The sequence below is a fragment of the Klebsiella sp. G-Nf4 genome, from assembly GCF_002810615.1.
GTDB classification, from domain to species: Bacteria; Pseudomonadota; Gammaproteobacteria; order Enterobacterales; family Enterobacteriaceae; genus Klebsiella; species Klebsiella variicola.
Genome location: NZ_PION01000005.1, coordinates 1 through 358,490 on the forward strand (window position 1 = coordinate 1; position 358,490 = coordinate 358,490).

A 358,490-nucleotide genomic window follows, 5' to 3' on the forward strand; every position below is an offset into this window, starting at 1 on the left:
CAGCCCAGGCCGGATTGTTCGGGTTATGGTTCAGGAAATCACGCCACAGCACTTCGGCAATGTCAGCCATACCCATCGGGGCCCCCGGGTGGCCGGATTTGGCTTTCTGTACAGCGTCCATGCTCAGGGCGCGCAGCGCGTTGGCGCATTGGCAGCGAATGGTTTTTGTCGTCTTCATCAGTCTTTATCCCTGCGGCTTACAGCATCTGCTGAATCTGTTGTTCCAGTTTCACCTGATCGACAGCAAACAGTCGGATCCCTTCCGCTAGTTTTTCCACTGCCATGGGATCCTGATGATGCTGCCAGAGAAACTCCGCCTGCGTCATCGGGCTGGGACGGGTTTCCGTCACGCAGCCGGGGGCCAACTGGCGGGTCAGCGCCCCTTCGCTGGCCGCCAGCTCGTCCAGCAGTGCCGGAGAGATGGTCAGGCGATCGCAGCCCGCCAGCGCCTGGATCTGCTCAATACGACGGAAGCTGGCGCCCATTACCACCGTGTCATAGCCATGGGATTTGTAATACTGATAAATCTGGCGCACGGAGACCACGCCCGGATCGCTGTCCACCTGATAGGCTGACTGCGGCTGGTGCTTCTGATACCAGTCGTAGATGCGGCCCACAAAGGGCGAGATGAGAAAGACGCCCGCTTCGGCGCATGCCCGGGCCTGAGCGAAAGAGAACAGCAGCGTCAGGTTGCAGTTTATACCGCTCTGCTCCAGCTCTTCGGCAGCGCGAATGCCCTCCCAGGTGGCGGCGAGCTTAATTAGAATCCGCTCGGGACCAATGCCATTTTTTTCATATAACTGGATGAGCTTGCGCGCCTTCGCGACGCACATCCCGCGATCCCAGGCAAAGCGGGCATCCACTTCGGTGGAGATACGCCCGGGCACATGGCGCAGCACCTCGCTGCCGATATCCACTGCCACCTGATCGCAGGCGTTAATCAATTGTGTTTCTACGCTGCCTCCCTGGCGGCGTGCCTTGCCAATCGCATCGGCAATCAGCGGCTGATACTGCGGCAGCTGCGCGGCCTTCAGCACCAGCGAGGGGTTGGTGGTCGCATCCTGGGGTGCAAACTTTTTAATCGATTCAATATCGCCGGTATCAGCAACAACCGTGGTGTATTTTTTCAGTTCGTCTAACTGGCTCATCATCTGTTCCTTATTTTACGACTGCGTAGGTTAATCTCTGGCATGCTGGTGTTCGTAATAATCAATACGTTCCACTTTGGGCGCGGATCCGCCGCCTTCATATTCGAATTCAAGCCACGCCTGAATGATTTTTTTACCCAGCTCGGTGCCAATCACGCGCGCGCCGAGGGTAATAATCTGCGCGTTGTTACTTTTACGCGCTCGCTCAGCGGAGAAGGTATCGTGACACTGGGCGGCACGGACCCCGGGGACTTTATTGGCCACAATACTCATCCCAATGCCGGTACCGCAGATCAGAATGCCGCGCTCGTGTTCGCCCTGTTTAATCGACATCGCCACCGCATGGGCAACATCCGGATAAACGGTACTCCCCTGGCGTTTATCGCTGCTGTAATCCGCGACGTTAATTCCCAGCCCATTCAAATAAGCGACGATAGTATCGCGAAAAGCATAGGCGGCATCATCCGCACCAATAGCGATTGTTTTCATGGTTATTTCCTTAATTTAACAGTACGTCTTAATGACAATTCGGGTAAAACGAAATTTGGTCGCCGGGCTGAATAATTTGTGGTGGTTCGCCGTAAAGGTGTACCGTCCCGGGTAATTCAGCGATATCTGCGCCATCAAAATTTAGCGTGATATGGCCAAGCTGTCGTAAATTTGCCGTTGCCACACTACCTACCGCGGTCACCCGATAATTTTTATCATTTAATTTCATTCGCTGACCTGGCGCTAACTCGGCGGTCAGTTCGCTAGCCTGGTGTACGGCGCAATAACTCGCAATATCGTCGGGAACGGCATCGGAGAATAAAATAAGCCGCTGCTCCCGCAAAGAGCACTCAACGTATTCCCCGACGGCGGTAATTCGTAATGAATACAACGGCACGCTCATGCTATTTGTGTCCTTTGGCGGCAGGGGAAGATAATGTCACGCTCTCTTCACTTTTCGCGTCTTTCAAAGGCTCAGCGGCTGGCGCCCGCTTTTTCAGCCGTTTATCAAACCAGGCGACCAGTATCGGCGCGGTGATCATGGTGATAATGCTCGCCGTCGCCAGCTGCGCGGTGGCGGCATCCACATACATCGCCAGAGAAGGATCCGCCTGGGCAACCATCGCCGGCGTCAGCGCTGAGCTGGCGGCGGTGGTTCCCAGCGCAGCGCCCAGCGCGCTTTTCTTCTTCAAAAACAGGTTGTAGATAAAGTAGAACACAATCCCGGTTAGCGCGGAGATAATCCCCAACAGGATCCCGGACAACCCGGCGGTGAACACCGTATTGATACTGGAATTGGCGCCGATGGCGAACGACATAATAATGATCACCAGCGGCTGCGCCGCGGCGCATAACTGTTTAAAACGTTCGTCCAGATTGCCCCACAGCATGCCAATCAGCAGTGGAATCAGCATCGACAGCAGCGCGGCGAAGGGAATATTGGCCAGGCCGCTGACGCCCAGCACCATCATGGTAACAAACGGACCATCCTTGATGCAGAACACGGAGATCGCCCCGGCATCACTGGCATCGCCATAGTTGCTGCACAATGCGATATAGAGGGAGCTGTTCGAGCTGGTCAGGCAGGCAATCAGCGCCAGGGTCGATATACCGAGAAAACCACTCGGGCCAAACAACGTTCCCGCAGCCCATACCGCCAGGGCCCCGGCCAAACATTTGAGAAACAGCAGCACGGCGCCTTTATAGAGCGGCAACCCGGCCTGACGGATATTGATCGAGGTTCCGCAAATGAGCAAAAATATGCCCATCATGGCACTGGATCCGACTTTAAATAAGGCGGTGGTCGGGCCGCCAATGCTGAGCACCTGGGGCGCGAAAGTATTAATCAATATGGCTACCAACAGTGGAATAATAATTAACCCACCCGGCACCTTGTTCATTTTCTCAAGTATATTAATATTCATAGGGTAACTCTTAAATTAAGATTTAACAGAGACAACGACGCAATACTACCCTGACGACCATTACGTCGCTTATTATTTATTAGATGACTGGGTTATTGCTGTGCTTTTTGATAAATTCGGTCAACAATGATGCTAATAATATCTTCCGGTCCGGTTAACCCTCCTTTTCCGACACAAATTAAGCCGGCATAATCACCACCAATAATCCGCACCATATCGGTTTGTGGGATGACATAGTCAATCATTTCTATTCCGGTCGCGCCCAGCTCTTTTAGTACATTGACCATGGTGTCACCGCCGGTCATATACAATCCTTTAATTTCACCCGACGCACAGTTAAGCACCTCGCGTACAATACTGCCCAATCCGTGGTTAATATTTTGCGCAGCCTCACCGTGGGCCAGACCAAATCTCTGCTCCTCTTCCTGAAGGTTTAGCAACCGCCCGGTCAACGCGGATTCAAAAACAAAGAGCGCGTTGTGCTGCGCCGGAACGCACTGTCGGGCATGCTGTACCACGCGATTGACTTCAATCTCAGCAGCGTTTTTCCTGTCAACCAACAGCTCGGCATCAACCGGGATATGGCAGACCCGGTCATCCCTGGCGATCAAATACTGGAGCTGCTTTTTGGTTACTGGCGTTGCGCTGCCGGCGACGATCAGAACCGAGCCGCGCTGACTGTCCGCGGTCAGGCTCGTGGGCGCGCTGCTCCGCGCTTCGCGCATCAAGCCGCGACGAACCGCCAGCCGTTCGGTAAAGGGCCCCGGATCGACGGCCAGCACGTTCCAGTTCAGGGCCACTACTGCCCCGGCGATGGCATCAACATCGTCGACGGTAATCGCATCGACCACTATCACCCGCACGCCGCGCTGCTGTTGCTCCTGCAAATCCTGCTGGATTTGCCCTTCGCCTTTCATCACCGACGTCAGCGCGATATGCCCGACCTGATGATGGGTCTGCGCCGCCAACAGTCCCGGCACCCACGACTCGGTGACCGGGGTACGTACATCGCGAGCCACATCGGTCCGCGACAGGGCTACCGAATCAATCACCGAATAACCGCCAACGAGAATACGCCGTGACTGCGGCATCGCCGGCACCACAACCGCCACCGTCTCCTGCGGCAGTTGTTCCAGCATGGCATCGATTTCAAATCCGATGCCGCCGCGCAGCGTGGTATCAATCCGCTTGGTGAAGTAGTGCGCGCCGCGAGCCTGCAGCTGTTTCACCGCAGCGCTCACTTTATGCTGGGCCTCCGCTTTCGGCAACGGGCGGCTGTCGCTGCTGACGACCATCGCCGGATACTCGACCTCATTGCGGGAGAAGGATTCGGTATCGAAAAACGCGGCGGTTTTTAAACCGCTGCGCGCCAGCAGCACCCCGACGGTGGTCGCCCCGGTCAAATCGTCAGCCACGATCCCAAGCTTTCCGCCTTCCCCTTGTGGCCAGACCATCTCAATGCAGGCAGGCGTCACCCCGGAGACGTAGATCCCTTCGTGTATAAATTCCGCCAGCGGGCCGCTTTTGCCGGTGGGATGCAGGTTAATGGTGGGAATTCCCCGCTTCGGATAGAGTCCGCAGCGCAACGTGCCGCCGCAGTCGATGACCATTAAACCAATCTCTTCTGCCGGCGGTTCGCCATTTTTGAATACATCAATGGAGGGCCAGCCGGTCAGTTCGCTCAGGCGGTCGACGACGGGGGGACGGATCCCCCCGGTAATGTACGCAATCTTTTTCCCCTGACCCAGCGTGATAGTCAGAGGCCCACCCCAGCCCTTACAGCCCTTGCTAATCAACAGATGTTTTTCCATTTCTCTGTCCTCGTGATTCGCATGAACCTCAGCGATTATTGATGCTTCATTTTCCAGTAACGGGCCGCCACCAGCGTCGACTCCAGCATACTGACGGTACCCGCCTTACCGGTACCGGCGATATCAAACGCCGTCCCATGGTCAACGGAGCTGCGCATAAACGGCAAGCCGAAGGTAATAGTGATCGAACGTTCAAAGTCGAGGGTTTTGCAGGCGATATGCCCCTGATCGTGATACAGCGAGAGAATGGCGTCGTAGCGCCCCTGTTTGCCGAGATGGAACACGGAATCGGCCGGTACCGGCCCGATAGCGTTGATCCCCATCTCCTGGGCCGCTTTCACCGCCGGGATCAGATTGTCTGCCTCTTCGTGACCAAAAAGACCGTTGTCGGAACCATGCGGGTTCAGGGCGGCCACGGCAATGCGCGGATTGTTGATGTTAAGGGCAGTAAATTCATGATGGATCTGCTGAACGCAGGCCAGCACCCGCGCTTTATTGGCATAGTCACAGGCAGCTTTTAGCGCCATATGGCGGCTCACGAAGAAGACGCGCAGGTTGTGGACGTGGAACATGGTCAGACCGTAATCAGATTGGGTTTCCACCTGATAGATTTCGGTATGGCCCGGGAGCTTACATCCTGCCAGCTTGATGGCTTCCTTATGAATTGGTGCAGTAGAGACCACGTCGATCAGCCCCGCTTTGCCCAGTTCAATCGACTTCATCACATAATCCAGCGACATTTGCCCCGCCAGCTTCTGCACCTTGCCCCATTCGATGCTGTCGCAGTCGTAGTCGCCGGTTTCCAGGACATCCAGCGTCCCCCAGCTGAAACGGGCCTCCTGCGGATGGGCAATCTTATGGATAGCAAAATCGCAGCCCATGATTTTCATCGCCCGGCTGATAATCGGTACCGAGCCGATCAGGAACGGTTTGCACTCGTCATACACGCTTTTGTCCATCATGGTGGCCACGGTGATCTCTGGGCCGATCCCTGCCGGATCGCCAATGGTAATCGCCACAACGGGTTTTTTATCTGCTGACATCATGCGCCTCTCTTGTCTCAGTTGATTGTTCATATGTTCATAGTCAAATCATATGCTCAAAACATTACCTGATGAATGAGCCGCCATTAGTGATGAGGATCACATAAAAAAATTCATAGATTTTTTTCATCGAAAAATGTGATCTAACATATGTTCATGTACTGATAAAAAGTTCAATCTCAATACAGGGTATAACACCCACATTTGGCAAGTGTTTGATTTTATTAAGAGGAGAAGCAAAGATGACCCCGATATGGTTAGGAACCAGCTGGAAAATGAATAAGCCGCTGTCGCAGGCCATGGCCTGGTGCGAAACGCTGGCAGCGCGGATGCCAGAGGGCTGTCACCCTGCTATTCAGCCCTTCGTCATTCCCCCCTTCACCGCTATCCAACCCGTCAGCCATTTTCTGCAAATGCATCAGTTACCACTTTTGACCGGCGCGCAGAATATGCATGAAGCGGATCAGGGCGCCTGGACCGGGGAAATCTCGGCGGCCATGTTGGCAGAAACCGGCGCCACGCTTGTTGAGCTGGGACATTCAGAACGACGCGCCGCCTTTAATGAAAGCGATGCCGCGATTAATCGAAAAGTACATAGCGCCTTAGGTCATGGCCTGCGCCCACTGATCTGTATTGGCGATAGCGCCGAGGAGAAACGCTGGCAGGTGTCGCGTGAAAGCGTGGTGCGGCAGATGAAGATCGCCCTGTATGGCCTGAGCCACCAGCAAGCGCTGCAGACCCTGATTGCGTATGAACCGGTGTGGGCCATTGGCGAACATGGTACGTCCGCTTCACCGCAGGAGGCGGGCGTCATTCATCAGGCGTTGCGTGAGGCGCTTTGCGAGCGGTTTGGTCATGAGACGGGGATCCGTATCCCACTGCTCTATGGCGGCAGCGTTACGCTGCAAAACGCGGTGGAACTGCTGCGCCAGCAGGAGATCAATGGCTTGTTTATCGGCCGCGCGGCCTGGGACGCACAAGGCTATTGCGACATTGTTCAACGCGTTACACAGGAATTTATTTTGCAGGCGCAGTAATATAAGAGGGACACCAGAGATGGAAATTCCAGGCCATGATTGAACAAGACTCAGATTACGCCCTGCTCACTGAAATTGCGGTGGCTTATTACGATCAGGAACAAACGCAGGAAGAGATCGCCAAACGATTCGGCATTTCGCGTATCAAAGTCGGGCGCCTGCTGAAAAAAGCGCGCCAGGAAGGGATTGTTGAGATCAGCGTCAAATACCATCCGGTCTTCAGCTCCCAGATTGAGCAGCAGTTTATTTCGCACTTTGGCATTAAGCGCGCGCTGATTGCCCTGGATCACCATGATGAAGATGAACAGCGCCAGCAGGTGGCGGCCCTGGTCAGTAACTACCTGGCTGGGGTGTTAAAAAACGATATGACCGTCACCGTTGGTCAGGGGCGCAATGTGGCCGCGGTGGCGAATCACGTCGGCGTGTTTCCTGAGCGCCACTGCCGCTTTATCTGCGGCATCGGCGGAACCAAGCGCGACAATCAGCTGATCGACGCCGACCACATCAGCCGGAATCTGGCGCGCAAATTTAACGGCTTCAGCGAAACGCTTTACGCCCCGGCCTATGTGGAAACCCCGGAGCTGCGCGCCGCCTTTATGCAAAACCGCCTGATTAAGGCCACGCTCGAACAGGCCAGCAAAGCTGACGTGGCGATCATTGGCCTCGGCGATATGAATGAAAACAGTTTTATGGTCCAGCTCGGCTGGTTTACGCCGCAGGAAATTGCCACCGCGCGTCAGGAACAGGGGGTGGTGGGCGATCTGGCGGGGTACAGCTTTTTCAATATTCAGGGCAAACCCGTCGATACGGTGATGAATGACCGGGTCATTGGCTTAAGTCTCGAACAGCTGCGGGCCATTCCCTGCGTCATCGCTATCGCCTCCGAAAGCACGAAAGCGACGGCGATCCTGGGGGCATTACGCACCGGGGTTATCGATGTGCTGGCTACCAGCGCCTCGAACGCCCGTTCGGTCATTAATATGCAAAAGGCGCTATAAATAAGCCACAGCGCAGGCGGCGGATCAGCGTCGTCCACCGTCACGCTGGCCTTTGCCCTTCCCTTTTTCGGCTCGCCGCTGCACAAAATCTTCAATGATGCCGACAACCCAGTTGAGAGGTTTCCACAACACCACCAGCAGCAGCATGGGGCCGTATATCCGCACACTACCTGTCGCGACCTGACCAGTGAACAGCAGGGCTAAGATATCCAGCAGCAGGCACAACGCGCTGCCAGTGCCGACGAACAGACACAGCAGGAAGAGGATCGGTCGGCTATCGGCGTGTAGTGGTAAAGCACGCTGGCTCCAGACGCCAACGAGAATGGCCGCGATCAACATGATTGCTTCGATAACCAGCGGATTGTGCATGGTCTGACTCCTGTCATGACGTTTCATCCTTGTCAGCAGCGCTGCCGGAATCAGTGGCCAGGGCCCTGGCTACCGGCAGGCGGCTTCAGTTTATAGCGGGTTTTCCTGCAGCAGCTTATCGATAAAGGCCGGCACCACTTCGCTTGCCAGCCCGTAGTGCTTCTCGGCAAACTCGCTGCCCACCTGGCTGGGCTCCAGGTTCAGCTCTACCGTATGGGCGCCGTGCAGCCGCGCCTCGTGCACAAAGCCAGCCGCCGGATAGACATGGCCGGAGGTACCGATGGCGATAAAAATATCCGCGTCGGCCAGCGCGCTGTAGATCTCGTCCATCCCCAGCGGCATTTCGCCAAACCAGACTACGTGCGGACGCAGCGCCGCCGGGAACTGGCAACAGTGGCATTTGTCCTCAGCGGTGACGTCGCCGGTCCACTCCAGTACCTGGCCGCTCCACGAACAGCGCACCTTCAACAGCTCGCCGTGCATATGGATCACCCGGCGGTTGCCGGCGCGCTCGTGCAGATTATCGATATTCTGGGTGACCAGCAGGAAATGGTCGCCCAGTAGATCTTCCAGACGCGCCAGCGCCAGATGCGCCGCGTTCGGCGCGATTTCCGGACTCTGCAGCTGACGACGACGGGCGTTGTAGAACGCCTGCACCAGCGCCGGATCGCGGGCGAAGCCTTCCGGCGTCGCCACATCTTCCACCCGATGCTCTTCCCACAGGCCATCGGCCGCGCGGAAGGTTTTGATCCCCGACTCCGCCGATATGCCCGCGCCGGTTAACACCACCACTCTCGGTTTTGCCATCGCTTCAGGTTTCATCCTGTCCTCCCTAAAGAAAATCCGCTGACGCAGACGGTCACGCAACCGACGTTTATTGCGACGAAAACGGCTCAATCGATGTAAACGGCGCGACTGCATAGCTACCTCTGTGATTAATGGGTCAGATGAAGGAAGGCCGCACCGCGCATTCCCCCGGCATCGCCGTGGCGCGCGCGCTCAATGCGCGGAACCCTGGCGACCGGCAGAAGATGGCGCGGCAATCGTTGCGCCAGCCCTTCGCTAATGGCCGTAAAGTTAGATAATCCACCGCCGAGCACCAGTAAATCCGGGTCGACAATGGTCAGTATATTCCCCAGACACACCGCCAGCAGATCGAGATAGCGCTCAACGTGCGCCTGGGCGCGCGGATCGTGCTGCTGCCACTGCGCCACAATCTCCGGCGAGGAGAGCGGGTGTTGGTAAAAATGTTCGTACAGCCAGGCGAAACCGCGGCCGGAGAGATAATTTTCAATGCAGCCCAGCTGGCCGCAGCCGCAGCGCAGCAGCGGAAAATCGCGCCCGACCACCTCCAGGGCATCCACCGGCAGGCGAATATGGCCGAACTCGCCGGTGATATAGCTATGTCCGGTAATCGATTTACCGTTCAATACCAGGCCGCCGCCCACGCCGGTGCCGAGGATCAGCCCCATCACCAGCGGGTATTGCGTAAACTCATCGTCCCACGCTTCAGACAGCGCAAAACAGTTAGCGTCATTATCGAGGCGCACATCGCGCCCCAGCCGCGCGCTAAGGTCGGCGCGCAGCGGCCGGCCGCTGGCGGCTGGCACGTTAGCGGCATACAGCGTGCCGTCTGCCGTTTCCGGCATCCCCGGGATACCAATCCCGACCGACCCCTGCTGGTCGAAGCGCTCATCGGCCTCGCGGACCAGCGCCTCCACCGCCTGGAGAAAATCCTCATAACTGCTTTTCGGCGTGGCGACGCGTTTTTCCCACTGCAGTCGCCGCTCCTGATTAAATACGCCCAGCGCTATCTTGCTGCCGCCAATGTCAAATCCATAATACATTTCAGCAATTCCTCTTGTGTCGTCAGCAAAGCCGACGATGACGATAAATTACTGGCCACTCAGCACCCTCGCCGGGTCGATGCGGCTGGCGCGGCGGGCGGGATACCAGCTGGCCAGCAAACTCAGCAACAGTGCTGTCACCAGCACATAAAAGACGTCCAGCCAGTGCAGTTCTGACGGCAGGAAGTCAATAAAATAGATGTCGCCGGAGAGGAATTTATGCCCAATCAGGTATTCGATGCCGTTGATGATTGACGTCAGGTTCAACGCGCAGATCACGCCGATCACTACCCCGAACAGGCTGCCTACCGATCCGGCTAATAAACCATACCACACGAAAATCGCGCGAATTAAGCCGTCTTTTGCGCCAAGCGTGCGCAGCACCGCAATATCGCCGCTTTTGTCTTTGACCGCCATCACCAGCGTCGAGACGATGTTAAAGCAGGCCACGCCGATCACCAGCACCATCGCCAGGTACATAATGGCGCGGATCATCTGGATATCGCGATACATATAGCCATAGGTGCCGATCCAGCTCTTGATGTAGACGTAGCTGTTGGTCACTTCTCCCGCATCGCGTACCAGCTTGTTCGCGTGGAAAACGTCGGTGACCTTGATGGCGATGCCGGTCACGCTGCTGCCCATCTCCAGATACTGCTGCGCATCCTGCATCGGGATCATGGCAAAACTATGATCGAGCTGGCCGCTCAGCTGTAAAATTCCGGTCACATGCAGCCTGACGCGTTTTGGCTGCAGCAGTTGATGGTCGGCGTCGGCATTAGGGATCATGATCGACACCCAGTCCCCCTGCTTCACGTGCAGCGCATCGGCGACCCCTTTACCCAGAATCACCTGCTGTTCACCAGCCTTGAATCCGGCCCAGGCGTTATTCTGCACGAAGGTAGGCAGCGCGCTGAGCCGGGTTTCCTGCTGCGGATCAACGCCTTTCACCTGGATGGCGCGCATATTACTGCCGCTCTCCACCAGGCCGGTGAAGTTAATATAGGGCGCCGCCGCGACAATTCCCTTCACCTTCTGCACCTTCGCCAGCGCCTCCTGCCAGTTATTCCACGGCTGGTTCACGGGTTCGATTTCACCGTGCGGCACCACCGCCAGCACGCGGTTATTCAGCTCGCGTTCAAAACCGTTCATCGCGCTGAGGCCGACGATCAGCACCGCCACCCCCAGCGCAATGCCGATGGTGGAGATCACCGAGATCAGCGACACCATGCCGCCGCGCCGCCGTCCGCGGCTGAAACGTAACGCAATCAGTAACGATAACGGAGACGCCATTACTCGGCCCCCATCAGGGTCAGGTCGGCGGTCAGACGGCCATCGCGCATCTCCAGCTGGCGGCTCATCCGTTTCGCCAGCTGCAGGTCGTGGGTCACCACCAGAAACGCGGTGCGCTGCGCGACGTTCAGTTCGCCCAGCAACTGGAAGATGCTGTCGGCGTTGCGAGCGTCGAGGTTACCGGTCGGTTCATCCGCCAGCACCAACCGCGGTTTATTCACCAGCGCGCGGGCAATCGCCACCCGCTGGCGTTCGCCGCCGGAGAGCTCCGACGGACGGTGATGGCTGCGGTGTTCAAGCCCGACCGCCTGCAGCATCGCTTTCGCCTGGCGTTCAATGTCCGCCGGCTTCTTTTTACCAATCAGCAGCGGCATCGCCACGTTTTCCAGCGCGCTAAAATCCGGCAGCAGATGGTGAAACTGATAGATGAAGCCCAGCTCGCGGTTACGCAGGTCGGCGCGCGCGGCGGTAGAAAGCTTACTCATCGGCTGGCCAGAGAAAATCACGTCGCCAGAGGTGGGCGTATCCAGGCCGCCGAGCAGATGCAGCAACGTACTTTTGCCAGAGCCGGAGGTGCCGACAATGGCCATCATCTCGCCTTCACCAATGCTGAAGCTGACATTGTGCAGGACATCGGTTTGCACATTGCCTTCCTGATAGCGTTTGCACAGGTTGTCGCATTGCAGCAGGATCTTATTCATAACGTAAAGCCTCAGCGGGTTGAGTGGCGGCAGCGCGCCAGGAAGGGTACAACGTAGACAACAAGGCCAGCACCATCGCCACCAGGGCGATAACAATAACCTGCAGCGGCTCAATCGCCACCGGCAGCGCTGCGCCGTCAAGGAAGGCGCCGATGATTGGCATTAAATTATTCAACTGGCTGGCGAGCAGCGCGCCAAGCGCGGCTCCCAACAGCGCGCCGACGATCCCGGCGCTGGCGCCCTGCACCATAAAGACGGCCATAATCTGCCGCGGCGTCAGCCCCTGGGTCTGCAGGATCGCCACTTCGCCCTGCTTCTCCATCACCATCATCCCCAGCGAGGTAATAATGTTGAAGGCCGCGACGGCGACGATCAGGCTCAGCAGCAGGCCCATCATGTTTTTCTCCATGCGCACCGCCTGGAACAGTTCGCCCTTGCGCTCGCGCCAGTCCTGCCACTGGGTACCTGGCGGCAGCGTCTGCTGACTCAGGGTATCCACTTGCAGCGGTTTATCCAGCCACAGGCGCCAGCCGGTGATATTCCCCAGCGGATAACGCATTAAACGAGAGGCGTCGTCGATGTTGGTCAGCATCTGATAACCATCGACTTCGCTGTTGGCGGCGAAGGTGCCGATAACCGTGAACAGACGCTGGCTCGGCACGCGGCCCATTGGCGTAAACTGACTGGCGGAAGGAACCATCACACGAATTTGATCGCCACGATTAACCCCCAGTTGGCCCGCCAGCTGTTCGCCGAGAATAACGTTATATTTGCCCGCCTGCAGATCGCTCTGTTTGACGTTCACCAGGTACGGAGTCAGGGGATCGTTCTGCGCCGGATCAATGCCCAGCATGACCCCGACCGCCACGCTGCGCGCGCTCTGCAGGACGACGTCACCGGTGGTGATCGGCGCCACGCGGGTCACCCCCTGGAGTTTCGCCTCGCGCTCCGGCAGTTGCTGAGGGTTCACCGAGCCCTGTTTGGCGCTAAGAATGGCCTGCGGCATCAGCCCCAGGATATTGTTTTGCAGCTCGCGTTCAAAGCCGTTCATCACCGACAGGACCGTCACCAGCGCCATTACGCCAAGCGTAATGCCGATGGTTGAGAGCCAGGAGACGAATCGACCGAAGCGGTCGGCTGCGCGCCCGCGCATATAGCGCAGGCCGATAAAGAGTGCGGCAGGTTGGTACATGTCATCCATCTGGTTGCTGATAGCCGATGCCCGAGTATATAAGCGAATACGAGCAGCGTAAATGACTGATACCTGACGACTTTATTAGCAATAATCCTAAAAACCAAGCAAATACAAACGGATAGATAAGTACTTACTTATTTATCTTTACGCTTATCCACGGCGCTGACGTTTCTTCACCCAATACCTGATGGCAATTCGGGTTGGCGAATCCAGGCCAATCGCGGATAATCTCACTATTGAATATCAGCGAGTTGCCCTCCATATCGGCAGAGCGAATCCCCAAGAGATCATGAAACCGTCTATGCCTGAACAATATCGATACTCATTGCCGGTCAAAGCCGGCGATCAGCGCCAGCTTGGCGAGTTGACCGGCGCAGCCTGCGCCACCCTGGTGGCGGAGATGGCCGAACGCCACAACGGCCCGGTGGTGCTGGTGGCGCCTGACATGCAAAACGCGCTGCGTCTGAACGACGAAATCAGGCAGTTCACCGACAGCATGGTGATGGGGCTGGCGGACTGGGAAACGCTCCCTTACGACAGCTTCTCGCCGCATCAGGACATCATCTCCTCCCGTCTTGCCACCCTTTACCAGTTACCCACTATGCAGCGCGGCGTGCTGATCGTCCCGGTCAGCACCCTGATGCAGCGCGTCTGTCCGCACAGTTTCCTTCACGGCCACGCGCTGGTGATGAAAAAGGGCCAGCGCCTGTCGCGCGATGCGCTGCGCGCTCAGCTGGAGGGCGCCGGCTACCGCCATGTCGATCAGGTGATGGAGCACGGCGAATATGCCACTCGCGGCGCGCTGCTCGACCTGTTCCCGATGGGCAGCGATCAGCCCTACCGCCTCGATTTCTTTGACGATGAAATCGACAGCCTGCGCCTGTTCGACGTCGACAGCCAGCGTACACTGGAGGAAGTGGCGGCCATTAACCTGCTGCCGGCACACGAATTTCCCACCGACCAGACCGCCATCGAGCTGTTCCGCAGCCAGTGGCGCGATCGCTTTGAGGTGAAGCGCGATGCCGAACATATCTATCAGCAGGTCAGTAAAGGGACGCTGCCTGCCGGTATCGAATACTGGCAGCCGCTGTTCTTCAGCGAGCCGCTGCCGCCGTTATTTAGCTATTTCCCGGCCAGCACGCTGATCGTCAACACTGGCGATCTGGAAGCCAGCGCGGAGCGCTTCCAGAATGAAGCCCGGGCCCGTTTTGAAAACCGCGGCGTCGACCCGATGCGCCCGCTCCTGCCGCCTGAGCTGCTGTGGCTGCGCAGCGATGAGCTGTTTAGCGAACTGAAAAAATGGCCGCGCGTGCAGCTGAAAACCGAGCGTCTGGCGGACAAAGCGGCGAACACCAATCTGGGCTACCAGACGCTGCCGGACCTCGCGGTGCAGGCACAAAACAAAGCGCCGCTGGATAATCTGCGTCGCTTCCTCGAAGCGTTTACCGGCCCGGTGATCTTCTCGGTGGAAAGCGAGGGTCGCCGTGAAGCGCTGAGCGAAATGCTGGCGCGGATCAAAGTTGCGCCAAAACACGTGCGGCGGCTGGAGGAAGCCACCGGCAGCGGCCGCTATCTGATGATTGGCGCCGCCGAGCACGGGTTTATCGACAGCCAGCGCGATCTGGCGCTGATTTGCGAGAGCGACCTGCTCGGCGAGCGGGTGGCGCGCCGTCGTCAGGATTCCCGTCGCACCATCAACCCTGACACCCTGATTCGCAACCTCGCCGAACTGCATATCGGCCAGCCGGTTGTCCATCTGGAGCACGGCGTGGGCCGCTATGCGGGAATGACCACCCTGGAAGCCGGCGGCATCACCGGCGAATACCTGATGCTGACCTACGCCAACGATGCCAAGCTATACGTTCCGGTATCCTCCCTGCATCTTATCAGCCGTTACGCCGGCGGGGCGGAAGAGAACGCGCCCCTGCACAAGCTGGGCGGCGATGCCTGGACCCGGGCGCGACAAAAAGCGGCTGAGAAAGTACGCGACGTAGCGGCAGAGCTGCTGGATATCTACGCCCAGCGCGCGGCGAAGGCAGGCTTTGCCTTTAAACACGACCGCGAACAGTATCAGCTGTTCTGCGACGGCTTCCCGTTTGAAACCACGCCGGATCAGGCGCAGGCGATTAACGCCGTCCTCAGCGATATGTGCCAGCCGCTGGCCATGGACCGCCTGGTGTGCGGCGATGTGGGCTTCGGTAAGACCGAAGTGGCTATGCGCGCCGCCTTCCTCGCCGTGGAAAACCACAAGCAGGTGGCGGTGCTGGTGCCGACCACCCTGCTGGCTCAGCAGCACTATGATAACTTCCGCGATCGCTTCGCCAACTGGCCGATACGCATCGAAATGCTCTCCCGCTTCCGCAGCGCTAAAGAGCAGGCGCAGATCCTCGAACAGGCCGCGGAAGGCAAAATCGATATCTTAATCGGCACCCACAAACTGTTGCAGAGCGAAGTGAAGCTACGCGATCTGGGGCTGCTGATCGTCGACGAAGAGCACCGCTTTGGCGTTCGTCACAAAGAACGCATCAAAGCGATGCGCGCCGATGTCGATATCCTGACCCTCACCGCCACGCCGATCCCGCGGACGCTGAACATGGCGATGAGCGGGATGCGGGATCTGTCGATCATCGCCACGCCGCCGGCCCGTCGTCTGGCGGTGAAGACCTTCGTTCGCGAATACGACGCCCTGGTCGTGCGCGAGGCGATCCTGCGCGAAACGCTGCGCGGCGGCCAGGTCTACTATCTGTTTAATGACGTCGAAAACATCCAGAAAGCCGCCGACAAGCTGGCGGAGCTGGTGCCTGAGGCGCGGATCGCCATCGGTCACGGTCAGATGCGGGAGCGCGAACTGGAGCGGGTGATGAATGATTTCCATCACCAGCGCTTCAATGTGCTGGTGTGCACCACCATCATCGAAACCGGGATCGACATTCCCACCGCCAACACCATCATCATCGAACGCGCCGACCATTTTGGCCTCGCCCAGCTGCACCAGCTGCGCGGCCGCGTTGGCCGTTCGCATCATCAGGCCTATGCCTGGCTGCTGACGCCGCATCCGAAAGCAATGACCACCGATGCGCAAAAGCGCCTTGAAGCCATTGCGTCGCTGGAAGATCTTGGCGCCGGCTTTGCGCTGGCGACCCACGATCTGGAGATTCGCGGGGCCGGGGAACTGCTCGGCGAAGATCAGAGCGGCCAGATGGAAACCATCGGTTTCTCTCTGTATATGGAGCTGCTGGAGAACGCAGTCGATGCGCTGAAAGCCGGACGCGAGCCCTCGCTGGAAGATCTCACCAGCCAGCAAACGGAAGTTGAACTGCGCATGCCTTCCCTGCTGCCTGACGATTTCATCCCCGACGTCAATACGCGCCTGTCGTTCTATAAGCGCATTGCCAGCGCCAAAAACGAACTCGATCTGGAGGAGATCAAAGTCGAGCTGATCGATCGTTTTGGCCGCCTGCCCGATGCCGCCCGCAACCTGCTGGATATTGCCCGGCTGCGTCAGCAGGCGCAGAAACTGGGGATCCGCAAACTGGAAAGCAACGAAAAAGGCGGCGTGGTCGAGTTCAACGAGAAAAACAACGTCAATCCGGTGTGGTTGATCGGCCTGCTGCAGAAGCAGCCGCAGCACTTCCGGCTGGACGGGCCGACGCGCCTGAAATTCATGCAGGATCTGGAAGAGCGTAAAACGCGGATGGACTGGGTTCGCCAGTTTATGCGTCAGCTGGAAGAGAACGCCGTCGCCTGACTGGCAGGAGATACGGCCCCCGAGCCGTATCTCCCTTCCTACATACCTGGCAATCTTTACAAACATTTTGCAATCCGCCTGGATTTCCCCACACAGACTCACGCCATAATCTCATCTGCTTTTCATATAAAAATAACCAATTATATATTTTGGAGTTATGGTAATGAGAAACCGTTTCCCCGTTACGCTCTGGCTGGCGCTGGTCGCGCTGGTCGCCGCGCTGGCACTGCCCGCGCGCGCCAACACCTGGCCCCTTCCCCCGCCGGGTAGCCGGCTGGTAGGTCAGAATGCGTTCCATGTGGTGCAGGATAACGGCGGTTCGCTGGAGGCGATTGCCAAAAAGTACAATGTCGGCTTTCTGGCCCTGCTGCAGGCCAATCCCGGGGTGGACCCCTATGTTCCCCGCGCCGGCAGCGTGCTGACCATCCCCCTGCAGACGCTGCTGCCCGATGCGCCGCGCGAAGGGCTGGTGATTAACCTCGCCGAACTGCGTCTTTACTATTACCCGCCGGGCAAGAATGAAGTGACCGTCTACCCGATCGGCATCGGCCAGCTGGGTGGAACCACCATCACACCGACGATGGTCACGACCGTGTCCGACAAGCGGGCCAATCCGACCTGGACGCCTACCGCTAACATTCGCGCCCGCTACAAGGCAATGGGAATTGAGCTGCCGGCGGTGGTGCCTGCCGGTCCTGACAACCCGATGGGCCATCACGCCATCCGCCTCGCCGCCTATGGCGGAGTCTATCTCCTGCACGGCACCAATGCCGATTTCGGCATCGGCATGCGCGTCAGCTCCGGCTGCATTCGTCTGCGCGACAATGATATTAAGGCGCTGTACAACGCCATCTCGCCAGGCACTAAGGTGAATATCATCAACACGCCAATCAAGGCGTCGGTAGAGCCGGATGGTCGCCGTCTGGTTGAGGTCCATCAGCCGCTGTCTGAGCATATCGATGACGACCCGCAGACCCTGCCCATTACGCTTAACGCGGCCATGACGGAGTTCAAACAGGCGCCGCAGACCGACGGGACGGTGATGGAGCGTGCGATGAATTACCGCTCGGGCATGCCCATTGACGTCACCCGTCATTTCGCGCCAGGCCCGCAGTCGATGTAGTCTCATGTTGCAGAAAACAAAAAACCCGCCTGATGGCGGGTTTTTTGTTGGCAAGGGTCAAACAGGGGTACAACAGGGTCTTACTCATCGCTGTCCGGTGAAGGGGGCCGGGCAGCGACGCATCGGGCTTACTTGTAGATAACGGCGGTACCGTGAAGGGTGTTCGGACCGGTTACCGAAGTAATACGGAATGAGGTGGCGCCCATCTCTTCTGCTTTCTGCGCCAGCTGGTCTTCCAGCGAACCCAGGTTGGTCCCGGCAGAAGCAGAGATGGTGCCTACTTTATGCTGACCCGCTGGGGTGGACTGCACCTCAACAGCGGCAAAGCTGGCGAAAGAGAGTGAGCTAAGAACGGCGGCAATAGCCAGAGTATTAACGGTTTTCATGATTATTATACCTGTGCAGATGAATTTTTTAGTAGGGTCGTAAGTATTAACTTAACGATCGATAGGTAAATAGTAATGTGATCTACATCACACGTCAACGCATTTTTATAACGATCGTTTAACTATTTATAAAATGCTTAAATTTCATACTCATATGAATTATTTATTTTTAAACCAACAGCGCTGGCCCCGGCGATCGTTTATTTTTATAATGACCTTTCACCAAACCAACATAGGTACAACGGCATCATGACAACTGACGTTCAAAGTTGCGCCAAAAAAAGCCGTGGCCGACCGAAGGTGTTCGACAGGGATGCGGCGCTGGACAAAGCCATGACACTCTTCTGGCAGCACGGCTATGAGGCGACCTCGCTCGCCGATCTGGTCGAGGCGACAGGAGCAAAAGCCCCCACCCTGTATGCGGAATTTGTGAATAAAGAAGGACTGTTCCGCGCAGTGTTGGATCGTTACATTTCGCGCTTTGCCGCGAAGCATGAAGCGGTGCTTTTTGCCGAGGGGAAACCCGTCGACGGTGCGTTGCGGGATTACTTCACGGCGGTCGCCACCTGCTTTACCAGCAAAGAGACGCCGGCTGGCTGTTTTATCATTAATACCTCCGCCGCGCTGGCCGCCTCCTCGACGGATATCGCCAATACCATCAAGTCACGCCATGCGATGCAGGAGCAGGCGCTGACCCAGTTTCTGCAGCAGCGGCAAGCGCAGGGCGAACTGCCCGCTGGCCGCGATGTCGCGCAGCTGGCGCAGTTTTTAAACTGTGTACTGCAGGGCATGTCGATTAGCGCGCGGGAAGGCGCGGATTTCGATAAGCTGATGCAAATCACCAATACCACCTTCCGTCTCTGGCCGCAGCTCCTCGAGTCCTGATGCGCCCCGCTTCCGGCGGAATTCTGCCGCCGGATCCGCTCTCCAGTTCGCTTTACCCACACAAAACAGATTGATTTCTATTGTCTTTCCCCGCAAAAGATAAACGCAAATGATATTGATTGCGATATTCATTATGTGCAAAATCCTTTTTTGAGTTTTTCCAGATGTTTCGCATTGTAACTAATGCCGACCCGCGTCGGCCTATAACAACGACAAAGCAACTTGCTCATAAAAGGAATGGATATGAAAAAGCGCCTCTGGGTGCTCCACCCTCTGCTGCTGGTCAGCACGCTGCCTGCGCTGGCGGCTCAGTCTGATGAAGACAGCATCATCGTTAGCGCAAACCGCACCCATCGCACCGTGGCCGAAATGGCCCAAACCACCTGGGTCATTGAGGGCCAGGAGATTGAGCAGCAGGTCCAGGGCGGGAAAGAGTTCAAAGACGTTCTGGCGCAGTTGATCCCAGGCATCGATGTGAGCAGCCAGGGGCGCACCAATTACGGGATGAACATGCGCGGGCGCGCCATCGTCGTGCTGATCGATGGCGTCCGGCTCAATTCCTCACGCACCGACAGTCGCCAGCTCGACGCCATCGACCCATTCAACATCGAACATATCGAAGTAATCTCCGGGGCGACCTCGCTGTATGGCGGAGGCAGTACCGGCGGGCTTATCAACATCGTCACCAAGAAAGGGCAACAGGATCGCCAGGTCGATCTCGAGGTGGGCAGCAAGAGCGGGTTTGCGAACAGTAACGATCATGATGAGCGCATCGCGGCAGCCGTCAGCGGCGGGACAGACCATGCATCCGGGCGCTTATCGGTGGCCTATCAGCGTTTCGGCGGCTGGTACGATGGCAATAATGATGCGCTGATCCTCGATAACACGCAAACGGGGCTCCAGCACTCTGACCGCCTCGACGTCATGGGGACGGGGACGATTGAGATCGATGACAACCGCCAGCTACAGCTTGTCACCCAGTATTATAAAAGCCAGGGCGATGATGACTACGGCCTGTGGCTCGGGAAGAACATGTCCGCGGTCACCAGCGGCGGCAAAGCGTACACCACCGACGGGCTCAACTCCGACCGTATCCCCGGCACCGAACGCCACCTGATCAGCCTCCAGTACTCCGATGCCGACTTCTTCGGCCAGAATCTGGTGAGTCAGGTGTACTATCGCGATGAGTCCCTCACCTTCTATCCGTTCCCGACGCTCACGAAAGGCCAGGTCAGTAGCTTCTCCTCGTCGCAGCAGGATACCGATCAGTATGGGGCAAAGCTGACCCTCAACAGTCAGCCGCTGGCAGGATGGGATCTGACCTGGGGTCTCGACGCCGATCATGAGACCTTCAATGCCAACCAGATGTTCTTCGATCTGCAGCAATCGCTGGCGTCCGGCGGGCTGCACAACGAATCGATCTACACCACCGGCCGCTACCCGGGATACAGCATCTCCAACGTCGCGCCGTTCCTGCAGTCTAGCTACGATCTGAACGATATCTTTACCCTCAGCGGCGGGGTTCGCTACCAGTGGACCGAAAATCGGGTTGACGACTTTGTCGGCTACGCCCAGCAACAGGATATCGCCAACGGGAAAGCGCGCTCCGCCGACGCCATCAAAGGCGGCAAAACCGACTACGATAACTTCCTGTTCAACGCCGGGATCGTGGCGCATCTGACCGAGCGTCAGCAGACCTGGTTTAACTTCTCGCAGGGCGTCGAGCTACCGGATCCTGGCAAATACTACGGTATCGGTAAATACGGCGCGGCGGTCAATGGCCATCTGCCGCTGATTTCCAGCGTCAATGTCGGTGACTCGCCGCTGCAGGGGATCAAAGTTAATTCGTATGAGCTGGGCTGGCGCTACACCGGCGATAACCTGCGCACCCAGCTGGCGGCGTATTACTCGACGTCAGATAAGACCATCGTCGTCAACCGCACCGACATGACCATTGACGTTCAGTCCGACAAACGGCGTATTTATGGCGTTGAGGGGGCGGTCGATTACTTTATTCCGGACAGCGACTGGAGCGTCGGCGGCAACTTCAACGTGCTGAAATCACAGGTGCAAACCGACGGCCGCTGGCAAAAATGGGACGTCACCCTCGCCTCGCCGTCCAAAGCCACCGCCTGGGTGGGCTGGGCACCGGATCCGTGGAGCCTGCGCCTGCAGAGCCAGCAGGTGTTTGACCTCAGCGACGCCGCCGGCAACAAGCTGGAAGGCTATAACACCGTTGATTTTATTGGCAGTTACGCGCTGCCGGTAGGGAAACTGACCTTCAGTATCGAAAACCTGCTTAATGAGGACTATGTCACCATCTGGGGCCAGCGGGCACCGCTGCTCTACAGCCCGACCTACGGCAGTTCATCGCTGTACGAATACAAAGGCCGTGGCCGTACCTTCGGTCTGAATTACGCGTTAACCTTCTGATAAAAAAAGCCCCTCAGCCTGAGCGATTGAGGGGCTAATCAATAAACAAATCTGTTTTTAGATTTTGTTGTTCAGGACCAGCTGGCCGTTGTTGTCCAGCGGGATCTGGCTGCCAGGATTGTGATCCATACGGATTTTCCCCTGCTGATCGCCTATCTTATAGGTCACATCGTAGCCCAGCATTTTATCGGATTTGTCATACACCGTTTTACAGCGCTGCTGGGTGGTGGTGTAGGTATCGTTGTCCTGCATCGCCCCCTGCAGCTGGTTGCCGGCATAGCCGCCGCCCAGCGCACCCACGACCGTCGCTACACTACGTCCGCGACCGCCGCCAAACTGGTGGCCAATCACCCCACCCGCCACCGCGCCCAGTACCGAACCGGCGATGCGGTTTTCATCCTGGACCGGACGACGATGGGTCACCGTGACATTGCGGCATTCCTGACGCGGCGTTTTCACGGTTTCTTTAATCGGTGTACTGGAGACCACTTGCGCATACTGCGGGCCGCGATCTAACACGTTGAGACCAGCGACAGCTGCAACGCCCAGCGCGGCAGCCACGCCTATCCCTATACCCGCCAACATAGATTTATTCACGGGAGATCCTCCTTTGTTGCTGTTGATACAATTTTGCAACCGGAGCCGGGAAGGCGCAAATCAGATAGCGGATGAAAAGTGCGAGAATTCGCAGCAAATCAAAGGGATTCAGAGGATTCTGAGCGGGATCGCCGCCGTTTCAGCAGACGAGCCCGGAGGCACCGCCAGGGTGCGCTCCGGGTAGAGACAACAATTAGTGCAGCTTAAGGCGCGGGCGAATGATGCGGTTGATGCGCCCGACCAGCATCATCAGGCCGGTCTTAAAGTAGCCGTGCAGGGCGATCTGGTGCATACGGTACAGGGAAATGTACACGAAGCGCGCAATGCGCCCTTCCACCATCATCGAGCCGCGCATCAGGTTACCCATCAGGCTGCCGACGGTGGAGTAATTAGACAGCGACACCAGCGAGCCATGGTCTTTATAGGTGTAAGCCTTCAGCGGTTTGCCTTTCATCTGCGCGAGGATGTTGTTCAGCGCGCAGGTAGCCATCTGGTGCGCTGCCTGGGCACGCGGAGGGACAAAGCCGCCTTCCGGACGCGCACAGGAGGCGCAGTCGCCGATGGCGAAAATATCCGCGTCGCGGGTGGTCTGCAGCGTCGGTTCGACCACCAGCTGATTGATACGGTTGGTTTCCAGGCCGCCGATCTCTTTCATGAAATCTGGCGCTTTGATCCCGGCCGCCCAGACCATCAGATCCGCCTCAATATATTCGCCATCTTTGGTGTGCAGGCCGCCCGCATCCGCGCTGGTGACCATGGTCTGCGTCAGCACCCGTACGCCCAGCTTGGTCAGCTCATTATGCGCCGCCCCGGAAATGCGCGGCGGCAGTGCCGGCAGAATACGCTCGCCCGCCTCGACCAGCGTGACGTTCAGCGCTTCGTTAGTCAGCCCTTTGTAGCCGTAGCTGTGCAGCTGTTTCACCGCATTATGCAGTTCAGCGGAGAGCTCCACGCCGGTAGCACCGCCGCCGACAATGGCGATGTTCACTTTACCGTTGGCACCCAGATTGGCGGAGTATTTGAGGAACAGGTTGAGCATTTCCTGATGGAAACGACGCGCCTGATGCGGGTTGTCGAGGAAAATGCAGTTCTCTTTCACGCCAGGGGTATTGAAGTCATTCGAGGTACTGCCCAGCGCCATCACCAGCGTGTCGTACGGCAGTTTACGCTCAGCCACCAACAGCTCGCCTTTTTCATTGCGCAGCTCGCCGAGGGTGATGGTCTTCCCTTCGCGGTTGATATCGACCACCGAACCCAGCTGGAACTGGAAACCGTGGTTGCGGGCATGGGCCAGATAGCTCAGCGCATCGACACCTTCATCCAGAGAACCAGTCGCCACTTCATGCAGCAGCGGCTTCCACAGATGGCTGTGGTTACGGTCCACCAGGGTGATTTTCGCTTTTTTATGGCGCCCTAACTTTTTCCCCAGCTGAGTTGCCAGTTCCAGTCCGCCAGCGCCGCCACCCACAATTACGATTTTTTTCAATGGCGTAGTCATGTGTACCCCTAAAATTATTAACCAATTGTTAAATAAAAGTTATGATAATAGCCTTTATTTAACAACAAGTTACGTCAATGAAACCATTCAGCACCGTCGAGAATACCATGAACGGTGCATTGGTCATACCAAAATTGATATGCATCAAGTTTTGTCGCGTATTTTTTCAGCGAAACCAATAAGTGTAGACATGAAAAAAACCCGCGCGGTGAACACGGCGCGGGTTTGATGACAGGGGAAAAGGCTTAACCGAGGGTTTTAAACGCTTTCAGCCGCTGCAGGTGCGGCGAGATGTTTTTAAACTTATGAGTCTGCTCTTCATCCCAGATAATTTCATAATAATGGTGCAGGAGGTCGGCGGAACGCTGGCTGTCCAGCGCTTCGTCCTGCCGGGAGAGCACCACCAGGCAGCGATCGCGATTCTTCTCACGGAAGTTGGTCACACACTTGGTCGCGATGTCAGCATACTCTTCCGGGCGGTCGATTTTGCCTTCCATGTTCTCATGCGGAAACAGGTTTGGATTGAACACCGCCTGGCGGATATCGCACAGAAAACCAATCCGCTCCGCCCAGTATCCGCCAAGGCCGACGCCGCAGATCAGCGGCCGGTCATCGGCGGTAAGCTGCAGCATTTTATCGACCTCTTTCAGCAAATGCTGCATGTCGTGCTTGGGGTGACGCGTGCTGTAGCTAATCAACCGCACGTCCGGGTCGATAAACTGCAGCTGCATCACCTTCTCATGGTTACCGGGGCTGTTCGAGTCAAAACCGTGTAAATAGATAATCATCGCATCCTCACCTGACAACAACGCCCCACAGAGCGTTACGCGGACTTCGCCTCTTGCCAGCGCGCATGAAGCTGCTCCAGCTGGGCACTCACCGTTTTCCAACGGGCTGAATCCCTTAACTCCTGACGGGAAAAGGAACCTTTATGATACAATTTCGTAACACGCTCTGCTTTGATCGGCGACAGGTTATCCAGCACACTGACCGCGCCTTTACGATTATTGCAGACCAGTATCATATCGCAACCGGCGTCGAGCGACGCCTGACCGCGTTCGGCATAGCTGCCCATGATCGCCGCCCCTTCCATCGACAGATCGTCTGAGAAAATCACTCCGTCGAAGCCCAGCTCGCCGCGCAGCACCGTTTTTAACCAGTACGCTGAGCCGCTGGCCGGGCGCGGGTCGAGCTCCGGGTAAATCACATGCGCAGGCATAATGGCATCCAGACGCTGTTCGCCGATGAGGCTTTTGAACACCGCCATATCGTGGTCGCGAATCACCGACGCCGGCCGCGGATCGAACGGAGTCTCTTTATGTGAATCGGCGGTCACCGCCCCGTGTCCCGGGAAATGTTTGCCGGTGGTTTTCATGCCTGCGGCGTGCATGCCGTCAATGAAGTGACGCGCTATCGCCAGCGCTTTTTGCGGATCTGCATGATAGGAACGTTCACCTATCGCGGCGCTGATATGGCCCACGTCCAGCACTGGCGCAAAGCTGATATCAATATCCATGGCGATCATTTCGCTGGCCATCAGCCAGCCGGCCTCAACGGCCAGTTTGCCCCCCTCTTCCATCCCCAACAGGGCGGCAAAAGACTGGGCTGCCGGTAAACAGGTAAAGCCTTCACGGAAACGCTGAACACGCCCCCCTTCCTGATCGACCGCCACCACCAGATGGTTCCGGGAGGCCTCGCGGATCTGGCGCACCAGCTCCCGCAGCTGCGCCGGATCGTGATAATTACGGGTAAAGAGGATCAATCCTCCCACCAGCGGATGCGCCAGAATCTCTCGCTCTTCCGCATCCAGTTCATACCCTTCGACATCCAACATGACTGGGCCCACACTGACCTCTCTTATTCTTTACGTTCGTTGTCTAACTGACACCATATTTCATCTGCCAGCGTGATAAATTGCCGATCGCCGCTCTGCCGCCAGCGCATTTCATACCACCCCGCCATCAGCAGCAAGACCCACGGGCGCCAGCGTGCAACCTGCCGCCAAAGCTGCTGCGCGTCGATAGCCGCCCGCCGGGCATAGGCCGCCACCAGCTGGCGGCGCTGGTGAGGGGAAATCCACACCGCGGCCAGCTCCAGCGCGATATCGCCATCGCCGGCATATTCCCAGTCGATCAGCCTCAAGCCGGATGCGCTGTGGATAATATTGCCGGCATGGACGTCCATATGCAGCGGCGCCAGCCGCAGAGGACGGGGCTCGCCCTGGCGGCGCAGCCGCTGATGCCAGCGCAGCCAGCGCGGCGTGCGTCGTGCCGGATCGCACGTCTGCCAGTACTGGGCCAGCAGCGGTGCGAGGGTAACACGCCAGCCGAATCGCGGTTGCTGATGCACGTCATACAATAAGTCTGACAGCATCGCGCAGGCCGGTAACTCGCTTTTCACCTCCCCCGCGCAATATTCCACCACCATCCAGCAGGGTGAGTAAAACAGCGGGGCTGGCGCCAGCCTGGCAGGCAGTTGGCGGAGCGCGCGATACTGACGGCGAAAATAACAGGAAGCGGCTGACGGGTCGTGCGGCTGACGCAGCACGTGCCGCCGGTCGCCGTCGCTGATAATCACACTGCCGCCGCTGAGGCCATTCTGGCTCAGCGAGGCGACAGGATGATAACGGGGGAAGAAGCGCGACAAGAGCTCATCGCGCGTCAGCTTATTGTTGCTGAACAGCACCTTTACCTGACCAGATAATCTCGCCGGTTTGCACCAGCATCAACTGCATCTTCAGTTCAGGCGCGTTGACGTTGCCGGTGGCATTGGAGTAAAGCACATACTGCGCGCCCACGTTGCGGGCGATACCCATGGCTTTGCTGCGGCTGCCGAGGCTGTCCTGCGGCGACAGGCCCAGCTGCTGTTTGGCGACCCCCAGCTGCTGCGCCGAGACCAGCGTAAACTTGCCGTTGCCGGCCAGCGCATTACGCAGCGCGGTAGTGGCTTCTCCCGCATTCAGCGTACCGTTGGTGCGGTTGTTCACGCTGTCAACCAGCAGAATGCTGCCCGCATTGACGCCGCTGGCCTGCAGCATCTGCCCCACCAGCGGCTGGACCGCGCCGTTCCAGTCATAATGACGCACGCGCGGCGCCGGCTGGCCCGACTGCTGATCCTGATGCTCAATGGGCCCCGGCTGCGACGGTACGGCAGGAACCGCCGGCACAGTCGGCACCGTTGGCTGCGGCTGCGCAGGCTGCTGCGGCTGCGGTTTGGCCTCTTCGACCGGCGCAGGCTTCTCACGTAACCCCGCACAACCTGCGAGGAATATCGCCAGTGCTGTGATTAACGCATAGCGACACATTTTCATCATTATAATTACCCCTTACAGATAAAGATAAAGGCGGGCCTTATGCGCCCCCAGGATATTGGCGCTACCATACAATGTCACCGAAGAGCGTGCCGGGACCACGATGGTGCGCGGTGCGTCCAGCGGGTGCATCTCCAGACCTCGGGCGTCATACCAGAAAAAACGATAATGCACGGTGACGGGCTGCTGGCGCTCGTTATACAGCGTCGAGGAGGCAGTGGCCTGGATCTCCGTCGCCACCACGGCAGGCTCGCTGGCGCTGATCCCGGCCGCCAGCACGCTCGATTCCATCACCAGCGCCTGCTGGTCAGAAACCGGGATCTCCGGATGTGAACTACATCCGGCCAGCAGTCCCGCCGCCAGGCAGGCGCCCAAAAGGGTCCTGAGCATGGCCTTAGCCTTTATGCGCCAGCATCGGGCCCAGCGGACGACCGCCCAGCAGATGCATGTGGATATGGTAAACTTCCTGGCCGCCGTGGCGGTTGCAATTAACGATCAAACGGTAGCCATCGTCGGCAAGACCTTCATCGCGGGCGATCTTCGCCGCGACGGTCATCATCCGGCCCAGCGCCAGCTCATGTTCGGTGGTGACGTCATTCACGGTAGGAATCAGAACATTCGGGACAATCAGAATGTGGGTGGGCGCCTGCGGGGAGATGTCGCGAAAAGCGGTCACAAGCTCATCCTGATAGACAATATCCGACGGGATCTCCCGGCGAATGATTTTGCTGAAAATCGTTTCTTCTGCCATGACTGATTCCTTATTAGTTTTATCCCATACGCTGGCCTGCTTCTGCAGATAAACGCGGACGCACAGGTTCAGATAAGAGTATGAGCGACATCCTCCCTCTCTTTCAACCTGAAAGCCGTTTTTCTTATTCAACTATAGACTTAGCTGCTGAGGGATTAAGCATTTGCCGGACAATCTCCAGGGTTATCGCCACAGAAAACCTCACCTCGTAACGTAAAAAAGGCAGCCAATTGGCTGCCTTAGTCTCCCCGATACTACGTCTTAACTGTTACGGATGTACTCATCCATTTCAGTTTTCAGGTTATCGGACTTGGTACCGAAGATGGCCTGTACGCCAGAACCTGCCACTACCACGCCAGCGGCGCCCAGTTTTTTCAGGCCAGCCTGGTCAACTTTCGCTACATCCGCCACGCTAACACGCAGACGAGTAATACATGCGTCGAGGTTGGTGATGTTCTCTTTACCGCCGAAAGCGGCGATCAGAGCCGGAGCCATCTCGCTGGTTGCGCCAGCTTTGCTCTCTTCGGTGGTATCTTCACGACCCGGTGTTTTCAGATCCAGGGCTTTAATCAGCACGCGGAAAATGACGTAGTACACGATCGCATAGCAGATACCGACAATCGGGAACAGCCACAGCTTGCTGCTGTTACCGGACAGGACGATAAAGTCGATCAGGCCGTGGGAGAACGAGGTACCGTCACGCATACCCAGCAGGATACAGATCGGGAACGCCAGACCCGCCAGAATGGCATGGATAACGTACAGGATCGGCGCCACGAACATGAAGGAGAACTCGATCGGCTCGGTGATACCGGTCAGGAACGAGGTCAGCGCGGCGGAGATCATGATACCGCCCACTTTGGCGCGGTTTTCCGGTTTAGCAGAGTGCCAAATCGCGATAGCCGCTGCCGGCAGACCGTACATTTTGAACAGGAAGCCGCCAGACAGTTTGCCCGCGGTCGGGTCGCCTGCCATGTAGCGCGGGATATCGCCGTGGAACACCTGACCAGCCGCGTTGGTGTATTCGCCGATCTGCATCTGGAAAGGAACGTTCCAGATGTGGTGCAGACCAAACGGCACCAGGCAACGCTCGATGAAACCGTAGATGCCAAACGCTACCACTGGGTTCTGATAAGCAGCCCACTGGGAGAAGGTCTGGATCGCGGAACCGATCGGCGGCCAAATGAAGGAGAGGATCACGCCGGTGAAGATAGCGGCCAGACCAGAGATAATCGGTACAAAGCGCTTGCCCGCAAAGAAGCCCAAGTATTCTGGCAGCTTGATGCGATAGAAGCGGTTGAACATGTACGCGGCGATAGCACCGGAGATAATACCGCCAAGCACGCCGGTATCAGCCAGGTGTTTTGCCGCAATCTCTTCAGCAGGTAAATGCAGCACCAGCGGCGCAACAACCGCCATGGTTTTCACCATGATGCCGTAAGCCACGACTGCAGCCAGTGCGGATACACCGTCGTTATTAGTGAAGCCGAGGGCCACACCGATAGCGAAGATCAGCGGCATGTTGGCGAAAACTGAACCGCCTGCTTCTGCCATAACGTGGGAGACCACGGCTGGCAGCCAGCTGAAGTTTGCGGAACCGACGCCCAGCAGGATACCTGCGATAGGCAGTACGGATACCGGCAGCATCAGCGATTTACCGACCTTCTGCAGGTTAGCAAATGCATTCTTAAACATAATTGAGAGTGCTCCTGAGTATTTGGTACTTTTTTACGTTTTCACGCATTGGCCCGGGGGGAGAACCGTGCCGTGGACAGGACATCTAAGCGCCCTTTATTTATTACACAGAGTAAAATAATTAACAGGATGATTGTTTGACGGCTATCACGTTTCAATCAGCCTTCCGGTAAAAATTTACATCACCTTACATAAGTTGTATCTGGATGTTGCCAAAAAACCTTCACCGCCACTTTTGTGGCGGTGAACTTTACTCGCTTTGGTTATTAATTACGAGCCTTAAAATAATAGGCAGATCAAGCAGGTTGCAAGCGGGCGGGGTCAATGTGGAACAGGGTGGCAAAATTGTCAGTGGTCTGCTGGGCCAGTTGCTCCAGCGACACACCTTTCAGCACCGCCATGTATTCCGCAACGTCACGGACCAGCGCCGGCTGGTTCTCTTTGCCGCGATGGGGGACTGGCGCCAGGTACGGCGAATCGGTCTCCACCAGCAGACGATCCAGCGGAACATAGCGCGCCGCATCGCGCAGCTGCTCGGCGTTACGAAAAGTGACGATGCCGGAAAACGAGATATAGAACCCCATGTCGAGCAATTTACCCGCTGTCTCCCTGTCCTCAGTGAAACAGTGTAGTACGCCACCGCAATCCGTCACCTTTTCTTCGCGTAAAATGGCCAGGGTATCGGCGCGCGCGTCGCGAGTGTGGACGATCACCGGCTTATTCAGCTCGCGGCCAATGCGAATGTGGTCGCGAAATGAGGTTTGCTGCTGGGCTTTGGTTTCCGGGGTATAAAAATAATCCAGACCGGTCTCCCCCATCGCCACAACGCCCTCTTCCGCCGCCAGCGTGCGCAGCGTCTCCACATCGTAGGGTTCGTCCTGGTTTAACGGGTGCACGCCGCAGGAGAAGACGACGTTATCACGCGTCCCCACCAGCTCACGCATACTGCGGTAGCCGGGCAACGTCGTGGCGACCGCCAGACAGAATTTCACATCACGCGCGGCCGCTTTTGCCAGAACGTCGTCGACGTTTTTGTGCAGAGTTTGATAATCCAGACCATCAAGATGGCAGTGGGAGTCGACTAAAAACATAATGTCTCACTCAGAGGTGGGATACGGGTAAAACCGTCCCGGGTTGCAGGTAATGTTCCCAGCGCAGCAAGCGCTCGGTGAGCAGCAGTTCGCGGTTGACGCCGACGACGTTCAGCAATTGCTCGCGGCAGGTACAGACGTCATGGGCGATCGCCTGCAGCCGGGCGGCCGGCAGGCTGTGCGCCAGTTGCTCCAGCAGCGGCCAGACGTCCGGGTTACTTACCAGGGCAATCCCCTGCTGTCGTTTTTGCGCATCGACCAGCAGCGATGCCAGCCAGTGCAGGCGAACCGCCGCCTGTTCATGGTTGAGTATCGGCAGCAACGCCAGCCAGTCACCGCTCGCCAGGGTGCTTGCCAGCGCCTGACACAGCTGCTGACGCGCCGTCCACTGCGGCTCCTGTAACAGTTCGAGCGCCGCGGCTGGCGCGCTGGCGCACAGACGCAACGCCGTCAGTAGCGCCTCCTGCGGCAGGCTCACCTCACGCTCCAGCCAGGCCAGAGCATAAGATTCCGTCGGCGGCGACAGGTGGTGCAGACGACAGCGGCTGCGCAGGGTCGTCAGCAGACGCGCCGGCTCCTGGCACGCGAGGAAGAACCAGGTATTTTCCGGCGGCTCTTCCAGCGTCTTCAGCAACGCGTTGGCGGCGGCATCTGTCAGTAAAGCGGCATCGCTAATCCACACCACTTTCGCCCCGCCAAGGCGCGCGCGCTCATAGAGCTTTTCGTTGACATCGCGCACCGCATCAATGCCCAGCGCACTCTTACCCTTTTCAGGGGCCAGCGGATAGTAATCAGGATGCGTGCCGGCCTGCATGAGCTGGCAGCTGTGGCAGTGGCCGCAGCTTTTATGCCCTTCGGGCTGGCGGCACATCAGGAAGCGGCACAGCGCGTAAATCAACGCCTCACCGCCCATTCCGCTCAGAGACTGTAACAGTAAGGCGTGGTGGCCTCGTCCGGCCTGATAGCTACCGACCAGTTGCTCGAACGACGGACGCAACCACGGATACCATTTCATGCCGGTTGCTCCGCCATCCACTGGGCGATCGTGGCGCGAATGTCGCGAGCGACGGCGTCGAGCGGCTGGGTCGCGTCAACCGTGCGGATCGACGGGTCTGCAGCGGCCAGCTCAAGGTAGCGCGCGCGGGTGCGATTGAAGAAGTTCATGGACTCCTGCTCAATGCGATCAAGCTCGCCGCGGGCCCGGGCGCGCTGCAGCCCCACCTCCGGCGTGACGTCGAGGTACAACGTCAGATTGGGGCGGAAATCGCCGAGTACCGCATCGCGCAGCGTCGCCAGCATCGTACGGTCGATTCCCCGGCCGCCGCCCTGATAAGCCTGAGTCGACAGATCGTGACGATCGCCGATCACCCACTGGCCGCGGGCCAGCGCAGGCTTAATCACGGTCTCCACCAGCTGGACGCGCGCCGCGTAAAACATCAGCACTTCCGCTTTATCATTAATGACTTCATCACCCGTGGACTGGATATCCAGCACCAGGCTACGCAGTTTTTCGGCAAGGACAGTGCCCCCCGGCTCGCGGGTAAACACCATATCGTGAATACCTGCCGACTGCAGCGTCTCCACCACCAGTTGACGTGCGGTGGTCTTCCCGGCGCCCTCCAGCCCCTCGATGACGATATAGTTACTGCGCATTTTTTTCCTTAAGTACTTTCAAATAGTCCTGCACCGCACGGTTATGACTGACCAGGTTTGTGGTAAACGTATGGCCCCCTTTCCCGTCGGCGACAAAATAGAGATATGACGTTTTCGCCGGATGGGCGGCCGCCTTCAGCGATGCCTCGCCCGGCACCGCGATAGGACCAGGCGGCAGGCCGCTGATGGTATAGGTATTGTATGCGGTCGGCGTCTCGAGATCCTTACGCGTTAGTTTACCAGTATACCCCTCGCCCATCCCGTAGATCACGGTCGGATCGGTCTGTAAGCGCATACCGATGCGCAGACGGTTGATAAATACCGACGCGACGCGGTCGCGCTCTTCCGCCACCGCGGTCTCTTTCTCAATAATCGAGGCCATGGTCAACAGCTGGTTCTGATCGGCATAGGGCAGATTCTCCATCCGTCCTTCCCAGATCTTCGCCACTTCCGCGACCATTTTCTGATGCGCACGCTTGAGGATGGCGATATCGCTGGTATTGGCGGTGTACATCCAGGTATCCGGCCAGAACCAGCCCTCCACCCAGTCGGCATGCTCAAGACCTAACGCCTTAGCCACCGTCGCGTAGCTATCATCATCAAGAGTGTGCTTCACGTACGGGGCATCGCGCAGCTGGCGCAGGTAGTCGCTGACGCGCATGCCTTCGACAAAGCGCAGCGGAAACTGCGCCTCTTTACCGCTGGCCAGCAGCTGCAGCATCTCGCGTACCGTCATCTGCGGCGTGAAGCGATAGGTCCCGGCTTTGAAGTGAGACAGCTCAGGTTCCACCCGCAGCAGCCACTGGAAAACGCGGGGGCGATTGATTACCTTTTCGCGATAAAGAGCCTGACCCAACGCCTGACGGCCGGTACCGGTCTCCAGGGTGAAGACGGTCTCTTCTTTAATCAGCAGCTTGCTGTCCGCCAGCTGGCGTACCTTCCACATGCCTGCCGCTGCAGCGATGCCCAGCACCACCACCAACAGCAGAATAAAACGTAACATTTTCTTCATACTAACCAGACAGCTCACACAAAGGGGCTAAAAAATGGTAAAGCTCGCGCGAGGACCAGACGGTCTCCTCCCAGCGACGAACCGGCACCAGCGGCATCAGCGCATTGCAGATAAGCACTTCATCGGCTTCCCGCAATGCCTCAGGACGCGCTGTCACTTCGACAACACGAAATGTCGATGGTGCCAGCTGCGCGATACAGCGCTGCCGCATAATGCCGTTGACCCCGGCGTAATCGAGTCGCGGAGTAAATACATCCCGTCCCTGACGCCAGAATAAATTCGCGGCACAGCATTCCGTAAGCCACCCGTCACTGTCAAGGACCAGCGCCTCATCAGCGTCCGTCTGCTCAAGATGAGAGCGGATCAGCACCTGCTCAAGACGATTAAGATGCTTCAGGCCGGCAAGCCAGGGGTTGCGACCCAGGGGCACCGGGCTCTGGGTCAGGGTAATGCCCTCCTCCCGCCAGCGCGCATAATGCTCCGGGAATGGAGAGACACTGAGAATGCGGGTGGGCGACACGCAGCCCGCCGTACTGTATCCCCTTCCGCCAACACCGCGGGTGAGGATCACCTTCAACACGCCCTGCGCGTGCGGCCGCGCCAGACGCTGCATCTCTTCGCTCAGCGTCAACCAGTCGTGAAACGGGATACGTAATTTTTCACAGGTTGTCTGCAAACGCGCCAGATGAGCCGTCAGCAGCGCAACCTGCCCCTGCTGAATGCGGGCGGTAGTAAAACAGCCGTCGCCAAACTGGGTGGCGCGATCGTTCGCCGCCAGCGTGTCCTGTGCAACGCCATTTATCAAGAACATAAAGGACTCCTTTTCACTGGTCGGTCAGTGTCTCAGGACCCAGAGCAGAGGACAAGCGGAGAAAACTGAATAAAAAAAGGCCCGACAAACGGGCCTTTTGTTAAAGCAGTACCGGGGCAAGCCCTGTCACACTTTTTTGAAGATCAACGAACCGTTAGTGCCGCCAAAGCCGAAGGAGTTGCACAGGGTGTACTCCAAACCGGAAACCTGACGCGCTTCGTGCGGAACGAAGTCGAGGTCGCAGCCGTCATCCGGGTTATCGAGGTTGATCGTCGGCGGAACCGCCTGATCGCGCAGCGCCAGGATAGAGTAGATCGACTCTACCGCCCCTGCCGCGCCCAGAAGATGCCCGGTCATGGATTTGGTGGAGCTCACCATGACGCGGCTCGACGCATCGCCGAAGACAGACTTAACCGCCTGCGCTTCCGCTTTATCGCCAGCCGGCGTCGAGGTGCCGTGGGCGTTGACGTAGCCAATCTGACCAGGTTCGATGCCCGCATCGCGAATGGCATTCACCATCGCCAGCGCGGCACCCGCGCCATCTTCCGGCGGTGACGTCATATGATAAGCATCGCTGCTCATCCCAAAGCCAACGATCTCGGCATAGATTTTCGCGCCGCGTTTTTTGGCATGCTCGTACTCTTCCAGCACCACCATGCCCGCGCCGTCGCCCAGCACAAAGCCGTCGCGATCTTTATCCCACGGACGGCTCGCCGCCTGCGGGTTGTCATTGCGCGTGGAGAGCGCACGCGCCGCGCCGAAGCCACCCACGCCAAGCGGGGTACTGGCTTTTTCCGCACCGCCTGCCACCATCGCATCGGCATCGCCATAGGCGATAATGCGCGCGGCCTGGCCAATGTTGTGCACGCCTGAAGTACACGCGGTCGCGATAGAGATACTTGGTCCACGCAGACCAAACATGATGGTCAGATGCCCGGCCACCATGTTAACAATTGTGGAAGGAACGAAGAATGGGCTGATCTTACGCGGTCCGCCGTTGACCAGCGAACTGTGGTTTTCTTCGATCAAGCCGAGACCGCCAATACCGGAGCCGATAGCGGCGCCAATACGGGTTGCATTCTCTTCCGTCACTTCAAGGCCAGAATCCTGCATGGCCTGAACGCCAGCGACAATTCCATATTGAATGAAGGCATCCATCTTGCGCTGTTCTTTGCGCGAGATGATGTCCTCACAGTTAAAATCCTTTACTAAGCCAGCAAATTTCGTTGCATAGGCGCTAGTATCGAAATGGTCGATCAGGCTGATGCCACTCTGACCGGCAAGGAGAGCTTTCCAGGTAGACTCTACGGTATTGCCGACAGGAGACAACATGCCCAGTCCGGTCACAACTACACGACGCTTAGACACGTTTGTCCTCCAGGGAGGGAAAATAGATTCTTGTGGGACAAAAAAAAGATAAAACTCAGGCGGTCGAATGACCGCCTGGAGATGTTCACTTACGCCTGGTGGCCGTTGATGTAATCAATGGCAGCCTGAACGGTGGTGATTTTCTCAGCTTCTTCGTCCGGAATCTCAGTATCAAACTCTTCTTCCAGAGCCATTACCAGCTCAACGGTGTCAAGAGAATCAGCGCCCAGGTCTTCAACGAAGGAAGCATTGTTGGTAACTTCTTCCTGCTTAACGCCCAGCTGCTCGCCGATAATTTTCTTAACGCGTTCTTCGATAGTGCTCATACTCTTAAATTTCCTATCAAAACTCGCTTTCGCGATGGTTTTCGTAGTGTATAAAATGTTGAAAAATTTGCAACTAAATCCCGGCAGGTCTTACCACGATTTTGCGCTATTTTGAGGCCGTTTGCCCTAAGAACGCAAATCTTTTCGCACAAAACCGCACAGGGAACCGTGCGAAGTGCGCGGTTCCTGAACGTTTTGCACAAATCTCGGTCAGACCATGTACATTCCGCCGTTAACGTGCAGCGTTTCACCAGTGATGTAACTTGCTTCGTCAGAGGCTAAAAATGCAACCGCGCTGGCGATTTCATTTGGGGTGCCAAGGCGCCCCGCAGGAACTGCCGCCAGCGTACCCGCACGCTGCTCATCGGTCAGCGCACGCGTCATGTCCGTTTCAATAAAGCCCGGAGCAACAACGTTTACAGTAATACCGCGTGACGCAACTTCACGCGCCAGTGATTTACTGAAGCCAATCAGACCCGCTTTCGCCGCAGCGTAGTTGGCCTGACCCGCATTTCCCATGGTACCAACCACAGAACCGATAGTGATAATACGTCCATGACGCTTTTTCATCATAGCGCGCATTACCGCTTTTGACAGACGGAAAACCGATGACAGGTTGGTTTCGATAATATCGTTCCACTCATCATCTTTCATGCGCATTAACAGGTTGTCGCGAGTGATTCCGGCATTATTCACCAGGATATCCACTTCGCCAAACTCTGCGCGCACATTTTCCAGAACAGATTCAATAGATGCCGGGTCGGTCACATTCAACATCAGACCTTTACCGTTGGCGCCTAAATAGTCGCTGATGGCCTGCGCGCCGCTTTCGCTGGTCGCAGTACCGATAACTTTCGCGCCACGAGCGACAAGCGTTTCAGCGATTGCACGGCCAATACCGCGGCTTGCACCGGTAACCAGCGCGATTTTTCCTTCAAAACTCATGGTTTTCCTCTTTTATTGCTCAAGCGCCGCAGACATCGCCGCCGGCTCGTTAAGCGCGGAAGCGGTCAGGGTGTCAACAATACGTTTGGTCAGACCGGTGAGGACTTTACCCGGGCCAACCTCATACAGATGCGTTACGCCCTGAGCAGCCATATACTCAACGGTTTTGGTCCACTGAACCGGGCTGTACAGCTGGCGCACCAGCGCGTCGCGAATGGCGTCTGGCGTGGTTTCGCATTTCACGTCGACGTTATTCACCACCGGAATCGTCGGCGCGTTGAAGGTGATTTTCTGCAGCTCCAGCGCCAGTTTTTCTGCAGCTGGCTTCATCAGCGCGCAGTGGGAAGGCACGCTCACCGGCAGCGGCAGCGCACGTTTGGCGCCTGCAGCTTTACATGCAGCGCCCGCACGTTCAACGGCCTCTTTGTGCCCGGCGATAACCACCTGGCCCGGCGAATTGTAGTTCACCGGCGAAACCACCTGCCCTTCGGTGGACTCTTCACACGCTTTGGCGATAGAAGCGTCATCGAGACCGATAATCGCAGACATCGCGCCGGTACCTGCCGGTACGGCTTCCTGCATGAATTTCCCGCGCAGTTCAACCAAACGAACGGCATCCGCGAAATCAATAACGCCGGCACAAACCAGCGCGGAGTATTCGCCGAGGCTGTGACCCGCCAGCAGCGTCGGCGCTTTGCCACCCTGCTGCTGCCAGACGCGGTACAGCGCCACGGAGGCGGTCAGCAGCGCCGGCTGAGTCTGCCAGGTTTTATTCAGTTCTTCTGCCGGGCCCTGTTGAGCCAGCGCCCACAGATCGTAACCCAACGCTGCGGAAGCTTCACCGAAGGTCTCTTCAATCACCGGCCAGGTGGCAGCCATATCGGCCAGCATACCTACGGCCTGAGAACCCTGTCCCGGGAACACAAAAGCAAATTGCGTCATGTTTAAATCCTTATACTAAAAACGAACCAGCGCGGAACCCCAGGTGAAACCGCCACCAAAGGCTTCCAGCAAAATCAGCTGACCGCGTTGAATGCGGCCATCGCGGACAGCCTCATCCAGCGCACAAGGAACTGACGCCGCGGAGGTGTTGCCATGGCGGTCAAGCGTCACGACGACGTTATCCATCGACATGCCCAGTTTCTTCGCCGTCGCGCTGATGATACGCAGGTTAGCCTGATGCGGCACCAGCCAGTCCAGCGCCGAGCGCTCAAGATTGTTGGCTGCCAGCGTCTCGTCAACGATATGCGCCAGTTCGGTGACCGCTACTTTAAAGACTTCATTGCCGGCCATCGTCAGATAGATCGGGTTTTCCGGATCGACGCGATCGGCGTTCGGCAGGGTCAGCAGTTCACCATAGCTCCCGTCGGCATGCAGGTGCGTCGAGATAATGCCTGGCTCTTCAGACGCGCCCAGCACCACGGCGCCGGCGCCGTCGCCGAAAATAATAATCGTTCCGCGATCGGCCGGGTCACAGGTGCGCGCCAGCACATCGGCCCCCACCACCAGCGCATAATCCACCGCGCCGTTTTTCACGTACTGATCGGCGACGCTCAGCGCATAGGTGAAACCGGCGCAGGCGGCGGCGACGTCAAACGCCGGACAGCCCTTGACGCCCAGCATAGACTGAATCTGGCATGCCGAACTCGGAAACGCATGCGTGCCGGAGGTGGTCGCAACGATAATCAGACCAATTTGCTCCGCGGACACGCCCGCCATCGCCAGCGCCTGCTTTGCGGCTTCAAAGCCCATCGTAGCAACTGTTTCATGCGCTGCGGCAATACGACGCTCACGGATACCTGTGCGGGTGACAATCCACTCGTCAGAGGTCTCTACCATTTTTTCCAGGTCGGCGTTTGTACGCACTTGCTCGGGCAGATAGCTGCCGGTACCAATAATCTTCGTATACATGTACGCTCAGTCACTCTTGGGTAATATACCCGCCTCTTTCAACCTGCCGCGGCGTCAATCGTGGCCATTCGTCCCGCTTTGCTGTCGGGAGTTCACGTCACTGTCGCTTTCCGGCAGCGCGAAACCAGCTGGGTATAAAGATTCCAGGCGCGCGGCGATCCGTTGAGGAATTTGCCGCTGCACCGCCTGCACTGCCTGCTCTATCGCGACGCTAAAGGCGCGTTGATTGGCAGCACCATGACTCTTGATCACGGAACCGCGCAATCCTAACAGACAGGCGCCATTATACTGGTCGGGGTTGAGGTGACTGAATCGCCTCGCCAGGCTTTTTTGTAACCAACGTTTTAATAACAGCAGCCACCACGACCGTTTTTTGCCCTCTCCCTGAGATTTCAGCAGCGAAAGGAACATTCTGACAACACCTTCCATGGTTTTTAATGTGACGTTGCCCGTGAATCCATCACAAACCAGCACATCGGTTTTTCCGGTCAACAATTCATTGGCTTCAAGATAGCCGATGTAGTTGAGGGAAGGCAGCGTTTTCAGCACTGCGGCAGCATCGCGAATGCTGCTGAGGCCTTTCATCTCTTCTTCGCCGATATTCAGCAAGGCGACGCGCGGGTTGGTAATGCCAACCACTTCCTCCGCCAGCACCGCGCCCATGACGGCGAACTGCACCAGCATCGTGCTGTCGCAATCGACGTTGGCGCCGAGATCCAGCACCACGGTTTTGCCCTTCTGCTGGTGCGGCAGAACCGTCACCAGCGCCGGCCGCTCAATACCTTCGATCGGTTTGAGCAGCAGTTTCGCCAGCCCCATCAGCGCGCCGGTGTTGCCGGCGCTGACGCAGGCTTCCGCCCGCCCTTCTTTCACAAGCTCCAGCGCCACGCGCATTGAGCTTCCGCGACTGCTGCGGATAGCCTGTGCGGGTCGCGCATCACTGGCAATAACTGACTGCGCAGGAATAACCTGCAGACGCGAACGTTGTTCAAAGTCAGCTTTGGCGAGTAATGGCGTGATGGCGTCGGGGTCGCCGACTAAAAGAAGTGTGAGTTGCGAATTAGAGTTCAGTGCCTGCAGTGCTGCAGGCACCGTCACGGATGGGCCAAAATCGCCCCCCATGACATCTAACGCCAGGGTTAGACGTGTCAAGGTATCGTCGCTGCCCGGTTCGGTGATTCCCCAGTTGCCCGGGGAGTCCTCACTAAGCTTCATCACGCTGGCACTCGCGAATATTCACGCTGCAGACGCAACAATTCGGGCATTGATGCCCCTGGTGACCGGGTTAACCGAGTTTCCAGGGACGCACACGCCCGCCATGGCCTGCAACGGGAAATCCTGCGAGTATCGCGTGATTACTTAGCGATAACCTTGCGACCGCGGTAGAAACCGTCGGCAGTGATGTGGTGACGCAGGTGTTTCTCACCAGAAGTTTTGTCTACAGACAGGCTGGTGACTGCGGTCAGCGCGTCATGGGAACGACGCATGCCACGTTTGGAACGGGTTGGTTTATTCTGTTGTACGGCCATGGACCTTACTCCTCAATTACTTACGCTTTAAGCTGGCTAATACGGCAAATGGATTTGGTTTTTGTGCCTCTTCAGGCAATTCGCCAAAGACCATGTCCGCGTCGGACACTTCACAGTGTTCAGAATCATGCACCGGAACTACGGGCAGGGAGAGGATAATTTCATCCTCGACCATTGCCTGCAGGTCGATTTCACCGAATTCGTTAACCTCAATCGGCTCATACGCTTCCGGTAGTGCTTCGGCCTGTTCGTCATTTCTGACGGGGCTAAAACAATACGTGGTGTGGACGTGATGAGGGAACGGTTTCCCGCAACGCTGGCATTCGAGGGTTACCGTCACCTTTGCATCGCCAGTGATGACGGCGAGACGCTGGTTATCGATAGCGAACGACATGCTGCATTCCACATCGCTGTCCACGCTGACTACAGAATCGGCTACACGTTCAACCTGATCGCGGGCATAGATGCCTTCGTAATCAAGGCGTTTTTGAGCCGTGCGGACCGGATCAAGAGTCAGGGGTAATTTTACCTTTTGCATAGGGCGCGCATATTAACTTTGTAATGTCATAGAGTCAAAGAAAAAGGCAGCCTCAGGTTGCCTTTTGCCATTTATTCGCACACATTGCGGCGCATAGTTTAAGATGATGCTCTGCGAAGCGCTATATGTGGATGAAAAAATATGTCTGAACTTATCCTCGCGTCAACCTCTCCCTGGCGGCGCATGCTGCTGGAAAAACTGGGCTTACCGTTTGAATGTGCCGCGCCTGACGTTGACGAAACGCCGCTGCCGGAAGAATCCGCGCGTCAGCTTGTCACCCGGCTGGCACAAGCCAAAGCGCAAAGCCTGGCCACCCGCTACCCGCACCACCTTATTATAGGCTCCGATCAGGTTTGCGTATTAGATGGTGAGATCACCGGCAAACCGCACACCGAGGAAAAAGCCCGCCAGCAGTTGAGAAAGGCCAGCGGGACCATCGTCACCTTTTATACCGGTCTGGCGCTATACAACTCCGCCAGCGGCCATCTGCAAACCGAATGCGAGCCCTTTGACGTTCACTTTCGCCATCTCAGCGATAAAGAGATTGAAGGCTACGTCCGCAAAGAGAACCCGCTGCAATGCGCCGGGAGTTTCAAGAGTGAGGGGTTAGGAATTACGCTATTTGAAAGGCTGGAAGGCCGCGACCCGAATACCCTGGTCGGTTTACCCTTAATTGCGCTGTGTCAGATGCTGCGCCGAGAGAATAACAATCCGCTGTTAGACTAAAGGAAAAAACGGCGGAACTGATTCCGCCGTTATGCTTATTTGCTTTTACGTAGCACCTGTAAACAGTGCTTCAGCTGGTTATCCAGCGGCGCTTCAACGCGCATCACCTCCCCGCTGCCCGGGTGGGTAAACTTCAGCGCCGCCGCGTGCAGGAACAGACGGTTTAAGCCGGTAGCGGACAGCTGCTTGTCGAACTCGCGGTCGCCATAGCGATCGTCAAAAGCGATAGGATGGCCGGCATACTGGGTATGAACGCGGATCTGATGCGTGCGCCCGGTGACCGGGCTGCAGCGCACCAGCGTGGCGAATTCGTAACGCTCTTCCACTTTAAAGCGCGTCTCCGACGGTTTGCCTTCCTGACTCACGCGAACGATACGCTCTCCGCTCTGCAGAATGTTCTTCAACAGCGGGGCCTGCACCACTTTGGTATGCGACTGCCACTGACCGCGCACCAGCGCCAGGTAATCTTTCTGCATGCCTTTATCGCGCAGTTGCTCGTGCAGCGAACGCAGCGCTGAGCGTTTTTTTGCCACCAGCAGCACGCCGGAGGTATCGCGGTCGAGACGATGCACCAGCTCAAGGAAACGAGCCTCCGGGCGCAGGGCGCGCAGCCCTTCAATCACGCCAAAGCTCAGGCCGCTGCCGCCATGTACCGCAGTACCGGAAGGTTTGTTGAGCACCAGAATATGGTCGTCTTCATAGAGGATCACTTCAGAGAGCGCCGCTACTTTCTGCAGATGTGGCGATACCGCCTCTTCTTCACGCTCTGCCACGCGCACCGGCGGGATACGGACTTCATCGCCCGCTTCCAGCTTATACTCCGGCTTCACACGCTTTTTGTTTACCCGCACCTCGCCTTTACGCAGGATGCGATAAATCATGCTCTTCGGTACGCCTTTCAATTGGGTACGCAAAAAGTTGTCGATACGTTGCCCCGCTTCATCAGCAGCGATGGCAATCATTTTTACGGTTGGGGTCTCAGTTTTCATGGTGCGCGATTCTAAATAGCCGGACGCATTAGCGCCACTCATTTTTATATGCTTATATTTATCATTATCCTGTTTTCACGGTTTACCTGTCCGCCATTTTGTTTGTTATTAGAACAATCTGTATGGGCAGGTGATAAAACTGTGAGTAACCGGGTGATAAAAGGTGAAAGTCAACTTGCTATAACAAGGTTAGCAATGGAATAATGAGACCGTTTTCCGTATTGCATCTTGTTAGAACAAGACATTAGCGGAATGACCAATTTTGTCTGACCGATCGCCCACGCAGCAATGGCGTAAGACGTTGTGATCTTTCAGACAGTTAGCGGGCTGCGGGTTGCAGTCCTTACCGGTACAGGCTCTATGGATTTCAAGTCGCAGGAAGGCGTCAACTCCGGGACTCCCGGGAGCTCATCTGGATCCTTTGATCGAGGTGAGCAGGTTAAGCCACCATGCCTGCAACGCGAAAGACGACGAGTATAAATGGAATATTCTCTGGTGATACATCCCAGGCTGTTCCCCTGAATAATTGCGCTGTGTTTCCGTTTGAAACACAGGCGACCGACACTCTGCGCCTCTTAAGCGCGCGACAACCGTGAGGTTGGCGACGTGAACCAGACACGAGGCCATCGGTTTTCCCCCGGAAAGGCATTACTCTGCCCGCAGCTTAGTCGTCAATGTAAGAATAATGAGTAAGTTACGATGAAAAGAATGTTAATCAACGCAACTCAGCAGGAAGAGTTGCGCGTCGCCCTTGTTGATGGGCAGCGCCTGTACGACCTGGATATCGAAAGCCCCGGGCACGAACAGAAAAAAGCGAACATCTACAAAGGCAAAATCACCCGCATTGAACCTAGCCTTGAAGCCGCGTTTGTCGATTACGGCGCTGAGCGTCATGGTTTCCTCCCCCTCAAAGAAATCGCCCGCGAATACTTCCCCGCTAACTACAATGCGCACGGTCGTCCTAATATCAAAGACGTGCTGCGTGAAGGTCAGGAAGTTATCGTGCAGATTGATAAAGAGGAACGCGGCAACAAAGGCGCTGCGCTCACCACCTTTATCAGCCTGGCAGGCAGCTATCTGGTCCTGATGCCGAACAACCCGCGCGCGGGGGGAATTTCCCGCCGTATCGAGGGTGACGATCGTACCGAACTGAAAGAAGCGCTGGCGAGCCTGGAGCTTCCGGATGGCATGGGCCTTATCGTTCGCACCGCTGGCGTCGGCAAATCTGCCGAAGCCCTGCAGTGGGACCTGAGCTTCCGTCTGAAACACTGGGAAGCGATTCAGAAAGCCGCGGAAAGCCGTCCGGCGCCGTTCCTGATCCACCAGGAAAGCAACGTGATTGTCCGCGCCTTCCGCGACTATCTGCGCCAGGACATCGGCGAAATCCTGATCGATAACCCGAAAGTGCTCGAGCTGGCGCGCCAGCATATCGCCGCGCTGGGTCGCCCGGATTTCAGCAGCAAAATCAAACTGTACACCGGTGAAATCCCGCTGTTCAGCCATTACCAGATCGAATCGCAAATTGAGTCCGCCTTCCAGCGTGAAGTGCGCCTGCCTTCCGGCGGGTCAATCGTTATCGATAGCACCGAAGCGCTGACCGCGATCGATATCAACTCCGCCCGCGCCACCCGCGGCGGCGATATCGAAGAGACGGCCTTCAATACCAACCTCGAAGCGGCTGACGAGATTGCCCGCCAGCTCCGTCTGCGCGACCTTGGCGGCTTGATCGTTATCGACTTCATCGATATGACCCCGGTTCGCCACCAGCGCGCAGTGGAAAACCGTCTGCGTGAAGCCGTCCGTCAGGACCGCGCGCGCATTCAGATCAGCCATATTTCGCGCTTCGGCCTGCTGGAGATGTCTCGCCAGCGCCTGAGCCCGTCGCTGGGCGAGTCCAGCCATCACGTCTGCCCGCGCTGCTCCGGCACCGGTACCGTGCGTGATAACGAATCGCTGTCGCTCTCTATTCTGCGTCTGATTGAAGAAGAAGCGCTGAAAGAGAACACCAAAGAAGTCCACGCTATCGTTCCGGTACCGATCGCCTCTTATCTGCTGAACGAGAAACGTGCCGCAGTGAGCGCTATCGAATCCCGTCAGGGTGATGTCCGCGTCATTATCGTGCCAAACGACGAAATGCAAACGCCGCACTACTCCGTCCTGCGCGTGCGCAAAGGTGAAGAGACCTCAACGCTGAGCTATCTGCTGCCGAAGCTGCATGAAGAAGAGATGGCGCTGCCTGGTGACGAAGAGCCGGCAGAGCGTAAACGCCCTGAACAGCCTGCGCTGGCCACCTTTGTGATGCCTGACGCACCGCCAGCACCGATGCTGGAAGAGCCTGTTGCCGCCCCTGTCGTCGTCGCAGCGACACCGGCCGTGGCCGCTGCACCGGCGCAGCCAGGACTGCTCTCGCGCTTCTTCAGCGCACTGAAAAATATCTTCTCTGGCACCGAAGAAGAAGCCAAACCTGCTGAAGTTCAGGTCGAGAAGAAAGCGGAAGAAAAACCGGAGCGTCAGCAGGAGCGCCGTAAACCGCGGAGCAACAACCGCCGCGATCGCAACGACCGCAACGACCGCAACGATCGCCGTGATAACCGCGACAATCGTGATAACCGCGACAATCGTGACAACCGCGATAACCGTGACAATCGCGACGCCCGTGCGGACAATGCCGAGGGCCGCGAGCCGCGTGAATCGCGTGAAGAAAACCGTCGCAACCGTCGCGAGAAGCAGCCGCAAAACGCAGAAGCGCGTGACGTTCGTCAGACCGTCGGCGATGATGCGGACAAGACCAAATCCCGTGACGAGCAGCAGCCGCGCCGTGAACGCTCCCGCCGCCGCAATGACGACAAACGTCAGGCGCAGCAGGAAACCAAAGCGCAAACGCGTGAAGAGCCGGAAGTGCAGGAGACTGAGCAGGAAGAGCGTGTGCAAACTCTGCCGCGTCGTAAACCGCGTCAGCTTTCCCAGAAAGTGCGCTTTGAGTCTACCGTCGCTGAGCAAACTGCCGAGATCGCGCCTGAGGCCGTTGTGGCTGAAGTCGCCGCCCCGCGCAGCGAGCCGGTGAACGCCGAACTGCCAGCGGTAGTGGAAAGCGTGGTGGACCACGACGAAAACGGCGAATCCCGTGAAGCTAACGGCATGCCGCGCCGCTCACGTCGTTCCCCGCGTCATCTGCGCGTCAGTGGGCAGCGTCGTCGTCGCTATCGTGATGAACGCTATCCGACCCAGTCGCCAATGCCGCTGACCGTCGCCTGCGCCTCGCCGGAGATGGCTTCCGGTAAAGTCTGGATCCGCTACCCGGTCGTTCGTCCGCAGGACCAACTGCCGGAAGAGGTTCAGGTTCCGGTTCAGGACACCAGCGCCATTGAAGCCGTCGAAGCTGTAGCGGCGCCGGTTGCCGTGGTTGAACCCGTCACTGCCGCGCCGGTTACCGTCGAACCAGCTACCATGGAGCCGGTTACCGCTGAGCCGGTGGTCGTCGAACCCGTCGTCGCCGCCGAGCCGGTGATCGTTGATACTCCGGAAGTTGTCGAGCCAGCAGCTGTCGAGCCAGTCCCGGCCGAAGCGCCAGCTGTCGAAGCGCCTCAGGCCATTGCGTCAGTGACGATCGACGCCGAGCCGGTCACGGTTGAACCTGAAGTGGTGGAAACGGCGTCTGTCGTTGAAGCGCCAGTAGAAACCATTGCGCCGGCTGCAGAAACCGAGGTGGAAGCACCGGTGACCGAAGCCGCCCCTACGGCCCCTGTCGAACCGGTCAAAGCTGAAACGCCGGTAAGTCAACCTTTGGTTGTGGCTGGCGATCGCCATGCTACCGCGCCGATGACCCGTGCGCCTGCTCCGGACTATGTCCCGGAAGCGCCGCGCCACAGCACCTGGGTGCGCCCGCCGTTCGCTTTTGAAGGTAAAGGCGCCGCCGGTGGTCATAGTGCGACCCATAAAGCCACCGCAGAACCGACCCGCCCACAGCCCGTCGAGTAAGCGTGCTTAATAAAAAAACCGGCCTCTGGCCGGTTTTTTTATGCGCTTTGCGGACGCTGCATCCCGGCCAGATCCGGCATGATCTCCCGCATCAGGTCAAGGAACTTACGCAAGCGTGTCGGATAATAGCGCGCCCAGGGATAAACCAGATGAACCGGCAGCGAGGCGGGGCGCCACTGCGGGAACAGCTCAATCAGCCGTCCGGCGGCAATATCCTCCACGACCGTCCAGCTGGACACCATCGCCACCCCCAGCCCCGCCAGCGCGGTATTTCGCGCGACGTACAGGCTGTCAGTGCTCAGGCAGGGGGTGATGGCCGTCGAGACGATTTGCCCACTTTCCAGATGCCGGAGCCGTACCTCATGCTGATAAAAGGTATTAATGGCGATCCACGGCAGGCCGGATAGCGCCTCCAGCGAGGTTAACGGCGGGTACTTCGCCAGGAGTTCAGGGGAGGCCACCACACAGCGCGGCACTTCCGCCAGCAGCACGGATACCGTGGCCGGATCCACCTCCGCGCCAACGCGGATGGCGCAGTCGATATTATCGCTGAGAAAGTCGACGGTATTATCATTCAGCATCCACTCGACCGACAGTTGCGGATGACGCTGCAGAAATGCGACCAGCGGCGCCAGCAGCTGTTGCTGGCCAAAAGCATGGGGCGCCCGTACCCGCAGCACCCCCACGGGCTGATCGTCGGCAATACGCAGGTCATCCTCCAGCGCCAGCCAGGCGTCCACGACCTGACGGGCATGGCGATAACAGCGTTCGCCATCGTCAGTGAGCTTCATCGCATGGGTCGTGCGCAGGATCAACTTCACCCCCAGCAGTCCTTCAAGGGACTGCAGGCGGCGGCTGACGGTCGCCTGGGTGGTATCCATCTGCCCCGCGGCGGCGGAGAGTGAGCCGGCCTCTATAATACGAATATAGGTGCGCATCAGCTCAATGCGGTCTATACGCTCCTGTCTTTTCATTTTTCTTTTGCCTATACGTGCTACGTATAACCGTTTTACCACCAGCCCGGCTACCGCGCCAGCTGCATTCAGGGAAAAATAGCGCCATCGCATCTATGAGGTACTGATCATGACACCGACTTCCCTTTCCACCCGCGACGCAGGTTGGATTATCTTCATTCTCGCGCTCGGCGCCGGCTTTAGCGTTGCCTCTATCTATTATGCGCAGCCGCTGCTGCCGCTGATGGGCGCTAATCTCCACCTGTCGGTAGAAGGAATGGGGCTGGTCCCTACCCTGACGCAGGCTGGCTACGCGCTCGGCATTCTGTTCCTGCTCCCGCTCGGCGACCGTCACGATCGCCGCCGGCTGATCCTGCTGAAGAGCGCAATGCTGGCGATCCTGCTGTTCCTGTGCAGCCTTACCGGCCAGCTCACCTCACTGCTGGTGGCCAGTCTGCTGATCGGCATGGCGGCCACCATGGCGCAGGATATCGTTCCTGCGGCGGCGATCCTCGCCCCGGCAGGTAAGCAGGGAAAAATGGTGGGCACGGTGATGACCGGACTGCTGCTGGGGATCCTGCTCTCCAGGACAGTCAGCGGCGTAGTGGGCGCCGTATTCGGCTGGCGGGTGATGTATCAGGCGGCTGCAGTCAGCGTTGCGCTGATTGGCCTGGTGATGTGGCGGGTCCTGCCACGCTTCGCCATTCACTCGACGCTGAGCTATCCGCAGCTGATGGCCTCAATGGCCCATCTGTGGCAGCGCTATCCGGCGTTACGCCGCGCCGCGCTGGCTCAGGGGGCGCTCTCTGTCGCCTTCAGCGCTTTCTGGTCGACGCTGGCGGTGATGCTCTCAGAACACTATCACATGGGGAGCGCAGTAGCGGGTGGCTTTGGTATCGCCGGTGCCGCCGGGGCGCTGGCGGCACCGCTGGCGGGCGGACTGGCCGATAAGTTTGGCGCCGGCAAAGTGACTCAGATGGGCGCAGCGCTGGTCACCCTCTCCTTCGCCCTGATGTTTATGCTGCCGCTGCTCCCTCTGCACGGCCAGCTGGCGCTGATTGCTCTCTCGGCTATTGGCTTCGATCTCGGCCTGCAGTCAAGTCTGGTGGCGCATCAGAACCTGGTTTACAGCCTGGAGCCGCAGGCCCGTGGCCGCCTTAACGCCCTGCTGTTCACCGTCGTTTTTATTGGGATGTCGCTGGGGTCAGTGCTGGGCAGCAAGCTGTACGTGCTGGCCGGCTGGAACGGAGTGGTCACGCTGGCCGTCGTCAGCGGGGCAATCGCCCTGGCGATCCGCCTGCTGGAGAATGCGCGCATCATCGCAGCCGAACGCCGCACATCATAAAAAAAACCCGCTTCGCCTGAGGCGAAGCGGGTTTCCTCTTTCCCTCGCAATGGCTTACGCTGTGCGACGGGCAAACTCTTTTACGCGGAAACCCAACACCAGCAGCGTGGCGAAATAAGCCACCACTCCGGCGACCACCACCACCAGCAGGCGCATCAGACGGAACGGCATCGTCCCCTGAGACCACTCCGGCATGAGATGCATGACGCCCAGCAGCGCGGCGGCCATCACCACCACCGCCGCGATCAAGCGCAACAGGAAGGCTAGCCAGCCGGGCTGTGGAGTGAAAATTTTCTGTTTACGCAGTTGCCAGTACAGCAGCGCGGCATTGAGACAAGCCGCCAGGCCGATGGACAGCGACAAACCCGCATGCTTGAGTGGGCCGATAAACGCCAGGTTCATCACCTGGGTCATCATCAGGGTGACAATGGCAATCTTGACCGGCGTTTTGATGTTCTGACGGGAATAGAAGCCAGGCGCCAGTACTTTCACCACGATAAGACCCATCAACCCCACGGAATAGGCCACCAGCGCACGCTGGGTCATCGCCGCATCAAAGGCGCTGAATTTACCGTACTGGAACAGGGCCACGGTCAGCGGCTTGGCGAGGATCCCCAGCGCCACCGCGCTCGGCAACGCCAGCAGGAAGCAAAGTCGCAGCCCCCAGTCCATCAGGCGGCAATACTCGTCATGGTTACCGCTGGCGAAGCTTTTCGACAATGACGGCAGCAGAATGGTGCCGAGCGCCACGCCCAGGACACCTGACGGAAACTCCATCAGACGGTCGGCATAGTACATCCACGACACCGACCCCGACACGAGAAACGAAGCGAAGATGGTATTGATGATAAGGGAGATCTGGCTCACCGACACGCCAAGGATTGCCGGCCCCATCTGCTTCACAACCCGCATTGCACCAGCATCTTTCAAATTAATTCTGGGCAGAACCAGCATGCCAATCTTCTTCAGATGCGGCAGCTGATAGGCCAGCTGCAGCACGCCGCCGACCGTCACCGCCCAGGCCAGCGCCAGCACCGGCGGATGGAAGTACGGCGCGGCAAACAGCGCAAAGCCAATCATGCTGACGTTGAGGAATGTCGGAGCAAAGGCCGGCACCGAGAAGCGGTTCCAGGTATTGAGGATAGCGCCCACCAGTGAAGCCAGGGAGATCAGCAAAATATAGGGGAAGGTAATGCGCAGCAGCTGGGTGGTCAGCGCAAATTTATCGGCGGTATCGGCAAATCCGGGCGCTGTAATGGTGATCACCCACGGTGCCGCCAGCATCCCGATAACGGTGACGATCGCCAGGGCCAGGGTCAGCAATCCGGAGACGTAAGAGACAAATACCCGGGTGGCATCTTCGCCCTGTTTGCTTTTATATTCGGCAAGGATCGGTACAAATGCTTGCGAGAAGGCGCCTTCGGCAAAAATACGCCGCAGCAGATTAGGCAGCTTGAAGGCGACAAAAAAGGCATCGGTCGCCATCCCGGCGCCAAAAATGCGCGCGACAATCGCATCGCGGGCAAAGCCCAGCACGCGCGAAAACATGGTCATCGAACTGACGGCCGCCAGTGATTTTAAAAGATTCATTACGTTATTATTCCAAACCCTGGAGTAAAACGCCCGCAAATGCGGGCGCTGGAAAGTGGCGATAGTCTACCGGGTTCAATATGAATTACTACAGTCAGTTGTTACAACGGATTATTCGCTGATGGCGTCACGCCAGAGCTTATCGACCACCCGCTGAGCCAGCAGCGCCTGTTCGCCTGCGGTTTCCGGAACCGTCTGATTTTGCACGCATTCGATGAAATGACGCGCACAGCCGACAAAACCGCGCTGCTCGAGGGTGGTTTGCCAGCCCGCCACCGGGCGCTGGACCACGCCAAGACCACACTCCTCCTGCCACTCGCGCATCTCGCTCACCGCATATAACCCGCCATCGGTGACCGCCTGCACCCACTCACGCTGGCTTCCGGCACGGCGGTGCATGCTGGTGGTGACCTGCAGCCTGGATGAACTGAACTGGTGTTCGGCATAGAGCATTTCGCCCTGCGGGGTGATCTGCAGCGCGCCGCCGCGCAGGCGCGCCTGGCCGTCAGCCAGCCACAACGCGGTATCTACCACGTGCAGATAATCATCGAGAAGGGTAAAGCGCAGATCGTTGCCTACGCTATCGCTACGGTGCTTATCCATTCGCAGCGAGGCCGCCTCGCCCAGCCGCCCCTTCAGTTCGCGATAGAGTGGCGCAAAGCGGCGATTGAAACCGACCATCAGCGTCAGATGACGCCGGACAGCCAGCTCGACCAGCGCTTCCGCCTCGCTCAGTTTGTCCGCCAGCGGTTTATCCACACAAACATGAACCCCGGCATTCAGCAAGTGATTCACCACTTCATAATGTGAAGCCGTCGACGTATGGACAAAGACCGCATCACACTGCGCCGCCAGGGCATCCAGCGAATCAGCATACGGGATCCGCCAGGTTTCGCAGATGCGCAACGCCTTCTCTTTTCCTGGCGACCAGGCCGCCTGCAGCGTCCAGCTTTCCGCAGCGCCTAACACCGGCAACCACGCTTTCTGCGCAATGCCCCCTAAGCCAACCACCCCAATGCGCAGTCTTGTCCCCACGTTTAGTCCCCCAGATGGTGTAACAGCGAGTCAAGGCGCGCTTTCAACTCTGCCACCTCGCCTTCCAGTGCTTCAACCCGGGCGCGCAGATCGTCATCGTCTTCCAGCGGCGAGAGTGCTTCCACCGTGGTGATCAGCGTGTCCATGTCATCGCAAAACAGATGCATATAGCGGCTTTCCCGTTTCCCCGGCTCCCGGGGCAGACGAGCGACAAAGGGGCCATCTTCGCGTGTGGCCAGCCCTTCCAGTACGCTTTCCACTTCCGCCATATCGCTGAACTCATGCATCCGCTGCGCCCGGCTGCGTAATTCACCCGGCGTCTGGGCGCCGCGCAGCAGCAGCGTCGTCACCACCGCCACCTCGCCGGCGTTGAGTTTCAGATCGCCAAATTCGGAGTTGCAAAAACGCTGCTCATATTTGGTGACCCGATTGCCAAACCCGCTGACCGTGCGCAGATAGTGGCGCTTCACCAGGGTATCCAGCAGCGTCTGGACCTCGCCTTCGCTCAGCGACATCACAGGCTCGCGGTTGGTTTTCTGATTGCAGGCGGTCACCACGGCGTTCACCGACAGCGGGTACTGCTCGGGCGTGGTGACCTGCTTTTCCAGCAGACAGCCAATGACGCGCGCTTCGTGCGCGGTTAACTGATATTTCATCCTCTCTCCTTAGCGCCCTGCTGACCAGTCCGGCGTCGTTAGCGCCGTCAGTACATGGTCACGCCACTGCCCGTCAATCAGCAGATAATCTTTGGCGTAACCCTCTTTTTCGAACCCCAACCGTGCCAGCAATGCGCCGCTGCGCTGATTATGCGGCATATAGTTGGCCATAATGCGATGAATATGCTGCGTGCGCTGCATATAGCGAATCGCGGCGGTCAGCGCTTCAAACATCAGCCCCTGCCCTTGCCACTTTTCGCCAATGGAGTAGCCGAGATAACAGGCATGGAATGATCCGCGAACCACGTTGGAGAAATTCGCCACGCCAACGATCTCTTTTTCCTCCGCATCGAGCAGCGCGAAATAAAAGGCTGACCCCTGCTTATGAAACTCGCCGATCATCGACAGGCGCGCCTGCCACCCGGAGGGGTAGCAGTGGCTGTCGTCACGTACCGGCTCCCAGGGTTTTAAGAATACTTTATTCTCGGCGTAATAATCGGCCAGACGCCAGGCGTCACGATCGTGGACCAGGCGCACCACCAGCCGGTCCGTCGTCAAACGCACCTTCGGCACGTTACTGCGATAGCCAAACATTTCCTTTTCAGTCCCCCTGACTTCAATCTTGCTCTCATCACTATACCTGTCCTGCACGATAGTGTGAAAACAGCAACATACCATTTTCTGCGCCATCTCCTCTTTTCGATGAATAGGCTCAATCGATCTTGCTTTTTGATAAAAAAATATTGTCGCAAGGGTGCTGGGAAAAGCAGCAGATTGCCCGCAGAATATCCTCGCTTATCTCTATTTTTCCCTGGAGGGGAAATGTCCCGCGTCTCGCAGGCAAGGAGCCTGGGTAAATATTTCCTGTTAGTCGATAACATGCTGGTCGTGCTGGGCTTTTTTGTCGTCTTTCCGCTGATCTCCATCCGCTTTGTCGATCAGATGGGCTGGGCAGCGCTGATGGTCGGCATTGCGCTCGGCCTGCGCCAGCTGGTGCAGCAGGGATTAGGTATTTTTGGCGGCGCCATCGCCGACCGCTTCGGCGCCAAACCCATGATTGTCACCGGCATGCTGATGCGCGCCGGCGGTTTCGCGGCGATGGCCGTCGCCCATGAGCCGTGGGTGTTGTGGTTATCGTGCATTCTCTCCGGGCTCGGCGGGACGCTGTTCGATCCGCCGCGGGCCGCGCTGGTGGTCAAACTAGTGCGCCCGCATCAGCGCGGCCGCTTTTTCTCCCTCCTGATGATGCAGGACAGCGCCGGCGCGGTGATTGGCGCCTTGCTGGGCAGTTGGCTGCTACAGTATGACTTCCGCCTGGTGTGCAGCGCCGGGGCTGCGCTGTTTATCGCTTGCGCGGCGTTTAACGCCTGGTATCTGCCAGCATGGAAACTGTCGACGGTGAAAACGCCAGTCCGTGAGGGGCTGGGCAGGGTGCTGCGGGACAAACGCTTCGTCACCTATGTCCTGACGCTGACGGGCTATTACATGCTGGCGGTGCAGGTGATGCTGATGCTGCCGATCATGGTAAACGACATCGCCGGTTCGCCGGCCGCCGTGAAGTGGATGTACGCTATCGAAGCCACCATTTCGCTGACCCTGCTCTATCCCATTGCCCGCTGGAGCGAGAAACGCTACCGCCTTGAGCACCGGCTGATGGCTGGTCTGCTGGTGATGACGCTGGCGATGCTGCCGATTGGCATGACCAGCAGTTTGCAGCAGTTATTTACCCTGATCTGCCTGTTTTACATCGGTTCAATCATCGCGGAACCGGCCAGGGAGACGCTGGGCGCCTCGCTGGCAGATGCCCGGGCACGCGGCAGCTATATGGGGTTCAGCCGCCTGGGACTCGCCTTCGGCGGCGCACTGGGTTACGCGGGCGGCGGCTGGCTGTTTGATGCCGGGAAAGCCGCGGGCCAACCCGAACTGCCGTGGCTGATGCTCGGCGCCATCGGCTTTATCACCTTCCTTGCCCTGTGGTGGCAATTCAGTCCGAAACGCTCTGCCTCCGGCATGCTGGAGCCGCGTACCTAGACCGTACGTCCGTGGTTTCTCCTGCCTTTCAGCCTATTCTGCTGGCATGAAGGGTGCTGACAGGTCATGATGCTTTGTGTCAGGATGAATGATGGTACGAGCTTGAGGAACCCCATGAAAAAGATATTGATCGCCGCGGCGCTGATTGTCAGCGGTCTGCTGAGCGGCTGTAACCAGTTGACCCAATACACGGTAAGCGAGCAGGAGATAAACCAGGCGCTGCAGAAGCGTAACCATTTCACCAAAGATATTGGTCTGAAAGGCGTTGCCGACGCTCATATTGAACTGCAGAACCTGACCAGCGCTATTGGCCGTGAAGAGCCGGGCAAAGTCACGCTGACCGGGGTCGCCAACGTCGATCTGAACTCCCTGTTCGGGACGCAGAAAGCGACGATCGATCTGAAGCTCAAAGCGCTACCAACCTTTGACAGAGACAAAGGCGCTATCTTCCTGCAGGAAATGGAGGTGGTCGATGCCAAAGTGGCACCTGAGAAACTGCAGTCGGTGATTCAGGCTCTGCTCCCCTATCTGAATCAGTCGCTGCGCAGCTACTTCAGCCAGCAACCGGCCTATGTCCTGCGTGAAGACGCCAGCACCGGCGAAGCGCTGGCGAAGAAATATGCCAAGGGCATAGAGGTGAAACCGGGCGAAATTGTCATCCCCTTTACCAATTAATCTCCAGGGCGCTACGGCGCCCTGAATTTTTTACGGAAATGAGTGCAAAGGAAAACGTTTACGCTTATCCTTAGTGCCCGGCAAAAAACAGCCCTGATGACTGAACCTATTAGCCGGAGCCTTCCATGACAGCACAATCCCAGGTATTGAAAATCCGCCGCCCAGACGACTGGCATATCCATCTGCGTGATGACGATATGCTGAAAACCGTCGTGCCTTACACCAGTGAGTTTTATGGCCGGGCGATCGTGATGCCGAATCTGGTGCCGCCTGTCACCACCGTCGCGGCGGCTATCGCCTATCGCCAGCGCATTATGGACGCCGTCCCGGCCGGGCACGATTTTACCCCGTTGATGACCTGCTATCTGACAGACTCTCTCGACCCGGCGGAGCTGGAGCGCGGCTTTAACGAAGGCGTGTTCACCGCCGCCAAACTCTACCCGGCCAACGCCACCACCAACTCCAGCCACGGTGTCACCAGCACCGATGCCATTATGCCGGTGCTGGAGCGGATGGAAAAACTGGGCATGCCGCTGCTGGTTCACGGCGAAGTGACCCACGCCGAGATTGATATTTTCGATCGTGAAGCGCGCTTTATTGAGACGGTAATGGAACCCCTGCGTCAGCGCCTGCCCGGCCTGAAGGTGGTTTTTGAACATATCACCACTAAAGATGCCGCCGAGTATGTACGTGACGGCAATGAGTTATTAGCGGCCACCATCACCCCGCAGCATCTGATGTTTAACCGCAACCATATGCTGGTGGGCGGTATTCGTCCTCACCTGTACTGCCTGCCGGTGCTCAAGCGCAATATTCATCAGCAGGCGCTGCGCGAACTGGTCGCCAGCGGCTTTAGCCGCGCCTTCCTTGGCACCGACTCCGCGCCGCACGCCCGCCATCGTAAGGAAGCCAGCTGCGGCTGCGCCGGCTGCTTCAACGCCCCGACCGCCCTCGGCAGCTACGCCACCGTTTTTGAAGAAATGAACGCTCTGCAGCACTTTGAAGCCTTCTGCTCGCTGAACGGCCCGCGCTTCTACGGTCTGCCGGTCAATGAAAGCTATGTTGAGCTGGTGCGTGAAGAGACCACCGTCGTTGACAGCATTGCGCTGCCCAATGATAGCCTGGTCCCGTTCCTGGCGGGTGAAACCGTTCGCTGGACGATGAAGCGATAAAAAACGTAGCCCCCTGTTGTCAATGCTCACCAGATACTGTATAAATAACCAGTATCAAACACAGGGGGCAATTATGCGCATCGAAGTGTCTATCGCCAAAACGACCGCCTTACCCAACGGCGCGCTGGAAGCGCTGAATAACGAACTCTCCCGGCGTATCGCCGAGCAATTCCCGGCCATCGACAGTCAGGTGAGCGTGCGCTACGCGACCGGCAACCAGCTCTCGGTGTTCGGCGCCCTGAAAGAAGACAAAGACCGGATAAGCGAAATCCTGCAGGAAACCTGGGAAAGCGCGGACGACTGGTTTGTCCACGATCTCTCCTGAAGCATGGCGGGATCCAGTTACTCTGGTTTGCTCCCTCATTGTGCTTTTCTTTGCCGGGTCGCCCCGGCTTTTTTATCCCCGCCTCATGTTCAGAATATTCCTGATTATTCTGCTTAATATCGACTAAAATGGCCATTTCTCACGCTTATCTTGCGTAAAAAAGCGGCGAAAACAAGAAAATCATGCTGCCTTTCATTTAATTTCTCGAGTTTATTCTTGATCCCTGATATAATTAACTTGCTTCAAAAAACATGCATTAAACCTCGAGAATTGTTGTCTTTTAACATATGAATAAGGGGTTATGATGGAAAAAAATAATGAAGTCATTCAGACCCATCCCCTCGTTGGATGGGACATCAGCACCGTTGATAGCTACGATGCGCTGATGTTGCGCCTGCACTACCAGAACCCCACTCAAGAAAACAGTCATGATGCTGAAATTGGCCAGACGCTATGGCTAACGACGGACGTCGCACGTCAATTTATTTCAATCCTGGAAGCAGGCATTGCGAAGATTGAATCTGGCGAATACCAGGAAAACGAGTACCGCAGACATTAACGCGATACATGGAATGACTTAACAATAGTCTTAACAGGCACCTGCGGGTGCCTGAATTATTTTCGGGCTTGTATAAGCGAAGGGAGTTAATTACCCTGCTAATAAGGCAATTACCCGGAACTCACCATGCAATACGATCTTATCATTATCGGCAGCGGATCGGTCGGCGCCGCCGCTGGCTATTATGCGCGTCGTGCCGGACTCAATGTTCTGATGACCGATGCCCACCAGCCTCCCCATCAGGAGGGCAGCCATCATGGCAGTAGCCGTCTTATCCGTCACGCTTATGGCGAAGGTGAAAAATATGTTCCGCTAGTGCTGCGCGCCCAGCAGCTGTGGGATGAACTGGCTGAAATCAGTGGCGAAGCGGTTTTTGAACGCACCGGCGTCATTAACCTCGGCCCCGCCAGCTCTCCTTTCCTGGCCAACGTCGCCGCCAGCGCCAGGGCGTTCAAACTTGAGGTTGAAGAGTTAGATGCTCAGGCCGTCATGCAGCGCTGGCCGGAGATACGCCTTCCCGACGACTATCGGGCGATTTTCGAACCGGCTTCCGGCGTACTGCGCAGTGAGCTGGCTGTCGAGACCTGGATCCGTCTGGCACGGGAAGCAGGCTGCGCGCAGCTATTCAACTGCCCGGTCTCGGCCATTCATCACCATGCAGACGGAGTCACCATTGATACCCTTGACGGTGAATATCACGGAAAGAAATTGCTGATCAGCGCCGGCACCTGGGTCACCCGCCTGCTTCCGGAGCTTCCTGTTCAGCCGGTACGCAAGGTCTTCGCCTGGTTCCAGGCCGATGGTCGTTACAGCAGCAAGAATCATTTTCCGGCGTTCACCGGCGAGTTGCCCAACGGCGATCAATACTACGGTTTCCCGGCGGAAGATAATGAGCTAAAGATCGGCAAGCATAACGGCGGCCAGCCTATCACCACGCCGCAGGAACGATCGGCGTTTGGCGCCGTCGGCAGCGATGGTTCCGAATCCTTTCCGTTTTTACGTAACGTCCTGCCCGGGATCGGCGGCTGTCTGCACGGCGCCTCCTGCACCTATGACAACACGGTCGATGAGGATTTTATCATCGATACGCTCCCAGGCAGACCTGACACACTGCTGATCACCGGTCTGAGCGGCCACGGCTTTAAGTTTGCGCCGGTGCTGGGAGAAATTGCCAGTCAGTTTGCTCAGGGACAGACGTCGACCTTTAACCTGACGCCCTTCTCGCTGGCGCGCTTTAGCTCATAATGGAATGCGGCACGCTTGCCGCCGGGGAAAAAAACGGCCTCTGTCGAGGCCGTTAGTCATTGAGAATGGTTATGCGTCGCCTGTTTAATATGCTGGTCAACAACGTGCGCGAGCACTTTATGATCTACCTTGCGCTCTGGCTGCTGCTGGCGATCATCGATCTCGTCTGGTTATGGTTTTTCTGACGACTCAGGCTCGGGGATCCCGAGTTTGGTATTCAGTCGGCCACGCGATTTGTTAAAGATTTTATTGCCGTTTTCGCGTCCGGCGCGCAGCTGGCGCTGCTCTTCTTCCGGCAGCTTATGCTCTTCCATGCAGGCTTCGCTACAGCAACCGGCAAACTTCTCAGCGCAGCTCGGGCACTGAATAAACAGCAGATGGCAGCCATCATTCAGACAATTGGTATGGGTGTCGCACGGCACGCCACACTGGTGACAGTGCGCGATGACGTCATCGGAGATCCGCTCGCCCATCCGCTCATCAAAGACAAAGTTTTTGCCAATAAAACGGACCGGCAGCCCCTGCTCACGGGCGCGGCGGGCGTACTCAATAATCCCACCCTCGATGTGCCAGACCTGATTGAAACCGTTATGCTTCATCCAGGCGCTGGCTTTTTCACAGCGAATACCGCCGGTGCAATACATGACAATTTTCTTGTCTTTGTGGTCCTGCATCATGTCGACGGCTTTCGGCAACTGATCGCGGAAGGTGTCCGCCGGGATCTCCAGCGCGTTTTCGAAATGGCCCACTTCATATTCATAGTGGTTACGCATATCGATAAATACCGCATCCGGATCGTCAAGCATGGCATTGACGTCCGCCGCCTTGAGATAATCCCCCACATTGGAAGCATCGAAAGAAGGATCGTCGATACCATCGGCAACAATACGGTCGCGCACTTTCAGGCGCAGCACCCAGAACGATTTCCCATCGTCCTCCAGGGCGATATTGAAACGCAGCCCCGCCAGCGCCGGATCGAAGCCATACAGAAACTCACGCAGCGCTTCAACATTGCTTTCCGGCACGCTGATTTGCGCGTTGATCCCTTCCCGGGCCAGATAAATACGACCAAAGACCTTCAGCTGCGTTAAGGCAACCCATAACGCATCGCGAGTGGCCTGCGGGTCGACAATGGTGAAATATTTATAGAATGAGATCGTCGTGCGCGGCTCGGTCTCAGCCAGCATTTGCGCTTTTAACGTCTCATTTGAAATGCGGTTGTGTAACACTGGCATGGTGTACCTGCTCGACATAGAAATGAGGGAATAAACGGCGGGCATGATATAGCAAAGCTTATTAATTTACATCCCTACATTTTACGCTACATTTTTCTCACCCGGTCGCGCCCCGTTTAACAAAACGAGCTGACTGTCGCCGCCTTTGGCTGGCCGGTAAAAAAATGCGATAATATAAGACGTTGCTCACTGATACGGGTATGAAATGACTCATTTGCCTAAATTTTCTCCGGCGCTGTTGCATCCGCGCTATTGGCTGCTGTGGCTGGGTATTGGCCTGCTGTGGCTGGTTGTCCAACTGCCCTATCCGCTGATTTACCGCCTGGGAAATGCCATCGGCCGACTGGCCATGCGCTTTATGAAGCGTCGGGCGAAGATAGCCTACCGCAACCTTGAACTCTGCTTCCCAGAGAAAAGCGAGCAGGAACGTCACCGAATGGTGGTGATGAATTTTGAATCAGTGGGTATGGGACTGATGGAGACGGGGATGGCCTGGTTCTGGCCGGTTCGTCGTATCGCCCACTGGACCGACACCATCGGCTTTGAGCATATCCGCGATGTGCAGGCGCAGCAGCGCGGCATTCTGCTGATCGGTATTCACTTCCTGACCCTCGAGATGGGCGCGCGAATGTTCGGTATGAACGAGCCGGGAATTGGCGTCTACCGTCCCAACGACAACCCGGTGATCGACTGGCTGCAGACCTGGGGCCGCTTGCGCTCAAATAAGGACATGATTGACCGTAAGGATCTGAAAGGGATGATCCGGGCGCTGAAAAAAGGTGAAGTGGTGTGGTACGCGCCGGATCACGATTACGGCCCGACCGCCAGCGTCTTTGCCCCGCTGTTTGCCGTCGACCAGGCGGCGACCACCTCCGGCACCTGGATGCTGGCGAAAATGTCCAAAGCCTGCATCGTCCCCTTCGTCCCGCGTCGCAAACCGGATGGTAAAGGTTATGAACTGATTATCCTGCCGCCAGAGTGTTCCCCGCCGCTGGACGACGCGGAAACCACGGCCGCCTGGATGAACAAGATCGTTGAGCAGTGCATCATGATGGCCCCGGAACAATATATGTGGCTCCACCGCCGCTTCAAAACCCGCCCCGAGGGCATGCCCTCCCGCTACTGATCCCTTTTCCCGGCCGCGCATGTGGCCGGGAATGCGCTTCTCGCTCATGCTTTAGGCTCTGCTTTAGCTTTAAAAGCTCTCCTCCATTGCGGCATTTATTTCCCAGGCGCATAATTAGCAGGCTCATATTTTCTCTTAATTTGACCTGCCGCGCAGGCCAGTGGAACCCTATGTCCTCTGCTGATACCCCCATTAACTGGAAACAAAATCTGACCGTGACCTGGCTCGGCTGCTTTTTAACTGGCGCCGCCTTCAGTCTGGTCATGCCCTTTCTGCCACTCTATGTCGAACAGCTCGGGGTCACCGGGCATAGCGCGCTGAACATGTGGTCCGGGCTGGTCTTTAGTATCACCTTCCTCTTCTCCGCCATTGCCTCACCGTTCTGGGGCGGTCTTGCTGACCGCAAAGGACGAAAAATTATGCTGCTGCGTTCCGCCCTCGGAATGTCCGTAGTCATGATGCTGATGGGGATGGCACAGAATATCTGGCAGTTTTTGCTATTGCGTGCGCTGCTCGGCCTGCTGGGCGGCTTTATTCCTAACGCCAACGCCCTGATTGCGACGCAGATCCCGCGCCATAAAAGCGGCTGGGCGCTGGGTACGTTGTCAACCGGCGCGGTGAGCGGCGCCCTGCTCGGCCCACTGGCGGGCGGCTTTCTGGCCGACCACTGGGGCTTGCGTACCGTCTTCTTTATGACCGCGGCGGTGCTGTTCATTTGTTTTCTGTTTACCCTGTTTTTAATCCGCGAAAATTTTGTGCCGATCGCCAAAAAAGAGATGCTCAGTGCCAGAGAGGTTTTCTCCTCGCTACAGAATCCCAAACTGGTGCTCAGCCTGTTTGTGACCTCGCTGATAATTCAGGTAGCCACCGGCTCGATTGCGCCGATTCTGACGCTTTACGTGCGCGACCTGGCCGGCAACGTCAGTAACATCGCCTTTATTAGCGGGATGATCGCCTCGGTGCCGGGAATAGCCGCGCTGATGAGCGCCCCTCGTCTGGGCAGGCTCGGGGATCGTATCGGACCGGAAAAGATCCTCATCGTCGCGCTGATTATCTCGGTGCTGCTGCTGATCCCGATGTCGTTTGTTCAGACTCCACTGCAGCTGGGTATCCTGCGTTTCCTGCTCGGCGCCGCAGACGGGGCACTGCTGCCGGCGGTGCAAACCCTGCTGGTGTATAACTCCACCAGCCAGATCTCCGGGCGTATCTTTAGCTATAACCAGTCGTTCCGCGATATTGGCAACGTTACCGGCCCCCTGATAGGCGCCTCGGTGTCCGCCAACTACGGCTTCCGCGCGGTATTCCTGGTCACCGCTGGCGTGGTGTTGTTTAACGCCATTTACTCGACCCTCAGCTTGCGCCGACCTGCAGCGGAAGCGTCGCAGCCTGACCGCCATTCAGTAAATTAATGTCCAGAGGGGCCCTGCCCCTTGACGCCATGGCTACCGCCTTCTATAGATTGAATCGTGTTCAATTCATATTCTTCTCAGGAGATTCGCTATGCCAAAGGATTCGATGTTCTATGCCACGCTCGAAGAAGCTATTGATGCAGCACGCGAAGAATTTCTCGCCAATAATCCTGACAGCGATGAAGAGAGCGCTAACGTTGAGCAGCTCAATATTCAAAAGTATGTGCTGCAGGATGGTGATATCGCATGGCAGGCCGAATTTTTTGCTGACGAAGACGAACAAGGTGAATGTTTACCGATGCTCAGCGGCGAAGCTGCGCAGAGCGTCTTCGACGGGGATTATGATGAGATAGAGCTACGCCAGGAGTGGCTGGAAGAAAATACGCTTCATGAGTGGGATGAAGGCGAATTCCAGCTCGAACCCTCGCTGGATACCGAAGAGGGACAGACGGCAGCAGACGAGTGGGACGAGCGTTAATCAGTTATAGGGCCCGTGGCTGGCGTCCAGCGGCAACAGCAGCGTATCGAACACCAGCGAGAACGGCAGGTCCAGAACGGTGAGATAGCGCCATGCCGAGTCGCGAACGTCCCACTGCACGCCCGGGTAATATTGATTGCCATGCCCCTGCCCGGGCACCGTCCGGCTGATAATGCTGCCGCAGCCGCTCAGCAGCAGCACCATGGCAATGATCGGTAGTATTCGCATCCACAACCTCGTGTTTCAGATAAAAAAATACCGGCATCGCTGCCGGTATTTTCCTTTACGTACGGCTTATTTCGTTTTCAGCGCCAGCGGGTTAAGCGCTAACTGCTGATAGGCGTTGACCCACGATGAATATTTCTCCGGCGTGGCCCAGACGCGATAGTGCAGACGCGACATGGTCACCGGGTCGCTCAACAGCACCAGTCGACGATCGCGGTTCAGCTTATCCGGCGTTTCATTCAGCGCCTGCTCAACGTGGCGCTCGCGAGCGATCTCAAGGATATGACCATGACGATGGCGCGCGGTGGCCATCGCCGTGGCGAGGGCGTTAAACGACGGATTGAATACCGCGTGCATAAAGCCATCGTCCAGTGAACGCTGACGGTTCAGCGTCAGGTACGCGTCGGTATCCTTGAGCACCTGCGGCGGCGAATACTCTTCCGGGATCAGGAACAGCTTCCAGCGCTTGCTGCGCAGGCCCACGGTCGCCCGGCTGGAGATCGCCGACACGAACGGCGACAGGATCAGCGAGACGACGATCGGCGCCAGCCAGAACAGGAAGCGCAGATCCAGCCATGCCATTCCGACTGCCCATACCAGCCCCAGCAGCAGCTGCGAGCCGTGACGCATAAAGGCTTCTCCCCACGGTGTGGAGTCATCATCACGCTGCGGCGAATTCCACACCACTTCCCAGCCGAGGAAGGCGCTGACCACGAAGACGGTGTGAAACAGCATGCGAACCGGCGCCAGCAGGACCGAGAACAGGACCTCCAGCAGCAGAGAGAGCGTGACGCGGATAAACCCGCCGTACTCTTTCGGCCCTTTACACCACACCAGAATAATACTCAGCAGCTTCGGCAGGAACAGCAGCACCATGGTCGAAGCGAACAGCGCGATGGCCAGCTCCGGACGCCACTGCGGCCACACCGGGAACAGCTGACGCGGCTGCAGGAAGTACTGCGGCTCGGTCAGGGCATGCACCACCTGCAGCGCCGTCGACAGGGCAAGGAACATAAACCACAGCGGCGCCGACAGGTACGACATCACGCCGGTGAGGAACACTGCCCGGTGAACCGGGTGCATCCCTCTGACGAGGAACAGGCGGAAGTTCATCAGGTTGCCCTGACACCAGCGACGGTCGCGTTTCAGCTCGTCCAGCAGGTTCGGCGGCAGCTCCTCATAGGAGCCCGGCAGATCGTAGGCAATCCACACCCCCCAGCCGGCACGGCGCATTAGCGCGGCTTCGACGAAGTCGTGCGACAGGATCGACCCGGCAAAGTTACCCTCGCCCGGCAGCGGCGCCAGCGCGCAGTGCTCAATGAACGGCTTCACGCGGATAATGGCATTGTGTCCCCAGTAGTGGGACTCCCCCAGCTGCCAGAAGTGCAGACCCGCCGTAAACAGCGGACCGTACACCCGGGTGGCAAACTGCTGGCAACGCGCATACAGCGTGTCCATGCCCGAGGCGCGCGGGGATGACTGGATGATCCCGGCGTTCGGGTTCGCTTCCATCAGGCGCACCAGGCTGCTCAGACACTCGCCGGTCATCACGGAGTCTGCGTCCAGCACCACCATATAGCTATACTGGCTGCCCCAGCGGCGGCAGAAATCATCGATGTTGCCGCTCTTACGCTTCACGCGACGACGACGACGACGGTAGAAAATCTGCCCTTCGCCCTGCACTTCAGCAATCAGCTCCATCCACGCCTTTTGCTCAGCAACACAGATATCGGGGTTATAGCTGTCGCTGAGAATATAGACGTCGAAATGAGCAGCGTTACCGGTCGCTTTCACCGACTCCCACGTCGCCCGCAGCCCGGCGAAAACGCGATCAACGTCTTCGTTACAGATCGGCATAATAAGCGCCGTACGGTGCGCCGGGTTCAACGGTTCGTCACCGACCGTCGAGGCGGAAATACTGTACTTGTCGCGGCCAATCAATAGTTGCAGAAAGCCCATTAACGCGGTCCAGAAGCCGGCGGAAACCCAGCAGAACAGTACCGCGAAGAGGATCAGGATGCCGCTCTGCAACACATACGGCAGCAGCTGCATGAAAGAGATCCACAGGTTCTGCCCCACCATGTCGGCCGGGTTGATCAACGCCCAGCCCTGATAAGGCAGAATGGTTTTCATATACCAGGTGGCCACCACGGTCTGCGACAGCGTCAACAACAGCAGGATGTAGCGACGAATGCTCCCGACGGTACGCCATTTTTGCTCGCTCTCACGCTCTTCTTGCGTCAGGCGGGAGAGATAGCGTGGCGTGACATCGCGTCCGCGCAGACGGTCCCAGAAGCGGCCGACCGGGTTAGTACGCCACGGGTCCGGGATCATCGAGGAGCGCCTGGCTTTCGGCATAGCATGCAGTTGGGTACGACCTTCGTCATCTTTCACCAGCTGATCGCCAGAAAGAGAATCCGGCCAGCTGTGCGCCAGTCGCGCCTTCACTGACCCTAACGGGGCGTCGTCTTCGCGGGCGAAATGCCGATGTTCGTCATCCAGGGCCTGGTGAACGGCCTGCAGACTGGTGTCCGGCAGCGCCGATTTCTCGGCGTCCGACAGCGGCAATGCGTCAATGTACTTCGTTATCTTATTCATTGGCAGGCAGCTGATAGCTCCAGGTTTCGCTCAACGTGTCATCACCGTTAACCAGTGCGGCACGCATTTCCGTCGTTTTCTTCGGATCTTTGACCTTCAAACGCAGGATCATCCGCCAGCCTTTGGTCACTGGATTGTAACGCACGGTATTTTCAACGATTTCCGCGTTATCGCCGGTGCTCGCCTGAGCAGCGACCGGGGTATCCGCTGGCAGTTTCTTCATATCGGCGCCGGTGAAGTCGACAATGAAGGCAACCGTGCCGTCCGGCTGGCGGATCAGGTTCGACTGCTTCACGTCGCCGGTAGAGCGGCGGGTCTGCATAACGTAGGCGTTATCTGGCGCATGCAGCTTGTCTTCATCGCGGCTGAAGGTGATGGTGTATTTGAAATTCATCTCCTTGCCCGGCTCCGGCAGCTGATCCGGCGTCCAGTAAGTCACGATATTATCGTTCGTTTCATCGTTGGTCGGGATTTCAACCAGCTCGATTTTCCCTTTGCCCCAGTCCCCTTTCGGGGTGATCCAGGCGCTTGGACGCAGGTCATAACGATCGTCGAGATCCTCGAAGCGCGAGAACTGACGGCCGCGCTGCAGCAGGCCGAACCCTTGCGGGTTTTCCATCGCATAGCTGCTGACAGCCAGGTGTTTCGGATTGTTCAGCGGACGCCAGATCCACTCGCCGTTACCGGCCAGGATCGACAGACCATTGGAGTCGTGCAGCGCCGGACGATAGTTGAGCGTCGGAGAAGGCTGGTTGGAACCGAACAGGAACATGCTGGTCAGCGGCGCCACACCCAGTTTGCCGACTTTGTCACGCAGGTAAACTTTGGACTGCACGTCCACGACGGTGTCGCGTCCCGGCATGATGACAAAGCGATAGGCGCCGGTTGCCCGTGGGGAATCCAGCAGCGCATAGATAGTCAGACGCTTGTCAGTGGCTTTTGGACGTTCGATCCAGAACTCACGAAAACGCGGGAACTCTTCGCCGGACGGCAGCGCGGTATCGATAGCCAGGCCACGCGCGGACAGACCGTAAACCTGACCCTGACCCAGCACGCGGAAGTAGCTGGCACCGAGCATGCTGACGATTTCATCGTTCTTATCTTTGCTGTTGATCGGATACAGTACTTTGAAGCCAGCGAAACCGAGGTCTTTCACTGTGTCTTTATCGTGCTGGACGTTACCAAAGTTAAAATAGTCCGGACTATATTTAATTTTGCGCACGCTGGTCGCCGTCACTTCATTGATGGTGACCGGCGTGTCGAAGTACATCCCCTGATGGTAAAATTCAAGCTTGAATGGGGTTTTCTGGTTATTCCAGTAAGCTTTATCGTGATTAAATTGAATTTGCTGGTAGTCCGCGTATTTCATGTCGCGGAAAGCGGAGGGCAGGTTACTCTTCGGCGCTTCATAGCCTTTCCCGGCTAACGTTTTGGCCTCTTTTGCAACGTCATCAATGCTAAACGCCCATGCAGATGAAGTACACAGGGACAACATTACGGCTGCGCTTAACCAACGCATTTTCATCATCTGTGGTTTATGTTTCATATAAGTAAGCACTTCCCCCTTTGTGTGCTTAAATCGATCCGATCTATTTTAATGGAAACTCAGGCAATCCGACAACATAATCCCTGCTTTGTTCAGCCTGGCGGCACAGGGAATAAACAGTTCGCTGTCCCGTTTGCACTTTGAGTGCTTATCCTGGAGACAGTTACCCCGAGTTCATGTAGGGTTGCTGATAATGTAAGCGTTATCACCTTGAGTGATAAGACGAATTATCTGAGATTGTCGTGAATCGTATGAATAATACTCCGGTACAGCGTGAATATTTCTTCGACAGCATCCGCGCCTGGTTGATGCTGCTGGGGATCCCTTTCCACATTTCGCTGATTTATTCCAGCCACAGCTGGCATGTCAACAGCGCCGAACCCTCGTGGTGGTTGACGCTGTTTAATGACTTCATCCATGCCTTTCGCATGCAGGTCTTCTTCGTCATCTCCGGCTATTTCTCCTACATGCTATTTCTGCGCTACCCGCTGAAAAAATGGTGGAAAGTGCGCGTCGAACGAGTCGGTATTCCGATGCTGACCGCCATCCCGCTGCTGACGCTGCCACAGTTTATTATGCTGCAGTACGTCAACGGCAAGGCGGAAAACTGGCATACCCTTTCCATATACGACAAATTTAACACCCTGGCCTGGGAGCTCATTTCCCACCTGTGGTTTTTACTGGTTCTGGTGGTACTGACCTCGCTGGGGGTGGTGCTGTTTAAATGGCTGACACGCCGCCCGGCTGGCCACGGCCTCGCCTTCAGTGACACTGTCACTATGGGCCAGTTGACGATGATTTTCCTTGCGCTGGGGGTCTTTTACGCGCTGATCCGTCGGTCCTTGTTCCTGATCTACCCGCCCCTGCTGAGCAATGGTCTGTTTAATTTCGTTGTGATGCAGACGCTGTTCTATCTGCCCTTCTTTGTGCTGGGCGCACAGACTTTCATTAACCCGCGCTTAAAGACCATGTTCACCACTCCGTCGCCGTGGTGCTGCGCCGCAGCGCTGCTCGGGTTTATCGCCTATAGACTGAATCAGCAGTACGGGTCCGGCGACAGCTGGATGTACGAAACCGAATCGGTGATCACTATGGTGTTGGGGCTGTGGATGGTCAATGTGGTCTTTTCGCTCGGCCATCGACTGCTGAACTTCCAGTCGGCGCGCGTAACCTATTTCGTCAATGCTTCGCTGTTTATTTACCTGGTGCACCACCCGCTGACGCTGCTCTACGGGGCGTGGATCACCCCGGCCATCAAGTCCAATACCTTAGGCTTTATTGTCGGGCTGGTTTTTGTGGTGGGTATCGCGCTGATCCTGTATGAAATTCACCTGCGCATTCCGCTGCTGCGTTTCCTGTTCTCCGGTAAACCGATGAACAAACCGGCCAAAACCCCGGCTTCGGCCAGCTAATTTGCCGCGGGTGCGGCACGCCAGGCGTGTCGCATTACCCTTGCTCGTCAAAGAGCCGGTCGAAAATCATATTATACAGGGCTTCTAAATCCGCCTTATCGACCGGGGTGGAGGCGTTCAGCTCACAGCGGTAGGCTGCCCCCTCCGTCAGAACAGCGATGAGCTCTGATGCGGCATTGCGCCGCGCATCGCTGAGCCCGGGATGGTAGCGCTGCGACAGACGCCCTCCCTCCTCTTTCAACCGTAGATCGGCCTGCACCATGATCTCACGCAAGCGTGGATTACGCGAGGATTCGGCGTTGATTTCCATCAGCAGATAATTATCGCTTTTGGTGGCTGCCGACGTCGGGATCCTGCCGGCCAGCACCGCCGCTTTGCGCGCCAGATTGTGGTTCTCATCGATCATCTCCCCGACCCTGGCGTTGACGATTTCGCTGACAATCGCTTCGATGATCGCCTCTTTGCTGGCAAAAATACGATACAGCTGACCGACGCTCAGGCCCGCCTCGCGGGCAATATCGGCGACGGAGGCGCCGTGCAGCCCCTTTTCAGCAAAACACCTTTGCGCAGCGGCGACGATCTCCGCGCGGCGCGCCTGCTGCTTCTGCTGTACTTTTCCTTCTGACACCCTGCTCCCTCCTGCTACCCATCATTCCCGTCAATACTGGCGGTTATCATAGCCTATTCTGTTGAATCAGGGGTATGACGCCAGCAGGCGACGATAGACAGCCGCCGTTTCCTCGTCAAAACAGACGAACAGGACGCGCTCAAGCGGGTTATAGCGAGTGAGAAACGCGGTGACGGTACGTACGGCGATCTCCGCCGCTTCCTCTTTTGGATAGCCATACACGCCGGTGCTGATCGCCGGAAACGCAATGGAGCGATAGTTGTTTGCCGAGGCCAGCTGCAGACTGTTTTTGTAAGCATCGGCCAGGGTTTGCGCTTCCATGCGGTCGCCGCCGTGCCAGACCGGGCCCACGGTGTGGATCACCGCGCTGGCGGGAAGATCGCCCGCAATAGTGATCACCGCGTGACCGGGGGGACATTCGCCCTGCTGCTGCAACACCTGTTTGCAAGCCGCCAGCAGCGCCGGACCGGCCGCCCGGTGGATCGCGCCATCCACCCCGCCACCGCCCAGCAGCGAGGGGTTTGCCGCATTAACAATCACATCGACATCAAGCGTCGTAATATCGCCGAGAATTACCTCAGGTTGAACAGCCATTTCTCCTCCTGTCGGCATAGCGCGTGGATACGGCTTTCTGCCGATACTAGGGCATTCCCGCCCCCGGGAGCAAGATTATCCCTCAGCCCTGGCGACGGGAAGCTAAAAAAAACAGGACCCTAAGGGTCCTGTTGAGCTTGTTGTTTCGCCGGTCAGGCGTTGTCATTAGCGAACGATTTATGTTTGCCCGCGCGGGCCGCCAGCCACAGGCCACTATTCTTCATGGCATAGCCAAAAACCAGACCCAACGCCAGGGAAGGCACCACCAGGCGCCAGTCGCCGTCTGCCGCGAAGGTGGCGCAGGCGCCGATAAAGGTGCCCGGTACAAACGACAGCAATGTCTGTCGCGCCTGAATGCACATCAGGAAGGCGACGATACCGGTCATCATATAGCTGAGGATCTGCAGCTGCGGGGCCAGTGCGCTACCGTGGATAATCACTAATGCCCAGACCACGCCGCTCATTACTGTGCATGAGGAGATAGCCAGACCTTTCAGACCGCCCTGCGGGCAGGCGAAATAGGCCGTACAGCCGAGGAAACCGGCCCAGCTCAGCAGGCCGAGAGCGACCGCCACCCATCCCCAAATCCCGGAGAGAATGCCCGTCGTTAATGCGATTGCGAAGAGTATGTTCATGGCGCGTATCCTAGCAGATACGCGCCGGAAGAATGAGATCTAAAACACAGTATATGAATGAACCTAATTTCAGTTGCATTCAAATAGTGATTTACATCACATATTATTGCTCATCTTCTTCCTGAAGCTCGTCCCACATCGCGGCGATGGCGTCGCGGGTCAAAGGTGCCATGGTGCGCCAGAACGGCGTGTGGGCATGGGCTTCGACTTTGCCCAGCATCGTCCCGCACCATGGCAGGATATAGTCGGCAAACAGGAGCTCCAGCGTCTCGCTCTGGTCTTCTGTGGCATGATCTTCCAGCCAGGAGGCGGCCAGCAGCAGCGATCCGAGATGATCCGCCGGACCTTCCCCTGTCGGGATGCCGTGTTCGCTCATAAAAGCCCGAACGTCTGCTTCCGAGGAACCCTCCACCCACGCACTACGGTACGGCGGCACGCTGCAGGCTTCACCGACGAACAGCGCATTATAGTCCGTCGCCAGGGACTGCATCTCACAACTTTTCTGCAGACGCGCCAGCAGTTCATCCTGCTCAAGCGGCCAGCTGCCAGCCAGTTTGCCCTCACGGATCAGGGTAAACAGCGGCACCAGCAGCGGGTCCTGCGGTTGACGGTAATACAGCGAACCCAGCACGCGGCAGAGGATTGAAAACTCGTTCATTCAGTTATTCCAGTTATACAAATTAAAGGTCAGCAAATTCCGGGATCGCCGGCATGCCCCGCGACTCGAGGAAGTTGAGCAGGCGACGCGGAGAAACGTTGAGGATCCTCTCCTCCGGGAAATCGACCGCATCAAGGATCTTGCGGCATTCGGTAAATTCCCCGAGGGTAAAGGCAGTGTGAGAGTCCGAGCCCAGCGCCACCCATCCCCCGGCATCACGCACCGCCGCAGCGATAGCTCGGCAGTTATCATCACTGCCCACGCGCGATGAAATAAAAGAGGAGTTATTAATCTCCAGCGCCACCTGATAGCGGGCCGCCGCTTCGGCAATAGCCGGGATATCCACCGGGAATTTCGGATTACCCGGATGGCTAATCATATGCACCTTACCGCTGGCCATCGCGGCGATCATCGCCTGCGTATGGGTGTCACGATCCTGCGGAGGGAACACCGGCTCATGGAATCCGGCGATGATCAGATCAAGCGAGGTTAACATCGGCCCGGAGCAGTCGATCTCACCTTCGATATTTTTAATATTCGACTCAATACCGCGCAGGATCCCCACCCCGTCTACCAGGCGAGGCCAGATGCGCATATTAACGAAGTGCCAGTAGTGCGGGGCATCCGCCATATCCGGGCCATGGTCGGTGATGGCGAAGAGTTTGATCCCTTTACGCTTTGCTTCCGCAATATAATCGTGCAGGGTGCTGTAGGCGTGGGTGCTGGCGACGGTATGCATGTGCAGGTCAACGGGATACATCACATTCTCCTCTTCTGTTTGCCGCAAGAATAGCAGGAAACCGGGCTATTGATTAGCAAAAACCCCGCCGTAGCGGGGTTCTCTCGTCTTAATAACCGCGCTGGCGGTCAACCTGACCGCTTACCGGTTCCCCTCGCTCAAGCCGGTTAATGGTCCCCGCAATGTAGGTGATAGCTTCCATTGGACGGGTCACTGCCGCCACATGGGGGGTCATGGCCACCCGCGGATGCGCCCATAGCGGGCTCTCCTGCGGCAGCGGTTCGCGACTGAAGACATCGAGCATCGCCCCTTTGAGCTTACCGCTGTTCAGCGCCGCCAGCAGATCCTCTTCAACGACATGCACGCCGCGAGCAAGGTTAAGGACATAGCTCTCATCCGGCAGCTGCGCCAGCAGCGTTTGGTTAATAATACCGGCGGTTTCAGCGGTATTCGGCAGCAGGTTGATCAGCACGCGTGTGCCCTGCAGGAATTCGCCCAGCTCGGCCTGACCGGCGAAGCTCTGCACCTGTGGCCAGGATTTGCGGCTACGGCTCCAGACGCGAAGCGGGAACCCCCAGGGTTGCAAGCTTTCCGCGACCTTCGCCCCCAGCACGCCGGCGCCCATAATACCGACAGTAAATTCGTCGGCGCGATACTCGGGCAGCGGCTGCCAGCGGGAAGCCAGCTTCAGCGCCTGATAGTCATCAAAGCGGCGGAACCAGTGCAACACCTGGCTCACGGCATACTCCTGCATCTGCCGTCCCATACCGGTATCTTCGAGGCGAAACAGCGGAATCGACAGCGGCAGCATAGCCGGATGGTCGCGCAGCTTACTCAGGATTGAGTCCACGCCCGCCCCGAGGGCAAACACGGCCTTCAGCGCCCGGTCCTGCAGCATCTCTACCGGCGGATGCCAGACCAGGGCATAGTCAGCCGGCTGGTTGTCACCCGCTTTCCACTCGCGCACCCGCGCACCGGGTAACTGTTTTTCCAGCTCACGGATCCAGAATGGGGTATCAAAGGTCTGATGGTAAAAAATAATCTCCATAGGGGCTCCTGATAGCAGACGCCTTTGGCCGATTGACGCTGGCGTCTTATTTTACTCATTGTTTTCTATTGGTTTGCCAGCATAACAAAATTCTCCCGAGCGAAAAGGGAAAAGGCACTGGCGACAAAAAAAACGGATTTCGCGCGTTTAAGGAGCAAGTTGCTCGAAGTTTGTCTAAACGCGCTTTTTTTGCAAAAAGTTGATTGACGGGCGATACGTATTTCCCTACATTAGCGCCCGTTCCCGACAACAACGGGAAAGACAATATGGTGAGGTGTCCGAGTGGCTGAAGGAGCACGCCTGGAAAGTGTGTATACGGCAACGTATCGGGGGTTCGAATCCCCCCCTCACCGCCATATTTTAAGAAGAGCTCGTACGCAAGTACGGGCTTTTTTCTTTTATATTCTCCGCCGGGGGGATGAGAATCCCCGACCGGGGTTCGACAACTGGCAACGCCAGTTGGACAGACCGCGAGCCTGCGAGCGGGCTGCCCCGCAGGGGCGAGCGAAGCGAGTCAATCCCCCCCTCACCGCCATATTTTAAGAAGAGCTCGTACGCAAGTACGGGCTTTTTTCTTTTATATTCTCCGCTGGGGGGGGATGAGAATCCCCGATCGGGGTTCGACAACTGGCAACGCCAGTTGGACAGACCGCGAGCCTGCGAGCGGGCTGCCCCGCAGGGGCGAGCGAAGCGAGTCAATCCCCCCTCACTGCCATATTCGAGATGAGAACCTGTACGTAAGTACGGGCTCTTTTCTTTTATATTCTCCGCTGGGGGGGATGAGAATCCCCGACCGGGGTTCGACAACTGGCTTTGACATTACGCAGTATTGTCAAAGCCAGCCTTTGGTTCGCACGATTAACAGCGCAGCGAAGATGTTCGCCAACACTATCCCCTCTTCCGCTTTGAGCCACCCGGCATAACGAAAATCATCTAGCTCCGGATGGTGTACGTTATGCATTAACGAAAGTGCTTTGTTACTTGCGTATCGACCGTAACTCAATGTAAAAATGAATGAACGTTCATTCATTTTAGCGCATGACAATACAGAAGGTACCAATGACTAGCAAAACACTGCGACTTATATTTCCTCAATGGCAAGGCGGTAACAATCCTCCCTACTATCTTGGCTCACAGCTCCTCTCGTTTCTCTCTCCTGAAGCAAAAGGGCCCGTTGAGACTGTTCCTGTTGAGTTGCCAACAACAGAGCCATTGCCAGGGATTAATGGCATCACGGCTAAGCCATCCCTCATCAGGCAGCTCAGTAATGCTGCCACACTGATTGAAAAACATGATCCCAATAGCATTGTCATTTTAGGCGGAGACTGCCTGGTTTCGCTGGCGCCTTTCGCCCACCTGCTCGATAAGTACGGAGACAAACTCGGTGTGCTCTGGATTGACTCGCATCCTGACGTACAGACTGCTGAACAATATCCAAACGCGCATGCCCATGTACTTGGTGCGCTAATGGGTACGGGTGATAACGATTTAGTTGCCCATGTAAGAACCAAACTTAACCCGTCAAAAATAATGATTGCCGGTATCCACGATCTACTTCCTTATGAAGCTGAATACCTCACTCGCCATAACATTACGACGCTAACACCTGAACAGGTTAAAAGCGGCGAAGATGAAGTCCTGGAGTGGATATCGAAAGAAAAGATTGCGTATCTGGCGATCCATATCGATCTGGACGTTCTCGACCCGTCTCTGTTCCGCTCCGTTCTTTTTGCAAAACCGGGGCGCGGAAAACACGATTTTGGCGACGTTGCTGAAGGCAAACTGACGATTGAGGATGTACTCAATCTGATTGCGGCAACGACGACAAAAGCAGTCCCCGTTGGCCTGACAATTGCTGAACATTTGCCCTGGGACATGCTGAATCTCAAGCACATGCTCAGTGAATTACCCCTGCTAAAGTAAGACGAAATCCAGGAGCCAGACGACAGAGTTTAGCTCTGGCTCCTTGCATAAAAGCGCGTTAAAGTCTGGGCACCGAATTAACCAAGATGCCGATATGTTAAAAAAAACCGAAACCTACCATAAGTTGATTACGGCTGCAGCTGCCTGCTTTGCGGAAAAAGGCTTTAGTGCGACAAGCGTACGTGAAATCGCTACCCGGGCAGGAATCAGTCAAGGAGCAATGTATACGTATTTCAAAAGTAAGGATGAACTTGTTAAGGCTATTGTACTGGAAGAACAGAACTCCGCGTTGACTGCCCATAATGCGACCTATGCAGGCTCTTATTTTGATCGCCTTTGTGCACAAGTCACGTCCTGTATTAGTGAGATCGGTTACCCTATCACGCATCAACTTTGGGTTGAAATCATGGCTGAGTCTGCGCGCAATCCAGAACTGCGAAAAACGTATATCTCCAGCGATGACATCATGCGGAAAAGCTTCGCGCGGCTCATCCAGGAGGGTATCGCTGCCGGAGAATTTCGTCGCGATATTAATCTTGAAGAAGTCACGATCATTATTTTTGCCCTTATTGACGGTTTAATCGCTCGTCAGGCAATAAACACGACCTTCTCATTCAGGGATGATCTGCCAATGTTTTTTGACGTTATGGCAAAATTGCTTAAATAATACCAGACGGTCATAGTAAAACGATGTATCGAAAAAACCAGAGGTTGCTTAAAACAGCCAACGCTCTCAAGCGGCAAACGACTCACACAGTGAGCAATCTTTCACGCCCCTACGCGATTGCGAAGAGTGCGTGAAAAAGTACGGACGCTTTTCACATATGAGTTCCGACAAAAAACCTCTGCCTACCCATCAATCCTCCTCCATCCGCTGATACTCTTCGCTGAGGTAGTCCACCAGCGCCCTGACGGAGGGCAGCAGCCCGCGCCGTGAGGCAAATACCGCATGGATCACTTCCCGCCGCGGCTGCCACTCATCCAGTACCACCTCTAATTCTCCTGACGCCAGCTGATCGCGCACCATTAATAAAGGAAGCTGCACCACGCCGACGCCCGCCATCGCCGCCTCGCGCAGCGCCAGCATATCGGTGGTCACCATTCGCGGCGTGAAATACACTTCCGCTCTCGCTCCCTCAGGCCCGGTGAGCTGCCATTTATGCTGATGCTTGTTCGCCCCCAGGCTGAGCCCCGGCCAGGCACTCAGTTCAGAGGGCGCCTGCGGGCGCCCGAGTCGGGAAATCAGCTCCGGACTGGCCACCAGCCGGTGCCCGCGGTCCGCCAGCACGCGCATCACCAGATCGCTGTCCTCGATGGGCCGGGGACGGACGCGGATCGCCACATCAATCCCCTCCCCGACCACATCCACCCGGCGGTTGGTCGCTTCAAGATGCAGCGTTACCCCGGGATAGCGCGCCATAAATCGCGCCAGCATCGGTCCAATATGGACATGCAGCAAGGTGACCGGACAGGTGATCCTGACGCTACCGCGCGGCTCGGCGCGCAGCGTCTCGACCGCCTGCTGCGCCGCCTCGGCCTCTATCAGCATCGCTTTGCAATGCTGATAAAAGGTCTGCCCGACCTCGGTGACCGCGAACTGACGGGTGGTTCGCTGAATCAAACGCACGCCCAGCCGCTCCTCGAGTTGCGCAATGCGGCGGCTGAGCTTGGATTTCGGCTGGTCAAGCGCTCGCCCCGCCGCGGCGAAACCGCCATGGTCTACCACCTGGACAAACCAGGCGAAGTCATTGAGATCCTGCATCCTTCCTACATTGTTCCATTTTTGGAACAGTATAGGTCATTTATGCTCACTACCGCACACGTCGTCCCGGATATAAGCTTATTCATATCAGATACCGATACACAGGAGAAAGCCATGAAACAGATTACAGGAGTCTACACCGCGCCTGCGCAGCATTGGGTAGGTGACGGCTTCCCGGTTCGTTCGATGTTTTCTTATCAGACGCACGGCCAGCAGCTGAGCCCCTTCTTACTGCTCGACTATGCCGGGCCGTACACCTTTCCGGCAGGCAGCGATAAACGCGGCGTCGGTGAGCATCCGCATCGTGGATTCGAAACCGTCACCATCGTCTACGCCGGTGAAGTAGAGCATCGTGACTCCACCGGACGCGGCGGAGTGATTGGCCCGGGCGACGTGCAGTGGATGACGGCGGGCGCCGGGATCCTGCACGAAGAGTTCCACTCGGAAGCCTTCACCCGCAGCGGCGGCGAGCTGAAGATGATCCAGCTGTGGGTCAACCTGCCCGCCAAAGACAAAATGACGGCCCCCGGCTATCAGAGCATTACCGCCGGGACGATCCCCAGCGTCGCGCTGGCGAATGGCGCCGGACAAGTTCGGGTTATTGCCGGCCAGTATGACGACGTCAGCGGCCCGGCCCATACCTTCTCACCGCTTAATGTATGGGATCTGCAGCTGAATCAGGGGCACGACCTCACGCTGCGCCAGCCGGAAGGCTGGAGTACCGCGCTGGTGGTGCTGGAAGGGGAAGTGATCATCAACGGTTCCGAGTCCGCCCGCGAAGGTCAGTTGGCCGTCCTGAGCCAGACAGGAGACGCCCTGCATCTGGAGGCGACCGCCCAGGCAAAAGTTCTGCTGATGGCTGGTGAACCGTTGCAGGAGCCGATTGTGGGTTATGGCCCCTTTGTCATGAATAACAAAACGCAGATCGCAGAAGCCGTTCGCGATTTTAACAGCGGCCGCTTTGGCCAAATCTAACTGATTGAGGTGAATACTATGTCTACTCCCGCTAACTTTAACGGCGCTCGTCCGGTGATTGATGTTAACGATACCGCAATGCTGTTGATTGACCACCAGAGCGGCCTGTTCCAGACCGTCGGCGATATGCCAATGCCAGAGCTGCGCGCTCGTGCCGCCGCGCTGGCCAAGATGGCGTCGCTTGCCGGGATCCCGGTGATCACGACCGCCTCCGTGCCGCAGGGGCCGAACGGTCCGCTGATCCCGGAGATTCATGAAAATGCGCCGCATGCGAAATACATCGCCCGTAAAGGCGAGATTAACGCCTGGGATAACCCGGAATTCGTCGCCGCGGTGAAAGCGACAGGTCGTAAGACGCTGATTATCGCCGGAACCATTACCAGCGTTTGCATGGCCTTCCCGGCTATCGCCGCTGTCGCCGACGGTTATAAAGTGTTTGCCGTGATTGACGCTTCCGGCACCTACAGCAAAATGGCGCAGGAAATCACCCTGGCTCGCGTGGTACAGGCTGGCGTAGTGCCGATGGATACCGCTGCCGTCGCCTCTGAGCTGCAGCGCACCTGGAATCGCCCGGACGCCGCAGAATGGGCGGAGGTGTACACCAAAGTCTTCCCGGCCTACCAGCTGCTGATCGAAAGCTACAGCAAAGCGCAGGACGTGGTGAAGAATAACGAACAGCTGGATTCTCAGCGCTAAAAACCCCGCCCCGCTGTACCGCAGCGGGGTGTTGTTCATTGCGTGAGCGAACGGTAGAGAAAGAAGAAAATATGCTTGACCGTTTTAACGCAACTCCCTATAGTAGCGCCCCGTTGCCCACCCAAGGTGAGCAGCAAGACAATATGGTGAGGTGTCCGAGTGGCTGAAGGAGCACGCCTGGAAAGTGTGTATACGGCAACGTATCGGGGGTTCGAATCCCCCCCTCACCGCCATATTCGAGATGAGAGCCTGTACGCAAGTACGGGCTCTTTTCGCATGTGGCACCGCAGACATCCCCGGGGTCGGCAGCAATGCCTCTCCCGGGCTACCAGATCGTACCCGCCAGGTAGTCCGGCCACGCGCAGTACCGCCGGGAAGCGAGTCAATCCCCCCCTCACCGCCATATTCAAGATGAGAGCCTGTACGCAAGTACGGGCTTTTTTTTCGCATGTGGCACCGCAGACATCCCCGGGGTCGGCAGCAATGCCTCTCCCGGGCTACCAGATCGTACCCGCCAGGTAGCCCGTCCAGGCGCAGCGCCGCCAGGAGGATGCCCAAAAACAACAAAGCCCGGGCTAGCCCGGGCCTTGCTCACAGTATGACGATTAATAATAGGCTTTCAGCGTCCGCTGGCAGAGGGCCGAGCGCACGCAGTCATCGGTGGTGAAACGCACGATGCCGATCATCTCGTCTTCCTCAAAACGCGCCAGCGCATCGCTCAGGCCAGATCTCACACCAGAGGGCAAGTCGCACTGGGTGATATCGCCATTGACGATGACCGTCACGTTCTCCCCGAGGCGGGTCAAAAACATCTTCATTTGCGCTGCGGTCACGTTCTGGGCCTCGTCCAGAATCACCACCGCATTTTCAAAGGTACGTCCGCGCATATAGGCGAACGGCGCGATTTCCACCTTGCCGATTTCCGGACGCAGGCAGTACTGCATAAAGGAAGCCCCCAACCTTTTCACCAGCACGTCGTAAACCGGTCGGAAATAGGGCGCGAACTTCTCGGCGATATCTCCCGGTAAGAAGCCGAGATCTTCGTCGGCCTGCAGAACGGGACGGGTAACAATAATTCTGTCCACATCCTTATGGATCAGAGCTTCAGCTGCCTTCGCCGCACTGATCCAGGTCTTGCCGCATCCGGCTTCACCGGTGGCGAAAATCAGCTGTTTATTGTCGATGGCATTCAAATAATGCGCCTGAGCTTCATTGCGCGCCTCAATTGGGGAAGTATCACGGCTGTCCCGCGCCATGCCAATTGCTTCTACGCCACTCATTTGCACAAGCGATGTGACCGATTCTTCTTCACGTTGTTTATGGCTACGTGAATCCCGTCTCAGCACACGTTTTGCTTCACGACGAGCTTTGATCACTGCTTTTTGTCTTCCCATGGATAGCACCTTGCGTTGTAGGTTTACATCACACGCGTCAACATCGACGCGACTATGCGCACGAACGATTGAGGTTTGGCTTCCTTGTAAGCCATTGCTTGCCGGTAGAACTGACAACGAGTCGCGGCTACGCGCACCGCGTACCCTGCCAAGGTTGTAATAATTTGAAGCGGAAGGAGAAAGGGTAAGAAAATCGCTGCCGGAAGCGGGGCTTCCGTGCTGAAGAGTACGGTCTGTGGTTTTACGTTGTCCGGTACGGGACCTTACCATTCGCGATCTCCATAGTGAAACGTCACACTGCCGGGAACTACCGCGTATGTAATAAGTACATCAAAAAAGATTCTTAATGCAACTTATTTTTCACAATGACGCAACAAATAGTTCTTAAGCAAGTGTAGGAAACTATCGGTCATTTGTATTACAGAAATATAACACATGGCAGGAAATATAATAAAAAAGAGAAAAACAGCAGAAAACGCCCTGCCCTCACGGACAGGGTCGGTATCAGGCCTGCAGCAGCGACTGTGCCAGATAGTGCTTATCATCCACCACGCCGGGTAAAACAAAGAAGTAGCCCCCGCCGATGGGTTTGACGTACTCCTCCAGCGCCTCGCCGTTAAGCCGTTTCTGCACCGTCAGAAAACCCTTTTCCAGATCGTGCTGATAGCAAACGAACAACAGTCCCATATCCAGTTGCCCGGCGTTAGTGACGCCCAGCGAATAGCTGTAGCCACGGCGCATCATCAGGCTGGACTGGGTTTCCGGCGTGCGAGGATTGGCCAGACGAATATGACTATCCAGCGCGATCGTCTCCCCGCCAGGATCGTTGCTGTAATCCGGGGTATCGTGTTCGTTTTTCATCCCCAGCGGCGCACCGCTGTGCTTGTCGCGGCCAAAGATCGTCTGCTGCTCTTTCAGCGGCGTCCGGTCCCAAAACTCGACGTGAAACTGGATGATGCGCGCCGCCTGATAGCTGCCGCCCACGGTCCAGGCCGGCTCGTCCTGATCGGCTGTCACCCACACGACTTTATCCATCAGCGCGCTGTCATGGCTCGGCGGGTTAGCAGTACCATCTTTAAAACCCAACAGATTGATGGGAGTCTCTTTGCCTTTACTGCGCGCCGCGCTGTCGGAGATAAACCCTTCCCGCTTCCAGCGCACGCTCAGCAGATCCGGCGTATGTTTGATGACATCGCGCAGGGCGTGGATCACCGTATCCTGAGTATTGGCGCAGATCTGCAGCAGCAGGTCGCCATGACACAGGGCGGCATCCAGCGAATCGTTGGGGAAGCGGGTCATCGGCTGCAGTTTTTTCGGCGCTTTATCCGCCAGGCCAAAACGCTCATCAAACAGCGAATGGCCAACCGAGACGGTCATGGTCAGGTTATCCGGTGCAATCCACGCCCCTAAGATGCCGGAATCCATCGGCGGCAGCCGCGGATTAGGCGTGTCCGGCGCCGGGCCGCCCTGGGTTAAAAAGGCGATACGCTGGGTCAGCAGTCGAAACAGGCGCTCGAGGTCGGCTTTATCGGCCGCCAGCACATCGAACGCCACCAGCATCATCGAGGCCTGCTGCGGCGTGAGAATGCCCGCCTGATGCGGGCCGTAGAAGGGCTGCTTTTCCTGACGGGCGTCGGGTGCCAGTGTCCCGGGGGAACTTTCCGCTTTTGCCGCATGCGCCACCGGGCAGCCGCCGGTGATGGCCAGCGCGCCGCCAAGCGCGCCGATCCCTTTCAGTAAGCGACGACGTGACGGCTCGTTCACGTCGTGGGGTTTCTGTTGTGCCATCGACTTAGTCCAGACCCAGGATCCCGCGCAGCTGAGCCAGATCTTCCGCCAGGGTGGTGATCGGCCCTTTTAGCGCATTACGGTCAGCAGTGGTCAGTTTATCGTAGGTCTCGAAACCGTCTTTGGTGCGATATTTGCTGAGGATGCTGTCCACTTTCTTAAAGTTGGCGTCCACTTTCGCCAGCAGCGCGCTGTTCTCTTTTTGCAGCTGCGGACGCAGCAGGTCGACAATTTTCTGTGCGCCATCAATGTTGGCCTGGAAGTCCCACAGGTCGGTGTGGCTGTAACGATCTTCTTCGCCGCTGATCTTGCTGGCCGCGACTTCCTCAATTAATCCGGCCGCCCCGCCCACCACTTTTGACGGCGGGAATGCCAGCTCGCTGATACGCTTTTGCAGCTCCAGCACATCGCTGTTCAGCTGATCGGCATATTTTTCCATCCCCTTGACGCTGTTATCGCCAAACAGCGCTTTTTCCAGACGGTGGAAACCGGTGAATTTCGGATCTTCCGCTTTTTTCTCGAAGTCGTCTTCGCGGGCGTCGATGCTGCCGTCAAGGTCAGAGAACAGCTCGGCAATCGGCTCGATGCGCTCGTAATGCTGGCGCGTCGGGGCGTACAGCGCTTTCGCTTTTTCGATGTCGCCCGCTTTCACCGCGTCGGTAAAGGCTTTGGTACCGCTGACCAGCTGCGCGGTTTCCGCCGTCACATAGGCCTTGTAAGCGGTGATCGCGTCGCCGAGGCTCAGCACCGCATCCGCTTTCGCCGCGTCTTTGGTTGCTTCGCCGGTGACAATCAGTTTCCCTTTCGGGTTGGTGAGCAGGCCGCAGGTCATATCATATTCGCCTGGCTGCAGGTTAGCGGTGAGCTTCTGGGTAAAGCCCGGCGCGATGTTCTCACGCTCTTCCACCACCATGACCCCTTTCAGAATTTCCCACTCCAGCGCTTTCTGGCTATGGTTCTGAATAATAAACTGGGTTTTACCCGCTTTAACGGTCACCTGCATCGGCTCGCACTGCTTGTCGTTGACGGTGACTTTGACCTGCGGGATATCCGCAGCCTGAGCACCCAATGCAGAGCTGAGCAGCGCGGCCACGGTCGCCCGCAGCGCATTACGGCGAAAATGAATCATCATGATCATCCCTTTCGGTAAGTAGAGTGTCGCTTATACGCTCGCAGCGCCCGGTCAGGCAGCCCGCGAGGCAGTGGTATTATTCCGCGGCGGCAGGGCAAACAGCACCAGCGCCGGGATCAGATAAAGCAGATAGACCGCCACTTCGCTAACGCTCGGGGTCTCCTGGTAGCCGAAGATCCCTTCAAGCAGCGTGCCGAACAGCGTATGCGTCGACAGCACGTTGCTCAGATCGAAGGCGGTATCCTGGAACAGGTTCCACAGGCCAGCCTCGTGGAAGGCGCGGATCGCCCCCGCGGCCAGGCCAGCGGCCACCAGCAGAATAAACAGGCTGGTCCATTTGAAGAACACGCCGAGGTTAAGGCGGATACCGCCCCAGTAGAGCAGGAAGCCCAGCACGATTGCCGTGGCCAGGCCCAGCAGCGCCCCCAGCGGCGGCCAGATGCCGACATCCTGCTGGAATGCCGCCAGCAGAAAGAAGACCGACTCCAGCCCCTCACGGGCAACGGCGAAAAAGACCATCATCACCAGCGCCCAGCCGTGGTGATTGCCGCGCTGCAGCGCCTTGTCCACGGCCTGCTCCAGTTGCTGTTTAACGTTGCGCGAGACATTGCGCATCCAGAAAACCATCCACGTCAGGATCACCACCGCGATGACCGCGACGATCCCCTCGAACAACTCCTGTTCGCGCTGAGGAAATTCCCCGGTGGTTTCGTTGATAAAAATGCCTAAGCCAAGACACAGCGCCGCCGCGAGGATCACGCCAATCCACATCACGCCAATCCAGTTGCCGCGCTGGGTGCGTTTCAGATAGCTGGCGATCAGGCTGACAATCAGCGCCGCCTCAAGGCCTTCGCGTAACATAATGAGAAATGGGACAAACATGCCAATACCCTTAAATGTAAAGCACCGTCAACGAATGCAAAAACAGGTAATATTTATGATAGTGATTATCATTACAATACTCAGAAACACAAGCGAAATGTTTAGAGAATGATGACTATCTGTAAATAAATCGCTGGCAAATAATGACTTACGAAAATATTCGCCTGTTATGAGGGAAAAGAATAAGCAAAGGATTTTTTACGCCAGATATTTACCCGTGGCAGCGGCTATGGCTAAATGGCGGCCTTATTGACCTGCGAAAAGAACAACATGACTGCATTTTTTCATTTCCTGCTGGCGCTGGTGGTGATCCTCGCCCTGGCCTGGCTTGTCAGCTACGACAGACAAAAAATTCGTATTCGTTACATTCTCCAGTTGATTATTATCGAAATAGCGCTCGCCTTCTTTTTCCTGCACGCAGAAAGCGGCCTGTGGCTGGTGAAAAATATCTCCGGCTTTTTTGCTTCACTGTTAGGCTTTGCCGCTGAAGGGACCAATTTCGTCTTTGGCGGCATGAGCGAAAAAGGGTTAGCCTTTATTTTCCTTGGCGTCCTGTGTCCGATTGTGTTTATTTCCGCGCTGATTGGTATTCTTCAGCACTGGCGGATCCTGCCGATTTTCATTCGTGTCATCGGTACCCTGCTGTCGAAGGTAAACGGCATGGGTAAGCTGGAATCTTTCAACGCCGTCAGCTCGCTGATCCTCGGCCAGTCGGAGAACTTCATCGCCTATAAAGGCGTGCTGGGCGACCTCTCCTCACGCCGACTGTTCACCATGGCGGCGACGGCCATGTCGACCGTGTCACTGTCGATCGTCGGCGCCTATATGACCATGCTGGACGCCAAATATGTCGTCGCAGCGCTGATCCTGAATATGTTCAGTACCTTTATCGTGCTGTCGGTGATTAACCCGACGCGGCCGGGCAGCGAGCAGGAAATAAAACTCGAGAAGCTACACGAATCGCAGAGTTTCTTTGAAATGCTCGGGGAATATATTCTGGCCGGCTTTAAAGTGGCGATGATTATTCTGGCGATGCTGATCGGCTTTATCGCCCTGATCAGCGCCATTAACGCGCTGTTCGCTACCCTGTTTGGTCTCAGCTTCCAGCAGATCCTCGGCTATGTCTTTTATCCGCTGGCCTGGCTTATCGGCATCCCGCTGAGCGATGCGCTGAACGCCGGCAGCATCATGGCCACCAAACTGGTCGCTAACGAATTTGTGGCGATGATTGAGCTGCAAAAGATTGCCGCCAGCATGACGCCGCGCGGGCTCGGCATTCTCTCGGTCTTCCTGGTGTCGTTTGCCAACTTTGCCTCGATCGGCATTATCGCCGGGGCGATCAAAGGCCTGAATGAACCGCAGGGCAATATCGTCTCCCGCTTCGGCCTGCGGCTGGTGTATAGCGCCACGCTGGTGAGCCTGCTTTCCGCCAGCTTTGCCGGGCTGGTCCTGTAAGACAAACGGCGGGGCTGCCCCCGCCGTTTACTCAGAACTGCACGCAGACCGGCTGGTCGACACGCATCACCGACTCCTGCGCGAAGCGTGATTTATAGCCCTGGCGCAGGGCTTCAATGCCTGCCTCGCTCTGCGCATCGTTGCCATGGATCACCATCAGCGCCTTACTCTGCTCCCGCACCACCTGACCATTCTGGCCCAGCCACTGGCCGCGGGCATCAAACACCGTCAGCCCATCGCGAAAGCGCGGCGTGACGTCGCGGTCGACAAACTGTTGCCACTCTTCAGCGGTGATGTCTTTCCCCGCCGGGCGGCTCAGGCCGAAGTAAAGCGTGGTTTGCACCATGGACCGATCCGCCGGGCAGGCGCCGGGCTTCGCCGCGCGGGTCGACGAACTTCCACCCGCCACGCAGCCGCTGAGTAACCCTGCCAGCACCAGCGCCATTGCACCCTGTCTGAACGTCATCTTTGCTATCCTCATTGTTATTAGTCAGGAAATATCAGCGGATTTTCAAATAATTAGCAAGGGTTATAATATTCGGACCCGGCAACAGGCAAAAAAAAGCCCGCCAGCGGCGGGCTCGTGAGCGTCAGATGACCTTACTCAGCCGTGGCGCGTACCGGCGGCGGCGTATGGTAGTGGGCATCCGCTTCGGCGAAGCGCTGCTGCATGCTGGCCGACGGCGCTTTATCCAGCAGGCTAAAGACCACAATCCCCAGGCTACCGAAGATAAAGCCCGGAATAATTTCATACAGGCCCAGCCAGCCAAACTGCTTCCAGACGATCACGGTCAGGGCGCCAATCACCATCCCCGCCAGCGCGCCGTTACGGGTCATGCGTGACCACATCACCGAGAACAGCACCACCGGACCAAAGGCGGCGCCGAAGCCAGCCCAGGCGTAGCTCACCAGTCCCAGTACGCGGTTTTCCGGATTGGCCGCCAGGGCAATCGCCACCAGGGCAACCACCAACACCATCATACGCCCCACCCACACCAGCTCTTTCTGGCCGGCGTTTTTGCGCAGGAACGCTTTATACAGATCTTCAGTAATCGCGCTGGAGCAGACCAGCAGCTGACAGCTCAGGGTGGACATCACCGCCGCCAGAATCGCCGACAGCAGGATCCCGGCAATCCACGGATTAAACAGGATTTGCGCCAGTTCGATAAACACGCGCTCAGCGTTCTGGTTAACCGCGCCCGCCAGGCTCGGGTTGTTATTGAAGTAGGCAATCCCAAAGAAGCCAACGGCCACTGCGCCCGCCAGGCACAGGATCATCCAGGTCATACTGATGCGACGTGCGTGAACGATACTGTGGTGCGAATCCGCCGCCATAAAGCGCGCCAGAATATGCGGCTGGCCGAAATAGCCCAGCCCCCAGCCCATCAGCGAAATAATCGCCACGAAGTTCAGCCCCTTGAGCATGTCGATATTTTCGATGCTCTTTTGTTTAATGACTTCCAGCGAATCACCAAAGCCGCCGACGGAAATAATCACGATCACCGGGGTGAGGATCAGGGCAAAAATCATCAGGCTGGCCTGCACGGTATCGGTCCAGCTGACGGCGAGGAAGCCGCCGACGAAGGTATAGATAATCGTCGCCGCCGCCCCGGCCCACAGTGCGGTTTCATAACTCATACCGAAGGTGCTTTCAAACAGACGCGCCCCCGCCACAATTCCCGAGGCGCAATAGATGGTAAAGAACAGCAGAATAACCAACGCCGAAATAATTCTCAGCACCCGGCTTTTATCTTCAAAACGGCCGGTAAAATAATCGGGCAGCGTCAGGGCGTTATTATTCACCTCGGTATGCACGCGCAGGCGACCGGCCACCAGCTTCCAGTTAATCCACGCCCCCAGCGTTAAACCAATGGCGATCCAGCTTTCGGAAATCCCGGAGAGGAAAATCGCTCCCGGCAGTCCCATCAGCAGCCAGCCGCTCATATCCGACGCCCCCGCGGAAAGCGCGGTCACAAATGGCCCCAGACTCCGCCCGCCGAGAATATAATCATCGAAGTTTTTGGTCGAACGCCAGGCAATAAACCCGATTAAAACCATACCAAAAATATAAACAATAAATGTCACCAGCATCGGTGTGCTAATAGCCATGCAAAGTCTCCAGAATTTTTTATCGACAGCGTCCCGCTTTGTCGTTTTTTCCACTACCGGAACGGGGTAATGGTGCGTTGTTTAATTGGGCGACCGTATCCTGACGGAAGCTTCGGTTTTTCACAAATGATTTAACACAGCATTTACACGAAAACCCGGCAGCGCAAAACGTCATTTTTTTAGAGGTTGCACTCTCTCACGTTTTTAAAGGTTGCACCAAAAAAAAGTGTTAACTCACGCATACAAATACCCTATGAGGCCGGGGTTAAAATTCTGCTATTTTGAGTATTATTTTTAACAAATCCGCCATTTCACGGCTTGCGTCACAAGCCACAATTAACAAGGTTGCACAAAGTTGCAACATGGTGGATATTTCCATGCAACCGCATAAGCCTAACGATAAATGACAGGAGTTCTGAGCATGGGCACCACCACCATGGGTGTTAAGCTTGACGACGCCACCCGCGAGCGCATTAAGTCCGCCGCGAGCCGTATTGACCGCACGCCGCACTGGCTGATTAAACAGGCCATCTTCAATTATCTGGAAAAACTGGAGAACGACGAGACGCTGCCTGAGCTGCCGGCCCTGCTCTCCGGCGCCGCCAATGAAAGCGATGAAGCAGGTTCCCCGGCGGAAGAACCGTATCAGCCGTTCCTCGAATTTGCCGAGCAGATCCTGCCGCAGTCGGTGAGCCGCGCAGCGATCACCGCCGCCTGGCGACGTCCGGAAACCGACGCGGTACCGATGCTGCTGGAGCAGGCCCGTCTGCCGCAGCCGCTGGGCGAACAGGCACACAAGCTGGCGTATCAGTTGGCGGAAAAACTGCGCAACCAGAAAACCGCCAGCGGCCGCGCCGGCATGGTGCAGAGTCTGCTGCAGGAGTTCTCCCTTTCTTCACAGGAAGGGGTGGCGCTGATGTGCCTGGCGGAAGCCCTGCTGCGTATTCCGGATAAAGCCACCCGCGATGCGCTGATCCGCGACAAAATCAGCAATGGCAACTGGCAGTCGCATATCGGCCGCAGCCCGTCGCTGTTCGTCAACGCCGCCACCTGGGGGCTGCTGTTTACCGGCAAACTGGTGTCGACCCATAACGAGACCAGCCTCTCCCGCTCGCTGAACCGCATCATCGGCAAGAGCGGCGAACCCCTGATCCGCAAAGGCGTCGATATGGCGATGCGCCTGATGGGCGAGCAGTTCGTTACTGGCGAAACCATCGCCGAAGCGCTGGCTAACGCCCGCAATCTGGAAGAAAAAGGGTTCCGCTATTCCTACGATATGCTCGGCGAAGCGGCGCTCACCGCCGCCGATGCCCAGGCCTATATGGTCTCTTATCAGCAGGCGATCCACGCCATCGGCAAAGCCTCCAACGGCCGCGGCATTTATGAAGGCCCGGGCATCTCGATTAAACTCTCCGCGCTGCATCCGCGCTACAGCCGCGCGCAGTATGACCGGGTGATGGAAGAGCTTTACCCGCGTCTGAAATCGCTGACCCTGCTGGCGCGCCAGTACGATATCGGCATCAATATCGACGCCGAAGAGGCCGATCGCCTGGAGATCTCCCTCGATCTGCTGGAAAAACTCTGTTTCGAACCGGAGCTGGCCGGCTGGAACGGCATCGGCTTCGTGATCCAGGCCTACCAGAAGCGCTGTCCGTTCGTCATCGATGCCCTGATCGACCTCGCGACCCGCAGCCGTCGTCGCCTGATGATCCGTCTGGTGAAAGGCGCCTACTGGGATAGCGAAATCAAACGCGCGCAGATGGAAGGCCTCGAAGGCTATCCGGTTTACACCCGCAAGGTTTATACCGACGTCTCCTACCTCGCCTGCGCGAAAAAACTGCTGGCGGTGCCGAACCTGATTTACCCGCAGTTCGCCACCCACAACGCCCATACCCTGGCGGCTATCTACCAGCTGGCGGGCCAGAACTACTACCCGGGTCAGTATGAATTCCAGTGCCTGCACGGTATGGGCGAACCGCTGTACGAGCAGGTGGTAGGCAAAGTCGCCGACGGCAAACTGAACCGTCCGTGCCGGATCTACGCCCCGGTGGGCACCCACGAAACGCTGCTGGCGTATCTGGTGCGCCGTCTGCTGGAAAACGGCGCCAATACCTCCTTCGTCAACCGTATCGCGGACAATACCCTGCCGCTGGACGAGCTGGTGGCCGACCCGGTCAGCGCGGTAGAAAAACTGGCGCAGCAGGAAGGCCAGGCCGGCCTGCCGCATCCGAAAATCCCGCTGCCGCGCGATCTCTACGGCAGCGGCCGGAGCAACTCCGCCGGTCTCGATCTGGCGAACGAGCACCGTCTGGCCTCCCTCTCCTCTTCCCTGCTCAACAGCGCGCTGCATAAATGGCAGGCATTGCCGATGCTGGAGCAGCCGGTGGCCGAAGGCGAAATGCAGCCGGTGGTTAATCCGGCAGAACCGAAAGATATCGTCGGCTACGTCCGCGAAGCCAGCGACGCCGAAGTCCAGCAGGCGCTGACCAGCGCTATCAACAATGCGCCGATCTGGTTCGCCACCCCGCCGCAGGAGCGCGCCGCCATTCTTGAGCGCGCCGCGGTGCTGATGGAAAGCCAGATGCCGACCCTGATGGGGATCCTGGTGCGCGAAGCGGGTAAAACCTTCAGCAACGCCATCGCTGAAGTGCGCGAAGCCGTCGACTTCCTGCACTATTACGCCGGCCAGGTGCGCGACGATTTCGATAATGAAACCCACCGCCCGCTGGGCCCGGTGGTCTGTATCAGCCCGTGGAACTTCCCGCTGGCGATCTTCACCGGCCAGATTGCCGCCGCGCTGGCGGCCGGCAATAGCGTGCTGGCGAAACCGGCAGAGCAGACGCCGCTTATCGCCGCCCAGGGCGTGGCGATTCTGCTGGAGGCCGGCGTGCCGCCAGGCGTTATTCAACTGCTGCCGGGCCGCGGGGAGACCGTGGGCGCCGCGCTAACCTCCGATGAGCGCGTACGCGGCGTGATGTTCACCGGCTCCACCGAAGTGGCGACGCTGCTGCAGCGCAATATTGCCAGCCGCCTCGATCCCCAGGGTCGCCCGACACCGCTGATCGCCGAAACCGGCGGGATGAACGCGATGATCGTCGACTCGTCGGCGCTGACCGAGCAGGTGGTGATCGACGTCCTGGCTTCCGCGTTCGACAGCGCCGGCCAGCGCTGCTCCGCCTTGCGCGTCCTCTGCCTGCAGGAAGAGGTCGCCGACCATACCTTGACCATGCTGCGCGGCGCCATGAGCGAGTGCCGGATGGGTAACCCGGGCCGGCTGACCACCGACATCGGCCCGGTTATCGATGCGGAAGCGAAAGAGAATATTGAACGCCATATTCAGGCGATGCGCGCCAAAGGACGCACCGTCTACCAGGCGGTGCGCGAGAATAGCGAAGACGCAAGCGAATGGCGCCACGGGACCTTCGTGCCGCCGACGCTTATCGAACTCGATAGCTTCGACGAGCTGAAAAAAGAGGTCTTCGGCCCGGTACTGCACGTGGTGCGCTATAACCGTAACGAGCTGGACAAACTGGTCGAGCAGATTAACGCCTCTGGCTATGGCCTGACCCTCGGCGTGCATACCCGCATCGACGAGACCATCGCCCAGGTCACCGGCAGTGCGAAGGTGGGCAACCTGTACGTCAACCGCAATATGGTTGGCGCCGTGGTCGGCGTGCAGCCGTTCGGCGGCGAAGGGTTGTCCGGTACCGGTCCGAAAGCCGGCGGTCCGCTGTACCTGTACCGTCTGCTCTCCAGCCGTCCACAAGGCGCGGTTGGCGTGACCTTCTCCCGCCAGGATGCGGAGCGCCCGCTGGACGCCCAGCTGAAAACGCTGCTGGAAAAACCACTCCTGGCGCTGCAGCAGTGGGCGGCGGGCCGTCCTGAGCTACAGGCGCTGTGCCAGCAGTACAGCGAGCAGGCGCAAAGCGGTACCCAACGCCTGCTGCCTGGGCCAACCGGCGAGCGCAATACCCTGACGCTGATGCCGCGCGACCGTGTGCTGTGCGTCGCGGATAACGAGCAGGATGCGCTGATCCAGCTGGCGGCCGCGTTGGCGGTGGGTTGTGAAGTACTGTGGCCGGACAGCGCCCTGCAGCGCGATTTGGCGAAGAAGCTGCCGCGGGACGTCAGCGAGCGAATTCGCTTTGCCAAAGCGGAGCAGTTACCTGGCCAGGCCTTCGACGCGGTTATCTACCACGGCGATTCCGACCAGCTGCGCGAGCTGTGCGAGCAGGTGGCGGCACGCGACGGGGCGATAGTCTCGGTGCAGGGCTTCGCCCGCGGCGAAACCAACCTGCTGCTGGAGCGGCTGTATATCGAGCGTTCGCTGAGCGTTAACACCGCGGCGGCAGGCGGTAACGCCAGCCTGATGACCATCGGCTAAAACAGGCTCCCCGGTGGCGCTACGCTTACCGGGGCTACCTACCACCGCCAAAGGGTAGCCCGGATAAGGCGCTGTGATCATCCCCGGTGGCGCTGCGCTTACCGGGGCTACCTGTCTCATGGCACGGGGGGCGGCCAGTATTGTAGGTCGGGTAAGCGTAGCGCCACCCGACAACATAACAATACAACGAGGTAGCCCGGATAAGGCGCTGTGCGCCGCCATCCGGGAAATCGGCGCAGTGATCAGCTAATGACAGCCGACGTCAGCTGTGTTTAATTAAGGCTCCCGGACGGGAGCCTTTTTTATGGGAGCAGAACAATGAAACGCACGTTATTTGCCGTGATGGCCCTGCTGGCCAGCGGCGCGGCGCTGGCAGACGAGTGCAGCAACGCCAATACCCAAACCGAAATGAATCAGTGCGCGGCCGCGCAGTTTCAGGCGGCCGACAAAAAACTGAATGACACCTGGCAGCAGGCCCTGCAGCGCGCGGTGGGTAAACAACAGACATTACTGAAGCAGGCGCAGCAGGCATGGATCGCCCTGCGCGACGCCGATTGCGCCTTCCTCGCGTCCGGCGCCGAAGGCGGCAGCATGCAGCCGATGCTGGTAAGCCAGTGCATGACCGATAAGAGCGTGGAGCGGGAGTCATTCCTCTCCTCGCTACTGCAGTGCGAGGATGGCGATCAAAGCTGCCCACTGCCACCGGCCAATTAACGGACGCGAATGCCTTCGATAATCATCCGCTGGACATTATCGACCGTTTGTTCAAAAAAGGCCGCGTCCTGCAGCGTGGCGCCGGTGACTGCCTCCACCTGGGTAGCGAAGTCGGCGTAATGCTGGGTGGTGGCCCAGATCATAAAGATTAAATGCTGCGGATCGACCGGCGCCAGCTTGCCGCGGTCGATCCAGCCGGAGACAATCGCCGATTTCTCATCGACCAGCGCTTTCAGGTCCCCGGTCAGTTCGCCCATCAGCAGCGGCGCCCCCTGCAGCATCTCGAGGCAGAACAGCTTCGAGGCCTGGGGATGATCGCGGGACACCTCCAGCTTCAGGCGAATATATTCGCGGATCGCCACCAGCGGGCTGATATCCTCGCGAAACGCCTTCAGCGGCGCCAGCCAGATGGCGAGGATCTGCTGCAGGACAGCCACATACAGCGCCTCTTTCGAAGGGTAGTAATAGAGCAGATTGGTTTTCGATACCCCGGCGCGCTCAGCCACTTGCTCCAGTCGCGTACCGTGAATACCAAATTGCGAAAATGCCTCCAGCGCGGCGGCCAGGATGGCCTCCTTTTTGGCGCTTACCGCTTGTGAACGTTTGCCGTTTTTCTTCACCGCGCCCTGTGTCATACATCCTCTCCTTCAGTTGACGCCACCAGCATAGCAAAAGCCCTGCGCCGACACGACCCCGTGCACCCTGATTGCGCATGACTGCCGTTTTTTCGTGCACTGATTTTGACCATCCAGTCCACTTTTTTATCGTCCTTTTTAGCAACTCAAAAGTAACACATTAATAACATTGGCATTTATAAAACTGGCATCGCGTTTGCTTTAGCTCTTCTGCAAGGTGGTCCAGGGAGAGGCAGGATGCCGCACCACCGCAATTCCATCTTCCATGACTGCAGAGAGGTAGGTATGAAAATTGGTGTTTTCGTTCCCATTGGCAACAACGGCTGGCTGATCTCTACTCATGCCCCGCAGTATATGCCGACCTTCGAACTGAATAAGGCTATCGTGCAGAAAGCCGAGCACTACCATTTCGACTTCGCGCTCTCCATGATCAAGCTGCGCGGCTTCGGCGGGAAAACCGAGTTCTGGGATCACAACCTGGAGTCCTTCACCCTGATGGCCGGCCTGGCGGCGGTGACCTCGAAGATCCAGATCTACGCCACCGCCGCCACCCTGACGCTGCCGCCGGCGATTGTCGCCCGGATGGCCTCCACTATCGACTCCATCTCCGGCGGTCGGTTTGGCGTCAATCTGGTGACCGGCTGGCAAAAACCGGAATATGACCAGATGGGCATGTGGCCGGGAGATGACTATTTCGCCAGCCGCTATGACTATCTCACCGAATACGTTCAGGTGCTCCGTGACCTGTGGGGCACCGGGCGCAGCGATTTCAAAGGTGACTACTTCACCATGAACGACTGCCGGGTCAGCCCGCGCCCTTCGCAGCCGATGAAGGTGATCTGCGCCGGGCAGAGCGATGCCGGTATGGCCTTCTCCGCTCAGCACGCGGACTACAACTTCTGCTTTGGCAAAGGAGTCAACACGCCAACGGCCTTTGCCCCAACCGCCGCGCGCATGATGCAGGCGGCGGAAAAAACCGGCCGCGACGTAGGGTCCTATGTGCTGTTTATGGTGATCGCCGACGAAACCGACGAGGCGGCGCGCGCCAAATGGGAACATTACAAAGCGGGCGCCGATGAAGAAGCGCTGGCGTGGCTCACCGAGCAGAGTCAGAAAGACACCCGCTCCGGCAGCGATACCAACGTGCGCCAGATGGCCGACCCCACCTCGGCGGTCAACATTAACATGGGCACCCTTGTCGGATCGTATGCCAGCGTCGCGCGGATGCTCGATGAAGTGGCGAGCGTGCCCGGTACCGACGGCGTGCTGCTGACCTTTGATGATTTTCTTGCCGGCATCGACGCCTTTGGCGAACGCATTCAGCCGCTGATGCGCTGCCGGGACCACATTGCTCCTGTTACTCGTGAGGTGGCCTGATGATTACCCTTCCCGCTCGCCCGGAATCCCTGACCTTCACGCCGCAGCAGAGCGCGCTGATTGTGGTCGATATGCAGAACGCCTACGCCAGCCAGGGCGGTTATCTAGATCTCGCCGGCTTTGACGTCTCCGCCACCCGGCCGGTTATCGACAATATTAATACCGCCGTCGCCGCCGCCCGCGCCGCGGGTATGCTGATTATCTGGTTCCAGAATGGCTGGGATGACCAGTATGTTGAAGCTGGCGGCCCGGGCTCGCCGAACTATCACAAGTCCAACGCGCTGAAAACGATGCGTCAGCGTCCGGAATTGCAGGGCAAGCTGCTGGCGAAAGGCGGCTGGGATTATCAGCTGGTGGACGAGCTGAAGCCGCAGGAAGGCGACATCGTGTTGCCGAAACCGCGTTACAGCGGCTTCTTTAACACCCCGCTCGACAGCATTTTGCGCAGCCGCGGCATACGCCACCTGGTGTTCACCGGGATCGCCACCAACGTCTGCGTCGAATCGACGCTGCGCGATGGCTTCTTTCTCGAATACTTCGGCATCGTGCTGGAGGATGCCACCCATCAGGCCGGGCCGGCCTTCGCCCAGCAGGCGGCGCTGTTCAATATTGAAACCTTTTTCGGCTGGGTCAGCGACGTCGAGAGTTTCTGCCACGCGCTGTCCCCCGCCACCCCGCTGTCTTTAGCCAAGGAGAAACGTTATGCCTAAACAGGTGATTATTCCGCCAGGCACCACCACGCCGATTGCCCCCTTTGTTCCGGGGACGCTCGCCGACGGGGTGGTCTACGTCTCGGGCACCCTGCCGTTTGATAAGCAAAACAATGTGGTGCACATCGGCGACCCAAAGGCGCAAACCCGCCACGTGCTGGAGACCATCAAGAGCGTTATCGAAACGGCGGGCGGGAGTATGGCGGATGTGACTTTCAACAGCATCTTTATCACCGACTGGACAAATTACGCCGCGATTAACGAGGTCTACGCCGAGTTCTTCCCCGGCGATAAACCGGCGCGCTTCTGCATTCAGTGCGGGCTGGTGAAGCCTGATGCGCTGGTGGAAATCGCCAGCGTCGCCCATATCGGCACCCCGACATGCTGAGGCTCAATATTGCTCCAGCCCCATGGCCCGGCGCGCCGGTGGTGGTCCTCAGCGCCGGCCTTGGCGGGGGCGGCGGCTACTGGCTGGCGCAGCGCGCGGCGCTGGAGGCACAGTATCAGTTGGTGAGTTATGACCATAACGGGACCGGGGAAAACGCCGGCCCGCTGCCCGCCGACTACAGCATGGCGACGATGGCCGGGGAGCTGTTCAGCGCCCTGCAGGCGGCGGGGATCACCCGCTTTGCGCTGGTGGGCCACGCCCTGGGGGCGTTGATTGGCCTGCAGCTGGCGCTCGATCGCCCCGAGGCGGTGAGCGCCCTGGTGCTGGTCAACGGCTGGCTGACGCTGTCGCCGCATACCCGCCGCTGCTTCCTGGTGCGCGAGCGTCTGCTGCATGCCGGCGGCGCGCAGGCGTGGGTTGAAGCGCAACCGCTGTTTCTCTACCCGGCGGAATGGATGGCCGCGCGCCTGCCGCGCCTCGAAGCGGAAGATGCGCTTGCCATCAGTCATTTTCAGGGCAAGGATAATCTGCTGAAGCGACTGCAGGCCCTGAAGCAGGCTGATTTTTCACGCCGTGCGGCGGCCATTGCCTGTCCGACGCTGATTGTCAGCGCCGCTGACGACCTGCTGGTCCCGGCCTCCTGCTCCCGCGTGCTGCAGGCGGCGATCCCCGGCAGCCAGCATGTGGAGATGCCGTGGGGCGGCCATGCCTGTAACGTCACCGACGCCGATACGTTTAATACCATTTTATGCGACGGGCTGGCCGCTATGCTGCCGGTCGCCAGGGAGATCTAATGAACGACGCGATAAACCACACGGCCTGCGAGACGCTGTTTACCCAGGCCCGGACCCACAACGGCTGGCTGGATAAGCCGGTGAGCGACGCGCAACTGCAGGCCGTCTGGGACCTGATGAAAATGGGGCCTACCTCCGCCAACTGTTCGCCGGCGCGCATCGTGTTCGTCCGTAGCGCGGAAGGCAAAGAGAAGCTCCGCCCAACGCTCTCCAGCGGCAATCTGCAGAAAACCATGCAGGCGCCGGTGACCGCCATCGTGGCATGGGATAGCGCCTTCTACGACCGGCTGCCGACCCTGTTTCCCCACGGTGACGCCCGCAGCTGGTTTACCTCCAGCCCGCAGCTGGCGGAAGAGACCGCGTTTCGCAACAGCTCGCTGCAGGCGGCGTACCTGATTTTCGCCTGCCGCGCGCTGGGCCTCGACACCGGGCCGATGTCCGGTTTTGACCGGGAAAAAGTCGACGCGGCGTTTTTCGCCGACAACGGCTGGAAAAGCAACCTGCTGGTAAATATCGGCTATGGCGACCCCGGCAAGCTGTATGGTCGCCTGCCGCGTCTGTCCTTTGATGAAGCCTGCCTACTGGCATAAGGAGTTGGCGATGGAGTTAGCGGACAAAGCGAGTTTTCGTGACGCCATGGCCCACGTCGGCGCCGCGGTTAACATTATTACCACCGATGGCCCGGCGGGCCGGGCGGGGTTCACCGCCAGCGCGGTCTGCAGCGTTACCGACACGCCGCCGACCCTGCTGGTCTGCCTGAACCGCTCAGCCTCGGTGTGGCCGGTGTTCAGCGAACACCACACGCTGTGCGTCAATACCCTGGCGGCCGGACAGGAGGCCCTGTCGACGCTGTTTGGCGGTAAAACGGCAATGGACGAGCGTTTTGCCGCCGCCGACTGGCAGACTGGCGCCACCGGCTGTCCGCGGCTGGAGGCGGCGCTGGTCAGCTTTGACTGCCGTATCGACCAGCGCGTCAGCGTCGGCACGCACGACATCCTGTTTTGTCACGTCGTGGCCATTACCCGTCACCCGGAACCCCGGGGACTGATGTGGTTTGACCGCGGTTATCACACGCTTATGCGACCCGCTTGTTAACCTTTAACCCGGGATATCATCATGGCACTCTTCGATTTTCCTCGCTGGAAGTTGACCTCCCCCGCCGCTGAGTCCGGCGTTGTCGCCCCCGATGAACGCTTGTCGGCCGGACAAACGCTGGTGATGGGCGTGCAGCACGCCGTTGCGATGTTCGGCGCGACGGTGCTGATGCCGTTGTTGATGGGGCTCGACCCCAACCTGTCGATTCTGATGTCGGGCGTCGGCACCCTGCTGTTCTTTGTCGTCACCGGCGGACGGGTGCCGAGCTATCTCGGCTCCAGCGCCGCTTTTGTCGGGGTGGTGATCGCCATTACCGGCTTTAACGGCCAGGGGCTGAACCCTCATCTGAGCGTCGCCCTTGGCGGGATCATCGCCTGCGGGCTGGTTTACACCCTGATTGGTCTGGTAGTGATGAAGATCGGCACCCGCTGGATCGAGCGCCTGATGCCGCCGGTGGTGACCGGCGCGGTGGTGATGGCAATCGGCCTGAACCTGGCGCCGATTGCCGTGCGCAGCGTGTCCGCCAGCGCCTTCGACAGCTGGATGGCGGTGTTAACCGTGCTCTGCATCGGCATAGTCGCGGTATTTACCCGCGGGATGCTGCAGCGTCTGCTGATCCTGGTCGGCCTGATCGTCGCCTGCGCACTGTACGCCCTGCTGGCGAACGGTTTTGGCCTTGGCAAACCGCTGGACTTTTCCTCCCTCGCCCAGGCGGAGTGGTTCGGGCTGCCGCACTTTACCACCCCATCCTTTAACGGTCAGGCGATGATGTTGATTGCGCCCGTCGCCGTGATCCTGGTGGCTGAGAACCTGGGGCACCTGAAGGCCGTCGCCGGGATGACCGGGCGCAATATGGACCCGTACATGGGGCGCGCCTTCGTCGGCGACGGGCTGGCGACCATGCTCTCCGGCTCGGTGGGCGGCAGCGGGGTCACGACCTATGCGGAGAACATTGGCGTCATGGCGGTGACCAAGGTCTATTCGACGTTGGTCTTTGTCGCCGCGGCGCTGATCGCGATGCTGCTGGGCTTCTCACCGAAGTTTGGCGCATTAATCCACACCATTCCCGGGCCGGTGATCGGCGGCGCCTCGATCGTGGTGTTTGGCTTAATTGCCGTCGCCGGGGCGCGGATCTGGGTGCAAAACCGCGTCGACCTCAGCCAGAACAGCAATCTGATCATGGTGTCGGTGACCCTGGTGCTGGGCGCAGGGGATTTCGCGCTGTCGGTGGGCGGCTTTACGCTGGGCGGGATTGGCACGGCCACCTTCGGGGCGATCCTGCTGCACGCGCTGCTTCATCGCGGAACGCGGGAAGCGAAGGAGGCCAGGGTAACGCCGGTGTAAGCCACATTAGCGCGGCGTTGGCGCAGGGAGCGGTATGGGCCTGGGTGGTGTGAGCCTGTAGGCCGGATAAGGCATTTATGCCGCCATCCGGCACCGCCGCAGGTACGGAGCCTGACCGCCCGGCGGCGCTGCGCTTGTACGGGCCGACTGACGGCCGGAGCTGGATAATTCGATAGGGTTATCGGTTAGCAATGATTTCGCCCCGGAAAAACGGTTGTTCTGTGTTATGTCCGGGCAGATGGCGCTCCCGACAGGTCTTCTGCGTTATGCCTCTCATGGCGCAGGGAGCGCACAGGGGGCGGCCAGTCGCCGCCACCCCCTGTACCCCCGGGCTCCGGCCAGCAACGGCAGTTTCAGCAAGAAAGGTGAATAAATTAACGGCAGGTCGCACGAACGTAGGCCGGGCAAGGCGTGAGCCGCCGCCCGGCATAAAAGGCAGCGCTGTGCCTGATGCCATCGCCCGGCGGCGCTGCGCTTGCGCGGGCCTGGAGACAGTCAGAGCCGGGCCAGGATAAGCGCCGCTGTCGGATCAGAAGCGTAAAATTATGGCTCGCGGCGATCGGCCAGGTCCGGGAGCGGCTGCGCATCGTCGTCTGTGGAAACCTGCGGCGGCGACTTGCGCTTCCACTTCAGCTCGCTCACCAGCACCCCTGCGAGGATCAAGACGCAGCCGAGCAGAGCCAGCAGCGGCAGACGCTCACCGGCCAGCCGGCCAAAAATACCGGCCCATACCGGTTCACCAGTATAGATAAGGGTGGCCCGCGTCGGCGAGACGCTGCGCTGCGCCCAGTTCATGGTCACCTGAATGATCGCGCTGAAAATCCCCAGCCCCAGCGCGACGCCGAGCAGGGCCGGCGTCAACGGCGGAACCGCCTCACCCGCCGGCTTCATGGCGGCGAAAGCCACCAGCGACGCGGTCGCCAGCTGCACGACCGTCACCCGGCGGACATCGACTTTCCCGGCCCAGGCGCTGATAAGGATAATCTCCGCGGCGATCGCCAGCGCGCTCGCCAGAGTAATCATCTCCCCCACGCCAAGCGCCAGCAGATTATTTTCCGGCCCGGCCAGCAGGATCAAACCGATAAAGGCCAGCACAATTCCCACGCAGGACATCACCCCCGGCATACGGCCCAGGCACAGCCACTGCAACAGCGGCACCAGCGGCACATACATCGCCGTGATGAAGGCAGACTTACTGCTGGAGATCGACTGCAGTCCCCAGGTCTGCAGGCCATACCCCAGCGCAATCGCCACGCCAATCGCCACCCCCGCTTTCACCTCCAGCCACGTCAGACCGCGCAGGGTGCGCAGCGAGAGCAGGCCCACCGCCAGCGCGGCAGTCGCGAAACGCAGACCGACAAAAAACAGCGGCCCGCTGAGGCTTACCGCATACTGCACGGCAAGGAACGTCCCTCCCCAGAACATGGTGATCATGATAAGGAGCGCTTCCTGGCGGGTAATGGAGAATTTTAACGAAGACATAAGACAGCCATGACGATTAACGGGCGACCAGTGTGCAATCCGCCCGGCGGGAGCGCAACCACCGACAGATAAAAAAACCGCCGGCAGATGCCGGCGGCGAGGGCGATGCGGTTGGGTGGGGGAGATTAACACCGCATCAAAGAGAACAGTGCGAGTCGCGCGTTAACTGTCACGACTACCATGACTGTTTTTACCCCCTTTTTTGCCAGCCTCTGAGGCGCGCTGAGGGTCATTTTTAAAATTCCCCCCGCTATGCTGGCCACCTTTACGTCCTGCTTCTGATGCTCTTTCACGGTCTTCAGCAAAGTTGCCAGAACCGCCACGATGGTTTGCCATTACTGACCTCCATTAGGTTAGACATCATAGTGCATTACGCGGGAGCGGCGATGCCGCTGTCTTACCGCGTATCTATAAGGTTAGTGAATGACAGCTGCTGACGGCGACAAATGAAATATCCAGAAACAAACCCGGGCGAAAAAAGTCCCCTCGCGGCGTGAACGGGCCCTAACCGACTCTGCTGGCGGAGAAAAAATAGTCGGCAAAAATGTATCCTGATGCTACACCCTTGCCGCACCGGCCAAAATGGCAGGCGCAACGCCCCCTCTTCTCTCCTGTTCAGGCCGCGCTGTGCAAGGAAAAGTAAATAACGCTTTGTCATTTTGTTATAAATCAAATAAATGCCCGTTGGATTTGCACTCTCCGGCGGAGGCTTTATCTTTAAAGGTAACCAGTCATTTGGCTGGCTTATAACGCAACCGAGGAGTGATGGAAATGGCTAAAATTCTGGTGCTTTATTATTCCATGTATGGACACATTGAAACCATGGCTCACGCCGTCGCCGATGGGGCGAACCGGGTGGATGGCGTTGAGGTGGTTGTGAAGCGCGTGCCGGAAACCATGCAGGCTGAAGCATTTGCCAAAGCAGGCGGGAAAACTCAAAACGCGCCCGTCGCCACGCCGCAGGAGCTGGCAGAGTATGACGCCATCATCTTTGGTACCCCAACTCGTTTCGGCAACATGTCCGGTCAGATGCGCACCTTCCTCGATCAAACCGGCGGCCTGTGGGCGTCCGGCGCCCTGTATGGCAAAATCGCCAGCGTATTCAGCTCAACCGGCACCGGCGGCGGCCAGGAGCAAACGATCACCTCGACCTGGACGACGCTGGCCCACCACGGCATGATCATCGTCCCGATCGGCTATGGCGCCCAGGAGCTGTTTGATATCTCCCAGGTCCGCGGCGGAACCCCTTATGGCGCGACCACCATCGCCGGCGGAGACGGTTCGCGTCAGCCGAGCGAGGAAGAGTTAGCCATCGCCCGCTATCAGGGCGAACATGTCGCTAAACTGGCCGTTAAAGTACACGGCTAATCTTCTGCAGGAGGAGCAACATGCCAACTCAAGAAGCAAAAGCACATCACGTCGGCGAATGGGCAAGTTTACGTAACACCTCGCCGGAGATCGCCGAGGCGATTTTTGAAGTCGCCCATTACGATGAAAAACGGGCGGAGCAAATCTGGGAGGAAGGCAGCGACGAAGTGCTGGCGCTGGCCTTTGCCAAAACCGATAAAGATGCGCTGTTCTGGGGTGAACAGACGATTGAGCGTAAAAACGTCTAGGACGTTTATTCCCGTCAGGGCTCACCCTAACCTGCTAAAAAACCCGGATTGCTCCGGGTTTTTTACATTACTTCGCCGCCTCGTTGATCACCTTTTTAAAGGTCTCCAGCGGGCAGAATCCCTGATCGTCAACCGGGCAGCCGTTAAGCGCCAGGGTGACCCGCTGCGGCGGGGCCTGCAGGGTTAACGCGTCGGCGTTACGCAGCTGTTCAGTACTTTGATAGACATACTCAATCTTCATCAAATCGCGATTGCCGGCGCTGTCATGCCAGCGCTGAAACAGCAGTTTGCCGCCAATGGGCGTGCGCTCGTACTGGCCAGGTAGTTGATAAGGCTTAAAGTCCAGGGCCGTCAGCAGCGAGGCGATATTCGAGTCGTGCCCCACCAGCAGCGTGACTTTCGCCTTGCTGGCCTCCTCGCCCACCAGCGCGTTATCGATATATTTAACCAGTGGTTTGGCGACGTTTTGCGCCACTGCCGTCGAGGTAAACAGACTATCCTGGTAGCCGTTTTTCAGCTTCGACAGCACCTGCCATTGCTTATCGCTGGTGATTTCCCCCCACGCCACCTGGTCTTTCGGGAAACCTTCATAGTATTGCAGGGTGAAGGCGTCCACCAGCGAGTTGCCCACCTTCAGCGGGCCGGAAACCCCCGGCTCCTGCTGATAACCGGCGCTAAAGGTATCCTTACCCTCGCTCAGCGAGCAAACCTGCTTCTCTTTGCAGGAGGGCGAGTTGCGGTAATCGATCATCGTCTCCAGCAGCTTATAGCTCTCGGTCAGTTGCATCCCCTGACGCTCTTTTTCCATCGCCTGCAGCGCTTTCTCGCGAAACGCGGGGGAGTCGTCGGTAATAACCGGGTTGAAGGTCGGGTCCATAGTGCCCATCTGCGGCTGATGGTGCACCGTGATACCGCAGCCCGGGAACGCGCCGGTGATAAAGAACTGCGCGGTGGCGACGGTGCGCTGCAGGCTGTTGGCATAGGCGTAAACCGCGTTTTCCGGCGGGCACTCACCGCTGGTCACCAGCTTCTGCTGCGCCAGCCATTCGCGCATATAGTGGCCCATATACACCTCCAGCACGCCGCCTTTGGTGGTCAGCTGACCGCCCGGCACATCCCACTGCGGCCAGGCTTTCGCTGTCGACTGCTCCAGTACGCTGCCGTTATTGGCCAGCGGCGCACGCAGATTGTGACGGCTCATGATCAGCACCTGTTGCAGCTGATACCCCTCCGGGGCGGCCGTGTCCTGCGCCTGAGCGCTAGCGGATAACATCACCGCGCCGGCGACGGCGGCGGCAAGTAGACGTTTTTTCATCCCTTCATCCTTAGTCATTTATTATCATCGCGTTAATTGTGACGGATTGATGACATTTTTCCTGGTAATCGCTCGCAAACTTAGACCGTAGTCGAAAATTTCCCCTGCCGGGCAAAGAGTTTTATAATGAAACAATTAACCTGGAGGCCTTCGTGAAACGTACCCGTCTGGAAAACAGCTGTTGCCCTATCGCCCGTTCCCTCGATGTAATCGGTGACTGGTGGTCGCTGCTGATCGTCCGTGATGCCCTGCGCGGGGTGCGCCGGTTTAGCGAATTCCAGAAAAACCTCGGTATTGCCAAAAACATGCTCGCCGGGCGGCTGAAAATGCTGGTGGATGAAGGCATCCTGCGCCTGCAGCCGGCCTCCGACGGCAGCGCCTGGCAGGAGTATGTCCTGACCGACAAGGGCCGTGCCCTGCAGACGGTGCTGGTCGCCCTCTCCCAGTGGGCAGACGATTATCTTTTTGACCCGAACGAACCGGCGACCCGGCTCATTGACCGCCAGCAGCGTCAGCCCCTGCGTAAACTGGTGCTGCAGGCGGCCGATGGCCGTGAGCTCTCCCCAGCGGATATCACCATCGCCCTCCCGCTGAACGACTAATCGCTCCCTGCGGCAGGCAGAAATAAAAAAAGCCAGGTAAAATAGTTGCATTATTAAACCAGATATCTCATGCTGAACTTGGTTTAATAATGCAACCTTTTACGAGGCAATTCTCATGACCCAGTCATCGCACACTGCTTTTATCACTGGCGCGTCCTCAGGTATCGGCGCGATCTATGCCGAACGACTCGCCGCCCGCGGCTACAACCTGATCCTCGCCGCCCGTCGTGAAGACCGGCTGCTGGCGCTCGCCGACCAGCTGCAGGCACGCTACGCCATCCAGGCCAGCATCCTCAAAGCCGATCTTAGCGAAGAGCACGGGATTGCCGCCGTAGAGCAGCGTCTGCAGCAGGATCCCGCCATCGACCTGTTCATTAACAACGCCGGCACCGCGAAAATGGCGGGTTTTCTCGCCAGTACGCCGCGCGAGCACCAGGCGATTCATACGCTCAACACCACGGCGCTGCTGCGCCTGAGCTATGCCGCGCTGGCCGCTTTCACCCCACGACGCCGGGGAACGCTCATTAATATTGCCTCCATCCTCGCGCTACATACGCTGCCGGGCAGCGCGGTCTACAGCGCCAGTAAGGCCTGGGTGTTGAGCTTCACCCGCGGTCTGCAGGATGAGTTTGCCGACAGCGGCGTGCGTATTCAGGCGGTATTGCCGGCGGCGACCGCCACCGATCTCTGGCCGACCTCCGGCGTGGCGCTGGACGCCCTGCCCACCGGCACGGTGATGACCACAGAAGATCTGGTGGACGCCGCCCTCAGGGGGCTGGAGATGGGGGAACAGGTCACCTTACCGCCGGTTCATGACCTGGGACTGTGGGAGGCTTTCGAGCAGACCAGACTGGCGCTGTTTACCAGCGCGCGAACCGGGCAACCGGCGCCGCGGTATCGCTAACCCCCTTGCGGCGGGCGTTACTCCGGTAGCGGAACCGCCGTCAGGGTACAAATGGCCTCGTGCTCGCCGCCGCGGCGATCGGTAATCACCACCTTATCGCCCGCTTTTTTACCTTCACATGGCTTGAGGATCTGCTCCACGATCCGTTCGCGGCTCGCCTGAGGTTCACTTTCAGCCTGGCTGGCGAAGGCAGACAGCGCCAGCACCACACCCAGCAGGCTGAGGGTTTTCTTATACATGACTTACTCTCAGATCATTCTTATTCGCGGTCAGCGTAACCTGCTGTAGACCGCACTTCTGTAAAATCACTTAACGGAGTGTTACGCCATTTCAGATGAAACCCTGGCTGTCACATTCCTGCGGGAAATATTTTATCACAACCCCATCGCCGAAGATTCCCGGTATGAGGCGTCATCTTTCAGACATATCCCGATGTTATCTTCAAACAGAGCCCTGTATCTTTTTCCCTTTCTAAACAGAATATTAGGTTGGTCTATGTCGGGTCTTATTCTCTTTATCGTCGCGGTGGCGCTGCTGGGCGTCACCATTTACAGCCTGGTGTCGTACCTCAAAGAGCGGCGCGCCAGTCAGTTACCTGTCCATAAAAAGAAGAAATAACACCTTCCGTTCCCCGCCGTTTTCTGCTGATTTCTTTACCATCCTGTACTGTCCCTTACCGAACCAAAAACGAAGGCAGGCCAGTGGGCCTGCCTTCGTTCAACAGCAGCATCAAACGTTTATGATTCCCAGGCCTGCTCCGCTTTGGTGGCATCGAACTGCGGCGGGGGTTTACGGAAACGCCGGGTCAGATAAGTCAGGTACAGCAGGCCAAGCGCCGCCCACACCAGACCAAGCGTTAGCGAGGTGGCCTCGAGGTTGATCCACAGCACGCCCACGGTCAACGCCCCGACCATTGGCAGCAGCAGATAGTGCAGACGATCCTTCCAGGTTTTGTTATACCCCTTGCGCCGCCAGAAGTGGTTGAACACCGACAGGTTAACGAAGGTAAACGCCACCAGTGCGCCGAAGTTGATCAACGCCGTGGCGGTCACCAGGTCGAAGAACAGCGCCGACAACGCAACGATGCCCACCATAATCACGTTCAGCGCCGGGGTACGCCATTTCGGATGCACATAGCCAAAAATACGCTCCGGGAAGACGTTGTCGCGGCCCATCACGTAAAGCAGACGGGAGACGCTGGCATGCGACGCCAGGCCCGACGCCAGGGTGTTAACAAAGGTCGTGCACAGGAAAATCGACTGGAATAACTTGCCGCCCACATACAGCGCAATCTCCGGCAGCGCGGCATCAGGGTCTTTAAAGCGATGAATATCCGGGAAGAACAGCTGCATAAAGAACGACGCGGCGATAAAGATAATGCCGCCATACATTGCGGTGAGAAAAATCGCCTTCGGGATCACCCGCGCGGCATCAGGGGTCTCTTCCGACAGCGTGGTCACCGCATCGAAGCCGAGAAACGAGAAGCAGACAATGGTCGCGCCGGTAATAATCGGGATCAGATGGGCATTCTGGCTGATAAATGGCTGCAGCGACCAGACGGTACCCACCCCCTCGCCTTTGTGCAGCCCCTGCACCACCAGAATGACAAATACCACCATGATCGAGATCTGCACCAACACGAACAAGGTATTGAAGTTAGCCACCAGGTTAACGCTTTTCAGGTTCGCGGCGATGAGGATGGCAACAAAGGTCACCACCCACACCCACGGCGGTACTTCCGGGAACAGCGCCGAGAGATAGATCTTCGCCAGCAGGACGTTGATCATGGGCAGGAACAGATAATCCAGCAGCGACGACCAGCCAACCATAAAGCCGACGTGCGGACTGATGGATTTTTGCGCGTAGGTGTAAGCGGAGCCAGCTTCCGGAAACTGGCGCACCAGTTTGCCGTAGCTGATAGCGGTAAACAGCACGCCCGCCAGCGCCAGCAAATAAGACGCCGGTACGTGGCCATTGCTGATGCCGGAGACAATGCCGAAGGTATCAAACACCGTCATCGGCGTGAGATAGGCCAGCCCCATCATCACCACTTGCCAGAGTTTGAGTGATTTCCGCAGACCAGGTCTGCCCGCCTGAGCGGCATCTTGCGCAGGAAGATTAATAGCCATCGCTCATTCCCCCTTTGCTGATAACAGTCTGCGGGTACAACGTCCGCGTGACAAACCTGCTTAGCAAAGGGGTAAGGCGTAAATAAAAGGGTAAGACGGACCGGTGAGCGGTAGCTGGTTGGCATCCAATGCGGCCAGAGCGGCCTCCCTCTCCCTGCGGATATTTGAACATCTGCATCATCTCATTTCCTCGTCACACACTGTGTCGTTAACTGAAGCCCCGTTGCCGCCTGCGCTCCTTAACGCGACATCCGGGAAATGGCTGGGCTCCCAGCAAAAAGGACGACCAGGCTCCGCTCAGGCCGTATGATGCTACTGATTACCAAACTCATGGGCCCCTCGCGGGGCGACCATCAGGCGTTTTTCAACATCCACTCAATTTCGGTTTCTGTGATAAGACGCTCAAACTGCAGTAATTCATCATGCTTACAGGCATGAAAAACGTGGCAGAAACGCTCACCGAGGCGCTCGCGCAGATGATCGTTCTGCATAAACTCCCACAGCGCATCGCTCTGGCGGATCGGGAACGGCAGGCCCTCTTGTTCCAGACCGTTACCTTCCACCTCTTCCTGCAAAGGCAGCTGGGGGTTATCCAGCCCGTGCAGAATGCCGGCAAAAATCGCCGCCATCACCAGATATGGGTTGGCGTCCGCCCCCGCCACGCGATACTCGACGCGGTGGTTCTGCCGCTCGCCGCACGGAATACGCAAGGCCACGGTACGGTTGTTATGCCCCCACGAAGCCTGCGTCGGGACGTACATCCCCGGCTGAAAGCGGCGATACGAGTTCACGTTCGGCGCCAGCAGCGCCATCGAGGCCGGCATCAGATCGATCATCCCGGCCAGCGCGCGTTTGAGCAGCGCGGAGTCTTCCCCGTCGCCGTCCACCAGCACGTTTTCCCCTTTATTGTTCAGCATGCTGATGTGGATGTGCATCCCGCTGCCCGCATGGTCTTCATAAGGCTTCGCCATAAAAGTGGCGTGCATCTTATGCTTCTCCGCCATTAAACGCACGAGACGTTTTAACGCCAGCGCATCATCGCAGGCATCCAGCACGTTATCGGTATGGTGAAGGTTGATTTCAAACTGGCCCGGCGAGGCTTCCGCCACCGCGCCGTCGGCGGGGATCAGCTGCAGTTTGGCCAGCTCGTCGATGTCATAAAGCACGTCGGCAAAGTGGTTAAGGTTATCGACGGAGTAGACCTGGCTTTGGGTGTTGCGATCGTCGGTGCCCGGCGCGCACGGCGGCTGGAGGTAGCCTTCGGCATCGCGTTTGCGGTCCAGTAAATAGAACTCCAGCTCTACCGCTACCACGGGGAACAGCCCGCGCTGGCGCAACTGCTGCCAGAGGCGGTTGAGTACGTTCCGCGGCTCAACGTCAAAGGGAGCGCCATCTTCATCAACCATGGTCAGCTGTACCTGGGCTATCGATTGTGGGTCAGCCGCCGAAGGCGTTAAGGTGCCAGGTACCGGGATGCAGCTACGATCCGGCTCGCCCATATCCTGACCCAGACCGGCCTCTTCCACCACATTGCCAAGAATATCCATCGCAAACACCGAGGCCGGGAAATAACAGCCTTTCTCCAGTTTACTCAGGCCGGCAACCGGGATCCGTTTGCCGCGGAAGCAACCGTTCAGGTCGGTGAGGAGGACATCGACATACTGGGTATCGGGGTAGGTTTCGAGGTAGCGCTTCACTTCTTTCGCGAATGCGCTGACCCGTCTCTCTTCCGTATGCTGAACAAAATTCTCAACTTCTACGATATTGGTTTCCATGATTCACCGCCGTTGGTTGGGTTTCGGTCCTGTGCTCAGACCGTTAAATATAATGTCCACCCCATCGACTTTGTATGCAAACAAATTGTTTGTCAAATGTTAAATTAAGTTTGCAAAGGGCTATTTCCACTGCTAGATTGAGAAAATATTGAACGATATGGCCGTTAAACCCGCTATAGCGGTCATAATTTAGTCCACTTTGTGAGGGCGATCATGGAAAATATAATGTACAAGCCAGTTATTGGCGTCGTGATGTGTAGAAACAGGCTTAAGGGTCACCAGACCCAGACTCTGCAAGAAAAGTACCTGAATGCCATTGTTAACGCCGGCGGACTGCCGATCGCCCTGCCGCATGCGCTGGCGGAGCCGGAGCTGCTGAACGCGTTAGTCGATAAACTGGACGGGATTTACCTGCCAGGCAGTCCCAGTAATGTGCAGCCGCACCTTTATGGTGAAAACGGCGATGAGCCTGACGCCGACCCCGGGCGTGATCTTCTGAGCATGGCGCTGATTAACGCCGCACTCGAAAGGCGCATCCCCATTTTCGCCATCTGTCGTGGACTGCAGGAACTGGTTGTCGCCACCGGCGGGACTCTGTATCGTCGTCTGTTCGAGCAGCCTGAGCTCCTTGAACATCGTGAAGATCCTGAACTGCCCGTCGAGCAGCAGTATGCGCCGTCCCATCAGGTTGAGGTTCAGGAAGGAGGATTGCTGTCGCAATTGATACCGGGCTGCAACACGTTTTGGGTAAACTCGCTACATGGGCAAGGGGCGAAAACTCTGAGTCCGCAGCTGCGCGTGGAGGCACGAGCGCCGGATGGACTGGTGGAGGCGGTCAGCGTGAACGATCATCCTTTCGCGTTGGGCGTACAGTGGCATCCTGAATGGAACAGTAGCGAATACGCCCTGTCGCGTATGTTGTTTGATGGTTTTATCACCGCCTGTCAGGGCCATCATGCTGAAAAGCGGCGGCGCTGACCACTACCGTTAAGGAAATGCAAATATGAGCGATGACGGACTGGCGCCAGGGAAACGTCTGTCAGAGATCCGCCAACAGCTGGGTCTCTCACAGCGTCGTGCCGCCGAACTGTCTGGGTTAACACATAGTGCCATCAGCACCATAGAGCAGGACAAAGTCAGTCCTGCCATCAGTACGCTGCAAAAGCTGCTGAAAGTCTATGGGCTGTCGCTCTCGGAATTCTTTTCTGAACCCGAAAAGCCGGACGAACCCCAGGTGGTCATTAATCAGGATGACCTGATTGAGATGGGGAGTCAGGGTGTTTCCATGAAACTGGTTCATAACGGAAATCCGAACCGTACGCTGGCGATGATTTTTGAAACTTACCAGCCTGGAACCACGACCGGGGAGAGAATTAAGCATCAGGGTGAGGAGATAGGCACCATACTGGAAGGTGAGATCGTGCTGACCATTAACGGTCAGTCGTACCACCTGGTGGCTGGACAGAGCTATGCCATTAATACCGGCATCCCGCACAGCTTCAGCAACACCTCGGCAGGCATCTGCCGCATCATCAGTGCCCACACCCCCACCACATTCTGATTATTTAGCCTGAACGAGGTTCAGGCTTTCTTCAGGCCTGTCGCGACGGAAAAGCTATTTTCGTCGCGGCGAAGAACTCGCAGTAATAACGCCTGTGCCGTACGGAATATTATTTCCTGTTGGCCCTGAAATAATTAACGCCAGTGAATGGCGGCTACCCCCTGAATAATTCGGGTTGCAAACAACCTGTCGAAATCCAGGGAAATAAACGGTATTCAACTCCGGGGATACACTATGCCCTGCGCCTGGCGCAGCGCCCCCGTGCAGCCTGAAAACGCCGAACTGATTAATTTGCCGATAATGTTTTTAAGGAGTCATGATGAATTTTCAGCACCTGGCTTACTGGCAGGAAAAAGCGAAAAACCTGGCCATTGAAACGCGCTTATTTATTAACGGCGAATATTGCGCCGCGGCCGATAATACCACCTTTGAGACCATTGACCCTGCCGCGCAGCAGACATTAGCGCAGGTCGCCCGCGGTAAAAAAGCCGACGTCGACCTGGCGGTGAAAGCCGCGCGTCAGGTTTTTGATAACGGCGACTGGTCGCAGGCCTCTCCGGCCTGGCGTAAAGCGGTTCTCACGAAATTTGCCGACCTGATGGAAGCCCATCGTGAAGAGCTGGCGCTGCTGGAAACGCTGGATACCGGCAAACCGATCCGCCACAGCCTGCGCGACGATATTCCCGGCGCCGCCCGCGCCATCCGCTGGTACGCCGAGGCGCTGGATAAAGTCTATGGCGAAGTCGCGCCCACCGGCAGCAATGAGCTGGCGATGATCGTCCGCGAACCGATTGGCGTGATTGCCGCGGTGGTGCCGTGGAACTTCCCGCTGCTGCTGGCCTGCTGGAAACTCGGCCCGGCGCTGGCGGCAGGCAACAGCGTGATCCTCAAACCCTCGGAAAAATCGCCGCTCACCGCCCTGCGTCTGGCCGGGCTGGCGAAAGAGGCCGGCCTGCCGGACGGCGTGTTGAACGTGGTTAGCGGTTTTGGCCACGAGGCCGGGCAGGCGCTGGCCCTTCATCCTGACGTTGAAGTCATCACCTTCACCGGATCCACCCGTACCGGCAAGCAGCTACTGAAAGACGCCGGCGACAGCAATATGAAGCGCGTATGGCTGGAAGCGGGCGGCAAGAGCGCCAACATCGTCTTCGCCGACTGCCCGGATCTGCAAAAAGCGGTCAACGCCACCGCCGGCGGCATCTTCTATAACCAGGGCCAGGTCTGTATCGCTGGCACCCGCCTGCTGCTGGAGGAGAACATCGCCGACGAATTTCTGACATTGCTGAAAGCGCAGGCGCAACACTGGCAACCGGGTCACCCGCTCGATCCGGACACCACCATGGGCATGTTGATTGATAACGCCCATGCCGACAACGTGCACAGTTTTATCCGCGGCGGCGAAGCCAAAAGCACGCTGTTCCTCGACGGGCGGAAAAACCCGTGGCCTGCCGCCGTCGGCCCGACCATTTTCGTTGACGTCGACCCGGCATCGACCCTCAGCCGGGAAGAAATCTTCGGCCCGGTACTGGTGGTCACGCGCTTCAAAAGCGAAGAAGAGGCGCTGCAGCTTGCCAACGACAGCGACTACGGTCTCGGCGCCGCGGTGTGGACCCGCGATCTGTCGCGCGCCCACCGCATGAGCCGTCGCCTGAAGGCTGGCTCGGTCTTCGTCAACAACTATAACGATGGTGATATGACCGTTCCGTTCGGCGGCTACAAGCAGAGCGGCAACGGGCGCGATAAATCGCTACACGCGCTGGAAAAATTCACCGAACTGAAAACCATCTGGATTGCCCTGGAGTCTTGATCATGACTGAACATACCACTAGCTACTACGCCGCCAGCGCCAACAAGTATGAACCGTTCCCAACGCTGGACGAATCGATAAGCTGCGACGTCTGCGTCGTCGGCGGCGGCTACACCGGCCTCTCCTCGGCCCTGCATCTGGCCGAAATGGGCTACGACGTGGTGGTGCTGGAAGGCGCGCGCATCGGCTTCGGCGCCAGCGGCCGCAACGGCGGTCAGTTGGTCAACTCCTATAGCCGCGATATCGACGTCATTGAGAAGAACTACGGCCCGGATGCGGCCAAAATGCTCGGCAGCATGATGTTCGAAGGCGGCGATATTATTCGCGAGCGCATCCAGCGCTACCAGATCCAGTGTGATTACCGCCCGGGCGGCCTGTTTGTGGCGATGAACCATAAACAGCTGGAAACCCTGGAAGAGCAGAAAGCCAACTGGGAGCGCTACGGCAACACCCAGCTGGAACTGCTGGACAGCCACGCAATCCGTCGCGAAGTGGATAGCGACCGCTACGTCGGCGCCCTGCTCGACCACAGCGGCGGCCATATTCACCCGCTGAACCTCGCCATCGGCGAAGCGGACGCCATTCGCCTGAACGGCGGCCGGGTGTATGAGCAGTCGCCGGTCACCCGCATCCAGCACACCAGCCCGGCGGTGGTCAGTACCGCGCGCGGCCAGGTGACCGCACGCTACGTCATCGTCGCCGGTAATGCGTATCTCGGTGACAAGCTGGAGCCGGAGCTGGCGAAACGCAGCATGCCGTGCGGCACCCAGGTGGTGACGACCGCCCCGCTGTCGGAAGAGGTCGCCCGCTCGCTGATCCCGAAAAACTACTGTGTGGAAGATTGTAACTACCTGCTGGACTACTACCGTCTGACCGGCGACAACCGCCTGCTGTACGGCGGCGGCGTGGTCTACGGCGCGCGCGATCCGGACGACGTTGAGCGCCTGATTATGCCCAAGCTGCTGAAAACCTTCCCGCGGTTGCAGGGGGTGAAAATTGACTACCGCTGGACCGGTAACTTCCTGCTGACCCTGTCGCGGATGCCGCAGTTCGGGCGTCTCGATAACAATATTTACTACATGCAGGGCTACAGCGGCCATGGCGTGACCTGTACCCACCTCGCCGGACGCTTGATTTCAGAGCTGCTGCGCGGCGACGCCGAGCGTTTCGACGCCTTCGCCAGGCTGCCGCACTACCCGTTCCCGGGCGGCCGCAGCCTGCGCATTCCCTTTACCGCCATGGGCGCCGCCTACTACAGTCTGCGCGACCGCCTTGGGGTTTAATCGCCTCCGCCGACGGCCCTGGCCGTCGGCTCATGCTGCGGATAGTGCAGTCGAAAGTAGTGGCGCAGAAACTCCACGGTGGTGCGAATTTTGGCGGACGTCGCCAGCCGGGAGACGTAGACCGCCCAGACATTGGCAGGCTGAAAGAATTCCGGCAGCACATGCACCAGATGGCCGCTGGCGATATTCTCCCTGACGTCCCACCATGAACGTAACGCAATTCCCTGCCCGTCCAGACACCACTGATGCACAATTTCACCATGGTTGGACGACAGCGGCCCGGTCACCTTGATCGCGTGCTGCCCCTCTTTGCTGTGCAACTGCCAGACGCCAAACGGATGATCGCGCTCTTTAATCACCAGGCAGGGTAAAGCGGCCAGATCGCTCAGCTGCTTCAGTGGTGGATGGCGGTCAAGGAACTGCGGCGAGGCGCAGAGCACGCGGTGGTTGGACGCCAGCTGGCGGGCAATCAGATTCGGCGCGATATCGTCGCCGACGCGAATATCGAGATCCACCCCTTCATTGACTAAATCCACCAGCCGGTCCTGGACATCGAAACGCAGTTCCAGCTGCGGGTACTGAAGGGCCAGCGCCGACAGCGCCGGGGCCACCACCCGGCGGCCAAAGCCGAAGCTGCTGATAATACGCAGCGTTCCCTGCGGCACCTGACGCACGTCGGAAAGCTCGTCCATCATCTCATCGACATCCTGCAAAATGCGCTGCGCCCACTCGTAGATCCGCTCCCCCTCCTCGGTAATGGTGACCCGGCGGGTAGTACGGTGCAGCAACACCACATTCAGGGTGTGTTCCAGCAGCGAAACCCGCTTGCTGACGAACGCCGGTGATACGCCAAGCTCCTCGGCGGCGGCGGCAAACCCGGCCCGGCGAGCGACCAGCATAAAGACGCGTAAATCATTTAGCAGCGGCAGATTATTCATGATCTGTGTTTTATGTTTCACCAGTTAGCGTGATTAATTATGAACCAGTCAATTATAGGATAGGCAGGTGGTCAAACATCATCGCTAAAAAGTGAGAACCGGAATGAAAAAAACCTGTCGTATTGCCGCCATCCCGGGTGACGGAATTGGCAAAGAAGTTCTGCCTGAAGGGATTCGCGTGCTGCAAGCCGCCGCACAGCGTTGGGATCTGTCGTTGAGCTTCGAGCAGATGGAGTGGGCAAGCTGCGAATATTATGCTCATCACGGCAAGATGATGCCGGACGACTGGCGCGAGCAGCTGCAGGGCTTCGATGCTATCTACTTTGGCGCCGTCGGCTGGCCGGATACCGTTCCCGACCACATTTCTCTGTGGGGGTCGCTGCTGAAGTTCCGCCGCGAGTTCGACCAGTATGTCAACCTGCGTCCGGTGCGCCTGTTCCCCGGCGTCCCCTGCCCGCTGGCGGGTAAAAAGGCCGGTGATATTGATTTTTATGTGGTGCGCGAAAATACCGAAGGCGAATATTCCGCCCTTGGCGGGCGCGCCAATGAAGGCACTGAGCATGAAGTGGTGATTCAGGAGTCGGTCTTTACCCGCCGTGGCGTGGACCGGATCCTGCGCTACGCCTTCGAACTGGCGCAAAGCCGCCCGCGTAAAACGCTGACCTCCGCCACCAAATCCAACGGTCTGGCGATCAGCATGCCCTACTGGGATGAGCGAGTGGAAGAGATGGCCAAAAACTATCCGGATATTCGCTGGGACAAGCAGCATATCGATATCCTGTGCGCCCGCTTCGTGCTGCAGCCGGAGCGTTTCGACGTGGTGGTCGGTTCCAATCTGTTCGGCGATATTCTCTCCGATCTTGGCCCGGCCTGTACCGGCACTATCGGTATTGCGCCATCGGCCAATCTCAACCCGGAGCGCACCTTCCCATCGCTGTTCGAGCCGGTTCACGGCTCCGCGCCGGATATCTACGGTAAAAATATCGCCAACCCGATCGCCACCGTGTGGGCCGGGGCGATGATGCTCGATTTCCTCGGTAACGACGACGAGCGCTATCACGCCGCCCACAACGGCATTCTGGCGGCGATTGAGCAGGTGATTGCCAGCGGGCCGAAAACCCCGGATATGAAAGGCAGCGCGTCAACGCAACAGGTCAGCGACGCTATCTGCAAAGCCATTTTGGCGTAATTACCCCGCCCGCTCCCCGGTCGCGCTGCGCTTACCGGGGCTACAAAAGGCACGAGAATATCGTCCGGGTAAGGCGCTACCCGCCACCCGGCAAAAAACGGCACCGCGAGTAGCCCGGGTAAGGCGTAGCCGCTACCCGGGAAAACCCGCGCGCCTGGCCCGCCAACTTCCCTCTCTTTTCGCTATGCAGAATCCCCCACGATTGACAAGTGAACCGCATCACAGCGGTGAACTTTATTCATTCCTGAAAGGAAAGAACCTGCGCCAATTCACCTTTTATTATTTCCGTTCCGTGTTTTATTGCTTCACGAATCGGCCAATTGTTTAATTCATGTAACGAAGAAATAATCCGATTGTTAATAGCTTTTTGCTACGAACCCTGACCCTACAGCGTGATAACAACGACAGGCTAAAGCCACCGACGGGCAATCATGCCCAGGAGATCACCCATGTTGAGCAACGTAAAGAAAAAAGATGTGCCGCTGATTGCCATCAGCCTGGCGGCCATTGTTTTCATCGCCGCTACATTAAGTCTCTTCCCCCACCAAACCGCGCAGGCGGCTGATTCGATTTTTAACGGCGTGACCCGGCTGCTGGGTTCCACGGTACAGGTACTGGTGCTGCTGGCACTGGGACTGGTGCTCTATCTGGCAACCAGCAAATACGGCAATATCCGTCTCGGCGAAGGCAAAGTCGAATACAGTACCCTCTCATGGCTGTTTATGTTTATCTGCGCCGGGCTCGGCTCCTCCACACTGTACTGGGGCGTTGCCGAATGGGCTTATTACTACCAGACCCCGGGCCTGAACATTGCGCCGCAATCGCCGAAAGCGCTGGAATACAGCATCCCTTATTCTTTCTTCCACTGGGGGGTTAGCGCCTGGGCGACCTACACTCTCGCCTCGCTGATCATGGCCTATCACTTCCACGTGCGGAAAAATAAAGGCCTCAGCCTCTCCGGGATCATTTCAGCGATCACCGGAGTGAGTCCGCAAGGCTTCTGGGGCCGTCTGGTTGATCTGATGTTCCTGATCGCCACCGTCGGCGCGTTAACCATTTCGCTGGTGGTCACTGCCGCCACCTTCACCCGCGGCCTGTCAGCGCTGACCGGACTGCCGGATAACTTCACCGTGCAGGCGTTTGTGATCCTGCTCTCCGGCGGCATTTTCTGCATGAGTTCGTGGATTGGCATCAACAACGGCCTGCAGCGCCTGAGCAAAATGGTTGGCTGGGGCGCGTTCCTGCTGCCGTTGGTGGTATTACTGGTTGGCCCGACCGAATTCATCACCAATAACGTTATCAACGCCATTGGCCTCACCACCCAAAACTTCCTGCAGATGAGCCTGTTTACCGACCCCCTCGGCGACGGCGCCTTTACCCGCAACTGGACCGTCTTCTACTGGCTGTGGTGGATCTCCTATACCCCAGGCGTGGCGATGTTCGTCACTCGCGTCTCCCGCGGGCGCAAAATCAAAGAGGTCATTTGGGGACTGCTCCTCGGTAGCACCGCCGGCTGCTGGTTCTTCTTCGGGGTGATGGAAAGCTACGCCATGCACCAGTTCGTTAACGGCGTGATTAACGTACCGCAGGTGATGCAGACTCTCGGCGGCGAAACCGCCGTCCAGCAGGTGCTGATGTCGCTGCCGGCAGGTAAACTGTTCCTCGCCGCCTATCTGTTCGTGATGATTGTTTTCCTCGCCTCGCACATGGATGCGGTGGCCTACACCATGGCGGCAACCAGCACCCGCAACCTGCGCGAAGGCGAAGATCCGGATCGCGGCATGCGCCTGTTCTGGTGCGTGGTGATCACCCTCATCCCGCTATCGATTCTGTTTACCGGGGCTTCGCTTGAGACCATGAAAACCACCGTGGTACTGACCGCCCTACCGTTCCTTGCCATTTTGCTGATTAAGACTGGCGGCTTCGTGCGCTGGTTAAAACAGGACTACGCCCACGTGCCGGTCAATCAGATAGAAACCCATACGCCCGAGCCAATGATTAAAGCCGAGACGCTACCGGTTGGCACGGTACTCAAAGGCGACGGCCAGTCGCTGTAAAACCTCTTACTGACAATAATCACAAGGTGACCTTACATGAGCAATTTGAGCCCTGACTTTACGCTGCCGATTAATTTTTGCGCCAATCCGCAGGATGCCTGGACCATTCCGGCCCGTTTTTATACCGACAGCCAGGCGTTTGAGCACGAGAAAGAGCGCATCTTCGCCAATAGCTGGATTTGCGTCGCCCACGGCAGCGAGGTCGCCCGGCCGAACGACTACATCACCCGGGAGATCATTGGCGAAAATATCGTTATCGTCCGCGGTCGCGACAACATTCTGCGCGCTTTCTATAACGTTTGCCCGCACCGCGGCCACCAGTTGCTGAGCGGTGAAGGTAAAGCCAAAAACGTGATTACCTGCCCCTATCACGCCTGGGCCTTCAAGCTTGACGGCAATCTCGCCCATGCCCGCAACTGCGAAAACGTGGCGAATTTCGATAGCGAAAAGGCGCAGCTGGTGCCGGTTCGCCTGGAAGAGTATGCCGGCTTTGTGTTTATCAATTTGAACCCGGAAGCCGAGAGTGTGGAATCACAGCTGCCGGGCCTGCAGGACAAAGTGCTGGAAGCCTGCCCGGACGTGCATGATCTGAAACTGGCGGCGCGCTTTACCACTCTCACCCCGGCGAACTGGAAAAATATCGTCGATAACTATCTGGAATGTTACCACTGCGGCCCGGCGCACCCGGGCTTCTCGGATTCCGTACAGGTTGACCGTTACTGGCACACCATGCACGGCAAATGGACGCTGCAGTATGGCTTCGCCAAGCCGTCCGAGCAGTCGTTTAAATTCGAAGAAGGTACCGAAGCCGCGTTCCACGGTTTCTGGCTATGGCCGTGCACCATGTTCAACGTCACGCCGATCAAGGGCATGATGACCGTGATCTATGAATTCCCGGTGGATGAAGAGACCACTCTGCAGAATTACGACATCTATTTCACCAACGAAGAGCTGACCAACGATCAGAAAGCGCTGATTGAGTGGTATCGCGACGTGTTCCGCCCGGAAGATTTACGCCTGGTGGAAAGCGTGCAGAAGGGGCTGAAGTCCCGCGGCTATCGCGGCCAGGGACGCATTATGGCCGATAACAGCGGCAGCGGTATCTCCGAGCACGGTATCGCCCATTTCCACAATCTGGTGGCCCAGGTGTTCCAGCCGTAATCGTTGAAGGAGTTTGCTATGTCCGTGTTTCACTCAGATCTGTTTCGCCAGCAGGCGCTGATTGCCGGAAGCTGGCGCGACGCCGCCGACGGCACGACGCTTGCCGTCAGCAATCCTTCCACCGGCGCGGCGCTCGGCCAGATCCCTAATATGGGTCGGGCGGAAGCGCAGCAGGCGGTGGATGCCGCCGCGGCCGCGCTGCCGGCCTGGCGCGCATTAACCGCCGCTCAGCGCGCCACGCTATTGAAAAACTGGCACCGCCTGATCATCGAAAACAAAACCGCGCTGGCGCAGATCATGACCGCCGAGCAGGGCAAGCCACTGGCGGAAGCGGAAGGCGAAATCGCCTATGCCGCCTCGTTTATCGAGTGGTTTGCCGAACAGGGCAAACGCACCAACGGCGAAATAATCCCCTCCCCTGGCGCGGATAAACGCCTGATGGTGATCCGCCAGGGCGTGGGCGTCTGCGCGGCGATCACCCCGTGGAACTTCCCGGCGGCGATGATCACCCGTAAGGCCGGCCCGGCGCTGGCTGCGGGTTGTACGATGGTGATAAAGCCGGCTAACGAAACGCCGTTTACCGCGCTGGCGATGGCGGAACTGGCGAATCAGGCCGGGATCCCGCAGGGCGTCATTAACGTCGTTACCGGCCAGTCGCGCGAAATTGGCGCGGTGTTCACCGGCGATGAGCGGGTGCGTAAACTCTCCTTTACCGGCTCGACCGAAGTTGGCCGCGTACTGATGCGCCAGTGCGCGGAATCCATCAAAAAGCTCTCTTTAGAGCTCGGCGGTAACGCGCCGTTTATCGTCTTTGACGATGCCGATATCGATAAAGCGGTCGAGGGAGCGCTGATCGCCAAGTTCCGCAACGCCGGGCAAACCTGCGTCTGCGTCAACCGCTTCTATATTCATCGCGCCATCTACGACCAATTCTGCGATAAGTTCGTGGCCCGCGTCGCCGCCCTGAAAGTTGGCGATGGCAGCGAGTCCGATGTACAGATTGGCCCGTTGATCAACGCCGACGCCGGGCGCAAAGTCCAGTCCCTGCTCGACGACGCCCTGACCCGCGGCGCAACGTTGTTAATCGGCGGTAAAGCGCACCCACTGGGCGGTAATTTCTTCACCCCTACGGTGATCGGCGACGTACAGCCGGGGTCACTGCTGCTGCAGGAAGAGATTTTCGGCCCGGTGGCGGCACTGGTGAAATTTGACGATGAGCAGCAGGTCATCGAACAGGCAAATGACACTATCTACGGCCTCGCCTCCTATTTTTACAGCAACGATGCCGCCCGTATCTGGCGCGTCTCCGAGCAGCTGGAATACGGGATGGTCGGCATCAATACCGGACTGATTTCCAACGAAGTCGCGCCATTTGGCGGAGTGAAGCAGTCCGGCCTTGGCCGCGAAGGGTCGGAACACGGAATCGAAGATTACCTGGAGATGAAGTATCTCTGCCAGGGGTTGTAAATGTCCTCTCCCGGCGGCGGCGCTGGCCACGCCGGGATTTTTTGATGGAGTTCAGCGATGTCTGATTATCAAATGTTTGAGGCGATCGTTCGCGATGTTGAACAGATCACCCCCCTTGTGAAGCGTTTTACGCTGGTATCGCCGACCGGCGCTCCGCTGCCGGCATTCAGCGGCGGCAGCCATATTATCGTCCAGATGCAGGATGGCGAGCAGCGCTACAGTAACGCCTACTCGCTGATGAGCTCGCCGCTGGATACCACCAGCTGGCAGATTGCGGTGCGTCTTGAGTCGCCTTCCAAAGGCGGCTCGCGTTTTATGCACCAGCAGGTACGCCCGGGCGATACCCTGACGGTGTCCACCCCCAACAACCTGTTCGCCATCGAACCACAGGCGCGAAAACATCTGCTGATCGCCGGCGGCATCGGCATCACGCCGTTTTTAGCGCATATTCCTGAACTGGAACAACGGCAGGCCGACTGGCAGCTGCACTACTGTTTCCACGACGCCGACAATAATGCTTTCGTCGATGCGCTCAGCGCCGCGCCGTGGCGCGATCGGGTCAATGTTCATGTATCCGCGCTCGGCAGCCGTCTCGACCTGCCGCGCCTGTTCGCCGACCTCGAGCCCGGGACCCACGTGTATACCTGCGGCCCGGCGGCGCTTAACGAGGCGGTGAAAGCCGCCGCCGAACGCCATCAGGTGCCCGCCAGTCAGCTGCACTTTGAGCAGTTTATCGTTGAGGATAAAGGCGGAGAGGCGTTTATCCTGGTGCTGGCGCGTTCCGGACGCGAATTTACCGTACCGCAGGACATGACCATTTTGCAGGTTATTGAGAATAACAAAGCGGCGAAGGTGGAATGCCTGTGCCGCGAAGGGGTGTGCGGCACCTGCGAAACGATGATTCTGGAGGGGGAAGCCGACCACCGCGATCAGTATTACAGCGAGGAAGAGAAAGCCAGCCAGCAGAGTATGCTGATCTGCTGCTCGCGCGCCAAAGGCGGTCGGTTAGTGCTGGATTTGTAAAGCGCATTCCGGCCAGCACCGCTGGCCGGTGTGCAGATCACAGTTCCAGCTCGCGGCGCAGCAGGCCAGCGATATCCTCGCGACTCTCCGCGGAGACCAGAGATTGACGGAACTCCGCGTGCATAATGCGCCGCGCCAGCCGCGAGAAAATCCGCATATGCTGATCGCCCGCCGAGTGCTTGTTCAGCGTCAGCATAATCACAAACTGCGCCTCTTCATCGCCCCACATCACGGGCTGCGCCAGGCGGGCGACGCTGATGGTCGACTGCTCGATATGCTCGGATTTACTGTGCGGAATGGCGAAGCTAAAGCCCAGACCGGTGGAGAACACCGCCTCGCGGGCCCACAGGTCAGCCTCCAGCTTACGTGGATAGCGGCAGCGTCCGGCCAGCAGCAGGTTATCCGTCATCCCTTTCAGCACCTCCTCCTTGCTGCGCCAGTCGCTATTCAGCGTAATGCACTCGGCGCTCACCAGCGGCACATCCTGCTGACGCATGCGGAACTGGGCCAGCAGATGCTCCACTTCCAGTGAGGTACGGCACTGCATGGCCTGATTCAGCAGCTGGCGGCAGGCGCGGCTGTCCAGCTGGGCCAGGCGCGATTTGGTCGCCGGGATCGCCGGCGCGCTCATGCTCAATTCATCTAAACCGAGGCCTACCAGTAGCGGTAGCACCGATCCTTTGGCCCCCAGTTCGCCACACAGACCGATCCATTTCCCCTGCCGATGCACCGCCTGTACCGCATAGTCCAGCGCGCGCAGGAAGGCGGGATTCAGGCTGTTGTAATGGCGCGTCACTTTCGCATTATCACGATCGACCGCCAGCAGATACTGCGTTAAGTCGTTGCTGCCGATGCTAAAGAAATCCACCTCTTCACAGCACTGATCGATGATAAACATCACCGATGGCACCTCCAGCATGATGCCGAGCGGGATCTTTTCATCAAACGGGATCTGCTCGGCGCGCAGCGACTGTTTGGCCTCCGCCAGTCGCTCTTTCACCCACAGGATCTCTTCCATTGATGAAATCATGGGGATCATAATCTTCAGCGAGCCGTGTGCCGAGGCGCGTAAAATCGCCCGTAGCTGAGTGTGAAACAGCGCCTGATACTCTTCATAGATGCGCACCGCACGGTACCCGAGGAACGGATTGTTTTCCGCAGGGATGTTGAGATAGGCCACCGGCTTATCACCGCCGATATCCATAGTCCGCACGATAATGCTGCGCCCGGCAGCGGGTTCCAGTGCCTGGCAGAAGATGTTGTAGAGCTCATCTTCCGACGGCGCGCTCGGGCGATCCATATACAGCATTTCAGTGCGGAACAACCCTACCGACTGCGCGCCCTGGTTGAATGCCGCCACCGCTTCCACCGAATGGGCGATATTGGCGGCGATCTCCACGCGGATACCGTCTTGCGTCTGCCCGGCTTTATCCAGCCATACCTGCTGCTGTTGCTGGATTTGCGTCTGTAGCCAGGCCTCCTGCTGATAGTAGCGCGCTACCGCCGGACTCGGATCCACCACCAGCAGCCCGGCGTTGCCGTCAATCTGCACCTGCGTATCCACCCACGGCAGCAGCGCGGCTAAATCCACGCCCACCAGAGTAGGGATATTGAATGAGCGTGCCAGAATCACGGTATGCGAGGTGGTGCCGCCGCTGCGCAGCAGCAGCCCTTTGAGATGCGTTTTATCCAGTTCCAGAAACTGGCTGGGGGTCAGCTCGTCGGCAAGGCAAATGGCCGCTTCCCGCAGCTGGCCCGGCGCCGGGAAACGGGCTTCGCCGTAGATATGCTGCAACAGCTGGAAGCAAACGTCGCGGACATCCAGTACCCGTTCCTGCAGATAGCGGTTACCGGAGTCGCGGAACTGGGCGCAGAAGTGGTCGCCGGTGGCGACAATCGCCTGGGCGCAGCTCAGCCCGGTGAGAATACCGCCAAGCAGGTGCTGGCGCAGCGAGGCATCCGTCGCCAACGAACGGTGAGCTTCCAGGATCGCGCTGGCGGTGCCGTCGTTGTCCAGCAACCGCAGCGCAATATCTTTCACCAGTAGCCGCAGGCCATTATCCAGTGCCGCCTGCTCCTGTTCGGGACTGGCGGCGACGGGCAGTTCACCCAGCTCGTGCAGATCGCGTGATTTGAGATGAACCAGCGTTCCCCCAGCGCTGCCGGCGCACACCGGACGGGCATGAAACAGCGTCGGGTTCAGCCGCGAAAGCGACTCTGGCACCGGCTGGACATCCAGCGTTGGCGCAGCGGGCAGCGGCGCGTCACAGTGGGGAAATTCATCGCGCATAAAAGCCGTTAACGCGGCGAATGCCTCAGCTTCATCTTCGCCGCTGATAAGCAGCTGGCAGGCGTCGCCCTTCAGGGTATTGCTGCCGATAATCGCCAGCGCGCTCTTGGCATTTCCACCGCTCTCGCGGCGCAAGTTCCGCCACTCAATCGCTGATGAAAAACGATTACACAGCGTTTCGACCAGACTGGCCGGACGCGCATGCACGCCGTTGGGCAAATCACATGTAAATTCAATGACCAGAGCCATCGCCTTCCTCCTGAGCAATCCATTATTTCCCCAAAAGGTAATAAAAGACGGCCCCCGGGACTAGGTGATAAAACTGGCAATTACTGGACTATTGTACACACGATACTTTTTTATGCCCGCCATCACAATTCCACCCTGTTAGCGCTCATCTTTCTTGTCACCACTAAGATTTGAGGTGGATCGCAATTCTTTTCTCACCTTACAAATATCCAGTAAATGCACTTTTTCTCTACTGTTTAATACCCCGCCCTTTTTCTAATGTTGAGGCATCAATACTGTCACGGGCCCTACAGCGCTCAGGAGCAAGCAATGAACGAACTGGTGCAAATACTAAAAAATACCCGCCAGCATCTGATGACCGGCGTCTCGCACATGATCCCCTTCGTGGTTTCCGGCGGGATCCTGCTGGCGGTCTCCGTCATGTTGTATGGCAAAGGCGCGGTGCCCGATGCCGCCACCGATCCTAATCTGAAGAAACTCTTTGATATTGGCGTCGCCGGGCTGACGCTGATGGTGCCCTTTCTCGCCGCCTACATCGGCTACTCCATTTCTGACCGCGCCGCGCTGGCCCCCTGCGCCATCGGCGCATGGGTGGGCAACAGCTTTGGCGCCGGCTTCTTCGGCGCGCTGATCGCCGGCATGATTGGCGGCCTGGTGGTCTATTACCTGAAAAAAATCCCCGTACATAAAGTTCTGCGCTCGGTGATGCCGATTTTCATCATTCCCATCGTCGGCACCTTTATCACCGCCGGGATCATGATGTGGGGGCTTGGCGAGCCGGTTGGCGCGCTGACCGCTAATCTGACCGGCTGGCTGCAGGGGATGCGTGAAGGCAGCATCGTGGTGCTGGCCATCATTATGGGCCTGATGCTGGCCTTTGATATGGGCGGCCCGGTGAACAAAGTGGCCTACGCCTTCATGCTGATCTGCGTTTCGCAGGGCGTCTACAGCGTGGTGGCCATCGCCGCCGTCGGTATCGCCGTACCGCCGCTGGGCATGGGGCTGGCGACGCTGATTGGCCGCAAATATTTCACCGCCGAAGAGCGGGAAACCGGCAAAGCGGCGCTGGTGATGGGCTGTGTCGGCGTGACCGAAGGGGCGATTCCCTTTGCCGCCGCGGATCCGCTGCGCGTCATTCCGGCCAATATGATTGGCGCCGCCAGCGGCTGCGTCACCGCCGCGCTGATGGGCGTCCAGTGTTACGCCGGCTGGGGCGGGCTCATCGTGTTGCCGGTGGTCCAGGGCAAGCTGGGCTTTGTCGCCGCGCTGCTGGTCGGCGCCTGCGTCAGCGCCGCCTGCGTCATCCTGCTGAAAGCCTTTGCCAAAAAGAAACCCACTGACGTCAACGCTGACGATGAACTAGACCTTGATTTCGAAATTAACTAACAGACTGGAAGGAACAGATTATGACCCACATTATCGCTGTCACCGCCTGCCCGTCGGGCGTGGCTCACACCTACATGGCCGCCGAATCGCTGGAAAGCGCTGCCAAAGCCAAAGGCTGGCAGGTCAAGGTAGAAACGCAGGGTTCTATCGGTATTGAAAATGAACTGACGGCGGAAGAGATTGCCGCCGCCGATATGGTCATTCTGACCAAAGATATCGGCATCAAATTCGAAGAGCGTTTTGCCGGGAAAACTATCGTGCGCGTCAACATCAGCGATGCGGTAAAACGCGCCGACGCCATCATGAACAAGATAGACAGCCACCTTTCCCAGAGCGCCTGAAGCCTTAAAAAGGGCGCCCTCGCGCCCTTCGCCACAACATGGAGTTTATCATGACGAATCGTACCCAACGCCTGAAAGCCAGCCTGTTCGCCCAGCCGCGCGAAATCTCCCTTGAACGCGCATTACTCTACACTGCCAGCCATCGGCAGACGGAGGGCGAACCGGTCATTATCCGCCGGGCAAAAGCCACAGCGTGGATCCTCGATAAGGTGATGATTTCGATTCGTGAGGATGAACTGATCGCTGGCAACCGCACCGTCAAACCACGCGCGGGGATCATGTCGCCAGAGATGGACCCCTACTGGCTGCTCAACGAGCTCGACGCCTTCCCGACCCGCCCGCAGGATCGCTTCGAAATAAGCGAAGAAGATAAACAAATCTACCGCGAAACGCTGTTCCCCTACTGGGAAAAGCGCTCAATGAAAGATTTCATCAACGGTCAGATGACTGAAGAGGTCAAGGCTGCTGTCAGCACCCAGATATTTAGCGTTAACCAGACCGATAAAGGCCAGGGCCATATCATCATCGACTATCCACGACTGCTGAATCATGGCCTTGGCGCGCTGGTCACCGAACTCAAAACGCACTGCGCCCAGCAACCGGAGAACCCCTTTTATCAGGCGGTACTGATTCTGCTGGAAGCTTCCCAGCGCCATATTCTGCGCTACGCCGCGCTGGCCGAAGCGATGGCCGCGAACTGCACGAACGCGCAGCGTCAGCAAGAGCTGTTAACCATCGCCGCTATTTCGCGCCACAATGCGCAGCATCGGCCAACGGACTTCCCCCAGGCCTGCCAGCTGTTCTGGTATATGAATATCATTCTGCAGTACGAATCCAATGCCAGCTCGATTTCGCTGGGGCGTTTTGACCAGTATATGCTGCCGTTTTATCAGGCATCGCTAAATCAGGGTCAGGATCCCGCGTATCTCAAGGCGCTGCTGGAGTCGCTGTGGGTGAAATGCAACGATATCGTCCTGCTACGCTCCTCCAGCAGCGCGCGCTATTTCGCGGGTTTTCCCACTGGCTATACCGCCCTGCTCGGCGGGCTGACGGACACCGGGCGCAGCGCGGTCAACGTGCTGTCATTTTTATGCCTCGACGCCTATCAAAACGTTCAGCTACCGCAGCCGAATCTGGGCGTGCGGGTCAACGAGCTGATTGATCGCCCGTTCCTGCGCAAAACTGCCGAAACCATCCGCCTGGGCACCGGCATCCCGCAGATTTTCAATGACGAGGTGGTGGTCCCTGCTTTCCTCAATCGCGGCGTGTCGCTGGAAGATGCCCGTGATTACGCGGTGGTTGGCTGCGTGGAGCTCTCCATTCCCGGCCGCACTTACGGCCTGCACGATATCGCCATGTTTAATCTGTTGAAGGTGATGGAAATTGTGCTGCAGGAGAATGAAGGGCAACCTGAAGTCAGCTGGGACGGGCTTATCAGCCAGATCCGCGACAAAATCCGCCATTACATCAAGCTGATGGTCGAGGGCAGCAACATTTGCGATATCGGCCACCGCGACTGGGCACCGGTCCCACTGCTCTCCTCGTTCATTGAAGATTGCGTGCAGCACGGCAAAGATATCACCGCTGGCGGCGCGCGCTATAACTTCTCCGGCGTCCAGGGTATCGGGATCGCTAACCTTAGCGATTCGTTGCACGCCCTGAAAGGTATGGTCTTCGACCAGCAGCGTCTCAGCTTTGACCAACTGATGGCCGTGCTGAAAGCCAATTTCCAGACGCCGGAAGGGGAAAAAATCCGCGCCCGGCTGATTAACCGTTTTGACAAGTACGGCAACGATATCGACGATGTCGACAATATTAGCGCCGATCTGCTGCGTTTTTACTGCAAAGAGGTTGAGCAGTATCTGAACCCACGTGGCGGTCATTTTACCCCCGGCTCCTACACCGTCTCCGCGCACGTGCCGCTGGGTTCGGTGGTGGGCGCCACCCCGGACGGGCGGCTGGCCGGTGAGCAACTGGCAGACGGCGGCCTGTCGCCGATGGTCGGTCAGGATTCCCAGGGGCCAACGGCAGTGCTGAAATCGGTCAGCAAGCTGGATAACTATCTGCTGTCGAACGGTACGTTGCTAAACGTCAAATTCACCCCGGCAACGCTGGCCGGCGACGGCGGCCTGAACAAACTGGCAGACTTTTTACAGGCCTTTTGCAAGCTCAAGCTGCAGCATATTCAGTTCAACGTGGTCAACGCCGACACCCTGCGTGAAGCGCAGCAGCGGCCGCAGGACTTTGCCGGCCTGGTGGTACGCGTCGCGGGCTACAGCGCCTTCTTTGTTGAGCTGTCAAAGGAGATTCAGGATGACATTATCCGCCGCACCGCGCATCAGCTGTGAGGTCATCGACACGCGCGCCGACCGGGCGCGCATTTTTAACCTCCAGCGCTACTCGCTCAATGACGGACAAGGGATCCGCACGGTGGTCTTTTTTAAAGGCTGCCCTCATACCTGCCCGTGGTGCGCCAATCCCGAATCAATTTCACCCAGGATTCAGACCCTGCGCCGGGAGAGCAAATGCCTGCGCTGCACCCGCTGCCTGCAGGACGTCGCCGAATGTCCGTCCGGTGCGTGGGAACAGATTGGCCGCGATGTGACGCTGGATAACCTGTTGCAGGAGGTGCTGAAGGATGAGGTCTTCTTTCGCGCCTCCGGCGGCGGCGTCACCCTCTCCGGGGGCGAAGTGCTCATGCAGGCCGGGTTTGCCGCCCGCTTTCTCCAGCGCCTGCGCCAGTGGGGGATCCGCACCGCCATCGAAACCGCGGGCGACTGCGCTTTCGACCGCTTCCTGCCGGTGGCCGAAGCCTGCAATGAAGTCCTGTTTGATTTTAAAATCATGGAACCTGAGCGGGCGCGGTCGCTGCTGCGAATGAATCAGCCACGGGTGCTGGACAATTTTCGCCAGCTGGCGGCGAGAAAAATCAACCTGATCCCGCGGGTGCCGCTGATCCCAGGCTACACCCTGAACGTCGATAATTTTCGCCAGATTCTGGCGTTTCTCGCGCCGTTCGCGCTAAAAGAAATACACCTGCTGCCGTTTCATCAATATGGCGAGCCCAAATACCGTCTGCTGGGCAAACGCTGGCCGCTCGCCGGCGTGAAAGCACCTGACGAAGCGGAAATTCAACCTTACCGGACGCTGGCCGAAGCGGCCGGATTCCACGTCACTATCGGCGGATAACGCCAGGAGGATATTATGGACTTTACGATCGTTGCCGTAACCGCCTGCGTCAGCGGGGTGGCGCATACCTACATGGCCGCCGAACGACTGGAAAAGGTCGGTCATCATGAAAAATGGCACCTGAAAGTCGAAACCCAGGGCGCGCTCGGTGTTGAAAACCGGATCACCGCCGAAGATATCGCCCGCGCCGAAGTGGTGCTGCTGGTGACGGATATCGAAATCGATGACGCCCAGCGCTTTAGCGGCCTGCGGACGATTAAAACCAGCATCAAGAGCTTCCTGCTGCAGCCGCAGCAGATCGTCGAGGCCGTGAAAAGCATCATGAAAAAGCCGGTCGTCTATGTAGAACTTCCCTGACCGGCGACAGACCTTATTCTACATCCAGCAGCCACTTTTGCGCCGGCGTCAGCCGGCTTGCCGTCTCCGGCGTCAGCCAGCGCCGCTGGTCCTGCTGCGGCGTATCCGCGCGATCGATATATAACCCATGCAGTACGCGTCGTCTGCTGCCTTCACGATTACGAGTACCACCGTGCCAGGCGTGCGCGTTATAAATCATCACACTGCCGGCCGGTGCGGCAAACACAATCTCATCGGGATGGGTCAGTTCCGGGTCGGCCAGCACCTCCTCCGGCAACGCCGGGCGCAGGTGGGTACCGGGAATGATCCGCGGTGCACCGTTGGCGGCGCTCAGATCATCTATCGCCCAGATAGTATTCACCAGGTGGACTTTGGGAAAATCCGGGCGCGGCTTTTTCCAGTCGGCGTGCAGCGGCTGATGACCACCGTTATACAGCGCCTCGCGCGCGTTCAGGCTGGAGACTTTAAAATCGCCGCCGAAGATATAGCGACAAGCGGAGAGGATCAGCGGATGCGACCAGACTTTCTCCCAGATAACTCCCTTATTAATCAGGTTAGCGATCCGCGTCGCCGTCGCCTCCTGATGATGTTCCATCGCCAGATTGTCGCCTTCGCGTTCAACCAGGGTGTCAATGAGCAGGCGCATTTCGCTCAGCCACTGGGCGTCAACGACGTTATGCACGACGGTGTAGCCGAGGGTGTCGAGCTCGTGTTTCATTTGCGCGCTGAGCGCCAGGCTGGCGCCTAACGCATCGAGAAAGCTAGCCGATGATGAGTTCATTTTGCGTTCCTTTTAACGTTCCGATAACACAAATAAACTCTACTGGCCCCGCCGCGGTATAACAGGAGGCGAGCGCTACGAAAAACTGGACATACGTATGCGAGCTCACAAAGTGTGATGGGCATCAATAATCTTATTTCCGACGATGGATGCGCTGCAGTTGGTCATGAATTCGCAGCGCAAAATCGCTAAACAAACGCTGTCGAGCCGAAAAAATTAGATTACCATCAACAGGATAATGCGCATGCTGAGGCCATAGAATGATTGAAGAACTGCCGGATATTCTGCATCGGTTAATCGGTCAAAAAGATCACTTACAGGTGAGATTTCCTGAGCCGGATATCTCCGTGCCTGCCCTCGCCTTCAACGTGCCGTTTCCGCGTCTGGAAATTGTGCTGGAGGGCCAGCTGAGTGAACAGGGACTGCCGCTGGCCGCCTCGACGTTAACCACGCTGCAGGTACTGTACGTGCAGGCGGGGAAGTGGACGCTGCCGCAGTGGACCGGCCAGGCCACTACCCTGAGCATCCTGTTTGGTCGGCAGAAACTGGGATTCAGTATTCAGCGCTGGGACGGGAAATGCCTGCATACGGAAAAGCAGAGCGTTTCCCGCCTCGGACCGCGCGTGGGCTCTTACCTGTTGCTGAGCCTGAATGAAGTCAGCCTGCAACCCGACCCGCTGACCGCACGGCTGGTGGTCGCCGCGCTGTTGAGTCATTGTCGTGAACAGCTGGTCGGTCTGGAAATGCGCGTCAGCCGCAGTCGGGATCTGTTTCTCGCCGTCCAGGACTACCTCGAGGAAAATCTTAGCCTGCCGCTGACACGGGAATCGGTAGCCAAACGTTTTCACATCACACCCAACTATCTATCGCATATTTTTCAGAAATCAGGCTCGGTGGGATTTAATGAGTATCTGACCCGGGTTCGCCTGGAAAAGGCGAAGCAGCTACTGCGCGGCTATGACCTGAAGGTGAAAGAGATCGCCCATAATTGCGGTTTCGTCGACAGCAACTATTTTTGCCGGGTATTCAAACGCTACACCGAACGCTCACCGTCGGAGTATCGGCGACACTGCCGTAGCGCGCAGCAGGCCTAACCTGCCGCGCCGGAATCTTACGCCCACTCCACGCGTCCGCGTCCGTTGTGCTTGGCCTTGTACAGCGCCTCGTCGACTTTACGGATAAATGTCTCCTGCGCTTCGCCTGGCCGCCACATTCCGACGCCAATGCTGATCGACAACGGCGTCTGATGATTGATCAGGATGGTGCCGGCATTGTCGAGGATCGCCTGCGCCAGGGCGTGCAGCTCGGGCTCCGACAGGCCATCGACGATAATGGCAAACTCTTCCCCACCGATACGCGCCGGCTGGATGCGATCGCTGGTCAAGTTTGCCAGCTGTTTACCCAGCGAAAATAACACTTCATCGCCCACCAGATGGCCCAAGGTATCGTTAATTTTCTTAAAAAAATCGATATCCAGAATCATGAGTCCCAGCGCATGCCCGGACTTCTCGCGGATGGTATTGATGAAAAAACGCCGGTTGGGCAACTGGGTGAGCTCATCCTTCAGGGATTGCGATCGCGCGTCAACGTACAGCAGGTTAATCCGCTCAATAATTTTGTAGACACCCACCACGGTCAGCAGCATCCCGGAGAGGCGCAGCAGATCTTCGCAGTAATAGCCCATCCAGCGCGGCTGAACCACGATCTCATCCATCACGTCAAAGGTGCCACCGGCAATCCACAGCAGCAGCCCATAACGCACCCAGTTGACGGCAATGTGGCTCATCCGCACCTTTGCCGAGCTCCACAGCATAAACACCAGAAACAACAACGCCAGTAGATCGATATAGAGGCCGGGGTTAGTCAGGATCTCGTGTCGTGTGCCGACCGGAGGCGACACCAGGACACAGCCGACAGCGATGGCGACGATAACCAGCAGCGCTGGCAGGAGCGTCACCCGGGCCGCAGCGGCCGGGCCGGGGCGATTCGCAGGAGTATGGAGTTCAGGCATAGCGATGTCTCATGGTAACAACAGGGCCGATCGCGAGACAGGATAGCAGTTAAGCGTAGCGGGACGAATGAAAAAGCGACGGATCGGTAAAATGGTGGGCGCTGGACTGACCCCGCGGAATTGTTCCAACGTACTACCACTCCATGGCGACGAGGTCAGTGGCGCGGATACTAGCGGCTTCATCCGCCATCTGATTAGCTTTCCGTGCGGCGCCGTCGATAGCCGACGGCGCCTGCTCAGGGATTAGCCGCTAAACACCCGCGCCTTGCCGCTGACCGTCAGTCGTACCGTCGCGCCGGGCTGCCACGCCGGCTGGCTCACGGTTCGCAGGACAATCGGCCGCTCGTGCCCGGCCATCGACAGCGTCAACGTGGAAAGCTGGCCTGAGAAATCGACATCGCGGATGATGGCGGTACTTTCCTGCGGCCCGCTCACACTGACGCTCAGTTGTTCCGGACGCAGCATCACCCTGCCTTCGCCAGCAGGATGCAGTGCGTCCGTCGCCAGGTCCCCCAGCACGCAGCTTGCCCGGCCGGGGCTCAGGCGCGCAGGAAGGATCAGGGCATCGCCAAGAAACAACGCCGTCTCTTCATCCACTGGCTGCGAGTAAACTGTCAGCGGCGTTCCGACCTGGGCAAAGCGCCCCTGGCGCATCACCGCCACCTGAGTGGCAAACGACAGCGCTTCGTTCTGATCATGGGTCACCAGAATCGAGGCGATTCCCGTCTCGGCCAGCAGGTCCGCCGTCGCTTTACGTGTGCTGGCGCGCAGCCCGGTATCCAGTGCAGAAAACGGCTCATCCAGCAGCATCAGCGCCGGCTGCTGAGCCAGTGCACGGGCCAGGGCAACGCGCTGCTGCTGACCACCGGAAATTTCATGTGGCCAGTGGCTCGCCAGGGCAGGGTCGAGGGCGACCATCTCCATCAACGCCCCCACCCGGCGACGCTTCTCCTCACGGCTGGCGTCCAGCCCCCAGGCGATATTGTCCGCAACATTGAGATGAGGAAACAGCGCCCCTTCCTGCGGAACATAACCGATCCGCCGCTGGTGGGCGGGGACAAACACGCCGTCGGCAAACAGAGGAGTACCGTGCATGACGATCCGCCCGCGATCAGGCGTTTCGAAACCGGCGAGAATGCGCAGCAGCGTGGTTTTTCCCGAGCCCGACGGACCAACAATGGCCGTCCGGCTCCCCGGCGCCACGGTCAGATTGAGATTATCGAGAACCAGCGCATCGGCGAAGGATTTCGAAATAGAAGACAATTCCAGCATGTTACAACCCTGCCATTTTTTTCGACTGCATATAAAGAACCGCGGTCAGCGGCAGCGAAATGACGATCATCAGCAGCGCGTACGGCGCCGCCGCCACGTAGTCGATCTCGCTGGTTAACGCCCAAAAACCGGTCGACAAGGTGCGGGTGCCTAACGGCGAGAGCAGTAGCGTGGCGGTGAGCTCATTGCTGACGCCAAGGAACACCAGCGCGGCCCCTGCGGCCGCACCCGGCGCGGCAAGCCGCATGGTAATACTCCACAGGGCGCGGGCCGGACTGCGTCCGAGGCTACGGGCAACGTTTTCCAGTTCTACCGGCGCCTGCGCGATACCGGCACGCAGGTTAATGAGCGCACGCGGCATAAACATCAACAGATAGGCCAGAAACAACGTCACTTCGGTCTGGTACACCGGGCGGGCGTAGTGGATGGTGACCGTCACCAGCGCCAGCGCGGTAACAATGCCGGGCAGCGAGCTGGTGATGTAATTACACCCCTCCAGCAGGCGGAACAGCGGGCGCGGATAGCGCACGCCGAGCCACGCAATGGGGATCGCGCAGGTTGTCGTCAGCAGCGCCCCGCCCACGCCCAGTAGCAGGGTCTGGCGCAGCGAATGCCACAGATCGGCATGCAGCCAGTTGTCGATGCCGCCCAGCCACAGCCAGCGGCACAGGACCAGTAAGGGAACCCCCATCGCCAGCATCACCAGCAGCAGAAGCAGTAGCTGCGCGCCAACAGCCGCCCCTTTACCCAGCACAAGCCGCTTCTGCTCGCGGGCCGCCCCGGCGCCGATACGCGCGTAACGCGCTTTACCGCGTGAGGCGCTCTCCAGCAGCAGGATCGCCAGGCAGCACAAGGCCAGCACGCCTGCCAGCATATTGGCGGCCGGACCGCTGAAGGTCGACTGGAACTGATCGTAAATAGCAGTCGTGAAGGTATCGAAGCGGATCATCACATACAGGCCATATTCCGCCAGCAGATGCAGGGCCACCAGCAGCGCACCGCCGCAGATTGCCAGACGCAGCTGCGGGAGCACCACCCGGAAGAACACTTTCCACGGCGGCGTGCCCAGCGATGCGGCGACATCTTCAAGGGTGGGATCGAGGCGGCGCAGCACGGCCGCCACCGGCATATAAATAAACGGATAGTAGGCCAACACCGAGAGAAACACCCCGGCGGAGAGGCCATGCAGCGAAGGCACGGCGCTGACCCAGGCGTAGCTCTGGACAAAGGCTGGAATCGCCAGCGGGGCCACCGCCAGCGCCGACCACAGCTGCCGACCGGCAAGGGCGGTACGTTCCGTCAGCCAGGCCAGCGTCACGCCGAGCACAATGCTGATGGGGACCGCCAGCACCGTCAGCCACAGGGTATTGCTGAGCAGCTCCCCTACCCGCGGACGAAAGACCAGCGCTTTGATCGTCGGCCAGCCGGTGTCGAGTCCGACCGCCACCACAAACCCTAACGGCAACAGCGCCAGCAATGAAAACAGCAGCGCTAACGCAACCATCGGAAATGCAGGACGCCTGCGCTCGGGCAGGCGTCCTGTTTTCTTTCCGAGCGACAGACTCAGAACAGACATAGCAACATCACTTCCTCAGGATCAGAGCAGGCCAGCCTGCATCATCAGCTCAATGACCTTTTTACTGTTCAGCGAGGAAGGTTCTACCTTCGGTGCATCCAGATCTTTCAGCGGGGTCAGTTTCGGGTTAGAGGCCGCATCTACCCCCACGGCATATTCGAAGGCGTTATTGGTGCGCAGCGCATCCTGCCCCTGTTTGCCGGTGATCCATTTAATAAAGGCCTGCGCCTGCGCTTTATGTTTGCTGGAGGCCAGCACACCGCCGCCGGAAATGCTGACGAAGGCGCCCGGATCCTGGTGTTTGAAGTAATACAGTTGGGTGTTTTTGCTGTTCTCGCCGGTTTTTGACTGGTCGACGAAGCGATAGTAGTGGTAGATCACCCCGCCGTCGATCTGCCCGGCGTTGACAGCTTTCATCACCGTGCTGTTGCCTTTATAGGCGACAAAGTTGGTTTTCATCGCCTTCAGCCAGTCGAGAGTCGCCTGCTCACCCTTCAGCGCCAGCATTGCGCTGACGATAGCCTGGAAATCAGCCCCCGATGGCGAAGCCGCCCAGCGCCCTTTCCACTCCGGTTTTGCCAGATCCATCAGCGAGTGCGGCAGCTGCGCCTCGCTGATTTTCGCCGGGTTGTAGACGAAAACGGTGCTGCGCGCGGCGATGCCGATCCAGCGACCATGCTGCGGACGGTACTGCGCCGGAACCTGCTGCAGGGTGGCAGCATCCAGCGGGGCGAAAAGTTTGGCATTATCGACCAGCACCATCGACGGCGAGTTCTCGGTCAGAAACACATCGGCCGGCGACGCGGAGCCTTCCTGAACCAGCTGGTTACCCAGCTCACTGTCATCGCCATTGCGCAGCGTGACCTTAATACCGGTCTCTTTGGTAAATCCATCCACCCACGACTTCACCAGATTTTCGTGCTGGGCGTTGTAGACCACAATCCCGTCCTGAGCGTCAGCCGCCATCCCCTGCGGCGCCAGAAACAGAGAAGCGGCAACCAACGCTGCCGTACGGAGGGGCGATAAGCGAGATTTCATGAACGCATCCTTAATGAAATAGGGCAATAAACGGTAAATAGCCTGAGCGGAAAGGATTAAATCACAGCAAAAAAAGAATGATAATGAAAACAATTATCATAAACTTAAAAAAGCAAAAAATAGCGCCGGGCTGTTATTAGGGATTAGAAAATGCTTAAAACCATCCATTGCCGGAATTTATATTAAGAAAACATTAAGATCGTTTTTTTATTCCTGTCGTGACGGAGTCGTAGCCGCATTCGGACGTGAGCGGTTTTTATCTGCAGGTATTGTGATAATGATCATGTTTTTACATGCTCCGTCGTCACGGAGGATATCCCCCTTCTACGATCATTGGATAACGCCTTTTCAGCGGGATGGATGGTTCATTTTATGCTCGCTCCACATAGCACGCGTAAAAAATGAAAAAGATAACGGTGCGAAACGCATGGATTGCCTTTTCCCTGGCGCTGGTGGTATTTCTGGCTGGGGTGTTCGTCATTAACTGGCAGCTGTGGCATTCAGACCAGGCCACCCATGTCGCCTCCGCCCGTCAGGCGGCGAAGAAAATCGCCGTTATTATTGATGAGGCTCGAGCCGCGACGGTCACAGCCCTGAACGTCAGCCGCAGCGGTTGCTCCGTGCAGGGCCAGTTTCAGCTCGGAACCGAGACCGCTCTGCAGCCACATTTGCGTACCATTTTGCTGATAAAAGATGGCCAGGTGTGGTGCTCGTCGCTGCCAGGAAATCGCGTACTGACGCTTCATCCTGAGTCTTTGTCTGTTGAGCCACTGCTGCTATTGCCAGCCAGAATGATGGTTAATAAGCGACCGGTGCTCATTTATCAGACGCACTCAGCGCAGATCCGGGTGATTGTCACTATCAGCGACGTGCATCTCCGTGATGCTCTGTATAGCGATACGGATAACGACGGACTGGTACTATGGGTCAACCATCAGATGATCGCCAGGTATGGCGATGTGGAATCGCTAAACGCAGGTCCACATCAGGGTATATTTAGCTCACCGGACTACCCGTTTCGCATTATCTATCCCGAGTCGCCTTTTTTTAGCCCCGGCCGCTTATTTCATAATGGTTTCGGTCTGCTGATTTTTATTTTTTCTGTCTCACTGCTGTTTTATTTCCTGCTGCGCAAATACCTCAATGTCTATACCTCTGAAGAAGAGAATTTGCGCTACGCTATCGCCCAGGGGGATATCGTTCCCTACTACCAGCCCGTCGTGAATGGGAAAACGGGAGAGATATACGGCGTGGAAATTCTCGCCCGCTGGAAAAATACCACCGCGCAGTGGCGTTCGCCCGCTGAATTTATTCCACTGGCCGAACGTACCGGCTTAATTATCCCACTGACCCGCAGCCTGATGGCGCAGGTCGCCGCCCAGATGAGACCCATCTTCAGTAAGCTGCCGGATGGGTTTCATATTGGCCTGAATATCAGCGCGTCACACATTAACGCTCCGACGTTTATCGACGATTGCCTGCACTATCAGCGCGGCTTTGAGGGCAAAGCGGTGAAGCTGATGCTGGAGATCACGGAGCAGGAGCCGCTGTTGCTCAACGGCGCGGTTGTGGACAAGCTCAAAACGCTACACTCCCGCGGGTTTTCCATCGCGCTGGACGACTTTGGCACCGGCTATTCCGGGCTTTCCTATCTCCACGAGCTGGTTTTCGACTATATCAAAATCGATCAGAGCTTTGTCGGCAGGGTGACCGGGGAGACACCGTCAAGCAAACTGCTGGACTGCGTGATAGAGATGGCCCGGACGCTGTCACTGCGCATCATTGCCGAGGGCGTCGAAACCCAGGCCCAGCTGGATTATCTCAATCGCCAGAATATTCATCTGTTACAGGGCTACTATTTCTGGAAGCCAATGCCCTACGTCGCCCTGGTCATGCTTCTGCTGAGCAAACCGAAGGCGCGAATTGTCGAAGAATAAGCGGGCGACCCATCACCCGCTGGCCTGCACCAACGTCATCACTGAGTGAACGTGTTCAGCGCATCCTGTCGAGTCTCCTTAATGGAAAAGATGCGATCCATACGGGTGAGCTTAAACAGGCTTTTAATCGTATCATTGAGCGAACACAGCACCAGCTCGCCCTGACCGTTGACGCTTTTCAGAATGGATACCAGCGCGCCAAGACAACTACTGTCGATGAAATCGACGTGGCTCAGATCCAGCAGCACGTTTTTGGTATCCGGGTCGATAGCCTCCAGAACCTGCTGCTTAAACGCCTGTACGACGGAAGCGTCCAGTCGGCGCACCAGTGGCATAATAATTTTTACGCCCTGCTCGGTATGTAATTCAACGTTCATGCTCATCCTCAATAGTGACTGATATCCGTCGACGAGTCCCTTTTCCGCTCGGCGTGTTCTCTCTTTAGCAGGTGATACCCCAAATATCCCGGGCGTAGCCACGTATGGTTCTGTCGCTGGAAAATTCTCCCATCCGACAAATATTGAGTAAGGCCCGACGGTGCCATTGTTCCGGCAGTTCAAAATCGGCCATCGCCTGCCGCTGGACCTGACAATAACTGTCGAAATCCAGTAAATGACAGTAATGATCGCCCTCCGTCAACATGTGGTGAAGTGGTGCAAACAGCTCACGATCGCTGGTGAACAACCCAGACACGAGGGTATCGACAACACGCGCAATAGCCGGGTTCTGATGATAGAAAGCATGGTGATGCCCGAGTCGCCGGCTCTCTTCAATCTCTTCCGCTACGGCGCCAAACAGATAAAAATTATCGATTCCCACGGCCTCGCGGATTTCGATATTCGCCCCATCATAGGTGCCGATAGTTAATGCGCCGTTCATGGCAAACTTCATATTGCTGGTGCCGGACGCCTCGGTGCCGGCGGTGGAGATCTGCTCAGAGAGATCCGTGGCCGGAATGATTTTTTCCGCCAGCGAGACTTTATAATCTTCGAGGAAAACCACTTTAAGCTGCCCGGCAACCTGCGGGTCGCTGTTAATTTTCCGGGCGACGGTATTAATCAACTGAATAATCAGCTTCGCCATCCGATAGCCCGGCGCCGCTTTACCCGCAAACAAATGCACCTTAGGCGCGATAGTTTTCCCTGTCTCTTTGATATCCAGGTAAAGCGCGATCACGTGAAGAATATTGAGCAACTGACGCTTATATTCATGAATACGTTTGACCTGACAATCAAACATCGCCAGCGGATCCAGGGCAATGCCATAGCGTTGAGCAACCAGCTGGCTGAGCGCGGTTTTGTTGGCAAATTTAATGGCCCGGATGTTATCAATAACAGCAGTATCATCGGCCAGTCTTTCCAGACTGGACAGCAAGGGTAAATCGGTTGGCCACCCTTCCCCCAGCTGTTGGTGCAAAAATGCTGCCAGGCCGGGGTTAGCCTGCTGCACCCAGCGTCGCGGCGTGACGCCGTTGGTCTGATTAATGAATTTCTCCGGGGTCATAAAATAGAAGTCCGGCACCAGTTGTTTCTTGACCAGTTCCGAATGCAGCCATGCTACCCCGTTCACGCGATGGCTACCAACAATGGCCAGATTGGCCATGCGGATTTGCTTATCGTGATGTTCGTCAATTAAAGACAGCGAAGATAACAGATGATGTTTATCCGGCCAGCGCCGGGCCACCTCTTCAAGGAAACGATGGTTGATCTCAAATATAATTTGCAAATGACGCGGCAGCAGTTTTTCAAACAGCGTCACCGGCCAGGTCTCCAGCGCTTCCGGCATCAACGTATGATTCGTGTAGGCACAGGTGTTTTGCGTTATCTCCCACGCCTGCTCCCAGGGCAACCGGTATTCATCGACCAGGATGCGCATCAGCTCCACCACCGCTAATGCCGGATGGGTGTCATTAAGCTGAATCGCCACATGCTGCGGCAGAAAAGTAATATCGTCATTAACCTCGGCATAGTCACGGAATATATCCCGCAGCGTACAGGCCACCAGAAAATACTCTTGCGTCAACCGCAGCTCTTTTCCGGTCAGCACCTCATCGGATGGATAGAGTATTTTTGAAATATTCTCCGAAGCAATTTTATCACTCACCGCCTTGATATAATCACCACGATTGAAAATATGGATATTAAAGGAGTCAGAGGCGACCGCGCTATAGAGCCGCAGCTTATTGGTCGTCGTATCCCGGTAGCCGGAAACGAAATAGTCATGGGGAATACCGATAATCGTTTTCCAACCCAGCCACATTGGGTTGTAATTACCATCAACATCTTCGCTGTGTTCAATATAGCCTCCCAGCGGGATCAGGATTTGCTGAGCATGGTGTTCGACCAGCCACGGGGAGTGCATGGAATGCCAGTCATCCGGATGCTCCATCTGCTGGTCATTTTGAAAGGATTGGCGAAAAAGACCATATTCGTATTTGATGCCATGCCCGGATGCGGCAATATCAAGGGTGGCCATCGAATCGATAAAACAGGCGGCTAAGCGCCCTAACCCCCCGTTGCCCAGCGCGGCGTCGGGCTCTTCGTCAAGAAGGTGGTCAAGATCAAACCCCAGGTCATTCACCACCTGGCGCATCTCCGCCAGTAAATTCATATTCAAAAGGTTATTACGCAGCGACTGTCCCAGTAAAAACTCCATCGACAGATAGTAAACGCGCTTTTTATGTTCTTCACGTTGCCGCGTCTGGCTCAACAGAAAATGGTCCTGTTGAAAATGACGAATGGCCAGCGCCACCGCGTTAAAAATATCGCCATGCGTAGCTTTATTTAAGCTAACACACAATGTGTACTTTAATTGCTGTTCTACCAAAACCCGTAGTTCTTTGATTTCTGGACGATTAGTGACAGGCATTCTGACCTCACTGGTCTCTGTATCTGCGTAAAACCATGGCAGGTAAATCATCATTTTTCCAAGTATAGACGAAGATATTTTGCCGAATGGTTTTTATTCCTCAGCACCATTGCCGTTTATAACGAGAGGCTGAATAATTAAAATAACAACCATTTGCAATGGATTGATCGTCACCTTTTCGCCAGCGATAACGCTACAGACATGGCGGGTTTGCGGAGTCGGGAGGTGAAGGTGAAGTGCAGTCAGGACGGCTAGAGGGAAAAGCAAAAAGGGGTTACCTTTCGGTAACCCCTTCTTTTATATGGCGGAAGCGCAGAGATTCGAACTCTGGAACCCTTTCGGGTCGCCGGTTTTCAAGACCGGTGCCTTCAACCGCTCGGCCACACTTCCGGTGTGAGGCGCACTATAAACACCTCGGCGGATGCTGTAAAGCACCATTTTGTTCAACTGCCTTAAAAACAAACAATTTTGTGTTATTCGTCTGAATTTCAGGCAGTTCGCACATAAAATCAGCGCTCCTCACCACTATCAGATGACTATTTTTTAATGTACATGTCTTTGGTGTAGTAATACCCCAGCTTATCCGGCGTGAAACCGCCCACCCTGGGTTTCACTAAATGGGTACGCACATAGTGATAGACCGGAATGGCGGGAACATCCTGCGCCAGCAGATCTTCCGCCTGCTGATAGTATTTGCCCCGTGTCGCTACGTCGGAGGCTTTCGCCGCATTGCGCAGGGCCTCATCGTAAGCCGGGTTGCTGTACTGACTGGTGTTCTCGCTATCACCGGTACGGAACGTATTGAGGAAAGTGGTGGCATCGTCGTAGTCGGCGATCCAGGCATAGCGGACGGCGTCAAAGTTATGCGTATGCATGGTATCCAGCATCGTCTTCCATTCCTGGTTCTGCAGCTTCACCTCGACGCCGAGGTTTTTCTTCCACATAGAGCTGGCGGCGATGGCGATACGCTGGTGCGACTCATAGGTGTTATACAGCAGGGTAAAGACCAATGGGTGACTGTCATCATACCCCGCCTGCGCCAGCAGTTTTTTCGCCTCAGCAATCCGCTTCTCGCGCGGCCAGCTGGCGTAGTCCGGGTTGTGCAGCGTCACGCCGCCGATATCCGGCTGGCTGATCACCCAGGCCGGTCGCTGCCCCTGGCCAAGCACTTTTCCGGCAATGATATCTTTATCAAGCGCCATATTCAGCGCGCGCCGCACGCGGGCGTCGTTAAACGGCGGGCGGGTAGTATTGAATTCGTAGTAATAGGTCGCCAGCTGCGGCGAAACGTCCAGCTGATCGCCCATGGTTTTCTGCAACTGCGCAAACTGATTGATCGGCACCGTATAAACAATATCGATCTCCCCCGCTTTGTAGCGGTTGACATCGGCAGCCTCCGAAGAGATGGGCAGGTAAGTCACTTTATTAATAACGGTGTGCGCATTATCCCAGTACTTCGCATTACGTTCAGCCACCAGCCGCTCATTCACCACCCATTGGGTCAGCTTATACGGGCCGCTGGTGACGATATGCTCTGGTCGGGTCCATTTATCGGCAAAACGCTCCACCAGCACTTTGTCGATCGGTACCAGCGAAGGGTGCGCCAGCATCGCCAGGAAAGCGGCATTCGGCTGGTTCAGAGTGACCTGCAGCGTGGAGTCGTTCAGCGCTTTTACCCCCAGCGTCTCGGGTCCCTTTTGCCCCAGGGCAATTTCGCGGGCGTTGGCGATATGCATATTGCCGGGATAGCTCGCATAGGGCGAGGCGGTGGCCGGCGAGACCAGCCGTTGCCAGCTCCAGACGATATCCTGCGCCGTGATGGCCGTGCCGTCGGACCAGGTCAGACCGGGGCGTAAATGGAAGGTCCATAACAGGTTGTCCTTGTTTTCCCAGCGCTCCGCTAGCCGGGGTTGGATCGCCCCCGCAGGCGTCACGCTGACCAGCCCTTCAAAGAGATCGCTAATGATGTTGAATTCAATGTCGCTCTCGACTTTATGCGGATCGAGTGAGGCAGGTTCACTGCCGTTATTTCTGACCAGCTCCTGCTTTTCCGCCAGCTGGGTGCCAGGCGGCACCTGTGCCGCCAGCGCCCCGCCGGTTATGACCATCAGACTCATTGCCAGGAACGTTCGCGTGATGTGATTGTTTTTGTGTAATGTCATTTCCCTTTGCCTTTAACGTACGGAGTGATTCCCCCTTCCACACTTAGTCGCAGAATTTAAATAAAGCAATATATTTCAGCAACCTATAAGATTTCGATCGGCTCACCGAAGCGAAACGCGAAAACATATCGCTTTTCCCAATCCATGTAGAATTTTATGCTGGACAAAAGCGGCAAAAGCTAAGTAAAGATGGGTAAAAGCATTAGGGCTTCACGCTTGTTTTTCTTATTCTTTATCCCTAATTACATCTGTCATAAGAGAGTGACTCATGGATCGCATAATTACATCATCGCGTGACCGTTCCTCGCTGCTCAGCACGCACAAGGTTCTGCGTAATACCTATTTCCTGCTCAGCCTGACGCTGGCGTTTTCCGCTATCACCGCCACCGCCAGCACGGTGCTGATGCTTCCTTCCCCGGGGCTGATTTTGACTCTTGTGGGGATGTACGGTCTGATGTTCCTGACCTATAAAACGGCGAATAAACCCACCGGGATTATTTCCGCCTTCGCTTTCACCGGGTTCCTCGGCTATATCCTTGGGCCGATGCTGAACGCGTACCTTTCTGCCGGCATGGGCGATTTAATCGGCCTGGCGCTGGGCGGCACCGCACTGGTCTTCTTCTGCTGCTCGGCCTACGTGCTGACGACGCGCAAAGACATGTCATTCCTCGGCGGGATGCTGATGGCGGGCGTGGTGGTGGTCCTGATTGGTATGGTCGCTAACCTGTTCCTGCAGCTGCCGGCGCTTCATCTGGCGATTAGCGCGGTGTTCATCCTGATCTCTTCGGGTGCCATCCTGTTCGAGACCAGCAACATCATCCGCGGCGGTGAAACCAACTACATCCGCGCAACAGTTAGCCTGTATGTCTCGCTGTACAACATCTTTGTCAGCCTGCTGAGCATCCTGGGCTTCGCCAGCCGGGACTAACCGCTCTCCTGCTCATCCTGAGGCCTCGCTTATGCGGGGCCTTTTTTTTTGCTACACTGCGGCCAGTTTCAGGCGGTATGTGAAAAATCATGTTTATTTTTGAAGGCAACGAAATTGAAACGGATAGCGAAGGCTATCTGAAAGATACCACCCAGTGGAGCGAGGCGATGGCGGAAGTCATTGCCGCGCAGGAAGGGATAACGCTCGCCGTTGAACACTGGGAAGTGGTGCGCTTTGTGCGCGAGTTTTACCTTGAGTTCAATACCTCTCCGGCGATCCGCATGCTGGTGAAGGCGATGGCCAACAAGTTTGGCGAAGAGAAAGGCAACAGCCGCTATCTCTATCGCCTGTTCCCGAAAGGCCCCGCCAAACAGGCGACCAAAATCGCCGGGCTGCCGAAGCCGGTGAAGTGCATCTAATAGAGAATCGCGAATTTTTCCCAGCTGCGGGTGGGTTGATGGGGTTCGGTTAACACTCGGTCAACCCGCGCGCTGCGCGGCCCCCCGGCTTTCAGCCAGGCGATGAGTTTCTCCACCTGCTCTGCCTCGCCGCAGGCAAGCACTTCCACCCCGCCGTCGTCCAGATTACGGGCATAGCCGGTCAACCCCAGCTGCAGCGCTTCCCGCTGTGTTGAATAGCGAAACCCTACGCCCTGAACCGAACCGTAAACCCATGCCATCGTGCAGATACTGGCCATTATCATCTCCTTTTCGCTCACACTTTACGCTGAGGATAGCAAATTCGCTCAGCGTACGTGCTTCGGCAGTAAACCATAATGCTGACGGAAGCGCGCGGTAAAGCGCGATCCCGACTGATATCCGCTGTTCTGCGCGATTTCGCCTATTGGCCGCGAGGTGGTCTGCAGCTGCCCCAGGGCGTGAGCCATCCGCACCTCCTCAACAATCTGGCGAAAACTCTGCGATTCCTGCTGCAGCCGACGGCGCAGCGTGGACTCGCCGAGAAAGAGCATTTTCGCCACCCGCGACACGCTCCATGCCTGCGCCGGCGACAGCATGACCAGTTGTCGAACCTGCGCCGACAGATCCTGCTGCCGCTCGACGAGCAGCGGGCCTGCATAGCCCGCCTCGTGCAAGGCCAGCAGCAGGCCCATGGTCTGGTGGTGCTGTAGTGAAGAGGATAAGCCTTCCCGCACCGCCTGCAGGACGCTTTGCCACATAAACGCCAGCTCTGTCGTCACCGGGGCACAGAGCGAGGTCAGACGCCCTGGCGGTGGTTCCCTGAGATAACGGGTCTTAAACATCGTCAGCAGCTCGGGGGTCAGCGACAGCAGATCGGAACAAAACAGGCCGTTATCCGGCTGGTTAATCACCTCCAGCTCAACGTCAGCCGGCAACACAATCAGCTGTTGCGGCGTCGCCAGCACCCGGCTCTCCCCTTGCACAATCACTTTGCTGCCGCGTTTAACCCGACAGAGCGCCGGGGAGAACAGGCGCACCCGATGCAATCTACACAGCCGTCGGGTGGTGACCTCTGCCGCGGTTAAGGCGTTATGCTGGAAGTGGATACTCTCCATCGGATCGACCCTTTATTTTAGCGCCCGGCCATCGCTGTCAACTGTGCGCTGGCGAGAGCATGGCTGTGTAACAGATAGCCGACCAGCGCCCCGCTGGCCCCGGCATCCACCGGCAGCGTAGGGACATCCAGCGCCCATACTGTAAAACGGTAGCGGTGCGGTTTATCTCCCGCTGGCGGACAGGCGCCGCCGAAGCCGGCATAGCCAAAATCGTTGCGGCCCTGTACCGCTCCGCCCGGCAGTGTAGCGCTGTTTTTATCTCCCGCGCCAGCGGGCAGCGAAAAGACGCTGCTGGCGATATTGACCACCGTCCAGTGCCACCAGCCGCTGCCGGTAGGCGCATCGGGATCTCTGACAGTGACCGCGAAGCTTCGCGTCCCCGCCGGGGCATTTTTCCATGCCAGCTGCGGGGAGACATTGCCTCCGGTACAGCCGAAACCGGCAAACCAGTGCTTCCGGGTCAGCGCCTGCCCGTCATGCATATCATCGCTGCTCACGCTAAACGGCGCAGCCATCGCGCCACTGCTCACAATCGCGACCATCGCCACGACCATGCGGATACCTGTTTTCATCATCTGATCCTCGTTGGGGTGAGAAAACAGGGTATGAGAGTCCGCACAAGCTGAATGTGCCGAAGCGCCTGCATTTTGTGCCGAAACGCTCACCTGTGCCTGCCGGGCGAAAGATGCTTGCGTGCGCCAGGTGTGCTACTCTACGCGCCATTTTTCGGTGCCGACATTCCCGTTGCTTAAAGGTAGCTCCATGACAGATTCCCTATTCCCCCGCTTAGTGTTAGCCAAAGGACGCGAGAAATCCCTGCTGCGTCGCCATCCGTGGATTTTCTCCGGCGGCGTCGCCCGCATGGAGGGTAAAGCCCGCAGCGGTGAAACCATCGATATCGTTGACCATCAGGGAAAATGGCTGGCCCGCGGCGCTTACTCGCCGTCGTCGCAGATCCGCGCCCGCGTGTGGACCTTCGACCGCAATGAAACCATCGATAGCGCCTTCTTTGAACGCCGCCTGCAGCAAGCGCAAACCTGGCGGGCATGGCTGGCAGAGCGCGATGGCCTCGACAGCTACCGTCTGATCGCCGGCGAGTCCGATGGGCTGCCGGGCGTGACGATTGATCGCTTTGGCAACTTTTTCGTGCTGCAGTTGCTCAGCGCAGGCGCGGAATACCAGCGGGCCGCCATCATCAGCGCCCTGCAGAACCTGTTCCCGGACTGTGCCATTTACGATCGCAGCGATGTCGCCGTGCGTAAAAAAGAGGGACTGGAGCTGGCCCAGGGGCCGGTGGTGGGCGAGCTGCCCCCGGCGCTGCTGCCAATCACCGAGCACGGCATGAAGCTGTTGGTTGATATCCAGGGCGGGCACAAAACCGGCTACTACCTCGACCAGCGCGACAGTCGCCTGGCTACTCGCCGCTATGTCGCCGATAAGCGAGTGCTGAACTGCTTCTCTTATACCGGCGGCTTTGCGGTGTCAGCGCTGATGGGCGGCTGCCGCCAGGTCACCAGCGTGGATACCTCTCAGGAAGCGCTGGACGTTGCCCGACAGAACGTAGAGCTCAACGGACTGGATCTGTCCAAAGCGGAATTTGTGCGCGACGACGTGTTCAAACTGCTGCGTAAATACCGCGATCAGGGAGAGAAATTCGACGTGATCGTGATGGATCCGCCGAAGTTCGTGGAAAACAAAAGCCAGCTGATGGGCGCCTGCCGCGGTTATAAAGATATCAATATGCTGGCGATCCAGCTGCTGAACCCCGGCGGCGTGCTGCTGACTTTCTCCTGCTCCGGCCTGATGACCACCGATTTATTTCAGAAAATCATCGCGGATGCCGCAATTGATGCCGGGCGTGATGTACAATTTATAGAACAGTTCCGTCAGGCTGCCGACCACCCGGTGATCGCAACCTACCCGGAAGGGCTGTATCTGAAGGGGTTTGCCTGTCGCGTCATGTAACTTGAAAAACGAAACATGAGCCTCATATAGGGAGTATTCATGTTTCCCAGGAGGTGCCTATGATAGCCAGCAAATTCGGTATCGGCCAACAGGTCCGCCATACGCTCTTGGGCTACCTGGGCGTCATCGTCGATGTCGATCCCGAGTATTCACTCGCGGAACCGGAAGAGGATGAGATTGCCGCCAATGACGAACTGCGTGCGGCGCCCTGGTACCATGTGGTGATGGAAGATGATGATGGTCAGCCGATCCACACCTATCTGGCAGAAGCGCAGCTGAGCAGCGAAACCCGCGACGAACACCCGGAACAGCCGTCCCTCGACGAACTGGCCAAAACGATTCGTCAGCAGCTGCAGGCTCCGCGCCTTCGCAACTAAAACAAAACCCCGCCTGGCGGGGTTTTTTGTTATTTTGCTAATCCCAGTCGCGGCAGCTCAATGGCCGGACAACGATCCATCACCACGTTTAACCCGGCTTCTCTGGCCAGCACTGCGGCCTGCTCATTGATCACCCCCAGCTGCAGCCACAGCGTTTTCGCGCCGATGGCTATCGCCTCCTGCGCCACGCCCCACGCCGCTTCTGAATTACGGAAGACATCAACCATGTCGACCTTTTCCGGAACGTCGGCGAGCGTCGCATACCCTTGCTGTCCCAGCAGCGTCTTGCCCGCCACCTTCGGCGAAACCGGGATAACGTGATACCCCTGATCCAACAGATACTTCATGACCCGGTAGCTCGGGCGGTCAGGTTTGTCGCTGGCGCCAACCAGCGCAATCGTCCGTGTCGACGTCAGGATGCCGGCAATATCGTTCTCTTTCATGGGTTCCTCCTGCTATTTCACCTAAGTGTATGCTAATCCGCAGCAGGCGGCCATCCAGGCTAACCCACAGATTCGACAAAATTTTCACCCCGATGCTTGCAGCAGCAGCCACATTCAGTAATCTGTCTGCAGGTCAAAATGTGGAATGAAAATATGGAACTGACAACTCGTACCCTGTCCGCGCAAAAACATATCGCGCTGGTGGCTCACGATCACTGTAAAGATATGCTGATGAAATGGGTCGCTCGCCATCAGGCGTTGCTGGCGCAACACGTTTTGTATGCCACCGGCACCACCGGTAACCTGGTCTCGCGGGCTACCGGACTGGAGGTCAATGCCATGCTGAGCGGCCCGATGGGCGGTGACCAGCAGGTTGGCGCGCTCATTTCAGAAGGGAAAATCGACGTGCTGATCTTCTTCTGGGATCCGCTGAACGCCGTGCCTCACGACCCGGACGTCAAAGCGTTGCTGCGCCTGGCCACCGTCTGGAACATTCCGGTCGCGACTAACGTCTCCACCGCTGACTTTATCATCCAGTCACCGCACTTTAATCAGCCGCTCGATATTCTAATCCCGGATTATCCGCGTTATCTTGCCGAGCGCCTGAAATAACCCAGCCGTGATCAGGGTTTCCTGGCAACCGGCACATCCAGGGCCTGCAGGATGTCGACAAACGGCGAAGGTTGCGCTTTGTTAAACAACAACCACACCCGATGACGTGCGCGGGTTATCGCCACGTACAGTAGTCGACGCTCCTCCGCATCAGGAAAATCTTCCGGTTGCGGCAGGAGCGCCTGCTCCATGATCGACTCGCGCGCCGGCGCGGGAAACGCATCCTCTCCCTCCTGCAGTCCCAGCACAATCACATAGTCCGCCTGCTGGCCTTTGCTGGCATGAATAGTCATAAAATCAAGCTGCAGATGCGGCCAGCGCGTCGCCGCCTTGTTGAGCGCGTCGGGTTTCAGATGATGATAGCGGGCGAGCAGCAGGATCCGCTGCTCGGGCTTAACGTAGCCGCTCAGTTTATCCAGTAAATCATCCAGCTTATCGTCGGCTAACAGCGTGACGGCCTTTTTATCGCCCGCCGTCAGGCTGTTCAGCGGTTTACTTAACTGATGTGGATTCTGCTGGATAAAGCCATTGGCGATTTCGCCAATGCGGCCGTTAAAGCGATAGGTGGTATCCAGCGCACAGCTATCCCCTTCGCCAAAGTAATGATTAAACGCGGTGGTCAGGGAAAGCTGGGCCCCGCTGAACCGGTAAATCGCCTGCCAGTCATCCCCGACGGCAAATAGCGTGGTTTGGGTATTCTGCCGGCGTAATGCGGCCAACAGCGAGGCCCGCTGCGGCGAGATATCCTGAAATTCATCCACCAGAATGTGTTTCCATGGGCTGACGAAGCGGCCTTTATCGAGAATATTGACCGCCTGATGGATCAGGCCGGAAAAATCGACCGCATTCTCGGCCTTCAGTGCCGCTTTCCAGTCTTTCATCAGAGGCGACATCAGCTTCACCCGTTTACTGAACTGATCGCGTACCGCCTCCGGCGCCCCGGCAATCATCTCTGCCTGGGAGCCACCGTGCATACGCATCAGGCTAACCCAGCGGTCGAGCCGACTGGCCATACGCCGCTGCACCTTCTTGTCCTGCCAGAAATCGCCCTCCGGCAGTTGCCAGCCCATCTCCTCTTCCAGCCACAGGCGCCAGCCTTTCGCCTGCGCTTTTTTCTCCTGACACTGCTGCTGCCAGCTTTTCACGAGCAGCGCCTGACGAGCTGCGCTATCGCTTTCCAGTTTGCTGATGGTGGGGACTTTTTTGCTGCCCTGCTGAATAATATGTAGCGCCAGCGAGTGGAAGGTACGCGCGGTGATATCGTCGGATGCAAGACGCTCGCGGATCCGCGCATCCATCTCCTGCGCCGCCTGGCGGCCGAATGCCAGTAACAAAATTTGCTCTGCTGCCGCTTCTCCCCTCGCCAGCAGCCAGCCTGCCCGCGCCACCAGCACCGAGGTTTTGCCGCTGCCCGCGCCCGCCAGCACCAGCAGGGAACGTTCGCCGTTCACCACCGCCCGTGCCTGTGAGGCATTAAGAGGGGACGACTCAACGCCGTCAAAAAAGCCGCGATACTGCTCCAGCATCGCCTCGGTGAAGGCCTGGTTATGGGCCAGGCGTGTCGCTTCAATATCCCCTAACCAGCGCTGACACTCCCGCCACAGCTCCCGACAGTTGTCAAAGGCTTCAAGCCGGCTGGTGGGCATCGGCAAGCCAGTCAACGCCTGGCGAATGTTATCCTGCACATCCGCCACCTGCTGACGCGTCAACCATTTGCCTTCCGCACGGGTGTGCTCGATCGTCGCCAGCTGCGCCTTCAGCACGCCTGCGGCGATGTCGCTCATTTCCGCGCTCCACTGCTCCCAGAGTGCTTGTAAATGGTGATAGAAGCGCTGCGTTTCGCTCCACTCGGTACCGTGCAAACGCACGACTTTGCTGTCAGGCAGCACAAACTCTAGTTCGCCCCAGACCAGACCGCGCTTACAATGCACTGACAATAACTGATTGAAAGGGATAAGATACTCATGACGGTCGCCGGAAACCTTTACGCCGGCATTCAGTAACTGCACCCGATCATAAGGGTGCTGAGCCATGCGTTTGCCCAATGTTGTCGCTTTAAGTTCCATATAATGTCGATTTTCAATCAGGGTGGATTGTTTTTCAGTTTAACCGCCCGGGACCAGGTGCTCCAGCGCAAAAAAACGTTACAATTGTCAGGTCTTATTATCCACAGGGCAAAACCGAGGGTTTATGCGTACCATTCTGAATATTTTGAACTTTATCCTTGGTGGTTTCGCCACCACTTTAGGCTGGCTGCTCGCCACGCTGGTTAGCATCATTCTGGTCGTCACGCTGCCGCTGACCCGCTCCTGCTGGGAAATAACCCGACTCTCGTTATTTCCTTACGGTAACGAGGCGATTCATGTCGATGAGCTGGAGCCGGGCCGTAAAAACGGTCTTCTCAACGCCGGCGGCACCGTGCTGAATATTCTGTGGTTCATTTTTTTCGGCTGGTGGTTGTGCCTGATGCATATTTTCAGCGGCATAGCTCAATGTCTGACCATTATTGGCATCCCGGTGGGGATCGCGAATTTTAAAATTGCTGCCATTGCCCTTTGGCCGGTAGGGCGCAGGGTCGTCTCTGTGGAAACCGCGCGTGCCGCACGTGAAGCCAATGCGCGTCGTCGCTTTCAGTAACCGAACGGAACACGGACATGATTAGCCCCCTGCTACGCCGCTATACCTGGAACAGTGCCTGGCTTTATAACGTACGGATCTTTATCGCGCTCTGCGGCACAACGCTGTTTCCCTGGTGGATCGGCGAAGTCAAACTGACCATCCCTCTCACCCTTGGCGTTGTTGCCGCGGCCCTGACCGACCTCGACGACCGGCTGACCGGTCGTCTGCGCAACCTCGCCATTACCCTGGTCTGTTTTTTCATCGCCTCCGCCTCTGTGGAGCTACTGTTTCCGTGGCCGCCGCTGTTTGCTCTTGGCCTGACCGTGTCTACCATTGGCTTTATTTTGCTCGGCGGCCTCGGTCAGCGCTATGCCACTATCGCCTTCGGCGCCCTGCTCATCGCCATTTACACGATGCTCGGCGTCACGCTGTACGATCACTGGTATCTGCAGCCGTTGTTTCTGCTGGCGGGCGCCGTGTGGTACAACCTGCTGACATTGTCCGGGCACCTGATATTTCCGATTCGACCGCTACAGGACAACCTTGCGCGCAGCTATGAGCAACTGGCCCGCTATCTTGAGCTCAAATCCCGACTGTTTGATCCTGACCTGGAGGATGAGAGCCAGGCGCCGTTGTACGATCTGGCCCTCGCCAACGGCCAGTTGGTGGCCACGCTCAATCAAACTAAGGTCTCATTGTTGACCAGGCTGCGAGGCGATCGGGGCCAGCGCGGCACCCGCCGCACGCTGCAGTACTATTTTGTGGCCCAGGATATCCACGAACGCGCCAGCTCATCGCATATTCAGTACCAGACCTTACGCGATCAATTCCGCTACAGCGATGTGATGTTCCGTTTCCAGCGCATGCTCTCGATGCAGGCCCAGGCCTGTCAGAAACTTTCACGGGCGATTTTGCTGCGCGAACCCTACCAGCATGACGCCCAATTTGAACGCGCGTTTATGCATCTCGACGCGGCGCTCGACCGCGTGCGCGCCAGCGGCGCGTCCGACGAGCAGATCAATGCCCTTGGATTTTTACTCAATAACCTGCGCGCTATCGATGCGCAGTTGGCCACGATTGAATCTGTGCAAACGACCGCGCCTGCCGGGAGCAACACCGAGACGCTGTTGGCCGACGACAGACTCGGCGGGTTGAACGACATCTGGCTGCGTCTGCGGCGCAACATGTCACCGGAGTCCGCTCTCTTTCGCCACGCGGTACGTATGTCGCTGGTCCTCTGCGCCGGCTATGCCTTTATCCAGTTTACCGGGCTCCAGCATGGCTACTGGATCCTGCTGACCAGCCTGTTTGTCTGTCAGCCGAACTATAACGCCACCCGACACCGACTGGCGCTGAGGATCATCGGCACGCTGGTGGGGGTGGCGATCGGCCTGCCCGTCCTGCTGCTGGTGCCTTCTGTTGAAGGGCAACTGGTGTTGATCGTGCTCACCGGCGTGCTGTTCTTTGCCTTTCGTAACGTGCAGTACGCCCATGCCACCATGTTTATTACGCTGCTGGTGCTGCTGTGCTTTAACCTGCTTGGCGAAGGCTTTGAGGTCGCGCTGCCGCGCATCATTGATACCCTGATCGGCTGCGCCATCGCCTGGGCGGCGGTCAGCTTCATCTGGCCGGACTGGAAATTTCGCAATCTGCCGCGCGTCCTGGACCGGGCGATGAACGCGAACTGCCGTTATCTGGATGCCATTCTGGAGCAGTATCACCAGGGCCGCGACAACCGTCTGGCCTATCGTGTCGCCCGCCGTGATGCCTACAACCGTGATGCCGAACTGGCCTCCGTGGTCTCGAATTTGTCGACTGAACCGCGCGCGGATGGCGCCCAGCGCGAGACCGCTTTTCGCTTGCTGTGTCTCAACCATACCTTCACCAGCTACATCTCCGCTCTCGGCGCGCATCGGGAAAAACTGTCCACCCCTGATATCCTTGCCCTGTTGGATGATGCCGTTTGTTATGTTGATGACGCCCTGCACCATACCCCCGCCGATGAACATCGGGTGCAGAAGGCTTTGAGCAGCCTGCAAAGCCGGATCCAGCATCTGGAACCGCGCGCGGACAGTAAAGAGCCGCTGGTATTGCAGCAGATTGGCTTGTTGCTCGCGCTGCTGCCTGAAATTTGCCGCCTGCAACAGCGCGTCCACGCTCAAACCGAATAACGGTGGTCGTCCGCTAGCGGGCTCCAGCCCATTCGAGCAGCTCCTGACGCCGCAGCGTCGGGAGTGCAGCGGTGTGAACGCCGACAATCGCCCCCTCCAGCGCCAGCAAGACGTTGACCGACAGGGAGGCGTTGTTTTCTCGCAGCCGTTGCCAGGCCTGCTGAGCGCCTACCTCCCGAAGCGTCCTGACATCCGGTATGCCCGCGTGGATCAGCTGCAATTCCATATGAAAGCTGATATTGGGTAAATCCTTCAGGCGGCCAGACTCCCGGCGGTGGTACTTTTCACGCTGGGCGCTTTGCCACGACAGCAGCGACAGCCGAAAAAGCTGTGTTTCATCGCGCCACAATGCCTCGTCAATTTGATAATACTTCATCGGCACGATGCGCCCGTGTCGGCGTAGCGTTAATAAAGGATTACGATGTTCAACCCGATACGCGGCGCTCTGCTCGCAGGCTCTCAGGTAAATATCCCCCTCTGCCACCATCGCAAACACCGTATCATCAATGGCCAGGCTATAGCCGCCAAAAAGCGGACGAGAATATAACTGACCCAGCGGCGAGACGCAGGCCTGAAATTGCGGGAACCGCGGACATACTAGTTTTCTCATGATCATTCCTTTGTTAATCATGTAATTAAACTTAAGTTGTTAACGGATCTGCTAAGAGAAAACATAAGGGACTTCCCGAACAGCAGCAAGATGATTTTCGCCGACTTTTCCACCAGAACGCGGTTTTGCGAGACGCTTTCAGAAAATCGCTGACGTTGCTGCAATCAACAGGGTGGAAAGAAATGATTAGCCCGCGTGAAGGATATCGTTGAGAAGAGGTGCGCATCTCTATAGATAAGACGCGCCTGGAAATGATTAAATTTCAGCCAGCAAAATGGCAAATTGCGGTTGATCTTTTCCCCAGGTAGATATACTGTATATGCATACAGTAACTACAGGCGGGATAGACTATGTTTACTTCAGCTCACGCAAATCGTTCAGCACAGGCTTCTGCTTCTGCAGGCCACTACGCTCATCGTTCTGGCGAACAGACCGCCAATGGGCTGATCAGTGAAATTGTCTATCGTGAAGATCAACCCATGATGACACAGTTACTGCTGCTACCTTTATTACAACAGCTGGGTCAACAGTCTCGCTGGCAGCTGTGGCTCACGCCGCAACAAAAGCTTAGCCGAGAGTGGGTCCAGTCTGCCGGTCTACCGCTGTCTAAAGTCATGCAAATTAGCCAGCTGTCACCCTGCCATACCGTAGACTCGATGATCCGCGCGCTGCGCACTGGTAATTATAGTGTGGTTATCTGCTGGCTAACGGAGGAGCTAACCGCGGAAGAGCATGAGCGTCTGGTCAATGCAGCCCAGGAAGGTTGCGCGATGGGATTCATCATGCGCCCGGTGAGAAATCAAGGCACGCTCGGCAGACAACTCAACGGGCTAAAAATTCACTCAAATTTGTATCATTGAGTGAAATTAGGATTATTCCTGGAATTTTTTTTACCGATGGTAAAGCCACAGCGTTTTTCAGGGTCTTTTTCGCGGAATGCCTGTCACACGGGCATTTCTGTCTTTTTTCTGCGTACGAAAATCAACCATATTTGTTAAATATTGTGTACACAACCCTTTTTTTTCATATGCCTGACAGAGTTCACACTTGTAAGTTTCGAACTAAGTTGTAGACTTTACATCGCCAGGGGTGATCGGCTTACGCTGCATGTATCAGCATAGTTAACAACAAGTCACGCCCCGGGTGAAGGATTTAACCGTGAGGTCTTTTGTAACTTCATGGCGAATTTTGGATGATAATGAGGCGCAAAAAATGAAAAAGACAGCTATCGCGATTGCAGTGGCACTGGCTGGCTTCGCTACCGTAGCGCAGGCCGCTCCGAAAGATAACACCTGGTATGCAGGTGGTAAACTGGGTTGGTCCCAGTTCCATGACACTGGCTGGTACAACAGCTCTCTGAACAACAATGGTCCGACCCACGAAAGCCAGCTGGGCGCTGGTGCGTTCGGTGGTTACCAGGTTAACCCGTACCTCGGTTTCGAAATGGGTTACGACTGGCTGGGCCGTATGCCGTACAAAGGCGACCAGGTTAATGGCGCATTCAAAGCTCAGGGCGTTCAGCTGACCGCTAAACTGGGTTACCCGATCACTGACGATCTGGACATCTACACCCGTCTGGGCGGCATGGTATGGCGCGCAGACTCCAGCAACAGCATCGCTGGCGACAACCACGACACTGGCGTTTCCCCGGTATTTGCTGGCGGCGTAGAGTGGGCTGTGACTCGTGACATCGCTACCCGTCTGGAATACCAGTGGGTTAACAACATTGGCGACGCGGGCACCGTTGGCGTTCGTCCGGACAACGGCATGCTGAGCGTGGGTGTTTCCTACCGTTTCGGTCAGGAAGATGCTGCACCGGTTGTAGCTCCGGCTCCGGCTCCGGCTCCGGAAGTGACTACCAAGCACTTCACCCTGAAGTCTGACGTTCTGTTCAACTTCAACAAAGCAACCCTGAAACCGGAAGGTCAGCAGGCTCTGGATCAGCTGTACACCCAGCTGAGCAACATGGATCCGAAAGACGGTTCTGCAGTTGTTATGGGCTTCACCGACCGTATCGGTTCCGAAGCTTACAACCAGCAGCTGTCTGAGAAACGTGCTCAGTCCGTTGTTGACTACCTGGTTGCTAAAGGCATCCCGGCTGGCAAAATCTCCGCACGCGGTATGGGTAAATCCAACCCGGTTACTGGCAACACCTGTGACAACGTGAAAGCTCGCGCTGCACTGATCGACTGCCTGGCCCCGGATCGTCGTGTAGAGATCGAAGTTAAAGGCTACAAAGAAGTTGTAACTCAGCCAGCGGCTTAAGTTAGAACTGATGAAAAAACCCGCCTCGGCGGGTTTTTTTATGTCTTCTCGCTCGCTTTCGCGGTGGAAGCCTCCATATCAGGGTAACCCCTGACTGGCCGTACAGGCTACTCTTTGCCTAACAGTTCCTGCAGATCGTGCTTCAGGCTCGACATTTTGCTGGCATACTTCTCTTTATGCTCAGCATCCTCAATCAGCTGCACAATGGTTTCAGACAAGGTTTTACCCCGCCGCTGCGCCAGGCCGGCAAGACGCTGCCAGACGACAAACTCAAGATCGATAGACTTCTTGCGCGTGTGCTGATGCTCCGCATTAAAATGCCGTTTCCGTCGCGCACGGATGGTCTGCTTCATGCGGTTCATCAGCGCCGGATTCATATGCTGCTCAATCCAGGCATGCACCAGCACAGGTTCATTCTCGAGCGTCAGCAAGTCATCTACCGCAGCTTGCGCAGCGCTGGCCTCAATGTAGCGGGTAATCAGCTCACCTTCCCGGTGCTTCTTTACCAGATATTTCCATTTCCAGCCGCTTTCAAGATTTTCCAGTTGTTGATATTTCATTGCGATCTCAATGTGACCGTGTAACTCATTTCAGGATATCAGTTTTTTCCTGATGTGCTGAATATAAATCATTATTCGTGATGTGTATGGCCGGGGAATCATCGGGGTAATCATAATCCTCCGTGTGCTCAGTCGCGGCATCAGGTATAATTGCGCGCTTTACATCTAACTAAAAAACAGCGACTTTGACCATTACGAAACTGACCCGAACCGACCTTGCGCCCGATATGGAACCTTATCAGGCGCTGTTTGCCCAAGCTGATCTCTCTCAACCGGCCCCCTCCCTCTCGGGCGATCTGCAGCCGCGTTTGTTCTACGCGCTTGAGCAATTGCTGTGCACGCCGGCAGTCTCCTCCTTCATGCTGGTGAAAGCCCCCGAAGAACCGGAGTATCTGCAATGGCTGACGGCAGAAACCCGCACGCTGCATGAACCTGCCGCCCCGCTCTACGGGGTCCGCTATGACATTGACGGCGCTCGCGTGACGCTCTCCCCGGCACAACGTGCTGAGGATAATTTTGCCAGCACCGCGCCGGTCGTCGCGGCCGATTGGGTAGAGGCGGAACAGCTATTTGGCTGCGTACGCCAGTTTAACGGTGGCATCACCCTCCAGCCAGGCCTGGTTCATCAGGCCAATGGTGGCGTGCTGGTAATCTCGCTTCGTACACTGCTGGCGCAACCGCTGCTGTGGGTGCGCCTGAAAAATATGGTGACCCGTCAGCGGTTTGACTGGCTCTCCATCGATGAGTCACGCCCGCTGCCGGTCAGCATTCCCTCCATGCCGTTGAGCCTGAAAGTCATGCTGGTCGGCGAACGCGAATCGCTGGCGGATTTCCAGGAAATGGAACCAGAGCTTTGTGCTCAGGCGATCTACAGTGAGTATGAAGACACTTTGCAGTTTGCTGACGCCGAGACGCTGAAAGCCTGGTGCCAGTGGGTATGGCAAAATGCCCAGCAGCTGACGCTGCCAGGTCCGGCGGCCGACGCCTGGCCACTGCTGATCGATGAGGGGACGCGCTACACCGGCGATCAGGAGACCCTGCCGCTCAGTCCGCTATGGATAGCCCGCCAGCTGCGGGAGGCCGCCGCATTCTGCGAGGGCGAGGAGATTACTGGCGAAGAAATGCAGACGATGCTGGCACGCCGGGAGTGGCGTGAAGGCTACCTCGCAGAACGAATGCAGGATGAAATCCTGCAGGAACAGATCCTGATTGAAACCGAAGGCGAATGCGTCGGGCAGATCAACGCCCTGTCGGTGATTGAATTTCCCGGCCATCCGCGCGCGTTCGGTGAACCTTCGCGCATCAGTTGCGTCGTGCACATTGGTGATGGCGAGTTTATTGACGTCGAACGCAAAGCCGAGCTCGGCGGCAATATTCATGCGAAAGGTATGATGATCATGCAGGCTTTTCTGATGTCCGAGCTGGAGCTGGAGCAGCAGCTTCCCTTCTCCGCTTCGCTGACCTTCGAACAGTCGTACAGTGAAGTGGACGGCGACAGCGCCTCCATGGCCGAACTCTGCGCCTTAATCAGCGCGCTGGCCAATGTGCCGATTAATCAGAGCATCGCAATTACCGGTTCCGTCGACCAGTTTGGTCGCGTGCAGCCGGTCGGCGGTCTGAATGAAAAAATTGAAGGATTCTTCACTATCTGTCAGCAGCGCGGGCTAACCGGTAAACAGGGCGTCATTATCCCTGCGGCCAACGTTCGTCATCTCAGTCTTAGCCATGAGCTCCGTCAGGCCGTTGCCGAAAACCAGTTTGCCATCTGGGCCATTGACGATATCACCGAAGCGCTGCCGATGCTGACCCAACTGATGTGGGACGGTGAAGGGCAGACGCTGCGACAAACCATTCAGGAGCGGATAGCGCAGGCGACCCAGCAAGAGACTCGCCATCGTTTTCCGTGGCCGCTACGCTGGTTAGGTGGGACAAGTTCTAACTGATCGGACTTGTTCAGCTTACACGTGTTAGCTATCCTGCGTCCCGAACTTAAAATAAGGCTTACTGAAAACATGGTAGATAAACGCGAATCCTATACAAAAGAAGATCTTCTTGCCTCTGGTCGTGGTGAACTGTTCGGCGCGAAAGGCCCGCAGTTGCCAGCACCAAACATGCTGATGATGGACCGCGTCATCAAAATGAGCGAAACCGGTGGTAACTATGACAAAGGTTATGTTGAGGCAGAACTCGACATCAACCCGGACCTGTGGTTCTTCGGTTGCCACTTCATCGGCGATCCGGTGATGCCGGGCTGCCTGGGCCTGGATGCGATGTGGCAGCTGGTCGGGTTCTATCTTGGCTGGCTCGGCGGCGAAGGCAAAGGCCGTGCGCTGGGCGTTGGCGAAGTGAAATTCACCGGTCAGGTTCTGCCGACCGCGAAAAAAGTCACCTACCGCATCCACTTCAAGCGCATTGTTAACCGTCGTCTGATTATGGGCCTGGCGGATGGCGAAGTGCTGGTTGACGATCGTCTGATCTATACCGCGAACGATCTGAAAGTAGGCCTGTTCCAGGATACTTCCGCTTTCTGATAATCATCGGCAGCGATTAAAAGGCGAAGCCCCCGCTATGCGGAGGCTTCTTTTTTAAAGAGACAGTGTCAGGCCGTTAGTACCCTGTCCTCCATGGCTTCTCGCCAGCCTCCCAGCCACCATGAGCGTTGATTCAAGCTCTGGTATGGACACATTTCTTTCGATCTTCCCGCGATACCCGCTTGATATCCACGTTGATGTGCCCGTTCCAGGCGATCTCGTTTTTGTCTCTTCATGCCTCGTTTCCCTCATTCTTTGATCTGGTGGAAAAGAAAACAGTGGTCGCAAATTGTGCAGCCACGGGTTACGAATACCGCGAAATGAAGGCAACGTCAATGCGCAAAATTCACGCCAGTGTCATATTTGTGACCTATATAAGAGTTCATTTTTTGTTCATTCCGCGCCGCGGTTGCTAACGAACTGACCTGGCAAAAAAAATGCCGCGCGGCTCAGATGAACCGCGCGGCATATCACTTTTATGAATTTTACTTATGGCAGACGGTTAAGCTCGCCGGCAATGGCCGCCGCCTCCTGGCTCCACGCCTGCGCCAGGGTCTTCACCATCGCGTCATAGCCATCCTGCTGCTGCTTGAGCACGATGTTAAACGGGCGCTTAATCAGCTGTCCCTGATGCTTCAATAACCACTCGCCGCTGACGATAACCCGCCCGTCGTAGCGCCCGTGAAAGCCATTTACCGCCACATTGAGCGTATCCTGCTCGCTGCCCAACGGTTGGGACGACACTACCCAGCCCGGCAACTGCTGGCTGAGGTTTGCCACCAGCGTAGTACGCAGCTGCTGGTCCAGCGGGCTGGCCCACAGATTATTACTGGCGATCACATACTGCACATCGGTGGTCTGATAGACCACTCCATTGCCCGCCAGATAATCCGGGATGCTGATCTGCTCCACCCACAGCAGGCGAGCCCCCTGGCTGGCGGCGCTCTGTGCGCCGCCCTGCACCACCGGCAGCTGGTAGTATGTTTTGCTCTCGCCGCCGCTACTGCACGCTGTCAGCGCGCAAACGGCTGCTGCCAGTAACCATTTTTTCATTATTTCGCTCCCTTCGGCTGTGGGTCTTTTTTATCCTTCGCCTCAAATACCAGCGCATTGCTCTTATCATTGAGCGTTTTCAGGACCGGCTGCAGTTCACGCAGCACCTGATCCAGACGCTGCATATCGGCCACCATCTTATTGTAGGCCGCGGAGCCCGGCTGGAAGCCCTGCATACTGCGGTTCAGTTCGCGCAGCGTCGTCTGCATATCAGCAGGCAGCTGCTGCATCGACTGACTGGAGGTGATCTTATTCAGACTATCCAGCGTGGCCTGCACGTGCTGCATGGTCTTCTCGCTTTGCGCCAGCGTACTGGTTGCCTGTTCCAGTAGTGGATTGAGCGGCAGGTTATTGATTTTATCCAGCGCATCCATCAGACGCTGCTGGATCTGCGCCAGGCCACCGCTGATGGTCGGGATAATCGGATAGCCGTTAAACTCCTGAATTTTCCCGCGCGGCGGCGCTTTCGGATAGAAGTCGAGATCGATATACAGCGCACCCGTCACCAGGTTACCGGTTTTCAGCGAGCCGCGCAGTCCGCGGTTGATCAGATCGTCAATGTGGGCGCGAATATTCGGATCGCCGCCGAGCTGGTTGACCAGACGTTGCGGTTCGACCCGCACTTCTACCGGAATGCGATAGTCATCGTTCAAACGCTGCTTCAGCCCAGGAATAAAGAACGGCACTTTGCCGACGGTTCCCAGACGGATGCCGCGGAACTCCACCGGCGCGCCGGGCTGCAGGCCGCGAACCGAGTCCTTGAAGAACATGACATAGTCGATATGTTCGGTAAAGACCGAATCCTGGATGCTCTTCTGATCGTCAAACAGGTGGTATTCCGTTTTGTTCGCCACCGGCTCGCCGAGATCCAGTCCTTCCGGAATATCGAAGCTCACGCCGCCGCCAAACAATGTCGACAACGAGCCCATCTCGACGCGCATCCCCGCCGCGGTCAAATCAACGGCGATCCCGCTGTCCTTCCAGAAGCGAACGTTGCTGGTCACCAGGCGGTCGTTTGGCGCATTGATGAACAGCTGATAAGTGATATGCCTTTTTTGCGCATCAAAAGTGCTGGTTTCCACCGACCCCACGCGATAGCCGCGGAACAGCACCGGATCGCCTGGCGAAAGCTGGCCCGCTTTGCTGCTTTCCAGCAAAATACGGATCCCCTTGGCATCCGGCGAGGCCAGCGGCGGAGAATCCAGTAGCGGATACTGCGCCGGCACCGAACCTTTCGACCCCGGCTGCAGTTCAATATAGGCCCCGGACAATAATGTCCCGAGACCACTGATCCCCTCGCGCCCTACCTGTGGTTTCACCACCCAGAAGACGGAATCGTTATGCAGTAATTTCTGCATCCCGGAATTGAGGCGAGCTTTGATTTCCACATGGGTTAAATCGTCAGTCAGCGTCGCGCTCTCTACCACCCCAACATCCACGCTGCGGCTCTTGATCCGGGTTTTTCCCCCTTCGATGCCTTCCGCGTTGGTGGTGATCAGCGTGACCTCAGGCCCCTGATGGCTGTAATGATAAAACAGGATCCACGCCCCGATCAGCGCAGTGACGATAGGGAAGATCCACACCGGTGACCAGTTCTTCACCTTCTGCACTTTCGCTTCTCCGCTCTTATTTTCCATGTTGTTGTATTTCCTCATGGCTTGAATCTGGCTCACGATCCCACAGTAAACGGGGATCAAACGTCATCGCTGAAAACATGGTCATCACCACCACCAGCGCAAACATGACCGCGCCGATGGCGGGATAGATATTCATCAACCCTCCCATGCGCACCAGCGCAGAGAGCACGGCGATGACAAAAACGTCAATCATTGACCAGCGGCCAACAAATTCCACCACTTCATAAATCAGATGCATGCGTTCCGAATCGCGCGCACCGTTTCCGTTGGCATTCCAGCACAGCCAGGCGATGGCGATCATCTTCAGCGTCGGCACCATAATACTGGCGATAAAAATCACCAGCGCCACCGGATAAGAGCCTTCGCTCCACAGCAAAACCACCCCGGCCATAATGGTCGACGGCATTTTATCGCCCAGCAGATCGGTGATCATGATGGGCATAATATTGGCGGGAAGATAGAGAATAAATGAGGTCACCAGTAGCGCCAGCGTCCACTGCAGGCTATTTTTACGCCGCGCCGTTCCTTTGCTGTGACAGCGCGGACAGACCGTTTGGTCGACCGGTAACACCGCCGTACAACAGGCGCAGGAGCGCAGCCCCTGGCGGATCCCGGCAACCCCAATTTTCAGCGGTTGGGTAATCGCCGGCATGGGGGCAATATCATCCCACAACCAGCGGCGGTCGACGCACTGGAAGGTACGTAACTGCAGCAGGCAAAACATGCACCAGGGAATAAAGCTTAGGCCGATACCGATATCGCCGTAGGCCATCAGTTTGACAAAGCTGACCAGCACGCCGGCAAGAAAGATTTCCGCCATGCCCCAGGTCTTGAGGTGAAACAGAATACGCGCCAGGAATGCCTTCAGGCCGAGGGGCATCCTGACCCGATTGACCAGCAACAAAATGGTGACCAGGCAAAACGCCGGTACCAGTTGCACAAAGAGTAAAAAGAAGGTGCCGAGGCTGGCGTAATCCTCGGTAAATAGCACGTTGGGAATTTCCAGCAGCTCTATTTCGCTGCTGATGCCACCCACTTTCATATAGATAAAAGGAAACAGGTTGGCCAGCAACAGCATAAATAGCGCGACCAGCGCGTAAGCCGTGGGACGCTGGCGAGGCGCGTCCCACGTGGTGGTTAACGTTGTACCGCAGCGCGGGCAGGCGGCTTTCTGGCGATGCTCAAGCTGCGGCAAAGCCACCAGCAAATCACATTGGGGACATAAAATATGTCGCGCAGCATGATGGTGATCGCACATGACAACTCCTCGGCTCAGGCGCCGTTCTTTAATCCTTCGAGATATTCCCAGCGTTCAAAGGCGGCTTCCAGCGCCTGCTCCGCCTCGGCCAGCTGCGCCAGCACCTGCTGCGTACGATCGTGCGATTGGCCAAAAAAGTCGGGATCGGCTACCTGCTCCTGCAGCGTCTGCAGTTCAGCCTCAAGGGTTTCCAGCTTCTGCGGCAGTTGCTCCAGCTCGCGCTGCAGGTTATAGCTTAGTTTGTTCCCGCCGCGTTTGACAGTTTCTGCTTTTGGCTGAGCAACTTCCATCGTTTTTTTCGCTGCCGGCTGCTTCTGCGCCAGCGACTGGGCCTGCTGACCGCGGGCGTCGTGATAACCGCCAACGTACTGACCAATATGGCCGCCGCCCTCGAAGATCCAGCACTCGGTCACGGTATTGTCAACAAACTGACGATCGTGGCTGACCAGCATCACGGTACCCTGATAGCCGTCGATCAGCTCTTCCAGCAGCTCCAGCGTTTCGACATCAAGGTCGTTTGTCGGTTCATCGAGAATCAATAAGTTACTGGGTTTCAGGAACAGTCGCGCCAGCAGCAGGCGGTTACGCTCCCCGCCGGACAGCGCGCGGACTGGCGTCATCGCCCGTTTCGGATGGAACAGGAAGTCCTGCAGATAGCCCAGCACGTGCCGCGGCTTACCGTTAACCATCACCTCTTGCTTACCTTCGGCGAGGTTATCCATCACCGTCCGGTCCGGATCCAGCTCCGCGCGGTGCTGGTCGAAGTAGGCGACTTCCAGCTTGGTGCCGACGTGGATCCGCCCGCTGTCGGCCTGCAGCTGGCCAAGCATCAGCTTCAGCAGCGTGGTTTTGCCACAGCCGTTCGGGCCGATCAGGGCAATCTTATCGCCGCGCTGAATTTGCGCGGAGAAATCTTTCACCAGCACTTTGCCGTCAACCTGATAGTTGACGTTCTCCATTTCGAAAACGATTTTGCCGGAGCGCGAAGCCTCTTCAACCTGCATCTTCGCACTGCCCATCACTTCCCGGCGCTCGCCGCGCTCGCGACGCATCGCCTTCAGGGCGCGAACGCGACCTTCGTTACGGGTGCGGCGCGCTTTGATCCCCTGACGGATCCATACTTCTTCCTGTGCCAGCTTGCGGTCAAATTCGGCATTCTGCAGATCTTCAACCCGCAGAGCCTCTTCTTTATCCAGCAGATACTGATCGTAATTGCCCGGATAGGTCACCAGCTTGCCGCGATCGAGATCGACGATGCGCGTCGCCATATTGCGAATAAAGGAGCGGTCATGCGAAATAAAGATAATGGTGCCTTTAAAGCTTTTCAGGAACCCTTCCAGCCAGTCGATAGTTTCGATATCGAGGTGGTTCGTCGGTTCATCCAGCAACAGCACGCGCGGCCCGCTGACCAGCGCGCGGCCCAGCGCCGCTTTACGCAGCCAGCCGCCGGAAAGCGAAGCCAGCTGTGCGTCGGCGTTAAGACCAAGCTGCTCGATCACTTCATTGATGCGGCTATCCAGCTGCCACAGCCCCAGGTTATCCAGCTGTTCCTGCAGACGGGCCAGTTCATTTAAATTTTTGTCGCTCGGGTCGGTCATCACCTGATGCGACACGTCATGGTAGGCCTTCAGGTAAGCGGCCTGTTCGGCGATCCCTTCGGCGACGAAATCGTACACCGTACCGGCAACGTTGCGCGGCGGATCCTGCTGCAGACGCGCGACGATCAGATCCTGTTCATAAATAATGCGCCCGTCATCCAGCCCCTGTTCACGGTTGAGGATCTTCATCAGGGTCGATTTACCGGCGCCATTGCGCCCAACCAGACAGACGCGTTCGTTATCTTCGATATGCAGTTCAGCATTATCCAGCAGCGGCGCATCGCTGAATGAAAGCCAGGCGCCGTGCATACTAATCAGTGACATTCTTTATTCCTTTCAGGCTGCAGTAATCAGCCAGCAGTTGTGGATCTGACGGTTGCGGGCAAAATCCTGCGACAGCGTTTTTTGCGAAATCTCTTGCGCCTTCAGGCCAAGCGCCGCCAGCCCGTCATGATCCATACGGAAACCGCGTTTGTTATTCGAGAACATAATGGTGCCGCCTTTACGCAGCAGACGTTTTAGATCGGTCATCAGACGAATATGATCGCGCTGCACGTCAAAAGCATCTTCCATCCGTTTGGAGTTAGAGAAAGTCGGCGGATCGATAAAGATCAGATCGAACTGCTCGGTGCTTTCCCGCAGCCAGCCCAGCACGTCAGCCTGCATCAGGCGATGCGCACGACCGGTCAGGCCATTGAGACGCAGGTTGCGTTCCGCCCATTCCAGATAGGTACGCGACATATCCACCGTGGTCGTAGAGCGCGCCCCGCCGAGGCCGGCGTGGACGCTGGCGCTGCCGGTATAGGAGAACAGGTTGAGGAAATCCTTACCTTTGCTCATCTGGCCCAGCATGCGACGGGCGATACGGTGGTCGAGGAACAGACCGGTATCCAGGTAGTCGGTGAGGTTAACCCACAGGCGCGCGTTGTACTCCTGCACCTCGATAAAGTCGCCCTTCTCCGCCATCTTCTGATACTGGTTTTTGCCCTTTTGCCGCTCGCGGGTCTTCAGCACCAGCTTGTTGGGGGCAATTTCCAGCACGGCGATGGTCGCCGCGATAATATCAAACAGACGCTGGCGCGCTTTGTGCGCATCGACGGTTTTCGGCGGCGCATACTCCTGCACCACCACCCAGTCACCGTAGCGATCGATCGCCACGTTATATTCCGGCAGATCGGCATCGTACAGGCGATAGCATTCAATGCCTTCCTGACGGGCCCACTTTTCAAATTTCTTCAGATTCTTACGCAGACGGTTGGCAAAATCTTCCGCCAGCATCGCCGGCTTGCCGCCTTCGCTCTCCGCCAGGTGATAGTTCTTCTGTACGCAGTCCAGCGGGCCGTTCTTGGCTTTGAACTGTTTATCGGCACGCAGCTGCAGGCAGCTCAGCAGTTCCGGCGAGGCGCTGAACACCGACAGGTTCCAGCCGCCAAACTGACTTTTCATGATCCGGCCCAGCAGGCTGTGCAGGGCGATCAGCGCCGGTTCGCTTTCCAAGCGCTCACCATACGGCGGGTTACTGATCACCGTACCGTACGGGCCTTTCGGCAGCGGGTTATTCAGTTGGGCGACGTCTTTTACTGCAAAATCGATCAGTTCGCCGATGCCAGCCCGGCGGGCGTTGCGGCGCGCGCGCTCAATGACACGCTCGTCGACGTCAGATCCATAGAAGCGCGACCCATAGGCCGCCAGCCCCTGGCGGGCGCGGGTTTGCGCTTCTGCCTTCACCTCTTTCCAGATGGCGTCATCGTGCTGTGCCCAGCCGCCAAAGCCCCAGTGGCCGCGGTGCAGACCCGGCGCGCGATCGGTCGCCAGCATCGCCGCTTCAATCAGCAAGGTACCGGAGCCGCACATCGGATCGAGCAGCGGCGTACCCGGAGCCCAACCAGAGCGCATGACGATCGCCGCCGCGAGGTTTTCTTTGATCGGCGCCATACCGGTACCATCGCGGTAGCCGCGCAGATGCAACCCTTCCCCGCTCAGATCCAGAGAGATATGCGCCGTCTCTTTGTTCAGCCAGACATTGATCCGCAGATCGGGATTTTCACGATCGACATTCGGGCGCGGCAGGTTTTTACGCGTGAAGCTGTCGACGATAGCGTCTTTGACTTTTAATGCGCCATACTGACTGTTGCGGATCTCGTCATTGAGGCCGCTAAAATGCACCGCGAAGGTCGCGTCAGTGGTAAAGATCTCCGTCCACGGAATCGATTGAACCCCCAGATAGAGATCCAGATCGCTATACACGCTGCACTCACCCAGTGGCAGCATGATGCGCGAAGCCAGCCGGCTCCACATCAGGCTTTGATACAGCAGGCGCGTATCCCCCTGAAAATGGACCCCGCCCTGGACGACCTGGCAGTCCGTCGCGCCAAGTCCTTCCAGTTCAGTTTTTAACAGCTCTTCCAGCCCACGAGCCGTACTGGCAAACAGAGAATTCATATCGTCACTTTTACTTAAAGAAAATTGGTGCGCATTATAGCCAATATGTGCCCTATGTCATAAAGTTATAGGCTTATTTTTGGAACCCGGAGGCAGCGTATGGTAACGCTCTCGCGACTTTTTATTCATCCCGTTAAATCCATGCGCGGCATGGGCCTGACCCATGCCTTTGCTGATATCAGCGGCCTGGCCTTCGATCGCCTGTTTATGGTCACCGAAACCGACGGGACCTTTATTACCGCCCGCCAGTTTCCGCAAATGGTGAAATTTATTCCGGCGCCGCTTCATGATGGCCTTCACCTGACCGCACCGGACGGCAGCAGCGCCGTGGTGCGTTTTAGCGATTTCGCCCCGCAGGCCGAGCCGACCGAAGTCTGGGGCAACCATTTCACCGCCCTCATCGCCCCCGCTGCCGTTAACCAGTGGCTCAGCGGCTTTTTCAAGCGCGATGTCCAGCTGCGCTGGCTGGGGCCGCAGTTAACCCGCCGGGTGAAGCGCCACGATGCGGTACCGCTCTCCTTCGCCGACGGCTACCCGTACCTGCTGGCTAACGAGGCCTCGCTGCGCGATCTGCAGCAACGGTGTCCTGCCAGCGTAAGCATAGAACAGTTTCGTCCTAATCTCGTGGTCACCGGCGCGGCGGCCTGGGATGAAGATAGCTGGAAAGTGATCCGCGTCGGCGAGGTGGTGTTTGACGTCGCCAAGCCCTGTAGCCGCTGCATTTTTACCACCGTCAGTCCGGCGCGCGGACAGAAGCATCCCACCGGGGAGCCGCTGGAAACCTTAAAACGTTTTCGTACTGCGCTGGACAATGGCGATGTCGATTTTGGCCAGAACCTGATTGCCCGCAACAGCGGGGTGATCCGGGTAGGTGATGAAGTCGAAATCCTCGCCCGCGGCCCGGCGAAAGCCTACGGCGCAGGCGAGAGCGACGATACTCCAGCCCCGGAAGCGCAGCAGCAGGCTACGGTTGCCATCGAATGGCAGGGTCAACAGTTTACCGGGAATAACCAGCAGGTGCTGCTTGAGCAACTGGAGCAACAGGGCATTCGCGTACCCTATTCGTGTCGGGCGGGGATCTGCGGCAGCTGCCGCATTCGGCTGGAAGAGGGTGAAGTCAGCGCGTTAAAGAAAAATGCGGTCGCCGGGGATGGCACCATTCTCGCCTGCAGCTGCGTACCAAAAACGGCGCTGCGCCTGGCGCCTTAAACCGCCTGTCCCAGGCTGTAGCTGACCGCGCTCTGCGCCGGCTGCAGCCTGTCGTTCATGATTTTAATGACGTCGCCTAACTGCATCACGCGCCCGGCAAGGGTGAGACCCGGCTGGGCCAGCAGACAAAGCGCGGCGTTATCTCCCGGCTCCACCACCAGCAAATTCACCTGCTCGCCGGTATCGCTCAGCCAGACGCAGGCGGCGTCGCCGCTGCTGGGTTGCCAGTGATGAGTGTGGGCGGTAAAGTGCCAGCTTTTCGGCATCTGCGGTTTGAGAAAACGGATGGCAGTGAGCGCGTTGAGGACTAATTCTGCCCGCTGTTCTTTCGATAGCCCGAGATCGCGGCATTTTTCTTCAAAGGAGAAATAGAGCGCGGCGTCATCGACGCAGAATCCCGACGGCGCAAAGGCATCCGGGGTCAGCATTCGCCGGGCGAAGCGCGAGCGAAATAACATGCCATTGGCCAAATCGAGCATCATACGGTCGTGCTCTTCATCGTAATACCAACGCCAGTTATCGTCAGGTTTAATGCGCATTTTTCCCCCTGTCCCCTTTCATACGCCTCTGCAAAGTTGTTGCGACTTGCCGCAGAATATTTTCTAAAATTAAGAAAAGTCTAAAATGTTTAAATAAGCAACAGTGAGGGAATATAAAACAACCAGGGCCGGAAATAAAGCCCTGGGTGGGATTCAGCGGAGGAAAAGATTAGATGTGGGTAACAATTTCTTTAATCAGCGGCGGACCTTTAAAAATAAATCCGGAATAAATCTGCACCAGCGATGCTCCGGCGGCCATCTTTTCCCGCGCAGCAATCACCGAATCAATACCGCCCACGCCGATGATAGGCAAACGACCATTCAGCTCAGCGGAGAGCATACGGATAATTTCGGTGCTCTTTAATTGTAATGGACGACCGCTAAGCCCGCCGGTCTCATCGCAATGTTTCATTCCCTGAACCAGAGAACGATCGAGGGTGGTATTGGTTGCAATCACCCCGTCAATATTATGACGCACGAGGCTATCGGCAACCTGGATCAATTCCTCTGGTAAAAGATCCGGTGCGATCTTAACGGCGACCGGAACATATTTTTGATGCTTTTGCTGCAGCTCAAGCTGCTTATTTTTAATACCGGAGAGTAAATCATCGAGCGCTTCACCGTATTGCAGCGTACGCAGCCCCGGGGTATTCGGTGAGGAGATATTAATGGCGATATACCCGGCGTAAGGATAGACTTTTTCCATACAAATCAGGTAATCATCTTTCCCGTGCTCCACCGGCGTATCTTTATTTTTGCCGATATTGATGCCCAGCACGCCGTCAAAATGCGCCTTTTTCACGTTCTCAACCAGGTTATCGACGCCATGGTTATTAAAGCCCATGCGGTTGATCAACCCCTCGGCATCCACCAGACGGAAGATCCTCGGCTTATCGTTACCCGGCTGCGGACGCGGGGTCACGGTGCCGATCTCAATCGAACCAAAACCCATCGCGCCCAGCGCGTCAATGCATTCCCCATTTTTATCCAGCCCGGCCGCCAGACCCAGCGGATTTTTAAAGGTCAGCCCCATACAGGTAACGGGCCTGGCCGGTACCTTCTGGCGAACCAGCATTTCCAGCGGCGTCCCGGTGACACGACGTAATTGTTGAAAGGTAACTTCATGAGCGCGCTCAGGATCGAGCTGAAAAAGGGCTTTACGAACGAAGGGGTAGTACATGAACTCTCCTGGATTCCCGGTGTGCAAACCGGGGGCGTATTATGTGCGATCCGCAGCTGAAAGGGAATTGACCTGCGACAAAAAATCACCCATCAGCGCAAACGATTACCTCTCCCCGCGCCGTTATGCGCTTTTCGGCTATCTAACGGTGGATAAATCATTTAGGGAAATAATGGTGCTCTGTCACACTCACTGCAAATGTTATCAATTATAGATAAATGCAAACATTTAGTTATAAGGAGAGAGAGATGCGCGTCATTACGCTTGCGGGCAGCCCGCGTTACCCTTCCCGTTCCAGCGCCCTGCTGGAATATGCCAGAGAGACGCTCACCGCCGCCGATATCGAAGTCTGCCACTGGCATCTGCAGAACTTTGCCCCGGAAGACCTCCTGTACGCTCGCTTTGACAACCCGGCGCTACAAACGCTCAATGAGCAACTGGCGGGGGCCGACGGCCTGATTATCGCCACGCCAGTGTATAAAGCTTCGTTTTCCGGCGCCCTGAAAACCCTGCTCGATCTGCTTCCTGAGCGGGCCCTGGAGGGCAAAATCGTGCTACCGCTGGCCACTGGCGGCACCATCGCCCACATGCTGGCGGTGGACTACGCTCTGAAACCCGTCCTGAATGCCCTGAAGGCCCAGGAGATCCTCCATGGCGTCTTCGCCGATGACAGCCAGGTCACGGATTACCAGCATAAGCCGCAGTTCACCCCTAACCTGCAGCGGCGCCTGGATGAGTCCCTGGAGACCTTCTGGCAGGCGCTGCATCGTCCCAGCAGCCGCGCCCCGTCGTTAACGTCTCTGCGTGGGGTGGAACATGTTTAATCCTCTCCGCGCGCTGACCCTCGGCGGACTGCTGCTGTTCTCTGCGCTGAGCCACGCCGCCCCGGCGGCGCCCGATGCCCTGCGCATTGGTTATCAGAAAGGCAGCGTCAGCATGGTGCTGGCGAAGAGCCATCAGCTGCTGGAGCAGCGCTATCCGGGCACCCATATCTCGTGGATTGAATTCCCGGCCGGCCCCCAGATGCTGGAGGCGCTGAACGTCGGCAGCATTGATATCGGCAGTACCGGCGATATTCCGCCTATCTTTGCCCAGGCGGCGGGCGCCGATCTGGTCTATATCGGTTCGGAGCCGCCCAAGCCCAAAGCGGAAGTCATCCTCGTGGCGCAAGGCAGTCCTATTCACAACGTTGCCGAATTAAAAGGGAAAAAGGTCGCTTTCCAGAAAGGTTCCAGCTCCCACAATCTGCTGCTGCGCGCCCTGCAGCTGGCGGGTCTGAAATTTAGCGATATTCAGCCGGTTTACCTTGCCCCTGCCGATGCGCGCGCCGCCTTCCAGCAGGGCAATGTCGACGCCTGGGCCATCTGGGATCCGTACTACTCCGCCGCGCTGCTGCAGGGCGGCGCCCGGGTGCTGACTGACGGAACCGATCTGAAACAGACGGGATCGTTCTATCTTGCTTCCCGGCCCTACGCTGAACGCAATGGCGCTTTCATTGAAGGCGTACTCGACACCTTTACTCAGGCCGATGCCCTGACCCATAGTCAGCGCGCGCAAAGCATTACGCTGCTGGCGAAAACGATGGGATTACCGGAAGCGGTGATCGCCAGCTATCTGGACCATCGTCCCCCCACCTCAGTGACCCCGGTGAGCGCCGAAACCGCCGCTCGCCAGCAGCAGACGGCCGACCTGTTCTACGAGAACAAGCTGGTGCCGAAAAAAGTTGATATCCGGGCCCGTATCTGGCAGCCCGCCGCCGCACAAGGAGCGAAATCATGAGTCTGAATATGTTCTGGTTTTTACCGACCCATGGTGATGGTCGTTATCTGGGCACCGAAGAGGGCGCCCGTCCGGTCGATTACGGCTATCTGCAGCAAATCGCGCAGACGGCGGATCGGCTGGGGTTCACCGGCGTGCTGATCCCGACCGGACGCTCATGTGAAGATGCCTGGCTGGTTGCGGCCTCGATGATCCCGGTGACGCAGCGGCTGAAATTTCTTGTCGCCCTCAGGCCTAGCGTGGTGTCGCCGACGGTAGCCGCCCGCCAGGCGGCGACCCTGGACCGACTGTCAAACGGCCGGGCGCTGTTCAATCTGGTCACCGGCAGCGATCCCGCCGAGCTGGCCGGCGACGGCGTCTTCCTCGATCACACCGAGCGCTATGAGGCCTCGGCTGAATTTACCCACATCTGGCGCAAGCTGATGGAGGGAGAAACCGTCACCTTTAACGGCAAGCATCAGCGCGTTCGCGATGCCAAACTGCTGTTCCCGCCGCTCCAGCAGCCCCGTCCACCGCTCTATTTCGGCGGTTCGTCTGAGGTGGCGCAGGATCTGGCCGCTGAGCAGGTCGATCTCTATCTCACCTGGGGTGAACCGCCGAAGCAGGTGGCAGAGAAGATTGCTCAGGTCCGGGAGAAAGCGGCCCGGCATGGACGCCGGGTGCGTTTTGGCATCCGTCTGCACGTGATCGTGCGGGAAACCAACGAGGAAGCCTGGCAGGCCGCGGACAGCCTTATCTCCCACCTTGATGATGAAACTATCGCCCGCGCCCAGGCGGCCTTCGCCAGAACCGACTCGGTCGGTCAACAGCGAATGGCGGCGCTGCACAACGGTCGACGCGATCAGCTCGAGATCAGCCCTAACCTGTGGGCCGGTGTCGGTTTAGCGCGCGGCGGCGCCGGTACTGCGCTGGTGGGCGATGCCGCCACCGTTGCCGAACGAATCAATGAATACGCTGCGCTGGGGATCGATAGCTTTATCTTCTCCGGCTATCCGCATCTGGAAGAGGCGTATCGGGTCGGCGAGCTGTTGTTCCCCCTGCTCGACGTCGCCGTGCCGTCTATCCCGCAACCGCAAAACCTGCGCCTGCAGGGGGAAGCGGTCGCCAACGAGTTTATCCCGCGTAAAGTGGCGCAAAGCTGAGGAGGCACTGATGGCAAAATCAACCCATCCCCTGTTGTTACGCCTCGCCCCCTGGCTGCTGCCGGTAGGGACGGTCATTGTCTGGCAGTTGGCCTCGTCCGTTGGCTGGCTGTCGACACGGGTACTGCCCTCGCCGGAGGGGGTATTGAAAGCGTTCTGGACGCTCTCGGCCAGCGGTGAGCTGTGGCAGCATCTGGCCATCAGCTCGTGGCGGGCGCTGGTCGGCTTCGCCATCGGAGGCTCCATCGGGCTGGTACTCGGCCTGATCAGCGGCCTGTCACGCTGGGGCGAGCGCCTGCTGGACACCTCGATCCAGATGCTGCGCAATGTGCCGCATCTGGCGCTGATCCCGCTGGTGATTTTGTGGTTCGGCATCGACGAGACCGCCAAGATCTTCCTTGTGTCGCTGGGCACCCTGTTCCCGATCTATATCAACACCTGGCACGGGATCCGTAATATCGACCGTGGGCTGGTGGAGATGGCGCGCAGCTATGGTTTATCCGGCTTCGCGCTGTTCCGTCACGTGATTTTACCCGGCGCCCTGCCCTCAATTATGGTCGGCGTGCGTTTCGCTCTTGGCCTGATGTGGCTGACGCTTATTGTCGCCGAAACCATTTCGGCGAATGCCGGCATCGGTTATCTGGCGATGAACGCGCGTGAATTTCTGCAAACCGACGTGGTGGTGGTCGCCATCATTCTTTACGCCATCCTTGGCAAACTGGCCGACGTCTGCGCCCAGCTGCTGGAACGGCTCTGGCTGCGCTGGAACCCGGCGTATCATCTTCAGGAGGCTAACGCATGAACACTGCCCGTCTGAACCCAGGTATCCCGTTGCTGCTGAACGGGGTGACGAAACGCTATGGCGATAACACTATTCTTAACGAGCTGGATCTGCATATTCCCAGCGGCCAGTTTGTGGCGGTGGTGGGCCGCAGCGGCGGCGGCAAGAGTACCCTGCTGCGCCTGTTGGCGGGTCTGGAAAAACCAAACGCCGGCGAGCTGCTGGCGGGCGCGACGCCGCTGGCGGCGATCCAGGACGACACCCGGATGATGTTTCAGGATGCGCGCCTGCTACCGTGGAAAACAGTGATTGATAACGTGGGGCTGGGGTTAAAAGGCGCCTGGCGCGACGCCGCCCTACAGGCATTGGCCAGCGTCGGACTCGAGAACCGCGCGCAGGAGTGGCCGGCGGCGCTGTCAGGTGGGCAAAAGCAGCGCGTTGCGCTGGCCCGCGCGCTGATCCATCGCCCGCGCCTGCTGCTGCTGGACGAGCCGCTGGGGGCGCTGGATGCCCTCACCCGTCTGGAGATGCAGGAGCTGATCGTCTCCCTGTGGCAGGAGCATGGTTTTACGGTCCTGCTGGTCACGCACGACGTCAGTGAAGCGGTGGCCATGGCCGACCGGGTACTGTTAATTGAAGAGAAGAAAATTGGCCTCGATTTGAACGTGGATATTCCACGACCGCGGCGCACCGGGTCGGCGAAGCTGGCCGAGCTGGAGGCAGAGGTGCTGGATCGGGTGATGAAACGCGGCAAGAGCGAGAGCGCACCGCGTTTGTTTAGTCATGGCTAACTAACGTCCCCGGCCCGCGCTTCGCTCGGCCGGGCTACCAAATCGCACAGCGCGGTAGCCCCGGTAAGCGAGAGCGCAACCGGGGATTTTGCGGCCGTTACGCCAGCGCCTTACTGATTTTCTCGAACAGATCGCCGGAGAGATTCTCCAGCCCCTTCAACTGCTCCAGCGCGGCGCGCATCAGCGCCTGGCGTTTCTCATCATAACGCTTCAGACGAATCAACGGCTCAATCAGACGCGACGCCACCTGCGGGTTGCGCTGGTTAAGCTCGGTCAGCATCTCCACCAGGAACTGGTAGCCGCTACCGTCTTCAGCATGGAACGCCGCCGGGTTGCTGCTGGCGAAAGCGCCGATTAACGACCGCACGCGGTTCGGGTTGCTGATGCTGAACGAACGGTGATTCAGCAGACCGCGTACCGTTGTAACCACATTGGCTGCCGGGCTGGTGGACTGCAGGATAAACCACTTATCCATCACCAGACCGTCCTGATGCCATTTGTCATCGTACTCCTGCATCAGCGCATCGCGGCACGGCAGTTCAGCCGCAACCGCCGCCGACAGCGCGGCCAGCGCATCGGTCATATTATCCGCCTGGTGATACTGCGCCGCCACCAGCTTATCGCCCAGCGTCGGTTCCGCAAACGCCAGATAGCGCAGGCAGGTATTACGCAGGGCACGCTGACCGATATCGGCGTGCTCCACCCGGTAGCTGTCGAGCTTATTGGCGTTATAAACTGCGAGGAACTCGTCCGCCAGCTCATTTGCCAGGGTGCGGGTAAGCGCTTCGCGTACGGTGGCGATGGCGATCGGATCGATAATGGCGAACATCTCGGCGATTTCGTTAGCCGACGGCAGGGTTAAGATCTCGGCGGCCAGCGCCGGGTCAATCTTCTCGTCCAGCAGGATGGCACGGAAGGCGTCCGCCACATGCACCGGCAGCGACAGCGGCTGTCCCTGCTGATGACGGTTGACGTTCAGCTTGATGTAGGTCGCGAGCAGGCTCTGCGCCGCATCCCAGCGCGAGAAATCATTCCGCGCATGACGCATCAGGAAGGTGAGCTGCTGATCGCTCCACTTATATTCCAGTTTCACTGGTGCTGAAAATTCGCACAGCAGCGCCGGCACAGGCTGGAAATAGACGTTATCGAAGACGAAAGTCTGCTCGGCCTGAGTCACATTGAGCACCGGGTGTACCGGATGGCCGCCCTTCTGCAGGGGGATCACTTTGCCTTCGTTATCGTACAGCTCAATGGCAAACGGGATATGCAACGGCTGCTTTTCGGCCTGCTCGGCGGTCGGCGGCGTACGCTGGCTGATGGTCAGCGTGTACTGCTCGGTTTCCGGGTTGTAGTCGTCATGCACGGTGACGATTGGCGTACCGGACTGGCTGTACCAGCGGCGGAAGTGTGACAGGTCGACGTTAGAGGCATCCTCCATCGCCTGGACGAAATCATCGCAGGTCGCCGCGCTGCCGTCATGGCGTTCAAAGTACAGCTGCATCCCTTTCTGGAAGTTTTCTTCACCCAGCAGGGTATGCAGCATGCGGATCACTTCGGCACCCTTTTCATAAACCGTCAGGGTGTAGAAGTTGTTCATCTCGATAACCATATCCGGGCGGATCGGGTGCGCCATCGGGCTGGCGTCTTCGGCAAACTGCAACCCGCGCATGGTGCGCACATTGTTGATGCGGTTAACCGCCCGCGAGCCGAGGTCAGAGCTGAACTCCTGATCGCGGAACACGGTTAGCCCTTCTTTCAGACTGAGCTGGAACCAGTCGCGGCAGGTGACGCGGTTGCCGGTCCAGTTATGGAAATACTCATGACCAATCACCCGCTCGATATCAAGATAGTCTTTATCGGTGGCGGTATCGGTACGGGCCAGGACATATTTGGAGTTAAAGACGTTGAGGCCTTTGTTCTCCATCGCGCCCATATTAAAGAAGTCGACGGCGACAATCATATAGATGTCGAGGTCGTACTCGAGGCCAAAGCGCTCCTCATCCCATTTCATGGAATTTTTCAGCGAGGTCATTGCCCACGGCGCGCGGTCGAGATTGCCGCGATCGACGTACAGCTCCAGCGCCACTTCACGACCGGAGCGGGTGGTAAAGGTGTCACGCAGGACGTCAAAATCACCGGCCACCAGCGCAAACAGGTAGCACGGTTTCGGGAACGGATCCTGCCACTGTACCCAGTGGCGGCCATTCTCCAGCTCTCCCTGCGCCATGCGGTTGCCGTTGGAGAGTAGGAACGGGTATTTCGCTTTGTCGGCGATGATTTTGGTGGTAAACCGCGCCAGCACGTCCGGGCGGTCCAGATACCAGGTAATATGGCGGAAGCCTTCCGCTTCGCACTGCGTACACAGCGCTTCGCCTGACTGATACAGGCCTTCCAGCGCGGTGTTCGCCGCCGGGCTGATCTCATTGACGATGGTCAGGGTGAAATGCTCCGGCAGGCCGCCGATCACCAGCTGATTGTTTTCTTCTTTATAGTTACTCCACGGCTGGCCGTTCACTTGCAGCGCGATCAGGGTCAGATCTTCGCCGTCCAGGCGCAATGGCACATCAGACGCAGCCGCGTGGAGGGAGACCTTGCTCTCGGCCGTAACGACGGTTTTTGCGGCATCCAGGTCAAAGGTCAAATCGATATCGCTAATCAGATACTCCGGCGCACGATAGTCGTGGCGGTATTTGGCTTGGGGCTGTTGTGTCATAAAAAACCTTTCGCATCTTGGGTAAAGTGTCGTCCCAGTCTATTCCCGTTGTGTCAATCGCGCTATGCAGAATCTTCATCTTTTCAATGTGAAACACGAAAACCGCTACATTTTGTTAACACGTGCGGCACGAAATGCCCTCGACCCGACGCAAAGCTTGTGGTGTGATCCATGTTCAATATATTAAACTAGGCCTCGCAAATGACCGTCAGCGTCGCCATCGCTCGCCATCGCGGGACAGAGTCGGGTAATAAAGGTATACTCCGCCTCCTTTTTTCGCGTTGGTTTGGATGGAACGCTCCAGTGAGAGGATGCTACTGCGCACCATGACACAATTCACTTCTCCTGTACTGCACTCGCTGCTTGATACGGATGCCTACAAGCTGCACATGCAGCAGGCTGTCTTCCATCGCTACGGCGATGTGCATGTGGCGGCGGAGTTTCGCTGCCGCGGAGACGACCTGCTCGGCATTTATGCCGACGCGATCCGCGAGCAGGTGGAGTCCATGCGCGACCTGAGGCTGCGGGACGATGAATATCACTGGCTGTCCACCCTTCCCTTTTTCCGCCAGGATTATCTCGACTGGCTGCGCGATTTTCGCTATGACCCGCGCCAGGTCACGGTCAGCAATGACAACGGCAAGCTGAACATTCGCCTTACCGGCCCGTGGCGTGAAGCCATCATGTGGGAAGTCCCGCTGCTGGCGGTGATAAGCGAGCTGGTCCATCGCTATCGTTCACCCGAGACGGGCGTCGCTCAGGCACTGAACACGCTGGAACATAAACTAGGCGACTTCGCCAGCATGACCGCTGGCCTCGATATGCGCGCCTTCCGCCTGATGGACTTCGGTACCCGCCGTCGTTTTTCACGCGAAGTGCAAGAGGCCATTGTGCAACGTCTGCAGCAGGAGCCGTGGTTTGTCGGCACCAGCAATTACGATCTGGCTCGTCGTTTACATTTAACCCCGATGGGCACCCAGGCGCATGAATGGTTCCAGGCCCACCAGCAGATCAGCCCGAACCTCGCCAGCAGCCAGCGGGCGGCCCTTGCCGCCTGGCTGGAAGAATATCCCGACCAGCTTGGTATTGCGCTGACCGACTGCATCACCATGGATGCGTTCCTGCGCGATTTTGGTCCGGAATTCGCTACCCGCTATCAGGGTTTGCGCCATGACTCCGGCGACCCGGTGGAATGGGGTGAAAAAGCCATCGCCCATTATCAAAAGCTGGGCATCGATCCGCTGAGCAAAGTGCTGGTCTTCTCCGATAACCTCGATCTGGCGAAAGCCGTCGACCTGTATCGCCACTTCGCTGCGCGGGTGAAATTGAGCTTTGGTATCGGCACCCGTTTAACCTGCGATCTGCCGCAGGTTAAACCGCTCAATATCGTGATTAAGCTGGTGGAATGTAACGGCAAGCCGGTGGCGAAACTCTCCGACAGCCCGGGGAAAACCATCTGCCACGATAAGGCGTTCGTCCGCGCCCTGCGCGAGGCGTTCGACCTGCCGCCGATTAAAAAGGCGAGTTAAAAAAACGGCCCGGCGGCGTTACGCTGCCGGGCCGACTAACATCTCTACTGCGGTAATCTTGTCCTGATCACCTCGGCAAAATACTCCGCGCCGGTCAGTAAAATTTCATCATTAAAGTCGTAGCAAGCGTTATGCAACGGCGTATTGCCCTGAGTATCAGACGCATCGCCGTTACCTAAAAAGATGAAGCAGCCGGGGATCTCCTGCAGGAAGGCGCCGAAGTCCTCCGAAATCATCATCTGCGCGACGTTGCCGTCGACATTTTCCGCCCCCATGACGTTCACCGCCGCATTGACCGCGACATCAACGCATTGCTGCCAGTTCACCGTCGGGGCGAATTCATGGGTATAGCTAAACTCGCACTGCGCGCCGTGCATCGCGCAAATCGCTTCGCTGATGGTCCGCATGCGCGCTTCCAGCAGCGCCTGTACGTCAGCCGAGTAGCTGCGGGTATCCCCTTTAATTTCCACATGCGTGGGGATCGCATTGCGGATACCGTCAGTATGAAGCTCCGTACAGGAGATCACCGCCGGCACGTTCGGGTCGATATTGCGTGAAACGATGGTCTGCAGCGCCAGAATAATTTCTGCCGCAATCACCAGCGGATCCTTCGCCATATGCGGCCGGGCGGCATGCGCCCCCTGCCCCTTAATACGGATAATAAAGTTATCTTCGCTGGCCATAATACCGCCGACACGGGTGGCGATGGTCCCGGCCTTCATACCCGGCATATTGTGCAGGCCGTAAATCTCCTCGATGCCGAAACGCTCGATAACGCCGTCCGTCATCATCGCATTGGCGCCATAACCGGGTTCTTCCGCAGGTTGAAAAACAAAACAGACGGTGCCGTTAAAGTTTTGCCGCTGCAATAGCAACTGCGCCGCGCCCAGCGCAATGCAGGTATGGCCATCATGCCCGCAGCCGTGCATCCGTTCGGCGGTCGTGGAGCGGTAAGGCCGTTCACCCTGTTCGTTCAATTGAATAGCATCGATATCGGCGCGGATGGCGATAACACCGTTACCGTCGCCGCATTTCAACACGCCCACCAGCCCGGTTTTACCTATATTACGATGAACCTCAATGCCCATCGCTTCGAGTTTCTCGGCGATAAACTGCGAGGTTTTGACTTCTTCAAAGGCGCTTTCCGGATTGGCATGCAGGTGATGGCGCCAGGCAATAAGCTGCTGCTTTAGCTGTTGTTGATTCATTCTTCACTCCTGTAAAAATTATGCCGCACGCTGCGCGCGCTGTAATACCACCTGCAGCAGCACATTGGCGCCGGCAATGAGATCTTTGGCTTCGCTATGTTCATTGACGTTGTGGCTAATGCCGTCAACACAGGGGACAAAAATCATCCCTGCGGGGCATACCGAAGCCATAAATTGCGCGTCGTGGCCGGCGCCGCTCGGCAGGCGCCGATAACTGAGGGCTTGACGTTTCGCCTCCGCTTCAACGGCATTGACGATTTCATCGGCAAAAATGACCGGGTTAAAACGCACCAGTGAACGGCTGGCTATCTCCACCCCCTCTTCCTGCGCCGTTGTGGCGACAAACTCGGCTAAGCGCCGTTCCGCTTCAATTAAGATAGCGTTATCGGTATTGCGTAAATCCACCGACATCACGACGTGATTTGGAATGACGTTAATCAGGTTGGGTTTAACGCTGATATGCCCGACGGTAGACACCTGATTGCCGCCGAGGCTCATCGCCAGTTCACGGGCAAAAACGGCGATTTTCGCCGCCGCCAGGCCGGCATCGCGGCGCATGGACATCGGTGTCGTACCGGCGTGATTCGACACGCCTGTTAGCGTAAATTCTTGCCATGAAATACCCTGCACGCCGGTGACGACGCCGATATCAATCCGTTCCTTATCGAGGATAGGTCCCTGTTCGATATGTAGTTCGACGTAGCTATCTACCGGCAGATTGCCCGGCTGATGTTCGCCTTTATAGCCAATCTCCCGCAGCGCCTCGTCAAGAGTAATGCCATTGTGGTCTTTTGCCGCCAGGGCCTGCGCCAGTGGATACTCCCCGGCAAACACCACGCTTCCCATCATATCGGGCTGGAAGCGCACCCCCTCCTCATTAGTAAAGAAGGTTACGGCTAACGGACGCCGCGGACGAATCCCGGCATCCTGAAGGGTGGCAATCACCTCGAGACCGGCCATCACGCCGTAGTTGCCATCGTACAGGCCGCCAGTACCCACGGTGTCGATATGCGACCCCATCATCACCATCGGTAGCGCCTCTTCTCCGCGATAAACACCGGTAACGTTGCCGATAGCATCGATATAGATAGTCAGCCCCAGCGCGTTCATCCGGGCAACAACAAAGTCCCTACCGGCTTTATCTTCCGCGGTCGCCGCAAGGCGGCAGACGCCGCCGCCTTCCAACGCGCCGCATTCACCAAGCGCAAACAGGGAATCGATCAGCCGCTGGCCGTTTATCTGTAGATCATGACTCATAAAACATCTCGCTATTGTTCGGGGTTACTGGAACATGCCGTAAAAAATGGCGGATACGGTAATTAACCCAATCAGGGTGACGAAAACGTTGCTGGCTTTGCCGCGATACGGCGCCAGCACCGGTAACTTATGAATGGCATACATCGGCAACAGCAGTAGAATCGCAGCCCCGGTCGGGCCGCTGATGCACTCGATAATACCGAGGATGCTTGGGTTCTTATAGGCGGCGAACCAGCAGGTGAGGACCATAAAAACCAGAATAACGGCGTCAACTGCGCGGATAGTCGGTTTTTTCCCCCGCGCGGCGGCGGCCTCGATAATCAGATCGCGCAGCGATTCATAAGCGCCGATATAGTGGCCAAGAAACGATTTCGTAATCGCGACAAACGCAATGATTGGCGATAGCCAGGCAATAATCGGCGTCTCAAACTGGTTGGCAAGGTACGACAGGATCGACAAATTCTGCGCTTTTGCTTCCGCTAACTGCTGTGGTGACAGGCTCAACACGCAGCTGAGAACGAAAAATAGCACCACCACGGTCATTAAGAGGATGCCATAGCGCTGGATCTGTGCGCATTTGCGCTCGGCAAGCGCGAGTCCGTAGCGCTGCTTCTGGCGTACGACCATCGGCGAGACGATCGGATAGTGGTTAAACGACATAACCAGCACCGGAAAAGTCATCCACAGCGTCAGTAAAATGCCGCGCCCATCGCCCATTGCGCTGAAGCTCACGGTGTGCAAAATCGCGCCGTTCCAGTGCGGGATCAAAAACAGCGCCATAAAAATAAGTGAAATAATGAAGGGATAAACCAGGGTGCTCATCACGCGCATAATCAAACGCTGCCCGAGGCGGACAATAAACATCAGCCCGAGGATCAGCACAATCGACACCACTGCCCGCGGCGGCTCCGCCAGCCCCAGTTGATGGCTGATAAAACTTTGCGCAGTATTCGTAATGGCTACCGCATACATAATCAAAATGGTGTACACAGCGAAGAAATAGATAACGGTAAACACCTTCCCCGCTAGCGCGCCAAAATGCTCGCCAATGACATCGGTGATCGTGCTTTCCGGCGTGTTGGAAGAATAAATAAATCGTGCCAGCCCGCGATGCGCCAGATAAGTAATGGGAAAAGCGAGAGCAAAAACGATAAGCAGCGGCCAAAAACCGCCAATTCCGGCGTTAATCGGCAGAAACAACACCCCGGCGCCAATTGCCGTGCCGAACAGGCCAAGCACCCACACGGTATCTTCGCTATGCCACTTTGCGGCATCGCAACATCCTCTTTCTGTCACAGCATTTTCAGTATTCATCGGTCAGGTTCTCTCTATGCATTACACGAATCCGCGTATGTTTTCGTTATTAGTCAGAACGCATGTCATACCGAGGGCTCGTAGGGTAGGTAAGATGGCCCTCTTCTTATTGCCGATGGCGATTAGCCATTACGGCCAAACCAGACGATGTCTTCATAGACATCCGGGGACGTATCTCCTTCAGTGCTGATTAACAGGACCTGCGCATCAGCATTCAGCCGCAGCGCTTCGGCAAGTTCGCGGTATTCCGGCTGGGTCATCAGCGCATAAAGCACTCCCGCGCCGATGGCGCCGGATTCGCCGGAGATAAAGGGTTCATCGGTACCTGGCCGCGGCGCGGCCAGCAGGCGCATGCCGTTAGCGGCAAGACAATCATCGGCAGAGATAAAACAACGGGCATGGTCACGCAGCATCGGCCAACTGGTGATATTGGGTTCGCCGCAAGCAAGGCCGGCCATTAACGTCGCCATGTCGCCGCCGACGCTGTGCGGTTGCCCGTCATTGATGGTTGCCGAACGGTACAGGCAGTTCGCTTTATGCGGTTCAAGGATCACTATCGTCGGCGCATTCTGCTGCATCTTCTCAACGAAATACCCCATAATGCTGCCGGCAAAAGAGCCGACGCCGGCTTGTAAAAACAGATGCGTAGGCATCCTGGCGCCGCTTTGCGCCAACTGCTGCCAGGTTTCAACGGCGAGCGTCATATAACCTTGCATGATCCAGGTAGGGATCTGTTCATAGCCCTGCCAGGCGGTATCCTGCAGCAGTACCCACCCCTGCTCTTTGGCGGTTTTATCCGCCAGACGGACGGTATCGTCATAATTGAGTTCGGTTATTGTGCACTCAGCGCCATGCTGGCGAATATTCTGTGCGCGGACCGGCGAGGAACCTTTAGGCATATAAACAACCGCCCGTAGCCCAAGCTGCTCCGCCGCCCACGCCACGCCGCGGCCGTGGTTGCCATCGGTGGCGGTGACAAACACAATATCTTTAATACGGGCTTTAATTTCTGGTGAATTAAGATCGCTAAAGCTCAAAGTATTAATATCGCGCCCAAGCTGTTCAGCGAGATATTTTCCCATCGCATAAGAACCGCCTAATCCTTTAAAGGCGTTAAGGCCGAAACGCTGCGCTTCATCCTTTATATGCAACGATCCCAGCCCGAGACGCTGGCTTAAATAATCCAACTTGCGCAGCGGCGTTACCCGATAGGCGGGGAATTTTTGATGGAATGCCAGCACTTCGTCGCCAACGCTTTCATTGAGCAGACTGAGGTCCGCCCCCTGTTCATACGGCAGATGCCGGGCGTTGAGTTGATATTTAATCGTGTCCGTCATAAATAAACCTTTTATCCATATCGTCGTACGACGATGAATTAATCAACGACCAGCCCGGCCAAATAAAGGGCGCAGGGATCCGCGCGGCCAATAAAGAGATGGTCGAATAAATCGATGTATACCCGTCATACTTCAAGTTGCATGTGTGTTGGCTTTCTGCAACTCGAATTATTTAGGCTATAGAAATAACGTCAGTGGTTTTCTGTAGCGATTTCACGCTTTACCACTGTCTGAGATGGTACACTGCCGCCGATGGTTAAATGGCGCAAAATTGCCCATAACTTCGCAATTTTCACTCTGATTCACCTCTTTCACGCAACAAAGTTGCATGCGTGAGGCCGATCACAGGTATTTAGGGCGACAAAGATAATGAAACTGGATAGTTGGGATAAAAAAATTCTCACCCTGCTACAGCGCAACAATCGCCTGTCGCAGCGGGAAATCGCCGATCGCGTCAGTCTTTCCGCCTCGGCGGTCAACCGGCGAATTGCCACGCTGGAAGAAGCTGGCATCATTAAAGGCAGCGTGAGCGTGGTTGATGCCAGTAAAGTGGGCCGTCCAACCACTATCATGGTGCAGGTTACGATCGAGAATGAACGCCTTGACCTACTTGAAGAGGATAAACAGCGGTTTGTCAGTTGCCCGCAGGTGCAGCAGGTTTATTACGTCACCGGCGACTTCGATTTTCTGTTGGTGATCAACGTCCGCGATATGGCGGAATACGAAGCCCTGACCCGTGAGCTCTTCTTTGCCTCGGGGAATATCAAATCCTTCCGCACCATCGTATCGATGCAAAACGCGAAGCAGGAAATGACGGTCATTATCGAATAATTCGCGTAAAAGAGGTAAACGGAAGGTAAAGAACGGCCCCGCGGCTAATTTATTTCCGAAATCCTCCCTCCCATGTGCGAATTCTGCTTGTCTGATGGAAGATGACAGGTAACATAGATATCCCCCCGCTGAAGGGGGAAACAGAATTTTTTATTGGACTACAAAGAGAGACTATTATGAGCGTTGTGCCTGTAGCCGACGTACTCCAGGGCCGCGTTGCCGTTGACAGCGAAGTCACGGTCCGCGGATGGGTGCGTACCCGCCGAGATTCTAAAGCTGGCTTTTCATTCCTCGCCGTCTATGACGGTTCCTGCTTTGATCCTGTACAGGCCGTTATTAATAATTCTCTGCCCAATTACAATCAGGAAGTGCTGCGTCTGACCACCGGTTGCTCGGTGATTGTCACCGGTAAAGTCGTGGCTTCCCAGGGTCAGGGTCAAAGCTTTGAGATCCAGGCGACCAGCGTGGAAGTGACCGGCTGGGTGGAAGACCCGGACACCTACCCGATGGCGGCCAAGCGCCACAGCATCGAGTATCTGCGTGAAGTGGCGCACCTGCGTCCGCGCACCAACCTGATTGGTGCGGTAGCTCGCGTGCGTCATACCCTGGCGCAGGCGCTGCACCGTTTCTTCGACGAACAGGGCTTCTTCTGGGTTTCCACCCCGCTGATCACCGCTTCCGATACCGAAGGCGCCGGCGAAATGTTCCGCGTGTCGACGCTGGATCTGGAAAACCTGCCGCGTAACGACCAGGGCAAAGTCGACTTCGATAAAGACTTCTTCGGTAAGGAGTCGTTCCTGACCGTATCCGGCCAGCTGAACGGCGAGACCTACGCCTGTGCGCTGTCGAAAATTTACACCTTCGGCCCGACCTTCCGTGCCGAAAACTCCAACACCAGCCGTCACCTGGCGGAGTTCTGGATGCTGGAGCCGGAAGTCGCCTTCGCCAACCTGAATGATGTTGCAGGTCTGGCAGAAGCGATGCTCAAGTACGTCTTCAAGGCAGTACTGGAAGAGCGTGCGGATGATATGCAGTTCTTCGCCGAGCGCGTAGACAAAGACGCTATCGACCGTCTGCAGCGTTTCGTCTCCGCTGACTTTGCCCAGGTGGATTACACCGATGCCGTCACTATTCTGGAAAACTGCGGCAAGCAGTTTGAGAACCCGGTTTACTGGGGCGTGGATCTCTCCTCCGAGCACGAACGTTATCTGGCCGAAGAGCACTTCAAAGCACCGGTCGTGGTGAAAAACTACCCGAAAGACATTAAGGCGTTCTACATGCGCCTTAACGAAGACGGTAAAACCGTCGCGGCAATGGATGTCCTGGCGCCGGGCATCGGTGAGATCATCGGTGGTTCCCAGCGTGAAGAACGTCTCGACGTGCTGGACGCACGTATGGCAGAGATGGGGCTCAACAAAGAAGACTACTGGTGGTATCGCGACCTGCGCCGCTACGGCACCGTGCCACACTCCGGCTTTGGTCTGGGCTTCGAACGTCTGATTGCCTACGTAACCGGCGTGCAGAACGTCCGCGATGTCATTCCGTTCCCGCGAACCCCGCGCAACGCGACATTCTAAATTTTTCGGTTATAAACCTCAGAGGCCAGCGCAAGCTGGCCTTTTTTTATGTCAATTACTGTTAGCAAAATTCAACAAACTTAAACATCAAGGCCTGGAAATCACATTTATGTTACGCACTGTTTCGGTGCATGCCAGTGACGCAGATCGCACTTTATGTTCATAAGAACGCAAAACCACTGATAAATCTGCTCATTTTTTAACCACTCGCCGCACGTCTTGCAAAGACAGGAGCTGAATAAAAAGAAGGCGAATTCAACACACAAAATGAACGAATTACCGCTTATCCAAATTAATCATAAATAATTCATATAGATAGATAAGCAATGGCGTTTTGCCTTATCAGGTGGAACGGAATTTTGATTAAGTTCACAAAGTTCCCTAAAATACACATTTAGTTACATGATTTTTCGTTTTGTTACTCATATGAGATATTAGTAGCATTTTCCGGCTAGCGAAACGTTGTCGCGGATGGAAAGATGCCTTCAGACACCAAACTCTCATCAATGGTTCTGTAAGTTTTTATTGACAGAACTTATTGACGGCAGTGGCACGTGTTCATATAAAAAATATTAATGAGGGTAATAAATAATGATGAAGCGCAATATTCTGGCAGTGGTGATCCCTGCCCTGCTGGTAGCCGGTGCAGCCAACGCTGCAGAAATCTATAACAAAAACGGCAACAAACTGGACTTCTACGGGAAAATGGTCGGCGAGCACGTCTGGACCACCAATGGTAACACCAGCAGCGACGATACCACCTATGCCCGTATCGGCCTGAAAGGCGAAACTCAGATCAACGATCAGCTGACCGGTTACGGCCAGTGGGAATACAACATGGATGCGTCCAACGTTGAAGGTTCCCAGCCGACGAAAACCCGTCTGGCGTTCGCGGGTCTGAAAGCGGGCGAATACGGTTCATTCGACTACGGCCGTAACTACGGCGCGATCTACGATGTCGAAGCAGCAACCGATATGCTGGTTGAATGGGGCGGCGACGGCTGGAACTACACCGACAACTACATGACCGGCCGTACCAACGGCGTGGCAACCTACCGTAACTCTGACTTCTTCGGTCTGGTTGACGGCCTGAGCTTCGCGCTGCAGTACCAGGGTAAAAACGACCACGACCGTGCGGTTCGCAAGCAGAATGGCGACGGCTTCAGCACCGCGGCCACCTACGCGTTCGACAACGGTATCGCGCTGTCTGCAGGCTACTCCGGCTCCAACCGTAGCGTCGATCAGAAAGCTGACGGCAATGGCGACAAAGCCGAAGCCTGGGCAACCTCTGCAAAATATGACGCCAACAACGTCTACGCGGCAGTCATGTACTCCCAGACCTACAACATGACTCCGGAAGAAGATAACCACTTCGCGGGCAAAACTCAGAACTTTGAAGCTGTCGTACAGTATCAGTTCGACTTCGGCCTGCGTCCGTCCATCGGCTACGTGCAGACCAAAGGTAAAGACCTGCAGTCGCGTGCTGGCTTCTCCGGCGGCGATGCGGATCTGGTTAAATACATCGAAGTGGGTACCTGGTACTACTTCAACAAGAACATGAACGTTTATGCTGCGTATAAATTCAACCAGCTGAGCGACAACGATTACACCAAAGCGGCTGGCGTAGCGACCGACGACCAGGCGGCCGTGGGTATCGTTTACCAGTTCTAATCTGCAGTACACCCCTTCGTGATATGCCTTCAAAGCAGGACTTCGGTCCTGCTTTTCTGTATTCGTGAGGCAAAGATCGTATCTTTCGAAAACCTTCTCGCTTTTTGTCGCAAACGGTTGGCAATTCGTTATTCTCCCGTTAACCTGATAGCGGATTTCCCTTCAGTAATCACAATGGAACCTCGTCATGTTTGAGAACATTACCGCCGCCCCAGCCGACCCGATTTTAGGTCTGGCCGATCTGTTTCGTGCCGATGACCGCCCTGAAAAAATTAACCTCGGAATTGGTGTTTACAAGGATGAAACCGGTAAAACACCCGTTCTGACCAGCGTCAAAAAAGCTGAGCAGTACCTGCTGGAAAATGAAACGACTAAAAACTATCTGGGCATCGATGGTATTCCTGAATTTGGTCGCTGCACCCAGGAGCTGCTGTTCGGTAAAGGCAATGCGATTATCGCTGATAAACGCGCCCGTACTGCGCAGACCCCAGGCGGTACTGGCGCTCTGCGTGTCGCGGCTGACTTCCTCGCCAAAAACACCGACGTAAAACGCGTTTGGGTGAGCAACCCAAGCTGGCCGAACCATAAAAGCGTGTTTAACTCTGCCGGCCTGGAAGTGCGCGAATATACCTACTACGACGCCGCTAACCATGCGCTGGACTTTGATGGTTTGCTGGCCAGCCTGAACGAAGCGCAGGCAGGCGACGTGGTGCTGTTCCACGGCTGCTGCCACAACCCGACCGGTATCGATCCGACGCTCGACCAGTGGCAGCAGCTGGCGCAGCTGTCAGTGGAAAAAGGCTGGCTCCCGCTGTTTGATTTCGCCTACCAGGGCTTCGCCCGCGGTCTGGAAGAAGATGCTGAAGGGCTGCGCGCCTTTGCTGCGCTGCACAAAGAGTTGCTGGTCGCCAGCTCCTACTCGAAAAACTTTGGCCTGTACAACGAGCGCGTCGGCGCCTGCACGCTGGTCGCCGCCGATCAGGAGACCGTGGACCGCGCGTTCAGTCAGATGAAATCGGTGATCCGCGCCAACTACTCCAACCCGCCTGCGCATGGCGCCTCTGTGGTCGCCACTATTCTGAGCAACGATGCGCTGCGAGCGATCTGGGAGCAGGAGCTGACCGATATGCGCCAGCGCATCCAGCGTATGCGCCTGCTGTTCGTCAACACCCTGCAGGAGAAAGGCGCGAGTCGCGACTTCAGCTTTATCAGCAAGCAGAACGGCATGTTCTCGTTCAGCGGGCTGAGCAAAGAGCAGGTGCTGCGTCTGCGCGAAGAGTTCGCCATTTATGCGGTTGCTTCCGGACGTATCAACGTGGCCGGGATGACGCCCGACAATATGGCGCCGCTGTGCGAAGCCATCGTCGCGGTACTGTAAGCGACAGAGTGCGCTAAGCGAGATAAAAGAAAAAGGCCGCGAATGCGGCCTTTTTTATGTGTTCGCGTCATGTCTGTCACCAGACCGGCATCTCATCCTGCAGGAACGGGTTGTTACGGCGTTCCTCACCCAGCGTCGACAGTGGACCATGGCCGGGAATAAAGGTCACGTCATCGCCCAGCGGCAACAGCTTATCTTTAATGGCCGCAATCAGCTGTCCATGGTCGCCGCGTGGAAAATCGCTGCGCCCCACCCCGCCTTTAAAAATCACGTCCCCGGAAATGAGCAATCGGGAGGCGTCATCAAAGAAGACCACGTGACCCGGCGTATGGCCCGGACAGTGGAACACCTGCAGCGCCACATTCCCTACATTGACCACATCGCCTTCATTGAGCCAGCGATCCGGACGCAGCGGCTGGCAATCCTCCAGGCCGAACATCCGGCTTTGCGCCGGTAATCCTTCCAGCCAGAACTCATCTTCTTTTTCCGGACCAATAACCGGTACGCCATAATGCTGCGCCAGTTCCGCAGCGGCGCCGACGTGATCGAGATGGCCATGCGTCAGCAGGATCTGCATCAGCGTGACGCCCGCCTCCGCCACCACCGCTTTGATACGTTCAGCATCGCCGCCAGGATCGACCAGCGCTGCCAGCCGGGTTTGTTCGCACCAGATAAGAGAACAGTTCTGCGCGAACGCGGTAACCGGAATAATACGATAGTTCATGACGCTCCTTTCGTTACCAGTGCCTTACCGGACCGGTATCAATATGCACAAAGTTACTACGTGGGTAATATCCTACACCACCTGCGCGCATAGATAACGCCGCTTTGCGTATATTGCTTAACGAAATGCCTTCAATATGGAAATCCATTGCCTGCCCCTTGGTGTGATAGCTGTGTTTCGCTACACCACGGCTTCGTGCGCGAAGCTCATCGTTGGTATCGAGGGAACGATAACCAGAAATAAGCTGGACAGGTTTGTTGGTGCCAAGCAATCCCTGCAACCGATAAAGATGATCGAACAGACTTGGATCGATGGACTTAATTTTATTCGCGCGGTAATCACGGAAAAAATGATTAAGTCTTGCTAATTCATCCTGAATATAGCCTCTGCCATCGAAAAACTCCGCCTTGAGCGATTCACCGGTATGCAGGTTATTCAGCGTCAAAATACGCGGACGGGGGGTCGAGAGGGTGGCAAATGCCGGCGCAGGGAGAATGGCGGCAGCACCCAGCGCAGCACCACCCAACGCCAGCAATCTGCGGCGATTAGCGTCAAATTTGTCCATGATAATCAGGTCTACAGTCAATGAATCGTTATATACTTTTTCCGCATCGCACGAGGCTAACCGCCAGCTCGCCATCGCTCGCCACAACCGTGATACAGCCCGGCAAAGGAGAGCGTTCGCGCTGGCCGCGCTACGCATTGAGCGGAATTATATGTATATGCACTTCTGGCGCACGAAAGGCACCTTACCGGGCATTATTGCCAACGTCAAGGCAGCCTCACCCCAGGAAAATCGGGCGCTGCAGAGGAGCAGCGCCCTTTTTTACCCAGTGCTAGGACAACAAAATCCATTGAACTACTTCATTTACCTGATTAATTGTTCAGCTTTCGTCAGAATTTGTGCACTGGATCGCGCGGTAAGATCATAATTGTAAATATCTGTTCGATATTGTGTACGTCCATCAGCGTCCACAAAAGCCGTTAAGTAATATAAATTCACCGGTATATTTTGCCGAATATTGACATAGCGCGTATCCCCTTGCTTCAGGGCATCGGAAATACGCGTGTCGTTCCAGCCCGCATCCTGCAGCAGCATATTGGCCAGCTCCGAGGCCTTATTGACGCGTACGCAGCCGGAGCTGAGCGCACGAACATCTTTCTGGAACAGATTATGGTTTGGCGTATCGTGCAGATAGATAGCATCCGAACTCGGCATATTAAACTTGTAGCGGCCCAGTGAGTTACGCGCCCCCGGCGCCTGCTGAAAACGGAACGGTAAATTATTCTCGGTGATGGTCGACCAGTCGACCCGGTAAGGATCAATCGACTCTTTACTGTTCCAGCCGCGCATCATGGTGTAGCCATGTTGTTCCAGATAGCCTGGGTTATTCCGCACCTTCGGCAGGATATCTTTGCGCGCCAGCGTCGGCGGCACATTCCACGGCGGATTGACCACCACGTTATTCAACGCGCTGCTCATCATCGGCGTTTTGCGGTCCGGACGCCCCACGATCACCCGCGAGGCCAGCACCTGGCTGCCATCCTGGTAATAGACCAGCGAGAAAGCGGGAATATTCACCATAATGCCGGTCGAGAGTTTGCCCGGCAGCAGGCGTAAACGCTGAATATTCAGGGCCAGCACCCCCGCACGCTGCGCGGAGGAGACGTTGAGCCAGTCGCGGGTGGACTGGCCAATGACGCCATCCGCCCCCAGCCCCTGCATGGCCTGGAAGCGCTTCACGCCCTCCACCAGCTGGCGATCGTACACGCCGCGGGCCGCAGCCGATTTGCTCTTTTTCTTCGCCGACGGGCTGACCACATCGCCGGGCAGAACGATATCGGCCGTATTTTCCAGCATCCCGGTACGCTGGAGGATCTCACGCAGGGCACCGATATCATTGCTCCATTCACCGGGGCGCAGCGAGCCGCTGCCGGTTAGCTGCGGCCACGGGCGAGAATCAGCCACCAGCGCCAGCAGCGACTGGTGCATGGTTTCATACTGTGGATGATGCGGTGCCAGGCCGGCGATAAACGCCGGCAGGGAACCATTGTCCAGCGCCAGCTGCCACTGGTTAATTACCGACAGCGGTGGGGTCGCCATTTTGTACGGTGTCGAACCGTACAACCAGCGAGTGCCCTGGGTGGGGATACCACTGATAAAATGCAGGTAGCCCATCATGGCATCCGACAACACCACATCGCGCGCCATGCCGCTGACAGCGGGATCGGTCAGCAGGCTGACCCAGGTGGTAAACTGCGGCTGAAAACCGGCGATGGCGATTTCCGCCAGCTGCTGCTGGAACGCCTGCACCGCCTCGCGGTTTTCCCACATCGGTTTCATATCCCTGGCGGCGTACAGCGATACCAGCGGATTCATAAAGACAGGTTTGTACCCTGCCGGCAACAGCGCTTCGATCTGGGCGCGACTGTTCGCCGCGGCCTCCATCGACAACGGCTGCTCACCGGCTAGCTTCGCGACCGCCGGCGATTGCCCATCGCTTTGCGTCAGCGCGACGGAAAGCTCTCCAGGTGTAGCGGAGCTATCACCGGGTACGACTTCAGGCTCTGCGGCCTGGACATTGAACAGCGGAGCAAATGCCAGTGCCAGGCTCAGGCTGAGCGCTGACAATGGACGACCATACCGTTTCTTTAGCAACATCCCTTGCCCCCTGTTGTCACACATTGCCGCCCACAAATTGGTGGGCTTTATCACAGTATATAAAGACGAAAAGGCTTTTGCCTTACCTAATGTAAAGAAGCTTAAAGATTATACCACCCTGGCATACCGGGCTGGATAGCAAAAAGGGCAACTTAACGTTGCCCTTTTCACCGCTTACGCACCAGGATTTAGCCGCAGCCTCAGGAGGCGTCGGCAGTCCCCGGCAGGGCTTCCGGCACCGGCGCGGCAAAACCGCGCAACCCGACCACGTGCACATGTTCATGATTATTGAACACTTTACGCACCAGTTTATAGGTGGTGCCTTTTTCCGGACTGATGTTCTCTGGCGCCGCGATAATCAGCTGCATCTCCAGACGTTCGCACAGTTCGAACAGTGTGGCGATGGAGCGGGCATCGAGACGCGCCGCTTCATCGAGGAACAGCAGACGACATGGCGAGATGTCCTTGCCGCGCAGACGACGGGATTCATCTTCCCAGCTCTGCACCACCATCACCAGAATCGACATCCCGGTACCGATCGCTTCCCCGGTTGACAGCGCGCCGGACTCCGCGCGCAGCCAGCCGTCGGAGCCACGGTTAACTTCCACTTCCATCTCCAGATAGTTGCGGTAGTCGAGCAGCTCCTCGCCGATGGTTTGCGGCGTACGTTGCCCCATATCAATCTGCGGATTCAGGCGCTGATACAGTTTCGCCAGCGCTTCCGAGAAGGTCAGGCGATTACTGTTAAACAGATCCTGATGCTGCTCATGCTGTTCGGAGAGTACATCAAGCAGCGTCGAGTGGGTTTCGCGCACGTTGACGTTCAGACGCACGCTGTTAACCTGGCCGAACGAGACGCTCTGCAGCCCCTGGTTGAGCATCCGGATACGGTTCTGCTCACGCTGAATGGTTTTGCGAATAATGTTCGCCACGCTGCGGGAACTGATCGCCAGCTTCTGTTCGCGGTTGGTCAGCTCTTCGGTCAGACGACTGAGCTCGATCTCCATCTGCTCGATCGCTTCCACCGGGTCATCGGTACGAATAATATCCTGACGGATACGCTCGCGCAGATGCTGATAGACGGCGACGAAAAACTGGATTTTGCGCTCCGGACGTTTCGGATCTTCCGAAATACGCAGCACGTCACGCAGGTGCTCGTTATCGGAAACCGCCAGACGCAGCGCGCCCAGCGCCTTATCCGACATCGAACGCAGTTCGTCGGCAGAGAGATAAGCCAGCTCGCGGCGGTGCAGACGACGTTCCACGCCGTTGTCTTTCACCAGACGCATCACCGCACACCAGCCCGCCTTGGCGCTGACGACCTGCTCACGCATTTCGCAGTAATCACGCTCCAGCTTGCGCAGTTTACGGGTCAGGTTGTCCATTTCCGCTTCGCAGAAGGTCAACGCTTTCTCCAGCTGATTGCGGCGGGAGCGGTTGTTGCTCAGCTGCATGTGCAGCTCGTCACGACGCGCACGCGCACGCTCTTCCGCCCCGGCGTCGGCGCGCACGCCGATATCCTGCAGCTCTTTATACAGATCGTTGAGCAGCTCTTTTTTGGTGTCATACGAGCTCTTCAACGACGCCAGCACCTGGTTGTACTGGTTCAACTGCGCAACATGGCTTCGCATCGCTTCGCGCGCGCGGCTACGCTCGGACTCCGCGTGTTGCAGACGCTGGCGCAGCTTCTCGTTGAGATCGCTGTTGCCACTGAGCATCTCCGCCGAATCGGAGTAGCTGAAGTGGGCCCGGCGCTGCACGACTTCCGCCAGCGCGAAGGCCTGCTGACGCGCATCGCGCTGGGTTTGCTGCGCATAGGCGTAATCTTCTTTCAGCTGCTCAAACTGCTCCGGATCGCTCTGCAACACCGAGACGATCGGCTCCAGCTTCGCCAGCTGATTGCCATGCTGCTGAATAAAGCGCGCCGCCTCCTGCGCTTCATCCAGACGTTCCTGGATCTCGTCCACACGGTCGGCCAGCGTATCATCCGCCAGCAGGTTCAGGCGCGGCAGCAGGCGGTTGAGCGCAGAAACGCCCTCTTTCGCCTGCTCATACTGCACGCGGTTCTGTTGGTTATCGCTCTCATGGGCGTTCAGCGCACGCTCCAGCTCGCCGCGGCGGCTGTTCAGTTTGCGGATCTCTTCTTCCGGATCGTCCTCGAAAGCGACCGCCAGATGGCTGCCAATGAAGCGGCTGAAAGCCTGGTGCAGACGCTGGGTTTTCTGCACGTCGAACGACAGGGTTGCGAAACGCTCGGAGAGGCTCTCACGCTCAGCATGCAGCGTTTCGATGCGGTTTTCGCGCGCCGCGCGACCAAACAGCGGCAGCGTTGGGAAACGTGAATAACGCCACTGGCGGTCGGCAATCTTCACCACCACCGCTTTTTCCAGCTCGTCGACGCTAAATACGCTGTCGTCGAAGGACTGCGGATCGCCTTCGATCAGATACAGATCTTCCGGACAATCTTCCAACCCTTCGAGCTGCTCCGCCACCTGCGACAGATCCGGCACCACGATCGCATGGCGCGACGGGCCATACAGCGCGGAGAAGTACGGCGCATCTTCGAGGCTAACGTCGTCATAAATTTCCGACAACAGGACGCCGCCAAAGCGCTCCGCCAGCGCGTTCAGACGCGGGTCTTCAGAGCCGCCCGGCTGACTGAGACGCTCGATTTCTTCGTCGATGGCCCGCTTGCGGGCGCCGACCTCGTCACGTTCAACGATAGCCTCACGCTCACGCTCCAGCAGCTGCTGCAGGTACTCGGTGACCTCCTGGCCGGACTCAAACTGTTCGCCGCTCTGCTCGCACAGCTGGTTGAGGCTGTTCTGCGCCGCCAGCCAGATCGGCGCCCGACGCATCAGCGTCTGGGTGCGCGACTGCAATTGCTCCAGCTCCTGACGCAGGGTCATGCGCTGTTCCTGAGCGTCAGAGACGCTGTCGGCCAGCGACGCGATGCGCGCTTCCAGCTCCTGATGCAGCGTTTCCAGATCGTCGATATCGTAGCGTTTGCCCTGGCGTTTGCAGAACTCAGCCAGCTGACGCTCGGCGTCCTGCTGCTCGCGCAGACGCTGCTCCAGCTCGTTGAGACGGCTGCGCAGCCCCTGCGCCTGCTCGGCCTGATGGCGCTGGTTAACGCCGTCGCGCAGCAATTCGCGCGCCACGTCCCAGGCTTCATTACGCGCCAGCGGGCCGTTAATCGCCGCCACCAGTTGGTACGCCTGTTCGAACTGGCTGTGCGCGGTTTGCGCCACGCTCATTTTCTGTTCCAGCGACAGCATTTTCTCCGTCGCTTCCTGCTCTTTCGCCTGGAAGGTTTCCAGCCACTCGTCGGCGCTCTCTGGCGTCAGATCCGGCAGATGGCACAGCGCCTTCGCGCGCTCCAGCGCCTGCAGCGCCTGGTTATACTGAATGGCACGGGTCTGCTGGACGTCGAGCGCCTGCTGATAGTCGGCGAGCTGGTTTTTCAGCTCATCCACTTCCAGCTCGGCGGCTTCGGCGCGGGCTTCGTTCTCTTCCTGCTGGTCGGCGGCTTCCGCCACCACTTCATTCTGCTCTTCCAGACGGATCTGCAGCTCGTCGAGATCCGCTTCGTAGCGCTCAATTTTTTCCTGCTGACGCAGAGCGGTCTGCACCAGGTTCAGGTGATCGCTGGCGGCCTGGTAATCGGCTTCCAGATCGCCTTCCGCGCCGTTGTGCTCCTGCAGCTCACGCGCCATCTCGACGTGCTTATACTGCTCGGCCGCCAGTTGCGAACGCGAGGTAAAGAGATCGCGACGATACTCCAGCGCCTTATCCAGGTGAATGCGCCGCTCGTTGGCGTGACGCATATAGTCCGCCGCCACGTAGTTGGTGGCTTCGCTGATCAGGTGTTTAAACAGATCGCGGTCGGACTGGGTAACGCGAATGGCTTCCAGCGTCATGCGGTTTTCCCGCAGCGCCGCTTCCATATCCTGGAACGCTTTACGCACGCCACTGTTTTCCGGCAGCAGGTAATCGCGCAGCGAGCGGGTAATGGTGCTGGAGATCCCGCCGTACAGCGAGGCCTCAATCAGGCGGTAGTATTTGCTACGATCGGAGGCGGAACGCAGACGACGCGCCACCACGCCCAGATCGAACATCAACGAGTGATATTCGGTGATCGAGTTGAACTGCTTGAACTGAACCCCTTCCATCGCCTCGAGCTTGTCTTTCAGCTCATTGAGGCTTACCACGCGCGCCTGACGATCGTTGAGCGTCTCGGTCAACAGCTGGGTCGGTTGGATCGAGGTGGGCAGCCCCTGGATGGCAAATGGCTTAATATCGACTTTACGGTCGCGCCCGGCGACCTGCTGCAGACGTACGCCAACCACCACGCGCTGGTGGCGCGAGTTGATCACGTCGAGCACCGAGTAACAGACGCCGGCGCGCAGTTTACCGTGCAGGCCTTTATCGCGCGAACCGCTGGTGGCGCCCGCTTCGGTGGTGTTACGGAAGTGCAACAGGGTTAAATCCGGGATCAGCGCCGTGACGAAAGCCGCCATGGTCGTGGACTTACCCGCGCCGTTCCCCCCGGAGAGGGTGGTCACCAGTTCATCAAGATCAAAGGTCCGGGCAAAGAAACCGTTCCAGTTAACCAGCGTTAGCGAGCGAAACTTACCGCGTTCAATCATTACTCTTCCTCCCCGCTATCCGGCTGGTTTTCTTCATTCTCATCATTGAGCTGCAGGTGATTTTCCAGAGCCATCGCTTCCCCGTCGCGGATCAGGCGGCGCTGCGCCTCGCGCGGGTCGTCGCCGGCGCGCACATCGGCGCCAAAGCGGAATACCGATTCGGTAATGCGAAACTTGCTGCTGTCATGGCCCATAAACCACACCATCCCCAGGCGGCGCAGGCGGTTAAGCGACGCGCGCATTTTTTCCTGCAGCTTCTGGCGGTCCAGATCCGAACCGGTGGAACGGTTGTTCACCAGCTTCAGCAGCTTGGCTTCATCCGCCAGGGTCAGCAGTTCGTCATAGAGTTCCTGCTGGGTGAAAATCCCTTCGTTTGCCAGGCGCTCCGGGCTGAGGTAGAGATAGCAAAGAATTTTGCCCACCATCATATCCAGCTCCGACAGCACCGAGCGCGAAATCAGCGTGGTGGACCGCGGGCGCAGGTAGAAGAACCCTTCCGGCGCGCGGATCAACTCGACGTTATAGCGAGCGTAAAACTCTTCCAGATAATCCTGGAAATCCATCAAAAATGCGTGATTATCCAGCTCGTCGAGACCGATATGACGGCCCGCGCGCAGGGCGCTGTCCAGCGCCGGAAATAACGGATTGGCCAACGCCTGCGCCAGCTTAACCGGCATCACTTGTTCAATATTTGTCAATGACATGCGCCTGTACCTTGGCTCCGTAATCATTAATCGGCTGCCATTTTGCCGGCAGTCCGGTGAAATCTGCCTGGGCGACGCCCAGCTGTACCGCCTGATCCACGACGATCCGCGCCACGTCGAAGTGACGCCCGCGCGGATACTGCGCCAGGAACTCCCGCGCCACCAGGCCGAGGTCCAGCGGTATTCCCTTCTCTTTATAGACCGCCAGTTGCGCTTCAATTAGCGCCGCCAGCTGCTCGCGAATTTCGTTAAACTCTTCAAATTCGAGATCCGCCGGCAGTTCGCCGGTGACCTCTTCATCGCGCAGCGCCATCTCTTCATCGCGCATATCCAGCAGACGGTCGGCGTTGGCGTAAGTCAGCGCCCACGGCTCATCAAAATAGGTCTGTACCGACTGGCGCAGACGCTGGGCGAAGACGCGGTTCTTATCCATATCGATAGCGGTACGGATAAACTTGTGCACGTGGCGGTCGTAGCCGATCCACAGGTCAATCGCCTGTTGACCCCAGCTGACGATGCGATCGAGCTTGCTTTGCAGGTCGAATACCAGCCGGTCGACAAAATGCAAATCGTCGCGCGCCATGGTCGAATCCTGGATGCGCAGCAGATTCGCCTGCAGTTTATCCCCCGCCGCATCCAGCGTATCCTGCAGTTCACGCAGCGTGCCAGAGGTTTCCGACAGCAGCAGTTCACAGCTGGAAATCGCCGCGCGCCAGTCTTTATTTAACAGCTGCGCGATATCGTCTTTCACCAGCTGCTGCTGCTCATCCATAATGCGCTGCGTCAGGTCGATGCTGTCGAAAATTTCCGCCACGGAATATTTCAGCGGAGCGAAAACGTTGCGATGCCAGTGGAACTCATCCCCGCCCTCTTCTGCGGCATCCGCCGCGCGCTTCAGCTCGCCGGCGACGATCGACAGTTGCATCGAGAGACGCAGCGTCGAGAATTCACGCTGACGGATATAGTAATCGGTGATCCCGATCCCCAACGGCGTCAGGCGATAGATCGCATTGCCTTCGGTAATTTCGCTGGTAAAGCGGTTCAGCAGACGCTGGCGCACCAAATCGTTGATCGCATTATTGGCGCGCTGGCTGATGGTTTCGCTGGTCTGCTCAAACGCATCACTGACGTGGCGGAACGCATCCACCAGTTCTCCCTCGCTCATTTCCCCTTCCAGCCGTTCGCCGTTCAGCGTGGCGACCGCCAGCAGAAAAGAGAGTCTGTCGACCGGCAGCGAGATAGAAAAATCATTTTTCCTGGCCCAGGCAACCAGTTCGGGGACTGTCTGGGAAAATTCACTCATACTTTATCCTTGCATCTGCGGCTATGAGCCTGGCTCTTAAGCGCGGTGACATGAATATAACGGCCCAGGCTGAGATACGGCTCCTGACGACAGTAGCGCGTTTCCAGCTCCAGCAGTGCCGCATAGCTGTCATGCTGTTGGCGTTTTTCACGCAGATAATCATGAAACACCCGCACGCCGGTTTTGCTGACAATCTGCCAGCCAATCTCTTCCAGCCAGTGATAAACCTGCTGCGGCTCACGCGGATAATCCGGCGACAGCGTGCGTTTTTTCTTTTTTGGCATGCCCAATTGTACGTAATCGAAATTACCGGCCACCATATTGTGCATCAGCAGGCCGTTAGCATTGTAGAACATCAACGACAGCCCACCGCCAGGACGCAGCGTCGACCACAGCGTACGCAGCACCTCCTGGGGCTCCGCCACCCACTCCAGTACCGCATGAAACAGTACCAGATCGACCGGGCTTTCCAAATGCTGCGCAATATCCTGAGCCGCGCATTGTACAAAATGCATGTTGTCGATCACACCTTTATCGACGGCCGCCTGGCGGGCGCGCGCCACCATTTCAGCAGAGAGATCGCACAGCGTCACGTGATGGCCCAGTTGCGCCACTTTGATGGCCGTTTGCCCTTCGCCGCCGCCGGCATCCAGCACCCTCAGCGGTCCCGGCCCCAGCTGCGCCAGCAGCGGTTCCAGATCCTGCCAAAGGATCGCCTGGCGCAGCTGACCTTTTGTGGTGCCGTAAATATTGCGCGAAAACTTTTCAGCAATGTCATCGAAATTGCGATCCTGCACGGGCGACTCCACAAGCCAACACAAAACCGCTATTTTGTCATACCCACGCCGAGAATGAAGCGATCTGTTATAAGATCCGAACATAACTTTGGTTATATGGTTAAAAAAGGAACCATCTGGCATGCTTTTCACGCTAAAAAAGATCGTCGGCGGTCTGCTGTTGCCGCTTCCCGCCCTGCTGTTGCTGATCGGGATCGGGATCGCGCTGTTATGGTTCAGCCGCTTTCAACGTACCGGAAAGCTATGCGTGAGCCTCGGCTGGTTGCTGCTGGCGCTGCTGAGCCTGCAGCCCGTGGCCGACAGCCTGTTGAAACCGATTGAAGATAGCTACCCCACCTGGCGCGGCGAGCAGCCGGTGAGCTACGTGGTGGTGTTGGGCGGCGGCTATACCTGGAATCCAGAGTGGGCACCAAGCTCTAATCTTATCAATAACAGCCTGCCGCGCCTGACGGAGGGTATCCGCCTTTGGCATGAGCATCCCGGGTCGAAAATGATCTTCACCGGCGCGGCGGCAAAAACGAATCCCGTCAGCACGGCAGAAGCTGGGGCGAGAGTGGCCGAGAGCCTCGGCGTACCGCGCAGCGATATCATTGTGCTCGATCGACCGAAAGATACGGAAGAGGAAGCGCAGGCGGTGAAGCACGCCATCGGCGATGCCCCCTTCCTGCTGGTCACTTCGGCGTCACACCTGCCACGGGCGATGATTTTCTTTCGTCATGCCGGTCTGGATCCCCTGCCCGCGCCAGCAAATCAGTTAGCGGTGACCTCGCCGCTTAATCCGTGGGAGCGAGCCATCCCCTCCCCGGTATGGCTGATGCACAGCGACCGGGTCGGCTATGAAACCCTCGGTCGCGTCTGGCAATGGCTGAAAGGTAGCTCAGGCGAGCCAGGGCAGGAGTGATTTTTTTGCGAGGTCGAAACGGGTGCGATCAAAGCGCCCGGTATTGACCAGGCTATCCACCTCATCCCACAGCAGATAGAGCCAGCGCCGCCAGACAAAGGCCTCTGAAACCGGCGCCTGCTGCAGGTAGCGCCACAGCAGCTGCTCGGCCTGACCGCCTTCTGCAAGGCGGAACAGTTCATACTCGCGTGGCGCCCATAGCATCATCCCCGGCCCCACCATCGCCAGCAGCTGATCGCTGCGTGGGTCTTTCAGCATACTGCGCAGGGTAAAATTGCCGTGTACCAGCACGGCATTGTCATTGAAATCGCGGAACAGCTCCGGAAGGCACTCGCGGGAGCGAAACAAAATGCGCTTATCCTGCATCGTGAGACCGGTATCCTGATACAGGTTCAGAGTGCTCCATAGCATCTCTACCCGCTGGCGGTACCAGTTCGACCACAGATTGTCCTGGGTATTGTCGACCATCCCTACGCAACCGCCGCTGTCCTGACGATGCCAGGCGAGCAGCGCCTCGACGATTTGCTCCTGCAGTTGCTCCCAGCGGGCCGGCGTACGCGTGGGGGCCTCCACCGGAACACCGCGCAGGCGCTCAAGCAGCAGCACATCCGGCCCAGGATGCTCTTCATGCGTCATCACGCCGTAAACCACCGGCATGCGCACTGTACCACTGCGCGCGAGAGTGGAGATCTTCCATGCCAGTTGCCGCGCCACACCGGGCGTGGTGAAACTGCGCGCCAGCAGCGGCATCGGGTTTCCCTGCGCATCATACAGGGACCACAGCGCCGTAGCGGCTTTTTCACTGATACACTCCACCCGGCTCAACTTTTCGCCAAGCAGGTGACTGAGTTCGGTTCGCAACTGTTCCATTGTCGATTACCCCTATGAACACTACTGGTTTCATAATGAGCGCCCGCACCAGGGTTGTCATCGAATAAGATCAAAAAGGGGCAAAAAAAGCGAAAAACCGGCGGGGATATCCCCCCCTGTAAGGAGGGGACAGGGGGTTAACGCAGCTCAGCGCGGACGCGCTCCAGATCTTCCGGGGTATCGACGCCGGTGCCTGGTACTTCTGCTGCTACGGCAACATGGATTTTCTCGCCATACCACAGGACCCGCAGCTGCTCGAGCATTTCAATCTGCTCCAGCGGGCTCGGCGCCCAGCTGACATAGCGGCGAATAAAGCCGGCGCGGTAGCCATAAATGCCGATATGACGCAGCAGGGAATCACCGATAGCGTCCCGGGAGTGGGCAAAGCGATCGCGATCCCACGGAATGGTGGCGCGTGAAAAATAGAGCGCATAGCCCTGGGCATCCATCACCACTTTGACCGCATTCGGATTAAACGCCTCTTCCGCGTCGTGGATCGGCACCGCCAGCGTCGCCATTCCGCAGGCGCTGGACGCCAGATTTTCGGCCACCTGGCGGACGATTGCCGGGGGGATCATCGGCTCATCGCCCTGAATATTGACGATGATAGTGTCATCGCTGAATGCGCACTTCTCCACCACTTCCGCCAGCCGTTCGGTGCCGGACTGGTGATCGGCGCGGGTCATGCACACTTCACCACCCGCCGCTTCAACGGCGCTGGCCACGTCCGGATGATCGGTGGCGACAATGATCCGATCCGCCCCGGACTCGCGCGCGCGCTCCAGCACATGAACAATCATCGGCTTGCCATTAATGTCCTGCAGTGGTTTTCCCGGCAGGCGCGTGGAGGCGAAACGCGCAGGAATAATAACCACGAAACTCATGAGTGACTCTCTTCTACTGCCAGCGGACGCGCCTCTGTCTCCAGCAGCACAGGGATACCATCGCGCAGCGGAAACGCCAGACTATCAAGTTTGCAAATAAGTTCTTGCTTATCCTGACTGTAATACAGCTTACCGTTACAGACCGGGCAGGCGATGATTTCAAGTAAACGGTGATCCATGTTTCCTCCTGATGGACCGGATAGATTTCTCAGCAGCATATCACAGGAAGGTCGGCGCCGGGATCAATCGGCGTCGATTTCCCACCCCTGCTCATGACCGACAAACAGCCCTTCCGGCAGGCGCCGGCACAAGATCCGTTCCGCCGATTGCCAGCGCGCGAAGTCATTAATCGCCCGGCGCAGCCCCTGCTCAAGGCCACGGGTGATCTTCACCCCCTCCTCCAGCCACAGGGAGAAGATCTCCAGCTCCTGGCTTTTGCGATGTATTTTACTGTCCATCCGCCCAACCAGCTTGCCCTGGTGCAGCAGGGGCAGTACGAAGTAGCCATACTGCCGCTTCGGTGCCGGGGTATAGCACTCCAGGCGATAGCTGAAGTTGAAGAGTTGCTCAGCGCGTTTCCGATCCCAGACCACTGGGTCAAAAGGAGAAAGCACGGCGCTATGGCTGGCGATCAGCTTACCGCCAGGCGCTGACTCAAGCTGCGCCAGCGCGTCGCGATGCAACCACATCTCGCCGAGTGCTTCCACGTTAACCGGCACCACCAGGCCCTCTTCCTGCCAGGCAGCCAGCAGACCCGGTAGCGACGGCTGGCGCAAGCGATAGTAATCAGCCAGCCACTGGGGGCGAAAGATACCGAGGCTGCGGGCGCTGTTGCGCAGCATAATGGCTTCAGCCGCGTCGCGGGAAAGCGCGTCACGTTCGTCGTCCCAGTCAGGCATCACCCGCTGGGTTAAATCATACACGCGGTGAAAATTGCGCCGTTCCACCACCATCACTTCGCCGGCGGTAAACAGCCCTTCCAGATGGCGTTTATGCGGTTTCCATTCCCACCAGCCGCTGGCGCCTTTGCGTGGGTGGGAAAAATCCGCCGAGCGGACCGGGCCATTTTGCCCGATGTGCGCCAGCAGCTCTGCAATACTCCCGGCATGCTCGTGCATCCACGCTCGATGATATTTCCAGCCCATATTGTCGGGATTCAACATGCGATGGCGCACCAGGGCGAAATCGCTGCGCGGCAGAAAGCAGGCTTCATGCGCCCAGTATTCTATCAGCTCGCCGCTGCGCAACGACTCATCCAGCCAGTGTTGCGGATAGCTGCCGAGGCGGCTGAACAGCACCAGGTAGGGACTACGGGCCACCACGTTGATGGTATCGATTTGCAGCAGCGACATCTGCTGGATGGTGGAAAGGATGTCATTCTGGCGAGCGCGACGCCGGGGCTTTTTTAACAACCCCTGCGCCGCGAGATGGAGGTGGCGCGCCTCGTTAAGCGAAAATTGCAATACCGACATGCAGGTTCTCCGTCAGGAATTCCAGCACAGCGGCGAGCAAAGCCGGCGCGATGGTTAACGTTGCGCCAACGTCGCCAGGTCCGCAAGCAACCGCTGTGCACGTTCATCGGCCATTATGGCGTCGACCGGTAAATACCACCAGTTCGCGGCGGCGAAATCGCGACATTTCACGGCATCTTTCTCGGTCATCAGCAGCGTCTGATCGGCGGTCGCCAGGGCGGCGACATCGGACTGGCTCAACGCCTGATGGTCCGCCAGTGCCACGGTTTTGACCGGCTGGATACCGCAGCTTTCGAGGGTGGCGAAAAAGCGCGGCGGATGGCCGATGCCGGCCATCGCCACCACGTTCGTGAAGGTGGAGACATCGCGACGTTCGCCGGTGAGCAGGTTAACCGCCCTTCCGGGACGCAGCTGCATCGGGATCTCCCCCGGACGCGCCACACCGCCGTTAACGATAACCGCGTCAACGCTTTGCAAGCGCGAGGCCCGCTCGCGCATCGGCCCGGCAGGCAACCACCAGCCGTTGCCAAAGCGACGCACACCGTCGATGACGACAATTTCTCTGTCCCGCGCGAGCTTATAGTGCTGCAACCCGTCGTCGGTCACGATAATCTGCAGATCGTGCGCGCTGAGCAGCGCTTTCACCGCGTCGCTGCGCAGCGGAGAAACCGCCACCGGCGCGCCAGTGCGCTGATGAATTAACACCGGCTCATCACCCGCCTGCGCCGTACTGGTCCGGTCAGTTAATACCAGCGGGTAGCGGTCGGCTTTACCGCCGTAGCCGCGAGAGACCACCCCCACGCGAATACCGCGCTGCTGCAGTTGCTCCACCAGCCAGATCACCACCGGGGTTTTACCATTGCCGCCGGCCGTGAGATTACCGACCACCACCACCGGCACCGGCGCGCGCCAGGCTTTTTGCCACCCCAGCTGATAGCTGAGGCGAATCACCGCGCTCACCAGGCCATACAGCCAGGAGAGCGGCAGCAGCAGGCGCCACAGCGGCGATTCCCCGGACCAGATGCGCGCGATCATTCGCCGAATTGCATCTTATGCAGCTGGGCGTACACGCCTTTATGCTCCAGCAGATCGTGGTGAGTTCCGCGCTCCACAATCCGCCCGTCTTCAACCACCACGATTTCATCAGCCTGTTCAATGGTCGACAGACGGTGGGCGATAACCAGCGAGGTGCGGTTCTTTTGCAGCTCATCCAGCGCCGCCTGAATGGCACGCTCGGACTCGGTATCCAGCGCCGAGGTAGCTTCATCAAGGATCAGAATCGGGCTGTTACGCAGCAGCGCACGGGCGATAGCAATACGCTGGCGCTGACCACCGGACAGCATTACGCCATTCTCGCCGATGATAGTATCCAGACCATTGTCCATCTTGTTGATGAAATCCATGGCGTAGGCCATTCGCGCGGCCTCTTCAATCTGCTCGCGGCTGTACTCTTCGGTACGCGCATAGGCAATGTTGTTGGCGACGGTATCGTTGAACAGATGCACGTTCTGTGACACCAGCGCCACCTGGTCGCGCAGCGAGCTCAGCTTGTACTCGCGCAGGTCGTGACCATCCAGCAGGATCTGGCCGTCGTCAACATCGTAGAAGCGGGTGATCAGGCTGGCGATGGTCGATTTACCCGACCCGGAGCGCCCCACCAGCGCGACCGTTTTCCCTTCCGGGATATCGAGATTGATATTGCGCAGCGCGGCCACTTCGCGCCCCGGATAGGTGAATGTGACGTTTTCAAACTTGAGATTGCCTTTCGCCCGCTCAATGACCCGCGTACCTTCGTCTTTCTCCTGCTCGGAATCGAGGATCGCAAACAGCGTCTGGCACGCGGCCATCCCACGCTGGAACTGGGCATTGACGTTGGTCAGCGACTTCAGCGGGCGCATCAGCGCAATCATCGAGGAGAAGACCACGGTAATGGTCCCGGCGGTCAGGGTGTCCATCACGCTCGGGAAGCTGGCGGCATACAGGACAAAGGCCAGCGCCAGCGATGCGATAAGCTGAATGATCGGGTCAGAGATAGACGAGGCTGACACCATCTTCATCCCCTGCAGGCGCATTTTATTGCTGACCTTATCAAAACGTTTGGTTTCCACTTCCTGGCCACCAAACATCAGCACCTCTTTGTGCCCTTTCAGCATCTGCTCAGCGCTGGTGGTGACCTGCCCCATTGTGTTCTGCATATTCTTACTGATATTGCGAAAACGCTTGGAGACCACGCGGATTGCTACCGACACAATCGGCGCCAGTACGATCAGGATAAGCGACAGCTGCCAGCTGTAATAGAACATCATCACGAACAGGCCGATAATCGATGCCCCTTCGCGGACAACGGTGATCAGCGCGCTGGAGGAAGATGAGGCGACCTGCTCAGAATCATAGGTAATGCGCGACAGCAGCGTCCCGGTAGACTGTTTGTCAAAGAAGGACACCGGCATGCCCATCATGTGGCCGAACAGGCGACGACGCATGGTCATCACGACTTTGCCGGAAACCCAGGAGATACAATAGCTCGAGATGTAGCTGGTGATCCCACGCAGCACCATCAGCCCGATAACCACCAGCGGCATCCATAGCAGCACTGAGCGATCCGTTTTACCAAAACCATCATCCAATAACGGTTTAAGAAGCGATAACATGAAGGTGTCACTGCCCGCGTTAAGCACTAACGCCACCGCCGCCACGATTAGCCCGGTTTTAAACGGCGCGATAATCGGCCAAAGTCGGCGGAAGGTCTGCCACGTGGAGAGATCTTTATCGTTCTGCATTCAATAAACCAGCTTGTGTTGAAATAGCCGCATATTCTACCCGTTATCGGCGGGCGCGCCAAACCACTGATGATACCAACGAGGTAAAACTTGATCCCGTAAGCTGTGGATTTGCCACCCTTCTGCGGAAAAAACCACCGTTATCTGTCCCTGCTGCGGCGTGGCTAACCAGCGATACCCCTGCTGGCGGTAGCGCTGAACCACCTTGTGCGAAGGCATCCGCCATGCATTGTAGCGCGAAGCAGAAGCCAGCGCGGCCGCGCCATCTACCCGGCGGACCAGCAGCTCGCTGGACGAGGTGTTGCTACCGTGGTGCGGAACCTGGATAAGTGTAGACGTCAGATGCTGCCAGTAACGGCTGATCATCGCCTGCTCTGCCTGACGTTCTATATCGCCGGTGAGCAGGATGCTGGAGCGACCATCATCCACCTTCACCACGCAGGAGTGATTATTACCCTTTGCCGTGCTGCCCGGCAGCGGCCACAGGGCCTGGAAATTGAGTCCCTGCCATTGCCAGCGCTCGCCGCGATGACACGGCAGATGACGCGCCCAGCGTAAAGGGCTGCGCACCCACGCCTGCGGCCATGCCTGCAGCACTGAATCAAGGCCGCCGCGATGATCGAGATGTTCGTGGCTTAGCACAATGCCCTGCAGCTGCAGATGATGCCAGCGCAGCCACGGGATAATCACCTGCTGACCGCTGTCGCCCTGCGGCCATGCAGGCCCGGTATCATACAGGAGCGCCTTGCCGTGACGCTCGATCACCATCGCCAGCCCCTGCCCGACATCCAGCATCGTCACCCGCCATTCGTCTGCGGGAATTTGCCTCCAGAAGGGCCGCATCAGCAAAAGCAGTACACTCAGACACAGGGCCGGGAAATGCCGCCAGCTCTGAAAACGCCAGCCCATCACCAGCAGCCACGGCAGGCTACTGAACCAGAGCCAGCGGGCGTCAAGAGGCAGCCAGCCGTCCGGTAAATGTCGTAATCCCCAGAACAGCAGCGCCAGCACGCGATCGGCCGCCAGCCAGAGCAGCGACTCCACCATCCCCGGACCCGTGAGATGCAGCAGCATCGCGCCGAGAATAAGCGGCACCGCCAGCAGGGTCACCAGGGGTACCGCCAGCAAATTGGCGGCCATGGACGTCAGGCTAACTCCATGGAAAAGCAGGAGCTGGAGCGGCGCCAGCAGCAGCGTCACGCCAGCCTGCAAATGAACGAGGGCGAACAGTGCTTTCCACGGCCAGCGCCAGCGGCCGACAGGAAGCGGTACCCACTGAAACCAGAAGATCAGCCCCGCCACGGCGAAGGCGGATAGCCACAAGCTTTGCGACAGCACCGCCAGCGGGTCGGCAACGAGTATCGCCCCCAGACAGCAGAGCCACACCTGCCACGCCGTCCAGCGCTGCCCCGACAAGCGTAAGGCGCAGCACACGCCCAACCCTACGCAAGTCCGCAGCGCCGGCGGCTGCATGCCGGTCAGCCAGCCGTAACCGACGGCGCCGGCCAGCCCGGCCAGCAGCGGCAACCGCCAGCCGATCCAGCGGCCCGGGAGAATATACTGCACGCCGCGCAGCAGGAGCACGATAAGGGAAGCTGCGAGGGCAATATGGAGACCGGAGATGGCCATCAGATGAGAGGTGCCCGTGTTCTGCATCAGGACTTTAATCGCCGTCGGCAGGGCCAGCCGCTCCCCCATCCCCAGTCCCAGCATCACCGGATGCCAGGGATAAGTCTGCAGCCGTCGGGTCAGCGACGCCAGATAGCGGGCGCGCAGGCTGCAGCGGGGATCCAGCGCGGAAGCCGCGACAATTCCCCCGCTCAGCGGCCGGTGCTGCGCCAGCGCATAACGCTGGCTGTCGAAGCCCCCATCATTGAGCTGCCCGTGCACCGGGCGCAGGCGCAGCGTCATCAGCCAGTGCTGACCCGCACAGGCGGGCGCAGGTGCAAGTTCACCGTACAGCGTCACGCCAACCGGGGGAAACAGGTAGCGACCCGCCAGCCGCACAATCTGACCACGGTGCTGAGCCTGGCCATCCGTCTCGCTGAGGATCACTTCCGCCTGCCGGGTGGCGCCGGAGAGGTGCTGCGCAGGCCACAGCGCCTGATGTCCGCTCAATACTCCCCAGACCATCAGCAGAAGCGTCATCGCCACACAAGCCATGGCTGTTCCATGCAGGCGGGTCAACAGCAACGCCATGAAGCACGCGCCTGCCAAAATACGCGGACCCGGCAAGGCGGGTAACCAGAGTAGCGGCAGCATACCGATGATGGCGCATCCGGCAAGCCATGGTAGACGCATAAACACCTCCCTGTGAGCAGGCAGTGTTACGCAAAGCAACGGGGGCGTCCTGCCGCCGAGTTCAGGCTTGCGCAGCGCGTTCCAGACATTCACATCTGTTGCAGTCAGGCACAGTTTTTTTGCGAAGGAGGAGGTAAATCGCGGGCACAAAAAAAGCACCCGAAGGTGCTTTTTTTATCGTCAGGCAGGTTGCACGTCGTGCAACTTACTCTTCATAAATATTGGCGCGGTCACGTAATTCTTTCCCGGGCTTAAAGTGCGGAACGTACTTACCTTCCAGTTCGACTTTATCACCAGTTTTCGGGTTACGTCCGGTGCGAGGTGCTCGATAGTGCAGAGAGAAGCTGCCGAAACCGCGGATTTCAATGCGCTCACCTTGAGCAAGCGTTGAGGCCATATGTTCCAGCATTTCTTTAACAGCATCTTCCACCGCTTTCGCCGGAATGTGAGATTGCTGGCTGGCAAGTCTTTCAATCAATTCTGACTTGGTCATTATTCCTCCGGTTTCCTTCAAGGCAAAAATTAGCTAACAGCTTAAACAAGGGCGGCCGTAGCCGCCCTTTGTGCTTGATTACAGGACGAATCCTGCAATCTGTCAAGTAAACTCGTCACTATTCAGGTTGTTATTACCTGAATGACAAAGATTACTCGCCTTTCGCTGCTTTGAACGCTTCAGCCATGGCGTTGTTGGAGAAGTTCGCGTCTTCCTGCTTGTTCACGGTAGCGATAGCGTCTTTTTCATCCGCTTCGTCTTTCGCACGTACAGACAGGCTCACTACGCGGTTCTTACGATCCACGCCGGTGAATTTCGCTTCAACTTCGTCGCCAACGCTCAGAACCAGAGTTGCGTCTTCAACGCGGTCACGGGATGCTTCAGAAGCACGCAGGTAACCTTCTACGCCGTCAGCCAGTTCTACGGTTGCGCCTTTAGCGTCAACTGCAGTCACTTTACCAACAACGATAGCGCCTTTCTTGTTCAGAGCAACGTAGTTGTTGAACGGATCTTCCGCGAGCTGTTTCACGCCCAGGGAGATACGCTCACGCTCTGCGTCAACCTGCAGAACAACTGCTGCGATTTCGTCGCCTTTCTTGTATTCACGAACTGCTTCTTCGCCTGCAACGTTCCAGGAGATGTCAGACAGGTGAACCAGGCCGTCGATGCCGCCGTCCAGGCCGATGAAGATACCGAAGTCAGTGATAGACTTGATTTTACCTTCAACACGGTCGCCCTTGTTGTGGGTTTCCGCGAACTGCTGCCATGGGTTAGATTTGCACTGCTTCAGACCCAGGGAGATACGACGACGCTCTTCGTCGATATCCAGAACCATCACTTCCACTACGTCGCCAACGTTAACAACTTTGGACGGGTGGATGTTTTTGTTGGTCCAATCCATTTCGGAAACGTGAACCAGGCCTTCAACGCCTTCTTCGATTTCAACGAAGCAGCCGTAGTCGGTCAGGTTGGTCACGCGACCGGTAAGTTTGGTACCTTCCGGATAACGTTTAGCGATAGCTACCCACGGATCTTCGCCCAGCTGTTTCAGGCCCAGGGATACACGGGTACGCTCGCGGTCGAACTTCAGCACTTTAACAGTGATTTCGTCGCCAACGTTTACGATTTCGCTCGGATGCTTAACGCGTTTCCAGGCCATATCGGTGATGTGCAGCAGGCCGTCAACGCCGCCCAGATCAACGAATGCACCGTAGTCAGTGAGGTTCTTAACGATACCTTTGACTTCCATGCCTTCCTGCAGGTTTTCCAGCAGCTGATCGCGCTCTGCGCTGTTTTCGGATTCGATAACGGCACGACGAGAAACAACAACGTTGTTACGCTTCTGGTCCAGCTTGATGACTTTGAACTCAAGCTCTTTGCCTTCCAGGTGCAGCGTGTCGCGCACCGGACGAACGTCTACCAGGGAACCCGGCAGGAACGCACGAATACCGTTCAGCTCAACAGTGAAGCCACCTTTAACTTTGCCGTTGATAACACCGGTAACAGTTTCAGCGTCTTCGTAAGCTTTTTCCAGCGTGATCCAAGCTTCGTGACGTTTAGCTTTCTCACGGGACAGCAGAGTTTCACCGAAGCCGTCTTCTACTGCATCCAGAGCAACGTCAACTTCGTCACCAACCTGGATTTCCAGCTCGCCCTGGGCGTTTTTGAACTGCTCAGCCGGGATGGCGGACTCAGATTTCAGACCGGCGTCAACCAGTACTACGTCTTTGTCGATAGCAACAACAACACCACGAACGATGGAACCCGGGCGGGTTTCGATTTCTTTTAAGGATTCTTCAAACAGTTGAGCAAAAGATTCAGTCATGTTTAATCTTCAGGTTAATATTAACGTCCACCTGGCTCCGTGCCGGATGGGGTTGTTTCACATACCCGCTGACCATCCATTGCCGCGGGGTACTGCTATAATTCGGAGGCTTCGGCGCGTTACCGGCTAAGGCTTACGCAACGGCCAATTTTTCGCGCGCATATTGTAGCGCTTTTTCAATCACTTGCTCAATGTTTAGTTCTGTTGAATCGAGAACTAATGCATCGGCAGCCGGGACAAGCGGCGCCACGGCACGATTTCTGTCGCGATCGTCACGCTCTTTTATCTCGGACAAAAGACGTTCAAAGTTAACATCAAAGCCCTTTTCCTGCAACTGCCGCATACGGCGATGCGCCCGTTCATCGGCAGAGGCATCAAGGAAAATTTTGACCGGTGCGTCCGGGAAAACCACCGTGCCCATATCGCGCCCGTCGGCGATGAGCCCGGGCAGTTCACGGAAAGCACGCTGGCGGCGCAGCAGCGCTTCGCGAACGCGTGGGAAAGCGGCCACTTTCGAGGCGGCATTGGCGACCTCCTGAGTGCGAATTTCGCCGCTGACATCTTCCCCTTCCAGCACCACTTCCAGGGTGCCGTCAGTAGAAATAAAGCGCACGTCAAGATGGGCCGCCAGGGGCACCAGCGCCTCTTCGGACTCTACGTCAACATGATGATGCAGCGCCGCCAGCGCCAGAACGCGGTAGATCGCGCCTGAATCTAACAGATGCCAGCCCAGCGCTTCCGCCATTGCCTTGCACAACGTACCTTTACCCGCACCGCCAGGCCCATCAATGGTGATTACCGGAATATTCGCCGTCATCTTTTTCTCCTTCAGCAAGGCGCATGGAATATAAACGCCGCGCATTATACGCATCAATACGCCGGAAAGTGAGCATTGCTTGTAAATTACGGACTACAGGAAATGAAAAGCAGAAGTTTTGCGCAATTATAGCGGGCTGACAGGACATCAGCCCGCGGGATGACAAAGTTTTACTCAGGCGAGGGTACTGATCCGCGCCAATTGCTCAAAATAGTCCGGGAACGTTTTGGCCGTACATTTGGGATCAAGGATGGTCACCGGCGTATCGGACAGCGCCACCAGCGAGAAGCACATCGCCATCCGGTGGTCGTTATAGGTGCCGATTTCAGCATACTTCAACTTCGCCGGCGGGGTGATGCGAATATAATCTTCCCCCTCTTCCACCTCGGCGCCCACTTTACGCAACTCGGTCGCCATGGCGAACAGACGGTCCGTCTCTTTGACACGCCAGTTGTAGATATTACGCAGCGTAGTGGTCCCTTGCGCGAACAGCGCGGCGGTGGCGATGGTCATCGCCGCGTCCGGGATATGGTTCATATCCATATCGATAGCCTTGAGCTCGCCGTGGGTGCAGGCGATGAAATCGTCGCCCCAGGTCACGGTGGCGCCCATTTTTTCCAGTACGTCGGCGAAACGAATATCGCCCTGTACGCTGCCGCGGCCGATACCGGTGACTTTTACCGTGCCGCCCTTAATGGCGCCAGCGGCGAGGAAATACGAGGCCGAGGAAGCATCGCCTTCCACCAGGTAATCCCCTGGTGACTGATACTGTTGCTTGCCGCGCACCACAAAACGCTGATAAGACTGATTGTCCACCTCAACACCGAAGGTTTTCATCAGGTGCAGTGTAATGTCGATGTAGGGTTTCGACACCAGATCGCCCTTAATGGCGATCACGGTATCCTGCGGTGCCAGCGGCGCGGTCATCAGCAGCGCGGTCAGGAACTGACTGGAGACGCTGCCGTCAACCTCGACATTGCCCCCCTGAAAACCGCCGCGCAGGCGCAGCGGTGGATAATTTTCCTGCTCAAGATAGTCGATCTGAGCTCCGCCCTGACGCAGGGCATCCACCAGATGGCCGATCGGGCGCTCTTTCATCCGCGGCTCGCCGGTCAGCACAATATCGTTGCTGCCAAGGCACAGGGCCGCAGCCAGTGGGCGCATCGCGGTACCGGCGTTGCCGAGGAACAGTTCCAGCGCCGCAGTAGAGCGCAGCGGACCACCGTTGCCAGTCACTTCGCAGCGGGTGCGGTCAGCAGACAGGGTGTAATGAACTCCCAGCGCACTCAGGGCATTCAGCATATGGCGCACATCGTCGCTGTCCAGCAGGTTGGTCAGCACCGTCGTGCCGCGGGCCAGGGCGGCCAGCAGCAGCGCGCGGTTGGAGACGCTTTTCGAACCTGGCAGGTTCACGGTGCCCTCTACGCGAGCGATGGGTTGTAACGTCAGGGATTCCATCAAACTTCACTCTCAAACAAACAGAATAAAAACCCCGCAGACTGGCCGCGGGGAGGAAGAAAGAAACAGGCGATTAACCGTGGCGGCGTTCGAAGTCCAGCATAAAGTCGGTTAACGCCTTCACGCCGTCCAGCGGCATCGCGTTGTAGATGGAGGCACGCATGCCGCCCACCACGCGGTGGCCCTTCAGCGCGTGCAACCCGGCGGCAAACGACTCTTCGAGGAACAGTTTGTCCAGCGCGCTGTCCGCCAGCTGGAACGGCACGTTCATGCGTGAACGGTTGGCTTGCGCCACATCGTTACGGTAGAACCCGCTGTTATCGATCACGCCATACAGCAGTTCGGCTTTCTGCTGGTTGATTTTATCCATCGCAGCGACGCCGCCCTGCTGTTTCAGCCACTTAAACACCAGACCAGCCAGATACCAGGCGAACGTCGGCGGCGTGTTAAACATTGAGTCGTTCTCGCTTAACACGGTGTAGTCGAGGATCGACGGACAGGCCACGCTGGCTTTACCCAGCAGATCTTCACGCACGATAACCAGCGTCAGCCCTGCCGGGCCAATATTTTTCTGCGCGCCGGCATAAATCACACCGTAGCGGTTGACGTCAATTTCACGGGACAGAATGGTGGAGGAGAAATCGGCCGCGACGATGACGTCGTCGCCAAAGTTCGGCGTATCATCAATCGCGATACCGTCAATGGTTTCGTTCGGGCAGTAATGCAGATAGGCCGCGCCCGGCGTCAGCTGCCACTCGCTCATCGGCGTAACAGCCCGCTTGCCATCGACGGTGATTTTCGCGTCGATAACGTTCGGCGTGCAGTATTTCTTCGCCTCTTTGACCGCGCTGGCTGCCCAGTAGCCGGCGTCCACATAGTCAGCGACGTTTTTATCGCCGAGGATGTTCAGCGGGATCCCCGCGAACTGGCCGCGGCCGCCGCCGTGGCAGAACAAAACTTTATAGTTGGAAGGGATATTCAGCAGGGAGCGGAAGTCCTGTTCTGCCTCTTCTGCCACCTGGATAAACTCCTTACCACGGTGACTGATCTCCATGACCGACGTACCCAGACCGTGCCAGTCGCACAGTTCTTGCTGAGCCAGTTTGAGTACTTCCGCCGGCAGCATTGCCGGGCCCGAACTAAAGTTATAGACCTGAGCCATTTCCCCTCACCACGTTGCTATGTTGTTTTGCCCGCGAACCGCCGCGGGCATAAGTTATTCCTGTGGCTATCGGTTTTATCATTCAGTGACACGGTCCGCAATGGCTAAAACTCGCCAACGGTAAAACGCGGCCTCCGTCACACAACAGAATCTATCGGCTTGACGTAATAAAACCGACATATTTGCTGTCAGGTGAGCCGTTTCGCCCGGCTGGCCTTCGACCATTCTGCATTTGCGCAGCGCGGACATATTCGCTTTTCTCCCGCCTGCATCGCCATCACGATGCTGCAGCGTACGCAGGCATAGATCCCCTCCTGCGGAATGGTGGTGTAACGCGCGGTACAGTGGGTAGGCAGGATAGACAACCCCGCTCTGACCTCTTCATCGGGATAATAAAACACGCTGATCTGCCCGTTGGTTTCGAGGATCGCCAGCCGGACCTGGCCAAGCTGCTCGACGCTGTTGACCCGCAGCTCCATGAAAAATTCGAATTCGGTCATGTTTTCCGCATGCAGCTTCTCCCATGCCAGCTGCCCCTCCTCGACCACCACAATAGGTTTGCCTTCCAGCAGATCCTCCAGCTTTTCGCTGTGCCCCATCAGCCACATGATACCGCGATACAACAGCGCCAGGGTGATGAAGACCACCAGCACCGGCAGTAGCGGTACATCGTCATAAAACGCCACGTCCCCTGCCGCCGAGCCGAGGGTCAGAATTATCAGCACCTCAAATAGTGACATCTGCCGCACGCCACGCCGTCCGGTGATTTTGAGGAAAATAAAGACCAGAACGAAGGTGTAGAGGCAACGCAGCGCCACCTCGGCAAGAAACTCCACCGGCACTTTATCGAGCGCCATCCGCTGCCAGTCAAAGGCTTTCATCTATCATCTCCCTGTGGGTCATAAGTTGCCTCTAAGCATAGCCAGATGATGGAGATAGCACCTGTCAGATAAAAGCCGTATCATTGCGCGCTTTCCGTACGACAAAAGTGATCGCCATGACCCAAACGTTTATTCCCGGCAAAGATGCCGCCCTGGAAGATTCCATCGCTCGCTTCCAGCAGAAATTGCTCGACCTCGGATTTGATATCGAAGAGGCCTCGTGGCTGAACCCGGTGCCGCACGTGTGGTCCGTTCACATTCGCGATAAAGCGTGCGCGCTGTGCTTTACCAATGGTAAAGGCGCCACCAAAAAGGCAGCCCTGGCCTCCGCGCTGGGCGAATATTTCGAGCGTCTGTCCACCAACTATTTCTTCGCCGACTTCTGGTTAGGCGACACCATCGCTAACGGCCCATTTGTTCATTACCCGAACGAAAAATGGTTCCCACTGACCGAAGACGATGAAGTACCGGAAGGTCTGCTGGATGCCCGCCTGCGGGCGTTCTACGATCCTGACGATCAACTGACCGCCGGTATGCTGGTGGATCTGCAGTCGGGGAACGATGAGCGCGGCGTGTGCGGCCTGCCCTTTACCCGCCAGTCCGACGGCGAAACCGTCTATATTCCGATGAATATCGTTGGTAACTTGTACGTATCCAACGGTATGTCAGCGGGTAACACCCCGAATGAAGCGCGCGTGCAGGGTTTGTCCGAAGTCTTTGAGCGTCACATCAAAAACCGCATCATCGCAGAGAGCATCAGCCTGCCGGAGATCCCGGCGGAAGTCATGGCGCGCTATCCTGGCGTCGTGGAGTCGATCGCTAAACTTGAAGCCGAAGGTTTCCCGATTTTTGCCTACGATGGATCACTGGGCGGCAAATACCCGGTTATCTGCGTCGTGCTGTTTAACCCGGCTAACGGCACCTGCTTCGCCTCCTTTGGCGCCCACCCGGACTTCGGCGTGGCGCTGGAGCGTACCGTCACAGAACTGCTGCAGGGCCGCAGCCTGAAAGACCTCGACGTCTTTACACCGCCGACCTTTGATGACGAAGAAGTCGCCGAGCACGCTAACCTCGAAACCCACTTCATCGACTCCAGCGGTCTGATCTCCTGGGATATGTTCAAGCAGGATGCCGACTATCCGTTCGTTGACTGGAGTTTCTCCGGTACCACCGAAGAAGAGTTCGCCACCCTGATGGCCATCTTCAAGGCCGAAGATAAAGAAGTGTACATTGCCGACTACGAGCATCTGGGCGTTTACGCCTGCCGTATCATCGTTCCGGGAATGTCGGATATTTATCCGGCAGAAGACCTGTGGCTGGCAAACAACAGCATGGGCGCCCATCTGCGGGACACCATTCTGTCTCTGCCGGGCAGCGAGTGGGAAAAAGAAGATTATCTGGCGCTCATCGAACAAATGGATGACGAAGGCCTGGATGATTTCACCCGCGTTCGCGAACTGCTGGGCCTTGCCACCGGGAAAGACAACGGCTGGTATACCCTGCGCATCGGCGAGCTGAAAGCGATGCTGGCCCTGGCTGGCGGCGATCTGGAACAGGCGCTGATCTGGACCGAATGGACCATGGAATTCAATGCCTCTATCTTCAGCCCTGAGCGCGCAAACTACTATCGTTGCCTGCAGACCCTGCTGCTGCTGAGCCAGGAAGAGGATCGTCAGCCGCTACAGTATCTGAACGCCTTCCTCCGTATGTACGGCACTGATGCGGTCGAGGCCGCCAGCGCTGCGCTGAGCGGGGAAGCCCCGTTCTATGGCCTTCAGGCTGTCGACAGCGATCTGCAAGCCTTCCCGGCTCATCAGTCGCTGCTGAAAGCGTATGAAAAGCTGCAGCGGGCGAAAGCGGCATTCTGGGCAAAATAAGCCCTCATTGCGCCAACATGCTTGCCAACAACGGAGCCCGATGCGGCTCCGTTATTTAAACCTGGCGAGGTATCCACTATAGTTTGTAGTTGCAAAGTTAATTAATAGTAAATATCGAACTTATATCATTTACCAATTGTTAATTTTAAATAAAATACTCCATTTTAATTAACTCAAAAACTGGGGCGAAAACGAAAAAATTCAACATAAGTTATAAATTTTAAAATTTATTTTCCATAAAAAATTCAAATAGTTAAACATCAAATAGACAAAAACCACACACTAAAAAGGCATATAGTTCCGGTGAGATATGATCTATATCAATTTCCCTTCTATAATGCTTTGTTAGTATCTCACCGCCAACTTATATAAAGAGAGAGTTAGTGTGAAAGCTGACAACCCTTTTGATCTTTTGCTCCCTGCCGCGATGGCGAAAGTCGCCGAAGAAGCAGGTGTCTATAAAGCAACGAAGCATCCGATGAAGACCTTTTATCTGGCGATCACCGCTGGCGTTTTCATCTCCATCGCTTTCGTATTCTATATCACCGCGACCACCGGCACTGCCGCGATGCCTTTTGGGATTGCCAAGCTTATCGGTGGGGTCTGTTTTTCCCTGGGTCTGATTCTGTGCATCATCTGCGGCGCTGACCTCTTTACCTCTACCGTATTGATCGTGGTGGCGAAAGCCAGCGGTCGAATTACATGGGGGCAACTGGCAAAAAACTGGCTCAACGTCTATTTTGGTAACCTGGTGGGCGCACTGCTGTTTGTGCTGCTGATGTGGTTATCAGGCGAATATATGACTGCCAACGGCGGTTGGGGGCTAAACGTCCTGCAGACCGCTGACCACAAAATGCACCATACTTTTGTGGAGGCCGTGAGCCTGGGTATCCTCGCTAACCTGATGGTTTGTCTCGCCGTATGGATGAGCTATTCCGGTCGTAGCCTGATGGATAAAGCGATGATCATGGTCCTGCCGGTAGCGATGTTCGTTGCCAGCGGCTTTGAGCACAGCATCGCCAACATGTTTATGATCCCAATGGGTATCGTAATCCGCAATTTTGCGAGCCCGGAATTCTGGACCGCGGTCGGTTCAACTCCGGAAAGTTTCTCACACTTGACCGTTATGAACTTCATCACTGATAACCTGATTCCGGTGACTATCGGGAACATTATCGGCGGAGGTCTGCTGGTCGGGTTGACATACTGGGTCATTTACCTGCGTGGCAACGACCATCACTAAGGGTTGTTTCAGGCAGTAAATAAAAAATCCACTTAAGAAGGTAGGTGTTACATGTCCGAGCTTAATGAAAAGTTAGCCACAGCCTGGGAAGGTTTTGCGAAAGGTGACTGGCAGAATGAAGTCAACGTCCGTGACTTCATTCAGAAAAACTACACCCCATATGAAGGCGACGAATCCTTCCTGGCTGGCGCAACTGAAGCGACCACCAAGCTGTGGGACAGCGTAATGGAAGGTGTAAAACAGGAAAACCGCACTCACGCGCCTGTTGATTTTGACACTGCCCTGGCTTCCACCATCACCTCTCACGACGCAGGCTATATCGAGAAAGGTCTGGAAAAAATTGTTGGTCTGCAGACCGAAGCGCCGCTGAAACGTGCAATCATCCCGTTCGGTGGTATCAAAATGGTTGAAGGTTCCTGCAAAGCGTACAATCGCGAGCTGGACCCGATGCTGAAAAAAATCTTCACCGAGTACCGTAAAACCCACAACCAGGGCGTATTTGATGTTTACACCAAAGACATCCTGAACTGCCGTAAATCCGGCGTGCTGACCGGTCTGCCGGATGCTTATGGCCGTGGCCGTATCATCGGTGACTATCGTCGCGTTGCGCTGTACGGTATCGACTTCCTGATGAAAGACAAATACGCTCAGTTCCAGTCTCTGCAAGCGAAACTGGAAAGCGGCGAAGATCTGGAAGCAACTATCCGTCTGCGTGAAGAAATCGCTGAACAGCATCGCGCTCTGGGTCAGATCAAAGAAATGGCAGCGAAATACGGCTGCGATATCTCTGCTCCGGCAAAAACTGCTCAGGAAGCAATCCAGTGGACCTACTTCGGTTACCTGGCTGCCGTTAAATCTCAGAACGGCGCGGCAATGTCCTTCGGTCGTACCTCCAGCTTCCTGGATATCTACATCGAACGTGACCTGAAAGCGGGTAAAATCACCGAGCAAGACGCGCAGGAAATGGTTGACCACTTGGTCATGAAACTGCGTATGGTTCGCTTCCTGCGTACCCCGGAATATGATGAACTGTTCTCCGGTGACCCGATTTGGGCAACGGAATCCATCGGTGGTATGGGCGTTGACGGTCGTACTCTGGTGACCAAAAACAGCTTCCGCTTCCTGAACACCCTGTACACCATGGGGCCGTCTCCGGAGCCGAACATCACTATCCTGTGGTCTGAAAAACTGCCGCTGAGCTTCAAGAAATTCGCTGCTAAAGTGTCTATCGATACCTCTTCTCTGCAGTACGAGAACGATGACCTGATGCGTCCGGACTTCAACAACGACGACTACGCTATCGCATGCTGCGTAAGCCCGATGGTTGTTGGTAAGCAAATGCAGTTCTTCGGCGCTCGTGCCAACCTCGCGAAAACCATGCTGTACGCTATCAACGGCGGCGTGGATGAAAAACTGAAAATGCAGGTGGGTCCGAAATCTGAACCGATCAAAGGCGACGTCCTGAAATTCGACGAAGTCATGGATCGCATGGATCACTTCATGGACTGGCTGGCTAAACAGTACGTCACCGCGCTGAACATCATCCACTACATGCACGACAAGTACAGCTACGAAGCCTCTCTGATGGCGCTGCACGACCGTGACGTTATCCGCACCATGGCGTGTGGTATCGCTGGTCTGTCCGTTGCTGCTGACTCCCTGTCTGCTATCAAATATGCGAAAGTTAAACCGATTCGTGACGAAGACGGTCTGGCTATCGACTTCGAAATCGAAGGCGAATACCCGCAGTTTGGTAACAACGATGCTCGCGTCGATGATATGGCCGTTGACCTGGTTGAACGTTTCATGAAGAAAATTCAGAAACTGCACACCTACCGCAACGCTATCCCGACTCAGTCTGTTCTGACCATCACCTCTAACGTGGTATATGGTAAGAAAACCGGTAACACCCCAGACGGTCGTCGCGCTGGCGCGCCGTTCGGACCAGGTGCTAACCCGATGCACGGTCGTGACCAGAAAGGTGCTGTTGCCTCTCTGACCTCCGTAGCTAAACTGCCGTTTGCTTACGCGAAAGATGGTATCTCTTACACCTTCTCTATCGTGCCGAACGCACTGGGTAAAGATGACGAAGTTCGTAAGACCAACCTGGCGGGCCTGATGGATGGTTACTTCCATCACGAAGCGTCCATCGAAGGTGGTCAGCACCTGAACGTGAACGTCATGAACCGCGAAATGCTGCTCGACGCGATGGAAAACCCGGAAAAATATCCGCAGCTGACCATCCGCGTATCTGGCTACGCCGTACGTTTTAACTCCCTGACGAAAGAACAGCAGCAGGATGTTATTACCCGTACCTTCACTCAGACCATGTAATTCCCAGTCTGACTGAAAAAGCGTACAATAAAGGCCCCACGTCAGTGGGGCCTTTTTAACAAGTGCTTCCCCGCCCCAGCCTGCTTTGCCAGTTATCTATACTTTGGGTACCTGTCAAAACAGACTCGACACAGCCGCTGAGCTGTGCACCAACACGGCCCCGGATGGGCCACATCTGGAGAAAACACCGCAATGTCAGTTATTGGTCGCATCCACTCCTTTGAATCCTGTGGCACCGTTGATGGCCCGGGCATCCGCTTTATTACCTTTTTCCAGGGCTGCCTGATGCGCTGCCTGTACTGCCATAACCGTGACACCTGGGATACCCACGGCGGCAAAGAAATCACTGTTGAAGAGTTAATGAAAGAGGTAGTGACCTATCGTCACTTTATGAATGCCTCAGGCGGCGGCGTCACGGCGTCGGGCGGCGAAGCGATCCTGCAGGCGGAGTTTGTTCGCGACTGGTTCCGCGCCTGTAAGAAGGAAGGTATTCATACCTGCCTCGATACCAACGGCTTTGTCCGTCGCTACGATCCGGTTATCGACGAACTGCTGGAGGTGACTGACCTGGTCATGCTGGATCTCAAACAGATGAACGATGAAATTCACCAGAACCTGGTCGGCGTGTCCAACCACCGCACCCTCGAGTTTGCCCAGTACCTGGCGAAAAAGAATATCAATGTCTGGATCCGCTATGTGGTGGTTCCGGGTTGGTCAGACGATGATGACTCCGCACACCGCCTGGGCGAATTTACCCGCGATATGGGCAACGTCGAGAAAATTGAGCTGCTGCCCTACCATGAGCTGGGCAAACACAAATGGGTAGCGATGGGTGAAGAATACAAACTGGACGGTGTCCACCCGCCGAAGAAAGAGACCATGGAGCGGGTGAAAGGCATTCTTGAGCAGTATGGTCACAAGGTGATGTACTAATAGCCTCATCAGGGTCGGTGGTGCGCTTACGCCGGCCCGAAGCGACACGGGAAATCGTTCCAGCCCCGCCGTTGATCCTCATGAAAAGCGCAATGCCGTCTCTCTGCAGTGGAAAACACGATCGATTGAAGCAGATGACGCGCAGCCTTCGCTGCACGTCACAATGGTTATGCGTGCGCCACCGGCGTCGGATGATGCCCGGCTTTACGCAGCAGGGTCAGCAGATAGATAAACGACACGCTGGCGATCATGATAAACAGCAAGTTGTCTGAGAAGTTCTGCATCAGCATCGCCGTCAGGGTCGGGCCCAGCAGGCTGCCGATGGTATAGCTCATCAGCAGCGCCTGATTCATCGCCACCAGCTGATGGTGCTCCACTTTTTCACAGGCCCAGGCCATTGCCACCGGATACAGCGTGAAACCGGATGCCCCAAGCACAAACAGCGCCGGGGCCATTGCCGCCTGACTCAGCATCGCCAGACAGCCGATGATCACCACAAAGACCTGCACCCGCAGCACCAGCAGGCGGCCATAACGATCAGCCAGGCGCCCTACCGGCCACTGCCCCAGGATGCCCGCGCTAACCATCACCGCCATCCAGAAACCAATGCCGGAGTCGCTGACGCCCTGATGGTTCAGCCATAGCGGCATCAGGCCGTACAGCGAGCCGAGGACAATCCCCGAGATAATGCAGCCATTGACACCGTGGCGCGCCTGGCGCAGCTTCAGCATCGGCCAGATACGTACTGTTTCATGCGGCTCTTCAGCCTGTCCCATAATACGGGTAAACAGCAGCGGCAGGATCCCCGCCAGCGCCAGCCCTGTCACCCACGGCAGGACGCTCATTAAATCGGTGGGTAATTTACTGACCATCAGCTGGCCCAGTACGGTACCGACATAATAGACCATCATGTACGCCGCCAGCAAACGGCCGCGGCTGCGGGAAGTCCCGCTGCAGACCAGCGCGCTTTCCACCACCACCCAAATCATCGCGCAGCCTACGCCGGCGATAAAACGCCAGCTCAGCCACGTCCAGAAGCCAACGGTGATCCCCAGCCCTACGCAGCCGACGGCGAAAATTAACGACGCGAGATAATAGCTGCGGTTAAAGCCAAGGCGCTTAATCACCCAACCGGCCAGTAGCGTACCGGCCAGGTTGCCGGTAAAATAAGATGACCCCACCATGCCGACCTGCCAGGTTGGCATATTTTCATGGGCGAGCCAGAGCGGGACGAGCGTATTCAGCACCGCTATCGCCAGGGTCAGTAAAAGCAGGCCACAGAGCAGCATTTGCACTGGCCGGGTATAGATGGTCATGGGTAAAAACCGTGAGGAATGTTCAGATCGCGAGCGCATCATGCCACCGCTAAAAACAATGTCAATCCACCTGAAATCAGGCGTGACGCGGTTTTGCAGGCTACGATAGAAGTTTTTTATCCACAGAATGGGTAAAGGTGAGGCAACAGATAATACGCTGTTGTTTTTCTTAATTTATTAATAAATGTCGATGTTAATTTCAGTTGAAAAATTTCATCTATCGACAGCACGTTTTCATCATGCCGGCGGTCGCACGCCGGCATGATGACGCGGATTAACTGGCGACGGCCATTCCCACGGTCATATGCAGACCATAGAATACGCCGCGGCCAATCATCTCTCCCGCCAGCACCAGAACAAACGCCAGGCTGAGCAGAGAGACCGCCGGCTTGCGGCCGCGGATCTGCGGCACACACCAGCAGGCCAGGGCCAGCGCCAGCAGCACCACCCGCCAGGCCATAAGCACCCCGTAATCAGGCACCAGGGCCGAGGCCTGCTGGATTGAACTGCGGATAGTAGTGAGTTCACTCCCCTGCATCAGGATCACGACAATACTCACCAGCAGTGCCAGCAAAGAGACCACCGGCAGCAGGCGCAGCGCCCAACCGTCAACGCCTGCCACGCGCAGCAACAGATATCCCAGCAGCGGACCACCGATAAACAGCGTCAGAAAGAAGCTCAGCGGCGTCCAGACGGTATACCAGGTCGGCACCGTGTCGATGGTGTTGTACACCCGCACCATCATCCAGACGAAGATCACGCCCAACACCATGGTGACTATCAGCCACAGGCTACGCAGGCTGGCAGGCAGCTTTTTGCACACGGCCAGCAGCCAGCCAATTCCGCCGACGGCGAAGAAGATCGCCCCGCTGGCTATCTCATTACTCAGCGACGAGGCCCCCACGCGATTCAGCGAATTAAAGGCCCGTAGCGGTGAGCCAAGGTGCATCGTCGAGGCAATAAAACCGATCCCCATCAATACCCACAGGCCAAACATGCTCCCCACCACGCGCCGCTCCTGCTCACGGGAGAGATTGCCCGTCATCAACGCCAGCGCCATGACGATAAACCCGCCTGCGACGCACTGGCCGAAGACCGTAAAGATCATCAGCGGCCATTCATGCCATCCGTTTCCCATCTCACACCTCCTTCGGGTTCGCCAGATAACCGGTGGTATCGCCACACGGCCGGGCATTGGCGTTAGGTTTGATAACGATACTCGGCCTGGTAAAGTGCGCCGACGGCAGCGGGGCCACCGCGGCCAGCTGGCCGTGCTTAGCGCGCAGCTCGGCAATCGGCCCGAAATCGAGCGCCCGCAGCGGGCAGGACTCGACGCAGATCGGCTTTTTCCCCTCGGCGACGCGCTCATGGCAGCCGTCGCACTTGGTCATATGGCCTTTGTCGGCGTTGTACTGCGGGGCGCCGTACGGACAGGCCATATGGCAGTAGCGGCAGCCAATGCACACCTCTTCGTTGACCACGACAAAACCATCTTCACGCTTGTGCATTGCCCCGCTCGGACAGACCTTGGTGCAGGCCGGATCTTCGCAGTGGTTACAGGCGATGGAGAGGTAATAAGCAAAAACGTTCTGATTCCAGACGCCGTTATCCTCCTGCCAGTCGCCACCGGCATACTCATAGATGCGGCGGAAGCTGACCTCCGGGGTCAGGTTCTTGTAATCCTTACAGGCCAGTTCGCAGGTCTTGCAACCGGTGCAACGGGCGGAATCAATAAAAAATCCATACTGAGTTGTCATCGGTTACTCCTTACAGCTTTTCAACCTGGACGAGGTTGGTATGCGACGGGTTCCCCTTCGCCAGCGGCGACGGACGCTGGGTGGTCAGCACGTTGATGCTGCCCGCCTGATCCACCCGCGAAGCGTCCGGGTTATACCAGGCCCCTTCCCCCAGCGCGACAACGCCCGGCATCATGCGCGGCGTCACCTTCGCTTCGATATGCACTTCACCGCGGTCGTTGAAGATGCGAATGCGATCGCCGTTGGCAATACCGCGCTTGCGGGCGTCGATCGGGTTAATCCACATCTCCTGCCGACAGGCGGCCTTCAGCACATCGACGTTGCCGTAAGTTGAGTGAACGCGCGATTTATAGTGGAAGCCGGTCAGCTGTAGCGGGTATTTCGCTGTCAATGGATCGTTGTAGTTTTCGAAGCCCGGGGTATAGATAGGTAGCGGATCGATAACATCCCCTTCCGGGAGTTCCCAGGTAGCCGCGATTTTCGCCAGCGCCTGCGAGTAAATTTCGATCTTGCCCGACGGCGTGGTCAGCGGATTGGCCTGCGGATCCTCGCGGAAGGCTTTGTAGGCCACATGGTGTCCTTGCGGATCGCGCTGCTTATAAATGCCTTGCTGGCGGAAGGTGTCGAAATCTGGCAGATCGGGAATCGCTTTCTGCGACTTCTCATACAGATAGCGCATCCAGCCTTCCTGGGTACGGCCTTCGGTAAACTGCTGCTCCACGCCGAGGCGTTTTGCCAGCTCGGTGGTCATCTCATAGATGGTTTTGCATTCGAAACGCGGCTTGATGGCCTGATCGGCAAAGATGACGTAGGACATGTTGCCGCAGGAGGCATCCAGCGCGAAATCCATCTGCTCGGAGGCGGTGCAGTCCGGCAGCAGAATATCGGCGTATTTCGCTGACGAGGTCATATGGCAGTCGATGACTACGATCATCTCGCACTTCTTGTCGTCCTGCAGGATCTCATGGGTACGGTTGATCTCAGAATGCTGGTTAATCAGGCAATTGCCCGCATAGTTCCAGATCATTTTGATCGGCACGTCGAGCTTATCTTTGCCACGAACGCCGTCGCGCAGCGCGGTCATTTCCGGACCACGCTCGATAGCGTCGGTCCACATAAACATCGAGATACTGGTCTGAACCGGATTCTCCAGCGTCGGCATGCGCTCAAACGGCAGGCTGTAGGAGCCCTCGCGCGCGCCGCTGTTGCCGCCGTTGATCCCGACGTTACCCGTCAGGATAGCGAGCATCGAGATAGCCCGGGTGGCGATTTCGCCGTTGGCGTGACGCTGCGGCCCCCAACCCTGGCTGATATAGGCCGGTTTGGCGGTGGCAATTTCGCGCGCCAGTTTAACAATGCGTTCGCGCGGAATACCGGTAATCGTCGAGGCCCACTCCGGCGTTTTGGCGATACCATCAGCGCCCTGGCCAAGAATGTAAGCTTTGTAGTGACCATTGGCTGGCGCACCGGCGGGCAGCGTTTTCTCGTCGTATCCCACACAGTATTTATCGAGGAACGGCTGATCGACCAGGTTTTCGGTGATCATCACCCACGCCAGACCTGATACCAGCGCCGCATCGGTCCCGGGGCGAATCGGGATCCATTCATCTTCGCGTCCGGCGCCGGTGTCGGTATAACGTGGATCGATAATGATCATCCGGGCATTGGATTTCTGCCGCGCCTGCTCAAGGTAGTACGTCACCCCGCCGCCGCTCATCCGTGTTTCGCCTGGGTTATTGCCGAACAGCACCACCAGCTGGCTGTTTTCAATATCCGACGGGCTATTGCCGTCGGCCCAGCCGCCGTAGGTATAATTGAGGCCCTCGGCAATCTGCGCCGAAGAGTAATCGCCGTAGTGGTTGAGATAGCCGCCGCAGCAGTTCATCAGGCGAGCAATCAGCGTTTTCCCCGGCGGCCAGGAGCGTGTCAGCGTGCCGCCGAGCGTGCCGGTGCCATAGTTCAGGTAGATGGATTCGTTGCCGTACTCTTTAATCAGCCGCTGCATATTGCTGGCGATGGTATCGAACGCCTCTTGCCAGCTGATTTGCTCGAACTTGCCCTCGCCGCGTTTACCGACGCGCTTCATCGGGTACTTCAGGCGATCCGGGTTATAGACCCGGCGACGCATCGAGCGACCACGCAGGCAGGCGCGAACCTGATGCAGGCCATCATAGTTATCGTCACCGGTATTATCGGTTTCAACGTATTTAATCGCGCCATCCACCACGTGCATGCGCAGCGGGCAGCGGCTGCCGCAGTTGACGGTACAGGCGCTCCAGACCACCTTCTCGCTGGCGGGAGCCGGTGTATCGGCGGCATGCGCCATACGGGTAAAGGGTAATGTTAGTGCGTTGCTGGCCAGCGCCAGGCCGCCTATTGCCGTGGTTTTCATTAAACCACGGCGGCTTACCTCAGCAGCCAGTAAAGCATCGGGGGCTTTAATTTTCATGGATACTCGCTTTGGTTGCTCACAATAAACTGACAAGCGCTATATAGTCATATATATATTGCTTTGAAATATTATTGGTTTTTTATGCTGATTTAATCCAAAGGGAGTATCACTGCATTCGTAGAATGGATTATTGCCCGGTATCAATAAGGGCGTAAAAAAAGCGCCCGCAGGCGCTTTTAAAAGAGAGGAAGAAAAAATTACCCGATATATTCGAGGCCACGCATATACGGGCGCAGAATTTCCGGGATTTCAATACGGCCATCGGCCTGCTGATAGTTTTCCATCAGCGCCACCAAGGTACGACCTACCGCCAGACCAGAACCATTCAGAGTATGAACGAGACGAGTCTTCTTGTCGGACTTACTGCGGCAGCGAGCCTGCATACGACGCGCCTGGAAATCCCAGACGTTAGAGCAGGAAGAAATTTCACGATAGGTGTTCTGCGCCGGAACCCACACTTCCAGGTCGTAGGTTTTGCAGGCACTGAAGCCCATATCGCCGGTGCACAGCGCGACCTTACGGTACGGCAGACCCAGCAACTGCAGCACTTTCTCGGCATGGCCGGTCATCTCTTCCAGCGCCGCCATGGAGTCTTCCGGGCGCACGATCTGCACCATTTCAACTTTGTCGAACTGGTGCATACGGATCAGACCGCGGGTGTCGCGACCATAGGAACCGGCTTCAGAGCGGAAGCACGGCGTATGGGCGGTCATTTTGATCGGCAGATCGTCTTCGTCGATGATTTCATCGCGCACCAGGTTGGTCAGCGGCACTTCCGCCGTCGGGATCAACGCGTAGTTGCTGCTGTCGGCTTCTTCTTCCAGCGGACGAGTATGGAACAGGTCGCCTGCAAATTTCGGCAACTGGCCGGTGCCATACAGCGTGTCCTGGTTCACCAGGTACGGGACATAGTTTTCGCTATAGCCATGCTGTTCGGTGTGCAGATCCAGCATGAACTGGGCCAGAGCGCGGTGCAGACGGGCCAGTTGGCCTTTCATCACTACAAAACGCGAACCAGTGAGCTTAACGGCGGCGGCAAAATCCAGCCCCCCGTGCATTTCACCCAGCGTCACGTGATCGCGCACTTCGAAATCGAACTGGCGCGGCGTACCCCAGCGGCTAACTTCAACGTTGTCGTTTTCGTCACGGCCAACCGGCACATCATCATGGGGAATGTTCGGGATCGCCAGGGCAATATCGCGAATTTCCGCCAGCAGCGCTTCCAGTTCGGATTTTGCGGCATCCAGCTGTTCGCCAAGCTTGTTCACTTCCAGGCGTAATGGCTCGATATCTTCCCCGCGCGCTTTCGCCTGGCCAATGGATTTCGATCGGGAGTTGCGCTCCGCCTGCAGGTTTTCCGTTTGCACCTGCAGAACTTTACGACGCTCTTCAAGCGCGCGAAGTTTATCTACATCCAGCTTAAAGCCCCGGCGTGCCAGTTTTTCTGCGACTGCGTCTGGCTCGGTACGCAGCAGATTGGGATCGAGCATGCTTATCCTGTGCTTATCGAATTAAATAAAGAAAAGTGGCCGCAGACTACGACCACGGAAATAGTGTAATAACCTTACCGCAACGCCTCAATTAGCGGTAGCGTTTTATCGGGCTATTTTGATCCTGTTCAGCGAGCCAGGCGAGCTTTTCGCCAATTTTGCCCTCAAGCCCCCGGTTTGTCGGGTGATAATAGCGCGTTTGCGCCATTTCCTGCGGGAAGTACTGCTCGCCAGCGGCGTAGGCGTTGGGTTCGTCATGAGCGTAACGATACTCCTGCCCGTAACCCATTTCTTTCATGAGTTTGGTCGGCGCATTGCGCAGATGCACCGGAACGTCATAGTCAGGACGATCGCGGGCGTCGGCCAGCGCCGCTTTAAAGGCGGTGTAGACGGCGTTGCTCTTCGGCGCACAGGCCAGATAGACAATGGCCTGGGCAATTGCTCGTTCACCCTCTGCTGGCCCGACGCGGGTAAAGCAGTCCCACGCCGAAATAGCAACCTGCATCGCCCGTGGGTCGGCGTTGCCGACATCTTCCGAGGCAATCGCCAGGCAGCGGCGGGCAACGTACAGCGGGTCGCCACCGGCAGTGATGATCCGCGCGTACCAGTAAAGTGCCGCATCCGGCGCGCTACCGCGCACCGACTTATGCAGGGCGGAAATCAAATCGTAGAACCGGTCGCCTTTGTTATCAAAGCGCGCGCTGCGCTCGCCGGCGATCTCGGTCAGCAGTTCCGCCTTCAGCACCCGCTTGCCCGAGTCATCGCTCTCGGCCATATCGGCCATCATTTCCAGGGTATTCAGCGCCCGACGCGCGTCGCCGTTCACCAGTTCGCCGATGGCCTTGCGGGTCTCATCCGGCAGAATAATATCCTGCCCACCGTAGCCGCGGGACTTATCGTTCATCGCCTGGTCAAGCACCCGCTCGATATCGTCGGCGGTCAGCGATTTCAGTAAGTAGACGCGCGCACGGGAGAGCAGCGCTGAGTTAAGCTCAAAGGAGGGGTTTTCGGTGGTCGCGCCAATAAAAGTGATGGTGCCGTCTTCAATATGGGGCAGAAAGGCATCCTGCTGGCTTTTGTTGAAACGATGCACTTCGTCAACAAACAGGATGGTCCGTCGGCCAGCGTTGCGGTTTTGCCGCGCGCGCTCAATGGCTTCGCGGATCTCTTTGACCCCTGAGGTCACCGCCGAGATCCGTTCGACATCGGCGCTGGCGTAGCGGGCAATCACTTCCGCGAGGGTGGTCTTGCCGGTGCCCGGCGGCCCCCAGAGGATCATTGAATGCAGGTGCCCGGCTTCAATCGCCCGCGGCAGGGGTTTACCCGGCGCCAGCAGGTGCTGCTGGCCAATATACTGCGCTAAATTTTCTGGCCGCATACGAGCGGCCAGAGGTTGAAACGCGTTGTCGGAAAAATCGAGCGACAGATTGCTCACTTTCGCCTCTACTTACGTTGATCGTCCACCGTCACCCCTTTCGGCGGCGTAAAGGTGAACTTAGATGCGTCGATTGCGCCATTCTGCTGCGACTTCAGCTGATAACTGCTGCGCTGATCATCCTGCTCGACGGCGCTGAACTGGTGGATGGTGCCATCCCGACCGACGTTGATCGTGAACTGCTTCAGGTTACCGCTGCCACTTTTCGGCGTCAGCACAAAATCATCACCGTTTTGTTTGATATTGTACTGCTGCCAGTCGCTGGACTGGTTGCGGGCAATCAGCATAAACGGCGTGTTGCTGGTAGCATCTTTCAGCCAGGTCGCCGTGGCCTGCTCAACAAACGGGTTGTAAAACCACAGTGTTTTACCGTCAGAGACGAGGACGCTCTCGTCCGGCTGGGTCATATGCCAGTTAAACAGGTTCGGACGTTTTACCCACAGGTCGCCCTGACCGTCCTGGACGGCGTTACCGCTGCCGTCAGTGACTTTCTGCGTGAAGCTGGCATGGAAACTGCTCACTTTATCAAGACGGCTTTTTAAGTCACTGGCCGCATCTGCCCAGACCTGGCTGACGACCATACCAGACAGTAATGCACAGGTGATTGCGAGTTTTTTCATTGTTATTCCTTAATGTGCGTCACTCCCGACGCGGGAGCCTCTTCTGTCCCTAATGTAGGACCGCTGAAGGCGGCGGAACAGAAGAATTGGCTGATTTTGCGCTTATTTACCCAACTTTGCACTCATTCAAAGGGCGGCGGTGCCAGCACTTCGCGGTTACCGTTATGGCCCTGCTCGCTGACGATCCCCTGCGCTTCCATCTGTTCAATAATGCGCGCTGCACGGTTATACCCAATGCGGAATTGACGCTGTACGCCGGAAATCGATGCTTTGCGCTTCTCAGTCACAAAGTTGACCGCCTGATCGAACAGCGGATCCAGCTCTTCACCGCCGTCTAAGCCACCACCGCCACCTTCACTTTCGCTGTCGGAGGTAATGCCATCGACGTACTGCGGACGACCGCGGGCTTTCCAGTCCTGAACCACGGCGTGGACTTCCTGGTCGCGCACAAACGCCCCGTGGACACGCACCGGCGTGGTAGAGTTCGGCCCGGAGTAGAGCATATCCCCCATACCCAGCAGCGATTCCGCGCCGCCCTGATCGAGAATGGTACGCGAGTCGATTTTACTCGATACGGTAAAGGCGATGCGCGTCGGGATGTTGGCCTTAATCAGGCCGGTAATGACATCCACTGACGGACGCTGCGTCGCCAGCACCAGATGGATCCCCGCCGCACGCGCTTTTTGCGCCAGACGGGCAATCAGCTCTTCCACCTTCTTGCCGACAGTCATCATCAGGTCGGCGAATTCGTCCACCAGCACCACAATGTACGGCAGTTTTTCCAGCACCGGATGCACAGCATCCATGCTGTCGCCCGGCTTCCAGTACGGATCCGGGATCGGCCGCCCCATGCGTGCAGCTTCAGCGATCTTCTCGTTATAGCCCGCCAGGTTACGCACGCCCAGCGCTGACATCAGCTTGTAGCGGCGCTCCATCTCGTTGACGCTCCAGCGCAGCGCATTGGCGGCGTCTTTCATGTCAGTGACCACTTCCGTCAGCAGATGTGGAATACCTTCGTAGACCGACAGCTCGAGCATTTTCGGGTCGATCATAATGAAACGCACATCTTCCGGCTGCGCTTTGTAGAGCATGCTGAGGATCATGGCGTTCACACCGACTGACTTACCGGAACCGGTAGTACCGGCAACCAGCAGGTGCGGCATTTTCGCCAGGTCGGCCACCACCGGGTCGCCAGCGATGTCTTTACCCAGCACCACGGTCAGCGGCGACGGATTATCGCGGAACTTGGTATTGTCGAGCACTTCACGCAGATAGACGGTCTGACGCTTTTTGTTCGGTAATTCCAGGCCGACATACGGTTTGCCCGGGATCACTTCCACCACGCGCACAGCAACCGTTGACAGCGAACGCGCCAGGTCCCGTGACAGATTCGAGATCCGCGCCGCTTTAACACCTGGCGCCAGATTGAGCTCAAAGCGGGTGATCACCGGGCCTGGTGAGTAGTTGACGACATCCGCTTTGATACGGAAATCGGCCAGACGTGCTTCTACCAGCCGCGCCATCTGCTCTAAAGCAAAGGTGTCCACCGGTTCGACTTCACTGGGCGGTGGCGTTAACAGATCCAGCGACGGCAGCGGCGTGGTCGGTCTTTGCAGCGGACGGCTATCGCCATTACGCATCAGCAGCGGGTGGATCAAGCTCTCCTGCGGCGCAGGCGCAGCAGGCTGATACCCCTGCGGGGCAACCGGTTGTTGCTGCTGCACTGGCTGCGGCGCAGTCTGGTAAGACTGCGGCTGCGGCGGCACTGGCTGATGGTGTACAGGCTGATGCTGCGCAGCTTGATAACCCTGCTGCGGAGCGGCTGCCGGTTGTTGATAGTGCGGGGCCGGTTGCTGCGGCTGGACTTCCGGTGTCGGCGTAAACAGCGGCTCGCTCGGTCCGTCATTGACCAGCGTCTTCATTGGTGAAAATTCATAATCCGCCGGCGAGAACGGGTTCGCCCCCGGCGGCTGCTCAGCGGCGTAGCGCTGCTGCTGGGTGGCAGCAAACTGACGCGCCAGCTCCGCTTCCGCCGCAGTGTCGGCGTCATCGTCATCAGTCGCGTTATCGTCTTCCCAGCGATGACCATAGCGCTGCTGCTGGGTGGCGGCGAACTGGCGGGCCAGTTCATCCTGCTCCAGAACGTCGGCTTCTTCATCAGAGAGCAGCTCATCGTCATAATGAGGATCGCGTTCCGCCTGCCGCGCACGCTGTTCAGCCTCCCGTTGCGACGGTAGCTTGATGCCGTATGAGGCCAGCTCCCGACGCGTCGGCACACGAACGCGATTTGGTCGTGGTAATTTCGGACCGATGCCTTCTTTCACCTGAACCCGCGGTCCGCCGGACGCCGGGCTGAACAATGGCGCAGCCGCAGCGGATGCGGCAGTCGCCGACGTTGCTGCCGCCGCGCCGCCGCTGGCGGCCGTTGCCTGATGCACCCCTGCCGCGACCGCAGAGACCACCGTTGTCTCCACTGGCGGTTTGGACGGGGCGGCTGGCGGCGTCAGCGGTTTAGTGGCGATCGGGCTTTCCGGCTCCGGAATAGGCTGATACCAGGAGGCCAGCAGCTCACGTTCACGTGCCCGCTTCTCTTCGACTTCTTCGAAGTAATAGAGCGGTGGACGTTTCACCTCTTCCGGCGCAACCTCTGGTTCTGGCTCCGGTGACGGAACTGGCGCGCTTTGCGGCTGATACGCTGCTGGCTCAGGCTGATACGCCTGCGGTGCAGGTTGACCGCCATGCGGATCGTAAGTCGGCTGCTGATACGGTGCCGGCTCAGGCTGATACGCCTGCGGCGCTGGCTGACCGGCATGAGGAGCATAAGCAGGCTGTTGATACGGCGCCGGCTCAGGCTGATACGCCTGCGGAGCAGGTTGCCCGCCATACGGATCGTATGCCGGCTGCTGATATGGCGCCGGCTCTGGCTGATACGCCTGTGGAGCAGGTTGCCCGCCATACGGATCGTATGCCGGCTGCTGATACGGCGCCGGCTCTGGCTGATACGCCTGCGGCGCAGGATGCCCGGCATGCGGATCGTAAGCCGGCTGCTGATGCGGCGCGGGCTCTGGCTGATACGCCTGCGGCGCCGGCTGACCGGCATGAGGAGCATAAGCAGGCTGCTGATACGGCGCCGGCTCAGGCTGGTACGCCTGTGGCGTCGGCTGACCGGCGTGTGGATCGTAAGCCGGCTGCTGATACGGTACCGGTTCTGGCTGGTACGCCTGCGGCGGGTAACCAGCTTCCGGCTGATAAGCAGGCGCAACGCCCTGATGGCCAGCCGCGGATTCAGCCCACGCCTGTGGCGCGGCAGTGGCCGCCGCCGCTGCGCCCACGGGCTCAGCGATACTATGACCATTCAGCAACGGATCGTAAGGGTCGAAATCTCCAGGGCGCGCGGCGCTGGCACCGGAGAACAACACATCATCCTCTGCGGGACGCGCGGCGCTGGCGCCGGAAAACAGGACATCGTCAGCGGCGACAGGCGCTCCGCTGGCGCTGTATTGCACCGCCTCTTCCCCGTCATCCATCCGTTTGCCGGAGAAAAGCGCCGCGTCTGTTTTACGTCCCATGGGGTTGGTAAACTTCTCGGCCAGACGCTTACGCCGCGCCAGCGCGCTGCGTAAGATACGGGCACGACGCGACTCCTGCGGGTTTGCCGCTTCGTCTTCATCGTCGTACTCTTCATCGTCGTCTTCGTATTCGCCTTCATCGACCCAAGTATCATCCCGACGGGTACGGTTGCTGGCAAAGGTCAGCACCGACAGGATGCCACCGCCCAATTTTTCCGCAATGCTGACCCACGACCAGCCAGTGAACAACGTCAGACCGGCCGCCCAGATGCACAACAGGGCAATAGTGCCGCCGCTGCTGTGCAGCAGCGGTTGCAGCGTGGTACTCAGCAGGCTGCCGATCACTCCGCCCGAGGCGAAGTACCAGATATCATCGGCGTTAATAGCTGCCAGACCACAGGAGGTCAGGATCAGGGCTAACGCGCCAATGAGGCGCAGGGAAACGGCGAAATAATCAATGTATTCGTCGTTTTCCTGATGCCGCCAGGCAAACCAGCATCCACCGATGATGATCACCGGGATGGTGTAGGCCATGACGCCAAAAATGAAAAAGAGGGTATCGGCAAGCCACGCACCGGGGGCGCCGCCTAAATTATGAATAGGCTCATGCCATGCCGTCTGCGACCAGCTTGGATCCGAGGGATTAAAGCTCAGTAGTGCTGCCATCAGCCAGATGGCGAAGAGGGAGCAAAGGATGAGCATCGCCTCAAGGAGTCGGCGCCCGCTGCTGAGTTTGGTTAGTTTGACTTCTTTGTCTTCGGTGTATTCCTGGCTCAAGAAAGGCTCTCCAGGTATCAGGCTGTTTCCTGCCTGCTGCTAAAACGGACAACAGCGCCGGGTCTCCCCGGCACTGTTGCTGTATGGATTAACAGGAGTGTAATCAAACTACGTCGATTTTGCACCTGTTCCGTGTTAGCGCGTCTTAATAACCAGACGATTACTTTGCTTGACTTCTTCCATCACCACGTAGGTACGGGTGTCGTTTACGCCCGGCAGGCGCAGCAAGGTCTCGCCCAGTAATTTACGATACGCTGACATATCCGGTACGCGGGTTTTCAACAGATAGTCGAAATCACCGGAAACCAGATGACACTCTTGAATTTCTTCAAGTTTTTGCACTGCGGCGTTAAATTGCTCAAACACATCCGGCGCGCCACGATTCAGAGTAATCTCAACAAATACCAGAAGTGATGCATCCAGATAATGCGGGTTGAGCAGCGCCGTATAGCCCTGAATAAAACCCTGTCTTTCAAGACGACGCACGCGCTCAAGGCAAGGCGTCGGAGAAAGTCCCACCCGTTTAGAAAGCTCGACGTTAGAAATTCGCCCATCTTTTTGCAATTCATTCAGGATGTTACGATCAATGCGGTCGAGATCTTTGCCAGGGCGCTTCTTGCTATCTACCATTATTATTGTCTCTCTGTATTCCTTCCCTACTCCTGTTCCGGCTCTGTGCCTTCACTGCCAGAGCCCATCCTGTTATTACCCGTACGACAATGGGTAACCCAGGGGTACGTGAGAAGCCCGTTGCCTGACGGCAGTCACCGACATCACGCATGGCGTCTGTCCACACCATGCGTAGATTTCGTTAACCCGGATAAAAATGGCATTTGCGTGCATGAAAATTCGCCGCACGCTAAATACTGCTTTTCTTCTTCCATGAATGTTTTCGCAAAAGCACAGGGGATTGTCAAAGCAAAACATCGATTTTTAGTACAAGATGCCAGATATTCATCATCCCCCCTGGTTGATTCTCATTTTTTCGTCTTATAATTGTCCCGCTGACAGTAGAAATAGTTATATTCTTTGCCGGTAAAATCGCCAATTCATCGGCGTCTTCTATTGCACACATCGTTAACAAAATCGCTGTGCTCTTTTTTTACGACAACAAATTCCCTACAATCTCTGCCCAATGTATGCCAATTAATATGGGGATCTCATGGGCACAGCCAAACACAGTAAACTGCTTATCCTTGGTTCTGGACCTGCGGGATACACCGCGGCGGTCTATGCCGCACGCGCCAATCTGCAGCCGGTGCTGATCACCGGGATGGAAAAAGGCGGTCAGCTGACCATCACGACGGAAGTGGAAAACTGGCCTGGCGATCCTAACGATCTCACCGGCCCGCTGTTGATGGAGCGCATGCACGAACATGCCGCGAAATTTGAAACGGAAATTATTTTCGACCATATCAGCCGCGTCGATCTGCAAAACCGTCCGTTCCGTCTGACAGGCGATAGCGGTGAGTACACCTGTGATGCGCTGATCATTGCCACCGGCGCATCGGCGCGCTACCTCGGTCTGCCATCGGAAGAGGCGTTTAAAGGCCGTGGCGTTTCAGCCTGTGCGACCTGTGACGGATTCTTCTATCGTAACCAGAAAGTGGCGGTGATCGGCGGCGGTAACACGGCGGTTGAAGAGGCCCTGTATCTGTCCAATATCGCCTCTGAGGTGCATCTGATCCACCGTCGCGACGCCTTCCGCGCGGAAAAAATCCTCATCAAGCGTCTGATGGATAAAGTGGCGAGCGGCAACATCGTGCTGCATACCGACCGCACCCTCGAAGAGGTGACCGGCGACCAGATGGGCGTCAGCGGCCTGCGCCTGCGTGATACCAAAAACAGCGACAACGTTGAGTCCCTGGAAGTGGCAGGCCTGTTCGTCGCCATCGGCCACAGCCCGAACACCGCCATCTTTGAAGGTCAGCTGGAACTGGAAAACGGCTATATCAAAGTGCAGTCCGGGATCCACGGCAACGCCACGCAAACCAGTATCCCGGGCGTATTTGCCGCTGGCGATGTCATGGACCATATCTATCGTCAGGCGATCACCTCCGCTGGCACCGGCTGCATGGCGGCGCTGGACGCCGAGCGTTACCTGGACGGTTTGGCCGACGCTTGCAAATAATCTTTACAAGTCAGTAACAAAGGTAAAGAAGGCGACGAAAAGTCGCCTTTATTTTTGCCGCGATGTAACATTGCCGTGCCCAATATTCCCATAACGATACCTGCAAAGCGCGCAATGAATAAAACCCGTCAACAAGAGTTAACCCGCTGGTTAAAACAGCAAAGTATTATCTCCCGTCGCTGGTTGATGATTTCCCGCCTGCTTGGCGTGGTAAGTGGTCTGCTGATCGTGGCGCAGGCCTGGTTCCTGGCGCGGATCCTGCACCGGATGGTGATGGAAAATATTCCGGCAACCGCCCTGCTGCTGCCGCTGACGCTGCTGGTACTGGTCTTTGTGCTGCGCGCCTGGGTAGTCTGGCTGCGTGAGCGGGTCGGTTTTCAGGCCGGGCAGCATATCCGCTATGAAATTCGCCGTCAGGTTCTCGACCGCCTCCAGCAAGCGGGCCCGGCCTGGATCCAGGGCAAACCGGCCGGCAGTTGGGCAACGCTTATCCTTGAGCAGATCGATGATATGCACGATTATTATGCGCGCTACCTGCCCCAGATGACGCTGGCGGCCTGCGTACCGCTGCTGATCGTTATCACTATTTTCCCGATTAACTGGGCCGCCGCGTTGATCCTCCTCGGCACCGCCCCGCTGATCCCGCTTTTTATGGCGCTGGTTGGGATGGGCGCCGCCGATGCCAACCGGCGTAACTTCCAGGCGCTGGCCCGCCTCAGCGGCCATTTCCTCGACCGCCTGCGCGGCATGGAAACCCTGCGTATTTTTCACCGCGGTCAGGCAGAAATCGATAATATTCGCGACGCCTCGCAGGATTTTCGCCAACGCACCATGGAAGTCCTGCGTCTGGCCTTCCTCTCCTCCGGGGTGCTGGAGTTTTTCACCTCCCTCTCCATTGCGCTGGTGGCGGTCTATTTTGGCTTCTCTTACCTTGGCGAGCTGAACTTCGGCCACTATGGCGCGGGCGTCACGCTGATGGCAGGCTTCCTGACGCTGATCCTCGCGCCGGAATTTTTCCAGCCATTACGTGACCTGGGCACCTTCTACCATGCCAAAGCTCAGGCCGTGGGCGCCGCAGACAGCCTGAAAACGTTTATGGAAACCCCATTGACCCAGCTGGAGCGCGGCGAAAAAACCTTAAATGATAACGATCTGATTGGCGTGGAAGCGCGCGACCTGGTGATCAAGTCTCCGGAAGGTAAAGTCCTGGCCGGACCGCTTAACTTTTCACTGCCTGCTGGCGCACGCGTTGTGCTGGTGGGTCAGAGCGGCTCCGGGAAAAGTTCGCTGCTGAACACACTGCTCGGCTTTTTGCCCTACGAGGGCTCGCTGAAGGTCAACGGCGCAGAGCTGCGCGAACTGGACGCCGAACGCTGGCGCCGCCTGTTAAGCTGGGTGGGACAGAATCCCCAGCTACCTGCCGCTACGCTACGGGAGAATGTGCTGCTGGCGTGGCCGGAAGCCAGCGATGCCCAGCTTCGGCTGGCGCTGGATAAAGCCTGGGTCAGTGAGTTTATCGCCCTGTTGCCGGACGGGATCCATACCGCCGTGGGCGATCAGGCGGGTAGTCTGTCGGTAGGTCAGGCGCAGCGTATCGCTGTTGCTCGCGCACTGTTGGTGCCCTGCCGCCTGCTGTTGCTGGATGAACCCGCCGCCAGCCTCGACGCCCATAGCGAACAACGGGTGATGCAGGCCCTGACCCATGCCTCCACCGAGCAAACCACGCTGCTGGTTACCCACCAGCTCGAGGGACTTGCTGACTGGGATGCCGTCTGGGTCATGCAGGACGGACAGATTATCGAGCAAGGCGACTACGCCACGCTGGCCCGCGCCAGTGGGGCCTTCTCGGCGCTGCTGGCCCATCGTCGGGAGGAGATTTAAATGCGCGCACTTTTACCCTATCTGGCGCTCTATAAACGCCATAAATGGATGCTGCTGCTCGGCGTCGTGCTGGCCATCGTGACCCTGCTGGCCAGCATCGGCCTGCTGACGCTCTCCGGCTGGTTCCTCTCCGCCTCAGCGGTGGTGGGTGTCGCCGGGATCTACAGTTTTAACTATATGCTGCCTGCCGCGGGCGTCCGCGGCGCAGCGATTATCCGTACCGCCGGGCGCTACTTTGAGCGTCTGGTTAGCCATGACGCGACCTTCCGCGTGCTGCAGCACCTGCGCGTCTTCACCTTCAGCAAACTGCTGCCCCTCTCTCCGGCGGGGCTGGCGCGCTTTCGCCAGGGTGAACTGCTCAACCGTGTGGTGGCCGATGTCGATACCCTGGATCATCTCTACCTGCGGGTGATTTCACCGCTGGTCGGCGCGCTGGTGGTGATTGTGGTGGTCACCTGCGGATTAAGCCTGCTCGACGTCACTCTCGCGCTGACGCTCGGCGGTATCATGCTGGTCACTCTGCTGGTTATGCCGCCGCTGTTCTATCGCGCGGGTAAACCGGCCGGCGAGAGTATGACGCAGCTGCGCGGTCAGTATCGCCAACAGCTCACTGCCTGGCTGCAGGGCCAGGCAGAGCTGATGGTGTTTAACGCCAGCGACCGCTACCGCGCGCAAATGGAAAAGACCGAGCTCAGCTGGCAGGACGCGCAGCGCCGTCAGGCCGAGCTGACCGCGCTTTCGCAGGCGGTAATGCTGTTAATCGGCGGCATCGCCGTGGTGGCCATGCTCTGGCTGGCGTCCGCTGGCATCGGTGGTAATAGCCAGCCTGGGGCATTGATCGCGCTGTTTGTTTTCTGCGCGCTGGCGGCCTTCGAAGCCCTGGCGCCGGTGACCGGCGCTTTCCAGCATTTAGGCCAGGTAATCGCCTCCGCACGGCGGATTTCACAGATCACCGACCAGCAGCCGGAGGTCACCTTCGTCGAGAGTGAAGCCAGCGTGCCTGCGCAGGTGGCCTTAACCTTCAGGCAGGTTACCTTCCGCTATCCGCAACAGCCCTCCCCCGCCCTGGAGAATATCTCCCTGCAGATTACCGCCGGTGAGCATATCGCCATCCTTGGGCGAACCGGCTGTGGAAAGTCAACGCTGTTGCAGTTGCTCACCCGCGCCTGGGACCCGGCACAGGGAGAGATTTTGCTCAACGGCCAGCCGCTGTCCCAGCTCAGCGAAGCCAGCCTGCGTCTGGCGATGAGCGTGGTGCCGCAGCGCGTGCACCTGTTCAGCGCTACGCTGCGCGACAACCTGCTGCTGGCGGCGCCAGACGCTGACGATGCCGCGCTGTGCACAACCCTCGAGAAAGTGGGGCTGGAAAAGCTGCTGGAAGATGGCGGACTGAACAGCTGGCTGGGAGAAGGCGGACGCCAGCTATCCGGCGGCGAACTGCGCCGGCTGGCGATTGCCCGCGCACTGCTCCACGATGCGCCGCTGATGCTGCTCGATGAGCCGACAGAAGGTCTGGATGCGGCCACCGAAAGCCAGATCCTGCATCTTCTGGCGGAAGTAATGCGCGAGAAAACCGTGCTGATGGTGACGCACCGCCTGCGGGGCCTGGCGCGTTTTAATCAGATAATAGTCATGGACAACGGCCAGATAATTGAGCAAGGTAGTCACGCGGATTTGCTCGCTAAACAGGGCCGGTACTTCCAGTTTAAACAGCGTCTGTAGGCTATTATCTAATTTTTGCTGATGCGTATTGAGGTTAAAATGCGTCTGGTTCAGCTCTCCCGGCATTCTATCGCCTTCCCTTCCCCGGAAGGCGCCCTGCGTGAACCTAACGGCCTGCTGGCGCTTGGCGGCGATCTAAGCCCGGCGCGTCTGCTGATGGCCTATCAGCGCGGTATTTTCCCCTGGTTTTCTCCTGGCGACCCGATCCTCTGGTGGTCGCCCGATCCCCGGGCGGTGCTCTGGCCGGAACAGTTTCATCTCAGCCGCAGTATGAAGCGTTTTCATCAGCGTTCGCCTTATCGCGTCACGCTGAATCATGCCTTTGGCGAGGTCATTGAAGGCTGCGCCAGCGAACGTGACGAAGGGACCTGGATAACCAGCAGTATCGTTCGCGCCTATCACCAGCTACATGAGCTGGGTCATGCCCACTCCATTGAAGTCTGGCAGGGGAATACTCTGGTAGGGGGAATGTACGGCGTGGCGCAAGGGGCGCTGTTTTGCGGTGAATCGATGTTCAGCCGGGCAGAAAATGCCTCCAAAACCGCGCTGCTGGTATTCTGTCAGGCTTTTGCGCAGAGTGGTGGTAAATTAATCGACTGCCAGGTACTGAACAATCATACCGCCTCATTAGGCGCGATGGATATTCCCCGCCGCGATTATCTTGACTACCTGTCAGTATTACGCGGCTACCGCCTGCCCGAGCGATTTTGGGTGCCGCGGGTGCTATTTCCAGGCGCGCAATAAAAATGTTTTCAGCACATTTTGCGTCAGGATGGTATAATTGCGCGGTAGAGTAGCTTCTGCCTGTTGCCCCGCCGCCGTTTGGGAATAATAAGAGTCAGATAACGCCCATCGTTCTGTCACTCCCCTTTACGTTTGCGCCTGTCACGCGGCATAGCCGTGTGTGTTCCGGGCAATGCGCCAAAACTACTTCGGCGATTCATACCCGTCATATATCTGTTGCCGGTGTGCTGACTGTGCGCTTTCCGGCAAGGTGAATTATTCAGGGTAGATACGTAAAACTTTACTTACATGATGAACTTCGGCATTATCTTGCCGGTTCAAAACTACGGTAGTGATACCCCAGAGGACTAGATGGCCAAAGAAGACAATATTGAAATGCAGGGCACCGTACTTGAAACGTTGCCTAACACTATGTTCCGCGTAGAACTGGAAAACGGTCACGTGGTAACTGCGCATATTTCCGGTAAAATGCGTAAAAACTACATCCGCATTCTGACGGGCGACAAAGTGACTGTTGAGCTGACCCCGTACGACCTGAGCAAAGGCCGCATTGTCTTCCGTAGTCGCTGATTGTTTTCGCCCCTAAGGCGTCAGATGCTGAAGGCCGGGATAATTCCCGGTCTTTTCATTTCTGCCACCGGCAAAAAAAAACCGGCCCAGGGCCGGTTTTTACGTTGAAGACATCGCGTTAGTGGGCGGCTTCCGGTTTGTGCTTTTGCGCGCTCTGGAAATCGTAGATCAACGCATTCTTCGCGCTGTCCAGAGACACCGTCACCTGGCCACCATCGACCAGCGAGCCGAACAGCAGCTCGTTCGCCAGCGGCTTTTTCAGGTTGTCCTGAATGACGCGTCCCATTGGACGTGCGCCCATCGCCCGGTCGTAGCCTTTCTCCGCCAGCCAGTCGCGCGCTTCCTGACTGACTTCCAGGGAGACGCCTTTCTGGTCCAGCTGGACCTGCAGCTCAACGATAAACTTGTCGACAACCTGATGGATCACCGTGGTAGAGAGATGATCGAACCAGATAATGTTGTCGAGGCGGTTGCGAAACTCCGGCGTAAAGATCTTCTTGATCTCATCCATTGCATCCGGACTGTTGTCCTGCTGAATAAGGCCAATCGATTTACGCTCAGTTTCCCGCACCCCGGCGTTCGTGGTCATCACCAGCACCACGTTGCGGAAGTCCGCTTTACGCCCGTTGTTATCAGTCAGCGTACCGTTATCCATCACCTGCAGCAGCAGGTTGAACACATCCGGATGCGCTTTTTCGATCTCATCAAGCAGCAGCACCGCGTGCGGATGTTTAATCACCGCATCGGTCAGCAGCCCACCCTGATCGAAGCCAACGTAACCCGGAGGCGCCCCGATTAAGCGGCTGACGGTATGACGTTCCATATATTCGGACATGTCAAAACGCAGCAGCTCAATACCCAGCGCCTTCGCCAGCTGCACGGTCACTTCGGTTTTCCCGACCCCGGTAGGCCCGGCGAACAGGAATGACCCAACCGGCTTGTGCTCATGGCCCAGCCCGGCGCGCGCCATTTTGATGGCTTCGGTCAGCGCCTCAATGGCTTTATCCTGACCAAAGACCAGCATTTTCAGACGGTCGCCAAGGTTTTTCAGCGTATCGCGATCGCTCTGGGAGACACTCTTCTCAGGGATCCGCGCAATACGCGCCACCACTGACTCGATATCCGCCACATTGACCGTTTTCTTACGCTTGCTGACCGGCATTAAGCGCGCCCGCGCGCCCGCTTCGTCAATGACGTCAATCGCCTTATCCGGCAGATGACGATCGTTAATGTATTTTACCGCCAGCTCAACCGCCGCACGCACCGCTTTGGCGGTATAACGCACGTCATGGTGCGCTTCGTACTTCGGCTTCAGGCCATTAATAATCTGCACCGTCTCTTCCACCGACGGCTCGGTGATATCAATTTTCTGGAAACGACGGGCCAGCGCACGATCTTTCTCAAAGATGTTGCTGAACTCCTGGTAGGTGGTGGAGCCGATCACCCGGATCTTGCCGCTGGAAAGCAGCGGTTTGATCAGGTTAGCCGCATCGACCTGGCCGCCAGAAGCCGCCCCCGCACCGATAATGGTGTGGATTTCATCAATAAACAGGATGCTGTTGGTATCCTGCTCCAGCTGTTTGAGCAACGCTTTGAAGCGTTTTTCAAAATCGCCACGATATTTGGTCCCTGCCAGCAAAGAGCCAATGTCGAGCGAGTAGATGGTGCAGTCGGCCATCACTTCCGGCACATCGCCCTGCACAATGCGCCAGGCAAGGCCTTCGGCGATCGCGGTTTTACCGACGCCGGATTCCCCCACCAGCAGTGGGTTATTTTTACGGCGACGGCACAGAACCTGAATCGCGCGCTCCAGCTCTTTTTCACGGCCGATCAAGGGATCAATGCCGCCGACGCGAGCAAGCTGATTGAGGTTGGTGGTGAAGTTTTCCATACGTTCCTCCCCGCCGGCTTGCTCTTCATTGCCAGGCTGGCTTCCGCTGTTATCGGAAGACTGGCTCGGCTCGTCTTTGCGTGTACCATGAGAAATGAAGTTCACCACATCGAGTCGGCTGACTTCATGTTTACGCAGCAGGTAAGCGGCCTGCGACTCCTGCTCGCTGAAAATGGCCACCAGCACGTTGGCGCCGGTCACTTCGCTGCGGCCAGAAGATTGCACGTGGAAGACGGCGCGCTGCAGCACACGCTGGAAGCTCAGCGTCGGCTGGGTGTCGCGCTCTTCTTCCGTGGCTGGCAGGACGGGTGTGGTTTGTTCGATGAAGGCTTCAAGTTCCTGACGCAATGCCACCAGGTCCACTGAACACGCTTCCAGGGCCTCACGGGCCGAGGGGTTGCTTAGCAGAGCCAGCAGCAAGTGCTCGACGGTCATAAACTCATGACGGTGCTCGCGCGCTCTGGCGAAAGCCATATTTAAACTGAGTTCCAGTTCTTGATTGAGCATAGGCACCTCCCCCAATTTTCATGCCTGTATTCAGGCTTTTTCCAGCGTACACAGCAATGGATGCTCGTTCTCCCTCGCGTACTGATTCACCATAGCGACTTTGGTCTCCGCAACTTCCGCGGTAAACACGCCACAAATCGCCTTACCTTCATAGTGAACCGTGAGCATCAGTTGCGTTGCACGTTCAACATCATAAGAAAAGAATTTTTGTAACACGTCAATAACAAACTCCATTGGAGTGTAGTCATCATTGACCAATATCACTTTATACATAGATGGCGGTTTAATCGCATCACGAACTTCGTCGTCAACCAGGTGCTCGAAGTCCAGCCAATCTCTCTTACTCATCGTCAGTGTTCATCATCGGTTGCTGTTGCCAACAGGCGGAGGCCTGTCGATGACCAGAGGTTATGCTCATCACAAATCTACAACAGATCATAGATAACTATCATCTATCGCTTCTATCCGCGACGGCTGTCACATTCCCCGGCAATAGCGTTAACTGCTTCAAATTTTGACGCATTTTTCGCCTTTCCCCCTCCTCAATCGCTTGACGCGTTTTCGTATTTCTCTAAATTGTAGTGGCGAGAGTTGGCGAGCAATTGAACAACTCGTCACTCCACCACCGGTTCATTCCATCTTACTTATAAAGATTTACGAAGGATGTCGAAGTATGGAAATGGGTACTGTTAAGTGGTTCAACAATGCCAAAGGGTTCGGTTTTATCTGCCCTGAGGGCGGCGGCGAAGACATTTTCGCCCATTACTCCACCATCCAGATGGATGGTTACAGAACGCTAAAAGCCGGACAAGCCGTTCGGTTTGATGTTCACCAGGGGCCAAAAGGCAACCACGCCAGCGTGATCGTCCCTGTGGAAGCGGAAACGGCTGCATAACTCTTTTGCTTCATTGTGTACATCCTGCTAATAAAATGCCAGTCCTTCTGACTGGCATTTTTATTTCTATTCTTTCTACTCGCGTGCCAGCGCATCCACCGGATCGAGCCGTGCCGCGTTGCGCGCAGGCAGCCAACCAAACAGCACCCCGGTCAACGTCGAACAGAGAAAAGCCGTCACCAGCGCCAGCGGGGAAAAACCGATCTCCCAGCCGGGCAGAAACAGCTGCAGAATAAACGCGATCATCAGCGACAACGTGACCCCCAGCGCACCACCGACCAGGCAAACCAGCACCGCTTCGATGAGAAACTGCTGCAGTACATCGCTGGCCCGCGCGCCAACCGCCATGCGGATGCCGATTTCCCGCGTCCGTTCGGTCACCGACACCAGCATGATATTCATTACGCCAATACCGCCAACCACCAGGGCGATCACCGCTACCAATGTCAGGAACAGCTGTAAGGTATGTGTGGTCCTTTCTGCGGTTTTCAAGATGCTGTCCATATTCCAGGTGAATACATCTTTTTTTCCATGCCGCAGCTCCAGCAGCCGCAGCAGCTGTTTCTCTGCGGTTTCACTGTCATAACCTTCATGAACGCGTACCGTAATGGAGTTCAGCCACGACTGGCCCATCACTCTTCCTGCCATGGTGGTGTAAGGCAACCAGACGCGGAGAATTTTACTGCTGCCAAACATTGACTGTTTTTCATCCGCGACGCCGATCACCGTGGCCGGCATATTACCCACCAGAATCACCTCGCCCACCACTTTCGCTTTATTGGGAAACAGCTGGCGACGGGTATTGCTGTCGAGCACCACCACCTGCGCCCGACTATTGAGCTGCAGTTCATTAAAGGTATTGCCTTCGCTGAAGGTCATGCCGTAAACATTAAAGTACTGCGGCCCGACCCCTTCCGCGCTGGCGGCAACGTCAATATTGTTGGCGCGCAGGCGCAGGCTTTTCGATACCGCCGGCGTGGCGGAACGCACCCATGGCTGTTTCTGGATCGCCAGCAAATCGTCATATTTCAGCGCCTGCTGATAACGCGGGTCGTCATCGCCAAAATCCTTTCCGGGATAGACATCGATGGTATTGGTGCCGATGGCGCGAATATCCGCCAGCACCATCTGCTTGGCGGCATCACCGACCACCACGATTGATACCACCGACGCAATACCGATAATAATGCCGAGCATGGTCAGCAGGGTGCGCATTTTATTCGCCGCCATCGCTCGCCACGCCATCACCAGCGCTTCGCGAAAGCCACTGGTAAACTGACGCCACGCCGAGGGTTCCGCCTGCTGACGGGCGCGCAGCCCACCGCCCTGGCGGCTGCCGGGTGGATTGCGGACGATCTCGCCATCGCGGATCTCGATGATCCGCTCCGCCTGGGCTGCGACCTGCGGATCGTGGGTGACAATGATGACCGTATGGCCCTGAGCTTTGAGCTGATGCAGGATCGCCATCACCTCTTCGCCAGAATGGCTGTCCAGCGCACCGGTCGGTTCATCCGCCAGAATCACTTCCCCACCGTTCATCAGCGCACGGGCGATACTCACCCGCTGCTGCTGGCCGCCGGACAGTTGCGACGGCTGATAGTCAGCCCGATCGCCCAGCCCCAGACGCACCAGCAGATCATGGGCGCGCGCCAGGCGTGCCCGCCGCTCACTGCCGGCATACACCGCGGGCACTTCAACGTTCTGCGCGGCGGTAAGATGCGACAGCAAGTGGTAGCGTTGAAAGATAAAACCAAAGTGTTCCCGCCGCAGCCGGGCCAGCGCATCGCCATTCAGCTGCGCGATATCGGTTCCCGCCACCCGGTAGGTGCCGCTGGTCGGTTTGTCGAGACAGCCGAGAATATTCATCAGCGTCGATTTACCCGAGCCGGAGGCACCCACGATCGCCACCATCTCCCCCGCATTGATGCTGAGGGTGATCCCCTTCAGTACCTCAACGCTGCCGTCGCCGGAAGGGTAGCTGCGACGAATATCACGCAGCTCAAGCAGCGCCGTCATTTTGCCGCCCCGCTCGCGCTCTCGCCGACGATCACTTCATCTCCCTCATCCAGCCCCTGCACCACCGCGACGTCGGTATCGTTGCGGGCGCCAATGGCAACCTCACGCTCTTTTACCTCGCCGGTGCGCAACAGCCGGACGTGATAGCGGTTATCACCCACCGCGTCACCCAGGGCGCTCAGCGGGATGGTAATCACGTTTTTCACCTCGGCCAGTTGGATATGCACCTGCGCGGTCATGTCGAGACGCAGGATCCCCTGCGGATTCGGCACCTCGAAGCGGGCATAGTAGAAGATGGCGTCATTGACTTTTTCCGGCGTCGGCAGAATGTCTTTCAGCGTGCCTTCATAGCGAGTCAGCGGATCCCCCAGCACAGTAAACCACGCCTTTTGCCCCGGTCTGAGGTGGATGACATCCGCTTCAGAGACCTGCGCTTTGACCAGCATGGTGCTGAGATCCGCCAGCGTCAGAATGTTCGGCGCCTGCTGGGCGGCGATCACCGTCTGTCCCTGCAGGGTGGTAATTTGCGTCACTTCGCCAGCCATCGGCGCCAGGATCCGCGTGTAGTCGAGGTTGGTCTTCGCCGTGTCGAGCGTCGCCTGGTTACGCTTGATTTGCGCTTCAATGGTACCGATTTGCGCTTGTTTCACCGCCAGGTCGGTGGCTGCGGTATCAAGGTCCTGTCGCGAGACCAGCTGGCGCTGCGCCAGCTGCTGCTGACGGGCCAGAGTCACCTGCGCCAGTTTGCTCTCCGCGCGCGCCTGATTGAGCTGGGCACGCAGTTCCATCAGCGTCGCTTCAACCTCTTTAATTTGGTTTTGCGCCTGCTCCGGATCGATAACCCCCAGCAACTGGTCCTTTTTGACCTTATCGCCGATGTTGACGTGCAGCGTTTTCAACTGCCCGCTGACCTGGGCGCCGACGTCAACTTTCCGCAGGGCATCCAGCTTACCGGTGGCCAGCACGCTCTGCTGGAGGTCACCTTTGCGCACCACCAGCGTCTGGTAGTGCGGCAGCGGCGCATTCAGGATCCGCCATCCCCAGACGGCCAGACCCAGCACTACGATCGCTAACAACCACCAGATTGTCCTGCGTTTTCCCTTCACTTTCATCATCCGATTCCTGCTGTTTCCCTGCCGCTCCAGACGGTGATTCTATCCAAACCCGTCGGCAACAGAACACCCATTTTTAACGTCGCTTACGTTTTGTTTAGCTACCGGAGAGCTTTACGCCAGCCCTACGCCGCAGGTTAATCTGCGCGACCACGAGCCAGCCACAGTACCCGCGAGAACATTTTCTTCAGCAGCGTCGGCACCGCGTCCACCCCGCGTCGGCCAGCCTCCATCGCCACTTCAATCGCCAGGTCGGGCTTGGATGAACGATGGATGGCCTTGGTGATCACCCGCCGCATGTTCATGGGGACATTATCCGGGATCTGCGCCACCCGGTGATAAACGTCATCAAATCCCTGACGATACATAAAGTGTTCCATATCCATCGCTGGCAGGCTCGTCAGATGGTCGCGCTCCAGCTCGCGATCGTTATTCAGCAGACCGAGCACGGTGGCGGCATATTTTTTCCCTGCCTCATCGCCATCCACCAGTACGTGCCACTGGATCCCCATCCGGCGGGCAAATTTGATCAGGGGTTTAAGGCCAGACTGGGCAAATTCGATCACCTTCACCCCCTCGGCATCAAAATGATGACCACACTGCCGGGCCAGTTCGTTGATAACCCAGGTCTCCGTCTCCCCCTCCACCAGCAGCCAACAGCGGGCGAAGAGCGATGAGGCGCGGTTGAAGCGAATATGAAAGGCGATACGCCGGCTATCTTCGGCATTCATTCCGCCGGGCCCCAGCCGCCACGCCGACACTCTTGCCGATTCACGTACCAGCCGGCAGACCTGCTCCACCGGGGTCAGGGACAGCAACTCTCCGGAATTGGTGGTGGTCACGCGCTGCAGCGGCAGTAAATTCAGCAGATGCCAGGCGACGGAGAGCATAATCGGATGCAGACGCGTCTCCGGATCTTCAATCAGCAACAGCGGCCGCGCATCGCGATCGAGGCGCACCGTCCCTTTCGCCTGCAGCAGGGTGGAAAACAGCCCCAGCAGGATCACCCGATGGCTGCGCCCGCCGGGTTTGTCGATCATCCGGTTGATAATATCCAGGTAACGCCAGCTGCGCTGCTCATCATGGGAGCGCCGCCGCATCAGACGATGCCGCGTCTGGGCGCTGCTTTGCTCGGCAAAGTAATGCTCCAGCAGCTGCACCATGGCCGACAACCCCTCGCGGATCTGACCGTCCGATAAATTTTGCGGATGACTGACCAGTTCCCGGGAGAGAAAATCCAGCTGGCGGGCGGTGATCTCTATCTGCGGCGAATGCGGTACCGTTCCGTTATGGATGCGCCGCATAAAGCGCGCGTCGCGCAGGCGCAGCACCGGCATCAGACGCACCAGGTGTCTGGCCAGATCATCAATATCCTCAACCGCCAGCGCTTCGCCTTCACCATCGATAAAGCTCCGCAGGGTCATCACAGTGTCGTCATCGGCGAGCTCGCCTTCCAGGCGGTAGAACACCCGATGATAACCATCGTCACAAGGTACCCAGCAGCGCTGAAGCGGACGAAAACGCCGGACCCGATGGCGGCCCGGTTCGCTTTCGCGGAAGGTCAGGATAATATGCAAATGGTGCTCGCGCCCCTGGATGTCACCCGGGGGAAACCAGAAGTCATCACGGACAAAGTGATAAAGATCGAACTCAGGGGACAAAAGCAGGGTTAGTGCATCAAGCAGACTAGACTTCCCCCACGCGTTCTCCCCGATCAGGACGTTATTTTGCTCCAGCATCAACGACAAACGATTGATACCGCGAAAACCGACGATTTCTACGCGCTCAAGAAGCATATCCCCTCCGCTAAACCACCACTCTCCTTCAGTAATCAACAGTATAGCGAGGGCAGCGGCAAGATGACACTCTGCTTAATCGCATCGGCGCATCATATTCAGCAGATTAAATATATTCATAAAATTACTCACTTATCACCTATTAACGGCTGTTGATTATTCATCAAACAAAATAGTTTTATTTCAGGCGTTATGTTCTACACTATTGATAATCTTCCACGGATAAAGGAAAGGCTAAACTGGCAAAAGGAATCCACTCACCTTGCCCTAAATCAAATAACATCAATATATTTAACTGGCTCTGGGATGGCGGTTATCTCTAGAATAACGCCGCTTTATTTTTATCGTCATCCCTTATCACGATAAATAAAGACCGGCACGGTCCGCTCGTGCGCGTATACATTTTAATTGAGGTGGTTATGTTCAGAAAATTAGCAGCCGAATGCTTCGGCACCTTCTGGCTTGTATTTGGTGGCTGCGGTAGCGCCGTGCTTGCCGCAGCATTCCCTGAGCTCGGCATTGGTTTTGCCGGCGTCGCGTTGGCATTTGGCTTAACAGTATTAACCATGGCGTTTGCGGTTGGCCATATTTCCGGGGGGCATTTCAACCCGGCAGTGACCTTGGGTCTGTGGGCCGGCGGCCGTTTCCCGGCGAAAGAGGTCATTGGCTATATTATCGCTCAGGTGGTCGGCGGCATTATTGCCGCGGCGGTGCTGTACGTGGTGGCCAGCGGTAAAGCCGGCTTTGATGCCGCCGCCAGCGGCTTTGCCTCCAATGGCTATGGCGAACACTCCCCGGGCGGTTTCTCCATGCTGTCGGCTATCGTCATTGAAATTGTCCTGACCTGCGGCTTCCTGCTGGTAATCCATGGCGCGACCGATAAACACGCACCGGCGGGCTTTGCGCCGATCGCTATCGGCCTGGCGCTGACCCTCATCCATTTGATCAGCATTCCGGTCACCAACACCTCGGTCAACCCGGCGCGCAGCACCGCGGTAGCGATTTTCCAGGGCGGCTGGGCGCTGCAGCAGTTGTGGCTGTTCTGGGTCATGCCGATCGTCGGCGGGATCCTCGGCGGCGTGCTGTATCGCACCCTGCTGGAAAAACGCGATTAATCCTTTGTAAAGCCCGGGTTTCCGGGCTTTTTCTTTCTGGTGACAGCTTTACTCGGCCCGGTGATTTGGGTAGTGTCATGGGCGCTATTCTCATTATGCAAGGGCTGCATCGTTCATGTTCTCGGGACTCTTCATCATTCTGTTGCCGCTGGTTGTCGGCTATCTGGTGCCACTTCGTCAACCCTCCGCGCTAAAACTGATTAACCGGATGCTCAGCTGGATTGTCTATGTCATCCTTTTTTTTATGGGGATCAGCCTGGCGTTCCTCGACAATCTGGCCAGCAACCTGCTGGCCATATTGCATTACGCCGCGGTGAGCGTGGTCATCATTTTACTGTGTAATATTGCCGCCCTGCTGTGGCTGGAAAGTAAAATGCCATGGCGCAGCCAGCATCGGCAGGAGAAATTACCCTCGCGCCTGGCCATGGCCCTGGAATCGCTGCAGCTGTGCGGCGTGGTCGTGCTCGGTTTTCTGCTCGGCCTGACCGGCCTGTCTTTTTTACAGCACGCGACCGAAGCCAGCGAATATACGCTGATCTTTCTCCTGTTCCTCGTCGGTATTCAATTACGCAATAATGGAATGAGTCTGCGACAAATAGTCCTTAACCGTCGGGGAATGATCGTCGCCGTGGTGGTTATGGCCAGTTCATTACTCGGCGGGATACTTAACGCCTTTATTCTCGGTCTGCCGTTAAAGACCGGTCTGGCGATGGCGAGCGGTTTCGGCTGGTACTCGCTCTCCGGTATTTTACTCACCGAATCCTTTGGCCCGGTGATCGGCAGCGCGGCGTTCTTTAACGATCTGTGTCGCGAGCTGCTGGCTATTATGTTAATTCCAGGCCTTGTTCGCCGCAGCCGCTCCACAGCGCTGGGGCTGTGCGGCGCCACCTCGATGGACTTCACCTTACCGGTGCTCCAGCGTTCCGGCGGAGTCGAGATCGTCCCTGCCGCCATCGTGCACGGTTTTCTGCTTAGCCTGCTGGTCCCGATCCTGATCGCCTTTTTTACCGCCTGAGTACGCGCTGGCGGCAACCTTCCTGCCGCCAAATTTGCGCTAAATCAATCTCCCTTTAAGTTGTATCAGAAATGCCTTTTCACCTTGTGCCATGCGGCATAACCTTAAACATGTATATTAAATATAACTTTAAAGGTGTGACCATGTTTTGTGTGCAATGTGAACAAACCATTCGTACCCCAGCCGGCAACGGCTGCTCTTACGCGCAGGGGATGTGCGGTAAAACAGCGGAAACCTCCGATCTGCAGGATCTGCTGATTGCATCACTGCAAGGCCTGTCCGCCTGGGCGCTCAAGGCCCGCGAATATGGCATTATCGATCATGAGGTCGACAGCTTTGCCCCCCGCGCCTTCTTCTCCACCCTGACCAACGTCAACTTCGATTCTCCGCGTATCGTCGGCTATGCCCGTCAGGCTATTGCCCTGCGTGAGGCGCTGAAAGCACAGTGCCTGAATCTCGACGCCAGCGCCGCGGTTGATAATCCGGTAGCCGATCTACACCTGGTCAGCGACGATCTGGGTGACCTGCAGCGTCAGGCGGCAGACTATGCCCCAAATAAAGATAAAGCCGCCATCGGCGAGAATATCCTCGGCCTGCGCCTGCTGTGCCTGTACGGTCTGAAAGGCGCGGCGGCCTATATGGAGCACGCCCATGTACTCGGCCAGTACGACAACGCGATTTATGCCCAGTACCATAAAATCATGGCATGGCTGGGAACCTGGCCTGAGGATATGAACGCGCTGCTTGAATGTTCGATGGAGATCGGCCAGATGAACTTCCAGGTGATGAGCATCCTTGACGCCGGTGAAACCACCAAATACGGCCACCCGACGCCGACTCAGGTCAACGTTAAAGCCACCGAAGGGAAGTGCATCCTGATCTCCGGCCACGACCTGAAAGATCTCTACAACCTGCTGGAGCAGACGGAGGGCACCGGCGTCAACGTCTATACCCACGGCGAAATGCTGCCGGCACACGGCTATCCGGAGCTGCGTAAATTCAAACATCTGATCGGCAACTACGGCAGCGGCTGGCAAAACCAGCAGGTGGAATTCGCCCGCTTCCCGGGCCCTATCGTGATGACCTCTAACTGCATCATCGACCCCACCGTCGGCGCCTACGACGACCGCATCTGGACCCGCAGCATCGTCGGCTGGCCGGGCGTGAATCATCTGGAAGGTGAAGACTTCTCCCCGGTTATCACCCAGGCGCAGCAGATGGCGGGCTTCCCGTATAGCGAAATCCCGCATCTGATCACCGTCGGCTTTGGCCGTCAGACGCTGCTTGGCGCAGCGGATACGCTAATCGATCTGGTCAGCCGTGAAAAACTGCGCCACATCTTCCTCGTCGGCGGCTGCGATGGCGCCCGCGGTGAACGTAACTACTTCACTGATTTCGCCACCAGCGTGCCGGACGACTGCCTGATCCTGACGCTGGCCTGCGGTAAATATCGCTTCAACAAGCTGGACTTCGGTGATATCGAAGGCCTGCCACGTCTGGTCGACGCCGGTCAGTGCAACGATGCCTACTCGGCAATTATTCTCGCGGTTACGCTGGCGGAAAAACTGGGCTGCGGCGTTAACGATCTACCGCTGTCGCTGGTGCTCTCCTGGTTTGAACAAAAAGCGATCGTCATTCTGCTGACGCTACTGTCGCTGGGGGTGAAAAACATCGTCACCGGCCCGACGGCGCCTGGCTTCTTCACTCCGGATCTGCTGGCGGTCCTCAATGAGAAGTTTGGTCTGCGTTCGGTGACCACCGTAGAACAAGATATGCAGCAGCTGCTGAGCGCATAAGGAGTCCCTGATGACCATGCCAACCTCCCAGTGCCCGTGGCGGATGCAGGTTCACCACATTCACCAGGAAACCCCGGACGTGTGGACCCTTTCGCTGCTGTGCCACGATTACTATCCGTACCGCGCCGGCCAGTACGCCCTGGTCAGCGTGCATAACTCGGCGGAAACACTGCGCGCCTATACCCTTTCCTCCACGCCGGGGGTCAGCGAGTACATTACGCTGACCGTTCGCCGTATTGACGAGGGCGCGGGTTCGCAATGGTTGACCCGCGAAGTCAAACGCGGCGATTACCTTTGGCTGTCCGATGCGATGGGCGAGTTTACCTGCGACGATAAAGCAGAAGATAAATTCCTGCTGCTGGCCGCCGGCTGCGGCGTAACGCCAATAATGTCGATGCGCCGCTGGCTGGCGAAGTATCGACCGCAGGCCGACGTGCAGGTGATCTATAACGTGCGTTCGCCGGAGGATGTGATCTTTGCCGAGGAGTGGCGCCAGTATCCAGTCACCCTGGTGGCGGAGCATCATGCCACTCATGGCTTTGTCGCCGGCCGTCTGACCCGGGAGCTGCTGCAGAGCGTGCCGGATTTAGCCAGCCGCACCGTGATGACCTGCGGCCCGGCGCCTTATATGGAGAAGGTCGAGCAGGATGTTGCCGCTCTGGGCGTCACCCGCTTCTTTAAGGAGAAGTTCTTCACCCCAGTGGCGGAGGCCGCGACCAGTGGCCTGAAATTTACCAAACTGCAGCCAGCGCGCGAGTTTTACGCGCCGGTGGGCACCACACTGCTTGATGCGCTTGAGAGTAATAAGGTGCCGGTGACCGTCGCCTGCCGCGCCGGCGTCTGCGGTTGCTGTAAAACGAAAGTGGTTTCCGGGAAGTACAGCGTCACCAGCACCATGACGCTCACTGACGCCGAAATCGCCGACGGCTATGTGCTGGCCTGCTCCTGCCATCCGCAGAGCGATCTGGTGCTGGCCTGAGGTCAAAATCCCCGGTGGCGCTACCGCTTACCGGGGCTACAGCGCTGTGCGATTGGATAGCCCGGAGAAGGCGCAATGCGCCGCCTCCGGGAAAATCCCTGGCGACAATAAACGCTCAGGCGACATGAGATAAACGCTTTCTCGGACTGAAAAAGTTGCAAACCGACAACAGTATCGACTTTACGCCCCAGGACGAATGAGGCATTTTTACCGCCAGGCCGACTGACCGGCCAGCGAATAACGCCCCGCGCCGAGTAGCGCAATAGCCAGCGCGCCAACAAAGAAATAGACCAGGTTCTCGATCGCCCACGCCCCCACCGCATCAAGCGCAAACGTCTTGCCGAGACCGACCATCAGCCACGCCACCACCATGGTGAACGCCAGCACCAGCGCCGCCGGACGGGTCAGGACGCCGAGAATTAACAAGCAAGGAGCGACCACTTCCCCCACCAGCACACCGTAGGCGATAAACCCCGGCAACCCCTTCGCCACCAGCATGCCGCTGATCCCGCCCACGCCGTCCAGCAGCTTGTGCAGACCGTGAAACAGCATTAACCCGCCGACGGCGAGTCGTAACAAGAGTTTACCGGCGTCTTCATGCGACAGCGTTTTATTTACTGCGTTTAACATTCCCTTAACCATATGATGTGCTTCCTGTTTTACACCCTGTGTGGTCCCAGAGTATGCACAATTTTTCAGCAATAAAACCAGCAAAAAATAAGGGGCAATCAGCAACGTAACCTGCAGTTTCATCTAAGCTTGAAGGCGTTATCACAAAAAGGAGATGGAGATCATGAAACAAACCGTGGCCGCATACATTGCCAAAACGCTGGAACAGGCTGGCGTGAAACGTATCTGGGGCGTCACCGGAGATTCCCTCAATGGATTGAGCGATAGTCTGAACCGCATGGGCACCATTGACTGGATGCCCACCCGGCACGAAGAGGTCGCTGCTTTCGCCGCTGGCGCCGAGGCGCAACTGACCGGCGAACTGGCGGTCTGCGCCGGCTCCTGCGGGCCGGGCAACCTGCATCTGATTAACGGTCTGTTTGACTGTCATCGTAACCATGTGCCGGTGCTGGCCATTGCCGCCCACATCCCCTCCAGCGAAATCGGCAGCGGCTATTTTCAGGAGACCCATCCTCAGGAACTGTTCCGCGAATGCAGCCACTACTGCGAGCTGGTCTCCACCCCGGAACAAATTCCGCAGGTGCTGGCCATCGCCATGCGTAAAGCGGTGATTAACCGCGGCGTCTCGGTGGTGGTGCTGCCCGGCGACGTGGCGCTGAAGGCCGCCCCGGAGAGCGCCAGCAGCCACTGGTATCATGCGCCGTTGCCAACGGTCACTCCGGCGGAAGAAGAACTGCGCAAGCTGGCGCAGCTTATTCGCTACTCCAGCAATATCGCGCTCATGTGCGGCAGCGGCTGCGCCGGCGCTCACCAGGAGCTGGTGGAGTTCGCGGCCAAAATTAAAGCCCCCATCGTCCACGCCCTGCGCGGCAAAGAGCACGTGGAGTACGACAATCCGTACGATGTCGGCATGACCGGGCTGATTGGCTTCTCCTCTGGCTTCCACACCATGATGAATGCCGATACCCTGATCCTGCTGGGCACCCAGTTCCCCTATCGCGCCTTCTATCCAACCGACGCCAAAATTATTCAGATCGACATCAACCCCGGCAGCATCGGCGCGCACAGTAAGGTCGATATGGCGCTGGTGGGCGATATTAAATCGACCTTGAAAGCGCTACTGCCGCTGCTGGAAGAGAAGACCGATCGCCACTTCCTGGATAAGGCGCTGGAGCACTATCGCGACGCGCGAAAAGGCCTCGACGATCTGGCTAAACCCAGTGATAAAGCCATTCACCCGCAGTATCTGGCGCAGCAGATCAGTCATTTTGCCGATGAAGACGCCATTTTCACCTGCGATGTCGGTACCCCGACCGTCTGGGCAGCACGCTACCTCAAAATGAACGGCAAACGCCGTCTGCTGGGCTCGTTCAACCACGGCTCAATGGCCAACGCCATGCCGCAGGCCATCGGCGTCCAGGCCACTGCGCCGGAGCGGCAGGTAGTGGCCATGTGCGGCGACGGCGGGTTCAGCATGCTGATGGGCGATTTTCTGTCGCTGGCGCAGATGAAGCTGCCAGTGAAAATTGTCATCTTTAACAACAGCGTGCTGGGCTTCGTGGCGATGGAGATGAAGGCTGGGGGCTATCTCACCGACGGTACGGAGCTCCACGATACCAACTTCGCCCGCATCGCCGAGGCCTGCGGTATCAAAGGTATACGCGTTGAAAAAGCCTCCGAGGTGGATGAAGCGCTACAGACCGCTTTTCGCACCGACGGCCCGGTGCTGGTCGATGTCGTCGTCGCTAAAGAGGAACTGGCGATCCCGCCGCAGATCAAGCTGGAACAAGCGAAAGGTTTTAGCCTGTATATGCTGCGGGCGATCATCAGCGGGCGCGGCGATGAAGTCATCGAACTGGCGAAAACCAACTGGCTCAGGTAAAACAGAAGCCATACTCTGAACCAGAACAAGGAAAAGCCGTGATCGATCTGCGCAGTGATACCGTTACCCGCCCCGGGCGCGCAATGCTGGAAACCATGATGGCCGCCCCGGTCGGGGACGATGTGTATGGCGACGACCCTACCGTCAATGAACTGCAGCGCTATGCCGCCGACCTCGCCGGCAAAGAGGCGGCGCTGTTTCTGCCCACCGGCACCCAGGCCAACCTCGTTGGTCTGCTCAGCCACTGCCAGCGCGGCGAAGAGTATATCGTCGGCCAGGGGGCACATAACTATCTGTACGAAGCCGGCGGCGCGGCGGTACTCGGCAGTATTCAGCCACAGCCGATTGACGCCGCAGCGGATGGTTCGCTGCCGCTGGAGAAAGTGGCGGCGAAAATCAAACCCGACGATATTCATTTCGCCCCCACCCGTCTGCTCAGCCTGGAAAATACCCATAACGGTAAGGTGCTGCCGCGCGACTATTTGCAGGAAGCCTGGGCATTTACCCGCCAGCGCGACCTGGCGCTGCACGTCGACGGCGCGCGCATCTTTAACGCCGTGGTGGCCTACGGCTGCGAACTGCGTGATATCGCCCAGTACTGCGACTCCTTCACCATCTGCCTGTCAAAGGGGCTTGGCGCTCCGGTAGGCTCGCTGCTGCTCGGCAGCGAGGCGTACATTCGCCGTGCCGTCCGCTGGCGGAAAATGGTCGGCGGCGGCATGCGCCAGGCGGGCATTCTGGCTGCTGCCGGGCTGTACGCGCTGAAAAATAACGTGCAGCGCTTGCAGGAGGATCATGACAACGCCGCGTGGATGGCGGAGCAGCTGCGCGCCATCGGCGCCGACGTCACCCGCCACGATACCAACATGCTGTTTGTGCGCGTCGGCGAAGCGCAGGCCTCGGCGCTCGGCGAGTTTATGCAGGCGCGTGGCGTGTTGATCAACGCCTCGCCAATCGTCCGTTTGGTCACTCACCTGGATGTCAATCGTCAGCAGCTGAGCGAGGTGGTCGCTCACTGGCAGGCTTTTTTACAGCGCTAAGGAGTCAGGCGTGTCGCAATCTGTTCTGGTGCTCGGCGCCAGCGGCTATATTGGCCAGCATTTGGTGCGCGAGTTAAGCGCGCGGGGTTATTCAGTGCTGGCGGCGGCACGCCATATCGACCGACTGCAAAAGCTCGATTTGCCCGGCGTCACCTGTCGGTCAGTCGATCTTAATCAGCCGCAGGCTCTGCCTGCACTGCTCGCCGGCATCGATACCCTTTATTATCTGGTCCACGGCATGGGCGAAGGCGGCGATTTTATCGCCCATGAGCGGCGGGTGGCCACGCATGTGCGCGATGCCCTGCGTCAGTCGTCAGTGCGCCAGGTGATATTCCTCAGTTCGCTGCAGGCCCCGGTGCAGGAACAATCTGACCATCTGCGCGCCCGTCAGGTAACCGGCGATGTCCTGCGAGAGTCGGGTGTACCCGTGACCGAACTGCGGGCCGGGATTATCGTCGGCGCCGGCTCTGCCGCCTTCGAGGTGATGCGCGACATGGTTTATAACCTGCCAGTGCTCACACCCCCGCGCTGGGTACGCTCGCGTACCACCCCTGTCGCGCTGGAAAACCTGCTCGTTGACCTGGTTGAGCTGCTGAACCATCCGTCCCGCGAACACCGCGTCTTTGAAGCCGCCGGTCCGGAGGTCTTAAGCTATCAGCAGCAGTTCATTCGCTTTATGGCCGTCAGCGGCAAACATCGCCCTCTCATTCCCATCCCCTTGCCGACGCGCTGGATCTCGGTGTGGTTTCTTAACGTTATCACCTCGGTCCCGCCAACCATCGCCAAGGCGCTGATCCAGGGGCTGAAGCACGATCTGATTGCCGACGACCGCGCCCTGCGCGCGCTGATCCCGCAAACGCTGATCCCCTTCGATCAGGCAGTCCGCCTCACGCTGAAAGACGAAGAGCGGCTGGTAAACTCCAGCGACTGGGGCTACGACGCGCAGGCCTTCGCCCGCTGGCGCCCGGAGTACGGCTACTTTCCGAAGCAGGCTGGCTGTACCGTGACCACCCAGGCGAGCCGCAAGGCGCTGTGGCAAGTCGTTAACCAAATCGGCGGTAAAGAGGGATATTTTTTCGGCAATATCCTGTGGAAAACCCGCGGTGCGATGGACCTGCTGGTCGGCCACCGCTTAGCTAAAGGGCGGCCACAGCGCGACTATTTGCAAACCGGCGATACGGTCGACAGCTGGAAGGTGATTATCGTGGAGGAAGAAAAACAGCTAACCTTATTATTCGGCATGAAAGCGCCGGGCCTGGGCCGGTTAAGCTTTACGATTAACGATAAAGGCGAGCGTCGTGAACTGGACGTGCGCGCCTGGTGGCACCCGCACGGTATGCCCGGACTGGTCTACTGGCTGCTGATGATCCCGGCGCATCTGTTTATTTTCCGCGGTATGGCGCAACGCATCGCCCGGCTGGCCGAACAAATCTCAGGCATAGACGAAGGATAAGTATTATTCTTTCATGATTCTCATTGCATAGTCGGGAGAATCACGGAAAAATGCGCACGAAATTCTTTTCTGGGACAGTTGAGTGATATGAAGGTACTGGTTACCGGTGCGACCAGCGGATTAGGCCGCAACGCAGTGGAATATCTGCGCAATAAGGGCATCAGCGTGCGAGCCACCGGGCGCAACGAAGCGATGGGTAAGCTTCTGAGCAAAATGGGGGCGGAATTCATCCCGGCAGATTTAACCGAGCTGGTCTCTTCGCAGGCTAAAGTGATGCTCGCCGGTATCGATACCCTGTGGCACTGCTCGAGTTTTACATCGCCCTGGGGCACCCAGCAGGCTTTCGATCTCGCTAACGTCCGCGCCACCCGTCGCCTGGGCGAATGGTCTGTAGCATGGGGGGTACGCAATTTCGTCCATATCTCTTCGCCATCGCTCTATTTCGATTATCACCACCATCGCGATATCCAGGAAGATTTCCGCCCGCACCGCTTCGCCAACGAGTTTGCCCGCAGCAAAGCGGCCAGCGAGGAGGTGATCAACCTGCTGGCGCAGGCCAACCCGCATACCCGTTTTACTATTCTGCGCCCGCAGAGCCTGTTCGGGCCGCACGACAAAGTCTTTATTCCCCGGCTGGCGCAAATGATGCAGCATTATGGCAGCGTCCTGTTGCCGCGGGGCGGCAGCGCGCTGGTCGACATGACCTATTATGAAAACGCCGTGCATGCGATGTGGCTGGCGAGCCAGTCGGCCTGCGATCATCTTCCTTCCGCCCGCGCGTGGAATATCAGCAACGGCGAACCGCGCACCTTGCGAAGCATCGTGCAGAAACTGATCGACGAGCTGGGCATCAAGTGCCGGATCCGCTCAGTTCCCTACCCGATGCTGGATATTATTGCCCGCAGCATGGAACGTTTTGGTGATAAAACAGCCAAAGAGCCCGCCTTTACCCACTACGGCGTTTCCAAACTTAACTTTGATTTTACGCTCGACATCACCCGCGCGCAGGATGAACTGGGCTATCAGCCGGTGGTGACGCTTGACGACGGCATTGTGCGTACCGCCGCCTGGCTACGCGACCACGGTAAACTTCACCGCTAACCCTGGCCATATTTTTCTAACAGCGCCTCGGCTATCGCTTCAGTTTGCGCATCCGCTACGCCATCCCAGCGCTGCGGACGGAAGTGCATCTGGAAGGCGATAATCACCCGCTTCTTCTGCGCGGGGGTCATCTCCGGCGTCACCTGATAGCCGTAGCGCGCCAGTAAATCCAGCACCACCTCTGGGTCAACGGGATCGCTGGCCGGCCGTCCGTTCAGATAAAAGGCCACTCGCTGCTCGTCAGGCCAGGCGCCAATCCCCTGCTGCGCCAGCTGTTGCCAGGGAAACAGCGGCCCCGGATCGTCTTTACGCTGCGGCGCGATATCGGCATGGGCCACCACGTTCTGCGGCGCGATGTGGTAGCGGGTGATAATATCGCGCGCCAGCGGGATCAGGGCCGCTATCTGTTCCGGATGGAAGGGGGTAAAGCTTTTGACGCCCGCCGTCTTCTGCCAGCCGCGGTTCTCCAGCTCAATGCCGATGGACGTATCATTGATACGCGTACTGCCGCGCCAGTAGCTCACCCCGGCGTGCCAGGCTAAATCCTCTTCCGGCACCAACTGCCAGATCCGCGGTTTATGATGATAACGCGGCGGCTGCTCGGGGATTAAATAGTGGGAGCTGACCTCTTTATCGGTCAACGTCGCCAGAGAAACATCAAAATTGTCTGCCGTATAGTGGATCACCAGCACTTTTATTCGCGGATAGGCCGCCTGCGCCGGATAGCGAGTGTCCAGCTGGTATCCATCGCGATCGATAATTCCCTTTTCCCCGGCACAGCCGGTTAGCAGCAGCGCCAGCAGGGCGATCCGCGCAATCCGTTTCATCCCTTCTCCCTCGCCCGGCAGTGGAGCCGGGTTAATAAGACCATTGATTACGTCCTTTATTTTTAGCCTGGTACAACGCACTGTCCGCCCGGGCGATGAGCGCCTCCACCGGGACCGTACCATCGGAAGCCACGATCCCCATACTGACGGTCACTACCTCCGCCACCGCTGAGGCTTCATGCGGTAGGGCCGCGTCGTGGATTTTCTGCTGAATGCGCTCGGCAATGGCGGTGGCGTGCGCTAAGGAAACCCCGGGCAGCGCCACCACAAACTCCTCGCCGCCGTAGCGGGCCACCAGATCGTCCTCAGCCCGCACCGCCATTTTAAGCACCTGCGCGACAGACGATAAGCAGTCATCGCCGGCCTGATGACCGTAATGGTCGTTATAGCGCTTAAAGTAATCGACATCGATCATCATCAGCGCTAAAGGTGCTTTTTGCTCCCAGAGCTGCGCCAGAAAAGCATTCAGTGCCCGGCGGTTGGCCGTTCCGGTTAAGGCATCCTGGTTGGCGATACTTTCCAGCCGATGGATAAGCTGCATATTTTCCTGGTGCGTATCCCAGGCTTCATCATACCAGCGCTGCAGAATACGCCGCCCATAAAGCAAAATCGCCGTAAAAATAGCCCATAAGGTCAAAAATCGTACTTCAGCGTCATAGTGAATCTGCACCCCTGCCAGCAAGGCGGTCACCCACATCGGTAGCATAAAGGCGATAATTCCGGGCCAGTGGTGATACAGCGCGGTGAGGCCGGTGGTCATTAAAATCACCAGCAGTGGCCAGGCGAAGGGCAACGTCCAGAAAAAGATAAAACAGTAATTACTTAGGGACCAGCACAGGCTGAGCGCCAGCAGCAGCCCGGTAATAACATTCAGCGTATATCGCCCCTGCGCCAGCCGCGGCGTGACGGCGATGACCGCTAAAATAGTCGAAATAATAATGACCGCAATCAGCGCCACTTCAATATAAGGAATAACCGCCTGGTGCGTCAGTAACTTCTGATCAAAATAAGTGAAGATGAAATTACGGAAGAAAATCATTAACGCGAAAGCGATGTTGACGAAGGCCAGCCAGGGCATACTCATCGACAGCGCATGTCTCTGGACATTATCTCGGGTGGCCCACAACGCGGCTCGCTGCTCCCGCGCACTCTCTCGCTTATTCGTTAACATCTTGTCTCCCTGGTGACCTGCATGACCATGGGCGTAGCCCCTGCTCTTCTTTATGATAAACCATGTTCCCGGGAATGTCTGTCAGCGCCCCCGCCCCCTTCTCCTGCCGGCGCCTCAGCTAATTTTCAGCTAACAACAGTGGAAAAAGGTCTGGCGCCGCCCCTATGTTCATCCGGCAAAAAAAAGCAAGAATTATCAATGAGAACCACGTCATCTTTTGTTTAAAAAATAGTTACCTAAACGTCATAAAATTGCAGTATTGCACTTGAAAAAAAAGCGGCGTTAGTACAATCTGAAACCGCTCATTGGTCAGTTAAAACAAGAGCATGATGATAGCAAAATAAACAATGGAGTTTAAAAATATGAAATATGCAGCTTTAGTGGCAGGTGCAGCATTGTTTTTAACGGCGAACGCCTTCTCCGCTGAGATTTTAACGAAAGAAGCCTTTAATAAGGTCCATACGCAATATACCAAAATCGGCACCATTTCCTCTACTGGCCAGACTGCGCCGAGCGATGCCCGAGAAGAACTGATTAAAAAGGCCGATGAAAAAGGCGCGGACGTTATCGTGCTCTCCTCCGGTAATACCGATAAAAAACTGCACGTCTCCGCTAACATCTATAAGAAGAAGTAATTAATCTTATATCTCAAGAAACATTATCATATTGCCGGGTAATGTTTCTTGTTTGCTCAAAAAGTCTGTTTATTTTTAAACGGCGTCTGGTCTTTCCTGCCTTAATATCACTCTGTGATGCTCATTGTCGATTTCCTGCCCTAAGGCCGTAGTCACATCAAGGTCTTAGCTCTTTGCGTCAAGTACAATCCGCACGCTATACGCTATGCTTTAACGGAAACTGAAAACGTAGTTTGCTTATAAGGAAATCATCATGCGCTACAAACTTCTTGCTGTACTTCTCCCTTGCGCGCTGGCGCTCAGCGCCTGTACGACCGTCACCCCGGCCTATAAAGATAATGGCACTCGCAGCGGCCCCTGCGTTGAAGGCGGCCCTGACGACGTAGCGCAAAAATTCTATGACACCCAGATCCAGAACCGCACTCAGGATCCGGCAGCACTGCGCCCCTATCTGAGCGACGGACTGGCGCAGTTACTCAACGACGCCCGCCAGGATCCGGCCAACAGCAAACTGTTACAGGCTAACCCGTTCTCCAGCAGCAGCACCCCGGCAGACAGTGCCGTCGTTGCCAGCGCCTCCACCATCCCGAACCGTGATGCGCGCAATATTCCGCTGCGCGTCGAACTGAAACAGGACACCCAGAGCTGGAAAGATGAAGTGCTGATGATCCAGGAAGGCCAGTGCTGGGCTGTCGATGACGTCCGCTATCTCGGCAACAACAGCCATGCGCCAGCCGGGACGCTGCGACAGAGTCTGGAGAAACGCTGATTCCGGAGTTGAAGCCACCCCGCTGAAACGATAACCCCGGTAAAATGTCGGTATTCGCCCCGGGAATGCCGACATTTGCGCCTCCCTCACCCGCCAGGCCATATTTTGTGCTAACTTTAAAGCTAAACGTGGTTTAGATTTAACTTTTAACGCATAAATATTGCATAACTATTCTGCCAAAGGTAGTATTTGCGGCCTCAATAGCTATTCGTATCAGACTGCCCAGATGAGTATTAAACTAAACGGCATTAATTGCTTCTACGGCGCGCACCAGGCGCTGTTCGACATCACGCTGGATTGCCCGCAGGGGGAAACGCTGGTGCTGCTCGGCCCCAGCGGTGCCGGGAAGAGCTCGCTGCTGCGCGTACTCAACCTGCTGGAGATGCCGCGTTCCGGTTCGTTATCCATCGCTGGCAACCAATTCGACTTCACCAAAGCGCCGTCCGATAAAGCGATTCGCGAGCTGCGTCAGAACGTCGGCATGGTCTTTCAGCAGTACAACCTGTGGCCGCACCTGACGGTGCAGCAAAACCTGATCGAAGCACCCTGTCGCGTACTGGGGTTAAGCAAGGATCAGGCGCTGGCTCGTGCAGAGAAGCTGCTGGAACGCCTGCGTCTGAAGCCCTACAGCGATCGCTATCCGCTGCATTTATCCGGCGGCCAGCAGCAGCGTGTGGCTATCGCCCGCGCGCTGATGATGGAGCCGCAGGTCCTGCTGTTCGATGAGCCTACCGCGGCGCTCGATCCGGAAATCACGGCTCAAATAGTCAGCATTATCCGCGAGCTGGCTGAAACCGGCATCACCCAGGTTATCGTCACCCACGAAGTTGAAGTGGCGCGCAAGACGGCCAGTCGGGTGGTGTATATGGAAAATGGCCATATCGTCGAGCAAGGGGATGCCTCCTGCTTCACGCATCCGCAAACTGACGCGTTTAAAAACTATCTTTCACATTGATGTTTTTCGGGGAAATGACGATGAAAAAAGTACTGATTGCCGCCCTGCTCGCAGGCATGAGCCTCTCCGCTTCCGCCGCGCAGACCATTCGTTTCGCCACCGAGGCCTCCTACCCTCCGTTTGAACTGGTGGACGCCAACAACCAGATCGTCGGTTTCGATGTCGATCTGGCGAACGCGCTGTGTAAAGAGATCGATGCCACCTGTACCTTTACCAACCAGGCCTTTGACAGCCTGATCCCGGGACTGAAATTCCGCCGTTTCGACGCGGTCATGGCCGGGATGGACATCACGCCGGAGCGTGAAAAGCAGGTGCTGTTCTCTACCCCGTATTATGACAACTCGGCGCTGTTCGTCGGTCAGCAGGGTAAGTTCACCAGCATTGACCAGCTGAAGGGCAAAAAAGTGGGCGTGCAGAACGGCACCACCCACCAGAAATTCATCACCGATAAACATCCGGAAATTACTACCGTTCCTTACGACAGCTACCAGAATGCGAAGCTGGACCTGCAGAACGGTCGTATTGACGCAGTCTTTGGTGATACCGCCGTGGTCACCGAATGGCTGAAGAGCAATCCGAAGCTGGCGGCCGTGGGCGACAAAGTGACCGACAAAGCCTATTTCGGCACCGGGCTGGGCATTGCCGTGCGTCAGGGCAACACCGATCTGCAGCAGAAATTTAACGCTGCGCTGGAAAAAGTGAAGAAAGACGGCACTTACCAGACCATCTATAACAAATGGTTCCAGAAGTAAGACTGAATGAACGAAATTTTTCCATTAGCAAGCGCCGCCGGGATGACCGTCGGCCTTGCCGTTTGCGCGCTCGCCATCGGCCTGGTCCTGGCGATGCTCTTTGCGGTACTGGAGTCAGTGAAATGGCGTCCGGTAGCCTGGCTTGCAACCGGCATTGTGACCATTCTGCGCGGACTACCGGAAATTCTGGTGGTGCTGTTTATCTATTTCGGCTCTTCCCAGCTGCTGCTGACGCTCTCTGACGGTTTCACCATCCCGCTCGGGTTCACGCAGATCCCGGTGCAGATGCAGATTGAGAACTTTGACGTCAGTCCGTTCCTCTGCGGGGCGATCGCCCTGTCGCTGCTGTATGCCGCCTACGCCTCGCAAACGCTGCGCGGCGCGCTGAAAGCGGTTCCGCAAGGGCAGTGGGAGTCCGGCCAGGCGCTGGGCCTGTCGAAAGCCGCGATTTTCTTCCGCCTGGTGATGCCGCAGATGTGGCGCCATGCCCTTCCCGGTCTCGGTAACCAGTGGCTAGTGCTGCTGAAGGACACCGCGCTGGTGAGCCTGATCAGCGTCAACGATCTGATGCTGCAGACCAAAAGCATCGCCACTCGCACTCAGGAACCCTTTAACTGGTATATCATTGCGGCGGCAATCTATCTCGTCATCACCCTGTTGAGTCAATACATCCTTAAGCGGATTGACCAGCGTGCGACGCGCTTCGAACGGAGACCAGGCTGATGCTCGACTACTTACCCGAACTGCTGAAAGGGCTTCATACCAGCCTGACGCTGACCGTGGCGTCGATTATCGTGGCGCTGATCCTGTCGCTGATTTTTACCATAATCCTGACGCTGAAAACGCCGGGGCTGGTGTGGATAGTCCGCGGCTATATCACCCTGTTTACCGGTACGCCGCTGCTGGTGCAGATCTTCCTGATTTACTACGGCCCCGGACAGTTTCCTTCGCTGCAGGATTATCCGTGGCTGTGGCATCTTATCTCCGAACCGTGGCTGTGCGCCCTGATCGCCCTGTCGCTTAACAGCGCCGCCTACACCACTCAGCTGTTTTATGGCGCCATCCGGGCGATCCCCGACGGGCAATGGCAGTCCTGCAGCGCGCTGGGGATGAGTAAAAAGGATACCCTGGCGATCCTGCTGCCCTATGCCTTTAAGCGTGCGCTGTCGTCCTATTCCAACGAAGTGGTGCTGGTTTTCAAGAGTACCTCTCTGGCCTATACCATCACCCTGATGGAAGTGATGGGCCATGGCCAGCTGCTGTACGGACGCACCTACGACGTGATGGTGTTCGGCGCCGCCGGGATTATCTATCTCATCGTCAACGGACTGCTGACGCTGCTGATGCGCCTGGTGGAACGTAAAGCGCTGGCCTTCGAGCGACGTAACTAGCGACTGAGCATATTGCATAAAAAGCAGACAACAAGACGGACAAGTCTAACACCTGTCCGTCTTTTTTTATGCCATTAAAAATACTTAATCATTTTTATTGCATATAAATTCATTTAATGGCATTGTCACTCTATGCCGCAGACACGGCGAATAATCATAAGATTGACAGACGGGAGTTCCACGATGAAAAAGTTAGTTCTGGCTGCACTGCTCACCACGTTCACCTTCGGCGCTGCCGCCGCAGAGAAAATCAGCTTCGGCGTGTCCGCAACCTATCCGCCGTTTGAATCGATGGATGCCAATAATCAGATTGTCGGTTTCGATCTCGACCTGGCCAAAGCGCTGTGCAAACAAATGCAGGCAGAATGTACCTTTACCAACCACGCGTTTGACAGCCTGATCCCGGCACTGAAGTTCAAGAAATATGATGCGGTGATTTCCGGAATGGATATTACGCCGGAACGGAGCAAGCAGGTGGCCTTCACCGACCCGTACTACGCCAACTCCGCGCTGGTGATCGCCAAAAAAGACGCGTTCCATTCCTTCGATGACCTGAAAGGCAAACGGATTGGCATGGAAAACGGCACTACTCACCAGAAATATCTGCAGGATAAACATCCTGAGGTGAAGACCGTCGCCTATGACAGCTACCAGAATGCGATTATCGATCTGAAAAATGGCCGTATCGACGGCGTGTTCGGCGACACGGCGGTGGTCAACGAGTGGCTGAAAACCAACCCGCAGCTGGGCGCAGCCACGCCGAAAGTGACGGATCCGCAATACTTCGGCACCGGACTCGGCATTGCTGTGCGCCCGGATAATAAGGCGCTGCTGGAGAAACTGAACACCGCGCTGAAAGCGATTAAGGCCGACGGTACCTACCAGAAAATCAGCAACCAGTGGTTCCCGGAGTAACTTTTTTGCCGGGTGGCGCTACGCTTACCCGGCCTACTCTTTCCCCGTAGCCGGGTAAGGCGTATCCGCCATCCGGCAATATCTCAAAGTGGCACGAAGAACCTGAACCGCGCCCCGCTTACCGACTCCACCAGTCTGATACCGCCTCCGTGTAGCTCCAACATTCGTTTCACAATCAGCAGCCCTAACCCGCCGCGATCCTCCCGCGATGCCTGGGTAGACAACGCCGATGGCCGCTGGAACAGATCGTCGCGCAGCGCGGCATCGACGCCCGTTCCGTTGTCTGCCACTTCCACCTGGAGCTGTTGATCCTCCTGCCAGACCGCCAGACGGATCTCCCCGCCGACGGGAGTATGCCGCATCGCGTTATCGAGCAGGTTGGTCACCACCCTCTCAATCATCGACACATCGGCGTTAATCAGCGGCAGCGGTCCCGGCACATCAATATGCAGGTTCACCTCGCGCGTGCGGGCAGTTAATTCAAACTTCTGTGCGACATCGGAGATCAGCTCCCCCATCGCGAAACGCTCGCGCTGTGGCTTAATGCCCCCGTGCTCCAGTCGCGCCAGCTCAAACAGCTGCTGCGAGAGATGGCGCACTTTGTTGCCCTGACGCAGGGCGATGGTGAGATATTGCCTGCGCTCCTCGGCAGTCAGCCATTCGTCCTTCAGGGTCAGCGTTTCCAGATACCCCAGCAGCGATGTCAGCGGCGTGCGCAAATCGTGGGAGATATTGGCCACAAATTCGCGGCGCTGGCGGTCGTTGTCGGCCAGCCGATCCCACTGGCCGGCTATCTGCTGCGCGAGGTCAATAAAACGATTCTCGAGCATCGCCACCTCGTTACCTGGCTGCGGCTCCGGCGTGCGGGCCGCCAGGGTTTTGATAGCGCTGATGCTGTCCTGACCGCTCGCCACGACCTGGGCGGTGAGCAGGCGGACCGGCCGGGTGACCCAGAACCATGCCAGCCCCCCTGCCAGAAGGCCAAACAGGGCCACCAGCAGCAGCGTCCACAGAACAATGCTCCACAGCGTTTTTTGCCAGGCGTCGGCCGCCAGCTGATTAAACGTCTCTCCCTGCAAAATGATATACAGGTAGCCGCGCAACTGCCCGTCGACGCGCAGCGGGGCGGCGCTGAAGACTTTTCGTCCGTCGAGACTACGCGGATCGTCGCCATACACCGGCGACGCACTGCCGGTGAGAAAAGCCTGCACCGGCGCCATATCGATACGCTGGCGCTGGATATGTCCCGGCGGCGCCGCATCGGCCAGCAGGTCGCCATCCGGCGACAGCAGATAGAGCTCCACGCTGGGGTTAAAGGTCATCAGGCGGTCAAACAACGACTTCAGGGTTTGTCGGTTGACCTCGCCGTGGGCGTCCACCAGCGGCTCGCGGGCCACAATCTGCTGAGCCAGCCCGGCGGAGAGGCGCTGCACCATGGCGTTGCCATACTGCGCGCTGCTGTGTAACTGAACGGCGCACACTGCCGCCGCGCACAGTAGCAACAGGGAGACCACCACCAGCGCCAGCCGCTGGCTGAGGCTTAAGCGGCGGATCACGGGGCGGCCTCTTGCGACACCGGGGCGAACTTATAGCCTTTACCCCAGACGGTAAGAATAATGTCCGGCTCCGCCGGGTCACGTTCGATTTTGCTGCGCAGGCGGTTGATATGGGTATTAACCGTGTGCTCATAGCCCTCGTGCTGATATCCCCAGACCTGCTCCAGCAGCGCCAGCCGCGAAAACACCTCACCGGGATGGCGGGCGAAGTAATAGAGCAGATCGAATTCGCGCGGCGTCAGGTCCACCACCTCGCCGCGCAGCTTCACTTCGCGCGACAGCGGATCGATGCTCAGGCCATGGCAGGACAGGCGCCCGGCGTCCATCAGCAGGTTCTGCCCCATCGCCTCCTGGCGACGAAACAGCGCTTTGACGCGGGCGATAAGCTCCAGCAGTGAAAAGGGCTTCGCCAGATAATCATCGGCGCCCATCTCCAGGCCCAGCACGCGGTGCATTTCGCTGGTGCGAGCGCTGATGATAATCACCGGCAGGTAACGGGTCATCTGACGGATACGCCGGCAGATCTCCAGGCCATCGACGCCAGGCAGCATCAAATCAAGGATCACCGCATCCCAGACCTGTTTTTCCAGCTGGACAAGGGCCTGGTCGCCGTCGGCTTCATGCACAATCTGATAGCCCTCATCCTGAAGATTGAGCCGCAGCAGCGTGGCAATATCCTCGTCATCTTCCACCAGCAGAATGGTTTTGGCCATTAGATTCCCCCCACCAATAACAAAACATGCAGCGCCAAGCTTACCTGATTTCAGCGGCGCAAAGCCTTCACATTTTGTTTAAACTTCGCGGACCAGCAGGGTCAGCACTTCGTAGTGCGCGGTGTGAGGGAACATATCAAACAGCTGGACCCGCTCGACGCGATAGCCGCGAAGACGGGCAATATCGGTCGCCATGGTGCGAGCGTTACAGCTGGAATAGATGATATAGGGCGGCGCCATGCGGCTTAAATAGTCGCACAGTTCGGCGCCAATGCCGCGGCGCGGCGGGTTGACCAACACCAGCTGCGGGATATCCGCTTCATGAGTGGCGAACTGCGTCGAGTCCAGCGCCTGAAAATGCAGATTGCTGAGCCCCAGCTGCGCGGCTGACTGTCTGGCGCAGGCGATCGCTTCCGGGGCAATCTCGATACCGGTCAGGCGCATCGCCGGCGTCGCGCAGTGCAGGCCAAATCCCCCGACGCCGCAAAACAGATCCCACATATGCTGGACCGGCAGCGCGCGCACCCAGTCGCGGGCGGTGGCATACAGCCGACTGGCTACCGCCGGGTTGGTCTGAAAGAAACTTTGCGGGCGGATCCACAGCGGCACCTCGTTAAAGACCTCCCCCAGCGCCTGCTGTTCGGTGAAGAAGATCTCCTGCTCGCCTTCCATGATTGCCATATGCACCGGCTGGATATTCGCCGTGATCACCTTGAGCTGCGGGAGCTGCGCCTGCAGCCACGGCAGCGCGGCGCGCAGCTGAGCCAGCTTGGCCTCTGAGCGCAGTACGAAGCGCAGCATCATCTCCCCCTGCTGGCTGGCGGTTAGCAGCAGATATTTCAGCTCCCCGCGCTTGCGCGCGACGTTATAGGGGGTTAACCCGGCGCGGGCGATAAAGGGCTTCAGGACGGCAAACACCGGCGCAAACGATGAAGGATAGAGCGGGCAGTCGGTGAGATCCACCGGGGTGCCATCGCGATGCAGCATCCCCAGCAGCGGACGCTCAACGCTGCCGCTGACCACCATCTTGGCCTTGTTACGAAAGGCCGTCTCTGGCCCGCTGACCGGCTCGCCCCAGGCAGCGACCGGGATCGCCGCCAGCAGCGTGCGCAGATCGGCCATTTTATCGGCGAGCTGTTGCGGGACCGGCCGCTCCAGCCATTGACAGGAGCGGCAGCGGCCGGCTTCGTAGAGTGCGCAATGCATAATTGACCTTCAAAAATCCAGGGGCGGGGATTGTATCACCGTTATTGCAGGCGGAAAAACCGACGGCAGTTCGCCGGCACAAACAGCAGCGTCAGAACCAGCAGATCCGGCAGTTTTTGCATCACCAGCGAGTGGAAGATCTCCCGTTTGGATTCGCCGGGAATGCTGAACAGTTCCGGATAACCGTAGCCCAGCGACGCCGCCCACAGGTAGCCGGCGGCGATAATCTGCGTCAGCAGATAGACCCAGCGCGCCCAGTTGCGCCCTTTCACCAGCGAGAAGGCGCACCAGATTTCGACAAATACCAGCGCCAGGCTGCCGAGGAAGACCAGCGTCAGGTTCCAGGTCTGGACGCTGCGGTGTATGAATTCGTTCAGCCCCTGCAGACCCAACAGATTGAGGATCATCAGCAGGTCCAGAGCGCGGATCAAAATAATAGCAAAGGCCGCCACCTGCACCAGCGCAGGGACGTTAAGGCGGGCATGCGATGAGCGAGTTTTCGTAAACAATCCCAACGTAATGTCTTCCATGAAAACGGCGCCACAGGGTGGCGCCGACCGGAGGCTGCTGTACCGATTTTAGGTGGTTCAGCCTTGTCTTGCACGCTGGATATCGCGCACTCGCTGCTTTTCTGCGCGGGCCATCAAATACCAGGCGATAAAACCAACAATACCGACCACGCCAAGGATGAGCGTCGCCAGGGCGTTAATCTCCGGGTTGACCCCCATACGCACGCTGGAGAAGACCAGCATCGGTAACGTCGTGGCCCCGGGACCGGAGACAAAGCTGGCGATCACCAGGTCATCCAGCGACAGCGTGAACGCCAGCAGCCAGCCGGAGATCACCGCTGGCATAATCATCGGCAGCGTGATGACGAAAAAGACCTTCAGCGGCGCGGCGCCCAGATCCATCGCCGCCTCTTCGATCGAGTGGTCCAGCTCGCGCAAACGCGAGGAGATCACCACCGCCACGTAGGCGGTACAGAAGGTGACGTGCGCCAGCCAGATGGTTAACATCCCGCGGTCCGACGGCCAGCCAATGGCATGCCCTAGCGCCACGAACAGCAGCAGCAGCGAGAGACCGGTGATCACGTCCGGCATGACCAGCGGCGCGGTGATCATAAATGCGAAGCCGTTAGACCCGCGAAAGCGTCCAAAGCGCACCATCACCACCGCGGCGATGGTACCGAGGATCGCCGCCGCCGTCGCCGCGCAGGCGGCGATGGTCAGGCTCAGCCCTACCGCGCTCATCATCGCATCATCGTGGAACAATTCGCTATACCAGCGCGTCGACCACCCGGCCCAGACCGTCACCAGTTTCGAGCTGTTGAACGAGTAGATCACCAGCATCAGCATCGGGGCATAGAGGAAGGTGAACCCGAGCACGAGGATCAGAATGCGCCACGGCGAGCGTACTACCGGCAAGTCGTTCATCCCTGCTCTCCCATCTGTTTTTGCTGGTGCTTGTGGAACCACATGATCGGCACGATCAGCAGCAGTAGCATGACAATCGCCACCGCCGAGGCGACCGGCCAGTCGCGGTTGTTAAAGAACTCCTGCCACAGCACGCGGCCAATCATAATGCTATCGGGGCCACCCAGCAGTTCCGGGATCACGAACTCCCCCACCGCCGGGATAAACACCAGCATGGAGCCGGCGATAATGCCGCCTTTGGTGAGCGGGACGATCACCTGGAAGAAGGTCTTCAGCGGCCGGGCGCCGAGATCCAGCGAGGCCTCCACCAGCGAATAGTCGATGCGGGTCAGCGCGGTGTAGATCGGCAGCACCATAAACGGCAGGTAGGCATACACGATACCGATATACACCGCCAGGTTGGTGTGCAGGATCTCCAGCGGCTGATCGATAACCCCTAACCACAGCAGGAAGTTATTCAACACGCCGTTGCTTTTCAGCAGCCCCATCCAGGCATAGACGCGGATTAAGAATGACGTCCACGACGGAAGGATCACCAGCAGTAGCAGAATATTGCGCGTCGACGGCTTGCTGTGCGCCACCGCCCAGGCCAGCGGATAGCCCAGCAGCAGGCAGCAGATCGTCGATATGCCCGCCACCTGCAGCGACTGGAGATAAGCTTCAAAATAGAGCGGATCGTCGGTCAACTGCAGGAAGTTGGCAAAGTTGAGGGTCAGCGTCAGCTGGCCATCCGCCCACTCCATCAGTTCGGTGTAGGGAGGGATCGCCCGCGCCATCTCGGCAAGGCTTATCTTGAACACGATCAGGAACGGCAGCATAAACAACAGGATCAGCCACAGATAGGGCAGCGCAATCACCAGCTTGCGGCCATGCGCCATCTGCAGGCGTGCCACCCACAATGCGAAACCGCCCGGTTTTTTCTCCCCTGACGGGGATTCAACGGTACTCATCGCCCTCTCCTTACACCGTCAGCACTACGCAGCTGTCAGCATCCCAGCATAAACGCACCTCATCACCCCAGGTGGGCGTCCCTTTCCGATGGCGGTGTTCATTCTGCAGCTGGGCACTGATCATCTGCCCGCTTTGCAGGCGCACATGATAGATAGAGAGATCCCCCAGATAGGCGATATGTATCACTTCGCCGACGGCAAAATTGTAGCCGTCCGCTGGTGGTTCTTCGCACAGCATGATCTTCTCCGGGCGCAGCGCCACCCAGACCGGCACGTTGTCCACCACCGACGCGTCGGGGTCGACCTTTAGCGGGTGCACCAGTCCTGGCGAACTCAACACCAGGCCATCCTCCAGACGCTCCTTCACCAGGCCTTCAAAGACGTTTACCGAGCCAATGAACTCAGCGCTGTAGCGGGTGGTCGGGTGCTCGTAAATCTCTTCCGGTTCGCCAATCTGCACAAACTTGCCGCGGTTCATGATGGCGATACGGCCCGCCATGGTCATCGCCTCTTCCTGGTCGTGGGTCACCATTACGCAGGTCACGCCAACGCGTTCAAGGATATCCACCACCTCAAGCTGCATGCGATCGCGCAGCTTTTTGTCCAGCGCGCCCATCGGCTCATCGAGCAGCAGCAGCTTCGGCCGTTTCGCCAGGCTACGCGCCAGCGCGACACGCTGGCGCTGGCCGCCAGAGAGCTGGTGCGGCTTGCGTTTGGCATACTCCTGCATATGTACCAGGGCCAACATCTCCTGCACCCGGGCGGTGATTTCCGCTCTGGGCAGGCGATCCTGCTTCAGGCCGAAGGCGATATTCTGCTCAACGGTCATATGGGGAAACAGGGCGTAGGACTGGAACATCATATTGATAGGCCGCTGATAGGGCGGCACGCGCGCCAGATCCACGCCGTCGAGCATAATCTGCCCGGCGGTCGGTTGTTCAAAGCCCGCCAGCATGCGCAGCAGCGTCGACTTCCCGCAGCCTGATGCACCCAGCAGAGCAAAAATTTCGCCTTTGTAGATAGTGAGACTGACGTCGTCGACCGCGTGCTGGCCATCAAACGACTTGGTTAAGTTACGGATTTCCAGTAGCGGGGTCAGCGCTTTGGGGGCTTTCGCCTGTGGGCGGGGCATTACGTCGTTCAATCGGGTGCTCTCCGGCAAAAAAACGATCACCATATGGTCCGGTGCCATACTTCGTGCTTAACAGTGCAATTGCACCATCCTGGTGCTTCTGCTCGCCGGGCGCGCTGCCATTTCCCGGCGAGTGCAGATCTGATTCGGCCCGTGTTCGACGGGCCGTCAGAGATTATTTGCCGCTCTTCACTTTGGTCCATGCGCGGGTGCGCACGCGGTCAATCTTCGGATCCTGCACCTTCAGCGTGAACAGTTTGGCGAACACATCCGCTGGCGGATAAATCGCCGGGTTGTTACGGATAGCCTCGCTGACCAGCGGTGTGGAGGCCTTGTTGCCGTTGGCGTAGAACACCTGGTCGCTGATTTTAGCGATCACATCCGGGCGCATCAGATAGTTAAGGAACTGATAGGCTTCATCTTTATTCTTGGCGTCGGCCGGCATGGCAAAGACATCAAAGAACGCCAGCGCGCCTTCTTTCGGAATAAAGTAGGAGACGTTGACGCCATTTTTCGCCTCTTTCGCGCGGTTGGCCGCCTGCCAGACATCCCCTGCCCAGCCGATCGCCACGCAGATGTCGCCGTTGGCAAGATCGTTAATATATTGCGAAGAGTGGAAGTAACGAATGTTCGGCCGCAGCTTCAACAGCAGATCGGTGGCCGGGCCGGTGTAATCATCCGCTTTGCTGCTGTTCGGATCCTTGCCAAGGTAGTTCAGCACGGTGGCGAAAATCTCTTCCGGCGCGTCGAGGAAGGAGACGCCGCAGCTTTTCAGTTTTTCGAGGTTCTCCGGCTTCAGCACCAGATCCCAGCTGTCTACCGGCGCATCTTTGCCGAGGACCGCTTTCACCTTATCCACGTTGTAGCCAATACCCGTCGTTGCCCACAGATAAGGCACCGCGTATTTATTCTCCGGATCATGCTTGGCGACCAGCTTCAGCACTTCGGGGTCAAGGTTCTTCCAGTTGGGCAGCTTGCTCTTATCCAGCGGCTGGAACACGCCCGCCGCCAGCTGGCGCTCAAGGAAGCTTGCCGACGGTACCACCAGGTCGAAACCGGTGCTGCCCGCCATTAATTTGCCTTCCAGTACTTCGTTGGAATCAAAAACGTCATACACGACTTTAATCCCGGTCTCTTTTTCGAAATTCGCTACCGTGTCCGGCGCAATATAATCAGACCAGTTATAAACATGCAGGGTTTTTTGTTCGGCGGCGAGCGAACCGGCAGAGACGGCCATCAGCGCACCCGTAACCAGACCTGTTAACCATTTTTTACCAAAGGCGGTCATATCTCTTATCCTTCTCAACGCCCGTTAATTTACGGGCTCAAATATACGCATTTCAACGCATGCAAGAATCATGCATATTTTTTCATTGCCTGAGAAAAGGAGAGCGGATCTCTCCCGGAGTGGTTGCTCGCAACTGGAAGCATCGCCAGAATAACTGTAGCCAGAATAAGAGGCTATAGCCCAGGTAAAAAAACGCCTTTTATCAAATTTTTATGCAATAACGGTCTACGTGATAAGCCAAAACGGCCTGAATGGCGGTGAATAATGCTTTAAGAGAAGGTTAAACGCAGAATAAAAGCGGGTAATACGCAGCCGCTGCGGTAGTGGCTGCGCTAATTTTAGGCGGCTTTAGTGAAGAAAATGGTATTGCACGTTTTCCGCCGCGGGCTCTTCCTCTTCACCTTTGTACAGCAGCTGATTAGCGCCGGCTTCGAGGATCACCATCGAGATCTGCTCTTCACTTTGGCGGAAGAACCAGGCGAACTGATCCATGGTCACTCCTGGACCGATAGACAACGACTGGCAGACCACCAGCTTGGGCAAGTTATCGTCCTGAATATCGATAAAGGCCTTCACGGTTAACGAGCTGGCGTTGATGGCCGAGAGATCCGCCGACAGCGCCAGCAGGGCAGACGGCTTCACCTCCGCGAGGGCGGAAAAGAGCACCACGTTGTCCACCAGGTCAATTTTGGCATCAAAAATACCGTCGAAATTCTGCATATGCGGCAGGTGCAATGCCTGACAGGAATCGCACTCAAAAAAGCTGATGCCGATCTCATCCAGCCAGCGACGTAGCGTATCCAGACCTGGAACGACCAGTGAATCCATAGTGCCTGTGACCTCTTACAATGGAAAAACGACGCCATAGCTTACGCAAAAAAAGCGCCGCATACCATGACAGACTTGCATCCGGCGGCTAGCCGCCTATTTTCAAACAGAATTCCGGCGTCGCCTGGCGCTCGATCCAGGCGATCATCTTGCTGGCGATGTCCACGCCGGTGGTGGTTTCCACCCCTTCCAGCCCCGGCGAGGCATTCACCTCCATCACCAGCGGCCCGCGGGTGGCGCGTAAAATATCGACGCCGGCGACATCGAGCCCAAGGGTTTGCGTCGCCTTGATGGCAATCGCCCGCTCCTCGTCGCTAATCTGCGCCACCGTGGCCATGCCGCCGCGGTGCAGGTTAGAACGAAAGTCTCCCTCTTTTGCCCGCCGTTCGATCGCCGCCACCACCTCATTGCCGACCACCAGACAGCGAATATCGCAGCCTTTCGCCTCGGCAATATATTCCTGCACCAAAATATGCGCATTCAGCCCGCGAAAGGCGTCGATCACGCTCTCCGCCGCCTGACGGGTCTCCGCCAGCACCACGCCGATCCCCTGGGTGCCTTCCACCAGCTTCACCACCAGTGGTGCCCCACCCACCATGGCGATCAGGTCGCTGGTGTCATCGGGGGAGTGAGCGATGCCGGTCAGCGGCAGATCGATGCCCTGGCGCGCCAGCAGCTGCAGCGAGCGCAGCTTATCGCGAGCGCGGGTGATGGCGACCGACTCATTCAGCGGATAGCTTCCCAATAGCTCAAACTGACGCAAAGCCGCGGTGCCATAGTAGGTGATCGCCGAGCCAATCCGCGGGATCACCGCATCAAAATGCGGTAGCTGACGCCCTTTGTAGTGGATGGACGACGCCACCGGACTGACGTTCATATAGCAGGAAAGCGGATCGAGGATCTCGACCTGATGCCCGCGCTGTTGCGCCGCTTCACGCAGGCGTCGACATGAATAAAGCGTTCCATCCCGGGATAATATGGCAATTTTCATCCTGCACCTCTGCGAAAAGACCCGCTCTGGCGGGCCTCAGCTATCGAACACACTTTCACCTTTCCTGCGGCCAGCGGCGGATACCGCCTGGCCGGAGCAGCAGTGTACACGTAATCAGCGTGTTGCCCACCCCTGCTTATGCAGATAGTCGAGAATAAACGGACGACTCTCTTTCACGATAGTGCGACGGATATGATCGCTCCAGGTATCGCGGCGGGCGTTGCTGCCGCGCGACAGATAATAGTGCGCCAGCTGTTCGTCATAGTCCGCCAGCAGCGCGTTATCCAGCGGCTGATAGTGGTTCTCATGCACCAGCATGGCGGCCGGCATCCGCGGCTTGATGTCCGGGTTATCCGCCGGCCAGCCAAGGCAAAGACCGAACAGAGGCAGGACGTGCTGCGGCAGCGCCAGCAGCGCCGTCACCGCCTCAATGTTGTTGCGCAGTCCGCCGATATAGACGCCACCCAGCCCGAGGGACTCGGCGGCAATCAGCGCGTTTTGCGCCAGCAGCGCCGTATCGACGACGCCGATCAGCAGCTGTTCCGCCAGCCCCAGCTGCGCCTGTGGGCAAATCTGCAGGTGGCGGTTAAAGTCGGCGCAGAAGACCCAAAACTCCGCCGCCTGGGCGACGTGCTGCTGGCCGCCGGTCAGCGGGACCAGTTGCGCACGCAGCGCTGGGTCAGTAATACGGATGATGGAGGTGCACTGTAAAAAACTCGAGGTAGATGCCGCTTGCGCGCTGGCGATAATCTCTGCGCGCTGTTCGTCGCTCACGGGCGCATCGGTGAAGTGGCGGATGGAACGATGGCTGCGCAGCAGCTCAATGGTCGGCGTCATTGCGTTTTTCTCTGTCAGACAAGGATTCAGGCTTTGGAGAGTGCGTTAACTGCGGGGCCACGATCTGCGCCACTCGCCACATGACAGCGATGGCGGCAGGGATCATCAGCATAATCCCGGCAAAGATCATCACCAGCGCCGCAGTCGGACTGGCAATGGGCTCAGGCAGCTGGACATACTGGTTAAGCGAGAGCCAGGCAAGGGTTAACAGCCCCATCCCGAGGATCTCAACCAGCAGAATGCTTTTCGGCAACGGGGCAAATTTTCGCATCACGCCTCTCCGGTTGATAAGCGCGGCGCATCAGACAATCCCACTGCGCCGCCGGGTCAGTATACGGGTTTTGATAGTACGACATTTATCAAACATAGCCGTAAACCATCGAAGCAAAAGGTAGAACCTTCTTTCCCTCCCCGGTCAATGCAGGCATCATAAGCGCCATTCGCCATCCGGCTGAGGTTTAAGGAGAGAAGCAATGTTTACCGTTATTTTTGGTCGTCCAGGCTGCCCTTACTGCGTTCGCGCCAAAGAGCTGGCAGAAAAACTGACCAACGAGCGTGATGACTTTAACTACCGTTACGTGGATATTCACGCCGAAGGCATCAGCAAAGCTGACCTGGAAAAAACCGTCGGCAAACCGGTTGAAACCGTACCGCAGATTTTCGTCGACCAGAAACACATCGGCGGTTGCACCGATTTCGAAGCCTGGGCGAAAGAGAACCTCGGTCTGTTTGCCTGAGCCAATTTATTTGCTCGATGAGTGACTGCGCCAGGTATCAAGCCAGGCGCAGATAAACAAAAAGCACAACGCCCCGAGCGCGCACCAGAACACCGCGCTCAGTACCCACGCCATCTCCTGCCAGAACGTTCTGTGCGTCACGAAGAACAGCCGCATCGTCACCATACAGACCGGCGCCGCCAGCATCGCACCCAGCAAAGGGCGCAGCACCCGCTGTCCGGGAGAGAGGCAGCTCGCCGCCGCCCCTGGCAGCAAAAAGAAGAGCAGGCCCAGCTCCGGGTTGCCGCTGGCGCGAAAGGCCCCTTTCATATGTAATAGCAGCGATAAGCACACCACAATGAACAGAACGAAGCCGCAGATAATACCGGCCCAACTACGCTCAGACTTCACCGTATCCTCCTGATGTTGCCTCTAACTCACGTCCACGTCGCCCAGTCAGATAAAGCATTTCGGCAATCCATGCCAATAACTCCCCTACCAGCCTAAAAACGATTGTCACTAGCCGCCGCATCCAGGAAGGATTAAACTAGCGGGTATATTTTTGCTGGTTATAACAGGGTGCCAGAATAGGTTCGCCACAACGCGAACGCCTGAGCAACCTTAGACCAAATAACCATTTCCTTCAACAACTTACTAGTAAATGAGAAGTTGGCTTTCGTGAATATAAACGTCGCAGATTTGTTAAACGGGAATTACATCCTGTTATTATTCGTTGTACTTGCATTAGGACTATGCTTGGGAAAACTGCGTCTCGGCTCAGTACAACTTGGTAATTCCATTGGCGTTTTAGTCGTTTCTCTCTTATTAGGTCAACAGCATTTCGCGATTAACACTGATGCCCTTAATCTCGGCTTTATGCTGTTTATTTTTTGCGTCGGCGTGGAAGCCGGGCCCAACTTTTTTTCCATTTTTTTCCGCGACGGCAAAAACTACCTGATGCTGGCGCTGGTGATGGTCGGCAGCGCGATGCTGATCGCCACCGTGCTGGGCAAAGTGTTCGGCTGGGATATTGGTCTTACCGCCGGTATGCTGGCGGGCGCCATGACCTCCACCCCGGTGCTGGTGGGCGCGGGCGACACCCTGCGCCATTTCGGCCTGCCCAGCGATCAGCTGGCGCAGTCGCTTGACCATCTGAGCCTCGGCTATGCCCTGACCTACCTGGTCGGCCTGGTGAGTCTGATCGTCGGCGCCCGCTATATGCCCAAGCTGCAGCATCAGGATCTGCAGACCAGCGCCCAGCAAATCGCCCGCGAGCGCGGCCTCGATACCGATTCAAAACGTAAAGTGTACCTGCCGGTGATCCGCGCCTACCGCGTTGGCCCGGAGCTGGTGGCCTGGGCGGATGGCAAAAATCTGCGCGAACTGGGTATTTATCGCCAGACCGGCTGCTATATCGAACGCATCCGCCGCAACGGCATTCTGGCCAACCCGGACGGCGACGCGGTGCTGCAGATGGGCGACGATATTGCGCTGGTGGGCTATCCGGACGCGCACGCCCGCCTCGACCCGAGCTTCCGTAACGGCAAAGAGGTATTTGACCGCGATCTGCTCGACATGCGCATCGTCACCGAAGAGATTGTGGTCAAAAACCACAACGCCGTCGGCCGCCGCCTGGCGCAGCTGAAGCTCACCGACCACGGCTGCTTCTTAAACCGGGTTATTCGCAGCCAGATTGAAATGCCTATCGACGATAACGTGGTGCTGAACAAAGGCGACGTGCTGCAGGTCAGCGGCGATGCCCGTCGCGTAAAAACCGTAGCCGACCGCATCGGCTTTATCTCCATTCACAGCCAGGTGACCGACCTGCTGGCCTTCTGCGCCTTCTTTATCGTCGGCCTGATGATCGGCATGATCACCTTCCAGTTCAGCTCTTTTAGCTTCGGCATCGGCAACGCCGCCGGCCTGCTGTTTGCCGGCATTATGCTTGGCTTCCTGCGCGCCAACCACCCAACCTTCGGCTATATCCCGCAGGGAGCGCTGAACATGGTGAAAGAGTTTGGCCTGATGGTGTTTATGGCCGGGGTCGGACTCAGCGCCGGGGCCGGGATCAATAACGGTCTGGGCGCCGTCGGCGGTCAGATGCTGGCGGCAGGGCTTATTGTCAGCCTGTTGCCGGTAGTGATCTGCTTCCTGTTCGGCGCCTATGTGCTGCGCATGAACCGGGCGATGCTGTTTGGCGCCATGATGGGCGCCCGCACCTGCGCCCCGGCAATGGAGATCATCAGCGATACCGCGCGCAGCAACATTCCGGCGCTCGGCTACGCAGGCACCTACGCCATTGCCAACGTGCTGCTTACCCTTGCCGGGACGCTCATCGTGATCATCTGGCCAGGGCTACAATAAATTTTTGAGAAAAAAGCCGTCACAGGCAGAACTTTTTCTCAGGGCATCAGTCATAAGTAATGCCACTGCTTTTCTTTGATGTCCCCATTTTGTGGAGCCCATCAACCCCGCCACTTCGGTTCAAGGTTGATGGGTTTTTTGTTGCCTGCATTTAGCCATTACGGGTGAAACGCCGCCTCAGCGCCCCTCTTCCTGCGCCCTCTCCCCCGCCAGCTGCCCAACCAGCAGCCGGATTGCCGCCTTCGACAGCGGCGCGCGGTCGGTGACAAAGTGCAAGGTCATCCCTTCAATAAAGGCGTCAAGACCGCGGGCGGTGTCAGCGGCGAACCATTGCTCCAGCGTCTGCTGGCTGCGCCGCATCCAGTTCTGCATCACCCCCTTTAGCGCCGGCTGGCTGCTGCAGAACGCGTACAGCTGGTACATCAGCTCCATATTGCGCGCCGTGGTCACCTGGGCGCTGAAGATCAGCTCCGCGATGGCATCGCAGGCTTGTTCCCGGTTCGTTACCCCGGCAAAGCATTGCTGATACTGCGCCGACATCTCGGCGGTAAACAGGCTGAACGCCTCCTCAACCAGCGCCTCGATGCCGCTGAAATAATAGGTCAACGACCCCAGCGGCACATTCGCGCAGAGGGCGATTTTGCGGTGCGTCACCGCCTGGACGCCGTGCGCCGCGATGGTGTCCAGCGTCGCCTGCAGGATGCGCTCGCGGCGCTGCGGATCGTTCGGTCTACGGGCCATAATTTTCCTCTTCCGGTTTATGTACAAATGTACACATGCTTGCTACTGTTGTCTTCACTCTTCTCCTTTAAGGCGTTTACGGATGACGACGCAAACCTCGCGCAGAGCGCTCCAGCTTCGGCTTTGGGCGCTGTTTATGTTCTTTTTCATCCCCGGCTTATTAATGGCCTCCTGGGCCACCCGCACGCCGGCGATCCGCGATCAGTTGATGCTTTCTACGGCAGAAATGGGCGTGGTGCTGTTTGGTCTGTCGGTGGGGTCGATGAGCGGTATTCTCTGCTCAGCGTGGCTGGTGAAGCGCTTTGGTACCCGCAAGGTCATCCGCACCACCATGTCCTTCGCCGTACTCGGCATGCTGGTGCTCAGCCTGGCGCTGTGGGTCTCTTCCGCCCCGCTGTTCGCCTTCGGCCTGGCCATCTTTGGCGCCAGCTTTGGCTCCGCAGAAGTCGCTATTAACGTCGAAGGCGCGGCCATCGAGCGGGAGATGAATAAAACGGTGCTGCCGATGATGCATGGCTTCTACAGCTTTGGCACCCTGTTCGGCGCCGGAGTGGGCATGGCAGTGACCGGATTCGGCCTGCCTGCCGCCCCGCACATCCTGGCGGCTGCGCTGGTGGCTATCCTGCCCATCGCCATTGCCATCCGCGCCATTCCCGATGGCACCGGTAAAAATGCCGCCGAAGCCGCCCACGGTGAGGCGAAGGGTCTGCCGGTATGGCGCGACGCGCAGTTGCTGCTGATCGGGGTCATCGTCCTGGCGATGGCCTTTGCCGAAGGTTCGGCCAACGACTGGCTGCCGCTGCTGATGGTGGACGGCCACGGCTTTAGCCCCACCTCCGGCTCGCTGATCTATGCTGGCTTCACCCTCGGGATGACGCTGGGCCGCTTTACCGGCGGCTGGTTTATCGATCGCTACAGCCGGGTGACGGTGGTCCGCGGCAGCGCGGTGATGGGCGCCCTGGGTATTGGCCTGATCATCTTCGTCGATAACCCCTGGGTGGCGGGCATCTCGGTACTGCTGTGGGGCATCGGCGCCTCGCTCGGTTTCCCGCTGACCATCTCCGCCGCCAGCGATACCGGGCCGGACGCGCCCAAGCGCGTCAGCGTGGTGGCGATCACCGGTTATCTTGCTTTCCTCGTCGGGCCGCCGCTGCTGGGCTTCCTCGGCGAACACTTCGGCCTGCGCAGCGCCATGATGGTGGTGCTGGGTCTGGTCATGGTGGCGGCACTGGTCGCCCGCGCGGTGGCTAAGCCACAATCTGAACCCGTTATGGAGAACAGCTAATGAGCATCAAACTGATTGCGGTGGATATGGACGGCACCTTTTTAAGCGATGCCAAAACTTACAACCGGCCGCGCTTCCTCGCCCAGTACCAGCGAATGCGTGAACAGAATATTCGCTTCGTGGTCGCCAGCGGCAACCAATATTATCAGCTGATCTCCTTTTTCCCGGAGATCGCCCATCAGATCGCCTTTGTGGCGGAAAACGGCGGCTGGGTGGTGAGCGGCAATGAAGACGTCTTCAACTGCCAGCTGCCGGCCCACCATTTCAACGCCGTGGTCGATCATCTGCAGACCCTGCCGAATATCGAAATCATCGCCTGCGGGAAGCGCAGCGCCTACACGCTCAACCGCTATAACGACGCGCTGAAGACGGTGGCGGCGAAGTATTATCACCGCCTCGAACTGGTGGATGATTTTAACCACCTTGATGACGCGATCCTCAAATTTGGTCTCAATGTACCGGACAGCCTGATCCCGGAAATTCAGCCGAAGCTGCACGCGGCGCTGGGGGATATGGTCACCGCGGTGGCCACCGGCTACGGCAGTATTGACTTAATTATGCCTGGGGTGCACAAAGCCAACGGCTTGCGCATTTTGCAGCAGCGCTGGGGCATTGAGGATCATGAGGTGGTGGCGTTCGGCGATAGCGGCAATGATATCGAGATGCTGCAGCACGCCGGATTTGGCTTTGCCATGGCCAACGCCCGGGAAGACGTCAAAGCTGTCGCCAGCCATCACGCGCCGCACAACAACGAAGAAGGCGTGCTGCAGATTATTGATAAGGTGTTAAATCGCGAAGCGCCGTTCGCCTGATAAGACCCCGGATGCGAGCGCATCCGGGTTTGCCACCGGTTACGCCTGCTGCGAATTGCCGACGCTTTTATCTTTCAGGAAGTAGATCATCAGCCCCAGCCACAGTACCCCGCCCAGCAGGTTAAACAGGCTGAACAAGCCGTTGCCCCCCAGCTCATAAGCATGTTTGCTGAGCTCGATGCCGACAGTGAAGATCAGCATCTGCAGCATTCCCATCGCCGCCGAGACCGTGCCTTTGCTCATCTCGCTGGCGAACAGCGTTAAGCGCACCAGCCCGGCATTCGCGAGGCCAATTCCGAAGGCGTAGAAGCTCAGGCCGGCGGTCATCCACAGATAAGCGTGGGAAGAAACCACGGTCGCCGCCGCGGAGAGGATCAGACCAAACATGATCGGCCAGCCGCCCATGATAATCAGCGAGCGCACGGTACGGCGCGAAGTGAGGCGCGCCAGCACCAGGTTACCGGCAATCAGCGCGCCGAAAATCGGCACCTGCAGCATGCCATACTCATAGCTGGTGGCCTGTTCGCCGCTGATAATAATGACCGGCGACTGGGCAATCCACGCCAGCAACGGCAGGCTGACAAAGCCCGTCGCCAGCGCGCCAGCGACGAAGCGCAGGTTTTTCAGCACCAGGCGATAATCGCGACCCAGCTCTTTGACCGACAGTTTTTCGCCCAACCGCGTCGCGGTTTCCGGCATCGCCCGCTGCAGCCCGACGAACGAGATGGCCGCCAGCACGGCGAACAGGACGAACATCATCTCCCACGGCAGCACGTGCACCCAGGCGGCGCCCACCAGCGGCCCCAGCAGCGGGGCAATCAGCGCCACGTTGGCCATCAGGGCGGTGATTTTGATACACACCGCCTCCTCAAAGGACTCCTGGATCGCCGCATAGCCTACCGCGCCGATAAAGCACAGGCTAATCCCCTGCAGGAAGCGCAGCAGGGTAAACTGCTCAATGGTCTGCGCCAGCAGCGTCGCCAGGCAGGTGACGATAAACCACACCACCCCGGTCAACATCACCGGGCGGCGGCCAATACGGTCCGACAGCGGCCCCAGCAGCCACTGTAAAAACATGCCGCCGGCCAGATAGGCGGTCATCGAGGTAGGTACCCATTCGTTGCCCACCTGAAACTCCTGAACCACGGCCAGCATACCCGGCTGGATCATATCGTTGCCGATATAGGTGGAAAACTCGTACAGCACCAGACATAACGGGAACAGCAACGCCTGCCTTCCGAGGCGGCGGCCTGAAAGCGAATAATTTTGCATGAAATCTCTTATCTATCAAAAATCGCGCAAAGTTTAATGAAACTCCCGGCGCGGAGATAGTGAATTGTGGGTGACACCGCACAATATTGCGAATTGCGCGATTGCGAATTGCGCGCCGCCGTCCGGACTCTCCCCCTGCTATTCAGCCTGCGTATATATTCCGTTTATGTTTCAGCAATGTGACAAACGATATACTGACGCTTTTCAGGGTGTTAGCGCGGCTTCTCAACATGCGCTATTTCATAACAACCTGATCTTTAAGACAATGCTGCTTTATCTCCACACCGCTTTTTTTTAGGGTAGGCGGCTTATTTGCTATCGGACCAACGAGCCTGGAAGTCTATGCTGGAAAATATTAACTACGCGCTGTTCGCCCTGATCAACGCGACGCCGGCCTCGCCGCAGTGGGCCATTGAGGTGGCGATCCTGATCGCCAAAGATCTGATTCTGATCGTGCCCTTGCTGGTAGTGACATTATGGCTGTGGGGGCCTGCCCAGCGGCAGATGGTGTTTAAGCTGATGCTGGCGCTAATGATTAGCCTGACCGTGTCGTGGGCGATCGGCCACCTCTATCCGCACGATCGGCCGTTTGTCGCTGGCGTGGGCTATAACTTCCTGCATCACGCGGCGGACGACTCCTTCCCCAGCGATCACGGCACCGTCAGCTTTACCTTTGCCCTGGCTTTTCTGTTCTGGCACCGCCTGTGGTCCGGCGCCCTGCTGATGGCCATTGCCACCGCCATCGCCTGGTCCCGCGTCTATCTCGGCGTACACTGGCCACTGGATATGGTCGGCGGTCTGCTGGCCGGAATGTGCGGCTGCCTTGGCGCGGCGCTGATCTGGCATACGTTCGGCCCGGCGCTGTATCGCCAGTTGCAGCGACTGTATCGTCTCTGCTTCTCCTTGCCGATCCGCAAAGGCTGGGTACGCGGCTAAACGCCAGCTGTCGCTGCGGCCACCGCGTGACTAACCCGTAAGCGACAGGTAAAATCCCGCTAACGCCCTGCCCCCGCAGGGCGATTTTAGCGCAGAGGGAATATGGAAACTCGCCGTGACGAACGTATCAGTCAGCTCATTCAGGCACTCAAGCGCAGCGATAAGCTGCATCTGAAAGAAGCCGCCTCCCTGCTTGGGGTCTCGGAAATGACCATTCGTCGCGACCTCAATGGCCATAGCGGCCCGGTTGTGCTGCTCGGCGGATACATTGTGCTGGAGCCGCGCAGCGCCACCCATTACCTGCTCAGCGATCAAAAAACCCGGCTGGTCGAGGAAAAACGCCGCGCCGCTCGCCATGCAGCCGCGCTGCTGGAGGCCCATCAGATGGCCTTCTTCGACTGCGGGACCACCACGCCGTGGATCATTGACGCCATCGATGATGCCCTGCCCTTCACCGGCGTCTGTTACTCCCTGAATACCTTCCTGGCCCTGCAGGAGAAACCGCAGTGCCGCGCGGTCCTGTGCGGTGGGGAATTTCACGCCAGCAACGCGATTTTTATGCCGCTGAGCCTTGAAGATACCCTCAGCCATCTGAGCCCCGACATCGCCTTTTACTCGGCGGCGGGCATTGACTGCGAGCAGGGGGCGACCTGCTATAACCTGGAGGAGCTGCCGGTCAAGCACTGGGCGATGCGTCACGCGCGCTACCATGTGCTGGTGGTCGACCACAGCAAGTTTGGCAAAGTGCGTCCGGCGCGCATGGGGGCGTTAGCGAAATTTGACGTGATCGCCAGCGATATCTGCCCGGATGATGAGCTGGTCGCGCTGGCGAAGGCGCAGCAGATCTCCCTGCTGTATTGAGGCGTCACTGACCGCGCCCCGCCGGGCGCGGTCATGGCATCAGGAGAACCAGCTGCCGAACCAGCCGTGCAGTTTCATCAGCACGAAGTCGATCATCCGGCTGAAGAAGCCGCCCTCTTTCACCGGCTCCATGACGATCAGCGGGCGCTGTTCGATGGTTTTATCATTCAGCTTAAAGTCGATAGTCCCGACCACCTGCCCCTTTTCCAGCGGCGCGGTAAGCTGCGGCTGATTTAAGGTGTAGCTGGCTTTCAGGTTTTTCAGCTGGCCCTTCGGCAGGGTGATAGAGCCCGCCTCGCCGGCTCCCAGTTTCGCTTCGCTGCTGTCGCCAAACCATACGCGCTGGGTGACGAAGGTGGCATCCGGTTTAATCGGCGTCACGGTTTCATAGAAGCGGAAGCCCCAGGTCAGCAGTTTTTCTGACTCGTTAAAGCGAATGCGGTCAGTTTTGGTCCCCAGCACCACGGCGATCAGACGCATATCACCCTGAGTGGCCGAGGAGACCAGGTTATAGCCGGCCCCGGCGGTGGTCCCGGTTTTCACACCATCGGCGTTGAGGTTGGTGCTCCACAGCAGACGGTTGCGGTTCGGCTGGCGAATTTTATTGAAGGTAAACTCTTTCTCTTTATGTACCGCGTACTCTTCCGGCACATCGTGGATCATCGCTTTGGTCAGCAGCGCCATATCGCGGGCGGTACTGAACTGACCCGGCGCATCAAGGCCGTGGACGGTCATAAAGGTGGTGTTGGTCAGCCCCATTTTTTTGGCATAGCCGTTCATCAGGCTGACGAATGCATCCTGGCTGCCCGCCACGTAGTCGGCAATCGCAATACTGGCGTCGTTACCGGACTGAATAATGACCCCTTTGTTCAGATCTTCCACCGAGACCTGCATGCCAGGCTTGAGGAACATCACCGATGAGCCGCGCAGCGCCGGGTTGCCGGTCGCCCAGGCATCACGTCCGACGGTCACCATATCGGTGAGCTTGATTTTTCCCGCTTTTATCGCCTGCCCCACCACGTAGCTGGTCATGATCTTCGTCAGACTGGCCGGGTCGAGTTTTTCATCGGCATTGCCTTCGCTGAGCACCTTCCCGCTGGCGTAGTCCATCAGGATCCAGGCGCGAGCGTCAATCGAAGGGGCGTCGGGGAGTTGTTCTGCAGCCTGCACCGCAGGTGCGACAAGAAATAACAGCGCGCAACCTGCAGCGAGGCCGCGAAGGGAAAAAGCGTCATGCATCATAAGAGCCACCCAAGTATCCTTTCCAAACAAAATATGCCGCACCACTCTGACCGCGCCGCAGCAACCGGTGAGTAAAGCGTACAAATGACCTTAAAGAAACAGCGAGTTGGTAAAGTTTTTAAAGTTTACGCAATAACGTGCCGCTGTGCTTTAATCAGAACAACTTTTTTGATCGTGATTGCCTAAATATTAACTTTATCCCAACATGATCGCCGATCGCGCTGCAACGGCAGTGAAACAAACTCAGGAGCGAAAATGATTACACTGTGGGGACGTAATAACTCGACCAACGTGAAGAAAGTACGCTGGGTGCTGGAGGAGTTGGATCTTCCTTATGAGCAGATCCTCGCCGGGCTGGAGTTTGGTCTCAATCATGACCCGGAATATCTGGCGATGAACCCGAACGGGCTGGTGCCGCTGTTAAAAGACGATGCCACCGGGGTGGTGTTGTGGGAATCAAATACCATTATTCGCTACCTTGCCGCGCAGTACGGCGTCGATCGCCTGTGGCTGGCCACGCCGGCGCAGCGCGCGCAAGGGGAAAAGTGGATGGACTGGTCCAACGGGACGCTCTCTCCCGCCCATCGCCCGGTGTTAATGGGTCTGGTCAGGACGCCGCCGGAGCAGCGCGACCCGGCGGCCATCGCCGCGGGGATCAGCGCCTGTGAATCGCTGTTTGCCATGCTTGATGACGAACTGGCGAAAACGCCATGGCTCTCTGGCGAGCACTTCGGCCTTGGCGATATTGCCGTTGCCCCCTTTGTCTACAATCTGCTGGAGATCCTCGATACCTGGCAACCGCGGCCCCATCTGCAGCGCTGGTATCAACAGATTAGCCAGCGCCCCGCCTGGCACGAGGTCGTGAAGATCCCGGTCACCTGAGGTTAACCCTCCGGGCTCAAACGCAACAGTTCACCGTTAGACTCGTCGGTTAATACGTACAGATAGCCGTCGGGTCCCACGCGGACGTCGCGGATACGCTTCCCGCGCGCCTCCAGCAATCTCCCCTCCTCGCGGACCTGATTACCGTCCACCGATAAGACGATAAGCGACGTCTCCTTCAGCGCGCCGATAAACAGCTTGTGCTGCCACTGGGGAAAAGTCTGCGCCGAGTAAAAGGCCATCCCACTCACCCCGGGGGAGACCGGCCAGACATACAGCGGGGGTTCGGTACCCGGGGCCGTCTTGCCCTTGGCCTCCGGGATCGGCAGGCCGCTGTAGTTAATGCCGTGCGTCGCCAGCGGCCAGCCGTAGTTTTTCCCCGCCTGTGGGATGTTAATTTCATCCCCGCCGCGTGGGCCGTGCTCATTGAGCCACAGCGCGTCACTCCATGGGTTCATCGCCATGCCCTGCGGATTGCGAATACCGTAGGCCCAGATCTCCGGCCTGGCGTCAGCCCGGCCGACAAAGGGGTTATCCGGCGGAACGTCCCCCGCGTCCGTCAGGCGAACCACTTTCCCCTGCAGCTTGCTGAGATCCTGGGCGGTGGCGCGCTGATTGTTCTCTCCCAGACCGATAAACAGATACCCTTTGCCGTCGAACACCAGCCGGCCACCGAAATGATTGCCAACGGAGAGTTTCGGCTGCTGGCGAAACACCACGGTAAAGTTCGTCAGTTGGGTGGCATCCTCGCTTAACCGCCCGTAGCCTACCGCGGTGCCCGCTTTGCCACTGGCGTCGCTTTCCGCATAGCTCAGCCATACCCGTCGCGACTGCGCAAAATCCGGCGCCAGCGCTACATCCAGTAAGCCGCCCTGGCCGTTGGCCCACACCTGCGGCACGCCGGATATCGGCGCCGACAGTCCTTTACCTGGCTGCCAGCGCTTGAGCTCGCCGCCGCGCAGGGTAATCAACATGCCCTGATCGTCGGGGAGAAACGCCAGACCCCACGGATGGGCCAGCCGGTTTTGCAATACCTCCACCCGCACCGCGGCCTGGCTTAACGCCGGCAGCGCTAAGGCGCTCAATATCAACAGCAGCGGGATCGGACGCATAGCATTCTCCTTTAGTCAGCTCTGCGCTAAAGGGTAGCCAGCGGGGAAAGTTGCGCGGGGATTTTTACATAACCTTTAACAGGGGAAGCGTCTACTTCCCCTGGGTTTCAGCCGATCAGGCATGGGTGATTGGCGCCAATTCATTCAATTTATGAATATTTGAAGTCAATCCTGTCAGACAGCGTTCTAGCTTCTCTACGTTAACCGCAATGTACAGTGGGCAATCATGATGCCCGCTCATCAGGCATACTGCAGCGGCGGCGATGGACTCGCCAGCCAGGCGAAGGGCCTCCTTCTCCTCCGGTGAAATGACATTCTGCAGGCGCGGGGCCTGCGCACGCATTTCACAGCACAGCTCAAACAAGTTATCACGCAGATGGTCATTTTCGCTGACTGACATGTAGCCTTTGGCCTTTCGCAGCTGCAGATAGGCATCAATATCGATATTGGCATTGATGAGCTTCTGCAAAAGGTGGCGATATTGTCTGTCAACGGTCATCACAGTTCCTCCTCTGTCGTCCTTTACCCTTCTCATAATACGGTTATTTTTTGTGCAAAATGATGCGCCAGGTCAATTATTTCCAAGCCTTTAATACCCTTTACAATGTGACAACCTTACCGCTTTGTAAGGTATATAACAAAGACAATGTTATACGATCACAATTAATTTCAGAAAGAAATCAAATCGCAATTACTGTCATTAAAAGGCGAAAATAGTGCTGCAATGATCACAATATATTACAGGCGCTATTGCACAATCGTCAGCCATGATGCCATAACAAATCATTAATGCGATACGTATAACATTTAATAAAAACAGCGACCGCGGCCCGCGGATCGCTGATAATCTCTCTGCCTGTTTGCAAGGAACTGAAACATGACGCCCGGTAAAAGAAACTACCTCCTGTTGAGTCTTTTTGATTTCCTCTACCTGTTCGCCTGGTCGTCGACCATGGCTTTCTTCGTCATCTGGACCACCCAGCATCTTGGCATCAGCGCCACGAAGACTGGCCTGCTGTACTCGGTCAACGCCTTTATTGCCCTGCTGATGCAGCCTTTCTTCGGCTTTATCTCCGACAAATTCGGCCTGAAAAAGCGGCTTATCTGGCTACTGGTCGCCCTGCTCCTGCCGGTGGGGCCCTTCTTTATCTACGTTTACGCGCCGCTGCTGGTGCACAACTTTTGGTTTGGCGCCCTGCTGGGGGGGATCTATCTGGGGATCATCTTTAACTCCGGCTGCGGGGTGATCGACTCTTACATCGATAAGATTTCACGCCGCTACCAGTTCGAATACGGTCGGGTACGGATGTGGGGCTCGTTAGGCTGGGCAGCGGCGGCCTGGATTGTGGGTAAATATATCGACAGCAATCCTAATCTGGCCTTCTGGCTCGCCAGCCTCGCCATCGTCATCGCCGCCATCTGCTTTATGCTGACCAAAATTGAATTAACCGACGCTGATGTGGCGCGAAGCGAATCGCTGAAGGTCTCCCATGCCCTCGAGCTGGCGAAGAATGGTCAGTTCTGGATGCTGCTGCTCTTTACCCTGTTCGTCACGCAGATTTATGACACCTACGATCAGCAGTTTGCCCAGTATTTCTCGCTGCAGTTCCCGACGCCGGAGGAAGGCAACCGCTGGTACGGTATCCTCGCATCCGTTCAGGTCTGCGGTGAAACCCTGTTCTTATGCCTGATGCCGTGGTTTGTTAACCGGACCGGCGCCAAATGGGCGCTGATCATCGCCGGGTTGATCATGTCGGTACGCATTGTCGGGTCAGCCATCCCCCTCGGTCCGGTGTGGATTGGCGCGGTGAAAATGATGCATGCCCTGGAGAAACCATTAATTCTGGTATCGGTCTTTAAATTCATCGCCGCCAACTTCGACCACAAACTCTCTTCGACGGTCTATTTGCTGGTGCTATTTGTCGCCTCGATCGCCACCGCCATCTACTCCCCGCTGGCAGGCTACCTGTACGATACCATTGGCTTCGCCGACACCTATCTGATCCTCGGCGGTATCGCCGGGCTCTTTACGCTGATCTCCATTTTCACCCTGAAGGATAAGCGCGAGCCGAAAAAGCCCAGCGCCAGGCCTTCCGGGGCCGTCACGCCGGCGCAATAAGTCTTTGCCCGGTAGCCACGCCGGGCGCTACACGTTGCGCGCGACTAACGGCTTTTGCAGGAGCGTTTCCAGCACCCGCAGCGGCGAGAGCTGCGGGTGACTCATCGCCTTCACTGGCAACAGAAAGGTTTGCTCAAGCAGATACTGGCCGCGCATTGCGGCGTGCGGGGTCTGATCGGAAAAGCAGATCCAGGTGCTGCCGGCGGCAAAGTCGATCTCCTGCTGCACCCCCTGTTGTTGGTACTCAGGGGTGCTTTTCATCGCATCGTGCAGGGCCAACATCAGATGATCGTAATGGCTGCGCCGACTTTTGGTGATCCCCAGCGCTGCCAGCAGCCAGGCGCCTGGCGGCGACCAGGGTTTCAGCTGCGGCAGAAAGCGCGCCGCGAGGGTATCGAAATGCTCCCCCGTCCGCCAGGTTCGCGGTTCGCCGCCAGGGTGAATATTGCAAAAGATGCGCAGAATACGGTCACCATTGACCGGGCGCGACGGGAAAGCATCCACGTGCAGGCGCGAATCGTCTTTGCGCCAGGAGGTCGTTTCACGCCAGTCGGCAATGGGATGCAAACGCAGACTGGTTTGCGGATGGTGCAGCGCCTCGCCATAGCCTGGCAATAACGCGTCAATCAGCTGCAGCGACATCTGGTGGTAACGCGCCATCAGCCGGGCGACGGCGGCGGTTTTCTGCTTATCCGCCACGCCTCTGAGCGTTCGGGTGTCAGGTTGATAGCTGATATTCTTGCGCCGCGGCGCGACCAGCTCAGGGGTCAGCAACGCCTGCTCCGTGGCGGTTAATGAAAACGCCAGCTGCGGCAGATAGAGCACATTCCCCTGCTCAAGGGAGTGTTGGATCTGCGGCGGCTGCGGGGGGATCTCCAGATTACTGAATGGCAGGGTGGCAATCGCCACCGGTGCGCTTGTTGGTGTCATTTCCTTGCCTCTTCTCCTCGCGGTCACCGAGGTATTTAGTAAAGAAATTGTTATCAACTTGTAGATTACAACGTAAATGACGGGCGTTTTTATCAGGAATGGCGGTTTTGACCCGGCGCTGAAGCTCACGCGCCCTTCACCCGAGCGCTTTTTCACCATTAACCGCGATGGAGCTATACTCTTTTTCGCAAAGATCTGTAGAATTCCTGCCCTGACCATTCCAATAATTGAACACTTTTTAAGCTATGAGCAATGTCACGCACCAGCCGAAAATCGGCTTCGTCTCCCTGGGCTGCCCGAAAAATCTCGTGGACTCAGAGCGTATCCTGACCGAACTGCGCACCGAAGGTTATGACGTCGTCCCCACCTACGACAACGCCGATATGGTCATCGTTAACACCTGCGGCTTTATCGATAGCGCTGTGCAGGAATCGCTGGAAGCGATCGGCGAAGCGTTGAAAGAGAACGGCAAGGTGATCGTCACCGGCTGCCTCGGCGCGAAAGAGGATCAGATCCGCGAAGTTCACCCGAAGGTGCTGGAGATCACCGGTCCGCACAGTTATGAGCAGGTGCTGGAGCACGTCCACCACTACTCGCCGAAGCCGAAGCACAACCCGTTCCTCAGCCTGGTGCCGGAACAGGGTGTTAAGCTGACCCCGCGCCACTACGCCTACTTAAAAATTTCTGAAGGCTGCAACCATCGCTGTACCTTCTGCATCATCCCGTCCATGCGTGGCGATCTGGTGAGCCGTCCGATTGGCGAAGTGCTGGCGGAAGCCAAACGCCTCGCTGACGCCGGTGTGAAAGAGCTGCTGGTGATTTCTCAGGACACCTCCGCCTACGGCGTCGACGTCAAGCACCGTACCGGTTTCCACAACGGCATGCCGGTGAAGACCAGCATGGTCAGCCTGTGCGAAGAGCTGGCGAAGCTCGGCATCTGGGTTCGCCTGCACTATGTCTACCCGTACCCGCACGTCGACGATGTGATCCCGCTGATGGCGGAAGGCAAGATCCTGCCGTATCTCGACATTCCGCTGCAGCACGCCAGCCCGCGTATTCTGAAGCTGATGAAGCGTCCTGGCTCTGCAGACCGCCAGCTGGCGCGCATTAAGCAGTGGCGTGAAATTTGCCCGGATCTGACCCTGCGCTCTACCTTTATCGTGGGCTTCCCGGGCGAAACGGAAGAAGATTTCCAGATGCTGCTCGACTTCCTGAAAGAGGCGCGTCTCGACCGCGTCGGCTGCTTCAAATACAGCCCGGTAGAAGGCGCCACCGCCAACGAACTGGCGGATCAGGTACCGGAAGAAGTGAAAGAAGAGCGCTGGAACCGCTTTATGCAGCTGCAGCAGCAGATCTCTGCCGAGCGTCTGCAGGAGAAAGTGGGCCGCGAAATCATGGTACTGGTGGATGAAGTTGACGAAGAAGGCGCCATTGGCCGCAGCATGGCCGATGCCCCTGAAATCGACGGTGCGGTCTACCTGAACGGCGAAACCCGCGTTAAGCCGGGCGACGTGGTACGGGTGAAAGTTGAGCATGCCGACGAATACGACCTGTGGGGTACCCGGGTCTAATTCTGCTTACCAGATAGCGCCATACGGGGTTCTCCCGTAGGCGCCCCCCAAGCCCAGCAAGGACAGCGGGCGCGGAGCTGCTTTTATGCCGGGTGGCGGCTAACGCCTTACCCGGCCTACAGTTCGTGCGACCTGTCGTTAATTTATTCACCATTGTTGCTGAAACTGCCGGTGCTGGCCGGAGCCCGGGGGTACAGGGGGGCGGCGGCGACTGGCCGCCCCCCTGTGCGCTCCCTGCGCTATGAGAGACATAACGCAGAAGATTAACCGGGAGCGCAAACTACGCTGAAGCCACAGATAACATAAACAACCACACTGCAGTGCTTCCCCTCACCCTATCCCTTTAACTTCGGATCCAGCGCATCGCGCAGGCCATCTCCCAGCAGATTAAACGCCAGCACGGTCACAAAAATCGCCACCGCCGGAAACAGCGCCACGTGCGGGGACATCACCATATCCGCCCGCGCCTCGTTGAGCATCGCGCCCCACTCCGGAGTGGGCGGCTGCGCGCCGAGGCCGAGAAACGACAGGCTGGCGGCGGAAATAATCGACACCCCAATACGCATCGTGAAATAAACCACGATCGATGACACCGTCCCCGGCAGGATGTGGTTGAACAGAATGGTGGCGTCGCTGGCGCCGATGCTGCGCGCCGATTCAATAAAGGTCTGCTGCTTTAACACCAGCGTATTACCGCGCACCAGACGAGCAAACGCCGGGATCGAGAAGATCGCCACGGCGATGATCACGTTGGCCATCCCGCTGCCCATGACGGCGACCACCGCAATCGCCAGCAGGATCCCCGGAAAGGCGAATAGCACGTCGCAAAGTCGCATAATGAGCCGGTCCCACCAGCCCTCATAGTAGCCGGCCAGCAGCCCAAGCACCGTGCCGATGGCCGCGCCAATCAGCACCGCCAGTACCCCGGCAGCCAGCGAGATCTGCGCCCCGACCAGCACCCGGCTGAAAATATCGCGTCCCAGCGAGTCGACACCGAACCAGTGCACCAGCGAGGGCCCCTCGTTAAGCCGGTCATAGTCGAAATAATTTTCCGCATCGTACGGCGCTATCCATGGGGCGACGATGGCTACCGCAATCAGCAACAGCACGAAAATACCGGCGCCCATCGCCACCGGCTGGCGACGAAAGCGCCGCCAGAACTCATGCCATGGGGTATGGATCTCGCCGGGTCTGATACCCGGCATGGCGTTCAGCGCCGCCTGCCTTCTCCAGTTGAGCAATCGCACCTTACTTATACCTGATAGCCGGGTTAATGGCCGCGTACAGCACATCCACCACTAAATTGATAAGAATAAACTCCAGCGAAAAGAGCAGGACTTCCGCCTGAATCACCGGGTAATCGCGCATCTCTACCGAATCGACCAACAGGCGCCCAAGCCCCGGCCAGTTAAACACCTTTTCCACGACGATCGACCCACCGAGCAGAAAACCGAACTGCAGCCCCATCATGGTCACCACCGGGATCATCGCGTTGCGCAGGCCATGCTTGAGCACCACCCACGTTTCGCTCACCCCTTTCGCCCGCGCGGTACGCATGTAATCTTCATGCAACACATCGACGAACGACGCGCGGGTAAAGCGTGCCATGACCGCCGCCACCGCCGCGCCAAGGGTCAACGACGGCAAAATATAGTGCCGCCAGCTGTCGGCCCCCACCGTCGGCAGCCAGCCCAGCTCAACCGAAAACACCTGCATCAGCAGCATGCCGAGAGCAAAAGCCGGAAACGAAATGCCGCTCACCGCCAACGCCATTCCCAGACGGTCAGGCCAGCGATTGCGCCACACTGCCGCCGCGATCCCCGCCGCCATCCCAAACAATACCGCCCAGCTCATGCTGGCCAGCGTCAGCCACAGCGTGGGCATAAAGCGGCTGGCTATTTCACTGGAAACGGGACGCCGCGAGGCCATGGAAATGCCAAAATCGCCGCGCAGTACGTTGGTGATGTAGTGCCAGAACTGGACATGCAGCGGCTGGTCAAGCCCCAGTTGCTGGCGCACCATCGCCACCACCTGGGCATCGGCCTCCGGTCCGGCAATCAGCCGCGCCGGGTCACCGGGCAGCATATGGACGAACAAAAACACCAGTACTGCGACGATAAGCAGGGTGGGGATCAGCCCCAGCAGGCGCTTAATCACATAGTTGAGCATCATACCTCCGCAACCCGCCCCGCGGAAAAACCGCCCCCCGCGCGCTGGCGCCGGAGGGCATCATCCCATCCTTCACGGTGTTAAATCTGCCTGTTCAAAACTAAAGCCAGTATCCGGCTGGATATAGAAACCGGTGAGGTTCTTGCTGTGGGCGGAGACCAGTTTCTCGACCACCAGCGGTACCCACGGCGACTCTTTCCAGATAATATCCTGCGCCTCTTTATAGAGTTTGGTTTTCTCTTGCGGGTCGGTGGTTTTCAGCGCCTCGCTCAGCGCGTTATCCACCTGCGGGTTGCTGTAAAACGCGGTATTAAACAGCGTCGGCGGCCAGTTTTGCGAGGCGAACAGCGGCGACAGCGCCCAGTCGGCTTCACCGGTGGAGGCGGACCAGCCGGTATAGAACATCCGTACCCCGCTCTCTTTCTGCCCTTTACCTTCCACTTCCGCCGCCCGCTGACCAGCGTCCATCGCCGTCACCTGCGCCTTAATCCCCACCTGCGCCAGCTGCTGCTGGGTGAACTGCAGCACTTTCTGCGCGGTACTGTGATTATGTGATGACCACAGCGTGGTGCTGAAGCCGTTAGGGTAGCCAGCCTCTTTCAGCAACTGGCGAGCTTTCGCCGGATCGTAGGGCCAGGCGGTGTAAGTCTGGGCGTAGGCAATCGACGGCGGCACCACCCCGGTCGCCGGGGTGGCGTATCCGGCAAACGCCACCTTGACCAGTGCCTGACGGTTAATCGCATAGTTGATGGCTTCACGCACCTTCGGATTTTCGAACGGCTTCTGCGTCACGTTCATGCTGATGTAGCGCTGCATGATCGACGGGCTGGCCACCAGCTCCAGTTTGCTGTTTTTTGCCAGCAGCGGCGCCTGTTCGTAAGGGATCGGGAAAGCAAACTGCGCTTCGCCGGTCTGCAGCATCGCCGCCCGGGTGTTGTTATCCACTACCGGACGCCAGGTGATGGAGTCCAGCTTCGGCAGGCCCGGCTGCCAGTAACCATCGAACTTGCTGACCTTCACGAAATCTGTCTGGTTCCAGGTGTCGAGCTTATACGGCCCGGTACCCACCGGATGGAAGCCAATATCCTTGCCATATTTTTTCAGCGCCGCCGGCGAAATCATCGCCGTTGCCGGATGGGCGAGAATGTTAATAAACGCCGAGAAGGGTTGCTTCAGGGTAATTTTGACCGTGGTCGGATCGACCGCCTCGGTGCTGGCGATATTTTTATACAGGTTATAGCGCTTGAGATGGTTATCCGGGTTACTCGCGCGATCAAGGTTAGCCTTGACCGCCTCGGCGTTAAAGTCGGTGCCATCCTGGAATTTCACCCCGCTGTGCAGCTTGATGGTGTACACCAGGCCGTCCGGTGACACGGTATAGCTCTCGGCAAGAACATTTTGCAGCTTCATCTCTTTATCAAGGCCGAACAGGCCTTGATAAAAGGACTTCGCCACCGCCTGCGACAGCGTATCGTTGGCATCATAGGGATCGAGCGTCGTAAAGTTAGACCCGACCGCCACTACCACATCTTTGGCGGCAAAGGCGGGGGCGCTCGCCAGGGCCGCCGCGATACTCAGCGCCAGCCACCATTTGCGTGAAACAGGTTGTGTCATCGTGTTCTCCTGAAAAAGTGCGTTATGTGTTGTTATGCTCTGCCCAGCACATCGGCGGACTCGCGGGCGACAAAGTGGCCCGGCCCAACCTGCTGCAATGGCACGCTGGCGATCTCCTCGCCCCGCTTATAGATATTGCCCGGGACGTCATCAGACAGCAGGACCCGCTGCGGATGACGGTAGGCCGGGTCGGCCACCGGTACGGCGGCCATTAGCTTACGGGTATAGGGGTGCTGCGGGTTTTCAAACACCGCGCGGCGCGGGCCTATTTCGACAATGCGACCGCGGTACATCACCGCCACGCGGTGGCTGATGCGCTCCACCACCGCCATATCATGGGAAATAAACAGAAACGCGATGCCCATCTCGCGCTGAAGATCGAGCATCAGATTGATAATCTGCGCCCGAATGGAGACATCCAGGGCCGACACCGACTCATCGGCTATCACCACCTTCGGATTCAGCGCCAGCGCGCGGGCAATGCAGATCCGCTGCCGTTGGCCGCCGGAAAAGGCATGAGGGTAGCGCCAGGCATGCTCCGGCTGAAGCCCCACGCGCTTCAGCAGCCAGGAAACCCGCTCACGGGCTGCTTCCCCGTGCAGCAGGCCATGCACCCGCAGCGGTTCCATAATCGAGTCACCGACCGTCTGACGCGGGTCAAGCGAAGCGTAAGGATCCTGAAAAATAAACTGAATATTGCGGCGCAGGGACTGCAGCTTGCTGCCGGAGAGCGTATCAATCCGTTGGCCGTCGAAGGTAATGGTGCCTCCCTGGGTCTCTACCAGTCTCAACAGCGCCCGGCCGGTGGTCGACTTGCCGCAGCCGGACTCGCCCACCAGCGACAGAGTTTCTCCCGGCCAGAGATCAAAACTGACCTTCTCCACCGCATGCACTTCGCGCGTCACGCGATTGAGCAGCCCGCCGCGCACCGGAAAACGGGCCACCAGGTCGCGCACCTGCAGGATAGGCTCCCCCGCCGCCACCGTGTCTGGCGTTTCTGTCTCCGCCTGCGGCTGACCGGGAAGCGAAAAACGGCGCGGCAGATCCTGACCCCGCATCTCCCCCAGCCGCGGGACCGCCGCCAGCAGCGACTGAGTATAAGGATGCTGCGGCGAACGAAAGATCTCCTCAACGCTGCCGGTCTCTACCGCCTCACCGCGATACATCACCAGCACCCGATCGGCGATATCGGCCACGACGCCCATATCGTGGGTGATAAAGATCACCCCCATCGCCATCTCCTTTTGCAGGACGGCAATGAGTTGCAAAATTTGCGCCTGGATGGTGACATCCAGCGCCGTGGTCGGCTCATCGGCTATCAACACCGCCGGCCGACAGGAGAGCGCCATGGCGATCATCACCCGCTGGCGCATGCCGCCGGAGAGCTGGTGCGGATAGCGTGAGAGCATCTCTTCCGCCTGGGGAATACGCACCTGGTCGAGCATCTTTTTCGCCGCGCGCAGCGCCTCTTCGCGTCCCAGCCCCTGGTGCAGGCGCAGGGATTCGGCAATTTGTTCGCCGATGGTAAAAACCGGATTCAGCGAGGTCATCGGCTCCTGAAAAATCATGGCCAGATCCGCGCCGCGCACCCGGCGCATCTCGGCGTCCGTTTGCTCATTGAGCGCGATCACCTGCCGGTTACGCCGCCGCAGCCACAGCCCCTCGCTGCTCACTTCGCTGCTGGCGGCGTCAAGCAAACGCATCAGCGCCAGCGCGGTCACCGATTTTCCCGAACCGGATTCCCCCACTATCGCCAGCGTCTCGCCGCGATGCAGGCTGAAGGAAAGCTGACGCACGGCCTGCACCTCTGGCGCACCCTGTTGGCGAAAGGCCACGTTCAGGTTGCGCACTACCAGCACTTCGCAGGTATCGGTTTCGTGAGTTTGCGACAATCTCCCTCTCCCTTCTTCTATTCGCGATAAATGCCAATGGTCGGCGTATCGCCGGCATAGCACCAGGCGCGGTACATGCCTTCACTGTTAAACGGTAAAACGACGTTACCTTCGCGATCGACGGCAATCAGCCCGCCGCTACCGCCGAGAGCGGGCAGTTTTTCCATCACCACCCGCTCGCAGGCAGTGTAGAGACTCAGCTGACCATACTCCATTAAGGCGGCGATATCGTAGGCCGCCAGAGTGCGCATAAAGACTTCGCCGGTGCCGGTGCAGGAGACCGCCACGCTGGCATTGTTGGCATAGCATCCCGCGCCCGGCAGCGGGCTGTCGCCGACGCGTCCAGGCAGCTTGTTGGTCATGCCGCCGGTGGAGGTCGCCGCCGCCAGATTGCCAGCCAGGTCGAGCGCCACCGCGCCGACGGTGCCCATTTTCTGGCGTTCATCGAGCGGGGCGGCGTGGTGGTCGAGGATAATCTCCCCGCCCGCTTTCGCCTCCTGCAGCTGCAGCAGGCGCTCGGGCGTGGAGAAGAGATCGTTTTCGACGCGTTCCATCCCCCGGGAGAAGGCGAAATTTTCCGCGCCCTCGCCAATCAGCAGCACGTGCGGGCTCTCCTCCAGTACCAGACGCGCCGCCAGCACCGGATTACGCAAATGTTTGACCCCAGCCACCGCGCCCGCCTGCAGGCTATAGCCATCCATCACGCAGGCGTCCAGTTCATGGGTTTGATCGTGGGTAAATACTGAGCCCATCCCGGCGTTAAACAGCGGGCACTCTTCCAGCAGACGGACGGCTTCAGTCACGGTATCCAGCGCACTGGCGCCCGCGGCCAACATTTTCTGCCCGCTTTCGACGATTGCCGACAGCGCCGCCACATACTCCCGCTCCCGTTCCGGCGTCATCTGCGCGCGGGAAATCGCCCCTGCGCCGCCGTGAATTGCTATAACCGCTTTGCCCATTTCGCCAGTCCTTAACGATGAAGTGGATAGCCCCGCCCTGTTGCGCAGCGTCGCGGCGCCGGTCACGTCAGGAATAGGGTATTGATATCATTATATTGCTGAATGTCTTATACAATTTTTGAATATAGAAAGAGCGGCGGGCGATGTAAAGCCTCGTACCCAGGTGGCATACAGCCCGCGCCGCTTTTCTGCCATAATAGGCGTTTTCGCTGTTTTGCCCGCAGGAGTGACCCATGGATTTTACCGCCGGACTGATGCCGCTCGACACAGCCCTCACCCAGATGCTCGATCGTATTACGCCGCTGAGCGCGACGGAAACTGTACCGCTGTTGCAGGCCTTCTCGCGCGTGACCGCCCATGACATCGTCTCCCCGCTGGATGTCCCCGGCTTTGATAACGCGGCGATGGATGGCTATGCCGTCCGGCTAAGCGATCTTCGCGACGGCGCGGCGCTGCCGGTCGCCGGTAAGGCCTTTGCCGGCCAACCGTTTAACGAGACCTGGCCGGCGGGTACCTGTATCCGCATCATGACCGGCGCGCCGGTGCCTGCAGACTGCGATGCGGTGGTGATGCAGGAAGAGACCGAACAGACCGACGCCGGCGTGCGCTTTACCGCGCCAGTCAAAGCCGGGCAGCATATTCGCCGCCGTGGAGAAGATATCGCCCACGGCGCGGTGGTCTTCCCGGCGGGGACGCCGCTGACGGTGGCCGAGCTGCCGGTGCTGGCCTCGCTGGGCATTGCCGAGGTCGAGGTGGTGCGCAAGGTCCGCGTCGCGGTCTTCTCAACCGGCGATGAGCTGCAGCTGCCGGGTCAACCGCTCGGCGACGGCCAGATTTACGATACCAACCGCCTGGCGGTGCACCTGATGCTGCAGCAGCTGGGCTACGAGGTCATTAACCTCGGCATTATTCCTGACGACCCGGCGAAGCTGCGTGACGCGTTTATCGCCGCCGACCAGCAGGCTGACGTGGTCATCAGCTCCGGTGGCGTCTCGGTGGGCGAAGCCGACTACACCAAAACCATTCTTGAAGAGCTGGGCGAAATCGGCTTCTGGAAGCTGGCGATCAAGCCGGGGAAACCCTTCGCCTTCGGCAAACTCAGCAGCAGCTGGTTCTGCGGCCTGCCGGGTAACCCGGTTTCCGCCACCGTCACCTTCTGTCAGCTGGTGCAGCCGCTGCTGGCGAAACTCTCGGGCAAGCACGGCCCGCTTCAGCCACCCCGCCTGCGGGTACGCGCCGCCACGCGACTGAAAAAGTCCCCGGGTCGTCTCGATTTTCAGCGCGGTATTCTGCAGCGCAACCCCGACGGCGAGCTGGTGGTGACCACCACCGGCCATCAGGGCTCGCACATTTTTAGTTCCTTCAGCCTCGGCGACTGCTTTATCGTGCTGGAGCGTGAGCGCGGCCACGTTGAAGCAGGCGAATGGGTCGAGGTCGAACCGTTCAGTCACCTGTTTGGAGGGCGGTAATGACCGTTGAGCTGAGCGATGAAGAGATGCTGCGCTATAACCGGCAGATCGTCTTGCGCGGTTTTGATTTTGACGGCCAGGAGCGGTTAAAAGCCGCTCGCGTGCTGGTGGTCGGCCTCGGCGGGCTCGGCTGCGCCGCCGCGCAGTATCTGGCCGCCGCCGGAGTGGGTCAGCTCACCCTGCTCGATTTCGACACCGTCTCGTTGTCCAACCTGCAACGCCAGACGCTGCACAGCGACGCCACCCTCGGCCAGCCGAAGGTGGATTCTGCCCGCGAGGCGCTGGCGCGGATTAACCCGCACGTCCGGCTGGTTACGCTCAATGCCTTGCTGGATGAGACCGCGCTGGCGGGGCAGATTGCCGATCACGATCTGGTGCTGGACTGCACCGACAACGTCACCATTCGTAACCAGCTCAACGCCGGCTGTTTCCAGCACACCACCCCGCTGGTCTCCGGGGCGGCGATCCGCATGGAGGGGCAAATCAGCGTCTTCACGTATCAGGATGGCGAACCCTGCTACCGCTGCCTGAGCCGTCTGTTCGGCGAAAATGCCCTCACCTGCGTCGAAGCCGGGGTAATGGCCCCGCTGGTGGGCACTATCGGTTCGCTGCAGGCGATGGAGGCCATTAAACTGCTGACCGGCTACGGCACCCCTGCCAGCGGAAAAATCGTGATGTACGACGCCATGACCTGCCAGTTTCGTGAAATGAAGCTGATGCGTCATCCGCAGTGCGAGGTATGCGGTTCGCACTAAACCCCCACACCGGCGACGAGGGTCGTCGGTGGTTTTGTGACCTCTCTCGTTATTTTACCCCCAGGGGCTTATCCCCATCCCGCTTATTGATTTGCGTCAATACAACTTTCATTCGAAAGTGTTTTTATATTCATACGCAAACAAGAGGATAAGCCATGATCTTCAACATCCAGCGCTATTCCACCCATGACGGCCCAGGGATCCGTACCGTCGTCTTCCTGAAAGGCTGCTCGCTGGGCTGCCGCTGGTGCCAGAACCCGGAAAGCCGCGCCCGCAGCGAAGATCTGCTGTATGACTCGCGGCTGTGCCTGGCCGGCTGCGATTTGTGCCAGCAGGCGGCGCCGGAGGTTATCACCCGTACCCTCGATGGTTTGATCATTAATCGGCAAAACGTTAACGACAAGCATATTACTGCGCTGCGTGACTGCTGCCCCACCACCGCCCTAACGGTCTGCGGCGAGGAGAAAAACGTCGAAGCGATCATGGCGACGGTGCTGCGTGATAAACCGTTCTACGATCGCAGCGGCGGCGGCATCACCCTTTCCGGCGGCGAACCCTTTATGAACCCGACGCTGGCGCAGGCGCTTTTCGAAGCCAGCCATCAGGCTGGTATTCACACCGCCGTGGAAACCTGCCTGCACGTGCCGTGGAAATACATTGCTCCCTCCCTGCCCTTTGTTGACCTGTTTCTCGCCGACCTCAAGCATGTCGACGAAGCTGTGTTCCAGCAGTGGACCGACGGCAGCGCCCGCCGGGTGCTGGATAACCTGCAGCGTCTGGCGCAGGCAGGGAAAAAAATGATTATTCGCGTGCCGCTGATCCAGGGATTCAACGCCAGCGAAACCGACATTGCCGCGATCACCGATTTTGCCGCCGACCGCCTGCAGGTCAGCGAAATCCATTTCCTGCCGTACCACACGCTGGGAATGAACAAATACCAGTTACTCAGTCAGCCCTACACCGCACCGGACAAACCGCTGGATGCTCCTGAGCTGCTCACCTTTGCGCAAGATTATGCGCGGAGCAAGGGGCTAACGGCGATCTTACGAGGATAACCCTATGACGACCCTGAAACTCAACACCCTCAGCGCCCGCATCCAGGCCCATAAAATGGCGCTGGTGCATATCGTTAAGCCGCCGGTCTGTACCGAGCGCGCCCGCCACTACACCGAGATGTATCAGCAGCATCTTGATAAACCCATCCCGGTGCGTCGTGCCCTGGCACTGGCGCATCACCTTGCCGAGCGCACCATCTGGATCAAGCACGATGAGCTGATCGTCGGCAACCAGGCCAGCGAAGTGCGCGCTGCGCCGATTTTCCCGGAATACACCGTCAGCTGGATTGAGAAAGAGATCGACGATCTCGCCGACCGCCCCGGCGCCGGCTTCTCGGTCAGCGAAGAGAACAAACGCGTGCTGCATGAAGTGTGCCCATGGTGGCGCGGGCAGACCGTACAGGACCGCTGCTACGGTATGTTTACCGATGAGCAGAAGGCGCTCCTCGCCACCGGTATTATCAAGGCGGAAGGCAACATGACTTCCGGTGACGCCCACCTGGCGGTTAACTTCCCGTTACTGCTGGAAAAAGGCCTCGACGGCATGCGCGCCAAGGTTGCTGAACGCCGGTCGCGCATTAACCTGACGGTACTGGAAGACCTGCATGGCGAACAGTTCCTGAAAGCGATTGATATCGTTCTGGAAGCGGTCAGCGACCACAGCAAACGCTTCGCCGCACTGGCGCGCGAGATGGCGACAGCAGAATCCCGCGAATCACGCCGCCACGAGCTGCTGACGATTGCCGAAAACTGCGACATCATCGCCCATGAGCCGCCGAAAACCTTCTGGCAGGCACTGCAGCTGTGCTACTTCATTCAGTTGATCCTGCAGATTGAATCCAATGGCCACTCGGTCTCCTTTGGCCGTATGGACCAGTACCTCTATCCGTACTACCGCCGCGACGTTGAACTGCAGCAATCGCTGGATCGCGAACAGGCCATTGAGCTGCTGCACAGCTGCTGGCTGAAGCTGCTGGAGGTCAACAAAATTCGCTCCGGCTCGCACTCCAAGGCCTCTGCCGGCAGCCCGCTGTACCAGAACGTCACCATTGGCGGCCAGAACCTGGTCGACGGCCAGCCGCAAGATGCCGTCAACCCGCTGTCGTATGCCATCCTGGAATCCTGTGGTCGTCTGCGCTCTACCCAGCCGAACCTCAGCGTGCGTTACCATGCCGGGATGAGCAACGACTTCCTCGACGCCTGCGTCCAGGTGATCCGCTGCGGCTTCGGCATGCCGGCGTTTAATAACGACGAAATCGTCATCCCGGAATTTATCAAACTCGGCATCGAGCCACAGGACGCCTACGATTACGCCGCCATCGGCTGCATCGAAACCGCGGTCGGCGGCAAATGGGGCTATCGCTGCACCGGCATGAGCTTTATCAACTTCGCGCGGGTGATGCTGGCGACGCTGGAAGGCGGCCGCGATGCCACCAGCGGTCAGGTATTCCTGCCCCAGGAGCATGCCCTGTCGAAAGGCAACTTCGCTAATTTCGACCAGGTGCTGGCCGACTGGGATAACCAGATCCGCTACTACACCCGTAAATCCATTGAGATTGAGTATGTGGTCGATACCATGCTGGAGGAGAACGTCCACGATATTCTCTGTTCGGCGCTGGTGGATGACTGTATTGAACGGGCGAAGAGCATCAAGCAAGGCGGCGCCAAGTATGACTGGGTTTCCGGCCTGCAGGTAGGCATCGCCAACCTCGGCAACAGCCTGGCGGCGGTGAAAAAACTGGTCTTCGATCAGGGCGCCATCGGCCAGCAGGAACTGGCGAAGGCGCTGGCGGAAGATTTCGACGGTCTGACCCACGAGCAGCTGCGCCAGCGGTTGATCAACGGCGCGCCGAAGTACGGTAACGATGATGACAGCGTCGACGAGTTGCTGGCGCGGGCCTACCAGACCTATATCGACGAGCTGAAGCAGTATCACAACCCGCGTTATGGCCGCGGCCCAATCGGCGGCAACTATTACGCCGGCACGTCCTCTATCTCCGCCAACGTTCCGTTCGGCGCCCAGACCATGGCGACCCCGGATGGCCGTAAAGCGCACACTCCACTGGCGGAGGGGGCCAGCCCGGCCTCCGGTACCGACCATCTGGGGCCGACAGCGGTCATCAGTTCGGTGGGCAAACTCCCCACCGGGGCGATCCTCGGCGGCGTGCTGCTTAACCAGAAGCTGAATCCGTCCACGCTGGAGAACGAGTCCGACAAGCAGAAGCTGATGGTGCTGCTGCGCACCTTCTTCGAGGTGCACAAAGGCTGGCATATCCAGTACAACATCGTGTCACGCGACACGCTGCTGGAGGCGAAGAAACACCCTGACCAGTACCGCGATTTGGTGGTCCGCGTCGCCGGATACTCGGCATTCTTCACCGCGCTGTCGCCAGATACCCAGGACGATATCATCGCCCGAACCGAACATACGCTGTAACCCTTCGTGCCCGCTGGCGCTATGCTTAGCGGGCCTACCCTGTTCCGCAGGCCGGGTAAGGCAACGTTGCCACCCGGCATTTTCTGCGCTGAGTGAACTTTCATTCGAAATAAATTTGTGCTCCCCATCACATTGTAATTAGAATGTTACTGGTCGAAGTTAAGCCAGGAGCATCCCTTTATGACCGTTAAAGTTATCGTCACCGATATGGACGGAACTTTTCTCAATGACGCCAAGCAGTACGACCGCCCGCGTTTCCTCGCGCAGTTTGCGCAGCTCAAACAGCAAGGTATTGAATTTGTTGTCGCCAGCGGCAACCAGTACTATCAGCTGATCTCATTTTTTCCGGAAATCCGCGAGCAAATTTCGTTCGTCGCCGAAAACGGCGCGCTGGTCTTTGAGCATGGTAAACAGCTGTTCCACGGCGAACTGACCCGCCACGAATCACAGGTGGTGATCGGGGAATTACTTAACGATCCGCAGCTGAACTTTGTCGCCTGCGGCCTGCAGAGCGCGTATGTGAGCGATAAAGCCCCGGACGCCTTCGTCGACCTGATGTCAAAGCACTACCACCGCCTGCAGCGGATAAGTGATTACCATCGCATCGACGATACACTGTTTAAATTCTCCCTCAACCTGCCGGACAGCGAGATCCCACAGTTGATCGATAAGCTGCACGTGTCGCTCGACGGGATCATGAAGCCGGTCACCAGCGGCTTTGGTTTTGTCGATTTGATCATCCCCGGCCTGCATAAAGCCAACGGCATCAGCCGCCTGCTCAAACGCTGGAACCTTTCGCCGCAGCAGTGCGTGGCCATCGGCGACAGCGGCAACGACGCCGAAATGCTGAAGCTGGTGAAATACGCCTTTGCCATGGGCAACGCTGCTGACAGCATCAAAGCCATCGCTGGCTACGCCACTGACGATAACAACCATGACGGCGCGCTGAACGTCATTCAGGCCGTCCTCGATAACACCGCCCCCTTCAACGATTGACCTTTCGTCGGGGCAGCGCGCCCCGGCTTTTCCATTTTGTGCGCCGCAGCAAGATTTTAAACTTGCATTAACTCCATTTTAACTTAAATTAACGTTTGTAAGATTTAATACTTTCGAATGAAAGATACAGCGAGGTTATTATGGCTGCTCTCCCGACCCACGAAACATTACCTGCCGACCACAAAGCGGCAATTCGCCAGATGAAACAGGCCTTACGGGCGCAAATCGGCGATGTCCAGGCAGTATTCGATAAACTCTCGGCACGCATCACAGAGCGCCTGGAAGAGATTGAGGCCCTGAAAGCCGCAGGCCAGGAGGTCTGGCCGACGATCCCGTTCAGCGATATCGCCCAGGGTAACGTGAGCGATGCGCAGCGCGCGGCGATTAAGCGCCGGGGCTGCGCGGTCATCAAAGGCCACTACCCGCGTGAACAGGCGCTGGCCTGGGATAACGCCATGCTGGAATACCTCGATCTGAACCATTTCGATGACGTATACAAAGGGCCTGGCGACAGCTTCTTCGGTTCGCTGGAGGCCTCGCGCCCGGAAATCTATCCGATCTACTGGTCGCCCTCACAGATGCAGGCTCGCCAGAGCGATGAAATGGCAGCAGTGCAATCCTTCCTCAACCGCCTGTGGCGCTTTGAGCAGAATGGCAAGCGCTGGTTCGATCCGGATGTCAGCGTGATTTATCCTGACCGCATTCGTCGTCGTCCGCCGGGAACCACGTCAAAGGGGCTGGGGGCGCATACCGATTCCGGGGCGCTGGAGCGCTGGCTGCTTCCCGCCTATCAGCAGGTTTTCGCCAACGTTTTTAATGGCAATATCGACGCCTACGATCCGTGGGACGCGGCGCACCGTACCGAAGTGGAAGAGTACACCGTCGACAACACCACCAAATGCTCGGTGTTCCGCACCTTCCAGGGCTGGACCGCGCTGTCGGACATGATCCCGGGTCAGGGGCTGCTGCACGTGGTGCCGATCCCCGAGGCGATGGCTTATGTGCTGCTGCGCCCCCTGCTTGACGATGTGCCGGAAGATGAACTGTGCGGCGTCGCGCCGGGCAGAGTGCTGCCGATCTCTGAGCAGTGGCACCCGCTCTTAATTAAAGCGTTAAGCTCGATTCCGGCGCTGAATGCCGGGGACTCCGTCTGGTGGCACTGCGATGTTATTCACTCAGTGGCGCCGGTGGAAAATCAACAGGGCTGGGGCAACGTGATGTACATCCCGGCCGCGCCGATGTGCGAGAAAAACCTCGCCTACGCGCAGAAAGTGAAAATTGCTCTGGAAAAAGGCGCCTCGCCGGGTGATTTCCCGCGCGAGGACTATGAAGCCAGCTGGCAGGGGCGCTTCACCCTTGAGGATCTGAATATCCACGGGAAACGGGCGCTGGGTATCCCGGTTTAATCATCATACAGCCCCTGCGGCTCGACGGCGGTATGGCTCTTGCCCGGCCGGATCCGCCGTACAGAATCGCGTACCACCAGCGTGCCGTGCAGCAGTAGCGAGCCGTGCGGCGCCTCCGGGCGCAGCAGGCGCTGCTGTAGCAGATGCACCGCCTCGCTGCCCAGCTCATCTCGCGGCACATGCACGGCGGTCAGCGGCACCTCCTGGATCGCCGCCAGATTAAACCCGTCGATACTCATTACCGAGACATCCTGCGGCACCCGCAGGCCTCGTTTTTGCAGGGCGCTGACGGTGCCGGCGGCCATAAAATCGCCACCCACCAGGAAGGCGGTGGGCATCGGGCGCCCCTGTAAAGCGTCGAGCCAGACCCCGACCTGCTCTTCCGTCTCTCTGGCGCTAAAGTTGGCGACGCTGATGAGATCCCGGCTGGCGGTAAAGCGTAGATTGCGCGCGCGCCATGCCTCCTGGATCCCTCCCAGCCGTAGCTCCATGGTGTAGCGGCGCAGGCACATGACATTCATCACCGCCCGGTGACCCATATCAAACAGATAGCGCGCCGCGCACTGGCCAATCAGACGATGGTCGGGGGCAATAGACGGCAGCCGCATCCCTTCATCCCGACAGTTGATTAATATGCAGGGTTTGCCCAGATCCGCCGCCAGGCCATGAATATGCGGATCGTCAATCCCCAGCAGCACCGCGGCCTGGGTCTCCGCTTCGTTCATGCTGGCAAGAAACAGATTGGCGTCGCTGTCGTTCTCGTCCAGCGCACAGTAGCGCAGGCGCACTTCATGCGCCGCCAGCGCGTTATTGATGCTCTGGATCACGCGGTAGTAGAAGATATCCGACCGTTCATCGAAGGCGCGCTGCGGGGCAAAAACCAGCAGATTATTGAGCAGCAGACGCCCGGCGGCCAGCCCTTGCATGACCCCCAGCTCGCGGGCGCAGTCCAGCACCGCCCGGCGCGCCTTGTCGCTGGTATTCGCTTTCCCGGCCAGGACGCGTGAAACCGTGCTGGCCGACAGCCCGGTGCGGGCGGCAATTTCGGCAACGCGCAGCTTTTTATCCATTTTGTGATCCAGCTCCGATTGGAAAATGAAAGGATTTTCATAATCGCCAAAGCCCCTCACGCAAGCAAATATCACAGCGAAATATGAGATCTTCGTCATTTCATGAAAAAAATTGCATAAATAGCGCTATGCCCGACGATTTTTCTCCCTTAGCCTGAATTGGTCCAACACCTCCCATACTAGTCATACCAATGATGTTGAGATAAATATTAGACTATTCAAATAGTTAAAAAAAATATGTGACCACTCACGGAAAGAGGCCGTCACTTTCCCCCTACAAACGTCTTGTGGAGTGTGCTATGAGTCAAGGCCTCAACAATGATATCGCGGTCAGCAAAACGCGCCGGGTGGTAAAAAACCTGCGCTGGTGGGTGCTGGTCCTGTTTTTACTTGGCGTCACCGTCAACTACATCACACGCAACTCGCTGGGGATTATCGCCCCGGAACTGAAAGCGACCCTCGGCATTACCACCGAACAATATTCCTGGATCGTCGGCGCGTTTCAGCTGGCTTACACGATTTTCCAGCCGCTCTGTGGTTGGCTTATCGACGTCATCGGCCTGAAGCTCGGGTTTATGATCTGCGCTACCCTGTGGGCGCTGGCTTGTATCGCCCATGCCGGCGCCGGCAGCTGGCTGCACCTGGCTATGTTGCGCTTCTTTATGGGCGGCGCTGAAGCGGCCGCCACGCCGGCCAACGCCAAAACCATCGGCGAGTGGTTCCCGAAATCCGAGCGACCGATCGCCGCCGGCTGGGCTGGTGTCGGCTTCTCTATCGGCGCGATGCTGGCCCCGCCAATCATCTACTTCGCCCACGCCTCCTTCGGCTGGCAGGGTGCGTTTATGTTTACCGGCGCGCTGGCGCTGCTGTGGGTGGTGCTGTGGTGGGCTTTCTATCAGAACCCGGAAAAGCACCCGAACCTCAGCAAAAGCGAGCTGGAGTACATCAAGCAGGATAACGAAGCCCCGCCGGTGAAGCTGCCCTTTTTGACCGCGCTAAAAACCGTCTCAAAGAACAAACGTTTCTACGGGATCGCCATCCCCGCCTTTATGGCCGAGCCCGCCTGGGCGGTGCTGAGCTTCTGGGTGCCGCTGTACCTGGCGAAAGAGCACGGGATGGATCTGAAGCAGATAGCGATGTTTGCCTGGCTGCCGTTCCTCGCCGCCGACCTTGGCAGCGTGGTTAGCGGCTACCTCACCCGCCTGTACGTTCGCTGGTTCGGTTGTACGCGAGTCAACTCAGTCATCGCCAGCTCAGTGACCGGCGCGTTTCTGATGATCTCGCTGGCCCTCGTCGCCATCACCCGCGATCCCTATATCACTATCGTCCTGATCTCCATTGGCGGCTTCGGGCACCAGATCATCTCCTGCATGCTCAGCGCGCTGGTGGTGGAATCTTTCGACAAGGGGCAAATGGCGACAGTCAACGGCATGCGCGGATCCGCGGCATGGATCGCCAGCTTCCTGTTCTCGTTATTGATCGGGGTGACCGCCGATAAAATTGGCTTCAACCCGCTGTTTATCGCCATGGGTTTCTTTGACCTGATTGGCGCCGTTTTCCTGGTGGCATTTATTGCTGAACGTCGCGCCAAGCGCGCCTGAGAGTGGATGTAAAATATGAAGACGTTGAAACACTGGAGTTTGCACCAACAGCTGGAGCATCACGTTGAACTGACCGTCGATGGCCAGCACACCCTGTGCCTGTATGTGCTGGAAGAGAATTTGTTCCGCGTCCTGCTGAAGCGCCAGGGCCAGCTGGCGCTGGATCGCACCTGGAGTATCGCCCCGCAGCAGGATGTGCCGTGGGAAGGCCGTGCGCGGGATGACCTCAGCGGTTTTAGTCTCCCGGCCTGGCAGATGACCAAAGAAGATAACGCGCTGACCATCGCCACCCGCCAGCTGCGCGTCACCGTCCACCAGCCGCTTTGGCTGGAGTGGAGCTATCGCGACGACGCCGGTGAGTGGCAGACGCTCGCCAGTGACCGTCCCACCAGCGCCTATCTGGCAAACGCTCACGGGGATGGCGTCGCCCATTATCTGAGCCGCCGTAAAGATGAGCGTTTCTACGGCCTGGGCGAAAAGGCCGGCGACCTGCAGCGCAACGGTAAGCGCTATGAAATGCGTAACCTCGATGCCATGGGCTACAACGCCGTCAGCACCGACCCGCTGTATAAACATATTCCGTTTACCATCACGCAGAGCAGCGATATCAGCTACGGCCTGTTCTACGACAACCTGAGCAGCTGCTGGCTGGATCTGGGTAATGAAATCGACAACTACCACACCGCCTATCGCCGCTGGCAGGCGGAGGCCGGCGATATCGATTATTACCTGTTTACCGGTAAACAGGTGCTGGATGTGACCAAAGCCTTCGTCCGCCTGACCGGTAAAACCCTGTTCGGGCCAAAATGGAGCCTCGGCTACAGCGGTTCGACGATGCACTATACCGATGCGCCGGATGCGCAAAATCAGCTGATGAATTTTATCCGCCTGTGCGAGCAGCATGCGATCCCCTGCGATTCGTTCCAGCTCTCTTCCGGCTATACCTCGATCAATGGCAAGCGCTACGTCTTTAACTGGAACTACGACAAAGTGCCGCAGCCAAAAGTGATGAGCCAGTCGTTCCACGACGCCGGGCTGAAGCTGGCCGCCAATATCAAACCCTGCCTGCTGCAGGATCATCCGCGCTATGGAGAAGTGGCGGAGCGCGGTCTTTTTATTCGCGATTCGCAAACCGACGTGCCGGAGCGCTCCAGCTTCTGGGACGATGAAGGGTCGCATCTCGACTTCACCAACCCGCACACCGTGGCCTGGTGGCAGGAAGGCGTGACCACCCAGCTACTGGAGATGGGTATCGATTCGACCTGGAACGATAATAACGAGTATGAGGTGTGGGACGGCGAAGCGCGCTGCTACGGCTTTGGCCGCGAAATCGCCATTAAACATATTCGCCCGGTGATGCCGTTGCTGATGATGCGCGCCTCCATGGAAGCCCAGCAGCGCTTTGCGCCGCAAAAGCGCCCGTATCTGATCTCCCGCTCCGGCTGCGCCGGGATGCAGCGCTACGTCCAGACCTGGAGCGGCGACAACCGCACCAACTGGGATACATTACGCTATAACACCCGCATGGGATTAGGCATGAGCCTGTCCGGGCTGTTTAACGTCGGCCACGACGTCGGCGGATTCTCCGGCGATAAACCTGAGCCGGAGCTGTTCGTGCGCTGGGTGCAAAACGGCGTGATGCATCCGCGCTTTACCATTCACTCGTGGAATGACGACCAGACGGTCAATGAAGCCTGGATGTACCCGGAAATCACCCCGGCGATCCGCTCAGCCATCGAACTGCGCTACCGCCTGCTGCCCTATCTGTACACTCTGCTGTGGCAGGCGCATGCCGATGACGAACCGATGCTGCGCCCGACCTTCCTCGATCACCAGCACGATACCCAGACCTTCGCCGAGTGCGATGACTTCCTGCTGGGTCGCGATCTGCTGGTGGCCAGCGTGGTCGAGCCAGGCGCCCGTCAACGCCAGCTGTGGCTGCCCGATAATCAGGACGGCTGGTACGATTTTTACAGCCACCAGTGGTTCGCCGGCGGCCAGTGGGTGACGCTGGACGCGCCGCTGGAAAAACTGCCGCTGCTGGTCCGCGCCGGCGCCGGTCTGCCGCTCAGTGAACGTATCAGCCATGTCAATGCGCAAAAAGACGATCGTCGCGAACTGCAGTTGTTCCCGCTGAAAGGTACCGGCTCAACCCGCGGTCTGCTGTTTGAAGACGACGGCGAAAGCTGGGGCTATAAAGAGGGGGATGCGCTATGGCTGGAGTGGGAAATGACCTGCAGCGCCAACAGCATAAACCTGAATATCAACGCTCGCGGCAGCTACCGTCCGGCGTGGGAAGCGCTGAAGCTGTCATTACCGGCGGGAGAAAAGCGCAAGCTACTGGTGAATGGCGTCGAAGGAACGGAGTGGAGGCGCTAAGCGATATGCCGGGCGGCGGCTTACGCCTTGCCCGGCCTGGATTTTATGATGTTCCCGGATTGCGCTACGCTAATCCGGGCTACAAACGGGTGGCCTCAAAATCCCCGGTGGCGCTACCGCTTACCGGGGCTACAGCACTGTGCGGTTTGGTAGCCCGGGTAACAGACAGTTTCAGTCACCATGGGTACAAGATAGAGCTCTTAAGCTCACAATGGCACGGACCGTAGGCCGGATAAGGCGCAGCCGCCATCCGGCGCGAAAGTGGCTCTTTACCCGCGCTTATTGCCCGGCGGCGCTACGCTTGCGCGGGCCTACAGATCACATGCCAGGCGTAGCCCGGGTAAGGCGTAAGCCGCAACCCGGGTAACGGGCAGGGATTACTCGATACCTTTGCTGCGCAGGTAGTCTTCGTAGTTGCCGCTGAAATCGATCACGCGTTCTGGGGTGATCTCCAGGACGCGGGTCGCCAGCGAGCTCACGAACTCGCGGTCGTGAGAGACGAAGATCAGGGTGCCCTGATACATCTCCAGCGCCATGTTCAGCGATTCAATCGATTCCATATCCAGGTGGTTGGTCGGTTCGTCCATTACCAGGATGTTTGGCTTCTGCATCATCAGCTTACCGAACAGCATGCGCCCTTTTTCACCACCAGAAAGGACTTTCGCCGGCTTTTTGATATCGTCCTGGCTAAACAACAGACGACCGAGGATGCTGCGTACTGCCTGCTCGTCATCGCCTTCCTGTTTCCACTGGCTCATCCAGTCAAAGACCGTCAGATCGTTCTCGAAATCTTCGGCATGATCCTGCGCGTAATAGCCGATACGGGCGTTTTCGGACCACTTAACGGTACCGTTATCTGCTTCCAGCTCGCCCACCAGGGTTTTCAGCATCGTTGATTTACCGACGCCGTTGGTCCCCAGCACCGCCAGCTTCTCGCCAACCTCCAGCAGCAGATTCACCCCTTTGAACAGTGGGCCGTTATCAAAACCTTTCGCCAGCGCTTCCACTTCCAGCGCATTACGGAACAGTTTCTTATCCTGCTCGAAGCGAATAAACGGGTTCTGACGGCTGGACGCTTTCACTTCATCCAGCTTAATTTTATCAATCTGACGGGCGCGAGAGGTCGCCTGACGCGATTTAGAGGCGTTGGCGCTAAAGCGGCTAACGAAGGACTGCAGGTCAGCGATCTGCGCTTTCTTCTTGGCGTTATCCGCCAGCAGACGTTCGCGTGCCTGGGTCGCCGCGGTCATATACTCGTCATAGTTGCCCGGATAGACGCGCAGCTCACCGTAATCGAGATCCGCCATGTGGGTGCAGACCATGTTCAGGAAGTGACGGTCGTGCGAAATGATGATCATGGTGCTGTCACGTTCGTTCAGCACCTGCTCCAGCCAGCGAATGGTGTCGATGTCGAGGTTGTTCGTCGGTTCGTCGAGCAGCAGGATATCCGGATTGGAAAACAGCGCCTGCGCCAGCAGGACACGCAGCTTCCAGCCCGGCGCGACTTCGCTCATCGGGCCGTAATGCTGTTCAACCGGAATGCCGACGCCGAGAAGCAGTTCGCCGGCGCGCGCTTCGGCGGAGTAGCCGTCCATCTCGCCGTATTTGACTTCCAGATCGGCCACTTTATAGCCGTCTTCCTCGCTCATTTCGGGCAGCGCGTAGATGCGATCGCGCTCTTGCTTCACTTCCCACAGCTCGCCGTGGCCCATGATAACCGTATCCAGCACGGTGAATGCTTCGAAGGCGAACTGATCCTGGCGCAGCTTACCGATACGCTCGTTCGGGTCGAGAGAAACGTTGCCCAGCGTCGGCTCGAGATCGCCGCCGAGGATCTTCATAAAGGTCGATTTACCGCTGCCGTTGGCGCCGATCAGACCATAACGGTTGCCGCCGCCAAATTTAACGGAGATATTTTCGAACAGCGGCTTACTGCCAAACTGCATGGTAACGTTGCTGGATACTAGCACGGGGATATCCTGAAAAAAGAGAATGAGGGGTGTGACACAACAGACATTATGCCAGCAAATGACACACTTTTCACGGCCTGCGGTAAATTCCACCGCGGCGCTTGTGCTAAGGTCTTTGTCAGATGAGCCACAGACCAGGGCTCAAACGGTTATTCTGTACGTCATTATGAGGAACCCCATGACCACCAGCCTACCGCGACACCCGGCCTTTTTATCCCTGCAGGGCGGTATCAATTTTCGCGATCTGGGCGGCCAGCGTGCCGCCGACGGACGCACGGTACGCAGCGGCAAGCTGCTACGCTCCGGCGCGCTAAACCAGTTGACGGCGGACGATCTCAACCACCTGGCGACGCTGCCGCTCAGTCGGGTGCTCGACTATCGCGACCCCGGTGAGGTGCAGCGCACGCCTGACAAGCTTAGCCCGCTCACTCATTATTTGAACGCGCCAGCCAATCCGCCGATCAGCGATGTGAATGCGAAGGTCACCGAGCTGAATGCTGCCACCCTTAACGCGCTGAACGGTGAACAGTTTATGCTGCAACTCTATCGCCAGCTGCCGTTTAACAATCCGGCCTATCGCCAGCTCACTGCCTGGCTGACGGCCCCTTTTGAAGGGGCGTTACTCCAACACTGCGCCGTCGGCAAAGATCGCACCGGCGTCGGCTGCGCGCTGACGCTGTTTGCCGTCGGATGCGACAGCGAGACGGTCATGGAGGAGTATCTGCTTACCCACGGTATGCTGACGCAGGTGGAAGCCTGGATGCTGGAGATGCTCGGCAACGACCTGACGCCCCAGGGACGCCAGAGTCTGGCGGATATTCTGACGGTGAAAGAGTCCTATCTCGCCGCCGCGCTGTCGGCCATCCACCAGCGCTATGGTAGCGTCGACGCCTGGCTGGCAGAAGAGTACCAGCTCACCGCCCCGGCCCGCGCTTCGCTACAGGACCGGTTACTGGAAGGATAACCTCCCTGTCACCCGCGTGGGAGGCGGCGGTCGCATTGTCCGCCAGGCCCCGACAGTCGAGGCGACAGGGAAAAAAATGTGATTTCGTACACATCTGATTTACCTGTTCAGCGGAATGCACATATAATGCGCTCCCATCTACTGTCTCAATCATTAACAAAGGCCTGTGTGGCGTTGATTTCGCACACGACATTAAAGACTATGAAATTATCTACACTCTTAGCGGCAGCCTTCGCCCTCGTAGGCTTTTGCAATACAGCGTCTGCTGTCACCTATCCTTTGCCGACCGACGGCAGCCGTTTGGTTGGTCAGAATCAGGTCATCACCATTCCTGATGATAACAAGCAGCCGCTGGAATACTTTGCGGCGAAATATCAGATGGGGCTGTCCAACATGCTGGAAGCCAACCCGGGGGTGGACACCTATCTGCCAAAAGGCGGTAGCGTCCTGAACATCCCGCAGCAGTTGATTCTGCCGGACACCGTCCACGAAGGCATCGTGATTAACAGCGCCGAGATGCGTCTGTACTACTATCCGAAAGGCACCAATACCGTGATCGTCCTGCCGATCGGTATCGGCCAGTTAGGTAAAGATACGCCGATTAACTGGACCACCAAAGTCGAACGCAAGAAAGCCGGCCCGACATGGACGCCGACCGCCAAGATGCATGCCGAATACATCGCTGCCGGCAACCCGCTGCCAGCCGTCGTACCGGCCGGTCCGGATAACCCGATGGGCCTGTACGCGTTGTATATCGGCCGTCTGTACGCCATCCACGGCACCAACGCGAACTTTGGTATTGGCCTGCGCGTGAGCCACGGCTGCGTGCGTCTGCGCAACGATGACATCAAGTTCCTGTTTGATAACGTGCCGGTCGGCACCCGCGTACAATTTATCGATGAGCCGGTAAAAGCGACCACCGAGCCGGACGGCAGCCGTTACATTGAGGTTCACAACCCGCTGTCGACCACCGAAGCGCAGTTCCAGGGCGGCGAAATCGTGCCAATCACCCTGACTCAGCCGGTACAGGCGATCACCGGCCAGTCTGATGTCGATCAGAACGTGGTTGAGCAGGCTATCCAGAACCGCTCCGGTATGCCGGTGCGTCTGAACTAAGTTCTGTATGGCAAGAAAAACGGCGGGCCTGATGCCCGCCGTTTTTTTATCTGTATTTTCCCGGGCTACCAGACCTGACAACACCCTGGCCCTGCTTAGCGCTGCGCAAACAGGCCCCCCGGTCTAGCCGTTATTCACCAGAATAATCCCGCCGTGATCGTAGCGATAGTGGCAGTGGGCATACTCCAGCGGCGTACCGTCTTCGAGGTAGATAACCTGCTCAACCTCCAGCACCGGGTCGGTGGCGTCGCAGTGAAGATGTAATTTATCCAGTTCATCGGGCTTCATCGCCCGCACTACGCGGTAAGATCCCATCAGCTTCAGCCCCAGCGTCTCCTGCACATAGCGAAACACCGAGCTTTCCAGATGGCTTTTATTGAGCCCTGGCACCAGTCCCACCGGCATAACTGTCAGATCCAGCGACACCGGCTCACCGTTGAGCAGCCGCAGACGGACAAAGTCATACACCGGGGCATCGGCGTCAATCAGCAGCGAAGTCTGCTCTTTGTCGCTGGGAAAACGCACCTCAAAGCGCACCACTTCGCTTTGTACCTCGCCAAGATGCTCCCAGGTTTTGGTGGCGCCAAAATAGTCGCTGCCGGGCAGTTCCCACTGCGACAGCTGGAGAAAATTTTTCCGCACAAAGGTGCCCTGCCCTTTGCGAGTATAGATAAGCCCTTCGACGATTAACTGACGCATCGCCTGTTGAATCGTCATCCGGCTGGTGTTGAACTCCGCCGCCAGCGCAAACTGGTCGGGTAGCGGCGCGCTGGCAGGATACTGCTGGCTGATGATGCGTTTTTTTATTTCCCGCGCAATTTGCAGATACTTCGCCGTCATTCCCGGTCCTTTTACATTCTGTGCGTGACTGGCGGGCAGCATACTTGACCTGACCGCCAGGACACCGTTACATCGCTTCGCCGTTGCTGTGGATCACCTGCTTCAGCCACGCATAGCTCTTCTTCGGCACCCGCCGTAGATCCTTGAGGTCATGGTTCTCACGATTGACGTACACCACGCCGTAGCGCTTACGCATATCGCCCTGTGAGCTAAGAATATCGATTAATCCCCAGCCGAGATAGCCGATCACCTGCGCGCCGTCCTCAAACATCGCCGCTTTCATGGCGTTAATATGGTCGCGATGGTAGGCGATGCGGTAATCATCGGCAACCGGATGTTCACCGTCCCAGGATTCGATCACCCCGATGCCGTTTTCAATCGGGAACACCGGTAGCCGCCAGTCATTGTAATAACGGGTGATGATCATGCGAAATCCCAGCGGATCGATCTGCCAGTTCCATTCCGTCGCTTTCAGGTACGGGTTATCCTGATTACCGAATAGCATGTAATTGTTGACCGCCGTTCCCGGCGGGATCGCGTCGCTATTGAGCGAGCGGCTCGCGTAATAGCTGAACGCCAGATAATCCACCTTCACCATTGCCATCAGCGCCATATCTTCGGCGCGATAAATATCGTCAAAGCCTTGGCGAGCGACAAAGTGCATCACCTCCGGGCTATAGCCCTCGCCCGCGTAGGCGCGCAGCAGGTTCTGGTTTAAAAACTCGTCCAGTTGCTGAGCGCAGAGAATATCGCGTGGTTTGCAGGTAGCCGGATAGACCAGCGCGTGAGCCAGCATTCCGCCCATCAGGCACTGCGGCTTCGTCTGATGCAGATAGTGGGTCAGATGGACATGCGCCATCATCACGTGGTGCTGGATCTGGTAGAGTTCGCGCAGCGTTTTATCGCCACGCAAATAGCCGGTGATCAGGAAGGCTTCCGGCGAATGGTAGAGGTTCTGTTCATTAAAGGTCAGCCAGTACTTCACCTTATCGCCGTAGCAGTCGATCATCTTCTGGCCATAGCGGATAAAGGCGTCCATGACCCGGCGGTCGGTAAAACCGTTGTAGCGCTCCGCCAGCGACAGCGGCATATCAAAGTGATACAGGCAGATCATCGGCTCTATGCCGCGGGCAATAAGCTCATCGATAAACTGATGGTAGAACGCGATCCCCTCTTCATTGAATTCGCCGTCCCCCTCCGGACACACCCGGCTCCAGGCGATCTGAAAGCGATAGCAGTTCATGCCCAGATCCTGCATCAGATCGAAATCTTCGCGGAAGCGATGATAGGAGTCAGTCGCCACCTTCCAGTCCGAGGCGAACTCCGACGGTTGACGAATATCGTAAACCGACATCCCCTTTCCTCCCTCATTCCACGCCCCTTCGGTCTGCATGCTGGAGACCGAATTGCCCCATAAAAAATCGGCCGGTAATGTGTCTTTCATGGTTCGCCTCTGTATATGACTAGTCATTTTAAATTCATGACTAGTCATATACAAAAAAACCACCGCGGAAGCAAAAGACGGATCGTTTTCTGTGAGCCAGACAAACAAAAAAGATCGCCGCAAGCGGCGATCTTTAGAGGTAAGTGGAAACGGCGTTACTGCGCGTCAAGCTGATGACGACGATATTCCCCCTGGCGCTCCAGCATCCAGCCCGGATATTCGCGCGGCAGGGCGCTGACCGCATCAAGCTGGCGCAACTCATCTTCGCTCAGGCGAATAGCGGTGGCAGCGATGTTATCCTGCAACTGCTCGGCCCGTTTAGCGCCGATAATCACGCTGGTCACCACCGGCTGATGCAGCAGCCACGCCAGGGCAATCTGCGCCACCGAGACCCCTTTTGCTTCGGCTATCACCCGCATGACGTCGATACAGTCAAATGCGCGCGCTTTATCCACCGGCGGAAAGTCAAACGCCAGGCGACGCCCCCCCGCTTCCGCCTCGCCGTCGCGGCGGTATTTCCCGCTCAACAGGCCGCCCGCCAGCGGGCTCCAGACCATCAAGCCGAGGCCTTCGCTTTGCAGCATCGGCACCAGCTCACGTTCCAGGTCACGCCCGGCGATAGTGTAGTAGGCCTGCAGAGAAGCAAACCGGGAGAGTCCAAGGCGTTCCGCTATGCCCAGCGCTTTGGCGATTTGCCAGGCCGCCCAGTTAGAAACACCGATGTAGCGCACGTGGCCCTGCTGTACCAGGGTATCCAGGGCCGACAGCGTCTCTTCGATCGGCGTCGCCGGATCGAAGCCGTGCAATTGATAGAGATCGATATGATCGAGCTGCAGGCGGCGCAGGCTCTCTTTCACACTGCCCATGATGTGGTACCGTGAGCTGCCGCGCGAGTTCACGCCAGCGGTGCCGGTTTCGCCAAACACTTTGGTCGCCACCACCACGTTTTCACGCGGGATTTTCAGGTTTTTCAGCGCCTGACCGGTAATCTCTTCAGAGCGCCCTTCCGAGTAGACGTTGGCGGTATCGATAAAGTTGATCCCGGCGTCCAGCGCGCTGCCGACCAGTTGCTCGGCTTCGGCCTGGCGCAGCTGGCCGATTTTGCCCCACATCCCTTCTTCGCCGCCGAAGGTCATGGTGCCCAGGCACAGCTCAGAGACAAACAGACCGGTATTGCCCAGTTTTTGATATCGCATAGCACTCTCCTCAACAGGATGATTAACGTCAGCGGTATAGTTATACCGCTGAGTCGAGGCGTGCGAATGGGGTGTTTCTGTCAGTTTCTTGCCCAATTCTGCAGAAATCAGGCGCAGAGTTTAAAGAGCCAATAGCCGCTGATGGCCGCCCACAGCAGCATAGGAATGGAGTAAAGATGGAAGCGCCACCAGATCCGCCGATCGCTGGCCATGCGCAGGGCGATGATATTGGCCAGCGATCCTGGCAGCAGACCAAAGCCGCCGACGTTAACCGCCCAGGCGAGCAGTATCGACGGCGGGACATAGTTGAGCAGCAGAATGGTCGAGGGCACATTACTGATCACCTGCGACAGGCCGATGGCGGTCAGCCACAGTCCGCCGCCGGAAAGCGTCCCGACGCCGCTCAGCACATGATGCAGCGCCGGAAGCTGGGTCAGCAGGTGGACATCGATAAACATCACCATAAACACCAACAGCAGCGACCAGTCCACATGGACGATCACCGCCCGGGCCAGTATCAGGAAGCCCAGCAGCACCAGCGCCAGCCCCCACAGCGCCTGATTCATCTCCAGCGCGGTCAGGAACACCAGATACAATCCCAGACAGCTCCAGACCAGCTTAGGCTGCCACGATGGCGCCTTATCGCTACTCTGGTAGCTGAGCCGGTTTGCCGGGAAACAGAACCAGCACAGCATCAGCAGGGTCAACATCATTGCCGCCGCCAGGGGTAACATCTCGCCGATAAACCCGACGAAAGAGAGGCCGGAGCGTCCCCACAGCAAAATGTTCTGCGGGTTGCCGATCGGCGTCAGCAGCGACCCGGCGTTGACCGCCAGCGCTTCAAAGATAATCAGACGGTTAACCGGGATCGCGCACCACTTTTTCAGCGTCAGCGTCAGCGGCACCACAATAAACAGGGCCACATCGTTGGTCAGGAAGGTGGACAGGAGCGCTGCCGCCAGCACCATAAAGATGGCCAGCTGGCGCTCAGTCACGAAGCGGCGGGCCATTTTCCGCCCCAGCACGTCAAAGTAGCCGCTCAGTTCAATGCCCTTGGTCAACAGCATCAGGCCGCTGAGCGTGATGATGGTATGCCAGTCAATGGCCGCCGGCCAGCTTGCCGGGACAAACGGCACGATGGCGCTGAGCACACAGGCGATAATCAGCAGCAGGTGTAAAAAACGGTCGCGCAGCAGCGACTGAACGAAGGGAAGAGTCATGCTTCCTGGGATCCCTGTTTCTGGGTAAATTTCAGGAACATCGCCAGCGTCTCTTCACTCACGTGATGCTCCATTCCCTCCGCATCGCGGCGGGCAATCTCCGGACTGACGCCAATCGCCAGCAGAAAGTTTTCCACAATCTGGTGGCGCTCGCGACTTTCCTGGGCCAGCTTTTCCCCTTCCGGGGTTAAGAAGATCCCGCGCCAGGGGATCTGTTCGATCAGACCCACGCTGGCCAGGCGTTTAAGCATTTTGGCGACCGTAGGCTGCGAAACGCCAAGACGCGCCGCCATATCCACCTGGCGCGCCTCCCCCACTTCGTTGATCAGATCGGAGATCAGCTCCACATAGTCATCGATCAGCTCGCGGCGATGCGCTTCCCGCACCTGACGGAACCCCTCAACGTGCTCTTCAACATTTACTAACTGCGTCACTTTTTTTGTTATTGGCTTACCTGCGCGACGGTTCATTGTGCTTCCTCATTCGTGTGACGCGTCAAGCATCATATAAAAAGATCCACATTGTAATGGATTGCGCCAAGAGCACAAAAAATTAACGTTTTAGCCATAGCTATAAAATATAGCCTGTGCTATATCTGTATGTAATGCAAACAGCCATCAAGGATTGACGGCGTGAACAGGCAGGAGGAGAGCAGATGAATGAATTCAAGAGGTGCTTAAACGTGTTTAGCCATTCACCCTTTAAAGTACGATTAATGCTGATCGGTATGCTGTGCGAGATGATTAACGGTAAACCGCAGCAGGACAAACCTAATTCCTAAGGCGGCGTCGCGGTACGCCGCTTCATTTTTCTGTCATCTTCTGCCGCTAAAATGGCCGGTACCCCCCCGTTTCCCTGACCTTTTTTCAAGTTTTGTAAGCGCCCTCGCAAAACAATCTGTTATGTCTGGTTGACCTTACCATTTACAAGCCCTATCTTTGCACAGCCCTGCCACATTCGCGGCTCGCAGAGACCCTCTTCGCGCACTGTCCAGCAGGTTTTCCCCCTTGATGCCAGGGGATGCGCATGGCCTCTTTTTGATTGTTTACTATGAATGTCACCACCCTGAAAAATACGCTGGTCGCCCGCCGACTGGCACTGAACCCATGGACAGGATTCTACTTTTTACAGTCGCTATTAATTAACCTGGCGCTGGGCTATGAATTTAGCCTGCTCTATACCGTGGCATTTACCTGCGTGTTACATCTTTTGTGGCGTGCCTTTCCACGCGTCCAGAAAGGGGTGGTCGGCGCCTATTCGCTGCTGGCGGCGCTCTACTACCCCTTTGGCCAGGCCTACGGCGCCCCCAACTTCAATACGTTGCTGGCGCTTCACGCCACCAACGTGGAAGAATCCACGGAAATTCTGACCATCTTCCCATGGTACAACTATCTGCTGGCGGTCTTCATTTTCGCGCTGGGGATCATTGCGGTCCGCCGCAGGATCGTTGAGCCATCCCGCTGGGGAAAAATGGAGACCCTGGGCCTGCTGTTCAGCATCGGGATTTTCTTTCTGCAGCCGATGCAGAATCTCGCCTGGGGCGGCGTATTCAAGGTGATTGACACCGGTTATCCGGCCTTTCGTTTTGTGAAAGACGTGGTGGTGAATAATAACGAGGTGCTGGACGAGCAGGCGCGAATGGCCCAGCTGGCCGGCATGAAGGACAGCTGGCACGTGCTGGCGGTGAAGCCAAAGTACCATCTCTATGTGGTGGTGATTGGCGAAAGCGCCCGCCGCGACGCCCTCGGCGCCTTCGGTGGCCACTGGGACAACACGCCGTTTGCCAGCTCGGTAAACGGTTATCTGTTTAACAACTATGTCGCCGCCAGCGGCTCGACGCAGAAATCGCTCGGCCTGACGCTTAACCGGGTGGTCGACGGCAAACCGCAGTTTCAGGATAACTTTGTCACCCTCGCCAACCGCGCGGGTTTCCAGACCTGGTGGTTCTCCAACCAGGGGCAGATTGGCGAGTACGACACCGCTATCGCCAGCATCGCCAAACGTGCGGATGAAGTCCAGTTCCTGAAAAACGGCGATTTCGAGGCCAATAAAAATACTCAGGACGAGCAGTTATTAAAGCTGACCGAGCAGGTACTCTCTACGCAGCGCACCCAGCCGCAGCTGATTGTCCTGCATCTGATGGGCTCTCACCCGCAGGCCTGCGATCGGACCAAAGGCAAGTACACGGTTTTCGTCCAGTCGAAAGAGACCTCCTGTTATCTCTACAGCATGACGCAGACCGATTCGCTGCTGGCTAAGCTATACAGTCAGTTGCAAAACTCCGGCGATACCTTTTCACTGACCTACTTTTCCGATCATGGTCTGGCGTTCAAGGAGCGGGGAAAAGAGGTGCAGTATCTGGCGCATGACGATAAGTTCCAGCAGAACTTCCAGGTGCCGTTTATGGTGCTGTCCAGCGATGACAACGCGCATAAAGTGATTAAAGCGCAGCGCTCTGCGAATGATTTCCTCAGTTTCTTCTCCCAGTGGACCGGGATCAAGGCGGCGGAAATCGTCCCGCGCTATCGTTTTATCTCTGAGCAAAAGGCCGGTCCGGTGTACATCACCAACTTCCAGCTGCAGAAGGTGGACTACGCTCACCTCGGTACCGATGAGTTCACCGTCAATTAATCGTGCAGGCCCGGCCAGTCGCTCAGGCTGGCCGGCAACAGGCAAAAAAAATCCGCCCCGAAAGGCGGATTTTTTATATCACCGGAGTGATTAGAAGCGGTAACCCACGCCAGCAATCCAGGTACCGACGTCAACGTTACGAATACGAGACTGCTCGTAGGAGAAGTCCAGAGCAACGTTTTCGATCGGGTTGAACTGCAGACCAGCACCGTAGGAGAAACCGTAGTCGCTCATATCGGATTTCTGGTTCGGGAAGTTGTTGTTCTGGAATTTACCGTAACCAACACCCACTACGCCGTAGATGCTTGCCCAGTCGTTCAGACGGTAAGCCGGACCTGCGGTGATGCCGTAGTACTGACCTTTGTTGTAAGTACCGTTGCTGGTGTTATCCTTTTCGGTGTAGGTGAAGGAACCGATAACGCCCAGCGGGTTGTTATCTTGCTCGTAACGGTATTTCAGGTTGAAACCGCCAGCTTTGTTCGCTTTACCCTGCATGTCGCTCTGCGCGTAACCGCCGGTTACGGTAGAAGTTGCAGCAAATGCAGTGGTACCTACGGATGCAGCCAGAACAACGGCCAGTGCTGAAAGACGTGCAATTTTATTCATAACCACCTCAAATGTGTTTCTAATAAGTCCTAAGCCTTAAATATATCAAAAACTTTTGGGAAACTCTTTGGAGTTTACATTGTCTAACATACTTTTTCATGTAACTAAAAGTTTCCATACTTCTATAACAATATGGAAAACAACAATTTTTGGCGTTAACGTACATCTTAACGCTCATTAAGAAATTCGCAAGCATCCAGATTAATCCTAATCACCTGGCGAATTTCTCAGCAACGTGCGCCATTCTACTGTTTTTGCCCCTGTTTTTTTCAACATTAGCTCAACCGTCAGCAGGTTATTCCAGTACACTGGCACTTTTACGACTTTTGACAAAACCTGACAGGAGAAAGGATGCCCGGTCCATCCCGAAAAGCGGCGGCATGGTTGCCAATTCTGGTGATTTTAGTCGCCATGACATCGATTCAGAGCGGCGCCTCGCTCGCCAAATCGCTGTTCCCCTTGGTCGGCGCCCCGGGCGTCACCGCCCTGCGTCTGGCGCTCGGGACGCTGATTCTGGTGGTCGTGTTCAAGCCATGGCGGTTACGTTTCTCCCCGGCACAGCGTGTGCCGCTGCTACTGTACGGCCTGGCGCTCGGCGCGATGAACTATCTCTTTTACTTATCCCTGCAGCGCATTCCGCTCGGCGTGGCGGTGGCCCTGGAGTTTACCGGCCCGCTGGCGGTGGCGCTGTTTGGTTCGCGCCGACCGCTGGATTTCGTCTGGGTGGCGCTGGCGATCCTCGGGCTGTGGTATCTCCTGCCGCTGGGGCAGAACGTGGCGCAGGTCGATTTAACCGGCGCGCTGTTTGCCCTGGGCGCGGGAGCCTGCTGGGCAGTCTATATTCTGACCGGGCAACGTGCCGGTGAGGAACACGGTCCGGCCACGGTGGCGATGGGGTCGCTCATCGCCTCGTTGGTGTTTGTTCCGTTAGGCATAGCGCAGGCCACGGATACGCTGTGGCAGTGGTCGCTGCTGCCGATGGGGCTGGGGATTGCTATTCTCTCAACCGCACTGCCCTACTCCCTTGAAATGATGGCCTTGACGCGCCTGCCGACGCGCACCTTCGGCACACTGATGAGCCTCGAACCGGCGTTAGCCGCCCTTTCCGGTATGGTCTTCCTCGGCGAAACGTTGAAGCTCTCCCAGACTCTGGCGCTGGGCGCGATCATTATCGCCTCAATGGGCGCCACGCTGACCATGCAGCGACAAAGTAAAATCGAGCAAGTCGATATCAATTAACATTCTGTTACGCCGCCGGCCCGTGAGAAATCCGGGCCGTTCAGCTAAATATAACCCTATGATATTTAGCGTTTTTTAAAATAACCAACCACTTTGCGCTATCGAAGTGATATGGCCTGCCGATGCCTCACTCTTTGAAACCCTTGCTATACTTAGTCCCGAAGTTACCTGGGACAACGCTCCACATCATTCAGATTTGAAGTGTGACGAGCATCAATATCAAGAGGATATGAAACGATGAGTACCGCAAAACTGGTTAAATCAAAAGCATCTAATCTGGTCTATACCCGCAACGATGTCGCTGACAGCGAAAAGAAAGCGACCATTGAGCTGTTGAATCGCCAGGTGATCCAGTTCATTGACCTGTCACTTATCACCAAGCAGGCACACTGGAATATGCGCGGTGCGAACTTTATCGCCGTGCACGAAATGCTGGATGGCTTCCGTACCGCGCTAACCGAGCACCTGGATACCATGGCGGAGCGTGCCGTGCAGCTGGGCGGCGTCGCACTGGGCACCACTCAGGTCATTAACAGCAAAACGCCGCTGCAGAGCTACCCGCTCGATATCCATCACGTTCAGGATCACCTGAAAGCGCTGGCTGACCGCTATGCCGTCGTCGCTAACGACGTACGCAAGGCGATTGGTGAAGCCAAAGACGAGGATACCGCGGATATTTTCACCGCGGCCTCCCGCGATCTGGATAAATTCCTGTGGTTCATCGAAGCGAATATCGAGTAAGGCTTTGCCGCCGATCGCAACGCGGTCGGCGGCGCCTTTGCTTTTCCCTGCCCCACCTTTTTGTTTTCCGTTCTATCTGTTTTCCCTTCTTTGCTTTCATTGCCCGCTGACATTGCACCGTTTTAGGGCGCCAAATTGATGAAAATGCGCACAAAAGTAAAACAATTGTAATAATCACCTCACACAATCGTTACGTTGAGATTGTTTTCCCATCAGGGTTTGCGCTAAAAATGTGCTCGTTATTCAGCAACTCTATAACGCACCAAAGTGACGCCCCATCCTGGTGCAGTGAGTGCCTGTCATGATCGAAATTGTGCAACCGCTCGCGCTTCGTTTGTTGAAAAACAACAGCTTGTAAAAGTGGCACGATTTTTTCATTAGGCTAGTCGTTCTCGCAGGGGATCGTCCCGTGGATATAAAAGGAAATGCTATGAAGTCTGTATTTAAAGTTTCACTGGCTGCACTGACCCTGGCTTTTGCGGTTTCTTCCCATGCCGCCAATAAGACCCTGGTTGTCGCCACCGATACGGCGTTCGTCCCGTTCGAATTTAAGCAAGGCGATAAATATGTCGGGTTTGACGTTGACCTGTGGGCGGCTATCGCCAAAGAGCTGAAGCTCGACTACACCCTGAAGCCAATGGACTTCAGCGGCATTATCCCGGCGCTGCAAACTAAAAATATCGATCTGGCGCTGGCCGGGATCACCATAACCGACGAACGTAAAAAAGCGATCGACTTCTCCGACGGCTACTACAAAAGCGGCCTGCTGGTGATGGTCAACGCCAATAATAACGACATCAAAGATGTGAAAGATCTGAACGGTAAAGTGGTCGCGGTGAAGAGCGGTACCGGCTCCGTTGATTACGCGAAAGCCAATATCAAAACCAAAGATCTGCGTCAGTTCCCGAACATCGATAACGCCTATATGGAACTGGGTACCGGCCGCGCTGATGCCGTGCTGCACGATACGCCAAATATTCTGTACTTCATCAAAACCGCAGGCAACGGCAAGTTCAAAGCGGTAGGCGAATCACTGGAAGCGCAAAACTACGGTATCGCTTTCCCGAAAGGCAGCGACGAGCTGCGTGAGAAAGTGAACGGTGCGCTGAAAACGCTGCGCGAGAATGGTACCTACAACGAAATTTATAAAAAATGGTTCGGCACTGAACCAAAATAATAAGAACACACTTCGCCAGACGCAGCTCCGGCGACATCACAACGGTCTTCCGGCACAGACTCGGCGGGAGACCGTATTTTGGCGGAGGATTTCCTCTGCTCTCGACACGGTAACAGGAACGTATTATGCAGTTTGACTGGAGTGCCATCTGGCCTGCCATTCCGATTTTGCTGGAAGGCGCCAAAATGACGCTGTGGATTTCCGTCCTCGGCCTGGCCGGCGGCCTGATAATCGGTCTGGTGGCCGGTTTCGCCCGCTGCTTCGGCGGCTGGATCGCCAACCACATCGCACTGGTGTTTATTGAAATCATTCGCGGCACCCCGATTGTGGTGCAGGTCATGTTCATCTACTTTGCGCTGCCGATGGCCTTTAGCGACCTGCGCATCGACCCCTTCTCCGCAGCGGTAGTGACCATCATGATTAACTCGGGCGCCTATATCGCGGAAATTACCCGCGGCGCGGTGCTCTCCATTCATAAAGGCTTCCGCGAAGCGGGCCTGGCGCTGGGCCTGTCGCGTCGCGAAACCATTCGCCACGTGATCCTGCCGCTGGCGCTACGCCGCATGCTGCCGCCGCTGGGCAACCAGTGGATTATCAGCATCAAGGATACCTCGCTGTTCATCGTCATCGGCGTCGCCGAACTGACCCGTCAGGGACAGGAGATCATCGCGGGCAACTTCCGCGCCCTGGAAATCTGGAGCGCCGTAGCCGTGATCTACCTGATTATCACCCTGGTCCTGAGCTTTATTCTGCGTCGTCTTGAAAGAAGGATGAAAATCCTGTGATTGAATTTAAAAACGTCTCCAAGCACTTTGGCCAGACCCAGGTGCTGCACGATATCTCCCTGAAAATTAATCAGGGTGAAGTGGTAGTCATTATCGGCCCGTCCGGCTCCGGTAAATCAACGATGCTGCGCTGCATCAATAAACTGGAAGAGATCACCAGCGGCGATCTGATTGTCGATGGCCTGAAGGTCAACGACCCGAAGGTGGACGAACGTCTGATTCGTCAGGAAGCCGGGATGGTATTTCAGCAGTTTTATCTGTTCCCGCACCTGACGGCGCTGGAGAACGTCATGTTTGGTCCGCTGCGGGTGCGCGGCGCCAGCAAGCAGGCGGCAGAGAAGCAGGCGAAAGATCTGCTGGCGAAAGTCGGCCTGGCCGAGCGCGCGCATCACTATCCGTCTGAACTCTCCGGCGGCCAGCAGCAGCGTGTGGCCATTGCCCGCGCGCTGGCGGTGAAGCCAAAGATGATGCTGTTTGATGAACCGACCTCCGCGCTCGACCCGGAACTGCGCCATGAAGTGCTCAAGGTGATGCAGGATCTGGCTGAAGAGGGGATGACGATGGTGATCGTAACCCACGAAATCGGCTTTGCCGAAAAAGTGGCTTCGCGATTGATCTTTATCGACAAAGGACGCATTGCTGAAGACGGCAACCCGCAGGAGCTGGTGAAGAACCCGCCAAGCCCGCGCCTGCGCGAATTCCTGCAGCACGTCGCCTGACCCGCAACGGCTCTCTTCCTCCGCGGAGAGAGCCGCTTTTCCAGATTCCTCTTCCCTCCCCTTCCGCCATCGGCTTCTATACTTACCCGTTTACGTTGCAACGGAGGTGCCCATGCCGTGGATCCTGCTTTTGCTCGCTGCACTGTTTACTGCCCCGCTTTCCGCCGCCGCCCTGCCCGGCGTGCCGACAGCTAACGCCGATAAAACCAGCGCCAGCGAACCCGATGCGGAACAGAAAAGAGCGGCCTACGCCGCGCTGGCTGACGTGCTGGCTAACGACAGCGCCCGTCAGGAGCTCATTGACCAGTTGCGTAAAGCAGCCGCCACGCCGCCGCCAGACAGCACCCCGACGCTGACGCCGCCGGCGGTGAAAGAAGAGACCACGGTGCTGGAGAACGTCACGCAGATCAGCCGGGAATACGGCGAGCAGCTCTCGTCTCGCTTCTCTCAACTGTGGCGCAATATCACCGGCTCACCGCATAAACCTTTTAATTCGCAAACCTTCACCAGCGCGGCCTGGCATTTTTTACTGCTGGCCGGCCTGGTCTTTGCCTTCTGGTGGCTGGTGCGTCTTGCGGCGCTGCCGCTGTATCGCAAAATGGGTGAATGGGGGCGGCATAAAAACCGCGATCGCGGAAACTGGCTCCAGCTGCCCCTGACCATCGCCGGGGCGTTTGTCATCGACCTGCTGCTGCTGGCGCTGACCCTGTTTGTCGGTCAGCTGTTAAGCGATCGGCTGAATGGTAATAACCCCACTATTGCCTTCCAGCAGAGTCTTTTCCTCAACGCTTTCGCGCTGATCGAGTTTTTTAAAGCCATTCTGCGGCTCATTTTCTGCCCGCGCATCCCGGCGCTCCGGCCCTTTAACCTCAGCGACGAGGCCGCGTCATACTGGAGTCTGCGCCTGAGCGCGCTCAGCAGCCTGATTGGCTATGGCCTGATTGTCGCGGTGCCGATTATTTCCAATCAGGTGAATGTTCAGGTTGGTGCGCTGGCTAACGTCGTCATCATGCTGTGCATTACGCTGTGGGCGCTGTACCTGATTTTTCATAACAAGGCCTTGATTACGCAGGGTCTAATCCATCTGGCCGACCGTTCGCTCTCCTTCTTTAGCCTGTTTATCCGCGCCTTCGCGCTGGTCTGGCACTGGCTGGCCTGCGCCTACTTTGTGGTGCTCTTTTTCTTCTCCCTGTTCGACCCGGGCAATAGCCTGAAATTCATGATGGGCGCCACCCTGCAAAGCCTGGCCATTATCGGCGGCGCGGCGCTGGTGTCCGGCATCCTGTCACGCTGGATAGCCAAAACCATTACCTTGTCACCCGCCACCCAGCGCAACTATCCTGAGCTGCAAAAGCGGCTGAACGGCTGGATCTCCGCCTCGCTGAAGGCGGCACGCATTCTCACCGTCTGCGTCGCCGTCATGCTGCTGCTGAGCGCCTGGGGCCTGTTTGACTTCCGCGAATGGCTGCACAACGATGCCGGGCAAAAAACGGTGGATGTGCTGATCCGCATCGCCCTCATCCTCTTCTTCTCTGCCATCGGCTGGACGGTGCTGGCCAGCCTGATCGAAAACCGACTGGCGTCGGATATTCATGGCCGCCCACTGCCCAGCGCGCGGGCCAGGACGCTGCTGACGCTGTTTCGCAACGCGCTGGCGGTGGTGATCAGCACCATCACGGTGATGATCCTGCTCTCGGAGATTGGGGTTAACATTGCGCCGCTGCTGGCGGGCGCCGGGGCGTTAGGGCTGGCTATTTCGTTTGGCGCGCAAACGCTGGTTAAAGATATTATCACCGGCATATTTATCCAGTTTGAGAACGGGATGAATACCGGCGACCTGGTCACCATCGGCCCTTTGACCGGCACCGTAGAACGAATGTCGATTCGCTCCGTGGGGGTACGGCAGGATACCGGCGCCTATCACATTATTCCCTGGTCCTCGATTACCACCTTTGCCAACTTCGTGCGCGGCATTGGCTCGGTGGTCGCCAACTATGATGTCGACCGTCACGAGGATCTGGATAAAGCCAGCCAGGCGCTGAAGGCGGCGGTGGACGATCTGCTGGCCCAGGAGGAGATCCGCGGCCTGATCATTGGCGAACCGTCGTTCGCCGGGCTGGTGGGGCTGAGCAATACCGCCTTCACGCTACGCGTCAGCTTCACTACCCTGCCGCTGAAGCAGTGGACGGTGCGCTTTGCCCTCGACACTCAGGTGAAAAAGCACTTCGACCGCGCCGGGGTTCGCGCCCCGATACAGACCTGGCAACAGCTGCCGATGCCGGGCTCAGACAGCCCGGCCGCCGAGTAGCGTTAGAACGGACGGCGGCGTTTGGCGTCGTCCATAAAGCTCCAGGCGATAAACCGGCTCTGCTTTTGCCCCTGGGCCATCTCTTTTTTCACCACTTTCACGGCCCCAACCTCGGTCAGCAGGCGGTAGAGCGGCGGCAGATTGTCGCCGCGCGACACCAGCGAGGTAAACCATTTCACCTGGCGGGCGAAAGCCTGACTTTCGCGGATCATCTGCGAGATAAAGGCCACTTCGCCTCCTTCGCACCACAGTTCCTGCTGCTGACCGCCAAAGTTAAGCGCGCTGTCGGCGCCGAGTCCGAGATTGCGGCGCTTGCGCTCACCGCCTGCCCGGGCGCTCTCTGCGGAGTCATGGAACGGCGGATTACACAGCGTGGCGTCATAGGTCTCGTTTTTGTGGATCACGCCGTGGAAGATGGCCTGGCTCTCTTTTTGCCGACGCAGACGGATCTGCCGGGTCAATCCGGGGTTGCCATTGACAATGGCCTGCGCGCTGGCGAAGGCCTCCGGGCTGATTTCGCTGCCGGTGAAGCGCCAGCCGTACTCATGAACGCCGATCAAGGGATAGATGAGGTTGGCACCCGTACCAATATCAAGGATCGTGGCTTGCTTTGGCACCTCGCCACTATCCTGCGCCAGCAGATCCGCCAGATGATGAATATAATCGGCACGCCCAGGCACCGGCGGACAGAGAAAGCCGTCAGGAATGTCCCAGTGTTTAACCGCGTAAAAATGCGCCAGCAGCGCTTTATTCAACGCCTTCACCGCCTGCGGATTGGCAAAATCAATGGTCTGCTCACCCAGCGGATTGAGCGTAATGTATCCCTGCAGGTCAGGATGCGCCTGGCAGAGCGCAGGCAGGTCGTAGCGTTGATGGTGGCGGTTACGCGGGTGTAACCCCGGTTTCTGGGCTTTCATGACAATCTCCTTTGAACAGCCGCGTAAGATACCCGTTGACGGCGGCGCGGTAAATAAGGGAGTCTGGATATCTCCTTTATCCGTGACAGGTGCAGCATGTACTTTTATCAACCTTCACAGGGCCACGGCCTGCCGCATGACCCCCTGAACGCGATTATCGGGCCTCGCCCGATAGGCTGGATCGCCTCGCAGGACGCTGAGGGCCACCGTAATCTGGCGCCATACAGCTTTTTTAACTGCTTTAACTATCGGCCACCGATCATTGGTTTCGCCAGCAGCGGCTGGAAAGACAGCGTACAAAATATTGTCGAGACGAAGGAGTTCGTCTGGAACCTGGCGACCCGCCCGCTGGCCGTGGCGATGAATGAAACGTCTGCCTCGATCCCGCACCATGAGGACGAGTTCGTGCGCGCCGGCCTCACCGCCGCCGCCAGCCGCCTGGTCAGCGCCCCCCGGGTCGCGGAGAGCCCGGTGAACTTTGAGTGTCGTCTGTCGCAATGTATTCAACTCACCACCGCCGACGGTAACCCTGTCGATACGTGGCTGGTGCTCGGCGAAGTGATCGCCGTGCATATTGATGAATCACTGCTGGACAACGGCATCTATCAAACCGCCCGCGCCCAGCCGATCCTGCGCGCCGGAGGTCCGAGCGCCTATTACAGTATTGATGACAGTCTGCGTTTTGACATGATCCGCCCTGACGCCCGCTAAATAATCTACCGGCCAGAGTACCGCTGCCCTGCGCCGGTAGCATGCAAAACGCCTTGTTTTTGCATTAAAAATTCCCTATCGCGCGGTCTGGAAAGACCTACACTTAAGCTATGTCCCATGCTGTTTATGAGGATATGCTGATGAAAATCACCTCGCTGCTGTTCGCCGCTGCGCTCACCGCTCATGCCGCCGCGGCCTCTCCCCTGCCACCGACACCCGTACTGCCCTATGACGGCCCGCTCCGCCCTGTCGGTACCGTCTCCGCCTCCGGTGCCAGCACCCTTGATGATCTGGTGGCTGCCCTCGCGGATAAGGCCCACCGCCAGGGGGCGATAGCCTGGCGGGTCAATGCTGCCAGCAGCGGTAACCGACTGCACGGTTCAGCTATAATTTATCAATAACCTTTCACAGGAGGCAGACGATGGCATCAGGTTGGGCAGGCGATGGGGCCGTTCAGGATCAGATCGACAGCACCATTGACGATGCGGTGGCTCGCGCGCGCCGTGAGCTTCCGCGCGGCGAAAGCAACAAATTTTGTGATGAATGCGGAGAGCCGATTCCGGAGGCCCGTCGACAGGCCATCCCAGGGGTCAGATATTTCGTGAAATGCCAGCAGGAGAAAGATTTACATAACAATACATTTTCAGGATATAATCGTCGAGGATCCAAGGATAGCCAGCTACGCTGACTTTCCTTTACCGTTCATGACAGCCTTTCGCATTATCTTTTCGCGCACATTTTTTGGCGGAAAAAGTCGCAATATGTGCCCTTAAACGCGTCGGTCTTCCTCGCTACGCTTCGTGGCGAAAAGAATGAGAAATAATTTATTAATAATCAGTAAATTATTAATCATTCAAAAAATTCGATGAAGACTGTGAATTTCCTTCGATTTTATCTCCCGCAAAAAAGCGTGATACTTATCACATCGACGGAACATCGTCCCCTGAACAGAACAACCTGCGAGAGATTAACTATGAAAAACATCAAATATGCTGCCGCTGCCATCGCTCTGACTGCCCTTTCCTTCGGCGCGTTTGCCGCCGAACCGGTCACCCCCGCTCAGGCTGAAAGCATGAATAAAATCGGTGTGGTGTCTGCGCAAGGCGCAACCACTTTAGATGGTCTGGAAGCAAAACTGGCTGCTAAAGCCGAAGCCGCTGGTGCGACTGGCTACAGCATTACTTCCGCTAACACCAACAACAAACTGAGCGGTACCGCGGTTATCTATAAATAATCGCTGTTCCCTCTGTAAGCCACTGAATTAACCCTGAAAAGACCTTTAATACCCTTGCCTTGCCCGTCCGAGCCACCGGACGGGCTTTTTTTTATCCTGCAGATCCGATCACCAGCAGTCGTTGACACGACTGAGGCCCTGCTCCAGGGTGGTGACCTCCCCGCTGGCCAGCAGACAGCAGGCAAGCTGAATTTTCAACGAGTGGGGCACCGGTTCGACGCCGGCGACGCAGCGCTCGATCCAGCGCGCGGTGACCTCGGGATCTTTCGAGGCCGGCAGGACCACCGCCTCCGTTGTCGTCTCAGTCTGGCGTTCGTACAGCACCTGCACGCCCTGCTCATCGATCAGGCTGATCTGCGGGCAGCGCTGCGGGTTGGCGTACACTTCACCCTCGGTACCGTGCATCAACAGCGCGCGGCCACCGGTCTCACGAAAGAAGTTCGCCACCCGGGGAACATATTCCGGATGCGACACGCTGGAGAGACGCAACGCCTCCGCTTCGCCAAACGGTGTAGCCAGCTTGGCCAGGGTGTGGGCGCTGTTGCGCACGCCCATCCGCCAGCGCATCGCCAGCTGTTTCTCCAGCGGCGGACAGAAGGCTCCCACCGGGATATACACCGGTTCATGGCCCTCCAGCTGCGCCTGAGCCTGTCCGGCGTGCCGGGTGGCCGGAATGTCCAGCAGGGTAAAAATGGTCTCGGTCAGCACCCGGGTGGGATCGTGACTGACGCCGTGAACCACCACCGGAAACCCCAGCTTGTGCAGAAGCATCGCCAGCAGCGGCGTCAGGTTCGCCTGCTTGCGTGCGCCGTTGTAGCTGGGGATGACAATCGGCATCGGCTTGCCGGCCGGCGGGGTCAGGCGCAGCGTATGCTGCTGCATCGCCGCGTAAAACCCTTTCATCTCCGCTTCGCCTTCGCCTTTGATGCGCAGGGCGATTAATATTCCCCCCAGCTCCAGCTCCGGCACCTCGCCGTCCAGCATCCGCGCATAGAGCGCACGGGCGGTCTCTTCATCGAGGTCGCGGGCATGATTCTTACCGCGACCCACCTCTTTTATAATTTTGCTGTACTCCATGGCTCCCCCTGGTGCATCACGCGCCGGTGTCAGCGACGTTTGCGGCCTGTCTGTTTTGCTGTCTGTTTTGCTTTCCGTTTTACTATAACCTCCGGGACGCCCGGCTGCTCTATGGGAAAAACAGGTAACGCGTTCAGTAGACGCGCGCCATAGTTTTTGGTCAACAGACGCTTATCGTAAATCACCACTTCTCCCCAGCAGTGATGGCTACGGATCAGACGCCCCACCTGCTGAATCAGATTAAAGGAGGCGCTGGGCAAACTCTGTACCTCGAAAGGATAACGATTGAGGCTTTTCAGCCATTCGCCTTCGGTGATCACTACCGGGCTGTCGATGGGCGGAAAGGCGATTTTATGAATATGCACCTGGCTTAGCAGATCGCCCTTTAAATCGAGACCTTCGGCAAAGGACTGCAGGCCCACCAGCACGCTGTGCTCGCCGTTTTCAACCCGTTTGCGATGCAGTTCCACCAGCCGATAGCGCGGCTGGTCGCCCTGCACCAGCAGCATCAGGCGCAGATCGGTCACATGCTCCAGGAAGCGGTTCATCGCCCGCCCGCTGGCAAACAGCACCAGCATCCCGAGATGTTTCTTGCTCTCTACCTGCTGGCGAAAATAGGCCGCCATCTCGGCAATGTGCTGCTCTTCGTTATCCATCAACGGTTCATAGCGCATTTGAGGAATAATAATTTTCCCCTGCTCCACGTGATTGAACGGCGAATCCAGCGCCACGAAGCGGTCACCCGCTTTCTCCTTCAGACCGCTCATCTCCTGCAGGCGCGAAAAGCTGTTCAGAGAACGCAGCGTCGCTGACGTCACGACGATATGCGGCACGCTGCGCCACAGCAGCCGTTCCAGCTGATCGCTGACGCGGATGCCGACGCAGTGGAACCAGACATGGATCTGGCCGTCGCGCACCACCCGCGTCGCCCATTTAGTCACCGGCGCACCCGAGGATTGCGCCAGCGACGCCAGGCGCCACAGCTTGCTTTGGCTTTCAAACATGCCGAGCGCGCGGTTCATCTGCAGCAGCACCCGATGCAGGCGCACCACGTCATGGCTGCCGGTCTTTTCGCTGAGATCGTTAAGGAACAGCTCCGCCAGCCCGCGCAGCATCTCGGTGAGCTTCGCCAGCCGCTGGCAGATCTCCATCACCTCCTGCGGCAGTTCGCCCATCGGGAAACGATGCTCCGCTTCCTGACCGGCGGGCATGTAGAGATTGAGAATATTATTCAACGACGCAATCAGCTCGAACAGCTCTTCGCAATGGCCGGTGAGCCGCTCCGGATTGGCCAGCGGCGGCGTGGTTTTCGGACGAAACTGCTCCATGCAGGTGGCGACCAGCTTGCAGAACAGATCCAGCTGCAGGCGAAACCAGGGGGCGGTGATCTCGGCGCTCATCTCCAGCGCGTCGCGGGCGACGTCCGGCAGATGATGACCTTCATCGAGGACCAACAGCAGGTTTTTCGGTTCCGGCAGCACCGCCTCGCTCTCCATCGCCGCCATCACCAGCGCATGGTTGGCCACCACCACTTCCGCCTCCTGAATTTCCCGCCGCGCCACAAAGAACGGGCACTCGCGATAGTAGTGGCAGTTGCGGTTCAGGCAGCTGGCCTTATCGGTGCTCAGCCGGCTCCACAGCGCGTCATCGATGGATTTATCGGTATGATCGCGCAGGCCGTCCCAGCGGTAGCTGTCGAGGTCCTGCTTCAGGGTCGCACACAGCTTCTGCTCGGCCTGGTTATTCGGGGTGAGATCGTCATCGAGAAAGGCCAGCAGATCCTGCTGTGACGGCTCGGTACTGGCCAGCGCCGTCAGGTTACGCGGGCAAACGTAGCGCCCACGGCCAAAGGCGGCGGTAAAGCGCAGGTCGGGAATGATTTTACGCAGCAGCGGCAGGTCTTTACTGTAGATTTGATCCTGCAGGGCGACGTTGGCAGTGCTGACCACCAGCGTTTTTTGTTCCTCCCGGGCGATAGCTATGCCCGGGATCAGGTATGACAGCGTTTTACCGACGCCGGTCGGCGCTTCGATAGCCAGATGCCTGCCCTCTTCCCCGGCGAGCGTTTTCGCCACATCGGCGATCATCTGCCGCTGGGGGGGGCGGGGAATAAAGTCCGGGATCTGTTCCTGAAGCGCCTTATACCAGGCGGCGATTTGCGCTTTCAGCGCAGCGGTCAAAGCCATGAGAAAACCTGAATACTGTATAAACAGCCACTATTGTGCCATTTTTGCCCGCCCGGAGGTATTGCTTTCTGCTGAGTGTGGAAGCGTGCTCGACAAATAGTGTAATGGAAAGAAAAAGGCCCGCCGCCGCGTAGCGGACAGACGGGCCTGAGCCGGGCCGCGTTATCGCGGCCGGGGCATCAGCGTGTTATTCGCCAGCCGGTTTACGCGGGCGACGGCGGCGCGGCGGTTTGCCGTCCTGCGTACGCGCTTTCGGCGCCTCGCCGTCCTGACGGCGCGGGGCGCTGTTCTGGCTGCGCGGCTGTCCGCTGCGTCCCTGCCCCTGGCCACCGCGTCCCTGACCTTGCCCACGACCGCCGCCGCGCTGCTGGCGACCGTTCTGGATAGGTTCGGCTTTAATGGACGGATCCGGCTCATAGCCGGCAATCGCAATGCGCGGGATCTCTTTTTTCAGCAGGCGCTCGATATCGCGCAGCAGCTTATGCTCATCCACACACACCAGCGATAAGGCTTCGCCGGTGGCCGCCGCGCGACCAGTACGGCCGATACGGTGGACGTAATCTTCCGGCACGTTCGGCAGCTCGTAGTTCACCACGTGCGGCAGCTCTTCGATATCCAGACCACGGGCGGCGATATCGGTCGCCACCAGCACGCGAATGCCGCCGGATTTAAAGTCGGCCAGCGCGCGGGTACGTGCCCCCTGACTCTTGTTGCCATGGATCGCCGCGCTGCGGATGCCGTCTTTGTTGAGCTGCTCCGCGAGGTGGTTGGCGCCATGCTTGGTGCGGGTAAACACCAGCACCTGCTGCCAGTTGCCTTCGCCGATCAGCTGCGACAACAGTTCGCGCTTGCGGTTCTTGTCTACAAAATGGACGTGCTGGGTGATCTGCTCGGACGCGGTGTTGCGACGCGCCACTTCCACTTCCAGCGGGTTGTGCAGCAGTTTCTCGGCCAGGCCCTTGATCTCGTCGGAGAAGGTCGCCGAGAACAGCAGGTTCTGACGACGCGCCGGCAGTTTGGCCAGTACGCGACGAATGTCATGGATAAAGCCCATATCCAGCATGCGGTCCGCTTCGTCCAGCACGAGGATTTCCACGCTATCAAGGCTGACCGCGTTCTGATGTTCGAGGTCCAGCAGACGGCCCGGGGTGGCGACGAGGATGTCGACGCCACCACGCAGCTTCATCATCTGCGGGTTGATGCTCACGCCGCCGAATACCACCAGCGAGCGAATATTCAGGTATTTGCTGTAGTCGCGGACGTTCTCGCCCACCTGCGCCGCCAGCTCACGGGTTGGGGTCAGGATCAGCGCGCGCACCGGGCGGCGGCCTTTTGCGTGCGGCTCTTTGTCAATCAGACGCTGTAGCAGCGGCAGGGTAAAGCCCGCCGTCTTACCGGTGCCGGTCTGGGCGCTGGCCATCAGATCGCGCCCCTGCATTACCGCCGGGATAGCCTGCTGTTGGATAGGGGTCGGCTCAACGTAGCCCTGCTCAGCGACAGCGCGCAGGATATCGGGATTCAGGCCAAGGGAATCAAAAGACATAACAACTCCGAACCGCCCCGGCCCGGTGAAGGGCGTAGTTTTCAGGGAGATTATTGCGATAAGAGATGGCAAAAACCACAATGCCATGAAGGGGCGCATTCTAGCAGATTTTGTGACAGGCCGCATAAAATCTGCCAAAAGAATGCCGCGCTTGTCTGGCGGGGGGAAGAAGGCCACTGAGTGCGCTCAGCGGCCTGGTGTGTCATCGCAGAACGATTAACGCAAACGATACTTAATTTTTTCAACGATCTTCGCGGTGGAAATACCGTAACGATCGTGGAGGGTCGGCAGCGCGCCGGCTAACAGGAACGCGTCAGGGAGCCCAACGATATCCAGCTCACAGCGCACCCCCTTACGCATCAACAGCGCGGCCACCGCCTCCCCTAGCCCGCCGACCGCGGTGTGGTTTTCCGCAGTCACCACCAGACGACCCGGCTTCGACGCCTGTTCAATAATCGCTTTTTCATCCAGCGGTTTGATGGTTGGCACGTGCAGGACCGCCACGCTGATGTTATCAGCCCGCAGCTTTTCAACCGCCTCCAGCGCGCGCATGGTCATCAACCCGGAGGAGATGATCAGCACATCGTTGCCGTCCTCCAGCAGCTTCGCTTTGCCCAGTTCGAACTGATAGTCGTATTTATCCAGCACCAGCGGCACCTTACCGCGCAGCAGACGCATATATACCGGCCCCTGGTGATCGGCAATGGCCGGTACCGCCTGCTCTATCTCCAGCGCATCGCAGGGATCGACGATGACCATGCCGGGGATACCGCGCATAATCGCCAGATCTTCCGTGGCCTGATGGCTAGGCCCGTAGCCGGTTGTCAGGCCCGGCAGCGCCGCGCAGATCTTCACGTTCAGATGCTCTTCGGCGATGACCTGATGAATAAAATCATAGGCGCGACGGGTGGCGAAGGCAGCATAGGTGGTGGCGAAAGGAATAAACCCCTCCTTCGCCATCCCCCCCGCCGCCGCCATCAGCAGCTGCTCGGCCATGCCCATCTGGAAAAAACGATCCGGGAAGGCCTGGGCGAAAATATGCAGATCGGTATATTTTGACAGGTCCGCGGTCATGCCGACGATTTCCGGGCGCTGCGCCGCCAGTTTTGACAGCGCGACACCGAAAGGCGCAGAGACAGTCGCCTGGCCTTCATCAGCAATCGAGGCGATCATCGCCGACGTTTTTAAACGGGGTTGACTCTGGCTCATTACAGCACTCCTTCCGGTTTGTTAGCGTCCAGCACCGCAATCGCTTTTTGCCATTCGTCGGCATCGACGCGAATAAAATGGTTTTTATCGCGGGTTTCGAGGAACGGCACCCCTTTGCCCATCAGCGTGTCGCATAAAATGACCCGCGGCTGGTTAGCGGAGTGATTTTTCGCGTTGTCAAAGGCAGCCATCACCGCCGGCAGATCGTTACCGTCCACGCGCTGTACGTACCAGCCGAAGGCGGCCCATTTCTCATGCAGCGGCTCGAAGCCGAGGATTTTGCGCGAATCGCCGTCCGCCTGCTGTTTGTTGACGTCGACCAGGTTAATCAGATTGGTCAGGCCATAGTGAGCCGCCGACATCGCTGCTTCCCAGGTCGACCCTTCGTCCAGCTCCCCATCGGACATGGAGTTGTAGACCCAGGCCGTGCTCTGTTTCTGCCGCAGCCCAAGCGCCATGCCGACGGCAATGGACAGCCCCTGTCCCAGCGAACCGCCGGACATCTCCATGCCTGGGGTGTAGGTCGCCATGCCGGACATCGGCAGGCGGCTGTCGTCGGAACCGTAAGTTTCCAGCTCGGCTTCCGGGATAATGCCTGCCTCCAGCAGCGCAGCATAATAAGCGATAGCGTAATGGCCATGAGATAGCAGGAAGCGATCGCGCCCCTCCCACTCGGGATCTTCCGGGCGATAGGTCATGGCGTGGCTGAAGGCGGTGGCCAGCACATCGGCATAGCCCAGCGCCTGGCCGATATAGCCCTGCCCCTGTACTTCCCCCATTTGCAGGGCGTAACGGCGAATACGCCATGCCGCCGCGGCGACTTTTTGTGATTCGGTCATCTTCATCTGTTTGCCTCGCTTAGTGAATTAACATGCCGCCGTTAACGTCCAGGGTGATACCGGTGGAGTAGGAAGAGAGGTCGCTGCCGAGGAACAGCGCGGCACGCGCGATGTCTACCGCGTCGCCGAGGCGGTTCATCGGGATCCCGGCAAGAATGTTGGCCGTCATATCGTCAGTCAGCTTGCCGGCGGTAATGTCGGTCTGAATCAGCCCCGGGGTAATGCAGTTAACGCGGACGTTATCCGGGCCAAGCTCGCGCGCCATCGCCCGCGCCAGACCCAGCACCCCGGCTTTTGCCGCGCTGTAGTGCGGGCCGCCGAAGATACCGCCGCCGCGCTGGGCGGAAACGGACGAGATGCAGACAATGCTGCCGGATTTTTGTGCCCGCATGGTGGGAATAACCGCCTGCGACATCAGCAGCGTGCCGCGCAGGCTGACATCGAGCACTGCGTCATAATTGGCGCGCTTGATATCCATCAGCTTCAGCGGTTGGGTAATCCCTGCGTTATTCACCAGCACATCAACCCGGCCATATTTCGCCAGAATTTGTTCGATGGCCGCCTGTACCTGCACTTCATCAGCGACGTTCGCCGCCAGGCCGAGATGGCCTTCGCCTAATGCCGCCGCCGCGGTTTTGCTGGCTTCACCATTGAGGTCGATAATGACCACTTTCGCGCCGTTGTCGGCGAATAATTTCGCGGTGGCAAAGCCCAAACCGCGTGCGGAGGCCGCGCCAGTAATAATGGCGACTTTATCTTTTAATAACATAGTTTCACTCCATGACATTACGTCATATTAATTAACAGGATATATTTCCGTTATTGTGGTTCATCGAGGAAAAGAATCACCACCAAGCCAATGGCGGCGCAGATACCAAAATAGGTAAATACAGAATTAAAACTGCCCGTCTGGTCAAGTAAGTAGCCGGCCGCCATCGGGGCCACAAATCCGCCGAGGTTGCCACCGCTATTAATAATGGAAGAAGCGATCGGATAGGTTTTGCTGTCCGATACAGCCATGCCGTAAGCGGTAAAAGCTGGCCAACCGATATTCAAACAGAAACCGACAAAGAATAATCCAATACAGACCGCCAGGGTGCTCGTCGGGATATTCAGCATCACTAACATCATGACCACGGTTGACACCGCAGTGAACATCATGGTGGGTTTACGCCGGCGGCCTAATAATTTGTCCGAAATCCATCCACCGCCGATCGCGCCAATAAAGCCGCCGATGCACGGCATACTGGCCACGAAGCCCATACTCATCACATCAAAACCGCGCTCTTTCACTAAATACAGCGGGATCCAGGTTAATAATCCGTACAGCACGCTAACCATCATAAAATACGCCAGACAGTCACCCAGAATATTCTTTGAGGTAAATAAGCCTTTCGCAGTATCAATAGGCGCCATCTTTTTCACCCGAATAATTTTATCCAGCCAGGTGAAGCGATCGGCAATTAATATATTCTCGCGTACGCCGTTATTATGGCGTTCACGCCCGGCATTAATCTCTTCGAGTTCGCCTTGTGAAACAAATCCGCTCTCTGAAGGTTTGGATTTAACCAGCAGATACCACGCAATCGCCGCCACGATCCCGGGTATCGCAAAGGAGAAAAAGACCCACCGCCAGCCCCAGGTCACCGCAATCCACACCGCCAGCGGCGGGACAATAATCGGCGCAAACATGGTCGCCGCGATATAAACACCCGTTGCCGTCGCTTTCTCTTTTGGTGGAAACCAGTTATTTATGGTGGAAGCCAGCCCCACCGGGCAAGGCCCTTCGCTCAGCCCCAGTCCCAGCCGCACCAGCTTCAGGCCAAACACGGAGCTCACCGTGCCCATCAGCCAGGTAAAGGCGGAGAAGCCGAAAATGGACAGCGAAACCAGTCCCCGGGTACCGCGTTTGGCGATGAAAAAGCCGGCCGGGATCTGGCTTACCGCATAGCCGAGGAAAAACATACTGGCAATGGCCCCAGCTTCAAAATTATTGATATGAAACTCATCAATGATAAACGGCAGTACCGCGCCAATATTGGTCCTGTCGGCGTAATTGATGGCATACACCAGGAAAATCATCGTCAAAACCACGAAACGATATTTTGTTTTCCTGGCGTCAGTACAGACTAGTGTATCTATACGTGACATAGGGTTTCCTCATCTTATACCTCATCCACTTCGCTGCCCGTTGCCGCTTCGGATCACCGCGTTTTCACTTTCCATACAGCAGCAAGAGATAAATATCTTTTCGCTCAGCTAAACAGGTGGTTAGGTGTTTTATAATGGCGACCTCAATGCATCGCCGTTTGTGATCAGGCCTGTGAGAGGAATATAACAACCCCAAAATGAAACGGTATTCAAAAAACCTCAATTATGATTGAGAAAAATTGAGTTAGTGACTTCCCGCAAATTTTTAGCGTTTACTGACACGCACTCTTTTAACGAGATAAATTGTTAAGTCCATCACAAATTAAAATCATTTTTCCCTTTTCTCTATGCTGGCTATCACGACTGCGCCACGCTGTTCGCTATTTTCTTTTAGAAACGCCCTGCCCAGGATGCTGCCATGAGTCAACCGCTGCCCAATAAAAATTTGCCGATGCCCTCTTTACGCAATATCCAGGCCTTTATTGAAGTCGCCGCTACCGGCAGCCTCAACCTGGCCGCAGAGAATCTCAATATTACCGCCTCGGCGGTCAGCCACCAGATAGCCAGCCTGGAGCACTTTCTGGGAAAAAAACTGTTCTCCCGCAGCAGTAAAGGCGTCATGTTAACGGCGGTGGGAGAAAAATATCTCAAAGAGGTCTCCGGGGCGCTGAATATGATTGGCCAGGCCACCAGCCAGGTGATCAACGATATCCATCAGGATTATTTACGTATTCACTCGGCGCCGAGTTTCGGCCTGCTGTGGCTGATGCCTCGCCTGGATAAATTTCGCCAGGCGTGGCCGGCGCTAAAAATCAGCCTGACCTGTTCATACGAAAGCATCCAGTTCTCCCGGGATAATATTGATATCGATATTCGTCACGGGCTATCACAGTGGCCAACGCTGCTGGTCAGAACCATTAAAAATGAGTGCGTCCTGCCCTACAGCGCAGCGTCTTATTTAGCCAGCCATCCTGTGCATGCGGTGGAAGATCTGCTGGCCTGCGATCTGATCCACTCCGACAGCACCTTAATTAACTGGAGCAGTTGGCTGTCGTGGCACAAGGTCCGCGGCTGGCATAAAAACTTCATTTTTAATTTCGACCGGTCGTACATGAGCATCGAGGCGGCCAGAATGGGGATGGGGGTGATCCTTGAAAGCAATCTGCTGGCCGGCGGGCATGTGCGTCAGGGGCAGCTGACGCCGGTATTTGACGACGAGCGGAGTATGCCGGTCGGCGCGCACCACTTCGTTCTCCCCCATGCCAATGAACAGAAGGAGAAGGTCCAGCGCTTCTTCGCCTGGGTCGCCGGGGAGCTGAAAGAGGAAGGTTTTCATATTTGATCCAGGCCGGTAGACAAACTGTCGATTGGGACCTAAAGTTAATCAATCGATTGATTAACTTTTACAGAGCGCGATGACCAGTAAAGGCGAACAGGCAAAAAATCAGCTTATCGCGGCCGCTATCGCCCAGTTTGGCGAGTATGGCCAGCATGCCACCACCCGCGATATCGCCGCCCAGGCCGGGCAGAATATCGCCGCTATCACCTATTATTTTGGCTCGAAAGACGACTTATATCTCGCCTGTGCTCAATGGATCGCCGATTTTATCGGCGACAATTTTCGCCCACAGGCCGAAGCGGCGGAGGCCCTGCTCGCCGGAGAGTCGCCGGATCGCCAGGCAATTCGCGCCCTCATTCTCAATGCCTGCCACAACATGATCCTGCTGCTGACCCAGGATGATACGGTCAACTTAAGCAAATTCATTTCCCGTGAGCAGCTGGCGCCGACCGCCGCCTACCATCTGATCCACCAGCAGGTGATTGCCCCCCTGCACCACTATCTCACCCGGCTGATTGCCGCCTGGACAGGCCGCGATGCCGGTGATACGCAAATGATCCTCCACACCCACGCCCTGCTGGGCGAGGTGCTGGCTTTCCGTCTTGGGCGTGAAACCATCCTGCTGCGCACCGGCTGGACGCAGTTTGACGCGCAAAAGACCGAACAGATTTTCGAGGTCATTACCTGTCATATCGATTTCATTCTGCATGGGTTATCGCAAAGGAGTTTGGGCTGATGAAAAAACCCGTCGTCGTCATTCTGCTGATCGTGATTCTTCTCGCCGCGCTGGGCGGCGGCTGGTGGTGGTACCAGAGCAGCCGGCAGCAGCCGCTGACCCTGTATGGCAATGTCGATATCCGCACCGTCAACATGAGCTTCCGCGTCGGCGGCAGACTGGCTTCGCTGACCGTCGACGAAGGCGACAGCATCCGCGCCGGGCAAACGCTCGGCGAGCTTGATCGCGCGCCGTATGAAAATGCCCTGCTGCAGGCCGAGGCTAACGTCTCCACTGCCCAGGCACAGTATGACCTGATGATGGCCGGCTACCGCTCGGAAGAGATTGCCCAGGCCGCTGCGGCGGTAAATCAGGCGCAGGCCGCTTACGACTATGCGCAAAACTTTTATCAACGCCAGCTCGGGCTGCGCGCCAGCAGCGCGATATCCGCCAACGACCTCGAAAACGCCCGTTCTTCACGCGATCAGGCACAGGCGACCTTAAAATCGGCGCAGGACAAACTGCGTCAGTACCGCGCCGGTAACCGCCCGCAGGAGATTGCGCAGGCCAAAGCCAGTCTGGAACAGGCGCAGGCGGCGCTGGCCCAGGCTAAACTGGACCTGCACGATACCGTGCTCATCGCCCCTTCCGACGGTACGCTGATGACCCGCGCCGTCGAGCCCGGCACCATGCTCAACGCCGGCGGCACCGTGCTGACGCTGTCGTTAACCCATCCGGTGTGGGTCCGCGCCTATGTTGACGAGAAAAACCTTGGTCAGGCGCAGCCGGGACGCGAAGTGCTGCTGTATACCGACGGCCGGCCGGACAAGCCCTATCACGGTAAAATCGGCTTTGTCTCGCCAAGCGCTGAATTTACGCCGAAGACCGTGGAAACGCCGGATCTGCGTACCGACCTCGTTTATCGTCTGCGTATTGTGGTGACCGATGCCGACGGCGCCCTGCGCCAGGGGATGCCGGTGACCGTCTCCTTTAACAACGGGAACGGACATGAGTGAGGATGTCATCACCTTAAACGACCTGAGCCGCCGTTTTCCCGGTATGGACAGGCCCGCGGTGGCGCCGCTGACCTGCACGATCCGCGCCGGCTACGTCACCGGGCTGGTGGGCCCCGACGGCGCGGGGAAAACCACCCTGATGCGAATGCTGGCCGGTTTGCTTAAACCTGATGAGGGCCGCGCCAGCGTGATCGGCTTCGACCCGCTAAGAGACGACAGCGCCCTGCACGCGGTGCTCGGCTATATGCCGCAGAAGTTCGGCCTGTATGAAGATCTGACGGTGATGGAAAACCTGACCCTATATGCCGACCTGCGCAGCGTCACCGGCGAGGCGCGGAAGAACATTTTCGACCGCCTGCTGGAATTCACCTCCCTTGGCCCGTTTACCGAACGGCTGGCAGGCAAGCTTTCCGGCGGCATGAAGCAAAAGCTGGGACTCGCCTGTACCCTGGTGGGCGACCCGAAAGTACTGCTGCTGGATGAGCCCGGCGTCGGCGTCGACCCTATCTCGCGCCGCGAACTGTGGCAGATGGTGCACGAGCTGGCTGGCGACGGCATGCTGATCCTGTGGAGCACCTCCTATCTCGATGAAGCGGAACAATGCCGCGACGTGTTGCTGATGAACGAAGGCAAACTGCTCTACCAGGGTGAGCCGACGGCGCTAACGCAAACCATGGCCGGACGCAGTTTCCTCGTCTCCAGCCCACAGGAAAACAACCGCCGCCTGCTGCAGCGGGCGCTAAAGCTGCCGCAAATTAGCGATGGCGTGATCCAGGGCAAGTCGGTGCGCCTGATCCTGAAAAAAGACGCCCGCATTGAGGAAGTCCAGCAGCATGGCGACATGCCGCCGCTACAGGTGGCGGAGACGGCGCCGCGCTTTGAAGATGCGTTTATCGATCTGCTCGGCGGCGCCGGGACCGCTGAGTCGCCGTTGGGAGCGATTATCCATCGTGTTGACGGCAGCAAAGACGAAACGGTCATTGAGGCGCAGTCGTTAACGAAAAAATTTGGTGATTTCGCCGCTACCGACCACGTCGATTTCCAGGTTAAGCGTGGTGAAATTTTCGGTCTGCTCGGCCCCAACGGCGCCGGGAAATCCACCACCTTCAAAATGATGTGCGGCCTGCTGGTGCCCACCTCCGGCAAAGCGCTGGTGCTGGGGATGGATCTTAAGGTCAGCTCTGGCAAGGCGCGCCAGCATCTGGGCTATATGGCGCAAAAATTTTCGCTGTACGGCAACCTCAGCGTCGAGCAGAACCTGCGCTTTTTCTCCGGCGTCTATGGCCTGCGCGGCCGGGCGCAGAATGAAAAAATCGCCCGGATGAGCGATGCCTTTGGCCTGAAAAGTATCGCCCGTCACGCCGCCGACGAGCTGCCGCTCGGTTACAAGCAGCGGCTGGCGCTGGCCTGCTCGCTGATGCATGAGCCCGATATTCTGTTTCTCGATGAACCGACCTCTGGCGTCGACCCCCTCACCCGCCGTGAGTTCTGGCTGCATATCAACAGCATGGTCGATAAAGGGGTGACGGTGATGGTCACCACCCACTTTATGGATGAGGCGGAATATTGCGACCGCATCGGGCTGGTTTACCACGGTAAGCTTATCGCCAGCGGGACCCCGGACGCGCTGAAGGCCCAGGCGGCGAATGATAGCCAGAAAGATCCCACCATGGAGCAGGCGTTTATTACCCTGATTAACCAATGGGATAAGGAGCACGGCCATGAGCAATAGCGTTCTTTCGTGGCGACGGGTCCGCGCCCTGTGCGTGAAAGAGACCCGGCAGATCGTCCGCGATCCCAGCAGTTGGCTGATCGCGATGGTGATCCCGCTACTCCTGCTGTTTATCTTCGGCTATGGCATTAACCTCGATTCCAGCAAACTGCGGGTCGGCGTATTGCTGGAGCAACAGAGCGAAGAGGCGCTGGATTTTGTCCATACCATGACCGGCTCGCCCTATATCGACGCCACGGTCAGCGATAATCGCCAGCAGCTGATTCAAATGATGCAGGCCGGGCGCATCCGCGCCATGGTGGTCATTCCCGTCGACTTTGACCGCCAGATGGCCCGCGCCGGCGCCGACGCGCCAATTCAGTTGATTACCGACGGCAGCGAGCCCAATACCGCCAACTTCGCCCAGGGCTATGTGGAAGGCATCTGGCAGATCTGGCAGCAGCAGCGGGCGGAAGACCGCGGTGAGACCTTTGAGCCGCTGATCGACGTGCAGATGCGCTACTGGTTTAACCCGGCGGCTATTAGCCAGCACTTTATTATCCCCGGGGCGATCACCATCATCATGACCGTGGTCGGCGCGATCCTGACCTCGCTGGTGGTGGCGCGCGAATGGGAGCGCGGCACCATGGAGGCGCTACTGTCGACCGAGATCACCCGCGCCGAACTGCTGCTGTGCAAGCTCATTCCCTACTATTTCCTCGGCATGCTGGCGATGCTGCTGTGTATGCTGGTGTCGGTATTTATTCTCGGCGTGCCCTACCGCGGTTCGCTGCTGATTCTGTTTGTCATCACCAGTCTGTTTTTGCTCAGCACCCTGGGCATGGGGCTGCTGATCTCAACCATTACCCGCAACCAGTTTAACGCCGCGCAGGTGGCGCTGAATGCCGCGTTTTTACCGTCGATTATGTTGTCGGGGTTTATTTTCCAGATAGACAGTATGCCGGCGGTGATCCGCGCGGTGACCTACGTGATCCCGGCGCGCTATTTCGTCAACACCCTGCAAAGCCTGTTTCTGGCGGGCAATATTCCGGTGGTGCTGGTGGTGAATGTGCTGTTTTTGATTGCGTCGGCGGTGATGTTTATCGGCCTGACGTGGCTGAAAACCAAACGGCGTCTGGATTAGGTTTTGCCCGGTGGCGCTGCGCTGACCGGGCCTACGGTTTAACCAACATCGATTATACGGTTCGCCGATCCCCCAGGCCGGGCAAACGCAGTGCCGCCCGGCGTGGTTGAATGGGCCAAAGGAGCTATTATGTTTCACCGCTTATGGACATTGATCCGCAAAGAGCTGCAGTCGCTGCTGCGCGAACCGCAGACGCGGGCAATTTTAATCATGCCGGTGCTGATTCAGGTGCTGCTGTTTCCCTTTGCCGCGACGCTGGAGGTGACCAACGCCACCATCGCCATCTACAACGAAGACAGCGGCCGCCACGCGGTGGAACTCACTCAGCGCTTCGCCCGCGCCAAAGCCTTTACCCACGTCCTGCTGCTGAAAAGCCCGCAGGCGATCCAGCCGACCATCGATGAACAAAAAGCCCTGCTGGTGGTACGCTTCCCGGCGGATTTCTCGCGTAATCTCGACAACTATCAAACCGCCCCGCTGCAGCTCCTGCTCGACGGGCGCAACTCCAACAGCGCGCAAATCGCCGCCAACTACCTGCAGCAGATCGTAAAAAACTATCAGCAGGAGCTGCTGGAGGGCAAAGCAAAGCCGAACAACAGCGAACTGGTGGTGCGCAACTGGTACAACCCGAATCTCGACTATAAGTGGTTCGTGGTGCCGTCGCTTATCGCCATGATCACCACCATCGGGGTGATGATCGTGACGTCGTTGTCGGTGGCCCGTGAGCGCGAACAGGGTACCCTCGATCAGCTGCTGGTCTCGCCCCTCGCCACCTGGCAAATCTTCGTTGGCAAAGCGGTGCCGGCGCTGATCGTCGCCACCCTGCAGGCGACTATCGTGCTGGCGATTGGTATCTGGGCCTATCAGATCCCGTTTGCCGGCTCGCTGCTGCTGTTCTATTTCACGATGGTGATTTATGGCTTATCGCTGGTGGGCTTCGGTTTATTGATTTCATCGCTGTGCGCCACCCAGCAGCAGGCGTTTATCGGCGTGTTCGTCTTTATGATGCCGGCGATCCTGCTTTCGGGCTACGTTTCACCGGTGGAAAATATGCCGCAGTGGCTGCAGGATCTGACCTGGATAAACCCGATCCGCCATTTTACCGATATCACCAAGCAAATTTATCTGAAGGATGCGAGTCTGAAGATTGTGTGGGGAAGTTTGTGGCCGCTACTGGTCATAGCGGCCACCACCGGCTCAGCGGCGTATGCGATGTTCCGAAGAAAGATTGCGTAGTTTTTTATCTTTCGCCAGCAGCGAGACCACCGCCGGGCCTGCCAGTATCACCAGCCCGGCGAGGGCCAGCAGCAGGTTGTTGTGCAGCACGCGCGACAGCAACCACAGCGCTATCATGGCCGCGCCAAAGTACCAGGTGGTGGTGAGCTCCTCAAGGAAGTCTCCCACATCGCGCCAGCGCGCCTCGTGGTGACGCTGCAGAAACAGCATCGCCAACAGCGTGACGCTGTAGAGGACGCACAGTCCCAATCCGACGCGCACCAGCGCGCCGCTCATCCAACCCATCACCAGTACTGCCACGACCAGTAGATGCAACATAATCTGCCAGCAACTAAGACCTGTTGCGACGCGTACACGTTGTTGCCACTTCATGGCTTCTCTCCTGAAGGATTTTTCTCTGCTACTCAGAGTACCGCACTTTACGGAAAATTCCGTATCACCGCATCTTTTTGTGACGTCTACTACACTATTTTATTCAGGAAAGTGACATTTACTGGAGAATTATGGCTGAGCCAACGTCGGGATTTTCGTTGAACGTGCTGACAATTAACACCCATAAAGGCTTTACGGCGTTTAATCGGCGTTTTATTTTGCCCGAGTTGCGCGACGCCGTGCGCAGCGTCAGCGCGGATATTGTTTGCCTGCAGGAAGTGATGGGCGCTCATGAAGTTCACCCGCTGCACATCGAGAACTGGCCAGATACCACCCATTATGAATTTCTCGCCGACACCATGTGGAGCGATTACGCCTACGGGCGCAACGCGGTCTATCCGGAAGGCCACCACGGCAATGCCGTACTGTCGCGCTTTCCCATTGAATACTATGAAAATCGCGATATTTCAGTCGGCAACGGCGAGAAACGCGGTCTGCTTTACTGCCGCATCGTGCCGCCAGAGAGCGGCGTGACGATCCATGTGATCTGCGTTCACCTGGGTTTACGCGCCGACCAACGGCAGGCACAGTTGACCATGCTGGCGGAGTGGGTCAATACCCTGCCCGCCGGTGAGCCTGTGGTGGTGGCCGGGGATTTTAACGACTGGCGTCAGCAGGCGAATCAGCCGTTAAAAGCGCAAGCCGGGCTGGAAGAGATCTTTACCCGCGCCCGCGGAAGGCCGGCGCGCACGTTTCCGGTCAGTTTTCCGCTGCTGCGCCTCGATCGTATTTATGTCAAAAACGCCCACGCCAGCCACCCGAAGGCGCTGGCCCTCAAACAATGGCGGCATCTGTCCGATCATGCGCCCCTTAGCGTGGAGATACACTTGTGAAATGTCGTTGGCAGGAAGGCAACCGCATTACGCTCCTGGAGAACGGCGACCAGTACTATCCGGCGCTGTTTGCGGCCATTGGTCGCGCCAGCCGGCGGGTGATCCTCGAATCCTTTATCTGGTTTGAAGATGAGGTGGGCTGGCGGCTGCACGCGGTTCTGCTGAAAGCCGCCCGCCGCGGTATTCAGGTGGAGGTGCTGCTTGACGGCTATGGCTCGCCGGATCTCAGCGATGAGTTTGTCGGCGAACTGACCGCCGCCGGGGTGATTTTTCGCTACTACGATCCGCGCCCTAAGCTGATGGGGATGCGCACCAACCTGTTCCGTCGGATGCACCGTAAAATCGTGGTGATTGATGACACTACCGCCTTTGTCGGCGGTATTAACTACTCCGCTGAGCATATGAGCGACTACGGCCCAGAGGCGAAACAGGATTATGCGGTGCAGGTCGAAGGGCCGGTGGTACTTGATATTCTGCAGTTCGAGCTGGAGAACCTGCCCAACAGCGAAACCGCCCGCCGCTGGTGGCGCCGCCGTCGCCATCAGCCGGAGATCAACCAGACTCCCGGCGAGGCGCAGGCGCTGTTCATCTGGCGCGACAACCAGGATCACCGCGACGATATCGAACGCCACTACCTGAAGATGCTGACCAGCGCCCGCCGGGAGGTGATCATTGCCAACGCCTATTTCTTTCCCGGCTACCGCCTGCTGCATGCGATGCGTAATGCCGCGCGGCGCGGCGTGCGGGTCAAGCTGATCGTCCAGGGCGAGCCGGATATTCCGATTGTGAAGTTTGGCGCCCACCTGCTCTATCACTATCTCGTTAAGGGCGGGGTGCAGATCTATGAGTATCGCCGCCGTCCGCTGCATGGCAAGGTCGCCCTGGCGGATGACCACTGGGCCACCGTCGGGTCGAGCAACCTGGATCCATTGAGCCTGTCGCTGAATCTGGAAGCCAATCTGATCATCCACGACCGGGTGTTTAACCAGACGCTGCGCGATAACCTCAACGGGCTTATCGCCAGAGATTGCCAGCGGATCGATAAAGCGATGCTGCCGAAGCGCAACTGGTGGCGGCTGGGCGTCAGCGTGATGGCCTTCCACTTTCTGCGCCACTTCCCGGCGTGGGTCGGCTGGCTACCAGCCCATACGCCGCGGCTGGCCAGGGTCAGCCCGCCGGTGCAGCCGGAGATTGAAACCCAGGATCGTGTCGACTCACAAACCAGGGATAATCCGCTATGAGCAAATCGCATCCCCGCTGGCGGATGGCGAAAAGAGTACTTACCGTGCTCTTTTTTATCGCCGTGATCGTTCTATTGGTGATTTACGCGCAGAAGGTCGACTGGCAGGACGTGTGGAAGGTGATCCGTGGCTATGATCGGCTGGCCTTATTTAGCGCCATTGCGCTGGTCATCGTCAGCTATCTGATCTACGGCTGCTACGATCTGCTTGGCCGGGCCTATTGCGGGCATAAGCTGGCGAAACGCCAGGTGATGCTGGTATCGTTTATCTGCTATGCCTTTAACCTGACGCTCAGCACCTGGGTGGGCGGGATCGGCATGCGCTACCGGCTGTACTCGCGGCTGGGGCTCAACGGCGGCACCATCACCCGTATTTTTTCATTAAGCATTACCACCAACTGGCTGGGCTATATCCTGCTCGGTGGGGTGATCTTTACGGCGGATCTGGTGAAGTTACCGCCGCACTGGTACATCAGCCAGACCACCCTGCGCATTATCGGCGGGGTGATGCTGATCCTTACGCTTTGCTATCTGTTCGGCTGCGCGTTCGCTAAACGCCGTCACCTGACGATTAAAGGCCAGCGGCTGGTGCTGCCCTCCTGGCGCTTCGCGCTGCTGCAGATGGGGATCTCGGCGGCGAACTGGATGGCGATGGGGGCGATAATCTGGCTGCTGTTGGGCAGCGAAATTAACTATTTCCTGGTATTAGGGGTGCTGCTGGTGAGTAGTATCGCCGGGGTGATCGTTCATATTCCGGCCGGGATCGGCGTGCTGGAGGCGGTGTTTATCGCCATGCTCTCCGGAGAGGAGATTTCGAAGGGCGCGATTATCGCCGCCCTGCTCGCCTGGCGCGCGCTTTATTATTTCCTGCCATTGCTGCTGGCGACGGTGGCCTATCTGCTGCTGGAGAGCCGGGCGAAAAAGCTGCGGCAAAAGAACCAGCGCAAGCTGGCCCGCGAATGACACAGCCAGGTCGCGCTGCGCTTGCCGGGCCTGCGGAGTGTGAGCCTGTGAGAGGACCCCGTAGGCCGGGTAAGGCGTAGCCGCCACCCGGCAGCATCACGGGTACCGTACCTGAAATCTCGCCCGGCGGCGCTGCGCTTGCACGGGCCTAAACGCCAGCCGGACGGTTCCCTCTCCCTCCGGGAGAGGGACAGGGCGAGGGGAAGCACTGCAGTGTGGTTGTTTATGTTATCTGTGGCTTCAGCGTAGTTTGCGCTCCCGGTTAGTCTTCTGCGTTATGTCACTCATGGCGCAGGGAGCGCACAGGGGGCGGCCAGTCGCCGCCGCCCCCTGTACCCCCGGGCTCCGGCCAGCAAAATCGCCACTTCGTGGTGCCTTCGACTTATCCCTGCAGGCTTCGGGTCGGGCCGAGGCAGCGTATATGGACGCTCCCGGAATGCAATGCTTTCTTCAGTTCAGTAATAAAACGGGTAGGTGCAGCCATATATCCGGTTTCTGATGGGATTTCTTTATCCCGAACCATGATGAAATCCGCCAGGCAGGTA

The 358,490-nt window shown here is 57.6% G+C and carries 320 protein-coding genes, 3 tRNA genes, 1 other RNA gene and 3 pseudogenes; 149 read left to right on the forward strand and 178 right to left on the reverse strand.

Annotated elements, in window-relative coordinates:
• From CWM57_RS11760 to pdxA, 7 genes are all read right to left on the reverse strand, one after another.
• A partial coding sequence (locus tag CWM57_RS11760) for a hypothetical protein (RefSeq protein WP_168712793.1) occupies positions 1–178 on the reverse strand: 178 nt, incomplete at its 3' end.
• A 19-nt stretch (positions 179–197) separates the two neighbouring features.
• Entirely contained in the window at positions 198–1,148 is a 951-nt protein-coding gene (gene tal / locus CWM57_RS11765; protein ID WP_074386318.1) for a transaldolase, read from the reverse strand.
• A gap of 30 nt (positions 1,149–1,178) precedes the next feature.
• On the reverse strand, positions 1,179–1,637 hold the full coding sequence (locus CWM57_RS11770; protein WP_100675966.1) for an RpiB/LacA/LacB family sugar-phosphate isomerase: 459 nt from the start codon (positions 1,635–1,637) through the stop codon (positions 1,179–1,181).
• Between the two features lie 28 nt (positions 1,638–1,665).
• On the reverse strand, positions 1,666–2,040 hold the full coding sequence (locus CWM57_RS11775) for a PTS glucitol/sorbitol transporter subunit IIA (protein ID WP_064180330.1): 375 nt from the start codon (positions 2,038–2,040) through the stop codon (positions 1,666–1,668).
• Position 2,041: 1 nt separating this feature from the next.
• Positions 2,042–3,061 carry a 2-keto-3-deoxygluconate permease gene (locus CWM57_RS11780; protein WP_004204602.1) on the reverse strand — a complete coding sequence of 340 codons (1,020 nt, stop codon included), beginning with the start codon at positions 3,059–3,061 and terminating at the stop codon, positions 2,042–2,044.
• Positions 3,062–3,153: 92 nt separating this feature from the next.
• On the reverse strand, positions 3,154–4,872 hold the full coding sequence (locus CWM57_RS11785) for a four-carbon acid sugar kinase family protein (protein WP_100675967.1): 1,719 nt from the start codon (positions 4,870–4,872) through the stop codon (positions 3,154–3,156).
• A gap of 35 nt (positions 4,873–4,907) precedes the next feature.
• Entirely contained in the window at positions 4,908–5,915 is a 1,008-nt protein-coding gene (pdxA, locus tag CWM57_RS11790) for a 4-hydroxythreonine-4-phosphate dehydrogenase PdxA (protein ID WP_100676029.1), read from the reverse strand.
• Between the two features lie 242 nt (positions 5,916–6,157).
• Between pdxA and CWM57_RS11795 the strand changes: the two genes are divergently transcribed.
• Together CWM57_RS11795 and CWM57_RS11800 are read left to right on the forward strand one after the other, a co-directional pair.
• Entirely contained in the window at positions 6,158–6,952 is a 795-nt protein-coding gene (locus CWM57_RS11795; RefSeq protein ID WP_100675968.1) for a triose-phosphate isomerase, read from the forward strand.
• A 35-nt stretch (positions 6,953–6,987) separates the two neighbouring features.
• Positions 6,988–7,950: a sugar-binding transcriptional regulator gene (locus CWM57_RS11800; RefSeq protein WP_004140612.1), complete on the forward strand. Its 963-nt coding sequence runs from the start codon at positions 6,988–6,990 to the stop codon at positions 7,948–7,950.
• A 24-nt stretch (positions 7,951–7,974) separates the two neighbouring features.
• On the opposite strand, the gene CWM57_RS11805 is transcribed toward CWM57_RS11800, so the two are convergent.
• From CWM57_RS11805 to CWM57_RS27650, 7 genes are all read right to left on the reverse strand, one after another.
• Positions 7,975–8,319, reverse strand: a complete 345-nt coding sequence (locus tag CWM57_RS11805) for a hypothetical protein (RefSeq protein WP_074386321.1) — start codon at positions 8,317–8,319, stop codon at positions 7,975–7,977.
• 90 nt (positions 8,320–8,409) lie between these two features.
• Positions 8,410–9,240, reverse strand: a complete 831-nt coding sequence (gene cobB / locus CWM57_RS11810; protein ID WP_008806007.1) for a Sir2 family NAD+-dependent deacetylase — start codon at positions 9,238–9,240, stop codon at positions 8,410–8,412.
• A 14-nt stretch (positions 9,241–9,254) separates the two neighbouring features.
• Positions 9,255–10,166, reverse strand: coding sequence for an N-acetylglucosamine kinase (gene nagK, locus CWM57_RS11815; RefSeq protein WP_038422335.1), 912 nt, complete (start codon positions 10,164–10,166; stop codon positions 9,255–9,257).
• Between the two features lie 48 nt (positions 10,167–10,214).
• A complete protein-coding gene (gene lolE, locus CWM57_RS11820; protein ID WP_012542227.1) occupies positions 10,215–11,459 on the reverse strand; it encodes a lipoprotein-releasing ABC transporter permease subunit LolE in 1,245 nt (414 codons plus the stop codon).
• A complete protein-coding gene (lolD, locus tag CWM57_RS11825) occupies positions 11,459–12,160 on the reverse strand; it encodes a lipoprotein-releasing ABC transporter ATP-binding protein LolD (RefSeq protein WP_002900798.1) in 702 nt (233 codons plus the stop codon). Before lolD ends, lolE begins: the two co-directional genes overlap by 1 nt.
• A complete protein-coding gene (gene lolC / locus CWM57_RS11830; RefSeq protein WP_074386606.1) occupies positions 12,153–13,352 on the reverse strand; it encodes a lipoprotein-releasing ABC transporter permease subunit LolC in 1,200 nt (399 codons plus the stop codon). The genes lolD and lolC overlap by 8 nt, the downstream gene beginning before the upstream one ends.
• Positions 13,353–13,485: 133 nt before the next feature.
• Positions 13,486–13,617: a hypothetical protein gene (locus CWM57_RS27650; protein ID WP_042929338.1), complete on the reverse strand. Its 132-nt coding sequence runs from the start codon at positions 13,615–13,617 to the stop codon at positions 13,486–13,488.
• Between the two features lie 39 nt (positions 13,618–13,656).
• Here CWM57_RS27650 and mfd point away from each other — a divergent pair, with 39 nt between their 5' ends.
• Both mfd and ldtC read left to right on the forward strand, forming a co-directional pair.
• Positions 13,657–17,103 (forward strand): transcription-repair coupling factor, encoded by a 3,447-nt coding sequence (mfd, locus tag CWM57_RS11840; protein ID WP_100675969.1) that lies wholly within the window; start codon positions 13,657–13,659, stop codon positions 17,101–17,103.
• 163 nt (positions 17,104–17,266) lie between these two features.
• Positions 17,267–18,226 carry a L,D-transpeptidase LdtC gene (ldtC, locus tag CWM57_RS11845; RefSeq protein WP_100675970.1) on the forward strand — a complete coding sequence of 320 codons (960 nt, stop codon included), beginning with the start codon at positions 17,267–17,269 and terminating at the stop codon, positions 18,224–18,226.
• Between the two features lie 128 nt (positions 18,227–18,354).
• On the opposite strand, the gene bhsA is transcribed toward ldtC, so the two are convergent.
• Positions 18,355–18,612 (reverse strand): multiple stress resistance protein BhsA, encoded by a 258-nt coding sequence (gene bhsA / locus CWM57_RS11850; protein WP_022065354.1) that lies wholly within the window; start codon positions 18,610–18,612, stop codon positions 18,355–18,357.
• A 133-nt stretch (positions 18,613–18,745) separates the two neighbouring features.
• On the opposite strand from bhsA, the gene CWM57_RS27655 reads away from it, so the two are divergent.
• Together CWM57_RS27655 and CWM57_RS11855 are read left to right on the forward strand one after the other, a co-directional pair.
• Entirely contained in the window at positions 18,746–18,865 is a 120-nt protein-coding gene (locus CWM57_RS27655; protein WP_165451836.1) for a hypothetical protein, read from the forward strand.
• A complete protein-coding gene (locus CWM57_RS11855; RefSeq protein ID WP_100675971.1) occupies positions 18,862–19,497 on the forward strand; it encodes a TetR/AcrR family transcriptional regulator in 636 nt (211 codons plus the stop codon). The genes CWM57_RS27655 and CWM57_RS11855 overlap by 4 nt, the downstream gene beginning before the upstream one ends.
• 52 nt (positions 19,498–19,549) lie before the next feature.
• Here CWM57_RS11855 and CWM57_RS27660 read toward each other — a convergent pair whose 3' ends face one another.
• On the reverse strand, positions 19,550–19,672 hold the full coding sequence (locus CWM57_RS27660) for a hypothetical protein (RefSeq protein WP_165784190.1): 123 nt from the start codon (positions 19,670–19,672) through the stop codon (positions 19,550–19,552).
• A 68-nt stretch (positions 19,673–19,740) separates the two neighbouring features.
• Here CWM57_RS27660 and CWM57_RS11860 point away from each other — a divergent pair, with 68 nt between their 5' ends.
• A complete protein-coding gene (locus CWM57_RS11860) occupies positions 19,741–21,930 on the forward strand; it encodes a TonB-dependent siderophore receptor (protein ID WP_100675972.1) in 2,190 nt (729 codons plus the stop codon).
• 57 nt (positions 21,931–21,987) lie between these two features.
• Here the strand turns inward: CWM57_RS11860 and CWM57_RS11865 are convergent, their stop codons facing one another.
• The 22 genes from CWM57_RS11865 to yceD form a co-directional block, all read right to left on the reverse strand.
• Positions 21,988–22,527: a glycine zipper 2TM domain-containing protein gene (locus tag CWM57_RS11865; RefSeq protein WP_008805999.1), complete on the reverse strand. Its 540-nt coding sequence runs from the start codon at positions 22,525–22,527 to the stop codon at positions 21,988–21,990.
• Positions 22,528–22,720: 193 nt separating this feature from the next.
• Positions 22,721–24,025, reverse strand: a complete 1,305-nt coding sequence (locus CWM57_RS11870) for an NAD(P)/FAD-dependent oxidoreductase (RefSeq protein WP_008805997.1) — start codon at positions 24,023–24,025, stop codon at positions 22,721–22,723.
• Between the two features lie 245 nt (positions 24,026–24,270).
• Positions 24,271–24,813: an alpha/beta hydrolase YcfP gene (gene ycfP / locus CWM57_RS11875; RefSeq protein ID WP_002900775.1), complete on the reverse strand. Its 543-nt coding sequence runs from the start codon at positions 24,811–24,813 to the stop codon at positions 24,271–24,273.
• Positions 24,814–24,848: 35 nt separating this feature from the next.
• The gene (gene nagZ / locus CWM57_RS11880; RefSeq protein WP_165784191.1) at positions 24,849–25,859 is read right to left on the reverse strand and encodes a beta-N-acetylhexosaminidase; all 1,011 of its coding nucleotides are present in this window, start codon (positions 25,857–25,859) and stop codon (positions 24,849–24,851) included.
• Positions 25,860–25,882: 23 nt separating this feature from the next.
• The gene (gene thiK / locus CWM57_RS11885; RefSeq protein WP_074386328.1) at positions 25,883–26,710 is read right to left on the reverse strand and encodes a thiamine kinase; all 828 of its coding nucleotides are present in this window, start codon (positions 26,708–26,710) and stop codon (positions 25,883–25,885) included.
• Positions 26,691–27,329 carry a penicillin-binding protein activator LpoB gene (gene lpoB / locus CWM57_RS11890; RefSeq protein WP_162678317.1) on the reverse strand — a complete coding sequence of 213 codons (639 nt, stop codon included), beginning with the start codon at positions 27,327–27,329 and terminating at the stop codon, positions 26,691–26,693. The genes thiK and lpoB overlap by 20 nt, the downstream gene beginning before the upstream one ends.
• 21 nt (positions 27,330–27,350) lie before the next feature.
• Complete coding sequence (locus CWM57_RS11895; RefSeq protein ID WP_002900683.1) at positions 27,351–27,725, reverse strand: YcfL family protein; 375 nt, start codon at positions 27,723–27,725, stop codon at positions 27,351–27,353.
• A gap of 4 nt (positions 27,726–27,729) precedes the next feature.
• Positions 27,730–28,086, reverse strand: coding sequence for a purine nucleoside phosphoramidase (gene hinT, locus CWM57_RS11900; RefSeq protein ID WP_004204571.1), 357 nt, complete (start codon positions 28,084–28,086; stop codon positions 27,730–27,732).
• 261 nt (positions 28,087–28,347) lie between these two features.
• Positions 28,348–29,781 carry a PTS glucose transporter subunit IIBC gene (ptsG, locus tag CWM57_RS11910; RefSeq protein WP_008805993.1) on the reverse strand — a complete coding sequence of 478 codons (1,434 nt, stop codon included), beginning with the start codon at positions 29,779–29,781 and terminating at the stop codon, positions 28,348–28,350.
• Between the two features lie 296 nt (positions 29,782–30,077).
• Positions 30,078–30,872, reverse strand: a complete 795-nt coding sequence (locus CWM57_RS11915) for a metal-dependent hydrolase (RefSeq protein WP_100675974.1) — start codon at positions 30,870–30,872, stop codon at positions 30,078–30,080.
• 10 nt (positions 30,873–30,882) lie between these two features.
• The gene (gene holB, locus CWM57_RS11920; RefSeq protein WP_061155075.1) at positions 30,883–31,887 is read right to left on the reverse strand and encodes a DNA polymerase III subunit delta'; all 1,005 of its coding nucleotides are present in this window, start codon (positions 31,885–31,887) and stop codon (positions 30,883–30,885) included.
• Complete coding sequence (gene tmk, locus CWM57_RS11925) at positions 31,884–32,525, reverse strand: dTMP kinase (protein ID WP_008805990.1); 642 nt, start codon at positions 32,523–32,525, stop codon at positions 31,884–31,886. The genes holB and tmk overlap by 4 nt, the downstream gene beginning before the upstream one ends.
• Positions 32,515–33,537 (reverse strand): cell division protein YceG, encoded by a 1,023-nt coding sequence (gene yceG, locus CWM57_RS11930; protein ID WP_100632024.1) that lies wholly within the window; start codon positions 33,535–33,537, stop codon positions 32,515–32,517. Before yceG ends, tmk begins: the two co-directional genes overlap by 11 nt.
• Before the next feature lies 1 nt (position 33,538).
• Positions 33,539–34,348: an aminodeoxychorismate lyase gene (gene pabC / locus CWM57_RS11935; protein WP_100675975.1), complete on the reverse strand. Its 810-nt coding sequence runs from the start codon at positions 34,346–34,348 to the stop codon at positions 33,539–33,541.
• A 126-nt stretch (positions 34,349–34,474) separates the two neighbouring features.
• Complete coding sequence (gene fabF, locus CWM57_RS11940; RefSeq protein ID WP_100632022.1) at positions 34,475–35,716, reverse strand: beta-ketoacyl-ACP synthase II; 1,242 nt, start codon at positions 35,714–35,716, stop codon at positions 34,475–34,477.
• 89 nt (positions 35,717–35,805) lie between these two features.
• A complete protein-coding gene (gene acpP / locus CWM57_RS11945) occupies positions 35,806–36,042 on the reverse strand; it encodes an acyl carrier protein (RefSeq protein WP_000103754.1) in 237 nt (78 codons plus the stop codon).
• A 210-nt stretch (positions 36,043–36,252) separates the two neighbouring features.
• On the reverse strand, positions 36,253–36,987 hold the full coding sequence (gene fabG / locus CWM57_RS11950; RefSeq protein WP_002899294.1) for a 3-oxoacyl-ACP reductase FabG: 735 nt from the start codon (positions 36,985–36,987) through the stop codon (positions 36,253–36,255).
• Positions 36,988–36,999: 12 nt separating this feature from the next.
• Positions 37,000–37,929 carry an ACP S-malonyltransferase gene (gene fabD / locus CWM57_RS11955; RefSeq protein ID WP_100675976.1) on the reverse strand — a complete coding sequence of 310 codons (930 nt, stop codon included), beginning with the start codon at positions 37,927–37,929 and terminating at the stop codon, positions 37,000–37,002.
• A 15-nt stretch (positions 37,930–37,944) separates the two neighbouring features.
• The gene (locus tag CWM57_RS11960) at positions 37,945–38,898 is read right to left on the reverse strand and encodes a beta-ketoacyl-ACP synthase III (protein WP_002899288.1); all 954 of its coding nucleotides are present in this window, start codon (positions 38,896–38,898) and stop codon (positions 37,945–37,947) included.
• Positions 38,899–38,952: 54 nt separating this feature from the next.
• A complete protein-coding gene (plsX, locus tag CWM57_RS11965; RefSeq protein ID WP_206052723.1) occupies positions 38,953–40,050 on the reverse strand; it encodes a phosphate acyltransferase PlsX in 1,098 nt (365 codons plus the stop codon).
• A 203-nt stretch (positions 40,051–40,253) separates the two neighbouring features.
• Complete coding sequence (gene rpmF / locus CWM57_RS11970) at positions 40,254–40,427, reverse strand: 50S ribosomal protein L32 (protein ID WP_000290724.1); 174 nt, start codon at positions 40,425–40,427, stop codon at positions 40,254–40,256.
• A 16-nt stretch (positions 40,428–40,443) separates the two neighbouring features.
• Positions 40,444–40,965, reverse strand: coding sequence for a 23S rRNA accumulation protein YceD (yceD, locus tag CWM57_RS11975; protein WP_008805983.1), 522 nt, complete (start codon positions 40,963–40,965; stop codon positions 40,444–40,446).
• 141 nt (positions 40,966–41,106) lie between these two features.
• On the opposite strand from yceD, the gene CWM57_RS11980 reads away from it, so the two are divergent.
• Positions 41,107–41,691: a Maf family protein gene (locus CWM57_RS11980; RefSeq protein ID WP_074386334.1), complete on the forward strand. Its 585-nt coding sequence runs from the start codon at positions 41,107–41,109 to the stop codon at positions 41,689–41,691.
• A 35-nt stretch (positions 41,692–41,726) separates the two neighbouring features.
• Here CWM57_RS11980 and rluC read toward each other — a convergent pair whose 3' ends face one another.
• Entirely contained in the window at positions 41,727–42,680 is a 954-nt protein-coding gene (gene rluC, locus CWM57_RS11985) for a 23S rRNA pseudouridine(955/2504/2580) synthase RluC (protein ID WP_074386607.1), read from the reverse strand.
• 699 nt (positions 42,681–43,379) lie between these two features.
• Here rluC and rne point away from each other — a divergent pair.
• Positions 43,380–46,658, forward strand: a complete 3,279-nt coding sequence (gene rne, locus CWM57_RS11995; RefSeq protein ID WP_074386335.1) for a ribonuclease E — start codon at positions 43,380–43,382, stop codon at positions 46,656–46,658.
• Between the two features lie 38 nt (positions 46,659–46,696).
• On the opposite strand, the gene CWM57_RS12000 is transcribed toward rne, so the two are convergent.
• Positions 46,697–47,725: a LysR family transcriptional regulator gene (locus CWM57_RS12000; RefSeq protein WP_008805978.1), complete on the reverse strand. Its 1,029-nt coding sequence runs from the start codon at positions 47,723–47,725 to the stop codon at positions 46,697–46,699.
• A 16-nt stretch (positions 47,726–47,741) separates the two neighbouring features.
• On the opposite strand from CWM57_RS12000, the gene CWM57_RS12005 reads away from it, so the two are divergent.
• On the forward strand, positions 47,742–48,956 hold the full coding sequence (locus CWM57_RS12005; protein WP_074386337.1) for an MFS transporter: 1,215 nt from the start codon (positions 47,742–47,744) through the stop codon (positions 48,954–48,956).
• A gap of 54 nt (positions 48,957–49,010) precedes the next feature.
• Here the strand turns inward: CWM57_RS12005 and murJ are convergent, their stop codons facing one another.
• From murJ to rimJ, 4 genes are all read right to left on the reverse strand, one after another.
• On the reverse strand, positions 49,011–50,546 hold the full coding sequence (murJ, locus tag CWM57_RS12010; protein ID WP_074386338.1) for a murein biosynthesis integral membrane protein MurJ: 1,536 nt from the start codon (positions 50,544–50,546) through the stop codon (positions 49,011–49,013).
• A gap of 111 nt (positions 50,547–50,657) precedes the next feature.
• Positions 50,658–51,569 carry a Gfo/Idh/MocA family protein gene (locus CWM57_RS12015; protein WP_165784198.1) on the reverse strand — a complete coding sequence of 304 codons (912 nt, stop codon included), beginning with the start codon at positions 51,567–51,569 and terminating at the stop codon, positions 50,658–50,660.
• 14 nt (positions 51,570–51,583) lie between these two features.
• The gene (locus CWM57_RS12020) at positions 51,584–52,237 is read right to left on the reverse strand and encodes a YceH family protein (protein ID WP_074386340.1); all 654 of its coding nucleotides are present in this window, start codon (positions 52,235–52,237) and stop codon (positions 51,584–51,586) included.
• Positions 52,238–52,246: 9 nt separating this feature from the next.
• On the reverse strand, positions 52,247–52,831 hold the full coding sequence (gene rimJ / locus CWM57_RS12025) for a ribosomal protein S5-alanine N-acetyltransferase (RefSeq protein ID WP_008805973.1): 585 nt from the start codon (positions 52,829–52,831) through the stop codon (positions 52,247–52,249).
• Between the two features lie 228 nt (positions 52,832–53,059).
• Between rimJ and mdtH the strand changes: the two genes are divergently transcribed.
• The 7 genes from mdtH to CWM57_RS12065 all read left to right on the forward strand — a co-directional run bounded on the left by mdtH (position 53,060) and on the right by CWM57_RS12065 (position 58,429).
• Positions 53,060–54,268, forward strand: coding sequence for a multidrug efflux MFS transporter MdtH (mdtH, locus tag CWM57_RS12030; protein WP_074386341.1), 1,209 nt, complete (start codon positions 53,060–53,062; stop codon positions 54,266–54,268).
• A 114-nt stretch (positions 54,269–54,382) separates the two neighbouring features.
• Positions 54,383–54,943: a lipoprotein gene (locus CWM57_RS12035; protein ID WP_074386342.1), complete on the forward strand. Its 561-nt coding sequence runs from the start codon at positions 54,383–54,385 to the stop codon at positions 54,941–54,943.
• Between the two features lie 125 nt (positions 54,944–55,068).
• Positions 55,069–56,115: a dihydroorotase gene (gene pyrC / locus CWM57_RS12040; protein ID WP_061155090.1), complete on the forward strand. Its 1,047-nt coding sequence runs from the start codon at positions 55,069–55,071 to the stop codon at positions 56,113–56,115.
• 73 nt (positions 56,116–56,188) lie between these two features.
• Positions 56,189–56,440 carry a DNA damage-inducible protein I gene (dinI, locus tag CWM57_RS12045; RefSeq protein ID WP_002898994.1) on the forward strand — a complete coding sequence of 84 codons (252 nt, stop codon included), beginning with the start codon at positions 56,189–56,191 and terminating at the stop codon, positions 56,438–56,440.
• Positions 56,441–56,744: 304 nt separating this feature from the next.
• Entirely contained in the window at positions 56,745–56,999 is a 255-nt protein-coding gene (gene bssS / locus CWM57_RS12055; protein ID WP_008805969.1) for a biofilm formation regulator BssS, read from the forward strand.
• 126 nt (positions 57,000–57,125) lie between these two features.
• Complete coding sequence (solA, locus tag CWM57_RS12060; RefSeq protein WP_074386344.1) at positions 57,126–58,244, forward strand: N-methyl-L-tryptophan oxidase; 1,119 nt, start codon at positions 57,126–57,128, stop codon at positions 58,242–58,244.
• Between the two features lie 71 nt (positions 58,245–58,315).
• The gene (locus CWM57_RS12065; protein ID WP_002898988.1) at positions 58,316–58,429 is read left to right on the forward strand and encodes a DUF2770 family protein; all 114 of its coding nucleotides are present in this window, start codon (positions 58,316–58,318) and stop codon (positions 58,427–58,429) included.
• Here the strand turns inward: CWM57_RS12065 and CWM57_RS12070 are convergent.
• Complete coding sequence (locus tag CWM57_RS12070; protein WP_074386345.1) at positions 58,415–59,479, reverse strand: rhodanese-related sulfurtransferase; 1,065 nt, start codon at positions 59,477–59,479, stop codon at positions 58,415–58,417. The two genes, CWM57_RS12065 and CWM57_RS12070, sit on opposite strands and share 15 nt — an antisense overlap.
• 205 nt (positions 59,480–59,684) lie before the next feature.
• Here CWM57_RS12070 and CWM57_RS12075 point away from each other — a divergent pair, with 205 nt between their 5' ends.
• The 3 genes from CWM57_RS12075 (at position 59,685) to CWM57_RS12090 (ending at position 62,492) form a co-directional block, all read left to right on the forward strand.
• Positions 59,685–60,605, forward strand: a complete 921-nt coding sequence (locus CWM57_RS12075; protein ID WP_074386346.1) for a Kdo(2)-lipid IV(A) acyltransferase — start codon at positions 59,685–59,687, stop codon at positions 60,603–60,605.
• Between the two features lie 170 nt (positions 60,606–60,775).
• A complete protein-coding gene (gene mdtG / locus CWM57_RS12085; protein WP_008805966.1) occupies positions 60,776–62,014 on the forward strand; it encodes a multidrug efflux MFS transporter MdtG in 1,239 nt (412 codons plus the stop codon).
• 91 nt (positions 62,015–62,105) lie between these two features.
• Positions 62,106–62,492, forward strand: a complete 387-nt coding sequence (locus tag CWM57_RS12090; RefSeq protein ID WP_012542251.1) for a MysB family protein — start codon at positions 62,106–62,108, stop codon at positions 62,490–62,492.
• Here the strand turns inward: CWM57_RS12090 and CWM57_RS12095 are convergent, their stop codons facing one another.
• The 3 genes from CWM57_RS12095 to mdoG form a co-directional block, all read right to left on the reverse strand.
• Complete coding sequence (locus CWM57_RS12095; protein ID WP_074386347.1) at positions 62,493–62,720, reverse strand: YceK/YidQ family lipoprotein; 228 nt, start codon at positions 62,718–62,720, stop codon at positions 62,493–62,495.
• 66 nt (positions 62,721–62,786) lie between these two features.
• The gene (gene mdoH, locus CWM57_RS12100) at positions 62,787–65,315 is read right to left on the reverse strand and encodes a glucans biosynthesis glucosyltransferase MdoH (protein WP_100675978.1); all 2,529 of its coding nucleotides are present in this window, start codon (positions 65,313–65,315) and stop codon (positions 62,787–62,789) included.
• Positions 65,308–66,861, reverse strand: a complete 1,554-nt coding sequence (gene mdoG / locus CWM57_RS12105) for a glucans biosynthesis protein MdoG (RefSeq protein ID WP_012968580.1) — start codon at positions 66,859–66,861, stop codon at positions 65,308–65,310. Before mdoG ends, mdoH begins: the two co-directional genes overlap by 8 nt.
• A gap of 251 nt (positions 66,862–67,112) precedes the next feature.
• On the opposite strand from mdoG, the gene mdoC reads away from it, so the two are divergent.
• Positions 67,113–68,273 (forward strand): glucans biosynthesis protein MdoC, encoded by a 1,161-nt coding sequence (gene mdoC / locus CWM57_RS12115; RefSeq protein ID WP_100676030.1) that lies wholly within the window; start codon positions 67,113–67,115, stop codon positions 68,271–68,273.
• 34 nt (positions 68,274–68,307) lie between these two features.
• Here mdoC and CWM57_RS12120 read toward each other — a convergent pair whose 3' ends face one another.
• From CWM57_RS12120 to ghrA, 6 genes are all read right to left on the reverse strand, one after another.
• Complete coding sequence (locus tag CWM57_RS12120) at positions 68,308–68,901, reverse strand: TetR/AcrR family transcriptional regulator (protein WP_074386349.1); 594 nt, start codon at positions 68,899–68,901, stop codon at positions 68,308–68,310.
• Between the two features lie 66 nt (positions 68,902–68,967).
• Complete coding sequence (ymdB, locus tag CWM57_RS12125) at positions 68,968–69,495, reverse strand: O-acetyl-ADP-ribose deacetylase (RefSeq protein ID WP_061155098.1); 528 nt, start codon at positions 69,493–69,495, stop codon at positions 68,968–68,970.
• Between the two features lie 152 nt (positions 69,496–69,647).
• Positions 69,648–70,130, reverse strand: coding sequence for a DUF1097 domain-containing protein (locus CWM57_RS12130; protein ID WP_008805958.1), 483 nt, complete (start codon positions 70,128–70,130; stop codon positions 69,648–69,650).
• A 103-nt stretch (positions 70,131–70,233) separates the two neighbouring features.
• Complete coding sequence (locus CWM57_RS12135) at positions 70,234–70,788, reverse strand: molecular chaperone (RefSeq protein WP_074386351.1); 555 nt, start codon at positions 70,786–70,788, stop codon at positions 70,234–70,236.
• 22 nt (positions 70,789–70,810) lie between these two features.
• Positions 70,811–71,548, reverse strand: coding sequence for a phosphatase (locus tag CWM57_RS12140; protein WP_061155101.1), 738 nt, complete (start codon positions 71,546–71,548; stop codon positions 70,811–70,813).
• A gap of 88 nt (positions 71,549–71,636) precedes the next feature.
• Positions 71,637–72,575 (reverse strand): glyoxylate/hydroxypyruvate reductase GhrA, encoded by a 939-nt coding sequence (gene ghrA / locus CWM57_RS12145; RefSeq protein WP_100675979.1) that lies wholly within the window; start codon positions 72,573–72,575, stop codon positions 71,637–71,639.
• Positions 72,576–72,843: 268 nt separating this feature from the next.
• On the opposite strand from ghrA, the gene CWM57_RS12150 reads away from it, so the two are divergent.
• Both CWM57_RS12150 and CWM57_RS12155 read left to right on the forward strand, forming a co-directional pair.
• Positions 72,844–72,931: transfer RNA gene (locus CWM57_RS12150), tRNA-Ser, on the forward strand.
• Between the two features lie 222 nt (positions 72,932–73,153).
• A non-coding RNA gene (locus CWM57_RS12155) (RtT sRNA) lies at positions 73,154–73,290 on the forward strand.
• A gap of 117 nt (positions 73,291–73,407) precedes the next feature.
• On the opposite strand, the gene CWM57_RS28320 is transcribed toward CWM57_RS12155, so the two are convergent.
• Positions 73,408–73,536 carry a hypothetical protein gene (locus CWM57_RS28320; protein WP_264755234.1) on the reverse strand — a complete coding sequence of 43 codons (129 nt, stop codon included), beginning with the start codon at positions 73,534–73,536 and terminating at the stop codon, positions 73,408–73,410.
• Between the two features lie 98 nt (positions 73,537–73,634).
• Here CWM57_RS28320 and CWM57_RS12160 point away from each other — a divergent pair, with 98 nt between their 5' ends.
• Together CWM57_RS12160 and CWM57_RS12165 are read left to right on the forward strand one after the other, a co-directional pair.
• Positions 73,635–74,498: an arginase family protein gene (locus CWM57_RS12160; protein ID WP_100675981.1), complete on the forward strand. Its 864-nt coding sequence runs from the start codon at positions 73,635–73,637 to the stop codon at positions 74,496–74,498.
• Positions 74,499–74,592: 94 nt separating this feature from the next.
• Entirely contained in the window at positions 74,593–75,165 is a 573-nt protein-coding gene (locus CWM57_RS12165) for a TetR/AcrR family transcriptional regulator (RefSeq protein ID WP_074386608.1), read from the forward strand.
• Positions 75,166–75,354: 189 nt separating this feature from the next.
• Here the strand turns inward: CWM57_RS12165 and CWM57_RS12170 are convergent, their stop codons facing one another.
• Positions 75,355–76,260: a LysR family transcriptional regulator gene (locus CWM57_RS12170; RefSeq protein WP_048265383.1), complete on the reverse strand. Its 906-nt coding sequence runs from the start codon at positions 76,258–76,260 to the stop codon at positions 75,355–75,357.
• Between the two features lie 114 nt (positions 76,261–76,374).
• Here CWM57_RS12170 and CWM57_RS12175 point away from each other — a divergent pair, with 114 nt between their 5' ends.
• The 3 genes from CWM57_RS12175 to CWM57_RS12185 all read left to right on the forward strand — a co-directional run bounded on the left by CWM57_RS12175 (position 76,375) and on the right by CWM57_RS12185 (position 78,164).
• Positions 76,375–77,235 carry a pirin family protein gene (locus CWM57_RS12175; RefSeq protein WP_061155105.1) on the forward strand — a complete coding sequence of 287 codons (861 nt, stop codon included), beginning with the start codon at positions 76,375–76,377 and terminating at the stop codon, positions 77,233–77,235.
• An 18-nt stretch (positions 77,236–77,253) separates the two neighbouring features.
• Entirely contained in the window at positions 77,254–77,931 is a 678-nt protein-coding gene (locus CWM57_RS12180; RefSeq protein WP_002898927.1) for an isochorismatase family protein, read from the forward strand.
• 145 nt (positions 77,932–78,076) lie between these two features.
• Positions 78,077–78,164, forward strand: a tRNA-Ser gene (locus tag CWM57_RS12185).
• Between the two features lie 372 nt (positions 78,165–78,536).
• Here CWM57_RS12185 and phoH read toward each other — a convergent pair.
• The 4 genes from phoH to efeU form a co-directional block, all read right to left on the reverse strand.
• Positions 78,537–79,325: a phosphate starvation-inducible protein PhoH gene (gene phoH / locus CWM57_RS12195; protein WP_002898923.1), complete on the reverse strand. Its 789-nt coding sequence runs from the start codon at positions 79,323–79,325 to the stop codon at positions 78,537–78,539.
• A gap of 504 nt (positions 79,326–79,829) precedes the next feature.
• On the reverse strand, positions 79,830–81,113 hold the full coding sequence (efeB, locus tag CWM57_RS12200) for an iron uptake transporter deferrochelatase/peroxidase subunit (protein ID WP_074386354.1): 1,284 nt from the start codon (positions 81,111–81,113) through the stop codon (positions 79,830–79,832).
• Positions 81,114–81,117: 4 nt separating this feature from the next.
• Complete coding sequence (gene efeO, locus CWM57_RS12205) at positions 81,118–82,245, reverse strand: iron uptake system protein EfeO (RefSeq protein ID WP_008805949.1); 1,128 nt, start codon at positions 82,243–82,245, stop codon at positions 81,118–81,120.
• A 51-nt stretch (positions 82,246–82,296) separates the two neighbouring features.
• Positions 82,297–83,127 (reverse strand): iron uptake transporter permease EfeU, encoded by an 831-nt coding sequence (efeU, locus tag CWM57_RS12210; protein ID WP_008805948.1) that lies wholly within the window; start codon positions 83,125–83,127, stop codon positions 82,297–82,299.
• A 270-nt stretch (positions 83,128–83,397) separates the two neighbouring features.
• On the opposite strand from efeU, the gene CWM57_RS12215 reads away from it, so the two are divergent.
• On the forward strand, positions 83,398–84,582 hold the full coding sequence (locus tag CWM57_RS12215) for a NupC/NupG family nucleoside CNT transporter (RefSeq protein WP_016946978.1): 1,185 nt from the start codon (positions 83,398–83,400) through the stop codon (positions 84,580–84,582).
• A 31-nt stretch (positions 84,583–84,613) separates the two neighbouring features.
• Here CWM57_RS12215 and CWM57_RS12220 read toward each other — a convergent pair whose 3' ends face one another.
• Together CWM57_RS12220 and putP are read right to left on the reverse strand one after the other, a co-directional pair.
• Positions 84,614–85,048, reverse strand: coding sequence for a DUF3574 domain-containing protein (locus tag CWM57_RS12220; protein WP_061155108.1), 435 nt, complete (start codon positions 85,046–85,048; stop codon positions 84,614–84,616).
• Positions 85,049–85,182: 134 nt separating this feature from the next.
• Positions 85,183–86,691 carry a sodium/proline symporter PutP gene (putP, locus tag CWM57_RS12225; RefSeq protein ID WP_008805945.1) on the reverse strand — a complete coding sequence of 503 codons (1,509 nt, stop codon included), beginning with the start codon at positions 86,689–86,691 and terminating at the stop codon, positions 85,183–85,185.
• Between the two features lie 421 nt (positions 86,692–87,112).
• Between putP and putA the strand changes: the two genes are divergently transcribed.
• Positions 87,113–91,075, forward strand: coding sequence for a trifunctional transcriptional regulator/proline dehydrogenase/L-glutamate gamma-semialdehyde dehydrogenase (gene putA, locus CWM57_RS12230; protein WP_100675983.1), 3,963 nt, complete (start codon positions 87,113–87,115; stop codon positions 91,073–91,075).
• A 318-nt stretch (positions 91,076–91,393) separates the two neighbouring features.
• A complete protein-coding gene (locus tag CWM57_RS12235) occupies positions 91,394–91,789 on the forward strand; it encodes a lysozyme inhibitor LprI family protein (RefSeq protein WP_074386357.1) in 396 nt (131 codons plus the stop codon).
• Here CWM57_RS12235 and rutR read toward each other — a convergent pair.
• Entirely contained in the window at positions 91,786–92,424 is a 639-nt protein-coding gene (rutR, locus tag CWM57_RS12240) for an HTH-type transcriptional regulator RutR (RefSeq protein WP_047666343.1), read from the reverse strand. The genes CWM57_RS12235 and rutR overlap by 4 nt on opposite strands.
• 285 nt (positions 92,425–92,709) lie before the next feature.
• Between rutR and rutA the strand changes: the two genes are divergently transcribed.
• Genes rutA through rutG form a run of 7 tightly spaced genes read left to right on the forward strand, consistent with a single transcriptional unit; the run spans position 92,710 to position 98,132 of the window.
• Positions 92,710–93,801: a pyrimidine utilization protein A gene (rutA, locus tag CWM57_RS12245; RefSeq protein WP_004204507.1), complete on the forward strand. Its 1,092-nt coding sequence runs from the start codon at positions 92,710–92,712 to the stop codon at positions 93,799–93,801.
• The gene (gene rutB / locus CWM57_RS12250) at positions 93,801–94,511 is read left to right on the forward strand and encodes a pyrimidine utilization protein B (RefSeq protein ID WP_074386358.1); all 711 of its coding nucleotides are present in this window, start codon (positions 93,801–93,803) and stop codon (positions 94,509–94,511) included. The genes rutA and rutB overlap by 1 nt, the downstream gene beginning before the upstream one ends.
• Positions 94,504–94,899 carry a pyrimidine utilization protein C gene (gene rutC, locus CWM57_RS12255; protein ID WP_100675984.1) on the forward strand — a complete coding sequence of 132 codons (396 nt, stop codon included), beginning with the start codon at positions 94,504–94,506 and terminating at the stop codon, positions 94,897–94,899. Before rutB ends, rutC begins: the two co-directional genes overlap by 8 nt.
• Complete coding sequence (rutD, locus tag CWM57_RS12260) at positions 94,893–95,693, forward strand: pyrimidine utilization protein D (protein ID WP_100675985.1); 801 nt, start codon at positions 94,893–94,895, stop codon at positions 95,691–95,693. Before rutC ends, rutD begins: the two co-directional genes overlap by 7 nt.
• Positions 95,693–96,283 (forward strand): malonic semialdehyde reductase, encoded by a 591-nt coding sequence (locus CWM57_RS12265; RefSeq protein ID WP_002898814.1) that lies wholly within the window; start codon positions 95,693–95,695, stop codon positions 96,281–96,283. Before rutD ends, CWM57_RS12265 begins: the two co-directional genes overlap by 1 nt.
• Positions 96,284–96,293: 10 nt before the next feature.
• Entirely contained in the window at positions 96,294–96,788 is a 495-nt protein-coding gene (gene rutF / locus CWM57_RS12270) for an NADH-dependent FMN reductase RutF (RefSeq protein WP_012968592.1), read from the forward strand.
• A 21-nt stretch (positions 96,789–96,809) separates the two neighbouring features.
• Positions 96,810–98,132: a pyrimidine utilization transport protein G gene (gene rutG, locus CWM57_RS12275; protein WP_074386360.1), complete on the forward strand. Its 1,323-nt coding sequence runs from the start codon at positions 96,810–96,812 to the stop codon at positions 98,130–98,132.
• 543 nt (positions 98,133–98,675) lie between these two features.
• Here the strand turns inward: rutG and CWM57_RS12285 are convergent.
• Entirely contained in the window at positions 98,676–99,614 is a 939-nt protein-coding gene (locus tag CWM57_RS12285; RefSeq protein ID WP_074386361.1) for a DMT family transporter, read from the reverse strand.
• Between the two features lie 162 nt (positions 99,615–99,776).
• Entirely contained in the window at positions 99,777–99,950 is a 174-nt protein-coding gene (locus CWM57_RS12290) for a general stress protein (protein WP_065801247.1), read from the reverse strand.
• A 117-nt stretch (positions 99,951–100,067) separates the two neighbouring features.
• Here CWM57_RS12290 and CWM57_RS28425 point away from each other — a divergent pair, with 117 nt between their 5' ends.
• The 3 genes from CWM57_RS28425 to CWM57_RS12300 all read left to right on the forward strand — a co-directional run bounded on the left by CWM57_RS28425 (position 100,068) and on the right by CWM57_RS12300 (position 101,230).
• Positions 100,068–100,169 (forward strand): hypothetical protein, encoded by a 102-nt coding sequence (locus CWM57_RS28425; protein WP_407028637.1) that lies wholly within the window; start codon positions 100,068–100,070, stop codon positions 100,167–100,169.
• Positions 100,170–100,385: 216 nt separating this feature from the next.
• Entirely contained in the window at positions 100,386–100,982 is a 597-nt protein-coding gene (wrbA, locus tag CWM57_RS12295) for an NAD(P)H:quinone oxidoreductase (protein ID WP_008805935.1), read from the forward strand.
• 20 nt (positions 100,983–101,002) lie between these two features.
• A complete protein-coding gene (locus tag CWM57_RS12300; RefSeq protein ID WP_061155116.1) occupies positions 101,003–101,230 on the forward strand; it encodes a YccJ family protein in 228 nt (75 codons plus the stop codon).
• A gap of 67 nt (positions 101,231–101,297) precedes the next feature.
• Here CWM57_RS12300 and agp read toward each other — a convergent pair whose 3' ends face one another.
• Positions 101,298–102,545, reverse strand: a complete 1,248-nt coding sequence (gene agp / locus CWM57_RS12305) for a bifunctional glucose-1-phosphatase/inositol phosphatase (RefSeq protein WP_074386362.1) — start codon at positions 102,543–102,545, stop codon at positions 101,298–101,300.
• Between the two features lie 152 nt (positions 102,546–102,697).
• Here agp and CWM57_RS12310 point away from each other — a divergent pair, with 152 nt between their 5' ends.
• Both CWM57_RS12310 and CWM57_RS12315 read left to right on the forward strand, forming a co-directional pair.
• A complete protein-coding gene (locus tag CWM57_RS12310; RefSeq protein ID WP_061155118.1) occupies positions 102,698–103,147 on the forward strand; it encodes a winged helix-turn-helix transcriptional regulator in 450 nt (149 codons plus the stop codon).
• A gap of 115 nt (positions 103,148–103,262) precedes the next feature.
• Positions 103,263–104,051, forward strand: coding sequence for an SDR family NAD(P)-dependent oxidoreductase (locus tag CWM57_RS12315; RefSeq protein ID WP_074386364.1), 789 nt, complete (start codon positions 103,263–103,265; stop codon positions 104,049–104,051).
• A 17-nt stretch (positions 104,052–104,068) separates the two neighbouring features.
• On the opposite strand, the gene CWM57_RS12320 is transcribed toward CWM57_RS12315, so the two are convergent.
• The gene (locus CWM57_RS12320; protein WP_074386365.1) at positions 104,069–104,290 is read right to left on the reverse strand and encodes a hypothetical protein; all 222 of its coding nucleotides are present in this window, start codon (positions 104,288–104,290) and stop codon (positions 104,069–104,071) included.
• A gap of 256 nt (positions 104,291–104,546) precedes the next feature.
• Between CWM57_RS12320 and CWM57_RS12325 the strand changes: the two genes are divergently transcribed.
• Complete coding sequence (locus CWM57_RS12325) at positions 104,547–104,669, forward strand: small membrane protein (protein ID WP_100675987.1); 123 nt, start codon at positions 104,547–104,549, stop codon at positions 104,667–104,669.
• Between the two features lie 119 nt (positions 104,670–104,788).
• On the opposite strand, the gene CWM57_RS12330 is transcribed toward CWM57_RS12325, so the two are convergent.
• A complete protein-coding gene (locus CWM57_RS12330) occupies positions 104,789–106,180 on the reverse strand; it encodes an APC family permease (protein WP_100675988.1) in 1,392 nt (463 codons plus the stop codon).
• 353 nt (positions 106,181–106,533) lie between these two features.
• Positions 106,534–107,955 (reverse strand): glutamine synthetase family protein, encoded by a 1,422-nt coding sequence (locus tag CWM57_RS12345; protein WP_100675989.1) that lies wholly within the window; start codon positions 107,953–107,955, stop codon positions 106,534–106,536.
• A 225-nt stretch (positions 107,956–108,180) separates the two neighbouring features.
• On the opposite strand from CWM57_RS12345, the gene puuD reads away from it, so the two are divergent.
• The 4 genes from puuD (at position 108,181) to CWM57_RS12365 (ending at position 112,606) form a co-directional block, all read left to right on the forward strand.
• The gene (puuD, locus tag CWM57_RS12350) at positions 108,181–108,933 is read left to right on the forward strand and encodes a gamma-glutamyl-gamma-aminobutyrate hydrolase (protein WP_072199196.1); all 753 of its coding nucleotides are present in this window, start codon (positions 108,181–108,183) and stop codon (positions 108,931–108,933) included.
• A gap of 25 nt (positions 108,934–108,958) precedes the next feature.
• On the forward strand, positions 108,959–109,516 hold the full coding sequence (puuR, locus tag CWM57_RS12355) for an HTH-type transcriptional regulator PuuR (protein WP_002898590.1): 558 nt from the start codon (positions 108,959–108,961) through the stop codon (positions 109,514–109,516).
• A gap of 319 nt (positions 109,517–109,835) precedes the next feature.
• Positions 109,836–111,323, forward strand: coding sequence for an aldehyde dehydrogenase PuuC (gene puuC / locus CWM57_RS12360; RefSeq protein WP_100632007.1), 1,488 nt, complete (start codon positions 109,836–109,838; stop codon positions 111,321–111,323).
• Positions 111,324–111,325: 2 nt separating this feature from the next.
• Positions 111,326–112,606 (forward strand): NAD(P)/FAD-dependent oxidoreductase, encoded by a 1,281-nt coding sequence (locus CWM57_RS12365; protein WP_100675990.1) that lies wholly within the window; start codon positions 111,326–111,328, stop codon positions 112,604–112,606.
• On the opposite strand, the gene CWM57_RS12370 is transcribed toward CWM57_RS12365, so the two are convergent.
• Positions 112,603–113,565 (reverse strand): LysR substrate-binding domain-containing protein, encoded by a 963-nt coding sequence (locus CWM57_RS12370; RefSeq protein WP_165784195.1) that lies wholly within the window; start codon positions 113,563–113,565, stop codon positions 112,603–112,605. The genes CWM57_RS12365 and CWM57_RS12370 overlap by 4 nt on opposite strands.
• Before the next feature lie 82 nt (positions 113,566–113,647).
• Here CWM57_RS12370 and CWM57_RS12375 point away from each other — a divergent pair, with 82 nt between their 5' ends.
• The 5 genes from CWM57_RS12375 (at position 113,648) to CWM57_RS12395 (ending at position 120,441) form a co-directional block, all read left to right on the forward strand.
• Complete coding sequence (locus CWM57_RS12375; protein ID WP_100632005.1) at positions 113,648–114,733, forward strand: tartrate dehydrogenase; 1,086 nt, start codon at positions 113,648–113,650, stop codon at positions 114,731–114,733.
• 449 nt (positions 114,734–115,182) lie between these two features.
• Complete coding sequence (locus CWM57_RS12380; protein ID WP_061155128.1) at positions 115,183–116,790, forward strand: BCCT family transporter; 1,608 nt, start codon at positions 115,183–115,185, stop codon at positions 116,788–116,790.
• 36 nt (positions 116,791–116,826) lie between these two features.
• A complete protein-coding gene (gene yeaW, locus CWM57_RS12385) occupies positions 116,827–117,951 on the forward strand; it encodes a carnitine monooxygenase, oxygenase subunit YeaW (RefSeq protein WP_074386372.1) in 1,125 nt (374 codons plus the stop codon).
• Between the two features lie 18 nt (positions 117,952–117,969).
• Complete coding sequence (locus tag CWM57_RS12390) at positions 117,970–119,418, forward strand: NAD-dependent succinate-semialdehyde dehydrogenase (RefSeq protein WP_100675991.1); 1,449 nt, start codon at positions 117,970–117,972, stop codon at positions 119,416–119,418.
• 57 nt (positions 119,419–119,475) lie between these two features.
• Positions 119,476–120,441 carry a PDR/VanB family oxidoreductase gene (locus CWM57_RS12395; protein ID WP_100675992.1) on the forward strand — a complete coding sequence of 322 codons (966 nt, stop codon included), beginning with the start codon at positions 119,476–119,478 and terminating at the stop codon, positions 120,439–120,441.
• A gap of 37 nt (positions 120,442–120,478) precedes the next feature.
• On the opposite strand, the gene ptsP is transcribed toward CWM57_RS12395, so the two are convergent.
• Positions 120,479–122,980, reverse strand: coding sequence for a phosphoenolpyruvate--protein phosphotransferase (gene ptsP, locus CWM57_RS12400; RefSeq protein ID WP_074386375.1), 2,502 nt, complete (start codon positions 122,978–122,980; stop codon positions 120,479–120,481).
• A gap of 309 nt (positions 122,981–123,289) precedes the next feature.
• On the opposite strand from ptsP, the gene CWM57_RS12405 reads away from it, so the two are divergent.
• From CWM57_RS12405 to CWM57_RS12425, 5 genes are read left to right on the forward strand one after another with little or no spacing between them, the layout of a single operon-like run.
• Positions 123,290–124,366 carry a PTS fructose transporter subunit EIIC gene (locus CWM57_RS12405; protein ID WP_074386376.1) on the forward strand — a complete coding sequence of 359 codons (1,077 nt, stop codon included), beginning with the start codon at positions 123,290–123,292 and terminating at the stop codon, positions 124,364–124,366.
• A 20-nt stretch (positions 124,367–124,386) separates the two neighbouring features.
• Positions 124,387–124,707, forward strand: coding sequence for a PTS fructose-like transporter subunit IIB (locus tag CWM57_RS12410; protein ID WP_004179264.1), 321 nt, complete (start codon positions 124,387–124,389; stop codon positions 124,705–124,707).
• A 50-nt stretch (positions 124,708–124,757) separates the two neighbouring features.
• Positions 124,758–127,055, forward strand: coding sequence for a formate C-acetyltransferase (locus tag CWM57_RS12415; RefSeq protein ID WP_100675993.1), 2,298 nt, complete (start codon positions 124,758–124,760; stop codon positions 127,053–127,055).
• A complete protein-coding gene (locus tag CWM57_RS12420) occupies positions 127,021–127,896 on the forward strand; it encodes a [formate-C-acetyltransferase]-activating enzyme (protein ID WP_100631498.1) in 876 nt (291 codons plus the stop codon). The genes CWM57_RS12415 and CWM57_RS12420 overlap by 35 nt, the downstream gene beginning before the upstream one ends.
• 15 nt (positions 127,897–127,911) lie before the next feature.
• The gene (locus tag CWM57_RS12425; protein WP_061155136.1) at positions 127,912–128,253 is read left to right on the forward strand and encodes a PTS fructose-like transporter subunit IIB; all 342 of its coding nucleotides are present in this window, start codon (positions 127,912–127,914) and stop codon (positions 128,251–128,253) included.
• Between the two features lie 13 nt (positions 128,254–128,266).
• Here the strand turns inward: CWM57_RS12425 and CWM57_RS12430 are convergent, their stop codons facing one another.
• Positions 128,267–129,034: a phytanoyl-CoA dioxygenase family protein gene (locus CWM57_RS12430; protein WP_074386380.1), complete on the reverse strand. Its 768-nt coding sequence runs from the start codon at positions 129,032–129,034 to the stop codon at positions 128,267–128,269.
• 260 nt (positions 129,035–129,294) lie between these two features.
• Here CWM57_RS12430 and CWM57_RS12435 point away from each other — a divergent pair, with 260 nt between their 5' ends.
• A complete protein-coding gene (locus CWM57_RS12435; protein WP_100675994.1) occupies positions 129,295–130,128 on the forward strand; it encodes a helix-turn-helix transcriptional regulator in 834 nt (277 codons plus the stop codon).
• 17 nt (positions 130,129–130,145) lie between these two features.
• Here the strand turns inward: CWM57_RS12435 and CWM57_RS12440 are convergent, their stop codons facing one another.
• From CWM57_RS12440 to CWM57_RS12455, 4 genes are all read right to left on the reverse strand, one after another.
• Entirely contained in the window at positions 130,146–131,045 is a 900-nt protein-coding gene (locus tag CWM57_RS12440; protein ID WP_100631496.1) for a GGDEF domain-containing protein, read from the reverse strand.
• Positions 131,046–131,288: 243 nt separating this feature from the next.
• Positions 131,289–132,317, reverse strand: a complete 1,029-nt coding sequence (locus CWM57_RS12445; RefSeq protein WP_074386383.1) for an ABC transporter ATP-binding protein — start codon at positions 132,315–132,317, stop codon at positions 131,289–131,291.
• A 1-nt stretch (position 132,318) separates the two neighbouring features.
• Positions 132,319–133,893, reverse strand: a complete 1,575-nt coding sequence (locus tag CWM57_RS12450; protein ID WP_165784196.1) for an ABC transporter permease — start codon at positions 133,891–133,893, stop codon at positions 132,319–132,321.
• Positions 133,894–133,914: 21 nt separating this feature from the next.
• On the reverse strand, positions 133,915–134,931 hold the full coding sequence (locus CWM57_RS12455; RefSeq protein WP_100675996.1) for an iron ABC transporter substrate-binding protein: 1,017 nt from the start codon (positions 134,929–134,931) through the stop codon (positions 133,915–133,917).
• Between the two features lie 401 nt (positions 134,932–135,332).
• Between CWM57_RS12455 and CWM57_RS28200 the strand changes: the two are divergent.
• Together CWM57_RS28200 and CWM57_RS28205 are read left to right on the forward strand one after the other, a co-directional pair.
• Positions 135,333–135,947 (forward strand): annotated as a pseudogene (locus CWM57_RS28200) (CSS-motif domain-containing protein); the annotation flags it as partial.
• Between the two features lie 159 nt (positions 135,948–136,106).
• A pseudogene (locus tag CWM57_RS28205) lies at positions 136,107–136,868 on the forward strand (EAL domain-containing protein); the annotation flags it as partial.
• A 38-nt stretch (positions 136,869–136,906) separates the two neighbouring features.
• On the opposite strand, the gene CWM57_RS12465 reads toward CWM57_RS28205, so the two are convergent.
• The 4 genes from CWM57_RS12465 to CWM57_RS12480 all read right to left on the reverse strand — a co-directional run bounded on the left by CWM57_RS12465 (position 136,907) and on the right by CWM57_RS12480 (position 141,898).
• Entirely contained in the window at positions 136,907–137,245 is a 339-nt protein-coding gene (locus tag CWM57_RS12465) for an STAS domain-containing protein (RefSeq protein ID WP_074386387.1), read from the reverse strand.
• A gap of 64 nt (positions 137,246–137,309) precedes the next feature.
• Positions 137,310–139,736, reverse strand: a complete 2,427-nt coding sequence (locus CWM57_RS12470; protein WP_100675998.1) for a glycogen/starch/alpha-glucan phosphorylase — start codon at positions 139,734–139,736, stop codon at positions 137,310–137,312.
• Positions 139,737–140,038: 302 nt separating this feature from the next.
• Positions 140,039–140,126, reverse strand: a tRNA-Ser gene (locus tag CWM57_RS12475).
• A gap of 146 nt (positions 140,127–140,272) precedes the next feature.
• Positions 140,273–141,898 carry an ABC transporter substrate-binding protein gene (locus CWM57_RS12480; RefSeq protein ID WP_100675999.1) on the reverse strand — a complete coding sequence of 542 codons (1,626 nt, stop codon included), beginning with the start codon at positions 141,896–141,898 and terminating at the stop codon, positions 140,273–140,275.
• Positions 141,899–142,166: 268 nt separating this feature from the next.
• On the opposite strand from CWM57_RS12480, the gene yccA reads away from it, so the two are divergent.
• Both yccA and tusE read left to right on the forward strand, forming a co-directional pair.
• Positions 142,167–142,826 carry an FtsH protease modulator YccA gene (gene yccA / locus CWM57_RS12485; protein WP_002898458.1) on the forward strand — a complete coding sequence of 220 codons (660 nt, stop codon included), beginning with the start codon at positions 142,167–142,169 and terminating at the stop codon, positions 142,824–142,826.
• Positions 142,827–142,915: 89 nt separating this feature from the next.
• Positions 142,916–143,245, forward strand: a complete 330-nt coding sequence (gene tusE, locus CWM57_RS12490) for a sulfurtransferase TusE (RefSeq protein WP_002898457.1) — start codon at positions 142,916–142,918, stop codon at positions 143,243–143,245.
• On the opposite strand, the gene yccX is transcribed toward tusE, so the two are convergent.
• Genes yccX through CWM57_RS12505 form a run of 3 tightly spaced genes read right to left on the reverse strand, consistent with a single transcriptional unit; the run spans position 143,242 to position 144,932 of the window.
• Entirely contained in the window at positions 143,242–143,523 is a 282-nt protein-coding gene (gene yccX, locus CWM57_RS12495) for an acylphosphatase (protein WP_012542291.1), read from the reverse strand. The two genes, tusE and yccX, sit on opposite strands and share 4 nt — an antisense overlap.
• 48 nt (positions 143,524–143,571) lie before the next feature.
• Positions 143,572–144,360, reverse strand: a complete 789-nt coding sequence (locus CWM57_RS12500) for an AraC family transcriptional regulator (RefSeq protein WP_061155147.1) — start codon at positions 144,358–144,360, stop codon at positions 143,572–143,574.
• A 17-nt stretch (positions 144,361–144,377) separates the two neighbouring features.
• Positions 144,378–144,932, reverse strand: coding sequence for a YbhB/YbcL family Raf kinase inhibitor-like protein (locus CWM57_RS12505; RefSeq protein WP_100676000.1), 555 nt, complete (start codon positions 144,930–144,932; stop codon positions 144,378–144,380).
• A 190-nt stretch (positions 144,933–145,122) separates the two neighbouring features.
• On the opposite strand from CWM57_RS12505, the gene rlmI reads away from it, so the two are divergent.
• Together rlmI and hspQ are read left to right on the forward strand one after the other, a co-directional pair.
• Complete coding sequence (gene rlmI / locus CWM57_RS12510) at positions 145,123–146,325, forward strand: 23S rRNA (cytosine(1962)-C(5))-methyltransferase RlmI (protein ID WP_061155149.1); 1,203 nt, start codon at positions 145,123–145,125, stop codon at positions 146,323–146,325.
• 59 nt (positions 146,326–146,384) lie between these two features.
• Complete coding sequence (hspQ, locus tag CWM57_RS12515; RefSeq protein WP_002898441.1) at positions 146,385–146,702, forward strand: heat shock protein HspQ; 318 nt, start codon at positions 146,385–146,387, stop codon at positions 146,700–146,702.
• Positions 146,703–146,731: 29 nt separating this feature from the next.
• On the opposite strand, the gene CWM57_RS12520 is transcribed toward hspQ, so the two are convergent.
• Positions 146,732–147,145 carry a CoA-binding protein gene (locus CWM57_RS12520; RefSeq protein WP_002898434.1) on the reverse strand — a complete coding sequence of 138 codons (414 nt, stop codon included), beginning with the start codon at positions 147,143–147,145 and terminating at the stop codon, positions 146,732–146,734.
• A 153-nt stretch (positions 147,146–147,298) separates the two neighbouring features.
• Here CWM57_RS12520 and mgsA point away from each other — a divergent pair, with 153 nt between their 5' ends.
• Complete coding sequence (gene mgsA / locus CWM57_RS12525; protein ID WP_008805898.1) at positions 147,299–147,757, forward strand: methylglyoxal synthase; 459 nt, start codon at positions 147,299–147,301, stop codon at positions 147,755–147,757.
• Between the two features lie 11 nt (positions 147,758–147,768).
• Here the strand turns inward: mgsA and helD are convergent, their stop codons facing one another.
• The gene (gene helD, locus CWM57_RS12530) at positions 147,769–149,823 is read right to left on the reverse strand and encodes a DNA helicase IV (RefSeq protein ID WP_100631489.1); all 2,055 of its coding nucleotides are present in this window, start codon (positions 149,821–149,823) and stop codon (positions 147,769–147,771) included.
• Between the two features lie 124 nt (positions 149,824–149,947).
• On the opposite strand from helD, the gene CWM57_RS12535 reads away from it, so the two are divergent.
• Together CWM57_RS12535 and yccS are read left to right on the forward strand one after the other, a co-directional pair.
• Positions 149,948–150,394: a YccF domain-containing protein gene (locus CWM57_RS12535; protein ID WP_012542294.1), complete on the forward strand. Its 447-nt coding sequence runs from the start codon at positions 149,948–149,950 to the stop codon at positions 150,392–150,394.
• A 17-nt stretch (positions 150,395–150,411) separates the two neighbouring features.
• Positions 150,412–152,547: a YccS family putative transporter gene (gene yccS / locus CWM57_RS12540; protein WP_100631488.1), complete on the forward strand. Its 2,136-nt coding sequence runs from the start codon at positions 150,412–150,414 to the stop codon at positions 152,545–152,547.
• A 13-nt stretch (positions 152,548–152,560) separates the two neighbouring features.
• Here the strand turns inward: yccS and CWM57_RS12545 are convergent, their stop codons facing one another.
• On the reverse strand, positions 152,561–153,157 hold the full coding sequence (locus CWM57_RS12545) for a TfoX/Sxy family DNA transformation protein (RefSeq protein ID WP_074386392.1): 597 nt from the start codon (positions 153,155–153,157) through the stop codon (positions 152,561–152,563).
• A gap of 350 nt (positions 153,158–153,507) precedes the next feature.
• Between CWM57_RS12545 and sulA the strand changes: the two genes are divergently transcribed.
• Together sulA and ompA are read left to right on the forward strand one after the other, a co-directional pair.
• On the forward strand, positions 153,508–154,017 hold the full coding sequence (gene sulA / locus CWM57_RS12550) for an SOS-induced cell division inhibitor SulA (protein ID WP_074386393.1): 510 nt from the start codon (positions 153,508–153,510) through the stop codon (positions 154,015–154,017).
• Positions 154,018–154,369: 352 nt separating this feature from the next.
• Positions 154,370–155,422 carry a porin OmpA gene (ompA, locus tag CWM57_RS12555; RefSeq protein ID WP_008805892.1) on the forward strand — a complete coding sequence of 351 codons (1,053 nt, stop codon included), beginning with the start codon at positions 154,370–154,372 and terminating at the stop codon, positions 155,420–155,422.
• Positions 155,423–155,529: 107 nt separating this feature from the next.
• Here ompA and matP read toward each other — a convergent pair whose 3' ends face one another.
• The gene (gene matP, locus CWM57_RS12560; protein ID WP_008805891.1) at positions 155,530–155,982 is read right to left on the reverse strand and encodes a macrodomain Ter protein MatP; all 453 of its coding nucleotides are present in this window, start codon (positions 155,980–155,982) and stop codon (positions 155,530–155,532) included.
• Positions 155,983–156,167: 185 nt separating this feature from the next.
• Between matP and CWM57_RS12565 the strand changes: the two genes are divergently transcribed.
• Entirely contained in the window at positions 156,168–157,925 is a 1,758-nt protein-coding gene (locus CWM57_RS12565) for an AAA family ATPase (RefSeq protein ID WP_100631486.1), read from the forward strand.
• A gap of 69 nt (positions 157,926–157,994) precedes the next feature.
• The gene (gene fabA / locus CWM57_RS12570) at positions 157,995–158,513 is read left to right on the forward strand and encodes a bifunctional 3-hydroxydecanoyl-ACP dehydratase/trans-2-decenoyl-ACP isomerase (protein WP_012542300.1); all 519 of its coding nucleotides are present in this window, start codon (positions 157,995–157,997) and stop codon (positions 158,511–158,513) included.
• Between the two features lie 68 nt (positions 158,514–158,581).
• On the opposite strand, the gene rmf is transcribed toward fabA, so the two are convergent.
• The 6 genes from rmf to rlmKL form a co-directional block, all read right to left on the reverse strand.
• A complete protein-coding gene (gene rmf / locus CWM57_RS12575) occupies positions 158,582–158,749 on the reverse strand; it encodes a ribosome modulation factor (RefSeq protein WP_002898396.1) in 168 nt (55 codons plus the stop codon).
• Positions 158,750–159,002: 253 nt separating this feature from the next.
• A complete protein-coding gene (gene pqiC, locus CWM57_RS12585; RefSeq protein ID WP_074386394.1) occupies positions 159,003–159,566 on the reverse strand; it encodes a membrane integrity-associated transporter subunit PqiC in 564 nt (187 codons plus the stop codon).
• Positions 159,566–161,203, reverse strand: coding sequence for an intermembrane transport protein PqiB (gene pqiB, locus CWM57_RS12590; RefSeq protein WP_074386395.1), 1,638 nt, complete (start codon positions 161,201–161,203; stop codon positions 159,566–159,568). The genes pqiC and pqiB overlap by 1 nt, the downstream gene beginning before the upstream one ends.
• On the reverse strand, positions 161,193–162,461 hold the full coding sequence (pqiA, locus tag CWM57_RS12595; protein WP_074386396.1) for a membrane integrity-associated transporter subunit PqiA: 1,269 nt from the start codon (positions 162,459–162,461) through the stop codon (positions 161,193–161,195). Before pqiA ends, pqiB begins: the two co-directional genes overlap by 11 nt.
• Positions 162,462–162,475: 14 nt before the next feature.
• Entirely contained in the window at positions 162,476–164,383 is a 1,908-nt protein-coding gene (locus CWM57_RS12600) for an ABC transporter ATP-binding protein (RefSeq protein ID WP_061155159.1), read from the reverse strand.
• 12 nt (positions 164,384–164,395) lie between these two features.
• Positions 164,396–166,501 (reverse strand): bifunctional 23S rRNA (guanine(2069)-N(7))-methyltransferase RlmK/23S rRNA (guanine(2445)-N(2))-methyltransferase RlmL, encoded by a 2,106-nt coding sequence (gene rlmKL / locus CWM57_RS12605; RefSeq protein ID WP_074386397.1) that lies wholly within the window; start codon positions 166,499–166,501, stop codon positions 164,396–164,398.
• Positions 166,502–166,600: 99 nt separating this feature from the next.
• On the opposite strand from rlmKL, the gene CWM57_RS12610 reads away from it, so the two are divergent.
• Entirely contained in the window at positions 166,601–167,710 is a 1,110-nt protein-coding gene (locus CWM57_RS12610) for a YcbX family protein (protein ID WP_074386398.1), read from the forward strand.
• Here CWM57_RS12610 and zapC read toward each other — a convergent pair.
• Positions 167,707–168,249 carry a cell division protein ZapC gene (gene zapC, locus CWM57_RS12615; protein ID WP_061155162.1) on the reverse strand — a complete coding sequence of 181 codons (543 nt, stop codon included), beginning with the start codon at positions 168,247–168,249 and terminating at the stop codon, positions 167,707–167,709. The genes CWM57_RS12610 and zapC overlap by 4 nt on opposite strands.
• A 169-nt stretch (positions 168,250–168,418) precedes the next feature.
• Positions 168,419–169,429 carry a quinone-dependent dihydroorotate dehydrogenase gene (gene pyrD / locus CWM57_RS12620; RefSeq protein WP_074386399.1) on the reverse strand — a complete coding sequence of 337 codons (1,011 nt, stop codon included), beginning with the start codon at positions 169,427–169,429 and terminating at the stop codon, positions 168,419–168,421.
• Positions 169,430–169,677: 248 nt separating this feature from the next.
• Between pyrD and ssuE the strand changes: the two genes are divergently transcribed.
• Genes ssuE through ssuB form a run of 5 tightly spaced genes read left to right on the forward strand, consistent with a single transcriptional unit; the run spans position 169,678 to position 173,922 of the window.
• Positions 169,678–170,253 (forward strand): NADPH-dependent FMN reductase, encoded by a 576-nt coding sequence (ssuE, locus tag CWM57_RS12625; protein WP_008805880.1) that lies wholly within the window; start codon positions 169,678–169,680, stop codon positions 170,251–170,253.
• Entirely contained in the window at positions 170,246–171,208 is a 963-nt protein-coding gene (locus tag CWM57_RS12630) for a sulfonate ABC transporter substrate-binding protein (RefSeq protein ID WP_074386400.1), read from the forward strand. Before ssuE ends, CWM57_RS12630 begins: the two co-directional genes overlap by 8 nt.
• On the forward strand, positions 171,205–172,350 hold the full coding sequence (gene ssuD / locus CWM57_RS12635) for an FMNH2-dependent alkanesulfonate monooxygenase (protein WP_061155165.1): 1,146 nt from the start codon (positions 171,205–171,207) through the stop codon (positions 172,348–172,350). Before CWM57_RS12630 ends, ssuD begins: the two co-directional genes overlap by 4 nt.
• Positions 172,351–172,360: 10 nt before the next feature.
• Positions 172,361–173,152 (forward strand): aliphatic sulfonate ABC transporter permease SsuC, encoded by a 792-nt coding sequence (gene ssuC / locus CWM57_RS12640; RefSeq protein ID WP_008805877.1) that lies wholly within the window; start codon positions 172,361–172,363, stop codon positions 173,150–173,152.
• A complete protein-coding gene (gene ssuB / locus CWM57_RS12645) occupies positions 173,149–173,922 on the forward strand; it encodes an aliphatic sulfonates ABC transporter ATP-binding protein (protein WP_074386401.1) in 774 nt (257 codons plus the stop codon). The genes ssuC and ssuB overlap by 4 nt, the downstream gene beginning before the upstream one ends.
• Before the next feature lie 97 nt (positions 173,923–174,019).
• On the opposite strand, the gene pepN is transcribed toward ssuB, so the two are convergent.
• The gene (gene pepN, locus CWM57_RS12650) at positions 174,020–176,635 is read right to left on the reverse strand and encodes an aminopeptidase N (protein ID WP_100676001.1); all 2,616 of its coding nucleotides are present in this window, start codon (positions 176,633–176,635) and stop codon (positions 174,020–174,022) included.
• A gap of 326 nt (positions 176,636–176,961) precedes the next feature.
• Here pepN and pncB point away from each other — a divergent pair, with 326 nt between their 5' ends.
• Complete coding sequence (pncB, locus tag CWM57_RS12655) at positions 176,962–178,164, forward strand: nicotinate phosphoribosyltransferase (protein WP_100676002.1); 1,203 nt, start codon at positions 176,962–176,964, stop codon at positions 178,162–178,164.
• Positions 178,165–178,208: 44 nt separating this feature from the next.
• Here the strand turns inward: pncB and CWM57_RS12660 are convergent, their stop codons facing one another.
• The 4 genes from CWM57_RS12660 to dpaL form a co-directional block, all read right to left on the reverse strand.
• A complete protein-coding gene (locus CWM57_RS12660; RefSeq protein ID WP_100676003.1) occupies positions 178,209–179,372 on the reverse strand; it encodes a M20 aminoacylase family protein in 1,164 nt (387 codons plus the stop codon).
• Positions 179,373–179,390: 18 nt separating this feature from the next.
• Positions 179,391–180,629: a Zn-dependent hydrolase gene (locus CWM57_RS12665; protein WP_074386405.1), complete on the reverse strand. Its 1,239-nt coding sequence runs from the start codon at positions 180,627–180,629 to the stop codon at positions 179,391–179,393.
• Between the two features lie 24 nt (positions 180,630–180,653).
• Entirely contained in the window at positions 180,654–181,943 is a 1,290-nt protein-coding gene (locus CWM57_RS12670; protein WP_074386406.1) for an aromatic amino acid transport family protein, read from the reverse strand.
• A 122-nt stretch (positions 181,944–182,065) separates the two neighbouring features.
• Positions 182,066–183,280, reverse strand: a complete 1,215-nt coding sequence (gene dpaL, locus CWM57_RS12675) for a diaminopropionate ammonia-lyase (RefSeq protein WP_074386407.1) — start codon at positions 183,278–183,280, stop codon at positions 182,066–182,068.
• Positions 183,281–183,649: 369 nt separating this feature from the next.
• Here dpaL and CWM57_RS12680 point away from each other — a divergent pair, with 369 nt between their 5' ends.
• From CWM57_RS12680 to CWM57_RS12695, 4 genes are all read left to right on the forward strand, one after another.
• Positions 183,650–184,111: an Lrp/AsnC family transcriptional regulator gene (locus CWM57_RS12680; protein WP_074386408.1), complete on the forward strand. Its 462-nt coding sequence runs from the start codon at positions 183,650–183,652 to the stop codon at positions 184,109–184,111.
• Between the two features lie 176 nt (positions 184,112–184,287).
• A complete protein-coding gene (asnS, locus tag CWM57_RS12685) occupies positions 184,288–185,688 on the forward strand; it encodes an asparagine--tRNA ligase (protein WP_039103039.1) in 1,401 nt (466 codons plus the stop codon).
• Positions 185,689–186,279: 591 nt separating this feature from the next.
• Positions 186,280–187,359 (forward strand): porin OmpK35, encoded by a 1,080-nt coding sequence (gene ompK35 / locus CWM57_RS12690; RefSeq protein WP_077268408.1) that lies wholly within the window; start codon positions 186,280–186,282, stop codon positions 187,357–187,359.
• 187 nt (positions 187,360–187,546) lie between these two features.
• Positions 187,547–188,737 carry an amino acid aminotransferase gene (locus CWM57_RS12695; RefSeq protein WP_061155169.1) on the forward strand — a complete coding sequence of 397 codons (1,191 nt, stop codon included), beginning with the start codon at positions 187,547–187,549 and terminating at the stop codon, positions 188,735–188,737.
• Between the two features lie 76 nt (positions 188,738–188,813).
• On the opposite strand, the gene CWM57_RS12700 is transcribed toward CWM57_RS12695, so the two are convergent.
• The 7 genes from CWM57_RS12700 to cmoM form a co-directional block, all read right to left on the reverse strand.
• Positions 188,814–189,461 (reverse strand): MBL fold metallo-hydrolase, encoded by a 648-nt coding sequence (locus tag CWM57_RS12700; protein WP_061155170.1) that lies wholly within the window; start codon positions 189,459–189,461, stop codon positions 188,814–188,816.
• A 13-nt stretch (positions 189,462–189,474) separates the two neighbouring features.
• Positions 189,475–190,026 carry a YcbK family protein gene (locus tag CWM57_RS12705; protein ID WP_061156391.1) on the reverse strand — a complete coding sequence of 184 codons (552 nt, stop codon included), beginning with the start codon at positions 190,024–190,026 and terminating at the stop codon, positions 189,475–189,477.
• A gap of 303 nt (positions 190,027–190,329) precedes the next feature.
• Positions 190,330–192,123: a L,D-transpeptidase gene (ldtD, locus tag CWM57_RS12715; protein WP_074386410.1), complete on the reverse strand. Its 1,794-nt coding sequence runs from the start codon at positions 192,121–192,123 to the stop codon at positions 190,330–190,332.
• Between the two features lie 200 nt (positions 192,124–192,323).
• Positions 192,324–196,772: a chromosome partition protein MukB gene (gene mukB, locus CWM57_RS12720; RefSeq protein ID WP_100631482.1), complete on the reverse strand. Its 4,449-nt coding sequence runs from the start codon at positions 196,770–196,772 to the stop codon at positions 192,324–192,326.
• Complete coding sequence (mukE, locus tag CWM57_RS12725; RefSeq protein ID WP_074386412.1) at positions 196,772–197,476, reverse strand: chromosome partition protein MukE; 705 nt, start codon at positions 197,474–197,476, stop codon at positions 196,772–196,774. Before mukE ends, mukB begins: the two co-directional genes overlap by 1 nt.
• Positions 197,457–198,779: a chromosome partition protein MukF gene (mukF, locus tag CWM57_RS12730; protein WP_008805866.1), complete on the reverse strand. Its 1,323-nt coding sequence runs from the start codon at positions 198,777–198,779 to the stop codon at positions 197,457–197,459. Before mukF ends, mukE begins: the two co-directional genes overlap by 20 nt.
• On the reverse strand, positions 198,776–199,576 hold the full coding sequence (cmoM, locus tag CWM57_RS12735; protein WP_016160569.1) for a tRNA uridine 5-oxyacetic acid(34) methyltransferase CmoM: 801 nt from the start codon (positions 199,574–199,576) through the stop codon (positions 198,776–198,778). Before cmoM ends, mukF begins: the two co-directional genes overlap by 4 nt.
• A 121-nt stretch (positions 199,577–199,697) precedes the next feature.
• On the opposite strand from cmoM, the gene elyC reads away from it, so the two are divergent.
• The gene (elyC, locus tag CWM57_RS12740) at positions 199,698–200,477 is read left to right on the forward strand and encodes an envelope biogenesis factor ElyC (protein ID WP_100631480.1); all 780 of its coding nucleotides are present in this window, start codon (positions 199,698–199,700) and stop codon (positions 200,475–200,477) included.
• Here the strand turns inward: elyC and CWM57_RS12745 are convergent.
• The 13 genes from CWM57_RS12745 to CWM57_RS12805 all read right to left on the reverse strand — a co-directional run bounded on the left by CWM57_RS12745 (position 200,454) and on the right by CWM57_RS12805 (position 215,420).
• Positions 200,454–201,347, reverse strand: a complete 894-nt coding sequence (locus CWM57_RS12745; protein ID WP_100631479.1) for a YcbJ family phosphotransferase — start codon at positions 201,345–201,347, stop codon at positions 200,454–200,456. The two genes, elyC and CWM57_RS12745, sit on opposite strands and share 24 nt — an antisense overlap.
• Positions 201,348–201,484: 137 nt before the next feature.
• Entirely contained in the window at positions 201,485–202,231 is a 747-nt protein-coding gene (gene kdsB / locus CWM57_RS12750) for a 3-deoxy-manno-octulosonate cytidylyltransferase (RefSeq protein ID WP_100631478.1), read from the reverse strand.
• Positions 202,228–202,410, reverse strand: a complete 183-nt coding sequence (gene ycaR, locus CWM57_RS12755; RefSeq protein ID WP_004201390.1) for a protein YcaR — start codon at positions 202,408–202,410, stop codon at positions 202,228–202,230. Before ycaR ends, kdsB begins: the two co-directional genes overlap by 4 nt.
• Before the next feature lie 63 nt (positions 202,411–202,473).
• Positions 202,474–203,703 (reverse strand): winged helix-turn-helix domain-containing protein, encoded by a 1,230-nt coding sequence (locus CWM57_RS12760; protein WP_100676004.1) that lies wholly within the window; start codon positions 203,701–203,703, stop codon positions 202,474–202,476.
• A gap of 54 nt (positions 203,704–203,757) precedes the next feature.
• Entirely contained in the window at positions 203,758–204,738 is a 981-nt protein-coding gene (lpxK, locus tag CWM57_RS12765) for a tetraacyldisaccharide 4'-kinase (RefSeq protein WP_100676005.1), read from the reverse strand.
• A complete protein-coding gene (gene msbA, locus CWM57_RS12770; protein WP_061155178.1) occupies positions 204,735–206,483 on the reverse strand; it encodes a lipid A ABC transporter ATP-binding protein/permease MsbA in 1,749 nt (582 codons plus the stop codon). Before msbA ends, lpxK begins: the two co-directional genes overlap by 4 nt.
• A 36-nt stretch (positions 206,484–206,519) precedes the next feature.
• Entirely contained in the window at positions 206,520–208,784 is a 2,265-nt protein-coding gene (locus CWM57_RS12775; protein ID WP_100676006.1) for a ComEC family protein, read from the reverse strand.
• Between the two features lie 205 nt (positions 208,785–208,989).
• Entirely contained in the window at positions 208,990–209,277 is a 288-nt protein-coding gene (gene ihfB, locus CWM57_RS12780) for an integration host factor subunit beta (protein WP_004100704.1), read from the reverse strand.
• Positions 209,278–209,428: 151 nt separating this feature from the next.
• Positions 209,429–211,102 carry a 30S ribosomal protein S1 gene (gene rpsA, locus CWM57_RS12785; RefSeq protein ID WP_061155180.1) on the reverse strand — a complete coding sequence of 558 codons (1,674 nt, stop codon included), beginning with the start codon at positions 211,100–211,102 and terminating at the stop codon, positions 209,429–209,431.
• Between the two features lie 133 nt (positions 211,103–211,235).
• Positions 211,236–211,919: a (d)CMP kinase gene (cmk, locus tag CWM57_RS12790; protein WP_012542319.1), complete on the reverse strand. Its 684-nt coding sequence runs from the start codon at positions 211,917–211,919 to the stop codon at positions 211,236–211,238.
• Between the two features lie 174 nt (positions 211,920–212,093).
• Entirely contained in the window at positions 212,094–213,377 is a 1,284-nt protein-coding gene (gene aroA, locus CWM57_RS12795) for a 3-phosphoshikimate 1-carboxyvinyltransferase (RefSeq protein WP_074386418.1), read from the reverse strand.
• A 73-nt stretch (positions 213,378–213,450) separates the two neighbouring features.
• Entirely contained in the window at positions 213,451–214,539 is a 1,089-nt protein-coding gene (serC, locus tag CWM57_RS12800) for a 3-phosphoserine/phosphohydroxythreonine transaminase (protein ID WP_100631473.1), read from the reverse strand.
• 188 nt (positions 214,540–214,727) lie between these two features.
• Positions 214,728–215,420 (reverse strand): DUF421 domain-containing protein, encoded by a 693-nt coding sequence (locus CWM57_RS12805; RefSeq protein ID WP_061155183.1) that lies wholly within the window; start codon positions 215,418–215,420, stop codon positions 214,728–214,730.
• Between the two features lie 116 nt (positions 215,421–215,536).
• Here CWM57_RS12805 and ycaO point away from each other — a divergent pair, with 116 nt between their 5' ends.
• The 4 genes from ycaO (at position 215,537) to pflA (ending at position 221,807) form a co-directional block, all read left to right on the forward strand.
• Positions 215,537–217,297 carry a 30S ribosomal protein S12 methylthiotransferase accessory factor YcaO gene (gene ycaO / locus CWM57_RS12810; protein ID WP_100676031.1) on the forward strand — a complete coding sequence of 587 codons (1,761 nt, stop codon included), beginning with the start codon at positions 215,537–215,539 and terminating at the stop codon, positions 217,295–217,297.
• Between the two features lie 385 nt (positions 217,298–217,682).
• Complete coding sequence (gene focA, locus CWM57_RS12815) at positions 217,683–218,540, forward strand: formate transporter FocA (RefSeq protein ID WP_061155184.1); 858 nt, start codon at positions 217,683–217,685, stop codon at positions 218,538–218,540.
• A 51-nt stretch (positions 218,541–218,591) separates the two neighbouring features.
• Positions 218,592–220,874: a formate C-acetyltransferase gene (gene pflB / locus CWM57_RS12820; protein WP_061155185.1), complete on the forward strand. Its 2,283-nt coding sequence runs from the start codon at positions 218,592–218,594 to the stop codon at positions 220,872–220,874.
• Positions 220,875–221,066: 192 nt separating this feature from the next.
• The gene (gene pflA / locus CWM57_RS12825) at positions 221,067–221,807 is read left to right on the forward strand and encodes a pyruvate formate lyase 1-activating protein (protein WP_002898145.1); all 741 of its coding nucleotides are present in this window, start codon (positions 221,067–221,069) and stop codon (positions 221,805–221,807) included.
• Positions 221,808–221,974: 167 nt separating this feature from the next.
• Here the strand turns inward: pflA and CWM57_RS12830 are convergent, their stop codons facing one another.
• The 9 genes from CWM57_RS12830 to lrp all read right to left on the reverse strand — a co-directional run bounded on the left by CWM57_RS12830 (position 221,975) and on the right by lrp (position 235,853).
• Positions 221,975–223,123 (reverse strand): MFS transporter, encoded by a 1,149-nt coding sequence (locus CWM57_RS12830; protein ID WP_100676007.1) that lies wholly within the window; start codon positions 223,121–223,123, stop codon positions 221,975–221,977.
• A 274-nt stretch (positions 223,124–223,397) separates the two neighbouring features.
• Positions 223,398–224,261, reverse strand: a complete 864-nt coding sequence (locus tag CWM57_RS12840; RefSeq protein ID WP_100676008.1) for a dimethyl sulfoxide reductase anchor subunit family protein — start codon at positions 224,259–224,261, stop codon at positions 223,398–223,400.
• Between the two features lies 1 nt (position 224,262).
• Positions 224,263–224,880, reverse strand: coding sequence for a DMSO/selenate family reductase complex B subunit (locus tag CWM57_RS12845; protein WP_004201375.1), 618 nt, complete (start codon positions 224,878–224,880; stop codon positions 224,263–224,265).
• 10 nt (positions 224,881–224,890) lie between these two features.
• Entirely contained in the window at positions 224,891–227,329 is a 2,439-nt protein-coding gene (gene dmsA, locus CWM57_RS12850; protein ID WP_100631471.1) for a dimethylsulfoxide reductase subunit A, read from the reverse strand.
• Positions 227,330–227,529: 200 nt separating this feature from the next.
• Positions 227,530–228,822: a serine--tRNA ligase gene (gene serS / locus CWM57_RS12855; RefSeq protein ID WP_049003789.1), complete on the reverse strand. Its 1,293-nt coding sequence runs from the start codon at positions 228,820–228,822 to the stop codon at positions 227,530–227,532.
• Between the two features lie 91 nt (positions 228,823–228,913).
• Positions 228,914–230,257 (reverse strand): replication-associated recombination protein RarA, encoded by a 1,344-nt coding sequence (rarA, locus tag CWM57_RS12860; protein ID WP_061155190.1) that lies wholly within the window; start codon positions 230,255–230,257, stop codon positions 228,914–228,916.
• 8 nt (positions 230,258–230,265) lie between these two features.
• Positions 230,266–230,877, reverse strand: a complete 612-nt coding sequence (gene lolA, locus CWM57_RS12865) for an outer membrane lipoprotein chaperone LolA (RefSeq protein ID WP_061155191.1) — start codon at positions 230,875–230,877, stop codon at positions 230,266–230,268.
• A 122-nt stretch (positions 230,878–230,999) separates the two neighbouring features.
• Entirely contained in the window at positions 231,000–235,223 is a 4,224-nt protein-coding gene (gene ftsK, locus CWM57_RS12870) for a DNA translocase FtsK (RefSeq protein WP_100676009.1), read from the reverse strand.
• Positions 235,224–235,358: 135 nt separating this feature from the next.
• Positions 235,359–235,853: a leucine-responsive transcriptional regulator Lrp gene (gene lrp / locus CWM57_RS12875; RefSeq protein WP_000228469.1), complete on the reverse strand. Its 495-nt coding sequence runs from the start codon at positions 235,851–235,853 to the stop codon at positions 235,359–235,361.
• Positions 235,854–236,385: 532 nt separating this feature from the next.
• On the opposite strand from lrp, the gene trxB reads away from it, so the two are divergent.
• From trxB to infA, 5 genes are all read left to right on the forward strand, one after another.
• A complete protein-coding gene (trxB, locus tag CWM57_RS12880) occupies positions 236,386–237,354 on the forward strand; it encodes a thioredoxin-disulfide reductase (protein WP_100676010.1) in 969 nt (322 codons plus the stop codon).
• Between the two features lie 114 nt (positions 237,355–237,468).
• Positions 237,469–239,235, forward strand: coding sequence for a heme ABC transporter permease/ATP-binding protein CydD (cydD, locus tag CWM57_RS12885; RefSeq protein WP_100631469.1), 1,767 nt, complete (start codon positions 237,469–237,471; stop codon positions 239,233–239,235).
• Positions 239,236–240,957 (forward strand): heme ABC transporter ATP-binding protein/permease CydC, encoded by a 1,722-nt coding sequence (gene cydC, locus CWM57_RS12890; RefSeq protein WP_100631468.1) that lies wholly within the window; start codon positions 239,236–239,238, stop codon positions 240,955–240,957.
• A gap of 39 nt (positions 240,958–240,996) precedes the next feature.
• Positions 240,997–241,701, forward strand: a complete 705-nt coding sequence (aat, locus tag CWM57_RS12895; protein WP_074386429.1) for a leucyl/phenylalanyl-tRNA--protein transferase — start codon at positions 240,997–240,999, stop codon at positions 241,699–241,701.
• Positions 241,702–242,052: 351 nt separating this feature from the next.
• The gene (gene infA / locus CWM57_RS12900; RefSeq protein ID WP_001040187.1) at positions 242,053–242,271 is read left to right on the forward strand and encodes a translation initiation factor IF-1; all 219 of its coding nucleotides are present in this window, start codon (positions 242,053–242,055) and stop codon (positions 242,269–242,271) included.
• Positions 242,272–242,389: 118 nt separating this feature from the next.
• Here the strand turns inward: infA and clpA are convergent, their stop codons facing one another.
• Together clpA and clpS are read right to left on the reverse strand one after the other, a co-directional pair.
• Positions 242,390–244,669: an ATP-dependent Clp protease ATP-binding subunit ClpA gene (gene clpA / locus CWM57_RS12905; protein WP_061155196.1), complete on the reverse strand. Its 2,280-nt coding sequence runs from the start codon at positions 244,667–244,669 to the stop codon at positions 242,390–242,392.
• Between the two features lie 30 nt (positions 244,670–244,699).
• Positions 244,700–245,017: an ATP-dependent Clp protease adapter ClpS gene (clpS, locus tag CWM57_RS12910; RefSeq protein WP_002896520.1), complete on the reverse strand. Its 318-nt coding sequence runs from the start codon at positions 245,015–245,017 to the stop codon at positions 244,700–244,702.
• Positions 245,018–245,342: 325 nt separating this feature from the next.
• On the opposite strand from clpS, the gene cspD reads away from it, so the two are divergent.
• On the forward strand, positions 245,343–245,564 hold the full coding sequence (cspD, locus tag CWM57_RS12915; protein ID WP_002896516.1) for a cold shock-like protein CspD: 222 nt from the start codon (positions 245,343–245,345) through the stop codon (positions 245,562–245,564).
• Between the two features lie 75 nt (positions 245,565–245,639).
• Here cspD and macB read toward each other — a convergent pair whose 3' ends face one another.
• The 3 genes from macB to CWM57_RS12930 all read right to left on the reverse strand — a co-directional run bounded on the left by macB (position 245,640) and on the right by CWM57_RS12930 (position 250,488).
• Complete coding sequence (gene macB / locus CWM57_RS12920; protein ID WP_061155197.1) at positions 245,640–247,580, reverse strand: macrolide ABC transporter ATP-binding protein/permease MacB; 1,941 nt, start codon at positions 247,578–247,580, stop codon at positions 245,640–245,642.
• Entirely contained in the window at positions 247,577–248,692 is a 1,116-nt protein-coding gene (gene macA, locus CWM57_RS12925; RefSeq protein WP_061155198.1) for a macrolide transporter subunit MacA, read from the reverse strand. Before macA ends, macB begins: the two co-directional genes overlap by 4 nt.
• Before the next feature lie 137 nt (positions 248,693–248,829).
• Complete coding sequence (locus tag CWM57_RS12930; RefSeq protein WP_074386431.1) at positions 248,830–250,488, reverse strand: ATP-dependent endonuclease; 1,659 nt, start codon at positions 250,486–250,488, stop codon at positions 248,830–248,832.
• Positions 250,489–250,907: 419 nt separating this feature from the next.
• Here CWM57_RS12930 and aqpZ point away from each other — a divergent pair, with 419 nt between their 5' ends.
• From aqpZ to hcr, 4 genes are all read left to right on the forward strand, one after another.
• A complete protein-coding gene (gene aqpZ, locus CWM57_RS12935; protein WP_002896434.1) occupies positions 250,908–251,603 on the forward strand; it encodes an aquaporin Z in 696 nt (231 codons plus the stop codon).
• A gap of 115 nt (positions 251,604–251,718) precedes the next feature.
• Positions 251,719–252,618, forward strand: a complete 900-nt coding sequence (locus CWM57_RS12940; RefSeq protein WP_048329829.1) for a lysine exporter LysO family protein — start codon at positions 251,719–251,721, stop codon at positions 252,616–252,618.
• 143 nt (positions 252,619–252,761) lie between these two features.
• Positions 252,762–254,414, forward strand: a complete 1,653-nt coding sequence (hcp, locus tag CWM57_RS12945; RefSeq protein WP_074386613.1) for a hydroxylamine reductase — start codon at positions 252,762–252,764, stop codon at positions 254,412–254,414.
• 10 nt (positions 254,415–254,424) lie between these two features.
• A complete protein-coding gene (gene hcr / locus CWM57_RS12950) occupies positions 254,425–255,393 on the forward strand; it encodes an NADH oxidoreductase (protein ID WP_074386432.1) in 969 nt (322 codons plus the stop codon).
• Between the two features lie 207 nt (positions 255,394–255,600).
• Here the strand turns inward: hcr and CWM57_RS12960 are convergent, their stop codons facing one another.
• A complete protein-coding gene (locus CWM57_RS12960) occupies positions 255,601–256,035 on the reverse strand; it encodes a DoxX family protein (protein ID WP_074386433.1) in 435 nt (144 codons plus the stop codon).
• 151 nt (positions 256,036–256,186) lie between these two features.
• Between CWM57_RS12960 and poxB the strand changes: the two genes are divergently transcribed.
• The 4 genes from poxB to CWM57_RS12980 all read left to right on the forward strand — a co-directional run bounded on the left by poxB (position 256,187) and on the right by CWM57_RS12980 (position 261,499).
• On the forward strand, positions 256,187–257,905 hold the full coding sequence (gene poxB / locus CWM57_RS12965) for a ubiquinone-dependent pyruvate dehydrogenase (RefSeq protein ID WP_074386614.1): 1,719 nt from the start codon (positions 256,187–256,189) through the stop codon (positions 257,903–257,905).
• Between the two features lie 38 nt (positions 257,906–257,943).
• Entirely contained in the window at positions 257,944–258,945 is a 1,002-nt protein-coding gene (ltaE, locus tag CWM57_RS12970) for a low-specificity L-threonine aldolase (protein ID WP_100676011.1), read from the forward strand.
• Positions 258,946–258,955: 10 nt separating this feature from the next.
• Positions 258,956–260,398 carry an SDR family oxidoreductase gene (locus CWM57_RS12975; protein WP_100631464.1) on the forward strand — a complete coding sequence of 481 codons (1,443 nt, stop codon included), beginning with the start codon at positions 258,956–258,958 and terminating at the stop codon, positions 260,396–260,398.
• Positions 260,399–260,485: 87 nt separating this feature from the next.
• Positions 260,486–261,499, forward strand: a complete 1,014-nt coding sequence (locus CWM57_RS12980) for an NAD-dependent epimerase/dehydratase family protein (RefSeq protein WP_008805828.1) — start codon at positions 260,486–260,488, stop codon at positions 261,497–261,499.
• Here CWM57_RS12980 and CWM57_RS12985 read toward each other — a convergent pair.
• Positions 261,496–262,326: an N-acetylmuramoyl-L-alanine amidase gene (locus CWM57_RS12985; protein ID WP_100631463.1), complete on the reverse strand. Its 831-nt coding sequence runs from the start codon at positions 262,324–262,326 to the stop codon at positions 261,496–261,498. The genes CWM57_RS12980 and CWM57_RS12985 overlap by 4 nt on opposite strands.
• A 31-nt stretch (positions 262,327–262,357) precedes the next feature.
• Positions 262,358–263,497, reverse strand: a complete 1,140-nt coding sequence (locus CWM57_RS12990) for a GGDEF domain-containing protein (protein ID WP_100676012.1) — start codon at positions 263,495–263,497, stop codon at positions 262,358–262,360.
• Between the two features lie 362 nt (positions 263,498–263,859).
• Here CWM57_RS12990 and yahO point away from each other — a divergent pair, with 362 nt between their 5' ends.
• The 7 genes from yahO (at position 263,860) to artJ (ending at position 268,914) form a co-directional block, all read left to right on the forward strand.
• Positions 263,860–264,132 carry a DUF1471 family periplasmic protein YahO gene (gene yahO, locus CWM57_RS12995; protein ID WP_008805825.1) on the forward strand — a complete coding sequence of 91 codons (273 nt, stop codon included), beginning with the start codon at positions 263,860–263,862 and terminating at the stop codon, positions 264,130–264,132.
• Between the two features lie 253 nt (positions 264,133–264,385).
• Entirely contained in the window at positions 264,386–264,901 is a 516-nt protein-coding gene (locus tag CWM57_RS13000) for a lipoprotein (RefSeq protein ID WP_100676013.1), read from the forward strand.
• 226 nt (positions 264,902–265,127) lie between these two features.
• Positions 265,128–265,856: an arginine ABC transporter ATP-binding protein ArtP gene (artP, locus tag CWM57_RS13005; RefSeq protein ID WP_012968630.1), complete on the forward strand. Its 729-nt coding sequence runs from the start codon at positions 265,128–265,130 to the stop codon at positions 265,854–265,856.
• Between the two features lie 20 nt (positions 265,857–265,876).
• Entirely contained in the window at positions 265,877–266,608 is a 732-nt protein-coding gene (gene artI / locus CWM57_RS13010; RefSeq protein ID WP_002896390.1) for an arginine ABC transporter substrate-binding protein ArtI, read from the forward strand.
• 6 nt (positions 266,609–266,614) lie between these two features.
• Positions 266,615–267,331, forward strand: a complete 717-nt coding sequence (gene artQ / locus CWM57_RS13015) for an arginine ABC transporter permease ArtQ (RefSeq protein ID WP_023288989.1) — start codon at positions 266,615–266,617, stop codon at positions 267,329–267,331.
• Positions 267,331–267,999: an arginine ABC transporter permease ArtM gene (gene artM, locus CWM57_RS13020; protein WP_008805822.1), complete on the forward strand. Its 669-nt coding sequence runs from the start codon at positions 267,331–267,333 to the stop codon at positions 267,997–267,999. Before artQ ends, artM begins: the two co-directional genes overlap by 1 nt.
• Positions 268,000–268,182: 183 nt before the next feature.
• Positions 268,183–268,914 carry an arginine ABC transporter substrate-binding protein ArtJ gene (gene artJ / locus CWM57_RS13025; RefSeq protein ID WP_100631461.1) on the forward strand — a complete coding sequence of 244 codons (732 nt, stop codon included), beginning with the start codon at positions 268,183–268,185 and terminating at the stop codon, positions 268,912–268,914.
• 83 nt (positions 268,915–268,997) lie between these two features.
• Here artJ and CWM57_RS13030 read toward each other — a convergent pair whose 3' ends face one another.
• The 12 genes from CWM57_RS13030 to CWM57_RS13085 form a co-directional block, all read right to left on the reverse strand.
• Positions 268,998–270,470, reverse strand: coding sequence for an ATP-binding protein (locus CWM57_RS13030; protein WP_061155208.1), 1,473 nt, complete (start codon positions 270,468–270,470; stop codon positions 268,998–269,000).
• A complete protein-coding gene (locus CWM57_RS13035; protein ID WP_025712995.1) occupies positions 270,467–271,183 on the reverse strand; it encodes a response regulator transcription factor in 717 nt (238 codons plus the stop codon). The genes CWM57_RS13030 and CWM57_RS13035 overlap by 4 nt, the downstream gene beginning before the upstream one ends.
• 78 nt (positions 271,184–271,261) lie before the next feature.
• Positions 271,262–272,389: a 23S rRNA (uracil(747)-C(5))-methyltransferase RlmC gene (rlmC, locus tag CWM57_RS13040; protein ID WP_100631460.1), complete on the reverse strand. Its 1,128-nt coding sequence runs from the start codon at positions 272,387–272,389 to the stop codon at positions 271,262–271,264.
• A gap of 41 nt (positions 272,390–272,430) precedes the next feature.
• Positions 272,431–272,919, reverse strand: coding sequence for a YbjO family protein (locus tag CWM57_RS13045; protein ID WP_008805817.1), 489 nt, complete (start codon positions 272,917–272,919; stop codon positions 272,431–272,433).
• Between the two features lie 57 nt (positions 272,920–272,976).
• Positions 272,977–273,822, reverse strand: a complete 846-nt coding sequence (gene potI / locus CWM57_RS13050; RefSeq protein ID WP_002896372.1) for a putrescine ABC transporter permease PotI — start codon at positions 273,820–273,822, stop codon at positions 272,977–272,979.
• Positions 273,819–274,772, reverse strand: coding sequence for a putrescine ABC transporter permease PotH (gene potH, locus CWM57_RS13055; RefSeq protein ID WP_061155211.1), 954 nt, complete (start codon positions 274,770–274,772; stop codon positions 273,819–273,821). The genes potI and potH overlap by 4 nt, the downstream gene beginning before the upstream one ends.
• A gap of 10 nt (positions 274,773–274,782) precedes the next feature.
• Positions 274,783–275,916, reverse strand: a complete 1,134-nt coding sequence (gene potG, locus CWM57_RS13060; RefSeq protein WP_074386615.1) for a putrescine ABC transporter ATP-binding subunit PotG — start codon at positions 275,914–275,916, stop codon at positions 274,783–274,785.
• A gap of 163 nt (positions 275,917–276,079) precedes the next feature.
• A complete protein-coding gene (gene potF, locus CWM57_RS13065; RefSeq protein ID WP_074386442.1) occupies positions 276,080–277,192 on the reverse strand; it encodes a spermidine/putrescine ABC transporter substrate-binding protein PotF in 1,113 nt (370 codons plus the stop codon).
• 348 nt (positions 277,193–277,540) lie between these two features.
• Positions 277,541–278,020 (reverse strand): YbjN domain-containing protein, encoded by a 480-nt coding sequence (locus tag CWM57_RS13070; RefSeq protein ID WP_061155213.1) that lies wholly within the window; start codon positions 278,018–278,020, stop codon positions 277,541–277,543.
• 88 nt (positions 278,021–278,108) lie between these two features.
• A complete protein-coding gene (gene rimK, locus CWM57_RS13075) occupies positions 278,109–279,011 on the reverse strand; it encodes a 30S ribosomal protein S6--L-glutamate ligase (RefSeq protein WP_061155214.1) in 903 nt (300 codons plus the stop codon).
• Between the two features lie 114 nt (positions 279,012–279,125).
• Positions 279,126–279,848 (reverse strand): nitroreductase NfsA, encoded by a 723-nt coding sequence (gene nfsA / locus CWM57_RS13080; protein WP_074386443.1) that lies wholly within the window; start codon positions 279,846–279,848, stop codon positions 279,126–279,128.
• Entirely contained in the window at positions 279,832–280,119 is a 288-nt protein-coding gene (locus tag CWM57_RS13085; protein ID WP_074386444.1) for a YbjC family protein, read from the reverse strand. The genes nfsA and CWM57_RS13085 overlap by 17 nt, the downstream gene beginning before the upstream one ends.
• A gap of 202 nt (positions 280,120–280,321) precedes the next feature.
• Here CWM57_RS13085 and CWM57_RS13090 point away from each other — a divergent pair, with 202 nt between their 5' ends.
• Positions 280,322–280,585 carry a GrxA family glutaredoxin gene (locus CWM57_RS13090; protein WP_002896352.1) on the forward strand — a complete coding sequence of 88 codons (264 nt, stop codon included), beginning with the start codon at positions 280,322–280,324 and terminating at the stop codon, positions 280,583–280,585.
• 6 nt (positions 280,586–280,591) lie between these two features.
• Here the strand turns inward: CWM57_RS13090 and ybjM are convergent, their stop codons facing one another.
• Positions 280,592–280,975 (reverse strand): inner membrane protein YbjM, encoded by a 384-nt coding sequence (gene ybjM / locus CWM57_RS13095; RefSeq protein ID WP_008805811.1) that lies wholly within the window; start codon positions 280,973–280,975, stop codon positions 280,592–280,594.
• 267 nt (positions 280,976–281,242) lie between these two features.
• On the opposite strand from ybjM, the gene CWM57_RS13100 reads away from it, so the two are divergent.
• On the forward strand, positions 281,243–282,928 hold the full coding sequence (locus CWM57_RS13100; RefSeq protein WP_008805810.1) for an aspartate:alanine antiporter: 1,686 nt from the start codon (positions 281,243–281,245) through the stop codon (positions 282,926–282,928).
• A 177-nt stretch (positions 282,929–283,105) separates the two neighbouring features.
• Here CWM57_RS13100 and CWM57_RS13105 read toward each other — a convergent pair whose 3' ends face one another.
• Entirely contained in the window at positions 283,106–283,669 is a 564-nt protein-coding gene (locus tag CWM57_RS13105) for a TetR/AcrR family transcriptional regulator (RefSeq protein WP_032735116.1), read from the reverse strand.
• Positions 283,670–283,751: 82 nt separating this feature from the next.
• Between CWM57_RS13105 and CWM57_RS13110 the strand changes: the two genes are divergently transcribed.
• Together CWM57_RS13110 and CWM57_RS13115 are read left to right on the forward strand one after the other, a co-directional pair.
• Positions 283,752–284,954, forward strand: a complete 1,203-nt coding sequence (locus CWM57_RS13110; protein ID WP_008805808.1) for an MFS transporter — start codon at positions 283,752–283,754, stop codon at positions 284,952–284,954.
• Positions 284,954–285,766, forward strand: a complete 813-nt coding sequence (locus CWM57_RS13115; RefSeq protein ID WP_074386445.1) for a Cof-type HAD-IIB family hydrolase — start codon at positions 284,954–284,956, stop codon at positions 285,764–285,766. The genes CWM57_RS13110 and CWM57_RS13115 overlap by 1 nt, the downstream gene beginning before the upstream one ends.
• A 39-nt stretch (positions 285,767–285,805) precedes the next feature.
• Here the strand turns inward: CWM57_RS13115 and kdeA are convergent, their stop codons facing one another.
• Positions 285,806–287,038, reverse strand: coding sequence for a multidrug efflux MFS transporter KdeA (gene kdeA, locus CWM57_RS13120; RefSeq protein WP_008805806.1), 1,233 nt, complete (start codon positions 287,036–287,038; stop codon positions 285,806–285,808).
• A gap of 342 nt (positions 287,039–287,380) precedes the next feature.
• Between kdeA and ybjG the strand changes: the two genes are divergently transcribed.
• Both ybjG and deoR read left to right on the forward strand, forming a co-directional pair.
• Positions 287,381–287,974 carry an undecaprenyl-diphosphate phosphatase gene (gene ybjG, locus CWM57_RS13130; RefSeq protein ID WP_074386446.1) on the forward strand — a complete coding sequence of 198 codons (594 nt, stop codon included), beginning with the start codon at positions 287,381–287,383 and terminating at the stop codon, positions 287,972–287,974.
• A gap of 102 nt (positions 287,975–288,076) precedes the next feature.
• Positions 288,077–288,835, forward strand: coding sequence for a DNA-binding transcriptional repressor DeoR (gene deoR / locus CWM57_RS13135; RefSeq protein WP_004151717.1), 759 nt, complete (start codon positions 288,077–288,079; stop codon positions 288,833–288,835).
• 39 nt (positions 288,836–288,874) lie between these two features.
• Here deoR and dacC read toward each other — a convergent pair whose 3' ends face one another.
• Positions 288,875–290,077 (reverse strand): serine-type D-Ala-D-Ala carboxypeptidase, encoded by a 1,203-nt coding sequence (dacC, locus tag CWM57_RS13140; protein ID WP_004201290.1) that lies wholly within the window; start codon positions 290,075–290,077, stop codon positions 288,875–288,877.
• 255 nt (positions 290,078–290,332) lie between these two features.
• On the opposite strand from dacC, the gene CWM57_RS13145 reads away from it, so the two are divergent.
• Complete coding sequence (locus CWM57_RS13145; protein WP_100631667.1) at positions 290,333–290,959, forward strand: glutathione S-transferase family protein; 627 nt, start codon at positions 290,333–290,335, stop codon at positions 290,957–290,959.
• A gap of 2 nt (positions 290,960–290,961) precedes the next feature.
• Here CWM57_RS13145 and CWM57_RS13150 read toward each other — a convergent pair whose 3' ends face one another.
• Positions 290,962–292,071, reverse strand: a complete 1,110-nt coding sequence (locus CWM57_RS13150) for a PQQ-dependent sugar dehydrogenase (protein ID WP_100631668.1) — start codon at positions 292,069–292,071, stop codon at positions 290,962–290,964.
• A gap of 115 nt (positions 292,072–292,186) precedes the next feature.
• Positions 292,187–292,570, reverse strand: coding sequence for a biofilm formation regulator BssR (bssR, locus tag CWM57_RS13155; protein ID WP_100631669.1), 384 nt, complete (start codon positions 292,568–292,570; stop codon positions 292,187–292,189).
• Positions 292,571–292,948: 378 nt separating this feature from the next.
• Here bssR and CWM57_RS13160 point away from each other — a divergent pair, with 378 nt between their 5' ends.
• On the forward strand, positions 292,949–294,190 hold the full coding sequence (locus tag CWM57_RS13160) for an oligosaccharide MFS transporter (RefSeq protein ID WP_061155223.1): 1,242 nt from the start codon (positions 292,949–292,951) through the stop codon (positions 294,188–294,190).
• A 27-nt stretch (positions 294,191–294,217) separates the two neighbouring features.
• On the opposite strand, the gene CWM57_RS13165 is transcribed toward CWM57_RS13160, so the two are convergent.
• Entirely contained in the window at positions 294,218–295,120 is a 903-nt protein-coding gene (locus tag CWM57_RS13165; RefSeq protein ID WP_074386450.1) for a Kdo hydroxylase family protein, read from the reverse strand.
• Positions 295,121–295,365: 245 nt separating this feature from the next.
• On the opposite strand from CWM57_RS13165, the gene rimO reads away from it, so the two are divergent.
• Entirely contained in the window at positions 295,366–296,691 is a 1,326-nt protein-coding gene (gene rimO, locus CWM57_RS13170; RefSeq protein ID WP_061155225.1) for a 30S ribosomal protein S12 methylthiotransferase RimO, read from the forward strand.
• Between the two features lie 335 nt (positions 296,692–297,026).
• Here the strand turns inward: rimO and gsiD are convergent, their stop codons facing one another.
• From gsiD to iaaA, 5 genes are all read right to left on the reverse strand, one after another.
• The gene (gsiD, locus tag CWM57_RS13180) at positions 297,027–297,938 is read right to left on the reverse strand and encodes a glutathione ABC transporter permease GsiD (protein WP_004147729.1); all 912 of its coding nucleotides are present in this window, start codon (positions 297,936–297,938) and stop codon (positions 297,027–297,029) included.
• A 1-nt stretch (position 297,939) separates the two neighbouring features.
• Positions 297,940–298,860, reverse strand: coding sequence for a glutathione ABC transporter permease GsiC (gsiC, locus tag CWM57_RS13185; protein ID WP_008805798.1), 921 nt, complete (start codon positions 298,858–298,860; stop codon positions 297,940–297,942).
• 72 nt (positions 298,861–298,932) lie between these two features.
• Positions 298,933–300,474, reverse strand: coding sequence for a glutathione ABC transporter substrate-binding protein GsiB (gsiB, locus tag CWM57_RS13190; RefSeq protein WP_074386452.1), 1,542 nt, complete (start codon positions 300,472–300,474; stop codon positions 298,933–298,935).
• Between the two features lie 32 nt (positions 300,475–300,506).
• The gene (gene gsiA / locus CWM57_RS13195) at positions 300,507–302,366 is read right to left on the reverse strand and encodes a glutathione ABC transporter ATP-binding protein GsiA (protein WP_074386453.1); all 1,860 of its coding nucleotides are present in this window, start codon (positions 302,364–302,366) and stop codon (positions 300,507–300,509) included.
• A 17-nt stretch (positions 302,367–302,383) separates the two neighbouring features.
• Positions 302,384–303,325, reverse strand: a complete 942-nt coding sequence (gene iaaA / locus CWM57_RS13200; RefSeq protein WP_074386454.1) for a beta-aspartyl-peptidase — start codon at positions 303,323–303,325, stop codon at positions 302,384–302,386.
• Positions 303,326–303,558: 233 nt separating this feature from the next.
• Between iaaA and moeA the strand changes: the two genes are divergently transcribed.
• From moeA to CWM57_RS13230, 6 genes are all read left to right on the forward strand, one after another.
• Positions 303,559–304,794, forward strand: coding sequence for a molybdopterin molybdotransferase MoeA (moeA, locus tag CWM57_RS13205; RefSeq protein WP_074386455.1), 1,236 nt, complete (start codon positions 303,559–303,561; stop codon positions 304,792–304,794).
• Positions 304,794–305,549: a molybdopterin-synthase adenylyltransferase MoeB gene (gene moeB / locus CWM57_RS13210; protein WP_100676014.1), complete on the forward strand. Its 756-nt coding sequence runs from the start codon at positions 304,794–304,796 to the stop codon at positions 305,547–305,549. The genes moeA and moeB overlap by 1 nt, the downstream gene beginning before the upstream one ends.
• A 155-nt stretch (positions 305,550–305,704) precedes the next feature.
• Complete coding sequence (locus CWM57_RS13215) at positions 305,705–306,604, forward strand: glycyl-radical enzyme activating protein (protein WP_074386456.1); 900 nt, start codon at positions 305,705–305,707, stop codon at positions 306,602–306,604.
• 4 nt (positions 306,605–306,608) lie between these two features.
• Complete coding sequence (locus CWM57_RS13220) at positions 306,609–309,041, forward strand: formate C-acetyltransferase/glycerol dehydratase family glycyl radical enzyme (RefSeq protein WP_008805792.1); 2,433 nt, start codon at positions 306,609–306,611, stop codon at positions 309,039–309,041.
• A gap of 180 nt (positions 309,042–309,221) precedes the next feature.
• Positions 309,222–310,037 carry a Cof-type HAD-IIB family hydrolase gene (locus tag CWM57_RS13225; protein WP_100676015.1) on the forward strand — a complete coding sequence of 272 codons (816 nt, stop codon included), beginning with the start codon at positions 309,222–309,224 and terminating at the stop codon, positions 310,035–310,037.
• Between the two features lie 140 nt (positions 310,038–310,177).
• The gene (locus CWM57_RS13230) at positions 310,178–311,443 is read left to right on the forward strand and encodes a DUF1479 domain-containing protein (protein WP_100676016.1); all 1,266 of its coding nucleotides are present in this window, start codon (positions 310,178–310,180) and stop codon (positions 311,441–311,443) included.
• Here CWM57_RS13230 and CWM57_RS13235 read toward each other — a convergent pair.
• Entirely contained in the window at positions 311,440–312,513 is a 1,074-nt protein-coding gene (locus CWM57_RS13235) for a LacI family DNA-binding transcriptional regulator (RefSeq protein ID WP_100676017.1), read from the reverse strand. The two genes, CWM57_RS13230 and CWM57_RS13235, sit on opposite strands and share 4 nt — an antisense overlap.
• Positions 312,514–312,812: 299 nt before the next feature.
• Between CWM57_RS13235 and CWM57_RS13240 the strand changes: the two genes are divergently transcribed.
• Together CWM57_RS13240 and CWM57_RS13245 are read left to right on the forward strand one after the other, a co-directional pair.
• Positions 312,813–314,114 (forward strand): MFS transporter, encoded by a 1,302-nt coding sequence (locus CWM57_RS13240; protein ID WP_100631676.1) that lies wholly within the window; start codon positions 312,813–312,815, stop codon positions 314,112–314,114.
• 15 nt (positions 314,115–314,129) lie between these two features.
• A complete protein-coding gene (locus CWM57_RS13245) occupies positions 314,130–316,493 on the forward strand; it encodes a glycoside hydrolase family 31 protein (RefSeq protein ID WP_100676018.1) in 2,364 nt (787 codons plus the stop codon).
• A gap of 377 nt (positions 316,494–316,870) precedes the next feature.
• Here CWM57_RS13245 and CWM57_RS13255 read toward each other — a convergent pair whose 3' ends face one another.
• The gene (locus CWM57_RS13255) at positions 316,871–318,463 is read right to left on the reverse strand and encodes an ABC-F family ATPase (RefSeq protein WP_061155238.1); all 1,593 of its coding nucleotides are present in this window, start codon (positions 318,461–318,463) and stop codon (positions 316,871–316,873) included.
• 48 nt (positions 318,464–318,511) lie between these two features.
• On the opposite strand from CWM57_RS13255, the pseudogene CWM57_RS13260 reads away from it, so the two are divergent.
• Positions 318,512–319,427 (forward strand): annotated as a pseudogene (locus tag CWM57_RS13260) (tyrosine-protein phosphatase).
• Positions 319,428–319,628: 201 nt separating this feature from the next.
• Positions 319,629–320,543: a L,D-transpeptidase gene (gene ldtB, locus CWM57_RS13265; RefSeq protein ID WP_061155240.1), complete on the forward strand. Its 915-nt coding sequence runs from the start codon at positions 319,629–319,631 to the stop codon at positions 320,541–320,543.
• Between the two features lie 123 nt (positions 320,544–320,666).
• Here ldtB and CWM57_RS13270 read toward each other — a convergent pair whose 3' ends face one another.
• The 5 genes from CWM57_RS13270 to mntR all read right to left on the reverse strand — a co-directional run bounded on the left by CWM57_RS13270 (position 320,667) and on the right by mntR (position 325,713).
• The gene (locus CWM57_RS13270) at positions 320,667–321,383 is read right to left on the reverse strand and encodes a GntR family transcriptional regulator (protein WP_100676020.1); all 717 of its coding nucleotides are present in this window, start codon (positions 321,381–321,383) and stop codon (positions 320,667–320,669) included.
• Between the two features lie 67 nt (positions 321,384–321,450).
• On the reverse strand, positions 321,451–322,827 hold the full coding sequence (locus tag CWM57_RS13275) for a glycoside hydrolase family 1 protein (protein WP_100676021.1): 1,377 nt from the start codon (positions 322,825–322,827) through the stop codon (positions 321,451–321,453).
• A gap of 155 nt (positions 322,828–322,982) precedes the next feature.
• Positions 322,983–324,023 (reverse strand): aldo/keto reductase, encoded by a 1,041-nt coding sequence (locus CWM57_RS13280; protein ID WP_074386466.1) that lies wholly within the window; start codon positions 324,021–324,023, stop codon positions 322,983–322,985.
• Positions 324,024–324,130: 107 nt separating this feature from the next.
• Positions 324,131–325,243, reverse strand: a complete 1,113-nt coding sequence (locus CWM57_RS13285) for an anion transporter (RefSeq protein WP_100676022.1) — start codon at positions 325,241–325,243, stop codon at positions 324,131–324,133.
• Positions 325,240–325,713 carry a manganese-binding transcriptional regulator MntR gene (gene mntR, locus CWM57_RS13290; protein ID WP_008805779.1) on the reverse strand — a complete coding sequence of 158 codons (474 nt, stop codon included), beginning with the start codon at positions 325,711–325,713 and terminating at the stop codon, positions 325,240–325,242. Before mntR ends, CWM57_RS13285 begins: the two co-directional genes overlap by 4 nt.
• A 185-nt stretch (positions 325,714–325,898) precedes the next feature.
• Here mntR and mntS point away from each other — a divergent pair, with 185 nt between their 5' ends.
• Together mntS and CWM57_RS13300 are read left to right on the forward strand one after the other, a co-directional pair.
• A complete protein-coding gene (gene mntS, locus CWM57_RS13295; protein ID WP_074386468.1) occupies positions 325,899–326,024 on the forward strand; it encodes a manganase accumulation protein MntS in 126 nt (41 codons plus the stop codon).
• Between the two features lie 269 nt (positions 326,025–326,293).
• Complete coding sequence (locus tag CWM57_RS13300) at positions 326,294–327,874, forward strand: phosphoethanolamine transferase (RefSeq protein WP_100676023.1); 1,581 nt, start codon at positions 326,294–326,296, stop codon at positions 327,872–327,874.
• A gap of 90 nt (positions 327,875–327,964) precedes the next feature.
• Here CWM57_RS13300 and ompX read toward each other — a convergent pair whose 3' ends face one another.
• A complete protein-coding gene (gene ompX, locus CWM57_RS13305) occupies positions 327,965–328,480 on the reverse strand; it encodes an outer membrane protein OmpX (RefSeq protein WP_008805777.1) in 516 nt (171 codons plus the stop codon).
• Between the two features lie 351 nt (positions 328,481–328,831).
• Here ompX and rhtA point away from each other — a divergent pair, with 351 nt between their 5' ends.
• From rhtA to ybiO, 6 genes are all read left to right on the forward strand, one after another.
• The gene (gene rhtA / locus CWM57_RS13310) at positions 328,832–329,719 is read left to right on the forward strand and encodes a threonine/homoserine exporter RhtA (RefSeq protein ID WP_061155246.1); all 888 of its coding nucleotides are present in this window, start codon (positions 328,832–328,834) and stop codon (positions 329,717–329,719) included.
• Between the two features lie 237 nt (positions 329,720–329,956).
• Entirely contained in the window at positions 329,957–330,460 is a 504-nt protein-coding gene (gene dps, locus CWM57_RS13315) for a DNA starvation/stationary phase protection protein Dps (protein WP_004886200.1), read from the forward strand.
• A gap of 430 nt (positions 330,461–330,890) precedes the next feature.
• Positions 330,891–331,637 (forward strand): glutamine ABC transporter substrate-binding protein GlnH, encoded by a 747-nt coding sequence (gene glnH, locus CWM57_RS13320; RefSeq protein ID WP_004886198.1) that lies wholly within the window; start codon positions 330,891–330,893, stop codon positions 331,635–331,637.
• A 125-nt stretch (positions 331,638–331,762) separates the two neighbouring features.
• Positions 331,763–332,422 (forward strand): glutamine ABC transporter permease GlnP, encoded by a 660-nt coding sequence (gene glnP / locus CWM57_RS13325; RefSeq protein ID WP_002895837.1) that lies wholly within the window; start codon positions 331,763–331,765, stop codon positions 332,420–332,422.
• On the forward strand, positions 332,419–333,141 hold the full coding sequence (glnQ, locus tag CWM57_RS13330) for a glutamine ABC transporter ATP-binding protein GlnQ (RefSeq protein ID WP_100676024.1): 723 nt from the start codon (positions 332,419–332,421) through the stop codon (positions 333,139–333,141). The genes glnP and glnQ overlap by 4 nt, the downstream gene beginning before the upstream one ends.
• A 112-nt stretch (positions 333,142–333,253) precedes the next feature.
• A complete protein-coding gene (gene ybiO, locus CWM57_RS13335; RefSeq protein ID WP_074386471.1) occupies positions 333,254–335,449 on the forward strand; it encodes a mechanosensitive channel protein in 2,196 nt (731 codons plus the stop codon).
• Between the two features lie 2 nt (positions 335,450–335,451).
• On the opposite strand, the gene rlmF is transcribed toward ybiO, so the two are convergent.
• Positions 335,452–336,366: a 23S rRNA (adenine(1618)-N(6))-methyltransferase RlmF gene (rlmF, locus tag CWM57_RS13340; protein ID WP_008805773.1), complete on the reverse strand. Its 915-nt coding sequence runs from the start codon at positions 336,364–336,366 to the stop codon at positions 335,452–335,454.
• Between the two features lie 96 nt (positions 336,367–336,462).
• Here rlmF and CWM57_RS13345 point away from each other — a divergent pair, with 96 nt between their 5' ends.
• The 4 genes from CWM57_RS13345 to ybiJ all read left to right on the forward strand — a co-directional run bounded on the left by CWM57_RS13345 (position 336,463) and on the right by ybiJ (position 338,311).
• Complete coding sequence (locus CWM57_RS13345; RefSeq protein ID WP_074386472.1) at positions 336,463–337,077, forward strand: flavin reductase family protein; 615 nt, start codon at positions 336,463–336,465, stop codon at positions 337,075–337,077.
• Positions 337,078–337,217: 140 nt separating this feature from the next.
• Positions 337,218–337,478, forward strand: coding sequence for a DUF1471 domain-containing protein (locus tag CWM57_RS13350; protein ID WP_074386616.1), 261 nt, complete (start codon positions 337,218–337,220; stop codon positions 337,476–337,478).
• Between the two features lie 20 nt (positions 337,479–337,498).
• On the forward strand, positions 337,499–337,765 hold the full coding sequence (locus tag CWM57_RS13355; RefSeq protein ID WP_100676025.1) for a DksA/TraR family C4-type zinc finger protein: 267 nt from the start codon (positions 337,499–337,501) through the stop codon (positions 337,763–337,765).
• A 285-nt stretch (positions 337,766–338,050) separates the two neighbouring features.
• Positions 338,051–338,311: a DUF1471 family protein YbiJ gene (gene ybiJ, locus CWM57_RS13360; RefSeq protein WP_004176772.1), complete on the forward strand. Its 261-nt coding sequence runs from the start codon at positions 338,051–338,053 to the stop codon at positions 338,309–338,311.
• A 108-nt stretch (positions 338,312–338,419) separates the two neighbouring features.
• On the opposite strand, the gene ybiB is transcribed toward ybiJ, so the two are convergent.
• The 7 genes from ybiB to CWM57_RS13395 all read right to left on the reverse strand — a co-directional run bounded on the left by ybiB (position 338,420) and on the right by CWM57_RS13395 (position 347,316).
• Positions 338,420–339,388: a DNA-binding protein YbiB gene (gene ybiB / locus CWM57_RS13365; RefSeq protein ID WP_100676026.1), complete on the reverse strand. Its 969-nt coding sequence runs from the start codon at positions 339,386–339,388 to the stop codon at positions 338,420–338,422.
• Positions 339,389–339,417: 29 nt separating this feature from the next.
• Positions 339,418–341,574, reverse strand: a complete 2,157-nt coding sequence (gene dinG / locus CWM57_RS13370) for an ATP-dependent DNA helicase DinG (protein WP_100676027.1) — start codon at positions 341,572–341,574, stop codon at positions 339,418–339,420.
• Positions 341,575–341,761: 187 nt separating this feature from the next.
• Positions 341,762–343,117, reverse strand: coding sequence for an ATP-dependent RNA helicase RhlE (rhlE, locus tag CWM57_RS13375; protein WP_008805766.1), 1,356 nt, complete (start codon positions 343,115–343,117; stop codon positions 341,762–341,764).
• Positions 343,118–343,333: 216 nt separating this feature from the next.
• Positions 343,334–344,326, reverse strand: a complete 993-nt coding sequence (locus tag CWM57_RS13380) for a transketolase family protein (protein WP_061155255.1) — start codon at positions 344,324–344,326, stop codon at positions 343,334–343,336.
• Positions 344,326–345,171, reverse strand: a complete 846-nt coding sequence (locus tag CWM57_RS13385; RefSeq protein ID WP_074386476.1) for a transketolase — start codon at positions 345,169–345,171, stop codon at positions 344,326–344,328. Before CWM57_RS13385 ends, CWM57_RS13380 begins: the two co-directional genes overlap by 1 nt.
• A gap of 13 nt (positions 345,172–345,184) precedes the next feature.
• Positions 345,185–345,934: an SDR family NAD(P)-dependent oxidoreductase gene (locus CWM57_RS13390; protein WP_012542384.1), complete on the reverse strand. Its 750-nt coding sequence runs from the start codon at positions 345,932–345,934 to the stop codon at positions 345,185–345,187.
• Between the two features lie 50 nt (positions 345,935–345,984).
• Entirely contained in the window at positions 345,985–347,316 is a 1,332-nt protein-coding gene (locus tag CWM57_RS13395; protein WP_074386478.1) for an MFS transporter, read from the reverse strand.
• Positions 347,317–347,734: 418 nt separating this feature from the next.
• Between CWM57_RS13395 and CWM57_RS13400 the strand changes: the two genes are divergently transcribed.
• From CWM57_RS13400 to CWM57_RS13425, 6 genes are all read left to right on the forward strand, one after another.
• Entirely contained in the window at positions 347,735–348,658 is a 924-nt protein-coding gene (locus CWM57_RS13400) for a LysR substrate-binding domain-containing protein (protein ID WP_074386479.1), read from the forward strand.
• A 73-nt stretch (positions 348,659–348,731) separates the two neighbouring features.
• Entirely contained in the window at positions 348,732–349,391 is a 660-nt protein-coding gene (cecR, locus tag CWM57_RS13405; protein ID WP_061155260.1) for a transcriptional regulator CecR, read from the forward strand.
• Positions 349,391–350,386, forward strand: coding sequence for a secretion protein HlyD (hlyD, locus tag CWM57_RS13410; RefSeq protein ID WP_074386480.1), 996 nt, complete (start codon positions 349,391–349,393; stop codon positions 350,384–350,386). Before cecR ends, hlyD begins: the two co-directional genes overlap by 1 nt.
• The gene (locus CWM57_RS13415; RefSeq protein ID WP_074386481.1) at positions 350,379–352,118 is read left to right on the forward strand and encodes an ATP-binding cassette domain-containing protein; all 1,740 of its coding nucleotides are present in this window, start codon (positions 350,379–350,381) and stop codon (positions 352,116–352,118) included. Before hlyD ends, CWM57_RS13415 begins: the two co-directional genes overlap by 8 nt.
• Positions 352,108–353,241: an ABC transporter permease gene (locus CWM57_RS13420; RefSeq protein ID WP_100676028.1), complete on the forward strand. Its 1,134-nt coding sequence runs from the start codon at positions 352,108–352,110 to the stop codon at positions 353,239–353,241. Before CWM57_RS13415 ends, CWM57_RS13420 begins: the two co-directional genes overlap by 11 nt.
• Positions 353,242–353,370: 129 nt before the next feature.
• On the forward strand, positions 353,371–354,477 hold the full coding sequence (locus tag CWM57_RS13425; RefSeq protein ID WP_012542389.1) for an ABC transporter permease: 1,107 nt from the start codon (positions 353,371–353,373) through the stop codon (positions 354,475–354,477).
• Here CWM57_RS13425 and CWM57_RS13430 read toward each other — a convergent pair.
• Positions 354,439–354,849, reverse strand: a complete 411-nt coding sequence (locus tag CWM57_RS13430; RefSeq protein ID WP_012542390.1) for a YbhQ family protein — start codon at positions 354,847–354,849, stop codon at positions 354,439–354,441. The two genes, CWM57_RS13425 and CWM57_RS13430, sit on opposite strands and share 39 nt — an antisense overlap.
• A gap of 131 nt (positions 354,850–354,980) precedes the next feature.
• On the opposite strand from CWM57_RS13430, the gene CWM57_RS13435 reads away from it, so the two are divergent.
• Genes CWM57_RS13435 through CWM57_RS13445 form a run of 3 tightly spaced genes read left to right on the forward strand, consistent with a single transcriptional unit; the run spans position 354,981 to position 357,945 of the window.
• On the forward strand, positions 354,981–355,742 hold the full coding sequence (locus CWM57_RS13435; RefSeq protein ID WP_008805754.1) for an endonuclease/exonuclease/phosphatase family protein: 762 nt from the start codon (positions 354,981–354,983) through the stop codon (positions 355,740–355,742).
• Positions 355,739–356,983: a cardiolipin synthase ClsB gene (gene clsB, locus CWM57_RS13440; protein ID WP_074386484.1), complete on the forward strand. Its 1,245-nt coding sequence runs from the start codon at positions 355,739–355,741 to the stop codon at positions 356,981–356,983. The genes CWM57_RS13435 and clsB overlap by 4 nt, the downstream gene beginning before the upstream one ends.
• Positions 356,980–357,945 (forward strand): lysylphosphatidylglycerol synthase transmembrane domain-containing protein, encoded by a 966-nt coding sequence (locus tag CWM57_RS13445; RefSeq protein WP_023322254.1) that lies wholly within the window; start codon positions 356,980–356,982, stop codon positions 357,943–357,945. Before clsB ends, CWM57_RS13445 begins: the two co-directional genes overlap by 4 nt.
• The last annotated feature ends 545 nt before the right edge of the window (positions 357,946–358,490 follow it).

Bases quoted from the DNA above. Each gene is read 5' to 3' on its own strand.
- aqpZ (WP_002896434.1), top strand. From the start codon at position 250,908: ATGTTCAGAAAATTAGCAGCCGAATGCTTCGGCACCTTCTGGCTTGTA.
- rluC (WP_074386607.1), bottom strand. From the start codon at position 42,680: ATGAAAACTGAGACCCCAACCGTAAAAATGATTGCCATCGCTGCTGAT.
- rpsA (WP_061155180.1), bottom strand. From the start codon at position 211,102: ATGACTGAATCTTTTGCTCAACTGTTTGAAGAATCCTTAAAAGAAATC.
- pflA (WP_002898145.1), top strand. From the start codon at position 221,067: ATGTCAGTTATTGGTCGCATCCACTCCTTTGAATCCTGTGGCACCGTT.
- potF (WP_074386442.1), bottom strand. From the start codon at position 277,192: ATGACCGCCTTTGGTAAAAAATGGTTAACAGGTCTGGTTACGGGTGCG.
- CWM57_RS12425 (WP_061155136.1), top strand. From the start codon at position 127,912: ATGGACTTTACGATCGTTGCCGTAACCGCCTGCGTCAGCGGGGTGGCG.
- CWM57_RS13165 (WP_074386450.1), bottom strand. From the start codon at position 295,120: ATGACACCAACAAGCGCACCGGTGGCGATTGCCACCCTGCCATTCAGT.
- CWM57_RS13350 (WP_074386616.1), top strand. From the start codon at position 337,218: ATGAAAATCACCTCGCTGCTGTTCGCCGCTGCGCTCACCGCTCATGCC.
- CWM57_RS27655 (WP_165451836.1), top strand. From the start codon at position 18,746: ATGCTTAAATTTCATACTCATATGAATTATTTATTTTTAAACCAACAG.
- pqiC (WP_074386394.1), bottom strand. From the start codon at position 159,566: ATGAAAAAATGGTTACTGGCAGCAGCCGTTTGCGCGCTGACAGCGTGC.
- CWM57_RS12775 (WP_100676006.1), bottom strand. From the start codon at position 208,784: ATGCGTCTACCATGGCTTGCCGGATGCGCCATCATCGGTATGCTGCCG.
- CWM57_RS13230 (WP_100676016.1), top strand. From the start codon at position 310,178: ATGGCTGCTCTCCCGACCCACGAAACATTACCTGCCGACCACAAAGCG.
- CWM57_RS12440 (WP_100631496.1), bottom strand. From the start codon at position 131,045: ATGCCTGAACTCCATACTCCTGCGAATCGCCCCGGCCCGGCCGCTGCG.
- pflB (WP_061155185.1), top strand. From the start codon at position 218,592: ATGTCCGAGCTTAATGAAAAGTTAGCCACAGCCTGGGAAGGTTTTGCG.
- CWM57_RS12470 (WP_100675998.1), bottom strand. From the start codon at position 139,736: ATGCCTGTCACTAATCGTCCAGAAATCAAAGAACTACGGGTTTTGGTA.
- CWM57_RS11805 (WP_074386321.1), bottom strand. From the start codon at position 8,319: ATGCACAATCCGCTGGTTATCGAAGCAATCATGTTGATCGCGGCCATT.
- artI (WP_002896390.1), top strand. From the start codon at position 265,877: ATGAAAAAAGTACTGATTGCCGCCCTGCTCGCAGGCATGAGCCTCTCC.
- dinI (WP_002898994.1), top strand. From the start codon at position 56,189: ATGCGCATCGAAGTGTCTATCGCCAAAACGACCGCCTTACCCAACGGC.
- rlmC (WP_100631460.1), bottom strand. From the start codon at position 272,389: ATGCATTGCGCACTCTACGAAGCCGGCCGCTGCCGCTCCTGTCAATGG.
- putA (WP_100675983.1), top strand. From the start codon at position 87,113: ATGGGCACCACCACCATGGGTGTTAAGCTTGACGACGCCACCCGCGAG.
- CWM57_RS12545 (WP_074386392.1), bottom strand. From the start codon at position 153,157: ATGAGAAAACTAGTATGTCCGCGGTTCCCGCAATTTCAGGCCTGCGTC.
- holB (WP_061155075.1), bottom strand. From the start codon at position 31,887: ATGAAATGGTATCCGTGGTTGCGTCCGTCGTTCGAGCAACTGGTCGGT.
- mdoH (WP_100675978.1), bottom strand. From the start codon at position 65,315: ATGAATAAGATAACGAAGTACATTGACGCATTGCCGCTGTCGGACGCC.
- CWM57_RS13115 (WP_074386445.1), top strand. From the start codon at position 284,954: ATGAGCATCAAACTGATTGCGGTGGATATGGACGGCACCTTTTTAAGC.
- mukF (WP_008805866.1), bottom strand. From the start codon at position 198,779: ATGAGTGAATTTTCCCAGACAGTCCCCGAACTGGTTGCCTGGGCCAGG.
- dinG (WP_100676027.1), bottom strand. From the start codon at position 341,574: ATGGCTTTGACCGCTGCGCTGAAAGCGCAAATCGCCGCCTGGTATAAG.
- CWM57_RS13145 (WP_100631667.1), top strand. From the start codon at position 290,333: ATGATTACACTGTGGGGACGTAATAACTCGACCAACGTGAAGAAAGTA.
- CWM57_RS12070 (WP_074386345.1), bottom strand. From the start codon at position 59,479: ATGCCAGTGTTACACAACCGCATTTCAAATGAGACGTTAAAAGCGCAA.
- cmk (WP_012542319.1), bottom strand. From the start codon at position 211,919: ATGACGGCGAATATTCCGGTAATCACCATTGATGGGCCTGGCGGTGCG.
- lpoB (WP_162678317.1), bottom strand. From the start codon at position 27,329: ATGTGTCGCTATGCGTTAATCACAGCACTGGCGATATTCCTCGCAGGT.
- CWM57_RS13070 (WP_061155213.1), bottom strand. From the start codon at position 278,020: ATGGATTCACTGGTCGTTCCAGGTCTGGATACGCTACGTCGCTGGCTG.
- CWM57_RS11770 (WP_100675966.1), bottom strand. From the start codon at position 1,637: ATGAAAACAATCGCTATTGGTGCGGATGATGCCGCCTATGCTTTTCGC.
- artQ (WP_023288989.1), top strand. From the start codon at position 266,615: ATGAACGAAATTTTTCCATTAGCAAGCGCCGCCGGGATGACCGTCGGC.
- dps (WP_004886200.1), top strand. From the start codon at position 329,957: ATGAGTACCGCAAAACTGGTTAAATCAAAAGCATCTAATCTGGTCTAT.
- CWM57_RS12390 (WP_100675991.1), top strand. From the start codon at position 117,970: ATGTCCGTGTTTCACTCAGATCTGTTTCGCCAGCAGGCGCTGATTGCC.
- CWM57_RS13245 (WP_100676018.1), top strand. From the start codon at position 314,130: ATGAAGACGTTGAAACACTGGAGTTTGCACCAACAGCTGGAGCATCAC.
- agp (WP_074386362.1), bottom strand. From the start codon at position 102,545: ATGAAAAAACGTCTACTTGCCGCCGCCGTCGCCGGCGCGGTGATGTTA.
- rmf (WP_002898396.1), bottom strand. From the start codon at position 158,749: ATGAAGAGACAAAAACGAGATCGCCTGGAACGGGCACATCAACGTGGA.
- lolD (WP_002900798.1), bottom strand. From the start codon at position 12,160: ATGAATAAGATCCTGCTGCAATGCGACAACCTGTGCAAACGCTATCAG.
- CWM57_RS12695 (WP_061155169.1), top strand. From the start codon at position 187,547: ATGTTTGAGAACATTACCGCCGCCCCAGCCGACCCGATTTTAGGTCTG.
- CWM57_RS12445 (WP_074386383.1), bottom strand. From the start codon at position 132,317: ATGCTGGAATTGTCTTCTATTTCGAAATCCTTCGCCGATGCGCTGGTT.
- puuD (WP_072199196.1), top strand. From the start codon at position 108,181: ATGTACAAGCCAGTTATTGGCGTCGTGATGTGTAGAAACAGGCTTAAG.
- rutG (WP_074386360.1), top strand. From the start codon at position 96,810: ATGGCACTCTTCGATTTTCCTCGCTGGAAGTTGACCTCCCCCGCCGCT.
- CWM57_RS12215 (WP_016946978.1), top strand. From the start codon at position 83,398: ATGACTGCATTTTTTCATTTCCTGCTGGCGCTGGTGGTGATCCTCGCC.
- CWM57_RS13275 (WP_100676021.1), bottom strand. From the start codon at position 322,827: ATGAAAGACACATTACCGGCCGATTTTTTATGGGGCAATTCGGTCTCC.
- rimK (WP_061155214.1), bottom strand. From the start codon at position 279,011: ATGAAAATTGCCATATTATCCCGGGATGGAACGCTTTATTCATGTCGA.
- CWM57_RS13445 (WP_023322254.1), top strand. From the start codon at position 356,980: ATGAGCAAATCGCATCCCCGCTGGCGGATGGCGAAAAGAGTACTTACC.
- pdxA (WP_100676029.1), bottom strand. From the start codon at position 5,915: ATGTCAGCAGATAAAAAACCCGTTGTGGCGATTACCATTGGCGATCCG.
- rimJ (WP_008805973.1), bottom strand. From the start codon at position 52,831: ATGTTTGGCTATCGCAGTAACGTGCCGAAGGTGCGTTTGACGACGGAC.
- trxB (WP_100676010.1), top strand. From the start codon at position 236,386: ATGGGCACAGCCAAACACAGTAAACTGCTTATCCTTGGTTCTGGACCT.
- rlmI (WP_061155149.1), top strand. From the start codon at position 145,123: ATGACAGATTCCCTATTCCCCCGCTTAGTGTTAGCCAAAGGACGCGAG.
- potH (WP_061155211.1), bottom strand. From the start codon at position 274,772: ATGAGTACCGTTGAATCCCCGTCAGGGGAGAAAAAACCGGGCGGTTTC.
- artP (WP_012968630.1), top strand. From the start codon at position 265,128: ATGAGTATTAAACTAAACGGCATTAATTGCTTCTACGGCGCGCACCAG.
- CWM57_RS13225 (WP_100676015.1), top strand. From the start codon at position 309,222: ATGACCGTTAAAGTTATCGTCACCGATATGGACGGAACTTTTCTCAAT.
- CWM57_RS12395 (WP_100675992.1), top strand. From the start codon at position 119,476: ATGTCTGATTATCAAATGTTTGAGGCGATCGTTCGCGATGTTGAACAG.
- cspD (WP_002896516.1), top strand. From the start codon at position 245,343: ATGGAAATGGGTACTGTTAAGTGGTTCAACAATGCCAAAGGGTTCGGT.
- fabG (WP_002899294.1), bottom strand. From the start codon at position 36,987: ATGAGTTTTGAAGGAAAAATCGCGCTGGTTACCGGTGCAAGCCGCGGT.
- pncB (WP_100676002.1), top strand. From the start codon at position 176,962: ATGACACAATTCACTTCTCCTGTACTGCACTCGCTGCTTGATACGGAT.
- poxB (WP_074386614.1), top strand. From the start codon at position 256,187: ATGAAACAAACCGTGGCCGCATACATTGCCAAAACGCTGGAACAGGCT.
- CWM57_RS12705 (WP_061156391.1), bottom strand. From the start codon at position 190,026: ATGGACAAATTTGACGCTAATCGCCGCAGATTGCTGGCGTTGGGTGGT.
- CWM57_RS13415 (WP_074386481.1), top strand. From the start codon at position 350,379: ATGAGTGAGGATGTCATCACCTTAAACGACCTGAGCCGCCGTTTTCCC.
- CWM57_RS12075 (WP_074386346.1), top strand. From the start codon at position 59,685: ATGACTCATTTGCCTAAATTTTCTCCGGCGCTGTTGCATCCGCGCTAT.
- CWM57_RS12380 (WP_061155128.1), top strand. From the start codon at position 115,183: ATGTTGAGCAACGTAAAGAAAAAAGATGTGCCGCTGATTGCCATCAGC.
- lrp (WP_000228469.1), bottom strand. From the start codon at position 235,853: ATGGTAGATAGCAAGAAGCGCCCTGGCAAAGATCTCGACCGCATTGAT.
- CWM57_RS13355 (WP_100676025.1), top strand. From the start codon at position 337,499: ATGGCATCAGGTTGGGCAGGCGATGGGGCCGTTCAGGATCAGATCGAC.
- CWM57_RS12505 (WP_100676000.1), bottom strand. From the start codon at position 144,932: ATGAAAACAGGTATCCGCATGGTCGTGGCGATGGTCGCGATTGTGAGC.
- CWM57_RS11915 (WP_100675974.1), bottom strand. From the start codon at position 30,872: ATGTTTTTAGTCGACTCCCACTGCCATCTTGATGGTCTGGATTATCAA.
- rne (WP_074386335.1), top strand. From the start codon at position 43,380: ATGAAAAGAATGTTAATCAACGCAACTCAGCAGGAAGAGTTGCGCGTC.
- efeU (WP_008805948.1), bottom strand. From the start codon at position 83,127: ATGTTTGTCCCATTTCTCATTATGTTACGCGAAGGCCTTGAGGCGGCG.
- CWM57_RS12165 (WP_074386608.1), top strand. From the start codon at position 74,593: ATGTTAAAAAAAACCGAAACCTACCATAAGTTGATTACGGCTGCAGCT.
- mdtG (WP_008805966.1), top strand. From the start codon at position 60,776: ATGTCCTCTGCTGATACCCCCATTAACTGGAAACAAAATCTGACCGTG.
- CWM57_RS12760 (WP_100676004.1), bottom strand. From the start codon at position 203,703: ATGTCGGTATTGCAATTTTCGCTTAACGAGGCGCGCCACCTCCATCTC.
- ldtC (WP_100675970.1), top strand. From the start codon at position 17,267: ATGAGAAACCGTTTCCCCGTTACGCTCTGGCTGGCGCTGGTCGCGCTG.
- CWM57_RS12830 (WP_100676007.1), bottom strand. From the start codon at position 223,123: ATGACCATCTATACCCGGCCAGTGCAAATGCTGCTCTGTGGCCTGCTT.
- gsiC (WP_008805798.1), bottom strand. From the start codon at position 298,860: ATGCTCAACTATGTGATTAAGCGCCTGCTGGGGCTGATCCCCACCCTG.
- rutB (WP_074386358.1), top strand. From the start codon at position 93,801: ATGATTACCCTTCCCGCTCGCCCGGAATCCCTGACCTTCACGCCGCAG.
- CWM57_RS12160 (WP_100675981.1), top strand. From the start codon at position 73,635: ATGACTAGCAAAACACTGCGACTTATATTTCCTCAATGGCAAGGCGGT.
- rutR (WP_047666343.1), bottom strand. From the start codon at position 92,424: ATGACACAGGGCGCGGTGAAGAAAAACGGCAAACGTTCACAAGCGGTA.
- CWM57_RS13280 (WP_074386466.1), bottom strand. From the start codon at position 324,023: ATGCGATATCAAAAACTGGGCAATACCGGTCTGTTTGTCTCTGAGCTG.
- CWM57_RS13395 (WP_074386478.1), bottom strand. From the start codon at position 347,316: ATGTCACGTATAGATACACTAGTCTGTACTGACGCCAGGAAAACAAAA.
- CWM57_RS12375 (WP_100632005.1), top strand. From the start codon at position 113,648: ATGAAAAAAACCTGTCGTATTGCCGCCATCCCGGGTGACGGAATTGGC.
- CWM57_RS12610 (WP_074386398.1), top strand. From the start codon at position 166,601: ATGGTAACGCTCTCGCGACTTTTTATTCATCCCGTTAAATCCATGCGC.
- CWM57_RS13035 (WP_025712995.1), bottom strand. From the start codon at position 271,183: ATGGCCAAAACCATTCTGCTGGTGGAAGATGACGAGGATATTGCCACG.
- ssuD (WP_061155165.1), top strand. From the start codon at position 171,205: ATGAGTCTGAATATGTTCTGGTTTTTACCGACCCATGGTGATGGTCGT.
- rutA (WP_004204507.1), top strand. From the start codon at position 92,710: ATGAAAATTGGTGTTTTCGTTCCCATTGGCAACAACGGCTGGCTGATC.
- nfsA (WP_074386443.1), bottom strand. From the start codon at position 279,848: ATGACGCCGACCATTGAGCTGCTGCGCAGCCATCGTTCCATCCGCCAC.
- moeB (WP_100676014.1), top strand. From the start codon at position 304,794: ATGACCGTTGAGCTGAGCGATGAAGAGATGCTGCGCTATAACCGGCAG.
- msbA (WP_061155178.1), bottom strand. From the start codon at position 206,483: ATGCAGAACGATAAAGATCTCTCCACGTGGCAGACCTTCCGCCGACTT.
- CWM57_RS11780 (WP_004204602.1), bottom strand. From the start codon at position 3,061: ATGAATATTAATATACTTGAGAAAATGAACAAGGTGCCGGGTGGGTTA.
- rhtA (WP_061155246.1), top strand. From the start codon at position 328,832: ATGCCCGGTCCATCCCGAAAAGCGGCGGCATGGTTGCCAATTCTGGTG.
- CWM57_RS12990 (WP_100676012.1), bottom strand. From the start codon at position 263,497: ATGTTAACGAATAAGCGAGAGAGTGCGCGGGAGCAGCGAGCCGCGTTG.
- CWM57_RS12170 (WP_048265383.1), bottom strand. From the start codon at position 76,260: ATGCAGGATCTCAATGACTTCGCCTGGTTTGTCCAGGTGGTAGACCAT.
- CWM57_RS13285 (WP_100676022.1), bottom strand. From the start codon at position 325,243: ATGACTCTTCCCTTCGTTCAGTCGCTGCTGCGCGACCGTTTTTTACAC.
- rpmF (WP_000290724.1), bottom strand. From the start codon at position 40,427: ATGGCCGTACAACAGAATAAACCAACCCGTTCCAAACGTGGCATGCGT.
- CWM57_RS13435 (WP_008805754.1), top strand. From the start codon at position 354,981: ATGGCTGAGCCAACGTCGGGATTTTCGTTGAACGTGCTGACAATTAAC.
- CWM57_RS13150 (WP_100631668.1), bottom strand. From the start codon at position 292,071: ATGCGTCCGATCCCGCTGCTGTTGATATTGAGCGCCTTAGCGCTGCCG.
- asnS (WP_039103039.1), top strand. From the start codon at position 184,288: ATGAGCGTTGTGCCTGTAGCCGACGTACTCCAGGGCCGCGTTGCCGTT.
- macB (WP_061155197.1), bottom strand. From the start codon at position 247,580: ATGACGGCGCTGCTTGAGCTGCGTGATATTCGTCGCAGCTACCCTTCC.
- macA (WP_061155198.1), bottom strand. From the start codon at position 248,692: ATGAAAGTGAAGGGAAAACGCAGGACAATCTGGTGGTTGTTAGCGATC.
- pyrD (WP_074386399.1), bottom strand. From the start codon at position 169,429: ATGTACTACCCCTTCGTTCGTAAAGCCCTTTTTCAGCTCGATCCTGAG.
- lolE (WP_012542227.1), bottom strand. From the start codon at position 11,459: ATGGCGTCTCCGTTATCGTTACTGATTGCGTTACGTTTCAGCCGCGGA.
- bssS (WP_008805969.1), top strand. From the start codon at position 56,745: ATGGAAAAAAATAATGAAGTCATTCAGACCCATCCCCTCGTTGGATGG.
- dpaL (WP_074386407.1), bottom strand. From the start codon at position 183,280: ATGACGGACACGATTAAATATCAACTCAACGCCCGGCATCTGCCGTAT.
- pepN (WP_100676001.1), bottom strand. From the start codon at position 176,635: ATGACACAACAGCCCCAAGCCAAATACCGCCACGACTATCGTGCGCCG.
- serS (WP_049003789.1), bottom strand. From the start codon at position 228,822: ATGCTCGATCCCAATCTGCTGCGTACCGAGCCAGACGCAGTCGCAGAA.
- CWM57_RS12325 (WP_100675987.1), top strand. From the start codon at position 104,547: ATGTCGGGTCTTATTCTCTTTATCGTCGCGGTGGCGCTGCTGGGCGTC.
- CWM57_RS13235 (WP_100676017.1), bottom strand. From the start codon at position 312,513: ATGGATAAAAAGCTGCGCGTTGCCGAAATTGCCGCCCGCACCGGGCTG.
- glnH (WP_004886198.1), top strand. From the start codon at position 330,891: ATGAAGTCTGTATTTAAAGTTTCACTGGCTGCACTGACCCTGGCTTTT.
- ycaO (WP_100676031.1), top strand. From the start codon at position 215,537: ATGACCCAAACGTTTATTCCCGGCAAAGATGCCGCCCTGGAAGATTCC.
- glnP (WP_002895837.1), top strand. From the start codon at position 331,763: ATGCAGTTTGACTGGAGTGCCATCTGGCCTGCCATTCCGATTTTGCTG.
- yceG (WP_100632024.1), bottom strand. From the start codon at position 33,537: ATGAAGAAAATGTTACGTTTTATTCTGCTGTTGGTGGTGGTGCTGGGC.
- CWM57_RS12430 (WP_074386380.1), bottom strand. From the start codon at position 129,034: ATGAACTCATCATCGGCTAGCTTTCTCGATGCGTTAGGCGCCAGCCTG.
- CWM57_RS13345 (WP_074386472.1), top strand. From the start codon at position 336,463: ATGTACTTTTATCAACCTTCACAGGGCCACGGCCTGCCGCATGACCCC.
- CWM57_RS12630 (WP_074386400.1), top strand. From the start codon at position 170,246: ATGTTTAATCCTCTCCGCGCGCTGACCCTCGGCGGACTGCTGCTGTTC.
- CWM57_RS12315 (WP_074386364.1), top strand. From the start codon at position 103,263: ATGACCCAGTCATCGCACACTGCTTTTATCACTGGCGCGTCCTCAGGT.
- cydD (WP_100631469.1), top strand. From the start codon at position 237,469: ATGAATAAAACCCGTCAACAAGAGTTAACCCGCTGGTTAAAACAGCAA.
- ymdB (WP_061155098.1), bottom strand. From the start codon at position 69,495: ATGGCTGTTCAACCTGAGGTAATTCTCGGCGATATTACGACGCTTGAT.
- fabD (WP_100675976.1), bottom strand. From the start codon at position 37,929: ATGACGCAATTTGCTTTTGTGTTCCCGGGACAGGGTTCTCAGGCCGTA.
- CWM57_RS13000 (WP_100676013.1), top strand. From the start codon at position 264,386: ATGCGCTACAAACTTCTTGCTGTACTTCTCCCTTGCGCGCTGGCGCTC.
- mntS (WP_074386468.1), top strand. From the start codon at position 325,899: ATGAATGAATTCAAGAGGTGCTTAAACGTGTTTAGCCATTCACCCTTT.
- ssuE (WP_008805880.1), top strand. From the start codon at position 169,678: ATGCGCGTCATTACGCTTGCGGGCAGCCCGCGTTACCCTTCCCGTTCC.
- dmsA (WP_100631471.1), bottom strand. From the start codon at position 227,329: ATGAAAATTAAAGCCCCCGATGCTTTACTGGCTGCTGAGGTAAGCCGC.
- CWM57_RS12435 (WP_100675994.1), top strand. From the start codon at position 129,295: ATGATTGAAGAACTGCCGGATATTCTGCATCGGTTAATCGGTCAAAAA.
- yahO (WP_008805825.1), top strand. From the start codon at position 263,860: ATGAAATATGCAGCTTTAGTGGCAGGTGCAGCATTGTTTTTAACGGCG.
- ybiJ (WP_004176772.1), top strand. From the start codon at position 338,051: ATGAAAAACATCAAATATGCTGCCGCTGCCATCGCTCTGACTGCCCTT.
- ssuB (WP_074386401.1), top strand. From the start codon at position 173,149: ATGAACACTGCCCGTCTGAACCCAGGTATCCCGTTGCTGCTGAACGGG.
- CWM57_RS12680 (WP_074386408.1), top strand. From the start codon at position 183,650: ATGAAACTGGATAGTTGGGATAAAAAAATTCTCACCCTGCTACAGCGC.
- CWM57_RS12345 (WP_100675989.1), bottom strand. From the start codon at position 107,955: ATGGAAACCAATATCGTAGAAGTTGAGAATTTTGTTCAGCATACGGAA.
- artJ (WP_100631461.1), top strand. From the start codon at position 268,183: ATGAAAAAGTTAGTTCTGGCTGCACTGCTCACCACGTTCACCTTCGGC.
- acpP (WP_000103754.1), bottom strand. From the start codon at position 36,042: ATGAGCACTATCGAAGAACGCGTTAAGAAAATTATCGGCGAGCAGCTG.
- CWM57_RS12130 (WP_008805958.1), bottom strand. From the start codon at position 70,130: ATGAACATACTCTTCGCAATCGCATTAACGACGGGCATTCTCTCCGGG.
- CWM57_RS12300 (WP_061155116.1), top strand. From the start codon at position 101,003: ATGCCAACTCAAGAAGCAAAAGCACATCACGTCGGCGAATGGGCAAGT.
- hcr (WP_074386432.1), top strand. From the start codon at position 254,425: ATGACCATGCCAACCTCCCAGTGCCCGTGGCGGATGCAGGTTCACCAC.
- CWM57_RS12660 (WP_100676003.1), bottom strand. From the start codon at position 179,372: ATGAATCAACAACAGCTAAAGCAGCAGCTTATTGCCTGGCGCCATCAC.
- CWM57_RS13105 (WP_032735116.1), bottom strand. From the start codon at position 283,669: ATGGCCCGTAGACCGAACGATCCGCAGCGCCGCGAGCGCATCCTGCAG.
- ptsP (WP_074386375.1), bottom strand. From the start codon at position 122,980: ATGGCTCTGGTCATTGAATTTACATGTGATTTGCCCAACGGCGTGCAT.
- puuC (WP_100632007.1), top strand. From the start codon at position 109,836: ATGAATTTTCAGCACCTGGCTTACTGGCAGGAAAAAGCGAAAAACCTG.
- mfd (WP_100675969.1), top strand. From the start codon at position 13,657: ATGCCTGAACAATATCGATACTCATTGCCGGTCAAAGCCGGCGATCAG.
- ssuC (WP_008805877.1), top strand. From the start codon at position 172,361: ATGGCAAAATCAACCCATCCCCTGTTGTTACGCCTCGCCCCCTGGCTG.
- CWM57_RS13045 (WP_008805817.1), bottom strand. From the start codon at position 272,919: ATGGAAGACATTACGTTGGGATTGTTTACGAAAACTCGCTCATCGCAT.
- CWM57_RS12930 (WP_074386431.1), bottom strand. From the start codon at position 250,488: ATGCTTCTTGAGCGCGTAGAAATCGTCGGTTTTCGCGGTATCAATCGT.
- CWM57_RS12500 (WP_061155147.1), bottom strand. From the start codon at position 144,360: ATGGAGAGTATCCACTTCCAGCATAACGCCTTAACCGCGGCAGAGGTC.
- CWM57_RS12000 (WP_008805978.1), bottom strand. From the start codon at position 47,725: ATGCGATGGCGCTATTTTTCCCTGAATGCAGCTGGCGCGGTAGCCGGG.
- ompX (WP_008805777.1), bottom strand. From the start codon at position 328,480: ATGAATAAAATTGCACGTCTTTCAGCACTGGCCGTTGTTCTGGCTGCA.
- CWM57_RS12985 (WP_100631463.1), bottom strand. From the start codon at position 262,326: ATGAAACGGATTGCGCGGATCGCCCTGCTGGCGCTGCTGCTAACCGGC.
- CWM57_RS12330 (WP_100675988.1), bottom strand. From the start codon at position 106,180: ATGGCTATTAATCTTCCTGCGCAAGATGCCGCTCAGGCGGGCAGACCT.
- sulA (WP_074386393.1), top strand. From the start codon at position 153,508: ATGTTTACTTCAGCTCACGCAAATCGTTCAGCACAGGCTTCTGCTTCT.
- CWM57_RS12405 (WP_074386376.1), top strand. From the start codon at position 123,290: ATGAACGAACTGGTGCAAATACTAAAAAATACCCGCCAGCATCTGATG.
- hinT (WP_004204571.1), bottom strand. From the start codon at position 28,086: ATGGCAGAAGAAACGATTTTCAGCAAAATCATTCGCCGGGAGATCCCG.
- CWM57_RS12415 (WP_100675993.1), top strand. From the start codon at position 124,758: ATGACGAATCGTACCCAACGCCTGAAAGCCAGCCTGTTCGCCCAGCCG.
- CWM57_RS13090 (WP_002896352.1), top strand. From the start codon at position 280,322: ATGTTTACCGTTATTTTTGGTCGTCCAGGCTGCCCTTACTGCGTTCGC.
- CWM57_RS12980 (WP_008805828.1), top strand. From the start codon at position 260,486: ATGAAGGTACTGGTTACCGGTGCGACCAGCGGATTAGGCCGCAACGCA.
- lolA (WP_061155191.1), bottom strand. From the start codon at position 230,877: ATGAAAAAACTCGCAATCACCTGTGCATTACTGTCTGGTATGGTCGTC.
- CWM57_RS13270 (WP_100676020.1), bottom strand. From the start codon at position 321,383: ATGACGGCGAAGTATCTGCAAATTGCGCGGGAAATAAAAAAACGCATC.
- elyC (WP_100631480.1), top strand. From the start codon at position 199,698: ATGCTTTTCACGCTAAAAAAGATCGTCGGCGGTCTGCTGTTGCCGCTT.
- CWM57_RS27650 (WP_042929338.1), bottom strand. From the start codon at position 13,617: ATGGAGGGCAACTCGCTGATATTCAATAGTGAGATTATCCGCGATTGG.
- zapC (WP_061155162.1), bottom strand. From the start codon at position 168,249: ATGCGCATTAAACCTGACGATAACTGGCGTTGGTATTACGATGAAGAG.
- CWM57_RS11895 (WP_002900683.1), bottom strand. From the start codon at position 27,725: ATGCTCAGGACCCTTTTGGGCGCCTGCCTGGCGGCGGGACTGCTGGCC.
- mukE (WP_074386412.1), bottom strand. From the start codon at position 197,476: ATGTCATTGACAAATATTGAACAAGTGATGCCGGTTAAGCTGGCGCAG.
- ghrA (WP_100675979.1), bottom strand. From the start codon at position 72,575: ATGGAGATTATTTTTTACCATCAGACCTTTGATACCCCATTCTGGATC.
- pqiA (WP_074386396.1), bottom strand. From the start codon at position 162,461: ATGTGCGATCACCATCATGCTGCGCGACATATTTTATGTCCCCAATGT.
- CWM57_RS12450 (WP_165784196.1), bottom strand. From the start codon at position 133,893: ATGTCTGTTCTGAGTCTGTCGCTCGGAAAGAAAACAGGACGCCTGCCC.
- ybiB (WP_100676026.1), bottom strand. From the start codon at position 339,388: ATGGAGTACAGCAAAATTATAAAAGAGGTGGGTCGCGGTAAGAATCAT.
- ldtB (WP_061155240.1), top strand. From the start codon at position 319,629: ATGAAATTATCTACACTCTTAGCGGCAGCCTTCGCCCTCGTAGGCTTT.
- nagK (WP_038422335.1), bottom strand. From the start codon at position 10,166: ATGTATTATGGATTTGACATTGGCGGCAGCAAGATAGCGCTGGGCGTA.
- CWM57_RS12410 (WP_004179264.1), top strand. From the start codon at position 124,387: ATGACCCACATTATCGCTGTCACCGCCTGCCCGTCGGGCGTGGCTCAC.
- CWM57_RS12320 (WP_074386365.1), bottom strand. From the start codon at position 104,290: ATGTATAAGAAAACCCTCAGCCTGCTGGGTGTGGTGCTGGCGCTGTCT.
- CWM57_RS11855 (WP_100675971.1), top strand. From the start codon at position 18,862: ATGACAACTGACGTTCAAAGTTGCGCCAAAAAAAGCCGTGGCCGACCG.
- wrbA (WP_008805935.1), top strand. From the start codon at position 100,386: ATGGCTAAAATTCTGGTGCTTTATTATTCCATGTATGGACACATTGAA.
- CWM57_RS12220 (WP_061155108.1), bottom strand. From the start codon at position 85,048: ATGACGTTCAGACAGGGTGCAATGGCGCTGGTGCTGGCAGGGTTACTC.
- CWM57_RS11795 (WP_100675968.1), top strand. From the start codon at position 6,158: ATGACCCCGATATGGTTAGGAACCAGCTGGAAAATGAATAAGCCGCTG.
- CWM57_RS13390 (WP_012542384.1), bottom strand. From the start codon at position 345,934: ATGTTATTAAAAGATAAAGTCGCCATTATTACTGGCGCGGCCTCCGCA.
- pqiB (WP_074386395.1), bottom strand. From the start codon at position 161,203: ATGGAAAATAAGAGCGGAGAAGCGAAAGTGCAGAAGGTGAAGAACTGG.
- rlmKL (WP_074386397.1), bottom strand. From the start codon at position 166,501: ATGAATTCTCTGTTTGCCAGTACGGCTCGTGGGCTGGAAGAGCTGTTA.
- solA (WP_074386344.1), top strand. From the start codon at position 57,126: ATGCAATACGATCTTATCATTATCGGCAGCGGATCGGTCGGCGCCGCC.
- CWM57_RS11870 (WP_008805997.1), bottom strand. From the start codon at position 24,025: ATGACTACGCCATTGAAAAAAATCGTAATTGTGGGTGGCGGCGCTGGC.
- CWM57_RS12940 (WP_048329829.1), top strand. From the start codon at position 251,719: ATGTTCTCGGGACTCTTCATCATTCTGTTGCCGCTGGTTGTCGGCTAT.
- CWM57_RS28320 (WP_264755234.1), bottom strand. From the start codon at position 73,536: ATGCATAACGTACACCATCCGGAGCTAGATGATTTTCGTTATGCCGGG.
- CWM57_RS11775 (WP_064180330.1), bottom strand. From the start codon at position 2,040: ATGAGCGTGCCGTTGTATTCATTACGAATTACCGCCGTCGGGGAATAC.
- yceD (WP_008805983.1), bottom strand. From the start codon at position 40,965: ATGCAAAAGGTAAAATTACCCCTGACTCTTGATCCGGTCCGCACGGCT.
- ybiO (WP_074386471.1), top strand. From the start codon at position 333,254: ATGCCGTGGATCCTGCTTTTGCTCGCTGCACTGTTTACTGCCCCGCTT.
- CWM57_RS13430 (WP_012542390.1), bottom strand. From the start codon at position 354,849: ATGAAGTGGCAACAACGTGTACGCGTCGCAACAGGTCTTAGTTGCTGG.
- CWM57_RS12600 (WP_061155159.1), bottom strand. From the start codon at position 164,383: ATGTCACTGATTAGTATGCACGGCGCCTGGCTTTCATTCAGCGATGCG.
- CWM57_RS12095 (WP_074386347.1), bottom strand. From the start codon at position 62,720: ATGCGAATACTACCGATCATTGCCATGGTGCTGCTGCTGAGCGGCTGC.
- potI (WP_002896372.1), bottom strand. From the start codon at position 273,822: ATGAACGACTTGCCGGTAGTACGCTCGCCGTGGCGCATTCTGATCCTC.
- kdsB (WP_100631478.1), bottom strand. From the start codon at position 202,231: ATGAGTTTCGTGGTTATTATTCCTGCGCGTTTCGCCTCCACGCGCCTG.
- clpA (WP_061155196.1), bottom strand. From the start codon at position 244,669: ATGCTCAATCAAGAACTGGAACTCAGTTTAAATATGGCTTTCGCCAGA.
- fabA (WP_012542300.1), top strand. From the start codon at position 157,995: ATGGTAGATAAACGCGAATCCTATACAAAAGAAGATCTTCTTGCCTCT.
- CWM57_RS12805 (WP_061155183.1), bottom strand. From the start codon at position 215,420: ATGAAAGCCTTTGACTGGCAGCGGATGGCGCTCGATAAAGTGCCGGTG.
- CWM57_RS13220 (WP_008805792.1), top strand. From the start codon at position 306,609: ATGACGACCCTGAAACTCAACACCCTCAGCGCCCGCATCCAGGCCCAT.
- CWM57_RS12665 (WP_074386405.1), bottom strand. From the start codon at position 180,629: ATGAGTCATGATCTACAGATAAACGGCCAGCGGCTGATCGATTCCCTG.
- efeB (WP_074386354.1), bottom strand. From the start codon at position 81,113: ATGGCACAACAGAAACCCCACGACGTGAACGAGCCGTCACGTCGTCGC.
- efeO (WP_008805949.1), bottom strand. From the start codon at position 82,245: ATGATGATTCATTTTCGCCGTAATGCGCTGCGGGCGACCGTGGCCGCG.
- CWM57_RS12670 (WP_074386406.1), bottom strand. From the start codon at position 181,943: ATGAATACTGAAAATGCTGTGACAGAAAGAGGATGTTGCGATGCCGCA.
- CWM57_RS12020 (WP_074386340.1), bottom strand. From the start codon at position 52,237: ATGAAATATCAGTTAACCGCGCACGAAGCGCGCGTCATTGGCTGTCTG.
- bssR (WP_100631669.1), bottom strand. From the start codon at position 292,570: ATGACCGTTGACAGACAATATCGCCACCTTTTGCAGAAGCTCATCAAT.
- aat (WP_074386429.1), top strand. From the start codon at position 240,997: ATGCGTCTGGTTCAGCTCTCCCGGCATTCTATCGCCTTCCCTTCCCCG.
- mntR (WP_008805779.1), bottom strand. From the start codon at position 325,713: ATGAACCGTCGCGCAGGTAAGCCAATAACAAAAAAAGTGACGCAGTTA.
- CWM57_RS13380 (WP_061155255.1), bottom strand. From the start codon at position 344,326: ATGAGCCAGAGTCAACCCCGTTTAAAAACGTCGGCGATGATCGCCTCG.
- bhsA (WP_022065354.1), bottom strand. From the start codon at position 18,612: ATGAAAACCGTTAATACTCTGGCTATTGCCGCCGTTCTTAGCTCACTC.
- ompA (WP_008805892.1), top strand. From the start codon at position 154,370: ATGAAAAAGACAGCTATCGCGATTGCAGTGGCACTGGCTGGCTTCGCT.
- CWM57_RS13385 (WP_074386476.1), bottom strand. From the start codon at position 345,171: ATGAAGATGACCGAATCACAAAAAGTCGCCGCGGCGGCATGGCGTATT.
- CWM57_RS12175 (WP_061155105.1), top strand. From the start codon at position 76,375: ATGAAACAGATTACAGGAGTCTACACCGCGCCTGCGCAGCATTGGGTA.
- mukB (WP_100631482.1), bottom strand. From the start codon at position 196,772: ATGATTGAACGCGGTAAGTTTCGCTCGCTAACGCTGGTTAACTGGAAC.
- CWM57_RS11960 (WP_002899288.1), bottom strand. From the start codon at position 38,898: ATGTATACGAAGATTATTGGTACCGGCAGCTATCTGCCCGAGCAAGTG.
- ycaR (WP_004201390.1), bottom strand. From the start codon at position 202,410: ATGGATCACCGTTTACTTGAAATCATCGCCTGCCCGGTCTGTAACGGT.
- deoR (WP_004151717.1), top strand. From the start codon at position 288,077: ATGGAAACTCGCCGTGACGAACGTATCAGTCAGCTCATTCAGGCACTC.
- CWM57_RS12065 (WP_002898988.1), top strand. From the start codon at position 58,316: ATGCGTCGCCTGTTTAATATGCTGGTCAACAACGTGCGCGAGCACTTT.
- infA (WP_001040187.1), top strand. From the start codon at position 242,053: ATGGCCAAAGAAGACAATATTGAAATGCAGGGCACCGTACTTGAAACG.
- lpxK (WP_100676005.1), bottom strand. From the start codon at position 204,738: ATGATCGCGCGCATCTGGTCCGGGGAATCGCCGCTGTGGCGCCTGCTG.
- CWM57_RS12180 (WP_002898927.1), top strand. From the start codon at position 77,254: ATGTCTACTCCCGCTAACTTTAACGGCGCTCGTCCGGTGATTGATGTT.
- clpS (WP_002896520.1), bottom strand. From the start codon at position 245,017: ATGAGTAAGAGAGATTGGCTGGACTTCGAGCACCTGGTTGACGACGAA.
- rimO (WP_061155225.1), top strand. From the start codon at position 295,366: ATGAGCAATGTCACGCACCAGCCGAAAATCGGCTTCGTCTCCCTGGGC.
- yeaW (WP_074386372.1), top strand. From the start codon at position 116,827: ATGAGCAATTTGAGCCCTGACTTTACGCTGCCGATTAATTTTTGCGCC.
- hspQ (WP_002898441.1), top strand. From the start codon at position 146,385: ATGATAGCCAGCAAATTCGGTATCGGCCAACAGGTCCGCCATACGCTC.
- CWM57_RS12365 (WP_100675990.1), top strand. From the start codon at position 111,326: ATGACTGAACATACCACTAGCTACTACGCCGCCAGCGCCAACAAGTAT.
- ybjG (WP_074386446.1), top strand. From the start codon at position 287,381: ATGCTGGAAAATATTAACTACGCGCTGTTCGCCCTGATCAACGCGACG.
- mdtH (WP_074386341.1), top strand. From the start codon at position 53,060: ATGTCCCGCGTCTCGCAGGCAAGGAGCCTGGGTAAATATTTCCTGTTA.
- rutC (WP_100675984.1), top strand. From the start codon at position 94,504: ATGCCTAAACAGGTGATTATTCCGCCAGGCACCACCACGCCGATTGCC.
- yccS (WP_100631488.1), top strand. From the start codon at position 150,412: ATGATTAGCCCCCTGCTACGCCGCTATACCTGGAACAGTGCCTGGCTT.
- CWM57_RS13300 (WP_100676023.1), top strand. From the start codon at position 326,294: ATGAATGTCACCACCCTGAAAAATACGCTGGTCGCCCGCCGACTGGCA.
- CWM57_RS13400 (WP_074386479.1), top strand. From the start codon at position 347,735: ATGAGTCAACCGCTGCCCAATAAAAATTTGCCGATGCCCTCTTTACGC.
- CWM57_RS12700 (WP_061155170.1), bottom strand. From the start codon at position 189,461: ATGAACTATCGTATTATTCCGGTTACCGCGTTCGCGCAGAACTGTTCT.
- pyrC (WP_061155090.1), top strand. From the start codon at position 55,069: ATGACAGCACAATCCCAGGTATTGAAAATCCGCCGCCCAGACGACTGG.
- iaaA (WP_074386454.1), bottom strand. From the start codon at position 303,325: ATGGGCAAAGCGGTTATAGCAATTCACGGCGGCGCAGGGGCGATTTCC.
- rhlE (WP_008805766.1), bottom strand. From the start codon at position 343,117: ATGTCTTTTGATTCCCTTGGCCTGAATCCCGATATCCTGCGCGCTGTC.
- pabC (WP_100675975.1), bottom strand. From the start codon at position 34,348: ATGTTCTTGATAAATGGCGTTGCACAGGACACGCTGGCGGCGAACGAT.
- CWM57_RS12135 (WP_074386351.1), bottom strand. From the start codon at position 70,788: ATGAACGAGTTTTCAATCCTCTGCCGCGTGCTGGGTTCGCTGTATTAC.
- CWM57_RS11785 (WP_100675967.1), bottom strand. From the start codon at position 4,872: ATGGAAAAACATCTGTTGATTAGCAAGGGCTGTAAGGGCTGGGGTGGG.
- CWM57_RS12290 (WP_065801247.1), bottom strand. From the start codon at position 99,950: ATGGCAAACCATCGTGGCGGTTCTGGCAACTTTGCTGAAGACCGTGAA.
- tmk (WP_008805990.1), bottom strand. From the start codon at position 32,525: ATGCGCAGTAACTATATCGTCATCGAGGGGCTGGAGGGCGCCGGGAAG.
- CWM57_RS12535 (WP_012542294.1), top strand. From the start codon at position 149,948: ATGCGTACCATTCTGAATATTTTGAACTTTATCCTTGGTGGTTTCGCC.
- CWM57_RS12480 (WP_100675999.1), bottom strand. From the start codon at position 141,898: ATGACATTACACAAAAACAATCACATCACGCGAACGTTCCTGGCAATG.
- nagZ (WP_165784191.1), bottom strand. From the start codon at position 25,859: ATGTTGGATGTCGAAGGGTATGAACTGGATGCGGAAGAGCGAGAGATT.
- kdeA (WP_008805806.1), bottom strand. From the start codon at position 287,038: ATGCAAAATTATTCGCTTTCAGGCCGCCGCCTCGGAAGGCAGGCGTTG.
- CWM57_RS12455 (WP_100675996.1), bottom strand. From the start codon at position 134,931: ATGAAATCTCGCTTATCGCCCCTCCGTACGGCAGCGTTGGTTGCCGCT.
- CWM57_RS11800 (WP_004140612.1), top strand. From the start codon at position 6,988: ATGATTGAACAAGACTCAGATTACGCCCTGCTCACTGAAATTGCGGTG.
- murJ (WP_074386338.1), bottom strand. From the start codon at position 50,546: ATGAATCTTTTAAAATCACTGGCGGCCGTCAGTTCGATGACCATGTTT.
- puuR (WP_002898590.1), top strand. From the start codon at position 108,959: ATGAGCGATGACGGACTGGCGCCAGGGAAACGTCTGTCAGAGATCCGC.
- CWM57_RS12845 (WP_004201375.1), bottom strand. From the start codon at position 224,880: ATGACAACTCAGTATGGATTTTTTATTGATTCCGCCCGTTGCACCGGT.
- ycfP (WP_002900775.1), bottom strand. From the start codon at position 24,813: ATGATTATCTATTTACACGGTTTTGACTCGAACAGCCCCGGTAACCAT.
- aroA (WP_074386418.1), bottom strand. From the start codon at position 213,377: ATGGAATCCCTGACGTTACAACCCATCGCTCGCGTAGAGGGCACCGTG.
- dacC (WP_004201290.1), bottom strand. From the start codon at position 290,077: ATGATGCATGACGCTTTTTCCCTTCGCGGCCTCGCTGCAGGTTGCGCG.
- ihfB (WP_004100704.1), bottom strand. From the start codon at position 209,277: ATGACCAAGTCAGAATTGATTGAAAGACTTGCCAGCCAGCAATCTCAC.
- rutD (WP_100675985.1), top strand. From the start codon at position 94,893: ATGCTGAGGCTCAATATTGCTCCAGCCCCATGGCCCGGCGCGCCGGTG.
- cydC (WP_100631468.1), top strand. From the start codon at position 239,236: ATGCGCGCACTTTTACCCTATCTGGCGCTCTATAAACGCCATAAATGG.
- mdoC (WP_100676030.1), top strand. From the start codon at position 67,113: ATGAATAATACTCCGGTACAGCGTGAATATTTCTTCGACAGCATCCGC.
- CWM57_RS12235 (WP_074386357.1), top strand. From the start codon at position 91,394: ATGAAACGCACGTTATTTGCCGTGATGGCCCTGCTGGCCAGCGGCGCG.
- yccX (WP_012542291.1), bottom strand. From the start codon at position 143,523: ATGGCCAGTATCTGCACGATGGCATGGGTTTACGGTTCGGTTCAGGGC.
- cobB (WP_008806007.1), bottom strand. From the start codon at position 9,240: ATGCAGTCGCGCCGTTTACATCGATTGAGCCGTTTTCGTCGCAATAAA.
- hcp (WP_074386613.1), top strand. From the start codon at position 252,762: ATGTTTTGTGTGCAATGTGAACAAACCATTCGTACCCCAGCCGGCAAC.
- CWM57_RS13420 (WP_100676028.1), top strand. From the start codon at position 352,108: ATGAGCAATAGCGTTCTTTCGTGGCGACGGGTCCGCGCCCTGTGCGTG.
- lolC (WP_074386606.1), bottom strand. From the start codon at position 13,352: ATGTACCAACCTGCCGCACTCTTTATCGGCCTGCGCTATATGCGCGGG.
- CWM57_RS12005 (WP_074386337.1), top strand. From the start codon at position 47,742: ATGACACCGACTTCCCTTTCCACCCGCGACGCAGGTTGGATTATCTTC.
- phoH (WP_002898923.1), bottom strand. From the start codon at position 79,325: ATGGGAAGACAAAAAGCAGTGATCAAAGCTCGTCGTGAAGCAAAACGT.
- CWM57_RS12035 (WP_074386342.1), top strand. From the start codon at position 54,383: ATGAAAAAGATATTGATCGCCGCGGCGCTGATTGTCAGCGGTCTGCTG.
- CWM57_RS12420 (WP_100631498.1), top strand. From the start codon at position 127,021: ATGACATTATCCGCCGCACCGCGCATCAGCTGTGAGGTCATCGACACG.
- CWM57_RS12265 (WP_002898814.1), top strand. From the start codon at position 95,693: ATGAACGACGCGATAAACCACACGGCCTGCGAGACGCTGTTTACCCAG.
- CWM57_RS12520 (WP_002898434.1), bottom strand. From the start codon at position 147,145: ATGAAAGAGAACGATATTGCCGGCATCCTGACGTCGACACGGACGATT.
- ptsG (WP_008805993.1), bottom strand. From the start codon at position 29,781: ATGTTTAAGAATGCATTTGCTAACCTGCAGAAGGTCGGTAAATCGCTG.
- tal (WP_074386318.1), bottom strand. From the start codon at position 1,148: ATGAGCCAGTTAGACGAACTGAAAAAATACACCACGGTTGTTGCTGAT.
- artM (WP_008805822.1), top strand. From the start codon at position 267,331: ATGCTCGACTACTTACCCGAACTGCTGAAAGGGCTTCATACCAGCCTG.
- ompK35 (WP_077268408.1), top strand. From the start codon at position 186,280: ATGATGAAGCGCAATATTCTGGCAGTGGTGATCCCTGCCCTGCTGGTA.
- CWM57_RS13425 (WP_012542389.1), top strand. From the start codon at position 353,371: ATGTTTCACCGCTTATGGACATTGATCCGCAAAGAGCTGCAGTCGCTG.
- CWM57_RS12840 (WP_100676008.1), bottom strand. From the start codon at position 224,261: ATGGGAAACGGATGGCATGAATGGCCGCTGATGATCTTTACGGTCTTC.
- moeA (WP_074386455.1), top strand. From the start codon at position 303,559: ATGGATTTTACCGCCGGACTGATGCCGCTCGACACAGCCCTCACCCAG.
- CWM57_RS13085 (WP_074386444.1), bottom strand. From the start codon at position 280,119: ATGCGAAAATTTGCCCCGTTGCCGAAAAGCATTCTGCTGGTTGAGATC.
- CWM57_RS11860 (WP_100675972.1), top strand. From the start codon at position 19,741: ATGAAAAAGCGCCTCTGGGTGCTCCACCCTCTGCTGCTGGTCAGCACG.
- CWM57_RS12745 (WP_100631479.1), bottom strand. From the start codon at position 201,347: ATGGAACAGTTGCGAACCGAACTCAGTCACCTGCTTGGCGAAAAGTTG.
- CWM57_RS13240 (WP_100631676.1), top strand. From the start codon at position 312,813: ATGAGTCAAGGCCTCAACAATGATATCGCGGTCAGCAAAACGCGCCGG.
- CWM57_RS13215 (WP_074386456.1), top strand. From the start codon at position 305,705: ATGATCTTCAACATCCAGCGCTATTCCACCCATGACGGCCCAGGGATC.
- mgsA (WP_008805898.1), top strand. From the start codon at position 147,299: ATGGAACTGACAACTCGTACCCTGTCCGCGCAAAAACATATCGCGCTG.
- hlyD (WP_074386480.1), top strand. From the start codon at position 349,391: ATGAAAAAACCCGTCGTCGTCATTCTGCTGATCGTGATTCTTCTCGCC.
- ldtD (WP_074386410.1), bottom strand. From the start codon at position 192,123: ATGTTGCTAAAGAAACGGTATGGTCGTCCATTGTCAGCGCTCAGCCTG.
- cecR (WP_061155260.1), top strand. From the start codon at position 348,732: ATGACCAGTAAAGGCGAACAGGCAAAAAATCAGCTTATCGCGGCCGCT.
- CWM57_RS27660 (WP_165784190.1), bottom strand. From the start codon at position 19,672: ATGCGAAACATCTGGAAAAACTCAAAAAAGGATTTTGCACATAATGAA.
- CWM57_RS12285 (WP_074386361.1), bottom strand. From the start codon at position 99,614: ATGTCTTCGTTAAAATTCTCCATTACCCGCCAGGAAGCGCTCCTTATC.
- yccA (WP_002898458.1), top strand. From the start codon at position 142,167: ATGGATCGCATAATTACATCATCGCGTGACCGTTCCTCGCTGCTCAGC.
- rutF (WP_012968592.1), top strand. From the start codon at position 96,294: ATGGAGTTAGCGGACAAAGCGAGTTTTCGTGACGCCATGGCCCACGTC.
- CWM57_RS13110 (WP_008805808.1), top strand. From the start codon at position 283,752: ATGACGACGCAAACCTCGCGCAGAGCGCTCCAGCTTCGGCTTTGGGCG.
- CWM57_RS12090 (WP_012542251.1), top strand. From the start codon at position 62,106: ATGCCAAAGGATTCGATGTTCTATGCCACGCTCGAAGAAGCTATTGAT.
- rlmF (WP_008805773.1), bottom strand. From the start codon at position 336,366: ATGAAAGCCCAGAAACCGGGGTTACACCCGCGTAACCGCCACCATCAA.
- putP (WP_008805945.1), bottom strand. From the start codon at position 86,691: ATGGCTATTAGCACACCGATGCTGGTGACATTTATTGTTTATATTTTT.
- helD (WP_100631489.1), bottom strand. From the start codon at position 149,823: ATGGAACTTAAAGCGACAACATTGGGCAAACGCATGGCTCAGCACCCT.
- CWM57_RS11980 (WP_074386334.1), top strand. From the start codon at position 41,107: ATGTCTGAACTTATCCTCGCGTCAACCTCTCCCTGGCGGCGCATGCTG.
- mdoG (WP_012968580.1), bottom strand. From the start codon at position 66,861: ATGAAACATAAACCACAGATGATGAAAATGCGTTGGTTAAGCGCAGCC.
- matP (WP_008805891.1), bottom strand. From the start codon at position 155,982: ATGAAATATCAACAACTGGAAAATCTTGAAAGCGGCTGGAAATGGAAA.
- CWM57_RS12960 (WP_074386433.1), bottom strand. From the start codon at position 256,035: ATGGTTAAGGGAATGTTAAACGCAGTAAATAAAACGCTGTCGCATGAA.
- CWM57_RS13160 (WP_061155223.1), top strand. From the start codon at position 292,949: ATGACGCCCGGTAAAAGAAACTACCTCCTGTTGAGTCTTTTTGATTTC.
- CWM57_RS12140 (WP_061155101.1), bottom strand. From the start codon at position 71,548: ATGTATCCCGTTGACCTGCACATGCATACCGTCGCCAGCACCCACGCC.
- CWM57_RS12465 (WP_074386387.1), bottom strand. From the start codon at position 137,245: ATGAACGTTGAATTACATACCGAGCAGGGCGTAAAAATTATTATGCCA.
- tusE (WP_002898457.1), top strand. From the start codon at position 142,916: ATGTTTATTTTTGAAGGCAACGAAATTGAAACGGATAGCGAAGGCTAT.
- serC (WP_100631473.1), bottom strand. From the start codon at position 214,539: ATGGCTCAGGTCTATAACTTTAGTTCGGGCCCGGCAATGCTGCCGGCG.
- gsiB (WP_074386452.1), bottom strand. From the start codon at position 300,474: ATGACACAACCTGTTTCACGCAAATGGTGGCTGGCGCTGAGTATCGCG.